Annotated in this window: 383 protein-coding genes, 3 pseudogenes and 2 riboswitches (2 of these 388 running past the window's edge); of the genes and pseudogenes, 173 read left to right on the forward strand and 213 right to left on the reverse strand. The window is 61.9% G+C overall.

What is annotated here, in order from left to right:
- The 6 genes from sctX to FXN63_RS22405 all read left to right on the forward strand — a co-directional run.
- Positions 1-10 carry the 3' portion of a type III secretion apparatus assembly protein SctX gene (sctX, locus tag FXN63_RS22380; protein WP_148817689.1) on the forward strand. It extends 389 nt beyond the left edge of the window, so 10 of the gene's 399 nt are visible here — the last part of the coding sequence; the start codon falls outside the window, past its left edge; its stop codon occupies positions 8-10.
- A gap of 7 nt (positions 11-17) precedes the next feature.
- On the forward strand, positions 18-407 hold the full coding sequence (gene sctY / locus FXN63_RS22385; RefSeq protein WP_246164943.1) for a type III secretion apparatus assembly chaperone SctY: 390 nt from the start codon (positions 18-20) through the stop codon (positions 405-407).
- A 7-nt stretch (positions 408-414) separates the two neighbouring features.
- Complete coding sequence (sctV, locus tag FXN63_RS22390) at positions 415-2,508, forward strand: type III secretion system export apparatus subunit SctV (protein ID WP_148817691.1); 2,094 nt, start codon at positions 415-417, stop codon at positions 2,506-2,508.
- The gene (gene sctD / locus FXN63_RS22395) at positions 2,505-3,911 is read left to right on the forward strand and encodes a type III secretion system inner membrane ring subunit SctD (RefSeq protein WP_148817693.1); all 1,407 of its coding nucleotides are present in this window, start codon (positions 2,505-2,507) and stop codon (positions 3,909-3,911) included. Before sctV ends, sctD begins: the two co-directional genes overlap by 4 nt.
- Before the next feature lie 61 nt (positions 3,912-3,972).
- Positions 3,973-4,236: an EscE/YscE/SsaE family type III secretion system needle protein co-chaperone gene (locus tag FXN63_RS22400; protein WP_187394989.1), complete on the forward strand. Its 264-nt coding sequence runs from the start codon at positions 3,973-3,975 to the stop codon at positions 4,234-4,236.
- A 10-nt stretch (positions 4,237-4,246) separates the two neighbouring features.
- Complete coding sequence (locus FXN63_RS22405; protein ID WP_148817697.1) at positions 4,247-4,513, forward strand: EscF/YscF/HrpA family type III secretion system needle major subunit; 267 nt, start codon at positions 4,247-4,249, stop codon at positions 4,511-4,513.
- A gap of 96 nt (positions 4,514-4,609) precedes the next feature.
- On the opposite strand, the gene FXN63_RS22410 is transcribed toward FXN63_RS22405, so the two are convergent.
- The 3 genes from FXN63_RS22410 to FXN63_RS22420 all read right to left on the reverse strand — a co-directional run bounded on the left by FXN63_RS22410 (position 4,610) and on the right by FXN63_RS22420 (position 8,736).
- Positions 4,610-7,513 (reverse strand): hypothetical protein, encoded by a 2,904-nt coding sequence (locus FXN63_RS22410; protein WP_148817699.1) that lies wholly within the window; start codon positions 7,511-7,513, stop codon positions 4,610-4,612.
- 94 nt (positions 7,514-7,607) lie between these two features.
- The gene (locus FXN63_RS22415) at positions 7,608-8,072 is read right to left on the reverse strand and encodes a type III secretion system chaperone (RefSeq protein WP_187394990.1); all 465 of its coding nucleotides are present in this window, start codon (positions 8,070-8,072) and stop codon (positions 7,608-7,610) included.
- 244 nt (positions 8,073-8,316) lie between these two features.
- The gene (locus FXN63_RS22420) at positions 8,317-8,736 is read right to left on the reverse strand and encodes a type III secretion system chaperone (protein ID WP_246164944.1); all 420 of its coding nucleotides are present in this window, start codon (positions 8,734-8,736) and stop codon (positions 8,317-8,319) included.
- A gap of 357 nt (positions 8,737-9,093) precedes the next feature.
- Between FXN63_RS22420 and FXN63_RS22425 the strand changes: the two genes are divergently transcribed.
- Positions 9,094-10,908 carry a glutamine--tRNA ligase/YqeY domain fusion protein gene (locus FXN63_RS22425; RefSeq protein ID WP_148817703.1) on the forward strand — a complete coding sequence of 605 codons (1,815 nt, stop codon included), beginning with the start codon at positions 9,094-9,096 and terminating at the stop codon, positions 10,906-10,908.
- A 113-nt stretch (positions 10,909-11,021) separates the two neighbouring features.
- Here FXN63_RS22425 and fauA read toward each other — a convergent pair whose 3' ends face one another.
- The 9 genes from fauA to FXN63_RS22470 all read right to left on the reverse strand — a co-directional run bounded on the left by fauA (position 11,022) and on the right by FXN63_RS22470 (position 21,517).
- On the reverse strand, positions 11,022-13,226 hold the full coding sequence (gene fauA / locus FXN63_RS22430; protein ID WP_148817705.1) for a TonB-dependent alcaligin siderophore receptor FauA: 2,205 nt from the start codon (positions 13,224-13,226) through the stop codon (positions 11,022-11,024).
- 59 nt (positions 13,227-13,285) lie between these two features.
- Positions 13,286-14,290 carry a helix-turn-helix transcriptional regulator gene (locus FXN63_RS22435; RefSeq protein ID WP_148817707.1) on the reverse strand — a complete coding sequence of 335 codons (1,005 nt, stop codon included), beginning with the start codon at positions 14,288-14,290 and terminating at the stop codon, positions 13,286-13,288.
- 206 nt (positions 14,291-14,496) lie between these two features.
- Positions 14,497-15,489: a D-erythronate dehydrogenase gene (denD, locus tag FXN63_RS22440; RefSeq protein ID WP_148817708.1), complete on the reverse strand. Its 993-nt coding sequence runs from the start codon at positions 15,487-15,489 to the stop codon at positions 14,497-14,499.
- 12 nt (positions 15,490-15,501) lie between these two features.
- Positions 15,502-16,809, reverse strand: a complete 1,308-nt coding sequence (locus FXN63_RS22445; RefSeq protein ID WP_148817710.1) for an MFS transporter — start codon at positions 16,807-16,809, stop codon at positions 15,502-15,504.
- A gap of 116 nt (positions 16,810-16,925) precedes the next feature.
- Positions 16,926-17,729 (reverse strand): 2-oxo-tetronate isomerase, encoded by an 804-nt coding sequence (gene otnI, locus FXN63_RS22450; RefSeq protein ID WP_148817712.1) that lies wholly within the window; start codon positions 17,727-17,729, stop codon positions 16,926-16,928.
- A gap of 77 nt (positions 17,730-17,806) precedes the next feature.
- Positions 17,807-18,460, reverse strand: coding sequence for a class II aldolase/adducin family protein (locus tag FXN63_RS22455; RefSeq protein ID WP_148819714.1), 654 nt, complete (start codon positions 18,458-18,460; stop codon positions 17,807-17,809).
- Between the two features lie 38 nt (positions 18,461-18,498).
- Complete coding sequence (gene otnK / locus FXN63_RS22460; protein ID WP_187394992.1) at positions 18,499-19,782, reverse strand: 3-oxo-tetronate kinase; 1,284 nt, start codon at positions 19,780-19,782, stop codon at positions 18,499-18,501.
- The gene (gene ltnD / locus FXN63_RS22465) at positions 19,779-20,723 is read right to left on the reverse strand and encodes an L-threonate dehydrogenase (RefSeq protein ID WP_148817714.1); all 945 of its coding nucleotides are present in this window, start codon (positions 20,721-20,723) and stop codon (positions 19,779-19,781) included. Before ltnD (FXN63_RS22465) ends, otnK begins: the two co-directional genes overlap by 4 nt.
- Entirely contained in the window at positions 20,720-21,517 is a 798-nt protein-coding gene (locus FXN63_RS22470) for a FadR/GntR family transcriptional regulator (protein WP_246164945.1), read from the reverse strand. The genes ltnD (FXN63_RS22465) and FXN63_RS22470 overlap by 4 nt, the downstream gene beginning before the upstream one ends.
- 282 nt (positions 21,518-21,799) lie before the next feature.
- Between FXN63_RS22470 and FXN63_RS22475 the strand changes: the two genes are divergently transcribed.
- Together FXN63_RS22475 and FXN63_RS22480 are read left to right on the forward strand one after the other, a co-directional pair.
- Positions 21,800-22,243: a hypothetical protein gene (locus FXN63_RS22475; RefSeq protein WP_148817718.1), complete on the forward strand. Its 444-nt coding sequence runs from the start codon at positions 21,800-21,802 to the stop codon at positions 22,241-22,243.
- A gap of 77 nt (positions 22,244-22,320) precedes the next feature.
- Positions 22,321-24,615: a hypothetical protein gene (locus FXN63_RS22480; protein ID WP_148817720.1), complete on the forward strand. Its 2,295-nt coding sequence runs from the start codon at positions 22,321-22,323 to the stop codon at positions 24,613-24,615.
- Between the two features lie 85 nt (positions 24,616-24,700).
- On the opposite strand, the gene FXN63_RS22485 is transcribed toward FXN63_RS22480, so the two are convergent.
- Positions 24,701-25,807, reverse strand: coding sequence for an NAD(P)/FAD-dependent oxidoreductase (locus FXN63_RS22485; protein WP_148817722.1), 1,107 nt, complete (start codon positions 25,805-25,807; stop codon positions 24,701-24,703).
- A gap of 223 nt (positions 25,808-26,030) precedes the next feature.
- On the reverse strand, positions 26,031-26,234 hold the full coding sequence (locus tag FXN63_RS22490) for a DUF1127 domain-containing protein (protein WP_148817724.1): 204 nt from the start codon (positions 26,232-26,234) through the stop codon (positions 26,031-26,033).
- Positions 26,235-26,443: 209 nt separating this feature from the next.
- Between FXN63_RS22490 and FXN63_RS22495 the strand changes: the two genes are divergently transcribed.
- The gene (locus FXN63_RS22495; RefSeq protein ID WP_187394993.1) at positions 26,444-27,388 is read left to right on the forward strand and encodes a LysR substrate-binding domain-containing protein; all 945 of its coding nucleotides are present in this window, start codon (positions 26,444-26,446) and stop codon (positions 27,386-27,388) included.
- Here the strand turns inward: FXN63_RS22495 and FXN63_RS22500 are convergent.
- The gene (locus tag FXN63_RS22500) at positions 27,282-28,439 is read right to left on the reverse strand and encodes a sterol desaturase family protein (protein ID WP_148817728.1); all 1,158 of its coding nucleotides are present in this window, start codon (positions 28,437-28,439) and stop codon (positions 27,282-27,284) included. The two genes, FXN63_RS22495 and FXN63_RS22500, sit on opposite strands and share 107 nt — an antisense overlap.
- A gap of 212 nt (positions 28,440-28,651) precedes the next feature.
- Here FXN63_RS22500 and minC point away from each other — a divergent pair, with 212 nt between their 5' ends.
- From minC to minE, 3 genes are all read left to right on the forward strand, one after another.
- Positions 28,652-29,467, forward strand: a complete 816-nt coding sequence (gene minC / locus FXN63_RS22505; RefSeq protein ID WP_148817729.1) for a septum site-determining protein MinC — start codon at positions 28,652-28,654, stop codon at positions 29,465-29,467.
- Positions 29,468-29,535: 68 nt separating this feature from the next.
- Positions 29,536-30,351 (forward strand): septum site-determining protein MinD, encoded by an 816-nt coding sequence (gene minD / locus FXN63_RS22510; protein ID WP_148817732.1) that lies wholly within the window; start codon positions 29,536-29,538, stop codon positions 30,349-30,351.
- Positions 30,352-30,355: 4 nt separating this feature from the next.
- Positions 30,356-30,616 (forward strand): cell division topological specificity factor MinE, encoded by a 261-nt coding sequence (gene minE / locus FXN63_RS22515; RefSeq protein WP_148817734.1) that lies wholly within the window; start codon positions 30,356-30,358, stop codon positions 30,614-30,616.
- A 150-nt stretch (positions 30,617-30,766) separates the two neighbouring features.
- On the opposite strand, the gene FXN63_RS22520 is transcribed toward minE, so the two are convergent.
- The gene (locus FXN63_RS22520; RefSeq protein WP_148817736.1) at positions 30,767-30,991 is read right to left on the reverse strand and encodes a glycine zipper 2TM domain-containing protein; all 225 of its coding nucleotides are present in this window, start codon (positions 30,989-30,991) and stop codon (positions 30,767-30,769) included.
- A gap of 374 nt (positions 30,992-31,365) precedes the next feature.
- On the opposite strand from FXN63_RS22520, the gene FXN63_RS22525 reads away from it, so the two are divergent.
- The 4 genes from FXN63_RS22525 (at position 31,366) to FXN63_RS22540 (ending at position 37,186) form a co-directional block, all read left to right on the forward strand.
- Positions 31,366-34,488, forward strand: coding sequence for a response regulator (locus FXN63_RS22525; RefSeq protein ID WP_148817738.1), 3,123 nt, complete (start codon positions 31,366-31,368; stop codon positions 34,486-34,488).
- Positions 34,489-34,556: 68 nt separating this feature from the next.
- Entirely contained in the window at positions 34,557-35,375 is an 819-nt protein-coding gene (locus FXN63_RS22530; RefSeq protein ID WP_148817740.1) for a CheR family methyltransferase, read from the forward strand.
- Entirely contained in the window at positions 35,350-36,033 is a 684-nt protein-coding gene (locus FXN63_RS22535; protein WP_148817742.1) for a chemotaxis protein CheB, read from the forward strand. Before FXN63_RS22530 ends, FXN63_RS22535 begins: the two co-directional genes overlap by 26 nt.
- A 1-nt stretch (position 36,034) precedes the next feature.
- A complete protein-coding gene (locus tag FXN63_RS22540) occupies positions 36,035-37,186 on the forward strand; it encodes a hybrid sensor histidine kinase/response regulator (protein ID WP_148817744.1) in 1,152 nt (383 codons plus the stop codon).
- Positions 37,187-37,249: 63 nt separating this feature from the next.
- On the opposite strand, the gene FXN63_RS22545 is transcribed toward FXN63_RS22540, so the two are convergent.
- From FXN63_RS22545 to ettA, 6 genes are all read right to left on the reverse strand, one after another.
- On the reverse strand, positions 37,250-38,239 hold the full coding sequence (locus tag FXN63_RS22545; protein WP_148817746.1) for an ABC transporter substrate binding protein: 990 nt from the start codon (positions 38,237-38,239) through the stop codon (positions 37,250-37,252).
- On the reverse strand, positions 38,240-40,561 hold the full coding sequence (locus tag FXN63_RS22550; RefSeq protein ID WP_148817748.1) for an MFS transporter: 2,322 nt from the start codon (positions 40,559-40,561) through the stop codon (positions 38,240-38,242).
- On the reverse strand, positions 40,558-43,443 hold the full coding sequence (locus tag FXN63_RS22555) for a PP2C family protein-serine/threonine phosphatase (protein ID WP_148817750.1): 2,886 nt from the start codon (positions 43,441-43,443) through the stop codon (positions 40,558-40,560). The genes FXN63_RS22550 and FXN63_RS22555 overlap by 4 nt, the downstream gene beginning before the upstream one ends.
- Positions 43,440-44,234, reverse strand: coding sequence for a hypothetical protein (locus FXN63_RS22560; RefSeq protein WP_148817752.1), 795 nt, complete (start codon positions 44,232-44,234; stop codon positions 43,440-43,442). The genes FXN63_RS22555 and FXN63_RS22560 overlap by 4 nt, the downstream gene beginning before the upstream one ends.
- An 84-nt stretch (positions 44,235-44,318) precedes the next feature.
- The gene (locus tag FXN63_RS22565; RefSeq protein WP_148817754.1) at positions 44,319-45,125 is read right to left on the reverse strand and encodes a formyltransferase family protein; all 807 of its coding nucleotides are present in this window, start codon (positions 45,123-45,125) and stop codon (positions 44,319-44,321) included.
- Positions 45,126-45,305: 180 nt separating this feature from the next.
- Positions 45,306-46,973, reverse strand: a complete 1,668-nt coding sequence (gene ettA / locus FXN63_RS22570) for an energy-dependent translational throttle protein EttA (protein WP_148817756.1) — start codon at positions 46,971-46,973, stop codon at positions 45,306-45,308.
- Between the two features lie 232 nt (positions 46,974-47,205).
- Here ettA and FXN63_RS22575 point away from each other — a divergent pair, with 232 nt between their 5' ends.
- Both FXN63_RS22575 and FXN63_RS22580 read left to right on the forward strand, forming a co-directional pair.
- A complete protein-coding gene (locus FXN63_RS22575) occupies positions 47,206-48,183 on the forward strand; it encodes a thymidylate synthase (RefSeq protein WP_148817758.1) in 978 nt (325 codons plus the stop codon).
- A gap of 164 nt (positions 48,184-48,347) precedes the next feature.
- Positions 48,348-49,322 carry a quinone oxidoreductase family protein gene (locus FXN63_RS22580; RefSeq protein WP_148817760.1) on the forward strand — a complete coding sequence of 325 codons (975 nt, stop codon included), beginning with the start codon at positions 48,348-48,350 and terminating at the stop codon, positions 49,320-49,322.
- Between the two features lie 14 nt (positions 49,323-49,336).
- On the opposite strand, the gene FXN63_RS22585 is transcribed toward FXN63_RS22580, so the two are convergent.
- From FXN63_RS22585 to FXN63_RS22595, 3 genes are all read right to left on the reverse strand, one after another.
- On the reverse strand, positions 49,337-50,275 hold the full coding sequence (locus FXN63_RS22585; RefSeq protein ID WP_148817762.1) for a LysR family transcriptional regulator: 939 nt from the start codon (positions 50,273-50,275) through the stop codon (positions 49,337-49,339).
- A 192-nt stretch (positions 50,276-50,467) separates the two neighbouring features.
- Complete coding sequence (locus tag FXN63_RS22590; protein ID WP_148817764.1) at positions 50,468-51,055, reverse strand: redoxin domain-containing protein; 588 nt, start codon at positions 51,053-51,055, stop codon at positions 50,468-50,470.
- A gap of 105 nt (positions 51,056-51,160) precedes the next feature.
- Positions 51,161-51,949, reverse strand: a complete 789-nt coding sequence (locus FXN63_RS22595) for a hypothetical protein (protein WP_148817766.1) — start codon at positions 51,947-51,949, stop codon at positions 51,161-51,163.
- Positions 51,950-52,051: 102 nt separating this feature from the next.
- Here FXN63_RS22595 and FXN63_RS22600 point away from each other — a divergent pair, with 102 nt between their 5' ends.
- Positions 52,052-53,011 carry an AraC family transcriptional regulator gene (locus tag FXN63_RS22600; RefSeq protein ID WP_148817767.1) on the forward strand — a complete coding sequence of 320 codons (960 nt, stop codon included), beginning with the start codon at positions 52,052-52,054 and terminating at the stop codon, positions 53,009-53,011.
- On the opposite strand, the gene FXN63_RS22605 is transcribed toward FXN63_RS22600, so the two are convergent.
- The 3 genes from FXN63_RS22605 to FXN63_RS22615 all read right to left on the reverse strand — a co-directional run bounded on the left by FXN63_RS22605 (position 53,001) and on the right by FXN63_RS22615 (position 59,431).
- Positions 53,001-54,917, reverse strand: a complete 1,917-nt coding sequence (locus FXN63_RS22605) for a methyl-accepting chemotaxis protein (RefSeq protein WP_148817769.1) — start codon at positions 54,915-54,917, stop codon at positions 53,001-53,003. The genes FXN63_RS22600 and FXN63_RS22605 overlap by 11 nt on opposite strands.
- A 351-nt stretch (positions 54,918-55,268) precedes the next feature.
- The gene (locus FXN63_RS22610) at positions 55,269-57,188 is read right to left on the reverse strand and encodes a methyl-accepting chemotaxis protein (protein WP_148817771.1); all 1,920 of its coding nucleotides are present in this window, start codon (positions 57,186-57,188) and stop codon (positions 55,269-55,271) included.
- Between the two features lie 326 nt (positions 57,189-57,514).
- Complete coding sequence (locus FXN63_RS22615) at positions 57,515-59,431, reverse strand: methyl-accepting chemotaxis protein (RefSeq protein ID WP_148817773.1); 1,917 nt, start codon at positions 59,429-59,431, stop codon at positions 57,515-57,517.
- Between the two features lie 436 nt (positions 59,432-59,867).
- On the opposite strand from FXN63_RS22615, the gene FXN63_RS22620 reads away from it, so the two are divergent.
- The 3 genes from FXN63_RS22620 (at position 59,868) to FXN63_RS22630 (ending at position 62,543) form a co-directional block, all read left to right on the forward strand.
- The gene (locus FXN63_RS22620) at positions 59,868-60,353 is read left to right on the forward strand and encodes a dihydrofolate reductase (protein WP_148817775.1); all 486 of its coding nucleotides are present in this window, start codon (positions 59,868-59,870) and stop codon (positions 60,351-60,353) included.
- Between the two features lie 267 nt (positions 60,354-60,620).
- Entirely contained in the window at positions 60,621-61,892 is a 1,272-nt protein-coding gene (locus tag FXN63_RS22625) for a Zn-dependent hydrolase (protein WP_148817777.1), read from the forward strand.
- A gap of 219 nt (positions 61,893-62,111) precedes the next feature.
- Complete coding sequence (locus FXN63_RS22630) at positions 62,112-62,543, forward strand: universal stress protein (RefSeq protein WP_148817779.1); 432 nt, start codon at positions 62,112-62,114, stop codon at positions 62,541-62,543.
- A gap of 119 nt (positions 62,544-62,662) precedes the next feature.
- Here the strand turns inward: FXN63_RS22630 and FXN63_RS26925 are convergent, their stop codons facing one another.
- From FXN63_RS26925 to gcvT, 4 genes are all read right to left on the reverse strand, one after another.
- The gene (locus FXN63_RS26925) at positions 62,663-63,010 is read right to left on the reverse strand and encodes a hypothetical protein (RefSeq protein WP_148817781.1); all 348 of its coding nucleotides are present in this window, start codon (positions 63,008-63,010) and stop codon (positions 62,663-62,665) included.
- Between the two features lie 1,539 nt (positions 63,011-64,549).
- Positions 64,550-67,429 (reverse strand): aminomethyl-transferring glycine dehydrogenase, encoded by a 2,880-nt coding sequence (gene gcvP, locus FXN63_RS22640; protein ID WP_148817783.1) that lies wholly within the window; start codon positions 67,427-67,429, stop codon positions 64,550-64,552.
- Positions 67,430-67,622: 193 nt separating this feature from the next.
- Positions 67,623-68,000: a glycine cleavage system protein GcvH gene (gene gcvH, locus FXN63_RS22645; protein WP_148817785.1), complete on the reverse strand. Its 378-nt coding sequence runs from the start codon at positions 67,998-68,000 to the stop codon at positions 67,623-67,625.
- A 71-nt stretch (positions 68,001-68,071) separates the two neighbouring features.
- Positions 68,072-69,175: a glycine cleavage system aminomethyltransferase GcvT gene (gene gcvT / locus FXN63_RS22650; protein WP_148817787.1), complete on the reverse strand. Its 1,104-nt coding sequence runs from the start codon at positions 69,173-69,175 to the stop codon at positions 68,072-68,074.
- Between the two features lie 72 nt (positions 69,176-69,247).
- A riboswitch (glycine riboswitch) is annotated at positions 69,248-69,369 on the reverse strand.
- A gap of 12 nt (positions 69,370-69,381) precedes the next feature.
- Positions 69,382-69,484: riboswitch (glycine riboswitch) on the reverse strand.
- 195 nt (positions 69,485-69,679) lie between these two features.
- On the opposite strand from gcvT, the gene FXN63_RS22655 reads away from it, so the two are divergent.
- Positions 69,680-73,102 carry an ExeM/NucH family extracellular endonuclease gene (locus FXN63_RS22655; protein WP_148817788.1) on the forward strand — a complete coding sequence of 1,141 codons (3,423 nt, stop codon included), beginning with the start codon at positions 69,680-69,682 and terminating at the stop codon, positions 73,100-73,102.
- A gap of 44 nt (positions 73,103-73,146) precedes the next feature.
- On the opposite strand, the gene FXN63_RS22660 is transcribed toward FXN63_RS22655, so the two are convergent.
- The 7 genes from FXN63_RS22660 to apbC form a co-directional block, all read right to left on the reverse strand.
- A complete protein-coding gene (locus FXN63_RS22660; RefSeq protein WP_148817790.1) occupies positions 73,147-74,811 on the reverse strand; it encodes an ATP-binding protein in 1,665 nt (554 codons plus the stop codon).
- A gap of 19 nt (positions 74,812-74,830) precedes the next feature.
- Entirely contained in the window at positions 74,831-76,033 is a 1,203-nt protein-coding gene (locus FXN63_RS22665) for a BaiN/RdsA family NAD(P)/FAD-dependent oxidoreductase (protein ID WP_148817792.1), read from the reverse strand.
- Positions 76,033-78,291 (reverse strand): arginine/lysine/ornithine decarboxylase, encoded by a 2,259-nt coding sequence (locus FXN63_RS22670; RefSeq protein ID WP_148817794.1) that lies wholly within the window; start codon positions 78,289-78,291, stop codon positions 76,033-76,035. Before FXN63_RS22670 ends, FXN63_RS22665 begins: the two co-directional genes overlap by 1 nt.
- Before the next feature lie 295 nt (positions 78,292-78,586).
- Positions 78,587-79,153: a dCTP deaminase gene (dcd, locus tag FXN63_RS22675; RefSeq protein ID WP_148817796.1), complete on the reverse strand. Its 567-nt coding sequence runs from the start codon at positions 79,151-79,153 to the stop codon at positions 78,587-78,589.
- A gap of 134 nt (positions 79,154-79,287) precedes the next feature.
- Positions 79,288-83,376 carry a translocation/assembly module TamB domain-containing protein gene (locus FXN63_RS22680; RefSeq protein ID WP_148817798.1) on the reverse strand — a complete coding sequence of 1,363 codons (4,089 nt, stop codon included), beginning with the start codon at positions 83,374-83,376 and terminating at the stop codon, positions 79,288-79,290.
- A gap of 68 nt (positions 83,377-83,444) precedes the next feature.
- Entirely contained in the window at positions 83,445-85,331 is a 1,887-nt protein-coding gene (locus tag FXN63_RS22685) for an autotransporter assembly complex protein TamA (RefSeq protein WP_425468747.1), read from the reverse strand.
- Positions 85,332-85,336: 5 nt separating this feature from the next.
- Complete coding sequence (gene apbC, locus FXN63_RS22690) at positions 85,337-86,422, reverse strand: iron-sulfur cluster carrier protein ApbC (protein ID WP_148817800.1); 1,086 nt, start codon at positions 86,420-86,422, stop codon at positions 85,337-85,339.
- Between the two features lie 196 nt (positions 86,423-86,618).
- On the opposite strand from apbC, the gene FXN63_RS22695 reads away from it, so the two are divergent.
- The 3 genes from FXN63_RS22695 to FXN63_RS22705 all read left to right on the forward strand — a co-directional run bounded on the left by FXN63_RS22695 (position 86,619) and on the right by FXN63_RS22705 (position 90,093).
- Positions 86,619-87,938 carry a hemolysin family protein gene (locus tag FXN63_RS22695; protein ID WP_148817801.1) on the forward strand — a complete coding sequence of 440 codons (1,320 nt, stop codon included), beginning with the start codon at positions 86,619-86,621 and terminating at the stop codon, positions 87,936-87,938.
- A gap of 500 nt (positions 87,939-88,438) precedes the next feature.
- Positions 88,439-89,194 (forward strand): hypothetical protein, encoded by a 756-nt coding sequence (locus tag FXN63_RS22700; protein ID WP_148817802.1) that lies wholly within the window; start codon positions 88,439-88,441, stop codon positions 89,192-89,194.
- 8 nt (positions 89,195-89,202) lie between these two features.
- Positions 89,203-90,093, forward strand: a complete 891-nt coding sequence (locus FXN63_RS22705) for a tetratricopeptide repeat protein (protein ID WP_148817803.1) — start codon at positions 89,203-89,205, stop codon at positions 90,091-90,093.
- 63 nt (positions 90,094-90,156) lie between these two features.
- On the opposite strand, the gene FXN63_RS22710 is transcribed toward FXN63_RS22705, so the two are convergent.
- The 4 genes from FXN63_RS22710 to FXN63_RS22725 form a co-directional block, all read right to left on the reverse strand.
- Positions 90,157-91,782: an NAD(P)/FAD-dependent oxidoreductase gene (locus FXN63_RS22710; protein ID WP_148817804.1), complete on the reverse strand. Its 1,626-nt coding sequence runs from the start codon at positions 91,780-91,782 to the stop codon at positions 90,157-90,159.
- 193 nt (positions 91,783-91,975) lie between these two features.
- Complete coding sequence (locus tag FXN63_RS22715; protein WP_148817805.1) at positions 91,976-92,917, reverse strand: phosphatidate cytidylyltransferase; 942 nt, start codon at positions 92,915-92,917, stop codon at positions 91,976-91,978.
- Complete coding sequence (locus FXN63_RS22720; RefSeq protein ID WP_148817806.1) at positions 92,914-93,510, reverse strand: lysophospholipid acyltransferase family protein; 597 nt, start codon at positions 93,508-93,510, stop codon at positions 92,914-92,916. Before FXN63_RS22720 ends, FXN63_RS22715 begins: the two co-directional genes overlap by 4 nt.
- Before the next feature lies 1 nt (position 93,511).
- Complete coding sequence (locus FXN63_RS22725; protein WP_148817807.1) at positions 93,512-94,150, reverse strand: CDP-alcohol phosphatidyltransferase family protein; 639 nt, start codon at positions 94,148-94,150, stop codon at positions 93,512-93,514.
- A 177-nt stretch (positions 94,151-94,327) separates the two neighbouring features.
- On the opposite strand from FXN63_RS22725, the gene FXN63_RS22730 reads away from it, so the two are divergent.
- The 8 genes from FXN63_RS22730 to FXN63_RS22765 all read left to right on the forward strand — a co-directional run bounded on the left by FXN63_RS22730 (position 94,328) and on the right by FXN63_RS22765 (position 100,009).
- Positions 94,328-94,717: a hypothetical protein gene (locus FXN63_RS22730; protein ID WP_148817808.1), complete on the forward strand. Its 390-nt coding sequence runs from the start codon at positions 94,328-94,330 to the stop codon at positions 94,715-94,717.
- An 83-nt stretch (positions 94,718-94,800) separates the two neighbouring features.
- A complete protein-coding gene (locus FXN63_RS22735) occupies positions 94,801-95,103 on the forward strand; it encodes a hypothetical protein (protein WP_246164946.1) in 303 nt (100 codons plus the stop codon).
- 142 nt (positions 95,104-95,245) lie between these two features.
- Positions 95,246-97,318 carry a methionine--tRNA ligase gene (metG, locus tag FXN63_RS22740; RefSeq protein WP_148817809.1) on the forward strand — a complete coding sequence of 691 codons (2,073 nt, stop codon included), beginning with the start codon at positions 95,246-95,248 and terminating at the stop codon, positions 97,316-97,318.
- Between the two features lie 80 nt (positions 97,319-97,398).
- Positions 97,399-97,590: a DUF3460 family protein gene (locus FXN63_RS22745; RefSeq protein WP_148817810.1), complete on the forward strand. Its 192-nt coding sequence runs from the start codon at positions 97,399-97,401 to the stop codon at positions 97,588-97,590.
- A gap of 4 nt (positions 97,591-97,594) precedes the next feature.
- Positions 97,595-98,473 (forward strand): segregation and condensation protein A, encoded by an 879-nt coding sequence (locus FXN63_RS22750; RefSeq protein ID WP_148817811.1) that lies wholly within the window; start codon positions 97,595-97,597, stop codon positions 98,471-98,473.
- Between the two features lie 34 nt (positions 98,474-98,507).
- Positions 98,508-99,350, forward strand: a complete 843-nt coding sequence (gene panC / locus FXN63_RS22755; RefSeq protein WP_148817812.1) for a pantoate--beta-alanine ligase — start codon at positions 98,508-98,510, stop codon at positions 99,348-99,350.
- 94 nt (positions 99,351-99,444) lie between these two features.
- Positions 99,445-99,711: a hypothetical protein gene (locus FXN63_RS22760; RefSeq protein WP_148817813.1), complete on the forward strand. Its 267-nt coding sequence runs from the start codon at positions 99,445-99,447 to the stop codon at positions 99,709-99,711.
- Positions 99,698-100,009: a cell division protein ZapA gene (locus tag FXN63_RS22765; RefSeq protein ID WP_148817814.1), complete on the forward strand. Its 312-nt coding sequence runs from the start codon at positions 99,698-99,700 to the stop codon at positions 100,007-100,009. Before FXN63_RS22760 ends, FXN63_RS22765 begins: the two co-directional genes overlap by 14 nt.
- A 320-nt stretch (positions 100,010-100,329) precedes the next feature.
- Here FXN63_RS22765 and FXN63_RS22775 read toward each other — a convergent pair whose 3' ends face one another.
- Together FXN63_RS22775 and FXN63_RS22780 are read right to left on the reverse strand one after the other, a co-directional pair.
- Positions 100,330-102,219, reverse strand: coding sequence for a class I SAM-dependent methyltransferase (locus FXN63_RS22775; RefSeq protein ID WP_148817815.1), 1,890 nt, complete (start codon positions 102,217-102,219; stop codon positions 100,330-100,332).
- 221 nt (positions 102,220-102,440) lie between these two features.
- A complete protein-coding gene (locus FXN63_RS22780) occupies positions 102,441-104,654 on the reverse strand; it encodes a FepA family TonB-dependent siderophore receptor (RefSeq protein ID WP_148817816.1) in 2,214 nt (737 codons plus the stop codon).
- A 381-nt stretch (positions 104,655-105,035) separates the two neighbouring features.
- Here FXN63_RS22780 and FXN63_RS22785 point away from each other — a divergent pair, with 381 nt between their 5' ends.
- On the forward strand, positions 105,036-105,809 hold the full coding sequence (locus FXN63_RS22785) for an SIMPL domain-containing protein (RefSeq protein ID WP_148817817.1): 774 nt from the start codon (positions 105,036-105,038) through the stop codon (positions 105,807-105,809).
- A gap of 161 nt (positions 105,810-105,970) precedes the next feature.
- Here FXN63_RS22785 and lgt read toward each other — a convergent pair whose 3' ends face one another.
- Complete coding sequence (lgt, locus tag FXN63_RS22790; RefSeq protein WP_148817818.1) at positions 105,971-106,801, reverse strand: prolipoprotein diacylglyceryl transferase; 831 nt, start codon at positions 106,799-106,801, stop codon at positions 105,971-105,973.
- Positions 106,802-107,002: 201 nt separating this feature from the next.
- Between lgt and ilvD the strand changes: the two genes are divergently transcribed.
- The 5 genes from ilvD (at position 107,003) to FXN63_RS22815 (ending at position 111,057) form a co-directional block, all read left to right on the forward strand.
- Positions 107,003-108,688: a dihydroxy-acid dehydratase gene (ilvD, locus tag FXN63_RS22795; RefSeq protein WP_148817819.1), complete on the forward strand. Its 1,686-nt coding sequence runs from the start codon at positions 107,003-107,005 to the stop codon at positions 108,686-108,688.
- Positions 108,689-108,936: 248 nt separating this feature from the next.
- A complete protein-coding gene (locus FXN63_RS22800; RefSeq protein WP_148819722.1) occupies positions 108,937-109,191 on the forward strand; it encodes a c-type cytochrome in 255 nt (84 codons plus the stop codon).
- 166 nt (positions 109,192-109,357) lie between these two features.
- Positions 109,358-109,909, forward strand: coding sequence for a peptide-methionine (S)-S-oxide reductase MsrA (msrA, locus tag FXN63_RS22805; RefSeq protein WP_148817820.1), 552 nt, complete (start codon positions 109,358-109,360; stop codon positions 109,907-109,909).
- Positions 109,910-110,015: 106 nt separating this feature from the next.
- On the forward strand, positions 110,016-110,399 hold the full coding sequence (locus FXN63_RS22810; RefSeq protein WP_148817821.1) for a thioredoxin family protein: 384 nt from the start codon (positions 110,016-110,018) through the stop codon (positions 110,397-110,399).
- Between the two features lie 73 nt (positions 110,400-110,472).
- On the forward strand, positions 110,473-111,057 hold the full coding sequence (locus FXN63_RS22815; protein ID WP_246164947.1) for a GTP cyclohydrolase II: 585 nt from the start codon (positions 110,473-110,475) through the stop codon (positions 111,055-111,057).
- Positions 111,058-111,254: 197 nt separating this feature from the next.
- Here FXN63_RS22815 and FXN63_RS22820 read toward each other — a convergent pair whose 3' ends face one another.
- The 4 genes and pseudogenes from FXN63_RS22820 to FXN63_RS27165 all read right to left on the reverse strand — a co-directional run.
- On the reverse strand, positions 111,255-112,049 hold the full coding sequence (locus tag FXN63_RS22820; protein WP_187394995.1) for a SapC family protein: 795 nt from the start codon (positions 112,047-112,049) through the stop codon (positions 111,255-111,257).
- Between the two features lie 188 nt (positions 112,050-112,237).
- The gene (locus FXN63_RS22825; protein WP_148817824.1) at positions 112,238-113,383 is read right to left on the reverse strand and encodes a branched-chain amino acid ABC transporter substrate-binding protein; all 1,146 of its coding nucleotides are present in this window, start codon (positions 113,381-113,383) and stop codon (positions 112,238-112,240) included.
- Positions 113,384-113,632: 249 nt separating this feature from the next.
- Positions 113,633-114,859 (reverse strand): cystathionine beta-lyase, encoded by a 1,227-nt coding sequence (gene metC, locus FXN63_RS22830; RefSeq protein WP_246164948.1) that lies wholly within the window; start codon positions 114,857-114,859, stop codon positions 113,633-113,635.
- Between the two features lie 159 nt (positions 114,860-115,018).
- A pseudogene (locus tag FXN63_RS27165) lies at positions 115,019-115,183 on the reverse strand (response regulator transcription factor); the annotation flags it as partial.
- A 365-nt stretch (positions 115,184-115,548) separates the two neighbouring features.
- Between FXN63_RS27165 and FXN63_RS22840 the strand changes: the two are divergent.
- On the forward strand, positions 115,549-116,454 hold the full coding sequence (locus FXN63_RS22840; protein ID WP_148817826.1) for an NAD(P)-dependent oxidoreductase: 906 nt from the start codon (positions 115,549-115,551) through the stop codon (positions 116,452-116,454).
- Between the two features lie 171 nt (positions 116,455-116,625).
- Here the strand turns inward: FXN63_RS22840 and FXN63_RS22845 are convergent, their stop codons facing one another.
- The 14 genes from FXN63_RS22845 to FXN63_RS22910 form a co-directional block, all read right to left on the reverse strand.
- Positions 116,626-120,261, reverse strand: a complete 3,636-nt coding sequence (locus FXN63_RS22845) for a hydantoinase B/oxoprolinase family protein (RefSeq protein ID WP_148819726.1) — start codon at positions 120,259-120,261, stop codon at positions 116,626-116,628.
- A 124-nt stretch (positions 120,262-120,385) separates the two neighbouring features.
- Entirely contained in the window at positions 120,386-121,093 is a 708-nt protein-coding gene (locus tag FXN63_RS22850) for an ABC transporter ATP-binding protein (RefSeq protein ID WP_148819728.1), read from the reverse strand.
- A 4-nt stretch (positions 121,094-121,097) separates the two neighbouring features.
- Entirely contained in the window at positions 121,098-121,820 is a 723-nt protein-coding gene (locus FXN63_RS22855) for an ABC transporter ATP-binding protein (protein WP_148817827.1), read from the reverse strand.
- Positions 121,801-122,808, reverse strand: a complete 1,008-nt coding sequence (locus FXN63_RS22860) for a branched-chain amino acid ABC transporter permease (protein ID WP_148817828.1) — start codon at positions 122,806-122,808, stop codon at positions 121,801-121,803. Before FXN63_RS22860 ends, FXN63_RS22855 begins: the two co-directional genes overlap by 20 nt.
- 16 nt (positions 122,809-122,824) lie before the next feature.
- On the reverse strand, positions 122,825-123,676 hold the full coding sequence (locus FXN63_RS22865) for a branched-chain amino acid ABC transporter permease (RefSeq protein ID WP_148817829.1): 852 nt from the start codon (positions 123,674-123,676) through the stop codon (positions 122,825-122,827).
- Between the two features lie 60 nt (positions 123,677-123,736).
- Positions 123,737-124,987, reverse strand: a complete 1,251-nt coding sequence (locus FXN63_RS22870) for an ABC transporter substrate-binding protein (protein WP_148817830.1) — start codon at positions 124,985-124,987, stop codon at positions 123,737-123,739.
- Positions 124,988-125,184: 197 nt separating this feature from the next.
- Positions 125,185-125,994 (reverse strand): putative hydro-lyase, encoded by an 810-nt coding sequence (locus FXN63_RS22875; RefSeq protein ID WP_425468632.1) that lies wholly within the window; start codon positions 125,992-125,994, stop codon positions 125,185-125,187.
- A 104-nt stretch (positions 125,995-126,098) separates the two neighbouring features.
- Positions 126,099-127,001, reverse strand: coding sequence for a LysR family transcriptional regulator (locus FXN63_RS22880; RefSeq protein ID WP_148817831.1), 903 nt, complete (start codon positions 126,999-127,001; stop codon positions 126,099-126,101).
- 90 nt (positions 127,002-127,091) lie between these two features.
- A complete protein-coding gene (locus tag FXN63_RS22885) occupies positions 127,092-127,862 on the reverse strand; it encodes an amino acid ABC transporter ATP-binding protein (protein WP_148817832.1) in 771 nt (256 codons plus the stop codon).
- Positions 127,859-128,602 (reverse strand): amino acid ABC transporter ATP-binding protein, encoded by a 744-nt coding sequence (locus tag FXN63_RS22890; protein WP_281290834.1) that lies wholly within the window; start codon positions 128,600-128,602, stop codon positions 127,859-127,861. Before FXN63_RS22890 ends, FXN63_RS22885 begins: the two co-directional genes overlap by 4 nt.
- Positions 128,599-130,131: an argininosuccinate lyase gene (argH, locus tag FXN63_RS22895; RefSeq protein ID WP_148817833.1), complete on the reverse strand. Its 1,533-nt coding sequence runs from the start codon at positions 130,129-130,131 to the stop codon at positions 128,599-128,601. The genes FXN63_RS22890 and argH (FXN63_RS22895) overlap by 4 nt, the downstream gene beginning before the upstream one ends.
- Positions 130,128-130,826 (reverse strand): amino acid ABC transporter permease, encoded by a 699-nt coding sequence (locus tag FXN63_RS22900; protein ID WP_148817834.1) that lies wholly within the window; start codon positions 130,824-130,826, stop codon positions 130,128-130,130. Before FXN63_RS22900 ends, argH (FXN63_RS22895) begins: the two co-directional genes overlap by 4 nt.
- A gap of 2 nt (positions 130,827-130,828) precedes the next feature.
- Positions 130,829-131,491: an amino acid ABC transporter permease gene (locus tag FXN63_RS22905; protein ID WP_148817835.1), complete on the reverse strand. Its 663-nt coding sequence runs from the start codon at positions 131,489-131,491 to the stop codon at positions 130,829-130,831.
- 130 nt (positions 131,492-131,621) lie between these two features.
- On the reverse strand, positions 131,622-132,491 hold the full coding sequence (locus FXN63_RS22910; protein WP_246164949.1) for a transporter substrate-binding domain-containing protein: 870 nt from the start codon (positions 132,489-132,491) through the stop codon (positions 131,622-131,624).
- A 174-nt stretch (positions 132,492-132,665) separates the two neighbouring features.
- Between FXN63_RS22910 and FXN63_RS22915 the strand changes: the two genes are divergently transcribed.
- Positions 132,666-133,583 (forward strand): LysR substrate-binding domain-containing protein, encoded by a 918-nt coding sequence (locus FXN63_RS22915; protein WP_148817836.1) that lies wholly within the window; start codon positions 132,666-132,668, stop codon positions 133,581-133,583.
- A gap of 66 nt (positions 133,584-133,649) precedes the next feature.
- Here the strand turns inward: FXN63_RS22915 and ltnD (FXN63_RS22920) are convergent, their stop codons facing one another.
- Entirely contained in the window at positions 133,650-134,627 is a 978-nt protein-coding gene (gene ltnD, locus FXN63_RS22920; protein ID WP_148817837.1) for an L-threonate dehydrogenase, read from the reverse strand.
- Between the two features lie 576 nt (positions 134,628-135,203).
- On the opposite strand from ltnD (FXN63_RS22920), the gene thiC reads away from it, so the two are divergent.
- The 8 genes from thiC (at position 135,204) to FXN63_RS22960 (ending at position 144,162) form a co-directional block, all read left to right on the forward strand.
- Positions 135,204-137,117: a phosphomethylpyrimidine synthase ThiC gene (thiC, locus tag FXN63_RS22925; RefSeq protein WP_148817838.1), complete on the forward strand. Its 1,914-nt coding sequence runs from the start codon at positions 135,204-135,206 to the stop codon at positions 137,115-137,117.
- A gap of 117 nt (positions 137,118-137,234) precedes the next feature.
- Positions 137,235-138,071, forward strand: a complete 837-nt coding sequence (locus FXN63_RS22930) for a thiazole synthase (RefSeq protein ID WP_148817839.1) — start codon at positions 137,235-137,237, stop codon at positions 138,069-138,071.
- A 2-nt stretch (positions 138,072-138,073) separates the two neighbouring features.
- Positions 138,074-138,967: a bifunctional hydroxymethylpyrimidine kinase/phosphomethylpyrimidine kinase gene (gene thiD / locus FXN63_RS22935; RefSeq protein WP_148817840.1), complete on the forward strand. Its 894-nt coding sequence runs from the start codon at positions 138,074-138,076 to the stop codon at positions 138,965-138,967.
- A 21-nt stretch (positions 138,968-138,988) separates the two neighbouring features.
- A complete protein-coding gene (locus FXN63_RS22940) occupies positions 138,989-139,657 on the forward strand; it encodes a TetR/AcrR family transcriptional regulator (protein ID WP_187394996.1) in 669 nt (222 codons plus the stop codon).
- A gap of 57 nt (positions 139,658-139,714) precedes the next feature.
- Positions 139,715-140,419, forward strand: a complete 705-nt coding sequence (locus tag FXN63_RS22945) for a protein-L-isoaspartate O-methyltransferase family protein (protein WP_148817842.1) — start codon at positions 139,715-139,717, stop codon at positions 140,417-140,419.
- Between the two features lie 11 nt (positions 140,420-140,430).
- Positions 140,431-141,759 carry a TolC family outer membrane protein gene (locus FXN63_RS22950; RefSeq protein ID WP_148817843.1) on the forward strand — a complete coding sequence of 443 codons (1,329 nt, stop codon included), beginning with the start codon at positions 140,431-140,433 and terminating at the stop codon, positions 141,757-141,759.
- Between the two features lie 160 nt (positions 141,760-141,919).
- On the forward strand, positions 141,920-142,894 hold the full coding sequence (waaC, locus tag FXN63_RS22955) for a lipopolysaccharide heptosyltransferase I (protein ID WP_148817844.1): 975 nt from the start codon (positions 141,920-141,922) through the stop codon (positions 142,892-142,894).
- A complete protein-coding gene (locus FXN63_RS22960) occupies positions 142,891-144,162 on the forward strand; it encodes a 3-deoxy-D-manno-octulosonic acid transferase (RefSeq protein WP_148817845.1) in 1,272 nt (423 codons plus the stop codon). The genes waaC and FXN63_RS22960 overlap by 4 nt, the downstream gene beginning before the upstream one ends.
- 6 nt (positions 144,163-144,168) lie before the next feature.
- Here FXN63_RS22960 and FXN63_RS22965 read toward each other — a convergent pair whose 3' ends face one another.
- The 4 genes from FXN63_RS22965 to hmgA all read right to left on the reverse strand — a co-directional run bounded on the left by FXN63_RS22965 (position 144,169) and on the right by hmgA (position 148,778).
- On the reverse strand, positions 144,169-145,299 hold the full coding sequence (locus tag FXN63_RS22965) for a glycosyltransferase (protein ID WP_148817846.1): 1,131 nt from the start codon (positions 145,297-145,299) through the stop codon (positions 144,169-144,171).
- A gap of 136 nt (positions 145,300-145,435) precedes the next feature.
- Positions 145,436-146,110: a maleylacetoacetate isomerase gene (maiA, locus tag FXN63_RS22970; protein ID WP_148817847.1), complete on the reverse strand. Its 675-nt coding sequence runs from the start codon at positions 146,108-146,110 to the stop codon at positions 145,436-145,438.
- The gene (gene fahA, locus FXN63_RS22975) at positions 146,110-147,441 is read right to left on the reverse strand and encodes a fumarylacetoacetase (protein ID WP_148817848.1); all 1,332 of its coding nucleotides are present in this window, start codon (positions 147,439-147,441) and stop codon (positions 146,110-146,112) included. Before fahA ends, maiA begins: the two co-directional genes overlap by 1 nt.
- Positions 147,438-148,778 carry a homogentisate 1,2-dioxygenase gene (gene hmgA / locus FXN63_RS22980; protein ID WP_148817849.1) on the reverse strand — a complete coding sequence of 447 codons (1,341 nt, stop codon included), beginning with the start codon at positions 148,776-148,778 and terminating at the stop codon, positions 147,438-147,440. Before hmgA ends, fahA begins: the two co-directional genes overlap by 4 nt.
- Positions 148,779-148,977: 199 nt before the next feature.
- Here hmgA and FXN63_RS22985 point away from each other — a divergent pair, with 199 nt between their 5' ends.
- The 21 genes from FXN63_RS22985 (at position 148,978) to FXN63_RS23085 (ending at position 177,341) form a co-directional block, all read left to right on the forward strand.
- On the forward strand, positions 148,978-149,883 hold the full coding sequence (locus FXN63_RS22985; protein ID WP_148817850.1) for a LysR family transcriptional regulator: 906 nt from the start codon (positions 148,978-148,980) through the stop codon (positions 149,881-149,883).
- Positions 149,884-150,064: 181 nt separating this feature from the next.
- Positions 150,065-151,108: a GDP-mannose 4,6-dehydratase gene (gmd, locus tag FXN63_RS22990; RefSeq protein WP_148817851.1), complete on the forward strand. Its 1,044-nt coding sequence runs from the start codon at positions 150,065-150,067 to the stop codon at positions 151,106-151,108.
- 8 nt (positions 151,109-151,116) lie between these two features.
- The gene (locus FXN63_RS22995) at positions 151,117-152,010 is read left to right on the forward strand and encodes a GDP-mannose 4,6-dehydratase (protein WP_148817852.1); all 894 of its coding nucleotides are present in this window, start codon (positions 151,117-151,119) and stop codon (positions 152,008-152,010) included.
- Complete coding sequence (locus tag FXN63_RS23000; protein WP_246164950.1) at positions 152,007-153,146, forward strand: glycosyltransferase family 4 protein; 1,140 nt, start codon at positions 152,007-152,009, stop codon at positions 153,144-153,146. The genes FXN63_RS22995 and FXN63_RS23000 overlap by 4 nt, the downstream gene beginning before the upstream one ends.
- Positions 153,147-153,322: 176 nt before the next feature.
- The gene (locus FXN63_RS23005) at positions 153,323-155,047 is read left to right on the forward strand and encodes a type I secretion system permease/ATPase (protein ID WP_148817853.1); all 1,725 of its coding nucleotides are present in this window, start codon (positions 153,323-153,325) and stop codon (positions 155,045-155,047) included.
- Between the two features lie 102 nt (positions 155,048-155,149).
- Positions 155,150-156,523: an HlyD family type I secretion periplasmic adaptor subunit gene (locus tag FXN63_RS23010; protein WP_148817854.1), complete on the forward strand. Its 1,374-nt coding sequence runs from the start codon at positions 155,150-155,152 to the stop codon at positions 156,521-156,523.
- A gap of 2 nt (positions 156,524-156,525) precedes the next feature.
- The gene (locus FXN63_RS23015) at positions 156,526-158,136 is read left to right on the forward strand and encodes a TolC family outer membrane protein (protein ID WP_148817855.1); all 1,611 of its coding nucleotides are present in this window, start codon (positions 156,526-156,528) and stop codon (positions 158,134-158,136) included.
- Between the two features lie 334 nt (positions 158,137-158,470).
- Entirely contained in the window at positions 158,471-159,256 is a 786-nt protein-coding gene (locus tag FXN63_RS23020) for a hypothetical protein (protein ID WP_148817856.1), read from the forward strand.
- A 15-nt stretch (positions 159,257-159,271) separates the two neighbouring features.
- Positions 159,272-160,324, forward strand: a complete 1,053-nt coding sequence (locus FXN63_RS23025; protein ID WP_148817857.1) for a DUF4214 domain-containing protein — start codon at positions 159,272-159,274, stop codon at positions 160,322-160,324.
- Positions 160,325-160,334: 10 nt separating this feature from the next.
- Positions 160,335-162,710: a glycosyltransferase family 2 protein gene (locus FXN63_RS23030; protein ID WP_148817858.1), complete on the forward strand. Its 2,376-nt coding sequence runs from the start codon at positions 160,335-160,337 to the stop codon at positions 162,708-162,710.
- Complete coding sequence (locus FXN63_RS23035; protein WP_187394997.1) at positions 162,703-165,084, forward strand: glycosyltransferase family 2 protein; 2,382 nt, start codon at positions 162,703-162,705, stop codon at positions 165,082-165,084. Before FXN63_RS23030 ends, FXN63_RS23035 begins: the two co-directional genes overlap by 8 nt.
- A 272-nt stretch (positions 165,085-165,356) precedes the next feature.
- Complete coding sequence (locus FXN63_RS23040) at positions 165,357-168,374, forward strand: rhamnan synthesis F family protein (protein ID WP_148817860.1); 3,018 nt, start codon at positions 165,357-165,359, stop codon at positions 168,372-168,374.
- A complete protein-coding gene (locus FXN63_RS23045) occupies positions 168,358-169,347 on the forward strand; it encodes an NAD-dependent epimerase/dehydratase family protein (RefSeq protein WP_187394998.1) in 990 nt (329 codons plus the stop codon). Before FXN63_RS23040 ends, FXN63_RS23045 begins: the two co-directional genes overlap by 17 nt.
- Positions 169,348-169,390: 43 nt before the next feature.
- Positions 169,391-170,473 carry a glycosyltransferase family 61 protein gene (locus tag FXN63_RS23050; protein WP_187394999.1) on the forward strand — a complete coding sequence of 361 codons (1,083 nt, stop codon included), beginning with the start codon at positions 169,391-169,393 and terminating at the stop codon, positions 170,471-170,473.
- Between the two features lie 57 nt (positions 170,474-170,530).
- On the forward strand, positions 170,531-171,592 hold the full coding sequence (rfbB, locus tag FXN63_RS23055) for a dTDP-glucose 4,6-dehydratase (protein WP_148817863.1): 1,062 nt from the start codon (positions 170,531-170,533) through the stop codon (positions 171,590-171,592).
- Between the two features lie 26 nt (positions 171,593-171,618).
- The gene (gene rfbA, locus FXN63_RS23060; protein WP_148817864.1) at positions 171,619-172,515 is read left to right on the forward strand and encodes a glucose-1-phosphate thymidylyltransferase RfbA; all 897 of its coding nucleotides are present in this window, start codon (positions 171,619-171,621) and stop codon (positions 172,513-172,515) included.
- The gene (gene rfbC, locus FXN63_RS23065) at positions 172,515-173,063 is read left to right on the forward strand and encodes a dTDP-4-dehydrorhamnose 3,5-epimerase (protein ID WP_148817865.1); all 549 of its coding nucleotides are present in this window, start codon (positions 172,515-172,517) and stop codon (positions 173,061-173,063) included. Before rfbA ends, rfbC begins: the two co-directional genes overlap by 1 nt.
- Before the next feature lie 68 nt (positions 173,064-173,131).
- Positions 173,132-174,178 (forward strand): WcbI family polysaccharide biosynthesis putative acetyltransferase, encoded by a 1,047-nt coding sequence (locus FXN63_RS23070; protein ID WP_148817866.1) that lies wholly within the window; start codon positions 173,132-173,134, stop codon positions 174,176-174,178.
- Positions 174,179-175,261, forward strand: coding sequence for a GSCFA domain-containing protein (locus tag FXN63_RS23075; RefSeq protein WP_222863959.1), 1,083 nt, complete (start codon positions 174,179-174,181; stop codon positions 175,259-175,261). It begins immediately after the preceding gene.
- A gap of 108 nt (positions 175,262-175,369) precedes the next feature.
- Positions 175,370-176,536: a nucleotide sugar dehydrogenase gene (locus FXN63_RS23080; RefSeq protein WP_148817867.1), complete on the forward strand. Its 1,167-nt coding sequence runs from the start codon at positions 175,370-175,372 to the stop codon at positions 176,534-176,536.
- Between the two features lie 241 nt (positions 176,537-176,777).
- The gene (locus FXN63_RS23085) at positions 176,778-177,341 is read left to right on the forward strand and encodes a hypothetical protein (protein WP_148817868.1); all 564 of its coding nucleotides are present in this window, start codon (positions 176,778-176,780) and stop codon (positions 177,339-177,341) included.
- Positions 177,342-177,473: 132 nt separating this feature from the next.
- Here the strand turns inward: FXN63_RS23085 and FXN63_RS23090 are convergent, their stop codons facing one another.
- The 6 genes from FXN63_RS23090 to FXN63_RS23115 form a co-directional block, all read right to left on the reverse strand.
- Entirely contained in the window at positions 177,474-178,295 is an 822-nt protein-coding gene (locus FXN63_RS23090; protein WP_148817869.1) for an ABC transporter permease, read from the reverse strand.
- A gap of 11 nt (positions 178,296-178,306) precedes the next feature.
- Positions 178,307-179,569, reverse strand: coding sequence for an ABC transporter permease (locus FXN63_RS23095; protein ID WP_148817870.1), 1,263 nt, complete (start codon positions 179,567-179,569; stop codon positions 178,307-178,309).
- A gap of 114 nt (positions 179,570-179,683) precedes the next feature.
- Positions 179,684-180,715: an ABC transporter substrate-binding protein gene (locus tag FXN63_RS23100; RefSeq protein ID WP_148817871.1), complete on the reverse strand. Its 1,032-nt coding sequence runs from the start codon at positions 180,713-180,715 to the stop codon at positions 179,684-179,686.
- Positions 180,716-180,796: 81 nt separating this feature from the next.
- Positions 180,797-181,945: an ABC transporter ATP-binding protein gene (locus tag FXN63_RS23105; RefSeq protein WP_148817872.1), complete on the reverse strand. Its 1,149-nt coding sequence runs from the start codon at positions 181,943-181,945 to the stop codon at positions 180,797-180,799.
- A gap of 190 nt (positions 181,946-182,135) precedes the next feature.
- Complete coding sequence (locus FXN63_RS23110; protein ID WP_148817873.1) at positions 182,136-182,765, reverse strand: response regulator; 630 nt, start codon at positions 182,763-182,765, stop codon at positions 182,136-182,138.
- Positions 182,766-182,809: 44 nt separating this feature from the next.
- Positions 182,810-185,116 carry a sensor histidine kinase gene (locus tag FXN63_RS23115; RefSeq protein WP_187395000.1) on the reverse strand — a complete coding sequence of 769 codons (2,307 nt, stop codon included), beginning with the start codon at positions 185,114-185,116 and terminating at the stop codon, positions 182,810-182,812.
- Between the two features lie 450 nt (positions 185,117-185,566).
- On the opposite strand from FXN63_RS23115, the gene FXN63_RS23120 reads away from it, so the two are divergent.
- Positions 185,567-188,587 carry a DUF4214 domain-containing protein gene (locus FXN63_RS23120; protein WP_187395001.1) on the forward strand — a complete coding sequence of 1,007 codons (3,021 nt, stop codon included), beginning with the start codon at positions 185,567-185,569 and terminating at the stop codon, positions 188,585-188,587.
- Between the two features lie 105 nt (positions 188,588-188,692).
- Here FXN63_RS23120 and FXN63_RS23125 read toward each other — a convergent pair whose 3' ends face one another.
- Positions 188,693-190,183 carry an IS1182 family transposase gene (locus FXN63_RS23125; protein ID WP_246164912.1) on the reverse strand — a complete coding sequence of 497 codons (1,491 nt, stop codon included), beginning with the start codon at positions 190,181-190,183 and terminating at the stop codon, positions 188,693-188,695.
- A 161-nt stretch (positions 190,184-190,344) separates the two neighbouring features.
- Here FXN63_RS23125 and rfbD point away from each other — a divergent pair, with 161 nt between their 5' ends.
- From rfbD to FXN63_RS23165, 8 genes are all read left to right on the forward strand, one after another.
- Entirely contained in the window at positions 190,345-191,241 is an 897-nt protein-coding gene (rfbD, locus tag FXN63_RS23130) for a dTDP-4-dehydrorhamnose reductase (RefSeq protein ID WP_148817876.1), read from the forward strand.
- Between the two features lie 193 nt (positions 191,242-191,434).
- Complete coding sequence (locus FXN63_RS23135; RefSeq protein WP_148817877.1) at positions 191,435-192,439, forward strand: LacI family DNA-binding transcriptional regulator; 1,005 nt, start codon at positions 191,435-191,437, stop codon at positions 192,437-192,439.
- A gap of 80 nt (positions 192,440-192,519) precedes the next feature.
- Positions 192,520-193,533 (forward strand): ABC transporter substrate-binding protein, encoded by a 1,014-nt coding sequence (locus FXN63_RS23140; RefSeq protein ID WP_148817878.1) that lies wholly within the window; start codon positions 192,520-192,522, stop codon positions 193,531-193,533.
- Positions 193,534-193,543: 10 nt separating this feature from the next.
- On the forward strand, positions 193,544-194,362 hold the full coding sequence (locus FXN63_RS23145) for an ABC transporter permease (protein ID WP_148817879.1): 819 nt from the start codon (positions 193,544-193,546) through the stop codon (positions 194,360-194,362).
- Positions 194,359-195,162 carry an ABC transporter permease gene (locus FXN63_RS23150; protein WP_148817880.1) on the forward strand — a complete coding sequence of 268 codons (804 nt, stop codon included), beginning with the start codon at positions 194,359-194,361 and terminating at the stop codon, positions 195,160-195,162. The genes FXN63_RS23145 and FXN63_RS23150 overlap by 4 nt, the downstream gene beginning before the upstream one ends.
- On the forward strand, positions 195,152-196,210 hold the full coding sequence (locus FXN63_RS23155; protein ID WP_148817881.1) for an ABC transporter ATP-binding protein: 1,059 nt from the start codon (positions 195,152-195,154) through the stop codon (positions 196,208-196,210). Before FXN63_RS23150 ends, FXN63_RS23155 begins: the two co-directional genes overlap by 11 nt.
- Complete coding sequence (locus tag FXN63_RS23160) at positions 196,210-197,031, forward strand: phosphodiesterase (RefSeq protein ID WP_148817882.1); 822 nt, start codon at positions 196,210-196,212, stop codon at positions 197,029-197,031. Before FXN63_RS23155 ends, FXN63_RS23160 begins: the two co-directional genes overlap by 1 nt.
- A gap of 2 nt (positions 197,032-197,033) precedes the next feature.
- Positions 197,034-198,608 carry a glycerol-3-phosphate dehydrogenase/oxidase gene (locus FXN63_RS23165; RefSeq protein WP_187395002.1) on the forward strand — a complete coding sequence of 525 codons (1,575 nt, stop codon included), beginning with the start codon at positions 197,034-197,036 and terminating at the stop codon, positions 198,606-198,608.
- Positions 198,609-198,684: 76 nt separating this feature from the next.
- On the opposite strand, the gene FXN63_RS23170 is transcribed toward FXN63_RS23165, so the two are convergent.
- The 8 genes from FXN63_RS23170 to FXN63_RS23205 form a co-directional block, all read right to left on the reverse strand.
- A complete protein-coding gene (locus FXN63_RS23170; RefSeq protein ID WP_148817884.1) occupies positions 198,685-202,026 on the reverse strand; it encodes a beta strand repeat-containing protein in 3,342 nt (1,113 codons plus the stop codon).
- Positions 202,027-202,394: 368 nt separating this feature from the next.
- On the reverse strand, positions 202,395-203,390 hold the full coding sequence (gene nrdF, locus FXN63_RS23175; protein WP_148817885.1) for a class 1b ribonucleoside-diphosphate reductase subunit beta: 996 nt from the start codon (positions 203,388-203,390) through the stop codon (positions 202,395-202,397).
- 51 nt (positions 203,391-203,441) lie between these two features.
- Positions 203,442-205,604: a class 1b ribonucleoside-diphosphate reductase subunit alpha gene (nrdE, locus tag FXN63_RS23180; protein WP_246164951.1), complete on the reverse strand. Its 2,163-nt coding sequence runs from the start codon at positions 205,602-205,604 to the stop codon at positions 203,442-203,444.
- Positions 205,580-205,990: a class Ib ribonucleoside-diphosphate reductase assembly flavoprotein NrdI gene (gene nrdI / locus FXN63_RS23185; RefSeq protein ID WP_148817887.1), complete on the reverse strand. Its 411-nt coding sequence runs from the start codon at positions 205,988-205,990 to the stop codon at positions 205,580-205,582. The genes nrdE and nrdI overlap by 25 nt, the downstream gene beginning before the upstream one ends.
- Positions 205,991-206,090: 100 nt before the next feature.
- Entirely contained in the window at positions 206,091-206,324 is a 234-nt protein-coding gene (nrdH, locus tag FXN63_RS23190) for a glutaredoxin-like protein NrdH (RefSeq protein WP_148817888.1), read from the reverse strand.
- A gap of 427 nt (positions 206,325-206,751) precedes the next feature.
- A complete protein-coding gene (locus tag FXN63_RS23195) occupies positions 206,752-208,170 on the reverse strand; it encodes a mannose-1-phosphate guanylyltransferase/mannose-6-phosphate isomerase (protein WP_148819740.1) in 1,419 nt (472 codons plus the stop codon).
- 233 nt (positions 208,171-208,403) lie between these two features.
- The gene (gene pgi / locus FXN63_RS23200; protein WP_148817889.1) at positions 208,404-209,969 is read right to left on the reverse strand and encodes a glucose-6-phosphate isomerase; all 1,566 of its coding nucleotides are present in this window, start codon (positions 209,967-209,969) and stop codon (positions 208,404-208,406) included.
- Between the two features lie 113 nt (positions 209,970-210,082).
- Positions 210,083-211,495, reverse strand: coding sequence for a phosphomannomutase/phosphoglucomutase (locus FXN63_RS23205; protein ID WP_148817890.1), 1,413 nt, complete (start codon positions 211,493-211,495; stop codon positions 210,083-210,085).
- A 236-nt stretch (positions 211,496-211,731) separates the two neighbouring features.
- Between FXN63_RS23205 and FXN63_RS23210 the strand changes: the two genes are divergently transcribed.
- From FXN63_RS23210 to FXN63_RS23240, 7 genes are all read left to right on the forward strand, one after another.
- Positions 211,732-213,210, forward strand: a complete 1,479-nt coding sequence (locus tag FXN63_RS23210; RefSeq protein WP_148817891.1) for an oligosaccharide flippase family protein — start codon at positions 211,732-211,734, stop codon at positions 213,208-213,210.
- A 92-nt stretch (positions 213,211-213,302) separates the two neighbouring features.
- Entirely contained in the window at positions 213,303-214,406 is a 1,104-nt protein-coding gene (locus tag FXN63_RS23215) for an MraY family glycosyltransferase (protein WP_148817892.1), read from the forward strand.
- Positions 214,407-214,441: 35 nt separating this feature from the next.
- On the forward strand, positions 214,442-215,272 hold the full coding sequence (gene galU, locus FXN63_RS23220; RefSeq protein WP_148817893.1) for a UTP--glucose-1-phosphate uridylyltransferase GalU: 831 nt from the start codon (positions 214,442-214,444) through the stop codon (positions 215,270-215,272).
- A gap of 121 nt (positions 215,273-215,393) precedes the next feature.
- Positions 215,394-216,587 carry an LPS export ABC transporter permease LptG gene (lptG, locus tag FXN63_RS23225; protein WP_148817894.1) on the forward strand — a complete coding sequence of 398 codons (1,194 nt, stop codon included), beginning with the start codon at positions 215,394-215,396 and terminating at the stop codon, positions 216,585-216,587.
- Complete coding sequence (locus FXN63_RS23230; protein ID WP_148817895.1) at positions 216,584-217,402, forward strand: symmetrical bis(5'-nucleosyl)-tetraphosphatase; 819 nt, start codon at positions 216,584-216,586, stop codon at positions 217,400-217,402. The genes lptG and FXN63_RS23230 overlap by 4 nt, the downstream gene beginning before the upstream one ends.
- 107 nt (positions 217,403-217,509) lie before the next feature.
- On the forward strand, positions 217,510-218,124 hold the full coding sequence (locus FXN63_RS23235; RefSeq protein ID WP_148817896.1) for a hypothetical protein: 615 nt from the start codon (positions 217,510-217,512) through the stop codon (positions 218,122-218,124).
- Positions 218,124-218,687 (forward strand): FlgO family outer membrane protein, encoded by a 564-nt coding sequence (locus FXN63_RS23240; protein ID WP_148817897.1) that lies wholly within the window; start codon positions 218,124-218,126, stop codon positions 218,685-218,687. Before FXN63_RS23235 ends, FXN63_RS23240 begins: the two co-directional genes overlap by 1 nt.
- A 94-nt stretch (positions 218,688-218,781) precedes the next feature.
- Here FXN63_RS23240 and FXN63_RS23245 read toward each other — a convergent pair whose 3' ends face one another.
- The 7 genes and pseudogenes from FXN63_RS23245 to FXN63_RS23275 form a co-directional block, all read right to left on the reverse strand.
- Positions 218,782-219,567 carry a lysophospholipid acyltransferase family protein gene (locus tag FXN63_RS23245; protein WP_246164952.1) on the reverse strand — a complete coding sequence of 262 codons (786 nt, stop codon included), beginning with the start codon at positions 219,565-219,567 and terminating at the stop codon, positions 218,782-218,784.
- A 16-nt stretch (positions 219,568-219,583) separates the two neighbouring features.
- Positions 219,584-220,876, reverse strand: a complete 1,293-nt coding sequence (locus FXN63_RS23250) for a dihydroorotase (RefSeq protein WP_148817898.1) — start codon at positions 220,874-220,876, stop codon at positions 219,584-219,586.
- 4 nt (positions 220,877-220,880) lie between these two features.
- Positions 220,881-221,828 (reverse strand): aspartate carbamoyltransferase catalytic subunit, encoded by a 948-nt coding sequence (locus FXN63_RS23255; RefSeq protein ID WP_148817899.1) that lies wholly within the window; start codon positions 221,826-221,828, stop codon positions 220,881-220,883.
- Positions 221,821-222,363, reverse strand: coding sequence for a bifunctional pyr operon transcriptional regulator/uracil phosphoribosyltransferase PyrR (gene pyrR, locus FXN63_RS23260; protein ID WP_148817900.1), 543 nt, complete (start codon positions 222,361-222,363; stop codon positions 221,821-221,823). Before pyrR ends, FXN63_RS23255 begins: the two co-directional genes overlap by 8 nt.
- Before the next feature lie 149 nt (positions 222,364-222,512).
- Positions 222,513-222,902 (reverse strand): annotated as a pseudogene (ruvX, locus tag FXN63_RS23265) (Holliday junction resolvase RuvX); the annotation flags it as partial.
- Positions 222,895-223,464 (reverse strand): YqgE/AlgH family protein, encoded by a 570-nt coding sequence (locus FXN63_RS23270; protein WP_148817902.1) that lies wholly within the window; start codon positions 223,462-223,464, stop codon positions 222,895-222,897. The pseudogene ruvX and the gene FXN63_RS23270, both read right to left, overlap by 8 nt.
- Positions 223,465-223,663: 199 nt before the next feature.
- Positions 223,664-223,828, reverse strand: a complete 165-nt coding sequence (locus FXN63_RS23275; protein ID WP_148817903.1) for a rubredoxin — start codon at positions 223,826-223,828, stop codon at positions 223,664-223,666.
- Positions 223,829-223,941: 113 nt separating this feature from the next.
- Here FXN63_RS23275 and thiD (FXN63_RS23280) point away from each other — a divergent pair, with 113 nt between their 5' ends.
- The 6 genes from thiD (FXN63_RS23280) to FXN63_RS23305 all read left to right on the forward strand — a co-directional run bounded on the left by thiD (FXN63_RS23280) (position 223,942) and on the right by FXN63_RS23305 (position 230,644).
- Positions 223,942-224,838 carry a bifunctional hydroxymethylpyrimidine kinase/phosphomethylpyrimidine kinase gene (gene thiD, locus FXN63_RS23280; protein WP_222863960.1) on the forward strand — a complete coding sequence of 299 codons (897 nt, stop codon included), beginning with the start codon at positions 223,942-223,944 and terminating at the stop codon, positions 224,836-224,838.
- Positions 224,839-224,966: 128 nt separating this feature from the next.
- Entirely contained in the window at positions 224,967-225,677 is a 711-nt protein-coding gene (gene thiE, locus FXN63_RS23285) for a thiamine phosphate synthase (protein WP_425468748.1), read from the forward strand.
- A gap of 14 nt (positions 225,678-225,691) precedes the next feature.
- On the forward strand, positions 225,692-226,972 hold the full coding sequence (gene hemL, locus FXN63_RS23290; protein WP_148817905.1) for a glutamate-1-semialdehyde 2,1-aminomutase: 1,281 nt from the start codon (positions 225,692-225,694) through the stop codon (positions 226,970-226,972).
- A 209-nt stretch (positions 226,973-227,181) separates the two neighbouring features.
- Positions 227,182-228,411: a bifunctional glutamate N-acetyltransferase/amino-acid acetyltransferase ArgJ gene (gene argJ / locus FXN63_RS23295; RefSeq protein WP_148817906.1), complete on the forward strand. Its 1,230-nt coding sequence runs from the start codon at positions 227,182-227,184 to the stop codon at positions 228,409-228,411.
- Positions 228,412-228,599: 188 nt separating this feature from the next.
- Entirely contained in the window at positions 228,600-229,523 is a 924-nt protein-coding gene (locus tag FXN63_RS23300) for an ATP-binding protein (RefSeq protein WP_148819746.1), read from the forward strand.
- Positions 229,524-229,525: 2 nt separating this feature from the next.
- Positions 229,526-230,644 (forward strand): thiamine phosphate synthase, encoded by a 1,119-nt coding sequence (locus FXN63_RS23305; RefSeq protein ID WP_148817907.1) that lies wholly within the window; start codon positions 229,526-229,528, stop codon positions 230,642-230,644.
- A 212-nt stretch (positions 230,645-230,856) separates the two neighbouring features.
- Here FXN63_RS23305 and yacG read toward each other — a convergent pair whose 3' ends face one another.
- From yacG to FXN63_RS23325, 4 genes are all read right to left on the reverse strand, one after another.
- Complete coding sequence (yacG, locus tag FXN63_RS23310; RefSeq protein WP_148817908.1) at positions 230,857-231,063, reverse strand: DNA gyrase inhibitor YacG; 207 nt, start codon at positions 231,061-231,063, stop codon at positions 230,857-230,859.
- Positions 231,064-231,140: 77 nt separating this feature from the next.
- Positions 231,141-231,899 carry a cell division protein ZapD gene (gene zapD, locus FXN63_RS23315; RefSeq protein ID WP_148817909.1) on the reverse strand — a complete coding sequence of 253 codons (759 nt, stop codon included), beginning with the start codon at positions 231,897-231,899 and terminating at the stop codon, positions 231,141-231,143.
- Between the two features lie 140 nt (positions 231,900-232,039).
- Complete coding sequence (coaE, locus tag FXN63_RS23320; protein WP_148817910.1) at positions 232,040-232,648, reverse strand: dephospho-CoA kinase; 609 nt, start codon at positions 232,646-232,648, stop codon at positions 232,040-232,042.
- 93 nt (positions 232,649-232,741) lie between these two features.
- The gene (locus tag FXN63_RS23325; RefSeq protein WP_342791207.1) at positions 232,742-233,614 is read right to left on the reverse strand and encodes a prepilin peptidase; all 873 of its coding nucleotides are present in this window, start codon (positions 233,612-233,614) and stop codon (positions 232,742-232,744) included.
- A 217-nt stretch (positions 233,615-233,831) separates the two neighbouring features.
- Here FXN63_RS23325 and FXN63_RS23330 point away from each other — a divergent pair, with 217 nt between their 5' ends.
- Complete coding sequence (locus FXN63_RS23330; RefSeq protein ID WP_148817912.1) at positions 233,832-234,386, forward strand: copper resistance protein NlpE; 555 nt, start codon at positions 233,832-233,834, stop codon at positions 234,384-234,386.
- A gap of 322 nt (positions 234,387-234,708) precedes the next feature.
- Positions 234,709-236,937, forward strand: a complete 2,229-nt coding sequence (locus FXN63_RS23335; RefSeq protein WP_148817913.1) for a putative bifunctional diguanylate cyclase/phosphodiesterase — start codon at positions 234,709-234,711, stop codon at positions 236,935-236,937.
- A 50-nt stretch (positions 236,938-236,987) separates the two neighbouring features.
- Here FXN63_RS23335 and FXN63_RS23340 read toward each other — a convergent pair whose 3' ends face one another.
- Both FXN63_RS23340 and mnmC1 read right to left on the reverse strand, forming a co-directional pair.
- A complete protein-coding gene (locus FXN63_RS23340) occupies positions 236,988-239,207 on the reverse strand; it encodes a glycoside hydrolase family 31 protein (RefSeq protein ID WP_425468633.1) in 2,220 nt (739 codons plus the stop codon).
- 423 nt (positions 239,208-239,630) lie between these two features.
- On the reverse strand, positions 239,631-241,493 hold the full coding sequence (gene mnmC1, locus FXN63_RS23345; RefSeq protein ID WP_148817915.1) for an FAD-dependent 5-carboxymethylaminomethyl-2-thiouridine(34) oxidoreductase MnmC1: 1,863 nt from the start codon (positions 241,491-241,493) through the stop codon (positions 239,631-239,633).
- 184 nt (positions 241,494-241,677) lie between these two features.
- On the opposite strand from mnmC1, the gene FXN63_RS23350 reads away from it, so the two are divergent.
- From FXN63_RS23350 to FXN63_RS23360, 3 genes are all read left to right on the forward strand, one after another.
- A complete protein-coding gene (locus tag FXN63_RS23350; protein ID WP_148817916.1) occupies positions 241,678-242,664 on the forward strand; it encodes an ABC transporter substrate-binding protein in 987 nt (328 codons plus the stop codon).
- Between the two features lie 7 nt (positions 242,665-242,671).
- Positions 242,672-243,574: an ABC transporter permease gene (locus FXN63_RS23355; protein WP_148817917.1), complete on the forward strand. Its 903-nt coding sequence runs from the start codon at positions 242,672-242,674 to the stop codon at positions 243,572-243,574.
- 75 nt (positions 243,575-243,649) lie between these two features.
- Entirely contained in the window at positions 243,650-244,444 is a 795-nt protein-coding gene (locus FXN63_RS23360) for an ABC transporter ATP-binding protein (RefSeq protein WP_148817918.1), read from the forward strand.
- A gap of 7 nt (positions 244,445-244,451) precedes the next feature.
- On the opposite strand, the gene FXN63_RS23365 is transcribed toward FXN63_RS23360, so the two are convergent.
- Together FXN63_RS23365 and FXN63_RS23370 are read right to left on the reverse strand one after the other, a co-directional pair.
- The gene (locus FXN63_RS23365; RefSeq protein ID WP_148817919.1) at positions 244,452-246,623 is read right to left on the reverse strand and encodes a sensor histidine kinase; all 2,172 of its coding nucleotides are present in this window, start codon (positions 246,621-246,623) and stop codon (positions 244,452-244,454) included.
- Positions 246,613-247,332 (reverse strand): response regulator, encoded by a 720-nt coding sequence (locus tag FXN63_RS23370; RefSeq protein WP_148817920.1) that lies wholly within the window; start codon positions 247,330-247,332, stop codon positions 246,613-246,615. The genes FXN63_RS23365 and FXN63_RS23370 overlap by 11 nt, the downstream gene beginning before the upstream one ends.
- Before the next feature lie 114 nt (positions 247,333-247,446).
- On the opposite strand from FXN63_RS23370, the gene FXN63_RS23375 reads away from it, so the two are divergent.
- Together FXN63_RS23375 and FXN63_RS23380 are read left to right on the forward strand one after the other, a co-directional pair.
- Complete coding sequence (locus FXN63_RS23375; protein ID WP_148817921.1) at positions 247,447-249,144, forward strand: ShlB/FhaC/HecB family hemolysin secretion/activation protein; 1,698 nt, start codon at positions 247,447-247,449, stop codon at positions 249,142-249,144.
- 162 nt (positions 249,145-249,306) lie between these two features.
- A complete protein-coding gene (locus FXN63_RS23380; RefSeq protein WP_148817922.1) occupies positions 249,307-257,388 on the forward strand; it encodes a GLUG motif-containing protein in 8,082 nt (2,693 codons plus the stop codon).
- 243 nt (positions 257,389-257,631) lie between these two features.
- Here FXN63_RS23380 and FXN63_RS23385 read toward each other — a convergent pair whose 3' ends face one another.
- The 13 genes from FXN63_RS23385 to FXN63_RS23445 form a co-directional block, all read right to left on the reverse strand.
- Positions 257,632-259,878 carry a methyl-accepting chemotaxis protein gene (locus FXN63_RS23385; RefSeq protein ID WP_246164953.1) on the reverse strand — a complete coding sequence of 749 codons (2,247 nt, stop codon included), beginning with the start codon at positions 259,876-259,878 and terminating at the stop codon, positions 257,632-257,634.
- A 255-nt stretch (positions 259,879-260,133) separates the two neighbouring features.
- A complete protein-coding gene (locus tag FXN63_RS23390; protein ID WP_246164954.1) occupies positions 260,134-260,847 on the reverse strand; it encodes an HAD family hydrolase in 714 nt (237 codons plus the stop codon).
- A gap of 128 nt (positions 260,848-260,975) precedes the next feature.
- Complete coding sequence (locus FXN63_RS23395) at positions 260,976-261,872, reverse strand: inositol monophosphatase family protein (protein WP_148817923.1); 897 nt, start codon at positions 261,870-261,872, stop codon at positions 260,976-260,978.
- Between the two features lie 63 nt (positions 261,873-261,935).
- Positions 261,936-263,222, reverse strand: coding sequence for a phospholipase A (locus tag FXN63_RS23400; RefSeq protein WP_246164955.1), 1,287 nt, complete (start codon positions 263,220-263,222; stop codon positions 261,936-261,938).
- Between the two features lie 60 nt (positions 263,223-263,282).
- Complete coding sequence (locus tag FXN63_RS23405) at positions 263,283-264,986, reverse strand: long-chain-fatty-acid--CoA ligase (protein WP_148817924.1); 1,704 nt, start codon at positions 264,984-264,986, stop codon at positions 263,283-263,285.
- 418 nt (positions 264,987-265,404) lie between these two features.
- Positions 265,405-267,492: a molybdopterin-containing oxidoreductase family protein gene (locus tag FXN63_RS23410; protein WP_148817925.1), complete on the reverse strand. Its 2,088-nt coding sequence runs from the start codon at positions 267,490-267,492 to the stop codon at positions 265,405-265,407.
- A 757-nt stretch (positions 267,493-268,249) separates the two neighbouring features.
- The gene (locus FXN63_RS23415) at positions 268,250-268,450 is read right to left on the reverse strand and encodes a hypothetical protein (protein WP_148817926.1); all 201 of its coding nucleotides are present in this window, start codon (positions 268,448-268,450) and stop codon (positions 268,250-268,252) included.
- A gap of 635 nt (positions 268,451-269,085) precedes the next feature.
- Positions 269,086-270,384, reverse strand: coding sequence for a glycerate kinase type-2 family protein (locus FXN63_RS23420; RefSeq protein ID WP_148817927.1), 1,299 nt, complete (start codon positions 270,382-270,384; stop codon positions 269,086-269,088).
- Positions 270,385-270,442: 58 nt separating this feature from the next.
- Positions 270,443-271,177, reverse strand: coding sequence for an amino acid ABC transporter ATP-binding protein (locus tag FXN63_RS23425; protein WP_148817928.1), 735 nt, complete (start codon positions 271,175-271,177; stop codon positions 270,443-270,445).
- A gap of 46 nt (positions 271,178-271,223) precedes the next feature.
- Positions 271,224-271,916 (reverse strand): amino acid ABC transporter permease, encoded by a 693-nt coding sequence (locus FXN63_RS23430; protein WP_148817929.1) that lies wholly within the window; start codon positions 271,914-271,916, stop codon positions 271,224-271,226.
- A gap of 10 nt (positions 271,917-271,926) precedes the next feature.
- Positions 271,927-272,679: an amino acid ABC transporter permease gene (locus FXN63_RS23435; RefSeq protein ID WP_148817930.1), complete on the reverse strand. Its 753-nt coding sequence runs from the start codon at positions 272,677-272,679 to the stop codon at positions 271,927-271,929.
- Between the two features lie 103 nt (positions 272,680-272,782).
- Positions 272,783-273,676 (reverse strand): amino acid ABC transporter substrate-binding protein, encoded by an 894-nt coding sequence (locus tag FXN63_RS23440; RefSeq protein ID WP_148819754.1) that lies wholly within the window; start codon positions 273,674-273,676, stop codon positions 272,783-272,785.
- Positions 273,677-273,930: 254 nt separating this feature from the next.
- On the reverse strand, positions 273,931-274,854 hold the full coding sequence (locus FXN63_RS23445; protein WP_148817931.1) for a LysR substrate-binding domain-containing protein: 924 nt from the start codon (positions 274,852-274,854) through the stop codon (positions 273,931-273,933).
- Positions 274,855-275,205: 351 nt separating this feature from the next.
- Here FXN63_RS23445 and FXN63_RS23450 point away from each other — a divergent pair, with 351 nt between their 5' ends.
- On the forward strand, positions 275,206-275,625 hold the full coding sequence (locus FXN63_RS23450) for an acyl-CoA thioesterase (RefSeq protein WP_148817932.1): 420 nt from the start codon (positions 275,206-275,208) through the stop codon (positions 275,623-275,625).
- A gap of 49 nt (positions 275,626-275,674) precedes the next feature.
- Positions 275,675-276,055: a hypothetical protein gene (locus FXN63_RS23455; RefSeq protein ID WP_148817933.1), complete on the forward strand. Its 381-nt coding sequence runs from the start codon at positions 275,675-275,677 to the stop codon at positions 276,053-276,055.
- A gap of 142 nt (positions 276,056-276,197) precedes the next feature.
- On the opposite strand, the gene FXN63_RS23460 is transcribed toward FXN63_RS23455, so the two are convergent.
- The 8 genes from FXN63_RS23460 to FXN63_RS23495 form a co-directional block, all read right to left on the reverse strand.
- A complete protein-coding gene (locus FXN63_RS23460; protein ID WP_148817934.1) occupies positions 276,198-277,091 on the reverse strand; it encodes a methylglyoxal synthase in 894 nt (297 codons plus the stop codon).
- Between the two features lie 96 nt (positions 277,092-277,187).
- Positions 277,188-278,123, reverse strand: a complete 936-nt coding sequence (locus FXN63_RS23465; protein ID WP_148817935.1) for a sugar kinase — start codon at positions 278,121-278,123, stop codon at positions 277,188-277,190.
- Positions 278,124-278,406: 283 nt separating this feature from the next.
- Positions 278,407-279,738: an MFS transporter gene (locus FXN63_RS23470; RefSeq protein ID WP_425468749.1), complete on the reverse strand. Its 1,332-nt coding sequence runs from the start codon at positions 279,736-279,738 to the stop codon at positions 278,407-278,409.
- A gap of 121 nt (positions 279,739-279,859) precedes the next feature.
- Entirely contained in the window at positions 279,860-281,059 is a 1,200-nt protein-coding gene (locus tag FXN63_RS23475; RefSeq protein WP_148817936.1) for an acetyl-CoA C-acyltransferase, read from the reverse strand.
- A 19-nt stretch (positions 281,060-281,078) separates the two neighbouring features.
- Positions 281,079-283,487, reverse strand: coding sequence for a 3-hydroxyacyl-CoA dehydrogenase/enoyl-CoA hydratase family protein (locus tag FXN63_RS23480; RefSeq protein WP_148817937.1), 2,409 nt, complete (start codon positions 283,485-283,487; stop codon positions 281,079-281,081).
- A 76-nt stretch (positions 283,488-283,563) separates the two neighbouring features.
- The gene (locus FXN63_RS23485) at positions 283,564-285,354 is read right to left on the reverse strand and encodes an acyl-CoA dehydrogenase C-terminal domain-containing protein (protein WP_148817938.1); all 1,791 of its coding nucleotides are present in this window, start codon (positions 285,352-285,354) and stop codon (positions 283,564-283,566) included.
- Between the two features lie 89 nt (positions 285,355-285,443).
- A complete protein-coding gene (locus tag FXN63_RS23490; protein ID WP_246165275.1) occupies positions 285,444-286,010 on the reverse strand; it encodes a TetR/AcrR family transcriptional regulator in 567 nt (188 codons plus the stop codon).
- Between the two features lie 340 nt (positions 286,011-286,350).
- Positions 286,351-287,049, reverse strand: a complete 699-nt coding sequence (locus FXN63_RS23495; RefSeq protein WP_148817940.1) for a helix-turn-helix domain-containing protein — start codon at positions 287,047-287,049, stop codon at positions 286,351-286,353.
- Positions 287,050-287,210: 161 nt separating this feature from the next.
- Between FXN63_RS23495 and FXN63_RS23500 the strand changes: the two genes are divergently transcribed.
- The 6 genes from FXN63_RS23500 (at position 287,211) to FXN63_RS23525 (ending at position 293,289) form a co-directional block, all read left to right on the forward strand.
- Entirely contained in the window at positions 287,211-288,290 is a 1,080-nt protein-coding gene (locus FXN63_RS23500) for an ABC transporter ATP-binding protein (RefSeq protein ID WP_148817941.1), read from the forward strand.
- 62 nt (positions 288,291-288,352) lie between these two features.
- Complete coding sequence (locus FXN63_RS23505) at positions 288,353-289,060, forward strand: HAD-IA family hydrolase (protein ID WP_148817942.1); 708 nt, start codon at positions 288,353-288,355, stop codon at positions 289,058-289,060.
- Between the two features lie 48 nt (positions 289,061-289,108).
- The gene (locus tag FXN63_RS23510) at positions 289,109-290,407 is read left to right on the forward strand and encodes an NAD(P)/FAD-dependent oxidoreductase (protein ID WP_148817943.1); all 1,299 of its coding nucleotides are present in this window, start codon (positions 289,109-289,111) and stop codon (positions 290,405-290,407) included.
- Positions 290,408-290,461: 54 nt separating this feature from the next.
- On the forward strand, positions 290,462-291,508 hold the full coding sequence (locus FXN63_RS23515) for an ABC transporter substrate-binding protein (RefSeq protein WP_148817944.1): 1,047 nt from the start codon (positions 290,462-290,464) through the stop codon (positions 291,506-291,508).
- A gap of 129 nt (positions 291,509-291,637) precedes the next feature.
- A complete protein-coding gene (locus tag FXN63_RS23520; RefSeq protein WP_148817945.1) occupies positions 291,638-292,516 on the forward strand; it encodes an ABC transporter permease in 879 nt (292 codons plus the stop codon).
- Positions 292,513-293,289 (forward strand): ABC transporter permease, encoded by a 777-nt coding sequence (locus FXN63_RS23525; protein ID WP_148817946.1) that lies wholly within the window; start codon positions 292,513-292,515, stop codon positions 293,287-293,289. Before FXN63_RS23520 ends, FXN63_RS23525 begins: the two co-directional genes overlap by 4 nt.
- Before the next feature lie 116 nt (positions 293,290-293,405).
- Here FXN63_RS23525 and FXN63_RS23530 read toward each other — a convergent pair whose 3' ends face one another.
- The 20 genes from FXN63_RS23530 to gspG form a co-directional block, all read right to left on the reverse strand.
- Positions 293,406-295,346 carry a bifunctional metallophosphatase/5'-nucleotidase gene (locus tag FXN63_RS23530; RefSeq protein ID WP_148817947.1) on the reverse strand — a complete coding sequence of 647 codons (1,941 nt, stop codon included), beginning with the start codon at positions 295,344-295,346 and terminating at the stop codon, positions 293,406-293,408.
- A 111-nt stretch (positions 295,347-295,457) separates the two neighbouring features.
- On the reverse strand, positions 295,458-296,666 hold the full coding sequence (gene clsB / locus FXN63_RS23535; RefSeq protein ID WP_148817948.1) for a cardiolipin synthase ClsB: 1,209 nt from the start codon (positions 296,664-296,666) through the stop codon (positions 295,458-295,460).
- Positions 296,663-297,538, reverse strand: coding sequence for an endonuclease/exonuclease/phosphatase family protein (locus FXN63_RS23540; RefSeq protein ID WP_148817949.1), 876 nt, complete (start codon positions 297,536-297,538; stop codon positions 296,663-296,665). The genes clsB and FXN63_RS23540 overlap by 4 nt, the downstream gene beginning before the upstream one ends.
- Positions 297,539-297,656: 118 nt before the next feature.
- On the reverse strand, positions 297,657-299,546 hold the full coding sequence (locus tag FXN63_RS23545) for a DUF4214 domain-containing protein (protein ID WP_187395005.1): 1,890 nt from the start codon (positions 299,544-299,546) through the stop codon (positions 297,657-297,659).
- Positions 299,547-299,910: 364 nt separating this feature from the next.
- Positions 299,911-301,710 carry an aspartate--tRNA ligase gene (aspS, locus tag FXN63_RS23550; protein ID WP_148817951.1) on the reverse strand — a complete coding sequence of 600 codons (1,800 nt, stop codon included), beginning with the start codon at positions 301,708-301,710 and terminating at the stop codon, positions 299,911-299,913.
- A gap of 47 nt (positions 301,711-301,757) precedes the next feature.
- A complete protein-coding gene (locus tag FXN63_RS23555) occupies positions 301,758-302,366 on the reverse strand; it encodes a DUF502 domain-containing protein (protein ID WP_148817952.1) in 609 nt (202 codons plus the stop codon).
- 31 nt (positions 302,367-302,397) lie between these two features.
- Positions 302,398-302,706 (reverse strand): FmdB family zinc ribbon protein, encoded by a 309-nt coding sequence (locus tag FXN63_RS23560; protein ID WP_148817953.1) that lies wholly within the window; start codon positions 302,704-302,706, stop codon positions 302,398-302,400.
- 179 nt (positions 302,707-302,885) lie between these two features.
- Positions 302,886-304,145 (reverse strand): putative Na+/H+ antiporter, encoded by a 1,260-nt coding sequence (locus FXN63_RS23565; protein WP_148817954.1) that lies wholly within the window; start codon positions 304,143-304,145, stop codon positions 302,886-302,888.
- A gap of 117 nt (positions 304,146-304,262) precedes the next feature.
- Entirely contained in the window at positions 304,263-306,299 is a 2,037-nt protein-coding gene (locus FXN63_RS23570; protein WP_187395006.1) for a methyl-accepting chemotaxis protein, read from the reverse strand.
- Positions 306,300-306,461: 162 nt separating this feature from the next.
- A complete protein-coding gene (gene gspF, locus FXN63_RS23575) occupies positions 306,462-307,667 on the reverse strand; it encodes a type II secretion system inner membrane protein GspF (RefSeq protein ID WP_148817956.1) in 1,206 nt (401 codons plus the stop codon).
- Between the two features lie 127 nt (positions 307,668-307,794).
- On the reverse strand, positions 307,795-309,267 hold the full coding sequence (gspE, locus tag FXN63_RS23580) for a type II secretion system ATPase GspE (protein WP_246165277.1): 1,473 nt from the start codon (positions 309,265-309,267) through the stop codon (positions 307,795-307,797).
- Positions 309,268-309,287: 20 nt separating this feature from the next.
- On the reverse strand, positions 309,288-311,816 hold the full coding sequence (gspD, locus tag FXN63_RS23585) for a type II secretion system secretin GspD (protein ID WP_148819760.1): 2,529 nt from the start codon (positions 311,814-311,816) through the stop codon (positions 309,288-309,290).
- An 83-nt stretch (positions 311,817-311,899) separates the two neighbouring features.
- Positions 311,900-312,652: a type II secretion system protein N gene (gspN, locus tag FXN63_RS23590; RefSeq protein WP_148817957.1), complete on the reverse strand. Its 753-nt coding sequence runs from the start codon at positions 312,650-312,652 to the stop codon at positions 311,900-311,902.
- Positions 312,649-313,224 carry a type II secretion system protein GspM gene (gene gspM / locus FXN63_RS23595; RefSeq protein WP_187395007.1) on the reverse strand — a complete coding sequence of 192 codons (576 nt, stop codon included), beginning with the start codon at positions 313,222-313,224 and terminating at the stop codon, positions 312,649-312,651. The genes gspN and gspM overlap by 4 nt, the downstream gene beginning before the upstream one ends.
- Positions 313,225-313,232: 8 nt before the next feature.
- On the reverse strand, positions 313,233-314,285 hold the full coding sequence (gene gspL, locus FXN63_RS23600) for a type II secretion system protein GspL (protein ID WP_148817959.1): 1,053 nt from the start codon (positions 314,283-314,285) through the stop codon (positions 313,233-313,235).
- Positions 314,285-315,217: a type II secretion system minor pseudopilin GspK gene (gene gspK / locus FXN63_RS23605; RefSeq protein ID WP_148817960.1), complete on the reverse strand. Its 933-nt coding sequence runs from the start codon at positions 315,215-315,217 to the stop codon at positions 314,285-314,287. Before gspK ends, gspL begins: the two co-directional genes overlap by 1 nt.
- Positions 315,214-315,927: a PulJ/GspJ family protein gene (locus FXN63_RS23610; protein ID WP_148817961.1), complete on the reverse strand. Its 714-nt coding sequence runs from the start codon at positions 315,925-315,927 to the stop codon at positions 315,214-315,216. Before FXN63_RS23610 ends, gspK begins: the two co-directional genes overlap by 4 nt.
- Positions 315,924-316,328, reverse strand: coding sequence for a type II secretion system minor pseudopilin GspI (gspI, locus tag FXN63_RS23615; protein WP_246164956.1), 405 nt, complete (start codon positions 316,326-316,328; stop codon positions 315,924-315,926). The genes FXN63_RS23610 and gspI overlap by 4 nt, the downstream gene beginning before the upstream one ends.
- A 29-nt stretch (positions 316,329-316,357) precedes the next feature.
- The gene (locus tag FXN63_RS23620; RefSeq protein ID WP_222863961.1) at positions 316,358-316,894 is read right to left on the reverse strand and encodes a prepilin-type N-terminal cleavage/methylation domain-containing protein; all 537 of its coding nucleotides are present in this window, start codon (positions 316,892-316,894) and stop codon (positions 316,358-316,360) included.
- A gap of 10 nt (positions 316,895-316,904) precedes the next feature.
- Entirely contained in the window at positions 316,905-317,354 is a 450-nt protein-coding gene (gene gspG, locus FXN63_RS23625; RefSeq protein WP_148817963.1) for a type II secretion system major pseudopilin GspG, read from the reverse strand.
- 558 nt (positions 317,355-317,912) lie between these two features.
- Between gspG and FXN63_RS23630 the strand changes: the two genes are divergently transcribed.
- The 3 genes from FXN63_RS23630 to FXN63_RS23640 all read left to right on the forward strand — a co-directional run bounded on the left by FXN63_RS23630 (position 317,913) and on the right by FXN63_RS23640 (position 321,600).
- Positions 317,913-319,889, forward strand: a complete 1,977-nt coding sequence (locus FXN63_RS23630; RefSeq protein WP_148817964.1) for a gamma-glutamyltransferase family protein — start codon at positions 317,913-317,915, stop codon at positions 319,887-319,889.
- Positions 319,890-320,149: 260 nt separating this feature from the next.
- Positions 320,150-320,593: a type II secretion system protein N gene (locus FXN63_RS23635; RefSeq protein ID WP_148817965.1), complete on the forward strand. Its 444-nt coding sequence runs from the start codon at positions 320,150-320,152 to the stop codon at positions 320,591-320,593.
- A gap of 269 nt (positions 320,594-320,862) precedes the next feature.
- A complete protein-coding gene (locus tag FXN63_RS23640) occupies positions 320,863-321,600 on the forward strand; it encodes a hypothetical protein (protein ID WP_148817966.1) in 738 nt (245 codons plus the stop codon).
- Between the two features lie 39 nt (positions 321,601-321,639).
- Here FXN63_RS23640 and FXN63_RS23645 read toward each other — a convergent pair whose 3' ends face one another.
- Positions 321,640-322,110: an Lrp/AsnC family transcriptional regulator gene (locus FXN63_RS23645; protein ID WP_187395008.1), complete on the reverse strand. Its 471-nt coding sequence runs from the start codon at positions 322,108-322,110 to the stop codon at positions 321,640-321,642.
- Between the two features lie 168 nt (positions 322,111-322,278).
- Here FXN63_RS23645 and FXN63_RS23650 point away from each other — a divergent pair, with 168 nt between their 5' ends.
- Complete coding sequence (locus FXN63_RS23650) at positions 322,279-323,235, forward strand: DMT family transporter (RefSeq protein WP_246164957.1); 957 nt, start codon at positions 322,279-322,281, stop codon at positions 323,233-323,235.
- A 132-nt stretch (positions 323,236-323,367) separates the two neighbouring features.
- Here the strand turns inward: FXN63_RS23650 and FXN63_RS23655 are convergent, their stop codons facing one another.
- Positions 323,368-324,327, reverse strand: coding sequence for an NmrA/HSCARG family protein (locus FXN63_RS23655; RefSeq protein ID WP_187395009.1), 960 nt, complete (start codon positions 324,325-324,327; stop codon positions 323,368-323,370).
- Between the two features lie 81 nt (positions 324,328-324,408).
- On the opposite strand from FXN63_RS23655, the gene FXN63_RS23660 reads away from it, so the two are divergent.
- Positions 324,409-325,086: a TetR/AcrR family transcriptional regulator gene (locus tag FXN63_RS23660; RefSeq protein ID WP_148817968.1), complete on the forward strand. Its 678-nt coding sequence runs from the start codon at positions 324,409-324,411 to the stop codon at positions 325,084-325,086.
- A 21-nt stretch (positions 325,087-325,107) separates the two neighbouring features.
- Here FXN63_RS23660 and FXN63_RS23665 read toward each other — a convergent pair whose 3' ends face one another.
- Positions 325,108-325,512, reverse strand: a complete 405-nt coding sequence (locus FXN63_RS23665) for a winged helix-turn-helix transcriptional regulator (RefSeq protein WP_148817969.1) — start codon at positions 325,510-325,512, stop codon at positions 325,108-325,110.
- 84 nt (positions 325,513-325,596) lie between these two features.
- On the opposite strand from FXN63_RS23665, the gene FXN63_RS23670 reads away from it, so the two are divergent.
- Positions 325,597-326,685 carry an alkene reductase gene (locus FXN63_RS23670; protein WP_148817970.1) on the forward strand — a complete coding sequence of 363 codons (1,089 nt, stop codon included), beginning with the start codon at positions 325,597-325,599 and terminating at the stop codon, positions 326,683-326,685.
- 130 nt (positions 326,686-326,815) lie between these two features.
- Here FXN63_RS23670 and FXN63_RS27305 read toward each other — a convergent pair whose 3' ends face one another.
- The 4 genes from FXN63_RS27305 to FXN63_RS27310 form a co-directional block, all read right to left on the reverse strand.
- On the reverse strand, positions 326,816-328,153 hold the full coding sequence (locus FXN63_RS27305; protein WP_148817971.1) for a methyl-accepting chemotaxis protein: 1,338 nt from the start codon (positions 328,151-328,153) through the stop codon (positions 326,816-326,818).
- Positions 328,154-328,386: 233 nt separating this feature from the next.
- Positions 328,387-329,577: an NAD(P)/FAD-dependent oxidoreductase gene (locus FXN63_RS23680; RefSeq protein WP_187395010.1), complete on the reverse strand. Its 1,191-nt coding sequence runs from the start codon at positions 329,575-329,577 to the stop codon at positions 328,387-328,389.
- Between the two features lie 276 nt (positions 329,578-329,853).
- Positions 329,854-330,639 (reverse strand): class II aldolase/adducin family protein, encoded by a 786-nt coding sequence (locus FXN63_RS23685; RefSeq protein WP_148817973.1) that lies wholly within the window; start codon positions 330,637-330,639, stop codon positions 329,854-329,856.
- A gap of 117 nt (positions 330,640-330,756) precedes the next feature.
- Positions 330,757-332,058 carry a methyl-accepting chemotaxis protein gene (locus FXN63_RS27310; RefSeq protein ID WP_222863962.1) on the reverse strand — a complete coding sequence of 434 codons (1,302 nt, stop codon included), beginning with the start codon at positions 332,056-332,058 and terminating at the stop codon, positions 330,757-330,759.
- Between the two features lie 71 nt (positions 332,059-332,129).
- Here FXN63_RS27310 and FXN63_RS23695 point away from each other — a divergent pair, with 71 nt between their 5' ends.
- Entirely contained in the window at positions 332,130-332,468 is a 339-nt protein-coding gene (locus tag FXN63_RS23695; RefSeq protein WP_148817975.1) for a hypothetical protein, read from the forward strand.
- Between the two features lie 150 nt (positions 332,469-332,618).
- Here the strand turns inward: FXN63_RS23695 and FXN63_RS23700 are convergent, their stop codons facing one another.
- The 15 genes from FXN63_RS23700 to FXN63_RS23770 form a co-directional block, all read right to left on the reverse strand.
- Positions 332,619-333,728: an S-(hydroxymethyl)glutathione dehydrogenase/class III alcohol dehydrogenase gene (locus FXN63_RS23700; RefSeq protein ID WP_148817976.1), complete on the reverse strand. Its 1,110-nt coding sequence runs from the start codon at positions 333,726-333,728 to the stop codon at positions 332,619-332,621.
- Between the two features lie 49 nt (positions 333,729-333,777).
- The gene (frmR, locus tag FXN63_RS23705; RefSeq protein ID WP_148817977.1) at positions 333,778-334,050 is read right to left on the reverse strand and encodes a formaldehyde-responsive transcriptional repressor FrmR; all 273 of its coding nucleotides are present in this window, start codon (positions 334,048-334,050) and stop codon (positions 333,778-333,780) included.
- A gap of 142 nt (positions 334,051-334,192) precedes the next feature.
- The gene (locus FXN63_RS23710) at positions 334,193-335,002 is read right to left on the reverse strand and encodes a hydratase (RefSeq protein ID WP_148817978.1); all 810 of its coding nucleotides are present in this window, start codon (positions 335,000-335,002) and stop codon (positions 334,193-334,195) included.
- A 257-nt stretch (positions 335,003-335,259) separates the two neighbouring features.
- The gene (locus tag FXN63_RS23715; RefSeq protein ID WP_148817979.1) at positions 335,260-336,066 is read right to left on the reverse strand and encodes a hypothetical protein; all 807 of its coding nucleotides are present in this window, start codon (positions 336,064-336,066) and stop codon (positions 335,260-335,262) included.
- Between the two features lie 249 nt (positions 336,067-336,315).
- A complete protein-coding gene (locus FXN63_RS23720; protein WP_148817980.1) occupies positions 336,316-336,975 on the reverse strand; it encodes a DsbA family protein in 660 nt (219 codons plus the stop codon).
- The gene (locus tag FXN63_RS23725; RefSeq protein WP_246164958.1) at positions 336,972-337,442 is read right to left on the reverse strand and encodes a disulfide bond formation protein B; all 471 of its coding nucleotides are present in this window, start codon (positions 337,440-337,442) and stop codon (positions 336,972-336,974) included. Before FXN63_RS23725 ends, FXN63_RS23720 begins: the two co-directional genes overlap by 4 nt.
- Positions 337,443-337,563: 121 nt before the next feature.
- Positions 337,564-337,920 carry a hypothetical protein gene (locus FXN63_RS23730; RefSeq protein WP_148817981.1) on the reverse strand — a complete coding sequence of 119 codons (357 nt, stop codon included), beginning with the start codon at positions 337,918-337,920 and terminating at the stop codon, positions 337,564-337,566.
- A gap of 169 nt (positions 337,921-338,089) precedes the next feature.
- Positions 338,090-339,667: a hypothetical protein gene (locus FXN63_RS23735; protein ID WP_148817982.1), complete on the reverse strand. Its 1,578-nt coding sequence runs from the start codon at positions 339,665-339,667 to the stop codon at positions 338,090-338,092.
- 49 nt (positions 339,668-339,716) lie between these two features.
- A complete protein-coding gene (locus FXN63_RS23740) occupies positions 339,717-340,175 on the reverse strand; it encodes a hypothetical protein (protein WP_148817983.1) in 459 nt (152 codons plus the stop codon).
- Positions 340,176-340,434: 259 nt separating this feature from the next.
- Positions 340,435-341,163 carry an amino acid ABC transporter ATP-binding protein gene (locus tag FXN63_RS23745; RefSeq protein ID WP_148819770.1) on the reverse strand — a complete coding sequence of 243 codons (729 nt, stop codon included), beginning with the start codon at positions 341,161-341,163 and terminating at the stop codon, positions 340,435-340,437.
- A 39-nt stretch (positions 341,164-341,202) separates the two neighbouring features.
- Entirely contained in the window at positions 341,203-341,964 is a 762-nt protein-coding gene (locus tag FXN63_RS23750; RefSeq protein WP_148817984.1) for an amino acid ABC transporter permease, read from the reverse strand.
- Between the two features lies 1 nt (position 341,965).
- Positions 341,966-342,664 carry an amino acid ABC transporter permease gene (locus FXN63_RS23755; RefSeq protein ID WP_148817985.1) on the reverse strand — a complete coding sequence of 233 codons (699 nt, stop codon included), beginning with the start codon at positions 342,662-342,664 and terminating at the stop codon, positions 341,966-341,968.
- 69 nt (positions 342,665-342,733) lie between these two features.
- Positions 342,734-343,552, reverse strand: coding sequence for an ABC transporter substrate-binding protein (locus tag FXN63_RS23760; protein ID WP_148817986.1), 819 nt, complete (start codon positions 343,550-343,552; stop codon positions 342,734-342,736).
- 59 nt (positions 343,553-343,611) lie between these two features.
- Complete coding sequence (locus FXN63_RS23765) at positions 343,612-344,820, reverse strand: pyridoxal phosphate-dependent aminotransferase (protein ID WP_148817987.1); 1,209 nt, start codon at positions 344,818-344,820, stop codon at positions 343,612-343,614.
- A gap of 74 nt (positions 344,821-344,894) precedes the next feature.
- Positions 344,895-345,560, reverse strand: a complete 666-nt coding sequence (locus tag FXN63_RS23770) for an RraA family protein (RefSeq protein WP_148817988.1) — start codon at positions 345,558-345,560, stop codon at positions 344,895-344,897.
- Positions 345,561-345,706: 146 nt separating this feature from the next.
- Here FXN63_RS23770 and FXN63_RS23775 point away from each other — a divergent pair, with 146 nt between their 5' ends.
- Complete coding sequence (locus FXN63_RS23775) at positions 345,707-346,606, forward strand: LysR family transcriptional regulator (protein WP_148819772.1); 900 nt, start codon at positions 345,707-345,709, stop codon at positions 346,604-346,606.
- A gap of 83 nt (positions 346,607-346,689) precedes the next feature.
- On the opposite strand, the gene FXN63_RS23780 is transcribed toward FXN63_RS23775, so the two are convergent.
- From FXN63_RS23780 to FXN63_RS23800, 5 genes are read right to left on the reverse strand one after another with little or no spacing between them, the layout of a single operon-like run.
- A complete protein-coding gene (locus FXN63_RS23780) occupies positions 346,690-347,430 on the reverse strand; it encodes a hypothetical protein (RefSeq protein ID WP_148817989.1) in 741 nt (246 codons plus the stop codon).
- The gene (locus tag FXN63_RS23785; RefSeq protein ID WP_222863963.1) at positions 347,427-348,482 is read right to left on the reverse strand and encodes an LLM class flavin-dependent oxidoreductase; all 1,056 of its coding nucleotides are present in this window, start codon (positions 348,480-348,482) and stop codon (positions 347,427-347,429) included. Before FXN63_RS23785 ends, FXN63_RS23780 begins: the two co-directional genes overlap by 4 nt.
- A 2-nt stretch (positions 348,483-348,484) precedes the next feature.
- Positions 348,485-348,976 (reverse strand): nuclear transport factor 2 family protein, encoded by a 492-nt coding sequence (locus FXN63_RS23790; RefSeq protein WP_148817990.1) that lies wholly within the window; start codon positions 348,974-348,976, stop codon positions 348,485-348,487.
- Positions 348,969-349,985 carry a nuclear transport factor 2 family protein gene (locus FXN63_RS23795; protein ID WP_187395011.1) on the reverse strand — a complete coding sequence of 339 codons (1,017 nt, stop codon included), beginning with the start codon at positions 349,983-349,985 and terminating at the stop codon, positions 348,969-348,971. Before FXN63_RS23795 ends, FXN63_RS23790 begins: the two co-directional genes overlap by 8 nt.
- An 11-nt stretch (positions 349,986-349,996) precedes the next feature.
- Positions 349,997-351,112 carry an alkene reductase gene (locus FXN63_RS23800; protein ID WP_148817992.1) on the reverse strand — a complete coding sequence of 372 codons (1,116 nt, stop codon included), beginning with the start codon at positions 351,110-351,112 and terminating at the stop codon, positions 349,997-349,999.
- Between the two features lie 96 nt (positions 351,113-351,208).
- On the opposite strand from FXN63_RS23800, the gene FXN63_RS23805 reads away from it, so the two are divergent.
- The 3 genes from FXN63_RS23805 (at position 351,209) to FXN63_RS23815 (ending at position 353,677) form a co-directional block, all read left to right on the forward strand.
- Positions 351,209-352,132 carry a LysR family transcriptional regulator gene (locus FXN63_RS23805; protein ID WP_148817993.1) on the forward strand — a complete coding sequence of 308 codons (924 nt, stop codon included), beginning with the start codon at positions 351,209-351,211 and terminating at the stop codon, positions 352,130-352,132.
- Positions 352,133-352,223: 91 nt separating this feature from the next.
- Entirely contained in the window at positions 352,224-352,808 is a 585-nt protein-coding gene (locus FXN63_RS23810) for a DUF4952 domain-containing protein (RefSeq protein WP_187395012.1), read from the forward strand.
- Between the two features lie 98 nt (positions 352,809-352,906).
- The gene (locus tag FXN63_RS23815) at positions 352,907-353,677 is read left to right on the forward strand and encodes an IclR family transcriptional regulator (protein WP_246165283.1); all 771 of its coding nucleotides are present in this window, start codon (positions 352,907-352,909) and stop codon (positions 353,675-353,677) included.
- A 38-nt stretch (positions 353,678-353,715) separates the two neighbouring features.
- Here FXN63_RS23815 and FXN63_RS23820 read toward each other — a convergent pair whose 3' ends face one another.
- From FXN63_RS23820 to FXN63_RS23835, 4 genes are all read right to left on the reverse strand, one after another.
- Positions 353,716-354,513, reverse strand: a complete 798-nt coding sequence (locus tag FXN63_RS23820) for an HpcH/HpaI aldolase family protein (RefSeq protein ID WP_148817996.1) — start codon at positions 354,511-354,513, stop codon at positions 353,716-353,718.
- A gap of 30 nt (positions 354,514-354,543) precedes the next feature.
- Positions 354,544-355,338, reverse strand: coding sequence for an SDR family NAD(P)-dependent oxidoreductase (locus FXN63_RS23825; protein ID WP_148817997.1), 795 nt, complete (start codon positions 355,336-355,338; stop codon positions 354,544-354,546).
- 297 nt (positions 355,339-355,635) lie between these two features.
- Entirely contained in the window at positions 355,636-356,154 is a 519-nt protein-coding gene (ssb, locus tag FXN63_RS23830) for a single-stranded DNA-binding protein (protein WP_148817998.1), read from the reverse strand.
- Positions 356,155-356,313: 159 nt separating this feature from the next.
- Complete coding sequence (locus FXN63_RS23835; RefSeq protein ID WP_148817999.1) at positions 356,314-357,552, reverse strand: MFS transporter; 1,239 nt, start codon at positions 357,550-357,552, stop codon at positions 356,314-356,316.
- 156 nt (positions 357,553-357,708) lie between these two features.
- Between FXN63_RS23835 and uvrA the strand changes: the two genes are divergently transcribed.
- Positions 357,709-360,552 carry an excinuclease ABC subunit UvrA gene (gene uvrA / locus FXN63_RS23840; RefSeq protein WP_148818000.1) on the forward strand — a complete coding sequence of 948 codons (2,844 nt, stop codon included), beginning with the start codon at positions 357,709-357,711 and terminating at the stop codon, positions 360,550-360,552.
- Between the two features lie 112 nt (positions 360,553-360,664).
- On the opposite strand, the gene FXN63_RS23845 is transcribed toward uvrA, so the two are convergent.
- The 5 genes from FXN63_RS23845 to FXN63_RS23865 form a co-directional block, all read right to left on the reverse strand.
- Entirely contained in the window at positions 360,665-361,492 is an 828-nt protein-coding gene (locus FXN63_RS23845; RefSeq protein ID WP_148818001.1) for a citryl-CoA lyase, read from the reverse strand.
- On the reverse strand, positions 361,489-362,691 hold the full coding sequence (locus tag FXN63_RS23850) for a CaiB/BaiF CoA transferase family protein (protein WP_148818002.1): 1,203 nt from the start codon (positions 362,689-362,691) through the stop codon (positions 361,489-361,491). Before FXN63_RS23850 ends, FXN63_RS23845 begins: the two co-directional genes overlap by 4 nt.
- A gap of 9 nt (positions 362,692-362,700) precedes the next feature.
- Positions 362,701-363,678, reverse strand: a complete 978-nt coding sequence (locus FXN63_RS23855) for a Bug family tripartite tricarboxylate transporter substrate binding protein (RefSeq protein ID WP_148818003.1) — start codon at positions 363,676-363,678, stop codon at positions 362,701-362,703.
- Positions 363,679-363,799: 121 nt separating this feature from the next.
- Positions 363,800-364,807 carry an amidohydrolase family protein gene (locus tag FXN63_RS23860; RefSeq protein ID WP_148818004.1) on the reverse strand — a complete coding sequence of 336 codons (1,008 nt, stop codon included), beginning with the start codon at positions 364,805-364,807 and terminating at the stop codon, positions 363,800-363,802.
- 11 nt (positions 364,808-364,818) lie between these two features.
- Positions 364,819-366,126 (reverse strand): CitMHS family transporter, encoded by a 1,308-nt coding sequence (locus FXN63_RS23865; protein ID WP_148818005.1) that lies wholly within the window; start codon positions 366,124-366,126, stop codon positions 364,819-364,821.
- Positions 366,127-366,318: 192 nt separating this feature from the next.
- On the opposite strand from FXN63_RS23865, the gene FXN63_RS23870 reads away from it, so the two are divergent.
- From FXN63_RS23870 to FXN63_RS23880, 3 genes are all read left to right on the forward strand, one after another.
- Positions 366,319-367,071, forward strand: coding sequence for an IclR family transcriptional regulator (locus tag FXN63_RS23870; protein WP_148818006.1), 753 nt, complete (start codon positions 366,319-366,321; stop codon positions 367,069-367,071).
- Positions 367,072-367,191: 120 nt separating this feature from the next.
- Complete coding sequence (locus FXN63_RS23875; protein WP_148818007.1) at positions 367,192-369,309, forward strand: catalase; 2,118 nt, start codon at positions 367,192-367,194, stop codon at positions 369,307-369,309.
- 241 nt (positions 369,310-369,550) lie between these two features.
- Complete coding sequence (locus tag FXN63_RS23880; protein ID WP_148818008.1) at positions 369,551-370,192, forward strand: OmpW/AlkL family protein; 642 nt, start codon at positions 369,551-369,553, stop codon at positions 370,190-370,192.
- Positions 370,193-370,245: 53 nt separating this feature from the next.
- Here the strand turns inward: FXN63_RS23880 and FXN63_RS27190 are convergent.
- Positions 370,246-370,465, reverse strand: a pseudogene (locus FXN63_RS27190) (LysR family transcriptional regulator); the annotation flags it as partial.
- A 228-nt stretch (positions 370,466-370,693) separates the two neighbouring features.
- Between FXN63_RS27190 and FXN63_RS23885 the strand changes: the two are divergent.
- The 11 genes from FXN63_RS23885 to FXN63_RS27315 all read left to right on the forward strand — a co-directional run bounded on the left by FXN63_RS23885 (position 370,694) and on the right by FXN63_RS27315 (position 380,467).
- Complete coding sequence (locus FXN63_RS23885; protein ID WP_148818009.1) at positions 370,694-371,704, forward strand: KpsF/GutQ family sugar-phosphate isomerase; 1,011 nt, start codon at positions 370,694-370,696, stop codon at positions 371,702-371,704.
- Positions 371,705-371,708: 4 nt separating this feature from the next.
- Complete coding sequence (locus tag FXN63_RS23890; RefSeq protein ID WP_148818010.1) at positions 371,709-372,320, forward strand: KdsC family phosphatase; 612 nt, start codon at positions 371,709-371,711, stop codon at positions 372,318-372,320.
- 3 nt (positions 372,321-372,323) lie between these two features.
- A complete protein-coding gene (gene lptC, locus FXN63_RS23895) occupies positions 372,324-372,932 on the forward strand; it encodes an LPS export ABC transporter periplasmic protein LptC (RefSeq protein ID WP_148818011.1) in 609 nt (202 codons plus the stop codon).
- Between the two features lie 19 nt (positions 372,933-372,951).
- Entirely contained in the window at positions 372,952-373,638 is a 687-nt protein-coding gene (gene lptA, locus FXN63_RS23900; protein WP_246164959.1) for a lipopolysaccharide transport periplasmic protein LptA, read from the forward strand.
- Complete coding sequence (gene lptB / locus FXN63_RS23905; RefSeq protein ID WP_148818012.1) at positions 373,635-374,444, forward strand: LPS export ABC transporter ATP-binding protein; 810 nt, start codon at positions 373,635-373,637, stop codon at positions 374,442-374,444. Before lptA ends, lptB begins: the two co-directional genes overlap by 4 nt.
- Before the next feature lie 38 nt (positions 374,445-374,482).
- On the forward strand, positions 374,483-375,970 hold the full coding sequence (locus FXN63_RS23910; RefSeq protein ID WP_148818013.1) for an RNA polymerase factor sigma-54: 1,488 nt from the start codon (positions 374,483-374,485) through the stop codon (positions 375,968-375,970).
- 286 nt (positions 375,971-376,256) lie between these two features.
- Positions 376,257-376,589, forward strand: a complete 333-nt coding sequence (gene hpf / locus FXN63_RS23915; RefSeq protein WP_148818014.1) for a ribosome hibernation-promoting factor, HPF/YfiA family — start codon at positions 376,257-376,259, stop codon at positions 376,587-376,589.
- A 301-nt stretch (positions 376,590-376,890) separates the two neighbouring features.
- On the forward strand, positions 376,891-377,358 hold the full coding sequence (locus tag FXN63_RS23920; protein ID WP_148818015.1) for a PTS sugar transporter subunit IIA: 468 nt from the start codon (positions 376,891-376,893) through the stop codon (positions 377,356-377,358).
- Between the two features lie 4 nt (positions 377,359-377,362).
- The gene (gene hprK, locus FXN63_RS23925) at positions 377,363-378,292 is read left to right on the forward strand and encodes an HPr(Ser) kinase/phosphatase (RefSeq protein ID WP_148818016.1); all 930 of its coding nucleotides are present in this window, start codon (positions 377,363-377,365) and stop codon (positions 378,290-378,292) included.
- Between the two features lie 52 nt (positions 378,293-378,344).
- A complete protein-coding gene (rapZ, locus tag FXN63_RS23930) occupies positions 378,345-379,247 on the forward strand; it encodes an RNase adapter RapZ (protein ID WP_148818017.1) in 903 nt (300 codons plus the stop codon).
- An 80-nt stretch (positions 379,248-379,327) separates the two neighbouring features.
- Positions 379,328-380,467 (forward strand): septal ring lytic transglycosylase RlpA family protein, encoded by a 1,140-nt coding sequence (locus FXN63_RS27315; RefSeq protein ID WP_222863964.1) that lies wholly within the window; start codon positions 379,328-379,330, stop codon positions 380,465-380,467.
- A 221-nt stretch (positions 380,468-380,688) separates the two neighbouring features.
- Here the strand turns inward: FXN63_RS27315 and FXN63_RS26835 are convergent, their stop codons facing one another.
- Positions 380,689-380,856, reverse strand: coding sequence for a hypothetical protein (locus tag FXN63_RS26835; RefSeq protein WP_187395014.1), 168 nt, complete (start codon positions 380,854-380,856; stop codon positions 380,689-380,691).
- Between the two features lie 49 nt (positions 380,857-380,905).
- Positions 380,906-381,976 carry a 16S rRNA (cytidine(1402)-2'-O)-methyltransferase gene (rsmI, locus tag FXN63_RS23940; protein ID WP_148818019.1) on the reverse strand — a complete coding sequence of 357 codons (1,071 nt, stop codon included), beginning with the start codon at positions 381,974-381,976 and terminating at the stop codon, positions 380,906-380,908.
- Positions 381,977-382,008: 32 nt separating this feature from the next.
- Between rsmI and FXN63_RS23945 the strand changes: the two genes are divergently transcribed.
- The 4 genes from FXN63_RS23945 (at position 382,009) to FXN63_RS23960 (ending at position 384,658) form a co-directional block, all read left to right on the forward strand.
- Positions 382,009-382,596 (forward strand): YraN family protein, encoded by a 588-nt coding sequence (locus FXN63_RS23945; RefSeq protein WP_148818020.1) that lies wholly within the window; start codon positions 382,009-382,011, stop codon positions 382,594-382,596.
- A gap of 70 nt (positions 382,597-382,666) precedes the next feature.
- Entirely contained in the window at positions 382,667-383,257 is a 591-nt protein-coding gene (locus FXN63_RS23950) for a phosphoheptose isomerase (RefSeq protein WP_148818021.1), read from the forward strand.
- Position 383,258: 1 nt separating this feature from the next.
- Positions 383,259-383,939 carry a BON domain-containing protein gene (locus tag FXN63_RS23955; protein WP_148818022.1) on the forward strand — a complete coding sequence of 227 codons (681 nt, stop codon included), beginning with the start codon at positions 383,259-383,261 and terminating at the stop codon, positions 383,937-383,939.
- Between the two features lie 173 nt (positions 383,940-384,112).
- Entirely contained in the window at positions 384,113-384,658 is a 546-nt protein-coding gene (locus FXN63_RS23960) for a TlpA disulfide reductase family protein (RefSeq protein WP_148818023.1), read from the forward strand.
- A 98-nt stretch (positions 384,659-384,756) separates the two neighbouring features.
- On the opposite strand, the gene FXN63_RS23965 is transcribed toward FXN63_RS23960, so the two are convergent.
- The 10 genes from FXN63_RS23965 to FXN63_RS24010 all read right to left on the reverse strand — a co-directional run bounded on the left by FXN63_RS23965 (position 384,757) and on the right by FXN63_RS24010 (position 394,964).
- Positions 384,757-385,371: a hypothetical protein gene (locus FXN63_RS23965; protein ID WP_222863965.1), complete on the reverse strand. Its 615-nt coding sequence runs from the start codon at positions 385,369-385,371 to the stop codon at positions 384,757-384,759.
- 199 nt (positions 385,372-385,570) lie between these two features.
- On the reverse strand, positions 385,571-387,313 hold the full coding sequence (locus FXN63_RS23970) for an FAD-dependent oxidoreductase (RefSeq protein ID WP_148818025.1): 1,743 nt from the start codon (positions 387,311-387,313) through the stop codon (positions 385,571-385,573).
- Positions 387,310-388,041, reverse strand: coding sequence for an SDR family NAD(P)-dependent oxidoreductase (locus tag FXN63_RS23975; protein ID WP_425468750.1), 732 nt, complete (start codon positions 388,039-388,041; stop codon positions 387,310-387,312). Before FXN63_RS23975 ends, FXN63_RS23970 begins: the two co-directional genes overlap by 4 nt.
- Positions 388,042-388,218: 177 nt before the next feature.
- Positions 388,219-388,971: an SDR family NAD(P)-dependent oxidoreductase gene (locus tag FXN63_RS23980; RefSeq protein WP_148818026.1), complete on the reverse strand. Its 753-nt coding sequence runs from the start codon at positions 388,969-388,971 to the stop codon at positions 388,219-388,221.
- A gap of 150 nt (positions 388,972-389,121) precedes the next feature.
- Entirely contained in the window at positions 389,122-389,841 is a 720-nt protein-coding gene (locus FXN63_RS23985) for an ABC transporter ATP-binding protein (protein WP_148818027.1), read from the reverse strand.
- Entirely contained in the window at positions 389,834-390,712 is an 879-nt protein-coding gene (locus FXN63_RS23990) for an ABC transporter ATP-binding protein (protein ID WP_148818028.1), read from the reverse strand. The genes FXN63_RS23985 and FXN63_RS23990 overlap by 8 nt, the downstream gene beginning before the upstream one ends.
- On the reverse strand, positions 390,709-391,695 hold the full coding sequence (locus tag FXN63_RS23995; RefSeq protein WP_148818029.1) for a branched-chain amino acid ABC transporter permease: 987 nt from the start codon (positions 391,693-391,695) through the stop codon (positions 390,709-390,711). The genes FXN63_RS23990 and FXN63_RS23995 overlap by 4 nt, the downstream gene beginning before the upstream one ends.
- Positions 391,692-392,594: a branched-chain amino acid ABC transporter permease gene (locus tag FXN63_RS24000; RefSeq protein ID WP_148818030.1), complete on the reverse strand. Its 903-nt coding sequence runs from the start codon at positions 392,592-392,594 to the stop codon at positions 391,692-391,694. The genes FXN63_RS23995 and FXN63_RS24000 overlap by 4 nt, the downstream gene beginning before the upstream one ends.
- A gap of 146 nt (positions 392,595-392,740) precedes the next feature.
- Positions 392,741-393,958, reverse strand: coding sequence for an ABC transporter substrate-binding protein (locus FXN63_RS24005; protein WP_148818031.1), 1,218 nt, complete (start codon positions 393,956-393,958; stop codon positions 392,741-392,743).
- A 202-nt stretch (positions 393,959-394,160) separates the two neighbouring features.
- Entirely contained in the window at positions 394,161-394,964 is an 804-nt protein-coding gene (locus FXN63_RS24010) for an SDR family NAD(P)-dependent oxidoreductase (protein ID WP_246164960.1), read from the reverse strand.
- Positions 394,965-395,152: 188 nt separating this feature from the next.
- Here FXN63_RS24010 and FXN63_RS24015 point away from each other — a divergent pair, with 188 nt between their 5' ends.
- The 6 genes from FXN63_RS24015 (at position 395,153) to FXN63_RS24040 (ending at position 399,715) form a co-directional block, all read left to right on the forward strand.
- On the forward strand, positions 395,153-395,839 hold the full coding sequence (locus FXN63_RS24015) for a GntR family transcriptional regulator (RefSeq protein WP_148818032.1): 687 nt from the start codon (positions 395,153-395,155) through the stop codon (positions 395,837-395,839).
- Between the two features lie 4 nt (positions 395,840-395,843).
- Positions 395,844-396,572: a 7-cyano-7-deazaguanine synthase QueC gene (gene queC / locus FXN63_RS24020; protein WP_148818033.1), complete on the forward strand. Its 729-nt coding sequence runs from the start codon at positions 395,844-395,846 to the stop codon at positions 396,570-396,572.
- Positions 396,569-397,204 (forward strand): 7-carboxy-7-deazaguanine synthase, encoded by a 636-nt coding sequence (gene queE / locus FXN63_RS24025; RefSeq protein ID WP_148818034.1) that lies wholly within the window; start codon positions 396,569-396,571, stop codon positions 397,202-397,204. Before queC ends, queE begins: the two co-directional genes overlap by 4 nt.
- On the forward strand, positions 397,201-397,575 hold the full coding sequence (locus tag FXN63_RS24030; protein ID WP_148818035.1) for a 6-pyruvoyl trahydropterin synthase family protein: 375 nt from the start codon (positions 397,201-397,203) through the stop codon (positions 397,573-397,575). Before queE ends, FXN63_RS24030 begins: the two co-directional genes overlap by 4 nt.
- A gap of 300 nt (positions 397,576-397,875) precedes the next feature.
- Positions 397,876-398,601 (forward strand): GntR family transcriptional regulator, encoded by a 726-nt coding sequence (locus FXN63_RS24035; protein ID WP_148818036.1) that lies wholly within the window; start codon positions 397,876-397,878, stop codon positions 398,599-398,601.
- Between the two features lie 154 nt (positions 398,602-398,755).
- On the forward strand, positions 398,756-399,715 hold the full coding sequence (locus FXN63_RS24040) for an AEC family transporter (RefSeq protein WP_148818037.1): 960 nt from the start codon (positions 398,756-398,758) through the stop codon (positions 399,713-399,715).
- Here FXN63_RS24040 and pdxR read toward each other — a convergent pair.
- Positions 399,675-401,261: a MocR-like pyridoxine biosynthesis transcription factor PdxR gene (gene pdxR, locus FXN63_RS24045; RefSeq protein ID WP_148818038.1), complete on the reverse strand. Its 1,587-nt coding sequence runs from the start codon at positions 401,259-401,261 to the stop codon at positions 399,675-399,677. The two genes, FXN63_RS24040 and pdxR, sit on opposite strands and share 41 nt — an antisense overlap.
- Before the next feature lie 138 nt (positions 401,262-401,399).
- On the opposite strand from pdxR, the gene gabT reads away from it, so the two are divergent.
- On the forward strand, positions 401,400-402,713 hold the full coding sequence (gene gabT, locus FXN63_RS24050) for a 4-aminobutyrate--2-oxoglutarate transaminase (RefSeq protein WP_148819782.1): 1,314 nt from the start codon (positions 401,400-401,402) through the stop codon (positions 402,711-402,713).
- A gap of 90 nt (positions 402,714-402,803) precedes the next feature.
- Positions 402,804-404,264, forward strand: a complete 1,461-nt coding sequence (gene gabD / locus FXN63_RS24055; protein ID WP_148818039.1) for an NADP-dependent succinate-semialdehyde dehydrogenase — start codon at positions 402,804-402,806, stop codon at positions 404,262-404,264.
- A gap of 92 nt (positions 404,265-404,356) precedes the next feature.
- Here the strand turns inward: gabD and FXN63_RS24060 are convergent, their stop codons facing one another.
- On the reverse strand, positions 404,357-405,262 hold the full coding sequence (locus FXN63_RS24060; protein WP_148818040.1) for a LysR substrate-binding domain-containing protein: 906 nt from the start codon (positions 405,260-405,262) through the stop codon (positions 404,357-404,359).
- A 200-nt stretch (positions 405,263-405,462) separates the two neighbouring features.
- On the opposite strand from FXN63_RS24060, the gene FXN63_RS24065 reads away from it, so the two are divergent.
- The 7 genes from FXN63_RS24065 (at position 405,463) to FXN63_RS24095 (ending at position 414,113) form a co-directional block, all read left to right on the forward strand.
- Complete coding sequence (locus FXN63_RS24065) at positions 405,463-406,386, forward strand: ABC transporter permease (RefSeq protein WP_148818041.1); 924 nt, start codon at positions 405,463-405,465, stop codon at positions 406,384-406,386.
- Entirely contained in the window at positions 406,352-407,287 is a 936-nt protein-coding gene (locus FXN63_RS24070) for an ABC transporter permease (protein ID WP_148818042.1), read from the forward strand. The genes FXN63_RS24065 and FXN63_RS24070 overlap by 35 nt, the downstream gene beginning before the upstream one ends.
- Positions 407,288-407,446: 159 nt before the next feature.
- Positions 407,447-409,015 carry a glutathione ABC transporter substrate-binding protein gene (locus tag FXN63_RS24075; RefSeq protein WP_148818043.1) on the forward strand — a complete coding sequence of 523 codons (1,569 nt, stop codon included), beginning with the start codon at positions 407,447-407,449 and terminating at the stop codon, positions 409,013-409,015.
- 31 nt (positions 409,016-409,046) lie between these two features.
- On the forward strand, positions 409,047-410,567 hold the full coding sequence (argH, locus tag FXN63_RS24080) for an argininosuccinate lyase (protein ID WP_148818044.1): 1,521 nt from the start codon (positions 409,047-409,049) through the stop codon (positions 410,565-410,567).
- Positions 410,564-412,417, forward strand: a complete 1,854-nt coding sequence (locus FXN63_RS24085) for an ABC transporter ATP-binding protein (protein ID WP_148818045.1) — start codon at positions 410,564-410,566, stop codon at positions 412,415-412,417. Before argH (FXN63_RS24080) ends, FXN63_RS24085 begins: the two co-directional genes overlap by 4 nt.
- Positions 412,418-412,499: 82 nt before the next feature.
- Entirely contained in the window at positions 412,500-412,853 is a 354-nt protein-coding gene (locus tag FXN63_RS24090) for a nucleotide pyrophosphohydrolase (RefSeq protein ID WP_148818046.1), read from the forward strand.
- A gap of 240 nt (positions 412,854-413,093) precedes the next feature.
- Positions 413,094-414,113, forward strand: a complete 1,020-nt coding sequence (locus tag FXN63_RS24095) for a histone deacetylase family protein (protein WP_148818047.1) — start codon at positions 413,094-413,096, stop codon at positions 414,111-414,113.
- A gap of 133 nt (positions 414,114-414,246) precedes the next feature.
- Here FXN63_RS24095 and FXN63_RS24100 read toward each other — a convergent pair whose 3' ends face one another.
- From FXN63_RS24100 to FXN63_RS24120, 5 genes are all read right to left on the reverse strand, one after another.
- Complete coding sequence (locus FXN63_RS24100; RefSeq protein ID WP_148818048.1) at positions 414,247-414,834, reverse strand: sugar O-acetyltransferase; 588 nt, start codon at positions 414,832-414,834, stop codon at positions 414,247-414,249.
- Positions 414,835-414,956: 122 nt separating this feature from the next.
- Positions 414,957-417,086 (reverse strand): TonB-dependent siderophore receptor, encoded by a 2,130-nt coding sequence (locus FXN63_RS24105; protein WP_425468634.1) that lies wholly within the window; start codon positions 417,084-417,086, stop codon positions 414,957-414,959.
- Between the two features lie 191 nt (positions 417,087-417,277).
- A complete protein-coding gene (gene lipA, locus FXN63_RS24110; protein WP_148818050.1) occupies positions 417,278-418,303 on the reverse strand; it encodes a lipoyl synthase in 1,026 nt (341 codons plus the stop codon).
- 148 nt (positions 418,304-418,451) lie between these two features.
- Complete coding sequence (gene lipB / locus FXN63_RS24115; protein WP_148818051.1) at positions 418,452-419,141, reverse strand: lipoyl(octanoyl) transferase LipB; 690 nt, start codon at positions 419,139-419,141, stop codon at positions 418,452-418,454.
- Positions 419,141-419,434, reverse strand: a complete 294-nt coding sequence (locus FXN63_RS24120; RefSeq protein ID WP_148818052.1) for a DUF493 family protein — start codon at positions 419,432-419,434, stop codon at positions 419,141-419,143. The genes lipB and FXN63_RS24120 overlap by 1 nt, the downstream gene beginning before the upstream one ends.
- A gap of 291 nt (positions 419,435-419,725) precedes the next feature.
- Between FXN63_RS24120 and FXN63_RS24125 the strand changes: the two genes are divergently transcribed.
- The 12 genes from FXN63_RS24125 (at position 419,726) to leuD (ending at position 434,337) form a co-directional block, all read left to right on the forward strand.
- Complete coding sequence (locus FXN63_RS24125) at positions 419,726-420,637, forward strand: NADPH-dependent oxidoreductase (protein ID WP_148818053.1); 912 nt, start codon at positions 419,726-419,728, stop codon at positions 420,635-420,637.
- A gap of 180 nt (positions 420,638-420,817) precedes the next feature.
- The gene (locus FXN63_RS24130; RefSeq protein WP_187395015.1) at positions 420,818-421,339 is read left to right on the forward strand and encodes an RNA polymerase sigma factor; all 522 of its coding nucleotides are present in this window, start codon (positions 420,818-420,820) and stop codon (positions 421,337-421,339) included.
- Positions 421,336-422,166, forward strand: coding sequence for a FecR family protein (locus FXN63_RS24135; RefSeq protein ID WP_148818055.1), 831 nt, complete (start codon positions 421,336-421,338; stop codon positions 422,164-422,166). The genes FXN63_RS24130 and FXN63_RS24135 overlap by 4 nt, the downstream gene beginning before the upstream one ends.
- Before the next feature lie 113 nt (positions 422,167-422,279).
- Entirely contained in the window at positions 422,280-424,694 is a 2,415-nt protein-coding gene (locus FXN63_RS24140) for a TonB-dependent siderophore receptor (RefSeq protein WP_148818056.1), read from the forward strand.
- 208 nt (positions 424,695-424,902) lie between these two features.
- Entirely contained in the window at positions 424,903-426,135 is a 1,233-nt protein-coding gene (locus FXN63_RS24145) for a 3-methyl-2-oxobutanoate dehydrogenase (2-methylpropanoyl-transferring) subunit alpha (RefSeq protein WP_148818057.1), read from the forward strand.
- 55 nt (positions 426,136-426,190) lie between these two features.
- The gene (locus FXN63_RS24150; protein ID WP_222864111.1) at positions 426,191-427,195 is read left to right on the forward strand and encodes an alpha-ketoacid dehydrogenase subunit beta; all 1,005 of its coding nucleotides are present in this window, start codon (positions 426,191-426,193) and stop codon (positions 427,193-427,195) included.
- Between the two features lies 1 nt (position 427,196).
- Positions 427,197-428,579, forward strand: a complete 1,383-nt coding sequence (locus FXN63_RS24155) for a dihydrolipoamide acetyltransferase family protein (protein ID WP_148818059.1) — start codon at positions 427,197-427,199, stop codon at positions 428,577-428,579.
- Between the two features lie 2 nt (positions 428,580-428,581).
- Entirely contained in the window at positions 428,582-430,000 is a 1,419-nt protein-coding gene (gene lpdA / locus FXN63_RS24160) for a dihydrolipoyl dehydrogenase (protein WP_148818060.1), read from the forward strand.
- Positions 430,001-430,197: 197 nt separating this feature from the next.
- Positions 430,198-431,121, forward strand: a complete 924-nt coding sequence (locus FXN63_RS24165) for a LysR family transcriptional regulator (RefSeq protein WP_148818061.1) — start codon at positions 430,198-430,200, stop codon at positions 431,119-431,121.
- 172 nt (positions 431,122-431,293) lie between these two features.
- Positions 431,294-432,259, forward strand: a complete 966-nt coding sequence (locus FXN63_RS24170) for a tripartite tricarboxylate transporter substrate binding protein (protein ID WP_148818062.1) — start codon at positions 431,294-431,296, stop codon at positions 432,257-432,259.
- Positions 432,260-432,263: 4 nt separating this feature from the next.
- Positions 432,264-433,694 (forward strand): 3-isopropylmalate dehydratase large subunit, encoded by a 1,431-nt coding sequence (gene leuC, locus FXN63_RS24175; protein WP_148818063.1) that lies wholly within the window; start codon positions 432,264-432,266, stop codon positions 433,692-433,694.
- Positions 433,687-434,337 carry a 3-isopropylmalate dehydratase small subunit gene (gene leuD / locus FXN63_RS24180; RefSeq protein ID WP_148818064.1) on the forward strand — a complete coding sequence of 217 codons (651 nt, stop codon included), beginning with the start codon at positions 433,687-433,689 and terminating at the stop codon, positions 434,335-434,337. Before leuC ends, leuD begins: the two co-directional genes overlap by 8 nt.
- Before the next feature lie 137 nt (positions 434,338-434,474).
- On the opposite strand, the gene aceE is transcribed toward leuD, so the two are convergent.
- The gene (gene aceE, locus FXN63_RS24185; protein ID WP_148818065.1) at positions 434,475-437,141 is read right to left on the reverse strand and encodes a pyruvate dehydrogenase (acetyl-transferring), homodimeric type; all 2,667 of its coding nucleotides are present in this window, start codon (positions 437,139-437,141) and stop codon (positions 434,475-434,477) included.
- A 142-nt stretch (positions 437,142-437,283) separates the two neighbouring features.
- Between aceE and FXN63_RS24190 the strand changes: the two genes are divergently transcribed.
- On the forward strand, positions 437,284-437,730 hold the full coding sequence (locus FXN63_RS24190; protein WP_148818066.1) for a MarR family winged helix-turn-helix transcriptional regulator: 447 nt from the start codon (positions 437,284-437,286) through the stop codon (positions 437,728-437,730).
- 12 nt (positions 437,731-437,742) lie between these two features.
- Here the strand turns inward: FXN63_RS24190 and FXN63_RS24195 are convergent, their stop codons facing one another.
- The 11 genes from FXN63_RS24195 to FXN63_RS24245 all read right to left on the reverse strand — a co-directional run bounded on the left by FXN63_RS24195 (position 437,743) and on the right by FXN63_RS24245 (position 448,620).
- Positions 437,743-439,149: a GGDEF domain-containing protein gene (locus tag FXN63_RS24195; RefSeq protein ID WP_148818067.1), complete on the reverse strand. Its 1,407-nt coding sequence runs from the start codon at positions 439,147-439,149 to the stop codon at positions 437,743-437,745.
- A 47-nt stretch (positions 439,150-439,196) separates the two neighbouring features.
- Positions 439,197-439,775 carry a hypothetical protein gene (locus tag FXN63_RS24200; protein WP_148818068.1) on the reverse strand — a complete coding sequence of 193 codons (579 nt, stop codon included), beginning with the start codon at positions 439,773-439,775 and terminating at the stop codon, positions 439,197-439,199.
- A gap of 79 nt (positions 439,776-439,854) precedes the next feature.
- Positions 439,855-440,673 (reverse strand): N-acetylmuramoyl-L-alanine amidase, encoded by an 819-nt coding sequence (locus FXN63_RS24205; protein ID WP_281290837.1) that lies wholly within the window; start codon positions 440,671-440,673, stop codon positions 439,855-439,857.
- A gap of 14 nt (positions 440,674-440,687) precedes the next feature.
- Positions 440,688-441,554 carry a D-amino acid aminotransferase gene (locus FXN63_RS24210; protein ID WP_148818069.1) on the reverse strand — a complete coding sequence of 289 codons (867 nt, stop codon included), beginning with the start codon at positions 441,552-441,554 and terminating at the stop codon, positions 440,688-440,690.
- Between the two features lie 181 nt (positions 441,555-441,735).
- Positions 441,736-442,962, reverse strand: a complete 1,227-nt coding sequence (locus tag FXN63_RS24215) for a D-alanyl-D-alanine carboxypeptidase family protein (protein ID WP_187395016.1) — start codon at positions 442,960-442,962, stop codon at positions 441,736-441,738.
- A 178-nt stretch (positions 442,963-443,140) separates the two neighbouring features.
- Positions 443,141-443,785 carry an alpha/beta hydrolase gene (locus FXN63_RS24220; protein WP_148819786.1) on the reverse strand — a complete coding sequence of 215 codons (645 nt, stop codon included), beginning with the start codon at positions 443,783-443,785 and terminating at the stop codon, positions 443,141-443,143.
- 69 nt (positions 443,786-443,854) lie between these two features.
- Positions 443,855-444,988 carry a VanZ family protein gene (locus FXN63_RS24225; protein WP_148818071.1) on the reverse strand — a complete coding sequence of 378 codons (1,134 nt, stop codon included), beginning with the start codon at positions 444,986-444,988 and terminating at the stop codon, positions 443,855-443,857.
- 11 nt (positions 444,989-444,999) lie between these two features.
- Entirely contained in the window at positions 445,000-445,653 is a 654-nt protein-coding gene (locus tag FXN63_RS24230; RefSeq protein WP_148818072.1) for an ABC-type transport auxiliary lipoprotein family protein, read from the reverse strand.
- Positions 445,650-446,639, reverse strand: a complete 990-nt coding sequence (locus FXN63_RS24235; protein ID WP_148818073.1) for an MlaD family protein — start codon at positions 446,637-446,639, stop codon at positions 445,650-445,652. The genes FXN63_RS24230 and FXN63_RS24235 overlap by 4 nt, the downstream gene beginning before the upstream one ends.
- Positions 446,640-447,446, reverse strand: coding sequence for an ABC transporter ATP-binding protein (locus FXN63_RS24240; RefSeq protein ID WP_148818074.1), 807 nt, complete (start codon positions 447,444-447,446; stop codon positions 446,640-446,642). It lies immediately after the preceding gene.
- 40 nt (positions 447,447-447,486) lie between these two features.
- A complete protein-coding gene (locus FXN63_RS24245) occupies positions 447,487-448,620 on the reverse strand; it encodes an MlaE family ABC transporter permease (RefSeq protein ID WP_148818075.1) in 1,134 nt (377 codons plus the stop codon).
- A 198-nt stretch (positions 448,621-448,818) separates the two neighbouring features.
- On the opposite strand from FXN63_RS24245, the gene FXN63_RS24250 reads away from it, so the two are divergent.
- The 3 genes from FXN63_RS24250 to FXN63_RS24260 all read left to right on the forward strand — a co-directional run bounded on the left by FXN63_RS24250 (position 448,819) and on the right by FXN63_RS24260 (position 451,541).
- Positions 448,819-449,703 carry a biotin--[acetyl-CoA-carboxylase] ligase gene (locus FXN63_RS24250; protein ID WP_148818076.1) on the forward strand — a complete coding sequence of 295 codons (885 nt, stop codon included), beginning with the start codon at positions 448,819-448,821 and terminating at the stop codon, positions 449,701-449,703.
- A complete protein-coding gene (locus FXN63_RS24255) occupies positions 449,700-450,608 on the forward strand; it encodes a type III pantothenate kinase (protein ID WP_148818077.1) in 909 nt (302 codons plus the stop codon). The genes FXN63_RS24250 and FXN63_RS24255 overlap by 4 nt, the downstream gene beginning before the upstream one ends.
- 96 nt (positions 450,609-450,704) lie before the next feature.
- Positions 450,705-451,541 carry an SPOR domain-containing protein gene (locus tag FXN63_RS24260; protein WP_148818078.1) on the forward strand — a complete coding sequence of 279 codons (837 nt, stop codon included), beginning with the start codon at positions 450,705-450,707 and terminating at the stop codon, positions 451,539-451,541.
- A gap of 89 nt (positions 451,542-451,630) precedes the next feature.
- Here FXN63_RS24260 and rfaE2 read toward each other — a convergent pair whose 3' ends face one another.
- Positions 451,631-452,113 carry a D-glycero-beta-D-manno-heptose 1-phosphate adenylyltransferase gene (gene rfaE2, locus FXN63_RS24265; protein ID WP_148818079.1) on the reverse strand — a complete coding sequence of 161 codons (483 nt, stop codon included), beginning with the start codon at positions 452,111-452,113 and terminating at the stop codon, positions 451,631-451,633.
- Between the two features lie 88 nt (positions 452,114-452,201).
- Positions 452,202-453,635, reverse strand: a complete 1,434-nt coding sequence (locus FXN63_RS24270; protein ID WP_148818080.1) for a high affinity choline transporter 1 — start codon at positions 453,633-453,635, stop codon at positions 452,202-452,204.
- A gap of 304 nt (positions 453,636-453,939) precedes the next feature.
- On the opposite strand from FXN63_RS24270, the gene FXN63_RS24275 reads away from it, so the two are divergent.
- The 3 genes from FXN63_RS24275 (at position 453,940) to FXN63_RS24285 (ending at position 457,867) form a co-directional block, all read left to right on the forward strand.
- A complete protein-coding gene (locus tag FXN63_RS24275; RefSeq protein WP_187395017.1) occupies positions 453,940-455,562 on the forward strand; it encodes a methyl-accepting chemotaxis protein in 1,623 nt (540 codons plus the stop codon).
- A 293-nt stretch (positions 455,563-455,855) separates the two neighbouring features.
- Positions 455,856-456,044: a hypothetical protein gene (locus FXN63_RS24280; RefSeq protein ID WP_148818082.1), complete on the forward strand. Its 189-nt coding sequence runs from the start codon at positions 455,856-455,858 to the stop codon at positions 456,042-456,044.
- Between the two features lie 200 nt (positions 456,045-456,244).
- Positions 456,245-457,867 carry a methyl-accepting chemotaxis protein gene (locus FXN63_RS24285; protein WP_148818083.1) on the forward strand — a complete coding sequence of 541 codons (1,623 nt, stop codon included), beginning with the start codon at positions 456,245-456,247 and terminating at the stop codon, positions 457,865-457,867.
- A 102-nt stretch (positions 457,868-457,969) separates the two neighbouring features.
- Here the strand turns inward: FXN63_RS24285 and ubiB are convergent, their stop codons facing one another.
- The 3 genes from ubiB to FXN63_RS24300 all read right to left on the reverse strand — a co-directional run.
- Positions 457,970-459,526 (reverse strand): ubiquinone biosynthesis regulatory protein kinase UbiB, encoded by a 1,557-nt coding sequence (ubiB, locus tag FXN63_RS24290; protein WP_148818084.1) that lies wholly within the window; start codon positions 459,524-459,526, stop codon positions 457,970-457,972.
- A 4-nt stretch (positions 459,527-459,530) separates the two neighbouring features.
- Entirely contained in the window at positions 459,531-460,151 is a 621-nt protein-coding gene (locus FXN63_RS24295; RefSeq protein ID WP_148818085.1) for a ubiquinone biosynthesis accessory factor UbiJ, read from the reverse strand.
- A gap of 416 nt (positions 460,152-460,567) precedes the next feature.
- Positions 460,568-461,373 carry the 3' portion of a Tim44 domain-containing protein gene (locus FXN63_RS24300; RefSeq protein WP_148818086.1) on the reverse strand. It continues 202 nt past the right edge of the window, so 806 of the gene's 1,008 nt are visible here — the last part of the coding sequence; its start codon lies off the right edge, out of view — the gene reads right to left on this strand; it ends in the stop codon at positions 460,568-460,570.

The following is a 461,373-nucleotide window of genomic DNA, read 5'->3' on the forward strand; positions in this document are numbered from 1 at the left end:
TCAGGGATGAACTGCCGGTGACCAAGCTGTCCGAAGACGCCCGTCAGTTGATGTCGCTGCTGGCTTACATCTATCTGGAAAACGACCGACCCGAGAAATGCAGCGTATTGCTGGCGGCGCTCGATGCCTTGGGGCAAGCCGATGTGCGTGCACGCACCACCCTGGCGCTTGCCCAGGTGCGCGCCGGCAAACCGCAATCCGCCCTTGCCACGCTGGACGGCCTGGCCATGTCCGGGGCGGTCGATGCCGTCTTCCACCTGATCCGCGCCCAGACATTACTGGCGCTGGACCGTCGTGACGAAGCCACCGCCGCCATGCGCGCCTACGTGGCGCTGCGCCCGCAAGACCTGAATTCCGATGCCGCGGCAGCCGCCGGCGGTGCAGCCCAGACCTCTACGACCCGCTGACGCCCACATGCAACGAACCCTGAACCGCGCCGTTGCGGTCGTCACAAGCCGCAACGACATCGTATTGGCGGTGCTGATCGTCGGGATCATCTTCATGATGATTCTGCCGCTGCCGACCATCCTGGTCGACATCCTGATCGGCGTGAACATGACCCTGTCGGCGATTCTGCTGATGGTGGCCATGTATCTGCCTTCGCCACTTGCGTTCTCGTCTTTCCCGTCGGTGCTGCTGGTCACCACGCTATTTCGTCTGGGTATTTCGATTGCGACCACGCGGCTGATTCTGCTGGATGGCGATGCCGGTCACATCATCGAGACCTTCGGCAACTTCGTGGTGGGCGGCAACCTGATCGTTGGCCTGGTGGTGTTCCTGATCCTGACCATTGTGCAGTTCGTGGTGATCACCAAGGGCGCGGAACGGGTGGCCGAAGTGGCAGCACGCTTCTCGCTGGACGCCATGCCGGGCAAGCAGATGTCGATCGACGCCGACATGCGCGCCGGTACCATCGACATGGAACAGGCGCGCGCGCGGCGCGGCATTGTCGAAAAGGAAAGCCAGCTTTACGGTGCCATGGACGGTGCCATGAAGTTCGTGAAGGGCGACGCGATTGCCGGCCTGATCATCGTGGCGGTGAACCTGCTGGGCGGCATTCTGATCGGCACCATGCAGAAAGGCATGACGGCGGGCGACGCCGTGCAGGTGTATTCGATTCTGACCATCGGTGACGGCCTGATTGCGCAGATTCCGGCACTGTTCATCGCCATTTGTGCGGGCCTGATCGTGACCCGGGTGCAGACCGGCGACGGTCCGTCCAACGTGGGTAAGGACATCGGCGCGCAGATTCTGGCGCAGCCGCGTGCGCTGCTGATCGCAGCCGCCATTGCCATCGGCATGGGCCTGATTCCGGGCATGCCGTTCATGGTGTTCTTCTCGCTGGCCGCCGTCGTGGGCGTCATCGGCTTTGTGCTGCAACGCGGCATGCGCAAAGTCGTGAACGAAAAAACCGGCGAAATCACCGAGATGCCTGCGCTGCAAGCAGACGGCAAGCCGCCTCCGAAGCCCAAGACCGACGGCAGCGCGGAATTTGCGCCCACGCTGCCCTTGATGATGGACGTGGCTGCCAGCTTGCAGAAGACTTTCGACGCAGAAGATCTGAACGAAGAGCTGTTGAAGATTCGCCGCGCGCTTTATTTCGACCTGGGTGTGCCCTTCCCCGGGATTCAGCTGCGTTTCAATGATTCCTTGCCGGAAGAAAGCTACAACATCCTGCTGTCGGAAGTGCCGGTGTCACAAGGACGCCTGCGCCCGGGCTTCGTGCTGGTGCGCGATTCCGAACAGAACCTGCAGGCGCTGCAGATTCCGTATGAAACCGGCGCACGCTTCCTGCCCAGCATTCCCACGATCTGGGTCGATGCAGCCATGGCTCCGGCGCTGGCCGGTGCAGGCATTCCCTACCTGGACGCCAACCAGGTGCTGACCTGGCACCTGGCCTTCGTGCTGAAAAAGTATTCATCGGAATTCATCGGCATCCAGGAAGCGCGTTTCCTGCTGACCGCAATGGAAGATCGCTTCCCCGACTTGGTGAAGGAAGCCTTGCGCGTGATGCCGGTGCAGAAGATCGCCGAAATCATGCAGCGTCTGGTGTCGGAAGACATTTCCGTGCGCAACCTGCGTTCGGTGCTGGAAGCGCTGATCGAGTGGGGCCAGAAGGAAAAAGATTCGGTCTTGCTGACCGAGTACGTGCGCATTTCGCTGAAACGCCACATCAGCTACAAGTATTCAAGCGGCCAGAACATGCTGCCCGCCTACCTGCTGGCACCGAACGTGGAAGAAACCGTGCGCGGTGCCATCCGCCAGACGTCTGCGGGCAGTTATCTGGCGCTGGACCCGGCCATCGGCAAGAAACTGGTGGAAAACATCAAGCGCAGCGTGGGCGACCTGAGCGCGGCCAGCCGTGCGCCGGTCTTGCTGACCTCGATGGACATCCGCCGTTACCTGCGCAAGATGATCGAGCAAGACCTGTACGAGCTGCCGGTGCTGTCTTACCAGGAGCTGACCCAGGAAATCAATGTGCAGCCGCTGGCACGGATTGACCTATGAGTGCGCGACACGAATTCCGTGTCCTGTCGGGCGTCCATGCAGACGCCCGCTGTGCCATCGAGGCTGACGCCCGGGTGGGCAGCGATGCCGCAGGCGACATCGTCCTGAGCGATGCAGGTGTGCCGCGCAGTGCGCATCTGCGCGTAAGCGGCGAGAAGTGGAGCCTGGCCGCCAACGATGCCGACGCCGCACCTGATCTGTCGCTGAGCCAGCCTGTGCAGCTGGGCGATGTATGGGTAACGGTGTCGCGCCCCGACGATCCGTGGCCAGTCGTGCCGGTTGCGGTATCCGCCACGGCATCGGCTGCCGTGGCTGCCGGCATCATGGGCACTGAACAGGCCAACGAAACCTCAGCCCCCCAGACCGAAGCCCCCTCGCCTGCTACCCCGCAAGACCTGGCCGGCAAACCCGTGGACCCGGCCATTCTTGCCGCCACCGGCACGGCAACCGAGGCCGCCACGCCACCGCCGCGTCGCCGTGGTCGCTTGCTGGTGCCGCTGGCCTTGTTGCTGATGGTACTGGCGATTGCTGTCGCCCTGGGGGTAGCCTTGCTGCCCAACCAGCCCCAGGCAAAGGTTGCCACCGTCGACCCGCGGGCAGCCGCGCTTGAACAATCCGTCGCCGCGATCGAAAAAGCACTGGATAGTCTGGGCATGCGTCCGGCGCTTCAGGTCAGTCGCGGGGCAGGTGGCGTGGTGACCGTCACAGGCTGGGTACGCGATCGCGCCGAGCAAGACCGGGTCGCCGGTGCGCTGGCCCGCATCTGGCCCATGCCTGCCATGCGCGTGAACAACCGCGAGGAAGTCGCCGACAGCGCCCAGGCATTGCTGCGCCCGTACAGCTATAGATATGCAGCCAGCATGGGGGCCGACGGCAGCCTGGCCGTCAGTGGCGTGGCCAGCGATGCCGCGCAACGCGAACGCGCCTTGACCATGCTGCGCAGCCAGTTGCCCGGCATCAACGTCGACGGCATGCGCATCGTGCTGGCGCAGCAAGTCAGCGATACCTTGTATGCCCAGCTGGAAAACGCCGGGCTGACTCAGGTCAGACTGATGTGGCAGACCGACCGTCTGGAAGCCAGCACGGAAGGCCTGACGCCCGTGCAACTGGCGCGCCTGCGCGAGATGATCGAACGCTTCAACCCGCGTTTCATGAACATCGTCGCCTTGCCCGCCCTGCCGCCACAAGCCGCTGCCGTGGTCGCCGCCGCGGCTGCGCCGCCAGTGGCAACGACAGTACCGTTCCGCATCCAGAGCGTGGTCGGCGGCCCGCAGCCCTTCCTGGTGCTGGGCGATGGCAGCAAGCTGGTGCCTGGCGGCACGTATAAACGTTATCGACTGGCCAGCATCGAGGCCGGACGGATTGTGTTCGACCAGCCACACGCCGCCGTGGTGGCACGATGACACCTGACCAATGGTCGGGTTCGGATTGTCGAACCAATTGCCCCTGCCTATAGTCCACATCATGTCAGCACCGCTTTCTTTGACCGATCTGGAACAACAGCTTGCCGGACCCGACGGCCCGGCGTTGCGCCAAGACCTGCTGGCACGTCTTGCACAGTTGGAAACCAACCTGCGCCAGGCGATTGCACGCGGCCTGTCCCGGGAAAAATTTTTAGATGCGCAGGCTGCAGCCGATGCGGCCCGGGCTGCGTATGAAGTACTGAGCGCGCGCGTCGTGGTCGACGCGCCTGCTGCCCGCCCACCTGCTTCCCTTTTTTCACGCTAGGAGCCGACTCATGGCATTGAACGGACTTACCGGCTCCGCCGGACTCAACTTCAACAACGTCAACAACACCGTCTACGAAGGTATCCGCACGCAGGAAACCAAGCTGCAAAGCACCATCGCCACCCTGGGTGCCGCTGCTGACGGCAACATCTCGCAAGCCGACATGCTGATGATGCAGCAGCAGGTTCAGCAGTGGTCGATGATGATCGAAATCCAGAGCACGATCACCAAGCAGATCGGTGACTCGCTGAAGGGTGTGATTCAGAAGGCAAGCTGATTGCCGTGTCGGGCTTGGCCCGACGCAAGCAAGAAGACAAAACGCCCCGACCGGTCGATACCGGTCGGGGCGTTTTGCCGTCTGACGCGCAAGCCGTCAGGGGGTCGGCGTCAGCGTATATCGCAAGTGCAGCGGATCACGCATTTCGAAGACCCTGCCGTCGTCCGAGATGTTGATCGAGAACTGCGCTTCGACACGAGACTTGCCCGGATCAAGCATCACGCCGGAACGCTCGCCGTCGGCACCCAAGGTGAAGCCTGACGACAGGTTGTTGTAGGCCACGGTGACCGTTGCCATCAGACGGCCCTCGGGCAGGCGTTCGATGTCGAAGTTCATCGTGCCCTGGCCACCCGGTTCGAACGTCTCACCGGAAGGCAGGCGGATCGGCGAGTCGGTCTCCATCCCGACCAGGCCCATCAACAAGCCGGCGGACAGTTGCTGGTGCATGTACTCGGTCAGCGGCGTCAGTGCCTCACCTGCGACCTGCTGCAAGGCGTGCAGACTTTCTCCCATCGCAGCCGGCCGGTCTTGCGCGGGAATACCTGGGCGCAAGGAGCTGGCCTGGACCAATTGCCCGTCTGGCCCGCGACCGGAGACGGTGAACGAGACGCCGTGTCGCTGGAATGCATCGAGTTCAAAACTGCGACTGACCGAGAAGTCGGTGGGCACCCCGTTCACGGGTACCGTCAAGATGACGGGCAGCTTGCTTGTCGGCGTTTCAGTCAGCAGACTGTCCAATGCTGCTCGCTGAGTCACCGACAGAGTGGCGTCAGCCGTCTCCACCCCTGCATCCAGGCGCAGGCCGAACTCGCCAGCCACCGCCGATTGCATCTCGGGCGACAAGGCAACGTCGCGTATTCCGAACTCGTAAGGCACCCGGTCGGCCTGGGGCGATGCGGCCTCGATATCCTGGCGCAAGGCTTGCATCAGGAACGATCCAGTACCAAGCACGCCCAAGGTCTGACGGATCGCGTCGCTGTCCGGATCACCCTCTTCGCGGACTAGGCTGGCGGCGGCGTTGCGCATCATGGGCAGCGCTTCGCTCAGCGGACCGATGTGCTCGTCGTAGCGTTCGAGGATCGTGGCGAGTTGCGCAGCGGCTCCTTCGCCGGCTTCGGCCCTGAATGCGGTCAGCGCATTCCCGACGACCGACGCAGCCACCCGCCCGATGTCGTCTGCGCCAATTTCCTCACCCAAGGTAGTCAGGGTGGTCAGCGTGGCAGCGGTTTCGCTGGACAGCTGGCGGACCTGTCTGACCACATCGGCGGCGGACGTCCGGGGATCAGCCAGGGTATGCAGCAACTGCGTGGCAGCCTGCTCGGCGCGGGTGGTGCTGTCGAGCGTGCGCGCGGCGAGCTGTGCCGTAACGCCGGGACGGTCGAAACCAAGTCCGTAAGCGCCAAGCTCGCCCCTGGCTTGTCGAAGGTTGCCGAACTCGTGTTTGGTCAGACCAGCCAGGCTGGCTTCCGACAGCGGCCCGGTGGAGTTACTGTCGGCACGCAGCGGCGCGAGCGCGCGACTGACGATGTCGCGTAGCGCTGCTTGGGTCGTATCGGCGATGGGGTGTCCCATCGCAGTGCCGAATAGCCGCAGTTGATCCACAGCGCCGGCAAGCTCTTGCAGTTTGAGGGTGATTGCGCCGCGATCGCCCTTCGTCACTGCCGTCTCAAGTTCACCGTGTACCTGGTCGACCTGTGCGGTCAGGGTGCCGATCCGATTCTCGTGGGCCATCTCGACAGCGGCTCGCAAGGCGGTCTGACGCGGTTCGGGCAAGCCGGCGATGCCGGCCTGGGCACGTGCCAGGGATTGCGCATCGGCACCACCGAGCAGCCGGTCAAGCAGTGCATCGGGCAGGTCGGTCAGGGCACGTGCGGTCAAGGCCGTCACGACGTCACGACCGGAAAACGCGGCCAGCTCCGATGCACCCAGCGCGCCAGCCTTGTCGCCCAAGGCATATCCCAGTTGCACGATGGCGTCCGGGCGCACATCGGCGCTGCGATCCATCAACTTGACCTGCAAGGGAGTCGATGCGGCAATGACCGCGTGATCCAGTCGCTTGGTGATCTCTTGGGCCACGGCAGCCTGCAATCCGTCCAGCGCTTCCTGGCGTGCCCCGGCATGGACTGCATCGGGCCCACGGGCATCGGATGCGGCAAGCAGCGCGTCGTAAGGCGTCTGACCACCAGCGCCAGGCGTCTTGTGCGACAAGCCTTTCGACAGCGTACTGAGATCGGCGTCGCTCATGCGCTCCATGCTCGGCGCAAAGACATGGTGCAGGGTCTGCCCGTCTCGTTTCAACAGACCGGCGCTGGCGCTCAATTGTTCGAGCGCCGCATCCATGGCCTGCACATCGATTGCTCCGCCAGCCTTTGCCGCCGCGGTGAAGAGTGCACCGATGGCAGCGACGGGCCGCGCAGTGGCTTGGATGGCGGTCTGTTTTTCCACGGCCGTTGCAATTTGATCCATGACGGCAGCGGCAGCTGGACGCTGAGCCGGATCGAGCTTGTCGAGCACAAGCTGGCGCGAGTGCTCATTTGCCAAGGGACCGGCGCGCAAGGCATCCAGGTCGACAGGCTTGAGTTGATCCAGGTGCCGGGTCAGTGCAGGCGCGATCACGGTGCTGGTCGTCGATCTGCCGGCTTGGGCCAGCGGCGCGGCATGCTGCAGCAGACCGGCCAGCGCGCTGGCCGCCTTGCCATGGGCGCCAGCGTCCCCCTGCACACCAGTGAATGCGCCCAGCAGCGCACCGGTGTCGGCGCTCAGTTTGCGAGCGTTGCTCACCACCTGCTGGGCGGCGCGTTGCTGCGGCGAAGCCTTGATGTAGGTAATGATGGCGTCGATCTTGGCACCGATGCGCTGGAGCAGGTTTGGCGACGGTGCGCGCGGCGTTGCCCCCGGTTTGCCGACAAAGGCGAGGTTGCCGATGCGACCCAGCGGGGCATCCTGGAAATTCGTGCTGACGGCCTGTTTGACCTGGCCGGCACCAATACTGATGGTCATCCTGCTCTCCAAGAGCGTGAAGCGTGCGTAATGTGCTGGAGCGATGGTGCTGCGGCAATGCAGCTGGCGCGACGAGCGCCCGTGCCGCAGCCGATCAGGCGCGGAAGTCGAAACTCGCCATCGTGCTGATGTAGGGGGCATTTGCCGCGGCAGGCACCGCACGGGTCGGTGCGGCCAGGCGCTCACGCCAGGCGTTTGCGGTTTCAACCACGGATTGCACCGCGTCGCGCAGGGTGCCGACTTCTGCACTGACCAAAGGCAGGCGCAGGGTCAACAACACTTCGCCGCTGACGTCATCGATGCCCAGCGAGGCACCGCCCGTGTCATGGCCGAAGACGTTGGCAACCAGCAATTCACGGTAGAACGCCGGACGCGCATCGTAATCAGCCGGTTCCTGACCCACGATCACATACAAGTGCAGCACGTCTTGCGACGCGTCGTGTTCCAGGTTGACCGTCAGGTCGTTGTCGAAGGCGAGCGCCAGCGTGCCGCCCTGGTTCAAGGCAAGCGGGGTGCCGGCTTGTTCGCCGAACAAGGCAATAAGGCTGGAAATATCCATTACGGGGGGCTCCATGTCAGGGCAGGTCGGCGTCAATGCCGGCGGCCGGACATCCAGGCCACGCAGGTTGGTAACGGCCGCAAGCCGTCAGTTCCTGGGGCGGAGGAAATATTTCGTTTGTGGGGACGATCAAGCGGGGGAAAGCCCGGGCAGTGCTGAGTCTGGCGGGCACCGGTCAAGTACAGACCGGTTTGGCAGGATGTAACCAGGCAGTCAGACAGCCCGGCCAGCTACTCCCGCTTTACTAAACCGGCTGCATGAAAAACGCAGGCGGCCCGGGCGGCCGGCCGCGTGTCTCGGCACGGTTGAGCCGTTCGTCCCAGATATCGATCTGCGACAACAGCGATTCCAGCGCGGAAATCAGGTTGGACGGGCCGGCATGCTCGAAGGGCACAGCCAGTTGCACGTGCGCACGGCCATCGGGAGCGGTGCACAGCACCACGCCACCACCTGCCTGCATGAAGTTCGATTGCGCCATCAGTTCCGCGTGGCGTCCTTCGATGGCGGTGGGGCCGACTGCGCAAGACATGAGCAACTGCCGGCGGCTGCCGACCACGATCAGCTGCACGCGATGGCGACCGTCGATGGCCAGCTCGCAGACGTTGTTGTGCGCCGCCAGGCTCGGCATCCCCAGCGCTTGCCCCAGGTCGGCGATGATGCGCATCGCTGCCTCAGACATTGTCCACCGCCCATCCTGACATCGAATTTTCCTTTGCGAACACCCCGGGGCGGGGCTGCCAATCACCGTACCTGATATCAGGCTTGATTCTGCGGAACTCATGCTGCGCAAAAGATATCTCCGGAACCGGAAAACCTTTGCGCAAACGACCCTGCATCGCCAGTTTAAGCCCCTTCGTGCGCCAAGCGGTCTAGACAAGCCGCCGCAGTATCCACACCTTCGACCGCTCAGGCAAGCACTATTGTAGAAAGGCCATATTGCTGGCCGCTTACGGCATTGCGAGAGCGTATTGTCCAGACGTGGCAAAATCTCCGATTGGACATGCTGTCCACTCGAGTAACGATGACTGACGCTGCCAACCTCCCCAAGACGCCTGCTGCTCCCGCTGCCCACCCGGGCAAGGACCGCGCACCTGCTGCGCCCGCTGCCAATTTCCTGCGCAACCAGATCGATGCCGACCTGAGCGCCGACCGCTTTGCCGGCAAACGCTGGGCCGGTGAGCCCGCCACTGCCGACGTGCTGGCCGCCGCCCCCCAGGACCCGGCCCGCATCCGCACGCGCTTCCCGCCCGAACCCAATGGGTATCTGCACATTGGTCACGCCAAGTCGATCTGCCTGAACTTCGGGCTGGCGCGCGACTATGACGGCGTGTGCCACATGCGATTTGACGACACCAACCCGGAAAAGGAAGACCAGACCTACGTCAACGCCATTCTCGATGTGGTGAAGTGGCTGGGCTTTGACTGGGCGGGCAAGGGTGGCGATCACTTGTATCACGCAAGCGATTATTTCGACGTGATGTACGACGCTGCCGTGCGCCTGGTGAAGTCGGGTGACGCGTATGTCGACCAACAAAGCCCCGACGAGATGCGCGCCCTGCGCGGCACGCTGACCGAACCCGGCAAGGACTCGCCGTGGCGTAACCGCCCGGTGGAAGAATCGCTGACGCTGCTGCAGGAAATGCGCGACGGCAAGCATCCGGACGGCAGCATGGCCTTGCGTGCGCGCATCGACATGGCGTCGCCGAACATCAACCTGCGCGATCCGGTGCTTTATCGCATCCGCCACGCCGAGCACCATCGCACGGGCAGCAAATGGTGCATCTACCCGATGTACACCTTCGCGCACCCGATCGAAGACGCGCTGGAAGGCATCACGCACAGCATCTGCACGCTGGAATTCGAAGACCAGCGTCCGTTCTACGACTGGTTGCTGGCGAAGCTTCGCGACAATGGCCTGTTCCAAGACCCCCTGCCGCACCAATACGAATTCGCCCGCCTGAACCTGAGCTACGTCATCACCAGCAAGCGCAAGCTTGCCCAGTTGGTGAACGAAGGCCATGTCAGCGGCTGGGACGATCCGCGCATGCCTACCCTGGTGGGCCTGCGTCGTCGTGGGTATTCGCCGGAAGCGCTGCGTCTGTTCTGCGATCGCCTGGGTGCGTCGAAGTCGGATTCGTGGATCGACTACAGCACACTGGAACAAGCGCTGCGTGAAGATCTGGACCCGAAGGTGCCGCGCACGGTGGCCGTGCTGCGTCCGCTGAAGCTGGTCATCACCAACTACCCGGCAGGCCAGCAGGAAGTCTGCTCGGCACCGGTGCACCCGCATCACCCGGAACAAGGCCGCCGCGAATTCCCGTTCGCACGCGATCTGTGGATTGAGCAGGACGACTTCATGGAAGTGCCGGTGAAGGGCTTCTTCCGCCTGACCCCGGGCGGCATGGTGCGCCTGAAGTACGGTTATGTGGTCAAGTGCACGGGCTTCACGAAGAACGATGCCGGCGAGATCACCGAGGTGCAGGCCGAATACCTGCCCGACACCAAGAGCGGCACGCCGGGTGCCGACAGCGTGAAGGTCAAGGGCAACATCACGTGGATTGCGGCAGACGCTGCCGTGGCCGCCGAGTTCCGCCTGTACGACCGGCTGTTCTCGGACCCGCAACCCGATGCGGGCGGCAAGGACTTCCTGACCGCGCTGAACCCGAACTCGGTGGAAATCGTGCAGGGTTATCTGGAACCGGGCACGGTCACTGCCGCCGGCAACCAGTGGCAGGTGGAACGCCTGGGTTACTTCGTCGCCGACATCGTGGATTCCACGGTCGACCATCCGGTGATCAACCGGGTAACGACGTTGAAGGATTCCTGGGCGAAGTAAATCGGGGGGGGTGTCAAATCCCCCTTCCGTTTGCAGGTTCCCTTTGCAGGAATTGAAAACACCCCGGCAGTCGGACGTTTGTCCTGACTGCCGGGGTGTTTTTCATCAGACACTCAATACTGCATGCGCAGATTCAGCATCACGTTGCGCGGCGCGCCATACCAGCCCTGCGTGTACATCCCGATCTGCGAGTAGTACTTCTTGTCGAACACGTTGTTCAGGTTCAGGCTGGCCGACACCTTGGGCGTGAACTGATAGCGTGCCATCAGATCGACCAGCGCATAGGCGCTCTGCTCGACACGCACACGTTGGTTGGCCGGTGCGGTCACGGTCTGGTACATGCGGCTCTGCCAGCGCACGCCCCCGCCTACCGTCAGATTTTCCAGGGCACCGGGCATCCGATAAGTGGTGTAAAGCTTCACCAGACTGCGCGGGTGCGAGGTATTGATGGGTGCACCGAGCGCATCTTTGGCAGTGAAGCTGGTGTAGCTTGCCGCCACGTTCCAGCCTCGGGCAAGTTCGCCGCCCACTTCCAGATCGAAGCCTTCGACCTTGGCCCCTGACACCGCGCGGAAGGCTTGGCTGCCTGGCACGTTCACTACCTGCACGCCCGGCAAGGCTTCTGCCAGATTGTTCTGGCGAGTCTGGAAAATCGCCGCCGAGGCGTTTATTCGGTTATCCAGATAGCTGCCCTTGATCCCCAGCTCATAACTCTTGCCGGTGATCGGATCGAGGATGTCGCCATCGGGCGTGCGTGCATTCTGCGGTTTGAAAATCTCGGTGTAGCTGGCGTAGGCCGTGTGTTGGCGATCAATGTCGTAGACCAGCCCAGCGTATGGCGTGACCTCGTTGCGATAGCGGTATTCCCGGCTGGTGCCGAAGTAGTTCTGGCTGGTCTTCCAGTTGCTTACGCGTGCCCCCACAATCAGGTGCAGCGGATCGGCCAGCGAGAATCGGCCCACTGCGTAGGTGCCGGTCTGGCGATTTCGGGTGGTGTCGCCCTGGGTGGGTGTGTCGGACCAACCCGGTGCGGCCACCTGGTCAGCACGCCAGTTGAAGTAGCTGCCGATCACCGGGGTGCTCAACGCAGGGTAGCTGGGCAGGTCCAGGTCGTCGTCCACGCTCATCCAGCCAAACGACAGTTCATGCTGACGGCCGAACAGGCCAACCGGGCCGGACAAGGTTGCGTGCAAGGCGTCGCGGCTCAGGTCACCGTCGTAAAGCGGTGCGCTGGCTCGATTGGTCATGGCACCCGTCTGGCGGTCGACAAAACCGCTGCGATACAGGTGTCGCATGAACATGTCGGTTTCGCTGTGGCTGTAGGCAAAGCGTGCGTTCCAACGATTTTCCAACCGGTGATTGAGGTCCAGGAAGACCGTGCGCGTTTCAGTGTCAGCTTTCGCCCAGCCTGCGTTGTTCGATGCAGAGCGGTCAAAATTGGTGCGGGTGCCATCGGTATAGAACAGCGGGAAGCCGCTGCCAAAACCGTCGTTGACCGATCGTTGATAGATCAGGCCACCCGAGAAATCGGTGTTGGGGCCAAGATCGGCGCTGACCACGCCGTACAGGGTTTTGTTGTGCGTATCGAGCAGCGCCATGTGGCTGCCGACGTCCGAATAGGCAGCCACCATGCGTGCCCGCACGTTGCCGCTTTCGGTCAGCGGCGTGGACACATCGGCTTCCAGCCGCTTGTAATTCCAGCTACCGACAGACAGCTGCCCCGAGGCCGCAAATTCACGCAACGGTTGCTTGCGCACGAAGTTGATGGCGGCAGACGGATTGCCTGCCCCGGTCATCAATCCGGTTGCGCCACGGACGACTTCCACGCGGTCGTAAATGGCCGTGTCGAGATTGCTTTCGCCGAACGCCCAGGGCGACAGCACCGGCAAGGTCAGCCCGTCGAACTGGTAGTTGTCGATCGAGAATCCCCGCGCCGAAAACGACAGGCGGTTGGCGTCGTTGCGGGTTGAAGATATGCCAGGCGCTGCGTCGAGCACATCACCCGTGGTGCGCAAGCCCTGATCCTCAATACGCTGGCGTGTCACGACACTGACCGACTGGGGCGTCTCACGGATCGACAAAGGCAAGCCGGTGGCAGTCGCCATTGCTTCGGTGGTGTATGACTGGGTGTGCTCGGTGACGCCAGGGGCAGCCACGCCAGTCACCGTTACCGTGGAAAGCTGGGCAGCACTGTTGGTGTTGGCTTCTTGGGCCAGGGCAGTGCCTTGGGCAGCACCGGCAAGCAAGGTGGCGTAGACGGCACGAACCAGCGGCCGCAAAGCGAAACGCGCGTGGCTGGCGCGCAAGGACGTGTTCATCTCGATGTATTCCAGGAGGCTATGCAATCGAGACGGATTATCTTTTCGCGTCGACCCGCCTATGTATCGGCAAACGCAATCGGGCTATGCGAAACGCCGACATGACTGGGCGGCATGCCGTGCCGCGACCGAAATGCCGTGGCGAAATTGGTGGCGTGCCGGTAACCCACGTAGTGCGCAGCCTGCTGAACCGTCCAGCCTTGCGCCAGACGTTCACGCGCCACGTCCAGGCGGCGACCGCGCAGCCAATCGAATACCGAACACCCGAAGTGAGCGCGAAACTTCGCGCGCAATGTGCTGGGACTCATGCAGGCCAGCTTGGCCAGGTCTTCCAGACGGTGGTCTTCTCCTGGCGCGGCATGCAGGCAGGCACGAACACGTTCCAGCAGCCGGCCATCCCGGACCGACAAGGCGGTGGGTCGCGCCGCCATGTCGTCATCAGTGTTGGCCAATGCATGGGCCAACAGTTGCATGCCGACCCCGTCACGCAACAGACCGTGCAGCGTGCCCTGCCAAGGTTCGGTCAACAGGTTTTCGATGCTGGCGATCAGGTGATCGGGCACGCTCCAATGGCGCAGGCGCGATCCGCGCATGGCTCGCTCGACACGCTCGGCCAGCTCGTCGTCACCCAACAGATCGGGATGGTAGACCGCCACGTTGATGCTGCGCAGCCGCTGACCCGCATGATGCATGGCACCCATGCGAACCGGCTCGCCGCTGGCGGTCTGCACGCCGCCACGGGCCGACAGTGTCAGGTCGTCGTGCTGTCCCATCTGCAAACGCGCACGGCCGTTCAACAGCACGATACAGGCAAGATGGGGGGCGGCTTGTGCGCTGGATTCGTAATCGTGGCGGACCAGAATGTCTGACACCAGCAGCGTTGCGCCGCGCGCGATCGTGTGTTCGGTGACCCGCCCTTCGGCAATGCAGACGGATTCCGGACGCCTGCTATCTGCCTTCAGCCGAGGCAGGCGATAGTGCACCTGGCTGTGACGCCCGAAGTGCTCGAAATCCGCAAGGGTGTACCTGGTGGTGGCAGCGGTGGCAGCAGCGACAGCAGACAAGGCAGCACGCTCGGTAGATGGAAACCAAAAAGGTAGCCTGTGAGAATAGCATGCGTTCTCATCAATGAAACTCGGCGTGCACACAACAAAAAAGGGGCTGAATCCGGTGCAATACCGAGTTCAACCCCCTGCTTCACCAACCGACGCCACCACACCAACCTGTGGATCGGTTCAGGGCCGACTTATCGTCGGCACCTGTTGGTATATCAGCCCTTCACCGCCTGCGGATTGTCCGTCATGTACTGACGCACGATGCTGCGGAAATCGTTGTCGGGCTTCAAGCCCAGCTTCAGGCTGCGGCCAGCCTCGAAGCGCGCCGGCCATGCGCCGACAATCGCGGCGATTGCCGGGTTGGCCTCGAAGCGCACCCGTGCCACGGCGTCCGCGCCGCCTTCAGCAGCCAGCGCATCCAGCATTTCCTGCACGCTGACCGTAATGGCCGGCAGGTTCAGTGCCGTGCGGCCACCGAAGTCTTCGCGCGATGCTTCGAACACCGCGATCAGGCCTTCGATGGTCGATGCCGGCGACGACAGCGCCACGCGCGTGTCGGCCGATACCGGGCACACCGATTCCACACCAGCCAGCGGCTCGCGGATGATGCCCGACAGGAAGCTGGACGCAGCACCGTTCGGACGACCCGGACGCACCGACACCGTCATCAGACGTGCCGTGCGGCCGTCGATGAAGCCCTTGCGGGTGTAATCGGCCACCAGCTGTTCGCAAATGAACTTGTGAATGCCGTAGGACGATTGCGGCGTGGGCAGCGTGTTGTCACGCACCACTTCCGGCAAAGCCAAGGCAGCATCGCTGCCGAACACGGCCACCGAGCTTGCGAACACCAGGCGTGCGGCCTTGCCGCCTGCCGTGGTTTGCGCACGCAAGGCGTCGAGCAAGGCACGCGTGGTATCCAGATTGGAACGCAGGCCCAGATCGAAGTCGGTTTCGCATTCGGCCGAGACGGCCGACGCCAGGTGAAACACGCCGTCGAACCCTTCCTTGCCCAGATCGGCGGCCTGATCCAACAGCGCACCGGTACGCGCTTGCACGCGCGGGTCGGCAGCCAGGTCGGCCGGCGGCGGGAACAGGTCAGCCAGCACCAGCGTGGAGATCGTCTGTCCGGCCAGCGTATTGCGGGCCAGCAGCGTGCGCGCCAGACGCGCTCCCAGGAAACCGGCACCGCCGGTGATCAGCAACTTCATGGAATGCTTCCTTTAACGATTGACCAGCTTGGCGGGGGTCAGGTAGATCAGCACAGCGCCAACCAGCAGAACAGCCGCGAGCAGATACATGCCCGACGCGGTGCTTTGCGTCAGGTCCTTCAGATAACCGATGAGGTAGGGGCTGACGAAACCGGCGAGGTTACCCACCGAGTTGATCATTGCAATACCCACGGCAGCAGCAGCGCCCGACAGGAAAGCGGTCGGCAGCGACCAGAACAGCGGCGAGCACGTCAACACGCCTGCCGCAGCAATCGACAGCGCGATCACCGACACCACGGTGTTGCCTGCGAACGAGGCCACGATGGCGAAGCTGACTGCTGCGGCAACGGCCGGGACGATCAAGTGCCAGCGACGTTCACGATGCTTGTCCGAGCTGCGACCGATGATGTTCATGACGACCACCGCCACCAGGAACGGAATCGCGCTGATCATGCCGATCTTCAGGTTACCGGTGATGCCCGATGCCTTGATGAACGTCGGCATCCAGAAGGTCAGCGCGTACTGGCCCATCACGATGCAGAAGTAGATGCCGCACATGGCCCACACGCGGCCGCTTTTCAGCAAGGAACCGAACGACTGGTTCGACTCGGTGTGCTTCTGGTCTGCGGCAACTTCGGCTTCCAGCAGCTGCATTTCGTTTTCGGTCAGCCACTTGGCGTCACGAATACCATTGCGCAAGATGAACAGCACCATGATGCCGACGATCACGGCCGGAATGGCCTCGATCACGAACATCCACTGCCAGCCTGCCATGCCCTTGACGCCTGCGAAGGTGTCCATGATCCAGCCCGACAACGGGTTGCCGAAAATGCCGGCAATCGGAATGGCCGACATGAACAGCGCCACGATGCGTGCACGGCGATGCGCCGGGTACCAGTAGGTCAGGTACAGGATGATGCCGGGGTAGAAGCCGGCTTCGGCTGCGCCCAACAGGAAGCGCGCGATGTAGAACTGCGTCGGCGTTTCAACGAACATGAAGCAGCCAGAGATCAAGCCCCAGGTGATCATGATGCGGGCGATCCAGACCCGCGCGCCAACGCGGTGCAGGAACGCATTGCTGGGCACTTCAAAGAAGAAGTAGCCGATGAAGAACAAGCCTGCGCCCAGGCCGAACACGGTTTCCGAGAAGCCCAGGTCTTGCGACATCTGGAGCTTGGCGAAACCCACGTTCACGCGGTCAAGATAAGCAACCACGTAGCAAAGCATGATGAAAGGGACGATGCGCCAGAAAACCTTGCTATAGGCTTTCTCTAACGGGGTATCTTTCCCCGTTGCGAGCGTCGGTGCATGGGTCGACATTGGGTAACTCTCCGTTCTTCGCGCCATCGTGTCGTGGCGCTTTTCTATCGTTGGCCCGTTTCCGGGCGGGTGGGTTGCCTCAGCGCGTCAAGCGCCGATAGCGGGAAACGGGGCGTTCAGCTGGCGCGCGGGTTGGCGCGATAAGGCGCAAACCACTCCAGGCCGGCAGAGGTGCCAGCGCGCGGGCGGTACTCACCGCCGATGTGACCGTCAAAGCCAAGCTCGTCGATCAGCGCGAACAGGTACGGGTAGTTCAGTTCGCCGCCCGACGGTTCGTGGCGTTCAGGCACGCTGGCAATCTGCAGGTGGCCGACGCGACCGGTAGGCAGGTATTGGCGCAGCTTCATGGCCAGGTCGCCTTCGACGATCTGGCAGTGATACAAGTCCATCTGCACTTTCAGGTTCGACGCGCCAACGTCGGTGACGACGGCGTGGGCCTGATCCTGACGATTCAGGAAGAAGTTGGGCATGTCACGGGTGTTGATCGGCTCGATCAGCACGTCGATGCCGATGGACGCCGCCTGCTGTGCAGCCCAGCTCAGGTTTTCCAGATAGACATCACGCAGTGCAGCGGCGTCGACGCCAGCGGGCTTCAAGCCAGCCATGACATGCACGCGCGGGCTCTTCAGTGCCTGCACGTAAGGCAAGGCACGCTCGGTAAAGTCACGACGGAACTCGTCCTGACGACCCGGCAGGCACGCAATACCACGCTCGCCCGCATCCCAGTCTCCCGGGGGTGCGTTGAACAGGACTTGCTTGAGACCGTTATCAGAAAGGCGCGTAGCCAGTTCCTGGGCGCTGTACGCGTACGGGAACAGGTATTCCACGGCATCGAAACCATCGGCTGCCGCGGCCGCGAAGCGGTCGAGGAAGTCGTGTTCCGGGTACATCATGGTCAGGTTGGCAGCAAAACGAGGCATGGAACCTCCAGAAGCAAAGAAATCGGGATGCGGCTGCACACATGCAGCCGCAGGCGTTCAGAGACAGGCGCTCGGACTCACCAGCGCGCACCAAAGGTGCTGCGCAGTTCGTCGATCTGCGACTCGGACAACGGCGCGGGCTGGGTCAACAACCACAGGCGCGCGGTCTCCTCCAGCTCTTCCAGCGTGGCCATGGCGGCGGCTGGTGTGTCTTGCCACACGTTGGGGCCGAGGCGATCGAGCATCACGGCACGAATCGGCGTGCCGGCCGCAAGCGCAGCGGTGATGGTCTGCGCCACAATTTGCGCGGCCGCCGGATCACCTGGACGGTGGTACGGAATCAGCGGCACATGCCCCACCTTCATCACGAAGTACGGCGTGATGGGCGGCACGATGTCGGTGTCGCGCCAGACGCCCTTGAGCGTGAGCGCAACCAGGTGCGTGCTGTGGGTATGGATCACGCAGCGCGCATCCGCGTCGGCACCGTAGATCTGGCGGTGCAGGGCCAGCGTCTTGCTGGCGCGATCGCCGCTCAGCTGGGTGCCGTCGGCAGCCACATGCGCAATGCGTGCCGGTTCCAGCAGCCCCATGCACGCGTCAGTGGGCGTGATCAGGAAGCTGCCATCGACCAGGCGCACACTGATGTTGCCGGCTGTGGCGTGGACATATCCACGATCGAACAGCGAACGCCCCACGCGGCAGATTTCATCGCGGGCAGCTGCCTCATTCATGAAAGGCACCGTGCCGGCTGCCAACTGCACAGACGCGTTCACGCAAGCACCGCGAAGGATTTGGTGAAGAAGTCGTCGGTACCGAAGTTGCCCGACTTCAAGGTGATGTGCACGGCACCCGCCGGGGCCACCGGGCTGGGGGCATGGCACCATGGCACACCCGGGTCGATCTGCGCGCCGATCTGCAGGCGCGTGATGTCCAGGGCCTGCACGCATGCGCCAGAGGTTTCGCCACCGGCAACCACCAGACGGCCCACGCCACGCTCGACCAAGCCGCGCACGACGGCGGCCAGTGCGTGTTCCACCATGGCTCCGGCATCACCCACGCCCAGCTTGGCTTGCACCGCTTTCACGGCACCGGCTTCGGCGGTGGAATACACCAGCACGGGTTCGGTCGCGATCAAGGGCTCGGCCCAGGTCAGCACTTCCGCCACTACGTCTTCGCCGTTGGCCAGACGCATCGGGTCCAGCGCGTAGGCCTTGCCGCCGTTGTCGATGAAGTGCTTCACCTGACGATTGGTCGCCAGCGAGCAGCTGCCCGACACGATGGCGCGCAAGCCGTCAGCCTTGGGCAATTCAGCGGCGCGGGCATCGGCCTGCAAGCCCCAGTTCTGCGGCAGGCCGATGGCCACACCGGAACCTGCGGTCAACAGGGGCAGGCTCGACAAGGCCGGGCCCATGCGAACCAGGTCTTCATTGGAGATGGCATCCACCACGGCCAGGCTCACGCCCTCTGCACGCAGCGCATCGATGCGGGCACGCACGGCATCTGCACCTTGCGACACGGTGCGGTAGTCGATCAGGCCAACGCGGCGCTTGCACTGCGCCTGCAATACACGAACCAGATTCGGATCGGTCATCGGCGTCAGCGGATGGTTCTGCATGCCCGATTCGTGCAGCAGCACATCACCCACGAACAGATGGCCCTTGAACACCGTGCGACCGTTGTCCGGGAAAGCCGGCGTGGCAATCGTGAAATCGGTACCCAGCGCATCCATCAAGGCTTCGGCCACCGGGCCGATGTTGCCTTCTGCCGTGCTGTCGAAGGTGGAGCAATACTTGAAATAGATTTGCTCGACACCTTGTTCACGCAGCCAGGTCAGGGCAGCCAAGGATTGGTCGATGGCTTCCTGAGCAGGAATGGTGCGCGATTTCAGCGCCACCACGATGGCATCGGCGTCGATGATGGTGCCGTCGGCGGGCACGCCAATGGTCTGCACCACACGCATGCCGCTGCGCACCAGGTTGTTGGCCAGATCGGTGGCACCGGTGAAGTCGTCGGCAATGCAGCCCAGCTTCGGTTGTTTCACGATGCTGCTCATGCTTGGCCCTTTGCATCAGCCTTTGCGTCAGCCTTCGCAGCCGGCAGCGTGATGCCCGACAGCTTGGCGTAGTACTTCACCACGGCGGAATCGTCTTCACCGCCGTAACCGGCCGATGCCGTGCCGATGTACAGCTGATGCGCGGCAGCAGCCAGCGGCAGCGGGAAGGAATACTTGCGCGCGGCATCCAGCACGATGCCCAGGTCTTTCACGAAGATGTTCACGGCCGACAGCGGCGTATAGTCGCCTTGCAGAATGTGCGGCACGCGGTTCTGGAACATCCAGCTCATGCCGGCCGAATTGCAGATGACTTCGTACAGCGCTTCCGGGTCGGCACCCGCACGAATGCCCAGCGCCATGCCTTCGCAGGCGGCGGCAATGTGCACACCAGCCAGGTGCTGGTTGACCATCTTCACGGTCGAGCCCACGCCCGGCTTGTCGCCCAGGCGATAGACCTTGCCCGAGTAGGCTTCCAGCACGTTGCCGGCAGCGGCAAATGCCTCGGGCGTGCCCGATGCCATCACCGTCATCTGGCCGTCGGCGGCCTTCTTCGCACCGCCCGACACCGGGCCGTCGATCAGGTGAATGCCACGCTCCAGCAGGCGCTCGGCCCACACCGGCGGCAGAGTCGGATCAACGGTGGCGGCAGTCACCACTACCGAGCCGCTGCGCAGCGAAGAGGCCAATCCGTCTTGGCCGAACAGCACGTCTTCGGTCTGTGCGGCGTTGACCACCAGCACCAGCACCACGTCGCACTTGGCACCAAGTTCAGCCAGCGACTTGGCCACTTGGCCGCCGCCTGCCGCGAACTTTTCACCGGCTTCGGCGCGCGGATCGATACCCCAGGTGCTGACACCGGCACGCACGGCCGACAACGCAGCGCCCATGCCCATGGAGCCCAGGCCGACGACGCCCAGAACTTTGCTGGAGGATTGGCTCATTGTTTCTTTCCTTTGATTGATGTTGTCTTGCGTGCGGCGCGTGGGGTGGCCGTATGACGCGCGGCAGCCGGCGCGGGCACGACGCCCCCTTCAACCAGCCGGCGCGCAGCCTGCACCATGTGTTCTGTCGCGGCAGCACGTGCAGCGACCGGATCGCCTTCCTCGATGGCTTGCAGGATGGCGTGATGTTCGATACGGACTTGCTGGGCGAAACCCTCGTTGCGCTCTTCGTTGGCGCGCGTGACGCGCACCGCGTCGCGCAGGTACTGACCCAGGAAATCCAGCAGCAAGGTGAACTGCGGGTTGTCGGACGCGTGAGCAATGCTGCGGTGAAACGCCACGTCTTCCGCCACGCCGTCGCCGCCAGCGGCTTCAGCCGCATCGATGGCGGCCAGCGCAGCACGAATGGCGCGAATGTCGGGACGACGCGCACGCAACGCAGCCAGCGCGGCAATTTCGCCTTCCAGCGCGCGGCGCACTTCCACCACCTGCACAACCGAGTCCAGGCTTTGCAGCACTGCCGGGTCGAACGCCAGCGGTCGCGTGGGTTGTGCAAGTGCCACAAACACGCCCGCACCTTGTCGAGACACCAGCAAACCGCGCGATTTCAGCTGACTGACCGCCTCGCGCACGACCGTGCGCGATACGCCGTGAATGCTGACCAGCTCGGGCTCGGTGGGCAGACGTTGTCCAGGCGTGAACACGCCCGACTCGATCTGCTGCGTGAGCATTGCGGCCAGTCGATCCGACAGACGTTCAGGGGCTAAACGCAACAAAGCGGTGGGTTCCGTCAATTGATCTGCTGATATTGTCATACGGTCATAGTATGAATTTGGTGCGCACTATACGCCTGGGAATTTCCCCTAGCAAATCCCGTGAAGTGGCGCAGTGAAAGGCTTTGATGCTGCTTCCCAGGGGGAATGCTTGCGTTTTCACACAAGTGTGAGCATCTGGCTCACGTAGCATGGAAAACCCTGACCAGCCCCCAATCCCATGCCAAACAGCCCAGGTTTCAGCACGGTATTTCTCCGTCAGCCCACGCGTGAAAGCGCCGCTTGCCGCGCACCGGAATCCACATGAACTGGCGCGCCACGGCTGTTGCGCTGTTGTGGTTTGCGCTTTTGGGTCCGTTGCTGATTGGCATCCTTGCGGCATCGGGCATGGCGCTCAAGGTCGTGGAGCTGGGTCCTTCTCTACACAGCGATTCCCCGCTGCTGTATGTCGCCACGGCATATGCCTACATGGTGTTCGCACCGATCTTTCTGGCGGCAGGACTGATCTTCGTTGTGGGGCGCAAGCTATCTGCACCCAGGTTCGCCACCCAGATGGGCGCGATAGGAGTAGGCGCAGTTGCCGGTGCGGTGGCAATGGTGGCGGCCTTGGCATTCATCAATGCCATCAATCTGGTGGCCGTCGCGGCAGCCGTTTGTCTTGGTGCAATCGTCGGTGCCTTGTGTGGCGGCCTGACCCATTGGAGCGTGACCCGGACGCGTACACGCCTGGCTTCGCACGACGTTTGATGTGCCTGAATTCGATGCGCCCGAGTTCGATACGCCTGAACACCGCCCTCGCCTGACCCTTCACAGGAGCTGAATCGATGTCCACGAGTACCCACGCCGCGCTGGTACACCTGATGAACGCCTTTGCCGCCAGACACTGGCGCGATGACGGGCTGACAGAGGCACGCGCCACCCTGCGTGTGGACGGCGACACTTTGTCCTGCACCGTGGGCGAAGACACGTTTGTTGGCCACGCCACGGCACCACTGTGGTTCGTGACCGGTGCCTGGACCTTGATCTACGCACATGAATGCGCGGGGCGTTTCGGGCACCGGGTAGCGGGTCGCGTGAATCGGGTGTGGCCCAATGGCGTGGGACGCAGCAGGGTCGATCACGACATCAACGATGCGGTCCTGGCGCTGGCAGCACACTGGCCGGGACGCTTGTTCAGCGCATCGCTATATGACAGCGTTGCCACCACTGGACAGCCACGCAAACCACGCGTGATGGACGATGCGCCTGATCGCACTACCCTGACAGGCGCGCTCAAGCGCGCAGCGGCGGGCGCGGTAGACCCAGACCCGGCGCAGCGGCTGAAGGTGGCCGAGTTTCTCGAACACAACCTGCGTACCGAATGGCGCTTTACCGGTGAAGACGCCATGATGAAAGCGGTGAGGCCAGCACTTGCCGCCTTGATCCAGGACGGCGAACCGGCCACACGCGAGTTGGCGTGGCTGGCATTGGAAACCTGCGCTGAGGCGTGCTGGCAAAACCGGGCATATGGTGTGTTCGAACCGATCTGCCAGCAACTGATCGACCTGGGGTCGAATGCGCATCTGCATTACGCGCGGCTGGCGGAAAGTGCCTACGCCCAGGGTGACATCGACGGCGGCGATGCGCATTGGGCAACGGCAATAACTGGGCAGTCGCCCCATCAGGCGATTCAACTCAGCGCGGCCTTCGATCACATCGGCGATTGGCACGACTTGCATACCCGCATATTGCGACAAGCGGGTGGCGCGCACCTGGCCTGGGCCGCAGGGTTGGACCCGAATCCGGCACGCCAGGAAAAGAAAACCAAACGCGGTGTGCAAGCACCCGATGCGGCCACGGTCGAACGTCATCTGCACTGGGCAGACGTGCTGTTGCAACGCGCCGCAGACAGTGCGCAAGCACGCCTGGATATCGACCTGCCCGCCCTGCGCGCAGGCACCACCATTACCTTGGGCGGTGGGCAGTTCAACCCCGCAGAACGGCGGCTGTTCCTGCCTGAGATTTTTGCCTTGCAGGCGCGCTTGGCCATGCTTCGCAGTGACGAAACCGCTCGCTGGCGCGCCGTATTCAAGGCCATCGATGTCTCATGGCAATTGGCGGGAAGCCCTGCGCACTGGCCCGATGACGAAGACGAAGTCGTGTCGTCCACCGCCGCCAGATTCGACGATGAAACCTTGGCCGCGATGGGCATGCCTGATTGCCTGGCACCCAAGGTGGCGGCGTGGCGCGCAGCGCAAGCCGAGGGGAGCGATGGCGCAAAACAGGAACAGCTGTTCTGGCGAAAATTCCTGCGCAAAGTACGTGCGGCCTTCTTTGCCAATTTCGATGAAGGCGGTACAGCGCTACCCGGCGATAACCTTCACGACGCCTTCACGGTAACGCGCGATGGCGGTGCGATTCACATCTCGCATCCCTTGCTGGCCACGCCACAAACCGGGTCCTTGGCAGCGCCCTTGTTGCCAGCCTTGCGCGCCTGGCAGGGACTGCTGACCGCCACACACGGACACGGCGTGCTGGCCTACGTCTACGACGACTGCGTCGCGCTGGACACGATCGATGTGGCGATGCTGGCAGACCTGGCCGCTCAGACCTTGGCGGCCGGCGCTCGTGAAGAAGCGGTTGCGCTCTATCGTTTCGCGCACGGGTCCGATCCTTTCATCAGGCCGTGGCCGTACCGCAACCCGGTACCGCCTTTGCCGCTGGAATCTGTGCCGGCAGACTTGCAGGCCGCCGTCACACGCCGCAGCGCGTTGGCTGACGATGCCGAACTGCCCAGACTCAAGCCCCGGGGACGACGTATTGCGCAGCTGGCAGCGCATTACCAGCCCGACGATGCCGTGTCGGCGCGCTTCATCGGCCATATGCTGCTCAATGCTGCGGGCCAGGCAGGCGACAGTGAAATCGAGCGTGCGCTGAAGGCAGGTCAGCCCCTGCTGATGGCGCTCTGGCAGCACCCCGACCCACAAGTGCAGGAAAGCGCCATTCTCCCGATTGTCTTGCTGCTGCGGATGCACAAGCTGTATGCGCCTGGACTGGATGCATCTGCCTTGCAAGCGGTCGCACGTGAAAGCGGCATTGCCTATCTTGCCGGCATCATGGCGGACGAGGTTCAGCCCTGACGCGAGCAGATACGTAATTAAGGCCAGGCCAGGCTGCGCGACATCCGCCGTAGCGAATCTGAACTAGCTGGCAGCAGCTCTGGAATCACTCCGCCATGCAGGCAAGCACCTCATCGGCAATCGCCAGTGACGCCGTCAGCCCCGGGGACTCGATGCCGAACAGGTTCACCAGGCCAACCACCCCATGCACGGCAGGGCCATCGATACGGAAGTCTGCGGCCGGTTCGCCCGGGCCGCTGATCTTCGGGCGAATGCCGGCATAACCAGGCTGCAGCGCACCGTCGGGCAAGTCTGGCCAGAAGCGGCGCACCGCTGTGGCGAAGGCAGAGGCCTCGCTGGCATCGACTTCGTAGTCGATGCTGTCCACCCACTTTACATTCGGGCCAAAACGCATCTGACCGCCCAGATCCAAGGTCAGATGCACACCCAGCCCGCCTGCCTCGGGCAAGGGATAGATCAGATGTGAAAACGGCGAACGGCCAGCGCAGGTGAAGTAGCTGCCCTTGGCAAGATAGTTGGGCGGTACATGGTGTGCATCCAGGCCGTTGATACGACGCGCCAAGTCGCAGGCACCCAAACCTGCACTGTTGATCACGCTGCGGGCAAGCAAGGTGATGGCCTCGCCATCGCTGTCGATACTCAACGCAATGCCATCGGCATGTACCGACGCCGCTATAACGTTTGCCCCCAGCGCCAGCGTGGCCCCCGCGCGTTCGGCCTCGCCCAGCAAGGCCAGCATCAAGGCGTGGCTGTCGATGATGCCAGTCGATGGCGACAACAGCGCCGCATGCCCGCGCAGCGCAGGTTCATGCTCGTGCATGGCGGTGGCGTCCAGCCAGCGCAAATCTTCAACACCACTGGCAGCGGCATTCTTGGCAATGACCTCAAGCTGGGCAACCTGGTCGGCGTCACTGGCAACGATCAGTTTGCCGCTGCGGCGATAGCCCACGCCGTGGGCCTCGCAAAACGCATACAGCATGTCCTTGCCGCTGACGCACAGCCTTGCCTTGCGTGAGCCGGGCGGGTAATAGATACCCGCATGAATCACTTCGCTGTTGCGCGAACTGGTGCCGGTGCCGATGGCACGCGCGGCTTCCAGAATCATGACTTCGTGGCCAGACCGGGCCAGTGCCCGCGCCGTGGCCAACCCGACCACTCCCGCACCGATGACCACGCAATCGACTTGTTCCATGCTGCGTCCGTAGGCTGTTGACGGTCGCTATTGTGCCCGCAAGCCGGCGCGCAAGCTGCCAAAACAAAAGGGCCGAGCTGGCCCAATGCCAGACTCAGCCCTTGTCCTGTCCGCGCAGACCACGCATATACAGAGGTGGCTTACGCGCAGGGTCAACTTACTTCACTTGCGTGATGTGCCTCATCAGCTGGCTGGATCAGTTGCCCGATTCAGCCACCGATGCTCAACGCCAGAAGTACTTGTTGGTTTCGCGGCGCACGTCGGTGCGCAGGAGGCCCAGGTCAGCCAGTGCTGCGTCATCGAGACGCGACAGCGCGTGGCGTTCGCGGCTGACGTCGAGCCAACGACGCACGGTGGCGAGGATGGTGACGGGGGCTGCGCGCCGCGGCTGGCGCGAAGTCGAGATCGAAGTAGCAAGGCTGCTCATGGCAATCCAGGGATTTTGTTTGTTTGTGAGTAGTCAGGTTATCCCCAGTAAAACCCCATTCATAGTGATTGTTTTTGATATATTCGATCAATAAAATTAATTAATTGCACAAAACCGTGCGTTTTCCCTAGGAAACGTGCATGAATTCACCATCTTGGTGCATTCAATTCACCCGCTGTTGGCGACAGCAAGTATCAGGAAAGCAACACATGGACCCCGTTCTGTTGCGTACTTTCAAGGCCGTAGTCGAAGAAGGCACCATGCAGCGCGCATCGCAGCGCCTGAATTGTGTGCAGTCGAATGTCACCGCGCGCATCAAACAGCTGGAAGCCGAGCTTGGCAATCCGGTGTTTGACCGTATCGGCCGTCGGCTAGACCTGAACGACCACGGTCGTGCCCTGCTGCCCTACGCAGACAAGATTCTTGAACTTGGTGAGCAAGCGCGCCGCGTGGCGGGCGCGCTGCCTCCTGAGCGTCGCCAATTGCGATTGGGCACCGTGGAGAGTTTTGCGTCGCTGCGCCTGGCAGACGTGCTGCTGCCCTTCAACCGCAACCACCCTGATGTCGAATTGGATCTGGACATTGCGCTGACGGTGCAGTTGGTGAAATCGCTGCTTGAACACCGTGTGGAAGCCATCGTGGTGGCCAGCCCGGCCACCGACCCGGCCCTGACCAGCGAACCGGTTTTCGAAGAAGAAATCGTGTTGATCTCCGGCCCGCAGGTCGATGCCATCAACACGCCGGCCGACGTCGCCAACCATACCCTGCTGCAATTCCGTCACGGCTGCCCCTACCGCGAGCGACTGGAACGCTGGATGTCCTTGGGACACGCCACACCCGCCAAACGCCTGGACCTGGGTGCCTATGGCGCAATCCTGGGTTGTGTCGCGGCCGGCATGGGCGTGTCGCTGATGCCACGCGGCATGGCCGAGCCGCTGGCCCAGCGCGGTTCGTTGCGCCTTCACCAGTTGCCTGGCATCAGCACGGCCACCACGCACTTCATGTGGCGCAAACACGCCGCGCTCAGTTCGGCCGCGCAGGACTTTCTCAGCGAGTTGCGGCGTCAGAGTCAGCACCGGCGACAGCTGAATTCGCTGGTCGGGTCGACGATGGTGTCAGCGGTGGGCGCGCTGACGAATTCACTGGCGGGCTAGCTGGCAACCCGGCCGGCACCGTATCCGCGTCATCGGCGATGGGGGCAAAGCCCGGCCCGCCGAAGTGCACGTCGCCCGGCCGCCATCCGGCCGGACTTCGAAACGCCGCCCAGAATCGCTTCAATACATACCACTGCAAGGAAATCAGGCCTTTGCCGTTGTCGGCATCGACAATCGGGTCGCTTACCCCCGTGGGATGCACGGGCTCGCCATAACGCGCCGTGCCGAAGACCCGATCCCAGATCGACAAGACCTGACCAAAATTGCAATTGTGGAAGGTGGGACGATCCGGGTCGCGCACCATGTGATGCAAGCGATGAAACGCCGGCCCCACCAACACCTTGCCCAGGCGCTGCCCGATTCGCAGCCTGACATTGGCATGGGAAAAGTTCTGCACCAGCTCGGACAACAGCACCAGCCACGCAAACTGCGCGGGCTCCACGCCCATCACCAGCGCAACCGACGCCAGCACAAAGGATTGCAACACGCCGTCCAGATACGCCGTCCGGTCGTTGCTCCAGCAGCTCATCTGGCGCTGGCTGTGATGCATGCTGTGCAAGGCCCACCACCAGGGAATGGCGTGCTGCGCCCGGTGCATCCAGTAATAGGCCAGATCGTAGACCACGTAATACACCGCGAAGGCGACGTAAGGATGATGCTCGAACCACGGCACCCAATGCGTCAGGCCCCAGGTGGGACCGTCATTGACAGCGGCCAAGGTAGCTGATTCGCCACCAAGCAGATGGGCAACCGGCGTCAGCACCAGATAGCTGAACAGCGGGAACAGGCCCAGCAACATCAATAAGGTGTAGTTTCGGTCGATCGTCGTCAGACGTCGATTTTCCCAGCGTTCTGCGGGAAACAGACTTTCCAGCGGCCGGAACACCAGGGAAATCATCACGAGTTGAAGCAGGGTGATGATCACGGCTTCGGCCACCTCGGCCGGGTTGCCGAACGCATTGCCCAGACCGAACACCGCCAGGCAAGGCCCCACCACGTGCAGGCTGACCCACTCGATTGCAGCCCCCCAGCCCTGCGAAATGACCCACATGATGTTCGCCTTCTGTCCGACAAACGGCACTTTGCGCCGCCATAGAGGCGAAATTGTAGCGCTCGGGACGCAGCGCCTGCACGGGCAAAGAACCCGGTGATGCGGGTTTCAGGCACATCACAGCACGCATCGTGCCGCTAGACACATGCGCTCACTCTTTCAGAACACTTAACTGGTTAGAATCTTTTTTTGCGAATTGCGGTGCCACAGCAATGGATGTGCCTGTCCTGGATTTCAAGAGTGCGACGCTGTACGCCATTCGTGTCGTACTTCACTCGGCAGACACGCTCGCCCTGCGCACCGCGCTAGACGCGAGAATGAAGGACGCCGCCGGTTTCTTCGACGACGAACCCGTCGTGATCGACGCTGGCCGAATCACCGAGCCACTGGATTGGCAAGCCCTGCTCGACGGCTTGGCAGCCCACCGCCTGCCGGTCATTGGTGTCACTGCCCAAGAAGAAAATCTGGCGGCTGCCCAGGCGCTGGGTCTGGTGCATGTTGCATTGCCCAGTGCAACGGCGCGCAACGAAGCAGCGGCGGTAGCCGCAGCCAATGCCGCCGAGGCAGCCAATGTCGCGCCGCCCCCGGCCCCGCCAGCTGCAGCTGAAGTCATTCCCGAGGTAGGGGTAGCCGTGGACAAGGCGGCCGCAGCCGCCGCGCCAGTGCCCGCCCCGCCCCCGGCCGGACCGCAGTACGGCCCGACCATGATCATTGATCGACCGCTGCGCTCAGGCCAGAAAGTGTATGCACGACATGCCGATCTGATCGTCATCGGCGTGGTCAGTCACGGCGCGGAAGTCATCGCCGACGGCAATATCCACGTATACGGCCCCTTGCGTGGCAAAGCCATGGCAGGTGCCCGTGGCGATGTCCGGGCAAAAATATTCACGACGTTTTTCGACGCCGAGCTGATCGCCGTTGCGGGGGTTTACCGCAGCATCGCCACGTCGCCGCCGAACGTTGCCAATCAAGCTGCCGTTGTAAGACTCGACGGCGAGCGGTTGCTGGTCGAACCGCTGAAAACCTGACCGCCAGAGGCGCCGCAACCTGCACGCGCCTGGCTTGCAACACAACAACCGAAAAGGATCTTCATCCCATGGCACGTATCGTCGTCGTGACCTCAGGCAAGGGCGGAGTCGGCAAGACGACCTCCAGCGCCAGCTTTTCGTCGGGTCTGGCACTGCGCGGTCACAAAACCGCCGTGATCGACTTCGACGTCGGCCTGCGCAATCTCGACTTGATCATGGGCTGCGAACGCCGGGTCGTCTATGACCTGATCAATGTCGTCCAGGGCGAAGCCACCCTGAACCAGGCACTGATTCGCGACAAGCAGCTCGACAATCTTTACATCCTGCCGGCCTCGCAAACGCGCGACAAAGATGCGCTGACCCAGGAAGGCGTGGAACGCGTGCTGAAGGGCCTGGAAGAAATGGGCTTCGAGTACATCGTCTGCGACTCGCCGGCTGGTATCGAAACCGGTGCATTGATGGCGGCGTATTTCGCTGACGACGCACTGGTCGTGACCAACCCGGAAGTGTCGTCGGTGCGTGACTCGGATCGCATTCTGGGCATTCTGTCGGCGAAGTCCAAGCGCGCGCTGGAAGGCGCGGAGCCGGTGAAAGAATATCTGCTGCTGACCCGCTACAGCCCCAAGCGCGTGTTCGACGGCGAAATGCTGTCGATCCGTGATGTCGAAGACATTCTTCGCATCAAGCTGATCGGTGTCGTGCCCGAATCCCAAAGCGTGCTGCAAGCGTCCAACCAAGGCCTGCCTGCCATCCACCTGAAGGGAACCGACGTTTCCGAAGCCTATATGGACGTGGTTGCACGGTACCTGGGCGAAGAAAAGCCGCTGCGTTTCATCGATTACGAAAAGCCTGGTCTGTTCAAACGCCTGTTCGGAGGAAAGTAAACCAATGTCCCTGCTGTCACTTTTCCTTGGACAAAAGAAGGATACGACTGCCAACGTCGCCAAAGAGCGCTTGCAGATTATTCTGGCGCACGAGCGGTCGGGCCGCGGTGCGTCGGCCGATTACCTGCCGCAGCTCCAGAAAGAACTGATGGCGGTGATTTCCAAGTATGTGAATATCAACCCGGACGATATTCGCGTGAATCTGGAACGTGAGGGCAACTTCGAAGTGCTTGAAGTGAAGATCGAAATGCCGTCGGGCAAATAAGGCATGCGATTTTGCGCAGCGTAAATTGCGCAGACGATGAAAAGCCCCGGCATTGAACCGGGGCTTTTTTCTTGCTGAACGAAGACCTGCGGAATATCTGCGACTGCAGGCAGATCACATTGGTGACCCGCCCATTTGCGTCGCAGGTATTTAGCGTCGCTTGCCGACCTGGTCACCGACCACGCCGCCAACCGCAGCGCCAGCAGCCGTGCCCAGCACGCCGCCGCCCAATGCTGCACCGCCGGCTGCACCAATTGCTGCACCGCCTACCGTGCTCTTCTCACGCGAGGACATGCCGTCCCAGGTGCTGCAACCAGCAGCAGCCATAGCAAGCAGGGACACGCCGATCAGCTTCGAAATTTGGCTTGTTTTCATGTTGAGTTCCTCCTGGATATGGGAAGGATCGGCGGCCTCTGCCGCGTCGATCCGCTATGGCGACACCTTCTCAAAACCCGTCACGACTGTCTGTGACCGATCAGGGCATCGTGTCTCAAGGTGTGTCGCTTCATTTACTGTGCCGCTGGCTTGTCATCAGCATTTTCTGTACCCGACCTTATGCGCACTTGCTTACGTACGCGCTACTGATCCAGTGGCAAATCCGTGGAAATTTGGGATAAGGTACGGGGCTTTTTGCATCTTGGTTTCGACATGCTTTTTGCATGCTGCAACTACTTGATGTGATGCTTGTCTGCACGTCCAACCGACCACCCGACATTCGGCATTACGCCCTTCCCGCCCACGGACGCCCCATGCCCACGCCGAAATTTTCTTCGCGCCTGCTACCGCTGATCATCATCGCGTCCTATGCGCTGATTTTCCTGATCGATGTAATTACGCCAGCTGGCTACGCGCCTTGGGTTTTGTATTTTGTACCGGTGGCGCTGACGCTGTTCGGCACGCAACGTTATCTGCCCTTCTTGGTGGCGGCCGTCAGCACGGGTTTGCTGCTCGGCTCGATCTACGCCAAACCCGATGGCGTGGCGCTGCAGTTGATCGTGTGGAATCGCCTGACTGGCGTGGTGGTGGTGTGGGCAATCGCCACCTTGGCGCACCTGTATGTAAAGTCACGCGTCACCCTGCAACGCCAAAGCTGGGTGCAGCAGGCGCAGGTGCTGATTGCGCAGCAAGCCGCCAATGAGCAAAGCCCCGAGCAGGTGGCAGACAAGATGCTGCGCGCGATCACCGATTACCTGGGTGCCAAGGTAGGGGTGGTGTATGCACTGGAAGGCCAGGAATTGCAGCGTCTGGCCACCTGGGCCGTTCCCGACGCCAGTGCCGTGCCCGCTACCTTGAAAGTAGGTGAAGGTCTGACGGGTCAGGCCATTATTGAACAGCGAGTCCTGCATGCATCGAGCATCGGACCGGGATATCTGAAGGTAGGCTCGGCCTTGGGTGAAACGCTGCCGGTAACGGTGGTGGCAGCGCCGCTGACGGGTGATGGCGGCGTAGTCGGCGTCATCGAACTGGGGTTTGTCGGCGACCCGGTGCTGGAAGACATCGTGGCGGTCATGAATGCGCTGGCGCAGAAAGCCGGCATGGCACTGCGCGCGGCCCGTTATCGCAGTCGATTGCATGGCCTGCTGGAAGAAAGCCAGCGCCAGAGCGAAGAACTTCAGGTGCAGCAGGAAGAACTGCGGGTATCCAACGAAGAACTGGAAGAACGCGGCCGTGCCTTGATGGCGTCGCAAGCCAGGCTTGAGACGCAGCAAGCCGAACTTGAACAGACCAACGTCCAGTTGGAAGAACACACCCAAAGCCTGGAGCGCCAGAAGCAACACCTGGTCGCCGCCCAACGCACGCTGGCCGAAAATGCGCAGACGCTGGAACGTGCGAATCAATACAAGTCGGAATTCCTGGCGAACATGTCGCACGAGCTGCGCACGCCACTTAACAGCTCGCTGATTCTTGCCAAGCTGCTGGCCGACAATCGTGACGGCAACCTGACGGCCGATCAGGTTCGCTATGCCAACACCATCCATTCGTCCAATACCGACCTGCTGGTCTTGATCAACGACATTCTCGATCTGGCCAAGGTCGAAGCGGGCCATATCGAAACCGTGATCGAACCGGTTGCGCTGGATGCCGTGCTGCAGTCGCTGGATCGCTCGTTCCAACCGGTCGCCAATGAACGCAATCTGCGCCTGGTGCTGCAACGACAGGCCGGCACCCCAGCATCGATTGCCACCGACAACCAGCGCCTGATGCAGATTCTGCGCAACCTGTTGTCGAACGCATTCAAATTCACGGAAAAGGGTGAAGTGGCGCTGCGCATTGCGCCGGCCCACGACGGGTTCATCCGCTTCGAAGTCAGCGACACCGGCATCGGCATTGCGCCGTCGCAGCGCGACATCATCTTCGAAGCCTTCCAGCAGGCCGATGGCACCATCAGCCGCCAATACGGTGGCAGCGGGCTGGGGCTGTCGATTTCGCGCGAGTTTGCACAGTTGCTGGGCGGGTCGATCGAACTCAGCAGCGAGCTGGGCGCGGGAAGCACCTTTGCGCTGGTGTTGCCGTTGACCCTTGCCCCGATAAGCACCGATCGCCACACCCTGACGTCCGCACCCGAGCATCCGCCGGTGCGCGAATTGCGATCCTATGCCCCGCCCGCGGCGGCACCGGCACCCGCCCCGGCTGCTCCGGTCACCGACACCGTTGGCGCGCCGTCCTTCCCCGATGATCGCGCCCAGCGCACACGCGGTCAGCGCCTGATTCTGACGATTGAAGACGACGCCGCGTTCTCGCAGATTCTGTACGACCTGGCGCACGAACTGGACTTCGATTGCGTCCGTGCGGCCACCGCCCAGGAAGGAATTTCGCTGGCGCGCCAGTTGCAACCCAGCGGGGTCTTGCTGGACATGGGCCTGCCGGACAACTCCGGCCTGCTGGTGCTTGAGCAGCTCAAGCGTGACCCGGCTACCCGGCACATTCCGATCCACGTGATTTCCGTCAACGATCACGTCAGCACGGCACGTCTGTTGGGCGCGGTCGGCTACACCTTCAAGCCGGCCGATCGTGAGAATCTGGTGTCGGTGATTCAGGCGCTGCAAGAACGCACCCAAAAAGATGTTCGCCGCATCCTGGTGGTGGAAGATGACCTGCTGCTGCGCGAGAACATCAAGCTGCTGCTTGAGCCGGTCAGTGGTGATATCGAGGGCGTGGGCACCGTGGCCGATGCGCTGACCGCCCTGTCGGCGCGCAGTTTCGACTGCATGGTGATGGACCTGGCACTGCCCGATGGATCGGGCTACGACCTGCTGGAAAAAATGGCGGGCAACATCGACTATGCGTTCCCGCCTGTGATCGTCTACACCGGCCGCAACCTGAGCGCCGATGAAGAACAGCGTCTGCGTCGCTATTCCAAGTCGATCATCATCAAAGGCGCGCGTTCACCGGAACGCCTGCTTGATGAAGTGACCCTGTTCCTGCACAGCGTGGAAGCTGAACTGCCGGCAGAGCAGCAACGCATGCTGCGCGAAGCGCGGCAACGCGACCAGGCCTTCGAAGGGCGTCGCATTCTGCTGGCCGAAGACGACATCCGCAACATCTTTGCCTTGTCGCAGGTGATCGAGCCGCTGGGCGCGCATCTGGAGATCGCACGCAATGGCCGCGAGGCACTCGATTTGCTGCAGCGTCACCCGGATCTGGACCTGGTTTTGATGGACATCATGATGCCGGAGATGGATGGCATTACCGCCATGCAGGAAATTCGTCAGACCTTGAAGATGACCAAGTTGCCGATCATTGCGCTGACCGCCAAGGCCATGCCGGCCGACCGCGAGCGTTGCCTGGAAGCCGGTGCCAATGACTACATCTCCAAGCCGATCGATGTCGACAAGCTGTTGTCGCTGTGCCGGGTCTGGTTGCCGCACTGAGCATGCCTGCGCGGTTCCCTCGTTGTCTTTCGCTTGCCCTTAATCGCTGACTCATTCATCGCTACGCCATGCCGCGTTCCACCCCCGACATCGAACTGACGCTGCTGCTTGAGGCCATCTACCTCAAGTATCAGCACGACTTCCGCGACTACTCGCGGGTGTCCATGCGGCGTCGTATCGAGCAGGCAAGAGCCCACTTCGATTGCTCCACTGTGTCGCAACTGCAAGACCGTGTGCTGAACGAAGAAGGCGTCTTTTCGCAAATGCTGGGCTTTCTGACGGTACAGGTCAGCGAGCTGTTCCGTGACCCATCCTACTTCCGGGCAATCCGCGAAAAAGTGGTGCCCATCTTGCAGACCTATCCGTCGATCAAGGTATGGGTAGCCGGATGCAGCTCGGGTGAGGAACTATGGTCGCTGGCGATTCTGTTCGAAGAAGAAGGCCTGAGCGCACGCACCCTGTTCTACGCAACCGATATCAACCCGGAAGCGCTGCGCACAGCGCAGGCAGGCATCTACCCGACGGCAGCGCTGGTTGCTGGCAGTCGCAACTATGTGGAAGCTGGTGGTAAGCGGTCACTATCAGACTACTACCACGCTGCCTATGGGTCGGCGAGTTTTGCGCGCAGCCTGCAACCGCAGGTGGTGTTTGCCGACCACAGCCTGGCCACCGACAGCGTGTTCTCTGAAGTCCACCTGGTGTCGTGCCGCAACGTGCTGATCTATTTCAACCACGAGCTGCAGAACCGCGCGTTTTCGCTGTTCCGCGATTCGCTGGTGCGACGCGGTTTCCTGGGCCTGGGCAGCAAGGAAAGCCTGCGCTTTTCTGCCGCCACGGCCGACTTCGACGATTTCGACCGCAATGAACGCATCTACCAAAGGCGCTGACGTGGGGGCCAACACTGATCAGCCCGTCAGCGCGTCATTGTCGGCGCAACTGGCCTGTCCCTACGATGCAATCGTGATTGGCGCGTCCACCGGCGGCATCGATGCGCTGGGCATGTTGCTGCCCGCGCTGCCTGCCGCCTTGCCGGCGTCGGTCATGGTCGTGGTGCATATTCCGCCCCAGCGTGACAGCCTGTTGCCCAGTTTGTTTCAGGGTAAGTGCGCACTCCCGGTAACAGAGGCTGAATCCCGCGAACCGATTCGGCTCGGACACGTATACTTCGCCCCGCCGGATTATCATCTGATGGTTGAGTCGGACCGCACCTGGGCACTGTCCCACGATGCATTGGTTCATTATTCGCGACCATCGATCGACGTCTTGTTTGAAACCGCAGCCTGGAGCTATGGTCCAAGATTGTTGGGCATCTTGCTGACCGGTGCCAACGAAGATGGTGCACGCGGCATGCAGGCCATTGCCCAAGCCGGCGGCACCACCTGGGCGCAGTCGCCAGACACCGCATTGGCAAGCGTCATGCCACAATCGGCGATTGCACTTGGCAGCGTCGAGCACGTACTTTCGCTTTCGCAGATGGCAAGTCGGCTGCGAAATCTCTGTGACACCACAGCTATGCTCACCACGCACCGAGACAAGGGACCATGAGATGGCGCCAGCAGTAAAAATCCTTGTTGTCGATGACATCGAGCAGAACCTGATTGCACTCGACGCCCTGGTCGCGCGCCCCGACCTGATCCTGCTCAAGGCAACGTCCGGTGCGGAAGCACTTGAATTGCTGCTTGAGCACGATGTGGCCCTGGCATTGGTCGACGTGCAAATGCCCGGCATGGACGGCTTCGAGCTGGCCGAGTTCATGCGCGGCAGCCCGCGCACCCGGCACGTTCCCATCATCTTCCTGACCGCCACCGACCGCAGCCAGCAGCGTACCTTCCGTGGCTACGAAGCCGGTGCCGTCGACTTCCTGTACAAGCCTTTCGATCCGCACATTCTGCGCAGCAAGCTGCAAACCTTCGTGCAGTTGCATGCGCAGAAACTGCAACTGGCCGAGCAGTTGGAAGTGCAGCAGCAATTGCTGCGCACCAACGAATTGTTCGTGGCGGTGCTCGGGCACGATTTGCGCACGCCGCTGGCCGCCGTGATGACGGCCGCCGAAGTGCTGTCGCGCATTGGCGGCGATGAACGGGTGCTGGGTGCAGCCAGCCGGATTCGCAACAGCACACGACGCATGACGCGCATGGTCAACCAGTTGCTGGACTTGGCACGCGTGCGCGCAGGGCAAGTTGGTTTGCAGCGCGAGATGCTGGACATGGGACGAGTCTGTCGCGACATCGTCGACGAAATTTCCCCGCCGTCGGCTGAACAGCGCGTCAGCGTCGACACCAATGGCGACACGCTGGGCTACTGGGATGTAGACCGTATTTCACAGGTGCTGTCGAACCTGATCGGCAACGCCTTGCAGCACGGCGACCCAGGCCAGATGGTGTCGGTACACATCGACGGCAGCCAGAGCGAAACCTTGCGCCTGTCGGTACAGAACGCCGGGATCATCCCGCCCGAAAAGATCGCCAAGCTGTTCGAACCCTTCCAGTCTGGCGCACCGCGCCCTGCCAACAGCCCGGGTCTGGGCCTGGGTCTGTACATTGCCAATGAACTGGTGCGGGTGCACGGCGGCTCGCTGAGCGTCTGCTCTGGCGTGGCGCGCGGGACGGTGTTCGAGATGATGTTGCCGCGCAAGGACGACGTCGAACGCAGCCCGGTTGATCTGGCCCCGGCAGCACAAAGCCCGGCGCTCAGGTAGGCGTCTGGTCGGCAGAACCTGCCTGCTGACGCCTTGCTCGTTGACGCCTTGCCCGTTGACGCCTTACTCGCTGACCTCTGCAAACTGCAGCAGCTTCATCGGCGGATAAAGCTTCAGCGCACGCGCCGCCTTCATGTTGATCAGCACCGAATGGCGCGTCAGCGTCGGTGACACCAGATTGCCCGGCGTCTTATCGTGGAAAAGGATCTGCGCGGCCTGGTAGCCGGCAATCTGACCGACCCCGGGCAAGGGGCTGATCAAGCCGATCAGGATATCGCCCGCCCGATACGACGGTTCCTGCGCGGTGAACATCGGGATGCCGAACGCCACCGCCCCTTCGCTGATCGGATCGATATAGCGCAAGGTGAAGGTCGAGCCCACGTAGTAGATGAAGTCGGGCTTGGCATCGGCCAGGCGCTGCAATGCCGGCGCGATGATGGCAGGCGCATTCGTGCCGCTTGCCAGCGCGTCGGGCAATTTTTCCTCGATCACCTTGAACCCGCGCTTCTGCATGGCCAGACGCGCCTCGGCGGCTTGCGACACGGCGGCAGGCTCATCGGTGTTGTAGATCATGCCGATGGTCTTGATGTCGCGGTAGGCGCTCAGCACGTTCAACTGCGCATCCAGCGGCACGGCCGTGTTCGCACCCGCCACGTTCGGACGGCCCGACACCTCGGTATCGCGCGAAATCTTCGACGCCACCGGATTACCCACGTACATGTACACCACCGGAATGTCGGTCAGGTGGCGGGCGGGATCAACGGCGTCGATCGGCCCGATGGCTGCCAGCGTAATGCCGGTGCCCCAGGTCGCCACCAGATCGGGGCGCGTCTTGCGCGCCTCGGCCACGAACTCGGCGACCTTGCGCACATCGCCATTGGCGTCGCGCACGATGAACTGCGCCGGCCCCTGACTTTCCACATAACGCTGGAAACCCAGACACACCTCTTCACAGCCGCGATTGGTGATGATCATCACCCGTTTGGTGGCCTGTGCCCACGCACTTGTCGACAGCAGGCACAGCGCCAATACCCACGCGCATCGTTTGATCATTCAAGCAGTCTCCCTGCGTGTGCTGAGCATCTGGGCCAGCGCACACACCAGCAGTATCCATCCAATGGTGGCAGCGGTGCCGCCATATCCCCACAAACCGATCAGCAAGGCCGCCAGCAGCGGGGCCAGCATCGCGCCCACGCGTTCGACCATGCGATACACACCGATCGCCACTGCGGGTGCCACACCAGCCAGGTCGTGCTCGCCCAGCCGCAGTACCAGCGCGCCTTGCGCTGCAAAGCCTGCGGCCCAGGCCACGCCGATCAAGGCCACACAGGCCACGATTGTCACCGGCGAGGTGGCCATGCCGCCAATCAGCCCGGCCACGCCGAACAAGGTCAGCGCAACCGTCACCAGCAACGCATGTTTGTTGTGTTTGTCTGCCCAGCGCGCCGACGGCACGTTAAGGGCGATCACCAACAGGAAGTAGGCCATCATCGCCACCCCGACGAACGAGGCGCGTTCACCCATCGCGGTGAGTGCAAGCGGCGTCCAGTAGAACAGCAAGCCCTGCTGCACGATCTGCATGGGCAGTGCCACCAGCAACAGCAGGCGCAGGAAACGCGGCTGGCGCAACAGCAGGCCCAAGGCCGCCATCAGCGGTGCCTTGGCGGCTTGCACCAGCGGAGCAATGTGCGGCAGACGGGTCAGCGCCACCGCCGACAGGCCGCAGAAACCCAGCCCGGCGACAAATACCCACGGGATGCCTGCGCGGTCTGCCAGCAAGGAACCCAGGCCCGCACCGCAGATGCCGGCGGCCACATACGCGGCCAGGTAAAGCGCCATGCCGCGCGCACGGCCGCCACCACTGCGGCCGATGTAGTCGAAGGCGGCAATGCTGATGAAACCGAAACTCGCACCTGCCAGCAGACGGGCCACGCAAAGACTCAGCAAGGAGTCCGACATCAGCGCCAGAATCTGCCCCATCGAGGCGGGGATCAAACCCAGCCAGAACAGGCGTCGCGGGCCGTGACGCGAGGCATAACGACCCGCCAGCGGCGACACCAACGCCACTGCCAGCAGGAACAGCGAGATCGGCAAGGTAGCGCGCACCGCATCGGGCAGCGCCGCAAACGGGGCGAACATCGACGCCAGCCAGGTGCCGTCCCAGGCGCGAGGCAAGGGACGTGATGCCAGTTGCGCCGCCCACACCGGCAGGAACGCACGCGGCAGTTCTGAGGCCAGGAAGAACAGGAACAAGGGCAGGCGCAGACGTACGCCGCGCTCGGCATCGGCGTTGCCGCCTGTGGGGTTCAAGCCATGCAGCACTTCCAGGCTGATCAACATGCCGATGATCAGCAAGGTGGCGAATTCCAGTGCCACCTGACGGGTTCGTTCCACCAGTGCACGCGGGTCGATGCCGACGTTCAGCGTGGCCACGGTTTCACCCTGCACGCGCAGCGGGAAGGCCTGCGACAGATCGGCCACTCGGCCGGCAGCTTCGACCTGATACAGCGTGCGACCGTCGGGCGTGTCAATGGACAACTGGGCGAATTCCGGGCCGTTGTCCAGCGCCGGCCGCAACCAGTCTTCCGCGCCGCGCAGTTCCGCGAGCGGAATGCCCAGGGTCAATGCACGTTCGAGTTCCGGCTTGATGGTGTTGGCCAGCGCGGTCGCCAAGCGGGGCGCATCGAAGGCGCTTACACGGGCAAACGCGTGATAGGCGCTCCACGCAATCGCGCATTGCAGGCCCAGCAGCAGCAAGGCCACCAGAATGCCCACACGGCGGCCGGCACGGCCCGGATCATCGGCATGCTGGCGCACGATGCGCGGATACAGCACCAGCAGCAGCAACACCGCCAGCGCCGCAGACACCAGACCAACCGGCCACAGTTCGGAAAATGTCGTACTGGTCTGCTGGGCGGCGTCGCTCAGACTGTAGTCGAGCGCCAGCCATCCGGCATCGCCCCCGAAGGCATTGTGCAGACGCCATACCGTGGTCGCACGATCGTCGACCGTGATGGTGCCCAGCCGGCCTTGCACCGCCGCACGCGCAAGCGCCCAGCGCTCGAACGCCGCCGGGCCTACCCGCACGACTACTTGTCCATCGTTGCGCAACACACTGACCGACAACAGGCCGGGCGACTGCGACAGCCCGGTTGCAAGCAGGCTGCGCAGGCTGGGCGTGTCTTCCAGTTCCAGGCCCAGCGCCAATTGGGCTTCAAGCGTCTGGCCCAGATCGGACACCAGCAGGCCATGACGCGCGCGCTCGCGCGCTTCAAACGTAGATGCGAATTTGCCGTGGTTCAGGAACAGCAGCAAGACCGCGCCAAACACCAGCAGCAGCGCACTTGCCACATATAAACGTCGAACCGGTTTCACTCATCCACTCCGTAGCGCACCATCAGGCAGGTAATGTCATCGGCCTGTGCGCTACCCGCCTCAAAACGTTTGATCATTGCGACCACCTCGGCAGGAATGGCGCGGACCGGCATGGCTTGCATCTTCGTCAGACCATCTACCAGGCGATCCTCGCCAAATAGCTGCAGGGCCGGATCGCAGGCTTCGGTCACGCCATCGGTGAACATGAACAAGCCATCGCCCCGCGCCAGGGTAAGGCGGTTCTCGGCGTACTCGATACCGTCCATCACCGCCAAGGCCATGCCATTGGTACGCGGCACCGTCTCGACCTGTCCGTTCGCACGCAGCACGTAAGGCGGGTTGTGGCCGGCGTTGGCGTAGACCAGCGACCCATCACGCGTATCGAGAATCGCATAGAACAAGGTGACGAACATCATCTCCTCGTTATCAGCCGCCAGAAGGTCGTTCAGCCGCACCATGCATGGGCCGGGGCTGTCACTGAACTGCGCGATCGCGCGCAGCAGCGTGCGCGATACCGCCATGAAGAATGCGGCCGGCACGCCCTTGCCCGAGACATCGGCCATGACCAGCGCGACACGGTGCGCGTCCAGCGCGAAGAAGTCGTAGAAGTCGCCGCCCACTTCCTTGGCCGGGATCATGGTGGCATGAATGGCCAAGCCCGGATGCGCATCGAACTTGCGCGGCAAAATCGACAACTGCATGTTGCGGGCGATTTCCAGTTCCTGCTGCAAGGCAATGAACTGTGTCTTGGCACGCAGCGCTTCGCGCAGTTCTGCCACCAGTCGGTCAAGCTCCTGGTACTGCTCGCCCACACGGCCCACCAGGTTCTGGAAGCCCAGCGCCAGCACCCCGAACTCATCGACCAGACGTTCCAGCAGCGGATCGTCGGATTCTGTGTTCTCAGGCGCAGGCTGGCCAGCGTGCTCGATGCGTTCCAGGTCATCCAGAATCGCTTTGCGGGCGTCTTCGTCCAGACGCTCGGCCAGTTGCATCATCTGATGGCGAATGAAGCGTGCCTGTCTGCGCCCCTGACGTTCGCGCGAACGCTTCAGCGTTTCCAGCGCATCGATTTTCTCGCCCAGACGACGCGCCGATTGATTCAGGCTGTCGACCTCGGCGCTTTCGCGTTTCTGTTCGGGTTCGACCGTGGCCTGATGCCCGCGCGCCAGACGTTCCAGGCGGGCAATCGCCCCCAGCAGCGGATCGAACAAACGGTTGATGTAGCCCAGCGCCAGCAAGGCCATCACAGCGGCGGCAGCCAGCAACAGCACACCGATGCCTGCCTGCGCCAGTTCGGTTCCAAGCGGCAAGGGCAAACGGGTCACCAAGGTGCCCAGATCATGTCCGCCCGGTCCGTGGAAAGGCTGCGAGGCAATCACCCCGGCGGGTGTCTCCACACGCTGACTCTTGCGGCCGTTGAGCCGCCATTCAGACGCCAGGGCCTGTGACTCAGGGCCGGTATCGGCCAGCGGTTGTCCACGCAGATCGACCGCCGTGGCGCGCACACCCAGGCGCTCAGACAAGTGCCCCAGGCTGACCGACAAGGGACGCGAGGCCACCAGCAACACGTCGCCCACCGCGCTGGACAGGCGCTGCACCACACCCACCTGGTAATTGCGCGCGGCGTTCTGCCAGACGCCTGCCATCCGGTTGCTGCCCGCAAGCGGGCTGCGGGTGGCGGCGTCCAGGCTCACGTCTTCCTGGCGCGCACTGGTGGCGAGCAGGTCACCGTCGTTCTCGAAGACCGTCAGCTGAACTTCATTGATCGTGGCCAGCGGCGTAAGCGCTGCCCGCAGGTCGTCGGCATTGCCCAGGGCCAGCGCCGCACGCACCGACGGGTCGATGGTGACGTCGTTCAAGACCTCGCCGATCCGGGTGTGTTCGCGTTCCAGCACCGACTGCCACGCGACTTCCAGCGTGCGCGCCCCACCCGCCGCCAATTGCTGGTTCGCAGATTGGCGCTGCAAGTGCTGATCCAGGCTCATGGCTGCCGCCACCAGCCCGATGGCCAGCACGGCCACCACGATTACCCGATGCGCCAGGCGGGTACGCGCCGCTGCACGTTCGGCAGCACTGGCCCCCTCGGACGCACCCAGCCGCACCGTCAGGCCACTCGCCAATTCGTCCAGACCTTGCAGCACGGCGGGGTCAAAGTGGGCAGCGCGCACTTCTGCAATCTTCTGGATCACCGCTTCCGTGCGCATGCGAACACGCAGCACCCGTTCGGCCAGTGTGGCAAGCAAAGCCGTGGCCGGATCACGCACCAAGGGAATCGACAGCCAGGGCAGGCCGCCGTTGCGCAGCTCGGTGGCAGCGCGCTCGTAGTCGCGCATGGGTTCAAGCAGTCGGCGACGCACGCTGCGCAACGTCAACAAGGCGGCTGCCATGGCCAGGGCAATCGCCACGGCGGCACTGGCCAGCCATGCTCCGCTCAGATCCTGGATGGCTTCACACACCACCAGCAACGAAGCCACCACCTGACCATCGCGCGTACGCAGCGGGATCAGCCGGGCACCTGCGGGCAATTTGGTCGGATCGGCCGACACATCGATGACCGGGCCGACACCCGACACCCGCTGCCCGGCTGCGTTGTACAAAGCCAGAGAACTGACGATGGGATTGGCGTCCACGATATCGGCCAGCCACGGGTCCACGCCCACCAGCTGATCGACCGGAATGCCATATGACAGCGCAAGTTCCAGCGGTCGGCCCACGGCGTTGCCGATCGTCAGCGCAGTCTGATTGAGTTCAGCCGTCACCAGCGGGGTGGCCGTGCGTGTGGTCAGCACGCCATTGGCAATGACGGCCGCCGCCAGGATCGCAAACACAATGCCGGTGCACTGCAGCCACAGGCTGCGCAAATCGAGTCGCATCGTGCTCATCCCAGGTCCAGATCGTCGAGACGGTCGGCTTCGCGGTCGGCAACATCAAGCTCGCGCTCACGTTCCGCCAGCGCGCTGCTGACATCCTGCCCCGGCAAGGTTTGTCCCGCCGTACTCGCAGCCAGGGCCAAGCCTGTTGCACCAGCGGCAGCACCGCCAGCAAGCAGGGATGCCCGCGCCCCGTCGAGCCGGCGTTCGACACGCCGATACGCCAGCCAACCCAGGCCGCCAGCGGCGGCCAGCAGCACCAGCCACAGCGCAGCACCAGCATGCCAGCGCTGCAACAGCACCGACAGCAGATCGGTACGCGTGGCGGTGCGATAGCGCATCACCACACCACCCACAGTCTTGTCGAAACCATTGACGAGCGACAGGCACTGCAATGCGCCGATATCGTCTTCGCCCTGCCAGGGCGCTTGACGTGCGGCCAGACAAGGCGCACGCCAGGCATCGGGCACCAGCGCGGCCACACCACCGCTGTCGGTGCTGAACAGAATGCGGCCGGCATCATCGAACACGTCAATCGACAGAATGTCGCGGTCTTCCGTGCGATGGCGATCAATCAGCGTTTGCGCACCCGGCAGCCCGGGCAGCAGCAGGCCCAGGTGCAGGCCGCCTTCCATGGCGGCACGCACGCTGTTCAAACTGAATTGGAAACGGCTTTCCCGCATGGCGGCGCTGTCGCGACTGAGCGCCGACAACCAGAAACCGCCACTGCTGACCAACACCAGCACCAACAGCAAACCCACCATGGCCGCGAACCGCCACGTCAGCGACGGGCCCCGCTTCATGAGCGCGCCAACGAATCGACGCCGAAACCGTCAAGCGCCGGACAGCGCCGGTTCAACACGAAGACGAAGGCTGCAGCCATGATGTCAACTAGGTAGGTAACGACCAAGCAGGTCGAGATAATCGGTGGAGTCGATCAAGCGTCGTCCGCTTGCGCGGAACGCTTCGAAATCGGCCGACGTGGGTTTGGGCACGTAACGGGTATTGGCCTTGTCCTGCGGAATGGCAGGCAACTTCTGACCATCGCCAAGCGCCATGACGGTCTCGGCAATCATTTCCGCGCCGTTGGCGTAGTTGGCAAGCCAGTTCATGAAGAACGACTTGTTGTAGTCGAGTTCCATGCGGCGCACGGTCACGATCGGGCCGGTGTCGATGCCACGGTCGATCCAGTGCAAGGAGCAGGCGGCGTGCGTATCGCCGTCTTTCATGCACCAGAAGGTGGGATTGACGCCCGCACGTTCGGGCAGCGCGCCGGAATGCAGATTGAGTGCACCCAGGCGCGGCACATCGAGCGCCTCGGGCTTGAAGATGAAACCGAACTGGAAGGACACGATCAGATCAGGTGCGGCTTCCTGCACCGCACGGGTCAGATCGGCACTGGCAATGTGGCCGTGTTCCTGGATCGGAACACTGTATCGGGCGCTGAGGCCACGAAACGACAGCTGCGTGGCATCGGCTTGCGGCGATGCGTCGAGCAAGGGGAACAACAGACGATTCGGCAGATCCTGCTCGAATGCCTTCATCCAGCCAAGCTCCGCCACGGAGTCGGTTTCAGGGCGAACGCGATTGGCGAGCAATACGTCGACTTGATGGACCGGCGCAAGAATAGGCAGCAACTGGTTCAACATCATGTTGCCGACCAGATCACGCTTGGTGCAAAGCAGGACTTTCACGGGGTCTCCGACAGGGGAATGACAATCGCACACCCCCGGACGGACGCGGGCGATGACGCCGAAACAAATGGAAACGCAGGCGATGATAGCAGTTGGTCATTACCTGCGGGACATACAAAGCGACGCCAGCAAAATATGGCCGGTGCCCCGAAAATAGGCACACCGGCCGATAGTTCCCGCTTACTTCAGGGGTTTGTAGCGCAGGCGCTTGGGTTTCGCGCCCTCTTCGCCCAGGCGACGCTTTTTGTCAGCTTCGTATTCCTGGTAGTTACCGTCGAAGAAGGTCACCTTCGAGTCGCCTTCAAACGACAGAATGTGGGTGGCGATCCGATCCAGGAACCAGCGATCGTGGCTGATCACCAACACGCTGCCGGCGAATTCCAGCAAGGCGTCTTCCAGCGCACGCAGGGTTTCCACGTCGATGTCGTTGGACGGCTCGTCCAGCATCAGCACGTTGCCGCCCGCGATCAGCGTCTTGGCCAGGTGCAGACGGCCACGCTCACCACCCGACAGCTTGCCCACGAACTTGCCCTGATCGCCGCCCTTGAAGTTGAAGCGACCCAGATAGGCACGCGCCGGCATCTCGAAGCGACCCACCGTCAGCATGTCGGCACCGTCGGAGATGACGTCGAACACCGTCTTGTCATCTTCCAACGCGTCACGCGTCTGTTCGACGTAGGCGGTCTTCACGGTCGAACCCAGCACGACTTCACCGCTATCGGGTTTTTCCTGACCAGCGATCATGCGGAACAGCGTCGACTTACCGGCACCGTTGGGGCCGATGATGCCAACGATGGCACCCGGCGGAATCTTGAAGCTCAGGTCATCGATCAGCAGACGATCGCCGTAGGCCTTGCTGACATTCTTGAACTCGATCACTTCATTGCCCAGGCGATCGGCCACGGGGATGAAGATTTCCGAGGTTTCGTTGCGGCGCTGATATTCGTGCGAGCTGAGTTCCTCGAAGCGCGCAATACGCGACTTCGACTTGGCCTGACGCGCCTTGGGGTTCTGGCGCACCCACTCCAGTTCCTTCTTGATGGTCTTCTGGCGGGCAGACTCAGACGCCTCTTCCTGCACCAGACGCGCATCCTTCTGTTCCAGCCACGAGCTGTAGTTGCCCTTCCACGGAATACCGTGGCCGCGATCCAGTTCCAGAATCCACTCGGCAGCGTTGTCCAGGAAGTAGCGATCGTGGGTCACGGCCACCACGGTGCCCGGGAACTTCTGCAGGAATTGCTCAAGCCAATCGACGCTTTCCGCATCCAGGTGATTGGTCGGCTCATCGAGCAGCAGCATGTCGGGCTTGGACAGCAGCAGCTGGCACAGCGCCACGCGGCGCTTTTCACCACCGGACAGGTTGCCGATGATGGCGTCCCAGGGCGGCAGGCGCAGCGAGTCGGCCGCGATTTCAAGCTGGTGTTCCACATCATTGCCCGAGCTACCGGCCGCGATGATGGCTTCCAGTTCACCTTGTTCGGTGGCCAGCGCGTCGAAGTCGGCGTCCGGCTCGGCGTACAGCGCATAGACCTCGTCCAGACGCTTCTTGGCGGCGAACACGGCACCCAGACCTTCTTCGACTGCTTCGCGCACGGTATGCGCGGGGTTCAGTTGCGGTTCTTGCGGCAGATAACCGATGTGCAGGTTGGGCATCGGCGTGGCTTCGCCCTCGATGTCCTTGTCCACACCCGCCATGATCTTCAGCAGCGTGGACTTGCCGGAGCCGTTCAGGCCCAGCACGCCGATCTTGGCACCGGGGAAGAATGACAGCGAAATGTCGCGCAGAATCTGCCGCTTCGGCGGAACCGTCTTGCCGACGCGGTGCATGGAGAATACGAATTGGGCCATCTGTTACCTGAAGAATGGGTGGGGATGTAATGCGAGGCTTTGCCGCCAATTCAACGCGCGGGCGGGTCGAAACTGTTTGGGGCAAATGTGCTGATAGGGTCAATCATAGCCAATTGACCGGATGTACAGCCGCTTCCACAGTGCGAGGGGCCGCATTGCAACGCCCGGTTATCATGCATACCCCCGCGCGCAGAGCATGTCCGCCGCGCGGGCGCGCCCCAAGGAAAACACCGTGAAACAGTACCTCGACCTCGTTCAGAACGTTTTTGACAACGGGAGTTGGCAAGACAACCGCACCGGCATTCGAACGCTCAGCCTGCCGGGTGCCATGATGCGTTTTGACCTGCAGCAAGGTTTCCCCGCCGTCACCACCAAAAAGCTGGCCTTCAAATCGGCCGTGGGTGAAATGGTGGGTTTCCTGCGCGCCAGCCGCAGCGCTGCCGAGTTCCGCGCCCTGGGGTGCAAGGTCTGGGACCAGAACGCCAACGAGAACCAGCAATGGCTGGCCAACCCGTACCGCCTGGGTGAAGACGACCTGGGCCCGGTCTACGGCGTGCAATGGCGCAACTGGCCCGCGTACAAGGTCGTGTCGGCGTCTGATCAGGCGCAGATCGACAACGCGCTGGCACACGGATACAGCTTGATCACCGTGTTCGACGAAGGCAAGGGCGAAGGTCAGCAAGCGCTGTTGTACAAGGCGGTGGACCAGCTTCGTCAGTGTCTGGACACCATCATGAAAGACCCCGGCAGCCGCCGCATTCTGTTCCACGGCTGGAACTGGGCGCAGCTGGAAGAAATGGCCTTGCCGCCCTGCCATCTGCTGTATCAGTTCCTGGTGAACAAGGCCAAGGGCGAGATTTCGCTGTGCCTGTATATCCGCAGCAATGACATCGGCTTGGGCACGCCCTTCAATTTGACTGAGGGTGCAGCCCTGCTGCATCTGGTTGGCCGACTGACGGGTTACACGCCACGGTGGTTCACGTATTTCATCGGTGACGTGCACATCTACGAAAACCACGTGGACATGCTGCAGGAACAGTTGAAGCGCGAGCCTTTCGAGGCACCGAAGCTGGTGCTGTCGGACCGCATTCCCGACTTTGCCAAGACTGGCAAGTACGAACCGGAATGGCTGGAAAAAGTGGAGCCCAGCGACTTCACGCTGGAAGGCTATCAACACCATGCGCATCTGACGGCACCGATGGCGGTGTGATCGCTGCGCAGTGCTTGCAATGGTCAGGAACCATTCAAGACCATTACTGCACTGGATGCACGATTTATCTGCATCCAGGCTGGATTGTTCCGCTGCCTGCATGCTGAAAAAATGAATCGCTTCAGGTCGGATCACTTGTCGATCCTACCTTTCAAGGAGCGAACATGGCAGAAGCGATCACCCTCACCAGAACCGGCGACGCCCGTGTGCTTGAACTGGTGCAGGTCAACGAAGTGGCCCCTGGCCCTGGCGAAGTCTGGCTTGAACAGCAGGCAATCGGCGTCAATTATCTCGACGCAACGCAGCGTAGCGGTGCAGTCCCGGTTCCGCTGCCCAACGGGCTAGGCCTGGAAGCAGCCGGACGCGTTGCCGCCATCGGACAGGGCGTGGACAACGTGGCGGTCGGTGACCGTGTGGCCTACGCACTGGGTCCGCTTGGCAGTTATGCCAGCGGTCGCCTGTACCCCGCCGCACGCCTGATCAAGCTGCCAGACGACATCAGCGCCGATGACGCTGCCGCCGTGATCTTCAAAGGCATCACCGCGCAATACTTGATCAAGAGCACTTACCCGGTCGGCCCGGGCACAGCAGTTGTGCTGTACGGCGCTGGCGGTGCGGTGGGTCAGTTGCTGGCATCGTGGGCACGCCATCTGGGCGCAAGCGTCATTGGCGTGGTGTCGAAGCAGGCAAGTGTCGAACGCGCGCTGGCAGCAGGTTGCAGTGCGGCGCTGGTATGGGGCGAATGTGACCTGCCTGCAGAGGTGGCTCGCCTGACAGACGGACGCAAGGCCGACGTGGTCTATGACGGCATCGGGCGCACCACGTTTTCGACCTCACTGGACTGCTTGCGATCGCGCGGCACGATGGTGTCGATGGGGGCGTCGAGCGGTACACCGCTGCCGGTGGAAGTCGGCACACTCAACGCCAAAGGCTCGCTGTTCCTGACTCGCCCTGGCCTTGCCGCGCACGCAACCGACATTGCCGAATACCGCAGCCGGGCGCTCGACGTATTCGATGCGGTCAGCCAAGGCATCATCACGCCCAAGGTGTGGAAAACCTTCGCGCTGGCTGACGCAGCGTCTGCACACGAGGCGCTGGAAAACGGCTCGTCGGCAGGTGCCATCTTGTTGAAACCCTGACGCAAACCTGGTGCTCAGTCCCCGCCTGGTGCAGCCCTGCCCCACGGAATGTTGCTGCGGAATTGCTCACGAATCCAGTCGATGAAAGCGGTGGTACGGGCTGGCGTGAATTGCGCCGAGGGCCGCACCAGATAGATACCGCCGTCAACATCGAAAGCCCAGTCGGGCAACACGCGCACCAATGTGCCAGTGCGCAAGTCGGTGCTCATCAACCACTCGCCTGCCCCCAGAATCCCAACGCCTGCACGCGCCGCTTCCAGCAGCGCCATGTTGTCGTTGGACCGCAGCGACCCGCGAGCGGTGACCGATTCGGTTCGTTCACCATTGGACAGATGCCATTCGGGATACGACGCAAATCCCTGGAACTCCAGGCAGTTGTGCTGGGCCAGGTCGGCAGGCGTGGTGGGCACCCCATATTGTTCAAGGTAGTCGGGCGAGGCACACAGAATGCGCTGGTGATCGCCCAGTTTGCGTGCCACCAGGCGGCTGTCGCGCAGCACGCCGATCCGCACTGCCGCGTCGTAGCCCTCGGCCACCAGGTCGATGTAGCGTTCGCTGTAATTCACCTCGACCTGCAATGCGGGATAACGCTTCATGAACGTGGGCAACAGCGGTGCCAGCCACTGCCGGCCCATCGCCGTGGGAAACGCAATGCGCAGCTTGCCGCGCAGCTCGGCTGCGCCTTGGGAGGCCTCTTGCTCGGCATCCAGAATCAGGGTGCCTGCGGCCCGCAATTTGTCGGCAAGCCGGCTGCCCGTCTCGGTGAGTCGCACGCGGCGCGTCGTGCGTTCGATCAGGCGCACGCCCAGGCGCTGCTCCAACGCCGCAATGCGTTTGGAGACGATGCTGGCGTGACGCTCCAGCGCACGTCCTGCGGCAACAAAAGAACCTTCGCGCGCCACCGCCAGCAAAGCGGCAAGCTCGTCGATGCGGGCGTTATCGAGTTCGATCATGGTGGGGTTGGCGACGGGTCAGATGGCTGGCCCGAAGCCCTTGGCTGAGGCGCGTGTTGGTATCGCCCTAGCTTACATGGCTGCGATGACATGGCGGCAATGACATAGCCCTAAACACATCGTCATCGCCCAGGCCCGCCAAGCGTCATGGGGCAACTTGCCTGACGGACCTGTTCACCCACACGATCACCGCTATATCGCGCATTGCTGCGCGTCGCAGCTTGGCGCGCCGGTCCGATGCGCTGTATCCACTACAACAGCATCGGAAGACAGCGCAGTCGCCCTACCCTGCTCGGCCACCAGTGTGCCGATCAAGGCACCCAACGGCAGGTCGTCGATCAAACCGAAGTGATTCAGTCTGACCACACCTTGCCGGTCGATCACCACCAGACTGGGCGTGCCGCGCAGAGCATAGGTCTGCATGGTGCTGGGCACCGGGCCGTCCGCCAAAGGCCGGTCAACGCCCACCGGGAAGGCAATGCGATATTCATGCAGAAACGCCTGCAAGGCATGCGGTGCCATCGCCGCATGGTGTTCGAACACGGTATGCAGACCCAACACCTGCACGTCCTGGCGCGAGAACGCGTGATGAATTTTCATTGCCTGCGGAAGCCCGTGACTGACGCATCCCGGGCACAGCATCTGAAACGCGTGCAGCACCACCACGCGGCCGCGCAGCGATGCCAGCGTGGGGGCGGTGTCGGTGTTGAACCACTGCAGCACGTCGAGTTCAGGCGCAAGCGTGCTGACTGCTGGAGAGTCGGATCTTGGGAAGGACATGGTGCGCTCCTGGATGAACGAAACGGCTTGCCGCCCATGCGCAGACGGCAAGCGGAATAGACCAACAAAGCAGACGAACAAACAAACAAACAGACAAGCGATGGATCAGCGATTCACCTTGCCGGGCAAGGACAGGTCGCCCGATGCCACCTTGAAGACGTCGACCACGCACAGCAGCGGGTTGTGCACGCTGGCATTGACGCGCAATGCGGCGGTGACCCCATCGAAGCCTGCGGCAGTCACTGCGCCGATATCATCAAAGGGCACTTTCACTTCAAGCGTATCGCCCGCAAAGGTCGGGCTCCAGCCCGGGCTGTCGATCAGGATCGGCAGGCCCGGCCAGGTCTTGGGCAAACGCGGCTTGGTGCCGGCCGGAATGTCGACCACTTTCAGCGCGCCCTTGCCGCAGGCCTCATCGGGCTGCAGCACCACCCAATGCGAATGCCAGACATCGCCATCGTTGTCGGTGCGGCCGTCGCCGTTCTCGTCGAACAAAGGCGTATCGTCGAAATCGGGATGCGACGTCACCGCAAAGGCCAGAATACCGGCCTTGCTCTCGAAGCCCACTGATGCCGGGTCCAGCGTGGTGGGCCACACATACGAAAACACGCTGCTGCCGGCCAGCTTGCCGGTCTTGGCAGGCGTGCTTTTGCCCGCCTTGCCCGACACCTGCATGTGGAAGGTGGCCACGTTGCCGTCAGTGCTGATCTTGGTGTGGACGATGTCGTAGGGAGCCTTCACCGCCGTGGCCGGCTTGCTGTGAATGCCACCGGTGTGGGCCTTGGCGTGGGGACCGTCGTGTGCGATAGCTGTACCAGACAAACCAGATAACCCGAACAACCCGGCACATGCCAGGGCCAGTGCAGCGCGTTTGAACGAAGTTTGCTGTCTCATGATTTTTCCTCGGATCGGGTGAAAGAGAACACGAGGAAGTTTTGCGCAGACAGCCGTACTATTGGGTTCTCAAAATCCACAAAACATACCAATTCGTCCACCATGAAGCCAGCCATCAGCATCGAGACGCAGCTTGAGCCCGTCCAGGCACTGGATCGCCTGTCCTGTCTGCTGGACCGCTTCCAGGTATCGGCAAGGCTTTTTCATACGGGCGCGCTCTGCGGCATCAGCACTTTCGAGGCACAACCCGGCAGGGGCTTCTTTCACGTGCTGCGGGCGGGCGAAATGGTGGTGACGCATCGCCAGGGAACCGGGCTTGCGCGTCGCATCGAAGCGCGTGAACCCACGCTGTTTTTCTACCCGCAGGCGCTTACCCACCGCTTCCACAACGCACCTAAAGACGGGGCCGATTTCACCTGCGCATCGGTGTATTTCGAAGGAGGTGCCAACCATCCGCTGGTGCAGGCATTACCGCCCTTGATCGTCCTGCCACTGGCCAAGGTACCGGGCTTGGCTGGCGCGCTCACGCTGCTGTTTGAAGAAGCAGACGCCGTGCGATGCGGGCACCGGCTGATCGCCGATCGGCTGTTTGAAGTGGTGTTGCTGCAGTTGTTGCGCTGGCTGCTCGACCACGGCCGGGAAAGCGGGATTGCCATCGGACTGGTGTCGGGCCTGGCCGATCCACAATTGGCCCGTGCATTGACTGCGATGCATGAACACCCGGAGGTGTCCTGGACGGTGGAATCGCTGGCAGACCGCGCCGCCATGTCGCGCAGCGCGTTTGCCAGCGCCTTCAAGAAAACCGTGGGCGTGACACCTGCCGACTACCTGACCGACTGGCGTCTGGCGATTGCCAGAAAGCGCCTGCGCCAGGGGCAGGCCGTCAAGGCGATAGCGCCTGCCCTGGGTTATGCCAACGCGTCGGCCCTGTCACGTGTGTTTGCGCAACGCGTGGGCATGTCGCCGCGCGAATGGCTCGCGCAAGTGGAAAGCCAGGAAGGGGAAAGTCAGGACGGGGAAAGCCAGGACGCGATGCCCGGCCCGACATCAATCAAAACGTGAACCTGCCCACCATGGTTTGCAGGTGCGCGCCCAGTTGAGCCAGCTTGACGCTCGACGTTGCCGTCTCCTGGCTGGCAGCCGAGGTCTGTTCGGAAATTTCCCGCACTGTGGTCACACTGCGATTGATCCCCTCGGTAACCGAACTCTGCTGCTCGGCCGCCGTGGCAATCTGGTGATTCATCGACTCGATGGTCGACACCGAACGCGTAATGCTGCCCAGCGACACCCCGGCCCGGCGCGCCAGTTCGACACTGCTGTCGGTCAGGGCACGGCTGCTTTCCAGGCTGCTTGCCACCTGCAAGGTGCCGCGTTGCAAGCCGGCAATCAACTGTTCGATTTCCTCGGTGGAATCCTTGGCACGCTGCGCCAGGCTGCGTACCTCGTCGGCCACCACCGCGAAACCGCGACCTGCCTCACCGGCACGTGCGGCCTCGATGGCAGCATTGAGCGCCAGCAGATTGGTTTGCTGCGCCACAGCCTTGATCACATCCAGCACGCTGCCGATCTTCTCGCTTTCGCGCTTCAGGTCGGTCATGGCCACCGTCGATTGCACCACCTCGTTCGCCAGCCGCTCGATCTGGCCGATCGCCTGTACCACGACCTCGTTGCCCTCGCCCGCTTCTCGGTTTGCATGAACTGCTGCATCGGAGGCCCGCTCAGCACTGCGGGCCACCTCGTGGACCGCAGCCGTCATCTCGCCCATGGCCGTGGCCAGCTGATCGGTTTCCTGCTGCTGGCCGTTCACACCCGAACTGGTCTGCGCAGTCACGGCCGACAGCTGCTCGGCCGAACTGGCAAGCTGCACAACGCCATCACGCAGGCCACCAATCAAGTCCCGCAGGTTCAAGGTCATGCGCTGCATGCTTGCCTGCAGCATGCCAAGCTCGTCGCGACGCGTCACCACTACGTCGTGGCTCAGGTCGCCATTGGCGACTTGCTCGGCACGCTGCAAGGTGGCCATCAACGGCCGCACGATCATGCGAGTGATGCCCAGTGCGGCAAGCACGCCCAACAGCAGCACCACGCCCGTCGCGACGGCCAGCAAGCCGTGCGCGCGCTGCTCATCGTCTGCGCGCTCCTGCGCCTGGATCTGGGCAAGCCGCTGGCTGGCGGCAAAGAGCTTTTCCATGTCTGCATCAAGGGCAAACTGCGTTACCTCGACCGCAGCCTGCGCATCACCGAATTGCCCGAATACTTCGCGGAACGCATCAAGCGACTTCTGCACGGCCTGAACGCTTTCAGGCTCGCTCGGCACCAGCAGCTTGTCCAGGGCCCGCACGCTGACGCCGCTTTGCTGGATGGCCGCGCGGGCGAGCGGTTCAAACTCGGGATTCAAGGTGTATGCATACTCGCCAACCTGCGCGCGCGCCTGCACCAGCAAGGACTGCGCGCGGGTGATGGCGTCGCGCTCGCCTTGACTGCGATCCTGCGACGCAATCCGGTTTGCCAAGGTCTGAAGTTCGGCGGTGGCCGTATCGGCATGCTTGGTGAATGCCGGACGGGCCGCCTCCCGACCCTTGATGCCTTCGACCAGATCAGCGTAATCCTGGCGATAGCGACGCACCGCTTCAGACGCCTGCTTGAGCTGAGGCACGCTCAGTTCCGAGGTGAAGACAGACCGGCTGTGCGCAAGGTGACTATCGAGCTTGCCCAGTTGTTCAGTCACGCTGTTGGCATCGGCCGTACTGGCCGTCAGGGTGTAGGACAGACGCGCAATGCGCATGTCCCGCGCAAGATCGTTCAGCGTGGCAATGTCGAGCATTCGCTCGCCGCGCACGCCCAAAGAAGTAATGGACCACCACCCGGTGATCGAAATTGCCAGGGTGAGTACCAGCACCAAACCAAAACCAAGAAGAAGCTTGGTACGAACACTGATATTTTCCAGCACGCGATTTATATAAGCCATGACCAGTAACCGCCCGTAGGAAAACCCATGCCCGGCGCAGATCACCTGCGTGCAGACTGCCAGAACGCCCAGCGAGCGCAAGCATAGTTAAGCGCTCTGGCATACGTAAGCTGGGGAATCTCTCTATGGTTAACGGCGGCCAGCAATAGCGGTCGAAAAAATCGCGGGAAAATCACGGCACTCGCGCGTTGCTTGTGCCATGACGTTGAATCATTTTTTTGCGCATGGCCTGCGCGGATGCAGATACGGACGCGGACGCAAACGCAGGTGCAAGGACAGGTGCAAGGACAGGTGCAAGAACAAGTGCGAAAGCAGGCGCAAACACAACGCTCGCTCAAACGCGAAACGAAGTCACAGCTTGAACTTGCCCACCATGATCTGAAGCTCGGAACCCAGCTGGGCAAGTCGAACGCTGGACGCTGCCGTTTCGTCGCTGGCCGATGCCGTCTGTTCTGATATCTGGCGCACATTGATCACGCTGCGATTGATGCCTTCCGTGGCAGAACTCTGCTGCTCGGCTGCCGCCGCAATCTGGTGGTTCATCGACTCAATCGCCGACACCGAACGGGTAATACTGCCCAGTGAAGACCCTGCACGCTGGGCCAGTTCCACGCTGCTGTCGGTCAGCGTGCGACTGCTTTCCAGGCTGCCTGCCACCAGCATGGTGCCGCTTTGCAGACCAGAGATCAGTTGCTCGATCTCCTCAGTAGATGTGTGTGCGCGTTGCGCCAGACTGCGCACTTCATCGGCCACCACCGCAAAACCACGACCGGCCTCACCTGCGCGCGCAGCCTCGATGGCAGCGTTAAGCGCCAGCAGGTTGGTCTGCGCTGCCACACCCTTGATCACGTCCAGCACGCTGCCGATTTTCTCGCTTTCGCGTTTCAGTTCCGCCATGGCTGCAGTGGAATTTTCGACTTCGGTTGCCAGGCGCTCGATCTGGGAAATGGCCTGGCCCACCACATTATTGCCTTCGCTTGCCTCGCGGCTGGCGTTCACCGCTGCCCCTGATGCCTGTTCCGCGTTGCGCGCCACGTCGTGCACGGCAGCGGTCATCTGGCTCATTGCAGTCGCTACCTGATCGGTCTCCACGCGCTGCCCATTCACGCCCGCACTGGTCTGCTCAGTCACTGCCGACAGCTCTTCGGCAGCTCCCGCAATTTCCTGTACGCCATCACGCAGACCACCGATCAGGTCTCGCAGGTTCAGTGTCATGCGCTGCATGCTGCGCTGAAGCGCACCCAGCTCGTCGCGACGCGTCACCATCATGTCGTGCGTCAGATCACCGTCTGCCACGCGCTCGGCATTACGCAAAGTTGCGTTAAGCGGCCCGACAATCTGATGCGTGATCAGCCAGGTGGCCAAGGCTCCGATCACCAATGCAGCCAGCGTAGCGATGGCAAGCACGCGGTTGGCGGTATCGACATCTTCCGCGCTCAGCGCAATCTCGTTCTGCGCCAGCTTCTCGCTGATCCCAAGCAAGACCGCAATCTCGGCGCGAAGTCCGGTCACTGCCTTGCTTGCCGTAGTGTTGTTGTCGATGAACTGCACAAAGCTGGTACGGAAAGCCGCCAGTGCGGTCTGGATGCGCTGAACGCTGTCGGGCTCGGCAGGCGACATCACCGCATTGAGCGTGTTCAGTTGGCGACTGGCTTGTTCGATGGCATCGTTGGCTGGCTGGGCAAGCTCGCTTTTCAGGCTGTAGGCATATTGGTTGACCTGCGCTCGGGCCTGGTCCAACAATACCTGCGCCTTTGCAACCGCATCACGTTCGGCCTGATTGCGATCCTGGGATGCCATGCGGTTCGCCAGCGTTTGCAACTCGGCATCGGCAGTATCGCCATGACGCACCAATACCGGCTGGTCGTTGTCGCGCGCAGTCATCGCCTGCACGAATTCAGTCAGGTGAGCGCGATAGCGTTTGGTGGCCTCTGTTGCTTGCGACAGGTCTGCAATGTTGGCTGGGAGCAGAAAAACCGATTTGCTGTAGGCAAGGTGCTGATCAAGTTCATCCAGGCGCTTGAAGATTGCAGCCGCACCTGCTGCGTCAGGCTGCACGGTGTAGTTCAGGCGCGTGATCAGTACGTCGCGGGCCAGGTCGTTCAGCTTGGACGTCACCACTACGTGCCTGCCACGGTCACTCAGCGATCCAAGACCTGACCAACTGCTGCCGGCGATCAATATCGTCAGTGCCAACACCACACCAAAGCCCAGGAAGAGCTTGTTGCGAACGCTTATATTTTCCAGAACTCGATTAAATGCCGAAAGCATTTATGCACACTCGCCTGTCGAAATTAAAAACAGCCAAGCGTTCGTTCAGAACGGGCTGTGAATATCACTGCGGCCGGCAGTATATACAGAGCCAAACAATGACATTTTCGACGAAGGACATTAGTTTCTGAGTCGCCGCCAACCCATGAGGGTGACAAAAAAGCGCCAAAAACCGAGTAATTGAGGGCTTATACGGGCAATCAACCGAAAATCGGTATCCAAAGCAGGCGTTGGTCAATGACGCCCGCTTTGGTTATCCGAATAACTCGACTTATCTTTTTGCGAATGCTTTGCGCAAACGCAAACTCATCGTTAATAAATCCGCTTTACAGCTTGAATTTACCCACCATGATCTGCAGCTCGGAACCCAGCTGAGCAAGCCGGATGCTGGACGCTGCCGTTTCGTCGCTGGCTGATGCTGTCTGTTCTGAGATCTGGCGCACGTTGATCACGCTGCGGTTGATGCCTTCCGTGGCCGAACTCTGCTGTTCCGCCGCCGCCGCAATCTGGTGATTCATCGATTCGATTGCCGACACCGAGCGGGTGATGCTACCCAGCGATGAACCTGCACGCTGAGCCAGTTCAACACTGCTGTGGGTCAAGGTGCGGCTGCTTTCCAGACTTGCGGCAACCAGTTCGGTGCCACCTTGCAAACCGGAAATAAGCTGCTCGATCTCTTCCGTAGACGTCTGCGCACGTTGCGCCAGGCTGCGCACTTCATCGGCCACCACTGCGAAACCACGACCGGCCTCGCCCGCGCGTGCGGCTTCAATGGCGGCATTGAGCGCCAACAGATTGGTCTGCGCCGCGACGCCCTTGATCACGTCCAGCACAGTGCCGATCTTCTCGCTTTCGCGCTTCAGGCCCGCCATGGCGGTCATCGAATTTTCGACTTCACCGGCCAAGCGTTCAATTTGCGCAATGGCCTGCCCGACGACCTCGTTGCCCTCGCTCGCCTCGCGGCTGGCGTTCACTGCTGCGCCTGAAGCCTGTTCGGCATTGCGCGCCACGTCTTGCACGGCAGCGGTCATCTGGCTCATTGCCGTGGCCACCTGGTCGGTTTCCGTGCGCTGTCCGTTGACACCGGCACTGGTCTCTTCCGTCACCGCCGACAACTCTTCGGCAGCGCCCGCAATTTCCTGCACCCCGTCACGCAGACCGCCGATCAGCTGACGCAGATTCACAGTCATGCGCTGCATGCTGCCTTGAAGTGCACCAAGTTCGTCGCGTCGCGACACCACCAGGTCATGGGTCAGGTCGCCATTGGAAATACGCTCGGCACTCTGCAATGTCGCACTCAGCGGGCCAACGATCTTTCGGGTGATCACCCATGCCGCCAGCAGCCCGATCAGCAACGCGCCCAAGGTGGCACCGATCAGCATGTTGTTGGCGTCTCTGACGTCTTCATCGCTCAGTGTGACCTGGCGCTTTGCCAGCTGGTCGCTGATGGCGATCACACCGCGAATGTTGGTCAGCAGTTCAGCCAGCGTCTTGCTGGCAACGTCGTTGAGGTCGACGAACCGGGTGAATTCCGTCTGAAATGCCGCCATTTCCCTCTGGATGGTCTGCATGCTGGCGGACTCGGTCGACAACATGGTGTTCAGGGTAGTCAGGTGATTGACCGCCTGTGTGACGGCGTCCTTGGCCGGTGCAGCAAGTTCGCTCACGAAGGCATAGGCGTACTGATTGGTCGCCGTACGCGCTTTGTCCAGCAACAACTCGGCTCTGGCCACCGCATCGCGCTCTGCCTGAGCACGATCTTGCGAGGCCATGCGGCCCATCATGGCCTGCATTTCGGTGTTGGCAGCTTCAGCGTGGCTCACGAACTTCAGCTGAGTACCTTCCCGCGAATTGATGGCATCGACATACGGCGTCAGATGCGCGCGGTACGCTTTTGCCAATACGATGGCTTTTTTCACATCCTCGGCATTGACGGGCGTCTGGAACCTGGGAACGAGCTTGACGAGATGCTGATCGAGCTCATCAAGGCGCTTGAAAATCGTGGCTGCTCTATCGGGACTCGGCTGCACCGTAAAAGACTGGCGGGCAAGCAGCGTGTCACGCGATAGATCGTTCAACCTGCCGATTTCAGCGACACGGTCAATGCGGTGATCCAATGACTGGATCGCCGACCAACTGCTAGCAGCGATCAGGGTGGTAAGGGCCAGCACAATGCCAAAGCCCGTGAAAAGCTTGTTGCGAACGCTGATGTTTTCCAGGGTTCGATTGACTGCTGAGAACATGGTTGTAGATCCGCCTAAGTGGGTGAAGGGCGCAAGGCGTCTCTCCGGCGCGGCAATACATGTTGCGGCGCTCGGCAATACGTCCAGAACTTGGGGTGAAGATGGTCGTCGGGAAAGCTATGCAGCCCGAACGGGCTGCATTGTTGGACGGCCCGATAAGAGCCGTTCCAAGACAGAACACACGCAGGTAGATCGTGTACTGATACGCGCACACGCCGCCTGATTGGCGACATCTGCGAGCCATCACGGATAAGCGTCAGGTCAGCTCAAAACAGCATGCCAACCCGGACTTCTCGTGATGGCTGCAAGCGTAATGCAGCCGTCATATGCTATTTTCGGCAGTAGAAGCAGGGTTTGCCCTCTATTCAACGTTATGAGTTGCTGTACTCGGCGCATTCCGTGCCGTTGAAGCAGTGATGTTTTTACAGAAAACGCCATGCCTGCCATTACCCTCGTTGTCGCGTACACACGCAATCGTGTCATTGGCCGCGACAACAAAATGCCCTGGCACTTGCCGGGCGACCTTGCCCACTTCAAGCGCACCACGCTCGGCCGCCCGATCCTGATGGGTCGCAAGACCTGGGAGTCGATTGGTCGCCCGTTGCCCGGCCGCCAGAACATCGTGATCACGCGCAACGCCGCGTATGCAGCAGCCGGCGCAACCGTGGTCGACTCGCTGGATGCAGCACTGGCCGCCGCCGGTGACGTCGATCAGATCTTCGTGATCGGTGGTGCTGAAATCTTCAAAGACGCCCTGCCCCGTGCAAGCCGGTTGGTGGCAACGGAGATCGATGCCGACATCGATGGCGACACGTGGTTTGCCCCGCTGCCGGAAGGCCAATGGCAGGAAGTCGAAAGACTCCCGCAGCCCGAGGACAACGGCTTGTCGTACAGCTTCGTGACCTATACACGCACGCGCTGAAACAACACAGTTCATGGCGGTGCAGGCATCGGTGCAAGCCGCTTCTTGCACCGCTAGCTGCCTAGCGCGTCGGCACCCGACACCGAAGCCTGCACAAGCACTACAGTTCACGCAAAGCGACCAATACAGTTTGCCAATTTCCCGGCAAGCGTCCCTGTCGGGTTCGCCAACACCTCTCCAGACTGGCATTCTTACGCGTAATCCCGCACAGTCAGGCCTATCGACGCGGCTCGAGCCGCGCTTGGCCCCCCACATGGAGTGAGACACATGGCAGCGAATCCCGATTTTTCCGCAGTGACCCAGGCAGTGACCGATTTGCGCGTTGACGGCAAACGCCTCTGGGACTCCCTGATGGAGCTGGCCAAGATCGGCGGCACCCCAAAAGGTGGCGTCTGCCGGTTGACCCTGACCGACCTGGACCGCCAGGGCCGCGACCTGTTCATCAGCTGGGTGCGCGAACTGGGCTGCACCGTCCGCATCGACCCGATCGGCAACATCTTCGCGCGCCGGGCCGGCCGCAACCCCGATCTGCCCGTGGTGCAGACCGGTAGCCATCTGGATACGCAGCCAACCGGCGGCAAGTTCGACGGCAACTACGGCGTATTGGCCGGCCTGGAAGTGCTGCGCACCCTGCACGACGCCAACATCGTCACCGACGCCCCGCTGGAAGTCGTGGTGTGGACCAATGAAGAAGGCTCACGCTTCGTGCCCGTGATGATGGGCTCGGGTGTGTTCATCGGCGAATTCACACTGGAACAAGCGCTGAACGCCGTAGACCGCGAAGGCATCTCGGTGCGAGAAGCCTTGAACGCCATCGGCTATGCCGGCACCGACCAGGTGGCAGGCCAGCCCGTTGATGCGTACTTCGAAGCCCACATCGAACAAGGCCCGATTCTGGAAGCCGAAGACACCGTCATCGGTGTGGTTACCGGTGCCCTGGGCCAACGCTGGTACGACGTTGAACTCACCGGCGTCGAAGCCCATGCCGGCCCCACGCCCATGCCGCTGCGCCGCGACGCGCTGCTGGCCGCCGCCGACCTGATTACCACAGTCAACCGCATCGCCAACAACCACGCGCCACACGCACGCGGCACGGTTGGCTACATGAACGTACACCCCAACTCGCGCAACGTGATCCCCGGTGGCGTGACCATGACCGTGGACCTGCGTGCAGGCGACGACGCAACCCTGACCGCGATGGACGCCGAACTGCGTTCCGCCTGCGCCGACCTGAACCGCTTTGGTGTCAGCAGCCAGGTGTCGCAAGTGGTGTACTTCCCGCCGCAGCCCTTCGCCCCGCCGCTGGTCGAAGCCGTGCGCGACGGCGCTGGCGCGCTGGGCCTGTCGGCCATGGACGTGGTCAGCGGTGCCGGACACGATGCGGTCTACATGGCGCGCGTGGCCCCCACGGCCATGATCTTCGTGCCCTGCAAGGACGGCATCAGCCACAACGAGATCGAAGATGCCAAGCCGGAACATCTGGAAGCCGGCTGCAATGTCCTGCTGCATGCGATGCTGGCGCGCGCCAAGGTCAGCTGAAGCGGGATTGGGTTATGCCGATCACGGTGTCACCCTGCCATTGATGCGACATTCAGTGTCTTAAGCTGAAAATAAGCTGAATAAGTTACGACTTGCTTTAGATAAAGACCTGCGTACTGAGGGCAGCTATCCTGCCTTCAGAAGCTGGCCATTCAGGCCAGCAGCCTGCCCCGCAACACCCGCGCACAGGCAGGCCGCAAGTCTTATCAAGGAGCGTCGATGACCAAAATCATTCTTGCCACGGACGGTTCCGAACACAGCCAGGCGGCTGCACACTATCTGGTCAGGAACCCGATTCTGAATCCGCAAGCTGACGTGATCGTGGTTTCCGTTGCCACGCGCCTTCCGCCGCACGTCACCGGTTCGCTGTCTTCGGGCGATGCAAACAGCTGGTACGAAGACGAAAACCGCAAGGCGCTGCAACCGGTCGAAGACATTCTGCGTGCCGGCAATATCCGCTTCAGCTCGGCGGGTTTAAACGGCGTGCCGGAAGATGCGATCGTCGACTATGCAAATGAGGTCAGTGCTGACCTGATCGTGATCGGCACGCATGGCCATGGCGCGCTGCTGAATGCAGTGATGGGGTCGGTGGCGTCGAAGGTGTTGACGAAGAGTTCGGTGCCGGTGTTGTTGATTAAAAAGCCGGGTTGATTTCAGCGCAGCCCTTGGCTGCGCCATGTCGTAGAAGTCAAGTCGAGCGTTGAAGCGGATCGTCCGATTATTAACGCTCGGTCTTGTTCAAAACAGGAGAAAACCGAAATCATTCAGAGTCATTCTTCGGAGCGACAATAAGAATTTATAAAATAATTTATTACTTGATCGATTTTTTCAATCCGGGAAAAATCGGACTTTCGAGCAACATAATCCACCTCCATATCCGGCGGGACTTCTCTGAATATTCTCATGCCAGGTGGACCATCGGGGGGATAGACAATAACCGTCGTTGGAAATTCTTCCTTCACATAGAATTTTCTTCCGTGGTTTTTCATTTCCTCATAAACCCTGAACCCTTGGTAATTTTCCTTCTCAATTGTTCCAAGAAAGTTCTCATTCGAATTTTTCGAGATCGAACCTAGTTGTAACTTGGAATCTGTTCTCGAAAAGTCCTTTCTGCTCATAAGAAAAAATACTCAGGAAACTCTGGAAAATTAATTGCGTCCTCTTTGGAGATTTCAAGCTTCAACCTGACTATATCTCCCAGACCCCCCTCAAAGTTGGCCAATACGAGGTGAGATGGGAATGAGCAGCGGTTCCAAAAAAAATTTTCTGGACGACCTTCTACAGCAGGTTTACTTAAAATCATCCCTAGAAGACAGAAGAAAAAAACAGCTATCAGTACTACTGCCTCCAACACTAGTCTTCTCATAAAATTCCACAGCAAGAAATACTGGTCCGTCGCAAGAGACGCCATTCAACTCATAAAAGCTACAGATCATGCAAGACCTGAGCAATGCAGCATCAGAATTGGTCAGAGAAATAAAGCTGCGGCAAGCGCCCATAAGAAAGCGCTTTCGCGCTGGTTCGGTCGTGCCGCCGGTCTACTTGCTGACCATCAAACCTCGACGTAGCTCTCCAACGGCAGGTAGCCGCAGATCAGATTCCGATCGCCTTACGCGTTATCCACATGCGCCCCCGGCCGCCGTAGTAAGCGTTGGAATCAAATCACTCACGGTCAACCTTATTGCAAATCAACTTAATACGGCTATCTACAATATTATTAATTTCGTAAAACCTCAGAACATCCGACCCCTCTATTACATAAGCAAGCTGGATATTTTCTGAGATGTTTCGGTACACTCGTGCCGTTTGAAGCCCTTCAGATGAAACCATAATTAATGCTGCCGGGCCATCTTTTTTACGTAGTATCTGCTATACCCATCACCTGGAGGCGAAAAATAAAGATCAAAACCAGCAAGATCGGAATCATCAGCAAGATAATAATAATAAAATTTAGAAACCCATCTTCCTTGCGATGAAGCTCTACTTTGCGATGCATCTCGGTGCCATATCAATGCAACTGACAAAGGGAATGATGAAGACCCTTGCATATAATTATCCGAAGCACCTATATTCAATCTAGCAACCTCATCGAATACAGCTCTCAATCCGAACTCTCCAGCTATGCAGCCGTGCCACCTCTGCTGCTCGCTATCACGCTAAAAGATATTTATCAAAACAAAAGAACCTAGCAATAAAAAGGACAACAACAAAAACGTTCTGTTTTTTTGACTTGAACATCTTCACCACCAACAAAGCCATTGACTGCGAACCTACCCAAATACTGCAGATCGCTATCTAAAAGAAAACATATTTTTCTTCTAAAACATATAAAACCGAACAAACCCGGAACACGGTCACAGAAGAAGCTACATTCGTAAAGCGGGTAGGGCAATCTGGCGTCAGAACTCGTCAGTATTTTTTAACCACTCCAGGCTCGGCTCTTTCTCCCCAGAAAACCAATACCCCCCCAAAAAAAATTTTTATTCATGACACAGCAGGTCAAATTTTATTATCTTGATAAATTTTCTTTATTCATAAGCACTGAGTACTCCATCTGATGTCACCTTTCGTGTCATCAATGCTTGAAAACTGACGGACATAAAAAAACCGGCGCTTTCGCGCCGGTTCGGTCGTGCAGCAGGTCTACTTACCGACCATCAGACCTCAACGTAGCTCTCCAACGGCGGGCAGCTGCAAATCAGGTTCCGATCGCCATATGCGTTATCCACACGCGCAACCGGCGGCCAGTACTTGTTCTGACGCAGTGACGCCAGCGGGTAAGCCGCCTGCTCACGCGGGTAGTCATGCTGCCAGTCTGCCGCCAGCAACATCGCTGCTGTGTGCGGAGCATTCTTCAGCACGTTGTCTTCACGGTCACGCTCGCCACGTTCCACCTGGGCGATTTCTTCGCGGATCGCAATCATCGCGTCGATGAAGCGGTCCAGCTCGTCCAGGCTTTCCGATTCGGTCGGCTCGACCATCAGCGTGCCGGCCACCGGGAAGCTCATGGTGGGGGCGTGGAAGCCGTAGTCCATCAGGCGCTTGGCAACGTCTTCACCGCCAATGCCCGAGGTTTCCTTGATCGGACGGATGTCCAGAATGCACTCGTGCGCCACGCGGTCGTTGCGGCCGGTGTACAGCACCGGGTAGTACGGGGCCAGGCGTTTGGCGATGTAGTTGGCGTTCAGAATCGCCACTTCCGTTGCGCGGCGCAGGCCTTCGGCACCCATCATGGCGACGTAGGTGTACGAGATTGGCAAGATGCCGGCCGAGCCGAACGGGGCGGCCGACACGGGACCAACCGGCTGGTCTTCCGACAGGCGGCCTTGGTTGTCGACCACGCCGGGCAGGTAGGCAGCCAGGTGCGAGCGCACGGCCACGGGGCCGACGCCCGGTCCGCCACCGCCGTGGGGGATGCAGAAGGTCTTGTGCAGGTTCAGGTGGGACACGTCGGAACCGAATTTGCCGGGGCGGGCAATGCCGACCAGCGCGTTCAGATTGGCACCGTCCATGTACACCTGGCCGCCGGCGTCGTGCACCATGCCGCAGATTTCAGCCACGGCATCTTCGAACACGCCGTGAGTCGACGGGTAGGTGATCATCAGCGCGGCCAGGCGGTCGCCCACTTGCGCGATCTTGGCGCGCAGGTCTTCCACGTCGACGTTGCCTTGGGCATCGCAGGCGGTGACGACCACCTGCATGCCGACCAGTTGGGCCGATGCCGGGTTAGTGCCGTGTGCCGACGACGGGATCAGGCAGATGTCACGTTGGCCTTGGCCGTTGGCGCGGTGGTAGGCGCGGATGGCCAGCAGGCCGGCGTATTCGCCTTGCGCGCCGGAATTGGGTTGCAGGCTGACGGCGTCGTAGCCGGTGATTTCGCACAGGGCGACCGACAGCTTGCCGATCAGGGTGCGGTAACCCGCAGTTTGCACAGCAGGGGCAAACGGGTGGATGGCGGCGAACGACGGCCAGGTGATCGGGATCATCTCGGTCGTGGCGTTCAGCTTCATGGTGCACGAACCCAGCGGGATCATGGTGCGGTCCAGCGCCAGGTCCTTGTCGGCCAGGCGGCGCAGGTAGCGCAGCATGTCGGTCTCAGAATGGATGCTGGAGAACACCGGGTGCGTCAGGATCGGGCCTTCGCGGCGCAGTGCGTCGGGCACGCCACCGGCGGCAGCGGCGTCCATTGCATCGATGTCCAAGGTCGGCACAGGCTTGCCCACTGCGCCGGCAAAAGCGGTGACCAGGGCGACGATGTCATCGCGGCCAGCGGTTTCGTCAAAGGACACCGCCAGTTGCGTGTTGCTCACGCGGCGCAGGTTGTAGCCAGCGGCTTCTGCTGCGGTGTGGATGGCGTCGGTCGCCGTACCGGATTCAACCAGCAAGGTGTCGAAGAACTCGCCATGCGCGACCGACACGCCAATCGCAGCCAGGCCGTCGCGCAGCACGCGCGCCAGGCGGTGGGTGCGCTCTGCAATGCGTTTCAGGCCGTCCGGGCCGTGCCACACGGCGTACATGCCGGCCATCACGGCCAGCAGCACCTGCGCGGTGCAGATGTTGGACGTAGCTTTCTCGCGGCGGATGTGTTGTTCGCGGGTTTGCAGCGCCAGGCGCATGGCGGAGTTGCCCAGCGCGTCTTTCGACACGCCGACCAGACGGCCCGGCATGTTGCGCTTGAAGGCATCGCGGCAAGCCATGAAGGCGGCGTGCGGGCCACCGAAACCAAACGGCACACCGAAGCGCTGGGTGGAACCGATGGCAATGTCGGCACCCCATTGGCCAGGGGCCGACAACACGGTCAGCGCCAGCAGGTCGGTTGCGCAGGCCACCACCGCGCCGCGCTCGTGCAGGGTGGCGGTCAGTGCGCGGTAGTCCACGACGCGACCCAGCGATTGCGGGTATTGCAGCAGCGCGCCGTAGCACTCGGGCACGCCCTCGGCTTCGTCACCGATCACCAGTTCGATGTCCAGGCCTTCGGCGCGCGTGCGCACCACTTCGATGGTCTGCGGATGGCAGAACTTCGACACGAAGAACACGTTGCTGCGCGACTTCGCACCACGGCGCGCCAGGGTCATGGCTTCGGCGGCAGCGGTGCCTTCGTCCAGCAGCGATGCGTTGGCGATGTCGAGCGCGGTCAGGTCGGTGACCATGGTCTGGAAGTTCAGCAGCGCTTCCAGGCGGCCTTGCGAAATTTCGGGTTGGTACGGCGTGTAGGCCGTGTACCAGGCAGGATTTTCCAGGATGTTGCGCAGGATCACCGGCGGAGTGTGAGTACCGTAGTAGCCCTGGCCGATGAAGCTGCGCAGCACGGTGTTGCGCCCGCCGATTTCAGCCAGTTCGGCCAGCACGTCGACTTCGCTGCGCGGGCCGGGCAAGGCCAGCGGCGCACGTTCGCGGATGCCGGGCGGCACGACCTGGTCGATCAGCGCGTCCAGGCTGTCTGCGCCAACGGTGGCCAGCATGCGGGCCTGTTCGTCCGCCGTGGGACCAATGTGGCGGGTGATGAATTCGGCGTGGCTTTCCAGCGTGCGCAACATGAAGGGATTCCTGCGGGAAATGATCCAGGGGTCGGATCAGGAAAAACGAATGGGGAAATACGAAAACGACGTCGAACCGACAAACCAGCGCCAGTCGAAACGCTGCTGGCGCAAGGCATACCTGCTTTGGGAGCAGAGGGTCGTAAGTTCGAAGCCATCCAGCTGCGAGCCAAGGCCCGCAGCTGGACTACGCTCAGGCGTCCAGCGAAGCCTGGTAGCTCGATGCGTCCAGCAGCTTGCTGATGTCAGCCGGATTGGCCGGCTTGATCTTGAAGATCCAGGCGGTGTACGGGGCTGCGTTCAGGGTTTCCGGGCTGTTTTCCAGCTCTTCGTTGAAGGCAACGATTTCGCCGTCAACCGGGGCGTAGATGTCGGAAGCGGCCTTGACCGACTCGACCACACCAGCGGTTTCGCCAGCCTTGAGCGTGGCACCCACTTTGACGTCGCCGACGTACACCAGGTCACCCAGCTGGTCTTGTGCGGGGTCGGTGATACCGACGACAAACACGTCACCTTCGGCGCGGACCCATTCGTGGGTGGCGGCATATTTCAGATCGGTGGGCAGATTCATGAGGTACTCCGATGGCGGCGCAGCGCTCGCCGCGCCATGGGAAAAAGGGAAAAACGGGGCTAGCGCGGCGATCAGGCCGACGCGTGGTCTACGGCAGCACCATTGCGCACAAACGGCAGTTTGCACACTTGGGCCGGGACCAATTTTCCGCGAATATCGACGTGGACAACATCACCGACTGCAACGCCTGCGGGCAGACGCGCAAAGCCGATCGACACGCCCAGCGTGGGCGACATGCTGCCGCTGGTCAGTTCACCATCACCATGCGGCGTTTCCACGCGCATGTGGGCGCGCATCACGCCACGCTCCAGCAGCTTCAGGCCATGCATGCGGCGTGTGCCGCCGAAAACTTCCAGCGCGTCGCGGCCGATGAAACGGCGCTCGGCGTCTTTGCTGTGCACGGTCCAGGTCAGGCCAGCTTCTGCCGGGAAGACCAGCTCGTCCATGTCCTGGCCATACAGATTCATGCCGGCTTCCAGACGCAGCGTGTCGCGTGCGCCCAGGCCGCAAGGCTTCACGCCAACGGCGATCAGGTCACGCCACAGCTCGGCAACTTCAGAGGCAGGCACCACGATTTCGAAACCGTCTTCACCGGTGTAGCCGGTGCGTGCCACCAGGGCCGTACCCGCTTCCACGGCCGAGAACACGCCCAGCGCGTCGGTCACGGTTTCCCAGGCCGGGCGCGCGGCCCACACCTTGGCGCGGGCCTGCGGGCCTTGCACGGCAATCATCGCCAGATCGCGGCGCGGGGTGATGGTGACGTCCCAGTTCTGTGCAGCTGCCACGCGCTGCATCCATGCGATGTCCTTGTCGGCGGTGCCGGCATTGACCACCACGCGGTAGTGCGTGGGCGTGAAGAAATACACGATCAGGTCATCGATGACCCCACCCTGCGGGTTCAGCATGCACGAGTACAAGGCCTTGCCAGGCAGGCTCAGGCGGGCCACGTCGTTGGCGATCAACAACCGCAAGTAAGCCTGGGCACGCGGACCGATGACATCGACGTTCAGCATATGCGACACGTCGAACATGCCGGCGTCACGACGCACGGTGTGGTGTTCGTCCAGTTGCGACCCATAGGCGATGGGCATGTCCCAACCGCCAAAGTCGACCATCTTGGCGCCCAGGGCGACGTGTTCTGAATGAAGCGGGGTTTGTTTCAAGGCATGCGACACGGCAACTCCAGCAAGGCAAGGGCGTATAGGGGGAATGACAGCACGTCACTGCAAGCAGTAATTCGTACTGTCTCACGCCCCTCTGTCCTTTTGCCTGAGAGTTTTCCGTCGCCCGCGTGGCGGGGGGCCGGTGTGCACCTTCGGCGGTCCCGCGACAGGCCTGGCCTGTGGGGACTCTCTCCAGAGTGCTGTCCCGTGCGAACACGGCACACGATGCGGTATTGGAGCCTGAGCGATTCTGGGCGAATTGCGCCTTCGGCGGCATGGCGGCGGGTTTCCCGGCCGCATGCGCTCTCCCGCGTGATGCGTCGACAGCGGGACGAAGAATACCAAGAAAAGCCCGGCTAGGGCAGATGGCAAACATGACACCCGCACGCAAATGTCACGCAAGGGTCACGTCAGCTTAATGTAAGGAACCCATAGTCCGGCCCTCTTACTTATTACGCGACTGGGCCAGGCGTCTCGACGACAGCAGATGCCTCGGCCCCTAACGGAGTGCCTCTTGTGACTGTGTGGATCAACGAATTTCATTACGACAATGCCAGCGCTGGTGACCAGGGCGAATTCATCGAGGTGGCTGGCGCTGCCGGCACCGACCTGACTGGCTGGTCGTTGGTCCTCTACAACGGCGGGTCAAACGTCAACGCTGCGGTGGTCTACCGCACCATCCCCTTGAGCGGCACGATGCCGGACCTGTCCAACGGCATGGGCGCACTGCGTTTCCTGCCGGGCGTCACCGACGGCATCCAGAACGGCCCTTCCGACGGTTTTGCGCTGGTCGATAGCGACAACCAAGTGGTGCAGTTTCTCAGCTACGAAGGGGTGATCACGGCTGGCGCAGGCCCGGCCAATGGCATGACCAGCACCAACGTCAGCGTCTCGGAAACCAATGCCACCGTCCCAGGCACCTCGTTGCAGCTGAGCGGCACCGGCAACCAGTACAGCGACTTCACCTGGGCCGCGTCCGCCACCAGCACACCAGACGCGCTGAACAACAACCAGAGCTTCACCGCACCCGGCCCTGACACAGCACCGCCACAGCTGATCACCACCAGCGTATCGGGCCTGCAGATCGCCGCCGACATCGTGCTGCGCGTGAACGAAGCTGTGACGCTGGACACCAGCAAGGTCCGCCTGCTGGACAACAATCAACAGACGGTGGACGCGCAGATCACGCTCGATGGTCGAAACGTGCGCATCAACCCGACCGACAATCTGGCCGGTACCCAGACTTACCAGGTCGTGCTCGACGAAGGTGCACTGACCGACACCGCCACCAATGCGTCGGCCGCAGTAACGGTCCAGGTCGAGACTGCTGCGCCGCCTGCGGAATTGCGTATTCATGCGATCCAGGGCACCGGGGCTACCAACGCCCGTAATGGTGAAATCGTCACCATCGAAGCCATCGTGTTCGGCGACTTCCAGAATGGTGACGGTGACGCCAAGCGCGATCTCGGCGGCTTCTTCATGCAGGAAGAAAAGGCCAATCACGACAGCGATGCAGCAACGTCCGAGGGCATCTTCATTTATGAAGGCTCGGGTGCCACGCAGACCAATGTGAATGTGGGTGACCGCGTGAAGGTCACCGGCACCGTCAGCGAATTCGGCGGCAAGACGCAGATCACGGCAACACAGATCAGCGTCGTGCAAGCACAGGCCGTCACGGACGTGGCAGCAGAACTTGCCGTCGAGATCAGCTTGCCGGCCAATGACGTGGTCGCCACCGCAGGCAAGTACCAGCCTGACCTGAAAGCCTACGAAAGCATGCTGGTACGCGTGACCGACAAGCTCACCATCACCGAGCAATTCGACCTTGATCGATATGGTCAGATCACGCTGACCGCGGGTGAACGCCCCTTCCAGTTCACGGCAGAAAATGCACCCAGCACCGCTGGATACGACGCGCACCTGAGGGCGATCGGTGCCAACCAGATCGTCTATGACGACGGCCTGAGCGTTCAGAACGCACCCATCGGCAACCTGGACGGTTTTGCCGGCTACAACACGGCCAATGCCCCGCGCATGGGCGACACCATCGACGGTCTGACGGGGGTATTGGACTATTTTTCCAACGCCTGGCGCGTGCGCTCGGTGGAAGACGGCAGCGTGACGGTGAACCGGGTCAACACCCGCGTGGACGAACCCGAAGATGTTGGCGGCCGCCTGAAACTGGCCGGACTGAACGTGTTGAATTACTTCACCACGCTCAATGAAAACGGCGCACAGACCGAGGTCGGCCTGGCACCGCGCGGGGCCAACAACCAGGCAGAATTCACGCGCCAGACCGACAAGCTGGTCAACACGCTGCTCAAACTCAATGCCGATGTACTCGGTCTGGTTGAAATCGAGAACAACTTCGAAGACAACGCAGCCGGCAACGCGCTGGACTACCTGGTCGACCAGTTGAACGCCAAGCTGCCAAACCCGGCCGATCATTACGCCTGGGTCGATCCCGGCAGCAAACACGTGGGCGGCGACGCCATCGCGGTGGGACTGATCTATCGACCGGCTGTCGTGAAAATCGCAGCAGGCACCACCGTCGCCAAGCTGAATGACGCCACGCTTGCCACGCTGGATGGCGGCCAGGCACTGCTGGACCAAAGCGCCCTCAATCGGGTGTTCGATGGTGAAAGCACCAGCCGCAATCCGTTGGCCGTCACCTTCGAGGAGATCGCCACCGGGGAACAGTTCACTGCCGTCGTCAGTCACCTGAAATCCAAAGGCTCGGCCACCCCGGCAGGCGGCGCTGCCAACGCGGACAATCTGGATGGTGCCGGTGCCTGGAACCACCAGCGCGAACTTGCCGTCACCGCCATCACCAAATGGCTGGCCACCAACCCTACTGGCTCCAGCGACGCCGACCAGGTATTGCTGGGTGACTTCAACGCCTACGCAAAAGAAAATCCGATCAAGCTGCTGGCCGATGCGGGTTACGTCAACGTCGAAGATCGCCTGACCAAGCCGTACTCATATGTGTTCGACGGTCAGTTGGGCACCCTGGACTACGTGCTGGCCAGCAGCAGCCTGAACAGCCAGATCACCAACGTGACGCAGTGGCACTTGAACTCCGACGATGCCGACGCGCTGGACTACAACCTGGACTTCAGCCGCGACCCGTCGATCTACGACAGCAATGTGATCACCCGCGTGTCTGACCATGATCCGCTGCTGATCGGTCTGAATCTGACGAGCACATCGACCACACCGACCCCGACGCAGCCGCCGGCCCCGGTGCCGCCCGCAACGCCGATCGCTGCCCCTCCGGAAGGGGGTGTTACCCAGGGAACCTCGGGCAACGACATCCTGCTGGGTGGCACGGGCAATGACATGCTGATCGGCGGTGGCGGCAACGACACACTGACTGGTGGCGACGGACGCGATCACGCAAGCTTTGGCGGCGTGAGTTCGGCCTTCACCATCACCTTGGGCAGCGATGGCCTGCCGACCAGCGTGACCGGGCCGACTGGCACCAACACCTTGTCTGGTGTCGAACGCCTGGTGTTCAGCGATCGCACACTGGCCTTCGATGTGGATGCCGCGCCGGGACAAGCCTATCGACTCTACGAGGGTCTGCTGGGACGTGCCCCGGATCGTGATGGCATCAGCTTCTGGGTGAATGCGCTCGACGGTAATCCGGATGCGTTGGAAAGCGTGGCCAACGCGTTCCTGAATTCGGTTGAATTCACTGCCCGGGTCGGTGCCATCGATCAACTCGACAACACTGCCTACGTGAACATGTTGTACACGCAGGTGTTGAATCGCGCCGCCGATGCTGAAGGCCAGGCCTTCTGGCGCACGGCACTGGATAACGGTGCTTCGCGGGCCTCGTTGCTGCTGAATTTCTCGGAAAGCAATGAGCACGCTGAAGGCGTGGCTCCGGTGCTGCTGCAAGGCATCGAGCTTGCGCCGGTGGCATTGCCTGCCTGATCGGGTTCGGGGATGCCGCGAACGTGGCATCCCCAACCCAAGGCTCAGGCGTCCAGCATGCCTCTTATGCGTCGCACAAACGTGTCGATGGCAAACGGCTTGGTGATCAGTTCAACGCCGGGTTCCAGCAGCTCGCTGTCGGACAGTGCGCTCTGGGCGTAACCCGTCATGAACATCACCCGAAGCCCGGGCCGCAGCAGCCGCGCCGCATCGGCCACCTGCCGGCCGTTCAGGCCCGGCAGACCGATGTCGGTCACCAGCAGGTCGATATCCCTGCGTGACTGCAACACCGCCAGACCAGCCGGGCCGTCGGCTGCCTCGCAAATGCGATACCCCTGGTCGGACAGGGTCTCGACGATCAGGGAACGGATGACGTCGTCGTCTTCCACCACCAGCACCAGTTCGTTGCTTGCCGGTGTTGGCTCGATCGTATCGACCGCCCGATTGCACCGGGACGGCTCACCGATATAACGCGGCAGGTACAGATTGATAGTGGTGCCTCGACCCAGCGCGCTGTCGATCTGCACCTGCCCGCCCGACTGCCGCGCAAAACCGTAGATCATCGACAGACCCAGGCCTGTACCCTGCCCCAGGGGCTTGGTCGTGAAAAAAGGCTCGAACGCCTTGGACACGGTGTCTGGCGACATGCCCATGCCCGTATCGCTGACGGCAATGCGCACGTACTGCCCCGGCCCGATATCGCCCAGGCGGCGCGCCTCGCCAGCATCCAGCACCACGTTGGAGCTGGAGATATACAGGTTGCCCTCTTCAGGCATGGCATCGCGTGCATTGATGCACAGATTGAGAATCGCGCTTTCCAACTGGTTGGCGTCGCACAAGGTCAGCCACAGATTCTCAGCGCCGTGGACTTCCAGGTTGATACGACTGCCAAGACTGCGACGCAGCAGCTCTTCCATCGACGCGATCAGCGGATTGGCGTCGATGGTGCGTGGATCGAGCGGCTGACGACGCGAAAATGCCAACAGGCGATGCGTCAATGACGCGGCGCGCTCGGCAGACCCCATCGCCCCTTCGATCAACCGTTCGAGATTATCGATACGACCCTGCCGAATATACCGACGAATCAATTCAAGCGAGCCGGTAATACCTTGCAGCAGATTATTGAAGTCGTGTGCAATACCGCCGGTCAGTTGGCCGACGACTTCCATTTTCTGAGCGTGACGCAATTGCGCGTGTGCTTGTTCAAGTTCGGCCGTGCGCGCTTGAACACGCGCCTGCATTTCTTCTTCATGGGCTTTGCGGTGGCGAACATCTCTGAACAACACACCGACGGTACGTGCGGCAGGGTCACCGACTCGAAAGGCAATCACCTCATACCAGCGCCCCAAGGCATCGGCACGATGCTCGAAACGCAAGGTCTGCCCGGTGACGGCCACCCGCCCGTAGGTTTCATACCAGTGGGTTTCATGATCGGGGGCCAGATCACGCATGCATTTGCCGATCGCATTGGTCAGCCCGGTCTGCTGCTCGAATGCCGCGTTGACTTCGACGAATCGATAATCGATGCCGCGCTGGGCATCGTCAAGAATGACTTCGATCACACAAAAGCCATCGTCAAGCGCGCGCAACAAGGCACGATAACGATCGTCATCCGTTCCTACAGGTACCGCGATGTCATAAGCAGCAACCACAAGACTTCCCCGACTAGCCAGCTCCCCTTTCACCTTGGCGGTGAGGGGGCATGTCATTCATTCCCCAGTAAAGCGCTCAAACGGCTTGTGCGCAGGCCGATGCCGATGCCCAGGCCCATTGGAAGTTGTAGCCGCCCAGCCAACCCGTGACATCCACGGATTCGCCAATGAAGTGCAGACCCGGCACGCTGCGCGCCGCCATGGTCTGCTGATCAAGCGCTTTGGTGTCGACACCGCCGCGCGTGACTTCGGCTTTCTTGTAGCCTTCCGTGCCGCTCGGAACGACCTGCCAGTTCTGCAAACTGTCTGCCAGCTTCCTGAGCGACTTGTCCGACACATCAGCAATGCGTTGCGCAGCAAAATCCGCACCTACACCGGCCACATCCGCGCTCAACCATTGCTCTGCAAGGCGACGGGGCAGCAGACCAGCCAGGACCGAGCCAACCTGCTGGCGGTTACCGGGCTTGGCGGTGAGCAAGGCCTCGGCAAGATTTACACCCGGCAGCAGATTGATCTGAATCGGCTGCCCAGGGTTCCAATACGTAGAAATCTGCAGCACCGCCGGGCCGGACAGGCCACGATGGGTGAACAGCAGATCTTCCTTGAAATGCATGCCGGTCTTGCCTGCACCGGTGCGAATATCGACTTCCAGCGCCACACCGGCCAGCGGCGCGAACGGCGTCCACGATGCCGAATCGAAGGTCAGCGGCACCAAAGCGGGGCGAGGCTCGATGATTTTCAGGCCAAATTGACGCGCCAGTTTGAAACCGAAGTCGGTTGCGCCAATGGCGGGAATCGACAGGCCGCCTGTGGCAATCACCAAGGACTTTGCCCGTATCGGCCCACTGCTGGTTTGCAGCAAAAACCCGTTTTCCTGTTGCACCACCGATTCCACGCTGCATGGCATGCGCCATTCCACGTGGCCAATATCGCATTCGCTTTTCAGCATGCGAATGATGGCGTCGCTGCTTTCGTCGCAGAACAATTGGCCGCGATGCTTTTCGTGCCAGCCAAGCCGATACCTGGCCATCAAGGCAAGAAAATCGGCCGGGGTATACCGCGACAAGGCTGAACGACAAAAATGCGGGTTGGCCGACACGTAGTTGGCCGGTCCCGCATCTTTGTTGGTGAAATTGCAGCGACCGCCACCAGAAATGCGGATCTTCTCCGCAAGCTTGGTGGCGTGGTCGATCAGCACCACGCGGCGGCCGCGCTGGCCCGCCAACGCGGCACACATCATGCCGGCCGCGCCGGCGCCAATCACGGCAACATCGAACATCAGGTGGTCTTGACGCAGTCCACGTAGTAGACGGTCTTGCCGTGTTCGTCTTCCACTTCGGCCAAGCCGTGGATGTCGGTCTCGAAGCCCGGGAACTGCGAGTTGAACTTGCGCGCGAATTCCAGATACTGAACGATCGTGCGGTTGAAGCGCTCGCCCGGAATCAACAGCGGAATGCCCGGCGGGTACGGGGTCAGCAGCACGGCAGTGATACGGCCTTCCAGCTTGTCGATTTCGACGCGCTCGATTTCCCGGTGCGCCATCATTGCGAAGGCGTCCGACGGCTTCATGGCCGGTTCCATATCGCTCAGGTACATCTCGGTAGTCATGCGCGCCACGTCGTTTTCACGATAGATGTCGTGAATGCGCTGGCACAGGTCGCGCAGGCCGACCTTTTCGTACTGCGGATGGTCGCGTACGAAATCGGGCAGGATGCGCCACATCGGCTGGTTGCGATCGTAATCGTCCTTGAACTGCTGCAGTGCAGTCAGCAGCGTGTTCCAGCGGCCCTTGGTGATGCCGATGGTGAACAGGATGAAGAACGAATACAGGCCGGTCTTTTCCACCACCACGCCGTGTTCGGCCAGGAAGCGGGTCACGATCGATGCCGGAATGCCGGTTTCACCGAACTTGCCCGACACATCCAGGCCCGGGGTGATGATCGTGGCCTTGATCGGGTCCAGCATGTTGAAGCCGTCGGCCAGACCACCGAAGCCGTGCCAGTCGTCGTTGGGCTTCAAAACCCAGTCTTCACGTTCGCCGATGCCATCGGTAGCCAGCGCTTCGGGACCCCAGACCTTGAACCACCAGTCATCGTCACCGAATTCGTCATCGACCTTGCGCATGGCGCGGCGGAAGTCCAGCGCCTCGAAGATGCTTTCCTCGACCAGCGCCGGGCCACCCGGGGCTTCCATCATGGCGGCCGCCACATCGCAGGACGCAATGATGGCGTACTGCGGCGAGGTGGACGTGTGCATCAGGTACGCCTCGTTGAAGATGTGGCGATCCAGTTTACGGTTTTCCGATTCCTGCACGATGATCTGCGAGGCCTGCGAAATACCGGCCAGCAGCTTGTGCGTGGAGTGGGTGGCAAACACCATCGCGTCTTTGCTGCGCGGGCGGTCCACACCAATGGCGTGCATGTTCTTGTAGAAGTGGTGGAAGGCAGCGTGCGGCACCCAGGCTTCGTCGAAGTGCAGCGTATCGACCGTGTCGCCCAGCAGTCCCTTGATGGTCTCGACGTTGTAGACCACGCCGTCATAGGTGCTTTGCGTCAGCGTCAGGATGCGCGGCTTCTTGCTCTTGTCCTTGATGAAAGGATTGGCGTCGATCTTCTTCTGGATGTTTTCCGGGCGGAATTCGTCCAGCGGAATCGGGCCGATGATGCCTAGGTGATTGCGCGTCGGGCGCAGGAACACCGGGATCGCGCCGGTCATGATGATCGCGTGCAGAATCGACTTGTGGCAGTTGCGGTCAACCACCACGATGTCGCCCGTGGCGACCGTGCTGTGCCAGACGATCTTGTTCGACGTGGACGTGCCGTTGGTCACGAAGTAGCAGTGATCGGCGTTGAAGATGCGCGCCGCATTGCGTTCCGATTCCGCGATCGGGCCGGTATGGTCCAGCAGCTGACCCAGTTCATCGACCGCGTTGCAGACGTCGGCGCGCAGCATGTTCTCACCGAAGAACTGGTGGAACATCTGGCCCACGGGGCTTTTCAGGAAGGCAACACCGCCGCCGTGACCCGGGCAGTGCCACGAGTACGAACCGTCTTGTGCGTACTTGACCAGCTCGCGGAAGAACGGCGGGGGCAGGGATTCAAGGTAGCTCTTGGCTTCACGGATGATGTGACGCGCCACGAATTCGGGCGTGTCTTCGAACATGTGAATGAAGCCGTGCAGCTCACGCAGGATGTCGTTCGGAATGTGGCGCGAGGTGCGCGTCTCGCCGTACAGGTAGATCGGGATTTCGGAGTTGCGGAAGCGCAGTTCGCTGATGAAGGTGCGCAGCTTGGCGACCACATTGGCGACGTCTTCCGGAATGCCGGAACCGAATTCCTCGTCGTCGATCGACAGGATGAACGCACTGGCGCGGCTTTGTTGCTGCGCAAACGACGACATGTCGCCGTAACTGGTGATCCCCAGAACTTCCATTCCCTCGGATTCGAGCGCAGCGGCAAGCGCGCGCACACCAAGACCGGACGAGTTCTCGGAGCGGAAATCTTCATCGATGATGACGACGGGAAAACGAAACTTCATGGGGGTTCCTCGGGCGGAAAAGCGAACGCAGCGGCGAGTGTACTGCGTGACCAGGAGCGGCGCGGACGCAAGCGCCCAGCAATGTAATAACGGCCCCAAGGTTCTCAACAAAAGGTGTCAGGAATGCGAATAGCCGACGTGCATGCGGCCTCTGACGCCTGTGCGATGTACTTATCGTTGCAAGAATGCAACCTTGGGTGGTGCAGAAAGCAGTGCAGAAAAGTCGTGCAGCACAAACTCGGAAAGCATGACGCCCGGTCAGGCCGGGCGTCGTGGCTTGCCTGCGAGTTTCAGGTCAGGTGCGCGGCAGCGTCACGCCCTGTTGACCCTGGTATTTGCCACCACGGTCTTTGTACGAGGTTTCGCACACTTCGTCACTTTCCAGGAACAGGAACTGGGCACAGCCCTCGCCTGCATAGATCTTGGCTGGCAGCGGCGTGGTGTTCGAGAACTCCAGCGTCACGTGGCCTTCCCATTCGGGTTCGAGCGGCGTGACATTGACGATGATGCCGCAGCGCGCGTAGGTGCTCTTGCCCAGGCAAATGGTCAGGGTGCTGCGCGGAATGCGGAAGTATTCAACCGTGCGCGCCAGGGCGAAGGAGTTCGGCGGAATGATGCACACCGGCCCCTTGAAGTCGACAAAGGATTTCTCGTCGAATGCCTTGGGATCGACAATGGTCGAGTTGATATTGGTGAAAATCTTGAATTCATCGGCACAGCGTACGTCGTAGCCATAGCTGCTGGTGCCGTAGCTGACGATGCGCTGGCCATTGACCTCGCGCACCTGGCCGGGCTCGAACGGCTCGATCATGCCGTGCGCAAGCGCAGTGCGGCGAATCCAGCGGTCACTCTTGATACTCATGGTCGGGCCTTGGGACAAATGCATGCGCCGACAAGCCGGCACAACGGTAAAAGACGCCGAATTGTAGACGCAATGGCGGACTTTCCGCCGCCACGACCGCAGGGCCGTGGCGACGGCGGGAGTTCAGTCACCGGTCAGTTGCCGAACAACACCGTGTACATCAGGTCAACGCCGTTGATGGTGCCGCCGCGCCCCACCAGCTGCAGGCGTCGCGAAATCTGATAGCTCAGACGGATCACGCCTTCCCGACCCGCCAGCGCCTGCTCGTAGCTGGCGTAGACGTTATCGGAAATGCGCTTGCCCACAATGAAGAACTCCGTCGCCAGGTCGCTGGTGGACGAAGTACTGTCGCCCGCCACCGTGCGTTCCGGCAACAAGCCGCGCGAACTACCGACATTGCCGGAACGGATACCAAGCTCGTCGACCCCCAGCTGACGCGCCAGCGGCACGCCGTCCTTGTCACCCAGCAAGGCAGTTGCGGCGCTGAGCAGCAGACCAGCATCGGCACCACCAGCATCATCCGGTCCCCGGCCCAGCAGCAGCCAGGACAACTTTTCAACGTCGCTGACAGACGGTTCCGACACCAGCGTGATGCGCGGATGGCGCGCCGATCCGCCCACTTGCACCCCTGCTTGCACCAGCGGGCCGACACGCAAGGCCATGATGTCGAGCAGCGGGTCGTCCAGCGGACCCTGGAAGGTGATCACCCCCCGGCGCACGCTCAGCGACTGGCCATAGGCGGCGTACTGACCACCAATGGTGCGCACCGAGCCGTTGGCGCGCAGGTTGCTGCCCTCGCCCAGAATGCGCAGCTTGCCGGCAAGCGCCGTGTCGATGCCCATGCCGCGCAGGTAGAAGCGGTTGCCCAGGTCTACGGATACGTCGATGGATACACCCGTGCTGTTGCCGCGTGCGGGGGCTTCACCGGTGGTGCGTCGGATCACGACATCGGAATCGAGCGTGGCCGGCGAAGACGTACCCAGGAACACCCAGCCCGCGTCGACCGTGGTTTCGCCCACGATGCGCAGACGGCGGGGCGCGGCTTCCACGTTGATTTCGCCGCTGATGGCAATGAAGCGATCCGCGCGCTGCACGGCGGGGAAGTGCTTGGCGACCACCTTGGCTTTGCCGTTGGCACCGGTCAGCAACCATTCGCCGGTGATGACAACTTCGCCTGATTTGGCTTCGGCACCATTCATCCAGGCCAGGATGCGGTCGTCGCGCGGGGTGGCCCGCATGACCGACGGGAAGCGCAGCGAGTCGATGACGATGCGATCGTCCACCAGACGTGCCTGCAAGGTACCGTCCAGCAGCCGCACGCCGTCGTCAATGCGAACCACACGCAGGCCTTCGCCCTTGACCGTGCCACGCGCGCCCCAGACACCTGCGTCACGACGGATGCGCACATCACCCGCCACCCGGCCGCCGACTTCCAGCGTGTCGCCTGTGAACAGGCTCAACCAGGCCAAGTCCTTCACATTCAGGGATAGGTCGGCCTGCGCGGGTTTGGATTCATCGAGCGACAGCGAACCGACGCTGGCGATCAATTCTGCCTCGCCGCGTCCCTTGACGGTGCCGATACGTTCACCAGCCAGGTCCAGTTCTACCGTCAATCGGCTGTGGCCCGGCGTGCGCGTCGGCTCGGCGCGGACATCTGCCAGCAAGGCGGTCAGGCCCAGCGGCACCGGCGGGTCACCCGGAATCCAGACGTCGCCACTGCGACGACCCAGCCGCGCCGTACCAGCCAGCGCGTCGGCAAAACGCAAGTCCCACTCGCCATCGACCAGAATGCGGCGATCGGCCAGGGGCGCGTTGGGCACTTCCTTCTTGCGCACACCGCCGTCACCAAACCAGGCGGTCATCAGTTCCGGCGACCAGGCCAGCCCGTTGATGCGACCCTTGGTTTCCCAGCGCCCTGCGCCGCCACGCGAACCCGCGTGTTCAATGACCGAGGGGTCGGTTTCCGGCAAGCTCAGGCGAATGCCCGTGGCACCCACTTCCCATTGCCATGCCGGGCTGCGTGCGTCGGGCAGGTAAATGATGCTGACCGGCCGCGTAAGCGCCACGGCCACCGGTTTGCGTTTTACGTCCAGCGTGGCCACTGTGCCGCGCCAGCCGGTCAAGGCAGCGTTCGGCTGGCCTCGCACACCTGTGCCCCATCCGCCATTGAAGCTGGTGCGAATGGTGGCGCGTTCGGTCTGCGGCGGTGCAGGAACGATTTCCGCATCGACCGAGCCTTCATGCTTGGCCAGCGTGCCTGACACCACCAGCGCTGCCTTGCTGACCGAGGCTTGCGGTGCGCTGGTGACGCTCAGGCCTTCGATGCGCACGTCCGCACTGACGGGGGATTGAGCAATCGCCACACGCTGCCCCGTCTTGCCCAGCGATGCCTTGCCTTCAATGCGATCCAGCACCACGCCACCCGGCAGCTTCAGACGGCTGCCATCGAGCGTGGTGTCGATGACGGGGGTATTCAGATTACCCACGACCTGGCCCTTGGCAGCCATCTTGCCGCCCAGACCGGGCCACAAGGCTTCCAGCGTGGGCAATTGCAGGTCGAAGCCCAGGCGATCCTTGTCCCCGCCCACGCTGCCTTCCACTGCCAGGCGGTTGTCGGCAATGTCGAGCGTCGCCAGCAGGTTGGACAGCGTCGTTTCCGTGAAGCGCGTGGAAATCTTGCCGGACAAGGGGCGGCGGTTCCAGCGGCTGGCCGGGTCAACGGTGACGCGCGCGCTGCCCTGAATGGCGGGCGACAAGGCACCGTCGACATCGGCCTGTGCCGTCAGGTTGGCGGGCGGCATCGACCATCCCGGCACCCAGCGGGCCGGATCGAAATTCTGCAGTGCCAGCTTGGCCGCGAACTTGCGTGTGCCGGCAAGTTCCAGGCGACCGCTGGCAGTGGCCTTGGCATCACCGGCGCTCAGAATCGCCTGCGAGATATCAACGACTTCGTTTTCCAGCTTGGCACTGAGGCGCAGCGCAAGCGGCGTCTTGTTGCCTTGCTCGCGCAGGTCGGCTTCAACGATCTGCCGGGTCTGGTTGGCATCGAAAGAAATCGGGCCTGACAGTTTGGTGGGCACCGCTGCGGTGTAAAGCAATGCGGCGTTCACATCGGCCAGCGTCAGCTTGCCGACCACCCGATCAACCGGCGCGTCGGGCGTACCCTGCCGACGCCAATCGACATTGCCCTTCACGCTGCCTGCACCGGGCAACTGGATCACGATGTCCGACAGCTGGGCGGCATCCAGCGTGGCCAACGGCAAAGCCAAGATGGCTCGCACGTCCGTGACGGGGATTGCCCCCGTGTCGTAGGCAGCGGCCGCGCCATTGTGTACCCACAGCGGCCCTTGCAGACGTGGTTGTCCGCTGGGATCGGTGGTCACCACACTCAGGTCGCTGCCGATTTCAAGACTTGCACGCGGTGCACCCGGCACCCAGGCAGCGGGGTCAACACCACGCAGATTCAAGCGCGCAGCACGCAGCGGGAAACCACCATCCAGCAGGCCAGCGCGCACCAGTCCCTCGACGGATACGCCTGATCCTTCACCACGCAGGTTCAGTTGCAGATCGTCCAGCGAACCCGTTGCCCCGGCGTGCACATTGAAGCGCCGTTCGCCCTGTCGTACCTGGCTATCCAGTTCGCTTTGAATATCGAAGGGCTGGCTTGCGCCCAGATTGACCGTGCCACGCAAGGTTGCATCGGCATCAGGGCCAAGCACCTTGATGCGGTTCAAGGTCAGCCGATACCCATCGAGCCGGGCGACCACACTGGCATCGAGTTCGGAAATCGATACCGGCAAGGGTTTGCCGTTCTGTGAAATGTCGAGCGTGCCCAACTGCATACGTTCCAGATCGACCTCGATCGGCAAGCCGATAGAGGCCGGGAAACCCGAAGACGGCGTGTCATCCGGCCCTGAAATGGTGTTGACCGACAGGCGCTGCGCAGCAAGCTCGATGACCTGCACGCGGCGGTTGCGCAAGGCCGTCCAGTTGACGGTGACGCGCAGCTTGTCGGCGCTCAGGTCGATGGTGGGATTGGCAAACTGGAAATGCTCGATGGTCAGCCCATCAAGCAGCGTGCCCTGTACGCCGTCGACCACGCCGGTTCCGCCGGATTGCTCCAGGCCGGTATTCAGTGCAAAGCGCGCACCGTTGGTCGAGGCCAGCAACCAGGCCAGCCCGCCAACAATGGTCAGCAACAAGACCAGCAATACGCCTGCCATCCACCACAGCCAGCGGCGGCTCCGTTTGCGGGGTGCCTCCGGTTGCGGAACAGGCTGTACGTCGGGCGTCAAAAGGCAATCCCCAAAGAGAAGTGCAAGCGCAGGCGGGAATCGCGGATGGCGTAGGCCACGTCAAGGTTGAGCGGGCCGGCGGGTGTGCGCACCCGGGCACCGACGCCAACACTGGCGGCCAGGTCCATGTTGGTGAAGCTGTCGGCCACGTTGCCGGCGTCGGCAAACACAGCGGCACCGAAACGCTCGTCAAAGAAGCGCGTGTATTCAACGCTGCCGACCAGCAAGGATTTGTCACCCAGGATCGCGCCGTTCACATCGCGGCCCAGGCCCAGATAACGGTAGCCCCGCACCGTGCGGGCACCACCGGTTCGATAGCTGAAGTCTTGCGGCACGCGCAACAGGTCGCGCGCCCACAATTGACCGATTTCGCCGCGAATCGTCAGCACGTCACGTTTGGCAATCGTCCACCAGCGCTGCGCACGGAAATTCAGGCGACCGAACTGATTGCCGCCATCAAGCTCGGTACCCAGGCCCGCACCGACCACCAGCAAGGTGCCGTCGCGCGGGTCGTATTTGTCGTTCACGTCACGGCGCAGCCATTCGACCGTGGTGGTGGCCGTGTTGGTACGGAATGAGGGGATGCCCAGAATGCCGACTTCTTCGGCCGCGATACGTGCACCCAGGCGGGTTTCGTATTCGGCACGGGAATTCGGGTTGCCGGCACGACGCGTGTACAGACGCGTGCCGCCAAGCGCCAGGCGTTTGGTCTTCACGTCTTCGATGTCGGAATCTTCGACCAGCACACCCACGCTGTCGCGATAGCCCTTGCCCGCAGTCGGCGGGAAATGCACATCGAAATAGCCAAGCTTGCGCAGCTTGTCCAGACGCAAGCCGGTCTCCACCGCAATCGGATAACCCAGCACCACGTTCTGGCGGTAGACGGTTTCGGCCCGCAGACCAGCTTCATCATCAATACCAAAGATGATGTTCATGCGCCGGGGGCGGGATTCCGTCACCTCGACGTTGATGGGCACCGTCACATCGGTCAGCGGCCCACCGCCTGCGTCTACCCCCGGTGGAACTTCCGGGCCAACCCGCGCACCAGCCAGCTGCTGGGTGTCGATATCGATTTTCACGCCGTTGAAAAACGCCGTGCCCTGCAATTCCTGCTGCCAGTCAGTCAGCTGACCACGGTCGAAACGTTCGCCGGGCGCAAAGCGCACATAACGCTCCACCAGCCCTTCCGGCACGCGTTTCAGGCCAATCACCTTGACTTCGCCCAGATGCACGGCGGGCCCGCTGTCCAGCGTCAGGTGCAGGCGCACCCGTGCCCGTTCGGCATCCACGTCGGCAATGCTGTCGGCCCAATATGCGGTCGGGAAATCGCGTCGCATGGCGCCATCGAGCATGGTGCGCTTGGCGTCTTCCCAGGCTTCATTGCGAAACGGCTGGCCCACTTCAATGTTCCAGGCTTCGCGCAATTCCTTCACGCGCTGGGTCCACTTGGGGCCGGTGATGGCACCGTTGAACTCGATCAGCACATCTTCGATGATGGCGCGCTCACCGGGAACAATCGAGATGTCCCAGGTTTCGCCGCCGATATCCGTGCCTGCCTCCAGCGTTACTTCCGGGCGGAAATAACCTTCGGTCGACAAGGCGGTGATGGCGGCATCTTGCGCCCGTCTACGCAGACGGGCGGCTTCACCACCATCCTGATCTTCCGCCAGTGCCGCAATGGTCTGCACTGCCTGGTTGACGGCCTGCAAGGCAGACGAATCGATGCCACCCGGATCGATGACGATTTCAGGCTTGGCGGCCCACACGTTGCCAGCACAGAACAAGGCCGCGCTCACACCGACCACTTGCAGCCAGCGCGCACTTGTCGAGGCGATCAGCTGCGGGCCAGCCAGGACGGGTAGCCGTAGTCGGGTGAGGCGAATCAGAGTCACGTGTTCTGTACAACGATCGTGGGGAATTTGCTGGTCATGTCACGGGCGCGCGCGGCAATCCGCACAGCCACGCGACGGGCGATGGTCCGATAAACGGCAGCGATTTCGCCATCGGGCGCGGCAACGACCGTCGGTCGGCCGGAATCCGCGTCCAGGCGAATGCCCAGGTCCAGGGGCAAGCCACCCAGATAAGGCATGTCATATTCCTTGGCCAGTCGTTCACCGCCGCCTTCGCCAAAGATGTGCTCGGCATGGCCGCAGTTCGAACAGATGTGAACCGCCATGTTTTCAACCACACCCAGAATCGGGATGCCGACCTTCTCGAACATCTTCACGCCCTTGCGTGCATCCAGCAGCGCGATGTCCTGCGGCGTGGTGACGATCACCGCACCGGTCACCGGCACCTTCTGGGCAAGCGTCAGCTGAATGTCGCCGGTACCCGGCGGCATGTCGACGATCAGATAGTCCAGGTCTTTCCAGTTGGTCTGGCGCAGCAGTTGTTCCAGCGCCTGCGTGACCATCGGGCCACGCCACACCATTGGCGTGTCGGTGTCGATCAGGAAACCGATGGAGGCGGCCTGCAGACCGTGTCCTTCCATGGGTTCCAGGGTTTTGCCATCCAGGCTTTCGGGCCGGCCGGTGATGCCGAGCATGGTCGGTTGGCTGGGACCGTAGATGTCGGCGTCCAGCATGCCGACACGCGCGCCTTCGGCAGCCAGTGCCAGCGCCAGGTTCACGGCAGTGGTGCTTTTGCCCACACCACCCTTGCCTGAAGCCACGGCGATGATGTTGCGCACGCCGGGCAGCAGCTTCACGCCTTGCTGCACGGCATGGGCCACGATTTTCCAGCGAACAGTGACCACGCTGCGGGTGGCCCCCGCCGCTGCAAGCGCCTGTTCAACCTGTGCCTGGATCGGCGCGAGTTGCGATTGCGCCGGGTAACCGAGTTCAATGGCAACACCGACGTCACCACCGCCAACCTGGATATCCTTCACGCAGCCGCCGCTGACGAGGTCCTGGTCGGTGTTCGGGTCAACCACGGTGCGCAGCACCTCACGGACCCGCTCGACTGAAAGGCTCATACAAAATTCCGCAGTAAAGCCCCGGCTGGGCAACCGAGCGCTTCCCGGCCGCACCGCATTGGGGCGGTCGAAGGGCTAAAGCATAGCGGATACCACTTGGGCAAGTTGCCTCAAACGGTATCCGTTATGCTCACAAGTCCTGCATTTACACGGCTCGACAGGACCCTGCGGGGTTTGTCCGAACGCATCCGACACCATGGATTTAACGCTTCCCCTCGTTCTGGTCGCGCTGATTGTCTTCAATGGCATTTTCGCGATGAGCGAAATTGCTGTGTTGACCGCACGCAAGGCACGGCTTCAACAACTGGCCGATGACGGCGATGCACGCGCCCGCGCTGCGCTTGAGCTGGCTCAGAATCCCACCCATTTCCTGTCCACTGTCCAGATCGGCATTACCTCGATCGGCATTCTGATCGGCGTGGTGGGCGAAGACGCGCTGGCCGCCCCGTTTGCCGAATGGCTGCGCCAGCATGTGACGGTCATTGCCCCGTGGGCCAATGGCGTTGCGCTGGCTGTCGTCGTGGTCGGCATTACGGTCACGTCGATCGTGGTGGGCGAATTGGTACCCAAGCGCCTTGGCCTGATGAATCCCGAAGGCATCGCGCGCGTGGTTGCCTTGCCGATGCGCCTGCTTTCCTGGATATCGACGCCGCTGGTGAAGCTGCTGGGCCTGATCACTGACGGACTGTTGCGCCTGATGGGCGCGCGGGAATCGCAGGACCCGGTGATTACCGAGGAAGAAATTCAGGTGTTGATGGCGCAAGGCACGACCGCCGGCATTTTTGGGCAGTCGGAACAGCAGATGGTGCGCAATGTGTTCCGTCTGGACGAGCGCAAGCTGTCTTCGCTGATGGTGCCGCGTGCCGATGTGGTGGTGCTGGATGTCGATCAGCCGCTTGAACAGACGATGGCGCGCATCGAGGAATCGCACCATTCTCGTTTCCCGGTGGTACGTGGGGACTTTTCCAATGTGGTGGGTTTTGTGCGCGCCAAGGATTTGCTGGCGCAGGCGATGACGGGCACCCGGCTGGATCTGCAATCGTGCCTGACGCCTGCGCTGTACGTGCCGGAGACGCTGACGGGTAGTGAGCTGGTGGAAAATTTCCGCGATGCGCGGGTGCAGATCGCGCTGGTGGTGGATGAGTACGGTGATGTGCAGGGCCTGGTGACGCTGCGTGATGTGCTGGAGGCGATTGTCGGTGAGGTGCACACGACGGTGGCGGGGCTGGAGGATTTGCCGGCGGTGCAGCGGGCTGATGGGTCTTGGCTGTTGGACGGAATGATCGATGTGGGTGATCTGCAGGATCGTCTTGGTTTGCGCAAGCTGCCTGGGGAGTCGGGGGAGGACTATCACACGCTGGCGGGGATGGTGATGTGGGTGTTGGGGCGGATTCCGAAGACGGGGGAGTATGTGGATTGGGAGGGGTGGCGCCTGGAAGTCGTTGATATGGATGGGAATCGGGTGGATCGGTTGATGGCTACTAAGTTGCCTGAGGATGAGGTGTTGATGGGGTAAGGTTTTTTCTTGCCTTGTCTGTTTGTTCTGTAGGCGGCGTCGACAATGCCACCAGCCGGGCGCTGAGGGCTCCGGTCCTGGCTGCGCCAGGACTTCCCGGATTTGAGTACGTTCGCGGGGCGGTCGCGAACTCGCGGGGTGAACAAGCCCCCGGCTTGTTCACAAGCGTCCCGCTCAAACATGCGCTCCCTTGCCTCCCCGCGAACGTACCCAAATCCGGCGGGCCCTATGCGCCCGGCTGGTGGCATTGCCGTCGCCTCGGAGTGACATGACTTGACGAGCTTCGCTGGGGGTGGCGGAATGGATCAGTAACAGGCGTAAGCGCCGCGTGGGCGTCGATGACGGTAGGATCGGCGGCCACGGGATTGCTGAGGCGGTCCTCCTGCAAACCGCTGTGCTTGTCGACCTTGGTTCGGCCTTGGTGTCGGCGGACACGACTGAACAGGATGCGGTGCATGTCGTTTCGATACGCGATTCTTCCCTTGTGCGTTGGTGTGCCGTTGGTGCTGTTGGGCTGCAAGGACAGTGCGGCGCAGAAGGTTCAGGCTGATGTCACGATTTATTTGTCGGGCGAGATTTGGGCGCGTGGTGGGGCGGTGAAGGTCAATCCGTTGCCGGTGTCGCAGGCGCGGTGGCGTGAGGTGCTGGCGGCGGACAATGTGGTGATTGCGCCGCCTGGCGACTTGAAGCCGATTGCGCCTGATGGCAAACGCATGACGGTAGTGGTGGACAAGCAGTATGCGGATGTGCAGTTTTTGTATCCGGAAGGCAGGGGAAATTTCACGTTCCGGTTCAAGCCGCATCCCGATGAGAAGATTCCCGCTGCTGAGCGCAGTGTGCGGATCTTGACGATTGGTGGTGTGGATTCAAACACCAATCTGGGCGAGGAGATGAAGGTGGGGTTCAAGGGAATGCCGACTGCGGGCATTCAGGTTTTCCACATCATCGCGCCTGATACCAATGAACGTTCGGCACGTGTGCTGGCGGGGGTGGCTGACCCGATCAATGGGATGGCGATGACCTGCGCGATGCGGTCGGCTACCAGCGTCTGCACGCATGATGCGCAGACGTGGCAGACCATGGTCGTGCAGTGGGAAAAGGAAAAGATCGAGCTGGATCAGGAATATCGCAGAATGGCGGCGCTTGAGCGCTGCTATGACGGTGCGGGGCTTCAGCGCGGCAAGGGCACGTGCGAGCCGACAGTGGACAGTCAGGGCGAGACGACTTACACGTTCCGCCTCACCACAGGGTCGTAGGGGCGTTCATGGCGACGAGCGTGGTTGGACGATGGCTCAATACCTGGGCGGACCGGGTGTTTGAACGCATGATGCGCAAGCCGCTGCCAGGCAAGCCGTGGGACCACCTGTATCAGCTTGGCGCGCAGACCTTGCAGCAACGCGCTGAAGGGGGCGACGCCAAGGCGGCTTATGTGCTGGGCGACATGTATGACCAAGGCTCGTATGGCGTCAGAAAGAACCTGAATGCCGCCATCAAGTGGTATCGGCTGGCTGCGGAGCAGGAAGATGGCGATGCGCTTAACAATCTGGGCAGCATGCACCAGCACGGCGATGGGCTGCCGCAAGATATGGAACAGGCGCGCATGTACTTTGAACGCGCAGCCGCAGCCGGCTGCGGTGTAGCCATGAACAATCTTGGCCATTTCCACAACCATGGCCGGGGTGGTCTGGTCGCAGATCCGGCTGCTGCCGTGAAGTGGTTCAAGGCGGGCGCGTGCCGCCACGACGGCAATGCACTGGTGTCTTTGGGCTACGCGTATTCCAAGGGTACAGGGGTGCGCAAAAGTCCTTTGCGCGCTATTTACTGGTACCGCCGCGCGGCGCTCGCCGGTGACCACAAGGGTGCTTACAACCTGGCTGTCGGCTACTGGTATGGCGTCGATCTGATGGAGGATCACCGCAAGGCGATCGGCCTGCTGCGCGCATCAAGCGTCTACGACCATGCCGGCACCAACTTCCTGCTGGGCCGCGCCCAGTTCGAAGGTCTGGGAATGACAAAAGATCTTGGCGAAGGCCTGCGCCTGCTGCGCCGGGCAGCCGATGCAGGCTACGAACAAGCCCACGACTACCTGCAGCAGACGCGGTATGCGACGCCGACCCGGACGGTCCCAGGCGCTAAGCCGAACACCCAGACCTAGCAAGGGCCGGCAAACCGAGCTGACTCGATTCCCGACCCGGGCGCGCCAAGCAACAGGACGCGTTTATTCGGGCCGCGTGCCGCCGGTAATCGCCAATGCCACGGCTTCGGCCACGCGGATGCCATCCACCGCCGCCGAGAAGATGCCGCCCGCGTAGCCCGCGCCTTCGCCTGCGGGGTACAAGCCACGCGTGCTGCGACTTTGCAGGTCGTCGTTGTTGCGGGTGATGCGGATCGGCGACGAGCTGCGCGTTTCGACCCCGGTCAGCACGGCATCGTGCATCGAGAATCCACGAATCTGACGATCGAATGCCGGCAGGGCTTCGCGAATGGCTTCGATGGCGTAGGCGGGCAAGGCGCTGTCCAGCGAGCCAAGTTTTACGCCCGGGGTATACGACGGCTGCACGCTGCCAAGCGCAGTGGACGGGCGACCCTTGATGAAGTCGCCCACCAGTTGGCCAGGGGCTTCGTAGGTGCCGCCGCCAAGCTCGAAGGCATGCGATTCCAGCTGGCGTTGGAAGTCCATACCGGCCAGCGGGTTCTCGGGGTAGCCGGGGAAATCCTCCGGGGTGATACCCACCACGATGCCGCTGTTGGCGTTGCGTTCGTTGCGCGAGTACTGGCTCATGCCGTTGGTGACGACACGACCGACTTCAGACGTGGCCGCCACGACGGTGCCACCCGGGCACATGCAGAAGCTGTAGACCGAACGACCGTTGTTGGCGTGGTGCACCAGCTTGTAGTCGGCCGCGCCAAGTTCGGGGTGGCCGGCGAAGGGGCCGAAACGACACTGGTCGATCAGGGATTGCGGGTGTTCGACGCGGAAACCGATCGAGAAGGGTTTGGCTTCGACGAACACGCCGCGCTTGTGCAGCATCTCGAAGGTGTCGCGGGCGCTGTGACCGACGGCCAGCACGACGTGATCGGCCCGCAGGCGTTCGCCGCTGGCAAGCACCACGCCACGGATGCGACCGTCTTCGATTTCCACATCGTCCACCCGACACTCGAAGCGGTATTCACCGCCCAGCGATTCGATGGTCTCGCGCATCATTTCGGCCATCTTCACCAGGCGAAAGGTACCGATGTGCGGTTTGCTGACGTACAGGATTTCTTCGGGTGCATCGGCCTTGACGAATTCGTTCAAAACCTTGCGACCGTAGTGATGCGGGTCTTTGATCTGGCTGTACAGCTTGCCGTCCGAGAAGGTGCCGGCACCGCCTTCACCGAACTGCACGTTCGATTCGGGATTGAGTTCACCCTTGCGCCACAGGCCGAAGGTGTCCTTGGTGCGTTCGCGCACGGCCTTGCCGCGCTCCAGAATGATCGGTTTGAATCCGCTCTGGGCCAGGATCAGCGCCGCAAAGATGCCACAGGGGCCGGAGCCGATGACGATCGGGCGGTGTTCCAGGTTGGCAGGAGCCTGCGCGACAAACTTGTAGCTCATGTCGGGCGTTGCGCCGACATTGCGGTCGCCGCGCATCTTCTTCAGTACCGCTGCCTCGTCGCGCAATTCCACATCCAGCGCGTACACAAAGACGATTGCCGACTTCTTGCGCGCGTCGTAGCTGCGCCGGAAAACGGTCCATCCGAGCAGATCGCCCGCAGGGATGCCCAGGCGCGCCAGGATGGCATCGCGCAATGCGGACTCGGAATGGTCCAGCGGCAAAGAGACTTCAGACAGGCGCAACATGGGGGAAAGACAATCCAGCAGAATTCCGGGAAGGCCCATATGTTAACGAAGCTTGGTCAGAATTAACGAAGCTTGGTCAAAAGCCTGAACAAAGCCGAGCTTTCCGGTGCTGTGGACGTGCGCAGGAACTGCGGATGTCGCGGTGGCGAGACGCATGACGCCCCCGGCGGCCTCACGCCAGGGGGGGTCAGACTCAGGTATAGAAGTAGCGAACCAGGTGGAAGAACACCGGCGCGGCAAAGCTGACCGAATCCATGCGGTCCAGCGTGCCGCCGTGGCCTTCGATCATGGTGCCCCAGTCCTTCGCCCCCAGGCTGCGCTTGACCGCCGACAAGACCAGCCCACCCAACGCACCTGCGGCAACAATGGCCGCCGACATGCCCGCCGCCGCCAGCGGGCTGAAGGGGGTCAGCCACCACAGCGAGGTACCCACGGCCACGGCAACCAGGCCGCCGCCGATCAGGCCTTCCACCGTCTTCGACGGGCTGATGACCGGCGCAAGCTTGGTCTTGCCAAAGAGCTTGCCCACCACGTACTGCATGACGTCGCTGAACTGCACGATCAGCAGCAGGTAGAACAGCAGCAAGGCGCTCTGGCCTTCGTAGCCCGGAATCTTCAGCATCAACAAGGCAGGGGCACTGCTGATGCAGTAGATGGTGATCATCACCGCCCACTGGATTTTTGCGGTGCGTTCCAGGAAGTGCTCGGTGTCCTGGGTCAGCGTGCTCAGGGATGGCAGCAACAGGAAGCCGTACACCGGGATCATCAGCGAGAACATCGAATACCACGAGGTGCCAATCGTGTAGTACTGAAGCGGGATCATGATGAAGAACGCCACCGCCAGCGCGCGGTGATCACCGGGCCGCGTGGGCGTAAGCGTCACGAATTCGCGCAGTGCGAAGAAAGAGATCATCGCAAACAGAATCAGCGTGGCAAGCGGACCAACACCGAAGGCCACCGCGAAGATCGCGATCATCGCCCACCAGGCGCGGATGCGTGCGTTCAGATTCAGGACGACGGCGCGGCCGCTGTCGCTTTTGACGCGCCTGTGCAAGATGGCACCGATGATCGAGGCGAGCACCAGGATGCCCATCACCACGCCCATCAAATACATGAATTTCGTTTCTGGATTCATGATGCAAGGTCCACAACGGCTTGGCGCGCACGCACCAGAAAGTCTTCTTTCGATTCACCCTCGATACGCGCCAGCGGCGCACCGAAACGCACGGTGCAGATCAGTGGCACGGGCACAAAACTGCCCTTGGGCATGCTGCGATGCAGGTTGTCCAGGTATACGGGGATCAAGGCCACGTCGGGGAAAGCCTCGCCCAAGCGATACAGGCCGGACTTGAACTCACTGGGCAGCGGCTGCGCGGTGCGGGTGCCTTCGGGGAAGATGATCAGGCTGTCACCGGCCGCCAGCGCCGCTTTCAAAGGGCCAAGCGGATCGGCGTCGGGCGAGGTGCGGGTGCGGTCGATCAGCACGGCATTCAGGCCATCGAGCGCAATATGACGACGCAGCGGCGTCTTGCCCCAGTAGTCGGCCGCAGCCACCGGGCGCGTCTTGCGCCGCAATTCAGTAGGCAATGCCGACCACAGCGCCAAGGTATCGACGTGGCTGGTGTGATTGGCGAAATAAATGCACTGCCCCTCATAGGGCTTGGTATTCACATACCGGGCGACCGCGCCAACCAGCAGGCGCACGACCCACATCAGCAGATAGGCCATGTCAGACGTCCTTGAGTTGGCGGGCAATCGCCCAGGTGCGCGTGCCGCAAGTAATCAGGCTGCCTGCGGCAATGATGGCGGCAGCCACCAGCAAGGCCCAACGAGTACCGTTGAACCAAAGCTCTACCGCAGCGATCACGCACGCCACCGTCATGACGGCCATGCGCTGCTGCTTGGCAAACGGGCCACGAAAATCCTGCGCCAAGCCGATGGCCCCGCCGAACAGGCGCACATAGGCGGTCAGCGCGGCACCGAGCGCGCCCAGCCAACCCAGCCAGGGCATGCCAGCCGCGTAACCCAGTGCCACGATCAGCACCGAATCGGCCACGCGGTCGGGGAACTCGTTGTACAGCGCACCCACGGGGGATTTCTTGCCGCCCTCGATGGCAACCATGCCATCAAGCAGGTTGCAGATCAGGCGCGCCTGAATGCACGCCGCGCAGGCGATCAGCGCCCAGACGGTCGGTACCCACACCAGCAGCGCGGCACCAACCGCAGCGAACACGGCACTGGCGACGGAAATCTGGTTGGGGGTGATGTTGCCGGCGGCCAGCGAGCTTGCCGCGCGGCCGGCCCAGCGGTGCGAGCGGGCAGCAATCGGACGACGATTGGCGTCCTCGGTCTTGGGTTCCGTGCTCATCGGGTCATGCCTTGGTGGGTGGGCAGAGCGCAATTATCGTCTAAGTGTGTACCCGCACTACGTATCACCCAGACGAAACCTTTTATGCTTGGCGCGCGCTGATTATCAAGCAGCCACGCGCCAACGAACACCCGACAGGGTTTGGTCTCTAATATTTACTTACCAAAGAGAGGCGGGATGCCTGTTGACCGCAAAGTGACCTACCAGCTGGCAGAAGCGCTGCTGCAAGCTATCAAAGACGCAGACCCAGCTGCGTTGCTGACCTACGGCGTGACCCCTGCCATTCATGAAGAAATCATCGAGGAACTGGATAGCTCGGGCGAGAACATTGCTGCATTGACGCTCGCGCCTTACGAGGTCGCATTCACACCGGACAGGACAGGCAGAATCCCGGTCGACAGCTATCAGACGAACGGCGCGTCACCCCAGACCATAGTTGCCTGCCAGCTGTGGTGCGGGGGAAGCAAGACCGATCTCACTTTGACTGCTGACCAGGTGGAAAAACCAAATCAGGTGGAAAGCCAGGATGGTGCCTCCTTGGTATTCCGGTTGCTGGAAACGCAATAGGTCTGCTGACAGGTTTGCTTGTTTACACCCGCGATGCACCGGGAACCTTTGCGACGCCCGCCACTCTGTTTATGATGACTGACATGATCCAGACCATCTTCCGCACCGCCCTCCTTGCCGCGCTGGCAATCGCTGGTTTCACGCTGGCGATCATCGTCATGCTCGGCACGGCGCTGGTAATCGGTTTCCTGTACTTGCGCGCCAAGATCACCGGCAAGCCCTTCCTGGGCCAGGCGATCTGGGCTCTTCGCCCCACGGCCGCGCGCTGGGGCTTCCCAGGCCAGACCCGGGCAAGTGGCCCGGAGGCCGACCAGCCGGTCGGTAGCGCTCGCCCGGTGTCGGGCCGTGGCGACATCATCGACGTGGAAGTCCGCGAAATCCGCTGATCTGGCGACTTTCCGCCGTCCTGTCGGAAAGGACGGCGGCAGCAAATCAGCCTTTGGATTGCTATCCAGACACGACCGGCGCGCGATTAATCGCGCGGCAGACTAGAATCGTGGGTTCTGCTTCGTAACGATTCCTTCCACCATGCCGCGTACGATCTTCGTCACCACCGCACTGCCCTACGCCAACGGCTCGTTCCACATCGGCCACATCATGGAGTACATCCAGGCCGATATCTGGGTGCGTGCCACGCGAATGCAGGGTCACACCGTGCATTTCGTGGGTGCAGACGACGCGCACGGTGCGCCGATCATGCTGAAGGCGGAAAGCGAAGGCATCACGCCCAAGGAACTCGTCGCGCGCATCGCCGCCGAGCGCCCGCAGTACCTGAACGGCTTCAATATCGAGTTCGATCACTGGCATTCGACCGATTCGGACGAAAACACCGAGCTGTCGCAGTCCATCTACCGCAGCCTGAAGGCGGCGGGGCTGATCACTACCCGCGTGATCGAGCAGTTCTACGACCCGGTCAAGGGCATGTTCCTGGCCGACCGCTACATCAAGGGCGAGTGCCCCAAGTGTGCCGCCAAGGACCAGTACGGCGATTCCTGCGAGGTCTGTGGTGCGGTGTACTCGCCCACCGACTTGAAGAACCCGTACTCGACCTTGACCGGTGCCACGCCGGTGCTGAAGGAATCGGAACACTACTTCTTCAAACTGTCGGACCCGCGCTGCGTTGAATTCCTGAAGGAATGGACGGCCGGCAAGCGCCCGAACGGCGCGCCGCGCCTGCAATCCGAAGTCTTCGCCAAAACGCGCGAATGGCTGGGTGAAGACGGCCAGCTGGGTGACTGGGACATCTCGCGCGATGCACCCTACTTCGGCATCGAGATTCCCGACGCCCCGGGCAAGTACTTCTACGTGTGGCTGGACGCGCCGGTCGGTTACCTGGCCTCGCTCAAGTCCTATTGCGCCAAGACCGGCCTGGACTTCGATGCCCTGATTGCGCCTGATGCTTCTACTGAGCAAGTGCACTTCATCGGCAAGGACATCATCTATTTCCACGCGCTGTTCTGGCCCGCCATGCTGAAGTTCGCCGGCCGCAAGACGCCGGACGCGATCAACGTGCACGGCTTCATCACAGTCAGCGGCGAAAAGATGTCCAAGAGCCGCGGCACCGGCATTTCGCCGCTGCGCTATCTGGACATCGGCATGAACCCGGAATGGCTGCGTTATTACATCGCTGCCAAGCTGAACCCGAACGTCGAAGACGTGGACTTCAATCCGGACGATTTTGTCGCCCGCGTGAACAGCGACCTGATCGGCAAGTACGTGAATATTGCCAGCCGCGCTGCCACCTTCATTTCGCGCCACTTCGACGGTGCGCTGGACTGCAAGGATGCAGACGGCGCGTTCGCCCAGCAACTGCAGGACACCGCCAACCGCGTGGCCGAACTGCTGGACGCACGCGGCTACGGCCAGGCGATCCGCGAAATCATGGCGTATGCCGACCAGGTCAATCAGGCCTTCGATACCGCCCAACCGTGGGTGCTGGCCAAGTCGACCGAGCCGGCCCAGCGTGAAGCGCTGCAAACCGTGTGCTCGCGTGCCATCGCCAGCTTCAAGGCCTTGTCGGTGATGCTGTCGCCAGTGCTGCCGGCGCTGACCAAGCGTGTGGCCACCGAGCTGTTCCAGCTTGACCGCACCTTCGTCTGGGCCGACGCCGGTGTTCTGCCGACCAAGATTGCTGCCTACCAACACCTGATGCAACGGGTCGATCCCAAGCTGCTGGATGCGCTGTTCGAAGCACCTGCCGCTGCCGAACCGGCCGTTGAAGAAGCACCGGCCGCACTGCCCGGCGGTGAGGCCATCGCGCCCACCATCAACATCGACGATTTCGCCAAGCTCGACCTGCGCATTGCGCGCATCGTCGACTGCAAACTGGTGGAAGGTTCGACCAAGCTGCTGCAACTGAGCCTGGACGTGGGCGAAGGCCGCTTGCGCAACGTGTTCTCGGGCATTCAGTCGGCATACAAGCCGGAAGACCTGATCGGCAAGCTGACAGTCATGGTCGCCAACCTGGCACCGCGCAAGATGAAATTCGGCATTTCCGAGGGCATGGTGTTGGCTGCCAGCCACGCCGATGGCAAGGTAGACGGCGGAATCTACGTGTTGGAACCTGTTGTCGGGGCCCAGCCCGGCATGCGCGTCGGCTGATCCACAACTGGCGTTACACTGCGCGCACTCGGGACCCCTCCCGGTGCGCGGCATCCTCGATCACGATCAGCAGGCACCCCATGATCAACAACTACGAATCCGAAATCACCAACTTCCTGAAAGACCTGAAGGAACAGCGCCCGACGCTCGAAGCCGAGCAGCGCGAAGGCCGTGGTCGCCTGTGGGACAAGACCCTGAATTCCGAACTCGAAGACGGCTTCCGTGACGGCCGCGTCCAGCAACGCCCGTACGTCTACCAGACCGAAAGCTGAACACGTGGCCGCACGCGGGACCAGGCAGCCGTCGCAAGACCTGACGGCGCTTGCGCAACCGCCTGTCGATTCCACGGCCAACGTGGTGGACGGCGTGGCGCTCGCGCGTCTGTATGGCGAACCGCTGTTTGCCATACCGACCGATCTGTACATCCCGCCCGACGCGCTTGAGGTCTTTCTTGAGACCTTCGAAGGTCCGCTGGATCTGCTGCTGTACCTGATCCGCAAGCAGAACTTCAATGTTCTCGATATCCCGATGGCGCAGGTCACCAGGCAGTACCTGTCCTACATCGACCAGATCCGCGAACACAATCTTGAACTGGCCGCCGAATATCTGCTGATGGCCGCGCTGCTGATCGAGATCAAGTCGCGCATGCTGTTGCCGGTCAAGAAAGCCAATGCCGACGAAGAGCCGGAAGATCCGCGTGCCGAACTGGTGCGCCGACTGCTGGAATACGAACGCATCAAGCTGGCCGCTCGGGAAATCGATCGCATACCGCAATACGGCCGGGATTTCATGCGCAGCCAGGTCCACCCTGACCTGACTACCGAACGTCCGCTACCCGAAGTCAATGTGGACATCTTGCGTGCTGCCTGGGCCGATATCATTGGTCGCGCCAAGCTCAATGCGCACCACAAGATCACCCGGGAAACCCTGTCGGTCCGTGATCACATGAGCCAGATCCTGCGTCGTCTGCAGGGGGTGCGCTTCATGGAGTTCACCGAACTGTTCATGGAACGCGTGCGCGAAGGGGCCGGCCCGGCGGTGATCGTAGTGCACTTCATTGCGATGCTCGAATTGGCGCGTGAGTCGCTGCTCGACATCACCCAGGGCGAGCCTTACGCCCCCATTTACGTCCGGCTTGCCTACACGGCGACCTGACCCGTCCATACGCTGACTTTTTTACGGATACCGCATGAAGGTTGTCCACACTATCGAAGAACTGCGCGACCAGTTGCGCGGGCAGTTGCGTGTCTCGTTCGTGCCCACCATGGGCAATCTGCATGAGGGCCATCTGGCCTTGATGAAACTCGCGCGCCAGCACGGTGATCCGGTGGTGGCCAGCATCTTCGTCAATCGCATGCAGTTCGGCCCGAACGAAGACTTCGACCGCTATCCGCGCACGCTGGCGGCCGACATCGAAAAGCTCGAACGCGACCGCAACGTCTACGTGCTGTTCGCCCCGGACGAAAAAGAGATGTACCCCGAGCAGCAAAGCTACCGGGTGCAGACGCCTGACGGCCTGGGCAATGCGCTGGAAGGTGAATTCCGCCCGGGCTTCTTCACGGGCGTGTCCACGGTCGTGTTGAAGCTGCTGTCCTGTGTACAGCCGCGCGTGGCCGTGTTCGGCAAGAAGGACTACCAGCAACTGATGATCGTGCGCGCCATGTGCCGCCAGTTCCAGTTGCCGGTCGAGATCGTGCCGCATGAAACCGTGCGCGCCAGTGACGGCCTGGCGCTGTCCTCGCGCAACATGTACCTGACCGAGGCTGAACGCGCCGAAGCACCGCAACTGTATGCGGAACTGCAAGCCTTGCAGGCTCGACTGAAATCCGGCGACATCGATCCGGCACAGCTGGAACACGCAGCGACGGCTGCGTTGAACGGGCGCGGCTGGGACGTGGACTACATCTCGGTGCGCCGCCGTTCCGATCTGCAAGTGCCCGTTGGCGACGATGTGCAAGCCGGTACGCCGCTGGTTGCACTGGCCGCCGCCCGTCTGGGCGCGACCCGTCTGATCGACAATCTGGAGCTCTGAGTGTGCGGCAGGCCCGCGCTGCGGGCCGCCGGCGAGCACTACGAGTAGTAACAAGTCCCCACGTCTGCAAAGCAGATCGATTACGATGGCGCCCATGCTTGAAGACCTCGATCATCTCGCGAGTCGCATCAGCGACCTCGCCCTTCACGTACAGGCGGTACGCACGGACAACCAGGCGCTGCGCGCTGAAGTGGCTGCGCGCGACGCGGAGATCCTGCGCCTGCGCGGGGCGCTGACCGAAGCCTATACCCAGGTCAACCTTATGCTCGACCGGTTGCCGGCCTTGCAGCCGACGGAACCTGAAGAGACCGAGTCGGTCACCGATGACCTGCTTGATCGGAGCGCGCATGGAACGCATTGACGCCAATATCCTCGGGCGCGATTACTCGCTGATGGTCCCCCCCGAGGAAAAACCGAAGCTTGAAGCGGCCGTGCGTTATGTGGACGAACGCATGCAGCAGATCAAGACTTCGGGAAAAATGCTGGGCACCGAGCGCATTGCCGTCATGGCCGCCATTCAGATGGCGGGCGAACTGTTGAACATTCGGTCACCGGATGGTCCGCTTGGCGCGCTTGCAGTGGGTGAGTACAAGCGTAGAATCGACGAAATGAATTCACTTCTCGACCAGGCAATGGAACCTCAAGAGAAGCTGTTCTGATAAGATTAGCTTTCCCTGCAGTGTTCGCTACTGGCCTTATATTTCCTGCACCAATGCCTCGGCATAGGTTTCGGAATATCACTCGGCAGGCGTGCTCGTCTCTCTGTCAGATGAGCCCAATGTCAGGTTGACTGGAGCCAACTTGAACTCAGGTTCAGGATGCCGGCCAAACGACACAGGCGGGGATTTATTCAACGGCCTCTTGCTGACAAGCAAGAGGCCGTTTCCGTTACTGTTTCCATTTGTGGGTTTGGTCGAATGTCATGTCGACCAGTGCCATGATGATGCGAGGAACCTGACGGGTCCCCGCGCCGCGCGCCCTACCCCGCAATCACGCCCAAGGTGCGCCAGACGGGCACGACATTGCGCATGGCATCCCGCAGCGCATCCGACAGCGCATTGGCGCTGGGCAGGCCAGACGCCAGCGCCTGACCCCGACCCGGCAACGCACGCAGGCCATCCAAGCGCGCACCCACCGCCTGCAGCAACGCATCCCAGCGCAGCGCAGGTGAGGTCAGCAAGGCATTGGCAAGTGCCATCAACCACGGCTCGACACTGATCGCCGAGCCGATGGCCGGTGCCGCCAGCCACCCGTAACCCTCCCCGCGCAATACCGCCCCGGTGATCGCCAGGTTGAAGGACTGGGCACGTCGGGAATTGATGCTGGTCAGCAGCATGGGGTGTGCAACGCCCGCATCGACCAGCAGCTGGAACACCGGATTCAAGATGCCGACACGCGGCGCAAACGTGGCATGACGGGCCATTTGCGCAAAGGACTGCGGCCCTTGCATGCTCAGCACTTGCAGGGCCGGTGCCAGCGCCGCCCCCCAAGGCGCATGGGGCCGCAGGCGGGCATCGGGGTTGGTGAGCAAGGCATTGGCTTTGCCTGGTATGCCAATCAGCTTCTGCGCCATCAGCACGTGCCGGTGCGCGTCGGCAGACAAGGGCTTGGCATGCCGCAGGAAGATGTCGTGGCGCATCGACTGCCGGGCAGCCAGCGCACGGGCAGTCTCGCGCAGCGCACCGTGCGGCAAGGATGCCAGCAAGGGACGCAGCGCAGGGGCGATCGCGAATTCGTCGATGTTGTCGCCCGGCTGCGCGCTGCCCAGCCAGGTGCAATCCACCTTGGCCAAGTCACCGATCACATCGCCCACATGCTGCGGTGCCCAGTGAGGAGCCATGAACTCGTGCGCCAGGTAACGCGGATCGCTTTCCAACGCACGCGCGATTTCCTTCAGCTGCGCCGGGTGTTCGGCCAGCAGGCTGCCTTCGGCGCTGCCCAGTTCTTTCAGGAAACGCAGCGCAGCGATGACCTTTTCCGACGAAGACCCCGACACCGTGGCGGCGTAGTCGGCCAGCAGGCGCTGCATGCCCACGAACCAGGACATGCCCGGGTGGCAGGAATAGGTCAAATACAGCATGCCGCCCGGCTTCAGGAAACGGGCCACGAAACGCAGAATAGCGTCGCGGTCTTCATCTGACACCCAGGCGTAGACCCCCACGACCGAGATGAAGTCAAAGCCTTCGACGAAATCGGCATCGCGGCTCAGGTCCGAGGTATCACGATCCGGGCTGGGGGCTGTCGTACCTGGAACTGGTGTACCTGGAACCGCGGTATTCCGGCCGGCCCCTGATGACGCCTGCGCACTTCGTGCAGAGACGCCCACCAAGGACTGCAAGTCGCGCTCAAGAAAGCGGACATTGGTGACATCGGCCTCGGTCGCCAAAGCCCTTGCCTGCTTGATGTGCGCCGCATTGAAATCGACGCCGACAAAACGCCCCTTGGGATAGGCAGCAGCCGTCAGCACCGTTCCGTAACCCGGCCCGCAGCCCAGTTCACACCAACGCAAGGCAGCAGCCGGATCAGGTGCCGCATAACCCAGCGCACCCGCGACGAAATGCAGCCAGGCCGGCGTGGCATGGCGGTGGAACAGGCTCAGGTAGCTGATGTCATCGACATAGCCGGGGGCGTCGGTCGTGTTGGATGCACCGGCAGCACCGGCCGCCCCAGGCACACCACCCGCCTGCGGCTGTTTGAACGGTTGCAGCGCTGGCTGTGCTGCAGCCGCGCCATCGCCCCGCACGATGCCAGGCGGATTACCTGATGCAGCACCTGCGGCAGCACCCGTAGCAGCACCCGCACGCGCACCGTCAGGGGCTTGTCCTCGACTTCCATCGCGAGCCCCCTCGCTGAAACCGTCGCGAGACATACCGGGGGGCGGCTGGACCAACATGGCTTTTCTCTCTTTCAGAAACCGGAAACGACAACGCGGCGCGCCCCATCAAGGGACGCGCCGCGCTGCAAGCAAACGACAGTGCTCAAATCGGACCAGCGTCGGGCAATGCCCGGACGCGATCAGATCAGGCAGATGACAAGCGTGGCCGGCAGTCGATTCAAAGGAATTTCCCGCCGGTCATGGCTTGCCCGCGATCAGAATGACGACGTTACCGTCGCATAGATCATGCGTCCGGGTTCATTGTAGGTCGCCGCGCCCGAGCCTGCCGAATTCCCTTCACGGAATTGACGCTTGTCGAACAGATTCGAAATACCGACACGCATGCGCAGATTGCGATTGAACTCGTAACCCGTGCTCACGCCCCACAAGGCATACGGGTCAACCTTCTGCTGAGACACGCCGCCGATGCTGCCGCGTGCTTCGACAAAGCGCGGCGGTTCTTGTTCGCCGTAGAAGGTCGCGGTCAACTGTGCCGACCACTGCCCATTGATCTGCCAGTCGAGCGAAGAATTGACCGTGTATTCCGGCACCAGCGACAAGGGGTTGCCAGTGGTCTTGTCCTTCGATTCGAGCATGTACGTGGCGTTGGTGCTCCACTTCAGGCTGCTGGTCAGCGGCACCAGCAGATTGCCTTCCAGACCTTCGACCAGCGCCTTGCCGGAATTGGTCCACTGCAACACGTTCTGGCCACCGCTGAAGCGGTAGATCGATGTGCCGGAAACAATCTTGTTGCGGTAGTCGTTGCGGAAGTAGGTTGCGCCGGCACTGTAGCCGTTCGATTCCCACGCCAGGCCGATTTCCTTGTTGACGCTGATTTCCGGGCTCAGATCGGGGTTGCCGACCAGATAGCAGCCACCGCTGGCGATCTGGATCGGGCAACCGTTACCCATCGTGAACAGCAGGTAATTCGGGTTCGACTGATACAGGTTCGGTGCCTTGTACGCACGCGCAATGCCGCCCTTGATCGACAAGGTGTCGGTCAGCTGATGCGACGCGTTCAGGCTCGGGCTCCAGTTGGACCCGAATTCATCGTGGTGATCCAGACGCAGACCCGGGGTCAGGATGGTGCCGGACATCACTTCGATGTTGTCTTCGGCAAACAAGGCCGCCGTACGCGCACGCGCGACGGGGTTGCGATCAAGCGGGTTTGCAGTCGTGCCCGGAATGACGGTGGTGCCGGAACCAGTGCCCAACAACGTGGTGACCGGATCATCCAGGCGTTCATTGCCCCATTCACCACCGACCGTGATCACCTGATTGAAGCGGCCACGCACGGGCATGCTCAGGTCACCGAACAGACGATAGTTCTCAAGTTGGCTGGTGCCGAATTCGCTGGTGTTGATCTGGCCTTCGATCGATCCGCCCAAGCCTTCGCGCAAACGCGTGTTGTCCGTTTTTTCAAGCTGCAGACCAAGACGCGAGGTGCCGAAGGACCAATCACCCTTGTGGGTCAGCGCGTAGTTCTGGCGATACATGCGGTTGGTTTCAGAGCCTTGAGCAGCCAGCGCTCGCGTCAGGGCACTGCTGTTGCCGTTCTGCGAGTCGCCAGCATAGATGTTGCCTTGGCGGCTGAAGCCTGCTTCTAAATCAAGCGTCTGATTCGGAGTCAGCTTCCACGACAGCAAGGTATTGATGTCGCGGTTGCGCACACCCTCACGACCAGCCGGCAGCGTGCCAGCAGGGGTGTCGGGGCGAATGTTGATGCTGGGCGAATCACTGTCGGTCTTGCTGAGATTGCCGTACACGCGGAAAGTCAGCGCGTCTGTCAGCGGGCCGCTCAGGTTGAAGTTCATGCGACGGGTGTCGCCTTCTTCCGAATGCTGATGCATGTTGCCGTAGACCGTCACCGAGCCGCTGAGCTTGTCGGTGGGACGACGCGTGATGATGTTCACCACACCGCCTGCTGCGCCGGAACCATAACGGGCCGCAGCCGGGCCGCGAATGACTTCGATGCGTTCGACTTCTTCGGCCGGTACCCAGTTGGTGTCACCACGTGTGTCGCGTTCACCGCGCCAGCCGTAGCGCACCGAGTTGCGCGAACCGACGGGCTTGCCGTCGATCAGGATCAAGGTGTTTTCCGGGCCCATGCCGCGCAGATCGATCTGGCGGTTATTGCCGCGCTGGCCGGACGAGCTGTTGCCGGTCAGATTCACGCCGGGCATGGTGCGGATGATGTCGGACAGATCATTGGCCGGCGGACGCTTGCGGATGTCTTCGGCAGTAATGATCGATGAACCAGGAGCTTGCTTGATCTCTTCCTCTGCAGTGCCCAGCACCTCGACGGATTCCAGGGCACGCACGGGTGTGGCGGGAGCCTGGGCGTGGACAGAGAAAGAAGCGCTGAGCGCGCACAGTACGGCCAGGCGCGCGTAATGCACGCGATTGGGAAGACGGTTGGCGGAAGTCATGAAGTCCTGCAAAGCAGCCCGCGCTGCGCAGTCGGAAAGGCCTGCGACAACATCAACGGGAGAAGAATGAGCCGGCGGGGAAAACACCGTCGGGCGACGCTTCGCTCTAATGCAAACAAGAACGATTCGCATAATCGTAGCAAACTATCACCAAATTTTTAAGCTTCTGTTCAGGAAATCCACACTTGACGCACAGTTTTTTGATTTGCTGCAGACAACGCCTGATGCTTTTTGAACTTGCCATAACCAGTCGTTGGTTACAGCTGGTCAGACCAGCAACACGCTGACGCGGCACAAGCCCATTTGCTTTGGTCTACTGCAGATATGCAGGCCGTTCGACATGCCCCCACGGCGCTCGGCCTGCCTTAACAAGGAACATTCATGAGCTTTTCGTTTAGCCGCAGTGCCCGCCCGGCCTTCTCTTCCCGCCTGAGCCTGCTGGGTGCAGGCGTTCTGCTTGCCATGTCGGCCGCCCCGGTTCTGGCGCAGGACCGCCCTGCGCCACCTCCGGGCCGTCACGCAGAAATGCGTGAGCCGCGCCTGCCTACGCTGACATTGGATGCAGCGGCCCGCAGCGAAGTCGCCCAGGACACGGTTCAGGTGACGATGGCCTATGAAACCGAGGCAGCCGATGCCGCCAGCGTGTCCGCCGCGCTGAACAAGGTGTTGAAGGCAACGCTTGACGACGCACGCGGCAAGGCGGGAGTGACGGCGCGCAACGGCGGTTATCAGGTCTATCCGACCACCGACGACAAGGGCAAGATCAGCGCATGGCGCGGCCGTGCCGAAGTGGTGCTGGAGTCCCGCGACTTCGAAGCCACGTCTGCCCTGACCGGTACGCTGGGCTCCCGCATGGCGGTCACCGGCATCTCGTTCTCGCTGTCGGATCAGGCGCGTCAGGCGGAAGAAGCCAAGCTGCTGGTCGAGGCCGCCAACGCGTTCCGTGAACGCGCCAAGAACGCCGTGCAGGCCTTCGGCTTCGCGGACTACACCGTGGCCACCCTGGGCCTGAGCGGCAGCGGCGTGGTCTCGCGCCCCCAGCCGATGATGATGCGCGCGGCATCGATGAGCAAGTCCTCGCCGGTCGAGATCGCCGGTGGCCAGGCGGAAGTGACGGTGTCGGTGACCGGCACGGTGAAACTGGTGACGAAGTAAATCTGGTGATGTGCCCAAGCCCGGCATGATGCGGGCTCCGGCATGAAAAAACGGACGATGCGCCTACCTGGCACATCGTCCGTTTTGCATTGCGCGCAATCTGCAGCCTTCCAGTTCAGGTAGCCACGGATTCAATCGATCCGTGGCCAGCCTGCCCTGCCTCAGCCTTGCGCAGCCAGCCGCGCCCGGCGCGCTGCGATTTCCTGCGAGTCCAGCGGTTTGCCACGCGCCATCTTGAACATCACGATGCCGATCACGATCATCGGCAGCGACAAGTATTGACCCATCGTCAGACCACCCGCCAGGAAGCCCAGGAAGTTGTCCGGTTCACGGGCGAATTCGGCCAGGAATCGGAACAGGCCGTAACCGATCAGGAACAGGCCGCTGACTTGTCCTACCGGACGCGGCTTGGACGAGAACGCCCACAGGATCACGAACAGCAGCATGCCTTCCAGCGCGAACTGGTACAGCTGCGACGGATGACGTGCGATCGTGTCGCCAGCCTGCGGAAACACCATGCCCCAGGGCAGATCGGTGGCCCGGCCCCACAGTTCGCCGTTGATGAAGTTGCCCATGCGGCCAGCGGCCAGGCCCAGCGGAATCAGCGGAGCCAGAAAATCGCCGACTTCCAGGAATTTCCAGCCACGGCTGCGCCCGAACAGCCAGATGACCAGCAACACGCCGATCAGGCCGCCGTGGAAGGCCATGCCCCCCTGCCAGACGTAAAAAATCTCCACAGGATGGCTCAGGTAATACCCGGGCTTGTAGAACAGCACATAACCCAGCCGCCCGCCCAGCACCACACCCAGAATGCCGTAGAACAGCAGGTCGTCCAGATCGCGTACGGTCAGGATCGCATTGCCCTTGGCGATGCGCCAGCGGCCAAGCAACCACACCAGCGCAAAGGCGATCAGGTACATCAAACCGTACCAACGGATGGCAATCGGCCCTAACTGGAGCGCGATGGGATCGAACTGGGGGTGCACGAGCATGAGGTCAAGCCTGTTGGTCGGATTCTAGGGACCGGGGCATGATACCGAAGTGCCGATTACGGATTGCTGCACACAAATTCCGTATAACGAAATATCACGATTTGACGTGACCTGCGGGGTGCGTGAGACTCTGGCGGGATTTTCCGAATTCATGCGCGCATAGGCCATTTTGCCGCGCGCGCTCATCGTCAGGGAAGCAGCATGCCGAACAACGATCGCTCGAAAAACATCACCCACGGCGTTGCACGTGCCCCCAACCGGGCCATGTACTACGCGCTCGGCTACACCGAAAAAGACTTCGACAACCCGATGATCGGCGTGGCCAACGGCCACTCCACCATCACCCCCTGTAATGCCGGCCTGCAAGTGCTGGCCGATCGTGCGATTGCCGCGATCCGCGAGTCGCAGGCCAATCCGCAGGTATTCGGCACGCCCACCATTTCAGACGGCATGTCGATGGGCACCGAAGGCATGAAGTATTCGCTGGTGTCGCGCGAAGTCATTGCCGACTGCGTGGAAACCGCCGTGCAAGGCCAGTGGATGGATGGCGTGGTGGTGATCGGCGGCTGCGACAAGAACATGCCGGGCGGCATGATCGGCATTGCGCGCATGAACGTGCCGGCCATCTATGTCTATGGCGGCACCATCAAGCCGGGCCGCCACAAGGGCAAGGACATGAACATCGTGTCGGTGTTCGAGGCCGTCGGCGAGTTCACCATGAAGCGCATCGACGCCAAGGAATTCAAAGAGATCGAGGAATGCTCGATCCCCGGCACCGGTTCGTGCGGCGGCATGTACACCGCCAACACCATGAGCTCGTCGTTTGAGGCGCTGGGCATGAGCCTGCCCTACTCCAGCACCATGGCCAACGAAGATGCGGAGAAGGCGGATAGCGCCGCCGAATCGGCGCGTGTGCTGGTGGAAGCCGTGCGCAAGGGCATCAAGCCGCGAGACATCATCACCCGCAAGTCGATTGAAAATGCCGTGTCGGTCATCATGGCCACCGGTGGCTCGACCAATGCCGTGCTTCACTTCCTGGCGATCGCGCACGCAGCAGAAGTGCCGTGGACCATCGATGATTTCGAACGCATCCGCCTGCGTGTGCCGGTGCTGTGTGACCTGAAACCCTCGGGCAAGTACGTGGCCACCGACCTGCATCGTGCCGGCGGCATTCCGCAGATCATGAAGCTGCTGCTGAACGCCGGCCTGCTGCACGGCGACTGCATCACCATCACCGGCAAGACGATTGCCGAGACCCTGGCCGACATCCCGGACGAGCCGCGCGCCGACCAGGACGTGATCTACCCGATCAGCAAGGCCATCTACAAGCAGGGTCACCTGGCCATCCTGAAGGGCAATCTGTCGCCGGAAGGCTGCGTGGCAAAGATCACCGGTCTGAAGAACCCGGTCATCACCGGGCCGGCACGCGTCTACAACTCGGAAGACGATACGATGGCGGCCATCATGGCCCAGCAGATCAAGCCGGGCGATATCGTGGTGATTCGCTACGAAGGCCCCAAGGGTGGTCCCGGCATGCGCGAAATGCTGGCTCCGACCTCGGCGCTGGTTGGTCAAGGACTGGGCGAAAGCGTGGGCCTGATCACCGACGGCCGGTTCTCGGGCGGCACCTGGGGTATGGTGGTCGGTCACGTCGCGCCGGAAGCCCAGGTGGGCGGCCTGATCGCCTTGATCGAAGAAGGCGATTCGATCACCATCGACGCGCACCAACAGTTGCTGCAACTGAACGTGGCGGACGATGTGATTGCCGAGCGCCGCGCCCGTTGGGTCGCACCACCGCCGCGTTACACGCGCGGCGTGCTGGCCAAGTTCGCCAAGCTGGCCAGTTCGGCCAGCAAGGGCGCTGTCACTGACTTGTTTGAAGATTGAGACGCATGGGAAAGGCATTTCCGAGGCGACTGCACTGCGCAGTCGCACTCGCGGTACTGATGGGACTGGCGGGCTGCCAGGACAAGGCGGCTGACAAGCCAGCAAGCGGTGGGTCGGCGGGAGGTAGTTCGACAAGCAGTGGTGCGACAAGCCCCACTGCTGCAGGCACCACACCTGCAAGCCCCACGGCAAGCACTACAACAAGCAACAGCGCACCCGCCAAAGCGGATTCGTCGGCAGCCACCAGCATGACCGGCGAAGCCTTGGCCCGCGCCAGAACCTGTCTGGCCTGTCACCAGGTCAATCGCAAGCAGGTCGGGCCGTCCTACCAGGACGTTGCGGCACGTTTCGCCGGCAACCCGGACGCCGTGCCGATCCTGGCCAACGCCATCCGCAAGGGCGGACGCGGTCAGTGGGGAGCCGTGCCCATGCCCGCTCAACCGCAGGTAAGCGAAGCAGAAGCTGCAGAACTCGCACGCTGGATTCTGACGCTCAAGCCCTGAAGCACACCGCTGCGCGCATGCCATTCACGATGCGCGCAGCAACAGTGCTTTCCGCCACGCGCATGAATATCCGACAAATTCGCTCTGGAATCCGCTTTTACCGCCCCCATATCCTGAAGGTAGCGATGACCTTTCCGGTCGTTGCTGGTAATCAGCGAGGGCGAGCATGACGCAAAGACTAGAGCAGGCAGTGCTGGGTGGCGGCTGTTTCTGGTGCGTGGAAGCCGTATTCCAGGAGCTTGAAGGCGTGACCGAGGTGCAGTCGGGTTATACCGGCGGACACCTCGATCGCCCGACCTACGAGCAGATCTGCACTGCTACTACCGGACATATCGAAATAGCTACCGTCACCTATGACGCGGATGTGATTTCGTATCGGGAAGTTCTGCAGGTATTCTTCGCGACGCACGATCCAACCACGCGTGATCGGCAGGGCAATGACGTCGGTCCGCAGTACCGTTCGGCGATTTTCTGGCAGGACGAAACCCAGCGGGATGTCGCGCTGGCACTGATCGAGGAACTCAACGCGGACAATGTCTTCGGCGCGCCCATCGTCACCGAAGTGCGCGAGGCAGAGACCGTGTGGCCGGCCGAGGACTATCATCGGGACTACTTCCGACGCCACCCGCAGCAAAGTTACTGCGCGTTTGTGATTGCGCCGAAGGTGGCCAAGCTGCGCAAGCAGTTCGCACACCGCCTGAAGTCCGCCACGCAATGAACAGCCGGTCGCGTGCAGACGCGGCCCGCAAGACCTGATAAACGTCCGATCCCGCCTGTCCATCTGGACGGGCGACGACCCTCAGATTCCCTTGGGAGTAATGCACATGACCGTACGTGAACTCGACGCCCAGACCTTCTCGGGTGCCATCGAAGAAAACGGCACGTTGATCGTCGACTTCTGGGCCCCCTGGTGTGGCCCGTGCCGCAGCTTCGCGCCTACCTTCGACGCCGCATCGGACAAGAACCCCGACGTGAGCTTTGCCAAGGTCAACACCGAAGACCAACAGGAACTGGCGACTGCCCTGCGCATCCGCTCGATTCCGACGCTGATGGTGTTCCGTGAGCAGATCCTGCTGTATTCGCAGGCAGGTGCCCTGTCGGCCGGCCAGCTCGACCAGTTGCTGACCCAGGTCAAGGAGCTCGACATGGACCAGGTCCGCGCCGAGATCGCTGCCGGGGAAACCAAGCAGTCATCGGAACAGGCCTGAGGCCTGCACGTCAGCAAGCATGTAATAAGCCAGCAGGCCACGCGTCTGCTGGCATAAGTCAGAAGGCATGAAGATGGTTACCGTCAGACAGCGCGTCGACATCCCGCTCCAGGACGTCCCGGTCACACCCGACTTTGTGTCGTTCGAGGGCGTGCTGAAAGAGCATATCGCGCTGGTGTTTCCCAGCCCCGTGGCCGGCACCACGCCGCTCGTGCGCGTGCATTCCGAGTGCATCACCGGCGAGGTCTTCGGCTCGCAATTGTGCGACTGCGGTCCCCAACTGCGCGAAGCGCTGGCCCTGATTGCGCGTCAGGGCGGTGTGCTGCTGTACCTGCGCCAGGAAGGACGCGGCATCGGCCTGTACGCCAAGCTGCAGGCCTATTCGCTGCAGAAGCAGGGTCTGGATACTTTCGAGGCCAACCGGCACCTGAACCTGCCCGAAGACAGCCGCAGTTTTGAAGATGCCGCCAAGATGCTGGATGCGCTGGGCATCAACAAGATCCGTCTGCTGACCAACAACCCGGACAAACAGGCGCAACTGGAGCAGTACGGTATCGAGATCGAAGATATCGTACCGACCGGGGTGTATCTGAACCCGCACAACCGGCGTTATCTGGAAGCCAAGGTGAAGCTGCGCGATCACAAGATCGCGTTCTGATCCTGTCCACGCGCGGTTTGATGGCGCGCAAAAAAACCGGCTGCTGAACCATTCTGTTGCCTTGGATGTTGATCCAAGCTTGAGGAACGGTTCAGCAGCCGGTTTTTTATTTCATGACTGCTTGTCTGCAATGGCTTGGAAAAGCCACTGCAAGCAGATCAGGCACCGCCCAGGCTATCTGCCTGGACGCCACACCATCAGTGGAACTTCAGATCGCCGTCATCACCCAGCGTGAAACCACCCAGGTTGCCCAGGGGTTGCGTCAGCTGCTGGTGTTGCAAGGCCAGATCGCGCTGGATGGTGCCCAGGCGCTCAAGCAGTGCCAACTGGCCGATCGACAGCAGCTGTGCGTAGATCAGCGGCAGTGCCGAGGCCGCGCGCAGCTTCAGGAAGTCTTCGTCAGACAGCTGGTTCAGGCGTGCCTCGTCGATGCGGAACAAGCCCGTCACCGGCACTTGCTGCTCACCGGACTGCACCGAAATCGGCCACGGCTGCATCAGGCCTGCCGCCACCACCGCATTCACCGCCAACTGGGTGGGAATACGGTTCTGTTCGGTCTGGGCCAGGAAGTTCAGCGTATCGAGAATGTTCTGTGTGGGCTGGCCGTTCTCATTGAAGAAAGGCTCATTTCCTTCGGGCGTGTCCGAGATCAAGCCCGAGGCCTCGTCGATGCACAGCACGGCATCGGCACCCGGCTCGGGGCTGACCAGGTGGAACGGGTGTGCGCGCAAGGCGGCAGGCACGTAGTTGCCCAGCCATTTGCCGTCGGGGCCGATATACAGGTTGTTGCCAGGCGTGGGCGAGGTGAATGCCACCAGCATATAAATATCGCCGGCCTGGATAAAGCCGATCGGCATCGACACAGAGGCCTTCGCGATTTCCGCGCCGACCAAGGGGATTACCTGGCGATCAGCCGCAAACAGGAAGCCGCTGGGACGGCGCCAGAATTTTCCGGCGAGGTTTTGCGGGCTGAGTGCTAGCAGTTGGGACATCTGGGTCATTCCTTTCGCAAGAGACTGGCTCGATTGTAGAACGCGTACGCTTTCAGGGTATTTTCAGCAAGTAAAAAGCCGGCACACCGCCATGGGCGGTGTGCCGGCTTTCTATCTGAGTCTGTCGGTCTTCAGGCTTTCGGTCTTGGAGCGACTACCCCAAGACACCTGCCGCGACCCAATGTCGATCAGCGGATGGTCGACAACTCGGTACGCTCACCAGCCTTGTAGGTGTACAGCGTCAGCGCGCCGTTCTTGATGTCGCCATACTGGTCGAAGGCGATGTTGCCGGTCACGCCCGGGTAGTTGATCTTGAACAGCTCAGGACCGTACTTGGCCGGGTCGATGGAATCGGCCTTCTTCATGGCTTCGACCATCACCATGATCGAGTCGTAGACGTACGGTGCGTACAGCTGCACGTCGGCGTTGAAACGAGCTTTGTACTTGGCACGGAAAGCTTCCATGCCCTTCTTTTCTTCGCCCACCACACCACCAGCTTCGGCGCAGACAACCTTGCCTTCACCAATGGCATCGCCAGCCAGACGGGCCAGCGACGAGGTGCACAGACCGTCACCGCCCATGAAGTTGGCATTGATGCCCAGCTGCTTCATCTGACGCAGCATCGGACCGGCAACTGCGTCCATGCCGCCGAAGAACACCACTTGCGGGTTGGTCGACTTGACCGAGGTCAGCACAGCCTGGAAGTCGGTTGCACGGTCCGTCGTGTATTGGCGGCTGACCACCTTGCCACCGGCTGCCGCCACCGACTTCGCGAACTCTTCTGCCACGCCCTGACCGTAGGCCGTGCGGTCATCCAGCACCGCAACTTCCTTGCCCTTCAGTTCGTTAACGGCGTATTTGCCCAGCGTGCCGCCCAGCTGACCGTCATTGGCCACCACACGGAAGGTCGTGTTGTAGCCCTGCTTGGTGTAGGCCGGGTTGGTCGATGCGGGCGAAATCTGCACGATGCCTGCGTCGTAATAGATCTTGGATGCGGGAATCGAGGTGCCCGAGTTCAAGTGGCCGATGACACCGGCGATATTGGCATCGACCAGTTTCTGGGCGGCGGCAGTACCTTGCTTGGGATCGGACGCATCGTCTTCCGCCAGCAGTTCAAACTTGGCTTTCTTGCCGCCGATGGTGATACCGGCCTTGTTCAGATCCTCGATCGCCATGCGCGCCGAGTTTTCCATGTCCTTGCCCAGATGCGCGATCGGGCCGGATGTCGGCGAGACATGGCCCAGCTTGACGACGACTTCCTGAGCAACGGCGGTGCCACCGATCAGCGTGAATGCTGCGGCAACGGTCAACGGCAACAATTTCTTGGCAAACATCGTAGCTCCTCGCCCCCCAATGGGCAGTTGATCTTTCAAGTGATCTATTTTGGTTTGCCGATTTTCATCAGCAAATAATGCAGGTCGGGTTAATCGACTTCAGGTCATGCGTGTCGCAAGCATGTGAACACCCCATGAGGTGAACACCCTATCCACACGTGACCTTTGTCGACTTTATTTTTCCGGCGACGTGAAAACGTCGGGTTGTTCAAAACATTACACGAGGCAATATGGTTATGTCACTAGCGTTCACGCGCCGTGCAGCGCTGACATGCCGCGCAGCAGATCGGCACGCAGATCGGCCTCGGCCTCCAGGCCGATATTCAGACGCACGATGTGTCCGCCTGGCTCACCGTTCTGGCCTGCCACCTTGCCGCGCATGGCGCGATAAACCAGCGCCAGACTCGCCGTACCGCCCCAGCTTGCGCCAATACCGAACAACTGCAGCGAATCGACAAAGCGTGCAATCGCCGCGTCGTCATATTGCGGATCGAACACCACGCTGAACAGGCCACTGCTGCCGGTGAAATCGCGCTTCCAGGTTTCATGGCCCGGGCAGCTGGGCAGCGCCGGGTGCAGCACGCGTTGAATCTCCGGGCGGGCTGCCAGCCAATTCGCCATCGACAAGGCAACATCACCCACGTGCTTCAGGCGCAAGGCCATGGTCTGCATGCCGCGCAAGACCAGGAAGGCATCATCGGCACTGACGCCAAAACCGATTTCGTGCGAGGTTTCGCGCACACGGTGCCAGCCGGCATGGTCGGCGGTAACCACTGCGCCCATCAGCAGATCGCCGTGTCCGCCGTGATATTTGGTCAGCGCCTGGACCGACAGATCGGCCCCCTTTTCAAACACGCGCAGCAAGCTGCCCGACGACCAGGTGTTGTCGACCGCCACCTGCGCACCATGCGCATGCGCCACCTTGGCAATCGCCGGCAAGTCGGCCACTTCCATGGTGATCGACCCGGGCGTCTCGACCCAGACCAGCCGCGTGGCGGGCGTCATCAGTGATTCGATATCGGCACCGATCAACGGATCGTAAAGCGTGTGGGTAATGCCCAGGCGGCTCAGCAAGCCCTTGGCCAATATTTTGGCTGGCACATAGGCGTTCGACGGAATCAGCACGTGATCACCGGCCGACAGGCACGACAGCATGGCGAGCGATACGGCCGACAGGCCAGACGGCGTCAGCAGCGCGTTATAGCCACCTTCCCAGTCGGCAACGGCTCGCGACAGCGGCAAGGTAGTCGGAGTGTGCGACAGACCATAGTTGTAGCGAGTCTCGTCGAAGCCATCTCGGATTTCATGATCGTGTACCGACGGAAAAAGCACCGTGGACGCATGATGAACCGGCTGGGTGAGGCTGGCGAAACCTGCGGGCGCAGGCGCGGTGTGGATAAGACGGGTGACGGGGCTGGCATCAGCCAGCATGCGCTGGCGCGCTGCGCGGCGTGCTTCGTCGGACGGACCGGACATCGGACTGTTCCTGCTTCAATAAGAACCGTCGATGATACGGCCGAGCCGACGCCTTGTGGAGCCGCCTTACTTGAAAGCGGGACGATCAGGTTCGTGAAGCGTCGATCCGATCGGGCGACTGCGCGCCTCGGTCATGACGGACGCCATCTGCTGACTGTAAATGGTTCCGGCAAGCTCGACGGCATTGCGCACGCCCATCTTGGACAGAACACGGGCACGATGCACCTCGACCGTGCGAATCGAAATACCGAGCGTGTGGGCGATGAGCTTGTTGGGCAGACCGTCCAATAACAGTGACATGACTTGGCGCTCGCGCTGGGTCAGCGGGCGAGGAGCAGAAGTGACAAGCGAAGGCTGGCGGGCAGGTAAGACGATAATCTCCTGGAGAAAAGCTCCGCGCTCAATTCGGATAACCCAAGAGCAACACGTCAGCGCGGTAGAGCAAAGTCTTTCATAGAGGCAGTGTCAGCCACTACTGGCAACCCTTACAGGACGCTGATTCGGGCTAATCATCCGGTCATAACATGACTTGCAGGCAGAGCTTTTTACCGGCTACCAAAGCTTAGGATCAAGGCTGCTGACGCGGGCATCTATCGAACAAATGTGGTGCAATTCCCAGACACCCTCCGGCCCAGTGCCGGCGCAATTTCTACGCGTTTTCTGTTCGCTTTTCGGAGATCCCCGTACCCATGAGTTCCATCGCTGACAAGACATACGAAACCCTTCCCTCGCAACGCGTGGCCTTTCTGGGCCTCGGTGTAATGGGTTATCCCATGGCCGGTCACCTGGCGCGTGCCGGCCATCGGGTCACGGTGTACAACCGCACCCGTGCCAAGGCTGATGCCTGGGTCGCAGAGTTCGGTGGCAACGCTGCTGCTACGCCGCGCGAGGCTGCCGCAGCGGCCGACATCGTGTTCGCGTGCCTGGGCAACGACGATGACCTGCGCAGCGTCGTGCTGGGTGAAGATGGGGCCTTGGCAGGCATGAAGTCCGACACGGTCTTTGTCGACCACACCACCGCCTCGGCCTCGGTGGCGCGCGAGCTGTATGCCGCGGCAGGCGAACAAGGCGTTCGCTTTGTCGACGCCCCGGTATCCGGTGGTCAGGCGGGAGCGGTCAACGGTGCGCTGACGGTCATGTGTGGCGGCGATCAAGCCGACTTCGACCGCGTGCGCCCGGTTGGCCTGGTGTTCTCGCGTGCGTTCACGCGCATTGGCGAATCGGGTGCCGGCCAGTTGGCCAAGATGGTCAACCAGATCTGCATCGCAGGCATCGTGCAAGGCCTGTCAGAAGCCGTGGCATTTGCCGAACACGCCGACCTGGATGTGAAGCTGGTGCTGGATGTCATCAGCAAGGGCGCAGCCCAAAGCTGGCAGATGGAAAATCGTGGCGGCACCATGGTCGATGGCAAGTTCGACTTCGGTTTCGCCGTGGACTGGATGCGCAAGGATCTGGGCCTGGTGCTGGAAGAAGCGCGTCGCAACGGTGCGCGGGTGCCGGTGACGGCGCTGGTGGATCAGTTCTATGCCGATGTGCAGCAAAAGGGCGGCAATCGCTGGGACACGTCCAGTCTGGTGACGCGTCTGCGCGATTGAGCTTGCGCGTTTAGCGTTGCAGCGCAGCCGCGCAGCGCTTCTAGGCAGCATGAAAAAAACCGGAATGCCTGACGGCGTTCCGGTTTTTTTGTTGTCCAAGATCGGGCCAAAAACCAGGACCGCACGAATCCGCACCACTCGATTCATGCAGTCCTTTCATGCTCGTCTGGCTCAGCCAGCGACCTCTGGTTTACCGAAGCCCCCACCTCCCGGCGTTTCGATCACGAACATGTCGCCAGGCTGCAGTTGCGCACTGTCCTGCGGGCCCAGCGGCTCGACGCTGCCGTCGGCCCGTTCGACGTAATTGCGCCCCATGTCGCCCGGTCCGCCCCCCAGCAAACCGAAGGGTGCATAACGACGGTTGTTGGACAGAATCACTGCCGTCATTTCCTCCAGGAAACGCACGCGGCGAATGGCACCTTCACCCCCCACGTAACGCCCTGCTCCACCCGAGCCTGCGCGGATTTCATACGACTCCAAACGCACCGGGAAACGCAGCTCCAGAATCTCGGGATCGGTCAGGCGCGAATTGGTCATGTGCGCCTGCACGACAGAGGTCCCCGCAAAGCCCGGAGAATCCGGCCCCACGTCATCCACACGCACCGGCCCGGCCCCTGTGCCGCCCGAAATGGTCTCGTAGTACTGGTAGCGCGCATTGCCGAAGGTGAAGTTGTTCATGGTGCCCTGGCTGGCGGCCAGCACGCCCAATGCGCCGTATAAGGCGTTCACGATGCACATCGAGGTTTCGACGTTGCCCGCCACCACCGATGCAGGTGGGTTCGGCCGCAGCATCGAGCCTTCCGGAATGATGATCTGCAAGGGCTTCAGGCAGCCCGCATTCAACGGAATTTCATCGTCGACCAACGTGCGGAACACGTACAACACTGCGGCCGTGGCAATCGCGCTGGGGGCGTTGAAATTGTTGTCCAGTTGCGCAGACGTGCCGGTGAAATCCACCACCGCGCTGCGTGCTGCACGGTCCACCTTGACCGAGACGTCGATGCTGGCTCCGTTGTCCAGCGGATAGCGATATTGCCCATCCTTCAACACCGAGATCACGCGGCGTACTGCTTCTTCGGCGTTGTCCTGCACGTGGCCCATGTAGGCGCGCACTACATCCAGGCCGAAGTGATCGCACATGCGCAGCAGTTCCTGCACGCCCTTCTCGTTGGCGGCAATCTGCGCGTGCATATCGGCAATGTTCTGGTCGGGATTGCGCGCCGGCCACTTGCCAGAACCGAAGATGGCGCGTGCTTCGTCTTCCCGGAACACACCGCCCTTTACCAACTGGAAGTTGGTGAACAGCACGCCTTCATCTTCCACTGTTTTTGAGTCAGGCGGCATCGATCCCGGCGTGGTGCCGCCCACGTCGGCGTGGTGACCACGCGAGGCAACGTAGAACAGAATTTCCTTGCCAGTCGCCTCGAACACCGGCGTGATGATGGTGATGTCGGGCAGGTGTGTGCCGCCGTGATACGGGTCGTTGATCACGTAGGCATCGCCCGGTGCCATGCGACCTGCATTGGCCTGCGCCACCGTCAGTACCGATGCGCCCATCGACCCCAGGTGCACGGGCACGTGCGGGGCATTGGCGATCAGGTTGGCGTCGGCATCGAAGATCGCGCACGAGAAGTCCAGGCGCTCTTTGATGTTGACCGAGTAGGCCGTGTTCTGCAGCCGGAAGCCCATCTGTTCGGCAATCGACATGAACAGGTTGTTGAATACTTCCAGCATGACCGGGTCGGCTTGAGTGCCCAGCGCGCGACGCGCCGGGCGTGCCGATACGCGACGAAGCACCAAGTGATCCAACGCAGTCAATTCAGCCTGCCAGCCAGCTTCCACCACCAGCGTCTGATTCTTTTCCGAGATGATTGCAGGACCTGAAATCCGGTCGCCCGCCACCAGGTCTTCACGCACGAACAAGGGCGTGTCGGCCCACTCGCCCGCGCTGACCATGCGAACCGTTTCGCGCGATGCAAGCGAGCCAGTGCGTTCATGTGCGGGAACCTGCTCGACCACGACTTCACCACCACCGCGTGCCTCGACCGAAATGGTCTCGACCACCAGCGCACGGTTTGCCATCAGGAAGGAATAACGCTGACGATAAGCCGCTTCGAAATCGGCACGGATGCGGGCCAGATCGCTGAAGGCGATTTCCAATGAGGTGTCGGTGCCGCGATACTTAACATGCACGCGACGCTGCACCTTGATGGCATCACCGCTTACGTGCTGACGCAGCAATTCGCCAGCCGCCTGCTCGGCCAAGTCATCGAGCGCGATGTCCAGTTCGGGCATCAGCGCGTCGTCTAGTTCTTTTTCGATCGTCTTCTGGCGAATATCGGTCTGATCAGCCAGGCCCATGCCATAAGCCGACAGCACGCCGCCCAGCGGATGCGCAAACACCGTGGTCATGCCCAGGGCATCGGCCACCAGGCACGCGTGCTGGCCGCCCGCACCGCCAAACACCGTCAAGGCGTATTCGGTGACGTCATGGCCTCGCTGCACCGAGATGCGCTTGATCGCCTCGGCCATGTTGCCTACAGCTATTTCCAGGAAGCCCTCGGCAAGCTGCTCGGGTGTCATGGTGCGACCGGTCGCGGCCAGCACTTCGGCAGCCATGTCCGAGAACGCCTGACGCACCGCTGCGGCATCCAGCGGCTGATCGGCGTGGGGGCCGAATACCTTCGGGAAGAACGCGGGCTGGATTTTGCCCAGCAGCACATTGCAGTCGGTCACGGCCAGGCGGCCGCCACGGCGATAGCAGGTCGGGCCGGGATTCGCGCCGGCCGAATCGGGGCCGACCCGCAGACGCGCGCCATCGAAGTGCAGAATCGATCCGCCACCCGCGGCGACGGTATGGATGCTCATCATCGGCGCACGCATGCGCACGCCGGCTACTTGTGTCTCGAACTCACGCTCGAACTCGCCCGCGTAGTGCGACACGTCGGTAGACGTACCCCCCATGTCGAAGCCGATGATGTGATCGAAACCGGCCAGTTCGCTGGTGCGCACCATGCCCACGATGCCCCCTGCCGGACCAGACAGAATCGCGTCCTTGCCACGGAATCGCCGGGCGTCGGTCAGGCCGCCGCTGGACTGCATGAACATCAGACGAATGCCTGGCAGCTCGCCTGCCACCTGATCGACATAGCGCTTCAGAATCGGCGACAGATAGGCGTCCACGACAGACGTATCGCCACGGGACACGAACTTGATCAGCGGGCTGACCTCGTGCGAGACGGATACTTGGGTAAAGCCGACTTCAGTCGCAATGCTGGCAGCGCGCTGTTCATGTTCCGGGGCTTGCCAGGCGTGCATGAACACGATGGCCATGCTGCGGATGCCGTCGTCGTAGGCGGCCTGCATCTGCGTGCGCAACGAAGCTTCTTCCAGCGCGGTGACGACGCTGCCGTCGGCCGCAATGCGCTCGTCGGCTTCGATCACCGAGTCGTACAGCATTTCCGGCAAGACGACATTGCGATCGAACAGCCGGGGGCGGTTCTGATAGGCGATGCGCAGGCCATCTCGGAAGCCACGCGTGGTGACCAGCAGCGTGCGTTCGCCCTTGCGTTCCAGCAAGGCGTTGGTGGCCACGGTAGTGCCCATCTTCACGCAGTCGACCACATCGGCAGACACGGCTTCGCCCGGTGCCAGACCCAGCAGCTTGCGAATGCCGGCCACCGCGGCATCACGATACTGCTCGGGGTTTTCCGAGAGCATTTTGATGGTCGTGGTCGATCCGTCCGGACGGCGGCCGACGATGTCGGTGAAGGTGCCGCCACGGTCGACCCAGAATTGCCATTTCATGTCGATGCTTTTGGGGGATTGGGGGGTCAAGTCAGCAGTCAAATCAGGAGCCAAACCCGGCACCGGGGCGCGGGTCTCCCCGCCGGCGGCTTGCGCCGCAGCGTAATCAGTGCGATCCATGGATTTACATCCCTAGGTAGACGCGGCGTACTTCATCTGACGCCGCCAATTGTTCAGCAGTGCCCTGCAGGGCAATCCGGCCGGTTTGCATCACATAGGCACCTGCGGCGACTTCCAGCGCCTGGTTCATGTTCTGCTCCACCAGCAACACTGACAGGCCTTGCTGCTTGTTGAGCGCCTGCAGCGCATCGAACACCTGCTCGACCAACAGTGGCGACAAGCCCAGGCTGGGTTCGTCGATCAGCAGCAGACGCGGACCACTCATCAACGCGCGGCCGATGGCCAGCATTTGCCGTTCACCGCCAGACATGGTGCCGGCCAGTTGTTCGCGGCGTTCCAGCAGTCGCGGGAACATGGCGTACACGCTGTCGATACGCTGCTTGATGATGGCTTCATCACGGACGGTATAGGCACCCAGTCGAAGGTTCTGCGCCACCGACTGGCGGGCGAACACACGTGCCCCTTCCGGGATCATCGCAATGCCCATCGTGACCAGCTTGTCCGGCTGCGTGCCGGTGATGTCACGACCTTCGAAGAACACCTTGCCGGACTGCGGCTTGACGGCACCGACGATGGCTTTCAAGGTGCTGGACTTGCCCGCGCCATTGGCACCGAGCAAGGCCGTGATGTCGCCTTCGCGCACGGTCAGCGACACGCCGCCCACGGCCTGCACGCCACCGTAGGACACGTGCAGGTCACGGACTTCAAGCATGAACTCAGACACGGTGTTTTCTCCCGAGATAGGCTTCGATGACGGCCGGGTGGCGCACGATTTCCTGTGGCGGGCCTTCCGCAATGGTCTGGCCGAAGTTCAGCACCAGCACCCGATGCGCAAGCCGCATCACCACTTCCAGCACGTGTTCGACAATGATCAGGGTCACACCTGCCGCATGGATGTCACGCAGGATGTCGGCAAGTGCAATGGCCTCGCTCGGATTGAGACCCCCCGCCACCTCGTCCAGCAACAACATCTTCGGCTGGGTGGCCAGCGCACGCGCCAGCTCCACGCGTTTTTGTCCCGCCACGTTCAGCTCGCGCGCCCGCACGTCGGCACGGTCTTGCAAGCCCACCAGCTTCAATACTTGCTCGGCGGCATCACGCGCCTCGTTCAGACGCGAGTGACGCAGCAAGGCCCCCACCATTGCGTTCTCCAGCACGGTCATGTCGCCGAAGTTGCGCGGGATCTGATAAGACCGCACCAGGCCCAGCGTCGCCACCTGTTCGGGGGTCTTGCCGGCCAATGGTTTGCCATCGAAAGACACCGTGCCGGACGTGGGTTGATGTGCACCCACCAGGCCGTTGAACAGCGTGCTTTTTCCTGCACCGTTGGGGCCGATGACGGCCACGATTTCGCCAGCGGCAACCGACAGGGAAATGTCTTTGTTGGCGACCAGCCCGCCGAAGCGTTTGGTCAGTTGTTTAACGTCGAGCAGCGCCACGTCGCCTCCTCAGAGTCACCAGACCGCCCGGCAGGAACATGGTCACCAACAGAATTGCCAGGCCGAAGATCAGCAAGTCCAGGCCAAGGCCGGAACTGCCCCACATCACACGCGTACCTTCCGACAGCGGGATCAGCAGCGCTGCCCCCAGCCACGGTCCCAGCAAGCTGCCTACGCCGCCCAGGATGGCCACCAGCACCACCTGCACCGACAGGCTCAGGCTGAACATCGATTCAGGTTCGATGAAACCCACATACATCGCAAAGAACCCGCCCCACACGCCGGTGATGCCACCCGACAGCACGAAGGCCAGCATCTTGTAGCGATCGGCCGGTACACCCAGGCTGCGTGCTGCCGACTCGTCACCATTGATGGCGCGCCAGTAGAAGCCCACCTTGGAATGCACCAGGAACCAGGTTGCCAGGAAGGTCAGCAAAGCCAGGCCGATAGCGATCCAGTAGTACGGCACCTTGCTGCGGAACAAGAGCATCCATGGTGCTTCGGCAATCGGTGCTTCCAGACCCACCGCACCGCCCGCCCACTGCCAATTGATCATCAGCAGCAAGCCGATCTGCAGCAGCGCGATCGTGGCCATGGCGAAGTAGTGCCCCGCCAGACGCAAGGTCGGACCACCCACTACCCAGGCAATTGCCGCAGACAGCAGCCCACCGAGCGGAATGCCGATGATGGGCGTGAGCTTCAGGTGTTGCAGCAGCAAGATGGTGGTGTAACCACCCACGCCCACGAACACGCAGTGCCCGAAGGACACGCGGCCCAGGAAACCGCCAACCAGGTTCCAGGCGGCACCGAGCGCGCCGAACATGATCACCATCAGCAGCACCTGGATGGTGAACGCGTCCTTCACGAACACCGGTGCGGCGGCCAACAAGGCGGCGACGAGCACGGCGATCAGCAGCGGCCGGCGCGACGAGCCCGCCCGCTTGGCCGATGCCGGCGGCGAAGCCGGACGATCGATAGATGAATTCATCTGAGTAGTTCCCATGTCACCAGCGCCCGAACAATCCGCGGGGCCGATACCACAGCACCAGGATGAAGACGATGAAGATGCTGACAGTCTTGAGTGCCGGGGCCACGAAGTAACCCGTCATGGACTCGATCACACCCAGCGTGATGCCAGCGACCAGCGCACCCGGCAAGGAGCCGAATCCGCCCATGCACACCGCCACGAAGGCAAGCAGGCCGAACACCGTGCCCACGGACGGGTAGACGTAGAAGAAGGTGGTGAGCAAGGCACCGGCGAAACCGACTGCCGCACTGCCGACGATCCAGACCTGCGCATTGACACGGTCAGGCGGAATGCCGACCAGCGCCGCGACTTCGCGATCTTCGGCAACCGCTTGCAGCGCATGGCCCCAACGGGTGCGATAGACCAGCCAGAACAGAATGCCGATCACCGCCAGCGAGGCAATGGCAGCAATGACTTGCGGACGACCCATCGAGATATTGCCGACCGTGATACTGCCTGAGACCAGCGTGTCGGGCAGATTGCGATAGTCGGGCGAGAAGAAGATGAACGCCAGTTGGCGCAGCACCAGACCCAGGCCGAAAGTGGCCAGGATGATGGCCATCGCCGGACCCTTCTGCAGCCGCTTGATGATCAGGGTGTAGGTGGTAAACCCCACGAACCCGAGCAGGCAGGCAACCATCGGTGCGGACAAAGTCGGGTCGACGTGACCCAGGGTGAACATCCAATAGGCGGCATACATGCCGAGCATCAAGAACTCGCCGTGGGCGAAATTGATGACGTCGGTAATACCCCATATCAACGCCAGGCCGAGGGCGACCGCGGCGTAGATCAGGCCGTTGAACAGGCCTGCTGAAAGCGCTTCTAACATGCTTGGCTCCTGTAGTGGCAGCCTGCGACGCGCCCCGCGGCGCGCCGTAGGCCGAGGGGCTTATTTCCAGGTGAACGGCAGCGTCGGCAAGCTCTGATCAAGCTTGTATTTCAGCGGCCAGACGGTCTGGTATTGATTGCCCTTCAACTCCAGGATCAGGCCCGAGCCCAGCGTGTTCTGGCCGTGCTGATCGAACTTCACCCCCGCCCAGGGCATGACTACCTGCGACTCGCCCAACGAGGTGGCAGCAAGTGCCTTGCGGATGGCTTCCGGGTCGGTCGAGCCTGCGCGGTTGATGGCATCGGCCAGCACCAGCACGCCCTGCATCGAACGGCCGTTGTTGCCGTTCATGTCCTTGCCGGTCTTGGCCTTGTACAAGTCGTTGATGACCTTGATCAGCGGCTTGGTCGCGGCCAGGTCATTGCCCCATACGTCACGCGTCAGCACCGTCTGAACTTGCGGGCCGACTTCCTGCACGAAGCGCGAATCGATGAAGCCTGCATCGTTGGCCAGCAGCACCGGCGGTGCGTACTTGCTTTCGCGCATGGTGCGCACGAACAGCATGGCGTCGGCGGTGTAGCTGGCAAAGATGGCAACGTCGGGTTTGATCGCGGCAAGCGTCTGCACTTCGGCGGTCAACGACGGCGAACCAGCTGCGTAGGCAATCTTGCCAACGATCTTGCGGTTGTACTTGGCGGCGAATTTCTCGACGGCCTTGTAGGTGTTCACGCCGAAGTCGGTGTTCTCGTAGACCACCGCGATCTTCTGGGTGGGCACGGCCTTCACGCCATCCAGGAACTCCATCATGTTGTCGATGAAGGTGTCATCGTTCGGCGAGGTACGGAAGAACCACTTGTAGTTGCGTTCGGTCAGGTCGGGGCTGCTCGACTCGCCGTTCAGGAAGGGAATGCCGCGCTGCTCGGCGATGCGGCTGGCGGTCTTGGTGACGGCGGACTGATACGCACCGGTCAGCGCAACGACCTTTTCCTGTTCGATCAGGCGCTGCGCGTCAGACAGGCCGACTTCCGGCTTGCCTTGCGAATCGCCGAACACGACCTCAAGCTTGGCACCGCCAAGGTTGGGCAAGCCTGCACCCTTGGCCAGCGGCACATCACCCAGTTCCGGGTGCGGGTTGTTCACCAGCTCGACTGCCAGTTCGATGGCCGCCTTGATTTCAGCCCCGGTGGACGCAAGCGGTCCGCTCAGGGGATAGATCGCACCGATGCGAACGGTTTTTTGCTGTGCCAGCGCAGCAGGCCCGAAGGTCAGCGCCACGCAAGCGGCGGTCACGCCAATTAGTTGCTTGAACATTTTTTTGTGTCTCCTCGATACTCGGAACATCATTGCGATGTGGACGGGAACTGCAACGTACGACCCATGCACAGGCATGGGCGGCCGGAAAAAATGGGCACAGGTGCACCCGGTCGCGCCGCGATACGGCGAAACCTTCAATCCGGAAATTCAGTGTGCAGCGCCCCGGCTGATAGGGCGCTGTACGGTGTCTTGTCCTAGAACGCAGCCAGGCGGCTGTTGACCAGGTCAGTCACCAGCATGTGACCGGGTGCGTGTGTGATGCAGAACTCGGGGCGCACCGACGCGACCACCGATTGCGGTGTCACGCCACAAGCCCAGAACACGGGAATCTCATCCTCACCGATATCCACAGCGTCGCCGTATTCGGGCTTGTGGATATCTGCAATGCCGATCTGTGACGGGTCACCGAAGTGCACGGGAGCACCATGCACTGACGGGAATCGCGACGTCACCTGGATGGCGCGAATGGCTTCCGCGACTTTCATCGGCCGCATCGACACCACCATCGGACCCGAGAACACCCCTGCCGGAACCGTCGGGACATTGGTGCGATACATGGGCACGTTGCGACCTTGTTCGATGTGACGGACCGGCAGCCCGTTATCGAGCATGGCTTCTTCGAACGAGAACGAACAACCGATCAGGAAAGACACCAGGTCGTCGCGCCAGATGTCGCGCACATCGGTGGGTTCATCGACCAGCACGCCGTCGTGCCACACGCGATAACGCGGGATATCGCTGCGGATGTCGATGTCGACGCCCAGCTCGTTCAAGGACGGGTTGCCCGGTTCGGACACCGCCAGCAAGGGGCAGGACTTGGGATTGCGCTGGCAGAAGCGCAGGAAATCGTCGGCCAGCGCGGCAGGCAGGATGGCCAGATTGGCCTGTACATGTCCGGGTGCCAGGTTGGCGGTCGGACCAGTCACGCGACCGGAGCGTGCATCGAGTCGGGCCTGGTGCGCGTCCGACAAAGCAATGAAAGGCAAATCTGAACGTGCTGACACGAGAGGGCTCCGGCTGCGTGGATCGATGACGCATTACGCCGTGCTTGGCAAATCCCGTCCAATCACATGTTGCGATAGACCGTGATAAGAAAAAACGATCAGTGTCAGCCGGACGTGCTTTTGTCCTCGGCCGCGATGCGTTGCGCAGCCTGCGCCACCGTATGGGCGATATGGCTGTCAGGCCCCGGCACCCAGCAGGCCGTGTAGTGCAGCGGTGGCAGAGGCGGGGCAAGCACATCAAGCAGGCGCAACTGCCCTTCCGCCAGTTCACGCGACAACGTGACCGGGGCCACCACGGCGGTACCGCGTCCGTCGCAGGCCATGCGCACGATCACGCTCACCGCCGAGCTGCCGTACATGCGCGGCGCAGTCGCAGACGCGCTGCTGAGCAGTCGATGCACGGCACGATACGGACTGGTGGTGGACGCATAGGTCACCACAGGCATCTTGGCCACCTGTTCCAGGCTGATGGGCTCAGGCCCCAGATCCAGCTGCGGGCTGGCGATCCACGCAAGGGGGTACTGGCAGAGTTCAAGCTTTTCCAGCTTCGGTTCGTCCAGGGGTTCCAACAGAAACGCCAGGTCGATCTGGCGGGCCAGCACCTGTGCACGCAGGCCAGAGGTAGTGTCCACCTGGATTTCAATTTCCAAGGCAGGATAAGCATCCGACAGATGCTCCATCAGGGTCGAGAACCAGGTGTGGATCAGGGTCTCGGATACCCCCAGTCGCAAGGTGCCGCTCATGACACTGTCAGCACGCGCAGCCTGCAGCATGTCATGGCGCATCTGCAGCATGCGCTCGGCGTGCGACAGCAATTCCTCGCCTTTTGCCGTCAGCTTGATGCCCCGCGTATCGCGTTCGAACAGCTTGACGCCCAAGTCGCCTTCCAGCAATGCAATGCGCTGCGAAATCGCAGGTTGTGTCGCGTTCAGTTTCTCGGCAGCCGAGCGAAAACCGCCCAGCGTGGCCACCCAGAAGAAGGTCTCGATATTGCGTAGATCGATCATGGAACGAGGTCTGCCAGCAAGCCGTCGATCGCCGATCGTACCTTGTGCAATGCGGGATACGCGACGGGAATTTTTCCCGTCGCCGCAGAGTCAGTGCACCACGCGCGCCAGGAAATCCTGCAGCCTGGGACTCTCCGGCTGGGTGAAGAATTTCTCGGGCGGGGCTTGTTCAACAATACGACCGGCGTCCATGAAGACCACCCGATCGGCCACCTCGCGGGCAAACCCCATCTCGTGCGTGACGACCACCATGGTCATGCCTTCGTTGGCCAGGGAGATCATGGTGTCGAGCACTTCATTGACCATCTCCGGGTCCAGCGCCGAAGTCGGTTCGTCAAACAGCATCACGTCCGGCTGCATGCACAGCGCACGCGCAATCGCCACCCGTTGCTGTTGTCCGCCCGACAGTTGCGCCGGATAGTTGTCGGCCTTGTGACCGATGCGCACACGGGTCAGCAGTTCGCGGGCACGACGTTCAGCGTCGGCCTTCGACAGCTTCAATGCCCACATCGGTGCCAGCGTGCAGTTCTCCAACGCGGTCAGATGCGGGAACAGGTTGAAGTGCTGGAACACCATGCCCACGTGTTTGCGCACTTCGTCGGCGGCGCGCGGGTCTGCGCTCATCGGTGCGCCGTGCACCGAGATGCCCCCGCGCTGAAAGGGCTCCAGGCCATTCACACAGCGGATCAAGGTTGACTTGCCGGACCCGGACGGACCACAGATGACCACGCGTTCGCCAGTGCCGATGTTCAGCGAGACATCGCGCAGCGCCTGGAAGTCGCCATACCATTTGTTGACGCCGTCGATGACCACGGCAGGGCCTTTGCCCGGTGCGAATACTGTTTGAGCAGGCCGATTCATCGCAGCACCTTGCCAAGAAATGCGCGGGTGCGCGCATGTTGTGGATTCGAGAACATCTGTTCCGGTGGTGCGTCTTCCATGATCACGCCTTCGTCCATGAACACCACCCGGTCTGCCACCTCGCGGGCGAAGCCCATCTCATGCGTGACCACCACCATGGTCATGCCACGATTGGCCAGGTCGCGCATCACAGCCAATACGTCGGACACGGTCTCCGGGTCGAGCGCCGAGGTCGGCTCATCGAACAGCAAGGCCTTGGGTTTCATGGCCAGCGCGCGCACGATTGCCACGCGCTGCTGCTGCCCGCCCGACAGCTCGCGCGGGTAGGCGTCGATCTTGTGCGCGAGGTTCACCAGTTCCAACAAGCGCCGCACTTCGGCATCCGCCTCGGCCTCGCGCAGACGGCCTCGGCGCATGGGGGCCAGTGTCATGTTGCGACGCACGGTCAGGTGCGGGAACAAGGCGTAGTCCTGGAACACCATGCCGATGTCTTCACGCAGCCGCTGCCAGGCTTTTCGATCATTCGCGGGGGTGACCACGCCATCGATGGCGATCTCACCGCCGCTGGGTTCCACCAGCCCGTTCAAGGTGCGGATCAAAGTGCTTTTGCCCGAGCCGCTGGGGCCGACCACCACCAGCACTTCGCCCGCGTGCACGTCCAGGTCAATGCCCTTGAGTACCGGCGTGGCACCGAACTGCTTGTTCAGGCCACGTACACGGATCAGCGGCTGCGCCGTCATGGCGTGGCCTGCGCAAGCGCTGCCAATGCTTCGGCCTCGGCGTGCAAGGCCAGCCGTGCCTGGCGGGTGGTCTCGCGCCGTTGCGCGTTCAAGGTGTCTTGCTGCACCAGGCGCACCGTGGCGGCGGCCACCATGCTGGCCACCGAGTCGGGGGCCGGTCCACCGATGGTGCGGGCGTGCACACTGGCGGCCGGGTCCAGGCATTCACCGACGATATCGGCCGACAAACCCAATGGCCGGCCGATCTCGTCAACCGAGGCGCGGTCCACCATGTCTACATCGATCTGATCGGACGACAGGCCACGTTCCATTGCCTCGCGCACCACTGCGCCAACGATGTGATGCGCCTGGCGGAAGGACACATCGGCCTTGCGCACAATGGTGTCTGCCAGGTCTGTGGCGGCGCAGAAGTTTTCGCGTGCGCGGCGCAGCATCACGTCTTCACGCGGGCGGGCGGTACGCACCACCAGGTCCAGCACCTTCAGCGCCTTCACGCTTTCTTCGCACATGTCTGCAAAGTTGGCCACGCTTTCGCGGTTGGCGTCGCCGGTGTGCGAGAACTGGCTGGCGCGCTGCACCGCCATCGCAGTGGTGAACATGCCGATCAGGTGCCCGGCGCGGCCCTTCAGGTATTCCAGCACCACCGGGTTTTTCTTCTGCGGCATGATGCTCGACGTACCCGCCACGCTGTCGGGAAAATCGATCAGACGGAACTCGTCGGTGACCCACACGAAGTAGTCCTGCGCGATGCGGCTCCAGGTGGTGGCCAGCATGGTCAGCGCCGCCATGATCTCGAACAGGAAGTCGCGCGAGGCCACCGCGTCCAGTGTGTTGTCGGCCACTGTCGGGAAGCCGAGCAGACGCGCGGTTTCCATGCGGTCGATCTCGAAGGGCGTACCCGCCAGCGCACCCGCACCCAGCGGGCTGCGATTCATGCGGGTGTAGCTGGCTTCCAGGCGTTCCGTGTCACGCCCCAGGGCTTCTGCGGCAGCCGACAACCAGAATCCGTAAGTCACTGGTTGCGCAGGTTGCAGATGGGTATAACCGGGCATCACCACTTCCTGATACCGGGTTGCCTGAGCCAGAATGGTGCGACGCACCACCACCAGTTGATCGATCAAGGCATGCACGTGATCACGTGCCTTCAAGCGGTCGATGGTTGCCAGGATGTCATTGCGACTGCGCGCCGTGTGCAGGCGGCCGCCAACATCTTTGCCCACCTTGTCGATCAGATGCGCTTCGTAGTTGAAGTAGGCATCTTCACGTTGCGGATCGAGTTCAATCGCATCGGGCCCAGCCGCTTCCATGTCCAGCAAGGCGCGGGCAATGGCACTGGCTGCGGCCGTCTGCACCAGGCCTTGCTTGTGCAGCATCAACACGTGTGCGGCGTTGATGTCGGTCAGGTAGTTGAAGCCTTTGGCGAAGTCCTTCGCCAGGCGGGGTCGATAGATGATCTCGCACACTTCCTCGGCCGTGGTTTCGGTGAGGCGTCGGCTGACCTGCGATTCGCTGACGGACGAAGAAATCATGATGCGATGGACTCGGTGGAAGTGACGGGACGGACGCGATCGGAATTGAGGCGGCGTTCCAGATAACGGCTCAGCCAGGTGAAGACCGAGCAGATGACGAAGTAGACAAGCAGCACCACGCCGTAGACCACAAAGGCCGGGTTGGTGCCCTGCATGATGGTGGTACGTTCGATCACGATCTGCGCAGTCTTCAGGAATTCACTGACGCCCACCAGCGCACCCAGCGACGTGGCTTGAATCAGCAGCGTGACCAGACCGGTATACGAGGGCACGATGGCGCGCATCGATTGCGGCACGATCACGAACCAGTAGATTTCCCAGGGACGCAAACCCAGCGCCCAGGCACTGCGCCATTGGTGTTCGGCCACCGACAGAATGCCGCCACGCACGATCTCGATGCCGTTTGCGCTGCCCCACAGTGTCAGGCCCAGCGACACCGCTAGAAAGGGAGGCAACTGCACCCCGAACAAGGGCAAGGCGAAGTAGATGAAGAACACGTTGACGATCAGCGGAATCGCGCGGAACAGCTCGGTGTACAGATAAATCACACCGCGCACGAAACGGTTGCGTACCGTGGCCAGCACACCCAGCACGGCCGAGATCAGTGTGGAACACAGCAGCGTGACCAGCGCGATCTTCAGCGTCATGCCCAGCCCGCTGGCGATGTACACCCAGTTCTTGAGAATGAGGTCCATGATCAGGTCCTGAAGGGGCGATGCAAGCGGTGTTCAAGACGTTGCGCGGCCAGGCTGAGCAGCACTACCAGACTGACGTAGATCACGCCGATGGCGGCAAACATTTCCAGCGCGCGGAAGTCCGTGGCGATGCGATCGACGGCAACGTAGGTCAATTCCGCCAGCCCGATTGCCTGCAGATACGAAGAGTTCTTCAGCATCGACACCGAGGTATTCACCAGCGCCGGCAGGCTGCTGCGAAACGCAATCGGCAAGGCCACCAGCCGCAGGTATTGACGGGTGCTCAGGCGCAGTGAAATCGCCGCTTCGCGCATGCCATGTTCCACCGTGGACAGGCCACCGCGAATGTTCTCAACCTGGTAGGCACCGGCCCACACCGACAGACACACGACACCGGACCAGAACAGCGAGAACTGCACGCCGATGGACGGCAGCCCGTAGAAAATGAAGAACAACTGAACCAGGATGGGCGTGTTGCGGATGAGTTCCACATAACCCACCACCAGTTGGGACAGCACCGGGATGCGCAGCACCCGACAGGCGGCACCGATGATGCCGATCACAACCGAGGCGATCAAGGCGATGACAGAGACCAGCACGGTCATGCCCAGGCCATTCAACAAGGCCGGCCATTGGGCGTACAGGTAATTGGGATCGAAGCTCATTGACCCACACTTGCGCGATGCGCCGTTCGAGGTAAGGACGCCCGCCTGCGCCTGGCGGCGGGTGCGTCAGACCCCGCCCGGGGCGCGTGGAAGACGCGCCGGGCGAGTACGTGCCGTCGATGGTGCAGGCTTACTTGCCGTCGGGACGCGGGCTTTCGAACGCGTTGACGTAGTAGGGGCGAATGCCTTCAGGCACCCATTTCGCCAGCCAGCCGCGGAACAGCTTTTCGTCATGCATCTTGGCCACAGATGCACTCAGGTAGTCGCGCCAGGCTTCTTCGTTCTTGCGAACGCCAATGGCGGCATCAGACACCAGGAACACGTCGTCCAGCACCCGCAAGGACTTGTCCTGATCGGCCACCACCACCAGGGTGGCTCCGTCATGCGCATAGGCGGCAGCACGACCTTGCTTGAATGCCTGGAGCGAATCGGCCGTGCCGTTCAGGCGCAAGGTGGTGACCTTGGGCATGTTGTCTTCGAACCATTTGGCTTGCACCGAGCCCTTGGGCGTCACCACCGTCTGGCCGTCGAGATCGGCCACTTTCTTGTAGGGGCTGTCGGCCTTGACCAGCACGCCGCTGGCACCCCAGCGATAGGCCTTGGTGAAATCGATGACACGCGCCCGCTCGGGCGTGGCACCCAGCGTGGCGATCAGCAGGTCGACCCGACCGGCGGTCAGTTGCGGAATGCGGTTCTCGGCGGTCACGCAGGTCATGCTGATCTTGCTTTCGTCGCCGAACGCCCACTTGGCGATCTGACGCGCCATGTCGGTTTCGACACCGGCGTAAGCCCCTTTCTCATCCTGATAACCGTAGGGCGGCTGGTCACAGCGCACACCGACGTTCAAGACTCCCTTGGCCTTGATGGCCTCGGGCACGGCCGGCAGTGTGACGGCTGCGACGGCAGGAATGGAGGCAGCCATTGAGGCAGCAAACGAGATGGCAGCAGCCATCAGGCGGCCGGTAAAGACATGACGAACGCGAGCACAACGAACACGCATGGATTGTCTCCGTTATCTGAAGGGTCGCCGCCAGACGCGTGATGCGCCCGCACAGCCAGGACACTGCCCCGTCTGTGCAGGTGCTTCGTGCCATGGGTACAACTTACGGTGCCCTAGCCCATATGGCAAATTCGGATACGATGACCCTTCATCAGTTTTTGATATACCCCCGGCATGATCAACTTCAAACAGGTCGAAACCTTCCGGGCGGTCATGTTGTCGAGATCGATGACGCAGGCTGCGCGTGAACTGCATACCTCGCAACCCAATATCAGCCGGGTGATCGGACAGCTGGAAAAACAGATCGGCATGCGGCTGTTCGAACGGGCTGCCGGCCGGCTGGTGCCGACCCCGGAAGGACAGGCTTTCTTTCGAGACGTCGAGCGGTCGTTCATCGGGCTGCGCAGCCTGGAGAACTCGGCAGCATCCATTCTCAAGCGTGGTGTCGGACGCCTGCGCATCGGCTCGGTGCCGTCGATGGCACTGACGCTTGCCCCCACCACCATTCAGCGCTTTTCAAAGCTGTTCCCCGACGTGGTGGTGTCCCTGCACGTCAGCGACTCGGTGTCGGTAGGCCAGTGGACGGCGACCGGCTACAGCGACATCGGCATCGCGTCCTATGTGCATGACAGTCAGGGCATCGATGTGGAGTTGCTGGGGGAGATGACGGGAGTGTGCATCGTGCCATCTACGCACAGGCTGGCGAAGGGTCGTGGAGCGCTGAAGCCGGATGACTTGGATGGGGAACCCTTTCTGTCTCATGCCTACGGCGATGGCACGCGTCAACGCATTGATGCCCCCTTCACCAAGGACCGCGAGGACGCACGCATTCTTGCCTGCGAGTCGCACTATGCAGCAGCGATATGCAAGATGGTCGGGTTGGGCATGGGGGTCAGCGTGGTGAACCCGATTGTTGCGCACAGCTATCGGTACAGCGACATTGTCGTCAGGCGCTTTTTGCCGGCGATCTCGTTTCCGACCTACGCGCTGCATCCTCAGCACCAGCCTCGCAGCCTGTTGAATCGCGAGTTCGCCGCCTTGTTCGAAGCGTGCATGCAGGAAGAAGCGCGCGCCATGTTGAAGGCGCGCTAGGGGTAGATATCTGGATCAGGAACCGGAAAGCTTGCGGGCGATACGGAACGTGTCCACGACAATCGTCTACGCTTTCTTCGGCAGCGGAATATCGGCAATCCGCTGAAACAGACGCACCACCGACGAATCATCTTCGTTACCCCACCCCGCCGCGCTGGCCGCCACAAACTGTTGATACGCACTGCCCGCCAGCGGCAGCGGAAAAGTCATGCCACGCGCGGTATCCAGCACGATGCCAAGGTCTTTCACGAAGATGTTCACCGCTGAACTTGGCGGCGCGTAGTCGGCCGCCAGAATGCGTGGCACCCGGTCTTTGAACGCCCAGGAACTGCCCGCACTGCGGCTGACGATTTCATACAGCAGATTCGGATCGATGCCCGCGCGCGCACCAAAGGCAACGGCTTCACACGCTGCCGCAATGTGCACCCCCACCAGCAGTTGATTGACCATCTTCATGGTCGATCCCAGCCCCCATTCGGTACCCAGGTGATAGAGGTTGGCACCGAAGGCTTCAAAAACCGGACGGGTGCTTTCGAACGCATCTTTCGGGCCGGCAGCCATGATGGTCAGCGTGCCTGCCGCCGCCCCGGCCGTGCCGCCCGATACGGGGCTGTCGAGCAGGGTCACGCCATGCTCGGCGGCCATCGCGCCAAGGCGCTTGGCATCTTCGGGCAATGCAGTACAGCACAACGCCACCACGCCTTTGCCACTCATGGCAGCCAACACACCCTTGTCGCCCGCCAGCACGCTTTCCGCCTGCGCTGCGTTGACCACGAACAGAATCACCACCGATGCCTGGATGCCGACTTCAGCGGGTGACGCCGCACGTTGACCACCTTCGGCTTCGAAACGCGTATAGGCGGAATCACGCACGTCAAAGCCCACCACCGGGAAGCCTTTGCGCAAGATGTTCAAGGCGACTTCGATGCCCATGGCACCCAAGCCGATCAGGCCGACGGTCGGGAGTTTCGAGCTGGCCGGATTGCGTTGTGGGTTCGTCTCGTCGTGCCGTGTTTCATGCCCTGCTTCGTGCCCTACCGCCATTGCCAAGCTCCCATTTTTGGAACAACCGAATCTTTGATCTGTGAACGCGTGCCTGTCTGCCATCTGCCACTGAACCAGCACCGTCGCCCATCATCGTACTGACCGCCCCGCACGCTGAATACGTACATAAATTCAATCATCGATGAGCGTGATTCACCCTTGCGCTGCACTGCACAAAATCTTGATCAACCTGCTGAAATACAGCCGTCCATTAACCCCGAATTCGAGTCCCATCGTCCGATAAACACCACGAGTCGCCAATGCGCTTCGGCATTGGCCACGCAGCCGATATACTGGGCGCGCAAAAACGCAGGGGTCCTTTGCACAGGTCTGGAAATTCCGGGCTTGCGCGGGGTGAGAAAGTCCCTTCGAACCTGTACGGATAATGCCGATGCAGGGAGCGTTTCCCGGCCGCCTTTGATGGGCGAGGTCCGGTCGCATCCGGCATCTCAGCATCCACGGCCGGCCTGCGGCCGTGCGTCGTCTGTGCTGTTCTTCCCTTCTGTTTTCCCCTCCCCTGGCCGGGAAGTCTCTTCCGAGTTCGGCTCCGACACCTTTTAATGTCCTGGAGCTTCCATGAACGCCAATCCCAAGTTTCTCGCTTCTACTGCACTGGTCGACGAAGCCGCCGTCCAACCGCTGCCGCAATCCCGCAAGGTCTACCAGACCGGTTCACGTCCTGATATTCGCGTGCCGTTCCGGGAGATTTCGCAGGACGACACGCCGACCATGTTCAGCGGCGAGAAGAACCCGCCCATTACCGTCTACGACACCAGCGGCCCGTACACCGACCCGGATGCCCGCATCGACATTCGTTCGGGCCTGGCCCCGCTGCGCGCAGCCTGGCTGGACGAGCGCGGTGACACCGAATTCCTGGATGGCCCGACCAGTGCCTTCGGCCGCGAGCGGCTCGAAGACCCCAAACTGGCCGAACTGCGCTTCAACCTGCAACGCACGCCGCGTCGTGCGCGCGCCGGCAAGAACGTGACGCAGATGCACTACGCGCGCCAAGGCATCATCACGCCGGAAATGGAATTCGTCGCGATCCGCGAAAACCTGCGCCGTGAGCAGTACGTGCAGTCCTTGCGCGACAGCGGTGCCACCGGCCAGAAAATGGCTGAACTGCTGATGCGTCAGCATCGCGGCGAATCCTTTGGTGCCGCGTTGCCCGGAGCCATCACCCCGGAATTCGTGCGGGAAGAAATCGCGCGTGGTCGCGCCATCATTCCGAACAACATCAACCACCCCGAAAGCGAACCGATGGCCATCGGGCGCAACTTCCTGGTGAAGATCAACGCCAACATCGGCAACTCGGCCGTGACCTCGTCGATCGGTGAAGAAGTCGAGAAGATGACCTGGGCAATCCGCTGGGGTGCCGACAACGTGATGGACTTGTCCACCGGCAAGCACATCCACGAAACCCGCGAATGGATTCTGCGCAATTCGCCCGTGCCAATCGGTACCGTGCCGCTGTACCAAGCGCTGGAAAAGGTGAATGGCAAGGCGGAAGACTTGACCTGGGAGATCTTCCGCGACACGCTGATCGAACAAGCCGAACAAGGCGTGGATTACTTCACCATTCACGCCGGCGTGCGTCTGCCCTTCATCCCGATGACGGCCAAGCGCATGACCGGCATCGTGTCGCGCGGCGGTTCGATCATGGCCAAGTGGTGTCTGTCGCATCACCGCGAGAGCTTCATCTACGAACACTTCGAAGACATCTGCGAGATCATGAAGGCCTACGACGTGTCCTTCTCGCTGGGCGACGGCCTGCGCCCGGGCTCGATCTACGATGCCAATGATGAAGCACAGTTTGCAGAACTGAAGACGCTGGGTGAGCTGACCCAGGTGGCCTGGAAGCACGATGTGCAGGTGATGGTCGAGGGCCCGGGCCACGTGCCCATGCACTTGATCAAGGAGAACATGGACTTGCAGCTGGAACACTGCAAGGAAGCGCCCTTCTACACGCTGGGACCGCTGACCACCGACATCGCACCGGGTTACGACCACATCACGTCCGGCATCGGCGCGGCGATGATCGGCTGGTACGGCACCGCCATGCTTTGCTACGTGACCCCGAAAGAGCATCTGGGCCTGCCGAACAAGAAGGATGTGAAGGACGGCATCATCACCTACAAGATCGCTGCGCACGCGGCGGACTTGGCCAAAGGCCACCCCGGTGCCCAAGTGCGCGACAATGCGTTATCGAAGGCGCGTTTCGAGTTCCGTTGGGAAGACCAGTTCAACATTGGCCTAGATCCGGACACGGCACGCGAGTTCCACGACGAGACCCTGCCCAAGGACTCGATGAAGGCGGCGCACTTCTGCTCGATGTGCGGCCCGCATTTCTGCAGCATGAAGATCACGCAAGACGTGCGTGATTACGCAGCGCAGCAAGGCGTCGACGAAAAAGACGCCCTGTCGCGCGGCATGCAGGAAAAGGCCATCGAGTTCGTGAAAAAGGGCGCAGAGCTGTATCACAGGGCTTGATACCGCTTTGCTGAACCCAATAAAGCCTGCACTCGATGCACCCGGACATGATCGGGGCTGACAGACAGGCTTGACGGCGCGCCGCCCGGTGGCGGCGCGCCCGCAACGGAGATTTCCATGCAAGACGCACTGACGCAGGACACGCTGACCATCGCTGGCGTCGAATATCAATCTCGTTTGCTGGTGGGCACCGGCAAGTACCGCGATTTTGCGCAGACCCGCGAGGCGCTGGACGCCAGTGGCGCGCAGATCGTCACGGTGGCCATCCGCCGCACCAACCTGGGCCAGAACCCGGGCGAACCGAATCTGCTGGACTACCTGCCGGCCGACCGTTTCACGCTGCTGCCCAACACCGCCGGCTGCTACAGCGCCGACGATGCCGTGCGCACGCTGCGCCTGGCGCGTGAACTGCTGGACGGCCACGACCTGGTGAAGCTGGAAGTGCTGGGCGACCCGCACACGCTGTTCCCCAACATGCCCGAAACCCTGAAAGCCGCTGAAACCCTGGTGAAGGACGGCTTCAAGGTGATGGTGTATTGCACCGACGATCCGATCCAGAGCCGCATGCTGGAAGACATTGGCTGCGTGGCGATCATGCCGCTGGCGTCCTTGATCGGCTCGGGCATGGGCATTCTGAATCCGTGGAACCTGCGCCTGATCATCGATCAGTCGAAGGTGCCGGTGCTGGTCGATGCAGGTGTCGGCACCGCGTCGGACGCCGCCATTGCCATGGAACTGGGTTGTGACGGCGTGTTGATGAACACCGCAATTGCCGGTGCACAAGACCCGGTGCGCATGGCGCGGGCGATGAAAAAAGGTGTTGAAGCCGGCCGTGATGCCTACCTGGCTGGCCGCGTGCCGAAGAAGCTGTACAGCGCTGCCCCCAGCTCGCCGACCGAAGGCATGATCGGGAAGGCCGCAGACAGCAAGGCAACGGTCGGGAAGGCAGCATAAGCATGGCTTTCCCCCCGGTTTCTGCCGACCCGCGCGGCGCAAATGGTGCGAGCAAAGACGGTGCTGACAAAAATGCACGCAAAGGCACGATTGCCAATGCCTTGAGCATTGCGGGCATCGATCCCTCGGGCGGCGCAGGTGTGCTGGCCGACGTCAAAGCCATGAGCGCCATGGGTGCTTACGCCTGCGGCGTGATCGCCGCGTTGACTGCGCAAAGCACCCAGGGTGTGAGCGGCATCTTGCCGGTTGCCCCGGCGTTCGTGGGCGAGCAGATCGACACCTTGTTTGCCGATGTTCGCATCGATGCAGTGAAGATCGGTATGGTCGGGCAGCGCCCGGTCATTGAAATGGTGGCTGAGCGTCTGCAGCATTGGGCACCGAGCCGGGTGGTGCTGGACCCGGTGATGATTGCCAAGGGCGGCCATGCACTGCTGGAGCGCGATGCGGTTGGCGCACTGCGCGAAGGCCTGTTCCCGCTGGTGACGGTGCTGACGCCCAATTTGCCGGAAGCCGCCGCCTTGCTGGACCAGGCAGCCCCCGACAACCTGCGCGAAATGCGCCGCGCTGCCGAACGGCTGCGCGAAAAGCTGGGCCACAGCGGTCAGCGCTGGGTGCTGCTGAAAGGCGGCCACCTGCACGGCGATATGGCCATCGACCTGCTGCACGACGGCGATCAGATGATCGAGATGTCGGCTCCGCGCGTGGAAACACGCAATACCCACGGCACTGGCTGCACACTGAGCGCCGCGCTGGCCGCCTTGTTGGCCCAGGGCATCGACACCCCGATCGCGGCCAAACGGGCAAAGGCCTATCTGACCGAAGCCCTGCGCCACGCAGACCGGCTCGATGTCGGCAGCGGCCACGGGCCGGTGCATCACTTCCACGGCTGGTGGTAGGTCGCGGGTGATGTCATGGTGATGGACCTTCCAGACGGTGACACGGCGTCTGAGGACGCCGGGCCGGACTCGCCACGCTGGCGTCGCCGAAAGGCCTTTCGCAGCCGCGAAGTGCTGGACGCGGCGCTCGATGCCTTCGTTGCGCGAGGTTATGCCGGCACCCGGCTGGAAGATGTGGCACGCAGCGCGGGCGTGGCCAAGAGCACGCTGTACCTGTATTTCGCCAACAAGGAAGACCTGTTCAAGGCCGTAGTGCGCGACAGCATCGTGCCGATGATCGTCGAGGCCAGCCAGATCGTGGACCAATGGACCGGCAGCAGCGCCGCCCTGCTGGCCTTCCTGATCGAAGGCTGGTGGGAACGCATCGGCAACCTGCGCAGCTCGGGAATCATGAAGCTCGTGACCTCGGAAGCAGGCAATTTTCCGGGCATTGCGCGCTTTTATCTGGACGAAGTGATCACTCCGGGGCAGGCAATTTTCAGCCGGGCGTTGCAACGAGGCATCGATCACCAGGAATTTTCCTGTCCGGACGTGCCCGCCACGGTGCATGTGATTTGCAGCCCGGTAATGATGATGGCCCTCTGGGAGCACACGTTTGCGGGGGTTGCGGAGCGTCCGGCGTCAGCCGAACGTCAGCTCCAGGCGCTGATTACGACGCTGACACGCGGCCTTGCCACCACACCGTCATAGCGCAAGCTCGCGCGAACGCCTAAAATGCTGCGGTTGTCCATCCAGCCGCAGCGAGCCATGAACGCCACGACCCTGAACGATCTCGACGCCCCCCGCGACGAAGCACTCGAACAAGCCCGTTTTAATATGGTGGAACAGCAGATCCGCCCCTGGGACGTGCTCGATACGCGTGTCCTGGACCTGTTGTCCCAGGTTCGTCGTGAAAACTTCGTGCCGCCCACCCTGCGCGCGATGAGCTTCGTCGACATGGAAATTCCGCTGCGCGTTGGCGGCGTCGACACCGGCGAAACCATGCTGGCTCCCAAACTGGAAGCCCGTCTGCTGCAAGAACTGGCATTGAAGTCGACCGACTCGGTGCTGGAAATCGGTGCCGGTTCCGGCTACCAGGCGGCCCTGATGGCCAGCCAGGCCAACCAGGTCACCACCGTTGAAATCGATTCGCGTCTGGCTGCCTTTGCTCAGGAAAACCTGCAGCGCCAAGGCATCACCAATGTCCGCGTCGAAACTGGCGACGGACGCAGCGGCTGGGGCACCACCGAATACGAAGCCATTCTGGTCAGCGGTTCGGTCCCGGAAGTACCCGACGGCCTGAAGTATCAATTGCGCGTGGGTGGCCGCATGCTGGTCATCGTCGGTCAGGCACCGGTCATGACGGCCTGGCTGATCACCCGCACCACCGCTGCCAGCTTCGACTCGATTTCGCTGTTCGAAACCGTGGTGAAGCCCTTGCGTGGTACCAGCGTGTCGAAGTTCAAGTTCTAACGGAAATTGGCATGCGCCTGTCGTCGCGGGTCCTGCAGTTCATCGCGATCGTTGCGCCCCTTGCCTTTTGCCAACCTGCATCCGCGCTGGATCTGATCCAGAGCTATCGCGAGGCACTGGCCAACGATTCGACCTTTGCAGCCGCCCGTTACGCCAACCTCGCAGGGCAGGAACGTCTGCCCCAGGCGCGCGCCTTCCTGCTGCCCAATGTAGGAGCCAGCCTTGGCCGCACGCACGCCGAGAGCGACTCTGGTCCGTTCAGCGTCACCAACAACAGCACCGATCTGGGTCTGCAACTGACCCAACCGTTGTTCAATTGGTCGATCTGGCAGGGCTACGAGCAGTCCAAGCTCCTGGTGGCGATCAGCGATGCGCAGTTGATCCAGGCACGGCAGGACTTGGCGCTGCGTGTCAGCCAGGCATACTTCAATGTGCTGGCCGCGCAGGACGACCTGGTCTTCATCGCGGCACAGAAGTCCGCCATTTCGGAACAGCTGGCATCGGCCCAGCGCAATTTCGAGATCGGCACTGCCACCATCACCGACACGCATGAAGCCCAGGCCCGTTATGACCTGGTGATTGCCACCGAGCTGCAAGCGGAAAGCGCACTCGATCTGGCCCGGTCCGCCTTGCAGCAGGTGATCGGTACCTCACCCGGCCAGTTGGCAACGTTGCGAAGCAACGTCGAAGTGCCCGCCCCGCAGCCAGCGCGGGTAGACGACTGGATCAGCCAGGCAGTCACGCAGAACCTGAACGTGATTCAGTCGCAGCTCAATACCGAAGTGGCCGCGCGTTCGGTCGAAATCGCCAAGGCAGGCCATTTGCCTACCGTGGCACTGACGGCTTCGCTGGGCCGCAACGTGCAAGGCAATGCGCAGACGCAAAGCGGCGTTACCCTGCCGCGTGGCACCACCACACGGACCATTGGCGTGCAGGTGCTGGTGCCGGTGTTCTCGGGATACGCCACTTCGTCGCGCATTTCTGAGAGCGTGGCACTGCGCGAGAAAGCCCTGTTCGATCTGGAAAGCACGCGACGCAATGTGTCGCAGCTGACGCGCCAGGCCTACTTGGGCGTGACGTCCGGATTGGCGCAGATTCAGGCATTGAAAGCTGCCGAAGTATCGAGCCGCAGTGCGCTCGACGCCAACAAGACCGGCTACGAAGTGGGCGTGCGCATCAATATCGATGTGCTGAACGCACAGCAGCAGTTGTTCTCGACGCAGCGCGATCTGGCCCGCGCGCGCTACGACACACTGCAGAACAGCTTGCAACTGAAGTCAGCCATTGGCGTGCTGAGCGAAGCGGACGTGGAAGGCATCAACCGCCTGCTGGTGCCCTGAACGGCAGCATCTGACCGTGCTGGCGCGGTCCGCAAGACCAGCTTGCGCATCAGCGCAAACCGTTCAGCCAGGCAGGCCGGGCGCCTCTCGCACCCACCTGCCCCAATCCCAACAGGTAGAATCCCGGCTTTCATGCTCTTTGCGGTGATTGCCGCTGCCGATGTCTGCCTCCCGCATCCTGATCGTCAAGACTTCCTCGATGGGCGATATCGTCCATGCCCTGCCGGTGCTGCCCGATATCGCGCGGCACTTCCCTGGCGTGGCGATCGATTGGATCGCCGAAGAGAGCTTCACTGCCCTGCCTGCCCTGAGCACGCATGTCAGCGACGTGATTCCGGTTGCCTTGCGACGCTGGCGCAAGGCGTGGTGGTCGCCGCAGGTCCGGGCAGAACGGCAGGCATTTGCGGCCAAGCTGCGAACGCATAAATACCAGATGGTGATCGACCTGCAAGGCCTGATCAAATCGGCCCTGCTGGCGCTGCGCGCCCGCGGACCGGTACACGGTTACGGCCCGGGGTCGGGACGGGAAGCCGCAGCGTCATTGTTCTACACCCGTCGTCACCGCATCGCCTGGCACCAGCCGGCCGTGCTGCGCAACCGCACGCTGGCTGCGTACGCGCTGGGCTATACGCTGGATCGCCCCGCCGACTTCGGCCTGGATGCGGCCGCACTTGCCCGCGACGTGTCGATTGCCTTGCCCACGGGTTATGCCGCGATCATGCCGTCGGCCAGCCGCGCCACCAAGCTGTGGCCGGAAGACCGCTGGCATGCCGTGCTGCACCAATTGGCCGAACACGGAATTGCTGCGCGCCTGTTCGCAGGCAGCGATGAGGAGATTGCACGGGCCAAGCGCCTGGCTGCAGGTGTGCCCGGCGCTGAAGCCCTGCCGCGCATGGGCTTGCGCGAAGCCGCGCAGGTATTGGCGGGCTCGCGCCTGGTGATCGGGCTGGACAGCGGGTTGACCCACTTGGCGGGTGCGCTGGGCCGCCCCACCATCGGCATCTACTGTGATTACGAACCGACACTGGCCCCGGTGAACGGAGCGGGTTACACCGCCAGTCTGGGCGGACCGGGCAACCCGCCGCCGCTGGCTACCGTGCAGCACGCGGTCGAACAGGCCTTGCAGCCACGATGAGCCGACTGCTGTATTCCCTGTTGATGCGCCTGAGCGCCCCCTTGTTGTGGTTGCGCATGCGTCGACGCGCGCGCCAGGAGCCCAGCTACGGCGCGTATCCGAAAGAGCGGTTTGCGCTATATGGCGATCAGCCCGCGCCGCTGGTGCGTCCGGTGTGGATTCATGCAGTCAGCCTGGGCGAAACCCGGGCGGCCCAGCCTTTGATTCGCGCCGTCCTCGATCGTGGTCTGCCCGTGCTGCTGACCCACACCACCGCCACCGGTCGCGCCGAAGGCGGACGCCTGTTCAAGACCGAGATCGACAGCGGCCAGTTGCATCAGGCTTGGCTGCCCTATGACATGCCCGGGGCAATACGTCGCTTCTATGGCTACTTCGCCCCGCGCTGCGGCCTGCTGATCGAAACCGAAGTCTGGCCCAATGTGGTGGCCGAAGCAGCCAGCCACAATGTTCGCCTTGCCCTGGTCAGCGCACGTCTGTCGGCGCGGTCGGCGCGTCGTGCGGCGCGACTGGGCACGCTGGCCAAGGAAGCCTTCGGGGCACTTGATGCCGTGCTGGCGCAAACCGCCCAGGACGCACAGCGGCTGCGCGATGTGGGTGCACGCGATCCGCAGGTGGTGGGCAACCTGAAGTTCGACATCGCGCTGCCGGTCGATCAGATTGCGGAAGGCCGGGCATGGCGGCAGGCACTGAACCGGCAGGTGCTGGCCATTGCCAGCACACGTGAAGGTGAGGACGAAGGCTTCATTGCCGCCTTGAAACGGCAGCTACCGGCAGGCGGACCGCTGGTCTTGCTGATTCCGCGTCATCCGCAACGTTTCGACAATGTGGCCGCGATGCTGACGGCGGCGGGCATGCGTGTGCTGCGCCGCTCGGCGATGCAGGCAGGAGAAGCAGTACCCGACGACGTTCAAGTGATCCTGGGCGACACCCTGGGTGAGATGCCCCGGTTTTACGCCGCTGCAGACGTGGCCATCGTGGCTGGCAGCTTCGCGCCGCTGGGCGGACAGAATCTGATCGAAGCTGCCGCCTGCGGCGTGCCGGTGATCGTGGGCCCGCACACCTTCAATTTTGCGCAGGCATCCGATGATGCGGTCGAGGCCGGGGCAGCACTGCGGGTAACGGACGCAGCAGACGCTATCAGGACTGCGCTAGCGGTGCTGGCCGATCAGGCAAAGCAGACCGCCATGCGCACGGCGGCGGAACAATTCACTGCGGCCCACACCGGGGCGACGCAGCGCGTGGTGGATCACATCTCGGCGTGGTGGTAGCGGGTATCAGCGCGCCTGGCGCACTACGTCTCCGTACACCGCCAAAGTGCCATCGACCATTGCCGGGATCGAATAACGGCTCATCACCCGCTCGCGTCCGGCCTGGCCAAAACGTTGACGTAATGCCGGGTCTGCCGCCAGGGTGTCGATGGCAGTTGCCAAGGCATCGACATCGCGCACCGGCACCGTCAGGCCGCTTACGCCATCCGGGCTGACTTCGTTCACGCCGTTGCCAAGCGCGGTGTTGATGACCGGACGACCGCAGGCCATGGCCTCGGCCTGCACCAGGCCGAACGCCTCTGCCGGTTCGACCGATGAGAGGCAATACATGTCGCTGGCGTGATGCCAGGCCACCAGGTCGGCTTCCGGAATTTCACCGATCACATGCAGACGGCTGGATGCGTCGCTTTGCGCGGCGCGCTGGCGCAGTTCGGCTTCCAGCGGCCCCGTGCCACCCAGCACCAACTGCGCGCCGGACTTGGCCACCGCATCGATCAACACGTCGAAGCCCTTATAGCCAACCTGTCGTCCCAATGCAAAAACCAGGGGCTGGGGACCATAGGCCGCACGAAGTTCGGCAGCGCGAGCCAATACGGCGGGCGTTGGTTCGCAGCGCGCCGCATCAATGCCATACGGCACCACATGCACCCGCTCACGGGGCGCAATCATGTCCAGCTGACGCGAATCTGCGTGTCGCGCGGTAGCAACCAGCACGGCAGCAGGCTTGCGCAGGGCCAGCGTGGCGAACTGCCGGTACACGGCACCCACCACACGCTGACGCACGATGTCGGAATGCCAGCTGATGACGACCGGAATACGGCCGGCGACCAGACTGGCCACGCCGTGTGCAAAGGGGTCGGGGAAATGCAGGTGGATCAGGTCCACGCCCTGCGCAATCACGCGACGTGCCTCGCGCACCATTTGCCAGGAGATCGGCTGGCTGCCCAGCATGGTGGCCATGGGCGCGTCAATGATGTTCACGCCGCGCACCTGGCTTTCGTGCCGCGTCTGTTCGCCATAGACCAGATTGGTGACCGACACGCCGCGCGCCGCCAAGCCTTCGCTCAGGGTCTGGACGTGACGTTCAATACCGCCGTGGCGGGCGATCGGAAACTTGCCGAAAAACAGGACGCGCATGGGCGGGCAGCTGAAAAGTCGAAATCGACCCGCATGCTAACGCACGCGTGGCCGAATACCCGCCGGGCACGCCGAACGGCCATGATCGGGCTTGCACGATCAAGCCGGCGTACCCGGTGGGGATATTCGTCTTGACCTACTCTGCGTCAGCCTGCCTGGATGGATGCGCTGCCTGGAACGCGGGCAAGGCATTGCAGGCCGCATCGATTGCCACCAGACGCGGGTAGCGACTGACATCGATGTTGAAACGGCGCGCGTTGAACATCTGCGGAATCAGGCAACAGTCGGCCAGGCCCGGCGTGTCGCCCACGCAATACCGCCCTTCCCCGCCCGCCAGGTAAAGCTCCAGCGCCGCAAACCCTTCGCTGATCCAATGCGTCAACCAAGCCTGCCGCGCATCCGGCGTCATGCCGAATTCCTGCGTCAGATACTTCAGGGTGCGCAGATTGTTCAGCGGGTGAATGTCGCAGGCGATGGTCAACGCAATCTCGCGTGCCCGTGCACGCGCCACCGGATCAACTGGCAACAAGGCCGGTGCGGGGTGGCGCTCTTCCAGATATTCCAGAATCGCCAGCGACTGGGTGATGCGCACGTCATCCTGCTCGAACGTCGGCACCAGGCCCAGCGGGTTGTGCGCCCGGTATGCCGGCAGCAGTTGCTGACCGCCATCACGCACCAGATGCACCGGGTGGCTCTGGAAGCTCAGCCCCTTGAGTGCCAGACCGATACGCACCCGATAGGCCGCCGAGCTGCGGAAGTAATCGAACAGGTTGATAGGGGAGCCAGCACCGCCGCTTTGCGGGGCGCTCATCACAGCCCCCGTGCCGGTAATACCTCGCCCCGAACTTCGCCAAAGCCAATACGCACAAAACCGTCGCGCTGTGCCTGGCCCCGGAAGATCACTTCGTCGCCGTCTTGCAGGAAGCTGCGGGTTTCGCCGGAAACCAGCGTCAGCGGCTGCTTGCCGCCGCTGCTCAGTTCAAGCATGGAACCGGCGGCATCGGGCGTTGGGCCGGACAAGGTGCCACTGCCCAGCAAGTCGCCCGGTTGCAGATTGCAGCCATTGACCGTCTGGTGCGTCACCATCTGCGACACGCTCCAGTACGCGTCGCTCAAGTTGGATCGCGACAGGCGCTGCGGCGGCAAGTCTGCCTCGCGCATGGACTGGGTCGACAGGAAGACTTCCAATTGCACGTCGAAAGCACCGTACTCGCGCAAGTCCGGTGAATCCAGATAGGGCAAGGGTTGAGGGTCGTCTCTGTCGCGCGTCCAGGCCTGTCGATACGGCGCCAGCGCTTCCAGCGTGACGATCCACGGCGACAGCGTCGACGCAAAACTCTTGGACAGGAAGGGGCCCAGCGGCTGGTATTCCCACGCCTGAATGTCACGTGCCGACCAGTCGTTGAACAAGCCCAGACCGAACACATGCGACTCGGCATCGGCAATGCTCACCGGCTCACCCAAGGCATTACCACAACCGATGTACACCGCCATCTCAAGTTCATAGTCCAGCCGCTGCGCCGGTCCCAACACCGGCACGTCCGCAGTCGGTGCCTTGATCTGCCCCACCGGCCGACGGAACCCCTGCCCGGAAATCACGATCGACGATGCACGCCCGTGGTACCCGATCGGTACCCACTTGTAGTTGGGCAGCAGCGGATTGTCGGGGCGGAACTGCTTGCCGATGGTCGTGGCGTGGTGAATCGAGGTGTAGAAATCGGTGTAGTCGCCAATGCGTGCAGGCACGGCGTATTCCGCTTCGGTCTGCGGCACCAGCGCGCTGTTCAGCCGCGCAGCTTGCGGGGCATCCATACGCAACGCCCGCGACAAGGCCAGGCGCAGTGCCGACCATGCCGGCTGGCCCAGCGCCATCAAGGCATTGACGGTCGGGGATGCCGCTGCTTCAAGCGCCTGACGCGCAAGCGGCTCGACCTCGGCAAAGGCACCGCTTCCGCGCACCACGGTCAGGTCGAGAATCTGGTCGCCAATCGCCACGCCAACCCGGAACGCTTCGTCACTGTGACGACGGCGAAACACGCCGTAAGGCAGATTCTGGATTGGGAAATCAGTGTTCTCGACGTTGGCAGAGGCCACCCAGCTTTTCAGGCCGGCGTCGTGGGTTTCATTCAAGCGGATGCTCATTGCTGCTCCGGGGTGAAGTGCTTTTTGATGTCCAGCCAGCAACGGAAGTAGTTGGCTTGCAGTTGCGACGATTCGAGGGCGAAACGCGTGGGCCGGATGACATGACGGGTTTCGAACATGAATGCCATGGTCGCGTCGATCTTGTGCGGTTTGCTGGTGTCGGCCTGACTGGCTTTCTCGAACGTGCCCGCATCGGGGCCGTGCCCACTCATGCAGTTGTGCAGGCTGGCACCGCCCGGCTGGAAACCTTCGGCCTTGGCATCGTATTGGCCGTGGATCAGGCCCATGAATTCGCTGGCCACGTTGCGGTGGAACCAGGGCGGACGGAAGGTATCTTCGGCCGCCAGCCAGCGCGGCGGGAAGATCACGAAGTCGATGGTGTCCACACCCGGCGTGTCTGACAGCGACTGCAAGACCAGGAAAATCGACGGGTCAGGATGATCGAAGCTGATCGAGCCGATGGTATTGAAGTGGCGCAGATCGTATTTGCAGGGGGCGTAGTTGCCGTGCCAGGCCACGACGTCGAGCGGCGAATGATCCAGGTCGGCCTGCCACAGGTTGCCCAGGAATTTGGCCACCAGCTTGAAATCACCATCCACATCTTCGTACCAGGCGGTCGGCGTCTGGAAGTCGCGCGGGTTGGCCAGGCCGTTCGAGCCAATCGGCCCCAGGTCGGGCAGGCGGAATGGCGCACCGAAGTTCTCGCAGACATAGCCGCGCGCGGTGCCGTCGGGCAGTTCCACCTTGAAGCGGATGCCACGCGGAATCAGCACGATTTCCAGCGGTTCGGCGTCGATCACGCCCAGTTCGGTCAGCACCCGCAGCCGGCCTTGCTGCGGCACGATCAACAATTCACCGTCGGCGTTGTAGAAGAAACGCTTCATCGACCGGTTGGCCACGTATAGATGGATGCCGATACCGGTCTGCGCTTCCGGGCCGCCATTGCCGGCCATGGTCACCAGGCCGTCGATGAAGTCCACCGCCAGATCGGCGGGCGGTTCCGGCAACGGGTCCCAACGCAGCTGATTCGGCGGCGTGGGCACTTGCGCGAACTCGCTGTGGAAGCGCTTGTTGTCGATCTGCACGAAAGGCGTGTGCGCAGCAGCCGGCCGGATGCGGTAGAGCCAGCTGCGACGGTTGTTGTGGCGCGGTGCCGTGAAGGCGCTGCCGGAAACCTGCTCGGCGTACAGGCCGTAGGGGCACAGCTGGGGCGAATTGCGCCCGACCGGCAAGGCTCCAGGCAGTGCCTCGGTGGCAAATTCGTTGGCGAAGCCGGTCTGGTAGCCGGGCAACGGAGAAGAGCCGGACGATTGTCCGACAGTGGGTGCAGTGCTCATGCCTGTCTCCTGACATTGCGGACCATCTTGGCAGCCTGTTCATGCAGGCGCGCGTGGTCGTCGGCGCATTATGGGATGGCTCTGCTACCCATTGCATCATCAATAGATGAATAATCTATATTCACAATATGAATACACGAATCGTCATGCGGGTATTCGTAAAACGCGATACGTCGATGCCAGTAAACCCGAGCCAGCCATGAAATCCCTGCGTGATCTCGACCTGAACCTGCTGGTGGTGTTCCACGAAATCCTGAGAGCACGCCAGATTTCGGCTGCAGCGCAAGCGCTTGGCATGTCACAACCTGCGGTCAGCAATGCCCTGGCCAGATTGCGGCAAAGCTTCGACGATGCGCTGTTCGTTCGCACCACGGCCGGCATGCAACCCACGCCGCTGGCTGAACAACTGGCCGAGCCCGTGGCGGCCGCGCTGGCCTTGCTGCAAACGGGGCTGTCCCCGCGTGAACATTTCGACCCCGCCGCCAGCACCCGTACCTTCACGATTGCCATGACCGACGTGGCCGACATCCATTTCATGCCGGCCCTGGTGCGACACTGTGCGGATGCCGCGCCACAGGTGCACATTGCGGTGGTGCGGGCCTCTGGCACGGAATTGTCGAGCGGCCTGGAATCCGGCCGTATCGACCTGGCTGTGGGTGCCTACGACGACATGTCGAGCAGCCATTTCCAGCAGCGCCTGTTTCAGCAGGACTGTGTGACGATTCATCGTCAGGGGCATGTATTCGGCGACGGCCCGGTGAATCTGGACACGTTTCGCGCCGCCCGTCACCTGCTGGTGACAGAATCGGCCAGCCCGTATCAACAGATCAGACAGGGGCTGGAACGCGCCGGCATTCGCAGCGACGCTGCCATGCAGGTACCCAGCTTATTGAGCGCGCCGTTGATCGTGGCCGACAGCGACCTGGTGGCTACCGTTCCCCGGCGTCTGGCCGAGCGGATGTCAGCTGCGCTTGGTCTGGGCTTCATCAAACCGCCGATCAGGCTGCCCCTTCTTCATACGAATAGCTTCTGGCATCGTCGGTTTCATCAAGACCCGGGCAATCGGTGGCTTCGGGCCCTGATTTCGTCGACATTTTCAACTTGAGACGATTTCATCAGCCCGATCTAGCAGCGTAATGAGGCGTTCACGCCACGAACGTGAATAACTGGGCAGTTAACGCCGTCTATAATGCTCGGCTTCTCGCGGCCTGCCATATCTACATTACGGCACGCCGCGTTTTTGACTTTTTCACCAATCCAAGCCATTCCTGGAGCCGATTCCGCTCATGTCGAACACCAAATCCGCGATCATCACTGGCATCACCGGACAGGACGGTGCCTACCTGGCGCAATTGCTGCTCGAGAAGGGCTATACGGTTCACGGCACGTATCGCCGCACCAGCTCGGTCAACTTCTGGCGTATCGAAGAACTCGGCATCCAGAATCACCCGAATCTGAAGCTGGTCGAGTATGACCTGACCGACCTGAGCGCAAGCATCCGTCTGCTGCAGGAAACCGGTGCCACCGAGGTGTACAACCTGGCGGCACAAAGCTTCGTCGGCGTGTCCTTTGCACAACCGCACACCACCACGGAAATCACCGCCGTCGGCGTGCTGAACCTGCTGGAAGCCATCCGCATCGTCAACACCAAGATCCGCTTCTACCAAGCGTCGACCTCGGAAATGTTCGGCAAGGTGCAGGCCATTCCGCAGACCGAAGAAACGCCCTTCTACCCGCGCAGCCCCTACGGCGTGGCCAAGCTGTACGGCCACTGGATGACGATCAACTATCGTGAGTCCTACGGCATCTTCGGTGCCAGCGGCATCTTGTTCAACCACGAATCCCCGCTGCGCGGCCGCGAGTTCGTGACCCGCAAGATCACCGACACCGTCGCCAAGATCAAGCTGGGCAAGGCCGAAGTGCTGGAACTGGGCAACCTGGATGCCAAGCGCGACTGGGGCTTCGCCAAGGAATACGTGGAAGGCATGTGGCGCATGCTGCAAGCCGATGAGCCGGACACCTACGTGCTGGCCACCAACCGTACCGAAACCGTCCGCAGCTTCGTGGAACTGGCGTTCAAGGCCGTCGACATCGAAATCGTCTGGAGCGGCAAGGAAGAGCAGGAAATCGGCAAGTGCGCCAAGAGCGGCAAGGTCTTGGTCCGCATCAACCCGCAGTTCTACCGCCCGGCCGAAGTCGAACTGCTGATCGGCAGCCCCGACAAGGCCACCAAGGCACTGGGCTGGAAGCCGACCACCACGCTGGAAGAGCTGTGCGCGATGATGGTCAAGGCTGATCTGGAACGCAACGAACGCGGCGCTTCCTTCTAAGGATGACGATGCCGACCACTGCACTCGTAACAGGTGCCTCGGGTTTCACGGGGCGTTATATGGTCCGCGCGCTTCAGGCGCAAGGTGTGCATGTGGTCGCGCTCGCAAGCGGCGCGGGTGCCGACACCACGCTGGCCTGCGACCTGACCAACGCCCAGGAAGTCGAGGCGGTGGTTGCCCAGGCGGCACCCGACTGGGTGATCCATCTGGCGGCGCTGTCCTTTGTCGGCCATGCCGATCAGGAAGCGTTCTATCGGGTCAATGTGTTCGGCACCTTGAATTTGCTGGCCGCCCTGGCCAAGCAAGCCAAGCAGCCTTCGCGTGTGCTGATCGCCAGCAGCGCCAATATCTATGGCACGCCCGGCATCGAGATCATCGATGAAGACGTGCGGCCCGCGCCGGTGAACCACTACGCGTGCAGCAAGCTGGCCATGGAACACATGGTGGCAACCTGGTTCGAGCGCCTGCCGATCGTGGTCGTGCGGCCCTTCAACTACACCGGCCCGGGTCAGGACGAACGTTTCCTGATCCCCAAGATCGTCGGTCACTTCGCACGCCGTGCACCCACCATCGAGCTGGGCAATCTGGACGTCAGCCGTGACTTCTCGGACGTCCGCGACGTGGTTGCCGCCTACATGGGCTTGCTGAATTCCGACGCACGCAGCCAGTTCGTCAATGTATGTTCGGGTCGGGCAATTGCCCTGCGCGAAGTGATCGCCATGGCGGAAAACCTGGCCGGTTACACCATCGACGTGCGGGTGAACCCCGCCTTCGTGCGTGCCAACGAAATTCCCGTGCTGCGCGGCGACGATCGCCGCCTGCAGGAAATCGTCGGCCCGCGTCAGCCGATTGCCTTCGAGCAAACCTTGCGCGACATGCTCGTCCACGGCGGCACCGCGTGACGCTGAAGGTCGGTTTTGGTGCAACGGTGTGGGCGCGTGGCGTACAGACCAAGCACCTGGACGGCATCGGCGTCTACACGCGGGCGCTGTGGCAGGCCATGGAAGCGCGCAGCGACGTCCAGCCCGTGCCTTATGTATTGGCACCCAATCCGTCGACCATGCCCTGTGGCATGCCGGCGGTGCTGACCGAACACTTCCCCGCCCTGGCACTGCGCAGCGCCTTGCTGGGCGCACCGCGCCAGCTGTCTGCCAAGCTGCGCCGTGAAGTCGATGTATTCCACGCCACCGACCACCACATCCCGCGTCTTTCTGGCGTGCCGGTGGTGGCAACGGTCATGGACCTGATCCCGCTGATCCACCCGGAATGGGTGTCCACACATCGGCGTCGGCTGAAAAACTGGCTGTTCGGGCGCAGCATTGGCTGGGCAGACCAGATCATCACGATCTCTGACTTCAGCAAGCGCGACATCGTGCAGCACCTGGGCGTGCCTGCCGAGCGTGTTCATGTGACACCGCTGGGTGTCGAGTCGGAATACTTCATCCGTCACGACGATGCCACACGTGCTGCCGCGCTGGCAGAACATGGCCTGTCGCCTGGCTTTTTCATGTTTGTCGGCACCCTGCAGCCACGCAAGAACCTGGCTGCGGCGCTCGCCGCCCACGGCAAATTGCCGGCCGAGCTGCGCAAACGCCATCCGCTGGTGGTGATCGGGCGCAATGGCTGGGGCGTGGAAGACATGGTGGACACCTTGCGTGCACGGCAGGACGCTGGCGAAGCACGCTGGCTGGAATACCTGCCGCGACAGAACGTGATTGCGCTGATGCAAAGCGCAGCTGCGATGGTGTTCGTGTCTCGTTATGAAGGCTTCGGATTGCCGGTGATCGAGGCCTTCGCGGCCCAGTGTCCGGTCATCTGTTCCAACACGACCTCGCTGCCGGCGGTGGCGGGCGATGCCGCTCTGCAGGTCGACCCCATGGACGACGACGCCATCTCCCTGGCCATGCGTGAAGTGCTGGAAGACCATGCCGGCGTCGCGCGACGCATTGAGCTGGGCATTGCCCGGGCCCGTTCGTACACCTGGCAGGCCTGTGCCGAGCAGACATTGCGCGTTTACCGACGCGCGGCAAAGGTATGAAAGGCCCTATGCGATCGCATTGAATCGAAAGATTCTCTACAAGAATGTGATGGCCGTCGCTTTTTCTGTTTTTTTATTCTTGACAAGAAGCACAGGAACAACAAAAAACTTACGCCATATGGTTTAGCTAAGGTACCATTCGTCGTTGATTTACGACGTCAATTACCGGCGACCTCATGGCGACACCGAATTCACCCCGCACCGAACTCCACTCTGCCATCTGGTCGCTGAAGCGCTACTTCATCGGCGCTGGCATTTTCAGCTTCTTCATCAACCTGCTGTACCTCGTACCTTCGCTGTACATGTTGCAGGTATACGACCGTGTGCTGGCCAGCCGCAGTGAGTCCACCCTGTGGATGCTGACCATCATTCTGGCCGTGCTGCTGATCATGATGGCTGCGATCGAGTGGGTGCGTTCGCGTCTGCTGGTGCAAGCGGGCCTGAAGCTCGACAACGACCTGAAAGACCGTGTGTTCACGGCCACCTTCCGCAACGGTCTGCGTTACAGCGGTGCCAATGCCGGCCAGACCCTTCAAGACGTCGTGCAGATTCGTCAGTTCCTGACGGGTAACGGCCTGTTCGCCTTCTTCGATGCACCCTGGGCCCCGATCTTCCTGATCGTGCTGTTCCTGTTGCACCCGGTGCTTGGTCTGGTCGCCTTGATCGGTGCCGTGATTTCGGTGTTCCTGACCTGGCTCACGGAAAAGATGACGGCTGACACCTTGAAGGAAGCCAACACGGCTGCCATCGGTGCCAATCAATACGCCACCAACACCTTGCGCAACGCTGAAGTCATCGAAGCGATGGGCATGCTGCCCAGCGTGCAGGAACGCTGGTACAAGCGCCACAAGCGCATGCTGGGCCTGCAAGCGCTGGCCAGCAACCGCGCCGGCACGATCTCGTCGATCAGCAAGTTCGTCAGCATGTTCCAACAGTCGCTGATCCTGGGCTTCGGTGCACTGCTGGTGATCGACGGCAAGATCACACCGGGAACCATGATTGCCGGCTCCATCCTGATGGGTCGTGCGCTGGCACCGATTCAGCTGGCAATTGGCACCTGGAAGGGTCTGGTGTCGGCACGTTCGTCCTACGAACGTCTGAACAAGGTGCTGGACGCCTTCCCGCATCGTCCGCGCAACATGACGCTGCCCGCCCCCAAGGGCAATCTGGTGGCAGAAAACCTGATGGCAGCCGCCCCCGGTCAGCAAGTGCCGATTCTGCGTGGCGTGAACCTGTCCTTCACCGCCGGCACCATCGTTGGCGTGATCGGCCCCAGCGGCTGCGGCAAATCGACCCTGGCACGTGCCCTGGTCGGTGTGTGGACCCCGCTGGCCGGCAAGGTCCGTCTTGACGGCGCTGACGTGCACAACTGGAACAAGGACGAGCTTGGCCCGTTCATGGGCTACTTGCCGCAGGACATCGAACTGTTCGACGGCACCGTGGCCGAGAACATCGCCCGCTTCGGCTCGCTCGACCCCGAGAAAATCATTGCAGCCGCCCAGATGGCAGGCGTGCACGACATGATCTTGCGCTTTCCGCAAGGCTACGACACCCCCATCGGTATTGGTGGCGGCGTGCTGTCGGGCGGACAACGCCAACGCATTGCGCTGGCACGTGCGCTGTACGACATCCCTTCGCTGGTGGTGCTGGACGAGCCCAACTCCAACCTGGACGACCAGGGTGAAGCCGCGCTGGTGCAGGCAGTACGTACCTTGAAGACTCGTGGCAAGACCGTTGTGATCGTGACGCACCGCATGAGCATTTTGCAGGCGGTCGATCACCTGGTTGTCATGCGCGACGGCGTGGTGCAGGGCCAAGGCCCGCGCGACGAAGTGCTGCGCGCCATTCAGCAACAGAATGCCCCGACTGCGCCGGCTGGTGCCGCTGCGCGTATTGCCTGAGCCTGACGCTTACGCCTGGCTTGCCCCGGCCGTGTCGCACGGTCATCGATTTACCCGCCCCCGGCCGCAGGCCGTGGGCACCCCAACTGTCTGGATCGAAGAATGAGCTGGTTCACCCGCAAGAGCGATGAACAGAAATTGGCCGATGTGAGCAAAGCAGCCGACCGTGTCGAGCTGTCCGGCGATCCCGGCCACATCATGCGCAAGGGTTTGCTGTTCCTGGTGCTGGGCCTTGGCGGCCTGTTGGCATGGTCGGTGTTCGCGGAACTCGACGAGGCTGTGCCGGCCCCCGGTTCGGTGTCCATCCTGTCGCAGCGCAAGACCGTGCAGCATCCTGGCGGCGGCGTGATCTCGAAGGTACTGGTGCGCGAAGCCCAGGACGTCAAGGAAGGCGACGTGCTGGTCGAGATGGTGGACACCCAGACCCGCGCCAACTACGACGCCCTGCAATACGAGTGGTATTCGCTGAAAGCGACCGAAGCCCGTCTGATGGCAGAAAAGAGCGGCGCGCGTGAAATCCGCTTCGACCAAGGCCTGATCGACGCGCAGAAGAACCCCTACGGCAACGCCAAAGCCGCGTCTGAGTTCATGGCCTTGCAAACCCAGTTGTTCCAGACCCGCCGTTCGTCGCTGGAAAGCGAACTGGCCGTGCTTGAACAGAATCGCGCCGGCATCGAAGCCCAGACGCGTGGCCTGCGCGCACAATTGAGCGGCCGCACCGCCCAGTTGGACCTGGTGACACGCCAGCTGAAAGACAGCCGCAGCCTGGCTCAGGAAGGCTACCTGACCCGCAACCGCCTGTTCGAAGAAGAGCGCACCGCCGCCGATCTGAACAGCCAGACGCTGGACATCCAGGCCAACATTTCCCGCCTGGCCAGTGCCCAGATGGAACTGGCAGCACGCCGCGAACAACGCCTGCGTGACTTCGTGCGCGATGTAGACACCCAGATGGCACAGACCGCTGCCCAACTGGCCACCAGCACCGAACGCATCCGCTCGGCAGAAGTGGACCTGGAACGCACCCGCGTGCGTGCCCCGGTCACAGGCCAGGTGGTGCAGTTGCAGGTTCAAACCACGGGTGCCGTGCTGAACCCGGGCGCGCACTTGATGGACATCGTGCCGCGCGACGAACAGCTGATTCTGGAAGCCCAGGTGCCGCTGCAGATGGTTGACCGCATTGCTGCCGGCATGCCTGCCGACATCCGCTTCCACGGTTTCACCGACTTCCAGCACCTGAACGTCGACGGCACGGTGCTGTCGGTATCCGGTGACCGCCTGGTCGACCCCAACACGCACGCTGCCTACTACCTGGCACGCGTGTCGGTCACCCAGGAAGGCATGAAAGCACTTGGCCACCGCGTGCTGGTGCCCGGTATGCCCGCCGACGTGATGATTCGTGTGGGTGAACGCAGCGCCCTGCGTTACCTGACCGACCCGTTGCGCAAGCGACTGTCTTCGTCGATGACGGAGCACTAAGCATGCACGCAATCAAGCGCCCAGGCACCCGATTCAGCAAGACGGTTCTTGCCCTGATCCTGTTCGGCCCGGCGGCAAGCGTCTTTGCGCAAACCGCCCCGCCGCCGACCTTCCAGCAGGCTCCCTTGCCCGCCCGCAGCCAATACAGCTACGGCGCAAACCGCGACGCCCTGCGCGGCCAGGAAAATGGAACGGCGGCCAAACCGACGCCCGTAGACATGGGCGCGCCAGCCGGCAGCAAGAACGGCCGCGCCGATGGTCTGATGCCCGATCTGTCGCAGATCCTGAATCGCGCCGATGCCGACATCGCCGGTGACAACGCCACCGGTCCGCGCATGGACCTGATCAGCATCTACCGCAAGGCACTGGAAAACGATCCCGACTGGCTCGCGGCACAGTCCGAGAACCAGGCCATGCAGGAAGAGCCCAACCGCGCGCGCTCGTCTTTGCTGCCGCAGTTGTCGTTCTCCGGTACGTACTACAAGACCAGCAATCAGCAAGGTTTCCTGGGTGAGCTGTCGCGACGTCCCGGTGTCGAGCAAAGCTACGACAGCAAGAGCTATGTGCTGCAACTGCGCCAGCCGGTCTACCGCCCGCAGGCCTGGGCGCAATACCAGCAGTCGCAAGCCCAGGTTGGCGTCGCAGACGCCCAGCTTGGCAAGGATCGCAACGAACTCGCGCGCCGGGTTGCCGAAGACTACTTCGACCTGCTGTTCCAGCAAGAGCGCCTGCGCCTGGCCGAAGCCAAACGCAGCGCCCTGTCCACCACCGCCTCGCAAGCCGAGCGTGGTTATTCGGGCGGTATCTACACGCTGACCGACGTGTTCGAGACGCGCTCGCGTCTCGACCTGTCGAACGCCGAATACCTGGAAACCCAGAACGCCGTGCGCGCAGCACGCCGCAAGCTTGAATCGCTGGTGAACCAGCCCATCGGCACGCTGGCCCCGATCCAGCCCGAACAGATGCTGCTGGACGGTCCCTACCCGGCCCGCCAGGAAGCCTGGATTGAGCAAGCCCAGGAAACCAGCCAGGACGTGATCGGCGCGCGCTTCAACATCGAGATCGCCCGACAGGAAATCGCCAAACAACGCAGTGGCCACCTGCCGACGCTGGACCTGATCGCCCAACGCCAATACGCAGAAAGCGACACGACCAACAACATCGGCGAACGCAACACGTCCACCTCGGTGGGTGTGCAGGTCAGCATCCCGATCTACGCAGGCGGTGGTGTCAGCGCCAGCGTGCGTCAGGCCGCCAGCAGGCTGGACCGTGCGCAGCAGCAGCTGGAAGGCGCGCAGCGCAAGATCCAGCTGCAAGTGGTGCAGGAATTCGAATCGATCCAGCAAGGCGTGGAACAGATCCGTGCTTATGAGCAGGCGGTCACGTCAGCCGAAGAATCGTACAAGGGCACGCGCCGCAGTATCGATGCAGGTACGCGCACAACGGTGGACTTGCTTAACGCCGCGCAGCAGATCTTCGATGCCCGTGCATCGCTGGCTCGGGCTCGGTATGGGTACGCGCTGGCAACGGTGCGATTGAAGGCGGCGGCGGGGAATCTGAACGAGTTTGACCTGGAAGGGATTAATCGGTGGCTTCGGCCGCCAGAGTTATGATTAACCGAAGATGCATAACAAAAGACGATTCTTAGCAGTATTTTGATCAAGGCCTCACCAATTTGGATGAGGCCTTTTTTATTTTTATCAGGTAGTATCCGCCTGGATTCTAAACAATGTTAAGCACTCAGTAAGTTTTTCTCTGACGAAACCCTTACAGTGTCTGTAAAACTTTGTTTATCATTTCAGTTACGGGTCGCCTTGGCTCATATCTTCTGCCACGTAGACCACCATGAGCCAGTTAGATCAATTCCGGATCACATCGAGGATCGTTGCGCTCGAGCCCGGGCTGCACATCTTTCGATACGCCACGCAATTGAACGGCGACGAAGTCGTGCTACTTACCCTTCAGCCCTCGCCTGTCGGCAAAGGCCAAGTCGACTTCTTTCCAGGTGAAGGCGTATCCCGCAACACCCTTGCGCGTCTGGGCGACTGCCTGATTGCGCGGGTCAAGTCCGCCACAGCGGGCATCCTGGTTACCGAATACAGATCGGCCAGCGCCACCAGTTTGGTCGACTTGCGACTGGACCGGATCGACACCTCGGCCAATATCGTCCGCGACGCCAGCACCACCAACGCTGCGCAAGCCCGCCCGGCAGTCGCCGGCCCCCAGCCAGAAAAGCTTGTGCTGTCTGGCTCGGTGCAAGGCCGCGGCGCGGTCATGGCTGCCAGCAATGCCAACGACTGGTTGGGCAATCCGGAAGGCCAACACGCGCTGGAAGGTTTTGCCATCACCTGGGCCGACCAGCCCAGCGGCGTGGAACTCATCTACACCGGTCGTACACGCGACCTGGGTCAGCTGCCCGCCACGCGTTCAGGCAGCTACCTGGGCACACGCAACCAGCAGCAACCGATCTACAGCATCTCTTTCATACTTGCCGGCCCACGCGCCGACGAGTACGAACTGTCCGGCCAAGTGGCATTCTCGGGTCAACCTCCGCAAGCCCTTCAGCCAGGACTCGCACTCGCCGGCCCTACCGGACGCGAGCCCTTAATCGCGTTGCGCCCGCGCATCGTCGCCAAGCCAAGCCCCCACGCTGCCCGCTCCCCGGGCCTGGCTGCTCAAAGCGACCGCCTTGCCACGCAACCGCCTGCCTGGTCCCGCCAGGCGAACACTTAATTCGAAGGAAAGAAATTGGCACAGTACGACCAAGACCTTACGCAGGAAGAGTTTCAGAACAACATCAACGGATCGGATTTATCGACTGAAACCAAGTCGAAAATCCTGGAACTGATTGGCACCGACGGCACGGTCAACGTCAAGACCTGGGACGGTTTGACTCCGGCCACCGCTGGCGATGCGCCGGCTCAGGTGCTGATCGTGTCGCCCACCATTCTGCCCGGGTCGGACGGCACGACCGTGCTCGATCTGCCGGCCGACCTTCTGGGTTCGGTGAAGACCTGGGTCTTCGACACCACCGAAAACATCTCTGCCAACTTCAACACCATCGATCGCGTGATCGTGGGTGGTTCGGGTGAGAACACCTTCGTGGTCAACGGCGACCACGACACCACCATCGTGGGCAACAACAAGACCGATACCTTCACCACCACGGGCGGCAATGACCGCATCGAGGCAGGTACCGGCACGACGACCGTCAACACCGGTGCAGGCTTCGACATCGTCGTGGCCAAGGGCTCGGCCGACGACTACGACGTGACCATCGTCGACGGCGCACTGGTGCTCAAGAGCAAGGCCGGTGCGGGCGTTGCCGACACCACCATCACCGCCAAGGACGTGAACTTCATCGAATTCTCGAACACGGTGGGCGGTTCCCTGGCTGACAACAAGTCGATCGCGATCGTGGGCGATGCAGCCAGCGCAACCGTGGTTCGCCTGTACGACGGTCTGCTGGGCCGCAACGCCGAAAGCAGCGGCGCCAAGTTCTGGGTCGACGCCCAGGCCAAGGGCACCTCGCTCGAGACGATTGCAACCGCATTCCTGAACTCCACCGAGTTCCAGACTGCACACGCCAACCTCAGCAACGAGCAGTTCGTGTCGCTGCTGTACACGCAAGGCCTGCAACGCACGGACGCGGGTGCTGCCGATGCCGAAGGCGTGAAGTTCTGGGTCGACGCCCTGAACAACAACGTGTCGCGCGCAGAAGTTGCGGTCGGCATCGTTGGCTCGGCGGAAGCCACCACGGGCACCGACGCTCACATCAAGATCGTCGACGGCTTGGTCTGATCCGCAAGGATTGAGACTTGAGCCCCATACTGCCCACACCGGTGGGCAGTATGGGAATGCGTGGAGGCCTCCGGGCCTCCACGCTTTCTTAAAGAAGACAGTTTCACACTCGCGTGGCCTATCGATGCACCGCTACACACCAGGCCAAACGATTTTTTCCGCGATACGCGCACACACCGACGCAGGCCGCCACGATGAGGCCGCCAAGCTGCTGCGTATCGCCAGCTGCAATCCCACGACCGCTGCCGAAGCGCACATCTGGGAAGGCACGCAGGTACTGAACACCGATCCGCATCGCGCATATCGCCTGTTCAACAGCGCGGTCATCGCCATGCCGAAAAATGCCGAGCTGCATCTGCTGCAGGCACGTGCAGCCGAGCTCGCCGGTGAGCCCGAACTGGCCCACCAACTGACTGAAAATGCCTTGTATGTCGACCCCTTGTCGCCCGCGATCCGCATCGCGGCGTGGCGAAGTCGTGCGCGCATGCAGTCGCGGGAAGCCCTGCAACAGCAATTATTTAAAGCTTTACCCGACATCACCGACGGCAGTGAATTGGCGGCCGTGCTGCCGATGCTGCCGCCCGGCCCGATCGGCGTCGTCGCCTACGACCCGATCGCCAGTGAACTGCATGGCTGGGTGATTGACCCCGCGCATCCGGATGCGGTCGTGCAGGTGGAATGCCTGGCGATGGACCGAAGGCTGGCGCTGCCCGCCGACCAAGCCAGCCCCTTGCTGCGGGCAGCCGGCCTGTCGGGCACACACGGCGGCCTTCGCTTGAAAATCCCTGCCGGCGCCTATCGACTGGCAGTCCATGCCCCTGACGGTCGCATGCTGTGTGGCAGCCCGCTGGTGCCGCTGGCACCGGTCGTGAACCCCGCACCATCGAAGACCGATCCGCGCAAACAACCCGTCGATGTGCTGATTCCCGTGTATCGCGGTGAAGCGGAAACGCTCTCCTGCATCCAGAGCGTGCTGGCGGCGCGCAAATCGAACGGCGTCAAACACGAGATCATCGTGCTGGAAGACGCCAGCCCCGAACCGGCCTTGGTTGCAGCGCTGATTGCGCTGGCCCAGGCCGGTGACATCACCCTGGTGCGCCATCCCGCGAACCTGGGTTTTATCCGAGGCATGAATCGGGGCATGGTCATGCACCCCGAGCGCGACGTGATCTGGCTCAATGCCGACACGCTGGTGCACGGCAACTGGGTTGATCGACTGCGCCAAGCGGCGTACAGCGCGTCGGATATCGCCTCGGTCACGCCGTTCTCCAACAACGGCGAGCTGATGAGTTTTCCCGAGCCGTCGACCTCGCATCCGATGCCTGATGCAAAGGAATTGAAGACACTCGACACACTCGCCGCCGCGACCAAGGCACCGCCGGTTCCCCTGGATGTGGGCAACGGCTTCTGCCTCTACGTGCGACGCAAGGCCATGGCCGCAATCGGCCTACTGGATGAAATCCACATGGCGCGTGGCTATGGCGAAGAGACCGACTGGTGCCTGCGCGCAACGGCGGCCGGCTTCCGGCATGTGGGTGCCCCGAACCTGTTCGTGGCACATAAGGGCGAGGTGTCGTTCGGTGCCGAGAAGCGTGCACGCGTGAAGCAGAATCTGCGGATTATTGAACAGCGGTATCCGTGGGCGGAGCAGGCGTATGTACGGTTCACGCTGATGGATCCGGTGGAGCCAGCCCGTCAGCGCTTGCAAGCAATGCGAGTACCGCTTGTGCGCGAGGCCCTTGGCAAGGGCCTGTTGGCACCGGTGCTCTACTTGGTGCATAACGCCGGAAACACCGATATCAACCTGCCCGGCAAGGTGAACACCGCACTGTCCGATAAGACACTTCAACTCACGCGAGAGTTCAGGCACGGAAAATGGTGGGCCTTATTGAAGGCCTCGATCGCCCCCTTGCCTATGTGCCGCAGATATCGGCTTCCTGTCGAAGCCCGGCAACTACGCGATGACATATCAAGTTTTGGCCACTTGCAAACCAAGCTTGCGCCCGGGCAGACAATGACGCCAGCACTGCGCGCGCTCATAACTGAGCTCGGACTGCAGGCAGATACAGATGCCCCAACGGCGATGTACAAGGCGCCAGACTGGTCGGATCCCAACACATCAGCCGCTTGGCTTATTGATAGCGGCCTCGACCCAGCGGCTGTCAATGAATGGCTGCTGACAGCCCGCAAACTTGCCGCAGATCAATCAGATATACACCTGTTGTTGCCGCGCGGCGTTCCAAACCAAACGATGCTTGAAGCCACTGGTGTCGTGCTGCGTAGCGACACCCCCGCACGTGCCGATGCGCTGGCACATGCACGCGCTGCCGAGTTTGCATGCGTGCTAAACCGTAATGGCGGTCACGAAGGACATGGCCATGCTTGATGCAAAAACACATTCCGCCGATGCTTCCGAGGTGCCAGAAGCCTCTCGCTACGCAGGTGCATTGATCGGCATTGCCGGAAACATTGCGCATGGATGGGCTATCGATACCAAAAACCCAGACGCCCGTGTGATTGTCGAAATATTGATCGACGAGCACCCACACGGCATGTGCGTGGCAAACCAGCAGCAAACGGCGGGGGATGGAACTGGCGACACCTTGCACGGCTTCAGCCTCTTGCTGCCAGAGCGGATACTGCGCGAGGCAAGCAACGTCAGCGCACGCGTGGCAAACCAGAACATGATGCTGGGTGCATCTGTGCAAATCGGTCAGGACCACGTAGCCGTACCAGCGGTGGGCGCATCACAGATTTGGTACAACGGCGGTCTGGTGATCAGCGGCTGGCTATGGGACCCAACATCGCCAGGTACACAGTTGACCGTGAAGGTCAGACACGGCCAGCAAGTGCTCATGACCGCATTGGCTGATCGGCATCACCCTGCATTGGTATGGATGCAGAGTGCCGAACACGGCTTCCAGATCGAGCTTCCGATCGAGTTCGCGGATGGAAAGCGACATGAGATCCATCTGGAAACGGATGATGGAACAAACCTCCCGGGGAGCCCCTTAGTCGTCTGCTGCCACGCAGAAGGACTAAGCAGACTGCTGCGGAACTCATGGCCTGAATCGGCAAAAAATGACGTTCATTCCAGGAAAAAACTGGAAATCCTTGCCGAGCTCATGCGTGCGCAAGAAACACGGCACCCCATGACCATCGGATTCAGCCAGTATCCTCAATGGTTCAAGTTAAGCGAGATCCAGCAGGCGGCCCCCAATGCAGCGACGAGCGGCCTGCGCGCCGCAGTGATAATTACTGGCGATGCCGGACCCGCACTAGATCGCAGCATGGCCAGCATTGCTGCGCAGCGCCAAGCATTTGATTGGGTCATCCATCACGCAGGTGATTTACGTTCAGCGATTTCAGGCGCGGCGGCACAAGGCGCTGATCTGATCGTAGGCATGATGGCAGGCGACCGGCTGGCGCCAAGCTATCTCGACAAGATGGCGCTGGCATTCGACAAGCAGAAAACCATCTTCGCATACAGTGACTGCGATCAAGACGGCACAGACGGCGAGCGAACCAATCCGTGGTTGAAGCCAGGCTGGGATCCTGACTTGTTCTTCGGCGTGGATATCGTCACGCCGGGCAGCATTTGGTCCGCGCCAAAATTGGCCGAAACCTTGAGCAGCCGCCCGGCTCTCGACCTGCCGGACTGGCAAACCGTTTCGGTGCTTGCGGCAGAAGCGACACTTTTGCACGACAGAAATGAGGCAACAAGCGTCAAGCATGTTCCTGCTGTGCTGTACCACCGGAGCAGCAGCGCGCCAGCCCAACCTTACGACATCGGAGTGCGATCCGCAGCGTGCCTACAGGCCCTGAAGGAACTGGCCGAACGTCAGGATAGTTCCGCGTCAGTAAGCGAGGTTACGCACTACCCGGGCATGACAAGGGTGAAATGGTCATTGCCGCATGCGGTGCCCAGCGTGTCTCTCATCGTGCCAACGCGTGACCACCATCGCCTGCTGCAAGCATGCATCGAAGGCATCTTGAATCGGACGACATACCCAGGCCGAGTAGAAATCATTGTCGTCGACAACAACTCTACTGATAGCAAAACGCTTCAGTACATGGAGTCGCTCAAAAGTCACGGCGTACGAATCTTGCCCTACCCTGGCGAGTTCAATTATTCCAACATAAACAACTACGCGGTTTCACATGCAAGTTGCGAAGTTGTCGGGTTGGTCAACAACGATATCGAAGTTCTACACGAAGACTGGCTATCAGAGATGGTTGTGCAGCTGTATAGACCCAATGTGGGCGCGGTCGGCGCAAAATTGCTTTGGCCCAACAAGATGGTGCAGCACGGTGGTGTAGTGGTGGGAATTGAAGGTCTTGCAGCACACACCGGAAACAGTTGGCATTCGGACGACCCTGGATACCTTGGCATTAATCAGCTGGTTCGTCGCCAAAGCGCTGTAACGGCGGCATGCCTCTTGGTACGAAAAAAGGACTACGAAGCAATCAATGGCCTGAATGGCATTTGTTTTCCCGTGGCGTTTAATGATGTGGACTTGTGCCTTCGCCTACGGAAGAAAGGACTAACTATCATTTGGACTCCTCATGCGATTCTCACACACGCGGAGTCTGCAAGTCGAGGGAAAGAAAATACACCAGACAAGGCAGCACGAGCAGCACGAGAACGAGCGCACTTTATTAATAAATGGACCAATCCCGAAATGATTGACCATTATTACCATGCAGGACTAACCAAAAGCTGGGCAGCCGGTCCGTATAACGCACTCTCGTTAAAATAAAGTCTCCAAGACACTTCTATTCCAGCCTCAACAAAATGGGGCTTACGCACCGGCACGACTCCCCAAAAATCACGTGGCGTCAGCCAATGGACATACCGAAAGATCAACAGGAAGACTGAACCGCTATAATCGAAAAACGATGGCCCTTGATTACAGCAGATTCCACAAAGACGACCTCAAAAAAAATTCACAACACCAATCGCTTAAAAATTCTTTCAAAATAGCAAATTCCTTTTTTAGAAAACCTCAGAACATCAACCCGAGCGCCAACAATGCAGCACTCAAGCAAAAAAACCTCAAAAGCACAAAACATAACAGCCGAGAGCCAAGTTGAAACCTGGGCTCAAACCATATTGCAAAACGCAGCCTTTTCTCCCGATCATTATCGAAAAGAGGCTCAGCTCGAGACAACTAACAAAAACGACCTAGCCATTCATTACATAACAATCGGTGAAAACTTGGGGATTTGCCCATCCACCACATTTGACCCCGTATATTTCTCCGCGCTCAACCCCCAAGCGAACAAGAATGATGCACCAAAATTAATAAATTACATTGAAGAAGAAAAATATAAACTAAACATAGCAACAAAAGAGCAAGCTTTAAAAATTCTCGAAGAAATCGAGGGTTTTGCATTATATCGAGGCACTAGACTCCATGTCTCACATGACAGAAAATCGGTTTCCGTAGACGAAGCTCGCCTTAATGCCGAAGAAGGCTTTAAAGATGTAATTCCAGACTTTGACTATAAATTATATAGTCGATATATTGATGCCGGAAAAGGTTTGCACGCACTACTCCACTTTGTTAAATTTGGATTTCATCAAGGCCGAGTTTACAACTCCGGCACTTACGCTAAGCGTAAATCTGCAATCGCAGGTCAGTTTGATGAACACTACTATATTGCGCAGCGAGCCCACAGTTCAAATGCTGAACCGCTTGACGACTGGATTTTCCACGGATCGATAACAGGACTGCAGCCCTGCGCTCAATTTTCGCCATCATATTACAAAAAAAAATATCCCGACGTTTCTCAGAGTGGCTGGGATTTATTCGAGCATTTCTCAGTACACGGAAAAAAAGAAGGTAGAAATGGCTACTTTGAGCCCAAAAATTTTATTGAATCCGGTGGAAAAAACCATGACGGAGCGAAAGAAACAGTAATTATTGCAATACATGAAGCGAGCAAAACGGGAGCCCCGATACTCGGACTTCATATTGCGAAGAAATTTTCAATAGAATTTAACGTAATCATCTTTCTCGGGAAGCGAGGGCAACTCACGCCGGATTTAAAAGAAATTAGCACATTTATCGCCACAGGAAACGAAAGCAGTGGCCGAGAAATCCTTGAATACTTTAACAAGAGATTTGATATATGCGCAGTAATTTTGAACTCGGTAGAGTGCGCATTCCTATCCGCCCCGATACTTGAAAATAATCTAGCATCGGTTGCGTTGATACACGAATTTTCGACATACACGTTGCCTAAAGGAAAAATGACGAGCATGGTCGAATTCGCAGATATTGTGGTTGTACCTGCACCGATCGTAGAACGCTCGCTCCAAGAAGAGATCCTCGATCTCTATGGCACCAAAGCGACGAATGTTATCGTAAGGCATCAAGGATACCTTCCTCGAAACAATAAATATATTGATAGCTCGGACATGAGTGGGTCCGAAATTCGACTTTTTTTGGATATAGATCCAAACCAAGATGTCCGCATTGTGCTAGGAGCGGGTTACGTACAACTGAGGAAGGGTGTGGACTTATTTATTCAGACTGCACACGAAGTTCGAAAAATGTACCCCGGACCTATCAAATTTGTTTGGATTGGAGACGGGTATAACCCACAGACTGATCCTGCTTACTCCGTCTGGCTTCAGGACATGATTGCACGATTAGACCTGCACGACGTCTTCACTTTCATGCCGCACCAAAGCCAAGTTGACGAAATAATGAAACTCGCTGACGTCTTTTTCCTTTCGTCAAGACTTGATCCGTTCCCGAATGTGGCCATTGACGCAATACTGCATGATAAGCCTATTGTTTGCTTTGACCAAGCGTCTGGTCTCTCGGAAATTTTCGAAAGCGACGAAGCCAAAGGCTCGACGGTTGGTTTCTTGGACACCCGTGCCGCAGCAATCGAGATTGCCAATTGGGCATCTCCAACAAAATACACCGTGGCACGGAAAAACAATTCTTTGAAAGATCGATTTTCGTTTGACGACTACATTTCTGACCTAAAAGGGTACATTAGGATTGCGCAGAAAAAGCGCAAGATGTGCACCGAGCTCTTGACAACGCTCAAACAGACTAATCTTTTTGATGCAGGATTTTACGAGGGAAAATCAGCAAAACTGACAGACATCGAAGCTGAAATTTCGATGATGTCATATGCAGCAAGAGCTAAAAATGGCCTGTGGCCTCGAAATCCGAGACCAGGGTTTAATGAACGTCTCTACCATGCCTCAATAAAACCTAGCTCCGAGATTGGGTTGCTCGCACACGGAGTTCGCGCGACGCACCTTGCGATTGACCTTGAGCGCCTGAGATCTAACGAAGCTAACGAGCTGACCAAGGCCATTCATATTCACCTTCATTATTCTGAACTGGCCCCTGAATTCTTTGAGCTGATAAAACAAACTAAACTTATTGCGGATATTTTCATTAGCACTACTTCGAGGCGGGCTCGTATCGAGGTGGAATATGCTTTCCGCGAATACACGGCCGGAGAAGTAACGGTGACCGTAGTCGAGAACAAAGGGCGAGACATCTTGCCGTTCGTCTCAACGTTCAAAGCTGACTTTCTTTCAGGAAGATATGAAATCATCGGGCATTTTCATGGAAAAAAGTCGCTGGCCATTGCATCAAATACCGGCGAGCGCTGGCGAAAATTTCTGCTCAATACGTTAATTGGCGATGAGGCCAACATCGGGAAAATAATGAGCTTGTTCGCCAAAAATCCACGACTGGGTATGATCTTCGCTGAAGATAGACATAGTGTGGGATGGACGAAAAACAAGCCGTTCGCCGAGATGATTAAACCCAGACTGCATCCTCAACCGACTCTTCAAACGCATCCGACATTTCCGATCGGTACGATGTTTTGGGCTCGCGCACAATCTCTAAAATCTCTTTGGATGGCTGAGAACTTGCTCGACGGATTACCTCCTGAGCCGCTTAAATACGACGGCACGATTCTTCATGCAATAGAACGAATGCTGCCGTCGATTGTTGAATCGAATGATTTTGATTGGGCTACGGTACATCGCCATGCTCAAGGATGGTGATTTTATGAATCAAGATATATCTGGAATGCGGTGCCTGGTTACAGGTGCGGGTGGTTTTTTGGGTTCTCATTTGGTTGCAAGCCTTATTTCAAAGGGGGCAGTAGTGACGGGTTTTGGCCGTACGCCCTTCGGGCCCCACTTTGAAGATGGTATTAAACCGAAGTGGATCCTTGGATCTTTTGATAATGAAAAAGAGGTTACGCGAGCCTGTGAAGGACAAGACTGCATTTTCCATTTGCTCAACTCATCAACCCCTGCAAGTGCGACTTTGAACCCCGCGTCCGACATTACTTCCAATGTCGTTCCTTCAATACATCTTCTGGAAGCTTGCAAGCTAGCAAAGGTTAAGAAATTTATCTTTGCTTCGTCAGGTGGAACCGTCTATGGAGCAGCCACGCAAATACCCACAACGGAGACTGCTAAAGCGCATCCGATATCGGCATACGGCGTCTCAAAACTCACAATTGAAAACTATTTGGCGTTCTTTGGCCACATCCACGAGCTTGACTATCGGATCCTACGAATCACGAACCCGTATGGCCCAGGACAGTCGCCTTTCAAACAGCAAGGAGTGGTAGCCACATTTATTCACGCGGCACTTCAAAACCAACCCATCAACATATGGGGAGACGGATCCGCCGTGCGTGATTACATATACATATCCGACGTTATCGACGCATTTACCGAAATATTAACCCACACTGGCGAAGACAGGATATTTAACATCGGAAGCGGAACAGGAAAGTCTATATCTGAAGTTTGGCAAGATATCAAAAAAATGATAAACCCAAAATCTAAAATTATTTACCATGCAAGCAGAAAACTAGATGTTCCCGTAAGCATAGTGGATACTACATTAATGCAAAATAAAACGACATGGCGCCCAAAAATAAACTGGAACAACGGCCTAAAGATGACTAGAGACTGGATGATAGATCAACACTCTCCGATATCGAGCATTAAGGTACAATAAGCATAAAATTTAACACATCCGATCTGCACCAACAGGAAAAATAGTGAAATTAAAAACCTCGTCAGCGCTAGACGCGGCAACTGAAACCTACACTATTCGCGAAAAGTTGGTCGTGCCTGCGCACGATTATCTTCAGGCTGACTTTGGAGATACTGCAAGAAAAATAGAACACATAGAGCTTGGTCCGATATTGTGTTCTACCTTCTATGACGCCTTCTTAACAAAAACCGGCTTGGTTATTAGCAACGACGGCCTGGTCATTAGTGAAACGCTGGAAGGTTCGTTGGATGTAAATTATGTTCCAGAAAACATTTTGGACGTTCTTGAACAAAATCACGAAATCCCCCACCTAAAGGGGGAGTTTATTTCAGCATCCATTTACGGAACCTTTAATTACTCCGTATTTTTGCACGAAGTACTTCCTAAGCTGTATCTGGGAGCTTTCGCGGGTGCTTGCCCGACAAAAAAGATCACAATGCATTTTTCGGAGCACATGTCAAAGGCTCAGAAAGCGCAACATCTAAAAATATGCAGTACTTTCTTGCCTAATGAAGCTCTATTTGAGCCTCCACAACCTATTCAGAAAGTAGATAAAATTTCTGTATTTTCGGTAGGGCAAGGTTCAGGAAGACGCGTGAGTCAGACAATGATACCAATGACCGCAGAGCTGTCACTGAGGTTTCGCGAACTGACTCAGAAGCCAATTGATAAAATTTACATCTCGCGAGAGGTGGGAGTTGCTCGATATCTCATCAATCGAGAAGAAGTTCATAATTTTTTCCGTCTCAACGGGTTTGAGATAATCGAAGCTGGCCGACTGACAATAGAACAACAGATTTCTATTTTCTCAAATGCGCGTGTGATCGTCGCTGAACATGGTGCAGCTTTAGCAAACTTGTGGTTCTGCCAGCAGGGCTGCCTCGTTGTGGAAATTACGCCTACCCCGATATCCAACAGGCACATTTATAAAATGGTCAGCAGCATGAAAAAGCTTAAGTACTTCGGCGCTCAAGTCGAGGTTCCTGAAGACTGGGTCTGGAATAGCGATGCGTTGTATATTCCAATAGAGCTGCTGCAGTCAGTTTTGGATTCCGCTCGTGCTGCCTACCCATCCGTGTCCATATAAAAACTCTTCCCGAAAAACTCATGAAAGAAAATTTCATCCAGAACTTTTGAGAATGTCATGATATTAATTAGCGGCGGAGCCGGATTTATAGGATCGAACTTTGTTCACCATTTGATCAGAAAAACTTCTGATTCCGTGGTAAACATTGATGCATTAACGTACGCGGGAAACTTACGCAACCTTGCTGATCTTGACGAGGCGAATCGTCACGTCTTTCTTCACGGCGACATTCGAGATGCGCAACTTTTAAGAGATACGCTGACTCGCTATCGGCCTAAAGCCATTATTAACTTTGCAGCAGAGTCTCACGTTGACCGCTCTATTGCCGGCCCCCAAGACTTTGTGCATACCAATGTTCTAGGTACCTTTCAACTTCTTAGCGCTGCTAAAGATTACTGGACAGCACTAAACAATCAAGAAAGAGATCAATTCCGGTTTATTCATATCTCCACAGATGAGGTTTATGGAACGCTGCATGTAAATGATGCGCCATTTACAGAACGCCATGCCTATTCACCTAACAGCCCCTATGCTGCCACAAAGGCTGCAAGTGACCACCTCGTGCGGTCTTATTTTCACACCTACGGCTTCCCAGCCATTACAACAAACTGCTCAAACAACTATGGGGCGCGTCAGTTCCCAGAAAAACTCATTCCTTTGTGCATCAACAATGCATTAACAGGAAAGTCAATTCCGATATACGGGGACGGCAATCAGATCCGAGATTGGCTTTACGTAGATGATCACTGCGCTGCTATTCAAGCTACTCTGGAACAAGGCACCCCTGGTGAGGTTTATAACATTGGCGGCTGGAACGAGAAAACCAACCTAGAGGTTGTTTCGGCGGTTTGTGGAATATTGGACAATCAGAAGCCAAGGGTGGACGGAAGGTCTTATGCGGACCAGATCACATTTGTTCGAGACCGCCCTGGTCACGATCGACGCTACGCTATAGATGCTAGCAAAATCGAGCGTGAGATTGGTTGGCGCCCCGCAGAGACTTTTGATACAGGTATCAGGAAGACCGTACAGTGGTATCTGGACAATCAGGCTTGGGTAGCTGACGTAACGAGTGGGGCCTATCGGCAGTGGATAAACAAGCAATACGCCGACAATTAAAATTAATAGCCTTTATATAGACGTCTATGCAACGTACTCAAACTTCCCGTAAAGGCATCATTCTCGCCGGCGGTGCCGGCAGCCGTCTCCACCCCGCTACGCTAGTCGTCTCCAAGCAGCTCCTGCCCGTTTACGACAAGCCGATGATTTATTACCCGCTCGCGACTCTGATGCTTGCAGGCATCCGTGAGGTGTTGGTCATATCCACGCCACTCGACACGCCCCGTTTCGAGCAATTGCTGGGCGACGGCTCGCAGTGGGGCATGCGCATCGAATACGCGGTGCAGCCCGACCCCGGCGGCTTGGCACAGGCCTTCCTGATCGGCGAGCAGTTCATCGGGGATTCGTGCAGCGCACTGGTGCTGGGCGACAACATTTTCTACGGCCACGACTTCCACGATCTGCTTGGCGACGCCAGTTGCCGGGCCGAGGGTGCGCGGGTGTTTGCGCACCACGTGCACGACCCGGAACGTTATGGCGTGGCGGAGTTCGATCGCCATGGGCGCGTGCTGTCGATCGAGGAAAAACCAAAGCAGCCGAAGTCGCATTACGCGGTCACGGGCTTGTATTTCTATGACCCGCAGGTGGTGGATTTTGCCAAGTCGCTGAAGCCTTCCGCGCGCGGTGAACTCGAGATCACCGACATCAACCGCATGTACCTCGAACGCAACCTGCTGTCGGTGGAAATCATGGGCCGCGGCTATGCGTGGTTCGATACCGGCACGCACGATTCCTTGCTGGAAGCAGGCCAGTTCATTGCCACCATCGAACGCCGGCAGGGCCTGAAGATCGCGTGCCCGGAAGAGATCAGCTTCCGTCAGGGCTGGATCGATGATGAACAGCTGCAGCGCCTGGCTGCGCCTTTGATGAAGAACGGCTACGGGCCGTATCTGCAAGGGCTGCTGACGCAGCAGGTGTTCTGATGCAAGCACAACGACTGGCGATTCCGGATGTGGTCTTGCTGACACCCAAGGTGTTCGGCGACGACCGGGGCTTTTTCTTCGAGAGCTTCAACGCGGAAAAATTCGCGGCCGCCACGGGCGTGGATGTGCAGTTCGTGCAGGACAACCACTCGAAGTCGCAGCGCGGTGTGTTGCGCGGGCTGCATTATCAGTTGCCGCCGAATGCGCAAGGCAAACTGGTGCGCGTGGTGCAAGGCGAGGTCTTCGATGTGGCGGTGGATCTGCGCAGGAACTCACCGACCTTCGGCAAGTGGGTCGGCGAGATCTTGTCCGGCGAGAACAAACGACAGCTTTGGATTCCGGCCGGCTTTGCGCACGGCTTCGTGGTAACTAGCGATACCGCCGAGTTTCTGTACAAGACGACCGCGCTGTATGCACCGTCGGCCGAGCGCTGCATCGCCTGGGACGATCCGGATATCGGCGTGGCGTGGCCGCTGACGGCTGCGCCGTTGCTCTCGCCGAAGGACGCCGAAGGCGTCGCATTCACAGTGGCGGACACTTTCGCCTGAGCGGCGCGACCGCCCACCGAAGCGCGCGCACAACATAAGCTATGGGGTCGCCCGACCCTCACTTTCACATGCCCCGCATTCTCGTCACCGGCTATTGCCAGGCCGTCGGCCTGGCCCACGCACTGCAATCCCTGTTGCCCGATGCCGAGGTCGCGGCCGACGCCGCGCACGCGTCGCTGTCACCGCCCGCGCGTCAAGCCTTTGCCGAGCGCCTGCGCACCGTCGATTACTGGTTCCCGGCGAACTATGCGCAGGTGCGCGATTGGCCCGGGTTCAGCGCCCTGGTGCAACACACACGCGTTGTCCCGGCACCGTATTTCTGGTTCGCGGGCTTTCATCCCGACCTGTGTCACGTGCGCGCTCGCAGCACCGGCAAGCTGCTCGTGCCGGAGTACAACTCGGCGATCGTGGCGTGGGCCTACCGGCACGGCGTACCCGTGGACCGCGTGCCGCGGCTGTTCGACGCCGAGGTCTTCGCAGCGGTGGGTTATCTGGATGCCTGGGACGATGCCGTCGCGATCATGCGCCGCGACCTGGTCGCGCTGGGCTGGCGTGCGAACGAGGCGGATGCGCTGTACCTGAGCCTGAAGCAGCAGGGCCTCTTCATGCATTCGATCAACCATCCGACGCCGGGCGTGTTCGTCGAACTTGGCAAGCTGCTGGCCCGCCGCGCCGGGCTGGCCTATGACGATCAACGGGCACACGGGCTCGTCGACACGCTGGCCACCGGCGACAATTTCCCGGTCTACCCGGAACTCGCGCCGCTGCTAGGCGTGGCGAGCCCGGGGTATGTGTGGCGCAGCGGCAAGCAACGATTGCAGGGCGTCGAGACCTTCGCGGCGTTCTGGTACGGGCAGTACGCTGCGCAGACCGCAGGCCCGGAAGACTTGCTGCTGGAGCACTACGCGCGCGCGGACCGACTGGACGCGATCCGTGACACTGCATGTTTCGCGGCGGCGATGCACGACAGAATGCCGACCGCGCACGCGCGCTTCGACGAGGACGCATACCTGGCGCGTTACCCCGACGTGGCGGAGGCGGTGCGGCGCGGAGACTTTCCCAGCGGCGAACGGCACTATCTGGCGTTCGGTGCGCGCGAAGGGCGAATCGCTTGAATGGAAAACACCTACATGCACAACCCCTATCGCGCCCTGCCCGCCCGCCAGTTCTGGACGCCTTCCGTTGCCATGCCGGCGCGTGGCATGGTGGACCCAGTGTCGCGCAGTCGGCGCATCCTGCCGCACGAACGCATCGTGTCCTTCGGCAGCTGTTTCGCGCAGCACATCTCGCAGCACCTGGTGGCGCGCGGGCTGAACTATCACATGACCGAATCCGCACCTCCGGGTATGGATGCCGCCCTCGCCACCGCACGCCAGTACGGGCTCTTCAGCGCGCGCTACGGCAACGTGTACACGCCGGCCCAGGCCGAGCAGTTGTTCGATCGGGCCTTCGGGCACTTCGCGCCCAACGACGACCCGTACTGGGAGAAGGACGGCCGCTGGTACGACGCGTTCCGGCCGACCGTGGAACCGGGCGGCTTTGCAGACGTCGCGACCCTGCTCACCGACCAAAAACGGCATCTCACGGCCGTGCGAGCGCTGTTCGAGCAGGCCGATTTTTTTGTCTTCACGCTGGGCCTGACCGAAGCCTGGCGCAACCGCCGCGACGGGGCGGTGTATCCGGTCGCGCCGGGGGTGGTGGCGGGCAGCTTCGACTCCGCGCGCCATGAATTCGTGAACTTCTCGATCGACGAGGTGCGCGCTTCCCTGTTTGCGCTGATCGAGAAGACGCGCGCGTTGAATCCACGTGCATGCTTCATCCTCACCGTGTCGCCAGTGCCGCTGATCGCCACCTACGAAGCACGCAGCGTGCTGAGCGCCACCGCTTACAGCAAGGCGGTGCTGCGGGTGGCGGCCGATGAAGCCGAGCGGCGCTACGACGAGGTGTACTACTTCCCCGCGTACGAGATCGTCACCTCGCCGGCGGCCGGCGACCGCTACTGGGCACCGGACCTGCGCAGCGTGCGCCCGGAAGGCGTGGCGCACGTGATGCGCGCCTTCGACCGACATTTCGTGGACGCGCCGGCAGCGCTGCCGGCAACGCGTCGCCCCGCAGACGTTGGCTGCGATGACGCCGCCACACGTCCGGTGTGCGACGAAGAAGTCATCGTCGCTTCATTGAAGCGCCATGAAGACTGAGCGCCTGGCGTGATTCACTACTGGGATCGTGCCGTTGCGCGCCAGGTGAAGGCATGATTGGTCGGCTTTTTCTGGGTCATCGATAATGGACTTTTCAGGAGTACGGCAGTGAAGATTGCAGTGGTGGGTACGGGTTACGTAGGGCTGTCCAATGCGGTGCTGCTGGCGCAGCACAATGAAGTGGTGGCGCTCGACATCCTGCCGGAAAAGGTAGCGATGCTGAACGCGCGGCAGTCGCCCATCATCGACGCAGAACTGGACGACTTTCTGCTTCACAAGACGCTGACCCTTCGTGCGACCTCGCACGCGCTGGACGCTTACTCGGGCGCAGAATTCATCGTGGTGGCGACGCCTACCGACTACGACCCGACGACCAACTACTTCAACACGCAATCGGTAGAATCGGTCATCCGCGATGCGCTGGCCGCCAATGCCACCGCTACCATCGTCATCAAGTCGACGGTGCCGGTGGGATTCACGTCCAAGATGCGCAAGGAATTCGCCACGGACCGCATCGTGTTTTCACCCGAGTTTCTGCGTGAAGGCCGTGCGCTGTACGACAACCTGCATCCGTCACGCATTGTGGTGGGCGATTGCTCGGGTGTGGGTGAACGGTTTGCCGCGCTGCTGCAACAGGGCGCGGTGAAGCAGAACGTTCCCGTGTTGCTGACGCACTCGACCGAGGCCGAGGCGATCAAGCTGTTCGCCAACACCTACCTTGCCATGCGCGTGGCCTATTTCAACGAGCTGGATTCCTACGCCGAAGCCAATGGCCTAGACTCGCGTCAGATCATCGAGGGCGTGGGGCTGGACCCGCGCATTGGCACGCACTACCGCAATCCGTCGTTCGGCTACGGCGGGTATTGCCTGCCGAAGGACACCAAGCAGTTGTTGGCCAATTACGCGCAGGTGCCGAACAACCTGATTCGCGCCATCGTGGACGCCAACACCACGCGCAAGGACTTTGTGGCCGATGCCATCCTCAAGCGCAAGCCCAAGGTAGTGGGCATCTACCGCTTGACCATGAAGTCCGGGTCGGACAACTTCCGCGCCTCATCCATCCAAGGGATCATGAAGCGCATCAAGGCCAAGGGGGTTGAAGTCGTGGTTTACGAACCTTCGCTGCGCGCTGACACCTTTTTCCACTCGCGCGTCATCCGTGACCTGGGCGTGTTCAAAAGCACGGCTGACATCGTGGTGGCCAATCGGCTTGCCGACGAGATTCTTGACGTACGCGACAAGGTCTACACGCGCGATCTGTTCGGCAGTGATTGAGCTGGCCTGACCCGGGGCTTGCAGGGCTCCGGCGAGCGCTGCAAGCACAGCATTCTGTTATGAAGCGTCGCACCAGCTTGATTTATTGTTGGCTATCTAGCCGCCACATCTCGAGATTTCTGATGAAAGACCGAGCCGCATAACTTTTAATCCGGCATTCAATATTCATCAGCACGCTGCTGCGTATCATCATTAAACCCAGGGCGGGCCGCTGCCCGTCGATGGTCCACAGGAGATATACATGGCAGTCGGTTCCGTCAATGAAGCCCTCTTTCTCGCAAGCTTGCCGGAGGGATTCACCTTCACCGTGACAGCGCTGGAAACAGATACCCACGACAACTGGCGCGGTTTTTTTGATCGTCGTTCCGACAGCGTTCCTTATGACGTGGCTGCCGGGCAGGAGATTGCCGAGGCACGCATGACGACCTCCCGTGTGCTCGACAGCGGCGTCGGCCCCACGTGCAAGCTTCGTTTCAAGATCGCGGGCACCATCGGCGGCAAGACGGTCGAGAAGAAGGGAAACTTCACGTTCACAACCTCGGATTGGCCCCTCGTCGGACGGCCGGACCAGTTGATTCTGAACAGTAGCCTGGACGGCATGGATAGCGTTGCGGTGATCCAGGATGTGAGATTGATGACCACGCCGGACCCGTTCTCGTGCGCGTTCGTGCTGAAAGGCGAAGAACTGGGCCTGATCATCAGCCGCGAAAAAAACTTGACCAACGAAGTCGTCAGCACCGTGGTGGGCGGTATCCTGACCGTTCACGGCAAAGCCATCAGCTGGGTGTTCGGCAAGATCATCTGATTTGAACACACAAGCGTTGCCGTCAGCGGCAACGCCTTCTGCAGGTGCGCTTGAAAAACAGAAGGGCAGGAGCAACACATTGCACCCGCCCTTCTGTTTTCTCCACCGCCTCTGCCCGCGACGTTCACCAAATCACGCAGCAGGCGCAGTCCGCATCTTCTCGCTTCGGCCCCGCAACCATTCCAGCGCCAGCAACATCAGCACAGAGAATCCGATCAGCAAGGTTGCCGCCGCCGCAATGGTCGGGCTCAGGTTCTCGCGGATGCCGCTGAACATCTGGCGCGGCAAGGTGACCTGCTCGGGGCCGGCCAGGAACAGGGTCACCACCACTTCATCGAACGACGTGGCAAACGCGAACAGCGCGCCGCTGATGACGCCGGGGGCGATCAGCGGCAGGGTCACGCGGAAGAAGGTGGTGACGGGCGAGGCACCCAGATTGGCGGCTGCCAGCACCAGGCTGTAGTTGAAACCCTGCAAGGTGGCCGACACGGTGATGATCACGAAGGGCACGCCCAGCACGGCGTGGATGGCGATCAGCGACAGGTAGCTGTTGCCCAGGCCCAGCGGCGCGAAGAACAGGTAACTGGCCACGCCCACGATCACCACCGGCACGACCATCGGCGAGATCACAAGGCTCATGATCAGCTTCTTGCCACGGAAGTTGCCACGCGTCAGGCCGATGGCGGCCAGGGTGCCCAGCACCATGGCCAGCAAGGTGGCAACCGGGGCAACAATCAGGCTGTTCTTCAGCGAGCGCATCCATTCTGCCGAGCTGAAGAACTCGTTGTACCAGCGCAGCGAGAACCCGTTCAGCGGATAGATCAGGAAGGTGCTGTCGTTGAAGGACAGCGGCACGATGACCAGCACGGGCAGAATCAGGAACAGCAGCACCAGGCCACACAGAATGCGGTGCGCGTAGTGCCAGGCAACCTGGACGGGGGATCGGTAGCTCATCAGGACTCTCCTTATGCCAGGCGCAGGCGGGCGGCGTTGGCCAGCCAGCCATACAGCATGTACAGCACCAGCGTGGCGACCAGCAGCAGGCCGCCCAGTGCGGTGGCCATGCCCCAGTTGATGGTGACGTTGGTGTAGAAGGCCACGAAGTAGCTCACCATCTGGTCGCCCGGGCCGCCCAGCAGCGCAGGCGTGATGTAGTAGCCGATCGACATGATGAACACCAGCAGGCAGCCTGCCCCCACGCCCGCTACGGTCTGCGGGAAGTACACGCGCCAGAAGCTGGCAAACGGATGGCAGCCCAGCGAAATCGCTGCACGCACGTAGCTGGGCGAGATGCCTTTCATCACGCTGTAGATCGGCAGGATCATGAAGGGCAGCATGATGTGCACCATCGCGATGTACACGCCCGCGCGGTTGAATACCAGTTGTAGCGGCTGGTCGATCAAACCAAGCTTGATCAGCGCGCTGTTGATCAGACCGCCGGACTGCAGCAACACGATCCAGGCCGCGACCCGCACCAGAATGGAGGTCCAGAACGGCAGCAGCACCAGGATCATCAACAGGTTGCTCTGACGTGACGGCAGGCTGGCCAGCAGGTAAGCCAGCGGATAGGCGAACACCAGGCAGATCAGGGTGATGACTGCGCCCATCCACAGGGTGCGGGCAAAGACGTCCAGGTAGATCGCCTGGTCGGGCGTGGTGCGTGTGATCTCACCCAGTTCGTCGATGCGGTGGTCCAGTGCGGCCAGCACGTAATACGGCGTGGTGGCGCTGCTGTTGCGACGAATGACTTGCCAGTAGGCCGGGTCACCCCAACGGGCATCCACGCCCTCCAGGGCTTGCTGATAGGTGCCCGTGGCCTGCAGTGGCATCGCGCGCGTGGTCTTGGCCAGCAGGCTGCGATAGCCCGGCAGCTCCAGGTTCAGGCGGCGGGCCAGTTCACCGCTGCTGGCGGTGTTGCCACGCAGCGCGGTCAGGTCTTCCGTCAGGGCGCGATACACCGGTTCAGGCGGCAGCGATTTGCCGTCCCACTGGGCGATGGCAGACACGGTGCCGGGTAGCGCACGCACGACTTCGGGGTTATCCACACTGCGCCACAGCAGCATGGCAATCGGCACGACAAAGGTCAGCACCAGGAACACCAGCAGGGGCAGCACCAGACCAAACGCCGTCAGTCGGCTGCGGCGGCCAGCACGGGCCAGCTGTTGTTTCAGACCGCGGTCGATGACAGGTGCGGCGTTGCCGTCCAACGTAGTGGCAGGGGCGACCATGACGGGCTCCGGAATCGGGGAATGACCGGCCGCATGCACGCAGGAAAATGCGCAGGCAGGCGACCGCAGAAATACGGTTGACCCGCAGCGCGCCAGGGCGCTGCGGGTCGGGGCTTACTTCGCAGCCCAGGCGTTGAAGCGTTGTTCCAGCGTTTCGCCGTAGTCGGTCCAGAACTGCACACCCATGGCGACCTGGCCGCGGATGTTGCGCTCGGCGGTGGGCAGGTTGCTGGCGGTCTTCACGCTCAGCAGCGGAATCGCCTGCTTGTTGGACGGGCCGTAGGCAATGTGCTCGGAATAGCTTTTCTGTTGCTGCGGCTGAAGCATGAAGGCCAGGAACTTCATGGCGTCTTCCTTGTTCTTCGCGCCCTTCGGAATCGCCCACGCATCGAAGTCATAGATGCCGCCGTTCCACACGATCTGCAGGTTGCTTTCCTTTTGTACGGCAGCGATGCGACCGTTGTAGGCCGAGCTCATCACCACGTCACCCGAGGCCAGGTATTGCGGCGGCTGCGCGCCTGCTTCCCACCATTGAATGTTGGGCTTCAGTTCGTCCAGCTTCTTGAAGGCGCGGTCTTGTCCTTCCTTGGTTGCCAGCACCTTGTAGACGTCCTTGGTTGGCACGCCATCGGCCATCAGCGCGAATTCCAGGGTGTACTTGGCACCCTTGCGAAGACCACGCTTGCCGGGGAAGGTCTTGGTGTCCCAGAAGTCGACCCAGCCATTGGGGGTGGTCTTGACCTTGTCGGCGTTGTAAGCCAGCACGGTGGACCACACGAAGAAGCCCACGCCGCAGGGGGTGATGGCACCCGACACGAAGTCCTCTGATTTGCCCAGCTTGCTGAAGTCCAGCTGTTCGAACAGCCCTTCGTCGCAGCCACGCGCCAGCTCGGGCGATTCCAGCTCCACCAGGTCCCAGGACACGCTGCCGGTGTCGACCATGGCCTTGACCTTGGCCAGTTCGCCGTTGAATTCACCAGCGATGATCTTGTTGCCGGTCTGCTGTTCGTAAGGCTGGTAGTAGGCCTTGACCTGGGCGTCTTTGTTGGCACCGCCGAAGGACACGACGGTCAGGTCTTTGGCCAGCGCCGGGGCGCTGCAAACCAGGGCGGCGGCAAGCGCCGTGAGTGTGATGCGGAACGACATGGTTGGTCTCACTCCAGGGGTTTTAGGTATCGTCGTCGGAAGGCAGAACGTCAGGGACAGAACGTCAGAGCAAAAACAGGCTTACGCGGCGACCAGCTCGGCGGCAGGTTTGCTCGCCGTGGCAGCCACGCCGGGCGACGCGTCGAGCGCACGCACGTGCTCGATCGGGAAGCCCAGCGGAATCACGTCACCCACTGCCAGGCCGGGTTCCAGCTGGGAGATGGGTTGCTTGATGAAGAAATTGGATTCGCCGCAGACGTCCAGGCGAATGCGCACGTGGTCGCCCAGGTAGATGAACTCGGCAATGCGGCCCGAGAAGCGGTTTTCCATCTGCTGCGTGGCACCGTTCAGACGCACGCGTTCCGGGCGAATCGACAAGGTCACGGGCTGGCCGGGTTGGCCCACATTGACCGCGAGCGCACGCACTTTCTCGCCACGTGCCAGCTCCACCGTGCACAGCTCGCCGTCACGGTGCACCAGCCGACCGGGCAGTCGATTGTTCTCGCCGATGAACTGGGCCACGAAGGTATTGCAGGGGTGTTCGTACAGGCTGCGCGGGTCGGCGATCTGCTGGATTTCACCGTTGTGGAACACCGCCACACGGTCACTCATGGTCAGTGCTTCACCCTGGTCGTGGGTGACGTAGACCACCGTCACACCCAGGCGTTGATGGATGTGTTTGATCTCCATCTGCATGTGTTCGCGAAGCTGTTTGTCGAGCGCGCCCAGCGGCTCATCCATCAGCACCAGCTGGGGTTCGAACACCAGTGCACGGGCCAATGCCACGCGCTGCTGCTGGCCACCGGAAATCTGCGTGGGATAACGTCCACCGAAGGCGTCCAACTGAACCATCGACAGCGCGTGACGCACCTTGTCGGCCACGTCTACCTTGTTCATGCCGCGCACGGTCAGCGGGAAGGCAACGTTCTCGGCCACGGTCATGTGGGGGAACAGCGCGTAGTTCTGGAACACCATACCGATGTCACGCTTGTGCGGCGGCACGTTGTTAAGTCGTTTGCCGTCCAGTGTGATTTCACCTGCGGTGGGCGTCTCGAAACCGGCCAGCATCATCAGGCTGGTGGTCTTGCCCGAACCCGAGGGGCCCAGCAGCGTCAGGAACTCGCCGCGACGAATGTCGAGGTTCAGATTCTTGACAATCAGGCTTGCGCCGTCGTAGGTCTTCTGGACGCCGCGAAAGCTCACCAGCACATCGTTGTTCGTCGCCGTCATCACCGTTTCCCCACGCATCGAAGCCAGGCATCAAGCGTAGAAAAACAGCAGCAGACGGCCTATCGGCGCGGCAGACTGATTTGCCTTACCCGACAGGAGAGCTTTTTGTAGGGATCGCCTGACAAGGGCGATGGGTGGCGCAGGTTTGCACCCAGCGCGGCTCAAGCACAGGGCGTGTGTCCCGACAGGCTCAACCCAGCTTGTGCTCCAGTGCGTACTTCACCAGGTCGGCAACAGAGTGCACGCCCAGCTTCTGCATCAGCCGTGCCTTGTGGGTGCTGATGGTCTTGCTGCTGACCGACAGGTGCTGGGCGATCTCGTTCACGCCCTCGCCTTTCACCAGACGTTCGAACACCGAGAACTCACGCTCGGACAGCTGCGTGTGACGTGGTTTGTCGCTGGCCAGGCCCACGTCGAACACCATGCGGTCGGCCAGCTCCGGGTCAATGTAGCGACCGCCAGCGGCGACCTTGCGGATGGCAGTCAGCAGCAGCGCAGGTTCACTGTCCTTGGTGGCGTAGCCAGACGCCCCGGCCTTCAGCGCACGGGCGGCCATCTGCGGTTCGTCGTGCATGGACAGCATCAGAATGCTGGGCGCTCCGGCACGGGCACGGATGCGCGCGATCGACTCCAGGCCATTCATGCCGGGCATGGAGATATCCAGCAAAACGACATCGCACGGCGTGTTGCGCAAGCTGTCCAGCAACTGCTCGCCGTTCACGGCTTCGCCCACGACAAGCAGGTCGGGGGCCATGCCGATCAATTGCTTGATGCCCTCGCGCACGATCTTGTGATCTTCGGCAACCAGCACGCGGATCATGCATGTCCCTTTTCGTTTTTTGTTGATCTGTTATCGATTCGATTTCAACGCAGCGGAATGCGCGCTTGCAGCGTGGTGCCGTTGCCGGGTTCACCGTCCAGCGTCAGGGTGCCGCCAAGCATCAGCACACGCTCTCGCATGCCCACCACCCCGAATGATCGCTGGTTTGCGCTGGGCTGAAAACCCACACCGTCATCGGCCACGGTCAGCGCGAGCATACCGTCTTCGACCGTCAGGCGAATTTCCAGCGAATGCGCCTGGGCGTGGCGCATGACATTGGTGAGCGCCTCTTGCAGCACGCGGAACAGGCCAATGGCCTGCGCGTCGCTCAGCACCAGCGGCGTATCAGTGGCCAGCACCAGACAGGGAATGCCGCTGCGCGCTTCGAAACGGCGCGCCTGCCATTCGATGGCCGATACGATGCCAGCATCCAGAATCGGCGGGCGCAAGGCGGTGGCCACGTCACGCACCAGCTGGAACAGCTGCGCCATCAACCGCTGGATACTCTCCAAGCGCTCGCGCTGGGCGGCGTTTGGGTCGGGCGTGATCAGCCCGAGCATGGAAAACTCCAGCTTCAGCACGGTAAGCACCTGCCCCAGTTCGTCGTGCACCTCGCGTGCGATGCGGGCCTTCTCTTCTTCGCGCACGGTTTCCAGGTGGGCGGACAAGTCGCGCAGCTGTGCTTGCGAATGCGCCAGTGCAAGTTCCGCGCGCTTGTTGTCGTGGATGTCCCAGACGACACCATCCCAGACAAAACGGCCATCGTCCATGCGCCGCATGGCCGCCTTCAGATCAACCCAGCGTTCATCACCCGTCGCCGTGCACATGCGACCCTGCCAGTGCCAGTCGATGCGTGCCTGCATGGCTGCATCGCGCCGCGCGACATAGTCGCCCACATCAGCAGGGTGGATCAGGCTGCGCAAGCCACGCTCGCGATCGGTCAGTGCCGCAGGCGCGTGACCAACCAGCGCCTGGCTGCCGTCGCTGACGAAGGTCAGCACCGCGCCATCGTGGCTCTCGCCGTATTCCATGCGGAACACCATGCCGGGCACGTTGGCGGCAATGCCGCGCAGCTGGGCTTCGCGCTCGGCCAGTGCGGCATCGGCGCGCCGTTTTTCGCTCAGGTCGAGCACAAAGACGACCAGATATTCCGCGCTGCCGAAACGCAGAAAGCTCAGGTTGACCGCCACCGGCAACCAACTGCCGTCACCACGTTGCCAGACGGTCTCTGAGCCAGCCGGGGGTTGTTCGTCGCGCACCAGTTTCCACAAGGACAACCAGCGGTCCATATGCAAGGTGGGGTCGAAATCTTCCAGGGGCCGTTCAAGCAACAGAGACGGCGCAATGCCCAGCATGTTCGCTGCCGCCGCATTCACGTAGCGGATGCGGCTGTCCCAGTTCACCCACAGAATGCCCGTGACGCTCTGGTCGACTGAGAACTGCGTGAGGCGCAGCGCCTCCTTTTCCTGTTCACGCAACGCAAGTTCGCGGCGCAGGTCGGTTACCCGCCGCTCCATGACCGGGCGTTGCCGCAATTGCCATATCAGCGCGGCGGCCAGCGCAGTGGTCAGCAGACCTGCCAACAAGGCCAGGCTGCGCCACAGTGCAGGCGACAACTCAGACGCAGGCGGTGGAGCCAACCAGCGCTGTCGCAGTTGTACGGCGTCGGCATCAGGCAATGCGGCCAGCAGTCCATCCAGTTGCCGCAGCAGCAGCGGTTGTTCGCTGACCACTGCGATGCGACGCAGCAGCGGGTAGCCAGCGGTTTCGATCTGCACCAAGCCGGCAAACAGACGTTGACGCGCCAGCCGATCGAACTGGACCTGATCCACCAGCGCGTAGTCGGCCGTGCCCTCGGCAAGCTGGCGCAAGGCAGCCTGCGGATCAGCCGCCACCTCGACCCGCAGCGCGGGCAGGTTCTGTTGCACCTGGGCGGGCAATTCGTTGACCGGGCCGACCAGCAGACGGGTGTCCGCAGGGATGCGCGCGAGCGATACGGGGTCAAGCTCGCGTCCGCCGACCAGCACCATGGGCACCCGCAGATAGGGGTCGGTGTAACGCCAGTGGCGCAGCCCCATTGGCGTCTGCAGTGCGCCCACGGCCATGTCGATCTGCCCTGCTTCGCGTGCGGTTTCCTGCGCCATGGTGTCAGGGAAGACATGCCATTCCAGGTGGACACCTGCTCGCCGCGCAAGGCGACTAAGCAAGTCGATGTCATACCCTGCCAGACCGCCGGCGGCATCAAGCGTCGCGTAGGGCGCCTGGGTGACCACCCCCACGCGCCAGATCGGGACTTGGGCGTAGGCGGGAGCGAAGGGCAGCGGCAATATCCACGCAAGGATGACAACCAATGTCGCAGTACGTGCCTTCAGCGCTGTCTTGACGCTGGCACACAGCCGAGCGGCGCATGGCGCTCCATGCTGATTCCTGCGCGCAGACAACGCCTGTTCTCCTACTTGCTGACGGGCACCGCTAAGACGATGGGAAAAGGATGGGCCGCAGTAGCCTCTCGCGCCCTGGCCCAGATTGTAGATGTCGGGCATAAGACCCTGACGATTAGCTTCCACAAAGGCAACGTCAAATACGTAGTTTATTTGAATGAAGCCATGACACAAAGTGCGCACTTACACCCATTGAAACCAAAAGACACAAAGAACATAATATAAAATTATTGATATTCAATATTCATCAATATATTAATTATCAGCTTATTTCACTTGAAATCACGCTGAACGGCGTTAATCTCGCTGCAAATTTTTAGCACTGAAATAATTCAGTGCTTTTTCCCAGACGAGATGTTTATGTCCGCACGTGTTCAACAAGCTTATTTCACCTTATTTGGCCGACCGGCCGACCCGGCTGGCTTGGCGTTCTGGGACAACGTCTCTGCGTCGCTGAGCGACGCACAGCTTTATGAAGCACTTGCTGCCTCACCTGAATTTCAAGCGTCTGCCGATATCACCACGACGTCGTTGCTGACCAGTATTTATCAAAATGCCTTCGGACGCGCACCGGACGCTGACGGACTGAACTTCTGGCTGTCGGTCATCACCGCTGATGGCGGTGACTTGGCAGCAGTTGCGCGTGCAGCCGCCAGCATCATCTCGCTGCCAACCCCGGAATCAGCCGACGGCCAAGCCGTTGTCAATAAAACGCAGGTGTCCATTGCATTGACGGAGGCCTTGTCGAACACAGACCACGCCAATTCAATTGATGCCACCACGCTGGCGTCTGCCAAGGCGCTGCTAGCCCAGACGGGAAGTACCGCACTGCCCGAGGCGGCGGCATTGGCAACGGCGATCACTGGCGTGGCTCAGACCGTGGCCACCGACACCTTGTCCAAGGTGCACAGCAGCGTGCAGACCCTTTATGTGGCCGTCTATGGACGCCCGGCTGATCCGGATGGCCTGAACTTCTGGACGGCAACACTGGACTCGCTTGGTGGCGATGCATCGGCGCTTGCCACGCAGTTCATTTCTGCCGACAACGCCGAGTTCGTCGCGACCTACGGTGCACTCAGCGCTGATGAGTTCCTTGCGACCCTTTACCAGAACCTGACGGGCCGCGCGCCCGACGCAGACGGCGCCAGTTTCTGGAAAGGCAGTATCGAAAATCTGACCAATGCAGGCGAATCCACGCTGGCAGGCTTTGCTGCAGTGGCTGCGCAGGTTGTTCAGGCAGTGGTGGCCAACCCGACTTCCGCCGACGCCAACGTTGCGAAAAACACAGCAGCTGTGGCGCAGAGCTTCACCGAGCAACTCGTGCAACAAGCCGGCCCTGATGCCGACCTCAGCCAGATCTCTGCGGCGGCCCTGACCGCCGCCCGCGAGTTGCTGAACGGCGTAACCGCCGATCCTGCGTCGGTTACGCAAGCACAGGAAAAAGTCACTGATCTTGCCAAGGGCGTGCTGGAGCAAGTTGGCGTGCCAGTGGTCAATCCCCCGCTAGTCACCCCGCCTGTGGTGTCTCCCCCAGCGACCCTTGCCTTCACGGTGGATGCTGCCCTGGAAAACGACAACCCCGCCACTGGCGCATTCAAGACGATCCAGGCAGCAATCGATGCCGTGGGCGATGGCCGAGCCGCCGTGATCAAGGTGGCGGCAGGTATCTATACCGAAGACCTGGTGTTGAAGAGCAGCATCACGTTGGAAGGCCAAGGAGATGTGAAGGTCGTGTCGGCGGGCAGCGACACGGCAGTGCTGGCCGAACATGCATCGAATATCACCATCAAGAACATGGTGTTCGAGGAGAACGATGCAGTGACATACCAGCTTGCGTTCAAGGATGCATCGGGCATCACGCTGGACCACGTGACCCTGATCGGTGACGAGCGCGATGCTGCCACTGGCCTGTACCTCAATGGCGTGGCGGGGGCGACGCTGTCGCAGGTTACCGTGCGAGCTTACGGTAAGGATGGCATTGCAGTGGTGGCAAAGGACGCGGCTCCGGATTGGAAGGTCAGCAAAGACCTGACGTTCACTGATGTGTCGGCGACGAATAACGGAACTGGTCTCGCGTTCTACACGAAAGGCACTGGTATCTTTGCAAACCCGGAGGATGCCGAGGCCGACATCAATGGCGTGGTCTTCAAGGGCGCGACCTTGATCTCCGGCAACGGGACAGGCGTCTTGTTTGGCGAGGAAGGTGGGCTGAAGGCAGTGCATGGTGAGTTCGTCACCCCCGAGTTCGGCACGCCGTCCTGGGCAAGCATTGAACTGCAAAACACTATGGTCAACGGGAACACCGTCCAGGTCTTGAGCCATGACCGAACCTTCCCTGCCTACATCATCGCGGCTGGCACCGATGACATAACCGTGAATTTCGATACTCGCGTCGAATTGGAGGGCGATGTACCGCAGCTGGTGACGTTCACCGAGGAGGCCGGCTATTCCTTCACTATCGGGGGCTCATCCAACATCGAGCTACAACGCGACAAGAGCACTTTTTGGCTGTCCGACAACTCGGATCGGACCACACCGTATCAGATCGATGTGAAATCAAGTGGCTCCGAAATCAGCTTCTCTGCGATTTCATACGGCGTGACCCAAGATATTCAACTGACGTTGGATGCCAATGCACTGAAGACTTTGGAGCTCTCTGGCATCTACACAACCGCCAGATTCGTGCTGACCGACACATCCCAACTCAGCCAGCTGACAAACATCAAGCTGACCTTCCTGACCACCGCAGACATCCTGCTGAATCTGAAGGATGCGCAGCAAAGCATTGTGCTGGACTCGTCGTACGAGGGTCTTACATCAACGAGCAGCCAAGTCGACTACACCGGTAGTCAGCATGGTGACACCCTGAATATCGCTGGTCGTTATGGCAGTGTCTATACCCTGGGAAGCGGCGACGATGTGGTGTCTTATCTGGGGTCACTGCAATACACCTACGGAGACCCGACACAACTGCCGATCTCAAGCGTGAGCACGGCAGGTGTGTCGCGCGTTGGCACCCGGGAAGTCTTTGGAGAGGGTGTGGTCAACGCCTACGATACGATCAAGAATTTCGGCGCGTCCGATGTGATCAGGATCGAAACAGCAGCCGAGAGAGGCACGTTTGGCAATGTCACATTCGGCACCGACAACGTGGACCTTGCGTTTGCCCAGGTCGCCATCACCACCCAGTTTGCGCAAGGCAAAAATGTCGTCTTCGCCACCTTGCCGACGCCAGATCAAGGCTATTTGTTCGTCGACCTGGATGGAAATGGCGCTTATGAAGCGGCAAAGGACTTTGCCATCAAGATCGAGCTGGCTGGTGGCGTGACGTTCACACAGGCCAATCTTGAATTGTTCGCGTCGGAACCCACGCCGCCGTAAGTCGTTCGGTCTGGCAACAGTACGCAAGCCGGACATCGTTGATGTCCGGCTTCAGACTGCTGACCAACCCCCCGTTTTCGGACGTGGGGTTTTGTTTTTTGGGGATCAAGCAGCGAGCGCGGCGGGTTGTGCAGACAGCCAGCTATCGAGCCATCCGTCGGCACGGGCGGTCAGGGCGCGCCACCAGGGCGCAACAGGGGCCGATATCGACCACTGCAGGCGCAATAAAAGGCGCGCAAGCACCAGGGCGATCTTCTTGATGTTCTGCGCCGCCGCCGCCAGCAAGCATTGCTCGGCGACCTTGCGCAGCCCGCGCATGCGCGCGTAGCGGTGCCCATGCAGTTGCTTGGCATCGGCGAAGCTGCGCTCCACAGTTTCCTTGCGACGGGCGTATATCTTCTTACCCCAGTCCGTGTGGCGGCGTGCGTCAACCAGTTCCTTGTCGCGTTCCCACACGTGGCGCACGACCACCTTGATCGCGCTCTGGCTGTTGGTGCACTGGCTGCGTACCTCGCACTGCTGGCATTGCGTCGGGTCTGACTTGTATTCGCGGTAGCCCGCCCGATTGGTGGTGCTGTACGGCAGCCGCTGCCCAGCCGGGCAGACATATTCGTTGCGGTAGCGGTTGAACGTGTACTGTCGTTTGTAGAACAGCCCAGGCTTGTGGTTCGGCGTGCGGTAGCCCATTACTCCTTGGATATCGCGCGCATGCAGCCCGTGGCAGATCATCGGCGTGTAGTACCCCGCGTCCAGGCCTACCTTGCGCACACCGAAGCCGAAGCGCTCGCGCTGCCGATCCAGCCTCGCCAAGTAAGGTTGGCTGTCGTGCACCGAGCCTGACGTCACGTGTGTGTCGGTGATGATCGCGAACTTCGCATCGACCGTGCGATGGTCCAGGTAGAAGAACCCCACCGGCTTGTCGTCACGCACCATGAACCCGCTGTCCGGATCTGTACGACTGATCTTGACGTCCTTGGTCTGGGCAGCGCTGCCGCCCGCATCATCGTCGCCGCTGTCACGCTTGAGCGGCCGCTTGCCATGTAGCGCCCGATCCGCATCGACCGCCGCATCCAGCTCAGCCAAGTATGCCGAGGGTGTTTGTGCGACCGTCACCACGTCGAATTTCTTCTTGCTGGCGTTGGCCTTCAAGTGAGTGCTGTCCGTGTACAGCACCCGGCCATCCACCATCCCCCGCCCGATCGCCTGACGCACGATCTCGTCAAAAATCTCCTGGTACACCGAGGTGTCCGTATAGCGTCGCCTGCGGTTCTGCGAGAACGTCGATGCATCGGGCACCTTGTCGGTCAGCCGGAAACCGATGAACCACCGATACGCCACGTTCACCTGCACCTCGCGCATCAACTGCCGTTCACTGCGCACCCCAAACAGGTAGCCAATGAACAGCAGCTTGAACATCACCACCGGATCCAGCGCCGGACGGCCGTTGTTCATGCTGTACAGGTGCGCAACCTTCTCTCGGATGAACTCAAAATCGACCGCTGCCGCGATCTTGCGCAACAGGTGATCGGCCGGAACCAACGACTCCAGCGTCACCATCTCCAGCTCGTGCTGGTGGGGGATCGGTGCTCTTAACATCACCCAATTATGAACAAAGCCTCCGTTTTACGGGAGGCTTTGTCAGCAGTCTGAAGCCGGACATCGTTGATGTCCGGCTTTTTCTTTGAATGCAATCTCTTGCAGTGGAATATGCGGGGTCGGGTGCTACGCTGCCGACCTTGTCTTTGAAGCAACCTGCCATGTCACGCATTCTTCTACTCGGCAAAAACGGCCAGGTCGGCACCGAGCTCTCTCATCGCCTGGGTGTCTTGGGCACCGTCATCGCACTCGGCCGCGACGAGGCGGATTTCACACAGCCGAATGCGCTGCGCGACCTGGTTCGAGAACAACGCCCTACCCTCATCGTCAATGCGGCTGCGTACACCGCCGTGGATCGCGCTGAATCGGAAGCGACGCTGGCCCAGGCGGTGAATGTCGACAGCCCTGCAGCATTGGCGCGAGCCGCATGCGATGTAAACGCACTGTTGGTGCACTACAGCACCGACTACGTCTTCAACGGCCAGAAGCAAACCCCTTACGTCGAAGACGATGCCACCGACCCCCAAGGAGTGTATGGCCGCACCAAACGCGATGGTGAAGACGCTATTCGCGCATCGGGCGCACGGCATCTGATCTTGCGCACCAGTTGGGTGTATGCCGCCCATGGGAACAATTTCGTGCGCACCATGCTTCGGCTTGCGCGAGAGCGCGACACGCTGCGGGTGGTGGCCGATCAGATCGGCGCGCCTACGGGTGCGGCATGCATTGCGGACGTCACGGTGCAGTGTCTGACACGCATGATGAATGGCGTAGTGGATGCGGCGGCCAGCAGTGGCACCTACCACCTGACTGCCACAGGCTCGACGTCATGGCATGGCCTGGCTGCTGCCGTGGTCGAGCAGGCGCGAACGACGCTTGGTGCTGACGCGTTGGCGGTGCGCGATGTGCTGCCAATCACCACGGCTGAGTATCCGTTGCCCGCTGCGCGCCCGGCCAATTCATGCCTTTGCTGCGACAAGCTAAAAACGCATTTTGGTGTATGTCTGCCGGCATGGCAGGACGGTGTGCAGCAAGTCGTTCAGCAACTGCTGCGCTGAGTCGCGGACAGAAACGTAAGTTCGATGACGACGAACTTGGCAAGTACATACGTCTGAAAACGTGTGCACGACATCTGACGCGTAACGCGCATTCAAACGTCGCGTGGCGTTGAACTCGGTCTGACATAACGTCGCTGTCATCACCCCGTCATCCCACGGCGGTCCAATGTAATCGTTTACATAGGACCGCCCAATGAGCATTCAGGAAGTCGCGAGGCAGGCAGGCGTATCGGTCGCTACCGTCTCGCGCGCCTTCAACCTGCCGGACAAGGTGTCGGCCGAGACACGCGAACGCGTGGCTTCGGTCGCGCGCGAACTCGGCTATCGGCCGAACGCCAGCGCACGCACCTTGCGCACGCAGCGCAGCCGGGTGCTCGGTGTAGTGTTGCCCACCTTGTTGAACCCGGTGTTTGCCGAATGCCTGGACGGCATTGCGCACGCGGCGGCCGAACTCGGTTATTCGATCATGCCGGTCACGACTGACTACCAGCTTGGTCAGGAAGAACGGGCGGTCGACTTGCTGCTGTCGGAAAGCGTCGACGGCATGATTCTGGTGGTGTCGAACCCCGCCACATCGATTGCGCTGCAACGGCTGCGCAAGGCCGGCACGCCTTATGTCTTGGCCTACAACCGGCACGCCGATCACCCTTGTGTGTCGGTGGACAGCGAGCTTGCGGTGATGCAGCTAGTAACCCGCTTGGCAGCGCTTGGGCACCGTGAAATCGCCATGGTCAGCGGCCAGTTGTCGGCGTCCGATCGTGCGCAGCAACGCTATCGCGGTTTCCTGCAAGGCATGCAGTCTGCAGGCCTTTCACCACGTCTGCTGGAAGTGCCTTTCATTGACGATGCAGCCGCCGCATTGGCTGATCTGATCCACAGCGCACGACGTCCCACCACCCTGCTTTGCTCCAACGATTTGCTGGCGATTCGCGCGATTCGCGCAGTGCGTCAGGCCGGCTTGCGTGTGCCCGAAGACGTGTCGGTTACCGGCTTCGACGGCATTGCATTGGGCCTGGACCTGACCCCGATGCTGAGCACCGTGGTGCAGCCCAATGCACGCATCGGCGAGACCGCCGTGGCGCTGATCGTGCAGTCGCTGATCGACGGCAGCGTGCCCGGCGCGGATGCCAGCCAGATGCTGTCCCACAGCTGGCGCGCGGGGGAATCCTGCGGCGCAGCAGCGGGATCGACCTCATGACCAAGACTCTATTTTTCCCGCGTCGTCACGGCCCCGCCATGACGGCCATTCCCCTCCCCATGCACGTCAGGAAACCTCCCATGACCTTCTCGCTCAAACACATCGCGAGCGCCGGCCTGTTCGCGGTCGGCCTGCTCTGCGGCACTGCGGCGTCTGCCCAGAACGCCATCTGCTACAACTGCCCGCCCGAATGGGCCGACTGGAGCGCACAGATCGCTGCCATCAAGGCAAAGACTGGTGTGACGGTTCCGCCGGACAACAAGAATTCCGGCCAGGCGCTGGCGCAAATGACCGCCGAGCGCGCAAGCCCGGTGGCAGACGTGACCTACCTGGGCGTGACCTTCGCCATTCAAGCTGCCAAGGATGGCCTGGTGACGGGTTATCAGCCAGCAGCCTGGAAGGACATCCCTGACGGCATGAAAGACCCGCAGGGCCGCTGGTTCACCATCCATTCGGGCACCATGGGTTTCATGGTCAATGTGGATGCGTTGAACGGCAAACCGGTGCCGACCTCCTGGGCTGATTTGTTGAAGCCTGAGTACAAGGGCCTGGTGGGTTATCTGGACCCGGCTTCCGCTTTCGCCGGTTATGTCGGCGCGGTTGCTGTGAACCAGGCACGCGGCGGCACGCTGGACAACTTCGGCCCCGGCATCGAGTACTTCAAGGCACTGGCCAAGAACGAACCCATCGTGCCCAAGCAGACCGCTTATGCACGCGTGCTGTCGGGTGAAATTGCGATCTTGCTGGACTACGACTTCAACGCCTACCGCGCCCGCTACAAGGACAAGGCCAACGTTCGTTTCGTGATCCCCTCTGAGGGCACCGTGGTGGTTCCCTACACCATGAGCCTGGTCGCCAAGGGTCCGAACCCGGACAACGGCCGCAAGGTGCTGGACTTCGTGCTGTCTGACGAAGGCCAGGGCATATGGGCCAACGCCTACCTGCGCCCGGTGCGTGCCAGCGCCATGCCTTCGGACGTGCAAGCGCGTTTCCTGCCTGCCAGCGACTACGCCCGCGCCACCACCGTGGACTACGACAAGATGGCTGCCGTGCAGAAGGAATTCTCGCAGCGTTATCTGAAAGAAGCGCAGTAAAGGTAGTCGTATGAGCCATGTTGGATCTTCAACGCCGCGAGGCTTGCTGCTGGCATGCAGTGCGCCTGCGGTCGCGTTCTTCGCTGCGTTCTGGCTGCTGCCAGTCACCCACCTGCTGGTGCTGCCCGCCAAAGACGGCTGGCAGACCTACTTCGCGGTGCTGACCGACAGCCGCTACCTGACCAGCATGGCCAATACGCTTGTGCTGTCCTTGGTGGTCACCTTGGCGACCCTGTTGCTGGGCGGCGCGGTGGGCATATGCCTGGCGCGTCGTCAGTTTCCCGGTCGCCGGGTACTGCTGTCGCTGCTGACCCTGCCTTTGTCTTTCCCCGGCGTGATCGTGGGTTTCTTCGTGATCCTGCTGGGCGGCAGGCAGGGCCTGGTGGCCGATCTGAGCTCGTGGGCAGGCGCTGGTCGCGTGACCTTCGCCTACGGCTTGCTGGGCCTGTTCCTGGCCTATGTGTACTTCTCGTTGCCGCGTGCAATTGCTACCTACACGGCAGCAGCCGAAGCCATGGACCCACAGCTTGAAGAAGCTGCACGTTCGCTGGGTGCATCACGCCTGGGCGTGCTGCGCGACGTGTGGTTGCCGGAACTGGCACCGACCACGCTGGGCTGCGGTGCCATCTTGTTCGCCACGGCGATGGGGGCGTTTGGTACGGCCTTCACGCTGGCCAGCAAGGTGGAAGTGCTGCCCATCACGATCTATAACGAATTCACCAATTACGCGAACTTCGCGCTGGCCGCCGCGCTGTCGATCTCGCTTGGCATCGTCACCTGGGCCGTGCTGTTTGCGGCACGCCTGGCTGGCGGCAAGGAGCTGCGATGAGCACGTGCCATACTCCCCTTTCTTCCCCGCTGCTGTTGGTCGTCACCGTGCTGGTGTCGCTGTTCATGCTGGCCCCGATGGTCTTGTCCTTGATGGCTGGCCTGGTGAACAACTACAGCAGCGGCATTCGCAGCGGCTTGACCTTGCGCTGGCTGGGCGAGGTCTGGAATGTCTACGGCGGCACCGTGGGCTGGTCTCTGGTGTTGGCGGTGGCCTGCGTGGTGGGCAACCTGCTGATCGGCGTGCCCTGCGCCTATGCACTGGCCCGCACACGCTCACGCTGGGCCAGTGCCTTTGAAGAACTGTTGACGTTGCCTGTGGCCGTTCCCGGCCTGGCCACCGCGCTGGCCTTGATCCTGACCTACGGCGGTTATCGCGATTTCCGTCAGAGCTTTTTCTTCATCCTGGTAGGCCATCTGGTCTTCACCCTGCCCTTCATGGTGCGCACCGTGTCGCCCGCGTTTCGTCGCCGCGACATCCAGGCATTGGAAGAAGCATCGCGGTCCTTGGGTGCGAGTTTTCGCCAGCGTTTTCTGGGTGTGCTGGTGCCCGCCGCCTTCCCCGCCATTGTCGCGGGCAGCCTGATGGTCTTCACGCTCTCGGTCGGTGAATTCAACCTGACCTGGATGCTGCACACCCCGCTTACGCGCACCTTGCCGGTGGGTCTGGCCGACAGCTACGCATCAATGCGTATCGAGATCGGCTCTGCCTACACGCTGGTGTTCATTGCAGTCATTTTGCCGGTGCTGTGGAGCTTGCAGCATCTGGCCCAACACATACAGAAGCGCCATGGAACTTGAACGCGTTCGCATCGACATCGTCGATTGCGCCAAGACCTACGCCGACGGCACACGCGGTTTGCAGACCACCTCGCTGTCGGTCGAGCCCGGTGAAGTGATGGCCTTGCTGGGGCCGTCGGGCTGCGGCAAGACCACCTTGTTGCGCCTGATCGCCGGCCTGGAAAGTGCCGACGCAGGCAGCACCATTCGCTTCGGTGAACTGGACGTCACCCGCCAACCCATCGAGCAACGCGGCGTGGGCATGGTGTTCCAGCACTACGCCCTGTTCCCGCAGATGACGGTCGCGGCCAACATCGGCTACGGCCTGAAGGTGCGTGGCGTCGATGAAGCCAAGCGCCGTGCCTCGGTCGGTGAACTGGTTGACCTGATGCGCCTGAACGGTCTGGAAGACAAGCGCCCCGCAGAGTTGTCTGGCGGACAACGGCAGCGCGTGGCATTGGCCCGCGCCGTGGCCGTGCGCCCGCGTGTGCTGCTGCTGGACGAGCCGCTGACCGCGCTGGATGCGAAGCTGAAAGAGTCCTTGCGCGACGAGCTGGCCGACCTGCTGCGCCGTCTGCATATCACCGCCGTGCATGTAACGCACGACCAGCACGAAGCCATGGTGATCGCCGATCGCCTGGCCGTAATGCATGCCGGTCGGGTGGTGCAGGTAGGGCGCGGTGAAGACCTGTACCGTGCGCCCAGCCACCCGTTCGTGGCGGAATTCCTGGGCCGTGTGAACCGCCTGGCGCGCACGCCGCAAGACATGCAGGCAGACCGCCTGCAACTGGGTGGTGCCCAGATCGACTGCTCGCCCAACTGGCGCGGCCACGCCACCTTGCTGGTGCGCCCGGAAGACATCCAGCTGGGCGATGCGCACCCCGGCTGGGGCACGGCCACCGTGGAACAACGTGTGTTCCTGGGTGAACGTGTGCAACTGCGCCTGCGCACCGATGAACACACCAGCCTGCTGGCCGACGCCGACCGCGATTCCCCGCTGACCGTGGGCAGCCGTGTTGGCGTGTGGATATCTCCTGATCGCTTGATCCCCGCTTCGGACACTTTTTAATGACCACCTTTCTTGCCCAGCTGACCGACCTTCATATCCGCGAACCGGGCCGCTTGGCCTACGGTCGCATCGACACCGCACCGTATCTTCAACAAGCCGTGCAGTCGGTCTTGGCACTGCGCCAGCAGCCCGATGCCGTGGTGTTCACCGGCGACCTGACCGACTTCGGTCGCGCCGAGGAATACGCGTACCTGGCGCGCATGCTGGAACCGCTGACCATGCCGGTGTACCTGATGCCCGGCAACCATGACGACCGCGACCAGATGCGTCGCAGCTTCCCGTCGCACACTTACCTGGGCACGGAAGGCTTCATCCAGTATTCGGTGAAGGTCGGTGCGCTGCGCCTGATCGCGCTCGACACGGTGGTGCACGGCCGGCCCGAAGGCCGCCTGTGTGCGGAACGTCTGGCCTGGTTGGCCGACGCCCTGGAACGTCATCGTGACGAGCCTGTTATCGTGGCATTGCACCACCCCCCGTTCGAGACCTTGATCGGCCACATGGACAAGATCGGTCTGCTGGAAGGCGCGGCAGCACTCGAAGCGCTGATCGCCCGCTACCCGAACGTCGAACGCCTGATTTCCGGTCACCTGCACCGGAACATCGACGTGCGTTTTGGCGGCACCGTGGCATCTACCTCACCGGGCATCGCGCACCAAGTGGCGCTGGACCTGGACCCCGACGCAGATTCAGCCTGGATGCTGGAGCCCCCCGGTTTCAAGGTTCACGCATGGCGGGCAGAACGTCTGGTGACGCACCTGATTTCCAGTGGCCGCTACGAAGGCCCCTTCCCTTTTCACGATAACGGCGTATTGATCGACTGAGCATGGACCCACTGCACACTGACCGCACCACACTGCTGACCCAACTTGCCCAAGCCCGTCGCTACGACGTCGCCGTCATCGGTGGCGGCGCAACCGGCCTGGGGGTGGCACTGGACGCAGCATCGCGGGGCTTGTCGGTCGTGCTGGTGGAATCGCATGACTTCGCCAAGGGCACGTCATCGCGCGCGACCAAGCTGGTGCACGGGGGCGTGCGTTACCTGGCCCAGGGCAATATCTCGCTGGTGCGCGAGGCATTGCATGAACGCAGCGCCTTGCTGCGCAATGCGCCGCACCTGGCGCAGCCGCTGCCCTTTCTGCTACCTGCGTATCAGGCGTGGAAGCTGCCGTTCTACGGCATTGGGCTGAAAGCCTATGACCTGCTGGCCGGGCGTGAGCGGCTGAAGGCCAGTGCCATGATGGGCGCAGCTGCCGTGCGCAAGTTTTCCCCTGGTGTGAATGCGCAAGGCTTGCGCGGGGGCATCGAATACTGGGACGGCCAGTTCGACGATGCGCGACTGGCACTGGCCTTGGCGCGCACCGCAGCACGGCATGGTGCACTGCTGGTCAACTATTGCGCGGCCACCGAGCTGCGTTATGAAAATGACCGCGTGGCGGGTCTGCGCTGCGTGGACAAAGAAACTGGCATCTTCTACGACATCGACGCAGGCTGCGTGGTGAACGCCACCGGCGTCTGGGTAGACGACCTGCGCCTCAAAGACGGCCAGGCCACCCACCACGAAGCCGCCCCCATGGTCGCGCCCAGCCAGGGCGTGCATGTGGTGGTGGACCGCAAGTTCTGGCCGGGTGAGCATGCGCTGCTGGTGCCATCCAGCGACGGCCGTGTGCTGTTCGCCGTGCCGTGGCTGGGCAAGGTCTTGCTGGGGACGACAGACGCGCCACGCCAGGACTTGCCTGAAGAACCTAAGGCGGCCGATGTCGACGTGGATTTCATCCTGCGTGAAGCCGCGCGTTACCTGGTCGATGCTCCTACGCGTGCCGATGTCCTGAGCGTATGGGCCGGATTGCGACCCTTGATCAAGCCCACCGCAGGTGCTGCGGGTGCCACTAAAAAGATCAGCCGCGAACACACGATTGAACTGAGCGCGAGCGGATTGGTGACCGTGTCGGGCGGCAAGTGGACGACGTATCGGGCCATGGCCGAAGACGTGCTGACGCGCTGTATCGAGGCCAAGCTGGTCAAGGACGAATCGCCCTGCAAGACCGCGGACTTGCCCCTGGTTGGCAGCCCGTCGTTCGATACGCCACGCGTGCCGTTAAGCGCATCACCCGGTCTGCATTTGTATGGCAATGAAGCTGCGATGGTGCAAAGTCTGCCGGGTGCTGATCGGATGCTGTGTCCCGGGCTATCTGAGGCCATGGTGCGCTTTGCCGCGCGCTTCGAGTACGCCCGCACGGTGGAAGACGTGCTGGCACGGCGCTCGCGACTGTTGTTCCTGGATGCGAAGCAGGCGCTGGCAGTGGCACCTGCGGTTGCTGACATTTTGCGGGAAGAACTTGGTGTCGATCCGGGACAGGCGGCGTTCGAAGCACTGGCGCGCGCCTACCTGGTGGCGTGACGCGGGCCGACATCGCAACCTGTCGATTTTCGTCCGCAACCACCCATCCCCCGACATGAACGGGTGTGGTTGATGGTCAGAATGACGGCATACCAAAGGTGATCGTCGGAATCAGGCCACCGACGAGCTCGATGATCGTGTCGGCGGACGTGAACACGGGGTTGGCATCGTTGATCACCATGAACGTCTTGCCGCCAAACGAGCCGCCACCGGTGATGGTCAGGACAGCAATTTCGGCCAGTACGGCGGTCGATCCGACGGCTCCTGATCCAGGGGTGGGCAACGCGGCAAGTACATCCGCGATGGTCGTGATGCCGGTCCCGTCTTCGGTCAACGAGAGACGATTCACTTGTGTACCGGCTGTGAAGGCAAACCCGTTACCGAAAGCCAACGAAGACGTGGAGAGCATCAGCACATCGGTATTCTGAAAACCGCTGATCTTGGTAAGGTTGTTGGTGTTCGTGTTTGCAGTGTTGAAGCTGAGCCCCCGGCTTGTGCCGCCGATGTAGACGGTGTCCACACCACTGCCTAGGGTAATGGTGTTCGCCCCCGCCCCCATCGCGATGGTCGTGTTTTTGGTGAACCCGGTGAGATCGATGACGTCGTCAACAGGTCCGCCAGAGATATCGAGGGCGTTGCCACTGGCGAGCTTGGTGTCGACCGCACGCAGCGTCGTATTGGAAGCCGTGCCGATCAAGATGTGGCCGCTCAGGCCACCATCAGCCACATGGGTGAGGTTGGCCACCAGCACGTCGCCCTGGGTGGAAACAATCTGGCTCGGCATCACCACGCTGGCGTCAGTAGCCTTGGACAACAGCGTGCCAAGGTCGGTACTCGACAACGAGGACACGTTCGCCGTGCTCAATGACAGGCCAAGCACCGAATCGACCTTGCCGATGCCCTGCACCACGGCGGCCAGCTGGTCGTTATCCATGCCCGCAGCCTGAATGGTCACATTGGCGGCATCGGCGACGCGGTCGCCCAGCAGCGCGGCAAAGCTGTACGACTGCAGGTCCTTGTCTATGGTGAAGCTGCCCGTCAGGCCATCTGCCTTGTACTGGTTCACGAATTGCCCAATGACGGCCAGCTGAGCCGCGGTGGCACCTGTCAGATCGACGGCGTGCCCGATTCCCTTGGTAAACAGCAAGCCAAAATTGTTGCCTATTCGGGCCATGATGCCGCTGGGTGCCGACAGGTTGTTCAGCACGTCGATCTTGGCAGCATTGGTGAACAGCGCGGCCACCTGATCGATGTCCATGGAGCTCGCGTTCACCGTGACGTTGGCCCCGTCGGCCACCTTGTTCCCCAGCAGGGCCTCCAGCTGCGTCAAAAGAAACGTGCTGTTCAGAATAAAGCTGCCTGTCAGACCATCCACCGCATATTGCGCGACATGATCTGCCACGGTTTTGATCTGGTCAGCGGTCGCACTGGTCAGCGACAGCTTCGCCTCCGTGCTCTTGCCAAGCAGGTTGCCCAGATTCGACACCGGCTGTGCCCCGATCAGCGACCAGGCACTGGACGGCACGACCAGATTGCTCACGCTGTCGACCTTGCTGGCGCTCTCGACCAGTGCATAGAGCTGGCCGTCGGCCATGTCCGTGGCATCCACGCTGACCGTAGCGCCTGTCGCCGTTTTCGCCAGCAAACTCTGCAGTTGCGATGCCACCCCCGTATCCTTGGTAAGGCTCAGGGTGCCGACAATGCCATTGTTGGCGACCTTGGACAGTTGGCTCAACAGGCCCGTCAACTTCGTGCTGCTGGCAGCGCTGACCGTGAGGCCCACATCGGTCGACTTGGCAAACAGCTCGTTGATCGCGGTGGTGTCCAACCACGTGTCTTCCAGGACCAACTGGGGCACCGTAATAGCAGTGAGCTTGCTCAGGTTGCCGTACAGCGATTGGAGTTCGGTGCTGGTGTACAGGCTGGCGTTCACCGATGCCGTGGTGCCGGTGTACTTGCCCAGCAGCGACAGCCCATTGGCTGCGCTCACATCGGCCAGGATCGTCAAGGCACCGGAAATGCCCGACACCTTGCCGAGTGCCGGCACGACAACATTCAACACGTCGCTGCCGACGGTGGCGCTGGCCGTGAGGCTTGCATCCGTGCCGTCATATCGATTGAGCAATAGCTCTACTTCAGTGGCATCCAGGGAATCGCTCAGGTGCAAGGCACCCGTCAACGCGCCTATGCCCATTGCAGACGGGTGCGCTGCCAGCACGGCCAACTGATCTGCACCCATGGCCGATACGTCTGCCGTCACACTCGCGCCGGTGTCGAACTTGCCGAACAAGGCAGTCAGCTGCGTGGCGGTCAAGCTGCCCAGCAGCGCAAAGTTGCCCGAGATGCCACCAGCCGCCACATTGCCAATGTGATTGATGATGCTGAGCAACTCGTCAGCCGTCGCGCCGGTGGCGTCGATCTGCGCCCCCGTGGCCTTGCCCAGCAAGGTTTCTGTCATCGTGTCGTCCAGCGTGGCATTGCCCAGCACCAGCGTCGGCGCGGCAATGCTCGCTGCCGCGAACTTGCTCGAGGACGCCAGCAACACCAGATAATCGGAATCCATGCCGGCAGCATTGGCACTTGCCGTGGTACCGGCGTACTTGGCCAGCAGGTCGGTTGCCTCGTTGATGGTCACCGTGCTGTCCAGCGCCATCGCCCCCGTCAGCGCGCCCGCGACGAACTTGCTTACCCCGGCTGCCAGCGCTTTCAACTGCGCGGCATCCATGCCCGTGGTATCTGCCGTCGCAGCCGTGCCGCTGTAGCTGTTGAGCTTATTGGTGATCGTCGGAGCATCGTCGGCGCTGGTCAGGACAGGCGGCGGCACGACGACTGGCGGCACCACTACCGGCGGCGGGTTGATGATCGAATCGACGTAGTTGCGCGCGGCGATCAACGATGCCGGATCGTCGGTGATCATCGCAAACATCTGTTTGGCCAAGGCAAGGTCATTGCTGCGCAACTCGGCCGCGAAATACACACCGGCTTCGGCCTTGTTCGCGAAGCGCGCACGGTCGGCGACGGTCTGCGCATAGGCGGCATCGCTCAGGTCGGCGGGTTTGCTGCCAAGCGGTGTGGTGGCCACGTCGATGATGCGCACCATCAGTGCCGCCTTGGCCGCGGTATTGGTCGCCCCGCCAAGCGAATCCAGTGCAGCCGTCCAAAAGGCCAGGCCACCCGCATCGGCCGCGCGGCCGAATACCGAACTGTAGAAAGCCGCGACGAATTCCTGAGAACTCAGCCCGGCCGGATAAGTGGCCAGTCCTTCGGGCGCGCTTAAAAAGGTACCGGCCAGATTGGCCAAGCCCACCCCTTGCTCGTGTGCCTGCAACCAGAAATCAAACCCGGCAGCGTCGGGTGCACGATTGAAAGCGGCCGCGTAAAGCGTGGCAATGGTCAGTTGGGTGGGTGTGGAAGCCATGGCGAATCGGTCCGGATAGTGAAGTCATGCTTGAGTAACAAGCGGCCGAGCAAGGTTCCGACAAAAGACAGCAAAAATTAAATATCGTCGCGCTAAAGTAGCTTTTCTTCGTCCATCATTCAAAATGACGAGGTTTTGGATAAGAAAGTCTGATGACAGAACCGGTTATGACTTATAAACCTGATGCCAATAACAGCGCATAAGCTGTTATTTCAGAAAACGGCAGTGTTGGGTTTTAAAAAAAGCATCGAATTTGATGTTTTCTTCTGATCGCGTTATTCAACGCGAAAAAAATCCCGCAGCGCCCATCGGGCATTGCGGGATTTTCTGATGGTGCAATCTGCGCACCACCCTGTTCGATCAGGCGATCAGAACGCCCAGTCGTCGTCTTCCGTGTTCACAGCCTTGCCGATCACATACGACGAACCCGAACCCGAGAAGAAGTCGTGGTTTTCTTCCGCGCTGGGCGACAGTGCCGCCAGAATGGCCGGGTTGACGTTGGCCATGCTGCTGGGGAACAAGGCTTCGTAGCCCAGGTTCATCAGCGCCTTGTTGGCGTTGTAGTGCAGGAACTTCTTCACGTCTTCGGTCCAGCCCACGCCGTCGTACAACTCTTCGGTGTACTTCACCTCGTTGTCGTACAGGTCGTGCATCAGCTCGAACGCGGCGTCTTTGATTTCCTGGCGCTTGGCTTCGCTGACTTGCTCCAGGCCCTTCTGGAACTTGTAGCCGATGTAGTAGCCGTGCACGGCTTCGTCGCGAATGATCAGGCGGATCAGGTCGGCGGTGTTGGTCAGCTTGGCGCGGCTCGACCAGTACATCGGCAGGTAGAAGCCCGAGTAGAACAGGAAGGACTCCAGGAACACGCTGGCGACCTTGCGCATCAAGGGCTCATCGTGGCGATAGAAGTCCAGGATGATGCGTGCCTTGTTCTGCAGGTACTCGTTTTCTTCGCTCCAGCGGTAGGCGTCGTCCACGTCGCTGGTCATGCACAGCGTGGAGAAGATCGAGCTGTACGAACGTGCGTGCACCGCTTCCATGAACGAGATGTTGGTCAGCACCGCTTCTTCGTGCGGCGTGATCGCATCCTGAATCAGCACCGGCGCGCCGACCGTGTTCTGGATGGTGTCGAGCAGCGTCAGACCCGTGAACACACGTATCGTCAGTTGCTGTTCGTGCTTGTTCAACGTCGCCCAGGACGGGATGTCGTTGGAAAGCGGCACTTTTTCGGGCAACCAGAAGTTGCCGGTAAGCCGATTCCAGACTTCAAGATCCTTGTCGTCTTCGATCTTGTTCCAGTTGATCGCGCTGACGCGCTGGATGAGCTTCGTCGGGGGCACGACGAGACGTTGCGGGCTGTTCATGTTCGGTGGTTCGCTTTGGCTTTTCTGTTTTGCTTTTTTCGGTCGTCTGACTTACAGGGTGCAGGACACGCAACCTTCGACTTCCGTACCTTCCAGGGCAACCTGGCGCAGGCGGATGTAGTAGATCGTCTTGATGCCCTTGCGCCATGCGTAGATCTGCGACTTGTTGATGTCGCGGGTCGTGGCGGTGTCGCGGAAGAACAGCGTCAGCGACAGGCCTTGGTCCACGTGTTGCGTGGCTTCGGCATAGGTGTCGATGATCTTTTCCGGGCCGATTTCATACGCATCCTGGTAGTACTCCAGGTTGTCGTTGGTCATGAACGGTGCGGGATAGTACACGCGACCGATCTTGCCTTCCTTGCGGATTTCAACCTTCGAGACGATCGGGTGAATGCTCGACGTCGAGTTGTTGATGTAGGAAATCGAACCGGTCGGCGGGACAGCTTGCAGGTTCTGGTTGTACAGGCCGTGCGCCATCACGGATTCGCGCAGCGCGGCCCAGTCTTCCTGGGTCGGGATGGCAATGCCGGCGGCGTCGAACAGGCCTTGCACCTTGGCCGTCTTCGGCAACCAGGTACGGCTGATGTACTTGTCGAAGTACGCACCCGATGCATAGGTCGAATCTTCAAAGCCCTTGAAGACCTGGCCACGCTCGATGGCGATGCGGTTCGATGCCTGAATGGCGTGGAAGGCCACGGTGTAGAAGTAGATGTTGGTGAAGTCCAACCCTTCTTCCGAGCCGTAGAAGATGCGTTCACGCGCCAGGTAGCCGTGCAGGTTCATCTGGCCCAGGCCGATGGCGTGCGACTGTGCATTGCCCTGGTCAATAGAAGGCACCGAACGGATGTGGCTGGCGTCGGACACGGCGGTCAGGCCACGGATGGCGATTTCCACGGTCTTGGCGAAGTCGGGCGAATCCATGGCCAGCGCGATGTTCAGCGAGCCCAGGTTGCACGAGATGTCCTTGCCGATTTCCTTGTACGACAGGTCGTCTTCGTAGATCGTGGGCGTGTTGACCTGCAGGATCTCCGAGCACAGGTTGCTCATGTTGATCCGACCCTTGATCGGGTTGGCGCGGTTCACCGTGTCTTCGAACATGATGTAAGGGTAGCCGGACTCGAACTGGATCTCGGCCAGCGTCTGGAAGAACTCGCGGGCGTTGATCTTGGTCTTGCGGATGCGCGCATCGTTGACCATTTCGCGGTACTTCTCGGTCACACTGATGTCGGCAAACGGCACGCCATACACGCGTTCCACGTCATACGGCGAGAACAGGTACATGTCTTCGTTGCTCTTGGCGAGCTCGAAGGTGATGTCGGGGATGACCACACCCAGCGACAGCGTCTTGATGCGGATCTTCTCGTCGGCGTTTTCGCGCTTGGTGTCGAGGAAACGCAGGATGTCCGGATGATGGGCGTTCAGGTAAACGGCACCCGCGCCTTGACGTGAACCCAGCTGGTTCGCATACGAAAATGCGTCTTCCAGCAGCTTCATGATCGGGATGATGCCCGACGACTGGTTCTCGATCTGCTTGATCGGGGCACCGGCTTCACGGATGTTGGTCAGCAGGAACGCCACACCACCGCCGCGCTTGGACAGCTGCAGGGCGGAGTTGATCGAACGGCCGATCGATTCCATGTTGTCTTCGATGCGCAGCAGGAAGCACGACACGAGTTCGCCGCGCTGCTTCTTGCCACCATTCAGGAAGGTCGGCGTGGCCGGCTGGAAGCGGCCGCTGATGACTTCGTCCACCATTTCGCTGGCCAGCTTGGTGTCGCCGGCAGCCAGCGACATCGCGACCATGCACACGCGATCTTCGTAGCGTTCGAGGTAGCGCTTGCCGTCGAAGGTCTTCAGCGTGTAGCTGGTGTAGTACTTGAACGCACCGAGGAAGGTCTGGAAGCGGAACTTGTGCTTGTAGGCCTGCTCGAACAATCCCTTGATGAACTCCGGCGAGTACTGCGACAGCACGTCGGCTTCGTAATAGCCCTTCTCGACCAGATAACGCAGCTTTTCTTCCAGGTTGTGGAAGAAGACCGTGTTCTGGTTTACGTGCTGCAGGAAGTACTGGCGCGCGGCGAGCTTGTCCTTGTCGAACTGGATGTTGCCACCGTCGTCGAACAGGTTGAGCATCGCGTTCAGCGCGTGGTAGTCGATCTCGGTGTGTCCTGCGGAAGGACGAACCGGGCTCAGGAGATTGCTGCTTGTGTCCAAAATGTCTCTACTCCGTCGCGCACACGTTCCACGTCCTCGGGCGTCCCCAGCAACTCGAAGTTGTAGAGGATCGGTACGTGGCATTTCTGCGCGATGATCCGGCCAGCAGCGCAATACGCCTGGCCAAAATTAGTGTTACCCGCGGCGATCACGCCCCGGATGAAAGATCGATTCCGCTCGTCATTCAGAAATCGGATGACTGGCTTGGGTACAGCGCCTTGCATGCTTCCACCACCATAAGTGGGCACGACGAGCACATAGGGCTCGTCGACTTGAAGCATTTCGGCGTCCGTCGCAATAGGAATACGTTGCGCGGGTAAGCCGACCTTGCCGATAAAACGATGGGTATTTTCTGACTTCGTAGAGAAGTAGACGAGCAGGCTCATGAAGATGTCCGTACAAGCCTGTCATTGGCACCGCTTGCGCGGCCATTCAGGCTTTGATGCGGGGGCCGTTGCGGACCCCGCTCTGGCAAAAACGTCTTGCTTACGCAGCCAGCTGGGCCAGCGCGTTGATCTTGTCGGGACGGAAGCCCGACCAGTGATCCTGACCGGCGATGACCACCGGCACGGATTGGTAACCCAGGCCACGAACGGTCGTGAGCGCGACGTCGTCCAGCGTCAGATCGACTACATCGTAGGCGATGCCTTGCTTGTCGAGCGCGCGGTAGGTGGCAACGCATTGGACGCAAGCGGGCTTGCTGTAAACGATAACGCTCATGATATTCATTCCTTTAGAGTCACGGAATAGTGGTACGCGGGCTTGCCGGCTTGGTCAGGAAACAGACGTGCGAGCTCGCACTGCACCCAGCCTTCCGCTGACGGAAGGAAGTGATGAAATGACGATTTAACCCGGTCGAAATTCTTGGTAGTAACGAAGACTTGCTGAAGCCTTGGGACCTCAAAGGCCTTGCGCCACCTTGGTTTTCGGTGTTTTCCGAGGACTTTGGCGGCGACTTCCAAGACCAAATAATACTACATCTAGTGTCGCCGGCCGGCGGAATATCTACTGATTGATACAAGACAAAGAGCTTGACGCAAGCCTGAACAGGCCAATCGCTAGGCTTGGCGCGGCTTTCCAGCCAGGCATGAAAAAACCCGGCGTGCCATAAGCACGCCGGGTTTACCCTAGTGCTGTATCAGATGCGTCAGTTACGCCCGTAGGTGTCGCTGAAACGCACAATGTCGTCTTCGCCCAGATAGCTTCCCGACTGGATTTCGATCATTTCGAGCGGAATCTTGCCGGGGTTGCGCAGGCGGTGACGAACACCGTGGGGGATGTAGGTCGATTGGTTCTCGGTCAGCAGGAAGGTGTCTTCCCCACGTTCCACTTCGGCCGTGCCACGCACCACAACCCAGTGCTCGGCACGGTGGTGATGCATCTGCAGGCTGAGCGTGCCGCCCGGCTCGACCACGATGCGCTTGACCTGGAAGCGCTCACCCATGTCGATGGAGTCGTACATGCCCCAGGGGCGGTAGACGCGACGGTGCGCACGGGCTTCGGGACGTTCGGCTTTCTTCAGGCGGTCAACGATGGGCTTGACCAGCTGTGCCTGGCGCTTGTCCATCACCAGCACGGCGTCGGGGGTCTCGACGACCACCACATTGTCCACGCCCACGCATGCAACCAGGCGATCGGTGCTGAGCACCACGCAGTCAGATGCGCTTTCCAGCACGACATCACCACGGGTCACGTTGCCGCGAGCGTCTTTGGGGGAAGCTTCCCAGAAGGCGTCCCACGCGCCGACATCGGACCAGCCGCACGACAGGGGCACAACCTTGGTCTTGATATCGGTCTCGGCCAGCTTTTCCATCACGGCGTAGTCGATGGAGTCCGAGGGCGAGGCGGCGAAGGCTTCGGCCTGCACCACGGTGAATGGGCCTTGCACGTCAGCGGCAGCGAAGGCCTGCTCGACGGCGCTGTACATAGCGGGTTGCAACTGGCGTAGCGCCTTCAACCACGTGCTGGCACGCAGCATGAACAGGCCGCTGTTCCATAGGTAGTTGCCGCTGTCGACGTAAGACTGGGCGGTGACGGCATCGGGCTTTTCGACGAACTCTTCGAGATCGCGCAGCGCACCGTCCTTGCCTACGCGCAGGTAGCCGTAGCCCGTTTCGGGGCCGGCCGGCACGATGCCGAAGGTGACGATCAGACCTTGCTCGGCCGATGACAGGCCGGCTTCGATCGCACGGTGGAATGCGTCCAGGTCACCGATCACGTGGTCTGCCGGCATGACCAGCAGGACCGGATCTTCTTCGGCCGTGTGCAGCGCTGCCAGCGTCAGGGCCGGCGCGGTGTTGCGGCCAACCGGCTCGATCAGCACGTGTGCGTGATCCTGGCCCAGCTGGCGCAGCTGTTCGGCAATGATGAAACGGTATTCGTTGTTGCTGACCACCAACGGCGGCAAGCTTTGCGCCGCGGTGAACCCCTCCACGCGCCGGGCGGTAGCCTGGAGCATGGTTTCCTCTCCCATCAAGGGCAGCAACTGCTTGGGATGATGCTCGCGGGATTGCGGCCAAAGGCGCGTTCCCGAACCGCCGGAGAGAATCACGGGTTGAAGCTTGATGGGCACTGGAAGATCCCTGGGGGAAGAGAAAAAACGACGCGCACCCAAAGGTGCGCGTGTCATGAACCGGTAAATGTTACCGCAGGCCCCGACTCCGTGCATCGCTTCGATGTCACGGAGGGTAAGTTCAAGGGGCCAGCAGCCGAGAATGGGTAGCTTGAACGCGACGTTTCAAGGGGAATCCAGGCGTGAAATTCTGAGATGACTTCAAGTCTGAGGTCCCGATACCTGGGTCAAGTACGCAATACGTTGATCCAGTGCGCAGTCGACACGTCGTGCGTGGTGCCAGGCGCTTCACCGTCCAGCTCGCGCCCGATGCCGGCAGCCAGCACCTTGCCGTATTCGACACCCCATTGGTCAAAGGGATTGATGCCCCACAGCACGCCTTGGGTGAAGACCTTGTGTTCGTACATGGCCAGCAAGGCACCCAATGTATAAGGCGTCAGACGGGGCAAGACGATCAGGGTGGACGGCCGGCCGCCCGGGTGCACGCGGTGACGCGCCAACCATTCGGCTTCTTCCGGGTCTTTGGTCATGCGCTTGGTTTCCGCCAACGCGGCATCGAAATCCTTGCCTTGCAGCAGGGCTTCGCGCTGCGCCAGGCAGTTCGCCAGCAACAGACGGTGGTGTTCCGGGTGCGGGTGATCGGCTTCCCGGCAGACGATGAAGTCGACCGGTGCGCCATCGGTACCCTGGTGCAGCCACTGGAAGAAGGTGTGCTGGGCATCGGTGCCGGCCATGCCCCAGACCACCGCCCCGGTGGGTACGGTGGAAGGATTGCCGGCCAGGTCCACGCTTTTGCCCAGGGACTCCATGTCCAGCTGCTGCAAATAGGAAGACAGGAACACCAGGCGCGCGTCGTAGGCAGCAATGTTGAGCGAACCATAGTTCAGCACGCTGCGGTTGGCGACACCTGCCAATGCCAGTTGTACCGGCGCATTGTCTGCCAGCGGCGCGGTGGCGAAGTGCTTGTCCATGGCTTCTGCACCGAACAGCAATCCTTCATAGGCATCGACGCCGATGGCCAGCGCCACCGGCAGGCCAATGGCCGCCCACAGCGAATAGCGGCCACCCACGTAGTCCCAGAACTGGAAGGTGTGCTCGGGCTTGGCCCCGTAGGCGGCGGCAGCCTTGGGGCTGGCCGTGACGGCCACCAAGTGGTCTTTGGGATTTTCCACCCCGCCCTTGCGCAGCCAGTCGAATGCACGTTCGGCGTTGCGCAGGGTTTCCGTGGTGGTGAATGTCTTGGACGACACGATGATCAGTGTCTTGTGCGGGTCGAGCCCGGCCACTGCGCCCTGCACCGCGTGGCCATCGATGTTCGACGCGAAGCGGATGCGGATACGGGTGCCGGTATTGCCGAAGGCACGCACACACAGGCGCGGGCCCCAGTCGCTGCCACCGATCCCGATGTGCACGACCGAGGTGAAACGGCCTTCGGACTGCACCTTGCGGGCAAATTCGATGACTCGTTGGCGCTCGCGCGCCACTTCCGCCGGCGGCTCGCCACTGCGCAGCGCTGTGTGCCAGGCCGCACGATGCTCGGTGGGATTGGCAATGCCGCCTTCGAACAGCGTCTTGCGAGCCTGTTCGAAGTGACGCGCCTTGAGCAGCGCTTCAGCAGCAACTTCAAGTTCGGGAGATTGCACCTGCCCGCTCAGGTCCACGCTCAGGCTGGCGGCCTTGATGACGCGCAGCGACGACGCGCGGCGGTCGGCAAGCGGCACTTGTTTGGCAAACTCGTCCCATTCGGGCACTTCGGTCAGGGGACGAATCTCGGTCGAAAAGGCAGCGGGCATTGAGTGGCCAGTCAGGGTAGGTGCAAGCTCGGGTGGAGCAAGGTCAGTGCGTGGTTCAGCACTTTGGTCAATAGTGGCCGGCGAAAGCCGACGCGCGCCGCGCCGGCCAGCCATCAGAACGGCAACTTGGCGTCAGGCGACACGCGCAGGATCTGCGCGCGGAACACGTCCTGAATGCGCTTCAGGGCGGCGTCGTCATTGGCTTCGAAGCGCAACACCACCACCGGGGTAGTGTTGGACGGACGGGCCAGACCAAAGCCATCGGGGTACTCGGCACGCACGCCGTCGATGGTGATGACTTCCGTTGCGCCTGGGAATTCGCCCTTTTCCTGCAAATCGGCCACCAGGTCGAACTGTTCGCCGTCCCCGGTTTCCAGCTTGAGTTCCGGGGTGGACACGGCTTGCGGCAGCGCTTCCAGCACGGCCGACGGATCAGCCGAGCGCGACAGGATTTCCAGCAGGCGGGCGGCGGCGTACAGGCCGTCGTCGAAACCGTACCAGCGTTCCTTGAAGAACACGTGGCCGCTCATCTCACCTGCCAGCGGTGCGCCGGTTTCCTTCAGCTTGGCCTTGACCAGCGAATGGCCAGTGCGCCACATCAGCGGTTCGCCACCGGCCTTGCGGACTTCTTCGGCCACATAACGGCTGCACTTCACGTCATAGATGATCTGCGCGCCGGGCACGCGGGACAGCACGTCCTTCGCGTACAGGATCAGTTGACGGTCGGGCCAGATGATCTGGCCAGACTTGGTGACCACGCCCAGGCGGTCGCCATCGCCGTCAAAGGCCAGGCCGATCTCGGCGTCGGTTTCACGCAGCGCGCGGGCCACGTCTTCCAGATTGTGCGGGTCGGCCGGATCGGGGTGATGGTTGGGGAAGGTACCGTCCACATCGCAGAACAGTTCCACGGCGGGTGCGCCCAGCGCTTTCATCAGCGCGGGGGCCACTGCACCAGCGATGCCGTTGCCGGCGTCGATGATGACCTTGATCGGACGAGCAAGTTTGACATCGCCGACGATGCGGGCGATGTAGTCCGGCACGATGTCCACGTTGCGGACCGTGCCTTTTTGCAGCGCAGCAACCGGCAGACCGGCTTCGATGCGGGCGCGCAGCGACTGGATCGCGTCGCCGTACAGCGCATCACCGCCGATGACCATCTTGAAACCGTTGTACTGCGGCGGGTTGTGGCTGCCGGTGATGGCGATGCCGGCACCGGTGTCGAGCGTGACGGCGGCGAAGTACACCAGCGGCGTCGGCACCATGCCGATGTCGATGACATTGATGCCGCCTTCGGTCAGGCCCTGGATCAGGGCCGCAGACAAGGCAGGACCGGACAGACGACCGTCACGACCAACCACGACTTCGGTCATGCCGCGCTCGCGCGCCTGTGCGGCGTACGCGCCACCCAGTGCGTAGGCGAATCCGGGGGTCAGCACGGTATCGACCACGCCGCGGATGTCATAGGCCTTGAAGGCGGACGAGAAAGAAGGGCTCTTCGTATCGGGTGCGGTGTACGTGGTAGACAAAGGACTCACCTGAGGGGGTAACAGTTACCGGATTATCGGGCAGGGATGCGCCGATCAGCAGGAAATGTACCGAATACGTGTATCAATTTTTAAGCTGAACCGCATTTCAGGGGTATGGATGCGGGCTTTAGCATCGTATTAATAGTTGCAGCGTAAAATCCGGCGCCAACTGAAACGGAAAACGCCTTGCTCAACTCGTCCATACGCCCCATCGCCGAAGGTAGGCCATCACTGCCATGATGCAGCGCGTATCGACAGGCGTACGTGCGGTAGGCTGGTCCTTGGCGGGTCAGTCGCTGCCTATCGTCTTTGCATTGCTCACCATTCCCTGGCTGCTGCACCAGCTCGGCGATGAGCGCATGGGTTTCATTGCGCTGACCTGGGTGGTGTTCGGCTACATGGGTCTGCTGGACCTTGGTCTGTCCAGGGTAGTGACCCGACAGGTTGCCGTGCTCGACCGCCGGGGAGACATCGCCACGGCAGGTGCCTTGCTCTGGCGGGCACACCGGATTGCACTGACCGCAGCGGTGGTCTTTGTTGTGATCGTGGGCATTGCTGTCTATATATGGTTGTCCGGCGCAAATCGCCTGACGCCTACCGTGGCCCAGGAGGCGCGTGCCGGGCTGCCCTGGCTGATGATCGCCATCCCGGCTGCTGTCGGCTCCAATATATTGAGAAGCGGTGCGGAAGGCCTGCAACGCTTCGCGCTTGCCAACTCGCTGCGCATGACGGCCAGTGCCTTTGCTTACGCTGCCCCGGCGCTGGCCACCGCATTCGCCCCCCGGCTGGACCTGGTCTTTGCGCTGATCGCCGTCAGCCGCATCATTCTGTGGGCCTTGCACTGGATACCGGTGCGCCGGCTGCTGCCGCCCAGCAAACACCCGGTAGAACTGGGCCACATGATGCGCGAAGGCGGCTGGCAGAGCATTTCCGGCCTGGTCGGACCGCTGATGACAACGCTGGATCGCCTGATCGTGACCGCCGTGGCGGGCATGTCCAGCCTGAGCTTCTACGCCATCCCCCAAGAGGCCATCGGCCGGCTGCAGATCGTGCCGACGGCGGTGTCACTGGCCTTGTTCCCGCGCATGTCGGCCAGTGCCGATGGCAATGACCACACCGTCGGCTCGCGCCTGGCGGCGGCCAGCGAGCGTTTTGTCGCCCTGGCGATCCTGCCGATCATCGGCGGTGCTATGGCGCTGATCCCCGCTGCGCTGGCATGGTGGCTGGGTGAGCGGTTCGCCGCGCAAGGAACCCTGTGCGCCCAGATCCTGCTGGTGGCCGCGCTGTTCAATTCGCTGGCACATGCGCCATCGGGGCTGATCCAGAGCCGGGGCCACGCGCGGGTCACCGCGTCGGTCCATCTGCTGCAGTTGCTGCCTTTTGTGGCGGCGGTGGGCGTGCTGACCTACTGGCTTGGCGTCACGGGTGCCGCGCTGGCATGGACACTCCGAGCCGTCCTGGATTACCTGGTGCTGGGATCGCTGGCCTACCGGCCGCGCTGGTCACAACGACGCGGTTCGCAGATCGGCGCAACCGGATGGGCACTGATCATTGTGACCCTGACGCTGGGCGCTTGCCTGAGTCAATGGCTGGCGGGACGTCCTGGTGCATTGCTGGGTGCCAGTGTGTTGCTCGGCCTGGCAACCGTTGTCGCAGGCTGGTATTTGTTGCTGATCGACGCCGACCGCGCCCGCATTCGCCAGATTATCGGCTGAGGGCTGCGCCAAGCACGCACGGGCGGCCCGAATCCGACTATGCTTGCGCCCCGCGAGCGCGCCGATCAACCTAGATACTGCAACGACGAAGCGTGTATTCCTTTGGCATTTCCCTGCTGGTCTCCCTGTGCATTTCCCTGCTGATCGTTCGCTGGGCGCAGGGTACTGGCCAAGCATATCTGCTTGATCACGAACTCGACGGCGTGCAGAAAATGCACGACACACCCGTGCCACGTGTGGGCGGCGTGGCGATTTTCCTGGCCGCGCTGGTCGGTGCCGGCCTGATCTGGCTGCGCGATTCCTGGAACGGCGCCGCCATTCTGTGGCTGATCACCTGCTCGCTGCCGGCGTTTGCCGGCGGCGTGGTGGAAGACCTGACGAAACGCGTGCGCCCCCGCTGGCGCATGGCCTGCATGGCGGTGTCCTGCTTGCTGGCCTTCTGGCTGGTGTCGCTGGCCATTCCACGTACTGAAATCGTTGCGCTCGACTCCATGCTGATCGCGTGGCGACCGCTGGCGCTGGGTCTGACCCTGTTTGCGCTGTTGACGATCACCAACGCTGTCAACCTGATCGACGGTTTCAACGGCCTAGCCGGTGTGGTCACCACCCTGATCTTCGGCGCGCTGGCCTGGGTCGCCTACCAGGTTGGCGATTCGCTGGTGCTGTCGGCCAGCCTGATGCTGGCTGGCTCGATCGTTGGCTTCCTGTACTGGAACTACCCCCACGGTCGCATTTTCCTGGGCGACGGCGGCGCGTATTTCCTGGGCTTCATGGTGGGCGCGCTGGCGATTTCGCTCGTCCAGCGCAATCCGGTGGTGTCGGCGTGGTTCCCGGTACTGCTGCTGGCCTACCCACTGGTCGAGGTTGCCTTCTCTATTTACCGGCGCAAGATCGTTCGCGGCACCGCTTCCGGCCAACCGGACGCCGCGCATTTGCATCAATTGATCTTCAAGCGCGTGGTGGGACGGGCCTCTGGCGAGCGGGTCAATGACGCGCCTGCATTGCGCAATGCCCTTACCTCACCGTATCTTTGGGCACTGTCTTTGCTGGCTATCGGCCCCGCAGCCATCTGTTACGACCGGACACCGATGCTTATCGGACTGTTCTGCGTATTTTGCGTGTCTTATGTATGGTTGTACCGACGCATCGCAACACTACGCGTGCCACGTTGGTTGCTCAAGCTACGCAGACGCTAGGCGCTTTCCTGAATCCAAAACGAGACCCACCCCTCATGAATCCTGTTCGCACCGCTGTCTTCCCGGTAGCCGGCCTCGGCACCCGCTTCTTGCCCGCCACCAAGGCAATGCCCAAGGAAATGCTGCCCGTGGTCGACAAGCCACTGATCCAGTATGCGGTTGAAGAGGCGGTAGCCGCCGGGATCACCAACCTGGTGTTCATCACCGGTCGTCACAAGCGCGCGATCGAAGATCACTTCGATTCGGCACCGGAACTGGAAGCCGAACTCGAACGCAAGTCCAAGCACGAGCTGCTGGGCGTGCTGCGCGGCATCATCCCGTCGAACGTGAATTGCATCTATATCCGCCAATCGGCACCGCTGGGCCTGGGCCACGCCGTGCTGTGCGCAGAACCGGTGGTCGGCCGTGACCCGTTTGCCGTGCTGCTGGCTGACGATCTGATCGATTCGGACGTGTCAGTGACCCGCCAGTTGATCGAAGTTGCACAAGCCCAAGGCGGCAGCGTGCTGGGCGTGCAACAAGTGCCGCGCGCCGAGACCAACCGCTACGGCATCGTGGCAACCTCGCCGGTTGACGATCGCACCGAGCGCGTTTCCCACATTGTGGAAAAGCCCGCGCCCGAGGCAGCACCGTCCACGCTGGCTGTGGTTGGCCGCTACGTGCTGGAAGGCGAAATCTTCGACAAGCTGCGTCACCTGGGTACCGGTGCTGGCGGCGAAATCCAGTTGACCGACGGCATCGAAGCCCTGCTGGCCGAGCGCAAAGTGTTTGCGCACCGCTACGAAGGCGAGCGTTTCGACTGCGGCAACAAGGCTGGTTTCTTCGCAGCAACCATGGCCCTGGGCCGCAAGTACCACGGTTTCTGATAAAAGACGCAATGCTCCTCTTTCGCGCAACGCTCGTTGCGCGAGTTCCCTGCGTTTGAGTTTCTTGCGTTTGAGTTCCCTTCGTTTGAGTTCCCTGCGCTTCTTTGTCTAGCCTGCTGCCTTGAAGACTGCCCGTCGTTACCTAGCCCGCGAGATTTATCGATCGGCTGCCGTTGTCGTGCTTGCCTTGATCGGCTTGTTCACGTTCTTTTCCGTCGTTGACCAGCTCGATCAGGTAGGACGCGGCTCGTTCAAGCTCTACCACCTGTTCTATCTGGAATTCCTGGCGCTCCCGACCCGGCTGTACGACCTGTTGCCGATCGGATTGCTGATCGGGGCCATTCTGGGGCTGGCGGGGCTGGCGCAGCGACACGAACTGGTGATCTTGCGGGTGTCGGGCGTAAGCGGCATGAAGCTGCTGCGCATGCTGTGGCTGTCTTCGATCCCGGTGTTGGTAGGTGCGCTGCTGCTGGCGGAGTTCCTGACCCCGTTGGCTGAACTGAAGCTCAGCGAAGCCAAACTGGCGCTGCGTGGTGACGCCGGGCGCTCGAACATTCTGCGCAGCGGCTATTGGTTCCGTGAGACCAATTCCGCTGGCGGACTGCGGGTGATCAATGTCGGTGCCTTGCGCGGATCGCACAATGCGGCGGTCGTGACGGTCTATGACTTCGATCAGGCGCAGGAACTGAAGACCTTGATGGCGGCGCAAACCGCCACCTTCGAAGCCGGAAAAATGCAGTTGCAGCAGGTGATGATCAACACCATCCACCCGCTGGGCAACCCGAATGACCCTATTTCACCCGACACCAAGCCGGTCGAGGTGCATTCGGAAGCCACGCACGAAATCAGCACCACCCTGACGCCTGAGCTGCTGCTGGCGCGGGTGCTGACCCCTGAACGCATGTCGTTCCTGAATCTATTCGAATATATCCAGTACCTGAGCGACAACCACCTGACTGCCGACCGGCAGATTGTGGCGGTGTGGCGCAAGCTGATCTATCCGTTCACCTTGCTGGTGATGATCGCCATTGCCGCCCCGCTGGGGTTTGTGCAGACCCGTAAAGGTGGCGTGGGCACCAAGGTGTTCGCGGGCATTTTGCTGGGTGTGGGCTTCTTCCTGCTGAATCAGCTGTCGCTGAACATCGGCATGCTGAACAAATGGCCGGCCTGGGTGACGGCCATCGTACCGAACGCGTTTGCGCTGGTCTTGGCCATGACCGCCCTGCTGCTGATGGAAAACCGTAACGCCATTGCCTTGAAGATGGCCCGGCTGACCGGACGTAAACCGCCCCCACCGCGCCAGGCTCCGACATGAGTACCTGGGTAGTGGGCGATTTGCAGGGATGTTGTGAATCCCTGGATGCGTTGTTGGCGCAGCCCTCGATTGCGGCCGACGCCGACGCACGGTTCTGGTTTGCGGGTGATCTGGTCAATCGGGGGCCTGCTTCGCTGGCCACCCTGCGACGCGTCAAGGCCATGGGTGCGCGTGCACTGACGGTGCTGGGCAACCACGACCTGCACTTGCTGGCAGTTGCCGCTGGCATTCGTCCCGCCAGCAAGTCGGACACCATCCAGGAAATTCTGGACGCCCCGGATGCGATCGAGCTGATCGACTGGCTGCGCATGCAGCCGCTGGCCCATTTCGAGAACGGACACTTGCTGGTGCATGCCGGTGTGCTGCCGGACTGGACCGCCGAACAAGCCGTGGCGCTGGCCGATGAGATCGGTGCAGTGCTGCGCGGCCCGCTTTGGCAGGCGTTTCTCAGCCAGATGTACGGCAACGAGCCGCGTCGCTGGAAGGACAGCCTGCAGGGCAGTGACCGCCTGCGTGTGATCGTGAACGCGCTGACCCGAATGCGATTCTGTTCCGCCAAGGGCGAAATCGACTTCAAGACTAAAGACTCGGCCAAGGCACCGTCGGGCCTGTACCCCTGGTTTGACGTACCAAAACGCGCCACCAACGATGTGACTGTGGTTTTTGGGCACTGGTCGACGCTGGGGGTGGTGGAACGGCCCAATCTGCTGGCGCTGGATTCCGGCTGTGTCTGGGGTGGCCAATTGACGGCTATCTGCCTGGAAACCCGTGAAAAAGTGCAGATTCAGTGCCCGCAATACCAAAAACCCGGATGATTTGCGGCATTGCCGCGACAATTACCCGGTAAAGCCACGTCTGTTCCCAAGACAGCGGCTCGGCCGTGCGTCTATGCTCGGCAGATAGATTCCTGCGAGACATTCCAATGAATATTTTCCGGCTGGCCTCGCTGGCCTTTGTTGCGCTCTGGCTTGCCGGATGCGCCCCGCGTGGCGACCTGCTTGCCGATGACGATATGCAGCCGAGCGAGCAACAACGCCTGCGTACCTTGCCGCAGTGGGACAGGCTTGCCAATGAATCGGCCATCCCCGGTGGCACGCCCGCCGCTGAAGTTCAGGTGATCGAGCGACGACGCCTGCGCGCGCTCCAGCAATGGGACAGGCTTGCCAACGAGGTTGCCGCACGCGCATCCGAGGCTGTCCGTCGCCAGGAAGGTCCGCCGATGCCGGTGTATGTATCCGGTACGCGCGCCACGCCCTTTGACGACAGTTTCGTAGAACTGCTGCGCACGCGCCTGGTGGACCATAACGTTCCGGTTGCCACGTCGCTGATCGCCGGCGGGCTGGAGCTTCGCTTCGATGCCCAGGTGATTTCCCAGCAGAACGAAGTGCTGATCAGCACCGCGCTTCAGAACAACGACCTGTATCTGTCGCGCACGTCGAATTCCTACCGCATTACGCGCGCGGAGCAGTCGCTGTATTACCGTGCGCCGCCTCCGGTGCCCACGGTCGTGAAAACCTGGCAGACGGTGCAATGGTGATGAATCGACGAGTTTTTTGTGCTGCCGCGCTGGGCGCATCGGCCCTGGCGCTGGCGGGCTGCGCCCCTACGCCTGAACAGGCCGCTGTACGCACGGATCTGATTGCTGCCAACTACGAGGCCGTCGACATCCTGCTGGCGGGGGTGCAGCTGGCACCGAACGAGCCGCTGCTGGTGGCCACCCTGGTGAGCCTGGATTCGCTCAACGAGTCGTCGCGCCTGGGGCGGCTGTTCTCGGAGCAGATTTCCAGCCGGATCACCGCGCACGGCCATGCGGTCGAAGAACTGAAGCTGCGTGAAAACCTGTTCATTCAGCAGGAAGGCGCGCTGCTGCTGTCGCGTGAAGTGCGTGAACTGACGCAGACGCATCGTGCGCAGGCCGTTGTGGTGGGCACCTACGCATCGTCGCGCAACATGCTGTATATCAGCCTGAAAATCGTGGTGCCGAACGGCAACCGCGTGGTGGCGGCGCATGACTATGCCATGCCCATCGACACCAATATCCGCGACCTGCTGATGGTGCGGTCAATGGGTTACGGCGGCTACGGCAAGATCGTTCGTTAACGGTAGTTGGAACATTGCATGTCGTCAGCAGGTGGCGATATGCAATCTTCGGTGGTGCGTTTGGACGACGGGTGAGCTTGGCCAGCAGGTGAGCTCAGACCACCTGCGCGACACGCGCCTCGGTTGCCGGCTCGGCAACTTCTTTGATGACTTCGCGCCGGATGGCTTCATAAGCCCGGCGCGCAACCACCTGGCGTTGCACATCGGGTTCGTCGGTACCTGCCAGTTCGGGCAGAAACACCACATCCACCGACACACCACCACCGCCCCACAGCTTCCACACGTTCTGCGCCAGGGACTGATCGCCCACATACGCGGCGAAGTCACTGCGTTTACCGTGATGGCGATAGCACAGCGCCACCGGCTGAATCGCAGCACCACTGCGCAAGGCGGCTTCGAACAAGCCGCCGTGGAAGTGCAGCACGTCCAGGCCATCGGATGTCGTGCCTTCGGGGAACAGGCCAATACGCTGGCCGCGCTCGAAGCGTTCGCGCATCAATTCGCTGATACGCGGCACGGCGCGGCGGTTGCCGCGTTCGATGAACAACGTGCCCACGGACGCTACCAGCAAGCCCAGCACCGGCCAGTTGCGGATTTCCTGTTTGGCGATGAACGAGGTGGATTGCACCCCGTTCAACAGGAAAATATCGACCCAGGACACGTGATTGGCAATCCACAGACCGCCTTTGCCGGTCAGCGGTTTACCGCGCACATTCACGCGCACGCCAGACAGGCGCAGCAAGCCGCGCGACCACCAGCTGACCAGACGCGCGCGCCGATCCTGACCCGCCCAGCTGTACAGCAGCAGCATCACAACGAATGCGAGCAACAGCCAGCACAGCACGGCCACCAGATGAACACCGAAACGAAGGACTTGCATCAGACGCGCGCCGCCATCACGCAGGCAGTTCGTACACGATCTGCCCGGCCACCACGGTGGTGCGCACCCGGGCGGGCAGCTCCATGCCGAGGAACGGCGTGTGTTTGCCCTGGCTGAGCAGCGTCGAATCGTTCACCGTCCAGTAGGTGTCGAGATCGACCACGCACAGGTCGGCGAGCGAGCCCTTGCCCAACTGACCGCAAGACGGCAATACCTTGCTGCCCAGCACCCGAGCCGGGTCGATGGTGACGCGCGCAATGGCATCGCTCAAAGAGTGACCACCGTCCATGGCCCACTTCACGGCCAGCGACAGCAGCAATTCCAGACCGGTGGCACCGGCTTCTGCCTCGGCAAACGGCAACAGCTTGTTGTCGTCATCGACAGGCGTGTGATCCGAGCAGATGGCATCGATGACGCCGTTGGCCAGGCCAGCACGGATCGCATCGCGGTCGCGCTGACCACGCAGCGGCGGAATCAAACGGCAGTGGGAATCAAAGTAGCCGATGTCCACGTCGGTCAGATGCACGTGATGGGCGCTGACGTCGCAGGTAACGGGCAGACCTTCGGCACGTGCCTGGCGAATCAATTCCAGGCCAGCCGCGCTGGAAATACGGCACAGGTGCAGGCGTGCACCGGTGGCGCGTTGCAGCTCGAAAATGGTGTGCAGCGCAATGGTTTCGGCCATGACAGGGATGCCCGACAAGCCCAGACGCGAGGCCATCGGGCCGGCGGCGGCGACACCATCACGGGTCAGCCACGGGTCTTGGGGACGCAGCCACAGCGCGTAGTCGAAGGTCTTGGCGTACTGCATGGCGCGCAGCAGCACGTTGATGTCGGTAATCGCCACATCGGCTTGCGAGAAGGCCACGCACCCGGCTTCGGTCAATTCGGCCATCTCGGTGATGACTTCGCCTTTCAGGCCGACGGTCATGGCGCCCAGCGGATACAGATGCGCCTGGTTCAACAGCCGGGCACGATGCTTCAGCATCTCGACCAGACCGGGTTCGTCCAGCGTGGGATCGGTATCGGGCGGCAGCACCAGGCTGGTGACACCACCGGCCAACGCCGCGCGCATCTCGGATTCCAGCGTGGCGCGGTATTCGAAACCGGGCTCGCGCAGTCGCGCCGACAAATCGACCAGCCCGGGCAATACCGCCAGGCCCTTGGCGTCGATGACGCGGTCGGCCACAAAATCGGCCGGCGCATCGCCGATGCCGATCACCCTGCCGGCTGCGATGAATACGTCGTGCAAACCGTCGACACCATTGGCCGGATCGATCAGGCGACCGCCTTGAATATGCAGTTTCATGGCCTCACGCCCCTCCAACAATGCTCATGACGGCCATGCGGACCGCAATGCCGAACGTGACCTGATTCAGGATCACAGCCTGCTTGCCATCGGCCACGGCCGACTCGATTTCCACCCCGCGATTCATCGGGCCGGGGTGCATCACGATGGCGTCAGGAGCCGCCAGCGCAAGCTTCTCCTGCGTCAGGCCGTAGTGCTTGAAGTATTCCTGCGCCGACGGCAGCAGCGCACCGCGCATGCGCTCGTTCTGCAGGCGCAACATGATGATCACGTCCACGCCACGCAGGCCTTCTTCCATGTCGGTGTAGACCTTCACACCCATCTGCTCCATGCCTGCGGGCAGCAAGGTCAACGGGCCGATGGCACGGATTTCCGGCACACCCAGGGTGGACAGCGCATGGATGTCCGAACGTGCCACGCGCGAATGCAGAATGTCGCCCACGATGGCCACACGAAGGTTGTGGAACTCCTTCTTGTAGTGACGGATCGTGTACATGTCCAACAAGCCCTGCGTGGGATGCGCATGGCGGCCGTCACCGGCGTTGATCACGTGCAGATGCGGGGCAACGTGCTGGGCGATCAGGTGCGGGGCACCGCTGGACGCATGGCGCACCACGAACATGTCGGCCTGCATGGCCGACAGATTGTTGATGGTGTCCAAGAGCGACTCGCCCTTGCTGGTCGAGGACGCATTGATGTTCAGGTTGTACACATCGGCCGACAGGCGCTTGGCCGCGATCTCGAAGGTGGTACGCGTGCGCGTGCTGTTCTCGAAGAACAGGTTGAACACGCTTTTGCCGCGCAGCAGCGGCAGCTTCTTCACGTCGCGTTCGGCCAGCGGCACGAAGGATTCGGCGGTGTCCAGGATGTGCGTGACGATGTCGCGCGGCAGCCCTTCAATGGTCAGCAGGTGCGTCAGCTCGCCGTGCTTGTTCAGTTGCGGGTTACGCATCGCGAGACTCCGGGATGGGTTCGAAGGTAAGCACAAAACGGGCGTCCTGCTGCGACAGCACCACGCTGGTGCCGGCCGCGACGTCCAGGTGAGCAGCCACAAAGCCGGCTTCCACCGGCAATTCTCGGCCGGCACGTTCCACCAGCACCGCCAGGCGGATGGATGCCGGACGGCCATAGTCGAACAACTCGTTCATGGCAGCACGGATGGTGCGCCCGGTGTACAGCACGTCGTCGATCACGATGATGTGCTTGTCGTCCACCGGGAACGAGATGTCGGACGGCTTGACCTGCGTGTGCAGGCCGATGCGGTCGTAGTCGTCACGGTAGAAGCTGATGTCGAGTGTGCCCAGTGCAGACGCCAGCCCCAGGTCGGCATGCAGCCGTTCGGCCAGCCAGGCACCACCGGAATGCAGGCCGACCAGGTGGACGCTGCCAGCGGGCAGCGCGTCGATCCACCCACGCATGGCGTCACGCAGCACGGCATACAGGGCTTCGGCGTCTGGCGCCGGCGAAGGACTGGCGGAGAGGGTCATCAGGAACTCGTCTCGGGGGAAATGGGGGGCGGGGCGTCGGAAGACTGCGCAGCGACAGGCGGCGCATCAGCACCCTCGCCGTCTGGCACTGACGCCGCTGGCGACTTCGCAACCGGCATCGCTGTGGGCAGCTCAATGGCCAGCGGATCGTCGAAATAACGCTGCAAAATCACGGCAGCAGCCAAGGCGTCGTCGCCTTCGCCACGTTTCAGTTTCCGCTGGGACTGCGCGATCATCGACGAATACCGCTCGTCCACCAGCACCACCGGCAGGCCAAAGCGGCCATAGATCTGATTGGCGAAACGGCGGCATTGGACTGTCATGGGCTGCTCGCCGCCGTCGGCGGCCAAAGACAGGCCGACCACGATGCGCTGCGGTTGCCATTCCTTGAACAAGGCGGCAATCCGGGCGAATCGGGAATCACGGGTGCCGGCAGGAATGATTTCAAGCGGCCGGGCTTCGCGCATCAGCGTATTGCCCATGGCCACGCCGATTCGCTTCACACCGATGTCAAAGGCCAACAGGGTTTCTTCAGGCATGCCCTGCTTCACCCGCCAGCATGATGGGATCGATGCCAAGCAGGCGCAGCGCAGCGGTGAAGCGGTCGCTGGCGGGCACATCGAAGATCACGGCCGGGTCGGCCAGCACGCTCAGCCAGGCGTTTTGCGCAATTTCGGATTCAAGCTGACCCGCTTCCCAGCCCGAATACCCCAGTGTGACCAGGATTTGCGCCGGCCCTTCGCCATTGGCAACTGCCTGCAGCACATCGCGAGAGGTGGTCAGCGCCAGGCCCGAGCCCACCGCCAGACTGGAACCATAGGCACCAATCGGAGCGTGCAGCACAAAACCGCGGTCGGTATGCACCGGACCGCCGAAATACACCGGGGAATCCTTGATCGGCGACGATTCGAGCGGCATGTCGATACGCTCGAACAGCGTCGCCATGCTCAGATCGGTAGGCCGATTGATGACCAGGCCTAGCGCTCCGTCGGCATTGTGTTCGCACACATAGATGACGGCACCAGCAAAGTTCGGATCGACCATGCCGGGCATGGCGATCAGGAACTGATTCGATAAATCGATGGGAGAGGCGTCGCTCATGGCTTTATTGTAATGCGAGGGTGAAGCCGGTCAGGCTGCATATGCCTAATATGCCTATGTAGCACGCGCCTATGAATACAGGCGTATCAGGCTAGACATATCAGGCGCATTGCCTTGTCGCGGCACACGCAGACCGCCACAGCATTCACCACAAGGTGGACGTCCGACGAGGTCGGCAGACGCTTGCAGAATTTTCAGCTCAGACTTCGACCATCTCGAAATCTTCCTTGCGCGCATTGCACTCCGGACAGACCCAGTTGGGCGGCACGTCTTCCCACCGGGTGCCGGGCGCAATACCGTCTTCGGGCCAACCGGTTTCCTCGTCGTATATCCAGCCGCAGATGAGACACATCCAGGTACGCATTGGGGGTTCTTTGGTGAGCATCAATTAGAATCCCCAATCTTACCGAATCACCGTGGACCGCGTGCCCGTCTTCCAGCGCATGCGCAATCCCGTTTCTGGCTGTTGCACACAGTTTGACCGCTCAGACTCCTCCCCCTCCTTTGATGATCTGCCTGTCGCCGTCGGACCCTACCGGCGGTGGCGGTATCCAGTCCGACCTGCTCACCGGTGCCAGCATGGGTTGCCACGTGCTCAGTGTGCTGACCGGCCTGACCGTACAAGACTCTGCCGGCCTGGAAGACTCGCGCCCGATCAACTCCGACTGGATCGATGACCAGGCGCGCTGCCTGCTTGAAGACATGCCGGTGCGTGCCATGAAGGTGGGTGGCCTGTTCACCACCGAGGCCGTGAGCGTGGTGGCCGAACTGTCTGCCGATTACAGCGCCCTGCCGCTGGTGCTGCACCTGGGCGCCGACCCCCCGGAAACGCCCGATGCCGAGACGGAAGATGGCGCGGAAGACGTGCTTGCCGCCACCATCGAACTGCTGGTGCCGCAGTCGAAGCTGGTGGTGGTCGATCGTCAGCGCCTGAGCCAGTGGCTGCACGACGGGGTGCTGATCTCGGACACCGAAGGCGCGGAAAGCGATGCCGAAGATGCGGTGCAGATGCTGCTGGCGCTGGGCGCAGAGCGCGTGCTGACCACCGGCCTGCACGAGCCGGGCGAACAGGTTGTCAACCATCTGTACGGTGCAGACGAGCCGACCGTGGCCTACCCCTGGCCGCGTCTGCCCGGCAATTACCGAGGTGCCGGCAGTACGCTGTCGACGGCTGTGGCCGCGCTGCTGTCGCACGGCCTGGATATTCAGGACGCGGTGGCCGAGGCGCAGGACTACACCTGGCAGGCACTGTCGGCAGGTTTTCGCCCTGGCATGGGCCGCATGTTGCCCGATCGTTTCTTCTGGGCCCGCAAGGCCGCAGCAGAAGCGGCCGAGGCAGCTGCAGCCGGGCTGGATGCGGAAACCGAGGACTGAGCGGGTTGCATGTAGATCAACCTCGTAGACCAACCTCGTAGATCAACCACGCAGATCGAACCATGACCGAATCGGGTGGCATTGCATGAGCACGACAGCATGAGCAGGAACCCATGACCCCCAGCACACTGAACACGTCCACCTCGTTGGCGGGCGTCTACGGCTTGACGCCCGAATGGGACGACACCGATCGCCTGATCGACGGCGTGCGCGCCGCTGCCCGGGGCGGCATGCGCGTGCTGCAACTGCGCCGCAAGCTGGTTACGCCCGAGCAACGCCGGGCGCAAGCTCTGGCCTTGCGCGACGAAACCCTGAAACTGGGGGTGCTGTTCATCATCAATGACGACTGGCGACTGGCGCTGGACGTGGGCGCAGACGGCGTACACCTGGGGCGCGACGATGGCGACATTGCCGCCGCACGCGCTGCCGGCCCGCATTTGCGCATTGGTGCCACCTGCTACAACGAACTGCCCCGCGCCCAGGCGGCGCTGGCAGCGGGTGCCGATCACCTGGCCTTTGGCGCAGTCTTCGGTTCTCCCACCAAACCGGCCGCCGTGCACGCGCCGCTTTCCTTGTTTGCCCAAGCGCGTGCGCTGCCTGGCGCAGCACACGTACCGCTGGTGGCCATCGGCGGCATCACGCCAGACAACGCTGCGCAGGTGACGGCAGCCGGTGCCGATGCACTGGCGGTCATCAGCGCCCTGTTCGACAGCGCGGACATCGAGGCCACGGCGCGCCGCTTGCATCAGGCGTTCAGCGCGCAGCCTGTTGGTTCCGCTGGCGCAGTGCCGGCCGCGACTACCTCCGCGATTTCCCCTGCGCTTCCCCCTATTCTTTGACCGGACCTACCCCCATGAGCCGTAACGCAGAATTGTTTGAACGCGCCTCCCGCAGCATTCCTGGCGGCGTGAACTCGCCGGTGCGGGCCTTTCGCTCGGTTGGCGGCACGCCGCGCTTCCTGACGCGCGCTCTTGGCCCCCACGTCTGGGACGCCGATGACAAGCAATACATCGACTACGTCGGCTCCTGGGGTCCGGCCATTCTGGGCCACGCCCATCCGCAGGTGATCCAGGCGGTGCAGGAAGCGGCCGTCAACGGCCTGTCCTTCGGCGCGCCCAGCGAAGGCGAAATCGAGATCGCCGAACTGCTGATCGAACGCCTGCCGTCGATGGAACAGGTTCGCCTGGTCAGCTCGGGCACCGAAGCCACCATGAGCGCGATTCGCCTGGCGCGTGGTTTCACCGGCCGCGACAAGCTGATCAAGTTCGAAGGCTGCTATCACGGTCACTCCGACAGCTTGCTGGTCAAGGCGGGCTCGGGCATGTTGGCCCTGGGCAACCCGACGTCTGCTGGCGTGCCGGCCGAATTCGCTGCCCATACCCTGGTGCTGGACTACAACGACCTGAACTCGGTGGAAGCCGCTTTCAATGCCTTCCCGGACCAGATCGCCTGCATCATCGTGGAGCCGATTGCCGGCAACATGAATCTGATCAAACCGCTGCCGGGCTTCCTGGAAGGCCTGCGCGAGCTGTGCACCCGCCACGGCGCGGTGCTGATCTTCGACGAAGTGATGACCGGTTTCCGCGTCGGCCCGCAAGGCGTGCAAGGCCTGTACGACATCACGCCCGACCTGACCACGCTGGGCAAGGTGATTGGCGGCGGCATGCCGGTGGGTGCCTTCGGTGGCCGCAAGGACATCATGGCCTGCATCGCCCCGCTGGGCGCGGTCTACCAGGCCGGCACGCTGTCGGGCAATCCGGTGGCCGTGGCCGCTGGTATCCAGACCTTGAAGCTGATCGACAAGCCTGATTTCTACCCGCGCCTGGAAGCCCAGACCATCAAGCTGGTCGATGCGCTGGAAGCCGGTGCCGCAGCAGCCGGCATTCCGTTTGTGGCGGATTCGGTGGGCGGCATGTTCGGCCTGTATTTCAGCGAAAGCATTCCGACCAGCTTCGCCCAGGTAACGACCTCGGACCGTGAACGCTTCAACGCCTTCTTCCACGGCTCGCTGGCAGGCGGCGTGTACTTTGCGCCGTCCGCCTACGAAGCCGGGTTCGTGTCGATCACCCATGATGATGACGTGATCGAAGCAACGCGCGCCGTCACCGACCTGGCGTTTGCCGCACTTCGGTAACTGCTCGCCGGCAGACTTGCTTGGCAGCCCTGACCTTGTTGAGATCGACCGCTGATATCAACCACCAGGCACGGGCTGCAATCCAACAATTGCTGACCATCTCCTGGCCCCGAAACACGGCAGCACGGCTGCTGTGGCCCGGGGCCTGAGGCAAAATATTCCCCCTGCGGTGTGCGCAAGCCGCCCGCCCCCTTTTTTCCAGGATCGACATGGCCGTCAATCTGCATATCCCCGCCCAGGAAGACATCTTCGGCGTTCCCGGCATTGAAATCGGCGTGACCGAAGCCGGTGTCCGCAAAGCCAACCGCCGCGACCTGACGGTGTTCCGTCTGGCCGAAGGCACCTCGGTGGCCGGCGTGTTCACGCTGAACCGCTTCTGCGCCGCTCCCGTGCAAGTGTGCCAAGCGCACCTGGCACAGGCAGGCAACGGCATTCGCGCGCTGGTCATCAACACCGGCAACGCCAACGCGGGCACGGGTGAACCGGGCCTGGCCGCTGCCAACGCCACCTGCGATGCCGTCGCCAAGCTGCTGGACATTGCGCCCGCACAAGTGCTGCCGTTTTCCACCGGTGTGATTCTCGAACCCCTGCCGGTGGACCGCATCGTTGCCGCCCTGCCCAAGGCTGTGGCTGCGCTGGGCCCGAACCAATGGTTCGAGGCCGCACACGGCATCATGACCACCGACACGCTGCCGAAGGTCGTGTCGCGCAAAGTCCAGCTGGGCGGTAAGGACGTGACCTTCACCGGCATCAGCAAGGGCGCGGGCATGATCCGCCCGAACATGGCGACCATGCTGGGCTTCCTGGGCACCGATGCGGGCATTGCCCCGGCGCTGCTGAAGGAACTGGCCCGTGAAGTGGCCGACAACTCGTTCAACCGCATCACCATCGACGGCGATACCTCGACCAACGATTCCTTCATCATCGCGGCCACCGGCAAGAGCGGCCTGCAGGTGAACGACCGCGCGCACGCCGATTTCGCGGCACTGCGCCAGGCGCTGGTTGACGTTGCTGCCGAACTGGCACAACTGATCGTGCGTGATGCCGAAGGCGCGACCAAGTTCATCACGGTGAAAGTGGAAGGCGCTGGCAGCACGGAAGAAGCGCTGAAGGTGGCATACGCCATCGGCCACTCGCCACTGGTGAAAACCGCTTTCTTCGCCTCGGACCCAAATCTGGGCCGCATTCTGGCGGCCATCGGCTACGCCGGCATTGCTGACCTGGACGTGGGCGGCGTGAACATGTGGCTGGACGACGTCTGGGTGGCCAAGAACGGTGGCCGCAACCCCGACTACCAGGAAGCCGACGGCCAGCGCGTGATGAAGCAACCAGAAATCCTGGTGCGCATCGATCTGGGTCGTGGCAACGTGACCGACACGGTCTACACCTGCGACTTCTCGCATGAGTACGTCAGCATCAACGCTGATTACCGCTCATAAAAATCTGACGCTGGTTTCAAGACTGGTCTAAAACCAGCCTTGCAATCGACCTCATAGGCGGCTCGCAAGCGCCGCGTTCAAACCGGCCCTGAAAGCCGGTTTTTAAAACACTGCTCGTAGAAACCGGCCGTGGAACCTCGGCCGCAAAACACCTGCCTGGAGACGATGTGAGCACCCCCGAACCGACCCTGCCCGCCGCCGACCTGATCCGTCTGGTCGGCCGCGCCGAACGTGTGCTGGCCCAGCTGGAAGCCTGGCTGCCGCCGGCTCCGCCGCCGATCGACTGGACGGCGCACGCGTTTCGCTGGCGTCGGCGCGGGAATCAAGGCTGGTTGGAGCCGGTGCAGCACATTGCGCGCATCGAGCTCGATGACCTGCAACACATCGATCGCCAGAAGGAAATCATTGACCGCAACACCCGCCAGTTCCTCGCGGGTCGTCCGGCCAACAACGTCTTGATGACCGGTGCCCGTGGCACCGGCAAAAGCTCGCTGGTGAAGGCCATGCTGGCGGCGCACGCCCCGGCAGGTCTGCGCCTGATCGAAGTCGACAAGGGTGACTTGTCCGACCTTCAGGAAATCGTCGATCAGGTGGCGCCCCGCCCGGAACGCTTCGTGGTGTTCTGCGACGACCTGTCGTTCGAGGAAGGCGAAGCCGGCTACAAGGCATTGAAGTCGGTGCTGGACGGCTCGATTGCCGCATCGACCGACAACGTGCTGATCTACGCGACCTCGAACCGACGTCATCTGATGCCGGAGTACATGAGCGAAAACCTGTCGACCAAGCACCAGACCGATGGCGAAATCCATCCTGGCGAAACGGTTGAGGAAAAGATCTCGCTGTCGGAGCGCTTCGGCCTGTGGCTGTCGTTCTACCCATTCAAGCAAGACGACTATCTGGACATCGTCGAACACTGGCTGCGTGACCTGGGTGTGCCGGACGCATCGATCAGCGCCGCGCGCCACGCCGCCTTGCAGTGGACCATTGAACGCGGTTCGCGCTCGGGTCGGGTGGCATGGCAATTTGCCAAGGACTGGGCAGCGCGCCAGGCTGCGGCAGGCGACGCATTGCCGGCCGGGCACGTGACCGTTAATCCTGTGGCGGACTATTGATCATGAACCTGCAAGCGGGCCAGGAAGTGCGAAAGGTAATGGAAGTGGCGGCAGGCGTGCTGCTGCGCGCCGACGGCAGCGTGCTGCTGGGCCAGCGCCCGGAAGGCAAGGCCTACGCCGGTTGGTGGGAACTGCCCGGCGGCAAGCTCGAACCCGGTGAAACCGTGCTGCAAGCCCTGGCACGTGAACTGAAAGAAGAGCTTGGCATCGACGTGACTGCGGCCACCACCTGGGTGACGCACGAACACACGTACCCGCACGCGACCGTGCGCCTGCACTTCTGCCGGGTGACCGGCTGGCATGGCGAGCCGCGCGGCCTGGAATCGCAGGACGTGCAGTGGGTACAGGCCTGGCGTGCCGAAACCTCGGCCATTACCGCTGCAGTGAACGCGCGCGAAGCACGCATTGCGGCGCTGGCACCCGATGCCTCGCCCGAGGCACACGTGGCTGCCACGGCGCTGTCGGTCGAGGAAGGCCTGGGCCTGACCTTGTCGCCGCCGGTTGGCCCCCTGCTGCCCGCCACCTTGCCGCCCATGCGCTGGCTGCAGGTGCCGGATATCTACGGCATCACCGGCATCGACAACCCCGACAATCTGTCAGCCTTCATGCACAAGCTGGATTCCGCGCTGGCACGTGGTCTGCGCCTGGTGCAATTCCGCGAACCGGGCTGGCCCGAAGGCCCGAATGCGCCGTCGCTGCTGGCGGTATTGCGTGATGTGATCGAACGCACCCACGCAGCCGGTGGCCGTGTGCTGGTCAACAGCGTGCACCCGGCCGCCTGGTGGAACGAGGCCGACGGCGTGCACCTGCGCGCCAGCGATGCCAGTGGCCCCCGCCCCGACATCGCCCCCGGAAGCTGGGTGGGCGTCTCGGTTCATGCCGCACATGACCTGGCCAATGCGCGCAAGCTGGATGCAGACTTCGTGGCACTGGGCAATGTGCTGCCCACGCCCTCGCATACCGACCGGGCACCGCTGGGCTGGCAGCAATTTGCCGCGCTCAATCTCCAGGCGGGCTTGCCGGTATTTGCGCTGGGCGGACAAGGGCCGGACACACTGGCGACCGCGATTGGTCACGGCGCGCATGGGATTGCGGCGATTCGTGGGGTGTGGGACGAATAAACGGAACGAACAAGAGGCTGGGTAAGCGCGGGTCGATCAGGTCAGCGCTGAATATCCAGATGTGAAACGGGGCTCAGGTCAAAAACCTGAGCCCCGTTTTTTTCAGACAGCGTCGGAAAAGAATTGCCTGTGGCAGTCATGCCGCCAACCGACGCGACACGTCTATTGCAGCGGTCTATCGAGGCTGTACATCAAAGCAGCCCATCGAAGCCTCACTGCAGCTTGTACGTATCCAGCTTGTCGGGCGCGTCACCGCTCAATCCATCGTTTTCCAGCGGTGCGCCAGGAATCGAGAACTTCTCGGCGGCCCATGCGCCCAGATCGATCTTCTTGCAGCGTTCCGAGCAGAACGGTCGATACGGGCTATCCGGGCCCCATTCGACCGGACGCGAACAGGTGGGGCATTTCACTTTGGGCATTGCGGCAACAGTTCCTGGGTGGGGGCAGACCTCGGCGTCGCGCTACGAGGTGAACGCAACACCGCTTCCTGCAATATTCAGGGGTTCGCGCACAGGGCGAACTGGAATGGCACGTCGTGCGACACCGGCTGCGGGCGCATCGCGCCGTCCTGGCTGAAAAATCGGATGGACGCCATGTACTTGTTGGCGCTGATCTCGGGAAACACGCCCAACTGCGGGTCGATATACACCCGCATCAACAAGTAGCCCTTGCCGTCCAGCGGACGACGAAAGTTACCTTGTTGCGCCAATGCATCGACCCGTTGGCCGGATTCACGCAGCAATTTCAGCGCAATCGCCAGGCCATGACGCAACGGCAACAAGGACGATGTCCATTCGATGAAATCCTTCTCGCGAAGTTCCGCCGGTTTGTGACGCCACGCATGGTACGACGGCAGGTCGAATTCACAGACGCCGCCCGGGATCGCCAGGCGGCTGCGAATGCTGTTCAACCAGTCGTGATCGCGCAAAGCCTGACCCGGTTTGCCGGTGGCCACGGTCAAGGCGGCAATCGCCTGCTCGATGTGGCCCAGCATGGTCGCCAGCAGATCCTGATCGACACCGGGGTGTTCGCGCAAACCGGCCAGCGACTGGCGTTGCTTCTCCAGATCCTGGGCAAGATCACTGCGCACGTCGGCACGCGCAGTCACATCCAGAATGTCAAAAAGCAGCGTCAGTGCAACGTGATGCTCACGTGCATCGCCGCGCCCGATGAAGAAAAACAGCTTCTCGAACAGGTCTTCAAGCCTAAGCAGCGTGCGAATCCGCTCATTGAATGGGTAGTCGTAAAGAATCACGTTTGCCCGTCCGGGTCGAATGCATGATGTACCCACGCGGTTGCCGACGAGCAAGCCGCAAGCGGATTCCGTTCGTACCGTCTCAATACGCTACCGAGGAAGAAAAACGCGTGGCGAGTTCGGAAGAACACAGTAGCGCGTCAGGCCAAGGATGACAATTCACGCCAGCGCGCGTGCAGCGTCTCGACGCGTGCTTCCAGCTCGTCGGCAGTCGTGGCACCGTCATTGACGATGACGTCATCGGCCGCACCCAGGCGCTCGTCGCGCATTGCCTGCACCAACATGATGCGTTCCACCGCATCACGCGTCAGGCCGCTGCGGGACTGCACCCGGCGAATCTGGGTTTCTTCATCGCAGTCGACCACACAGACGCGGTCGACCCGACCGGCCCATTGGCCTGACTCAACCAGCAGCGGCACCACGAAGACCTGGTACAGGCCAATGGACTCGGCGGCAGCCGCATCGATATGTGTGCGGATCATCGGGTGCAGGATCGCTTCCAGCCGAGACTTGGCGGCCCGGTCACGGAACACCAGCTCGCGCATCCGCGCACGGTCGAGTGCGCCTTGGGCGTCGATCATCTCGTCACCGAAAGCAGCGCGCAGCGGGGCAATGCCTGCGCCGCCCGGCGCGGTGAGCGCGTGCGCGATCGCATCGGAATCGATAATCGCTGCGCCACGCGCTTCAAGCAGATCGGCCACACGGGTCTTGCCCGAGCCGATACCACCGGTCAAACCGATTTTGAGCATGTTTTAAAGGTGAATTAAATGCGCGAAACCGACATTGTGCAGTAAGCGCGCGCACTCGCGTCCGGTCCAGCCCGCCGACGTTTGCAGGCCGGGCTAGAAACCGAGCAAACCCACACCGTTTTGCCGGAGCAGCAAACAAGCAAGACCGGCCATTGCCAGATAAGGACCAAAGGGCAGCGGATCGCCGCGCTGCGCACGACCAGTGATCAACAATGCCCCACCGACCAGCACGCCGGCCACCGAGGAAAACAACAGGATTTCCGGCAGTGCCCGCCAGCCAAGCCAGGCGCCCAGCGCCGCCAGCAGCTTGAAGTCACCAAAGCCCATGCCTTCCTTGTCCGTCGCCAGCCGGAACGCCTGAAAGATAACCCATAACACGCCGTAACCCAGCGCCGCGCCAAGCACAGCATCGGCAAGCGGCGCGAACATGCCACTTATATTAAGCAACAGCCCGGCCCACAGCAGTGGCAGGGTGATGTCGTCGGGCAGCAGCGAGGTCTGCGCATCGATGAAGGCCAGGGCCACCAGCGCGGCGCACAGCCCCATGGCCGCTACCGCCGCCACGCTCGGGCCATACTGCCAGGCGCAGATGGCAAACAGCAGTGCGGTCAGCGCCTCGACAGCCGGATAGTGCCAGGGGATGGCATTCGCGCAGTGGGCACATCGGCCTTTCAGGCGCAGCCAGCCGATGACCGGCAGATTTTCATGCCAGCGCAGGCGGTGGCTGCATTGCGGGCAGTGGGACGGTGGCCAGGCGAGATCGAAACGCTCGGGGGGTGGCTCGGGGGCCTCCGGTACAGCCGGCACGGTTCGTTCAGTGGTGGGGAGCGCTTCGACCTTTTCCAGCGCTTGTACCGCCTCGGCTTCCTGCCAGGCCTTGCATTGCGCCGCCCAGTCGCGCGTCATCATGCGCGGCAGGCGGACGATCACCACATTCAGAAAGCTGCCGATCAGCAGCCCGAGCAATACAGCGAACAGAGGAAACAGCCAGGGATGGGCGGCAAAGGTGGCGAACGTGTCAGGCGATGTCATCGCGCGAGATTAACGCGCCAATCAGGTCAGCGGCACGACGCGCAGGACATCGAGGGCAGAACGTGAATATACGTATACAAGACACTTGGGCGGGTGCCCTCTCAGTTAGACTGCTTACTTGATCGCCACCACCCTGGCGTCGGAGCTATTCATGTCTGCCCTACCCCAACTTTCCTCCTTGTCCGCCCCGCTGCGCCGCGCGCTGCCGGTCCTCGCCATCGCTGGCGCTGCCTTGCTAAGCGCGTGCAGCATTCCGTTGCCGGAAAGCAGGCAAAACCTGTCTTCCGATGCGTCGCGCGACACCCCCGCACCGCCGGAAGCCCGTGCCGACAATGCCTTCCCCGCCGCCCCCGGCATCAGCGAAGCACAAAGCTTCCGTGGCGTGCTGCCCTGCGCGGATTGCGCCGGACAACGTGTCACCCTGACCTTGCTGCCCGACCAGACCTGGCGCTTGCGCCGTGTCTACTTTGGCACCCCCAGCGGCAAAGACCTGAGCTTTACCGCTCGCGGCACCTGGGAACGCAGCGGCGAGCGTGGCCGTCAGTTGCGTTTGATCGGCGACGCCAACGAAGGTGGCCTGTACGAGTTCACCTCCACCAGCCAGTTGCGCCTGCTTGACCTGGCCGGCCGACCGATTACGTCCAGCCTGAACTACACGCTGACGCAGTTGCCCGAAGCCGATCTGATCCCCGAACTGCGCAAGTAAATGCGGAGCGCTGCTGCGTCGACTCGTTTGCAGCAGCGATCTTTTGACGAATTCCGACGGTTGGAGTTCGAACCCACTTGGTAAAGTGGGGCAAGCAAGCTCAAGCAAATAAGCGCAAGCCAGCCGCTTGAAAGACAGCCTCCACACGCGGGGCTGTCCATCCCCATCGAGCACGTGCCTCACACCTGCCAGATGCAGGACGAAAACCAGCTGTAGCGCTGACGCGACACCGCTGCATCCACCCTGTGTCACATCCCGTATCTTGTTCGTTGCGCCATACTTGTAGCGCTTTTCCTGACGACTCGCCCTCTCGCGACTTCCCATGCTGCAAGGCACTTATTCTCCGCCCCTCGTCGTTGTCTCGTTGCTGGTAGCAATACTGGCGGCTTACACCGCGCTCGACATGACGGAACGCGTCCGGGCGTCTGACGGTCGCTCCGCGCACAGCTGGCTGGCGGGCGGCGCATTCGCCATGGGCCTGGGCATCTGGTCGATGCACTTCATCGGCATGCTGGCGTTCGAGTTGCCGATCGCGATTGGCTACGACCTGCCCATGACGGCAGCGTCCCTGGCCATTGCGGTGGCCGCCTCTGCGCTGGCCCTGTTCCTGGTGACACGCACCACCCTGCCCTGGACGCGCCTGGCTGGCGGCGCGCTGCTGATGGGCGGTGGCGTGGCATCCATGCACTATCTGGGCATGGCCGCCATGCGCATGTCACCCGGCATCGACTACGACCCTGCCTGGTTTGCGCTGTCACTGCTGATTGCCGTTGGTGCCTCGGGCGCGGCCTTGACGATCAGCTTCCGGCTGCGCTCGGGCACACCTTACGTGGGGCTGCTGCGTATTCTGGCGGCCATCGTCATGGGTATCGGGATTGTCGGCATGCACTACGCAGGCATGGCCGCCGCCCGCTTCCCGGCCAACAGCGTCTGCATGGCGATTTCCAGCAAGAACGGCATCGATGCGGGCTGGCTGGCGATTCTGGTGGCGGTGATCACGCTGGCAGTGCTGGGCATTGCCTTGCTGGTGGCGATTCTGGATGCGCGCATGGCCGCACGCACCTCGCTGCTGTCTTCATCCTTGGCGGTCGCCAACGAACAACTGATCAAACTGGCGTTGCACGACAACCTGACCAAGCTGCCTAACCGGATTCTGTTGCAGGACCGACTGGAACAGGCGCTGGAAAAGGCAGAGCGCAAGCATCTGCACTTTGCAGTGATGTTCCTTGATCTGGATGGTTTCAAGGCGGTGAACGATGCCTATGGCCACCACATTGGCGACCAATTGCTGGTCGAAATAGCCAATCGCATTCGCAATTCACTGCGCAGCCGCGATACGGTTGCCCGCATCGGCGGCGACGAATTTGTCATCGTGATCGAGCTGGACGACTTGACCGACGCCGCCACCATCGGAGACAAGCTGATCCGCGCGGTCGATCAACCCATCTACGTGGCGGGGCACCGCTTGTGCGTGACCACCAGCGTGGGCGTGGCGATGTACCCGGAAGACGGTCGCACCCCGCACGCGCTGCTGAGCAACGCCGATGCCGCGATGTATCACGCAAAAAGCAGCGGCAGCAACGCCTACAGCTTCTTCGAACCCTCGATGAACGCCAATGCCCAGGAACAGCTGCAACTGCTGCACGACCTGCGCACTGCCATCCAGCGCCGCGAATTCGTGCTGCACTACCAGCCGAAATTCCGGGCACCGGCAGGGCCTGCGCTTGGCGCGGAAGCCTTGCTGCGCTGGCAGCACCCCACGCTGGGTCTGCAAAAGCCTGATCTGATCATTCCCCTGGCCGAAAAAGCCGGGCTGATGGTGACGATTGGCGAGTGGGTGCTGGACGAAGCCTGTCGGCAACTGCGCAGCTGGATGGACGCTGGTCACCCCGAATGGACGATGGCGGTCAACCTGTCGCCTGTGCAGTTTGCACATATCGGCTTGGTCGATCTGGTGGCCAGTACGCTGAAACGTCATGGCGTGCCCGCCAAGAATCTGGTGCTGGAAGTCACGGAAGCCACGGCCATGCGTGATGTCGAAACCAGCCTGGACGTGCTCAACCGTCTGGTGGCACTGGGCACCTCGATTTCCATCGACGATTTCGGCACGGGTTATTCAAGCCTGCTGTACTTGAAGCGCCTGCCGGCCAATGAGTTGAAGATCGACCGCGGTTTTGTGATGCAGTTGGCACAGGACAACGAAGATGCCGCCATCGTGTCTGCAATCGTGGCCTTGGGTCAGACGCTGAATCTGAATATCGTTGCCGAAGGCGTGGAAACGGCAGAACAGCAGGAATTCCTGACCGAACTGGGCTGCAATTCGCTGCAAGGCTTCCTGCTGGGCGTACCGACCGCCGGACAGAATTTCCTGGGCATGGTGGACGAGCAGGCGCGCAATGGATATCGGAATGTGGGTGCGGATGGGGGTGCCGGTGGGATTGCAGATGGGGACCCGGATGCCGCTAAAGCTGCAGCCACGCCTGTCAGCAAAAACGTCGACATCAATGACCGCGCGACTGCGGGCGCAGATACCTCTACCACCATGCAATAGGGCCTGGCCGCAGCAGCGGACAGGCCCTATTGGTCAAGACAGATCGCAGATCAACGTGCGCGCGAGATACGCACCTCGGCACCGCGCCGCTTCACTTCCAGTCCTTCGGACGGCAGAATCTTCAGCCCTTCCAGCCCCTTCACGTAGCTGGAACCCTGCATCTGCATCACGCGGATCTTGTTGCGCATCACGCTCGGGTTATGGATGGGCATGCCGAACAGCCAGACTTCATCCAGAATCCGCGCGGAATTGAACTCACCGGTGTGTTGTGCGGCAGGTCCGAGGCACAGCATGTGGCCTTCGCGACCAAATACCGGCAGACGATCCATGCCCACTTCGATGGTCCAGGTGGTGCCACCTTCGTAGCGCCAGCCGGTGCTCATGTCCCACCATGCATCGCCCTTGGGCAAGTACACGGTCACGGTGGTGCCCGGTTGCACGATCGGCACGATCAGCAGTGCCGGGCCCAGCAGGTATTGCAGGCCATATTTGTGCGCGTCCGGATCGTCCGGGAAGGCCATGGGCATCGAACGCTGCACCGGCAAACCGGTACGGGCAGAATCTTCGATCACGCCCAACACGTACGGAATCAGGCGATAACGGAACTGCAGCCAAGTACGGACATGCGCCTGGGTTTCTTCGTCGAAGTCCCAGGGCAGCAATCCCGGCGAACCTTGCAGACGCAGGTTGCCGCTGAACACCGCAGCACCCAGCCAGCGCAGATACAGCTCGGGGGTGAGTGCATCGGTCGGCATGTCGGGGTTGCCCACGTCATGCATGTGCACCGGCACGCCGCTGGAACCCACGGTAAGTGCAGCGCGGATCGATTCGATCAGGCCGTCCCAGGTGTTGGCGACCGGCGTGGCAGCTTGCCACGGCAGACGCTGTGCGCCGGGCAGCAGGTCGCGGCTGAGCACCACGCCTTCGGCGGGAGTCTTGTTCCACGAGGCCGCTTCGAACAGACAGCGCTTGACCAGCAGCGGGTAGGCGGTACGCAGTCGGCTGGCGCTGTCGCCATGACGACCGACGATGTCATCGGGCATCTCGATCTGCGCGTCGCAGGCGACCGCATCCACGCCGTCGTCCTGGAACTGGCGCAGCTTGTCGCGCCAGAAGGTCCAGACGTCTTTGTGGGTCAGGTCGAGCAGGCCGAAGGCTTCGCCGCCGGTTGCCGCCACACCCGGGAAGGCATGTGCGCCCCCGGTTGCATCGGTCAACAGCCAGCCCTTGTCTTCGAGCTCTTCGAACATGGTCGAGCTTTGCAGCACGCCCGGGAAGCCCGGCAGGACCACACGCGCATCGTGGCGTTTGAAGTTGCCCAGCAATTGACGCGGGTCCGGGAAACGCTTGCCGTCCCATTCCAGCGCCAGGCGGCTGCGCACATCCCAGGCACCCGGGGTGTCCAGCGTGACGGTATCAAACGCAATGCCGCGTTCGCGCAGCTGCGCAGCCAGATCGACCGCCAGTTCAGGGGCAGCACCGCGCGCCTGACGTACCCAGGCACCCATGGCCCAGAGCGGCGGCTGGCCGGCGCGGCCAGTCAGCTGCGAATACTGGTTCAGGATTTCCGACGGATCGCCCAGGAACATGAACACGTCGAGATTGATGTCGCGCCAGCCAGCGAGATAACCCGCCGCCGCGTCGACCCCGACGTTATGTACCGTGGCACCGGCCGTGTTGACATACACGCCCCAGCCGCGCGTGCTCCAGGCGAGCGGCAGCACACGAGCTGCTGCGTCGTCGGTGGACAGCACTTCGCCGCGTCGATCCAGGTCGTAGACGTTTTCGCCCAGACCGTAGACCGCTTCACCTTCCTGCAGGGCGAATCCGACCGTCCACTCGCGGTCCTGGGTGTCGTCACCGACCAGCCCGCCGACGCCGAACGCCGACAGTTCGGGCTCATCGATGCTGGTCAGCACCGGCACGCCCTTGCGCGACAGCGAAATACGCAGCGGATTGGTCAGCACATTCAGCACGTCTTCGCCTTGCGTCAGGCGGAAACCGCCATCAACGGCTTCGAACAATGCTTCGCCAATGGCCTCGTCGCGAGCCAGCAGCTCGTAACGTTGCGAGGACGGACGCGCAGCGCGCGATGTCGTCTCGCCTTCGGCCGTGGTGTCTATGCGCAGGCGAAAAACACCCGGCGCGTGCGCTTCGACCAGTACCGACCAGTCCTGGTCAGTCGTGAATTGAATGCTCGGCCCGTTGGTGGCACGCTCGGTCAATGACACAAAACGCGTGTAGCGGGAAGAGTCGAATTGAAATGGCACAGGTTCCCTCGATCGCATCCAGCATATTGACGTGAAATCCAGTTCGCCCTACAAAGACCTCTGCAAGCGTCATACGCCCTGATATGTCGACACAGCTAATGCATATGTCGATTGTCCTGAATTCGGACAGGCCGCAAGACTACCCATCACCCGCGATTTGAACCGGGGCGATTGGCGAACACAGCGCAGATGGCCGAAGGCCACCGCCGCGAATGGCCCGAGGCCACCCACATTTACCGTCAAAACCGCTATTTTGACGGATTCGGTGGATCAAAGAAACCGCTTAGCCCATCGGAAACCCCTTAGATCGCGTTCTTCTGGCGATTTAATGCGGATTTTTGGAAGAAATATCGTGCATTGACCGTCCAGCGGGACAGGTTTCGCGATTTTTTGGCGGGTCAGGACAATTTGCAGCGGCTGCGGTTACATCGGCGCAATGGTCGCCAGCAAGCTTCGCTCCAGCGGCACCGGTTCACCGGCCAACTGGGTGGCAATCAGCTCACCAGCCAGCGCCGACCAGCTCAGCCCGCGCGACGCATAGGCCGTGGCCAGCCACACGCCGGGTGCACTTGGCAAGGCTCCGATAACCGGCAGTCGGGTGGGCAACACCGCGCGCCAGCCGGCCCAGTCATCCAGCGCGGCACCGTCAATGGTTGCTAAATCCAGCCCGGGTAAAAGCCCGGCCAGCTTGGCCAGCACCGTGTCGCGCCCGGAATCGGTGATGCGCGGTGCGTCCGCGTCGTAGACATAGGTGCTGCCGACCACGCACCTTCCGTCGATGGCAGGCAACAGGTAGCCCTCGCCCGCCACCACACAGCGGGGATCGATGCCAGCCGCCGGCACCCGGGCAATTTGCCCGGACACCGCCCGCATGCCATCCAGACTGGAGGTAGCCAAGCCGCTGCGTGCCAGCAGACCGGGCACATCCACACTGGCGGCCACCACCACGGCTTCGGCACGGGCCAAGGTCTGGCCGGCTGCGTCCAGCGCCAGCCAGACTTCGCCACCCGGCACATCGGCCGGTGTGCGCATCAGGCGATCGACCGATGCCTGTGTGCGGGTCACGCCCGGCATATCCAGCAAGCCCCGGCAAAGCAAACCGGGCTGCACCCGCATGCCGCGTGGGAACCAGAACCCACCGCGCGCAAGCGGACGACCGGCGAATTCGCTGGCCGTCTTGCCGTCCACCGCCTGCAACCATTCAGGCGGGAAGTCCAGCGCGGCAACCGTGGCGTAGGCTTCGTCTACCTGACTGTCGCTGCGCATCTGCTGCATCGTGCCGCAAGCCAGCACGGCAGCGGCTGCCGGCGCATGAGCCAGCCAGCGTGCATGTGCGCGCAAGGTGCCGGCACGGGCCAGACGGGCGCGCGGACTGTCGTCGCGGGCAATCAAGGGGGTCAAGGCAGCGGCAACGTGGCCGGCGTGGGTATCGTCGCGGCCGGCGTCGATCACATCCACCTGCCAGCCACGCAAGGCAAGTGCGTGGGCAACGCCCGCCCCGGCGATTCCGGCGCCGATCACGATAGCCCGACGCTCGGCAAAGTCAGGCGGGGCGGGAGCCGCATTGCGTGGCACATAACGCGGCGCATACCGGCCAAGCATCATGGGCTGCGTGTCGTCGCTGCCCGGATGGTGCTCGATCTCGAAACCGGCCGTGACCAGGGTGCGACGCACGGCATCGGCCTGACACCAGGTTGCCAGCATGGCACCCGGTGCCGCGCGGCGTGCTGCCGCCCGCAACAACTCGTCGGCCCAGGGTTCGGGATTCACCGAGGGTGAAAAGCCATCCAGGTAATAGGCATCGGCGCGAAAACTCAGTTGCGGCACCAGTTCGCGCGGCGGGCCCACCGCCAGCGTCAGGCTCACCCTGCCCTGATCCAAGTCCAGCCGGTGCATGCCAGGTGTCATCGGCGGCCAATGGGCAAGCAACTGGTCGGCCAAGTCTCGCCACGCAGGCGGCACGCAGCCCGCCAGCATCTGCGCCAGCCCCGCACGATCGAAGGGATGCGGCTCGACCGCCACCATATGAAGACGTCCGGAGCGCGCCGGGTCGTCTCGCCATGCCGCCCAGGTCGCCAGGAAATTCAGTCCCAGACCAAAGCTGGTATCGAACACCGTGAACTGTTCGCGCGCACGCCAGCGCGCGGGCAAACCGGCACCCGCGACCAGACTGCGCGATGACAAGGCACCCGCCTGCGCGGCGCGATAGGCCTCGCCATATCGGGGGCTGAAGGGCGAGCCTGCGGCGTCGAAGGCCGGGACGGAAAGGACAAGGGGCTGGAACACCCGCGCATGATACGCAATCGGCCCCACACTGTCGGCGGCCTTGCAGGCACGCCCCAGGAAAGATCGTCAGTGAGGCAGCCCAGTTGATCTGGCGCAATGCTCGTGTCTGCTCACGCCTGCGCTAGACTAGGCTCGCCATGCCCCGCCGTGCCGAGCGGGTGCGCCTTTATTCAAGGACCGCTACATGTTCACCCCCACTGCCGAAGTTCGTCGTCGTGTCCTGCTTGCCCTGGCCTTGAGCGGATTGTCTGGCCTGGCCGCCACGCCGGCGCTGGCTGCTGACAAGTTTGTCGCCATCACTGCCATCGTCGAGCACCCGTCCCTGGATGCCGTGCGCGACGGCGTGCGAGACGAATTGAAAGCAGCAGGGTTCGAAGCCGGCAAGAACCTGAAGTGGGAATATCAAAGCGCCCAGGGCAATCCTGGCACTGCCGCGCAGATCGCCCGCAAATTCATCGGTGACAAGCCCGATGCCATCGTGGCCATCGCCACTCCCTCTGCGCAGGCGGTAGTGGCCGCCACCAAGTCGGTGCCGGTGGTGTTCGCGGCCGTGACCGACCCGGTGGCTGCACAGTTGGTGAAAAGCTGGGATGCCTCGGGCACCAATGTGTCGGGCGTGTCCGACGAGCTGGCGCTGGACAAGCAGATCGAGCTGATCAAACAAGTGGTGCCCAATGCCAAACGCGTGGGCGTGGTCTACAACCCGGGCGAATCGAATTCGCGTGTGGTGATCGACCAATTGAAGAAGCTGTTGCCGCCTGCCGGCCTGAGCCTGGTCGAAGCCGCCGCCCCGCGTACCGTGGACGTAAGCGCCGCCGCGCGCAGCCTGGTCGGCAAGGCCGATGTGATCTACACCAGCACCGACAACAACGTGGTGTCGGCCTACGAAGCGCTGGTGAAGGTGGGCAGCGACAGCAAGATTCCGCTGGTTGCCGCAGACACCGGCAGCGTCAAACGCGGCGCGGTAGCCGCCTACGGCATCGACTACTACGACCTGGGTCGTCAGACCGGCAAGATCGTGGTGCGCATCTTGAATGGCGAAAAAGTCGGTGCCATTGCCCCGCAACGTGGCGAAAAGCTGGAGGTCGCTGTCAACCCCGACGCCGCCGCCAAGCAAGGCGCTACCCTGCCCGCTGCGCTGGTGAGCAGCGCCAAGACCGTCGTCAAGTAAGCCTGCCATGTCTGCATTTGCGTTGCTGGGGGCCGTCGAGATCGGACTGGTGTTTGCGCTGGTCGCGCTGGGTGTGTTGATCTCGTTTCGGATGCTGCGGTTTCCCGACCTGACGGTAGACGGCAGTTTTCCGCTGGGCGGGGCGGTAGCCGCCACCTTGATCGGCCTGGGTGTCGATCCCTTTGTCGCGACCGCCGCTGCCGTGGCTGCCGGCGCGCTGGCAGGCCTGATCACAGGTTGGCTCAATGTCAGCCTGAAGATCATGGACTTGCTGGCCAGCATCTTGATGATGATCGCGCTGTATTCGATCAACCTGCGCATCATGGGCCGGCCCAACGTCCCGCTGATCTCCGAGCCCACCATCTTCACCATGCTGTTGCCGGGCATGCTGCCCGACTATGTCGAACGGCCATTGCTGTTGCTGGGTGTGGTCGTGGTGGTGAAGCTGGCACTCGACTGGTTCTTTTCCACCGAAACCGGCCTGGCAATACGCGCCACCGGTGCCAACCCCCGCATGGCGCGTGCGCAAGGCATTGCCACCGGCCGCGCCACCTTGGTCGGCATGGCGATTTCGAACGCGCTGGTCGGGCTGGCGGGTGCGCTGTTCGCGCAAACCCAGGGCGGTGCAGACATTTCCATGGGCATCGGCACCATCGTGATCGGCCTGGCCGCCGTGATCGTGGGCGAAAGCGTGATGCCGGCGCGCCGCCTGGTGTGGATCACCCTGGCGGTGATTGTCGGGGCGCTGCTGTATCGGCTGTTCATCGCCATTGCACTCAATAGCGACTTCATCGGCCTGCAAGCACAAGACCTGAACCTGGTGACTGCCTTGCTGGTGGCTGCTGCCCTGGTGCTGCCGCGCCTGAAGGGGCAACTCAAACGCCGCCTTGCCAGCCAGCGGGAGCACTAGCATGACACCACGCACATCATGGCTGCGGCCTTGCACCCAGGTTCACCACGCTGCCCCCCGCAGGACGACATCGATATGCTGAAAGCCAGCCAACTGCACGTCACTTTCAACGCTGGCACGCCCATCGAAACCCGTGCGCTGCGCGGGCTCGATCTGGACATTCCCAGCGGGCAATTCGTGTCGGTGATCGGGTCCAACGGCGCGGGTAAGTCCACGCTGTTGAACGCCGTGTCGGGCGATCAGTCAGTGGATCGCGGACAGATTTCCATCGACGGTGTCGATGTCACCCGCCAGCCGGCCTGGGCACGTGCCGGTCAGGTGGCGCGGGTGTTTCAAGACCCGATGGCAGGCACCTGTGAATCGCTGACCATCGAAGAGAACATGGCACTTGCGCTGGCACGCGGCAAGCGTCGTGGTCTGCGCCTGGCCTTACGTGGCCAGATGCGCGAGCAGTTCCGCGAGCGCCTGGCGATGTTGGGCCTGGGGCTGGAAAAGCGGCTGACGGATCGCATCGGGCTGCTATCGGGTGGCCAGCGGCAGGCGATCAGTCTGCTGATGGCGTCCTTGCAACCCTCGCGGATTCTGCTGCTGGACGAACACACGGCAGCACTCGACCCGCGCACGGCGGCGTTTGTGCTGGAGCTGACCGCGCGCATCGTGGCCGAGGGCAAGCTGACCACGATGATGGTGACCCACAGCATGCGGCAGGCGCTGGATTACGGCGACCGCACGGTGATGCTGCATCAGGGCAAGGTGGTGCTCGATGTGTCGGGACCAGAACGCGCAGGCATGGATGTGCCAGACCTGTTGCGCAGGTTCGAGCAGACGCGCGGCGAAGTGCTGGCCGACGACGCGCTGCTGCTGGGGTGATGCGCGCCTAGTTTTCTACTGCCGGCGCGTTCTCTATCGATCGCGTCAATGGCAGCCAGAACGCGAACACCGTACCGCCACCACTGTCTGGCAGCCATGCGCAGTGCGCGTCCAGCGCCTGCGCACGGCTGCGCACATTGGCCAGGCCGCGACGACCGGGCTGTACCGACGCACTGGGCGGCTCCGAGAACGGATGGCCGTTGTCGCGCACACAAACCTGTACGCCGGGTGCCCCGTCCCCCCGTGGTGACAGCGCCTCTCCGGTGGAGACCGTGATGGCAGTGGCACCACTGTGCTTGATGATGTTGGTCAGCACCTCTTGCACGATGCGCAGCACATGCAGCGCGCTTTGCGCATCGAGCCAGGGCAATGGCGGCAGTTCGTTCATCTGCCACTGCAAGACAATGCCCGCCCCCGACAGCCTGGGCCCCAGACGAAAGCGCAGCGCGCCCAGCAAGGCCAGCAGGTCAGCATCGGTACTGTCCAGGGAATCGATGGAGATTTTCAGATCGTCGATGCATTCCTTCAGCAACTGCACCACGTCTACCTGCGTCTGCCCGCGCTCCACCAGTCGCAGCGCGGTCATCAGCGATGAGCCAACCCCGTCGTGCATTTCGCGCATCAGGCGCTGACGCTCCTGCAGCAGCGTCTGCTCGCGTTCGGCGGCGCGCAGGCGCTCATGGGTTTCGCGCAATTCGGACTCCTGTGCAGCCAGTTGCTCGGTCAGCACGACACGCGCGCGTGATGCGGATTCCAGCGCGTGGATATAGCGCTGGAACATCATGTAGAGAAACAAGGTCAGCAAACCCAGGTTCAGATAAGGCAGCAGATACAGGCCTTCGATGTTCAGCCAATGAAGCTGCAAGGCCACGTCATGCATGCTCAAGGGCCACGCCAGAATTCCCCAGGCCGCCAGGAATAGACTGGCCCCGCTGCGCAGGGAACGGGCATTGGCGATGACGACATATAGCTGCACCAGCGCGGGCGGCACCAGCAACAGACGCAGCAAGGGCAGCACGGATCCATGCCCGGCCCACCAGGTGGGCAGCGCAAGCACAATGGCCGCCACGGTGTAGACCAGCATCCAGCGACTCAGACGCGGACGCGGCCGGTGCTGCACCAGACCCAGAAAATTCACTGTGCACACCGGGGAACTCAGCATCGCCGCCAGGGTGATCCAGGTGAACCAGACAAAGTCCATGTCCAGTCCCTCGTCTCCCACCAGAAAGGTCAAGGCGGCCAAGGACTGGCCCAGCGCGATGCAGAAGAACCAGGCAAAGGCCTTAGCTTCGGTACGCTGCCCCTGCATGCCGGGATGTTTCCCGAACCGCAGCCAGGCTGCCATCCCCAGCGCAAACAGACCCAGCATCAGATACGAGCCGCGCCAGTAGCCGACCAGCGTGGTCTGCAGGAAGGTGCGCCAGCGCCAGCGAGGCAGCAGTTCTGCTGCCGGCCCCACCCACATGGTCGACAACGCGCCTCCTACCCCCGCCTTGCTGGCCATGCGCATGTGCACCCAGGCATCGTTGCCCGCTCGCAGCATGCCGCTCAGGTCGATCCACAGGGGGTAATTGAAGTTGCTCCACGCCTGATCGCCGCGCGATTGCCAGGCCAGGATGCCATCCACATAGACGGACAAGGTGCCCGTGGTCTGCCAGCGCGGCAGATACAAACGTGTGCCCTGCGGTGCCAGTGCAGCCGCAGGCAGCTTCATGCGATACCAGAGCACGCTGGTCTGGTCGCCGCTGGCGACGCGCCCCTTGCCCAGATCGCGTTGCCGGGTGTGTGGCAAGGCCACCGATTGCCAGTGCGTTGCTGCATCGAGCAAGGGGCTGTCGCCCGCATCCAGCTCGTTCAGAGAAGGCGGCTGCAACCAGGCGGTGCTGGTGGATGCCCAGACCTCGGCCTGGGTAAGGTGCACGGCATGGGGCGTGGGCTGAGGTTCTGACTGGGGCTGAGGCTGGGATTGCGCGCTTGCCGATCCGCCAGCCATGCCTGGAAAGACAGTCGGCACCAAGGCAGAAAACAAGACCAGAAAAAAGATCAGTCCAATACGGTGACTGCGCGCACGACCCGGCCATGACGTCTGCATCCACGACACAAACCCGCTGCGCCAAGCCCACCAGCGCAAGCCCGCAAGACCGCTGTCGACACCTTGCAGGCCGGCGTCATTCTTCACGCAGCCACCCCTGTCGTGCGCCTTCCCGCACCGCCCCGGCGCGCGAGTTCACTTGCAGCTTGGTATAGATGCGCCGCACGAAGGTCTGCACCGTGTGCGGGGACACGCCCAGCGCGCCCGCCACCTCGTCAACCGTGTAGCCCCGTGCCACCAGCCGCAGCACTTCGGCCTCGCGGGCAGACGGCGGCACGGCAGTTTCCTGCGCAGGCACCTGTGGCGACCGTGCTGCCTGGGCGGCCTGGCGCAGCAACAGCTTGCGCGCCACCATCGGGTTGATCGGACTGCCTCCTGCGTGCAGGCTGCGAATCTCGGACACCAGTTCCTCGGCGCTCAGGTCCTTCAGCAGATAACCCATGGCACCGGCCTCGATGGCACGCAGCACATGCGTCTCGTCGCCGAAGATGGTGCTGACCATCACCGCGCAATCCGGCCAGCTTGCGCGAGCAGTCGCGATCACATCCAGCCCCGATCCATCCGGCAGCCCCAGGTCCACCAGCAGCACGTCTGGCGATGGGTCTGAGCCGCCTTGAATCTTGGTCAGCGCCTCCTGCCGACTGGCCGCCGCCCACAGCATCTGCATGCCCTGCGCGCCCTGCACTGCCTGCATCACCGCCAGGCGGCAGGCGCAGTCGTCCTCCACCATCGCCACGCACACAGGCTTGGGTGGAGTGATCGGGAGCGCGGCGTATCTATCGGTAACAGGAGACATAGCCGCGCATCGTGCCATCAACCTGGGCTGAGGTCACGTCCCCACATCTGGGGACATACAAATCCTTACCGTCCTACTACGCTGCGCCGGTCACCTATTCCAGGCGTTCCGGCCATGCACCAGACCACCCACACCCAGCCCCTTCGCATGCTGCTTGTCGTCTTGCTGGGCCTGCCCAGCTTGCCCGCCTTGTCGCAGTCCACCGTGCCGGATGCAGGTTCTCTGTTGCGTGAAACCGAACGCAGCCTGCAAGTGCCACGCGCGGCCCCCCAGCCCCAGGCTGCCCCCGCTGCGCGGCCCATGCCCTCGGATGCGAAAGCCGCTCGCATCACCGTGCAACAGATCACCATCGAAGGTGCCAGTCTGGTGCCCACCGCTGAACTCGATGCCCTGGTGGCTGATCGCCGGGGCCAGTCCTTGAGCCTGGCCGAACTGGAATACACTGCCCAGCGGATTGCCGAGTATTACCGCGCCCGGGGCTGGTACGCCCGGGTCTTCCTGCCCCAGCAAGACGTGACCGAGGGCAATGTCCGCATCCATGTGCTGGAAGGCCGATATGGCGGCAGCACGATCGCAGCACAAGGCCAGCGCGCCGACGCCGCCAAGGTGCAGCGCATGGTCACCCGTTCGCTACAGCCCGGTGCTCCGCTGTCGTCGGCAGATCTGGAGCGCGGTCTGCTGATTGCCAACGACTTGCCCGGTGTCCGGGCAACCGGCCTGCTGCAGGCGGGCGACCAGCAAGGGGAAACACAGTTGGCGCTGTCCGTCCAGGACACCCCCTTCGTCACTGGCGATGTCGGGCTGAACAATTACGGCGTGGCATCGACCGGCCGGTTGCAGGCCGTGGCCGGCCTGGCGCTGAACAATCTGAGTGGCGGCGGAGATCAGTTGGCCTTGCGCCTGCTGGCAGCCCAGGACATCCGCAGCGGCTTGGCGCGCTACAGCCTGCCGCTGGGCGACAGCGGCCTTCGCCTGGCCACCCAACTGTCGACGCTGGACTACTCCCTGGGCGGCAGCTACCGAGACTTGCAAGCCGAAGGCAAGGCACATACCGGCGGCCTGAGCCTGAGCTATCCGCTGATCCGTCAGGCCGCACACAACCTGCAACTGACTGCCGGTTATGAACACCGCCGCTACGACGACGATGCACTGGGCCAGTCCCTGCGTCGTCACCGTGTCAACGCCGCCACGCTGGGCGTGAACGGGGATGTCCGTGACGCATTCGGCGGTGGCGGCATCACCTGGGGCGGTGCTCAGCTCACCCACGGTCGCCTGGGCATTCGTGACATCAACAACGACCGCGCGGTAGATGCCGCCACGGCTCGCAGTGCGGGCGGCTATCAAAAGCTTGCGTGGAACTTGAACCGCTTGCAGAACCTGGGCAGCGGCTGGCAAGTGCAGGCGGCCCTGTCGGGGCAGTTTGCCGGCGACAACCTGGGTAGTTCCGAGCGCTTCACGCTCGGCGGCCCCAGCCAAGTGCGCGCCTACGCGGTGAATGAAGCCAGCGGCGACGCCGGGGTGCTGTTCAAGCTGGAACTGCAACGTGAACTGGGCAAGGGCTGGCAAGCCACTGCGTTCTACGACACCGGCCGCATTCGCCAGCACCACCAGCCCTGGACCGGCTGGAACGCGCGCAGCGGTCAACCGAACAGCTACTCGCTGTCAGGTGCCGGGTTCGGCCTGAACTGGCGGCATCCCGACTGGTTCCTGACGGCAAGCCTGTCCACCCCGATCGGCAGACGCCCCGACCAAGGTGATGGCGCACGCCCCAGCGGCGTGCGTGGCTGGATCAGTCTGACCCGCCTGTTGTGATCGTCAACACGTGCGCTGGACCGACACAGACGCACCGCACGCAATCGACGCCCTGACGCCCGCCCCGTGGACACTGCCCGCGCTCGGGCACGTAGCAAAAAAACACATCGGCCGCCCTGCACAGCGCAAGCGGTGGTTGCAGACAATCAAGGAATTACCGCCATGAACCATACCTACCGCCTGGTCTGGAACGCCACTCACCAACGCTATGTTCCTGCTGCCGAGACCGCCCGCAGCCAAGGCAAGCGCGCAAGCGGCAAGGCGCTGCTGCCCGCAGCCGTGGTATTGAGTTCCGCGCTGCTGGGCATGCCGAGTTTTGCGCAGGCCCCGCCCGCGGCCAACGCCCTGCCCACCGGCGGCCAGGTGGTGGCGGGCCAGGCCAGCATCGGCCAGGCGGGCAGCCAGATGACCATCACCCAGGGCACGGACAAAGCCATCCTGAACTGGAACAGCTTCGACATCGGCCGCGACGCGCGTGTGCAATTCCAGCAGCCCGGCAGCAGCGCCGTGGCGCTGAACCGGGTGGTGGCCGGCGACGCCAGCCAGATACACGGCCAGCTGGCCGCCAACGGACAGGTGTGGCTGGTCAACCCCAACGGCGTGGTGTTCGGTGCCGGTAGCCGAGTCGACGTGGGCGGCCTGGTGGCGTCCACGCTGAACATCACCGACCAGGACCTCCTGGACGGCAAGGCCGTCTTCACGCGCCAGGGTGCGACTGGCGGCATCACCAACCAGGGGCAGATCACCGCCACCGGCGATGGGGAACAAGGCGGCATGATTGCGCTGCTGGCCCCTAGGGTGCAGAACGACGGCGTGCTCACGGCGCAGCTGGGCAAGGTCGCGCTGGCCGCCGGTGACCAGATCACCCTGGATGCGGGTGCAAACGGTTTGTTGCGCGTGGCCGTGCAGCCCTCCACCTTGCACACCCTGGTGGAAAACCGTCAGCTGATCGTCGCCGATGGTGGCCAGGTGGTGATGACCGGCCGGGCCGCCGATGCCTTGTCGGGCAGCGTCGTGGCCAACACCGGCACCGTGCAGGCACGAACGCTGGGCACCCACAATGGCCGCATCATGCTGATGGCCGATGGCGACCATGGCAGCGTGCAGGTCAGCGGCAAGCTGGACGCCAGCGCTCCGTCGGGTCAAGGCACGTCCGGTGCCAGTGGCCACTTGGGCCAGGGTGGCAGCATCGAGGTCACCGGCAAACAGGTGGTGCTGGCCGGGGCCACGCTAGACGCCAGCGGCACCCACGGTGGCGGTGACATCCAGGTAGGTGGCGGCTGGCAAGGCGGCGGCACGCTGACACGTGCACAGACCACGACCGTCGACGCCGGCAGCAACCTGATGGCCGATGCCACGCAGAAAGGAGATGGCGGCACGGTTGTCGTCTGGTCCGACCAGAAGACCGACTACGCCGGCCACATCAGTGCAAAAGGCGGTGCCAAAGGCGGCAACGGCGGCAAGGCCGAGGTATCGGGCAAGGCGACGCTGGCATTCAAAGGAACTGCCGATCTGTCGGCCACGCAAGGCCGCTTCGGCGACCTGCTGCTGGACCCCTACAACCTGACGATCGTCAGCGGCAACGGTGGTGCGCCAGTTGCCAGCGCCGACGATTCCACGCTGGGCGCCAACACCCTTACCGCCGCGCTCGCCGGTGCCAATGTCACGGTGTCCACCGGTGCCGGCGGGACCCAGGCCGGCGACATCACCGTCGATGCGCCCGTGACCTGGAGCGCCAACACGGTGCTTACGCTACAGGCGGCGGGCGACATCGCGATCAAACAAAATATCACCGCCACGGGGGCGAGCGCTGGGCTGGAGCTGTCCCATGGGGTGGGCAAGGACTACCAGTTGAAGGACGGTGCCAACGTCACGCTGAGCGGTGCCAGCGCCACCTTGAAGATCGGTGCCACGGGTGCGCTGAACAGCTATACCTTGCTGCGGGATGTGAGTGCATTGCAGGCCATCCCAGCCAGCAGCACTGGGCACTTTGCACTGGCTGGGGAGATCGATGCGTCGCCATTGTCGAGCGGCGCGGGGTTTGCGCCGATTGCGAACTTTGGCGGCACGTTTACCGGGATGGGGCACGCCATCAACGGGTTGACGATCAATCGTCCTGCTACGAATAACCTAGGCTTGTTTGGCATCACTGCCAGCGGCAGTACCATCCGCAATGTGGGTTTGGTGGGTGGCGGCGTGACGGGCTCGTATAGCGTTGGAATGCTGGCGGGTTCAAACAACGGCACCATCAGCCATGCTTATGCCACCGGGACGGCGCGGGCCGTCGATACGATCGACGGTCAGGTTGGTGGACTGGTTGGCATGAACTTTGGCCAAATCAGCCGTTCTTATGCAACGGGTAACGTCAGCGGTAGCCGCTACAACGGCGGCTTGGCCGGTGCAAACGCAAACAACGCCAATATCACGCTCTCCTACGCCACCGGGTCGGTAACAGGGACGCAAGAAGGCACCGGTGGCTTGGTGGGTATAAACAGCGGATATAGCAATATCAGCCACGCTTATGCGACCGGCACCGTGAGCGGTACGGGTCGTGTCGGCGGACTGGTGGGTTTTGTCTCTGCCAGCTCCGTTACTGACACCTATGCCACAGGACCGGTAAACGGTACCGGGACCGCCGAATTAGGTGGGCTGATCGGTGCAAATAACGGCAGTGTTGCCCGTAGCTTCTACGCGACCACCGACGCAACTGGGACGGGCATCAACAACGGGGGCGTTGCTGCAGGAGGTTGGAATGGCAACGCCAGTGGAACGGGAAAAACCTATACAGAACTGATGGCCCCCACCACCTTCAGCGCCTGGGACACGTCCATCTGGTCGCTCGCCCGTGGCGCGAGCGTCGCTGGTTATGAGACTGGCCTTCCCTCACTGATCGGCGTGACCCGCGCCGCAGACGTGGTACGTGGCACCCTGTTCCAGGGCGGCATGGGCACGGGTGCAAGCCCGTACACCATCACCGACTGGCAACAGCTGGCCAATATCAATCAGGTGGCCGGTGGCACCTACACCTACAACCTGAGCAACAACCTGGACAGCAGCACCAGCGGCTATACGCAGCTTGCCAGTGCCACGGCAAATGGCGGCCTGGGGTGGAAGCCGCTGGGTGACTCAGCCACTCGTTTTGCCGGCACCTTCGACGGGAAGGGCCGAACCGTCAGCGACCTGTTCATCAACCGCCCAACCCAAGATGAAGTTGGCCTATTCGGCAATAGCGCCGTAGGTAGCAAGATCAGCGACATCGGCATATCAGACGCCAACGTCACAGGTCGCCACGTCGTCGGTACCTTGATTGGCTACAACGGTGACGCTGATATCGCGCGCGTTCATGTCTCAGGTACGGTGAAGGGACATAACCGACTAGGCGGATTGGTGGGAGACAACCGAGGCACAATTTCCCAAACCCACGCGAATGTGGCCGTCACCGGAGCAGAAGACAGAGCCGGTGGCCTGGTGGGTGTCAACTGGAGGACCATTGACAATTCCTATGCTACAGGGAACGTTTCGGGTACCAGCAATGTTGGCGGACTGGTGGGCATCACTGATGCCTACAGTGCCATCACGAACGCCTATGCGACGGGGACGGTTTCCGGCACTACCTTCGTCGGCGGCCTGGTGGGTCTTGGCACTGCCTTCAGCTCAATCAGTGAAGCCTATGCCACAGGAGGGGTAACGGGCAGCACTGAAATCGGCGGCCTTGTGGGAGCGCATCATGGCGGGACCCTCACACGCGGTTTCTACGCCACCACCGATGCCGGCGGCAGCGCCATCAACAACGGTAGCGCCACAGCGGGCGCTTGGTCCGGCAACATCAACGGCACCGCAAAAACCCGCGCCGAATTGATGAACCCGGCCACCTTCACTGGCTGGAACTCCGCCGTCTGGACATTCGCCCGTGGTGCCGCAGCCGAAGGGTATGAAGTCGGCCTGCTGCCCGCCTTGACCGGCGTGACACGCACCATCGACATGGTGCGCAGCACCTTGTTCCAAGGCGGTCTGGGCAGCAACCTCAACCCCTACGGCATTACCGATTGGCTGCAGCTGGCCAATATCAATCAGGTACTGGGCGGTGGCTATTTCTTCAACCTGAACAACAACCTGGACAGCAGTTCCACAGGCTATACGCAGCTTGCCGGTGCCACGGCAAATGGCGGCCTGGGGTGGCAGCCGCTGGGGAACGCCACCACCGGCTTCAATGGCAACTTCGACGGGAAAAGCCGCAGCATCAGCGGCTTGATCATCAATCGACCCACTGAAGACTATGTGGGCCTGTTTGGCTACACGACAACCGGCGGTGTGGTCAGCAACATCGGACTGCTGGGCGCAAGCGTCACGGGTCAGATGGGAATAGGAGGCCTGGTCGGGTACAACGCGGGCGCCACCATCAAACAGGCCTATGTGGCAGGTGAAGTGAAGGGAGAATCCGACGTCGGGGGGCTGACAGGCATAAACGCCGGCACGCTTTCCCAATCGTATTCAAGTGCGATGGTGACTGCGTCACAAACAAGAGCAGGTGGCTTGGTAGGCGCCAACAACGCAAGCATCGCGGATTCGTATGCCACTGGGGACGTGTCAGCCTTTCAGCAGACCGGGGGCTTAGTGGGCTTCAACGCGGGCGCAATCGATCGCGTCTACGCCACAGGAGCGGTGTCGGGCACCGATTCCGTCGGCGGTCTGGTGGGGCAGTCGCTTGCTCCCGTGACCAACGGCTTCTACGCCACGACCAACACCAACGGCGACGTCATCAACAACAACGGCGGCACCGCAGGTGCTTGGGTGGGCAATATGTCAGGCACTGGCAAAACCCGCGCCGAGTTGATGTCCCCCACCACCTTCACCGGCTGGGACCCCGCCATCTGGGCACTCGGCCGCGGCGCAAGCGTCGCCGGTTACGAAATCGGCCTGCCCTCGCTGATCGGCGTGACACGTGCCGCAGACATGGTCAGCGACGGTACGCTGTTCCAGGGTGGCATGGGCACCACGCTGGCCCCCTATGGCATCGCCGACTGGCAGCAACTGGCCAACATCAACCAGGTGCTGGGCGGCGGTTATACCTTCAACTTGAGCAACAACCTGGACAGCGGCACCAGTGGCTACACCCTGCTGGCCAGCGCCACGGCCAATAGCGGTCTGGGGTGGAAGCCGCTGGGTAACGACACGACCAACTTCAACGGCACATTCGATGGACAGAATCACACCGTCAGCGGGTTGATGATCAATCGACCGACTCAGGAAACGGTTGGACTCTTCGGCGTCATTGGCAACACTGGCGCAATCCGCAATGTTGGCATCCTGAACGCGGACATCGCAGGTTCGTACAGGTCTGGGGTGCTGGCGGGGCAAAGCAATACAGGGAGCACCATCCGCCGCGCCTACGCAATCGGCAGCCTCGTAAAGGGGCAATCAAATGTCGGCGGATTGGTAGGTGACAACCACGGCACGCTTTCTCAAACTTACGCAAACGTGAGCGTGACAGCGCAGGGTGGCGCCGGCGGCTTGGCAGGCTTTAACTCAGGCACCATTTCCACTTCCTATGCCCATGGCACGGTCTCAGGCGGCTCGGTTATTGGCGGACTGGTGGGAGACAACCGCGGCGCAATCGAGCATGTATATGCGACGGGAGCAGTTTCCGGCACCGCCAACAATCGCGGTGGGCTGGTGGGAGCAAACGGTTTCGGCAGTACGGCCACCAACGCTTTCTATACCACCACCGATGCGGACGGCAGCGCCATCAACAACAGCGGTGCCACCGCGGGCGCCTGGGCCGGCAACACCAGTGGCACCGCCAGAACCCGCGCCGAGTTGATGAACCCCACGACCTTCACTGGTTGGGACCCCGCCATCTGGACACTCGCCCGTGGCGCTGCAGTCGCAGGGTATGAAGTCGGCCTGCTGCCCGCACTGACCGGCGTGACCCGTGCGGTAGACATGGTGCGCAGCACGCTGTTCCAGGGCGGCATGGGCACCACGATAGACCCCTATGGAATTACCGACTGGCAGCAGCTGGCCAATATCAATCAGGTGCTGGGTGGTGGCTATACCTACAACCTGAGCAACAACCTGGACAGCAGCTCCAGCGGGTACACCTTGCTGGCCAGCGCCACGGCCAATGGTGGTCTGGGGTGGAAGCCGCTGGGTAACAGCACGACATCGTTCACCGGCACTTTCGACGGGCAGAATCACACGATTGGCAGCCTGTTCATCAACCGTCCTAACGAAAACAACGTCGGCCTGTTCGGCAGCGCCGACAGCGGTAGTACCCTCCGCAATCTCGGCCTGCTGGATGTGAGCGTCGTCGGCCGCTATTACGTAGGGGCGCTGGTTGGTGACAACCAAGGCGGCAGCACGATTACCAAGGCCCATGCATCGGGCGAGGTGACAGGCGTGTTGAATGTCGGCGGATTGATAGGTGCCAACCAGGGTGCAATCTCCGACGCCTATGCAAGTGCGACCGTAAACGCATCGCAATTCAGAGCTGGTGGGTTAGCGGGCGGAAACCTCGGAACCATCGCTCGTTCATACGCCACAGGCACCGTGTCCGGTGGCGCACATAACGGTGGGCTGGTTGGCTTGAACCAGGGAACAATTGAGCATGCCTACGCCACAGGGAACGTGTCGGGCAGCAGTTTCATCGGGGGATTGGTCGGCCAGAACGATGGCACGATCGACCACGCCTATGCCACGGGGACGGTTTCTGGCAACGGCAGTGTCGGCGGACTGGCGGGAGGGAGCGGCATCGTAACGGGTACCGCCTCCAATGCTTTCTACGCCACCACCAACGCCGGCGGTGCCATCAACAACAACGGCAGCACCACTGGCGTCTGGTCAGGCAATGCGAACGGCGCTGCCAAAACCCTTGCCGAACTGATGACCCCTGCCACCTTCACCAGCTGGGGCACCAACCTGGCCACCGAGGGCGGCAGCGCTGCGGTCTGGCGCATCTACGCTGGCAATACCACGCCGCTGCTGCGCAGCTTCCTGCAGGCTGCCACCGTCACGGCCGACATGAGCGCGGCGTCGAAGACCTACAACGGCAGCATTGCAAGCGGCACCGCCGGCTACACCAAGAACGTCTCCGGCAGTCTGCTGGGTACGTTGAGCTACGCCAGCAACAGCGCCGATGCCGGCACCTACACCAACACCGACGGCACGCTGCAGCTGGGCGGCCTGTACTCTGGTCCGCAAGGTTATGACATCAGCTACGCCCCTGCCAGCCTGAGCATCACGCCGGCCGTGCTGGTGCCGGTCGGCCCGGGCGGCCCGACTGCGCCGGACACCATCAGCGGCATGCTAGTGGGCACGGTGCGCAAGACCTACGACGGCACCTCTACGGCCACGCTCGACGCCGGCAACTTCCTGTTGACGGGCTGGGTGAACAATGACGGCGCAACGGTTACCCAGACACGCGGCCAGTACGACAACGCGAACGCAGGCAGCGGCAAGATGGTGACGGTGGATCTGTCGCGCGGCGACTATCTGGCCACGGGCACCACCAACCTGGGCAACTACATTCTGCCCGCCCGGATCAGCGGCGCGGTCGGCACGGTCGACAAGGCCGCGCTGACGGTCAGCGCCATCGACGCTGGCAAGGTCTATGACGGCCAGGCATGGCAAGGTGGCAATGGCGTGCGTTACGCCGGTTTCGTGAACGGCGAAACGGACTCGGTGCTTGGCGGCGCGCTGAGTTATGTCGGCAACGCACAGGGGGCGATCGAGATCGGCAACTACGTGCTGACGCCGCAGGGCCTGAGCAGCGGCAATTACGCGATTACGTACGGCAACGGCACGCTCGCGGTGAACAGCCAGGGGGGTGGCGGAAATCCGGGCGGTGGCAATCCGGGCGGTGGCAATCCGGGAACCGGGAACCCGGGCGGTGGCAACAACGGTGGTTCCAATGGCGGATCGAACGGTGGATCGAACGGTGATTCCAACGGCGGCAACCCGGGCGGCAACAACGGCGGTGTCATTCCCGGCGAAGGTACCACCGGTGGCAGCACGCCGGGCGACGGTATGGGTAACGACAGTCCAGGTGCCGGCAACTTGCCCGGCGATGGCGGAACCTTGGTAAGCGGCGCGTCCGCATCACCAGGCAGCAGCCTGTGGCGCGTGTTGAATCGCGACACCCCGCCGTTCACGTTGCCGCCAGAAGAAGGTGAACCGAATCGCAACCGTTCGGTGAACTACCTTTCCGTGGCCCCCAACTACATTCGCATGCGCGGCGCGGACTGAGGGGCTGCGCGATCAGTGGCCCACCGCCCACACAAGGGAAGGCGTGCCGACAGGAATGTGTTGTCCACAGCCGCAGCGCGCTGCGCGCTGTGGACAACACAAAGACCGTGGGCCGGGATTGCGCGGAACCGAGATCGGCCTGATGCGCCGCTGTGATATCCGCTGTGATATCCGGTGTGATGATCCGGTGTGATGATCCGGCCTGATGCGCCGAGCTATTCCGCGTTCAAGAACGCAATCGCCTCAGACCACTGCCGCCGTGAACGCAGCAGCACGCGTTGCGACCGGCGGCGTCATCTTCACCGAATTGCTGCCTTCCAACGCCTGACGCCCCAGATTGCTCGCCGTCTTCTGCAGATCCAGCACCAGTTGCTCCAACACCTGCGCCGCGCTCAAGGTGTCGCCAGCCGCGCGCGAGCTGTCGTGCGCCACCGAATCAATCGTCTCGGCCTGCGTATTGGCCAACTGCACCTGCGCCCGCTGCGACTGCATTGCCCGGCTGATCTCGCCAAGCTGATGCTGAACCGTCGCCACATCCGTGTGAATGCGCGCCAGTGCCTCATTGGCCGTAACTGACCGAGCCACACTGCCGCGTGCAGTTTCCTGGCAGGCTTGCATCGCACTGCCCGCTTCCACCGCATGTTGGCGAATGATCGCCAGCGTCGCAGCAATCTCACGCGTGGACTGCGCCGTGCGGGTGGCCAGGTTGCGCACCTCGTCGGCCACCACCGCAAAGCCTCGACCGCTCTCGCCTGCGCGTGCGGCTTCGATGGCAGCATTCAGCGCCAGCAGGTTGGTCTGTTCGGCAATGCCACGAATCGCCTCGGTCACATGCTGCACGGCATCGGCCTGCTGGCTAAGGGTGGCAATAGTCTCTGCCGTCTGCTGCACCTGGCTGGCCAGTTGACCAATATCGTCGGCCGCCTGTTTCACCACCACCGCGCCATTGGACGCATTGCCCAAGGCCTGTTTGGATGCAGCTTCGCTGCCAAGAATGTGTTCCGTCACTTCACCGATGCTGTGGCTCACATCGCGCATCGCATCGGATGCAGTGCTGGCGGCCAGACGACCCTGCAAGGCGCATTGCGCAGCCGCGACTGAGGTGCGCGTAAGTGCGGTGGACGTGTTTTCCAGTGCGCTGCCAGCCGCCACGATGTCTTTCATCGTGGTGTCCATCTTGTCGACGAAGCTGTTCACCCAGCCGGCCAATGCGCCGGTTTCGTCATGCCGGAAGCTCTCGGACGACAGGCGATTGCTCAACGGGGCACCGCATTCGGCCGTGTCCAGGAAGAAGTCCGCCAATGACTGCAGTCGCTTGGCTTTCGGCCGCAGACTGAAGCCCCACACGGCCAGTGCCATCAACACGGTAGCGGCCACCGATACGGCCCCTGCCATCCATTCGCTACTGGGCAGATAACGATGCGCCAGCACGTTCACCGCGCCAACCGCCACGCTGCCCACCAGCAAGTGGCTCAACAGCGAATAACCCAGGCTGCGGCGGCGATAGACTTCTTCCAGATCACCCTCGCACATCAAGCCCCAGGTATCGGGCGAACCGGGCATGCGCAGCGTTGTGCCGCCACCGATCACCGGAATATGACGGTAGTCCGGGTAGCCGGGATAGGACACGAACAGGTTGCCGCCACGGCGAATGGTTTCGCGCACACCGGGGTGCAGTTCACCCGTTGCCGGGTCGGTGAAACGCAGTTCGAATTCCGTGTGTTCACGCACCTTGACCGTGCCGAAACGCGTCTGCACGCCTTGCTTCAGGTTGTCGCCGGCCGTGAAGGCATCGTCTTCGAAACGCGAACGCGACAAGGCGGTACCGGTGGCGATGCTGGGGTCGAAGACCGACTGCACCATGAACAGATAGTTGTCGCCCGAATCTCGGTAGACGTGGCCCGCTTCGCGCTGAATCAAGTCGCTCATCACGTCGTTGGGAATGCGCAGCGCCAGGCAACCGACGGCTTTGCCTTGCACGCGTATGGGCTGGTAGAAAACCAGGGTGACGGCGTCGTGGAAGCGCGAGCTGGTTGCCCCCAGGGTCTGGGTAAGCGGATCGATATAGGGACCATGCAGGAATTGCGCGGCCAGGCCTGCGGCAATGGCCGTGGGCTGGCGGTGTGCCTGCCCGACGCGGGGTGCGTGGGTGGACGCACGCACCACGCCATCGGCCGCCACGATGAAGACTTCAGCAACTTCGGGAAGATGATGATGCACCCGTGCCAACAGATCGGCATCGGGTTCGGCCCAGGTGTCCTCGACCCGTTTGACCAGGCCTTCAAGCTGTCGCCAATACTGGGTGGCCCAGCCTGTCAGCACTTGGGCACGGGTCTGCACCAAGCCGGTGAAGGTCTTCTCGACCCGCTCTGCCTGACCGCGATTGACCAGGCAGGACCAACGCATGGCCAGTTTTCCCTGCTTGCCAAACCACGGAAGCCAGCGCCGCTCGGCTCCGTGAAAATCCATCTGGTCGCTGCGCAGTGCCATATCCCGGCCTCATGATTGAAACAGGACGAAAGCCTACGCTGAATTTCACATGACGAGAATAACAACAAGCAGGGTTTTCCAGCGCTATATCAGGCTTTCCGGGCGATCAAAGGCGGACGTTGTTAAATTTATACATCCGCCCGTCGTACAGCAATGATCTGACCTTCATCCAGCTGCACATTCGATCAGATACGCGCACGCTATGGCCAAAATCCGCCCTGTACAAACCGTGGTTTACACAGCGCGATTGCGTGCTCACCAGTCCGCGCTGTCGCTTGCCTGTCCCGTCACGACAGGCCGCGCAATAATGCGCCAGCCGCGCGATTCGGCCACTTTCCGCAGCGTGGCGTCCGGTCCCACGGCGACCGCTTCATCGACCGCCTCCAACAGCGGAATGTCATTGAAGGAATCGCTGTAGCAGATGGTGTGGTCAAAGTCCGCGAAGGACAGGCCCTGCGCCGCCAGCCATTCGTGCACACGCGGCACCTTGCCCGGCCCATAGCTGGGCGTGCCCTGGATGTCGCCGGTGAAGTCGCCATCTGGACGGCCGTCGACCATGGCAGGCTCGGTGCCGATCAGGTTGGACACATTGAAAATATCGGCATACACGCCCGCCACATAACTGTTGGTGGCGGTCACGATGCAGCACAGGTCGCCGGCATTGCGGTGCGCATCGACCAACGCACGCGAGCCAGCAGGAATGCGCGGCAGAATCGCCTGCTTGAAGCTTTCGCGCCACGCGTCGAGCTGCGCGCGAGGATGCAGCGCCAGCGGTGCCAGGCAGAACTGATGGAACGCCAGCACGTCCAGCTTCCCCGCCTTGTACTGGGTAGCGAATTCCTGGTTGCGCGCAACAAAGTCTTCCTCGCGCAGAACGCCGATGTCGCTCAGGTAACGGAACCAGGTCGATCCGCTGTCGAACGGAATCAGGGTGTGATCGAGGTCGAACAGTGCAAGCGTACGTGCCAAGGTAAATCCTGTCGTCGGTAAAAAGAAGTGCGGGCAGACGGGAAGCGGAGTCAGTCTTCTGCATCAGCGCTTCAAGTCTGCCGTCCAGATCAGCCTTTCAGATTGGCCTTCTGAATCAATGCGCCAAATCAGCCCGGATTGCGCGGCCCGGCCTTGGCAAGATGCGGTGCCAGCAAGCCTTCAAACGCCGGCGCAATTGCCGCGCTGGATGCCACCACGTCGCCATGTACCGGCCAGGCATCCCGGCTGAACATGTCGGCAACATGGCCGCCTGCTTCGCGGACCAGCAAGGTGCCGGCAGCCACATCCCAGGGCTTCAGGCGGAATTCCCAGTAGCCGTCGAAACGACCGCAGGCCACCCAGGCCAGGTCAAGCGAGGCCGCGCCATTGCGGCGCACGCCACGCGAGCCGATGACCGCATCGCGCAGGGCCCCCATGAACGGGTCCATGATGGAAAAGTCGACCACCGGGAAACCGGTGGCAAACAAGGCATCGGCCAACACCGCCGTGCGTGAGCACGAAATGCGATGGCCGTTGAGCCAGGCACCCCCACCGTAAACGGCAGTGAACAGCTCTTCCTTGCTCGGGTCGTAGACCACGGCAACCACGGGTGCGTCCTGCACCAGCGTTTCGTCAACCGACACCGACGCACCGGTGTGCGCCACCAGTGCGATGGATACTGCGTAGTGGGGATGGGCGTGCAGGAAGTTGGTCGTGCCATCGAGCGGGTCGATGTACCAGGTGGCTGCGCCACTGGTTGCACCGCCGCTTTCCTCGGCAACGATGCCGTATTCCGGCGTCAGTTCACGCAGCACATCCAGAATCGCAGCCTCGGCCTCGCGGTCGGCCTGGGACACCAGGTCATTGCGGGCCTTGAAGTCGACCACCAGATCGGCGCGATTGCGGGCATACGCCTGAAGGACAGCGGCACCCGCATGAGCGGCCTGGACGGCAACCTGAAGGGCGTGGCCAAGATCGAGCACGGCAACGCCGGAGCCGTGCGAAACGAGCGATGAATCAGTCATGGTGGGAGTCTATCCGCTGAAGATGGCAGCAAGACGTCAGCCCTGCTGCCCTCGCCAAACCGCTTACCGGACGATCATCAAGCCGATCCGGGCCTGCGTTTCGGCGCGTTTGTTGTACTCAAGCAAGGTTTCGCCATATCCACGGAACACCTGCAGATGCAGATAACCGTTCAGATTGGACAGCCACTCGGTACGCAAAGGATACGCAAAGTCGACTTGCACAGACCCCTTGCTGTTGCCCTTGCGCGCAAGCGCCGACAGCATCATGCCGTCGTCCTGAGTCCACTTGACCAGCCAATCCACATTGCCGCGGTACTCGCGGATGTCGGGATTGTTCTCAAGCGACATATACGTCCGCAGCTTCGGACCGAAGCTGAGCGTGCTGCCCTGGTCAAGGCGATAACGCAGCAAGGGCTGCGCGTAGAAATTGTTCAGCGAGCGCGAATCGGCACCGTCCTTGCCGTTCGATTCGTGCTGGAAACCGGCTTCCGTACCCAGCGACCAGCGACGGTTCTCGGACTCCCACACCCGGTCCGACAGCCAGAAGAACGCCGGCTTGTAAGACGAATCGCGGAAGGGGGCGGAATCGGCACCCAGGTCCCACAGCGAGGTCTGGGTGTAGCCGAAGTACAGGTTGTCAACGAATCGGGGGTTCTTGTCGTCAGCCGGTTGGAACAAGCGATATTTCAAGCTGATCTGGAAACGGGCCGTGGTGTCGCTAGCCGTGCCCAGACTGAAATACACCGGCTCGTAAGACGACACGGCACTGCGGAAACGCTGCAGCGTGGCCGTCTCGAAGTCGGAATTGTTGCTCAGCGGCGTGATGGGCGACTCGCCAAGCGGCGGTACGGCCGACGCGGGCAACACCGTACCCGTGCGCGGGTCCACCAGCGGTGCGGGGGCCGGGGCCACGGCAGCAGCCACGTTACCCGGGCGCGTATCGAGCGCCAGCAACACGGGTTCGCCTTCGACGGTAACGGTCTGAACGCCCTCGGCCTGCGACGGAACTTCAGCAGCCCAACGGGTGCGCACAAAGTTGCCCACCGGAATTTCCAGGGGGGTCGAATCCTTGCGATCGACCTTGGCCAGGGTGCGGATCAGCACGCCCTGCGCGTTGCGCCACTGCAGCACCAGCTCGCGCGGGGTCTGCCAGTTGGCAACGGCATTGCCGTCATTGAAGAACGTGGCTTCGACGAACACCTGCTGGCCAGGCGAGGCCTGCGGGCGGTCAAAGCGGAAGGTCACGCCAGCCTGGGCGGCTGCGGCCAGACCCAAAGACAGCGCGAGTGCGAGCGGTGCGCGCGCAAAGCACGACAGCGACGAAAAATAGGAAGGGGAAAACGACAGCACAGAGGCTCTCCGGATTGACGCAATCCGGAAAGCCCGGACCCAGCTATTGTCGCAGAAGGCTCAAGCAGAAGCCTGCTTCGTATGCTCGTCACGCAACGCTCGTCGCAATATCTTTCCAACATTCGTCTTTGGCAGCTCGTCGCGGAATTCCACGTGCCGTGGGCGCTTGTAGCCGGTCAGGCGATCACGGCAGAAATTCAGCACGTCGCGCTCGGTCAGCGCCGGATCATCGCGCACGATGAAGAGCTTGACCGACTCACCGCAGCTTTCGTCCGGAATGCCGACGGCAGCCGCTTCACGAACGCCTGGGTGTTCCATCACGACATCTTCAACTTCATTCGGATAGACGTTGAAGCCCGACACCAGGATCATGTCTTTCTTGCGGTCAACGATACGGATAAAGCCACGCTCATCCATCACGCCGATGTCGCCAGACTTGAAGAAACCGTCGGCGTTGATCGCGTTGGCAGTTTCATCCGGCATATTCCAGTACCCAGACATCACCTGCGGGCCACGAATCGAAATCTCGCCCGGTTGTCCTTGCGGCACCGGCACGCCGTCATCGTCAAGAAGCAGCACTTCGGTGGACGGCAAGGGCATGCCAATGGTGCCGGAATATTCATCGGTATCGGTCGGTGTGGAAATCGCCGAGGGCGAGGTCTCGCTCAGGCCATACCCCTCGCAGATCGGGCAACCCGTCAGGGCCAGCCACTTCTGCGCCACGGCGCGTTGCACCGCCATGCCGCCGCCCACCGAAATACGCAGCGCCGGGAATTTCAGCTTGGCGAACTCGCTGTTGCGCAGCAAGGCATTGAACAAGGTATTCACGGCCGGCAGGATCACGATTTTCTGCTGGAATTCAGCCAGCACCTTGATCATGGCGGGCATGTCACGCGGGTTGGGAATCAGCACCAGCAAGGCACCGCTGCGCATGCCCAGCAGGCAGCACACCGTCAACGCAAATACGTGATAAAGCGGCAACGCACCCACGATCACGATCTGTTCCGGCGCAGGCTTGCCGCCACGATCGATGCCCGGCTGCAACCAGGCTTGCGACTGCAGCACGTTGGCCAGCAAATTCCGATGCAGCAAGGTCGCACCCTTTGCCACGCCCGTTGTGCCGCCGGTGTACTGCAGGAAGGCCACATCATCCATGCCGACCTTCACTGGCTTGAACCCATGACGCCTGCCTGCCGACAAGGCCGCGCGGAAGGATGTCGCCTGCGGCAGCGCGTAGTCCGGCACCATCTTCTTCACCCGGCGCACCATGAAATTCACGATAGTGCCCTTCACCAGGCCAAGCAGGTCACCCATGCTGGCCACCACCACATGCTTGATGGCCGTGTGCGAGATCACCTGCGCCACGGTGAACGCGAAGTTCTCCAGCACCACAATTGCCTCGGCCCCCGAGTCCTTCAACTGGTGTTCGAGTTCGCGGGCGGTGTACATCGGATTGACGTTGACCACCACATAGCCCGCACGCAGCACGGCCGCAATGCAGACGGGGTATTGCAGGATATTGGGCATCATCAGCGCCACGCGTGCGCCGGGCGACAAACCACGCGATTGCAGCCAGCCAGCGAAGGCCTTCGACAAGGCATCGATCTCGGCATAGCGCAGCGTCTTGCCCATCGAGTAGTACGCATCACGCGATGCATGCCGGCTGAAAGCGTCGTCGATCAGCTCCACCAGTGAGCCATACTGACTCATGTCGATGTCGTGCGGCACACCTTTCGGGTAGTGCGAAAGCCAGGGTCGGTCCATCGGGATCTCCTTGTGTTCGCCGGCATCGAAACGATGCGCGTGACGGCCGCGAACAACGCCGCAAGGCCGCCAAAGTCGATCGATGATAGCCGAGCCCATGACACCCCGCCGAGGGGGTAGACCCCGACGCGAGCCACTGCTGGCGGGTAGTGCGCACATGCAGGCACCAGAGCCGGGAAGATCGCCGCGCAAAGCGGGAAGATGCGCGCAGATGCCGCGATCCGCGCGCTGTGTATCAGGACGTTTTTGACCTACCTGAGTGGTCAGTCAGTGGTGTGCCCAGCGTGAGGCTGAGGGCTGCGATTTGATTGCTGCGATCTGATTGCTGCTGAGTTAACCAGGCTTGAGGTGACCAGGCTTGAGGTGACCAAGCGTTGAGCTGATCCACGTCGAGTCGGCCAACCACAATTCGTTCAAGTTATGCCGCCTCGACTTCCACTCGCGTGTCGTAGAACGTCGGCGCACGCCCCAGATCGGTCAACGCCTGGGACGTCAGTTCATTGGCATTACGACCATCGGGCGACAGCTTCTTCCACCAGATCGACGGTGCCACCACCACACCGCGACGAGCACGCGCAGTGACCCGGGCCTGCAACTGCTGCGAACCCCGATCATTGAATACGCGAACCTGGCTGCCGTCTTCGATGCCGCGCAAGCCAGCATCTTCCGGGTGCAGCCACAGCGCCGGCACCCCTTCGATATTGCGCAAGCTGGTCACGTTGACGAAGGTGGAGTTCAGGAAATTGCGCGCGGGTGGCGAGATCATCGACAGCGGGAAACGCGCGGCCAGCGGCGAATCCAGCCCGGACTCATAGGGCGGCACGTAATCTGGCAGCGGGTCCTGGCCGCGTGCAGCCAGCTCCGTAGACGCAAACTCACAGCGCCCGGACGCCGTCGGAAAACCGCCATTGGCAAACGGTGCCACGTCGCCTGCCGGAATGTTCAAGCGCATCCAGCCTTGCTTGCGCACGTCTTCAAACACATACCCCTGAGCATGCGGATGACGGGTGTTGAACGCCTGCTGCGCAAGCACCTCGTCACTGTCTTGCAGACAGGCGTCATCCAAGCCCATGCGCACAGCCAGTTCACGGAAGAACTGCGTGTTGGGCTTGCACTCGCCCATCGGCGCAATCGCCGCCTCGTTGCTCATGATGTAGGCATGACCGTAGGGCTTGACCACATCCACATGCTCAAGCTGCGTGGTGGCCGGCAACAACCAGTCGGCGTAGTCCGCCGTATCGGTCTGGAAGTGTTCCAGCACTACGGTGAACACATCTTCGCGCGCAAACCCTTGCGCCACCTTCGCAGATTCCGGCGCGACCGCCACTGGGTTGCTGTTGTAGACAATCACGGCTTCGACGGGCGGTGCATCGGCATAGTCGTTCAGGTTCAGCATGGCGTCGCCGATGACCGACATGTTCACCGTGCGCGGCGTGCGGCCCGCCAGCAATTCCGGGCGTTCCAGTGCCACACGATCAACCGGGAACCAGCCGCTGGTGGACAACAGGAACCCGCCTGCGGGCCTGCGCCAAGCACCCACCAACGCAGGCAGACAGGCCACCGCACGCACCGCATTTGCGCCACCCCGTGCGCGCTGCATGCCGTAGTTGGCACGAATGGCAACCGGCTGCTGCTGACGCACTGCCATCTCGCCGTACAAGGTGGCGAGCCATTCGATGTCGGCAGCATCCAGCCCCGTGATTTCAGCGGCGTAGGCCGGCGTGTACTTCTGCGCGCGCTCGGCCAGTCCGTCGAAGCCGATGGTGTGCTGCGCGATGTAGTCATGATCGAGCAGATCGTCACGCACCAGCACGTGAATCATGGCGAGCGCCAGTGCAGCGTCGGTACCGGGCTGGATCGCCAGATGACGATGGCATTTCTGCGCGGTGTCGGACGCGTAGGGGTCAATGGCCACCAGCGTTGCACCATCGCGTTTGGCCTGCTGGACACGCGTCCACAAGTGCAGGTTGGACGCGATGGCATTGGTGCCCCACAGCAAGATCAGCTTAGCATTGGCAAACTGTTCCATGTCCATGCCAACGCCCGCGCCAAAGGTCAGGCGCAGCGCTTCGGCACCGGCGCTGGCACAGATGGTACGGTCCAGTCGGGAAGCTCCGATACGATTGAAGAAGCGCGCGGCGATGGACTCGCCCTGCACCAGTCCCATGGTGCCGGCGTAGCTGTACGGCACGATGCGATTGGGGTCACGGGCGGCGATGTCGCTCAGGCGTGCGGCGATGTCGGTCAGGGCTTCGTCCCAGGTGGCGCGCTCGAAGCGGCCTTCGCCTTTTTTGCCCACGCGGCGCATGGGGTACAGCACCCGATCCGGGTGGTAGACACGCTCGGCGTATTTGTTGACCTTGGCGCACAGCACGCCACCGGTGGGCGGATGTGCCGCGGCCCCGGCGATCTTGATCGCAACGCCGTCTCGCACGGTGACTTCGATTGCACAGCTATCGGGGCAATCGTGGGGACAGGCGGCGTGGACGATGCGATCGGTGGACATTGCGGGGACCTGAGAATCTGAGGGGGTGTTGCGTCTGACGGGGTGGATGTTGCGCGCAGCAGAAAAGACTAGTTCGGGTGCGGGGTGGGGTCAAGTTTCGGGTATCCGCTGTGGGATTTCTGCCGGACGTATCGTGCTTTGGGCCAGAAGCAGGCTGCATGGACGGGGCTGAATATGTCTTCGCTGTTGAATCTCAGGGTGCTGATCTGGGGGTCGATATGTAAGCCAGTCGCGGGTGGTGGGGCCGCGTCGGCTGCCCCGCTTGACCTAGGCGTCGGGACTCCCGCCCTCCACCTCGTCCAGAAGGGCAGCCGCCACGGCCCCACCACCCACGCCTTCAGAATTGCTTTGGTTAAAAGCTGATCCCGCCTTTGGGCGCGTTGTGATTTTCTGGCTGCTTGGTGCTGGATGCGGTTCTCGGCATTCAGTGGCCACCGTCCTTAATCGCCAAGCGGCTGGCCTTGGGGACTGGCTGGCCAGGTCGCCACGAAGCGGGTTTTGGGGCTCACGATTTGACGGGTTCTGCAGCGGCCTTTTACGGCAATCCCACGCAAGGAAACTGCACTTCTGCTCGATGGTGGGGTGACACGGAAGCGGGTGGCCGCGCACCAGGTAATGCGACGAGAAGGCGGGGCGCTGACGGTTGATGTTTTTGGGTCGCGCAGTAAACGTTCGGGGACTCGGCGATGGCCGCTGAGAACGCGGAACGTTGGCAACAGTCAGTCAGCACCGTTTTGCTGCTGCGCTGGTTGGCGGCCTACGGCGGATGCTCGCTTGGTGGATAGCGCAGGTGGAGGCCAAGCCCGGCACCCAGCATCCGCTTGATTAACGCCTTCTTGAACGCCATCGACAGGTGCTGCACCGCATCGACCGTCATCGGGCCGTTGACGAATTGATCGACCAGCTCTGGCGGTAGCTTCGGCAGCTCGCGTGGGGGTAGTTTCTTTTTGGTGGCCATACATGCTCCTTGAGCGAGACGTCAGACCCCAAACACAGAATTTCTGACACTCCCTCGCAGCAAGGCAAGTGCATCGACCAATGCGCCGCACACACGTTTGCATCAAATCAACCGCCAGCGACACGATCGTCGCTGCTGCTCTCCGCATGCCGTGACGCGGCGGCCACCCGCTTCGGTGTCACCCCAACATCAAGCAGGCGTGCAAATTTTCTTGAGTGTCGCTGCCGTAAAAGGCAGCTGATATACGGTCAGAATCGTGAGCCGCAAAAACCGCTTCGTGGCGACCTGGCCAGCCAATCCCCAAGGCCAGCCGCGTAGCGTTCAAGAATGGTGGCCCACGCATGCCGAGAACCGATTCCAGCACCAGGCAGCCAGAAAAACAAAAACCGCCCAAAGGCGGCATGTACAGAAAACCAAGAAAGCTTGAAGGCGTGGGTGGTGGGGCCGGGTTGGCGGCCCTTCTGGACAAGGTGGAGGGCGGAGACCCGACGCCAAGGTCAAGCGGGGCAGACGACCCGGCCCCACCACCCGCGACTGGCTACACAGCCCAAAACCCACGAGCCTGAACACACTGCCCAGCTACAAACCCAAGCGCCTGACCAAATCACAGACGCTCGAAAACACGCAAAAAACCCTCAAACAGGCAACACCAAAATCACCCGGAAATCATTCACATTGGTCCGCGTCGGCCCCGTCACGATCAGCGTATCAAGGGCTTCAAAAAATCCCCAGGCATCATTCGTATCCAGGAAAGGAACCGGCAACACATTACGCGCCGCTGCAGCCTTCACCTGATCCGTCGTCCACCACGCACCCGCATTGTCTTCCGAGCCATCAATTCCATCCGTATCGCCCGCAAGCGCCGCGATCCCAGATTCTGACCCAAGTTCCGCCGCCAACGACAACAGAAACTCCGTACACCGCCCGCCGCGCCCCTTGCCGCGAACCGTCACCGTGCACTCGCCGCCCGAAATCAGCGCAACCGGTGCCGTGAACGGCTCATTCAACAAGCGTATCTGACGCACCAGCGCCGCGTAAACCTTGGCCACTTCACGGGCCTCGCCCGTCACCGTATCACCCAAGACCACCGGCTTGATGCCAGCCTGGCGGAACACATCGGCACCCGCCTGCAGGCTTTGCTGCGCCGTGGCGATCACCTTGTTCTCAACCCGAGCGAACACCGCGTCGCCGGGTTTCGGCGTCTCATCATGAACACCAGCCGCACCCGCCGCCAACCAATCAGCGATGGATGCAGGCGGCGTTACGTCATAACGTCGCAGAATCTGCTGCGCATCCGCATAAGTGCTGGGATCAGGCACCGTCGGGCCAGACGCGATGGCCGAGGGATCATCCCCGGCCACGTCCGACACGATCAGGGCCAACACCCGCGCACGCGTGGCAGCCGCCAGGCGGCCGCCCTGCACTTGCGACAAATGCTTGCGCACCACATTCATGGCTTCGATCGGTGCCCCGCTGGCCAGCAATTGCTTGGTGACCAGACGAAGGTCTTCGATCGGCACTGCTGCCACCGGCAGCGACAACAGGCTGGACCCACCACCCGACACCAACACGATCAGCAAGTCCTCGTCACCCAACTGGGTGGCCAGATCGAGCATCTCGCGGGCGGCGGATTCACCTGCCGAATCGGGCACCGGGTGCCCGGCTTCCACACACCGAATGCGCGACAGCGGCAAGCCGTGCGCATACCGGGTCACCACCAGGCCAGACAAATCGGCGTCCGCTGGCCAATGCTGTTCCACCGCATGCGCCATGCTGGCCGCCGCTTTTCCCGCACCCAGCACCAGGGTGCGGCCGGCGGGCGGCGCAGGCAGGTGCGCCGCCACGATGTGGGTGGGATCGGCAGCCGCGACTGCGGCGTCGAAAGCGTCGCGCAGCAACTGCTGCGCGTGCAGTGGATCAATGGCATTGGTCATGTGGAAGTCGCCTTAAGGCGTCATGTAAAAACCGCCTTGAGGCGTCTGGGGGCGTCGATCAGTGCTGCAGGATCTTCGACAGGAAGTACTGCGCGCGCTCTGAACGGGCCGACGGATCGCCGAAGAATTCTTCCTTCGGGCAGTCTTCCACAATAGCACCGGCGTCCATGAAGACCACGCGATGCGCCACCTTGCGCGCAAAGCCCATTTCATGGGTGACGACCATCATCGTCATGCCTTCCTTGGCCAAGTCGACCATCACGTCCAGCACTTCGTTGACCATTTCCGGGTCAAGTGCAGATGTGGGTTCGTCGAACAGCATGGCGATCGGGTCCATGGACAGCGCGCGGGCGATTGCCACACGCTGTTGCTGGCCGCCCGACAACTGACCGGGGAACTTGTCCTTGTGCTTGGACAGGCCCACGCGATCCAGCAGCTTCACGCCACGGGCAATCGCTTCTTCCTTCGGACGGTTCAGCACCTTGATCTGTGCCAGCGTCAGGTTTTGCGTCACCGTCAGATGGGGGAACAGCTCGAAGTGCTGGAACACCATGCCGACGCGCGAACGCACCTTCGGCAGGTTGGTCTTGGGGTCGGTCAGCGAGGTGCCGTCGACGATGATGTCGCCCTTCTGGATCGGTTCCAGCGCGTTGACCGTCTTGATCAGCGTGGACTTGCCCGAGCCCGAGGGGCCGCAGACCACGACCACTTCGCCCTTGGACACTTGAGTCGTGCAATCGGTCAGGACCCGGAAGGAGCCATACCACTTGCTGACGTTCTTGATCTCGATCATGTTCGAGACTCCGTGAATAAGTGATGAATGAAAGCCGACAAGGCCGTCAGCGGATGATCGCCACGCGTTGCTGCAGGCGACGCACGAGGCGCGATGCAACGAAGCAGATGACGAAGTAGACGAGCGCCACGAACACGTACATTTCGATCAGGCGGCCGTCACGCTGTGCGATCTTGGATGCTGCGCCGACGAAGTCGGTAATCGACAGTACATATACCAGCGAGGTGTCCTGGAACAGCACGATGGTCTGCGTAAGCAGCAACGGAATCATGTTCCGGAATGCCTGCGGCAGAATCACGTTGCCCATCATCTGCCAGTAGTTCAGGCCCAGCGCATAACCGGCGAAGGTCTGACCACGCGAGATCGACTGGATACCGGCCCGCATGATTTCCGAGAAGTATGCAGCCTCGAACAACGTGAAGGTGATCACGCAGGACCAGAACGCGCCCACCTGAATCGGGGTGGCGGAACCGATCAACCACGCGCCGATGTAAGGCACCAGGAAGTAGAACCAGAAGATCACCAGCAGCAGCGGGACCGAGCGCATCAGGTTCACGTAACCGGCGGCGACACGGCCCAGCCACTTGTAGCTGGACAGTCGCATCATCGCCAGCAAGGTGCCGAAGATCACGCCGCCAACGGTAGCCAGTGCGGTCAGGGTAAGGGTGAAGGTCATGCCTTCACGGAACAGATAAGGCGCGGAGCGCCAGATCAGGTCCAGGTCAAAATTGCCGAACATGCCCTGCTCCTCAGTGACCGCCGCTGACGCTCGGGCCGACAAAGCCCGGCACCGCCGCACGTTTTTCCAGCCAGCGCATGCCGAACACCAGCACCACATTCAAACTGATGTACAGAATGGTGGCAGCAGTGAACGCTTCGAAGACCTGGAAGCTGAATTCCTGCATCGAGCGCGCACGACCGGTCAGTTCCATCAGGCCGATCGTCAGCGCAATGGACGAGTTCTTGATGATGTTCATGAACTCGGAGGTCATCGGCGGCAAGATGATGCGGAAAGCCATCGGCAGCAGCACGTAGCGGTAGACCTGCGCGGGTTCCAGACCCAGCGCGGTACCCGCCATGCGTTGACCGCGCGGCAAAGCCTGAATACCTGCGCGAACCTGTTCAGCCACCCGTGCGGACGTGAAGAAGCCCAGGCACAGCACAGCAGGAACAAATGCGCCCCACGGCGGCGGCACTTGCTTGATCGCAGCACCCATTGCACTTGGCAGCAGTTCCGGCAGTACGAAGTACCAGAGAAACATCTGCACCAGCAAGGGCACATTGCGGAACAGCTCGACGTAGGCATTGCCCAGTCCAACTGCCAATCTTGAATCCGTGGTGCGTATGACACCAATGATCGAACCGAGCACCAACGCGATAGCCCAGGCCGACAGCGCAGTACTGAGCGTCCATCCGAGGCCGGAAATCAAGGTGTCGAGATAGGTCCCTGAGCCATCTGGCGACGTCTGCCAGAAGATGCCCCAATTCCAGTTGTAATTCATCGCCCGCTCCGTAGGCCTGAATAAAAAATCAGAGGACCCGGAGGTCCTCTGATGAGAGGCTAGTGGCCGTGCCTAGAGGCAACCGGCCCTTGCCTGATTGCGCTTACTGGTAGTCCTTGCCATCGCCCGAATCGGTCGGGTTGGCCAGCGCCTTCTTCAGCGGATCACCAACCGGCACGTTCAGGTTGATGTTGCGCGGCGGAATGGTGCTTTGGAACCACTTGGCGTACAGCTTTTCAACTTGGCCGGACTTGATCATGGCGACCACAGCAGCGTCGGTGACCTTCTTGAACTCGGCGTCGCCCTTGGGTTGCATGATGGCGTACGGTTCGACCGTGTAAGCCTTCGAACCCACGACCCAGTCAGCCGGTGCCTTGGAATTGGCAACCAGGCCGTACAGCAAGATGTCGTCCATGAAGAAGGCAGAGGCGCGGCCGCTGTCAACCATCAGGAAGGCTTCTGCGTGATCCTTGGCGGGGATGATGCTCATGCCAAGGTTTTCCTTGGCATTGATTTCGGTCAGCCACTTGATGTTGGTGGTGCCGGCGGTCGACACGACGGTCTTGCCCTTGAAGTCAGGCAGATCGCTGAAGTTGCCAGCTTTCTTGGCGACAAAGCGGGTTGCCGTGACGAAGGTCGTCGGGGCGAACGAGACTTGTTGCTGACGTTCGAGGTTGTTGGTCGTCGAACCGCATTCCAGGTCAACGGTACCGTTGGCGATCAGCGGAATACGCGTAGCCGAGGTGACTGCGTTGTGCTTGACTTCAAGCTTGGGCAGCTTCAGCTCGGCCTTCACTGCATCGGCGATGCCGTGGCAGATATCGATCGAATAACCGATGACCTTCTGGCTGTCGTCCAGATAGGAGAAGGGAATGGATGCGTCACGAACACCCAGCGTGATTACGCCGGTGTCTTTGATTTTCTTGAGGCGTCCGGTGAGTTCTTGAGCGGACACAGCACCCGATGCGGATACCAATGCAACCGCGGCTGCAACCATGACGACGACGTTCTTTTTCACAAATGTCTCCTAGCTATCCCTCTCGGGGGTAAGGGAAGTGTAGCAAAGGGATCAGAGCGCCAAACAGGAAAAATTGAGACCCATCGCGTCTCTGATCCCGCTCGGCACACGCACCCCGAGTGCTCCCCCATCAAGACGGTGCAACCCGCACAACCAAGGCCAATTACACGTCTATTTAGATACAACCCGCCTATTTAGATACAACTTGCTGACACAGGCCTTACAAGGGCCTTTCAAGCGAGCATTGCACTGGCATCTTCCAGGTATTGCCAGAGCGCATCGACCACCGGTTTGGCCGGTGTATCGGCCGCAGATCGGGCGCGATAGACGCGGATATCCATGGTTTCCGTGTACGAACTACCGGCGCAGACCAGCTGACCCGCTTCGACTTCGCGTCGCACCGCGCTTTCGGGCAGGAAGGCCACGCCATGCCCCGCAAGCGCCATCGCCTTCAAGCCTTCGGCCATGTCTGCTTCGAACCGCTGCACCAGGGCGGGACGCAATTGTGCCGACTGCAGAATCAGGTTCGCGATGCGTCCCAGGTAGGCATTGGGGGTGTAAGCCAGAAACGGCGTGGTCTGTGCCGGGTCGCCAGGCAAACCGAATTCCGGAGCACCTTGCGCATCGGGTCGGCAATACGGGTACATGGACTCCGTTCCCAGTCGCAGCATGTCGTAGTAGCGACTGTCGAGTTTTACAGGGTGACGGGGATGGTGATAGACCAGCGTCAGGTCGCAACCGCCCTGCACCAATTGCAGCACGGCATCGTGCACATTCACCGCCATCAGTCTTGTCGACAGCGGGCCCAGATCACGTTCCACCGCGCTGAGCCAGGCAGGGAAAAAGGTCAGCGACAAGGTATGCGGCATCGCAAGATCGATGACATCACGCGCGTCAGGACGCTGACCACGCAGCATGGCACGAGTTTCATCCAGCCGCGCCAGCATGTCGATGGCCTGCGGACGGAAGGTTTCCCCTGCTGCAGTGAGCCGCGTCGGATACACCGCGCGGTCGATCAGATCGGTGCCCAGCCAGGCTTCCAGCGCCTGGATACGACGCGAAAACGCCGGCTGCGTGATGTGGCGCAACTCTGCTGCCCGCGAAAAGGAACGCGTCTCGGCCAGCGCGACGAAATCCTCCAGCCACTTCGCATCCATGATCTGGCGTCCTTCGGTAATGTGACAAGCGGCGGATTGTAGTGCGCATGCCGTGCCTGATCGGAACAGGAATAAACGCGACGCCAAGCCGCCCGGCCCGGCATAATGCAAGCCATGCGCGGGTTTGATCGATCCCGCACGGGCGGTGGTCTGGCAGTTGACCTTCGGGGACGCTGGAATTCCGCCCGGACGGTTTTTGATTTGCCGGTTTTGATCTACCGGTGTTTGACTTCCCAGCTCATTGACTTCCCACCTCAACTTGCTGACTGTCGCCCTGTCCGTTCTTGCCCTGCCCGTGCCCCACCCGCTTTTGGCTTCACCGTTCCTGTCTTCTCAGTGTCCACCGCCTTTATGTCCAACCCGACTCCTGCCACCGCCCCCGATCGTCTGACGCTGCCCGACGGCCGCATGCCCGTACTGCGTGTCATGCCCATGCCTGCCGATGCCAACGTCTATGGCGATGTGTTCGGCGGCTGGATCATGGCCCAGGTCGACATTGCCGGCGCATTGCCCGCCATCCAGCGCGCCAATGGCCGGGTGGCAACCATCGCGGTGAATTCCTTTGTGTTCAAGCAACCGGTGTTCGTCGGTGACTTGCTGAGCTTCTATGCCGACGTGGTGGCCACCGGCAACACCTCGATCACGGTGTCGGTCGAAGTCTATGCACAGCGCAACCGGATGAATGCAGATGTGGTGAAAGTGACCGAGGCCACCGTGGTCTACGTGGCGACCGACGAATTCCGTCAACGCCGTCAGTTGCCGCCGCTGTAAGCAACGCGACGCCAGGCGCTGACCCCGTCAGCGCTTACTAGGAGAAATCATGGCAAGCATTTCGAATATCGGCACGACAGCCAGCCCCGGTGCCACCGGCACCAGCTCGATCGACAACCAGATCGCCGTCATGAATCGTCGCCTGGAACGTGTGCGCGAAATGATGGCGAGCCTGGAAAGCTCGGACATGGCGGCGGAAGTCAAAGCCGAGCGCATGGCGTCGTATCAGACGCAGGTCGTCACCTTGACCGATCAGGCTCAGGCCTTGGAACAAAAGCGGATCAGGGACCAACAGGCCAGTTCCAGCGAAGCGGCTGAGAAGACCGCATCGCAGAAAGAAGCCTTGTCTACCCAGACCGAGGCGTTCAAGGCCGCGGGCGGCACGGCAAGCACCAGCAGTCCTGGCGAGATCATCGACGTCTACGCCTGAGGCGCAGGGCGCGGGGCTGCCAGCAATGATCTGACAGCAACATTTCGGCTGCGGTGTGCAGGCACTGCATGTCAGCCACAGTCAGCCGCAGTCAGCGGCGGGGCTTAGCGGCCAAGTTCCGCCCGCCGCCCACCGCTACCTCTCAGACCGTCTTTCCCGTGCGCAGCAGCGCAGCATCGGCCCAGCGACGCGCCATGCTCGGCGACGTGGCGCAGGTGGCGTATTCGGTCACGACACGCACTGCACGTTCCAGCAGCTGGATGTCCGCCTCGTGCTGACGCGCCACATGCGGGTCTTCGAAGAAGATCACGCGCTGGCAAGACCTATCCAGCACCAATTCGGCAATCTGCGCATCGCCGCCCATGGGGCCGCTCAAGTAAGGATCGACCCAGCGGCGGTCGGCCGGCCAGCCACGCGACCAAGCCAGTTCATTCAGTTTGCTGCCGGTGGTACCCGTACCCACACGACGCGCAAAGCGCGACAGCAGGTCGAAATACTTGTCGGCAAAGGCCAGCATTTCCGGCTTCAAGGAATCGTGCGCAATCATCGCCGCCGTCTGGCTTTCCAGGCGGAACATGCCATCGGCCACCGGTTCGGGGGCCAGGCCGGCGTGCATGCGTTCGACTTCGATCCAGTCAATGGCACCGGCCAGCGTGGACACAAAGGGTTTGTGATGGGTAATGCACTGGCGCTTCAAGGCCAGGGCTTCCGGGAAGGTTGACGAGGGGTCGACCGGATCGATCAGGTAGATCGCGCCATCGAGCGGTGCGCTGGTTTCCGTGCCACCCGCGACACGCGCCACCAGCTTCATCAGCCCGCCTTCGCGGCCATAGGGGTAACGCACCAGGCCGGCATACCCTTCCAGCATGTTCTCGCGCATGATCGCGTCATGCGTGCGACCGACGGTGTGCAGTTCGACACCCAATTGCCGAACCGACGAGCCGCAGGCACGCAGCCACTGGAACAGCGTGGCGTTGGGGTTGTCGTGGTGCAGGCGGTTGGCCGCCAGGCCGAAGCGCAACAAGGGAGTGGTCATCGGGATTCACTTTGCGCTAAACAGCGCGATAGACATGCCGGGCCACACGTCATCCCGGCAAACAGCGACAAGCTCAGACGAGCGCGCGAGAAGCCATCAGCCAGCGCGCGCAGCCAGCATCGCGCGAACCTGCTCGGGGCGCGGCAGCGGTTGCACGGCACCGTAGCCCTGCGTCGACAAGGCAGCGGCCGCGTTGGCGTAGTCGACCGCATCCAGAATGCTGTCGCCTGCAGCCAGACGAGCCAGCAGGCTGCCGGCGAAGCAGTCGCCTGCGCCGGTGGCATCCACGGCACGCACGGTGTGCGGCTTGACCAGGGTACGGTTGTGGCCGTCATCGACCAGTGCGCCTTCCTTGCCCATCTTCAGCACGACGATGCCGCGCGCGCCCGACTGGCGCGACCAGTCGAAGATGGCGTCGGGATCGGTCAGGCCGGTCATGGCTTCGATGTCGTCCAGGCCGGGCAGGAAGATGTCGGCCAAGGCGATGGCGGCACGCACGGTGGCGCGCGCGCGTTCCATCGGCCACAGTTTCAGGCGCAGGTTGGCGTCGAAGCACACCTGCACATTGGCAGCGCGGGCGCGCGCCATGGCGGCGAACACGGTGTCGCAGGCGGACGTGCTGATCGCCAGGCTGATGCCCGACACGTGCAGGAAACGCGAACGTTCGATCAGGCCGTGCTCAAGGTCCAGCGGCTGCATGCGCGCGGCAGCCGAGTCACGACGGGCGTAGCTGAACACGTGGCCGTTTTCGCCATGCTGCACGAAGTAGATGCCGTTGTTGGCCGGCGGGTCCACGACCACGCCACGCGTATCCACGCCTTCGGTGCGCCACAGGTCGAGCAACTGCTCGCCAAAGGTATCGACCTGCCCGATGCGGGTCAGGTAGGCCGTGCGCGCGCCCTGGCGGGCGGCGGCGATCACGGCATTCGAGGTATCGCCCCCGAAGCCTTGCAGATACTGGGGCTTGCCGGGTTCAGTCTGGTTGAACTCGATCAGGGCTTCGCCCAAGCCAATCACATCGAAATCTGTCATATGCGGTCCGCGCGCAGGCGGTCGGTGATGGATTAAGCAGCACGCCTCGCACCGATCGGAGCAAGACAGCTTGCTGCGCCACCCGCTAAGTCGGGGGCAGGAACTGCCGGGATTATGCAAGAGAAGCCACGACCGCCACAATCGCAGGGGCAATTGAGGTCCAGGATGAGGTCCTGAATGGTCCGGCGTAGCGCCGGGCAGCGTTGGATGCGGTCACGGAGATTGCCAGTGACCGCATCCCGGTTCATGTCCAGGCAGCGTGCCGGAACACGCTGCTGAACAATCAGGTGTTGCGCATCCGAACCCGCGTGGCCAGCAAGACCATCAACGCGCACAGCACCGCATTGCAGATCATCGCCGTCTGCATGCCGATCAGCACCGAGCTGCGTGCAATCACCACGCCTGCCAGCGCCACGCCCAGCGCACTGCCGAAGGCACGGGTCATCTGCACCAGTGCCGAGGCCATGCCCACGTCGCGCCGTTCACAGATCATCTGCATGAAGAGCGTCAGATTGGGCAACAGGAAGCCCAGGCCGGCACCGCACAGCAGGAACACCCCGGCAATCACCGCGCTGGAGGTCTGCTTGTCGAAGGTGATGATCGCCAGACAGCCAAGACCCAGCATGGCGGCACCCAGCGTCAACAGACGTTGCGGCTGGGTCATGCGCGGATACATCTGGCCGTTGATCAGGCTGCCGACCGGAATGCCAGCCACCAGCGGGATCATCAACGCCCCTGCGCGGCTGGGCGACACACCCAGTTCGGTCTGCAACAACAGCGGTGCGTAGTAGATCAGGATGAACATCACCGCACCGACCATCACCGCAATGCCGTTCAACAAGCGCGACTCGATCGGTGCCAGCACCCGCATCGGGAACATGGGCTGCGGGTGACGACGGGCATGCAACACCAGGCAGATCAATGACACCACCGCCAACGCGGCCAGGCCTAGTGCAGCGACCGGATGCGAGGGCTGTGCAAAGCCGACTTCGATGGTCAGCATCGGTGCGCCCACCGCCAGAATCAGCAAGATGCCGCCAACCCAGTCCACCCGAGTGCCCGCATTGCGCGGAGGACGAATGTTGGGGAAATAACGGAACAGCAGGAACAGGCCGAACACGGCGGTGATCGGCGTGACGGCAAAGGCCGCACGCCAGCCGAAGGCTTCCGTGACCGACCCGCCAAGCACCGGACCAACGCCGCTTGCCATCGCAAACGCGGTAGACAGCAAAGCCTGCCAGCGCACGCGTCTCAAGGGGTCGGGGAACAGGTCTGCCGGGGCCGCGAAGGCGGTGGCGATCATCATGCCGCCGCCCAGGCCTTGCAAGGTGCGGGCAGCGATCAGATGCTGCATGGTCTGCGACAGGCCACAGAGCACCGAGCCGATTGCCAGGATCGCAACCGAGGCAAGAATGAACGGCTTGCGCCCGTACAAGTCACCCAGACGCCCGAAGATCGGAATGGTGATGGCCGAGGCCAGCAGGTATCCCGAGCCGACCCAGGCATACAGGCTCATGCCGCCGAGTTCTTGTGCAACCCGGGGCAAGGTGGTGCCGACGATGGTGGAATCGAAGGCCACCAGGATGATGGTGACGGCCACCCCCGCCATGGCCAGCAGCAATTCTCGATGACTGGCGGGAGGGGTGGCCGACGAAGGTGGGCCGTTCGACTGCGGCCCGTCGGAAGCGGAACTATCGGAAGCTGGGCCGGCCGAAGACGGCCCGTTCGATGCAGAGTCAGACACGTTCGAAGATACCTGCGGCGCCCATTCCGGTTCCCACACACATGGTCAGCATGCCGTAGCGCAGATTGCGTCGTCGCAGTCCGTGCACGATGGTGGCGGCGCGAATCGCGCCTGTCGCGCCCAACGGATGGCCGAGCGCAATGGCACCGCCGAGCGGGTTGACGCGCGCTGGGTCCAGACCAAGGTCGCGGATCACCGCCAGACTCTGGGCGGCAAACGCTTCGTTCAGTTCGATCCAGTCGACATCCTGCTGCGTGATGCCTGCCAACTTCAGCGCCACCGGAATGGCTTCCTTCGGTCCGATGCCCATGATCTCGGGCGGCACGCCTCGCACAGCCGACGACACAAAGCGCGCCAGCGGGGTCAGATTGTATTCCTTTAGTATCCGCTCGGACACTAGAATGAGCGCCCCTGCCCCGTCGGAAGTTTGCGAACTATTGCCGGCAGTAACGCTGCCACCGGCGGCGAATACCGGACGCAGTTTCGCCAGCGCGTCCAGGCTGGTATCGATGCGCGGCCCTTCGTCCAGCGAGATGTTTCGCTCGCGGGTGCGGATCTCGCCGCTTTGCAGGTCGGCGCTACGCTCCACCACTTGCACCGGCACGATCTCGTCCGAGAACTCACCCGCTTGCTGTGCGGCGATCGCACGTTGATGCGATTGCAGCGCGAACGCGTCCTGGTCTTCGCGCGATACCTTCCACTGCGTGGCCACACGTTCGGCCGTCAGGCCCATGCCGTAGGCAATGCCGATGTTCTCGTCGCCCTGGAACACAGACGGATTGATCGACGGCGCATTGCCCATCATCGGCACCTGGCTCATCGACTCGGTGCCGCCAGCGATGATCACGTCGGCTTCGCCCACACGAATGCGGTCGGCAGCCATGGTGATGGCCGCCAGGCCCGAGGCGCAGAAGCGGTTGATGGTGGCACCGCCCACCGTCTTGGGCAGGCCAGCCAGCAGCACGCCGATGCGCGCCACGTTCAAGCCTTGCGGGCCTTCGGGAATGGCGCAACCGATGATGGCGTCTTCAATGCGCGCAGGGTCCAGCCCCGGCACTTGGGCCAGCGCAGCGTGAATGGCGCGCACCAGCAGGTCGTCGGGGCGAACGTGGCGGAACGCACCGCGCGGCGCACGGCCGATCGGCGTGCGCGAAGCGGCCACGATGTAGGCATCTTGCAGAACTCGGGTCATCGGAAATCTCCAGAATCGTTCAATTGCGCACCGGCTTGCCGTTTTGCACCATGCCCATGATTCGCTCCTGGGTCTTGGGGTGCGTGAGCAGGCCCGTGAAGGCACGGCGTTCCAGCGCCAGCATCCATGCCTCGTCAACCAGCGTGCCGGCATCGACGTCACCACCCGACATGACCGAGGCGATGGTGCGAGCCAGATGGAAGTCGTGCGGCGAGATGAAGCCGCCATCACGCATGTTCACCAGCTGTGCCTCGATGGTGGCCAAGCCGTCGCGGCCCACCACCGGGAAGCGCCCGCGCAGCGGCGGCCGCCATGCGGCGTCGCGCAGCGCGCGTGCCTCGCGTACAGCGGCAAACAGCAACTCGTGCGCGTTCATCACCACCGCGTCGACATCCAGCAGGTAGCCCATGCGTCGGGCTTCGATAGCAGAGCGCGACACCTGGGCAGTGGCCGCTTGCAGCACGTATTTTTTGAGGAAATGCAGCAACGGCGCATCGGGTGCGGAAGCTTGTTCCTCAGCCGCGCGACGGGCACCGTAGGTCAGGCCACCCGCGCCGGGCACCAGACCCACACCCACTTCCACCAGCCCCATGTAGCTTTCCAGATGGGCCACGCGGCGGGTGGTGTACAGCGCCAGTTCGCACCCACCCCCCAACGCCATGCCCGAGATCGCCGCGATGGTCGGCACCATCGCGTAGCGCAGTCGCAGCATCAGTTCCTGCAGGCGCTTTTCTTCGGGTTCGATGGCGGCCGCGCCGCCCGACATGAAGAGCGGCAACATGGCCTGCAAGTCGGCACCAGCCGAGAACGGTTCGTCGGGACTCCAGATCACCAGACCCCGATAGTCGCGTTCGGCCAGGTCAACGGCGTGCAGCAGGCCGGTGGTGACAGCCGGGCCGATTGCATGCATCTTGGTCTTGATGGTGGCGATCAGCACATCGTGCATGTTCTTCTTGTCCAGCGTCCACAGCCGCAGCGAGTCGTCTTCGAACACGGTCTTGCCGGCGGTCGTGGGGGATGCGGCTTCTTCACCGATCAGCGGCGCGCGGAACACCTGTCGTCCATACACCGGCAAGCTGGAACGCGCCTCGAATTTGCCGCTGGTGGGGTTCCACGACCCCATCGATGCATGCACACCTTCGCGGTCCGCAACCGGGCCTTGCAATACCCACGCGGGCAAGGGTTCGTTCGACAAGGCCACGCCTGCCGCGATGTCATCCTGAATCCAGCCCGCCACCTCGCGCCAGCCCGCGGCCTGCCACAGTTCGAACGGGCCGATCGTTTGCCCGAAGCCCCAGCGCATGGCGAAATCCACATCGCGTGCGGTGTCGGCAATGTCGGCCAGGTGCACCGCAATGTAGTGGAAGGTGTCACGCAGAATTGCCCACAGGAATGCGGCCTGCGGGTTGGTGGATTCACGCAGCAGTCGCAGGCGCTTGGCCGGGTCTTTTTTCTTCAGGATGGCGGCGACGTCATCGTCGGCCTTTCCCCCTGACGCCACGTATTCACCGCTGGCCGGGTCCAGACGCAGAATGTCGCGTCCCTGCTTGCGGTAGTAGCCCGCGCCGGTCTTCTGGCCCAGCTTGCCATCGGTAACCAGCTTGGCCAATGTGGCAGGCGTGTCGAACCAGGCTTTGAACGGGTCGTCCGGCAGCTTGTCGCGCATGGTGCCGATCACATGCGCCAGCGTGTCCAGCCCCACCACATCGGCAGTACGGAAGGTGCCCGACTTGGCGCGGCCAAGTTTGGCCCCGGTCAGGTCGTCCACCACATCTACGCTCAAACCGAACTTCTCGGCCTCGGCAATGGTGGCCAGAATGCTGAACACCCCTACCCGGTTGCCGATGAAATTCGGCGTGTCACGTGCGCGCACCACGCCCTTGCCCAGCACGCTGGTCAGGAAGCTTTCCAGCGGATCGAGAATGTCGGCACGCGTGGCTACCGTGGGGATCAATTCCACCAGGTGCATGTAGCGCGGCGGGTTGAAGAAGTGCACGCCGCAGAAGCGGCCGCGCAAGTCCTGGTCGAAGCCTTCGGACAGTTCCGTGATCGACAGGCCTGACGTGTTCGATGCAAAGATCGCGTGCGGCGCAATCGCCGGGGCCACTTTTGCGTACAGGCCGTGCTTCCAGTCCATGCGCTCGGCAATCGCTTCGATCACCAGATCGCACTCACCCAGCAAGGCCAGGTCGTCGTCATAGTTCGCAGGCGTGATGAAGTCGGCCAGGTCTGGGGCCGCGAGCGGCGCGGGATTGATTTTCTTCAGATTCTCGATGGCCTTGATCGCCACGCCGCTGCGCGGGCCGTCCTTGGCCGGCAGGTCGAACAAGACCACCGGCACCCGTGCGTTGACGCAGTGCGCGGCAATCTGCGCGCCCATCACGCCCGCACCCAGCACCGCGACCTTTCTTACGATGAATGTCGACATCTAGCTTCCTTGCAGTAATCGAAACGCGGCCGGAACCGCCTGTGAATTCGGATCGGGAATCAGCTCAGCAAGCAGTTCAGAACAGCGCTGCATCCATCGATGTCAACACATCGACACCGCTGCGTGCCGCAGTGATGTGGAACGCGGTTTCCGGCAGCAGGCGAGCAAAGTAGAAACGCGCCGTGGCCAGCTTGGCTTGGTAGAACGGATCATTGTCGGCAGCATGATCCAGCGCCACGCGCGCGGCCCGTGCCCAGAAGTACGCATACACCAGGTGGCCCAGCACCCGCAGGTAATCTACCGCCGCCGCGCCCACTTCGTCAGGATTGCCAAACGCCTTCATGCCGATTTCCATCGACAGCTTGGTCACCTTGTCGCCCAGATCGACCAGCGGCGAGATGAATTCCTTCATGGCCGGATCGGTGTCGTGTTCATCCACAAAAGCGGCCACCTGTTCACCGAAGCGACGCAGCACCGCGCCGTTGTCGCGCAGCACCTTGCGGCCCAGCAAGTCCAGCGCCTGAATGGCATTGGTGCCTTCGTAGATCATGTTGATGCGCGCATCGCGCACGTACTGCTCGACACCCGACTCGCGGATGTAGCCGTGCCCGCCATACACCTGCATGGCCAGCGAGGCGCTCTGGAAGCCGTTGTCGGTCATGAAGGCTTTGACGATGGGGGTCATCAGCGCCACCATCTCGCCCGATTCCTTGCGCACCACCGGGTCTGGATGCGTCAAGGACTTGTCCAGTTCCAGCGCCACCCAATACCCCATCATGCGACCGCCCTCGGCATAGGCCCGGGCCGTCAGCAGCATGCGGCGCACATCAGGGTGCACGATGATCGGATCGGCAGGTTTGTCGGCTGCCACGACACCTTTCAGCGACCGACCTTGCAGACGTTCGCGGGCGTATATGGCAGCGTTCTGATACGCCACCTCGTTCAGCCCCAAGCCCTGCATGCCCACCCCCAGGCGGGCACCGTTCATCATCACGAACATGGCGTTCAGGCCCTTGTTCGGTTCCGACACCAGGTAGCCCGTCGCGCCGTCCAGCGAGATCTGGCAGGTGCTGTTCGCATGGATGCCCATCTTGTGTTCGATGCCCGTGCACAGCACGCGGTTGCGCTCGCCGGTTTGTGCTTCCGAATCCAGCAGGAACTTGGGTACCAGGAACAGCGAAATGCCCTTGGTGCCGGCCGGCGCGCCAGGCAGTTTGGCCAACACCAGATGCACGATGTTGGTGGTCATGTCGTGCTCACCGGACGAGATGAAAATCTTGTTGCCGGTCAGACGATACGAGCCGTCTTCCTGCGGTTCGGCACGCGTGCGGATCAAGCCCAGGTCGGTGCCGCAATGAGCTTCGGTCAGGCACATGGTGCCCATCCACTCGCCCGACACCAGCTTGGGCAGATAGTCGTTCTTCTGCGCCGGTGTGCCGTGCGCGTGCAGGCATTCATACGCACCGGTCGTCAGCCCCGGATACATGGCCCAGGCCTGATTGGTCGAATACAGCATTTCGTACAGCGCGTTCTGCACCAGCAAGGGCAAGCCCTGCCCCCCGAATTCCGGGTCGGCCCCCAGCGCAGGCCACCCCCCTGCGCAATATTCTTCCCAGGCCGTGCGGAACCCCTTTGGCGTGCGAACCGTGTTGGTTGCCGCATCGAAATGGCACCCTTGTTCATCGCCGCTGCGGTTCAGCGGAAACAGCACCTCACCGCAGAATTTGCCTGCCGCGTCGACCACTTGGTTGAGGGTGTCGGCATCCAGTCCGGCGTACTTGGGAATGTCTGCGTACACGGCACCGACATTGAGCACTTCGTGCATCACAAACATCTGGTCGCGCAGGGGTGCTTGGTAATGGGGCACGGTTTTCCTCCTGGAAAAAGCGATGAGGGGACGGGATGACCATGAACGTGGGCATATCAGAACAGCGGTTCGTGACACGGCCCATGCGGCTACCCTCGGGAGCTGCGGTAACTGTCGACCAGGCGCGCAAAGCCCGCGTGGGCGCGCCCGGTACAGCCGTCGAGTTTCAGGAAACGGGCGTCGTGGTGCAAAGACAGCACCAGTCCGCAGACTTCAAACACCAGTTGGGTCGGATCGGTATCGGCAGCCAGGTGGCCGCATTCAACCGCTTGCTGGCTGGCGCGCAGCAAGGCACCGCGCCAGATGCCAACGAGTTCGATCAGTGCGGCACGCACGGGGCCGGGCCGGTCGTCGTATTCGACGGCACCGCCGATGTAGATGCAGCCTTGCGAGATTTCCAGCGTGACGCGATGCACCCAGTTGGCGAACAACGCCTCCAGGCGCGGCAGCCCGCGCGGCTGTTGCATGGCGGGCAGAAAGACATCGGCCACAAATCGCTGGTGGTAGGCCTGCACCACGGCAATCTGCAAATCTTCGCGTGAACCGAAGTGCGCAAAGACACCGCTCTTGCTCATGTGCATGCGTTCGGCCAGCAGGCCGATCGTCAGCCCTTCGATGCCTTCGGTGGCAGACCACGCCAGTGCCGCGTCAAGAATGGCCGCGCGCGTGAGTTCGCCCTTGGTGCGGGGCGTGTCAGCAGGAACCCCGGAAGCAACCCCGTGGACAAGCGCGGAGGAGGCACGCGCAGACGCGCCTTGCGGCAAGTCGGACGCCGACTTGGAAACAGGCTCGGGAAAAGACTCAGGCACAGGCCCAGGAAATGACCCTGGACCATTCAAGGCGGGCGACATGCGACATCCTTCGGCGATCCATCCGGTACGACCAAAAAAGAACGGTCGTACTAATTCAGGACAGCGTAGCCCGAAGCGGGCCAAAAGCGAAGTCGGGTAGTCACCCGTTACCTGCTCGACCGCATGCGTCATGCCAGCCGGGCAATCACCCCTGGGCGGACGCGTTGATCCAGATGATGCGGGCCAGAACCGTGGACGGGTTGCTGAACATGTGCGGCAAAACAGAGGGGAAGCGGAACGCGTCGCCTTGTTCCAGCACATGCACTTCGTCGCCCAGCATCAGCTGCAGCTGGCCTTCCAGCACGTAGCCGGCTTTCTCGCCGTAGTGGCGGTGGAAATGATCGCCTGAACTGCCACCCGGGGCGAGTTCGAGTTCGTACATCTCGATCACCGCCGGACCGTCGGGCGAGATCAGGTGCTTGACCACGCCCGAGGGCGACAGGCGCAGCAGCCGCCGTTCGCTTGCACGCACCACAAAGGACGGCGGACGCACTTCCTTCGGTTCTTCGAAGAAGTGCGAGATCGGCACGTCGAGCGCCACGCTCAACAGCCGCAGCGAACGCAGCGACGGTGTCGACAGACCACGTTCGATCTGACTGATCATGCCGGTCGACAAGCCAGTGCGTTCGGCCAGTTCCTTCAAGCCCAAGCCAGCCGCCTTGCGCAAGGCCCGCGCGCTCTCGCCGATGCGCTGGTCGATGCCGTCATTGCCATCGTCCGCGGCAGGTTCGGGCTCAACGACCAGTAGCGGCTTGGCAGGCTTGTCGGGCTTGGCGGCTTTGAGACTGGGAGTGGACTTCGTCTCGGACAGAGCCGCCCGTGCTGTCGATTTGGTGTTGGACATGATCGGAAAAAAGAGGATGGCCAGATGTCGACTTTACGTTGACAAAGAATTCACTGTGATTAAAACTGAAAAAACAAATTGTACCTGTGTTGAAAAAACCAGGATCGCATTTCCCGCGAATCGGAAGAGACATTGGCCGCCAAGGCCACTAGGGAATGGACATGAGCAGCAGGCGTGTTGAAGGCGTGTCCATCAGGAACGCCAGCAAGCAGTACGAGACTTTTTGCGCGCTCGACCGCGTGAGCCTCGATGTGGCTCCCGGCGAGTTCGTGTCCATCCTGGGCCCCTCCGGCTCGGGCAAGACCACCTTGCTGGGCATCCTCGGCGGCTTCGTGCAGCCCACCGGCGGTTCAGTGTTTCTGGGCGACCAGGACATCACCTTTGCCCCGCCGCACACCCGCGAAATCGGCATCGTGTTTCAGAACTATGCCTTGTTCCCGCACATGACGGTAGGCGAAAACGTCGCCTTCCCCCTGCGTGCACGGCGTGAACCGAAAGCCAGCTGGGCGGCCAAGGTGCGCAGCGCATTGGCCACTGTCGCGCTGGACGGCTATGAAGACCGCCGCATTTCGCAGCTGTCTGGCGGACAACGCCAGCGCGTGGCGCTGGCACGGGCCATCGTATTCGAACCGCGTCTGATTCTGATGGACGAACCGCTGTCCGCCCTGGACAAGCAACTGCGCGAGACCATGCAGCTGGAATTGCGCCAACTGCATCGCAAGCTTGGCGCAACCGTGATCTACGTGACGCACGATCAGCGTGAAGCGCTGACGATGAGCGACCGGGTTGCCATCCTGAACCGGGGCAAGCTGGTTCAGATCGATACCCCCGAGCGCCTGCACAACCACCCGCGCGATACCTTTGTCGCCAGCTTCATCGGCGAAGCCACGCTGGTGCCAGTGACCCGTCACGGTGCGAACACCGTGCAGCTGGGCGACACCGTGCTGGCCTCGGCGCACCCGCTGCCCGACACCGACGAATTGTTCCTGGCCGTACAGGCCGAAAAGCTGTTGATCGACGAAGGCCAGGCCGATGCGAACCACTTGCGCGGTCGGGTGACCGAAGTGCTGTTCCAGGGTGAAAGCGTGCGGGTCTTCGTTGAAGTTGCACCGGGTGTGGTGCTGAATCTGCGCCAGCCTTCTCACCATGCAGGCCGTCAGCGCATTGCGGCCATCGGCGACACCATGCCGCTGTCCCTGCACCCCCAAGACACCATCGTCGTTCCCCGCGCGCCGGCCTGAATTCCGGGCACGCGCACTGTCCCGCACGGTCCTCTTCCTACCCCAGACACAGAGACACACACATGCCTGCCCCGCTCAATCAATACAAGGTTCTTACCTTCGACGTTGTCGGCACCTTGATCGACTTCGAAAGCGGCGTGCTCGCCGCCGTGCGCCAGCTTGGTGGTGCCAAGGCCGCCGCACTCAGCGACGACGACATCTTCGGCCCCTACATTCGCGGACGCGATGCGCACTACGGCCGATCCAGCTTTGCAATGAAGGACGTCTACCTGTCGCTGGCCAAGGAACTGGGCCTGCCCGATGACTCGGCCACGGCCGATGCCTTCCAGCTGTCCGTGCTGCGCTGGCCCGCGTTTGCCGATTCGGTCGAAGCCTTGCAGCGCCTGCGTCGCCGCTTCCGCCTGGTGGCCATGACGAACGCCGACCGCACCGCCTTCAGCGCGTATTCGGCCACGCTGGGCAATCCCTTCCACGACAGCGTGACCTGCGACGAAACCGGCGTGGCCAAGCCTGACCCGCGCTTCTTCGCGTTCAACAAGGGACGTCAGTCTGCCTTCGGTTTCCAGCAGCATGAAATCCTGCACGTGGCGCAAAGCCAATATCACGACATCGGTGTGGCACGTGAGCAGGGCTATCAGGTGTGCTGGATCGAACGCCGTCAGGGCCAGAAGGGCTTCGGTGCGACGCCCGATCCCAAGGAAGTGACCACGCCGGATTACCACTACGCCACGCTGGCGCAGTTGGCCGACGCCGCCGACGCAGCGTTCTGATCCGCGCACCGCGCCCGTCACTGTCACCCCCACTCGCCCACCGCCGCCATGACTGCGCCGCTCCCTGAAATCTCGTCACTGTGGATGGACACGGCCGCCCGTGCGCCGCGCTTTCCAGCACAGGCCGGGACAACCCAGTGTGACGTCGCCATCATCGGCGGGGGCTATACGGGGTTGTCTACCGCGCATCACTTGACACAGGCAGGCCTGGCCCCGGTGGTGCTGGAAGCCAGCCGCATCGGTTGGGGTGCAAGCGGGCGCAATGGCGGTGTGGTGTCTGCAAAGTTCCGCATCTCGTCGGCCGACATCGCTGGCACCTACGATCTGGCCATGGCACGACGCATGGCGCAGATCGCCAACGAGTCGGTCGAACTGATCGGGGAACTGGTCGACACCTGCAATATTCCCGACGCAGGTTTCATGATGTCGGGAAACCTGAAGTGCGCGCACAACGCGGTGTCGATGGACAAGCTGCGCGCCGAGCAGCAATGGCTTGCCACCAACATGGGCGACACCGGGTTGCGCATACAAAGTGCGGCTGAAGTCGCGGAAGAAACCGGGTCGCGCGATTTTGTCGGCGGCCTGCTCAACCCGCATGGCGGCTTGATTCACCCCTTGAATTTTGTACGTGGCCTGGCGGAATCCGTCAGCCGCGCAGGCGTGCCGGTGTTCGAACAAAGCCCGGTGCGAGCCATGCGCCGTGACGGTGAACGCATGCTGCTGGAAACGCCGTCGGGCACGGTCAGCGCCAAGCAGGTGGTGATTGCCACCAACGCGTATTCCGACCTGACACCGGCCACGGTGCAGGTGCAACGCACGCTGGTGCCGTTTCGCAGCGCACTGATCGCCACCGAACCGCTGACCACACCGGCCTTTGCCAAGCTGCTTGCCACCAATCGCAGCTATACCGAGACGCGTCGGATGATGCGCTGGTTCCGGCGTGCCGGTGACCGCATTCTGTTCGGCGGGCGTGGCGCTTTTGGCAAGGCCGATTCGGCCGCCGCGACAGACGCACTGCGACGCAAGATGGTCGCGATCTTCCCCGAACTGGCGTCGGTGCAGGTCACGCATCGCTGGTCGGGCCTGGTCGGCATGACGCTTGACAGCGTGCCGCATGTGGGCAGGCTCGACCCCTATGTGAGTTATGCCGTGGGCTACAACGGCGCGGGTGTCGCCATGTCCACCTTGATGGGGCGTTACCTGGCGCGCATCGTGCAAGGCGAGACGCCCGAACTTGGCCTGTTGTGGGCCCCGCATCTGAAGAAGCTTCCGTTCTACCCGGTACGCGAACCTGCGGTGCGCATGGTCGCGGGCTGGTACCAGTTCCTTGATGCCATTGGCCGCTGACGGCCAGGGCTACGTCCTGAAGCCCCCTCTTCGCTTGTCCCTTGGAGTCAGACGATGTTCACCTTGCACCGCACACTTGCCGCCCCTGCCCTGATCGCGGGCGCGCTGCTGAGCACCTCGGCCCTGGCCGCAGGTCAGATCACCTTCGTATCGCAAGGCGGTGCATGGCAGGAGGCGCAGACCGCCGTGATCCTGAACCCTGCCGCCAAGATGCTGGACATTCGCATCAATCAGGACAGCGTGCCGGACGCCTGGCCGATGATCAAGACGCAGGGCGAGACCGGCAAACCGATCTGGGACGTGGTGGACACGCCCACCGCAAACTGCCTGCGCGGCGGTCAGGCGGGGCTGATCGAGAAACTGGATTTCAGCAAGATCCCGAACGCGGCGGCCATGCCCGATGCGTACAAGACGCCGTACTCGGTGGCCTACGAGTTCTATTCCAGCGTGCTGGCCTTCAACACCAAGACCTACGCGGCAACGCAACCCAAAAGCTGGGCCGATTTCTGGGACGTGAAGAAATTCCCGGGCCGTCGTGCACTGCGCAACCATCCGCTGGCCACGCTTGAAGCCGCGCTGATGGCCGATGGTGTCGCGCCCGACAAGCTCTACCCGCTGGACGTTGATCGGGCCTTCAAGAAGCTGGAAGAGATCAAGCCGAACATCACAGTATGGTGGACGTCTGGTGGCCAGTCGGCACAGCTGTTGAACGACGGTGAAGTCGACATGATCATGGCCTGGAACGGCCGGGTCAGCGCGATCATGAAAGAAGGTGCCAAGGTGGGCTTCACCTACGACCAGGGCGTGCTGCAAAGCACTCACCTGTGCGTGCTGAAGAACGCGCCGAACCTGGACAACGCACACCGTTTCATCAACGCCGCGATCTCGCCTGAACTGCAGGCCGGTATCCCGTCGAAGATCGACTACGGCCCGGGCAACCCGGAAGCCTTCAAGACCGGCAAGATCCCCGAAGCCATGGTGGCCACGCTGCCCAGCGCGCCGGTCAATGCGTCCAAGCAGGCACTGATGGCCTACGACTGGTGGACCTCGCCTGCGGGTGAAGCAGCAGAGAAGCGCTGGTTGGGCTTCATGCAGAAGTGATGGTGAAAGTGATGTTGAAAGTGCCGTTGTAAGTGCTGCTGAAGTAGCGCCAAGTTGATGCTCACGATGATGTCGCCACGACATCATCGTGATGCATCGCCGGTGCACAGATAACCGCAGGAGACCTGCATGCAATCCCTGTCCGATCCGACCGCCATACTGGCCCGGCAGCATGCCCGCCGCGATCATCGCATCATGCTCGCGCTGTCTGTGCCGTCAGCAGCCATTGTGTTCCTGCTGCTGGTGCTGCCCATGGCCTGGCTGCTGTGGCAGTCGTTCTACGACAAGGGATTCACGCTGGGACACTACCAGCGCATTTTCAGCGACCCGGCTTACCTGGGCACGTTCTGGCTGACCTTTCGGATCAGCCTGATCACCACCTTGTTGGCCTTGCTGCTGGGCTACCCGGTGGCGTTTGCGGCAGCGGCCGCACCGCCGCGCTGGCGGCTGTTCATCCTGACGCTGGTACTGATTCCACTGTGGACCAGCGTATTGGTGCGCGCCTACGCCTGGCTGATTCTGTTGCAGCGAAGCGGGGTCATCAACAAGACGCTGCTGGGCATGGGCTGGATCGATCAGCCGCTGTCCTTGATTCACAATGAACTGGGCACCTTGATCGGCACCACGCACATCCTGCTGCCCTTCATGATCCTGCCCATGTACGCCACCATGCAGAAGATTCCGCGCGAGCTGCTGATGGCAGGGTCGAGCCTGGGCGGCTCACCGTCGCACGTGTTCTGGCGGGTGTTCTTCCCCTTGTCCTTGCCGGGCGTGCTGGCCGGCACCACGCTGGTCTTCGTGCTGTGCCTGGGCTTCTACATCACGCCTGAACTGCTGGGCGGCGGCAAGACCATGATGGTGTCGATGCTGGTCAGCCGCAATGTCGAGCTTTACAACCAATGGGGTGCGGCCAGTGCGGTCAGTGTGGTCTTGCTGATCTGCGTGTTCGCCGTCTTCGCAGTGATCGGGCGCATTCTGCCCATTGAACGCATCGTGGCCCCAAGATGAAACGCCAACCCATCCTGCTTGCCTTCGTGGTGCTGGTGTTGTTGTTCCTGGCACTGCCGATTTTCATCATCGTGCCAATGTCGTTCTCGGAAGCGCGGTTCCTGAGCTTCCCGCCACCCGGTTATTCGCTGCGCTGGTACACGGCCTTCTTTACCAACCCTGCCTGGCTCGATGCCGCCAAAACCAGCCTGACGGTTGCGGTATTGGCCACGGTGATTGCCACGCCGATCGGTATTGCGGCGGCGTATGCCATCAGCAACTCCACACTGCGTGTGGTGCGCTGGATTCGCGCCATGCTGCTGTTGCCGCTGATGATCCCGGTGATCATCGTCGCCATTGGCGTGTTCTTCGTCTATGCGCAAATGGGGCTGATCGCCACCATGACGGGCCTGGTGCTGGCCAACGTGATGCTGGGCCTGCCATACATGGTGATCTCGGTCACGGCCGGGCTGGCCAGCTTCGACATCAACCAGGAAATGGCCGCGCGCAGCCTGGGCATGAACCGCTTCCGCAGCGTGATGGCGGTGACGCTGCCGCAGATCCGACCAAGCATCGTGTCAGGTGCGGTGTTTGTCTTCATCTCGGCGCTGGATGAAACCATCGTGTCGCTGTTCATTTCGGGTGGGCAGAACCAGACGCTGACCAAGCGCATGTTCACGTCTTTGCGCGACGAGATCGACCCGACGATTGCGGCAATCAGCACCTTGCTGACGGCTGCGTCGTTTGTGCTGGTGATGGTGGTGGCGCTCAGTCGACGCAAGAAGAACGAGTAAAAAAACGAATAAGAAGCAGGCGACAAAAATGCAGCAGGGGCACCTGAGCGCCCCTGCTGATCGATCATCGACGACGCCGGATCATGACGGCATCGCGTATTGCTTCGCTTACGGCATCACGCAGGGTCCTTCACAGACTTCGTGCTGAACTTGGACGGGTCCAGTTTGCGCAGAATCGGCAGACCTGCCGCGTTCTTCGACTGGGCCGCGATGTACTCCAGGAACACGTCGGCATCGAGCACACCGATGTCCAGGCGACGCGACAGCGGCAGTGCTGCCAACGAGGTATAGCCGTCACCGCCGGTTGCGTTGAAGCTCAGCACGAACAGCTTGTACATCGTGGTGGTGTCGCTCAGGTTCAGCAGACGCCAGGTGTCGGTCGTGCGGTTGTGGATTTCCAGATTGCTGATGCGATTGCCCTTGGGCTGGCTGGCATCGACATCGAAGCGCACGCCGCCTGCATACGGGTAGGGACCCGTCGTGGCAGTGGGACCGTAGGTGGCTTCCATGCCGTCTTCCAGCATGGCCTTGATCTCGGGTGCGGTGATCTCCACACGCCACAACATGTTGCCGTAGGGCAGCACTTCGATTGCCTTGCCCGCCGTGACTTCACCTTGCAGCGGCACACGCACACCACCACCGCTTTGCAGCGTCAGATCGGCACCGCCATAGGACTTGTCGGCGATTTCCAGGAAGGCCTGGGCGGCAATCTGCTGGATGTCGCCACCACGACGTGTGACGTCGCCCAGCGCATTGCACGCGGCGCTGGAACGACCATAGTCATTCCAGCGTGCCGTCGAGGTTGCGCTGCCACCCGGGACCCGGCGCGAGCACAGCTCGTCGGGAGCCACAGCCACCACGGTGCGGTTGAAGACGTCGACCTTTTCCTTGAACGGTGCCAGCACGGCAGTGGCCGATGCGTCGGGAGCCGTGACACGCAGGAAGCCGCTGGCAGCAATGTCGGCCATCATCGCGGTACGGTCAGCGGCAGACACGGCAGCGGTGCCGATCTTCAGGTCGTCGCCGATCAGCACGTGCGGCGTGCCCGAGCAGCTGGTGACATCGCCATTGGCGTCGAAGTTGACCTTCAGTTCACCCACCACGCGGCTGTATTCCCAGGCCTGCACCACGCAGACGTTCTTGCCATCCTTGCCGGTCAGGCGGGTCGGGTAAGCGCCACCCGCAGTGGCGCTCAGACGGTAAGCCGCCATGTTGGTGGGGCCGAGCAAGGTGTGCGAATCGCCGCCCACGATCACATCCACGCCTTCGAACTTGGGTGCCAGTTCGACGTCGTAGGTGTAGCCGATGTGGCTCATCAGAATGATCTTGTTCACGCCGCTTGCGCGCAGGCGATTGACCTCGCGCTGACCGGCCGCCAATTCGTCTTCGAAGACCGTATCGGCATCCGGGCTCGACGAAGACTTGGTCTTTCCGGCGATGGTCAGACCGACGATGCCGATCTTCTGGCCGCCCCGCTCTACTACTACCGACGGCTTCACGTAGTCAGGTGCACGCGATGCGGCCAGCGCCGAGTTCGCGCCGAAGGTCACGTTGGCGCTCAGGGCAGGCGTCTTGCAGCTGCCGGCATGCAGCAGGTCGATGAAGCTCTTGAGATGCGTGTCGCCCTTGTCGAACTCGTGATTGCCGAGCGTGAATGCATCGAAGCAAACCGTGTTCATCATGGCGGCATCCGGCTCGCCGGTGGCACCCGCGCGGTTGAAGTACAAGGTCCCGGTCTGGGCATCGCCTGCGTGCAGCTTGAGCACGTTGGGCGAATCCTTGGCCAGTGCGTCGATAGCCGCTTTCACGCGCGCAAAACCGCCCATGGGCACGGTTACCGTCTTGAGGGTGCCATCGGCACCGGCCAGCGCCAGCGTGGTCGATGCACCATCGAGATTCGAATGGTGATCGTTGATGTGCAGGATGGTCAGGGCAAGCGGCTGCGCGGCAGGCGGCGTCACCGGGGGGGTGACGGGTGCGGGCGTCGAATCATCGCCACCGCAAGCGGACAGCAGGCAGGCGATGGAGGTCGCGGCAAAAATCGTGCGAATGGTCATCAGGAAAAATAGCCGATGGGGTGAGGGCCGCCATGGTCGCAAGCCAGCGTGTCCCCACGATGACGTTTATTTTTCAGCCAAATGACAGGTATTGATGCGACCCCACCGCGCTCAGTAGTTGTTGCCCTTCCCGCTGAGCGCCACCGCAATGCGCAGCAAGGTATAGGCAATGCGATGACCCAGGCGACTGATCCAGCCCAGACGGCCGAATTCTTCAGCCAGCATCTGCTTGCCACCCGTCTTGATCGCCAGTTCAAGCTCGTCGCGCAACTGCGTGGCAAACGCCTTGTCGGCCACCACCACGTTGGCCTCACGCGCCAGCAGCAGGCTGAACGGGTCCAGGTTGGACGACCCGACGGTGGCATGACCGTCGATCACCGCCACCTTCGCGTGCAGGATACTGGGCATGTATTCGTAGATCTCGATGCCCGACTTCAGCAAGGACTCGTACAGGGAACGCGAGGCCATGTGCTGCAGGCGATATTCGACCATGCCTTGCAACAGCAGCCGTACGCGTACTCCACGCGCCGCCGCCTGACGCAATGCCTTGCGGAAGGTGTGTCCCGGGAAGAAGTAGGCATTGGCAATGATGATGTCGTGCGTGGCCTTGGCCATCGCATCGAGATAGGCTTGCTCGATGCTCTGCCGATTGCGCAGGTTGTCGCGCGTGATCAGGGCCGCGCGCATGTTTCCGGTGGCCTTGGGTGTGGCCGAACGTTTCATCGGCCCGAAGGCTTTGGCCCAGCTGGCTGGCCGTGTGCGCGTGCGCGCCCATTCCAGCTTGGCCCACAGACGCCGCTGCGCATGCACCACCTCAGCCACCACCGGGCCCGTGACGCGCACCGCAAAGTCAAAGCGCGGGTGTTCCAGATGACCGTGATTGGGGTCGGTGTTGTCGTCCAGAATGTTGATGCCGCCGACGAAAGCCAGGGTCTCATCGATCACCGCCGTCTTGCGGTGCAGACGGCGCAGTCGCTGGCGCGACAATGCAAAGCGGTAACGCCCTCCGCGTTCGGGGCGATAGACGTTGCACTGACCACCGGCCTCACCCAGCAACCGTACCAGTTCATCAGCCGTGGACGCACTGCCGAATCCGTCGAGGGCAACCCGTACCTGCACGCCGCGTCTGGCTGCCGCTTGCAAAGCCTGCACCACGCATTCGCCCGACGCGTCGTGCGAGTAGATATAGGTCTCGATGTGCACCGAATGCTTGGCGCGCCCGATGGCTTCGCACAGGGCCGGGAAAAACTCGCCCCCGCCGCGCAGCAGTCGCACGTCGTTGCCGGGCAACCACTTGGTCCGTACCGACACACGTCTCACGGAAGTTCCAGCTCGGCGATCAGGGGGGCATGGTCGGACAGACGCGTCCAGGGGCGGCCTTGCAGCACACGTGCCTGGCGCACCGAGAAACCGCGCTGGTAGATGCGGTCAAGCCGCAGCCACGGGAACAGCGCCGGGAAGGTGCGCGGCGGGCGCGGCGAGATCAGGTTGTTGCCCATGCCAAGCTGTGGGGCACCATGCTGCACACCCGTGCGCAGCTGGTTAAGCATGGTCAGGTCTTTGTTGCGGAACGCGCGGCTGACTACCTTTACGGAATCGCGCAGCGTGGAAAACCCGCCGTGCGATCGCGGTGCCGACGCAAAGACTTCGTGCAGATTCAGCCGGTGCATCAGCAGCGGCGACAGGATGTTGTTCCAATCGTTGAAATCACCCGCGACGATCACCGGCGCATCGCTGGGCACTTCATTGCCAATGCGCGACACCATGGCCTCGATCTGACGCATGCGGCTGCCTTTGAACAGGCCCAGGTGCGCCACGAAGCAATGCACCTCGTGTTCACGGATCTTCACCACCGTATGCAGCAGCCCGCGCTGCTCCATCTTGTGGTCAGAGATATCTTCGTTGTGCGAGGACAGAATCGGGAAACGCGACAACAGCGCATTGCCGTGATCGGTGTGCTCGTGCACGGCGTTGCAACCGTAGGCAGTTTCCATGTGCAGGGCAGCGCCCAGCATTTCATGCTGGGCATCCAGCGTGCCTTTGCGCGCGTTGCGGCCCTGCACTTCTTGCAGAAAAGCCAAGTCGGCGCGCAGGCCGTGCAGGCCCAACCTGAGGTCGTTGAGCGACTCACGCGATCCCAGGGCAGACTTGCCTTTGTGGATGTTGTAGCTGACGACTCGGATGACGGACATGGGTGCTTTGCGGAACGCGATCTGTCGATTCTAGCTGCGCAGGTGCGGCGTGGTTGCGGGTTATCTCTGACGGAACGGTAACAATTGGCAGAAATACTGCGCGCCACGCCTTGGTTGATCAGGCGAACAAGGTGATGTCTTCCATGTTGATCCCGGCCAGGCCAACATTGTTCAGCTGGATGAGATTGGTGAAGCCCGTGCCATTGATGTCGGTCACCAGGAAGGCATCTGACCCGACCTGCCCGACGTAGTAATGCACCGTGCCATTCAACGCTGCCTCGGCTGCCATGAGCAGTTCCACGAGGTTCGAATCAGCCGTGGCGGCTTTCACGAAGTTCGTTGCCGACGCGGCACCAGCCCCTGCCACCTTGATCTGATCGACGCCGGTTTCGAAGTCGGTGATCACTGCGGTTACCTTGCTGTGAATGATGCGATGGGCGCTGGTACTGCTGGCGTCAGCGGTATCGAAGGTGAACGTATCGCGGCCTGCGCCACCGGTCAGCGTATCCAGCGTGCCGGGGGCACGCCCCGTGGCGTGCATCACCGCACCCATGTGGAAGGTGTCGTTGCCGCTGCCACCCACCACCACAGCACCGGCTTCCGAGCCACGTGCCAGCGTGACGACGTTGTCCCCCGCACCCAGGTTGATGCGGGCGTCGGCCGACAGCGCATCGACGCTCAGCGTGACGCCGCCATCACCACCGGTAAAGGTCCTCAATGCAGACAGCGTGCGACCGGAGAAGTCGACCGAGCCACTGCCGGTGACCGTCAGGTCTTCGACCGTGGCGGCGCTGGCGGCAGACAGGGTCAGCGCGTTGGTGCCGGTAGCGGCCACATTCACACTCACGACGCTGGCGCTGGCTGTGGTGTGCGCCAAGGCCACGTAGGCATTGTTTGCGGTGATGTCCAGACTGCTTGCGCGCGCGCCCGCACCAATGCCGGCAACCGGGTCTGTGCCGGCCAGGTCAACCGTGGTCTGCGCCATCGAGGTGCCGACATGGTTCAGCGTCAGCGACAGGTTGGCGGCCGTGCTGCCGGAGAAAGCCACGGCCGCCGTCTGGTTGGCAACCGACAGCGTTGCGTCACCCACGTAGAAGATGCTGCCATCCGACGCGGCATCGGAACCGGTGACATTGACGTGGGTAATGCCTGTGGACTTGCGCAGATCAAGCATCACACCGCTGTTGAGCGTCGTCACGTTCACGATCTCAAGATTGGTCAGCGTGGGGATCTCGCGCCACACAAAGTACAGGCCCAGATTCAAGGTGTCGATGCCGTCGCCGCCATCTAGCTTGTCGTGGGTATTGATCGAATTCACGCGGCTGAACACCGGGCCGTTGAAGATGTCGTTGCCCGCACCGCCGGTGAAGGTATCGGCACCCGTGGTGAGCGTGAAGGTGTCGAAGGGGTCGGGTGCGGGAACGACAGGCTCGGGCACCACTACTTCCGGTGCGCCAACTGCGGGCACGATATCTGTCGGGATCTTTAATGTATTCAAGTGTGCAATGACCTGCTTTGCCAAGGCCAGATCATCGCTGTTTCGCTGGGTGGCGAAGTCCACGCCAATCATGGCTTTTTCGCGGAATATCTCGCGGTCCCTGACTGTTTCTGCGTACTGCGCGTCGCTCAGCTCGGCAGGCTTGATCGGCAGTGGCGTGCTGACCACGTCCACGATCTTCATCACCAGTTGTGCCTTGGCGGCGTCCGACTCCACGCCACCGGCCGCATTCAGTTCGCCCGTCCAGAACGTCAGCCCATTGGCGTCGGGCGCGCGATTGAAGACGGTCTGATAGAAGGTGGTCACGAAGTCGGTGGCACTTTGCGAGCGGGCGTAGATGGCCAGCGACTCGGGGCTGTTCAGCAGCGATTCCGCAATCGAAGATACCGGCGCGCCATTTGTCATGGCCTGGCCCCAGTATGCGAAACCGGAGGCGTCCGGTGCACGATTGAACAACGCGACATACAGATTTGCGATTGCAAGCTGGTGAGCGGAAGTTGCAGTTGCCATGCTGAGAATGAGTCCTGGAAGAGGGTCAATGCCACGTGGGGCAATTTTTCGACCTCGACCTAAGCAATCGGCGTTCCGGCAAGCGGCCAAGCCGTCAGCGCAATGGCTGCAGGAGTGGCAGCGGTACGCGCTGCGCCTTGTCATCGCCATGCAATACGACCGCCCAACCCTGACAGAATTGGCAGCCTCGCCACTTCGTTCACCTATCGGGCATTACGGGTTCAATTCTCTGGTTCGGTATTGCGTACGGAAAAAAATACCCCAAGCCTGAAAAACAGGCTTGGGGTATGTCGATCGATGTCTTGAGTGCAGCGCTCGTGATCGCAAAGGGGTTTTTGCGATCACGCCACGCACGGCGCGGGTATTACGCGGCCGGCTTGGTTTCCACGTTGCGCAGACGGATGTGCAGTTCGCGCAGTTGCTTCTCGTCGACCGGCGACGGAGCTTGGGTCAACAAACACTGAGCACGCTGGGTCTTCGGGAAGGCGATCACGTCGCGGATCGATTCGGCACCGGTCATCATGGTGACGATGCGGTCCAGACCGAAGGCGATACCACCGTGCGGGGGCGCGCCGTATTGCAGGGCGTCCAGCAGGAAGCCGAATTTTTCCTGGGCTTCTTCGGCTTCGATCTTCAGCGCGCGGAAGACCTTGCTCTGCACTTCTTCGCGGTGGATACGGACCGAGCCACCACCGATTTCCCAGCCGTTCAGGACCATGTCGTAGGCCTTGGCCAGCGCCTGACCCGGGTTGGTCGTGAGGAAGTCCTCATGGCCGTCCTTCGGGCTGGTGAAGGGGTGGTGAGCAGCGGTGTAGCGCTGGGCTTCTTCGTCGTATTCGAACATCGGGAAGTCGACCACCCACAGCGGCTTCCAGCCGGTTTCCGACAGACCTTGCTTCTTGCCGAATTCGCTGTGGCCGATCTTGATGCGCAGCGCGCCGATGGCGTCGTTGACGACCTTGGCCTTGTCCGCACCGAAGAACAGGATGTCGCCGTCTTGCGCGCCCGAACGGGTCAGGATTTCAGTCAGGGCCGCAGCGTGGATGTTCTTGACGATCGGCGATTGCAGACCTTCGACACCCTTGGCGATTTCGTTGACCTTGATGTAGGCCAGACCCTTGGCACCGTAGATGGCGGTGAACTGGGTGTAGGCATCGATCTCGCTGCGCGGCATGGCGGCGCCGCCCGGCACGCGCAGGGCAACCACACGGCCGCCTTCTGCGTTGGCCGCCGAGGCGAAGACCTTGAAGTCGACATCTTTGACCACGTCGGTCACGTCGGTGAATTCCAGCTTCACGCGCAGGTCGGGCTTGTCCGAACCGAAGCGGTGCATGGCTTCGCTCCACGGCATCACCGGGAAGGGCTCTTCCAGATCGACGTTCTGCACGGTCTTGAAGACGTGACGGATCATCGCCTCGAAGATGTCGCGGATCTGTTGTTCGGTCAGGAACGAGGTTTCGCAGTCGATCTGGGTGAATTCGGGCTGGCGGTCAGCGCGCAAGTCTTCGTCGCGGAAGCACTTCACGATCTGGTAGTAGCGGTCGAAACCCGACACCATCAGCAGCTGCTTGAACAGCTGCGGCGATTGCGGCAGCGCGAAAAATTCACCGGCGTTCACACGCGAGGGAACCAGGTAGTCGCGCGCGCCTTCGGGCGTGCTCTTGGTCAGCATCGGCGTTTCGATGTCGATGAAGCCCAGCGAGTCGAGGTACTTGCGCACTTCGATCGACACGCGATAACGCAGCTTCATGTTGTTCTGCATCTGCGGGCGACGCAGATCCAGCACACGGTGCGTCAGGCGCGTGGTTTCCGACAGGTTGTCGTCATCGAGCTGGAACGGCGGCGTGACCGACGCGTTCAGCACTTCGATTTCGTGGGCCAGGATTTCGATCTCGCCCGACTTCAGGCCAGCATTGGTGGTGCCGGCGGGACGCGCGCGGACCAGACCCTTGATGCTGATGCAGAACTCGTTACGCAGGCCTTCGGCGATCTTGAACGTCTCGGCGCGATCGGGGTCAACGACCACCTGGGCCAGACCCTCGCGATCACGCAAGTCGATGAAAATCACGCCGCCATGGTCGCGGCGACGATGCACCCAACCGAACAGGGTGACGATTTGTCCAAGGTGTTCGCTGGAAACCAGGCCGGTGTAGCACGTACGCATGAATGCTCCGATGAGATAAGGGGCGAAGCCGGAGGGCGCAAGCGCGCTCAGGTGCTCCGGGGTGGGATGGTGCCGCCGGCAGGCGCAACCACGCCCATCGACACGATGTATTTCAGCGCCGCATCGACACTCATGCTGAGTTCGACGACGTCGGCGCGCGGGATCATCAGGAAAAATCCCGACGTGGGGTTCGGGGTGGTCGGCACGTAGACGCTGACGTGGTCGCCCGGCAACTTGAGCGCCACTTCACCGCCCGGCACGCCGGTCAGGAAAGCAATGGTCCAACAGCCTTGGCGCGGATACTGCACCAGCACGGCCTGGCGAAACGCCTGGCCGTTCGGTGCCAGAACCGTGTCGCTGACCTGCTTGACCGAGTTGTAGATCGAGCGCACCAGCGGGATGCGGCCAAGAATGGATTCCCAGCCCTGGACCAGCTTGCGGCCCAGCAGGTTGGCCGTCGTCAGACCGGTCAACAACACCACCACGACCACCAGCAGGAAGCCGAAGCCCGGAATGTGGCGGCCGAACAGGTATTCGGAGGTGAGTATCGTCGGCACCACCCCTTCCAGGGTGGTGACGATCAGATTCAAGACCCACAGCGTGATGACCAGGGGAATCCAGATCAGCAGGCCCGTGACGAAATAGCGTTTGAACACAAGGTTTCCAGGTTTGCCGTCAGCCGTGCGCTCAGGACGCGCTCGGTTTGGCGGCGGCCGGCGCGGGAGCAGGTGCCGGAGCCGGCGCAGCAGCCGGTGCGGGTGCGGGGGCTGCGTCGCTGCTCGGTCCGGTTGCGGCTTCGGAAGTCTTGCCACTGCCACCACGGAAATCGGTCACATACCAGCCCGATCCCTTGAGCTGGAAACCCGCTGCCGTCACTTGCTTGACGAGGGTTTCCTGATTGCACGACGGACAGTGCGTCAATTTCGGGTCGGACATCTTCTGCAACGCGTCTTTCTGGAAGCCGCATTCGCTGCATTTGTACGCGTAGATGGGCACTGCAAAACTCCTGGGACACAGTCCCGATGTGCTGATGGCGGTGTGGCGACCACGAGGGTCAACGGGCGTTGCGCGGCGTGACTGGCCTGAGCGCAGTCGACGAGCCTAGACACGCTCCCCGCAAAACCCGGGAAAACCTTGAATTTTAGCCACTTTTTGTTGTAACGGCAGGATGGTGCTCAAACAGGCAGCAGGAAAAACACAGCTGCCACCGCCGTGGGCGGCAGCGCGCCCAGAAACAGGGGCAAAGGCGCGATGGCGGAATCCGGGAAACGCGTGCGAAGGATCGAGAATCCCGCAGGATTCGGCGCGTTGGCGATCACCGTCAGGCCGCCGCCCGTGACGGCACCGGCCACCAGCATGTAGCGCCATGCGTCGCTGGTGCCTTCGACCAGTGATCCAAGGTAAGTCAGGGCGGCGTTGTCGGTCACCGCCGTCAGCAGCGTCGCCCCCCAGTACAACGCCATCGGCGACAAGCTGCCCAGCAAGTCTTGCAACCACCATTTCTGCAGGCCGCCCAGCACGATCAGACCTGCCAGGAAGAAGCCGACCATCAGCCCCTCCTTGATCATCAGACGATCCTGGTAGGTCTTGTATGCCTCGGTGTAGCCCAGGAACAGCAGGAACAGGCCCAGGAAGATGGCGGGGTGATGTGCGGTCAGTACCACGCCAATCAGGAAAGCGATATGCACGGCAGTCACGATGCGCGGCACCGGGCGTGGCGTGGCGGCTGGTGCCAGGGGCGCATCGCGCAGTGCGCTGCGATACAGCCAGGTCAGCAAGGACGCATTGACCAGCACCGCGCAGGCAGCACGCCAGCCGTAGTTGGCCAGCATGAAACTTGAATCCCAGCCGAAGGTGTTTGCCACCATCAGCACCGGCGGAGCGGCATAGGCCGTCAACACGCCGCCAATCGACACGTTGACGAACAAGACGCCAATCGTGGCGTATTTGAAGCGCAGAAGCGGGACGTTGCGGAAACTTGCGTCGCGCAGCATGACTGCGGCCAAGGTCATGGCAGCCGGCTCGGTAATCAGCGAGCCGAGCAAGGGCACCAGGCCCAGCGTCAGGAAGTATGCGGTGACAGCCGGGGTACCGGGCAGCGCGCGCGCTAGGCTCGCCACCAATCCGTCGACCAGCACCAGCACCGGGCGGCTGGCCGCGATCACCATGATCACGAAGACGAACAGCGGCTCGGTGAAGTTGCGGCTGTCCATATAGGCAATCGTGGCCGTGGTGCCCGACAGCAAGACCATGGCGGCCAGCAGCACGAAGGCCCAGACGCCAAATACCGCCTCGACTTCGGACAGCAGATGCCAGGCGCCGGCGTGCGGCCCGCCACGGTGGGCGAGACGCGCAAATACGGGGACGGAGAAGGTATGAATGATCGCCAACGCAAACAGGCAGGTCGCGATCAGTTCGGTAGACGTGTATTGCATTGGCTAGCCCAATAGGTTCCCACCAGGCCGGCGCAACTGGCGCTGGTCACCCCCTGCCGGAAGCGGCGAAGGGGGGCCAGTTTAATACGCGGCGACATTGCGTCGCCGCGCGGGCTGTCACGTACGCAGCGTGCGGATGGCGGTGTCGAGTGCGCGAGCCTGATCTTGCAGGGACTCGGCCACCGTGACCGACTGCTGAACCGCCGTTGCCGACTGCTCGGTGTACTGAGCAATCTGTTCGACGCGCAGCGCAATCTGTTCCGACGCAGACTTCTGTTCGCCAGCGGCGTTCGAGATGTCGGCAATGACAGATGCGGTACGTGCCGTGGCTTCGCGGATGCGACCCAGCACGGTACCGGCATCGCGTGCGCCCTGGGCAGAGCGCTGCATGTCGGTGTTGACCACACGCATGGCTTCGGCAGCCAGCTTGGTCTGGCGTTGCGATTCGGCGATCACACCGGCGATCTGCGAGGTCGATTGCTTGGTGCGCTCGGCCAGGTTGCGGACTTCGTCGGCCACCACCGAGAAGCCACGCCCTTCTTCCCCGGCGCGAGCTGCTTCGATTGCGGCATTGAGCGCCAGCAGGTTGGTCTGGTCGGCGATTTCCTGAATGGTCTTGACCACGGCGGAAATCTGACGCGAGGAGGCTTCCAGGCGACCGACGGTATCGGCAGTCTCGGTCACAAGCGTCGCGACACGCTCGATGTCGTCCACGGTGGCGGTGACCACGGCAGCGCCTTCGGCAGCCGCGTCGCTCGATTCCTTCGAGAAGCCGTTGGCTTCGACGGTGTTGTCGGCAATTTGCGAGATCGACACCGACAGTTGCTCGACTGCAGCAGCCACACCGCTGGCCGCTTCGGACTGCACGACCGTGCCCTGACCGATCTGGTGCAGCGAGGCCAGGGTCTGCGTGCTGGCGCTGGCCACCTGGTTGCCGGTGGCATTCATTTGCAGCGCAAGTTCGGCGATACGTTCACGCGTCAGGTTGATCTGCTCGGCCATGATGTGGATTTCATTGCGCGAGCCCTTCGGGCCACGCGGCACATCTTCGGTCAAATTGCCTTCACCCAGACGCGAAATGCCCTGAACGACCTGCTTGACCGGTCCCAGCGTGACAGCGGTACGCCACGAGATCAGCAGTGCGGTCAGAATGCCGCCGCCCACCAACAGGCCGATCAGCACCAGGATGTTCTGGTATTCCTGCGCCAGGAAAGCGTCTTTTTCGCCGTCGACGATCACGGTCCAGCCCCACTGAGGCGACTTGCGCCATGCACGCAGCTGGGAGTCGGTGTCACGCTCGAAACGATCTTCGATGAAACCGCGCTCGGTGTTCAGCATGTTCTGCACGGTAGCCAGATCGCGACCCTTGAAGATGTCGTCGATCATCTTGCGTTCGTCGCTGGAATCGACCAGCAGCATCGGGCGGCCATCGGTGCCGGGGCCGACCACGTGCAGCTTGCCCACCTTCAGCACGGATGCCGTGCGCAGGTATTCCAGCATGTCGGACACTTCGATGGTCTGGTCGACATACAGCGCCAGACCGGCAACCACGGTGTCAGTGCTGTCCTTGATCGGCCACACGCGCACGGCGCTCCAGCCGCCGCCTTCGTTGACGATGGCGGTTGCCTGATCGCCCACGTCCAGCAGCTTGGTCAGCGGCGACTTGGCGTCCAACGGGGCACCCAGCATCGACATGCCCTGCGCGTCCAGGCGCAGCGTCGATGCACGCACCCAGGCACCGTTGTGACGGACCAGCACTTCGGCTTCGGCTCCGGTCACATCACGGACATTGGTCAGCAGTTGGGTATTGGCATTGAGCACCACGCCGCCCGCCGTCAGTGCGGGAACCATGCCGGCCTTGCCGGTTTCGACGAGATTGGTGCCCATGGAGGGCAGTTCGCCAAGAATGCGGAGATACGTGAACATTTGCTGTTCAGCGCGTGTATTGGCGGCGTTGTAGGCAAATTCCAGGCTTTTGTAGATGCTTTGCAGCGACTCAGCCATTTGGTTGCCCACGTTGGCCACGGCGGCCTTGGTGGTGAACCAGGCAACAGCAGCCACTGTTACGCCGGTGATCAGCATGGCGACTGATAGCGCCACCACCAATACCTGTCGAGACAGCGAACGCCGACCCAACGAGAAAATCTTTTTCATGGTCCCTCCGTGGATTTTCTTATATGCCAGAGCCCGCGTGGGCATGCACACAGCCGCACGCTTCAAAGACACTACTCAAGTTGCATTTAACGACATTTTGCAACAAATCTTCAGGGATTACCCCGCTTTTTACGAAGTTCCGGCTTTACTCATCTAAATGAATTACTTAACGAGTTGATTCAATTCGATGATGGGCATGAGCACCGCCAGCACGATTACAAGCACAAATCCGCCCATTACCAGGATCGTCATTGGCTCCAGCAAGGCGGTCATGGCGAGTGCGCGACGCTCCAGTTCCCGTGACAGGGTCAGGGATGCGCGTGTCAGCATGGGGCTGAGTTCACCTGTGCGCTCACCGCTTGCAGTCAGGTGCACAAGCAGCGGCGGGAAGACCTGCTGGCGTTGCAAGGCAGCCGCCAAGGGCGCGCCTTCTCGCACACGGGACGTGGCGTCAGAGACACAATGACGCAGGTAATCGTTGCCCAGCGTGTCGCGTGCCGCATCCAGCCCACGCAGCAAAGGCACGCCACTGCCGGTCAAGATCGCCAAGGTTGACGCAAAACGCGCGGCGTTCAGGCCGAGAACAAAGCGTCCGACCAGGGGCAGACGCAACTGCCGTCGGTGCCAGGCCAGGCGGGTGGTCGGGTTGCGCAGCATGGCCACGACGCCCGCCCAGGCAAGCGCCAGGCCGATGCCGGTCAACACGCCGTATTCGCGTACATAACCTGACAGGGCCAGCACCACCCGGGTCAGCGTGGGCAATTCCTGTCGGGCCTGCGAAAACGCGCTGACAACCTGCGGTACCACATAGGCCAGCAGGAAAATCACGATCAGCACCGACACCGCACCCACGACCGCCGGATAGATGAACGCCGTGAGCACCTTGCTGCGCAGGGCGTTGCGCTCTTCCACCCAGTCGGCCAGCTTTTCCATCACCTGCGACAAGTCGCCCGACGCCTCGCCCGCCGCAATCAGGGCACGGTAGATTTCGGGGAAGTCGCGCGGACGAGCGGCCAACGCGTCGGCCAGGCGGTGACCGGCGCGCACGTCAGCACGCACGGCGGCCAGCGTTGCGGCCAGGTGGGCGTTGCCGGCTTGTTCCAGCGTGGCGCTGAGCGCGGCTTCCAAGGGCAGGCGCGCCAACAACAGGCTGGCCAGCTGGCGAGTCATCCAGCCAAGATCGGCATCGGACAGACGGCGGCCGAAGCGACTGCCGGCAGCACGGGCTTTATCCACAAGCTGCACATCCAGCGGGGCCAAGCCGCGCGCCCGCAGCGCAGCACGCGCTGAACGGGCGGAGTCGGCATCAAGCAGGCCGCGTTCCAGGCGACCCGTGGCGTCGCTGGCTTCAAAACGAAAAGAAGGCATGGAATATTCCGTGAGGGACGCAGGTGCTGCGTGGGCAGACAGTCCGAAGCGGTAAAGCGTATGAAGGCGACAGGTGCGGCGACGAGCCTGGGGCTAATCCCGGCCGCCTCCGCATCCCCTCAGCCCATCAGGTATCGCGCGTGACTCGCACGATTTCTTCTTGGGTAGTGGCACCGCTTCTGACCCAACGCTGACCGTCCTCGCGCATGGTATGCATGCCGGCCTCGGCGGCGGCGGCACGCAGCGTTTCTTCGTCTGCGCGCGCGTGGATCAGCCTGCGCACGCTATCGTCGATGACAAACAGTTCATGAATGCCGGTACGACCGCGATAACCGCTATTGCCGCAGGCCGGGCAGCCCACCGCACGCCATTGCACGCTGCCGTCTTCACCCGCAACCGGTTCGCGGCAGTGCTCGCACAGGCGGCGCACCAGGCGCTGTGCCAGCACGCCCAACATCGATGACGCCAACAGGAAAGGCTCAACGCCCATGTCGGTCAAGCGGGTCACGGCCGACACCGAATCATTGGTGTGCAGCGTGGCCAGCACCAGGTGACCGGTCAACGATGCCTGGATGGCGATCTGTGCCGTTTCCAGATCGCGGATTTCGCCCACCATGATGACGTCCGGGTCTTGCCGCAGGATGGCGCGCAGCGCCGCCGCAAAACTCATGTCGATGCGCGCATTCACTTGGGTCTGGCCGATGCCAGGCAAGTCGTATTCGATGGGGTCTTCTACCGTCAGAATATTGCGGGTCGACGCATCGAGCCGGCCCAGCGCGGCATACAAGGTGGTGGTCTTGCCACTGCCGGTCGGCCCGGTTACCAGCACGATGCCGTGCGGCTGGCGGATCAGGCGGTCCAGCTGGTCGCGGCGCTCGGCCGCCATGCCCAGCTTTTCCAGTTCCAGACGCCCAGCCTGCTTGTCCAGCAGGCGCAGCACGGCGCGTTCGCCATGCCCGGTGGGCAGCGTAGACACCCGCACATCGATGGGCCGACCGCCCACCCGCAGCGCGATACGCCCGTCCTGCGGCAACCGTTTTTCCGCAATGTCCAACTGCGCCATGATCTTGATGCGCGAGATCAGCGCGGCATGCAGCCCCTTTCTGGGGCTGACCACATCGCGCAGCGTGCCGTCGACGCGGTAGCGCACCACCGAATGATGCTCGAAAGCCTCTATATGTATATCGCTTGCGCCATCGCGTGCCGCCTGCGTAAACAAGGCGTTGATCATGCGGATGACGGGCGCGTCGTCCTGCGTGTCCAGCAGGTCGGCAATCTCGGGGATGTCCTGCATCAGCCGATCAAGATCGATCTCGTTTTCGGCGGCACCGACGACCGAGGCCGCGTCATCGGTCTCGGCGTAGGCCGCTGCCAGCAGGGTTTCCAGTTCCGCATCAGCCACTTGGCGATGCGCGATTTCGCCATAGGTGCGACGCAGTTCCGCCAGCGCCCAGGCGGGCGTGCGTTCACTGATGGTCAGTTGCGGACCGTCGGCACGCTGCACCAGCAGCGCACGCTGGTCACGCGCCCAGCCGTAGGGCAAGGGCCGCATGGGCAATGTACGGGGCGCGGCAGCTGACGACGGGCTTGCTGCGTGCATGCCCGCATTGCTCACCGTGCTCATGGCCGCGCCACCAACTGCGGTGTGTAACCCAATCCGCGCAGCTTGGCGATCGACTCATCCAACGCCCGTGCATTGCGCGGCACCTGGATGCGCACGCGCCATTCACCGCCGCCCGGAGCCAGGTCCACCAAGCCCACCAAGCCGGCAGCCGCCAACTGGGCAACCTCTACATCGGCAGCACGCTGGCTCTCGGTGCTGGCCACCTGCAAGACGGTCACATCCACATCTTCAATGGCATACAGCGCAGCCGGGTCACTGGCGATGTTGACGCCTGCACCTCGGCTGGTTGCCTGCATGCGGTCAACGACCAGGCCCGGCAACTGACGCGGGCTTTCCATGGTTTCGGTCACGGGCGGCTGCGCGCGTGTCAGATCGACCTGGGCTTGCGGGCGCAGGTCATAGGCGACCGGCGTGGCGGGCACGGACGGCACCTGTGCCGGCGGCAGCAACGGTGCCCCCATGGTCGGCAGCACCGCATGGTCGCCGGGCTGCATCTGGCTTTGCAGACGACGCATGTAGTCGTAGCGATCCAGCGTGACACGATTGCCGCCTTGCGCGTCGCGCACCACGTACGGACGCAGGAACACCATCAGATTGGTCTTGCCGCGCTGACGCGTGTCGTAGCGGAACAGACCGCCCAACAGCGGGATATCTGACAGCACCGGCACGCCTTGGCGCACTTCGCTGACGGTGTCTTCAATCAAGCCGCCCAGCACAATGATCTGGCCGTCATCGACCAACACATTGGTTTCAATCGCACGTTTGTTGGTGACGATGCCGGCACTGTTGGTCAGACGTTCGTCGATGCTGCTGACTTCCTGGTAGATCTCAAGCTTGACAGTGCCGCCTTCGGAAATCTGCGGGCGCACACGCAAGGTCAGGCCGACATCTTCACGCTGCACGGTCTGGAAGGGATTGTTGCTGGTGCCACCGCCAGAGGTGATGTACTGACCCGTGACGAAAGGCACGGTCTTGCCGACCACGATGCTGGCTTGTTCGTTGTCCAGGGTCAGCAGATTCGGCGTCGACAGAATGTTGGCACCACCGCGCGATTGCAAGGCGCGCGCCAACAGATTCAGATTGGCAACCTCGACGCCCGCGATGTTGACGGTGCCACGCAGCACACCCAGCGACAGGCCGCTGCCCAGCACATCGAGCGTGGTCAGACCCGAAGGATTGAAGCCGGAGCCGCCCAGATTGGTGCCCCCCACGACGGAGCGACCGCCGCCAGCCCACTGAATGCCGGCCTCGGCCGACAGGTCGGTGGACACCTCGACGATCAGGCTTTCCACCAGCACCTGGGCACGACGATGATCCAGCTGATCGATGATCTCGCGCAGGCTGCGATACAGCGGATCGGGTGCCGAGATGATCAGGGTGTTGGTCGTGGGATCGGCCTGCACGGTTGCGCCACCGGCCGAGAAACCGACGGGCTTGGTGCCGTTGTTGCTGCTGCTGTTATTGCTGCGACCCATGCCTTGGCTACCGATGCCGCCACCCATGCCCGCGCTGACCATGGTGCCGCCGGTGTTGCCCATGACCGAGCCATTGCTGCTGCCAAAACCGCCGCTGCCGTTGCTGCTGCTGGAACCCAGACCACCCAACCCGCTGCTGCCATTGCCGGACAGGCTGCCACTCGACGAAGAATCGCTTTGTGAATCCATCTGCCCGGTCAATGCACCGCGCAGCACCTCGGCGAGTTTGGTGGCCTGTGCATTGCGCAGATAGACCACATGCAGGTTGCCCGGACGCGCGTCCGGGTTGTCGAGCTTGACCACCAGTTCACGCGCCAGGCGTGTGCGCGCCGGGCTGCTGGAACGCAGCAGCACGCTGTTGCTGCGCGGATCGGCAACCACCGCAATGCGCTGGCCGGCGTCGGCTTGTTGGCCGCCATCAAGCAGCTGCGAAGCCAGCATGGCCACGTCGGACGCCACGCCATGACGGATCGGCACCACATCGGTATTGATGGCCGAAGGCGTGTCGATATTGGCGATCACCCGTGCAATGCGTTCCAGGTTGTCGGCATAGTCGGTGACGACCAGCGTGTTGTTGCCCGGATAGGCATTGATCGGGTTATTGGGCGAGATCATCGGCCGCAATACCTGCACCAGGTTGGTCGCGTTCTCGTAGTTCAGCCGGAAGGTGCGGGTTGCCAGTTCACCACCCGCGCCAGTGCCGCCCACCGCCCCACCCTGCAACTTGGCATCGGCCTCGGGCACGATGCGGGTCACGCCGCCCACATCGACGGCCGAGAAGCCCTGCATGCGCAGTGCGCCGACCAGCATGTTGTAGGCCGTGTTCGGTGAGACGGGCGCATCCGACACCAGGGTCACCTGACCCTTCACACGCGGATCGACCAGGAAGTTGCGGCCAGTGAACTGCGCTAGCGCGCGCACCACCAGCGGCAATTCGGCATCGACGAAATTGAGCACCACACGCTCGTTGCCGGCAGGCGTGCCAAGCTGCGCGGGTGCGCCTCCCGGAACAGAATCGGCAGCCAAGGCGTGCTGGCTGATACCAAGCATCAAGGCAGCCACGACATGCGCAATGGTGCGCGGGGCGAAGAAAGGAAGACGAAGCACGTTCACGGTCATAAGAGACGCCGTTTTTATCGTAGTGATCGGATGTCGAGAAGCGCGCGGTCGCCGTCGCGTCGGCCCAGTGCCGACAACAGACCTTGCAAGGCTTCTCGTTGTGAAGAGGTGGCGGTGGCGGCCGCCTGCGCCGCCCCGCTGAATTGCAGTGCGCCGCGTTCCCAGCGGCCAGTGCCTTGCACCTGGAACACGCCACTCAAGGTGTCGATACCCAGGTCCATGCCACGACCATCGCCAGTCAGCCGCGCGCGATAACTGCCAAGCGGACGGATGCGCGACAAGGCAGCGGCGGCATCGTCCCATTGCAGGGTCAGCAACTCGCCTTGCGGCACACCACCGCTCAGGCGTTGTGCGGGCCAGCGAAGCATCAGCTCGCCCGTCGGCTGCAAGGTGTTGAACGGTGCACCCAGGGCACTCAAGGTGTCGGCTGGCAGGCGCAGCATGTTGGCGGGCAAGACCACATCCCGACCCGACAGGCGCAGCAACAAGGGCGATTCCAACCACGGATGCACGATCGACACCGCCGGGCCACCCGCCCAGCGCCACGACCATGCCGCACGCGCCGGCAGACTGCGACGGTTCCCCGGGGGACCGAAGGCCAGTTGCGCACGGCCTTGCCAGATGCTGCCGTCGGCATCGACCAAGGCCACCAGTCCACGATCGGGCAAGACGCGCAACAACCACCGTGCAGGCATCACGGCCAGGGCGGCGGCAATCGCGATACAGACCAGCCCGATCGACGCGGCCATACGGCGACGGGTGCTCATCGTGTCGCCTCTGGATCAGCGATATCGGCCAGTTGCACGGTGCCGCGAACCCGACCTGGCACCGGACGCCCACCGGCATCGGTGACACGCGATAAGTCCAGGGCAGTCGGGCGCAGGCGGATCGGCTCGACAATGTCAGCCAGCCATTGCATCAGCACGGGCGCAGGCACGTCGCTGATGGCCAACTGCCAGCGTCCTTCGTCATCTTGTGTGGCGACCACCGCGCTGCTCAGGCCAGCAGCGGCAAGGCTGGCCGCAAGACCTTCCTGTTGCGCTGACGCGGGCAAGGCGGATTGCGCCCGACCACCCAGCGTCTGCGCTTCGCGGACCAGTGCATCCAGTTCTGCGCGCTGTGCCTGCAAGCGGGGGATATCCACCTCGGCACGCGCCAAGCTGCGCATGGCCGGGTCGATCAACACTGACCAGGTGAACGCCACGCCAAGCACCGCAGCGACCAGGACCATGCCTTTGCGCTCGCGCATCGACAAGGCCTGCCAACGGCGGGACAGGGCAATCTGAATGGTCTGGGCGCGCCCCTGCATGCGTGCAGCAAAGAGGCGAGCCGGGCTCATGGTCTGACTCATTGTGAACGCCCCTGCCCCGCACCGGCCCTGACTTGCAGCCCGCCTTGTTCTGCACCTGCCGTGCCTCGACGCACCACCCAACCATCGTCTGCGGCGGCCGCCAACAAGCCGAAGGCAGCGGCTTGCCGCGCCAGACGCGCGGCGGGCGGAACCGTCAGGCCTGCGGCCGGGGTGATGCGCAATTCGCTGGTCGTGCCAGCCGTATAACGCAGGCGCAATATCTGATCGCCCGCGAAGTCGAAGGCCTGCGTTGCCGCCAAGCTGAGCGGCAGGAAATCGGACTCGGTCAGCGCACCTTGCGCCGCGCGCAAGGTATCGCGCCGCTGGGTGGCCTGACGCACCGGATCGACAATCACGGGGATGTCAGGAAAGGCGCTAGCCAACTGCCGCCGCATGTCGCTGCGCAGACGATCTGCTTCCGCGCTGCGCTGGGCGGCGTACACGTTCAGGCCGAGTATCCAGACGGCAGCGGCCACCCCGCTCCATGCCAGGGCACGCCGCCACGGCGCATGCCCGCCACCGCGCGGCCGCAAGGACGCATCGGCCAGTGACCAGCCCGGCGATGCAGCCTGCCAACGCGCATCTGTGGCATCACGCAGCGGTGACACGGTGTTGCCGGTTTCATCCAGACAGGCCAGCGGAATCCAGCCAACGACATCCAGTCGTGCATCCGCAAACAATTGCCACGCGCGCAGCAACTGCGCCCGATCGGTCCAGGCCACATCGACGCGGCCTGCTTCGTCACGCGGACCATGACCCACCGCCAGCGCGTCGGGATCACCCAGGACCATGGGTTCGACGGCACCACGCACCGCGGCGTCCAGACGCGGGCCGCGCAAGGGCGGCACGGTGACCGTGCCCTGCACGCTGTCGCCCGCATCCAGTACGGCTTCGATGCGCACGCCCGGCATGGCTGCTGCGATGGCGTCGAGCGCCAGCGCGCCGCTGCGCAGCACCGTGCGAGCGCGATCCAGCAGGACGAAGGGAAGGACCGTGTGAGGCCCCAGTTCACGCAGGGGCGGCAAGGCCACGCGCAGCAAATGTCGCATCAGAGTTCTCGTAGCCAGATCACGCGTGGGCTTTGCTGGTCTTGGCGGCGAAGCAGTGCTTGCACCCGTGCGTCTGCACGGGCAAGGCGCACGGTGCCGGTGACCAGAAACCATTCACTGCCCACGTCGAGGCTTGCATCGCCGGCCTCGGGCAGAGGCTGCGGCAGTCGGTTGATGAAATCAGCGCGATCGCGGAACCACTGTCCACGTTCACGCGCGGCGACCAGTTGTCGTGCCGTGCCGATGCCTAGGCCGGGCACCACGGCGTTCAGCACTTCAGGCGATGCCGTGTTGACATTGACGGTGGCGTTTTCGATGGGCAGCACTGACACATAGGGATGCAGCGCCTGGATCGCTTTGGCATCGATGCCGTCCACGCTGCGCAGGTCATCCAATGCAGCAAGGCCGGGCCGCCCGGGCAAGCCGACCACGGTCTGGCCGTCCATGCGGTACTGACCTTCGGCCACGCGTTTTGCAATGCGCGCCGCCAAGTCAGGCGGCAAGGACAGACCGGCACTCAGACGCTGCAAAGCCAGCACGCTGTTTTCGCGCACCTGCCCGCCAATCGCCAGCGTCGCAAGATTGAATTTGCCCTGTTCGTCTTCGACAAACCCGGAGAACCAGGCCTGCTGTGCGCTGCCGGCGCGGCTGACTTCCATGTCGGCAATCGGCGTTGCCCACAGTTGGTCACCACGCGTGGTGGCATGACGACGACCATCGGCGCGCAGAATCAGCCGCGCCCAGTCGATGCCTGCTATCAACAGCCAGCGCGCCTGTTCGCGGGACTGATCGTTTTCAATGCCGCGTGCAAGGGTAGCCTGGCGTTGGAACAGGCCTGCCGTGAGCACAGCGGCTACGGCCACCACCAACAAGGCAGCGATGACAGCCATGCCGCGTTGGCGTGAGGAGGCGGTCGACAGGTACGCGCTCATTCGAACACCATCACCTGCCGAAAGGTCTCGGGGCCGGTCGGACCATTGCGCACAATCGCCACCTCAAGCCCCGTTGCGGCCACCAGGCCGTCGGCGGCGGGCAAACCAACCCACCCACGCTGCGGCACCCACGCGCGCAGCGACAAACCCTGCACATCGGGCATCACCTCGGCAACCGGGTTGCGCGTGGGGTCGATGGCTCCATCCACGGAAGGCAACGGCAACACACTCGCCGCCAGCCCGATGCGCCGGCGCAGCACGCCGTTATCCACCGACCAGGCCACCCGTTGCCAGTTGCCCGGCTCACCCACCGCTGCGCGCACGATGCCAAATACCAGCGAACCATCGAGCCGTCGATCGACCGATATTGACGAAGGCAGCAAGGTCGTTGGCACGTTGGTGCCCGTGGGCACTGGCGGCATGGGCAAGACGCCAACGGGCGCGCGCAGCATCACGTCACGCGACAGTTGCCCGACGCTGCGCAACACCACTTCGGTATCGGCGGCAGAGGCATCGATTCTTTCGCCTGCCTTGCTGACGCTGTCCAGACCGCGCCAGGACAGGATCGCGACAATCGCCATCAACGAAATGGCAACCATCACTTCGATCAGCGTGAAGCCTGCTGCGGCACCAACGCGACTGCCCGCCCTGGTGCGCTTTAGCAGGGTCGGTCTGTCAGACAAGGCACGCTTGATGAACACCGGATTCATGGCAAGGCCGACACCAGGCCATTGACCTCGGCCAGCATTTCCGTCGGTCGCCCTGCGGGGCTTACGCGCACACTCACTTGCCGAAAACTGGGGTTGGGTGTGCTGGACACACGCTGTTCGCACTCCAGCATCAAGCGCCCTTGTGGACAAGGCGCGCGCACGCTGCCGATATCCGGAAACCGTTTTTCCAGACGCAGTTCCGCCAGCCGATTGCCTGCGCTCAGGGCGGCCAGCGACTTGTCGCGCAACAGACGATCGTTGAAAGACAGCATGCCGACTGCCCGCACCGATGCAGCCAGCGCAACGGCCACGATGGCCAGCGCCACCAGCACTTCGATCAAGGTGAAGCCTTGATCGCGAACCTTGTGAACAACACGAGCGTGACTCAGAGTCACACCCACGCTGGGCTGCGTCGCGGTGCATACCTGTGTCATTGCACGCTATAGCGCCCGGCCGCGTCGCGCACCACCAACACGCTGGCATTGCCGGCCACCAGACGCACCGTCAAGGGTGCCGCAATCCATTCCGCCGTGAACACCGGCGCGCCGCGCGGGGTGACATCGACCTGCACCGGAGCCTGCGCCCAGGTGCGTCCTTTCAGCAGCTCGTCGCCCTCGAAGGTGTCAGGTGGCAGCGCGGCCGCAGCGGCCTGCGTCACCGGCGAATTCGTCAACGGAATGGGCGCACGGCGCGCAAAGCGATAACCCGTGTCGTCATAGACCCAGGTAATGGGACGGCCATCGGCGCGAACTTCGTTTTGCGCAGCCAGAAAACGTTGCATCAGGCGTGAAGCATCCTGATGCAGCACCTGCTGTGGACCGGGTCCGCTCTGTATCGTGACAGCGGTCGCGGCGATGCCCACGATCACCAGCACCACCAGCAATTCGATGAGCGTGAAGCCGCGTGCGTCGTGACCTGCCGGTTGACGAACGCTTGCGAAAACGTTTGAGCCAACGTGCTGACGCAAGCCGCGGCGATCAGAGTTCCCAAGACCCGATATCGGCATCATTGTTCTCCCCGCCGGGCTGACCGTCGGCTCCGAACGAGAACACATCGATCTCGCCATGCACACCAGGATTCAGGTACTGATAGGGCGCGCCCCAGGGATCGGTCGGCAGGCGTTCCAGCGACTGACGCCAGTTGGCGGGCGGCGGGTTACCAGCAGGCCGTTCGATCAGGGCACGCAGTCCTTGCGTACTGGTTGGATAACGGCCGTTGTCCAGCCGGTACAGACGCAGCGCCTGCATCACGCCAGCGATATCCTGACGCGCAGCGATCACCCGAGCCTGATCCGGCCGGTCGAGCACACGCGGCACAACCATGACGGCCAGAATGCCCAGGATCACCACCACCACCATCAGCTCGATTAACGTAAAACCACGTTGACGTGACGTGCTGAGTCGAGAGCGGATGTACAAGCGACGCAAGGAAAGACCCCTATTTCATGTGTGTGAGCGCAAGGATCGTAACTATAAGACAAGACATATTGATGACAAACCATCGACATGGATCTGTCATTCGTGGATGAACTTGCGGTCGGTCCGGGGTCCAGGGGCAAGTACGCCATGCACATCAGTGGTCAGGCGCAATTCGGTGCTTCGAATGGATCTGCGCTGCGCAATGGCAAGCGGATGATAATACTGAAAATTAATACCCGAGTTTTTTCATATTGATATCAAGCAGATATTCACAATCCAATTATTAATATCAAAACCACAAATATCAAACCAGCCATTGCATTTGATATTTTAAATTTCTTTCTCAATATCTTTGAACCTGCACCTTGGCTCAGCAGGCGGTTTCCACCCCTGGGACCTGAGCCGCTCTCCTGTTACATCGCACAGGTGTAGCGCATGTAAGCATTGGGAAAAATATTTCCCCTGGGTATAATTATTCAGCAAAAAAAGACCGACCGTCGCGTCTGAGCCGTGACCTGCCTTCCCCTTGGCGGCTCATGGCTTCAATCCATTGGAGACCATCTTCGGATGAAAAAAACAATACACAAATCTTTGTATGTCGCACTGCCTGTCAGCGCGGTGTTGGCACTGGCTGCCTGCGGTGGTGGTGGCGACGGAGACGGTGAAGCCAAAGTCGATCTGCTGGTCGACAGCAATCCGAACAGCTGCGCCAGTCTTGGCAGCAATGGTTCGGCCATCACCGTTGGCTCGGGCATGGCCGGCGACCCTGCCGCACCAGAGCCAGCGTCGGGCTACACCCTCGGCCGTACCGCCAAACACTCGAACAGCTACATGGTCGTCGCCAACACCCCACTGGCGACCAAAGCAGGCTGCGACATCCTGAAGGCAGGCGGCACCGCTGCCGATGCGGCCGTTGCCGTGCAAGCCGTGCTGGGACTGGTCGAACCGCAGTCCAGCACCATCGCCGGCAGCGCCTTCATGCTGTACTACGACGCCGCTACCAAGAAAATCACGGCCTACGACGGTCGTGAAAAAGCACCGGCAGCCGCCACCGCCTATTACCTGATGCGCCAGGACCAGGCAGACGCCAGCTCCCCCGCCCCCGTCCCGAATGCGCGCCGCAGCGGTCGCTCCATCGGTGTCCCGGGCGTGATGCGCATGCTGGAAACCGCACAAAGCGAACACGGCAAGCTCAAATGGGACAAGCTGTTCGACAACGGCATTTCGTTGGCCTCCAACGGCTTCCTGGTGCCGGCCCGCATGGGCGCGGCACTCCAAGGCTCACGAACCAGCCTTGCGTTGGATGCCAATGCCGTGGCGCTCTACTTCAAGGCCGACGGCAGCACCTATGCGGCTGGCGAGAGCATGAAGAACCAGCCCTATGCGGACACGCTCAAAGCGCTGGCTGCACAAGGTGCCAACGCACTTCACACCGGTCCGATCGCACAGGCCATCGTCAACAAGGTCGCGCAAAGCGTGGGCGACGACGCAGCCAAGACGCCGATCACCCCCGGCGTGATGACGCTGAAAGACCTGGCTGACTACAAACCGGTCAAGCGAGATCCGGCCTGCGTCACCTACCGCGCCTACTACGTCTGCTCGATGGCACCGCCGTCGTCGGGTGGCATCGCCATTGCGCAGTCGCTCGGCATCCTGGAGAACTTCCAGCTGTCGCTGTACCCGCCGCTCAATCCCACCAACGAAGGCGGTGTGCCCAGCACCATGGGCGTGCACCTGGTGTCAGAAGCCGAACGCCTGGCCTATGCCGACCGCGACAAGTACGTAGCCGACACCGACTACATCCCGCTGCCGGGCAATGGCTTGTCCACCATGCTCGACAAGGCCTACCTGCGCAACCGCGCAGCGCTGATCGACCAGACCAAGAGCATGGGCACGGCGCAGGCCGGCAATCTGGGTGATGTCCCGCTGGGCATCGACACGACGAAGGAGAATGGCACGACGCAATTCACCATCGTTGATGCCTACGGCAACGTGGCGACCATCACCTCTACCGTCGAAGCAAGCCTGGGTTCGTATCACATGACCAACGGCTTCCTGCTGAGCAACCAGTTGACCGACTTCTCGGCCAACCCGCGTGATGCGGCAGGCAACCTCGTGGCCAACCGTGTGGCACCCGGCAAGCGCCCGCGCAGCACCATGGCACCTACCATGGTGTTCCGTGGCACGGCACCCGGCGACTTCGTCATGGCCACCGGCTCGCCTGGCGGCGGCGTCATCATCCAGTACGTGCTGAAGACCGTGGTCGGCGCACTCGACTGGAACCTGGATGCCCAGCAAGCGACATCGCTGGTGAACTTCGGTGCCAGCAACAGTGCAACCACCAACGTGGACGGAGCCAACACCACGCTCGACACCTCGGCGCTGGTCGCAGGTCTGCGCAGCATGGGCCACACGGTCTCGACCGGGGCACAGTCCAGCGGCGTAGCCACCATCATGCGTGTTCAGAAGGATGGCAAGTTCGTGCTGCAAGGCGGCGTGGACCCGCGTCGCGAAGGTATCGTTCTGGGCGACGGTGCCATGTAATGCAATAGGTGCCATACGGGGCCGCTGCCCCGCATGGCAAACAAGCGGCCAGGGCCAGAGCAACACCGGCCCCGGCCCCTTGATCCGCTTACTGAGCGCTGCTGTTCAACAGCGTGAGCGCAGTGCAAATCGGGGTGCCTTTTTCAGGCACCCCTTTTTGTTGAATACGGGGCAGACCAAAAAGCGGTTGTCGGCATGCACTGTCATCTTCGTGACGATATAGCCATGATTTAATGAAACACAGCATCCCGGTTCCACCCATGTCTTTAAGCCTTCCCATCCGCCTAGAACCCTCAGTACGCTACCTTGCGTTGGCAGCACTTGCCGGCGGCGTTGGCTTATGGACGGCATTGCTGTTTGCACCGTTGCCCGGGCCTATTCCACCCGCAACGAGTCGCGCGGTACAGACCAGACTCGACACCGCCCCGCTGGCCGCCTGGTTCGGCACCCCGCCCACCGGCCGTGCCCCCCTGCGCGTCGCAGTGTCCGGCATCATCGCCACCGGCAGCCGTGGCGTGGCGGTGTTGTCTTTTGACGGCGGGCCTGCTCAAGCCTGGCGTGTCGGCCAGACAATCAAAGACGGACTGAGCGTGCGCACGGTAGCCGCCGAAGAAGTGGTGCTGGACTATCAGGGCGACACAGTACGCGTCGCGTTGCCACGCCCAAGCCCACCAGCCGGTACAGGGATTTTGCTTCGGCCTTGAGGTGTGAAGCTGAAGTGACAACCCAGCAGGATCATCCAGCTGAGCTCGATCCCAAGCCTTATGCGCCAAGCGCTTCGACCCGTGCACGGCATCAAACACGCAGTCTGTATTAGCCCTCACATCGCCTGAGCTTTCACGGTGTTAAGGTGCGCGCCTGCGCATGCTCTCGCTTGCCAAGCATCATCTTTGGCGCAATCGCTACCTGCCCACGCCAGCTTGGCCGGCCTTGTCGCATCCAAACACTTCCTATCTGGAGACGTTCCCCAGGAATGGCAAACTCGCGCCCGCTCCCAACTCACCCAGTGTTCGTCATCCTTCTCGCGTGCGCCATTTACGGCGCCTGCGTGGTGTTTCTTTATCACTTGCCAAGAAAAGAAGTCCCGGTTCGTGAATCCATAAGGGTGGACGGAACCGTGATCAATGTGATCCACGAGTCCAGAAGCGTGCGCAATTCGCATCCCGACTCTGTCCTTGCCATTCATGGGACAGATGGAAAACAGTACAAAGTGCTCGTGCCAGCTGGGGTCGACATGATGTTCAGAGAATGGGAAAAAACGAGCGTTGGAGATCAAGTCTCCATCGCGTATGAACCACCTCAACGACACAATGCCCTGCCCGAGTTATTGGCCATGCGAACTGACCGGTTCTATATTGACCGGGAAATGCTCCGCGATCGGGTGCGCGCAGAAGACCAGTTCAAGTATGACCTCGGTCGCATCGCATTGGCGATCTCGCTGCCATGGATGGGTATCTGGGGATGGCTGCGACACCGACGCAACAAGTTGGAACGTGGTCAACCACAAGCCCAATCTGACCGCCGAGATGAAGCACCTCCCGCACAAATCCCAATCCAGGCAGAAATAAAAAGAACGAAAATCTATCGATATATTTTGGCCGCAATCATTCTTCCACTCAATCTGTACGGCCTGTGGACAATGAATGCCAACACCTTGCCGATCACCGCTATCTGCTTGGTGTTATTCATGCGGACGATGAAAAAGGGTTGAGCGTCAAAACGAAATGATCGTGGCGGCTCCGGACAGCACTCAAGGCACCGCCGACGCCACCCGCTTCAAACACCGCAACGCAAAAGTAGACCGGCTGTGCCGCAGCCCGGGCAGCTTGTATAGCTTGCGACGCAGGAAGTCTTCGTAGCCTTCCGTGCCGGCAACCGCCACCTTGATCAGATAGTCGTACTCGCCTGTCACCAGATAGGCCTCCAGCACCTCGGGCAGCACCGCAATCGCACGGCCGAAGCGGTCCAGGGCTTCATCGTCGTGGTGATCCAGCGTCACCTCGATGATCACCGTATCCGGCACGCCAATCGCCTTGTGGTTGAGCAAGGCGGCGTAGCCTTCGATCACACCACGTTCTTCCAGCGCCCGCACCCGGTTCCAGCAAGGCGTGGCCGACAGGCCAACTTTCTCTGCCAGCTTGAGGTTGCTGAGCCGTCCATCCGAGCGCAATTCGCGCAGGATTTTCCGGTCGATGTCGTCCAACTCCAACTGCGTACTCATGCCCAATCGCCCTGAAAGTAGATAATTTTTCACCTCAACCACCAAACAGGATTTTATTCTTCAAACACCCGGTTTGTGCAGTGCAATATGGGAAGATATTTCTGCGGCCATAGGTAGAGTGATCAGGTAACGGCGCACTCGCGTCATATCTAATTTTCTGTGTGCAGCATGGCTTCTTCCCAAGCCCTTTCCGCCCGCTCTGCCCTTCCTCGCTGGGTGCTTATCGCCATGATCCTGGGCGCGCCTGCGCTGTTTGCCGCCAACATGGTGGCGGGCCGCTGGGCGCACGATGCCGGGTTGCCGCCGGTGTTCCTGGCCTTTGGTCGCTGGGCAACGGCGTTGTTGCTGCTGGCCCCTTTCATTGCCCGACGTGTCTGGCAGCAACGCCATCTGCTGCTCGCCGCCGCGCCGCAGTTGCTGGCGCTGGCAGCACTTGGCATGGGGGTCGCCGTAGCCCCGCAGTACATTGGTGCGCAGACCACCTCGGCCACCAACATCGGCCTGATTTTCTCGATCTCACCGATGCTGGTGTTGGCGCTGGAAGCTGGTGTGTGGGGCGTGAAGATGAACCGCCGTCAGGCTGCTGGCCTGATGCTGGCGTTGTCAGGCGTGCTGATCGTGCTGACGCGGGGCGATTTCAACGCCTTGCTGGGCCTGTCGTTTGGCAAGGGTGATCTGTGGGTTTTGCTGGCCGCGTGCGGCTGGGCCTTGTATACCGTGTTGCTCAAACACAGTCGTTTGCCAGACTTGGACCAGGGCGTGCGCCTGGGTGCGCTGATGTTGGGCGGTGTGCTGGTGCTGGCCCCGTTTGCAGGTGTCGAGGCGATGATCGACGGCCTGCCCGCCTTTGGCGACCCGCGTCTGGCGCTGACCTTGGGGTTCCTGGCGCTGGTGCCCAGCCTGGGGGCTTACATGGTCTTCGGCAAACTGGTGTCAGAGGCCGGTCCAGCGGTGGCGGGCACCAGCATGTTCCTGGTGCCGCTGTATGCCGCATTGCTGGCATGGCCTTTGTTGGGTGAACTGCCACACCTGTATCACCTGGCCGGCATGCTGCTGATTCTGCCTGGCATGCACTTAGCAAACATGCGCGCACCGCGACGCGTGACGGGGTTGGTTGCGGGTTGATTGCAAAGGACGGCATGCTGGACGCAACAAGTTCGCAGCAGGTGAATCAGAATCGATAAGCCGTAATCAGCAAGTCGAGGCCCGTAAGAATCAGGATGTATCCCCATACTGTGTGGCCCAGACCTTGAATGCTCAACGTCCAGGCTCAGCTGAGTCGACTTTCTCACCGATTACGGCCTTGAGAGCCTCACTGTGTGCATCAACCCATTGCTCAAATGACGTCAGTGGAATACCCCAGCTTTTTGCTGCGTGGATGTCCACTTTGTACCCTTCCACGTTATCCCAGACTTGACTGGACACCAGACCCGCACTGTTTCCTTGCGCTCTCGCCATTTCTTCCGTCAGCGATTGTGCCAATACCTGGCGTCCGGTTCCGATGCTGAGTGTTGATGCAACTTCTTCCATCGTTAAGGACGCCGCAGCGAGATCGATACACTGGCCATTGAAACGTGCGGGATCGCGAAACGCAGCAACTGCGAATGATGCGATGTCATTGGCGGCAATCATGTCGAGCCGGGTATCGGGAAGGATGGCCGTTGCGATCTTTCCTTGTGCAAGCGTGGGGTACATGCCGTGCACTTTAGGTGGCAAGAAGTTCTCCATGATCATGGCGGGTTTCAAAATGACCCAGTGCTGAAGGCCGCGTTCAGCAATCGCGCTATTGACCTCAGACTTGCTCTCCCAGTAGCGCTTCCACCAACGACCGGCATCCCAGCCGACAAAGTTCGTCTGGTCGCCAGCCCTTGCAACGGAGCTATGGACAAACGTCCTGACATCGGCTCTGTACGCGGCCTCAAGCAGCCGAAGCCCAGTGCGTACCTCACGATCCTGATCGTCTGGATGCGGAGGCATTTGCACTGAATAGACACCCTGAACCTTGTCCATCGCCGCTTCAAGACTTTGAACATCGTCAAAATCCCCTTCGACCAACTCGACACCCAAGCTCGCGAGTGCTTGCGCCTGCGCGGTGCGAGGATCACGGACGAGAGCTTTCACCGAAAACTTGGCACGCACGAGCGCCCTTGCCACCGCTCCGCCCTGCGTCCCAGTTGCTCCCGTCACAAGAATCGATTCAGAGGGGGTATCAGTCATCGCAACTCCGATAGCAAGGTAAAATTCGATACTACACCGTTTCGAAACCATGTGGTTTCGCAATAGATATGGAGCCGAACAATGACCACCGAAGTGCGTGTGGAAGAGGGGCAGACTGCGGGCCCCCTGTACCGTAAAGCTGCGGCCGCACGGGGCCGTCAGCAGGATGTCGGTCGTGACGATCTCATCATTGCTGCGACGCTCGCCCTGCTTGGCGAGCGTGGGTACGACGCGCTGACGATGTCAGAGGTAGCCGTTCGTGCCGGGGTATCCAAAGCGACCCTCTATCGCCGCTGGACTGCCAAGCCTGAACTGGTGGCGGACGCCGTCTCGACCATCGGGTTCGCGGCTGCACCAGCCTATCCGGGCACATCCGCAAGAGATGATTTGTTGGCGCTGCTAATGCATGCAAGTGCATGCGCTGATCGGCCCCACCTGTTGAAGGTCGCAATAGAAGCCGCCAAGTCCTCACTGGCGCTGGGTGCGATCTTGCGGGCACGGTTTGTCGCGTTTATCCGGCGCGAATTGGAGGGGATCGCCCAACGAGCCCTTGAGGAAGGCTCCCTGCCACTCACTGAACCCGAACTGGCGGCGTTGACAGATACAACCGTTGCATTGTTGATCTACCTGTCGGACAGCCCTGATCGCCCCGGAGAAGGGGGGCGATTGGAGAATCTTGTGGATAACGTCCTATTAGTCTTAATTGCTAAAAAAGAAGCGTGTCTGGTAGCCGCTGACCAATCGGGCTCATCCATTTGAATTGCGGCACAGCTGATCAGGTCAGGCGGGAACACGCAAGGGGGGTTGAGCGGAGATTCCGTCATTACCGTCTGACTGAATCATGTTCTTCTCGGCCCACTCCACCATGGCTCGCATCACCGGCAGCATGTCCCGGCCTGCCAACGTGAGGCTGTAAGTGACATAGGGCGGCACGACCGGTCTGGCTTCGCGCGTCAGCAGACCATCAGCCTCCAGTTGTTTGAGCTGCTGAATGAATACTTTCTCAGTAATGCCAGGCATGCGCCTGCGAAGTTCGCTATAGCGCATGTCGCCAAACGACAGCTCGTAGATGATGACCGGCTTCCAATACCCACCAATGCGCTCCATCACATACGTAACGGGACAGACCTCAAGCACAGACTTCTTGTTTTTCTGGACAGTGGAGCGTTCTTTGATGGCAGTCATATCACACACTCTGGGGTAGGTACTTCCAAAAAGGGAAGTGTAAACCTAGAGTCATGGCTTGACTCACGCCAAGAATTGAACGCCATGAGCGCTTCCATGCTTTTCACGCCCTTCCAAGTCGGTGCCCTGACGCTTCCCAACCGCATCATCATGGCACCGATGACGCGCAGTCGCGCCCAGCGCCCTGGCAATGTACCGACCCCGTCCACTGCGATCTACTACGCGCAGCGAGCCACCGCAGGTCTGATCATCAGCGAAGGCTCCCAAATTTCCGCCCAGGCAGTGGGCTACATTGACACGCCCGGTATCCACTCGGCCGAGCAGGTGGCAGGCTGGAAGCTGGTCACTGAAGCGGTTCATGCTGCCGGCGGCCGCATCTTCCTTCAGCTATGGCACGTGGGAGCCATCTCACATCCGTACTTTCACAACGGAGCCCTGCCGGTGGCACCTTCCGCCGTGAAGCCCACGGCCACCGCCTTCACGGGCAACGGCATGGAAGAGGTGCCTACGCCTCGCGCCCTCGACACCCACGAGGTGAAAGCCATCGTGGAGGACTTCCGCCAAGCAGCCAAGAATGCTCAAGCCGCTGGCTTCGACGGCGTTGAAGTCCACGGTGCCAACGGCTTCCTCATCGACCAGTTCCTGCAAAGCGGCACGAACCTGCGTACAGACGAATACGGCGGCAGCCTTGAGAATCGCGCCCGCTTTGCACTTGAAGTGGTGCAGGCCGCAGTAGATGTGTTTGGAGCCGACCGCGTGGGCTACAAGATGTCCCCGAGTGCGAACCTGGGCGGAATCTCAGATGCGGACCCACTGGCTACCTTCAGCTATCTGACTGGGCAGCTTGAACGCTTCGGGCTGGCGTACCTGCATGTGATGGAGGCGCTGCCTGGCCATTTCATGGCCCCTAAAGAAAGCAAGGGGCCGATAGCGCCCGCTCTGCGCAAGATCTTCACCGGCCCATTTATCCTTAATGGGGGCTACACCAAAGAAGTAGCAGAACGCGCATTAAGTTTGCATGAAGCAAACCTCATTTCATTCGGCGTGCCGTTCATCGCAAACCCGGATCTGGTGGCGCGCTACCGGACCGATACCCCGCTCAGCCAGGCAGATCCCAGCACGTTCTACGGTGGTACGGATAAAGGCTACGTGGACTACCCGTCATCTGAATAACCAGCGTGCAGAAAGCTGACGTGTGCTGCAAGCCCTGAAGGCTGATGACTTGATGGGAGGTCGTTACGCACCACGGGAACCAGACGCTGCGTGCTGAACCCCCATCATCGCAGCGCCATGCTTCCCATATTCACACCAGCGCCGCCACCGGTGCAGGCATCGCCGCTGCGTACTTGCCAATCGCCGACAAGACCGCCTGCGCTTCGTCCTTGATGCGCAGCACTTTGTCCCGCGCATCCTGCGTCAAGGACACGCTGTGGCGAGCGTCCTGCAAAATATCTTCGATGTGCTTGACCGCGTCCTGCGTCAGTTGCTGGGTGTCTTTCACCACCCGGGCAATCTCGCTGGTCGATGAACTGGTGCGCTCTGCCAGGTTGCGTACTTCATCGGCCACCACCGCAAAGCCCCGGCCGTGCTCCCCTGCGCGCGCCGCTTCGATCGCTGCATTCAAGGCCAGCAGATTGGTACGATCGGCAATGGCGCGAATGGTCTGCACGATTGCCGTGATGCGTGCCGAGTTCGCCCCCAGGGTCTGGATGTTCACGCTGGCTTCTTCGATGCGTTCGGCCATGTGCCGGATCTCGTCGGCAGTCTGGTTGATGCTGCTGACGCCATCGGCGTACAGGGATTCCGATTCCTGCGAGGTCTGGTAGGCCAGCTTGGCGCTTTCGGCGTTCTGCGCCTCCTGGATCACCTGATTGCTGACGTCGTAGGCGAACTTGATCACCGACACCACGCGCCCGGAACAATCCAGCACCGGGTTGTAGCTGGCCTGCAGCCAGCACGTGGAACCATCGCTGCGAATGCGCTGGATGCGCCCGGAATAGAACTCGCCTTGCTTCAGCTGTTGCCACAAGGTGGCGTATTCAGGGCTGCGGGCATAGGCCTCGTTGCAGAAGATACGGTGATGGGCACCCACCACCTGTTCAAGCGAATAACCGGTAGCCGCCAGGAAGTTTTCGTTCGCATCCACAATCACGCCGTCGGCCGTGAATTCGATCACGGCCATCGACCGGGTAATTGCCGACAGACGTGCCTTGGTGGCTGCTTCAGCCTTCACACGCGCCGTAATATCGGTGGCAAACTTGATCACGCCAACCACGTTACCCGCAGCATCAAGCAAGGGGTTGTAGGTGGCTTCAAGCCACAGGTAGCTGCCGTCGCGTGTCACGCGGCGCACACGGCCAGCATAGAACTCACCCCGGCGCAGTGCAGCCCAGAACTCGGTGTACTCGGCGCTGGCCGCATAGTCCTTGTCGCAGAATTCATGATGGCGCTTGCCGATCAAGTCGTCGCCATGCTCGTAACCCAAGGCATGCGCCACGTTCTCGTTGGCGGCCGTGACGCAACCGGTCAGATCGAATTCAATCACCGCTGTAGAGCGATCCAGCGCAGTACGAACCGCGTGTTGGCGTTGAACCTTGACCTGCAGATCTTCGATCTTGCGCTTGCCCGTATTTCCGAACATAGAGTCCCCTGACCACTTGAGCGCGATGCGCACGTTGCTGGCGACATCGCAGCAACGCGCTATCCCCGACACGAGGATTCATGCGCGTGAAAACAAGTCTAAGTCGGGGTTCGGGCAGGGAGTCTGACGTGTTCTGACAATGCGTTGCGGCCATGTTGCGCTGCGTTGCAACGATGCCGAAAGGCCATGCATCACGGGTCGAAAGACCCGTGAAAAAACCTGGGATTCGCCCGTCAGGGCAACACGGGAAACACGGTTCGCGTCGTCTTGTCGAGCGTCAGGAACGGGACTGTCGGTGCCATGCTCTGCGTCACCAAGCCGGCATCGAGCACGGCATCGCCAACCGTTACTTCCTGCGTGTCGGACAAGCTTCTGTCAACGATCCAGGGGGCCAGGCGCATGGCATGCGCTGCTGCCAGCGTCACACTGCTTTCACCGGTGACCACGTACGCACCCGGGCAACGCTGCGATGCCTGCCATACCGGTGACCCGTCCGGTGCGCCGATTCTGGGGGCCTGCCAGCTGTGGGTCAGATGTACGCGTCCCAGGTGCGGGAAGGTGCGCAAGCCTTGCAGCACCATCTCACCCATCGAATCCAGCGATGCACCCGCCAAGCCGGCATCTTCCACCGCATCACCAAAGCAGATGCTGCCGTCATTGAATTGGCGCACCGTGTTGGTCGGATAAGGCAGGAACGGCGCAATCGGCTGGCTCAGCAGCACGCGACCGCCACGCTGCCGGAACACAGGCATCAACATGCCGACATGGGCGGCCAGGCGTCGATTGTCCAGCCCGGCGGCCAGCACGATCTTGCGCGCCCGCCACACACTGGTGGCCGTGCGAAGTTGGAAAGTACCCTGCAGATGACGGATCGACCCCACGTGCTGATCCTGGTGAATCACCACGCCACGCTGCTGGCAGCAGATACGCAATGCGCGCAACAGTTCAGCAGGGTCGACCTGGCCATCCATGGCCGTGAAGCTCGCACCCACGACCTCGGGTCCGATCTCGGGCAGTCGAGCCTTCAGCGATTGCCGGTCCAGCATCTCGAACGGATAGTCGCCATCCACGCTGTCTTGCAGCGCTTGCATCAGCTGGCCGCGACGTTGCAGGTCTTCGTCGGAAAAACAGAAGAAAAATCCGCCGGGCTGCTGCAACAGCGGCCCAATCCCGGCCTCATCACACAATGCGCGATCAAAGCGCGACCACTGTCTGACCGATTCACGGCGCCAGCGTGCCTGTGCAGGCCCGCCCGCTGCTTTGCCCTGAACCCAGATCAGCGAAGAATTGCTGTGCGACGGGTCTGCCTCCAGCTCGCTTTCGTCGAGCACGGCAACCTGTGCACCCTGGCGAGCAGCGCCATAGGCAATGGACAGCCCTACGATGCCACCACCAACCACCAGTATGTCCGGAACGTTCGGCATATCGCTCATCCGGCAACACCACCTGTACGACCGCTGTCGACACGATGGCTTGGTTGTTCAATGCCCCGATCTTGGGCGTCGCGGGAATGTCGGTCAACCGACAAAATCTGACGACGCAGCCATAAAGATGGGAAGCAGATCATCCGCCAAGCCCCTGCCCCTCTGGCACGCGAAATACATGAAGTTTCAATAAAACGCAGACCGCGCGAGTGTGACAGAACCGTTGTCACCCTTGCCGTGGCACCACACTGACGAGTAGACAAGCGTTCGCCCCTTTCAAGACCGGTAATCGTTGTCGGACGATTCGATCAACTGCAAGGCGGCCTTCCAGGCCATCTGCATGATCTCGGGCGATTCTTCGCGGTTGAACTGCGAGGCCGTCAATTGGCGAACCGCTTCCGAGGGCAAGCGCAGCTTCACGCCACCTGACAGTGCCTGAACCTGCGCCTGGCAGGCACGTTCAAGAAAATAGATTTCGTGGAAAGCCTCGGCCACATTGCCGCCCCCCACGAGCAGGCCATGATTGCGCAGGATCATCGCCTTGTGCGGCCCCAGGTCATTGACCAGCCGGACCTTCTCGGCCGGGTTCAGCGCAATGCCTTCGTAGTCGTGATAGCCCAGTTTGCCGTAGAACTTCAGCGCGTGCTGGCTGATCGGCATCAGGCCATCTTCCATCGCCGACACGGCGATGCCGGCAGCGGTATGGGTATGGATCACGAAACTCAGGTCCGGGCGCGCCATGTGCACGGCGGAATGAATCGTGAACCCCGCCGCGTTGACCCGAAAGCGCGACGGATCGGACTCTGCACGCGGGTCGATGACCTTGCCCACATGATCGATCTTCACCAGGTCCGACGCCCGCATCTTCTCGAACAGCACGCCGTAGCGATTGATCAGGAAGGTGGGATGCTCGCCCGGCAGCTTGGCCGTGATGTGCGTGTCGATCAGATCGGTCATGCGGAAATGCGCGATCAGGCGATACAGTGCCGCCAGTTCGATGCGAATACGCGCCTCGTCGGCCGACATGTCGGTTGCGGGCGAAGGGGAAGTCGGGGATGACATGGTCGCTCTGAAAACCAGAAGTGGTATGCGCCAGATTGGACTATTTCACCGGCCCGGACAATCGCAAAACTGCGAATGATTGACCTTGACTAATCCGCGCAAGGCTGCGCAATTGCATCAGGTGGACAGCTTGTTCGCGAACTGGCCGACAGCACTGACAACCTTCTGCGCACCATCCTGAATGTCGACAATCACTTCGCCCGCTTGCGCCGACAGCTCAAGCCCCTGCTGCGCCTGCAGCTTGCCCTTTTCGATGATGTCCACCGCCTGTTCGGCCAACTTCTGGTTCTGCAATACGACACCCACGATTTCTTCCGTGGCCTGGGTGGTACGCGAGGCCAGCTGACGCACTTCGTCTGCCACCACGGCAAATCCACGGCCCTGCTCACCCGCGCGCGCTGCTTCGATCGCCGCGTTCAGCGCCAGCAGATTGGTCTGGTTCGCAATGCCGCTGATGCTCTTGATGATGGTGCCGATAATCTGCGACTGGCGATCCAGCGCCGCAATACCTTGCGCAGCAGCTTCCATCTCATCGGCCAGTGCGCGCATCACATCGACGGTTTCCTGTACCACGCTGCTGCCCCGCTTGGCTGCGGCATCGGTGTTCTGCGAGGTGCTGTAGGCAATGTCCGCCGCTTCAACAACGGCCAGTTCGTGGTTCACCTGATCGGTGACGACGGTTGCGAACTTCACGACCTTGTACAGGCGATTGTGGGTATCGGAAATCGGGTTGTAGCTGGCTTCGAGCCAGACCGTGTTGCCGTGACCATCGACGCGCTTGAAGCGGTCTGCCACGAATTCACCACGGCGAAGTTTTTCCCAGAACTGCTGATACTTCGCAGAGTTCGCCTCTTCCGGATCGCAGAACATGCGGTGGTGCTTGCCGATGATCTGGTTCTGGGTATAGCCCATTGCCTTCAGGAAGCGGTCGTTCGCGGTCAGTACCTCGCCAGCCAGGTTGAATTCAATGACGGCCGTCGATCGCTGCAGGGCTTCAATCAGGTTTTCGTGTTCGCGCGCGCTTTCGATCGTCCGGGTCAGATCGCTGGCGTAGACCGAGATGCTCCTGACCTGCCCGCCATGTCCGCGAACCGGTTGCAAGATCGCCCGCAACCACGATTCACCCGAATCACCTCGTTCGATCTGCAATGCACCGGCCCAGTGCTTTCCTTCACGGATCGCGCTGCGCATGCGCTCGAAATGTTCGGTATTGCGCTCGGTGCTTGGCACCAGATCGACCAGCTCGCGGCCAATCAAGCGGTCGGCGGAATGACCCATTTCCCGTTCGAAGTTCTTGTTGGCGGAAACCAGTTTTCCCTGCGGATCGAGGCTGATGAACAGCATCTCGTTGTCCAGGCTTTCACGCACCTGCAACATGGATGACAGCTCTTCTTTGAGCGTCTCAACTTCTTGCTTCAAACGTCGATTGAAAAACATTGGCCGAATCTCGATACACGTGCCGACGGATGACCTGGAGCGCAGCAAACGCTATGAGAATCGCCGCCGCTCAAGCCGGTTTTTGTTCGTTCAGCAAGCCCGACGCATCGTCAAATCGCCAGGAAGAAGCCCCCTTGGCCGACAAGCACGGTGCACAGATATTGCCGTGGCAGGACTACCAATCGGACACCCCGCAGCAACAAACTATCACATCTGCACCGGCCCGCCAGAGCCGTTCACGAGCGTTACAGAGCACGCGCGAACTGGTGGGAGAACACCCTGCTTTTCTGCGTTTTAGCGGTTCTGACACGGATATTTCTGTCGCTCTTCGACAACATTCTGCGGATGGCATCAAGCCGAAATACGGGCGTCGATATTCATGCGCGGGGTAAGCGATGCAGGCATCGGGTCGAACAGCACAAAAGCAAAAATGCCCACAATCCGAAAGATTGTGGGCATCGTCATCAACCGTGTAGATCGACTCAATCAAACCGATCTACACGCCGATACCTGCTTCGTCCAATACCTTGTCCGATACGTCCTTAATAGTGGACGACGCTACGAATCGACTTGCCTTCGTGCATCAGATCGAAGGCATCGTTGATCTGTTCCAGCGGCATGGTGTGCGTCACGAACGGTGCCAGCTGGATCTTGTCTTCCATCGCGTCTTCAACCATGCCGGGCAGCTCGGAGCGACCCTTCACGCCGCCAAACGCCGAGCCCTTCCAGGTACGGCCGGTGACCAGCTGGAACGGACGCGTCGAGATTTCCTGACCCGCGCCGGCCACGCCGATCACAATCGACTGACCCCAGCCACGGTGCGCGCTTTCCAGTGCGGCGCGCATCACGTTGACGTTGCCGATGCACTCGAAGGTGTGATCCAGGCCCCAGCCCGTCATTTCCACCAGCACTTGCTGGATCGGCTTTTCATGGTCGTTGGGGTTCACGCAATCGGTGGCACCGAAGACCTGGGCCAGACCGAACTTCGACGGGTTGGTGTCGATCGCAATGATGCGCCCGGCCTTCGCCTGACGCGCGCCCTGTATCACGGCCAGACCAATGCCGCCCAGACCGAACACGGCCACCGTGTCGCCCGGCTGCACCTTGGCGGTATTGTGTACCGCGCCAATACCCGTGGTCACACCGCAACCCAGCAAGCAGACGTGTTCGGGGTTGGCAGCGGGGTTGATCTTGGCCAGCGACACCTCGGCAACCACGGTGTATTCGCTGAAGGTGGAGCAACCCATGTAGTGATACAGCGGCTCGCCGTTGTACGAGAAGCGGCTGGTGCCATCAGGCATCACACCCTTGCCCTGGGTGGCGCGAACGGCCACACACAGATTGGTCTTGCCGGACTTGCAGAACAGGCACTCGCGGCACTCTGCGGTGTACAGCGGAATGACGTGGTCACCCGGCACCACGCTGGTCACGCCTTCGCCCACTTCCACCACAATGCCGGCACCTTCGTGGCCCAGCACGACGGGGAACAGGCCTTCCGGATCGTCACCCGACATCGTGAACGCGTCGGTGTGGCAGACGCCCGTGTGGGTGATCTTGATCAGGACTTCGCCCGCGCGCGGGGGAGCCACATCGATCTCGACGACTTTCAAAGGCTGGCCGGGGCCGAATGCTACTGCTGCACGTGATTTCATAAATGATTCCGATATAACTCAGGGACAGAGGGGGCTGACGAGGAATCAGTCAGCGAAGGTAGGAGCGCACCAATGACACGGCATCGTCGATCGACGCCCGCTGTGCATCGGTTTCGCCCAGCGGCAGGAATTCCTCGCGCAGGTGGCTTTCCAGCACACCCGCCATCAGACCGTTGACTGCGCCACGAACGGCGGCGATCTGCTGCAGCACCGGGCCACACGCCTCGCCGCTTTCCAGAGCCCGCTCAAGCGCGTCGATCTGGCCGCGCAAACGACGCACCCGCGTCAACGCACGCTTTTTCTCTTCAGGACTATGGGGCAAGGAATGCACCTATACATATACTCACAGGGAGTATAGAACATACATGGGGGGAGTATCCAGCCGCTGGTACATCCTTGGTCTGATCTGCCTTCTGACAGACGCGATGCACCGGCGTATGACCTTGCTGAATGACCCAGCTGAATCAATCTGCCGAATACACCAGCGACACCCCCACCTTCGCCGCCCCCAGTCGCGCCTCGTAATAGCCCGGCCGCGAGGTGTCGAACGGCACACTCAGCGTGCCGGTCGTGACAATCGCCCCCTTGGGCACAGTGATGCCACGACGACGAAGTTCGCTGAACAGGAACGTCAGCGACAGGAAAGGCTGGGTGCGTTTGTCACCCGCCAGCGACCCGCCCAGGCGCTCGTCATCCTTCCAGATACCGGCTTCATCTTCGAATCGTGCATCTGGCGAAAACGCCACGGCCTCACCCTGGATGAACGCGTGGAACCCGGCGTTATCTGCCACGAAACTGGGATAACTCACGGCCTTGCGATCGACAAAGCGGCTGCACACCACTTCGATCGCCACAAAGGCGCTGTCGATCATCGTGGCCGCGTCGAAGTCCTCGTCAGCCGGCGACACGTCACGCGAAAAGCGCACCGCCACTTCCGTTTCCAGCGTGGCGCTCGCACCGGCCGGCAGCGTAACGACCGTGCCCGACGGAAACACCCGTGCCTGCGTCAGACATCCAGTCACCGCAGGATTGGGCAGCTCGCCGCGCAGACCCGCCGGCGACGCACCCGCGATCTTCCAGCCCACCTGCGGATCGTCAAGCCCGGCCACCATCAAAGACTGCGCGATGTAGGCCTCATCGAACGAAGGCGGACGCTCGGACGCAGGCAAGTCGGTCAGCAGTTCCCCGGTGCGCGAGGCGTTTGCCAAGCGAGCAGCAGGCAATGCCGGGTCGAAAGTTGTTTCGGGGCGTGTGTCGAGCGTCTTGTCAGTCATGCCAGTCCTGTCGAAAAAATCGGTTCTGCGGATGCATCCCTCTGCCATTACAGCTGGGCGGATGAGGTCAGCGTTTTTGCTGCCACCATTATCGGGAACAAACGATGACAGCAATCGGCAGGATACTGCGGTGGCCAGGTTCCAACCCATGCAGCGTGGCGACGGCGCGTTGCCAAGATCGCCATCAGCACGACGCTTGTCCACCTGGCAAGCGGCACGACGCGCGTGGTTTCGATCAGCGCATCAACGATCAGACATCAATAGAAGAACTCGCTCGCGTCGAAGGTTTCGCGCGGGAACATGTTCTGCCAGATCATGTCTTTCTTGGCCGCCACCAGTGGGAAATGTCCTTTCCATTCCTGGGTCAAGGTTGCCTGCTCGAAGCCCTTGCGCATCTCGACCATGCCCTGGCGATACTGGTCGACGGTAGACCACTTTTCAGTCACGGTGCGCTGCAGGAACGCCTTGAGCTTCTCGGGCACCTTGGCCACTTTGCAATCAAAGGCCACCTTCACGGCAAGCTTGTGCTCGGCCATCTTCTCAGTGACGGGTTCGGCCTCACCAAACGTGCAAACCGTTCGCTTCTGCGCGTCTTTCTGGCTGCGGAACATGGCGATGACATCGGGTTCGATTGCCTTCTTGCCAGCATCATCCAGACTCAGCTGCTTCAGAAACACCCCGGCCAACTGGGTCGGATAAATTTCGTCGGTGTTCACCATCTTGGCCACGTCGATGAAATTCGGTGAGAAACCGCCCGCAATACGATTGGCGCGCAAGTAATCGTTCAGTGCGGTCATGGCGGTGGTGTCGGTGACGACCAAGGTCTTGAAGAACAGATCCGTCACATATTGCGGACTGCGCGGTTCCGCTGCATGGGCAGCAGGCCCAGCGAGAAAAACGACCGCAACGAGGGTTCGGATGAGGTTCACTGTCATATCTTGCTTCCCGGGTTTGATAGCGTCAGCGCAACGCCTTTGAAACGCTGAAATCTTCTGCGCGATTCTGCAAAGAGAGAATCTGGTTTCCAGCGTGTTTAAAAAAATCCGCCCGAAGACACGCAACAACGCCCGCCCTCAGGCGTGTCAGCGCGATGACGCCGAAACGTCATTTAAATAGATGGTTTTTATAGCCGTGGTAATACAATGCGTCATTTGCAGCACTGCCGCAAATGCAAAAACAAGTGCCCGATTATGCCTGGACAGGCACGCAGCAAAAGATCAGCCCGAATATTAATAAAAAATGGTGCCATCCAGAGAATGGCACCATCAAAATATTCGATTATTCAACGCCTGCAAGTGCGCAGGCCGCAAAAATCAGTCGGGATACGCCAGCCGCAGTTCCTGTTGAACCAACTCCTCAAGCTGCGCATAGCCAAAGTTCACCAGCGGTTTGCCGTTCACAAAGAACCCGGGCGTGCGGGTCACGTTCAAGGTCTTGGCATCGGCCATGTCCTGATCGATCACCGCCTTCACGGCGGGCGCATCCACATCGACGCGGGCCTTGGCCAGATCAAAAGACGTGCCCTTCAAGAAGCCCCAGATGCGTTCCGGTTCAGGCCGGCTGTGGGATGCCCACGCGTCCTGGTTGTTCAGCACGATTTCCGTCACGGGAATGAACAGGTTCTGCGCCTGCGCCGCCACCAGAATCTTGGCGGCCAATTCAGACCCATGATGGAATGGCACGAAGCGCACCACCAGTTGCACGCGGCCTTTCTCGGCATCGACCAGCTTCTTCACCATCGGATAAAACGCGCGGCAGGTTTCGCACGCCGGGTCGAAGAATTCGGTGATCTTCACCTTTGCCGTAGACGGCCCATAAGTCGGTGAATGACTGCGGTTGAATACCGGGCTGTTCTGCTGCGCAAGCTGTTGCTGGGCCTTGGCCTGCTGACGCTGGTAGGTGAACACCCCCAGGATGAACGCGAGCAATACCACTGCGCCCGCGAGGATGAAAACGGTTTTCTTGCGTGTCATGAAGATGCCTTACGTTTGGCTGCCCACAGAAGCAGCACGATCAAAGAGAACGCGACCAGGGAAAGCAGCGGAATGGTGATGAACCCCGCCAATTGCAGATCGACTTTTGCGCAGGAACCGGCGGCCCCGCAGGGCTGCAAACCGGTCGGAATTAGGCCGATGTACAGCAGGCAGTGATAAACAGCCAGCAGCCAGCCAATGACCGCCAGCGGCTGCGCGTAGCGAATGCAGCGCACATCATCGGTGTAGGTGCCAATGCCCAGAATCAGCACCAGCGGGAACATGGCAATGCGCTGATACCAGCACAGCACGCAAGGGGTGAAGTCCATCAGCTCGCTGAGAAACAGCGCGCCAAGCGTCGATACCAACGCGATCAGCCAGCTGAACAACAGGAACGACCACCATGGGTTTGCGGGCAACGACGGCGAAGGTGTCGCCGGTTGCCGGGGGAGTGATTGGGACATCATCCAAGCTCGGAAAATCAGTAATCCCGCCTGGTCTTCAGACCAGGCGGCCAACTGGGGCAGGTGATGCGGCATTCGACCGTGATGGAATCGAGCACACGCTCACACGCGCCAGAAAACGGGATTACAAGATTGGCGGCTTGAAGTCGGGCGGCGTGTCGGCGCTGAGATAGCCGACAGCAGAAGTGGGCGGCGCTTGCCGCGTGGGGACTACAACCGGCTGGATACGCTCACTCGCCAGCAAACCGGGAGCATGGCAACCGTGGCACAGCTGGCAAGCATCGCACTGCACACCCAGCGTGCAGGCAGCAAGCCCGAATGCTTCGCACTGAATACCGCTTGAAGCGGCTTCAGCGTCTGTCTGGACATGCGCCAGCGTGACCGCATCACCCTTTTGCCAGGCAGCCGCCATCGCCCCGACTGGAAAGCCGAGTTGTGCGATGAGCAATGCGAAGCACAGCAGGAAGGAGAAACAGCGCATGAAGTCCTGATCGTTCGCAGCGTCAATCTAGCGAACTGAGGGCACCAGTTTACTTGAGCGTTTCACATACTTGTTCTGCCGATCCGCAAGGCTGGATATAACCCCCCAAGGCCTTGCGCTTGCGTTTGCCACCCTGAGTCAGGGCGTACCGCCGCACTGATCGTCAGGCTCAATCCCAACGATCGATCGTGTATTCCATCACCCCGGTCGAACTGGTCACACGCACCCGGTTACCCGCGCTGTTTCCACTGATGCGAATGCCGCACGCCGATGCCGACTCCCGCCCCTGCAACGCACCGGCTTTCGAGTAGGCCTCGATCGTCGCCCGGATCGGATACAGCTCGGACCGCAGAATTTCAGGGAACAGACTCAAGCCCGGTTCGCTGGAATCCACGGCACCATCAATGATGAAAATCACGCTCTTGCCCTGGTACTCGTGGCCGCCGTTCCACATCGACGGCTGAAGCGTCACCGCAGTCACCTTGCGGTAACCCTCAGACGGCATGCCCCACTGCGACGACGGCGAACCGTTGTGATACACGTACCAAGACACCGGATTGCGAACGCTGTTGCTGTCCCATTGCAGGATCGGCGGCGCATCTGCATTCACCGCAGTCAGCAGCGCGCACCAGTTCATGTTGTCGCTCAGCAGGAACTCGATCTGCTCGGCAGTGGGCAGCACTGTGCGCTGGAACTTTGCCCAGGTGATCACGCCCGCATCACTCGTCATCGCGGCAGGTTGTGTCTTGCCTTTCGGAATCAGGTGACCGAACACGCCCTTGCCCGATGCCGCAGGTTTATCGGCAGGCTGCCATATCGTCTGTATCTCATCCAGCTTGGCAAAGCGGCGCGCCAGGCTTGGCTCCAGCCCCAATTCCGCAATGACCTTCTCGCCTTGCGCAATGTTGCCGGCAGTCGCTGCCACCTGCGGCCGCTGATATTGCAGTGGATGCATCTTCGCGGCAAAGCGGGCCTTTACATCGTCAAACGCCATGCCGCTGGCAATATCTTCCAGCAGGGTGCCGATCATCGAACTGCGCGGCGTGCAGAACCCGACAGGTGCCGACGCAACCGCCCGCCACATCAGCGCATCGCGTTGACGACCGTGCGTGCTGTCATGCTGAGTACGCACCTGGTGCAGCCACTCGCCAGCACCCAGCACCTTCTCACTGCGATACAAGGATTCTGAACGCAGCAGGCCCAGGGCAGCATTGATCGTGTCCGCATTGAAGTCAGCCAGACCGCGTTGCAAGGTGCCCAAGTCCTGCAACTTCAGGCTGACGGCGGCACGCAGACGCGCGTTGTTCATGGACCTGCGCATGGCGGTCGGTACCGGCACCGAGAAATGCGACCAGCCTCCCTTCGTGGCCAAGCCCAGGTCGGTGGCATTGGTCATGAACACGCCAGTGATTCTGGCTTGCTTTACTTGAGTCGCCATCAAACGCGCACTCGGCCCATACTCGCCATCGTGATCCGACGGCCACAAGACCGACGTGATCTCGCCGTCATCTTCCACACGCACCAAGCCACCAAAACGCTCGATGAAGTGACGGCAGCACGCGCAGTTGTGCTCCTGCCGATTGCGCGCGTCGAAACCCGACAGATACAGATCAAACAGCCCGTCGGTGGCAACCGTCAGAATCTGCGATGCCTGAGCTTCCACCATGCGGGCAAAGTGCCTTTGCACCACGGTATTGAAATGATCGAACAGCGCGTTGTCGATAGTCTGTGTAGAAGTAGTCTGCATAACACGTGCTTTTGAAATTTATTGCTTGGAACCCAACAGCATCAGAGCATCAAGCCCCGGCAGCCTGCGCCTTGTCACGACGCGCAATCACAATGCCGCCAATCAGCAAGGCAGCGCCGATGACGCCGTAAGCACCACCGAAAATGAGCACCATGAAGAAAGCCGCCGCAGCACTGCCGTGATCGCCACTGGTTGCCTGTGTGTTTTCAACGATGGCGATCACAATCATCGCGGGCAAGGACAACAGGAACAGAATGCCTGCTGTCTTCAAGCCGTTGCCGATGCGCTGCTGCAGTCTGGCCATGCGCAATAGCCAGAACAATGAAAGCGCGAACACCACGACTTGAACGACACTGATGAATTTCATGCCGCTCGGTGGCATGCCGCCCCACCGGTCTGCCGCGAGTAGCAGCGTGGAGACGACAGGGTTTGCAGCGTAGGCAATCAGAAAAGCGAGTGCCAGGGTACCAGCCCAGATCAAGGCCGGATGGTGACGGGAAACAGTCATGATGTGCCAGCCGATTCAATATGAAAAATGCAAATACTTGCATTCAAATATCAACTTCTGATTCAACACCAGCGCAGGATATTTGCTGGACGACAGCGATGAAACCCACTGTCGCAGTCGCAGCCCCTGGGGCTGGCGGGCACCAAACGTACACCACCACGCTTGGTACCGGCCACCCCCGTAATATCCTGTTTCGCTGGAATCGAATACCGACTGGCCGCCAGCATGCCTCGGGCTGCATCGCCCTTGGCAGCCGGCATCAATGCGATCGCAGATCCGACAGGAACTTCTGCGCACGCGCGCTTTGGGGTGTCGAGAAGAACGCATCGGGACTTCCGGTTTCAACAATAGCGCCGTGATCCATGAACCAGACGCGGTCCGCCACTTCACGTGCGAATCCCATTTCATGGGTCACACACATCATGGTCATACCCTCGCGCGCGAGCTGCTTCATGACCTGCAAGACCTCACCGACCATTTCAGGATCAAGCGCGCTGGTCGGCTCATCGAACAGCATCGCGGGTGGGTCCATGGCAAGCGCACGGGCGATGGCCACACGCTGCTGCTGGCCGCCCGACAACTGGCCGGGATAAGCATCCACTTTTGCGGCCAGCCCTACCCGATCCAGCAACGCCACCGCGCGCTCGCGCGCTTCCCGTTTTGACTTGCGCAGCACGGTGGTGGGCGCAAGCGCAATGTTCTCGGCCACTGACAAGTGCGGGAACAGATTGAAGCTCTGGAATACAAACCCCACCTGGCTGCGGAAACGGTTGATGTCGATGCCCGGCGCGTTCACGTCCTTTCCATCGAACTCGATCGTGCCGTCCTGGATCGACTCCAGTCGATTGACCGTGCGGATCAGTGTCGACTTCCCCGACCCCGATGGCCCGCACACCACGACCACCTCGCCACGCGCCACCTGCGCATCGATGTTGGCCAGGGCCTGGTAAGCGCCATACCACTTGCTCACCTGTTTGAATGCAATCATCGGTGGCTTGCTTGTGTTGGAAGTCATGAGTGTCTCGGTTCAGGATCGGGCGGGTGTGTCACTGACGGCAGACGCGACGATCAATGCAGGCTTGACCGGCGCGACCACACCCGCTCGACGACGCGCAATGCGACGCTCCAATTCCCGGGCAAGCTGCGTCAGCGCAAAGCACAGAATGAAGTAGGTCGCAGCCAGAATGGCGTAGACCTCGAAGGGTTTTGTCAGCAGCGTGCTGTTGACCTGGCTGGCAGCAAACGTCAGTTCGTTCACCCCGATCACATAACCCAGGGAGGTCTCTTTGATGGTGGATACGAACTGGCTCAGCATGGCTGGCACCATGTTGTAGAGCGCCTGAGGCAGCACCACCTTGCGCATGGTCTGCCCGTAGCTCAGACCCACTGCACGGGCGGCCTCGGCCTGTCCGCTGGGCAAGCCTTCGATGCCGGCACGGACCACTTCCGCCAGATAGGCCGCCTGATAGATCACCAGCGTGATCAGCATGGTGCTGAAGCCACTTACCGCGTGCCCGGTCAGCAACGGCAGGAAGAAGTAGATCCAGAAGATGAACATCAACAAGGGCACGCCACGCACCAGATACACCAAGGTGGTTGCAGGCCAGCGCAGCCATGCAAAGGGGCTCATGCGCGCCAGTGCAATCACAACGGAGATCGGAAACGCCAGCGCAATCCCCAGCACCGACAGCGCAAAGGTCAAGGCCAGGCCACCGATCGGTCCGTTCGGATACTGGCCGACCAGCAGCAACAGTCCGTGGTCCCGCAGAATCGAGAAAATGTCGCTCATGTCATCGAGTCCGAATACGGTAGCGTTGCTCAAGTGCTGCGCCACCCGCCATGATCAGCAGCGAGACGGCCAGATAGATCACCGTGGACAGCAGGTACACCTCGATGGTGCGAAATGATTGGCTCTCGATCTCGCGGGTGACGTAAGTGAGTTCCGCCACACCGATCGCCATCGCCAGGCTGGTGTTCTTGAAAATGAGCACGGTGTGGTTGACCATCGTCGGCAAGGCAATGCGCGCGGCCTGCGGCAGAATCACCAGTCGCGCGGCGTTCAGATAGCTCAGACCCAGCGCCCGTGAGGCCTCGTACTGCGCACGCGGAATGGCGCGCAAGCCACCCCGCAAATCCTCAGACAGATAGGCAGCCATGCACAGCCCCACGGCAATGACGGCGAACATGAATTCACCCCCGACCGCGTTGGCCCACATCTGCACACTTTCTGGCAACAGGCTGGGGATGCCGAAGTACCACAGGAAAATCTGCACCAGCATCGGCACGTTCTGGTGGTACTCGACATAGGCAGCAACCGCCATTTTGCAAAGGCGGCTATCGGTCATCCGCAACAGGGCAAGCACGGTCCCCAACACCGCAGCCAGCAGCCACGCCAACGCGGTGAGTTCCAGCATGGTGATCACCCCCTGGACGATCCATTGCGGATAGTCGCCACGGGCAAGCACAGAGAAATCCAGATCCAGCTTCATCGCTACGCTTCCGGTCGCGGTTCTCGGCATTCGCAAGGCAGCGCACACGCATGCCTTGCGAGATCTTTATCAGCCCTTGATGGGTGCGATCTGAAACTCACGACGCATGCCGTATGGGCTGCTGGCACCCAGCCACTTGTCGAAGATGGCGGTGGCCGCGTTCGACTGATCCAGTTTGCGAAGCGCGCCATTGACCTGCTCGATCAACGCGGCCTCGTCCTTGCGCATGCCAATGCCCCAGGCCTCCAGCATCAGCGGCTTCTCGACGATGTCGATGGGCGTGGTGTTCTCGGCCTGCTGCTTGTACTTGACCAGCACAAGCTCGGAAAGCGCCAGCCCGTCGACCTTGCTCAGTTGCAAGGCCAGGAAGGCCGCAGGCGCATCCTGGAAGGTGACGGGTGAGGCAGTGGGAATCGCCTTGCGCACGCCCATCTCGGACGTAGACCCCTTGATGGCACTGACACGCTTGCCGCCCAATTCATCGAGCGTCTTGATGCCCGAATTGCGGCGCACGGCCACCTTTTGCAGGCTGGCGAAATAGCTGTCGCTGTAAGCGATCTGCTGGGCACGTTCCGACGTCCAACCCAGGTTGGCCGCCAGGATGTCGACACGCCCCTGTTGAAGCTCGGTGATGCGGGCAGGCACTGCCACCAGACGCAGTTCAAGCTTCACGCCCAGGCTGTCTGCGATGGCCTTGCAGAAATCCACGTCGTAGCCCTGAATCTCGCGGGTTTGCGGGTTCGGGAAACTGAACGGCTCGGCCGTACCCAGCGTGCCGCATACCAAAGTGCCTTTTGCCTTGATGTCGGCCAACTGGTCGGCCGACGCCGCATGACCGAACAGGGTCAGACAAAGTGCGGTGGCTCCGCTAAAAAAGAATCGACGCATGGTGTTTGTCTCCGATTTCTGTTTGTTATTGGCAGTGCAGGGGAACGATCAGTGCACGATCAGCGCGTGCAATCCTTGACCGCGTTTGCGATGGCAAGACATCCGGCATCGATCTCTTCCAAAGACGTCGCAAACGACAGCCGAAGATGTGAGGGCAAGCCGTAAGACGCGCCATCGATCGTGGCGACGCCTACGTGTTCGAGCAGATAGCGCATCACGTCGACATCGTTGTTCAGTACGTCCCCAGCCGGTGTGCGACGACCCAGCAGCCCCGCTACGCTCGGGAAGACATAGAACGCGCCGTCGGGGGCCGTGCAGGAAAAATCGTCGATCGCATTCAGCCCGGCAACGATGCGATCGCGTCGCTCGGCAAAGCGCACAACCGCGTCGCTTACACACTGCTGCGGCCCTTCCAGCGCAGCCACCGCTGCGGCCTGGCTGGCTGAACACGCGCACGATGTGCTTTGTGAAAGTAGCAAGGTGATCGCATCGATCAAGGGCTTCGGACCCGCGCCGAAACCAATGCGCCACCCGGTGAAGGCATAGGTCTTCGACAGCCCGTTGACCACCAGCGTGCGCGTGGCAAGGTCGGGGGCCACATCGAGCGGTGCCACGTGGCGGGCACCGCCATACACAAAGTGTTCGTAGATTTCGTCGGTCAGCAGCCAGACGTGGGGATGGGCGCGCAGCACCTCGCACAAGGCTTCCAGCTCACTGCGCGAATACACGGCACCGGTCGGATTGTTGGGTGTGTTGAGCACCACCCAGCGCGTGCGCGGGGTGATCGCGGCAGCCAATGCCTGGGCGCTCATCTTGAACCCGGCGTCGGCACCCGCTGTCACGATCACCGGCTTGCCCCCGTTGATGGCAACCATATCGGGATAGGACACCCAATACGGTGCCGGCACGATGACCTCGTCGCCCTCATTCAAGGTGGCGGCAAACGCGTTGTAGATGATGTGCTTGGCACCGCATCCCACCACCACTTGCGAAGGCGGCACGACAAAGCCGTTTTCGCGTGCCAACTTGGCCGCAATCGCATTGCGCAGAGCAGGCGTACCCGCCGATGCGGTGTAACGCGTGTGCCCTTGCGCCAACGCAAGCGCACCGGCCTCGACAATGTGCGCAGGCGTCGGAAAATCGGGTTCGCCAATCGTGAAGTCGATGATGCGACGCCCGGCCGCACGCAGTGCGTCGACGCGGACCTTGGCCGCCATGCTGGGCGACGGTTTGACGGTTGACAGGCGCTCGGCCAGCAACAGGCTCATGGTGTGCTCCGTGAATGCTTGAAGACGGTGTGGGTGTTCAAAGACCGAGGGGGTGCTTAAAGGCCATGGGGTACTCAAAGGCCATGAGCCGACAGCGTCTTGGTCAGCCAGCTTTGTTCGACACGCCCGCTGAGAATTTCTGCCTTGATGGCATCTTCTTTTTCCACCGTAGCGGCCACCGCACGCAGCAGGCGCTCCGCGTCGGCCTGCGGGAAGGTCACCACACCGTCCTCATCACCCACCACCAGGTCGCCCGGCGACACGACCTGCCCGCCAATGTTCACCGGCACGTTGATGGCACCTGGCCCCAGTTTGTAAGGACCGCGATGCGTGATGCTGCGTGCATAACAAGGGAAATCGGCAGCATGGAACGCGGCGCTGTCACGGATCGCACCGTCGATCACCAACCCAGCGCATCCACGCTCGATGGCGTACAGCATGATCAGCTCACCCACCAGTGCGTTATCCGCGTTGCCCGCGCCATCGACCACCAGCACGTGACCAGGCTGCAAGTCCATCAAGGCGCGGTAGATCAGCAGGTTGTCGCCCGGACGGGCCTTGACGGTATAGGCGGTTCCCACCAGCTTGCGGGCACGATGAAAGCGCTGCAGACCGACGATGCCTTGCATGCGCTGCAGGTTGTCGCTCAGGTGCGGGGTGACGACGTCCTGCAGTGCAGTGATGACCTGGCTCGGCGCAAGCGACGGGGCCGGACAAATGGTGAAGGGTGCTTCTGACACGGAGACTCCCGGGGTGGATCAGCGATTGCGATCTCATGACAGGAATTGTGGGAGTTCCCTTGCACGCAAAAAAGCGATATTTTCGAATTAAATTACAGTCTTAAAAGCGATCAATCAAAGCGCAAGCAGCGGACCCATGCACCATGATGACCTTCAAGCAACTCGAAGCGCTGTACTGGATCAACCGCCTGGGCAGCTTCGCGGCGGCCGCAGCCCGCCTGCACACCACGCAGTCCGCCATATCCAAACGCGTGCATGAACTCGAATCCGAATTCGACACGCCCTTGTTCGATCGCACTCAACGCCAGGCACGACTGACCGACAAAGGCCAAGAAATGGTCGTCATCGCCGAAAGGTTGCTCAAGCAACGCGACATGGCCATCGAGCAATTCGGTCGCCCGGATGTCGTGCAGCGGCGCTTCCGAATCGGCGTAACCGAACTGACTGCCCTCACCTGGCTGCCCAAGCTCGTATCAGCCATTCAACTGAACTATCCGAAAGTCACGCTTGAACCCGACGTGGACATGAGCGTGAAGCTGAAAGAAAAACTGCTGGCCGACGAAGTTGATTTGATCGTCGTTCCCGACGCCGTGCTTGACTCGCGTTTCGGTTACGAAAGCTTGGCCACGGTCGACAACGTCTGGATGTGCAAACCCGGTCTGGTCCCCACGGAAAACGTCTTGCGCATCCATGAACTGGCGCGCCTGCCGCTGCTCACACAGGGAGATCGGTCGGGTACCGGCGTCAACTACATGCGCTGGTTTCACAGCCTGGGCGTCGAGCCGGACAACACCATCAGCAGCAACAGTCTGATTGCCTTGCTGGGCCTGACGGTGTCGGGCCTGGGCGTCAGCTACCTGCCGCGCGCCTGCATGGAGCCGATGCTGAAAAACGGTCTGCTGAGTGTCGTCCGCACCAATCCGCCACTGCCGAACATCCGCTACATCGCCATGTACAAACGCGATGTGCAAAGTCCGCTGACTGCCGCCGTGACGATGATGGCGCAGGAATGCTGTGACTTCACGCGGATGTTTCAGACGCCTTGATGGCAAGGTGGTAGTTCAATCCGAGGCGCGTGCATGGGTACCAAGCTTCAACGCCAATCACGGCACCCGGACAAGTCAAAAAACTAACGACATGATGCTGTCCCGGCGTCGACATCGAGTGCAACGATCCGTTCGATTGTCGGCAGAGTCGCCTCACCGTCATCGCTGAGGGTCAGGTGTACTGCTCGGCCAACGGCGGGATTGCCAGCGTTGCAGGTAACCAGCGCCTCGTAGGCCCGGCTTGCTTCTGGCGCAGTCGCATGCACAGCCAGTTGCCTAACATCATTTCCCAACACAGCACGAAGTTGGCCATCCGAGCCCGTGATGCCGGCCAGTTCTGCATATACACGCGCCAGCACACGATTCGCTGCCCAGGAAGTTTCGTACTCCGGTCGCGTATTGGCAAGTATCGGTGTCTTGTCGAGCGCGATGAATCGCGCGCCTCCCGCGGCAAATTCGATCCGCGTTTCGTAGCTGATGATGGAGCCGTGAATGCCCGAATCACCTGGGGCCTGGTAGGCCACGACCATGCTCAACAAGCCATCACCATTGTCGGCATCCGCAAAACTGGCATGCACGATGTGATGCGAGCTGATGACATCGGGGACTGCGGCAAACCAGGCCTTCAGGCTTTCGTGGTCTCTGGCGAACACGTGATTGCCCCGGTGCCCCGATAGCTGCACTTGGGGATGGAATATTGCCAAGTGCGTATCGAGATTGCCCACGGATGCTTCAAGAAAGGCGAACCAGCGGTGCGCCAGATGCAGGGCAATGTGATGCCGACTGCGCGAGTGTGTGATCACAGCGTTATCAGCCTTCATCATGCAAAGATCCCGTCCGGCTCGGCAGGCGCGGTTTGCGGCACGGCGACATTCAGCGCGGAAGTGAGTGTGTCAAGCGCGCGCAGTCTCGCCGCTTCGCCAGGCATCATCAGATTGATCATGACTTCATCAGTGCCATAGGCATGCGCCAACGCGCGCAGTTGCGCGGCAACCTTGGCTGCGGTGCCAGAAATCAGCCTGCCCTGGTTACGCGCACGCACGGCCAGTTCAGCGGGCGTCCACTGGTGGGCGCGGGTGGTTTCCAACGAAGGCACGCGATCGAATGGACTTGCGCTTTCAGCGTAGGCCAGCCACAGGTGGAACGCGTCGGCAAATTCACGCGCTTGCGCATCGGTATCACCAACGGCCACAAACACGGCTACCACTACGGTTGGCTGCGCCGCATAGTCCGTAGGCTGGAATGCTGCACGGTAAACCTCGGCTGCTTCCGGGCCGTCGCCGCCGGCATTGATGAAGTGGGCAAAGGTGAAGCTCAACCCTGCCTTGCCTGCGAATTCAGCAGTCGAACCGGATGCGCCCAGCACGAAGGGTTGCGGTCTGTCGCGGGTTTCGGGGTGCGCGCGAATGCCGGCGTAGCGTGAGTTGGCCGGATGCTTTCCGGTCAGGAAATTCAACAGATCCGAGACTTTCTGCGCGTACGGAATCGTTCGGCCTTTCTCGTCGTTGAGCGCAGCGCCAGTGCGTGCGTCGGCCCCCGGGGCACGGCCAAAGCCCAGATCGACACGGTTCGGGAACAGTGATTCCAGAAGCTGATAGTTCTCGGCAATCTTCAAGCTGCTGTAGTTGGGCAGCAGTACTGCGCCCGACCCGACACGGATGGTCTGGGTAGCCGAGGCAATGCGTGCCATCAGGATTTCGGGCGAGTTGCCAGCGGTGGCGGGCATCCCGTGATGCTCTGATAACCAATAGCGGCTGCCGCCCTTTTCTTCCGCGCGCTGCGCCAGGCGCACGCTGGCGGCCAATGCGTCACTGGCCATCAGACCTTCGTCAACAGGTGAGTAGTCCAAGATGCTGAGCTTCAAGGATGTGGACATATTCAGGCTCCGGTTGTTGCGTGGACGGCTTGTTGGGTCACACCGCTGCGCTGCGGCCAGACGACTTCCAGGCGACTGCGGGTGATGCGCCACTCGCCATCGATGCGCCGGTATTCGTCGGCATACAGGCCAAGCAGCAGCAAGGGATTGGGATCAGGCTTGGATGCGGTTTCGAAATCGATCAGATAGCACCGACCTTCGGCATGGTCGGTGCCGGTCAACGTGATCTGGTGATTGACGATCGCGTGCATGAATGGATAGCTGCCTTGATGGTCACGGTCGAACTGTTTGAAGGCATCGTTGAGTCCCAGCCGTATGGCGTCGATACCTTCCATCCTGCCGACGGTGACTTCCACGACGGCATCTGCCGAAAAGACTTGGTCAAGCGCAGCAATGTTGTTGCTGTCGAGGTAGTGCGCATAACGCGTTCGAAGTTCGCGAATTTCCTCGCGATCGAGCAGTGCATTGATTCTGGTGTCTTTGGTGTCAGGCATGCGTTACTCCGATTTCGAATTCAGGGACGTTGGTGGCGGTGAACCAGCCAGGGCGGTAATCGAACCAGCAAATGCGCCATTGCCCGTCGCTCTCCAGTCGTGCGCGAAGCTGGTAATGGGCACCGTAGAGTGGGTTCCCCGCTTCATCTGCAGTGCGTTCCGGGATGATGCGTCCCACGATCATGCTTACGTGCTGACCATCGGCCTCGGGTTCGACCCGCAGCACATCCGCGAAGTGCTGCATCCACGCCCAATGCCGACGGAAGCTTTTTTGCTGGCCGATGATGGCGTGCCTACCTTGCAATGCGCCCATCGGCGCAAAGCCTCCGGCAGCGTCTTGGGTATAGCTGTCGCTCAACAGCGCAATGTCGTCTTGGTCGATGGCCCAGGAATACTTGCTGTAGAGCTCTTGCATGGCGTCTTCCACGCTCACTGGCGGCAATGCGTCACCGATCAAAGCCCACGGCGAATCCAGCTCGCTGACCAACACCGGTGGCGCGTCGCCCAGTTCCCAACCCGCATCGCTCGGCGGTGACGACCAGTGCGCCGCCAACGCCAGGTCGCCCTTGCACCAGTTGACATTGATGCGAGCCCCCACCAGCAGCCAACGATGCGTCGACCGATCGAAACGGAATCGGAGCACCACGCTGGCACCGAAAAGCAGTTGCCGCTGCTGGTGACCGAAGAGGCCGATGACGTATGCGCTGGCAGCGGCCAGGCCGCTGCGCCCACTTAGGATTACGTGATTGCTCGTCCGCATGCCCGCCAACGCAGCAGGCTCGGCGGCCAGCACGCGATGCCATTCGTCTACGCCTCTTGCTTCGCCATGCTGATTGCTGACCAAGATGGCGTCTTCGGACAAGTTCGGTGCAAGCGCCTGCCACTGCCCGCGCGACCACGCGGCAAAGAAGTCGTCGCGTAACGTAGTCAATGCCAGACGCGCATCGGCTTCTGGGAGGACGGTCTGTTCATTTGCCAGATCAGGCACGGTGACCAACGTGGATGTCATGGTCATGGCCTTCACGAAGACGCAGCTTTCGCCTGCTCGGCGTAGCGCGGATAGTCGGTGTAGCCGCGTTCTCCGTGCAGTCCGTACAGCGTGTCACGCTGCGCCTGCGCCAATGGCCAGCCATTGGCCATGCGCTCCACCAGGTCTGGATTGGCGATGAAGGGCTGACCGAAACCGATCAAGTCCGCTTTGCCAGCCTTCAAGGCGGCGTTGGCACTGTCCTGGTCGAAACCACCCGCCACGATCAGCGTACCGGGATATGCCTTGCGAAAATCCGTGAAGAACGCGGTCTCGCAATCGGCACCGATGGTGCGCTGATCGCTCAGATGCACATACGCCAGATTGCGACGACCAAGCTCAGCGGCCAGTGTCAGCCATGTCTGTTTTTCATCGTCGTACGGGTGCATGTCATAAAGACGACCGAAGGGAGAAATGCGCACACCAACATGCTGGCTGCCAATCGCCGTGCTCAGCCCGTCAACGGTTTCCAACAACAGGCGCAAGCGGTTATCGATACTGCCGCCGTAGCGGTCCTGTCGGGTATTCAGTTCACCGTTGATGAACTGCTCGAACAGATAGCCATTGGCACCATGAACCTCGACACCATCGAAACCGGCCTGGATGGCACGCCGACCCGCCGCCACAAAATCGCCGATGGTCGCCTGTACTTCGTCAGCGCTGAGCGCACGTGGTTCGCTGGTGGCGATATTGCCGGGCACACCAGGCGCAGCCCAAGCATAGGCATTTACGTTATGGGGACGACGCGCCACCGAGGACACAGGGGCCGCACCATCTTTTTGCAAGGACACATGGGAGTTATGGCCGACGTGCCACAGCTGGGCAAAAATGCGTCCGCCGTCTGCATGGACCGCGTCGGTGACCCTGCCCCAGGCTGCACTGTGCTCGTCGGTATATAAACCCGGCGTGAACAGGTAACCGGTCCCTTGTTGTGAGACGTTGATGCCTTCAGTGATGATCAGCCCAGCCGAAGCGCGCTGGCGGTAATAGCGTTCCGTCAACACATCCGGCACGCCGTCAGCGACGCGCGAGCGGGTCATGGGTGCCATCACGACGCGGTTGCGTAAGTGCTGGCCTGCCATATCGTGGGGAGTGAAAAGTATGCGCATCGTCATCCTTGTCTAATCGATGACTGTGACTTTATTATCTTTTCAAAGATAGATAATCCAGGTTAGATTCCGAACATTTAAGACCCACAGGAACAAATGGATCATCCTATTGACCGTTTTGCGGGTGTTGAGGCGTTTGTTGCGACGGCCAAGGCGGGCGGCTTCACAGCAGCAGCGCAAACATTGGGCATGACGCCGTCTGGCGTGACCAAGAGCGTGACCCGCCTGGAAGAACGGATCGGACTGAAGCTGCTGCACCGAACGACCCGCAGGCTGACCCTGACGCCAGAGGGAGCGTCATATCTGGCCGCCTGCACGCGCGCCATCGAAGAATTGGAGGCAGCGGAGACTGGCCTTGCGCCTGACAACTGGGTGCCGCAAGGACGCATACACATCGGACTGCCGGGTGCCTTTGGTCGCCGGCACATCTTGCAAGGCTTGCTGGAAATGGCTGCCCGATTCGACAAGCTAGACCTGACGGTCTCCTTCACTGAACGCACGGTGGACTTGGTTCAGGAGGGATACGATTTATCCGTTCGGATTGGCGAGCTGGCCGATGACGGCAACCTGGTGGCCAAGCGGCTCGGCACCCAACGCCTGGTGATTTGCGCTGCGCCTTCCTATCTGGCGCGACATGGAACTGTGCGTACTCCAGATGAGCTGCGGCAACGAGATTGCATCATTGGATCGCGCCGCCAGCAAAAGCAGACGTGGCTGCTGCGCACCTCGGAAGGTGCGCTGATGCAGCAGGAAATTCATGTCCGTCATGAGTTCAGCGACGGTGAAGCCATGCTGGCCGCCGGTCTGGCAGGCTGCGGCATCATGCAGATGCCAACCTGGCTGGTGGGCGATGACTTGAACCATGGCACCCTGGTACCGCTGCTTGAGGACTATGCGGGCGGTGAGATGCCTATCCATGTGGTGTGGCCCAAGTCGCACTATCTTCAGCCCAAGGTGCGTGCCGTCATCGACATGCTTCAAAAGCTGGCTTCTGGCCCCGACTCGGGCTTTGTGCCGTAGGCAAATTCGGACTGAAGGCGGCGTTGTGCAACACACGATGAGAACAGGCCGCGCCGACGTTCAACCGCCCTCTGTTGTGCGGCGTTACGGCATGGCGTCCGAGCTTGTGCCAAAGCGCATCGAAACGCCCGGCAACCCCGTTACGTTCAGCGGATACGAGCGAGCGCAGTGGAACAGTATTCACAACCACTCGATTGACACGCGTATGGAAGATAAAGGAACTGATGTGAGCAGCTTGGTTGTGGAGCCGTACATGAAAAGACTTACGCTAGGACTTTTCTTCGCAGTGTTGTGTGTCTCTGCTGGCGGTGCAAAGGCGGAAGCACGCTGCGAGGATTTCCTGGCGACGCTCAGCGACAAGCCTGACTTCGTGGAACTTGTCGAATGCGTTCAAGCCAACGACAGACAGGGAAAACCTTTCGTTGCTCGCTACCAAGTAAAGGGCAAAGATGCGCTGAAAGCCGAGCGGTATATGACGCAAAGTTTCGGCTTACCAACACTCAAGTTCATCTGCTGCGGTTGGGATTCAACGCCCTATTTTTATCGCGATAAGAAGACGAATCTTGGCTACATGCTTGGCATGGGGTCTGAAGAAACGCTGATCAACAGACGGGAATCGTGGTCAGAAATAAAGTTCTTCCATATCGAAGCCACCTTCTTCACAGGAGATCCCTGAACGCGATTTCGCTGCAGTCAGGCTAGCAAGCCAATGTGCTTGACGACGCGATACACGCTGCAGCATGACCATTCAAAATCGATATGAATAAACACAACATGGACCCGTACGAGCGCCGCGACCGGGCGCAGACCTTAAGACGCGGCCTCAGCATCTTGCGGCTCCTGATTCGCAAGAGTCCCGACAGTCTGCGCATGAGCGAACTCGTCCAACGCTTGGACCTGAACAAAGCGACTGTGATCCGATTGACGCAAGCCTTGGTCGATGAAGGCTTCGTATCCCGGGACCCCGCATCGGGGCGTTACAGCCTCGGGCCCGAAACGTTTGCGGCAGGACTGGCGGCGGAACACGCGTATGACTTGCAACGGCTGGCGCGACCGGCTTTGCGCAAGCTGTCGCTGGAGTCAGGCGACACGGTCTTCTTTTCTGTCCGACATGCGCATGAGGCGATCTGTCTGTCTCAAGAACTCGGTGTCGTCGAACTGCATACGCAGCAGATGAAACCCGGCGATCGGTTTCCGCTTGGTGTCGGTGCCGGCAGTGCAGCGATACTGTCGGCCTTGCCGGATGCAGAAATCACGACCGTCCTGAAAGACAGTTGCGATCGCCGCGCAGCGCACTGGCCTGCGGCAACGGACGTCGAAATCTGGAAATTGGTGGAAGAAGCCAGAACGACGGGCTATTGCTTCAACAGCGGGCTGGTTACGCCACAAAGCGGCGGGTTGGGCGTTGCTCTGGCACTGCCCAACCAGCCCTTGGTCGCGATAAGCATTGCGGCGGCAGAGAAGCGGCTGTCTCTTCCGCGACGCGCCATCCTCGGCAGTCGCCTGCTGGAGATCGCTGCGGCGATCAAGGATCAGGTTTCTTAACCTGACCCTGCCACGGAGGTGTGCGGCGTGGCCCGCGCTCAGAACCAGTTATGGTCGTAGGTCTCGCCCTTGAGCGTGCCGAAGAGCTGCTTGAACTGCTTGACGATCATGCCGCCGTCCGACCCCAGGCCGATCATCTTGAAGCCCTGCTCCCTCCTGTTCTTCATGTCCTCGGGGTTCATGCCGATGACACCGGACACAATGCCGCGCGTTGCTGCCGACTGCTGAATCCGAAGAATGTCTTCGGCCACACCCGGCCCTTCCCATTCGCCAAGGTAGCCCATGCTCGACGACAGGTCGGCTGGCCCGAAGAAGATGGTTTCGAGGCCGGGAACATCGAGAATGCGCTCGATATCCTCGCTCGCCGCCTTGGTCTCGATCACGGGAATGACCAGCGCATCTTCATTCGCGCGCTGAATATATTCTTGGACGCGCAAGCCCCATTGAACTGCTCGCTCGCCCCCTAAGCCGCGCTTTCCAACGGTGGGATACCGGGCGTGGCTGAAGGCTTCATGCAGCTCTTCAGCGTTGTTGATCAGCGGCAGAACGACACCATGCACACCGATGTCGAGGCACTTCTTGATCGTGTCCACGCGGCTTGCCGGAACCCGGGCAAGCACGGCCAAGTCCGTGCCCTTCGCGGCACGCAGATGGTTCAGGACGTCTGAATAATCCAGCGCGCCGTGCTCCAGATCCACGCAGATCCAGTCCGCGCCCATGGCGGCGGCGATCTCCGTGATCGTGGGGCTTTCAAGGGTCACCCACAGGCCGTACGTGGTGTCACCGCGCGCAAATTTCTTGCGCAGGGGATTCTGGGAAAGATCAGAGACGTTCATGTGCTGTCCTTTGGGTTAAGAGTCGCGATATCAGGCTGCTGGCTTGTCGAACAGGTCGGGCACCAAAACCCCTGCGGCGGTGAAACCACCGTCGATCGCCAGCGTCTGCCCCGTGACATAACTGGCGTCATCCGACGCGAGATAGAGCACGCCGCTGGCGATCTCGTCGGGTTTGCCATAACGGCGCATAGGAACCAAGGTGGCGTACCTGGCGCGGGTCGAATCGCTATGCAGCGCCTGCACCATCGGCGTGTCCACCGGGCCGGGTGCGATTGCATTGACGGTGATTCCCCACTGCGCCTCTTCGATGGCGAATTGCTTTGTCATGGCGATCAGCGCGGCCTTGGAGGTGCCATAGGCCATCCGACCCGTGCCGGCGCGCAACCCGCTTGTCGATGCGATGTTCACGATCCGGCCCCAGCCTGTCTTGCGCATGTGCGGCAGCGCAAACTGCATGGCGAGCATCGGTGCCGTCACATTGATGGCCATCGTTTTCTGCCACTGGGCCGGTGGGCATTCCCCGGCCGGGGCCATGTCGGCAACGCCCGCGCTGTTCACGACAATGTCCGGCGGCCCGAAAGCCGCTGTCAGCGCATGCAAGGCGTCGGGCAGCCCTGCGCTATCGGCAAGGTCCACGACACATGCCTTGGCATGACCGCCAGCCGCGTTGATCGCGTCAGCTACCGCTGCTGCGGCGTCTGCGTTTCTGTCCACGACGTAGATGCGAGCACCGAGCGTCAAGGCCATCTTTTCGGCAACGCATCGACCAATGCCACTTGCGGCACCGGTGATCAACGCTACCCGGGGAGTTTGTTGGAGGTTCATATGCGCGTGTCGGTTGGCAGGGGTGGAAGCAGACAGCAGCCGATGCCTGAGGCGGGGTCTGCAATGTGAATCAGTGCGCGCAGTATGGGTGCCGTTGAGGGCGGAAAATTGCCAATTTCCTAAAGCACTGCTTAATTCGATTTGCTATGTGAACCATGGACCTGGGGTTGGTCCTCAGGAGAGTTTCCTGGCGCGACGGAGGGTTGGCAGCAAGCTTGGAAAAACCGCCACCAATGCAAAAGGCCCGCAGCTATCAGGCTGCGGGCCTTTTGTTAATCAGTCAGGAAAAGACGGTCTTTAGAACGGAATATCGTCATCCATATCCGCAAAGTTCGGCGCAGCCGACGGAGCCGGTGCGGAACGACCTTGCGGTGCCTGACGCGGTGCGCTCGGGCGCGGGGCGCTACGCTGCTGCGGCGCAGCTTGCGACATCTCGTCGTAGCCACCGTCACCGCCGCCACCACCCATGCCACCGCCTTCACGGCCGCCCAGCATTTGCATCTGGTCAGCCACGATGTCAGTGCTGAAACGATCGGCACCGGTATCCTTGTCTTGCCACTTGCGGGTCTTCAGGCGGCCTTCGACGTAGACCGAGCGGCCTTTCTTCAGGTATTCACCGGCGATTTCGGCCAGGCGGTTGTAGAAGACCACACGGTGCCATTCGGTTTCTTCTTTCTTCTCGCCGGTGTTCTTGTCTTTCCAGTTCGACGTGGTCGCAATCGACACGTTGCAGATCGCTGCGCCGTCGGGCGTATAGCGCACTTCGGGATCACGGCCCAGGTTGCCGACGATGATGACTTTATTGACGGATGCCATTGCCATTCTCCAGTTGATTGTTGGTGCAAACTGCCTTGGCGGGGGCGTTCGCTGCGCTCGGCATGGGTGCCGGCGCGAGTTGAGATGATGTAAACGCGATCGGCCGTAACAAGCAAGGCACCTTTGGGCAAGTTTGTCCCAGTCGGTGACTGAATGCTGTTACGGAACAGGCCTGATGGTCTCGGTGGTGTCGACGGGTGCAACTGCTGCCTGCGCCAGCGCGGGCGGCGTCATGCGCCATGCCACTACCAACCACAGCAAGGCCATTGCTGCGGCGACTTCGAATACTGCCGACGGGCCGACGTTTGCGGCCAGCCAGCCGCCCAGGCCGCCCCCGGCAAACAGGCCGACCGCCTGGCTGGTGTTGTAGAAGCCCAGCGCCAGTCCTTTGTAGGCGGGCGGGGCAACCCGCGACACCAGAGACGGCTGCATGGCTTCCAGCACATTGAATACGGTGAAGAACGCGACCATGGCGATCACCAGCGGCACGAACTGCTGCTGGGCCCAGGTCAGGGCCAGGCAGACCACCACCAGGCAGGCGACTGCGCCGCGCAATATGCCGCGATGCGCGCCGCGCCGCTCGGCCAGAATGATCATGGGCACCATGACCACAAAGGACGCCAGCACGATCGGCAGGTAGACCTTCCACAGTTCTGCCGTGCTCAGGCCGCCGGTCTGAATGAAGGCAGCCGGCACGACCACGAACATGGCGATCTGGATCAGGTGCAAGGTAAACACACCCAGGTTCAGGCGCAGCAGGTCGGGGTGGGTGATGACGCGCCGCACGGGGACTTTTACCTGTGGTTTCGGCACGGGGGGTGCGGTAGGTACCACCCACATCGCCACTGCCAATGCCGCCAGCCCCAGGCAACCGATGGTCCAGAACAGGCCCGCCAGGCCGCCCACGCCGATCAGCAACGGGGCCAGCACCAGGGACACCGCGAAGGTCATACCGATGGAGGCACCCACCATGGCCATGGCCCGGGTGCGGACGCTGTCACGGGTGGAATCGGCCAGCCACGCTGTAACAGCTGCGGAAATTGCGCCGCTGCCCTGGATGGCGCGACCGACGGTGATCCAGAACAGGTCGGTGGACAGTGCGCAGATCACACTGCCGACAATAAACAACACCAGGCCCGCAACCACCACGGGGCGACGGCCCCAACGGTCGGACGCGATGCCGAAGGGAATCTGCATGAAGGCTTGTGTCAGGCCATACATGCCCAGCGCCAGACCCACCCGCGACGGATCGTCGCCGCCCGGCAGCCCGCGCGCGGCGACGGCGAACACCGGCAGCAACATGAACAGGCCAAGCATTCTTAGCGCAAAGAGGCTTGCCAACGCGATGCTGGCACGGCGCTCGACGGCGGTCATGCTGAGGGAACTCTTGGAGGACATGGCAACAGAAAAGGGGGACGCGTGGCGCGACGGGGACAAACAAGGCCTTGCCAACCCGACGACCTGGGAAAGATGGCGGCGGGATGCGGCAGCGCGATATAGTACCAAGTTGCCCTTTGGAAAAGCCCAGCCGTACGGCAGGGGCTATCTGCGTCGATGGATGTCATTCGTATCCGGGGTGCTCGCACCCACAATCTCAAGAACATCTCGCTCGAGCTGCCTCGCCACCAGCTTGTGGTGATGACGGGGCTATCCGGCTCGGGAAAATCCTCGCTCGCGTTCGATACGCTGTATGCCGAAGGGCAGCGCAGATACGTGGAAAGTCTGTCTGCGTACGCGCGCCAGTTCCTGCAGCTGATGGACAAGCCCGAGGTCGATCTGATCGAGGGGCTGTCGCCTGCGATCTCGATCGAGCAGAAGGCTGCCGGCCATAACCCGCGCTCGACTGTGGGCACGGTGACCGAGATCCACGATTACCTGCGACTGTTGTTTGCACGCGTCGGCACGCCTTTTTGCCCGGATCATCACGTTCCGCTACGAGCGCAAAGCGTCAGCCAGATGGTGGACAACGCAATGGCCATGGCCGCCGATACGCGGCTGATGATTCTTGCGCCGATCGCGCGCGACCGCAAAGGCAGCTTCGAAGACGATTTCGCCCGCTTGCAGGCGCAGGGGTATGTGCGTTTCCGTGTCGATGGGCAAATTCTGGAAGTGGAATCGCTGCCGGAACTGAAAAAGACCGAAAAACACGACATCGACGTGGTGATCGACCGCCTGCGTGTCAAACCTGAATCGAAGCAGCGTCTGGCCGAAAGTTTCGAGACTGCGATCACGCTGGCAGACGGCCGCGCTATTGCGCTGGATATGGATAGCGGCCACGAGCAGCTGTTCTCCAATCGCTACGCCTGTCCGATTTGCAGTTACAGCCTGCCGGAACTCGAACCGCGCCTGTTCAGCTTCAACAACCCGGTGGGTGCCTGCCCGTCTTGCGACGGTATTGGCCATGTGGGCTTCTTCGACCCGAAGCGCGTGGTGGCTTTCCCGGAACTGAGCCTTGGCAGCGGTGCCATCAAGGGCTGGGACCGTCGCAACCCGTTCTATCACCAGTTGCTGACCAATCTGGCGGCGTATTACGACTTCGAGATCGACACCCCCTTCGAGGAACTGGACCCGACCACGCAGGAACGGGTGTTGTTCGGCTCGGGCGAAGAGGAAATCCCGTTCACGTACTTGAACGAGAAGGGCAAAGCCAGTGTGAAGGTGCACACCTTTGAAGGTGTGATTCCCAATCTGGAACGCCGCTGGAAGGAAACCGAGTCAGCCACGGTGCGCGAAGAGCTGGGCAAGTATCGCAACGTGAAGACCTGCCCCGACTGCGGCGGTTCACGTCTGCGGGCCGAAGCACGCAATGTGTTCGTGGGCGAAGATGCGGCCAAGCAGGCGATTTTTGAAGTGGAAGCCATGCAGTTGGCCGAGTGCCTGCGCTGGTTCGAAACGCTGGAACTGCACGGTGCGAAGAAGGAAATTGCCGACCGCATCGTGCGCGAAATCATCTCGCGCCTGTCCTTCCTGAATAACGTGGGCCTGAGCTATCTGTCACTGGATCGCAGTGCCGACACCATTTCCGGTGGTGAGGCGCAGCGCATTCGGCTGGCCAGCCAGATCGGTTCCGGCCTGACCGGCGTGATGTATGTGCTGGACGAGCCGTCCATCGGTCTGCACCAGCGCGACAACGATCGTCTGATCGAAACGCTGCGCCACCTGCGCAACCTGGGCAACAGCGTGATTGTGGTCGAACACGACGAAGACATGATCCGCGCCGCCGACTGGGTGGTGGACATGGGACCGGGCGCGGGCGAACACGGTGGCCGCATCGTGGCAGAAGGCACACCCGCGCAGATTCTTGATAACCCGGAATCGCTGACCGGCCGCTATTTGAATGGCGTGCTGTCCATTGCGGTGCCCAATCGCCGCCCGGTGAAAGACCAGGAAGAACTGGGCTGGCTGGCCTTGAACGGCTGTACCGGCAATAACCTGAAGTCGGCCGATCTGCGCATTCCGCTGGGTCGCCTGGTGTGTATCAGTGGCGTGTCGGGTTCCGGCAAGTCCACCATGATCAACGACACCTTGGTCAATGTGGTGTCGCGCCACCTGTACAACAGCCAGGCCGAGCCGGCGCCCTACGAAAGCATTGAAGGGCTGGATCAGTTCGACAAGATCATCAGCGTCGATCAGTCGCCCATCGGCCGTACACCGCGCAGCAATCCGGCCACTTATACCGGCATGTTCACGCCGATCCGCGAACTGTTCGCGGGCGTGCCGGAATCGCGTGCGCGTGGCTACGACCCCGGCCGCTTCAGCTTCAACGTGAAGGGCGGTCGTTGCGAGTCCTGCCAGGGCGATGGCGTGGTGAAGGTGGAAATGCACTTCCTGCCCGACATCTACGTGCCTTGCGACGTGTGCCACGGCAGCCGCTACAACCGCGAAACGCTGGAAATCCGCTATCGCGGCCGCAGCATCAGCGAGGTGCTCGACCTGACCGTCGAGCAGGCGCTGACCTATTTCGACGCCGTGCCCACGATTGCCCGCAAGCTGCAGACGCTGGCCGATGTGGGTTTGGGTTATATCCGCCTGGGCCAAAGCGCCACCACGCTGTCGGGCGGCGAGGCGCAGCGGGTGAAGCTGTCGCTGGAATTGTCCAAGCGCGATACCGGGCGCACCTTGTACATCCTGGATGAACCGACCACCGGTTTGCACTTCCATGACATTGCCTTGCTGCTGAAGGTCATCAACCAGTTGGTGGAAGCCGGCAATACGGTGGTGGTGATCGAACACAATCTGGATGTGATCAAGACCGCAGACTGGGTGGTCGACATGGGCCCGGAAGGCGGCGATGGCGGTGGCCGCGTGGTGGCTCAGGGCACGCCTGAAGATATCGCTGGGTCGACTGACAGTCACACCGGCAAATATCTGGCGCAGGTAATGAAAATTCGTCAGTAAATAATGTGTGCTCGGTGTGCTCGCCTGTGGCACAGCAAACTGATGACGGCCGACAAAGCATGGTTTGTCGGCCGTTTTTCCGTGGTGAAACTGATAAAACTGATGAAGTGCCCTAGACGCGCGTGGGCACCTCACGCGCGGCCGGACCGTCATAGGTCCAGAGGTATTCACGCGGAATCGGCCCCTTGTTGCGGCCGCCCTGTCCCGTCTGTTCCCAGCCATGCGCCAGAATGCCCACCGAACGCGACAGGCAGAACAGCCCCCGCGCCAACGGTGCAGGAAAACCCAGCTCGGCATAGATGACGGCAGTTGCCCCGTCGATGTTCATGGGAATGCGCCGGCCGTCCTTGCGCGCAGCGAGTTCCGCTTCAACACCTCGCCCGATGGCCGCAAAGCGGCCGCTGACGATGCCTTCCTTGGCAGCCTCGTCGACCAGTTCCAACAACCTGGGCGCGCGTGGGTCCACGGGGTGGAAACGGTGCCCGAAACCCGCAACGAATTTTCCGTATTGCTCGATTGCCCGGTCCAGACCACCACTTACGGCGTCTTCCAAGGACGCGCCCGCTTCGTGACGGGCGGCGATGTCGAGATACATGTCCACGGCCTGCTCGCCAGCACCGCCATGCACATCGCCCAGCACATTCACCGCCGACGCCATGACGTTGTTGAGGCCCACGCCACAGGTTGACGCCATGCGCGCGATGGCGATACTGGGTGCCTGCGGACCATGATCGACGCCTGACATCAGCGCAGCATCAAGCAGCCGCCCCTCTCCTTCGCTTGGCAGTTCTCCACGCGTCATCAGCCAGATCATCTGCGCGAAGCTCACGTTGCCGATGAGGTCTTCGATGGCATAGCCGCGATAGCGGATCACACCGGGACGCATCTCGATGATGGAGGTACGCCACCAATCGCTGACGCGAGGATCGTTTGTGCTCATACCACTTTCTCCTGTTTCAGTGCCTGGATCTCAGCGTCGGAATAACCAAGTTCCGCCATGATGGCGGCGGTGTGCTCACCCAGTTGCGGAGGAGGCGTCTCGACGCTCGGTGCCTCGCCATTCAACTTGAAACCTGGGCGTACGATCCGGATGTCCCGCCCGACGCCAGGCACATCTTTGAAAGAACCGATCAGGCCACGGTCGGCAACTTGCGGGTGCTCAAGGATTTCCGGCACGGAGTAGACCGGGCCGGCGGGCACCCCGACACCCTGGAACAGTTGCCACCACGCATCGGATGTCTTGCCGGCCAAGGCTTCTTCCATCAAGGACTTCAATTCGGCACGATTCTGCAGACGTGCGCTACGTTCCGCGAAACGTGGATCCGTCACCCATTCGCGATGATCCAGCACGGCACAGACGGCTTCGAACTGCTCCTGCTTGTTCGCCGCGATATTCAGCAGGCCATCCTGGGTGCGGAAGGTGCCCGAGGGGCTGGCCGTGACGTTGTCGTTGCCCAATGGCTTGGGCTCGCGGTCTGCGATCAGGTGGTTGGACACCGCCCAGCCCATGGTTGCCATGACCGCCTCCAGCATCGACACATCGATGAATACGCCTTCGGTGCGGTTGCGGTCGGCCAGGGCGGCGGCCACGGCGAAGGCAGCGGTAAGGCCACCGATGGTGTCCGCCATCGGGTAGCCGACGCGATAAGGCGCGTTTTCCGGGGCACCGGTAATGCTCATCACGCCGGACATGCCCTGGATGATCTGGTCATACGCAGGCAGGTCACGCAGCGGCCCTTCCTGCCCGAAACCCGAGATCGCGCAGTAGATGAGTTTGGGGTTCTCTTTGAGCAGGGTTTCGTACCCCAGCTCCAGCCGCTGCATCACGCCAGGACGGTAGTTCTCCACCAGGACGTCGGCGGTCTGCACAAGCCGGCGCAGCGCCTCTTTTCCTTGCGGATGTTTAAGATCCAGCGTGATGGAGCGCTTGCCAGGATTCTGGGCAAGAAACGAGACCCCCATGTGAACGCTGTTCAGCGCCTGATCGGCACCGAGCTGGCGGGCCAGATCTCCCCCCTGACGCGCCTCGACCTTGATGACATCAGCCCCCATGTGGGCAAGCTGATGGCAGGCAAATGGTCCGGCCAGAACATTGGTCAGATCCAGCACGCGAACACCGTGCAGGGGTTTGATAGACATGATGCTTCCTTATTCAGCCTTGATGCCAGCCGACTTCACGATGGCAGCCCAGCGTGCCATTTCGGACTCGGCTTGTTGTGTTGCCTGTGCGGGAGTGTTGAGGACCGGGTGCAGGCCTTGCTCTTGCAGACGGCGCTTTCCCTCGGGGGTGCTCAGAGAGCTTGCAATCGCCTGGTTAAGCTTCTCGACGATGGGCTGCGGCGTGCCGGCGGGCACCGCGAACCCCACCCAGAAGTCCATGACAAAACTGGGCAATTGGGCTTCTTTGGCCGACGGAACGTCGGGCAGCAGCAGCGAGCGCGTATCGCTGGTCACGACCAGCGCGCGCAGCTTGCCAGACTTGATGTGAGGGAGCGCAGTGGGCAGCGAGGTGACGAGCGCCTGCACCTGGCCTCCCATGAGATCGGTAAGTACTTGGCCAGCGCCTTTGTACGGCACGTGCATGAGGTCGATACCCGCAGCGCGCTTGAACAGTTCACCGCCCAGATGGGTATTGGTGCCATTGCCGCCCGACCCATAGTTCAACAAGCCGGGCTTGGTCTTGGCCAATGCAATGAACTCCCCCACCGTCTTGGCCGGCACATCTGGATTGATCACCAGCACATGAGGCGCCGCAGCAGCCGTGATGACGTGCGAGAAATCTTTTTTACCATCGAAGGGCAGCCTGGGCAGCAACCCCGGCGCGATGGTGAAAGACATCTCCGTCGTGAGCAGCGTGTAGCCATCGGGCGCGGACCGCGCAACAGCCCCCCAGCCGACCACACCACCCCCGCCTACGCGGTTTTCCACCACCAGAGGCTGGCCCAGACTGCCTGCGATCTGACCCGACGCCAGCCGGGCAACGATGTCAGTGGTGCCGCCCACGGCGTAGGGAACGATTACGGTCACGGGCCTGCTGGGATAGGCCTGGGCGTGCGCCGTCGAGACAGCCGCCAATGAACACAAGGCGGATGCAGCGGTGAGCAAAAATCGGCGGGTGAGTTTCATGCGGATCTCCTGACTTGCGCTGTGCTATCGACCGGGATTGGTCTGTTGTTGTTGCTATGAAATTTCTCCGCGCCTTGTGCCGTTTTGCACGGGCTGCGGTTCCTGCTGTGCGTTGAATCCTTCAGCCGAGCCTGTAGACACGGCGGGCCGTGTCGTGGAACAGCGAACGTCGTTCACTGTCCGAAAAGCCCTGGGTCAGTCGCTTGAACGCATTCCACCCATTCGTAAAGCTGTACGAACCCTTGTCCACCGGAAAATTGCTTTCGAACATGCAACGCATCGGTCCGAAGGCGTCAATACAGGAGGCCATCCAGGGCCGCCAGGCATCGGCAAGCTGCCGCGAGGTGGGTGGCAACGCAGCCTTCTCAAAGCCAAATCCGTTGATGCGCATGCCCAATCCGCCGAGCTTCACAAACACGTTCGGCCGCTTGGCCAGCGCGCGCATGTGGCCCTGCCAAGACTGGAAAATCTCGTCGTCCCGTCCGGCATAGGCACCGATTCGCACGACGCCGCCGCAGTGGTTCACGATGATGGGCAGATCTGGAAATGCGTCTGCGACGTCGATGAGTTCGGGCAATTGCGGCCAGAGCAGCCAGGCGTCATAGGACAGTCCACGCACCGCCAGTGCCGCCAGCCCGGCCCGGTAAGCGGGGTCGGCCAGCAAGCCCCGAGGTGCCGCCGTCAATGGGTTCGACAAGGAACTGTCGGCGTCCCAGGTCACCAGATGACGAATGCCCCGGAACCGTCCCTGTCCGGCCACTTCATGGGCCTCCAATACCGCTTGCACGGCCGCACCGCGCCGCAGATCGGCATAACCGACGATGCCCTGCGCGAGTTGTCGCCCACCGGTTCTTGCGTTGGTGGCACTGACGACGTATTCCGTTTCGCCTACTGGCTTCAGGTGCTCCGAGCCAGTGTCTCGATACCGGGTAAGCGCCTGCATGTAGACCGTTGCTTCGATGGCATGACCCGTGCCCGCATCGGCCAGGTAATCGGCATCGAGGTAGGTCCAGCCAGGACGGTCGTAGAAATGGTGATGCGCGTCGATGATGGGAAGCGTCGGCTCCAGCGCCTCTTCTTCACCGAGGGCCAGCCAATCAGGACGAACACTCAGATAGTTCCCGCTCATGGTCAGTGTCCTCAGGCCGGGGTCGCGACGAAGGGAATCACGCCGAACAACAGCGCACCGACGATCATGGCCAGCACCAGGCCGAATACCCACAGCAACGAGGACTTCTGGTTGTCGCCGTAATTGAGGTCCAGCAACGCCACCAGCAGGTAGGTGGACGCCACGAGCGGGCTGAGCAGGTGGATGGGTTGCCCCAGCAAGGATGCCCGTGCCATCTCGGCGGCGGTGACGCCGTATGCGCTGGCGGTGTTGGCCAGAATCGGCAGGACACCGAAATAGAACGCGTCGTTCGTCAGCGCGTAGGTGGCGGGTGCGCTCAGCAAGGCGGTGGCAGGCGCCATGTACGGGCCCAGCCACGCAGGCATGATGTTGAGCAAGCCGTCGGACATGGCCTTGAGCATGCCCGTGCCGGAGAGGATGCCGGTGAAGATGCCTGCCGCGAAGATGAGCGACACCACGGCCAGCACATTGGACGCATGGGCAGCCAGACGCTCCTGCTGGTCCTTGAGATTCGGGTAGTTCAGCAGCAGCGCGATGGCGGTGGCGACGAGGAACAGCGCGGGCAGCGGCAACACGCTTTGCACCAGGCAGTAGAGCAATGCGATGGTCAGCAGCAGGTTCGGAATCATCATGGCCGGACGCCGCGTCGCCGGGGATTCGTCAGCCAGGGCAACAATGCGCTGAACCTCATCCGGGCACGTCAACACGCCAAGTCGCCGACGCTCGCGAACGCCGAACATGGCAGCCACGCCGATCTGGTAAGCAAACCCCACCAGCATGGCGGGAATGAGGGGAATGAATACCTCGGCCACGTCGATATGCATGGCAGCAGCCGCCCGCGCAGTGGGACCGCCCCAGGGCACGATGTTCATGATGCCAATCGACATCAGCAGGATCGTGGCCATGTATTGCAGGCTCACCCCCAAGCGCTTGTAGATGGGCAGCAAGGCGGCGGCACAGATGACGTAGGTGGTCGCCCCATCGCCGTCGAGCGCAACGATCGTGCTCATGATGGCCGTGCCGACCAGCAACTTCAGCGGGTCGCCCTTGACGAAGCGCACCACACGCTTGACCAGCGGATCGAACAGCCCTGCGTCGGTCATGATGCTGAAGTACAGGATGCCGAAGGTCAGCATTACCCCGGTCGGCGCAAGCTTGGTGATGCCATCGATCATCATCTTGCCGATCGCGCCGGGTGCCGCCACGACGAGCCCGAAGGCAATGGGCACCAGCGCCAGCGCAACCAGCGCCGACATCCGCCTGGTCATGATGAGCGCCATGAAGCAAACCACCATGCCGTAACCGAGCGCGAGCAACATCACCGTATCCACCTTCCATGTATGCGCGGCCGCGGAGCCAGCGTTTCACTTCCAAAAAGTACTATCTGATAGAACATCGTTCTATTTGAAAGAACTTTAATGGCGCTGCAATCTGGCCGTAAAGTCGTGAAAACCCTGAATAAAAGACCTGTGTTCTACTACGCAGAACAACAATTACCTGTGAAGGGAGTCATGAGCGACGAGGTCCTTGAAAACTCAAGTGGTGTCGCGGTCCTGGATCGCATCTTTGCGCTGCTTGCCGCCTTCGGTGCAGAAGACGAGCGGCTTACGCTGAGCGAATTGTCTCGGCGGACCGGCCTGTACAAAAGCACGGTGCTGCGGCTGCTGGGCGCGCTGGAACATGGCGGTTTCATCCGCAAACTGGATGATGGTGCCTATGCCGTCGGACCCGAACCCATGCGGTTGGCGGCGATCTACCAGCGCTCGTTCAGAATCGAATCGATCGTCGAGCCTTTGCTCGAAGAACTGAGCAAATCCCTGAGTGAAACGGCCTCGTTCTACCTTCGCATCGGGGACAAGCGTCTTGTGCTTAGCCGGGTAGAACCGGCCCGTGCGCTCCGGGTATCGATACGCGTGGGCGAAGAGTTCGATGTACATCGCGGCGCATCTGGCAAAGTGCTGCTGGCATTCGGACCAGGCGAAGGTGGCGATCCGGAAGTGCGGGCCCGTTTGTGGGCAACGTCGTACGGCGAACGCGATCCTGAAACGGCGTCGGCATCCGTACCCGTGTTCGGTGCGCTGGGAGAACTCAAAGGAGCCTTGACGGTATCAGGCCCGCTGTCTCGCCTGGGGCAACCAGCGGCGATGAGTGCCGCAGTGCTTGACCTGTTGCATACCGCGCGCCGCGCCACCATTGCGTTCGGCGGCAACCCGGCGCGCTATACGGCAACGATTGATGCGGTGATGCGTCAGCCGGCAGGTTGATACGCAAAAAGAAGGAATGGAACTTGCCCTTGTGCTGGGATGCGCTCGCATGCTCTTTCTGCGGCGGCCGCATCGTCAGCTCAAGCATAGTGCGCGAGCGGCACCCCTTACGGAGCCGACATGGCAAGAACTCCCGCTTCCCGCAGCGACAGCAATTCTCCCGCCGATGCCTACGCCAACCGCAACCCTGGCCCCGGCGGCGAAACCCACCAAACGGCCACGTCCCCTGATCAGACGCTGACGACCAACCAGGGCGCACCGATTTCTGACAACCAGAACTCGTTGAAAGCCGGTGCACGCGGGCCGACGCTGCTGGAAGACTTCATCCTGCGTGAAAAGATCACGCATTTCGACCATGAACGCATCCCCGAACGCATCGTGCACGCACGTGGGTCGGGCGCGCATGGGTATTTCCAGCCCTACGAATCCTGTGCCAAGTGGACCAAGGCGGCCTTCCTGCAAGACCCCTCGGTGCAGACGCCGGTGTTTGTGCGGTTTTCTACTGTCGCTGGCGGCGCGGGTTCAGTCGACCTGCCGCGCGATGTGCGCGGCTTTGCGGTCAAGTTCTACACATCCGAAGGCAACTTCGACCTGGTCGGAAATAACATCCCGGTGTTTTTCATCCAGGACGCGATGAAGTTCCCCGACCTGGTTCATTCGGTAAAAATGGAAGCCGACCGCGCCTTCCCGCAGGCCGCATCTGCGCATGACACCTTCTGGGACTTTGCTTCGCTCAGCCCCGAGACCACGCATATGTTGCTGTGGGCCATGTCGGACCGGGCGATTCCGCGCTCGCTGCGCATGATCGAAGGGTTTGGTGTCCACACCTTCCGCTTCATCAACGAGGCCGGCGAATCCACCTTCGTGAAATTCCACTGGCGCCCCATGCTGGGCACGGCATCGGTGTTGTGGGACGAAGCCTTGAAGATCAACGGTGCCGACAATGACTTCCACCGACGCGACCTGTGGAATGCCATCGACAGCGGCGACTTCCCGGAATGGGAGTTCTCGGTGCAGGTCTTTGACCAGGCCACTGCCGACGCCTTTGAATTCGACATTCTGGATGCGACCAAGCTGATTCCCGAAGAAGTCGTCCCGCTGACCAAGCTGGGCAAGATGGTGTTGAACCGCAACCCGGACAACTTCTTCGCAGAAACCGAGCAAGTGGCCTTCCACCCCGGCCACGTGGTGCCGGGCATCGACTTCAGCAACGACCCGCTGCTGCAAGGCCGCCTGTTCTCGTACACCGACACGCAGCTCAGCCGCCTGGGTGGCCCGAACTTCCACGAGATCCCGGTCAATCGCCCGCAGTGCCCCATGCGCAACTTCCAGCGCGACGGCCTGATGCGCATGAACAATCCGCCGGGACGCGCGAACTACGAGCCGAACAGCATCGCCCCTGAAGGTCCGCGTGAAAGCCCGCGCGGATTTCACACGGTGGCTGATCCGGTGGAAGGCGGCAAGGTGCGCGAGCGCTCGGAAACCTTCTCGGATCACTACAGCCAGGCACGCCAGTTCTTCCGCTCGCAGACTGAACCGGAACAGCAGCACATCATCAGTGCGTTTGCATTCGAGTTGGCCAAGGTTGCCATCGTGCCGATTCGCCAACGTGTGCTGGGGCATCTGCATTTGGTCGAACCGAAGCTTGGCAAAGCGGTGGAAGCAGCACTGGGCATGGAAGGTCAGGCAGAGCAGATCAAGCCCGCCAAGGCACCTATCGATCTGCCTGACTCGCCAACGCTAAGCATCATCAAGAAAGCCGTGCCGATTCTGAAGGGCCGGAAGGTGGGGGTGCTGGTGACCGACGGGGCAGACGACAAGTTGCTGGCGGATGTTCGCAGCGCAGTCGAGGCCGAAGGCGCGATGGTCGAACTGGTGGCTCCCAAAATCGGCGGCGTGAAGACGGCAGGCGGCAAGCAGTTGCCGGCGGATCACACGATCAGCGGCGGTCCCTCGGTGGTGTTCGATGCGGTGGTGCTGGCGGTATCGAAAGATGGCGTCGCTGCACTGGTGAAGGAAGCGGCTGCGGTCGAATGGGTGCAGAACGCCTTTGCGCATCTGAAGTTCATTGGCCATACCTCCACCGCCAAACCGCTGATGGACAAGGCGTCGGTGGTGCCCGATGCGGGGGTGATTGCGATTGAAGGTGGGAGCGAAGGTGGCATTGATGCCTTCATCACAGGAGCCAAGACGCATCGTCTGTGGGAACGCGAGCCGACGCTGCGCACGCCGGGTTGAACCTGGCGTAGCGTGACCCACAAGTGTTGCGAAGCGGGCTGCCCTCGTCATGCGATAAGGGCAGCCACCTACTATCAGTATTTCGGAAACTGTTGCTTCACGGCCATTGCGGCCCCGCCTGCCCCACCTGGGCACGTGGGGCCGCAGTCATTTCCACCCCACGCTTGACCTGCATCAACGCTCCACCCGGGCTGCTCTGAGAAGCTGAATGCTCATCAGAACATCTACTCCTGGAGCGATCATGATTACCCAACGCGCCCGCGCTGGCCTTCTTCTTGGTGCAGTGTTGTGCGCTGCCGCTTTCACCGCCCCCGCCCTCGCCCACGAGCAAGGTGACTGGCTGGTCAAGGCAGGCGTCTCGCAGGTTCGTCCGAAGTCGGACAATGGTTCGGCATTGAACGGGGCCATCGGCCTCGACGTGAACAACGACGTGAAGCCCAGCATCTCTGCCACCTACATGTTTACGCGCAATCTGGGCCTGGACGTGCTGGCAGCCGCCCCGTTCCGTCATGACGTGTATGGCAGCGGCGCGGTCAACGGCCAGATCGGCACCAGCAAGCAATTGCCGCCCACCGTCAGCCTGCAATGGCACTTCCTGCCCGATCAGACTTTCCAGCCCTATGTTGGCCTGGGCGTGAACTACACCCGATTCTTCTCTACCCGTGCAGTCGGCCCGCTGGCGGGCAACCATCTTGAACTGACGGATTCCTGGGGCCTGGCTGCCCAGTTCGGCGTGGACGTGAAGATCAACGATCGCTGGTTCGTGAATGCCAGCCTGCGTTACATCAAGATCGACACCGACGTGAAGTTGAACGGCACCAAGATCGGCAAGGCCGAGATCGATCCCTGGGTCACCACCATTGCCGTGGGTTATCGCTTCTGAATGCTGTGCTGACGTGATGGTGCATCTGATCTGAAGACCTGTGTGTCCACCGATCAGTTGCCCTTGATGTAGGCATCAAGCCCGCTTGCCAGCGCCGCAAAGGTCGCCATGCAACGCGGGCTTTTTCGCAAGTCCTCGCGCATCACAATCCAGGTGTCCAACGCCGGGGGCAAAGCTAGCGGGCAACACACGCACCAGCGAGTCGTTTTTGCGCGCAAGCCCCACCTGACAAGCGCCGATGCCAAAGCCCGCTCGCAACGCGGCCAGCTGTGCCGATGATCACGCCAGTGATCCTGAATGACACAGCGTTACAGAATCTGATGGGCTCGATTTCCAGGACGCCATTTGCCCAAGGAATACGGCAAACCCTAGCAGCAGTGCCAGGTAAGGCATGAACCAAGCAAGGATCATGCCCTTTGCGTCTATACTGGAAGTCACGTCGCATCGCCATTTTCCGGTGCGTAGAATCACGATTTTCCCGGACTGACTCCGCATCGACGCATGACGCCCAACCTCGCTACGCTCCCCCATCGCCCCACCGCCAATGCCGAAGACGCGCTGGCGTCGGCGCGCCGCACGCTGGCGGTCGAGGCCGAGGCAATTGCAGCGCTGGCGGAACGGCTTGACGATCATTTCACACAGGCTGCCCAGTTGCTGCTGGACTGTCAGGGGCGCGTGGTGGTCAGCGGCATCGGCAAGTCAGGCCACATTGCCCGCAAGATCGCAGCCACGCTGGCATCGACCGGCACGCCCGCCTTCTTCATGCACGCTGCCGAAGCCGTGCACGGCGATCTGGGCATGATCACCGCGCAAGACGTGGTGATCGCCATTTCCTATTCGGGTTCTGCCACTGAACTGCTGACCATCGTGCCGCAGGTCAAGCGCATGGGGGCCCGGCTGATCAGCATCACCGGCCGGCCGGAATCCGAACTTGCGCAGCTTGCCGACATTCACTTGAATGCCAACGTGACCAAAGAAGCCTGCCCGATGAACCTTGCGCCCACCGCCAGCACCACGGCGACGCTGGCCTTGGGTGACGCGCTGGCCGTGGCCTGTCTGGAAGCGCGTGGCTTTGGCGCGGAAGATTTCGCGCGCTCGCATCCGGGTGGTGCACTGGGCCGCCGTTTGCTGACCCACGTGCGCGACGTGATGCGGTCCGGGCCCGCCGTGCCCACCGTTCCTGTAACAGCATCTATCACCGACGCCTTGACCGAGATAAGCCTGAAGGGCATGGGGATGACAGTGGTGCTGGATGCGCAGGAACAGGTGGTTGGCATCTTCACCGACGGCGATCTGCGTCGTCTGCTGGAACGCGTGGGCGACATCCGCGGTCTCACGGTAGAGGCTGGCATGTCACACAAGCCTTACGCTATCGGCCCCGACGCGCTGGCAGTGGAAGCCGCCGCGCTGATGGACGAAAATCGCAAGAATCTGCTGCTGGTCCGCGACCCTTCGGGCGCGTTGATCGGTGCCCTGCACATGCACGACCTACTGGCCGCGAAGGTGCTCTAAGCCAATGAATTTGCCCGAGATCAATCTGCCCCACCCCGCCGAAGCCTTGCTGTTGGCCCGTATTCCGCAGGAAGTGCGCGAACGCGCTGCGCGTGTGCGCCTGATGGTGTTCGACGTCGACGGCATTCTGACCGATGGCGTGTTGTGGTATTCGGCCCAGGGCGAAACGCTCAAGGGCTTCCATGTGTTGGACGGCCACGGCCTGAAGCTGCTGCGTGAAAGCGGCATTGAAGTGGCGCTGATGACCGGCCGCGATTCGGCCATGCTCAGCCGTCGCGCTGCAGACCTGGGTATTGCCGAAGTGCTGCAGGGCGTGTCCGACAAAGGCGCAGCCCTGAATGAGCTGACCAAGCGCATGCAGGTCACCCTGGACGAAACCGGTTTCATGGGCGATGACCTGATGGACCTGCCGGCCTTGCAACGTGTCGGTTTTGCGGTCAGCGTGCCGGGTGCACCCACCTACGTATCGCAGGCAGCACACTGGGTTACCGGCAAGGCTGGTGGCCACGGCGCGGCACGCGAATGCTGCGACTTGATCCTGGCAGCCCAAGGTCGGCTTGGCAGCTTCATCGCCAGCGGTAGCCGGGGTCTGTTGACCACTGGCGCGGCACAGTAAGCCATGAAAGACCGGCTGGGTTCCTCGATTTCGCTGTTGCTGCTGGCCGTGCTCGTCCTGGGCACGTGGTGGGCGGCTGAACTCGCGCAACGCGCTGTGCCGGAAGATGCACCGCGTCGCATGACGCACGAGATCGACTCCTTCGTCGAAGAGTTCGTGATGGTGCGCAGCGACCCGCAAGGTGTGCCCAGCTCGCGCCTGGAAGGCAAGCGCATGGAACACTTCCCCGACGACGATTCCAGCGACATCCAGTCCCCGCGTTCGTACAGCCAGAAGCCTGGTCGCCAGGTCACGGTTGCCACGGCCAAGGCAGGTCGCATGGATGAAGACGGCGCTCGCATCGTCATGACGGGTGACGCCCGCTTCGTGCGCGAAGCCGGCATGGGCCATGAACGCCTGGACATCAGCAGCAACGTGATCACGCTGCGCCCGGACGACGATGTGGCCTTCACCGATCTGCCCACCACGATTTTGAACGGCCGTTCGCGCATCAATGGCAACGGCATGCATTACAACAACGTCACCCGCGAACTCCAGGTCGCGTCGCGCAGTCGGGTCGAAATCGCCCCGCGCGTGCCGCCGACCGGCGCCCCCGCCCGCTCCGCGCCTTAACAGGACAGGACCCGCTCTCGTGCCTTCGACTCCTTCTCTCTCGCTGCGCAACCTGCTGCTTGCCGCACTTCTTGGCCTGGCCGCCGTCCCCGCATTCGCTGAACGCGCCGACCGCGACAAGCCCACCCTGATCGACTCGGACACCTTGCAGTACGACGATGTCCGCCAGGTCAGCGTGTTCACCGGCAACGTCGTGCTGACCAAGGGCACCCTGATCATCCGTTCCGACCGCATGGAATTGCGGGAAGACGCCGAGGGTTATCAGACCGGTATTGCCACGGCCAACAAGGGCAAGCAGGTCTTCGTACGCCAGAAACGCGAAGGCGTCGAGGAATACACCGAAGGCACGTCCAACCGGACGGAATACGAAGGCAAGACCGAGCGCATCTTCTTCATCGACCAGGCGCTGGTCAAACGCCTGGCCTGCGGCGTGGTGCAGGACGAAATCCGTGGCCAGGTCGTGATCTATGACCAGCGCACGGAAACCTACAGCGCCCAGGGCGGCCCGCGTTCACCTCAGGCCAACCAGCGCGTGCGCACGGTCATCCAGTCCAAGACCGCTGGCACGACCGAAGCCCCGTCGGGCCCGCCGGCAACCGCCTGCCCGCCCACTGCCTCCACGGCAAAGCCGGCTGCTGGTGCTGCCGCCAAGCCCGCCGCGCCGGCCGTCAAGGCACCGGCTCCCGCGACCGGAGCCCGTCAATGACGGTGGATGCACGCCATGCCGATGCAGGTGCGTCGGTCACGCAACCGCTGTCCGCGCACGGCAAGACCGGCAAGCTGGTTGCCACCGGCCTGCGCAAGTCCTACGGCGGCCGCACGGTCGTCAAAGACGTATCGGTCGATGTGAACAGCGGTGAAGTGGTTGGTCTGCTCGGCCCCAACGGTGCGGGCAAGACCACCTGTTTCTACATGATCGTCGGCCTGGTGCCGGCAGATGCGGGCCAAATCTCCATCGACAACGAGGTGGTCACGCCCCTGCCTATTCACCAGCGCGCGCACCGTGGACTGTCTTACCTGCCGCAGGATGCGTCGGTGTTTCGTCGCCTGTCGGTCGAAGACAATATCCGCGCCGTGCTTGAACTTCAGCGCGACGAGCGCGACAAGCCGCTGAAGAAAGCAGAGATCGAGGCCCGCCTGGATTCGCTGCTCGATGAACTGCAGATTCAGCATATTCGTCCGAACGCCGCTATTTCGCTGTCGGGCGGTGAACGACGCCGCGTGGAAATCGCACGCGCACTGGCCACCAGCCCGCGCTTCATCCTGCTGGATGAACCGTTTGCCGGTGTCGATCCGATCGCCGTGATCGAAATCCAGCGCATCGTGCGTTTCCTGAAAGGCCGTGGCATCGGCGTATTGATCACCGACCACAACGTACGCGAGACGCTGGGCATCTGCGACCGCGCCTACATCATCAGCGAGGGCACGGTGCTGGCTGCCGGCCACCCCGACGAGATCGTGATGGACCCGGCCGTGCGCCGCGTCTATCTCGGCGAACACTTCAAGATGTGAGGGCGTCAGTCATGTCGATCCCTTGCGTGCGCTAGGCCATGCTCAAGGCCTCGCTCCAGCTTCGCACTGCGCAGCACCTGACGCTGACGCCCCAACTGCAACAGGCGATTCGCCTGCTGCAGTTGTCGACGCTCGAACTCGAACAAGAGATCGAACAAGTCCTGCGTGACAACCCGCTGCTGGAACGCGAGGACGAACCGGCCCAGGTTTCGCTGCACGCCGACAATGACATGTCCAACGGCAGCGACACCTCGCATCAGGACGCGCCCGAGCCCGCCCAGGAAGTCGACATGGAGCGGGACTCCACCACCGGGGGCGAAGATGCGCCGCCGATGCGTGAAACCGATTCGCTGTGGAACGACCTGCCTGCCTCGCGCGGCGACGATGACGACGAACCGAGCGGTCCGCAGATCGCCGCCAGCACCGCCACGCTGCGCGAACACCTGCTGGAACAGTTGTCGGTCACGCTTGGCTCGGCCCGTGACAAGGCGCTGGCACAACTGCTGATCGATGCACTGGATGACAACGGCTACCTGAGCGTACCGCTGGAAGAAGTGGCAGAAATGTTGCCGCCGGAACTGGAAATCGACCAGGACGAACTGCGCACGGCGCTGGCCCTGGTGCAGTCTTTCGATCCGCCTGGCGTGGGTGCGCGTGACACCGCCGAATGCATCGGCCTGCAACTGCGCAATCCCGATGTCACCCGACTGCCCGAAGCACGCGATCCGTCGGTGCTGTCCTGCGCCCGCGCGATTGCGCGTGCGCACTTGCCCTTGCTGGCGGCACGCGACTACGCCAAGCTGCGTCGCAGCCTGAAGTGCGATGACGACACCTTGCGCTCGGCGCAGGCGCTGATCCGACGTCTGACGCCGCGTCCTGGTTCCCAGTTCTCTGCCACGGCGGCCGACTACGTGGTGCCCGACGTGGTGGTGCGCAAGCTTGGCAAGCAGTGGGTCGTGCATCTGAATTCAGAAGCGATGCCACGTCTGCGCATCAATCATCTGTACGCCCAGCTGCTCAAGAGCGATCGCAGCTGCGCCCATGCCGGCCTGTCGGCACAGCTGCAAGAGGCCCGTTGGCTGATCCGCAATGTGCGCCAGCGCTTCGACACCATCCTTCGGGTGTCGCAAGCCATTGTCGATCGTCAACATGGCTTCTTCGATCATGGTGAAGTCGCCATGCGCCCGCTTGTGCTTCGCGAAATTGCGGATACACTGGGGCTGCACGAGTCGACCATTTCTCGCGTCACTACGCAGAAGTACATGCTCACGCCGTTCGGTACCTTCGAACTCAAGCATTTCTTCGGTAGCCATGTCGCGACGGAAACCGGTGGTGCCGCATCGTCAACCGCGATACGCGCCTTGATCAAACAGCTCGTCAGCGCGGAGGATCCTACCCAGCCGCTTTCGGACAGTCAGCTTGCTCAGACCCTGGGTGAACAGGGCATCGTGGTCGCGCGCCGCACCGTCGCGAAGTACCGCGAAGCACTCCAGATCCCGCCGGTTTCCCTGCGCAAGTCGATCTGAAATGCCCGCCGCAACATGCGGCAATGATCAGGGCAATCCCCTAGCGTGCTGTTGCCAAAAGTTGCTTGAAGCGTAGCGATCGGACCCGATCTAATAGGTGTTGGCGACGCGGTCTCCACCACCTGCCAGCCACCTCGATTGCGTGGCAAGACAGCCGGCACTGCTGGCGCAACGCAAACGATGTGGCACGCAGTGCGGGCCACCCGGCAAGCACCGGATTTCCGGCAAGCGGCCAGTCCCGGGAGACTCAACTTCCGGGGTTTCAACGCTCGAAGGAGGGCTTTACATGAATCTGAGCATCAGCGGTCATCATCTCGAGGTCACCCCTGCTATTCGCGAGTATGTGATGAACAAGCTCGCGCGTGTCCTGAGACACTTCGATCATGTCATCGATGTGAACGTGGTTCTCTCGGTCGAAAAGTTGATGCAGAAGGCCGACATCACCATGCACGTGACCGGTAAGGATCTCCACTGCGAAGCTGAAGACGAAAACCTGTATGCCGCTATCGATGCACTTGCCGACAAGCTTGACCGTCAATTGTTAAAGTACAAAGACAAAGTCCAGCAGACTCGCGTTCCCGAAGCGGTCAAGAAACAATATGTCGCGTCCGACCTATAAGTTTTAGGCATCGCGCCTCGGTCTCAGTGACCGAGCGACATTGAGCAGACAGGCCCGCCGGAATGCGGGCCTTGTTGTTGGATGGCAGCAAATGCACGGCATTTCCCGACACGTTCGCGTCGATCGGTTTTTTGGCCCCGGGACAAGCAGGGCTATAATCGCCCGCTGTCCAACAGGAGATGTCCGTCTGCGGGCGTGACAGAAGCTGAATATCAGCTGAAAATCAGCATGTACGTTGCGTACATTGATTTACTTTCCGGCTCACTCCGGCCCACGCTCGCAAGCCAGGCGCAGATAGAACATGAATCTGATCTCACGGATCCTGCCTCCTTCCAACATCCTTCTGGATCTGGAAGCGACCAGCAAGAAACGCGTATTCGAACAGGCTGGACTGCTGTTCGAAAACAATCACGGCATCGCCCGCTCGGCGGTTTTTGACAGCTTGTTTTCGCGCGAGCGCCTGGGCTCTACCGGCCTGGGTCAAGGCGTGGCGGTCCCGCATGGCCGGATCAAAGGCCTGACCGACGCGGTCGCCGCCTTTGTGCGCCTGTCGGCCCCGATCCCCTTCGACTCGCCGGACGGCAAGCCTGTTCGCCTGATGGTGTTCCTGCTGGTGCCGGAAAAGGCTACCCAGCAGCATCTGGAAATCCTGTCCGAACTGGCCCAGATCCTGTCGAACAGCCAGCTGCGCGACACGCTCAGCACCGAGACCGATGCCGGTGCGGTGCATGCCGTGTTCAGCCAATGGGTACCGGCGGAAGCCTCGTAAAGCCATGCTGACCATCCAGACCCTGTTCGACGAGAACGCCGAGAAGATGTCGCTGACGTGGATCGCCGGCGAGTTGGGCGGCAGCACGCATGCATTGCCCGACGAGTGCCTGGGCGCATCCGATCTGGTTGGTCACTTGAACCTGATCCACCCGGCCCGTATCCAGGTCTTTGGTCACTCCGAATACGCGTACTACCAGCGTTTCGAAGCGCGCAAGCGTCATCACCACCTGGATGAACTGGTCAGTGGCGGCGTGCCCGCGCTGGTCATGGCCGAAGGCCTGGTTGCGCCTGACGACCTGATCGAACATTGCCGACAGTCCAACGTGCCGCTGCTGGCGTCGCCGCTGCTGGCATCGCAGGTGATCGACCTGCTGCGCATCTACTTCGCCAAGAAGCTTGCGGCCACCACCACGGTACATGGCGTGTTCATGGACGTGCTGGGCATGGGCGTACTGATCTCGGGCGAATCCGGCCTGGGCAAAAGCGAACTGGCGCTGGAACTGATTTCGCGCGGTCATGGCCTGGTGGCTGATGATGCGGTGGAATTCAGCCGCATCGCCCCGAACATTGTCGATGGCCGCTGCCCGACCTTGCTGCAGAACCTGCTGGAAGTCCGCGGCCTGGGGCTGCTGGATATCCGCGCGATCTTCGGCGAGACCTCGGTACGCCGCAAGATGAAGCTCAAGTTGATCGTCCATCTGGTGCGCAACACCTCGATGGAAGAACACTACGAGCGCCTGCCGATGCAGGCACTGACCCAGGACATTCTGGGCCTGCCGATCCGCAAGGTGGTGCTGCCGGTTGCTGCCGGCCGCAACTTGGCGGTGTTGGTGGAAGCCGCCGTGCGCAGCGCCATTTTGCAGCTGCGCGGCATCGATACCTTGTCAGACTTCATGGATCGCCAGATGCAGGCCATCCACGACAACGACTGAACCCGACCTTGAGGCTTGGCCCGTGGGTAGCTCGCATGCCACAATCGACCCCGTGTTAAGCGTCGTCTTCATTACTGGCATCTCGGGCTCAGGAAAGTCCGTGGCGTTGCGCATGCTGGAAGACGCGGGATATACCTGCGTCGACAACCTGCCCGTCCGTTTCCTCCACGAGTTCATCGGCATCGCGCATGACGAGCATCTGTCGCGCGTTGCCGTGGCGATCGACGCCCGTTCGCCGGGCGACATCGCCGAACTCCCCGACGTCATCACCGCCCTGCGCGCCCGTGGCACCGAGCTGCGGGTGGTGTTCCTGGACGCCAGCACCAGCACGCTGGCGCTGCGTTATTCAGAAACCCGCCGCCGCCATCCCCTGACCGACCGTCTGCAACGCGGTGGCACGCCGCCCTCGCTGGAAGCCTGCATTCTGGCCGAGCGCGAATTGCTGGCCCCGCTGTCGGAACTCGGTCATCTGATTGACACCACGAACCTGACCCCTGGTCAGCTGCGTGCGTGGGTGCGTGACCTGATCAAGGCAGACCGCCTGCCGCTGGTGCTGACTTTCCAGTCGTTTGCGTTCAAGCGCGGCATTCCGCTCGACACCGACCTGATGTTCGATGTGCGCTGCTTGCCCAACCCGCATTACGACCCGGTGCTGCGTCCGCTGACGGGCTGCGATGCGCCCGTGGCGCAATACCTGTCGGCCTTCCCGACCGTGAATGCGATGGTCGATGACATTGCGGGGTTTGTGGAACGCTGGCTGCCGCAATACATGCAGGACACCCGCAGTTATCTGACGGTCGCGATCGGTTGCACAGGTGGTCAGCACCGTTCGGTCTACATCGTTGAACGGCTTGGCGAACGATTCGCCGATCGAGGACAAGTGTTGATACGCCATCGCAACCAGCCGCATCTGCTGCTGCCGGTGCCCGACGGCCACGCGCCGCTTTCTACCTGACAGGACCCGTGCCGGCCATGCAGATCCGCTGCGTTTCTCATACGCTTTCTCGCACGTTCTCCCATACGCTTCCCGTCGCCATGTTGGCGGTTTCATTGCTGATTGCCGGTTGCGGCAGCAGCCCCAAGCGAGACAGCAGCACGGCCAGCAGCAGCGGTGGCGGCAGTTCGCGCGGCGGTGGCTACTACAAAGATGACGGCCCACCGGACCGTCCGCCCTCAGACCTGGAACTGGTGCCCGACGCAATGCCTGCGGTCGAACCGCTGGCCAGTGGCCCGAACCGCCCCTACAACGTGTTCGGCAAAAACTACACCCCCGACACGTCCGGGCGGCCGTATCGCGTGCAGGGACTGGCGTCCTGGTACGGCAAGAAGTTCCACGGCCAGAAGACCTCCAACGGCGACACCTACGACATGTACGGCATGAGCGCCGCACACACCACCTTGCCGATTCCCAGCTATGTGCGTGTCACGCGCGTGTCCACTGGCAAGACGGTGCTGTTGCGCGTCAATGACCGGGGTCCGTTCCACAGCGACCGCATCATCGACTTGTCATACACGGCGGCCGTGAAGCTGGGCATCCTGGGTGCGGGCAGTGCCGAAGTGGTGGTCGAACATCTGACGCCTACTGAGATCGCCCGCATTCGTGCTGAACGCGCGGGTGAACAAACCGAATACGCCAGCCGCGCACCGGCGACGGTGGCCATGCTGGAAGCCTCGGCTGCCGCCAGCACGGTTGCCCCGGCCCCGGCCTATATCAATACGCCTGCACCCTCGACCGGATTCGGCTCGCAAGACAGCTTGCCCGCCGACACGATTGCGGCAACTGCGCCCATTGCGTTCGGAGCGGCCCCGTCGCAAATCGAGGCCTTGCCGCCACCGGCACCGATGGCCCCCAGGCCAGTACCGGCTGCGCAGCCTGCCTACCCGTCTGCGTCGGCCGCATCGGCAGGCTTGTCAGCACCCAGCACTGCGGCGGCACCAGTATTGGACGGCGTGTATCTGCAACTGGGCGCGTTCAGCGGTCAGCAAAATGCCCAGGACCTGCTTGGCCGCCTGCGCAGCCAGCTGACCGACTGGGCCGAGCCGCTGCGCATCGTGCTGGTCGGCAACCTGCATCGTGTTCGCATCGGTCCGTATGCAGACCGTGTCACTGCGCAACTGGCGGCCAACCGGCTGCAGCAGCGGGTGAACATGACGGCGATGATCGTCACGCAATAAGCGGACGGCAAGGGGCCACAAGACAGTGGCTCCCTTGCGGACTGACATTACGTACGGCGCATCTGCTTGTGCCATCCCATACGCAGAACCCCTCACGGACAAATCGCTGTCGCAGCGCCCTGCCCGCGAGCCACACACCGAATACTGAAGCATCGCGCCCTTTGCGGAATCGCCATGCCTATGTTTGCGGCAAATGGGCTGGCTGGCGGTTTACCTGCTGGTCAGCTGCTTGATCTGAGCTTCAGCTTGCTTGCTGGCTTGATAGCTGGACTGGCTATCAACACCTCTGCCAGCCCGAACGTCAGCCCGAACGTCAGCCCGAACGTCAGCCCGAATGTCAGCCCGAACGTCAGCCCGAATGTCAGCTCAAATGTCAGCTCGCCAGCCAAGCTGCCGTTCAGTTTTCCGATTGGCCTGATCGGCGCAAACGCTCAGCCTTCAGTCCTCGTCTTCCTCTGCGTCATCTTCCTGCGCCTTGCGCAGTGTCAGCGCGTGCGCGTACAGCGCATCTCGCGGCACACCGGTAATGCGCGATGCCAGGCGCGCGGCGTCGCGCACGCTGGCCACTTCCATCAACCATTGCAGAATTTCGCCTGCACGGCCGTCGATTCTTTCTTCCGTTGCTACGGGCGGCGCGCTGATGATCAGCACAAATTCACCCTGCTCGCGGTGCGGTGCGTCGATCCAGGTCAGCGCCTCGCTGGCCGGCAAGGTCACGATTTCCTCGAAACGCTTGCTCAGTTCGCGGGCAATGGTAATGCCACGCTCGGCACCGCAGGTATCCACCACGTCGCGCAGCGTGTCACGCAAACGGTGTGGCGACTCGTAGATCACCACGGGCGCAGGCACCGCCGTCCATTGCGCCAGCCAGCGCTGACGCGCCACGCGCTTGGACGGCGCAAAGCCGGCGAAGACGAATGCCGGGTTCTCGTCGGTGGTCACGCCGCTGCCCATCAAGGCGGTGATGACGGCGCTGGCTCCCGGAATCGGCACCACGGTGAAACCTGCTTCGCGCACCGCACGAATCACCCGCGCACCCGGGTCGCTTACGCCCGGCGCACCCGCGTCGGACACCAGCGCCACACGCTCGCCCGCCGTCAGTCTGCCGACGATGGCCTGGGCCGCTTGTGCCTCGTTATGGCGGTGCGCAGCAATCAAGGGCGTGCGAATGCCCCAGGCATCGAGCATGGGACGGGTACTGCGGGTGTCCTCGGCGGCGATCACGTCACAGCGCTGCAAGGTCATCTGCGCACGCAGGCTCAGGTCGCCCAGGTTGCCGATCGGCGTGGCCACGACATACAGCGTGGATGCGGGCCAGTGCTGGGTGGCAACGCGCTCGGCCAGACGGGGCCAGACACTGGCGGCAGACGTCGCGATGTCGGATACATCCACACGCGCGTCGGCCGCATCAGCGGCAGTGTGGGCCGCGTCAGCCCCCGTAACGGGCAAGGGTGCCGCGTAGGCGTCGTCGGCATCGACGGCACCGGAAGAAGAAGGATCGATATGCATGCCGCCAGAATACCCGAGCAGGCGGCGGTGTCATGACGGATAAGTCGCGCGTGCTCAGTCCCGAGGCACGTCTGTTGGCAACACAACGACGCGCCCGCAAGCGGTGGCTGGCAAAAACGCGAACGGCGGCAGGTGAAACGCAGCCTGCATCCCCAACCAAGATCAAGGTCCGGCCAACAGGAAAGACCGCTGCCGCCGACGCACCATCATCAGGTTTCACACGGACGGCCCTGGACACGAGCGGACGAGAACTTGCGCGTCAGTCCCCCACCCAGCGCCACGGTGCAGAGCAAGAAGCGCTTGCACTTGCCCATCTCGAAAATGCTGGCTTGCAACTGCTTGCCCGCAACGTTGCCAGTCGGGTGGGCGAACTCGACCTGGTCATGCAGGACGGCGACATCCTGGTGTTTGTCGAAGTGCGCGCCCGCAGCTCATCGCGCTTCGGCGGCGCAGCGGCCAGCGTGACCTTCGCCAAACAGCAGCGCCTGACCCGCGCAGCCCAAGTTTTTCTGAAAACCGCATGGCGCGGCCCCGTACCACGCTGCCGTTTCGATGTCGTGGCAATCTCCCCGGAAGGCATCGCCTGGTTGCGTGACGCCTTCACCCCCAGTTACACCTGACGCGCACCGCGCAGCGCATGCACACCCGCAACAAGCCTGCACCCATGAGCCTGCATGCCATAATCCGCGCATGGATCTGACAGCCCGGGTCACCACCCACTTCCGCGACGCGATCGCGCTTCACGAACATGCCCTCGACACCTTGCCGGTTCTGACCGCCACGGCGATCGAGGCGATCTTCTTTGCCATCGCCAACGATGGCAAAGTGCTCGTTTGCGGCAACGGCGCTTCGGCAGCCGACGCACAGCGGTTCGTTTCCCACATGATCGGCCGCTTCGAGCGCGAACGGATGCCGCTGGCAGCCATCGCGCTTACTGCCGACACCGCCATCGTGACCGCGATCTCGAACGATCTCGGTTATGACCGCGCGTTCTCGCAGCAGGTGTATGCGCTTGGACATCCGGGCGACATCCTGGTGGTGTTGTCGGCCAGCGGCAATTCGCCAAGCGTGCTGCAGGCCATCGTCGCCGCGCACGAGCGCGACATGCGGGTGATCGCATTGACCGGTCACGGCGGCGGCGACGTTGCCGCGCTGCTGACCGAAGAAGACATCCACCTAAGCGTGCCGCACGAGCGCACGCCACGCATCCAGGAAATCCATCTGTTGCTGCTGCACGCCTTGTGCGACGGCATAGACGCCCAATTGCTAGGAGAAACCTGACATGACCCGTACTTCAATTGCATCGACGCTGCGCCCGATCGCCCTGGCCCTTGCCATCGCTTCCGGAGCAGCGGTACTGCAGGCCTGCGCGCCGATTCTTCTCGGCGGTGCCGCGATGGGTGTGGGTGGCATGGCGGTTACCGACCGGCGATCGGTGGGCATCCAGGTGGAAGATCAGAATATCGAGTTGAAGGCCGGCAGCCGCATCAGCGAAAAATTCGGCGACGCCGTGCACGTGAACGTCAACGCCTACAACCGCAAGCTGCTGCTGAGCGGCGAAGTGCCTAATGAGAACGCCAAGGCTGAAATCGAACGCCTGGTCGGCAGCATCGAAAACCTGCGTAGCGTGGTCAACGACCTGGCCGTGGCACCTGCAAGTTCGCTCACCACCCGGGCCAACGACTCGGTGCTGACCGGCAAGGTCAAAGCCACCTTGATCGACGCCAAAGACCTGTTCTCGAACGCATTCCGCGTCAACACCGACCGGGGCAACGTCTACCTGATGGGCATCGTTACCGAGCGCGAAGGCAAGCGCGCCTCGCAACTGGTGTCCACCATCCCCGGCATCCTGAAGGTTGTCGCTGTCTTCGACTACATCAGCGAAGGCGAATTGCAGGGCCTGTCCAAGGCCGAAGCCGAACGGCAGCAGGCCCGCGCCAACGCTGCACCGGTACCGCAATAAGGTCTGTTGACGGCTCACACCAAGCTGTCAGGAAGGCCGGAGTAAACTCATGGAACTTCCTGCACGTGGCCCTGGTCTGACCGGGGCTTGCGTGCAGCGCACGGTTGCCATGGCGCGATTGCCCGCGGCAACCGGAAACGGCGACGCGCACCCCGCCCCCCATGAGACCCGCCATGACTGCTTCCAGCACTGCCCCCCCCCTTCCCGCCAACCCGGCAAAACGCGGCCCCGCGAAATTCATCGTTGGCGCGGCGTTGGCAGCAGTCGTTGCAGCAGGCGCATGGTTTACGCTGGCACCCGCGCCCAAAGCGCCGGACGCAACCTTCACCTCGATCACTGGCGAAAAGATCACCACGGCCAGCCTGCGCGGCAAGGTCGTGCTGCTGAACTTCTGGGCCACCGACTGCGTCACCTGCGTCAAAGAGATGCCGATGATGGTGGACACCTACAAGAAGTACGCGCCGCAAGGCTACGAAATGGTGGCCGTGGCCATGCGTCACGATCCGCCGAACTACGTCTTGAACTTTGTCGAGACGCGTCAACTGCCCTTCAAGGTTGCACTCGACCCGATGGGCGAGCACGCCAAGACCTTCGGCAATGTGCAGATGACCCCCACGTCTTTGCTGATCGACCGTGAAGGTCGGATTCTGAAGCGCTATCTGGGTGAGCCCGACACTGCGGAATTCCACGCGGCGATCGAGAAGGCGCTGGCTAGCTGAGCGGCGCAGAGAGTCTGGCATCAAGACGCGTGATGCACATCACGCGTCTCACGATAGTCAATAAAAACGCAGTCCCACTATTGCTGACCGCATCGCCGCTAGATTGATATCGCGGCAAGCCCCTGCAATGCCTGAATCAACTTGGGCTTGGGTGCCGTCAACACATCGTCCTGAATACTGCACACCACCGACTTCAGCAATTCAGTGGTGTTGAGTTCAGTGCGCGTTGCCAAGCTCTGCAAGTCTTCGCTGACTCGCACGGGCACCTTCATCGACAAACGACGTCGTGCCACACCGCGATGCTCGGGAAACCTGACCAAAGCCTTGGCATGCATTGCCTTCAGCTTCGTTGCAAGCTGTGCATCGCCTGCGGCCTGGTGCAAAAAATAGCTCAGCAATACCCGCCGAAAATCTGTCGAGGCGCGGTGATCAATCGTGTGCACGGCGTAGTCCAGCACATCCACATAGATGGCAGGCAAGTTGGCTTCGATGGACGCCGTCGCCTCTTTGCGCGTCTTGCTGATGGCCGGCGTGGACTGTGCAGGGATCGATACGGTGGTGTCACAGACGTCGCACACGCCAACAAGAATGTTCTTCGCGACAGAAGACCCATCACTGAATGGAACGTCGCGTCGGCGAAACGTGGTGACGACGAGATCCGCACAGTGGCTGCACACCGCCCTGCTCTGGTCGCCTTCCTGGAAGATCTTCATGGACGTTCTCATTGGTGCACGCTGATGATTTTGGCGCAGTCATTCGACCCCTAAAAATACGACAATCTTCGTATAGAAAACAAGCTGATATTTGCTTGATGCAATCGAAGAGCATAGAAGGCATTGATGCGAGAGATATGCAAAGTGGACGTATCAGTCCAAGCGCGAAAGTACTGACACAGCGGTAATTACGCGCCAACTAACGCGCGGCCACCGTCGACGCCAACGCACGCCCTGCCAACCAACCGAAGGTCAGCCCCGGGCCTAGGGTGATACCAGGTGCGGGGTAGTTGCCGCCCATCACCGATTGCATGTCGTTGCCGACCACGTAAAGCCCGGGGATGGGCTGGCCAGTGGCGTCTAGCGCGCGCGCATGTGGATCGGTGGCAATGCCGTGGGCGGTGCCGATGTCGCCTGCGTAGACTTTCACGGCGTAGTAAGGGCCGTCAGCCAGCGGGGCCAGGCAGGGGTTGGGGTGGTGATCGGGATCGCCCAGGTAGCGGTTGTAAGCGGTGCTGCCTTTGCCGAAGTCGGTGTCTTCGCCGGCTGCGGCCAGGCGGTTGTAGCGGGCAATGGTGTCTGCCAGCGCAAGCGGGTCGATGCTTAGTTGTTGCGCCAATTCAGCCAGGGTGTCGCCGCGCAACAAATATCCGGCGTCGATCAGATGTTGACGCGGTCGACCGCCGGGCAGCGCCAGTCCCAAGCCCCATATGTCAATGAAGCGTTGGTCGCACACCAGGAAGGCCGGGATGCTGGGCACCTGCGCATGTGCGGCATACATGGCTTCGACAAACGCGTGGTACGAGGTGGCCTCGTTGACGAAGCGGCGGCCTGCGCTGTTGACGGCGATCAAGCCAGGTTTGGCACGGTCCCATACCAGGTGGGGGTAGCGTTGCACGCTGCCATCCGGGCGCGTGAGCAACGACACAGGTGCCCAGAATGCGGCATGGGTGTGGCCGGTTCCCAGTGCTGCACTGGCACTTGCGGCAATGCGGATGCCGTCGCCTGCGTTGCCTTTCGGGGACATCGACCACGGCCCGGTGGGGGCAGGATATTGTTCGTTGCGCCGTGCGGCATCCCACGGGAATCCACCGGTTGCCAGCACGACACCGCGGCGTGCGTGAATGCGTTTGGGCGCGCCATTGTCGTGGACCACGACACCGATCACTCGACCGTTTTCATCACGCACGAGCGCTTGCAGATCGGCCTTCAGGCGATACGCAATGCCACGCTGAAGCACTTGTTCGAACAGCTGCGCTGCCAGCGCATTTCCCAGCAGCAATCGCGTGCCGCGATGGTAGCCACGTGCACGGTCACTGACGTAGCGCAGCACCAGTTTCATGCCGTGTTTCCACGATGCAAAGGATCGCGTGACACGCAGCAGATGCTTGGCGTCGGTGATGTTGATCATCATGCCGCCCAGCACCAGAAACTCGGGCAAGGGGTCGCGCAACTCTTTGAAGTGCCGGCCTAGTTTGCGGCCATCAAATTCGGGGGGATCGAGCGAGCGGCCGCCCATCGCAGCCCCTGGCAGGTCGGGGTAGTAATCAGGCGAGGCAGTGCGTGCCACCAAGCGCAACACACCCTGGTGCGTGAAGTCTTCCAGCATCTTCGGGCCGGCATCCAGATAGGCGCGCAGCATGTCCGACGGTGCGGAATCCCCGACGGTTTGTTCCAGGTAGGTCCAGACTTTGTCGAAGGTATCGGGGTGACCGGCACCGGCTGACTGCGCATTCAAGGGCAGCCAGACCGCACCGCCCGACACGGCCGTCGAGCCGCCGATGCGATCGGTCTTTTCCAGCAGCAGCACGTTCAACCCCGCCAGCTTGGCGGTGATCGCCGCAGCCATGCCGGCAGCACCGCTGCCTACGATGATGGCGTCAACGGTTTCGTCCCAATCTCCATGATCGGGTTGGCGACTGGAAGCGTGGACGGCCGTCATGATCCCGATCCACCCAGCGATTTTCCGCCATCGACAAACAAGACCTGACCAGTGATGAACCCCATGTTGGGCGACACCAAAAAGGACACGGCGCGTGCGATGTCTTCCGGTCTGCCTGCCTTGCCTGTGGGTTGCAAGGCCAACTGCGCGGCAAGCCGTTCGGGCGTCAGTGCCTGCAGAATCGGCGTGTCGATCAGGCCCGGCGCAATGGCGTTGACGAGGATGCCACGCGGGGCCAACTCCATTGCGCTGGCGCGCGTGTAGCCCACCACGGCCGCTTTCGACGCCACATAGTGCGGATGGTTTTTCGCGCCCAGATAGGCACGCGACGCGATGTTGACGATGCGCGCGCCGTCTTCCATCTTGCGTGCTGCTTCCTGCGTCAAGGTGGCGACGGCCACCAGGTTGATCTCGTAGATGCGCCGGAAATCTTCGTTGGTCACATCCAGGAATTTGCGTTCGTCGAACAGGCCGGCGTTATTGACCAGCGCACGCAGCGGCGGCAGCTCGCGCACCAGCGCGCGCACTGCGGCTTCGTCGGTCAGGTCGATGGCACGGGCATCGACATTCAGGCCCTGTGCACGCAAGGACGCGGCTTCCTGTTCGGCCAAGGGGCCGTTGCGGTCTACCAGGATGACCTGGAAGCCGTCGCGTGCCAGTTGCTCGACGGTGGACCGGCCCATGCCGCTTGCGCCGCCCGTGACGAGCGCAAGGCCCAAAGGCGAAATGCCGTCTGCGATACCGGTGTGATGCGGGTCTGCAAGCGGCTGCGCACCACTGACGTGATCCACGTTGGACGTGCTCACAAGACTTTCACCGGCTTGTCCAGCTTCGTCCCGCGTGCCTGGATTCATAGCGTTGCTCACGTCCACTGCCCCCCCTGTCTGCACACTCATCCCCTTCCCTCACACCGCCAGAAAACCACCGTCGACAGGCAGCACCACACCCGTCACATACGTCGCCATGCTTGACGCCAGAAACACCACCGGTCCGACCACTTCGTCTGCCGTGCCTAGCCGGGCCAGCGGCGCACGGTTGGTGAACCAGTCGGTGCCGTGTTCGGTAGCCAATTGCGGCGCGGCCATGTCGGTGTCCATCAGGCCCGGTGCAACCGCGTTCACGCGGATTCCGAACGCAGCCAGGTCACGCGCCATCACTTGTGTGAGCGAGCGCACGCCGCCTTTCGACACCACGTAGCCGGTGCTTGAAATCCCGGTGGCAAAGGCCACGATGGATGACACATTCACGATGCAGCCGCGCCGCGCTTTCAGCAGCGGCACGAACGCGTGCGAGACTTCAAAACTGCCTTGCAGGTTCACGCCCATCACGCGATCCCACGCGGCTGGCGTGCCGGCGTCATCAAAGCGCGGGCCGCCGGCAATGCCTGCGTTGTTGACCAGAATGTCAATGCCGCCATGACTGGCCAGCACCTGCGATGCGCAAGCGGCAACTGCTGTGCGGTCGGTGACATCCAGGCTCACCGCGCTGGCCTGAGCGCCTGCTTCGATCAAGTCCTGTGCCGTGCGCTGTGCGCCTTCCAGATCACGGTCGGCCAGAATGACCGTGGCTCCTTCGCGCACAAAACCTCGCGCAATCGCGGCTCCCAGGCCACGTGCCGCGCCAGTGATCAACGCAACCTTGTTGTCCAGCAAACCCACGTCATGTTCCTTGTGATGAAGCCATCGCACCGACAATCAGCGTGTCCTTGAAACGCATCGAACGAAGCTTGCTGTGCGGATGATTTGTCGGCAGAGCCAGAGATCGCCACAGTCCGACGGCAGCGCACGCAACCGTGCTCACGCCCCCGATCACGTACCCAGATACGCCCGCTGAATCCCTTCATCATTGGCCAGCGCAGCCGACTTTCCTTCCAGCGCCACCTCACCGTTTTCCAGGATGTACGCGTAGCTGGACACCGCCAGCGCAAGCTTCACGTTCTGCTCCACCAGCAAGATGGTGATGCCTTGTTCGCGGTTCAGTTTCAGCACGATGTCGAAGATCTGATCGACCACCAGCGGGGCCAGGCCCATCGAGGGTTCGTCCAGCAGAATCATGCGGGGGCGGGCCATCATGGCGCGGCCGGTGGCAAGCATTTGCTGTTCGCCGCCAGACAGCGTGGCGGCCTTCTGGTTGATGCGTTCGCGCAGGCGTGGAAAGGTGTCGCAGACCATGTCCAGATCGGCGCGCACCTGCGCCCGGTCGCGGCGCAGGAATGCGCCCATGTCCAGGTTCTCGCGCACGGTCATGTCGCGGAAAATTTCGCGGCCTTCGGGTACCTGCACGATGCCCAGACGCACGATGGCATCGGCACCGTCGCGGTGAATCGGCTTGCCATCGAAATACACTTCGCCTGCATTGGGCGACACGATGTGCGACACCACATTCAAGGTGGTGGTCTTGCCAGCGCCGTTGGCCCCCAGCAGCGCCACGATGGCACCGTCCGGCACCTTCACCGATACGTCGTGCAGGGCCTGGATGTTGCCGTAGGCGGCCGATACCCCGCGCACGTCCAGCAGGTTCTCAGCCACGGTGCGTTCCTTTGCCCAGATAGGCGTCGATCACACGCGGATTGCCGCGCACTTCTTCCGGCGTACCTTCGGCAATCTTTTCGCCAAAGGACATGACCGTGATGCGGTCGGAAATTGCCATCACCAATTGCATGACATGTTCGACCAGCAGCACCGTGATGCCATCGCGTTCGCACAGTTCGCGCAGCAGACGATCCAGGGTTTCGATCTCACGATTGCGCAGGCCCGCAGCGGGTTCGTCCAACAACAGCAGCTTGGGCTTGATCGCCAGCGCACGCGCCAGTTCCAGCATCTTCTGGCGCCCGAAATCCAGGTTGGACGCAAGTGTGTCGTGGTGGTCGGCCAGGCCTACTCTTTCCAGCAGATGATCGACCAGATCACGCGCTTCGGCACCTGGGCGGCGCAGCATCATGCCGGCAGTGCGGGCAGCGTGAGAATGGGTGCCCAGCAAGGCGTTTTCGCGCACCGTCAATTCACCGAACAGCTCCAGGTTCTGGAAGGTGCGCGCCACGCCCAAGGCGGCCATCTGATGCGGGCGATGGTGCGTGATGTCTTCGCCATCGAGCACGATGCGACCTTGCGCCGGCTGGTAGTAGCACGAGATGCAGTTGAAGGTGGTGGACTTGCCTGCGCCGTTCGGACCGATGAGCGCATGAATGCGGCCACGCTCGACCTGCATCGACAGGCCGTTGACCGCAAGCAGACCACCAAAGCGCACAACGATGCCACTCACATCCAGGAAAGACTTGGCATCAACCGTCTGCGTGCCAAGCGATGCGGTAGTTTCGTTCGCAAGCACAGACGGGGCTGCCGACGCATTCACCGCAGTTGCCGCAACACCCGGACCAGTCTTCAACACATGGTCGTTCATGCCGATTCTCCAGATGCCCGCGTAGCGACCACGGGTGCCGGCGCATGCGTGGTCGACGTGATGCGCACGCGCTTGCGGCGCTCGGCAAACAGCCCACGCGGCGCGAACATCATGAAGCCCATCAGGATCGCGCCGTAGATGATTTCCTGGAACGAAAGCGCCTGACGCAGCAGCTCGGAAATCAGGCCGAATCCGATGGCACCCAGAATGGCCCCGCGCACTGAGCCAATGCCGCCGACCACCACCATGGTCAACACCAGAATGGTGGTCTGGAAGCCCAGACTTTCCGGGTGCACGAAGGACGAGAATGTGGTGTACAGCCCACCAGCCAAGCCCGCGTAGGCGGCAGACAAGGTGAAGGCCATGCGCTTGACGCGATTCACATCCACGCCCATGGCCAAGGCCGCAATATCGCTTTCGCGCACCGCACGGAAAGCGGACCCCAACTGCGAACGCGAGATCCACACAGTGGCCCACAGCATCAGTGCGGTGATCACGATCACGAAGGGATAGGCACGCAGATCGTTGGTGAGTGCGTAGCCAAAAATCTGCGCAGGCGCAATGCGAAAACCGTTCGACCCGTTGGTGACCGAGTTCCAGTTCATGAACACCCACTGCATGGCTTCACCGAATGCAAAGGTGGACAGGGCCAGGTAGATGTCACGCATGCGCAGCGCCAGTGCACCCAGCATGTAACCCAGACACGCGGTCAGCAAGGACCCCGCCAGAATCGACAGAATGAAGGGCAGCTGGAAGTGATTGTTCAGCAGCCCGGCGGTGTAGATGCCAATGCCGTAGAAGGCCGCATGCGACAACGCGAACTGCCCGGTTTCACCGATAACCAGGTGCATGCCCAGCGCCAGCACCACAAACACCATCAGCAGGTTCACCACGTACAGCACGTAGCCGGTGACAAACATCGGCAGCACCGCAAGCACCACGGCGGCTACCACCAACAACATCAGATCGAAGCGCGACTTCATACTTTTTTCACCTGCAATCTGCCACCCAGGATGCCCTGCGGCCGCACGATGAGCACGATCATGATGGCCAGGAACGGGGCCACCACAATCGCGTTGGTCGAGATGAACAAGCCCACCAGATTTTCGGCAATGCCGATGATGAAACCACCCAGCACGGCACCCGGCACACTGCTCATGCCACCGACAATCGCGGCAGCAAAGGCCAGGATGGCCACATGTGCAATGTCGGGCGTGATTAGAATCTTGGGCGTGATCAACACCGCTGCGATTGCCGAGATCAGCCCCGACAAGCCCCACACCATCATGCGCACGCGGCTCAGGTTCACTCCCACCCGCTGCGCACCCCGTGCATTCATGCCGACCGCGCGCATCGCACGCCCGGTACGGGTCCACGCGAACATGGCAAACAGCAAAGCCATGACGATGATGGCGACCGCGAAGATCAGCAGGTCCAGCCGCGTCAGCACTGCGTCACCGATCATGATGGCGCTGGTCGACGCCAAGGGCGGCAAGGAACGCGGCGTATCGCCCAGGCCGGTGGTGCGCACCAGCCCCTTCAACACATAGGCCAGGCCCAGCGTGGCGATCACCAGTTGCACGCCCACGCCGCGCGATGCGATCACGCGTTCCATCACCACGCGCTGGAACAAGGCAGCAGCAACCATTACCACCGCAATCGTCACCGGGATCACCAGCCAGTAAGCCCAGCCCATCACCAGCACCAGGAACAAGGCCACGTAAGCACCGACCATGAACAACTCGCCTTGCGCGAAATTGGGCACGTCGGTGGTCTTGAAAATGATCACGACCGCTACTGCCAGCAAGGCATACACACTGCCGGTCACCAGACCCGACAGAATGCCTTGCTGCAGGAACAGCCAGATATCCGCACCGCTCATTGACATCTCCGGGCACGCCAAAGCCGTTGGCGTGCGGATGGAACGCACCCACACAAAAGCAGTGGGGATCGGACCCCGCCCTGAGTCGCACCGACCTGTGTTCGATCAGTGGCCGTGCTCAGGGCGATGACGCGTGGTGCTGAACCTTAGGGCTCGTACTTCCACACGCTCTTGAACGTGCCCGGCACCAGCGTGGACTTGTCGCCGTCGAACTTCAGGTAGATGGCCGCCTTCTGCGCAGCGTGATCGGTGGGCGTGAATTCGATGGGACCGGCCATCACGCCGGAATCGAACTTCATGGTCGACATGGCTTCCAGCACCTTTTCACGCGTGGGCTGCGGGCCGGCGGCCTTCAGCGCATTGACCACCGTCATGGCCGAGGGCAAGCCATAGGGCATGTAAGGCTGCGGATAACCCGGGCGCGCGGCCAGGTCTGGGTAAGCTTCCTTGTACATGTCATAGACCCATTGCAGCTTGGGGCTGCCCGGCACATCGGCCAGCACGTCCTGGATGTAGACGTTCTTGAAAGCTTCCTTGTTGCCGACGTTTTCCACCAGCTGGCGCAGGTCGGCGGTACCGGTCACGGCAAGCACGATGGGCTTGTCGAAGCCCAGTTCGTGCGCCTTCTTGATGATGAGCGCAGCGGGGCGCGCGTAGGTCGTCAGCAGCAGCACGTCGGGGTTGGACGCGCGGATGCGCAGCATGGGTGCGGTCACGTCGTTGATGTTCGAATTGACCGATTGCACGTTCAGCGGCAGGTCGCCCAGGTGTTTGGCCTGCACTTTGGCCGCCGCCAGGTTCCACGCGCCATATGCATCGTCGTGGTTGATGTAGCCGATCTTCTTGGCCTTCAGCGCTTCCGCACCGAACTGCACCATCGAGCCGCCGACCGCGTATTGCGAGATCGAGAACGCGCCATAGATGTACTTGGACACCGGGTACAAGGCACCGTCGCCAGACGCATTCAGCATCACCAGCGGAATCTTTTCGCGTTCGACATATTCACGAGCGGCCACCGTGGCCGCCGAACACGATCCGCCGTTCAGCAGGAAGACCTTGTCCTGCTCCGTCAGCTTCTTGGCAGCAGCCACCAGGTCGTTGGCATTGCAGCGGTCGTCTTCGATCACCAGTTCGATCTGGCGACCGTGAATACCGCCTTCCTTGTTGATCTTGGCGTACCACATCTTTGCGCCGTTCATCGGGTCGAAACCGTAGGCCATGCTGCTGCCCGACAAGGGCGCAAACATGCCGATGCGGATGGTCTTCTCAGAAATGCCAGGCTCTTGCTGCGCCAGCGCCGGGGCGGCGTGGGCAAGGGTGCAAAGACTGGCGGCCAGTACGGTCAGGCGAAGGCGCAAGGTCATGGGTGTCTCTCTCCAGAGGGTTGCCATCTGTCGTGGCGCTTGCTGGCGGCTCGGGTCAGCCGTCGGGTTTGCCGGAAAAGTAGCCAGGAAAACGGTGCGGCCCGGCGACCGCGATCTTGGATTGCACTGCCCTGCGGTCTGTTGCCGCAATCGGTGACAGCGTGTACTGGTAAGGACTAAGAGGTCTGGACCGCGGAATGTGTCACTGCATGCGATAACCGCCATTCACATCGATCACGCTGCCCGTGATGTAAGCCCCCTGCTCTGACGCCAAAAATCCCACGGCGGCAGCTACGTCGTCCACCGTGCCGATCCGACCGAGCGGAATCGCCGCTGCCGCTGCCGTCAGCGCACCGGCGCTGGTCACGGTGGCGCGCAGCATGTCGGTATCGATCAACCCGGGGGCAATGCCATTCACGGTCACACCCAGGTGCGCCACTTCACGTGCCATGGCCTTGGTCAGCCCCAGCACCGCAGATTTCGCAGCAATGTAGGACGCGCTGGAGCGGTACCCACCCAGCTGGGCCGCCACCGAACTGAAGGTCACCACGCGTCCGTTGGGCAAGGGCAATGCCTCGCGGCGGCGTATGTATTCACGACCGCACAGGAAGACCCCACGTGTATTCACGTCGAAGGTGCGGTCCCACAGGTCGATCGAGGTGTCCTTGATCAGCGGCCGGTCGCCGTTTGGCTGGAACAACAACAGCCCGGCCGCACACACCAGCACCGAGATCGGTCCGAAGGTGGATTCGACATATTCAAAGGCGGCTTCGACTGCAGGTTCCTGGCTGACGTCGAAGGCAATGCATGCATGGTCTGCGCCCAGGCGGGCGGCCACGGCAGCGGCGCGGGTGGCGTTGATATCGGCAACGATGACACGACAGCCTGCGTCGGCAAGGTGCCGGCATACCGCTTCTCCGATACCGCCTCCGGCACCGGTTACCAAGGCAATGCGTCTGACGGAAACCATTTCAGCTTGCGACATCACCCTGGATACATCGGACATGAAAATCCTCGTATTGATTCGGCTTTACGGCGTATAAATGCCGTTGATGCCAAATTGTGTATACATGAGCCAGTTTTAAACAGTCGGGTTATCCCTTCGGCAATATTCCCAATCCAAGGGCTGGAAAGCCTTACCCGGCGAAGTGCCATATGCCGGAAAGCGCCCTGGCCCACCTACAATTGCGGCCTATGGATACGCTTTCCCAGCACGTTACCGACACCTTGCGCGACTGGGTGTTGCACGGGCGGCTCAGCCCCGGTGCCCGTCTTGAAGAAATTCCGCTTGCAGCCAGCCTGGGCGTATCACGCACGCCAGTACGTGCTGCACTGGCCACGCTGGGCAACGAAGGCTTGCTGGAATACCAGCCCAAGCGCGGGTACCACGTGCGTACCTACGCGCTGGAAGAAATCGTGGCGGCCTACGACGTCCGTGCAGCGCTGGAAGGTTTGGGTGCGCGCCTGGCAGCGCAACGCGGGCTGGACGAGGCGGCAATCGCCACCTTGCGCGCGTGCCTTGCGCAAGGCGACGACATCCTGAGCAAAGGCGTGTTGCTGCCCGAGGATCACGAGCCGTATCAACACATGAACATGTGCCTGCACAACACCTTGCTGGAAGCGGCTGGTAACCCGTGGGTGCAGCGCTTTGCGGCGCAGGCGCAGGCCATTCCGTATGCGTCCGATCGCATCGTGCTGTGGGACGTGGCGCATGACGTGATTCTGCGCTCGCACGGCGATCATCACCGGGTGGTGGACGCCGTGATTGCCCGTGACGCTCCCCGTGCAGAGAGCCTGATGCGCGAGCATGTGTACTATGCCGGCATCATTCTGCGGAACAACTACGAAGCCTTGCGGGCGGCAACGCCCCGCGAGGCATGAATCAATGGCTGAACAAAATCGACACGCCCTGGTGCTTTTCTCCGGCGGCCAGGACTCCACCACCTGCCTTGCGTGGGCACTTGAACGTTATGACCGGGTTGAAACCATCGGCTTCGACTACGGGCAACGTCATCGCGTAGAACTCGACCAGCGCAAGGTGGTGCTGGCGCAGGTACGCGCACAATTCCCCGCCTGGGCCGATCGCCTGGGCGAAGATCACATGATCGACCTGGCTGTGCTGGGTCAGATCAGCGATACCGCGCTGACCTCAGATGCGGAAATCCGCATGAACGCCGATGGCCTGCCGAACACCTTCGTGCCGGGCCGCAACCTGCTGTTCCTGACGCTTGCAGCTGCACTGGCCTATCGGCGCGAGCTGAACGTGCTGGTGGGCGGCATGTGCGAAACGGATTTCTCGGGTTACCCGGACTGCCGCGACGACACTATCAAGGCCATGCAGGTGGCCATCTCGCTGGGCATGGGCAAGCGCTACACCTTCGAGACCCCGCTGATGTGGATCGACAAGCACGAGACCTGGCAACTGGCCCAGGACTTGGGCGGCGACGCACTGGTAGAGGTGATCGTTGAACACTCGCACACCTGCTACACCGGCGATCGATCAGAACGTCACGACTGGGGCTACGGCTGCGGCAAGTGCCCGGCCTGCGTGTTGCGGCGTAACGGCTTTGCGCAATGGCGTGCCGAGCAGGCAAACCTGGAGGCCGCGCAATGACGTATTCCGTGAAGGAAATGTTCTACACCTTGCAGGGCGAAGGCGCACAGGCCGGTCGCCCGGCCGTGTTCTGCCGCTTTGCCGGCTGCAACCTGTGGACCGGGCGCGAGAAAGACCGCGCCAAGGCCATCTGCCAGTTCTGCGACACCGATTTTGTGGGTACCGATGGCACCGGGGGCGGCAAGTTCCGTGACGCCCAGGCGCTGGCTGCTGCCATCGCAGGCTTCTGGCCGAATGCCGATCACGCCAACCGCTTTGTGGTGCTGACCGGTGGCGAACCGCTGATGCAGGTCGATACCGCCCTGATCGACGCCTTGCACGCCGAAGGCTTCGTGATTGCCGTGGAAACCAACGGCACCGTGCTGGCCCCTGAAGGTATCGACTGGATCTGCGTCAGCCCGAAAGCGGGGTCGGAATGGATTCAGCGCAGCGGACACGAGCTGAAAGTGGTGTGGCCGCAACCCGGATTGGACTTCGAAGCCCTGGAAGCGGCGGATTTCACCCACCGCTACCTGCAACCGATGGACAATATCCTCCGCGCCGACAATACCGAGCTGTGCATCCGCACCTGTATGGCGCGCCCCGCGTGGCGCCTGAGCCTTCAGACGCACAAGATCACAGGTATTCGATGATGTACGAAGTCAGCCAGCGTTTTTACTTCGACGCTGCCCACACCCTCAACCGCGAGATCGAGACTGCCGGCAGCCGCCGGATTCACGGCCACACCTACTGGGCTGAAGTTGCGGTCCGCGGTATTCCCGAGCCGGTCACCGGCATGGTTGTCGACAGCGGCTTGCTGAAGGCGCGATTGCACGAGGTCCGCGACCGTCTGGACCACCATCTGCTGGATGAAGTGCCCGACCTGGGCCCGGCTACGCTGGAAAACCTGTGCGCTTTCATCGCACGTGGGCTGGATGGTTTCCACCCCGGCCTGGCCACTGTAAAGGTCTGGAGAGAGGCGAACGGCGACAGCTGCACCCTGCACCTGCTGCCGAAGCTTTGAGAGGCCTCAAGGGGCGCTGAGGCCGTTTGCGCGCGGTCTTCAGCGGTCGTTTACGTCGTTACTTCCGCAGGCCCCTTCGCAGCCGTTAGTCTTGTCGACGACACTCGCTGCGAGGCTGCTGCGCTGGATGCCAGCCGCGCGTCTGACACAGGCGCGTTTTCAACGGGCTGTGGACATTTCCGCCGTCTTTGGCTGTGGATATCCGCAAACCCCGATATCTGTCGCACAAACGCATCGCTTCATGCGCGCCGACTGATTCTGTTTTCTGCATACAGAACACAGAATGCTAGGATTGGTGCCATGCACAAAATCGATGCCCCCAGCCAACTCCTCGAACGCGTCTATGACGCCATTCTTGACGCCATCTGCACCGGCCTGCTGAAAGCCGGTGAACGGGTGACACAGGAAGGTCTAGCTGCGCAGCTTGGCGTGTCACGCCAGCCCATCCTGCAAGCCATTCACCTGCTCAAGCGCCAAGGCTTCATCGAAGACAGCGGCCGCAAGGGGGTGGAAATCAGCGCCATCGATCCGGCGCGGCTGGTGCAGCTGTATCAGATCCGTGCGGCGCTTGATGGGCTGGCGGCGCGTGAGGCGGCAAGCATCGTGGCGCGTAATGGCGCGGGCGACCTGCGCGAAGCGGGCGATGCACATCTTGCAGCGGGCCAGGCGGCAATCGCCAGCGGATCGGCCGGCGAACTGATCGCCGCCGACATGGCGTTCCATCAGTTCATCTACCAGCGTTCAGGCAATCCGATGATTGCCGACACCACGGCAATCCATTGGCAGCACATTCGCCGGGCGATGGGTGCGCATTTGCAAAGCGATGCGGGTACGCCGGAACAAAGCTGGCGCGAACACGCAGAAATTCTGGATGCAGTGATTGCGGGTCAGGCAGAACTGGCCGAGCAACGCGCGCGCAACCATGCCGAACGTGCGGCAGCGGTGCTGGTGGGAAGGCTGGCCAAACAAGCCGAAGTCGATGCGGCAGAACATCCCCAATCTCTACGGCTGTCGGCAGAAGGCTGACCCGGTAACCCGCCAGCCAGAACACGGGTCACCCACTACCGCCCAGCGTGGCAGCTCAGCACCTGAACGCAGGCCGCTGAAAGGTTTTGCCGAACCATCGGCGGCAGCCGATCTCTGCTGACACCAACGTTTCTTACCCGCACCGACTTTATCCATGTTCGCCCTGCTCAACGTTGCGTTCCCGGTTTTTGCGCTGATCTTCATCGGCTACGGTTGCCGACGGCGCGGCATTCTGGGGCCGCAGTCCTCGCGCGAACTGAGCCGCTTCGTGATCTACCTGGGCCTGCCCGCGCTGCTGTTCAATGCGACCTCGTCGCTGGAACCGGCCAACCTGGCCAATGGCAGCTTCATCGCAGCGTTTGCACTCGGCATGGTGGTGACCTTTCTGATTGCCGGTGCGCTGGCCCGTCGCCGGGGTGCCAACACCATCGACGCCATCATTGAAGGCCTTGGAGCCGCCTACCCGAATGCGGGTTTCATGGGCCTGCCGATCTGCCTGCTGGCCTTTGGCCAACCCGGCTTGCTGCCCGGCCTGATCGCCACCTTGATGACCGCCTGCGTGCTGTTTGCTGCCGCCATCGTGCTGATCGAAACGCGGCTGCACGCCGGGGTAAGCGTTCTGCAATCCCTGCGCAAAGTCGGTGGCTCGCTGATCCGCAATCCGATTCTGATCGGCCCAGTGCTGGGCACCTTGCTGGCCGCCACGGGCTGGCATCTGCCCGACGGCGTGCGGCAGTTGTTCAACCTGCTGGGCGGATCAGCCGGGCCTTGCGCACTGGTGTCGCTGGGCCTGTTCCTGGCGGAACCGCAAAGCGCTGAACCTGCACCGGGCACCCGTGACGGCGCGCTGCGTGCGGTGGCACCGCTGGTGGGCTTGAAGCTGTTATTGCAGCCTGCGGTCACCGGTGTGCTGGTGTACTGGGTGATGCCACAGCCGCCGGTGTGGGCGGCCTGCGCCGTATTGATGAGTGCGCTGCCGATTGGCACCGGGCCGTTCATGCTGGCCGAGCTCTACAAGCGGGATGCAACCGCAATGTCGCGGGCGATTCTGGTGTCGACCGTGGTGTCGTTGTTCACGGTGTCGGCATTGCTGGTGGCGTTGACGGGTCATTGATCAAGGGTTCGATCACTTCGGACAAGATGCCAAAGGCCGGGCCGATCTGCGCGTCCGGCACGCAGGCGTAGCCCAGCAACAAGCCGGTGCGATCCGAGGGGTTCATGTAGTACGGCCGCAGTGGGCGCACTGCAATGCCGCGCGCCAATGCTGCGCGTGCCACCGCCCCATCGTCGCTACCAGGCGGCAGATCAACCACCAAATGCAGACCGGCATCGTCGCCGCTGACAGGCAAGGCATTACCGAAGCGCTGCGCCACGGCTTCCTTCAGCAATTCCCGACGCTGTCCGTACAAGCCGCGCATGCGCCGGATGTGCGAACTCAGATGCCCTTCGAAGATGAAGTCCGCCAGAATCGCCTGCTGCTGCAACTGGCCTTCGCGATATAGCTCGGCAGCGCCTTTTGCGAAGGCATCGACCAGGGCATCGGGCACCACCACGTAGCCGATGCGCAGGCCCGGAAACAAGGTCTTGCTGAAGCTGCCGACGTAGATCACGCGCCCCGCCGTATCCAGACCTTGCAGGCATTCCAATGGCCGACTGCCGTAGCGAAATTCGCTGTCGTAATCGTCTTCGATGATCCAGCTGCCGTGTTGGCGCGCGTAGTCCAGCCAGGCGCGGCGACGTGCGAGGCTCATCACCATGCCAAGCGGGTACTGGTGAGAAGGGGTCAACAGGATTAGCGCAGGCGGGGTCTCGCTGTTGGTGCCATGTGAACCATGCGAGCCATTGACGCTATTTGTGCTGTTCGTGCTGCTCATACCACCGGGCAGGCCGCTGACCGATGACGGCAGCGTCATGCCCTCCCCGTCTGCCGGCCGCGCTTCCAGCTCCAGCCCCAGCGAGCGCAATACGCTGCGTATGCCCCAATAACTCGGCTCCTCGATCCACACCCGTTCGCCAGGATCGGCCAGCAAGCGCGCCGCCAGATCGATGGCCTGATGCGCACCCGTGGTGATGACAATCTGTTCAGGCTGACAGCGCACGCCGCGAGATGTGCGCAGGTGTTCGGCCAACACTTTGCGCAAAGGTCCATGCCCGCCGCTGGGCGCGTAGGTCAGCAAGGACGGGGCGGGCCGACGCCAGTGCCGATTGCTCAGGCGACTCCAGACGCGCGAAGGGAATTCCGTCACGTCGGGCACACCAGGCATGAAGGCACCCCACTGCGTTGGCGCGAACCCCACCCCATCCACCAATCGCCGTCCGCGCACCGACAGCGCACGGCCGGGAGCCGGTACCGCGCCATCTGACATAGGCGTTTCACCCGCCAAGGTTTCCGGCGCGGTGGCGGCCACATAGGTGCCGCTGCCACTGCGTGACGTCACGTACCCCGCCACCGTCAGGTGCGCGTAGACCTCAGTGACGGTGTTGCGCGCAATGCCGAGTTCCTGCGCCAGCAAGCGCGACGACGGCAGTTTGCTGCCTGCCGCCAGCCGATGCGACAGGATGGCTTCGTGCAAATGGCGCTGCAGCTGGCGATACACCGGTTCCTCGCCCTGCTTGTCGAGCGACGCGGCCAGCCAGTCGGACAGGGAAGCGGGGCGCAAAGTGGCTCCATCAAATAAACACAAGTGGCTCTTAAATATAGAACCATATCTTCATATAGTGGCCGTTCTGTCGGCGTATCGCCACAGGAATCCCATTTGCTCAAGGAAGCAACCATGTCCGACACCACCCCGCACGCCATGACCGACGAAGCAGCTCTGGAAGTGGCGCCCACAGGCTCCAATGAGTCCTTGCGCGCACGCCGTGCCGCCGCGTTGCCGCGCGGTGTGGGCGTGATGTGCGACTTCCACGCAGCACGCGCCAACAACGCGGAACTTTGGGATATCGAAGGCAAGCGCTACATCGACTTCGCCGCCGGCATCGCCGTACTGAACACCGGCCATCGCCACCCGCGCATTATTGAAGCGATCACCCGCCAGCTGGACCGCTTCACCCACACCGCGTTCCAGGTCATCCCTTACGCGTCCTACATCGAACTGGCAGAGAAGGTGGCCGCACGCGCCCCGATCAGCGGCGACAAGAAAACCGCCTTCTTCACCACCGGTGCCGAAGCCGTTGAAAACGCCGTGAAGATTGCCCGCGCATCCACCGGTCGTCCGGGCGTGATCGCGTTCACTGGCGCCTTCCACGGCCGCACCATGCTAGGCATGGGCCTGACCGGCAAGGTCGTCCCGTACAAGGTTGGTTTCGGCCCCTTCCCGGGCGAGATCTATCACGCCCCCTTCCCGAACGCCGTGCATGGCGTGACGACGGAAGACTCGCTGGCCGCGATTGCCGCCATGTTCAAGAGCGACATCGACCCGGCGCGTGTGGCCGCGTTCATCTTTGAACCCGTCCAAGGCGAAGGCGGCTTCAACCCCGCCCCGGCTGACTTCGTGCGTGGCTTGCGCAAGCTGGCCGACGAACACGGCATTGTGCTGATCGCCGACGAAGTGCAGACGGGCTTCGCCCGCACCGGCAAGTTCCTGGCCATGGAACATTACGACGTCGAAGCCGACATCATCACCATCGCCAAGAGCCTGGCAGGCGGCATGCCGCTGTCGGGTGTGGTCGGCCGCGCCAAGATCATGGACGCCCCGGCACCGGGCGGCCTGGGCGGCACCTACGCCGGCAACCCACTGGCTGTGGCCTCGGCGCTGGCCGTGCTGGACATCATCGATGAAGAAAAGCTGGTGGACCGTGCCGTGCGCCTGGGCGACCAGTTGAAGGCTCGCCTGGCTGCTGCGCAAGCCAAGGTGCCGGCCATCGTCGACATCCGTGGCCCGGGCGCGATGATTGCTGCCGAATTCAACGACCCTGCAACCGGCAAGCCCGATGCAGGCTTCGTGGCCCGCGTGCAGAAGGAAGCGCTGTCGCGCGGCCTGCTGCTGCTGAGCTGCGGCGTGTACGGCAACGTCGTGCGTTTCCTGTTCCCGCTGACGATTCCGGACGCCGTGTTTGCTGAAGCACTGGACATCCTGGACGTTGCACTGCTTGAGGCGGCCAAGGGCTGATCGAAAAAAGCGCAGGCCTGATCTGCGCTTGATCGATCTACGGATTTACAGCGGCGCTACGGCGCCGCTTCACATTTGGGAGAGTTTTTGATGACTTCGATTCAAGACGGCAAGTGGTTCCGCCAGCACGCCTACGTGAACGGCAAGTGGATCGACGCCGAAAACGGTGCCACCGTTGACGTGACCAACCCGGCCACTGGCAAGACCATCGGCACCGTGCCGAAGATGGGCGCGGCAGACGCACGTCGCGCCGTCGAAGCTGCCAACGCTGCATGGCCTGCCTGGCGCGCACTGACCGCTGCTGCACGCGCCAAACTGCTGCGCCGCTGGTTCGACCTGATCGTCGCCAACGCCGACGAACTGGGCGCGCTGATGACTGCCGAACAAGGCAAGCCGCTGGCCGAAGCCAAGGGCGAAGTGCTGTACGCCGCCAGCTTCATCGAATGGTTCGCGGAAGAAGGCAAACGTGTCTACGGCGACACCATCCCCAGCCCCGCAGGTGACCGCCGCATCGTCGTCATCAAGCAGCCGATTGGGGTGTGCGCGGCGATCACGCCGTGGAACTTCCCCGCCGCGATGATCACCCGCAAGGCTGGCCCGGCCCTGGCCGCAGGCTGCCCCATTGTGGTCAAGCCCGCCACGTCTACGCCCTACTCGGCGCTGGCACTGGCCGCACTGGCAGAAGAAGCTGGCATTCCGGCAGGCGTGTTCAACGTCGTCACCGGTGATTCCGGTGCCATCGGTGGCGAACTGACGTCAAACCCCATCGTGCGCAAACTGTCGTTCACCGGGTCCACCGAGATCGGCCGCGTGCTGTACGAACAGTCGGCCCCGACGCTGAAAAAGCTGTCGCTGGAACTGGGCGGCAACGCGCCCTTCATCGTCTTCGACGATGCCGATCTGGATGCTGCTGTCGAAGGGGCGATTGCCTCCAAATTCCGCAATGCCGGGCAAACCTGCGTATGCGCCAACCGCCTGTATGTGCACGACGAGGTGTATGACGCCTTCGCCGAAAAGCTGGTCGCGGCCGTCAACAAGCTGAAGGTCGGCCCGGGCACCGAAGCCGGCGTGCAGCTCGGCCCGCTGATCGACAAGAAGGCTGTGGAAAATATCGAAGAGCACATTGCCGATGCCACTGCTGGCGGCGCGCGCGTGTTGACCGGTGGCAAGCCACACGAACTGGGCGGCACGTACTTCCTGCCCACCGTGATGGCAGACGTGACACCTTCGATGAAGGTCGCCAAGGAAGAAACCTTCGGCCCGCTGGCACCGCTGTTCCGCTTCAAGTCCGACGACGAAGTGGTGGCCCAGGCCAACGACACCGAGTTCGGCCTGGCCAGCTATTTCTACAGCCGCGACATCGGCCGCATCTGGCGCGTGGCGGAACAACTGGAATACGGCATGGTAGGCATCAACACCGGCTTGATTTCGAATGAAGTCGCGCCGTTCGGCGGCGTGAAGCAGTCGGGCCTGGGCCGCGAAGGCTCGCACTATGGCATCGATGATTATGTGGTGATCAAGTATCTGGCGATGGGTGGTTTGGACAAGTAAAAAACCAGTCCAAGGCACTTAGCCAAGCAAGGCAAAACGGCGACGGATCATGGATCGGTCGCCGTTTTTCTTTGCTCCGTCGGTGGGTAGATTCAGGGCTGCGCAAAGCCCGCATCGAACAACTGCGTGGTGATGCCGATGAACTCGCTGACCACTTTTGAGCGTGGTTGATGCGCAGGCAGCACCATTGAAAATCCGAAGTGAATTTCAGGAACCAGCGGACGGCAAATGACCGCCGCATTGGCAAACTGCGATGCCGTGATGCCATCGACAATCGCAATACCCAGACCACCCGCCACCATGTTGCACGCCGAATAGGCCAGCGTGGTTTCCACTGGCCGCCGACACTGCACACCGGCCGATGTCAGCGCGACTTCCAGCCGTATGCGCATGGGGTTGTTGGGGCCTAACGAGATCAGCGACTCACCTTCCAGGTCGGTGACCTGCACCACTTTCTTGCGCCGCAACCGATGGCCGCGCGGCAGCACACAGACCGCCGCAACACTGGGCAATGCAAACGCGTTCACGCCGGGATATTCCGTGCTCAGGCTGTGCACAAAACCGATGTCAATCTGATTGGCAGCCGTCAGCTCCAATACGCTGAGCGAATTGCGTACGTCCAACGATGTGACCACGTCGGGGCGCAGCAGTGAAAACTGGCGAATGCCCTCGCACAGCAGGCTCAGCCCAAGCACCGTCATGCTGGCCACGCGAAGGGTGCCGATACGCACGGCTTTCAGGTCTTGCGCCACGCGTTCGACCTGTTCCATGCCCTGATAGAAGCGATCGACTTCACGGAACAGTCGCTGCGCTTCCGCACCGGGAATCAGCCGGTTGCCCTCGCGCCGGAACAGGCGAATGGCAAGCGTGGTTTCCAGGTCTTTAATGAGGCGGCTGACTGCCGGTTGGCTGATGTTCATCAGCTCGGCGGCGATGGTCATGCTGCCGGTCACCATGACCTTGCGGAAGGCATCGAGCTGTCGAGGATTGAGGTGCATGAGCGCAGTGTAGACACGCACGAGGGCAGCGCAAAGCACCTTGTGCACGCTTCATAACATTCCCTTATGTGCGTCCAACTTCGTATGGCGTTGTGGCGCAGATGGGCTGCGCTTCATCATTCGGTCACGACATTTGCTTAGGCGCGGCCACGTCTCTTCCAGACTGGTACGGGTCAGGCACCACCGAAGAAAAGCGCCCTATGCTGAATTATGTGATTCGACGCCTGCTGCTGTTCGTGCCGATGCTAGTCGGCATTTCCATCGCCGTATTTCTGGTTATGCACGCCATCCCCGGCGACATTGCGCGCATGGCTGCCGGCCCTGACGCGGCCGAGTCCGACATCGAGCAGATCCGCCAGAACCATGGCCTGGACAAACCGCTTCACCAGCAGTATTTCCTGTACCTGAAGCGCCTGGTCACCGAGGGTGATCTGGGTGAGTCTTTCCAGACCTATGCACCGGTGACCGAAGGCATTGCACGCACCTTGCCTGCTACGCTGGAACTGGCTACCGCAGGCATGTTGCTGGCCGTGATCGTTGGGGTGCCGCTGGGCATCGTGGCAGCATTGCGACCGCGCGGCATGCTCGACAGTGCGCTCACGGCACTTGCCGTTGTCGGCATATCCGCACCCGGATTTTTCCTGGGTCTGCTGCTGATGCTGCTGTTTGCATCCACGCTGGGCTGGCTGCCGCCTACCGGGCGCGGTAGCTGGCAGCAACTGGTCATGCCTGCGGTAACCCTGGGTCTGCCGTACATCGCCACCTTCTCTCGGCTGGCGCGCTCCAGCATGCTCGACGTGCTGGGCGAAGACTACATCCGCACGGCTTACGCCAAGGGTGTCGCCAAGCCGCGCGTCGTGCTGCGCCACGCGCTGGCCAATGCATCGATTCCGCTGGTCACCACTTTCGGCACTGACTTCGGCCGCCTGCTGGGTGGGGCAGTCATCGTTGAAACCGTGTTCGCCTGGCCCGGCATGGGCCGCTACATGATCGACGCGATCATGGTCCGCGACATCTACGTCGTGCAGGGAACCATTCTGGTTTTCGCTGCGCTCGTTGTCCTCATCAACCTTCTCGTCGACCTGGCATATGGACTCCTTGACCCTCGCATCACGTACGCCTGAGGTGGCTGGCGCAGCGCAGCCCGCTGTCGTTGCGGCCACGCCCAAGCGCCCGTCTGGCGGCTTTCTTCGCTATCTGTTTCGTGCACGCCGCTGGATAGCCCTGCTGTCACTCGCCTTGCTGTCGGTGGTGCTGTTGGCCACCTTCGTTGCGCCGTGGATCTATGACTGGAAAACCATCACCCAGGTCAATCTGGACCGGGCCTTGCAAGGCCCGGGCGGCAACTTCTGGCTGGGCACCGACGAGCTTGGCCGTGACCTGCTTGGGCGTGTGCTGTGGGGTGCGCGAATCACCTTGACGGTGGCCTTTGGCAGTGTCGCGATGGGCATGACCGTGGGCGTGTCCCTGGGTGCGCTCTGTGGCTTCTACAGCAACGCGTTCACTGCCACGGTGATGCGGCTGATGGATTTCATGATTGCCTTCCCGCGCACGCTGGTGGCCATCATGGTGGTGGCGATTGCCGGCAACAGCATCATGAGTCTGACCGTGGCGATTGCGATTTCGACCATGCCGATCTACGTGCGCTTCTTTGCTGCGCCAGTGCAGGCGCTGAAGCGACGCGAGTTCGTGCTGGCGTCACGTGCCATCGGTGTGGGGGACTTGTCGCTGGTGCTGACACACATCATTCCGAACATCGGTTCGCTGATCATCGTGCAGGCCACGACGTCTTTGGCCGAAGCGATTCTGATCGGATCGGGCCTGAGTTTCCTGGGTCTTGGTCCCCCGCCGCCAATCCCGGAATGGGGCGCAATGATCGCCAATTCGCGCGCCCACCTGACCAGTCATCCGCACGTGCTGCTTGCCCCCGGCTGCGCCCTGTTCATCGTCATCCTGAGCTTCAACCTGGTCGGCGATGCCCTGCGTGATTACGTAGACCCGCGATCCAGACAGTCGCAGCGCTAAGCACCACCCAGAGTTTTCTTTGATTGATCCGACCGTGAGGCCACGCACTGGCCTCACGTGGAGGCTGCTGCCTGCCCGCGCTGTGTCGTTCCGGTTTTTTGTCCTGCCTTCTGCCCTCGCCCATTCGATCCTGACTACCCCGACCCTGGAGAACCGTCCATGCGCCAACCCGCTTCGTTCGCTGTCCGCCCACTTCCTGCCTTGGCCCTGGCCTTGACGCTGCTGTGCGGCTTCGCGCCTGCTGCCCATGCCCAGGCCAGCCTGACCTACGTGCAGGGCACCGAGATCGACACGCTTGATCCGGCCGTCAGCCGCAGCACGCCATCGCAGATCGTCATCAGCCATCTGTTCAGCCGCCTGGTGGCCTGGGATGGTCCTGGGTTCAACAAGATCGTGCCGGACCTGGCCGAGTCATGGAGCGTATCGCCCGACGGCAAGCTGTGGACCTTCAAGCTGCGCCAGGGCGTGAAATTCCACGATGGCACACCGCTGGATGCCGCTGCCGTGAAGTTCAACCTGGATCGCATCCGCAGCGCAGAACTGGGCTCACCCAACCGTGCGTATTACGCGGCCGTTGACGCAGTGGAAGCGCCGGAAACCCACGTGGTGACCATTTCCACCAAAGAGCCTTCACCCACCTTGCTGGAAATTCTGACCGAGGAATGGTCAGCCATCAGCAGCCCGACGGCGATCAAGAAACATGGCCGCGCCTACGGCCGCAACCCGGTGGGCACCGGCCCCTATGTGTTCAAAAGCTGGGTGCCGAACGAACGCGCCGAGATCACCCGCAACCCTGACTACTTCGGTGACGCGGGCAAGCCCGAACGCCTGGTGTTTCGTCCGGTTCCGGAGAATGCAGCACGCCTGATCGAGCTGCAGACCGGCAACGCAGACGTGGCGGCCAACATCGCCCCCGAACTCACTGCCGAATTCAAGGGCAACGACAAGATCGAGCTGGTGCAGGCACCCAGCGCGTTCCAGGTGTTCTTTGAACTCAACGTCACCAAGCCACCTTTCGACAACGTCCAGATGCGCAAGGCAGTGAACCTGGCCATCGACCGGCAAGCCATCGTCGACAAGATTCTGCTGGGATACGGCCGTGTGCCGACCAGCCCCTTCCCCGAAGGCACGCAAGGCCGTCGCAGCCTTGCCGCACACAAGTACGACCCCGACGAAGCACGCCGCCTGATCACCGCAGCCTTCCCCAATGGTTACCCGGATGTCGTGACCATGTGGACGCCATCGGGTCGCTACACCAAGGATCGCGCCACGGCTGAAGCCGTGCAGGGCTATCTGAATGCGGTGGGCATCAAGACCGACTTCAAGGTATGGGAGTGGGCGTCTTACCAGAAAGAGCTGTATCGCAGCGAGATCGGCAAAGGGACGGGCAAGGGCAGCAACGGCGCCAACATGTGGCTGCTGGGCACGGGCATTCCCAATGCCGACATTCGCCTGCGCCGCAAGCTGAGTTCCGGTGACCCGTCCAACCTGACGGGTTACTCCAACCCGGTCGTCGATGGCCTGCTGGCCAAGGCGGCCCGCGAGATGAATTACGACAAGCGCATGGAGACCTACGGCGAGATTCAACGCGTCGTGTGGGAAGTCGCGCCCAACACCATTCCGCTCTTTGACCAGGTGCAGCTGATTGGCCAGCGCAAGGGCGTCAAGGGCCTGGATATCTACAGCGATGAAATCGTCGAATTCCACCACGCCACCTCGGGCCGCTGAGCCCGACGGCGATCATAAGCAGCACACACCCATGACCTCCATCACCGCCCATGAAACCCTGCTCACCGACGCCCGGTTGAGCGCACCGCCTGCTGCCAGGCTGGTCAAGTATCACGACATCCCTGCGCTGGAACGGGAGAAGAAACAGTTCCAGGAATTCGTCGCGGTCGACTTGGCGCACACCACCATGCTGGTCGAGGAAGGCATCATCTCAGCAGCTACCGGGCGCGCCATTCTGGAACAGCTGCTGGTCATCCGCCGCATGCAGCCGGCAGACTTCCCGACCGATATTCGCCGTGGCAGTTTCCTGCTGCAGATGGAGTCCTACCTGTTTGCCGCGATTGGTGAAGACGTGGGCGGGCAGATGCATACCGGACGCAGCCGCATCGATCAGGGCGCGACCGTGCGGCGGTTGTACAAACGCAATCGCATGCTGGACGTGATGGACCGGCTCAACGGATTTCAGGATGCCATTGCACAACAAGCGCAGCGCCATGCCCGCACGATCATGCCGGGTTATACGCACATGCAGCATGCGCAGCCCTGGGTGTTTGGCCATTACCTGCTGAGCTTCAGTTCACGCCTGCACGATAGCTTCGAGCGACTGGCCCAGGCTTATGGGCGCGTGAATCGGAATCCGCTTGGCGCGGTGGGGCTGTCCGGTACCTCGTGGCCACTGAATCGCACACGTACCACCGAGCTGCTGGGTTTCGACGGCATGGTGGAAAACTCCAAGCTTGGCCGCGAGGCCTATTACGCGGCAGAAGCGATCGGTGCACTGGCCTTTGTCATGGCGGACCTGAACGACCTGGCGACCGACCTGCATCTGTGGTCCAGCACCGAGTTCGGTCTGGTCGAATGCGACGACAGTTATTGCGGCACCAGCAGCATCTTCCCGCAGAAAAAAAACCCGGCGGGACTGGAAACGGTGAAGAAAGCCGCTGGGTCGGCCGTGACCTGGCTGGCGACCGCACTGGCCACCTTCCGCGCCGAAGGCACGGGCGATCAGGCCATGCGTGACTTGCCCATGATCGACGAGGCACTTGCCAGCACCGAAGGCATGCTGGACCTGTTCACCGGGGTCATCGACACCCTGATCGTGCACGACGACCGCATGGCCGAATCGCTGAGCGGCAGCTGGTGCACCGCCAGCAATCTGGCCGACGTGATCGTGCGTGAACGTGGCCTGTCGTTCCGGCAGGTTCATCACATCGTGGCGCGCGTGGTGCGCAACAGCCTGGCGCAAGGCATTGGCCCCGGCGCGCTGAGCAGCGCCATGCTGGATGCAGCGGCGCAGGAAACGGCGGGCATTTCGCTGGACCTGGGTGATGTCTGCGTGCGTGATGCACTCGATCCACGACGCTTTGTCGAAACTCGCGTGACCGACGGTGGGGTCGGCCCCTTGCAGGTCGATCGCATGCTGGCGCGTGCCCAGCAGGAGCGGGCAAGCGACAAGCTGTGGGTGGACGCCGCGCGTGCGCGCATCGCCCATGCCGCGCAGGAACTGGACCATGCCGTCAAGCAACTCGTAGCTCCCGTGGAGGCCACATGAATGACGACATCGTTGCCCGCGTACAGAACCTGAGCGTGTCATTCGGCAGCGCAGGCGATGCACCCGCCGTGGTGCGTGACGTGTCTTTCGAGGTCGCACGCGGCAAGACATTGGCCATCGTCGGCGAGTCCGGATCGGGAAAATCCGTGACCTCGCTGGCCATCATGGGTCTGGTCGGTCTGGGCGGTGGTCGCATCGTGTCCGGCCAGATCGAACTGCGCACCCGACGACATGGCGTGGTCGATCTGACGCAGGCCCCGGAATCCCAGCTGCGGCGCTTGCGCGGTGCCGACATGGCGATGATCTTCCAGGAGCCGATGACCTCGCTGAACCCGGTGTTCAAGGTGGGCGACCAGATCATGGAAGCCATCCGCCTGCACCAGCCCGGCGATCGTTCAAGCGTGCTGGCGCGCACCCTGCGCACACTGGACCTGGTGCGGATTCCCGATGCCAGGCAGGTGATGGACCGTTATCCGCACCAGCTGTCGGGCGGCATGCGCCAACGCATCATGATCGCGATGGCGCTGGCGTGTGAACCCACGCTGTTGATCGCAGACGAACCCACGACTGCGCTGGACGTGACGGTGCAGTCGCAGATTTTGCAGATCATTCGTGGCCTGCAAGACGATCTGGACATGGGAGTGGTCTTCATCACCCACGACATGGGCGTGGTGGCAGAGATCGCCGATACGGTGATGGTGATGCGCCAGGGCGAAACCGTGGAACGTGGCGCAGTGGGCGACGTATTTGCGCGCCCGCAGCACCCCTACACACAAAGCCTGCTGCGCGCAGTGCCCAAGCTGGGTGCCATGCAAGGGACCGACTTGCCCGCGAAATTTCCCTTGCTGGAACCTGGCAACGAAGCGGAAAAATCCAGCACACAATCCGCGCCATCGCCCGAGGTACACGCCCCCGACTACACCAGCCCGCCCTTGCTGCGCGTGCGCAATCTGGTGACACGCTACGATCTTCGCGGTGGCTTGCTGGGCCGTGTGCAACGTCGTGTCCATGCAGTCGAAGACATCAGCTTTGATCTGTTTCCCGGTGAGACGCTTGCGCTGGTGGGCGAATCGGGCTGCGGCAAGTCGACCACGGCACGTGCAGTCGCGCGACTGCTGGGTACGCAAGCTGGGCAAATCGAATTCGATGGCCAGTCCATTCAAACCATGACGGGCAAACGACTGAAGGACCTGCGGCGTGATGTGCAGATGGTGTTTCAAGACCCCTACGCTTCACTGGACCCACGCCGAAGCATCGAGGATGCCTTGCTTGAGCCGTTGACGGTGCACGGCTTGGCGCACGGTGACGCTGCGCGTCGACGCGTAGGTGAATTGCTGAGCCAAGTCGGCCTGCGACCGGAACATGCACATCGCTACCCGCATGAGTTTTCTGGTGGCCAGCGCCAACGCATCTGCATCGCCCGTGCGCTGGCGCTGTCGCCACGGCTGATCGTCGCCGACGAATCGGTGTCGGCGCTGGACGTGTCGATTCAGGCGCAGGTGATCAACCTGATGCAAGACTTGCAGCGTCAACTGGGCATCGCGTTCCTGTTCATTTCTCATGACCTGGCGGTGGTGGAACGCGTCAGCCACCGGGTGGCGGTGATGTACCTGGGACGCATCGTGGAAATCGGCAGCCGTCGCCAGATATTCGAAGACCCGCGCCATTCCTACACCCGCAAACTGCTGGCCGCCGTCCCGGTGGCTGACCCACAGCAACGCAAGACACGACAGATGATGGATGGCGAGATTCCAAGCCCGGTACGCAGCGTGGACTACGTGCCCGTCGCGCAGCACGTGCACGAGGTTGCACAGGGCCACCTGGTTGCGCAGGAATCGATGGCGGCGTGAATGTGCTCGACCTAAGTTCGGGTTCGGACTTGGCCCCGGACGCGGTAGGCTGCGGTTTTCTGCCGACTTCTTGCAGCCTGCCATGTCCGACTTTCAAACCATCCAGCAAGCCCTTCGCCGATTTACTGACGAACGCGACTGGGCGCAATTTCATTCCCCCAAGAATCTGGCCATGGCGCTTGCCGGTGAAACCGGCGAGCTGGTGGCGAACTTCCAGTGGCTGACCGAAGCCCAGTCGGCCGCGCCCGATGCGGCCACCAAGCAGGCGATTCGTGAAGAGATCGCCGACGTGCAGATGTACTTGCTGCTGCTGGCCGACAAGCTGGACATCGATGTGGCGCAGGCCGTGGCGGAGAAGATGGAGATGAACGCCAGGAAGTACCCGGCACCTGAGTTCTCGGGCTCGGCACGGAAGTACGATCGGCCTGCAGACTGAGCGTGGTTTGGTCCGCACCGATGGCTCGCCACACCAGCAGTGTCTTTGCAGCAGCAAGGCTCTGCTTCCCGCAAGAGAAGCAGATAACCGTGAATCACTAGCCGATAAAGACAAGACAGCCCAGGCCCGCCATTCGCCAGCCTTATGTGCCGAATAAACATTTGAAATTTGACGAATGGGTGTCTCAGGCGCGATAAACGTCTGGTCCGCGCTGCTGCGCTTCTTCTGGAACCCTGCTTCATGTTGACGTTCTTCCACCCCGAGCAACTGCTTCACCATCCACGCAGCTATTTTTCGCGCGGGCAGATGCGAACGCCGCAGGAAGTACCGGAACGCGTACAGCGCCTGCTGCAAGCCGTCGACGCGCTGGGCTTTACCGTGAAGCAACCTGCAGACGCGGGCTTGGCACCGCTGGCCGCCGTGCACACCACGGAATATCTGGCCTTCCTGGAACACGCGCACAAACGCTGGAAGGAAGTGCCGGCCGATTGGGGCGAGGAAGTGATGTCGAACATCTTCGTGCGTGAACCCAATGCACTGCGCGGCATTCTGGCCGAAGCGGCCAAGTACCTGGCTGACGGCAGTTGCCCGGTTGGTGCGTCCACCTGGCGTTCGGCCTATTGGTCGGCGCAGTCGGCCGCTGCGGCTGCTGAAGCCGTGCTGGCTGGCGAAAAATCCACCTACGCGCTGTGCCGCCCGCCCGGCCACCATGCACGCATCGATGCAGCCGGTGGCTTCTGTTATGTGAACAACGCAGCCGTGGCCGCGCAGATTCTGCGCAAGCAACACGCCAAGGTGGTAGTGCTGGACCCCGACATGCACCACGGCCAGGGCGTGCAGGACATCTTCTACGAGCGCGACGATGTGCTGTACATCTCGATCCACGGCGACCCGACCAACTTCTATCCGGGCGTGGCGGGTTTCGAGGATGAAACCGGTGCGGGCAAGGGCAAGGGCTACAACCTGAACCTGCCCATGCCGCATGGCAGTTCTGAAGCGGTGTTCTTCGAACAGCTGGACCGCGCGGTGGCTGCGATCAAGGACTTCGGTGCGGATGCGCTGGTGTTCTCGATTGGCTTCGATATCTACCGGGGCGATCCGCAGTCGATGATCGATTTTTCGGCGGAAGGGTTTGGCCGCATGGGTCAGATCATCAAGGCGCTCGACCTGCCCACGGTCGTGGTGCAGGAAGGTGGTTATGACATTGAAACGCTGAACGACAATGCGCAGCGTTTCTTCAATGGCTTTTTGAAGGGCTGATCGGAATCAGCGGTTCTGGCGCTTGAAAGGACTGCTTGAAAGGACTGCTTGCAAGCTTTCTGAGCATGACTGCGGAGCGTGCCAACAGCGCAGTGGTTGGTGCGCTTTGCAGACCACTCAGCGCATCCTCAGATCATCGGGGCCGACGCGCAATTTCATCGGCCTCGACAATCGGCCGGATGACCTTCGCCGGGTTACCCGCCACCAGCACCCCTGGCGGCACGTTGCGGTTCACCACTGCGCCTGCCGCCACCACGCTACCCGCGCCGATGCGCACACCGGGCAGAATCTGCACCCCTGCCCCGATCCACACGTTGTCTTCAATGAGGATGGGCAGCGCGTATTCCAGCCCCTGGTTGCGACGGCCGACATCCATCGGATGCCCGGCGGTGTGGATGCCCACGTTCGGCGCAATGAATACGTTGCTGCCGATGGTGACCTTTGCGCAGTCCAGAATCACCAAACCGACATTGGCGTAGAAATTTTCGCCCAAGCTGATGTTGAAGCCGTAGTCGCAATTGAATGGCGGCTCAATAGTGAAGTTTTCACCGGTCTTGCCCAACAGCGAACGCAGGATTTCACGGCGCCGATCTGCTTGCGCAGGATGCGTGTGATTGAAGTCGAACAGCTGCCCTTTGGCGTGGTTGCGCTGGTGCAGCAGCTCGACGTTGTAGTTCGCGTCGTACAACAAGCCTGCGGCGGCCTTCTCCGATTCGTTCATGGGCATGCTCCGTCGATTAAGTGGGAACAGCCTAGCATCGGCCTGCCGCCCAACCCGGCAAAGTAACGGACGCTGGCACCCGTTACACCCGGTTCAGGCTGCGCGCAGACCCCCTCAGCCCCCTAGAACTTCGCGGTCACGCTCATCGCCAGCGTGCGCGGGTCGCCGGGCTTCACGTAGTCAGCGTACTGGTACATCCAGTATTCCTTGTTCAGCAGGTTGTTGATGCCGACGCGGAAGGTGGTTTCATAGCCGCTCAGGCGGGTGTCGTAACGCGCGCCCACATTGACCAGTGCGTAGCCTGCGGTGCTCAGCCCGCCTGCTGCGCGCAGGGACGTATCGCCGGTGTACTTCACGTCGGCCCGCAGCGACAGGCCAGGCAACTGCGCCACCTGATAACCAAGCTGCGCGGCCGCCACGAAGCGCGGTGCGCCCGCTACCCGATTGCCCACGTTCGCCTGGCCCTTGGCGTATTCGGTATCCAGCAGCATCAGGTTGCCGCCAAGCGTCCAGGCCCGGCCAAGGCGGGTGGCAGCACCGAGTTCCAGACCTTGATAACGCGACTGGCCGTCCTGCACCACAGTGTTGGCGGCGTTCACGTATTCGGATTTACGCTCGATGCGGAACAAGGCGGCACTGGCCGACCAGCCGTCTCGCTGGGTCTTGATGCCCACCTCGTATTGTTTGCTGTCCAGCGGTGCCAGCGCAGTGCCGGCATTGACGTAGCCCGGTCCGACGATCTGGCCTTGTTCCAGCGATTCCACATAGCTTGCATACGCCGTGGTCGCCGCATCCGGCTTGAACATCAGCGCCAGGGTCGGCGTGTTGACGTTTTGCGCGTAGCGCGAGGTGCGCGCACCCGTGGTGCTGAAGTTGTCCTGTTCATAACGCGTATGGCGCAGACCGCCCAGCACCGACCAGCGCTCGCTCAGGTCGATGGTGTCGCTGATGAACAGGCCGTGCTCGGTGGTCTTGGCAGCGCGATACAGGCTCAGGCCGGCCGGGCTGCTGTAGCGATACGGATTGGCCACCGCCAGCGATCCACTGCCCAGCGTGCCGTAGTAACCATCGGCGCTGTAATCGTTCTCTCGTGACAGCCATGACCCACCCACCACGATCTGATGCTTCACGCTGCCGGTGCTCACGCGCCCTTCGAGCATGGCCTGGCCGTAGTTCAGTTCGTAGCCTTCGCCGTAGTCGGATTGGTCGTGCACGTAGTTGCCCGCCACGTCTTGCACACGCAGCACGGTTTCGTTGCGCCGGGTGCGCGTGGTGCTGTGGCTGTAGCTGGCCGATGCCGTCCAGTCGGGCGACAGGCTGTATTTCAAGCCGGTCGAGTGGAAGCGGAAAGCATTGTCGACAAAGTTGCCGCCCCCGACCAGACGCCCGTTGTCGTTGCGAATAGTGCCCGGCAAGCCGCCGCCAGCGGGTAAGGCACTGGTGCGTATCGTGGCTTCCTGCCCATCGATATCCCGGTCTTGCAGGATGGACTGCCATTCCCAGGTCAGGCGGTCAGTGATGCGAGCATCCAGCGCCAGCGACAGGCTGTTGCGCTTGAGCGTTCCGTCCTGGAAGGTATCGCCCTGCTCGTGCGTGGCGTTGATGCGATAACCGAATCGCCCATCGGCCACCCGGTCACCGATATCGACATGCTGACTGAAGATGGAGTCGCTGACGTAGCCCAGGCTGACTGCGCGCATCGGCACGTCGCCCGGTTTCTTGGTCACGTAGTTGACCAGGCCACCCGGTGCGCCAAAGCCGTTCAGGAAACCGGTGGCCCCCTTGCGCAATTCGACCTGTTCCATGTGCTCGACCGGCATCACGGTCACAAAGCTGATGAAGGGCTTGCCATCGATACGAAACGAGTTCTGCCAGTCGAGATCCAGGCCACGCACCGTGAGGTAGCTGGCCCACGCGCCGTAGGCACCACTGTTGTCGGACACCGAGGCATCGGTAGCGAAGATGTCGCCCAGCTTGAGAATCTGGCGCTCCTGAAGCTCGCTGCGTGTCACCACCGAACTGGAGAACGGTGTGTCGAGCGCGGCGCGGGTGCCCAACGCCCCTGCCGCCACAGGTACATCCAGCCGCTGAAGCGTGGCATCGTCGCCCGTGGGGCTGACGGTCACGCTGGGCAGTTGTGCCACGTCGCTGGATGCATTGCCGGCCGTTTGTGCCTGCACAGGTGAGGCCGCGCCGATGAACGCGACGGCCACTGCAAAGGACAAAGGACGAAGTGAGTTGATCGACGTCACAGGGCACACTCCAGTCAAGATTAACCGGAATGATAATAACTATCGATATTAATATCAATAATTGAAATTGGTCCGCGACCACAGTGTCAAGGTTGCCGAATCACCAGCCGATGCGCCTTGTCTAGCCTGCCGCCCCACCATGCAAACGGGGCGCCGAAGCGCCCCGTTTTGATCTACCGCTACCTGAAGAATCAGGCACTCATGGCCGCGTCGGCAGCATGTGCCTGTTCGTCTGCGTGGTACGACGAACGCACCATCGCACCGACCGCAGCGTGCGAGAAGCCCATTGCGTAGGCCTCGCGCTCGAACATCTTGAAGGTGTCCGGGTGCACGTAGCGCAGCACCGGCAGGTGGTGTTCCGACGGTTGCAGGTACTGGCCGATGGTCAGCATGTCGACGTTGTGTGCGCGCATGTCGCGCATGACCTGCAGAATTTCTTCGTCGGTTTCGCCCAGGCCCAGCATCAGGCCAGACTTGGTGGGCACGTCGGGGTGGCGCAGCTTGAACTCGGACAGCAGTTTCAGCGAGTGCGCGTAGTCCGAACCCGGACGAGCCTGCTTGTACAGACGCGGCACGGTTTCCAGGTTGTGGTTCATCACGTCCGGGGGGCCGGCGTCCAGCACAGCCAGCGCCTTGTCCAGGCGGCCACGGAAGTCGGGCACCAGCACTTCGATGCGGGTCGCGGGCGACAGTTCGCGGGTGCGCGTGATGCATTCCACGTAGTGGGCGGCACCGCCGTCGCGCAGGTCGTCGCGGTCGACAGACGTGATCACGACGTACTTGAGCTTCAGGGCGGCAATGGTCTTTGCCAGGTTCAGCGGTTCGTCGGTGTCGAGGGGGTCGGGACGGCCGTGCCCCACGTCACAGAACGGGCAGCGGCGCGTGCACTTGTCACCCATGATCATGAAGGTGGCCGTGCCCTTGCCGAAGCATTCGCCGATGTTCGGGCAGGAGGCTTCTTCGCAGACGGTGTGCAGCTTGTGCTCACGCAGGATCTGCTTGATCTCGTAGAAGCGCGAGCTGGGCGACGCGGCTTTCACACGAATCCAGTCGGGTTTCTTCAGGCGTTCGGCCTGCACGATCTTGATCGGGATGCGCATCGTCTTGGCCTGCGACTTCTGCTTGGCAGTGGCGTCGTAGGTGGCGGCGGTGACATCGAGCGCGACGTCGGCGGTGGGGCCTGCCGGCGTCGTGATGGTTTCAGGCACAGAGCTCATGCTGGGATTCCTGTACAGCGGGTCCGGCATGAACCGGCGGCTGTGAGAGGTAAAGAGACCGCCATTCTACCGCTGGATGACAGATCGGCCGGGTTTACCCACACCCGCGACCGGGTCGCAGGGTATTTTGGAGACACCCGAGGCGGGCTTACAGACATCTTCGCAGGTTGGCGGCCAGGGTTTCACCAGCCTGCTGCACGCTGACCTTCACGCCGCAGCTGGCGATGTCGACGGTGCGCAGGCCCGCGTAACCGCAAGGATTGATGCCGAGGAATGGCGACAAGTCCATATCCACGTTCAAGGACACGCCGTGATAGGTGCAGCCCTTGCGCACCTTGATGCCCAGCGCGGCAATCTTGGCCAGTTCGTCCGTGCCCTGCCAGGGGACGTACACGCCTGGTGCACCGTCCTTGCGCTGCGCATCCGGCACACCCAGGTCGCCCAGGGTGTCGATGACGGCCTGTTCCAAGCGCTTGACGTACTCACGCACGAAGTAGCCGGCGCGATGCAGGTCACGCAGCACGTAGATCACGATCTGGCCGGGGCCGTGATAAGTGATCTGCCCGCCGCGATCGGTCTGCACCACGGGAATACCGGCTGCATTCAGCAGGTGTTCCGGCTTGCCGGCCAGGCCCTGGGTGTAGACCGGTGCATGCTCGGCTGCCCACATCTGGTCGGGCGTGTGGGCATCGCGGGCATCGGTGAAGTCACGCATCGCCTGCCAGGTGCTTTGATAGTCGACGGGCGGCGTCAGCCAGTGCAGCGGCGGGGCCTGCTGCGCAACCGGCGGCAACACGCTGGACGACGCAACTGACGGATCGGCGATGTTCGCGCTCATTACAGAACCATCGAAACCATCGGATGGCCCGACAGCGCGCGATACAGATCGTCGAGCTGTTCGCGCGAGGTGGCGGTGATGGTGAACGTCAGGCCGACGTAATTGCCGCCCTTGCTGGCGCGTGTCTCGATGGTCGACTCATCGAAGGTCGGGTCGAACTGCTTCACGACCGCGAGCAGGGTCGAGGTCAGATCGGGATTCTGCTTGCCCATCACCTTGATCGGGAAGGCGCTGGGATACTCGATCAGCGAGTCGGCGGGATCGAATTCTTCGGAACCGGTAGGTGAGGTCATGACGTGTGCGTCCGCGCAAAACAGATAAGTGGGGGCAAACGGACTTGCTGCAAGTCCGATTGCCAAAGGAGATAGAAAGGGGCAGCCAACATGCGCCGGCACAGCCCCGGATCAGCGGCACCTTGTGTCGCAGCTGATCCAAGCTCATGAATTTTCGTCCTTTTACAGACTTTTGGCATGTCGGCATGATGGTGGGCTGGCAATCGCCGGGTTTTGCTGGCGCTTTTGCCTTCTTGCTTTGTATCGGCTGCCCTGACAACTGGCCGCATCGCCCTGCCCATGGAGCTTGCAATGTCCTCTTCGCCCGACACCACGCGTGCTTTTTACAGCCATCCGTCCGACGCGCATGCATCCAACTCCCTGTTCTCCGATTCCGACTCCCTGTTCCCTGACGCACGCGCACATCTGCAGCGCCGCTACCGCGAACTGCCTGACCAGTTGCCTGCCGACTGGAACGACACGCTGGACACCTTGCTGTCCCATCGTTCGGTGCGCAGCTATCTGAATCAGCCTTTGCCCAAGGGCGCGCTGGAAACCGCGATTGCCGCCGCGCAGTCCGCGCCCAGCTCATCCAATCTGCAAGCCTGGAGCGTGATTGCCGTCACCGACACGGACCGCAAGGCGCGCATCAATGCGGTGTCGGGGTCGCAGCGCCAGATTTCGGAAGCGCCCTTGCTGCTGGTCTGGCTGGCCGACCTGTCGCGCCTGCGTGGCATTGCCGATTCCCGCAGCCATACGGCCGACGGGCTGGACTATCTGGAAACCTTCCTGCTGGCCGTAATCGACGCGGCCTTGGCCGCCCAGAACGCGGTGACGGCCTTCAATTCGCTGGGCCTGGGTTCTTGCTACATCGGCGCGATCCGCAACAACCCGACGACGGTTGCGGCCGAGTTGGGCTTGCCGCCCGAGGTGTTTCCGGTCTTTGGTCTGACGGTAGGCGTACCCGACCCGGCGCGCGCAACCGATGTGAAACCACGCCTGCCGCAGAGCAGCGTGCTGCATCGCGAGCAATACGAAAGCTCGGTACGCCCGGACGACCTGGCCCGTTACGACAGCACGCTGCGCGACTTCCAGATCGAGCAATCACTGCCGGCCATTGATTGGACACAACAGCTTAGCCAACGCATTGGTACGGCTGCCGCATTGAAAGGCCGTGACCGCTTGGGCGAGGTATTGAAGGAGCTAGGTTTCAAACTCAAGTGAAGACGGCGCGGCGGAATAAGGGAATCTGCCGCGCGGGCATATGTCCCAATACAAATGCGAGGACACGAACGAGAACAACAAAACAAGCGCAGGCATAGAACATGAATAACCACCCGTGACGATAATGCGAATAGTTATCATGCATAATTCCCATTTTGCCGCTGTGACTGTGTGCTCGTCGTGTCCGACTCTCCCCCCGAAGCACTCCTGTCCACGCTGATCCGCCATTACGACGACCTGGTCGATCACGTGCGACGCCGCTTTGGCGACCGGCACCTGGCGCGTGATGTGGTGCAGGATGTCTGCGTCCGCTTGATCGAGACGCCACCACGCAAGCCGATCCGCGAACCGCTCGCATTTTTGCGCCATGTGTCTACCCACTTGGCCATCGACCGCTGCCGTGTGGCCGACTATCGCGTGGACCGTACTGCACTGATGGCGGCAGGCCCGCACGCAAGTGAAACGCCTGCCACACCCGACGAAACCGCTATTGCCGAGCAGGCACGTGCGGCACTGCTGGCAGCCATCCAGGCTTTGCCCGAGCGCTGCCGTGAGGTGTTTATCCTGCATGCGCTCTACGAGGTCCCACAGACCGAGATCGCCAAACGCCTGGGCATCTCGCGTACGATGGTTGCCCGGCATCTGGCCCGCGCGGACGAGGCGCTGCAACCCTTGCTGTCCCGCTCGAATTCCCGCCCATGACATTGCCCCCACCCCCGCCCGACGACGAACTGGCGAGGCATGCCGACGCGCTGCGCGGGCTGCTTCCCACGCCAGCACAAATCTACCGGCGTGCGGACCGGCGTCGGCACGCACGTCGGGCCGGCGGGCTGCTTGCTGCCTGTGTGGCGATGGCGCTGTTGCTGTGGATCGACCCTGCTGTGCAAACAATGCACTTTGCAACCGCCATTGGCGAACGCAAGAACGTAAGTCTGCCTGACGGCAGCCAGTTGGTGCTGAACACCGGTACGCGGCTGGACATGGCCTACAGCCTGCGCGCACGCCGCTTCACGCTGCACGAAGGCGAAGCGGTGTTCACGGTGTCTCACTCGCCGCTACGGCGCTTCGTGGTGCACACGCCTCAGGCGCAGATCGAAGATATCGGCACTGTCTTCAATGTCCGCAGCATTGCTCAGAAGACGCGCGTCAGTGTCGTGCAAGGAGCAGTCCTGGTCCATGGACCGGCCGGCGACACACGCGAGTTGCAGGTCGGGGAAGCACTCGCCGTCACACGCAGCGCCGGCCCGCCACAGGCCCTGGGTATGCCGATGTCCGCGACAGCCGACACCGCTTGGCGTGAGGGCAAGCTGGTCTTGGACCGGATGCCGCTTGGCGAGCTGGTCGATGAAATCCAGCGTTATCGCACAGCCGCCATCCAGCTGGACGATGCACGCCTGCGCGAGATCCCGCTGTCCGGCCAGTTCGACATTGCCCGCATCGAAGGCTTGATCGACCTGCTGCCGCGCCTGGCACCGGTCCGCGTACAGCGCCGGACCGATGGCAGCGTGGTGCTGGAACCCGCGAAATAAGGCCTTCGCCAGAAAGCCCAGCGCCCCCAATTGAAACAAAAAGAAACCTCAGGTTTGCACTGACCGCGTCCCATTCGGCTTCACCGGACATCCACCCTCCACCCGGAAGCCCCGTGAACCGCAATTACCCGCCGTCCAGGCACCTACGCCTTGCCGTCCTGACCGCCAGCCTGTTTCTGTGCGGACAAGTCCTCGCCCAGAGCCGCCCCATCGCTCTGCCCGCCCAGACGCTCGAACGTGCGCTGAACCAGTTGGCCCGGGATTCCGGCACCCAGATTCTGTACAGCAGCGAATTTGCGGCGGGCAAGATGGCCCCTGCGGTCAGCGGCACCATGACCGTACGCGAAGCGCTGGACCGCCTGCTGGCAGGTTCCGGCCTTGGCCTGCACGTGGAGGACGAACGTACCTTCATGGTGGTGCAGGCCAGACCGGGCATCAGCAGCCTCGCGCCGGTGACCGTCACCGCCCAGGGCGACAACGCCCCCTCGACGGCGTACATCGCGCCGGCCGTCAGCAACGCCACACGGCTGGCCCTGTCGCCGCGCGAGACCCCGCAGTCGGTCAGCGTGGTCACCCGCCAGCGCATGGAAGACCAGGCCATGCAGACCTTGCCCGATGCCCTCAGGCAGGCCACCGGCGTCAAGGTGCAGGAAGCCGAGGTCCTGGGCACGCAATACCAGGTGCGCGGCTTCACGCTCGACACCATCCAGATCGACGGCCTGCCCGTCAGCGTCAACAGCGCCGATTCCAGCGCCTCGCCCGATCTGGCGATCTACGACCGCGTGGAGATCCTGCGCGGCGCGGCCGGGCTGCTTCAGGGCGCCGGCACGCCGGGCGGCACCCTGAACCTCGTGCGCAAGATGCCCACTCGGGAATTCACCGGCAACGCCGCTGCCCAGGTCGGCTCCTGGGATGCCTACCGCGTGGAAGCGGACGTGTCCGGCCCGCTGTCGCAAAGCGGCGACCTGCGGGGCCGCCTGGTGGCCGTCGAGGACGATAGGCACTCCTTCATCGACTACGTGAAGGAAGACAAGCAGGTGCTGTATGGCGTGCTGCAGTACGACCTGTCTCCCTCGCTGCAACTGACTGCAGGCGTGGACTACCAGCGCACCAAGGGCGTGCCGCAGGGCACGGGCATCGTGTTCTACGAAGATGGCGGCGACATCGGCCTGCCGCGCAGCACCTACCTGGGCGCAGCCTGGAACCACCGCGAGACCCGCACCACACGGGTGTTCGGCGACCTGTCCTGGAAACTCGACAATGGCTGGAAAGCCAAGCTGTCGGCCCTCCGGGAATGGAACGACAACGACCTGGTGTTCCTGTCCGCCTCGGGTGGCCTGGGCGTGAACCGTGCCACCGGCCTGGGCCCCTTCCTGAACTATGCGAACGCGCGCCACATCGAACAGACCCAGAGCAGCCTGGAAGTCAGCGCCTCCGGGCCGTTCACGCTGCTGGGCCGCCAGCATGAGCTGGTGCTGGGCGCCAACACCCGCCGCAATCCCGCCGACGGCGACCGCGTGGCGCTGCTTGGTTATTCCTCGATCCGCCCGAACGTCCGCAACTGGAATCCGGCCTCGGTTGCCTACCCGAACATCACCCCCTACGACAGCCGCGCCACGACCGAAACCCGCCAGACCGGCGTCTACGCCGCGACCCGGCTGAGCCTGGCCGAGCCGCTTACCCTGCTGCTGGGCGGCCGCTTCAGCTGGTGGGACTACCAGAGCACCAACACCAACCTGCTGACGGGCGGCGTCACCTCGCGCGTGGGCTACCAGGTCGATGCCGAGTTCACGCCCTATGCGGGCCTGGTGTTCGACCTGAACCGGCAGTACTCGCTGTATGCCAGCTACACCGACGTGTTCCAGCCGCAGAATGCGGTCGATCGCACTGGCAGCCTGCTTGATCCGATCGTCGGCGCGAACTACGAAGCGGGCATCAAGGGCGAATTCCAGGACGGGCGCGTCAACGCCTCGCTGGCGGTGTTCCGCATTGACCAGAGCAACCGCGCGCAGAACGATCTGCAGGGTCCGCGCCCTTGCCCCTATACCACCGGCGACTACTGCTCGGTGGCCGCCGGCAAGGTGCGCAGCCAGGGCGTGGAGGCCGAAGTGTCGGGAGAACTCGCCCCCGGCTGGCAGGTGTTCGCCGGTTACACCCTCAACACCACCAAGTACCTCAATGACACCACCCGCGGTGGCCAGGTGTTCAATGCTTTCAACCCCAGGCACATGCTCAAGCTCTTCACCGCCTACCGGCTGCCGGATACGCTGTCGGCATGGACTGTGGGGGGCGGCCTGACCTGGCAGAGCGAGTACATCGCCCAGACCGCCACTTCCCGCATGGCCCAGCCCGGCTACGCGCTGGCCAACCTGATGCTGCGCTACGACTTCAATCGCAACATGTCGGCCACCCTCAACCTGAACAATGCCTTCGACAAACGTTATTACCGCTATCTGTCGCAGCCGAGTGCCTTCAATTACTACGGCGAGCCGCGCAACGTCATGCTGACCTTGCGGACCAAGTTCTGAACGAACCTGGCTTCTGAACAGGGCTTCATCTAGGGGAAAACCGGGGGGCGAAATCCCCCTGGCTTCACTGCTACATTTGCAATGCGACTGGCGTGGCACGACCCCTGCTGCGTATGTGTCGCGGCATGGCACGAGCCCGCACACCCCGCGCGCGACGTGCCTTTCTTGACACCCAGCGCAAGACAAAATCTAGCGTGGAGACAAGCGCATGAGCCAGTATGGCCCCCTGCGTCTGCATGTACCGGAGCCATCAGGCCGTCCGGGCTGCCAGACCGATTTTTCCTATCTTCACCTCGCGAAAGCCGGTGATGTCCGCAAGCCTCCCATCGACGCGACGCCTGTCGATACTGCCGACCTGGCCTACAGCCTGATTCGTGTGCTTGATGAAGACGGTCAGGCCGTTGGCCCCTGGGACCCCGAAGCCACACCCGAATTGCTGCGCGCCGGCATGCGCGCCATGCTGAAGACACGCGTGTTCGATTCACGCATGCTGATCGCGCAGCGCCAGAAGAAAATGTCCTTCTACATGCAGTGCCTGGGCGAAGAGGCGATTGCCACTGCCCAGACCTTGGCATTGAACCGCGACGACATGTGTTTCCCCACCTACCGCCAGCAGGGCATCCTGATGGCGCGCGAGGTGTCGCTGGTTGACATGATGTGCCAGCTGTTCTCGAACGAGCGTGATCCGCTGAAGGGTCGTCAGTTGCCCGTGATGTATTCCGTGCGGGACGCCGGTTTCTTCACGATTTCCGGCAACCTGGCTACGCAGTTCATTCAGGCGGTGGGCTGGGGCATGGCGTCCGCCATCAAGGGCGACACGCGTATTGCGTCGGCCTGGATCGGTGACGGTGCAACCGCTGAATCCGACTTCCACACGGCGCTGACTTTTGCCCACGTGTACCGCGCGCCGGTGATCTTGAACGTGGTGAACAACCAGTGGGCAATTTCCACCTTCCAGGCGATTGCAGGCGGTGAAGGTGCAACGTTTGCAGGACGCGGCGTGGGCTGCGGCATTGCCTCATTGCGGGTCGATGGCAACGATTTCCTGGCGGTGTATTCCGCCTCGCGCTGGGCCGCCGAGCGCGCCCGCCGCAACCTCGGGCCGACCTTGATCGAATGGGTTACCTACCGTGCCGGTCCGCACTCCACCTCGGATGATCCATCCAAGTACCGTCCTGCCGATGACTGGAATCACTTCCCGCTCGGCGATCCGATCGGCCGCCTGAAGCAGCACATGATCCTGAAGGGCATCTGGTCCGACGAGGAACATGAGGCCACCAAGAAGGCGCTCGAAGTCGAGATCACCACCGCCCAGAAGGAAGCAGAGGCCTTCGGCACGCTGTCCAGCGGCTACGCGCCCAGCGCGGCGGAGATGTTCGACGACGTGTACAAGGAAATGCCCGCGCACTTGCGCGCGCAGCGTCAGCAACTCGGGGTCTGAAATGAGTGCAGTGATGAAAGACTCGGTGCAGGACACCGGCCGCGACGTGGTCGCGATGAGCATGATCCAGGCGCTGCGTTCGGCGATGGACGTGATGCTGGAACGCGACGACAACGTCGTGGTGTTCGGCCAGGACGTGGGTTACTTCGGCGGCGTGTTCCGCTGCACCGAAGGCCTGCAAGCCAAGTACGGGAGTTCACGCGTGTTCGACGCGCCGATCTCGGAAGGCGGCATTGTGGGCGCGGCGGTTGGCATGGGTGCCTACGGCCTGCGCCCGGTCATCGAAATCCAGTTTGCCGATTACTTCTACCCCGCGTTCGACCAGATCGTCTCGGAAGCGGCACGTCTGCGTTATCGGTCGGTGGGACAGTTCACCGCCCCCATGACCATTCGCATGCCGTGTGGCGGCGGCATCTACGGCGGACAGACACACAGCCAAAGCCCGGAAGCGGTGTTCACCCACGTGTGCGGTCTGCGCACCGTGATGCCGTCGAACCCGTATGACGCAAAAGGCTTGCTGATCGCATCCATCGAGAATGACGACCCGGTGATCTTCCTGGAACCCAAGCGCCTGTACAACGGCCCCTTCGACGGTCACCACGACCGCCCGGTGGTGCCGTGGTCCAAGCACCCGAAAAGCCAGGTTCCCAAGGGTTATTACACCGTGCCGCTGGATACCGCAGAGATCGTGCGCCCCGGCAAGGAACTGACCATCATCACCTACGGCACGACGGTGTATGTGTCGCAGACCGCTGCCGAAGAGGCAGGCATCGACGCCGAGGTGATCGACCTGCGCAGCCTGTGGCCGCTGGACCTGGAAACCATCGTCAATTCCGTGAAAAAGACCCGCCGCTGCGTGGTGGTGCACGAAGCCACGCGCACCTGCGGTTTTGGTGCCGAACTGGTGTCATTGATTCAAGAGCACTGCTTCCACTGGCTTGAAGCGCCGATCGAGCGCGTGACAGGTTGGGACACGCCGTATCCACATGCGCAGGAGTGGGCGTACTTCCCCGGCCCCGCGCGTGTGGGCGCGGCCTTCAAGCGTGCGATGGAGGGATGACATGGGCATTCATGTAATCAAGATGCCGGACATCGGCGAAGGCATTGCCGAAGTCGAACTGGCTGCGTGGCATGTGAAGGTGGGCGACGTTGTCTCGGAAGACCAGATTCTGGCCGACGTCATGACCGACAAGGCCACCGTGGAAATTCCGTCACCGGTGGTGGGCAAGGTGCTTGCGCTGGGCGGTGCGGTAGGTGAAGTGATGGCCGTCGGTGGGGAGCTGATCCGCATCGAGGTGGAAGGCGCGGGGAATTTGAAGGAAGGCGCGTCGGCTGCCAAGCCTGCCGCCGCTGCAAACGCAGCCGGCACCGCAGTCGGTCCGGACATGGCGAATGTCAGCGGCGGTGCTGCACCGGCCGACATTCCGAAAACCATGGGGGTTGAACCCGCCCAGGCAGAAACCAAGAAAGCGCCGGCCAGCCCGGCAGCAGCGTCGGCTGCGACGGCAAAGCCTGCGCCCAAGTCGGCATCGGGTGCTGTGCGCAATACCAGCGCCGCTCGCCCGGACGGCGAACGTGCGCTTGCATCCCCGGCCGTGCGGCAGCGCGCCTGGGACTTGGGTATCGACATTCAGTTCGTGCATGGAACCGGCCCCGCTGGCCGCGTGACCTATGACGACATCGACGCCTTCCTGGCGGGCAAGAACGCACAGCCCACCGGTGCCGACACGCGTTATGCCGTGCGCGCCGACGAAGAAGAAGTACCGGTGATCGGCCTGCGCCGCAAGATCGCGCAGAAGATGCAGGAAGCCAAGCGTCGCATCCCCCACTTCACTTATGTGGAAGAGATTGACGTCACGGAACTGGAATCGCTGCGCGCGCAGTTGAATGCCAAGTGGGGCAAGGAACGCGGCAAGCTGACCGTGCTGCCGCTGCTGGTGCGCGCGGTGGTGATTGCGCTGCGCGACTTCCCGCAGATCAATGCACGTTATGACGATGAAGCCGGTGTGGTCACGCGTTATGGCGCAGTGCACTGCGGTATCGCCACGCAGACCAGCACTGGCCTGATGGTTCCCGTGGTGCGCAATGCGGAATCGCGCGACCCCTGGGGCAATGCGGCGGAAATCGCGCGCCTGGCCGACGCGGCACGCACCGGCAAAGCCGGTCGTGACGAACTGTCCGGCTCCACGATTACCATCACCAGCCTGGGTGCCTTGGGCGGCATCGTCAGCACGCCGGTGATCAACCATCCCGAAGTCGGCATCGTCGGCGTCAACCGCATGGTCGAACGACCGGTGGTGCGCGATGGCGCAATCGTGATCCGCAAGATGATGAACCTGTCCTCGTCCTTCGACCATCGGGTGGTTGATGGCGCAGATGCGGCGGAATTCATCCAGTCGATCCGTGCGCTGCTGGAACATCCCGCCCTGCTGTTCGTGGAGTAAGCATGAGTGCACAACAAAGCAATGCCGCCCCGGAACACACCCGCCTGCTGATCATCGGCGGCGGCCCGGGCGGATATGTCGCGGCCATTCGCGCTGCACAACTGGGCGTGCAGACCACGCTGATCGAAGGTGCCTCCCTTGGCGGCACCTGCCTGAACATCGGCTGCATTCCGTCCAAGGCCCTGATTCACGCCGCCGAGGAATTCGAGAAGTCGCGTCACTACGCAGGCACGTCGCCGCTGGGCATCAAGGTGGAATCGCCCAGCATCGACATTCTGAAAACCGTGCAGTGGAAGGACGGCATCGTCGGCCGTCTGACCGGTGGCGTGGGTGCGCTGCTGAAAAAGCATGGCGTGACCGTCATCCGCGGCTGGGCCAGCATCGTGGACGGCAAGACGGTGGCGGTGGACGTGGAAGGCGGCTCGCCGCTGCGCATCACCTGCGATCACCTGCTGCTGGCTACCGGATCACAAGCTACTGCCCTGCCCTCGCTGCCTTTCGGCGGCAAGGTGATCTCGGCAACCGAAGCACTGTCCCCCACCGACTTGCCGGAACGCATGGTGGTGGTCGGTGGCGGCTACATCGGCCTGGAACTGGGCACGGCCTACCGCAAGCTGGGTGTGGACGTGACCGTAGTTGAAGCCCAGGACCGTGTGCTGCCTGCCTATGACGCAGAGCTGACCAAACCCGTGGACACGGCCTTGCGCAAGCTGGGCGTGAAACTGCTGCTGGGCCATGCTGTGCAAGGCTTGGCTGCCGGTGGCAACGCGGTGCGGGTTCGTGATGCAGACGGTGCGGAAACGGAAGTTCCTGCCGACCGTATTCTGGTCGCCGTGGGTCGCCGTCCGCGCACGGAAGGCTGGAAGCTGGACACGATTCCAGTCGACATGGTGGGCCGCGCGGTGAAGATCGACGACCAGTGCCGCACCTCCATGAGCAACGTCTGGGCGATTGGCGACATCACCGGTGAGCCGATGCTGGCGCACCGTGCCATGGCCCAAGGCGAGATGGTGGCCGAGCTGATCGCAGGCAAGACCCGCCACTTCGTCCCGGCTGCGATTCCGGCCGTGTGCTTCACCGACCCGGAAGTGGTGGTGGTCGGCAAGACACCGCCCGAGGCACGCCAGGCGGGCCTGGATTGCGTGACGGCCTTGTTCCCCTTCGCGGCCAATGGCCGTGCCATGACCATCGAATCCACCGATGGGTTTGTGCGGGTGGTGGCACGTCGCGACAATCACCTGATCGTGGGCTGGCAGGCGGTTGGCAAGGGGGTGTCGGAGCTGTCGACCGCATTCTCGCAGTCGCTGGAACTGGGCGCGCGATTGGAAGATGTGGCGGGCACGATCCACGCGCATCCGACATTGGGTGAAGCGGTTCAGGAAGCGGCGCTGCGTGCGCTGGGGCATGCGCTGCACATCTGATTTGTTTGTGTGATGATGAAGAGAACGGTGGCCTGCATGGGCTGCCGTTTTTTTTCGGCGGTTCTTTAGCCAGGCGCAAACCCATATTCATCATCACAAAAATATGAGCACGCTCGAATTTGTTGACCGTATGCCGTTGATGATTCAATCATGCGTGAATCACGCCACCCTCGTTGTGTACCGCACAGCCCCTGACCATGGATGCATTCTCCGACCTGAGCCTCTTCGCGCAGATCGCCAAGCTCGGCAGCATGGCGGCTGCGGCACAAGAGCTAGGGGTGACGCCGCCGGTGGTTTCTCGCAGGCTTGCCGCCCTTGAGGCACGGCTTGGCGCAAGGCTGCTCAACAGGACCACACGTCGGCTCAGCCTGACGCCTGAAGGTGAGCAGTACCTTAATGACGGTGCACGCATTCTGGAGCAGCTGACAGCGCTGGAGCACCGTGTGGGAGGCGGCTCGCATCAGCCGCAAGGGACTATCCGGATTGGCGCAACCCTGGGCTTCGGTCGTCTGTACATCGCACCGGTGCTGTCCCGGTTCACCGAAGAATTCCCACAAGTCGACGTACAACTGCATCTCACAGACCGGCCCATCAATCTGGTAAAGCAAGGCTTTGACCTGGTCATCCGTTTCGGTGAGCAGGCAGACAGCCGGCTTACCGCGCGCCTGCTGGCCAACAACCAACGCTTGCTGTGCGCGGCCCCCAGCTACCTTGAGGCGCACGGCGCGCCGATGACACCCCGCGAACTGGGCAAACACAACTGCATTTTCATCCGCGAAGGCGATGAAACGTATGGCACCTGGTATCTGCGCCGCAATGGCGAAACCGATGCCGTGAAGGTGCGTTCGAATCTGAGTTCCAACGATGGCACTGCGGCACTGAGCTGGGCGCTGGAGGGACGGGGCATTTTGCTGCGTTCTCAATGGGACGTCGCCGAACACATTCGCAACCATGCGCTGACGCCGATTCTCACGGAGTGGGCGACACCTGCAGCCGATGTGTATGTGATGTTCCAGGCGACCAGGCAGATGCCTGCGAAGACCCGGGCATTGGTGGACCGACTTGTGAGTGCGTTCGAGCCTTGGCGCCAGCGTGGTCCGGCGCCATACGGGCCTTGGTAATCAGGTCGCGCGCACCTTGCCAGACCAACGGAACACTGTTGCATGGGATCGCAACGCGTTCGGATTATTGCCCCAGGAACAATGAAGAATGAATGTGACGTAATTTATTAAAGCTGTATTCATTATTAGCATGTATCCCGTACTTCATAAAAAAATATGACGGGAGATCACGATGAATCGCAGCGCCCTTGTGTTTGCCCTGGCAGCGTGCATGCCACTGACCCATGCCGTGGCCCAGAATGCTTATCCCACCAGACCAGTGAAACTGGTGGTGCCCTATGCACCCGGTGGCAGTGCGGACATCGCCGCACGTCTTGTTTCCGAGAAGTGGGGTGAAACATTGGGCAAGACCCTTGTCATCGAGAACAAGGGCGGCGCAGGCGGCAATCTCGGCGTCGATTCTGTGGCCAAGTCACCCGCAGACGGCTACACCATTGGTCTGCAAACCGTCTCGCTGGCCATCAACCCTTGGCTGACCCCCAAGATGCCGTATGACACGCTCAAGGACCTGGCTCCTTTCGGCATGGTGGCGACCTCGCAGCACGTGCTGGTCGTGAACGACGCGCTGCCGGCGAAGAACCTGAACGAGCTGACGGCACTGCTCACCGCCAAGCCCGGTCAGTACAGCTATGGCTCTGCCGGCTCTGGCAGCACCTTCCACATCGCGGCCGAGCTGTTCAAGAGCGTGGGCAAGCTTGATGTGATGCACGTGCCCTATCGCGGCGGCGGCCCTGCCTTGATCGACACCATGGGCGGCCAGGTGCAGATGTCGTTCCCCGTCCTGTCGGCGGCGGCACCCCATGTTCGTGCTGGCAAGCTGCGCGCGATTGGCGTCACGGGAAAGCAGCGCTCGCCGCTGATGCCCGACGTACCGACGATTGCCGAAGCCGGCATGCCGAACTACGCGTTTGAAACCTGGTTCATGGTATTTGCACCCGCCGGCACACCCGCGCCCATCATCGAGAAACTGAATACATCGCTGCGCACCGCGCTCAGCGATCCCGCCGTGTCGGCACGGATGACCAAGGAAGGCTTCGATCCACTCATCGCCACCCCTGCCGAAGCCCGCGCACGCCTTGAGCGCGAATTGCCGCAGTGGGGCACGCTGGTGCAAGAACGTGGCATCAAAGCGGAATAAATTCATGTCGCACAAGATAATTACCTCGCAGACCCTTTATCAGAAGCTTGTCGCCAGCCACACCGTTCGTCGACTCGATGAGGACAACGTACTGCTGTTCTGTGATCTGCATCTGATGAACGAATACACCAGTCCGCAGGCGTTTGCCGGGCTGCACGATGAAAACCGCAAGGTGGCCGTGCCCGGACAGAACGTCTCGGTCGTCAGTCACATCATCCCCACCGACCCGTCTTCGATTCGCATCATTCACGACGCCGCGTCGGCGCTGCAAGCCACCAACCTGGCCCGCAATTGCGCGTTTCATGGCATCCCCTTGTTCGACACGAACGATGCGATGCAAGGTATCGAGCACGTGGTGGCACCCGAGCACGGCATGATTCGACCGGGCATGGTGGTCATCTGTGGCGACAGCCATACGACAACCTATGGGGCGCTCGGGGCGCTTGGCTTCGGCATCGGGACATCCGAGGTAGAGCATGTACTTGCCACGCAAACCCTGGTGTATCGCACCGCAAAAGACATGCGCATCCGGGTCAACGGTACGCTGCCGGTGGGCACCACCAGCAAGGACCTGATTCTGATGATCATCGGCCAGATCGGGGCACAAGGCGCACGGGGTTACGTGGTGGAGTTCTGTGGCACCGCCATCGAGCAACTGTCGGTGGAGGCACGCTTCACGCTGTGCAACATGGCCGTCGAAGCGGGTGCCCGTGGGGCATTGATCGCGCCGGATGAGACGTCCATTCGCTACGTGCTGGAGAAGTGCCCTGACATTGTTGGCGACACACGCGATGCCGCCCTGGCTGCATGGAAACACCTGTACAGCGATGACAACGCCCGCTTCGATAAAGAACACACGTTCGACGCAACCGACATCGAGCCGCACGTAACCTGGGGCACGAGTCCCGACCAGGTGCTGCCAATATCCGGGAAGATTCCTTCGCCCGATTCCGTGGCGGCAGACGTCCGCCGCAGCGCAGAGCAAGCCCTGCGCTACACCGCGCTTCAGCCCGGGGCCACCCTCGCCGGCACGCCGATCGAGCACGTTTTCATCGGGTCGTGTACCAACGCGCGTATCGAAGACTTGCGGTCGGCGGCTCAGGTCGTGGCAGGCCGGCAGGTTGCCAAAAACGTTCGTGCCATGGTGGTGCCAGGGTCCGGCGCGGTGAAGATTCAGGCAGAGGCCGAGGGCCTCGACCAGGTATTTCTGAACGCTGGCTTTGAATGGCGCAAGCCCGGCTGCTCAATGTGTCTGGCCATGAACGATGACGTCCTGATGGATGGCATCCGCTGTGCCTCGACCACCAATCGCAACTTTGAAGGCCGTCAGGGCCGGGGTGCCATCACCCACTTGATGAGCCCCGCCATGGCGGCAGCCGCCGCCGTGACGGGCATGATTACCGATGTACGAAAGCTGGAGCCAGCCCATGTCTGAAAAACGATTCGTAACGGGGCAAGCCTCGGCGCTGCGCATAGACAATCTGGATACTGACCAGATCATGCCCAAGCAGTTTTTGCGTGGCATTGACAAGTCGGGCCTCGTCGATGGTCTGCTGTATGACCTGCGTTTCGACAAGCACGGCGGCGTGCGCCCGGAATTCGTGCTGAACAAGCCCGAACGCGCGGGCACCAGCATCCTGATCGGCGGCGCCAACTTCGGCTGTGGCTCCAGCCGGGAGCATGCCGTCTGGGGGCTTCTGCAGTACGGTATTCAAGCCGTCGTGGCCCCGAGCTTTGGCGAAATTTTCTACTCCAATGCGATGGGAAACCGGCTGTTGCTGGTGCAACTGAACGCTGAGGACATCGAGGCGATGATGGCGCTCGCTGACCGTCCTGACGCACCAGAGATGCGCATCGATGTGGCGAGCCGCACGGTCAGCTTCGGGGAGGTGCAAGCGACCTTCCCACTGTCGCAACGACATCAGACCATGTTCCTGCAAGGCGTTGATGTGATTGGTCTGAGCTTGAGCTACCAGGAAGAAATCGACGCGTTCGCCAAGACCCATTGGGAACAGCAGCCCTGGGTTCGCGACGTGGCTCGTCGGATGAAAGACCGCATGACTGCTGTCGCTGACTGAAAAACTCAGCGGGGCTGGGGCCGAGCTGCGACGTGATCGTACCGGCGAGCAAGCGGGCTGCATGAACGGTTGAGAAAACAGGCCGTGGCACGCCCGCCCGCAGTCGCGCCACCACAACGGCGATCCGTCTAGTCAACTCACGCGTTGGCGGGATTCACCTTGTCGCTGCTGATCTGATAACGGGCAAGCGCGTCGCTGACCAGACTGCGCGGCACAGCGCCATCGTCGGCCAAGGCTTTCAGTGCAGCCACCACGATGAAATGGCGGTCCACCTCGAAGAAGCGACGTAGTGCCTCGCGCGTGTCCGAGCGGCCAAAGCCATCGGTGCCAAGCGCGACGAAGCGGCGATCGGTGATGAAGGGACGAATCTGGTCCGCGACGATTTTCATGTAGTCGGTCGCCACCACCAGCGGCCCTGCATGTCCGTCGAGACATTGCTCGACATAGGCGCGACGCGGCGCATCTTTCGGGTGCAAGGTGTTCCAGTGCTCGACATCCAGACCGTCCCGACGCAGCTCGGTCAGGCTGGTGGCGCTCCACACATCGCAGCTAATGAAAAAGTCTTTTTCCAGCAGCTCGCCTGCAGCAATCACCTCGTTCAGAATTGCGCCGCAGCCCGCCAACTGCATGCGCACCGCTGCGGTCTTGTCACCTGCCTTGAGCAGATAGATGCCCTTCACGATGCCCTCTTCCGCCCCATCAGGCATCGCAGGGTGCGCGTAGTTTTCGTTGAGCAGCGTGATGTAGTAGAAGACGTCTTCTCGCTGCGCATACATGCGCCGCATGCCGTCTTGAATGATCACGGCCAGCTCGTACGCAAAGGTGGGGTCGTAGGACACGCAGCAGGGAATCACTGACGACATCACATGGCTGTGACCATCGTCATGCTGCAAGCCTTCGCCCATCAAGGTCGTGCGCCCCGAGGTTGCGCCCAGCAGGAAGCCGCGTGCGCGCGCGTCTGCTGCGGCCCACAGCAGGTCGCCCACCCGCTGGAAGCCGAACATCGAATAGAAGATGTAGAACGGCACGGCCATCACATCGTGATTGGCGTAGGCGGTGCAGGCAGCGATCCACGATGAGGTCGCACCCGATTCATTCAGGCCTTCCTGCAGGATTTGCCCGTCCTGGCTTTCTCGGTAATAGCTGAGCTGACCTGCGTCCTGCGGCGTGTACAGCTGGCCGACATGGGAATAGATCCCGATCTGCCTGAACAGCCCTTCCATGCCGAAGGTGCGGGATTCATCGGGCACGATGGGCACGATTTTTTTGCTGACCCGCTCATCTTTCAGCAGGCTGCCCAGCATGCGCACGAAGGCCATGGTGGTGGAATAACCGCGTTCACCGGACGCTTTCAACTGGGCCGCGAACGTGGCCAATTCCGGGATGTCCAGCGCGGCGCAATCATGAGCACGCGCGGGCACCCATCCGCCCAGGCGCTGGCGAAGCGAGGAAAAATACTGCGCATCGTCGCTGCCCTCCGCAGGCTTCAGATACGGCATCTCATCCAGTCGCTCATCGGCCACGTCCAGCGCAAAACGGTCACGGAAAGCACGCACAGCGTCAGCGCCCATCTTCTTCAACTGGTGGTTGATGTTCTGGCCTTCGCCTGCCTCACCCATGCCGAAGCCCTTCACGGTCTTGGCCAGGATGACGGTGGGCTGACCGGTGTGGCGCACGGCGGCCGCGTAGGCGCTGTACACCTTCACCGGGTCATGCCCGCCGCGTGACAGCGCCCAGATATCGTCGTCAGACAGGTCGGAGACGAGTTCCAGCAGTTCCGGATATTTTCCGAAGAAGTGCTCACGCACATAAGCGCCGTTCTGCGACTTGTAGGTCTGGTAATCGCCATCCACGCATTCCATCATGCGTTTGCGCAGCAGGCCGGTCGCGTCTTTCTGCAGCAGGCGATCCCAGCCGCTGCCCCAGATCACCTTGATGACATTCCAGCCCGCCGCCCGGTACAGCCCCTCGAATTCCTGGATGATCTTGGCGTTGCCGCGCACCGGGCCGTCGAGCCGTTGCAGATTGCAGTTAACGACGAAGATCAGGTTGTCGAGCTTCTCCCGGCCCGCCATCGCGATTGCCGCCAACGACTCGGGCTGATCCATCTCGCCATCACCCAGAAACGCCCAGACCTTGCGGCCCTGGTGCTGTATCAGCCCACGATGTTCCAGGTAGCGCATGAACCGGCCCTGATACGCCGCCATGATGGGACCTAGCCCCATGGACACCGTGGGGAACTGCCAGAAGTCGGGCATCAGACGGGGATGCGGATAGGACGACAAGCCATCGGTTTCCGCCTCGCGACGGAAGTTGTCCAGCTGGGTTTCGCTTACGCGGCCTTCCAGGTAGGCGCGTGCGTAGATGCCGGGCGCAGAGTGACCTTGGATGTAGACGAGGTCACCACCAAAGCTATCTGTGCGGCCCCGGAAGAAGTGATTGAAACCAACGTCATACAGCACGGCAGCCGACGCGTAGGTGGCGATGTGCCCGCCAACATTCGAGTGCTTGCCTGCGCGCAGCACCATGGCCATCGAGTTCCAGCGAATCATGGCATTGAGCCTGGCTTCTGCATCCAGGTTGCCGGGATACGTCAGCTGTCGATCGGTGCTGATGGTGTTGACGTAGGGCGTGGTCACCCGCCCCTGGAAATCACCGTGCAGGCTGGTGTCGAAGTCCAGCAGCTGATCGATCAGATAGTGCGCGCGGGCACGACCTTCGACGGCGACCACGGACTCCAGCGAGTCGAGCCATTCGCGCGTCTCTTGCGGATCGACGTCGATGGGATGAGTTGGTGCATGCATGTCACTTCTCCAGGGAGCAAGGCCGGGCATGGACGGGGCATCCTGTTCAGGTGCCACGCCCCATGAATTGCAATTGCAATCGTCTACGGAATTGTAGTGACTTGTCGCATAATTGCAAATGCAACGCTTACGGAGAACTCACATGCAAAAAGACGAACCGGATCTTTGGTTTTCGTTCATCCGCGCCCATCGCCTGCTGATCCGCGAGGTGGAACGACGCCTGACCGAGAGCCAGCTTCCGGTCTATGCCTGGTACGACGTGCTGTGGGGGATCGAGAGCGGTGATGACGGCACGCGGCGCATGCACGAACTGGCCGATGCGCTGGCAATCGAGCGCTATAACCTGACGCGTCTGGTGGACCGCTTGGAAAAGGATGGCTTGGTGACCCGCGCGCGCTCGATAGACGATGGCCGAGCGGCATTTGTGACGATCACCGCCGCGGGCAAAACGCTGCGCAAGAAGATGTGGGGCGTCTACAAACAAGTCGTTGATGACTTGTTCCTGAGCCAGTTCGAACCAGCCAGCGCAAAGCGCTTCAGCAAGGCATTGGATCGCGCAAGCAGCGCTGCCCGCGCGCTTGATGCGTAGGATCGGACGCTGTCAGCTTGATTGCGCAACAGGAGCCAGCTTGACCTGATTTCGCCCCGCCGCCTTGGCCTGATACAGCAGCTCGTCGGCGCGCCTGAGCAATTCGGCCAGACGCTGTGGAACCGTTGGCGACGCAGTCACCACACCGATGCTGACCGTCATGCGCAGCGACACGCCATCGTCGGTCACGATGACGGTTTCCTCGACCTTGCGGCAAATGCGTTGCGCGAGTGCCAAGGCGTCTTGCTGGGATGCAGAAGACGACAGAATGGCGAACTCTTCACCGCCCAGCCGTCCGAACAAGTCGGTCTGACTCAGCTCGCTGCCGACTGCCTGGCAGAACCCCAGCAGCGCGGCATCGCCAGCATGGTGACCAAATCGATCGTTGATCGACTTGAAGTGGTCAATATCCATCAGCAACAACACCGTGGGTGACCGGGTGAGCATGTCCGCCCCTTCCCGCAGAAACGCAGCCCGCCCAAAAATGCCGGTGAGCGAGTCATAGGTGGCCATGCGTTGCAGCTCTTGCAGGAGCTTGGTGCGACTGGCGTTGGTACTGGCCACCGCAAGCGGCCCGAGCGCCAGCAGGGTCAGCCCAAGCCGCAGGGAAATCACGCTTTTCGCATCCTGCAGGTTCACGCCGACATCGATGATGCCCATGCTCATGGCGGCCTGGGACCACAGCACATAGGCCAGCACGATGCTTGCGGTGGTGAACAGGGGGAACGCCAGCGCCATCCAGAGCAGCGCTGGAACCGGCAGCATGACCGCACCCGGCCCGTCCATGACTACGCCCAGCGCACAACTGCCCAGGAACGCGGCCCAGATGCCAAGGTTTGCGTAGCGTCGAGACATGGCGCGCGCCACCAGGGACTGCAGACCCAGACTTTTGTATTTCCAGGCAGGAAGCGTCAGGATGAAAGGCATCAGCGCCAGATAGTTCGTGATCTGCGAGGAGGACCACATGGCAAACGCCCACAGATAGGTCTTTCCGAACAGCATCACAGACACGACCGCCCCAAGCGCCGAGGTGACAAAGCCCGCCGCCAGACTGACACCAACCAGCAATAGCGCCGACGTGGGCCGCTGCAACAGGCGGATGTCCGGCGGATACCGCATGTAGATCCAGTATCCGACGGCAATGCCCGACAGGTTGGACAGGTTCAGCAGCAGGTTTGCTGGCCAGCTGGTGCCAAGCGCGGCATCCACCGCCAGGAAGGCCACGCCTGCCGCCACCCAGCCCGCTGGCCGAGCCATGTGCGGGAATCGCACGAACATGGAAAGCAGAATCGCGTTGGCCGGCCATATCCATGCGAGATAACCGGCCTCCCGGGACAGAATGCCGCCAAAGCATGCAAGCCCGACCACAAGAAAAATCAGCCCGCACTCAAGGGGCACCATGCGCGTTCCGGCCTTCATACGGTCTGTCCTTGCTTACTCACGTACTTGCCTGCTTACGTACTGGCTTATTTCGCGCTGCCTGCGTCAGCATTCGAGCGCGTCAAATCATAGTCATACGTCACCACCGCCCCGGCCGGTAACCCACCTTCTGCCCGGCCGACTGTCATCTGATGCTCAAGCCGCATACGTGTCGCCGTGACCTCGCCCTTGAACTTGAAACTGCGCTGTTCGTCGGGGTCGTTGCCCACGCCCAGGATGGTGCCGTTGGCATCGACGTTCAGCCGGATCATGCCGCGTGTGCTGCGCCAGCCGCCGTCTGCGTAACTGCCCGGAATCGACAGATCGGTCTTTGACCCTTGGTTGCTGCCCTTGGTGCGCAGCACCAGATCGACCCGGCTGTCGGATTCGCGCACCCACTGTGCGCTGGCGTCACTGCGTTGTTCGTGGGTCTTGCCACCCGGCAAGGCGATGTGCAGTTTGACCGTCCCTTCGTAGGGCGCGCCTGCCCAGGCCGGTTCCGCGTCGGCGGCGAGTGCCATGCCGGGAAGGATTGCCAGTGCGGCGATCAGCGCCCCTTGACGCAGACGAGCCATCGGGGCGACGCGGTTGGAGATGCAAGCGGTGTTGCGGCTGAGAATACTCATGCGGCCAGTCCCTTGATTGAAGACTGGAAATTCTTTCATGGCCTGCACAAGCTCGACCGTTACAGGTGAAACCTATTCATCAGCGCGGTGCCGGCAGGCTCATCAACCAGGCTGCTGTTTCCAGGTCTGGCTGGCCGTCGTACAGGCTTTGCCGATACCGCATCTGGAACGCGGCGATCACGTTCTTGGTCTGCTCGTCGAACTCACCGGTCTGCTCGATGGTGTAGCCGATGCGCGCCAGTTGTTCCTGGAACCAGCTCACAGGCGGCACCACGCCACCAAGCTGGCTCAGTCGATGATCCACCAGCGCCTGCGGCGGCCAGGGGATCACGCCGGCGTCGGCAAGTTGCTTCCAGGGAAACAGCGGCCCTGGGTCCAGCTTGCGCTGGGGTGCGACGTCGCTGTGGCCAAGAATGTTCACGCCGTCGATGCCCTGGCGCTGCTTGATGTCCTTCAGCAGCACGATCAGCGCATCGATCTGCGACTGCGGGAATGGATACCAGACACGGCCCTGCGGCGTGTCCTGGAAACCGCGATTGACCAGCTCGATACCGATCGAACTGGCGTTCAGCGAATTGCGCCCTTCCCACTCGCTTTCACCGGCATGCCAGGCACGACGGCTTTCATCCACCAACTGATAGATGGTGGCCGACGCGTTGTTGTCGATCAGGTAATGGGCGCTGACCTCACCCATGGTCAGCACCTGCAACGCGCGCGCCGATTCGCCCGCCGTGTAATGCACGACGATGTAGCGGATGCGGCTGTCTTGCCCGCGTGCGCTGTGATCGGTATTGATGCGCATGCCGCCCGTTGCGCAACCCGCCAGCAAGGCGACCATGGCGAGCATCAGGACTCGGGACAGACGGTTCGAGAAGAACCGGATCGGCATACGCATCATGCGGGGTACTCCTTTTACAGCGCGTCCAGTACCTTGTCGTAGGCGGCGCGCAGTGCGGTGAAGACGGGGCCGGGTTTGCCGGCACCGACGGTACGACCGTCGATCTTCAGCACGGGCAGAATTTCCTTGGTGGCCGATGTCAGCAGGATCTCGTCGGCGGTGTCGACTTCGTCGCGCGTGATCGGGCGGAATTCCAGCGTCACGCCCGATTCCGCCGCCAGCTCTTCCAACAAACCATACCGGATGCCTTCCAGCAGCAGGTTGCTGCGCGGCGGGGCCAGCAGCTTGCCGTCACGCACGATCCAGATGTTGGCGGCCGCCCCTTCGGTCAGGAAACCATCACGGAACAACACGGCTTCGTAAGCACCTTGCGCCACTGCGGACTGACGCGCCAGCACGTTGCCCAGCAAGGAGATCGATTTGATGTTGCAGTGCAGCCAGCGTTCGTCGGCTGCGGTGGTGACCGAGATGCCTTTTTCCCAGTCGGCCGGGCCAAGGCGTTTGAACGGGTTGCTCATCGCAAACACCGTGGGGGTGACCGGCGTGGTCGGGAACGCGTGATCGCGCTTGGCCACGCCACGGGTCACCTGGAAGTACACCGCCTGATCGATCGGGCCGTGCAGTTCCACCAGGCGGCGCACCAGCGCTTCCCATTCGTCGTTGCGCAGGGGATTGGTGATCTCGATCGCGGCCAGGCTGCGCGACAGCCGCGCCAGATGCTGGGCCATGCGGAAGGGCTTGCCCTGGTAGACCGGGACCACTTCGTAGATGCCGTCTCCCAGCAGGAAACCGCGATCCAGCACCGAAACTTTTGCTTCCGACAGGGGGGTGAACTCCCCGTTCAGATACACCAGCGGATCTTCCGCCACCCCTGCGATCATTGCCTGGCCTGTCTATGTGTGAACGTGCGTTGAATTGCGCGACGGCAGGTGCACTGGTGTGCAGCGTGCCGGTCGATGAAGAATTCTGCGAGGCCGGGCACCGTGCAAACCAGATGCCCAGACGTACAAACGGCGCGGCGGCCTGTGCTGTCACCAGCCAGGCCGCCGCGCCGACAATCGATTACTTGAACCAGAGACGGACGGCGTCGAAGGCGCGTCCGAAGAAGCCCGAGGGGGCAACCGGTTCCAACACCACCAACGGCACTTCGCGCACCGGCTTGTCGTTGAGCGACAGCTTCAAGGTGCCAACCTGCTGGCCCTGGGTAAGCGGTGCAACCAGCGGGTCGGTGCGTTCGATGGTGGACTTCAGATTGCCGGCCTGGCCGCGCGGCACCGTTGCCCACACGGGCATCGGCGAACCCAGCTTGGCCGTGGCGACAGCGCCCTTCCAGACTTGCGGTTCGACCACCGGCTGCTTGGCCTGATAGACCTGCACGGAATCGAAGTTCTGGAAGCTCCAGTTCATCAGCTTCAGGCTTTCCTGCGAGCGCGCGGAGTCGCTTGCCGTGCCCACTACCACCGTCAGCACGCGACGTTCGCCGCGCAGTGCCGAGGCCACCAGGCAATAACCAGCGGAATCGGTGTGACCGGTCTTGAAGCCGTCGACCGTGGGATCGACGTACAGCAGGCGGTTGCGATTGGGCTGGGTGATGCCGTTGTAGTTGAAGGACTTTTCCTTGTAGTACCCGTAGTGGGTCGGATGGTCCTGGATCAGGCGTACCGACAGCAGGGCCAGGTCACGCACGGTGGTGACGTGCTGCGGATCGGGCAAACCGGTGCTGTTGACGAAGTGCGAGTTGGTCATGCCCAGGCGCGCGGCTTCCTGGTTCATCAGGGCGGCAAAGGCGTCTTCGCTGCCGGCAACCGCTTCGGCCAGGGCCACCGAGGCGTCGTTGCCCGACTGGGTAATCATGCCGCGAATCAGCTGTTCGACCGTGACCGGCTTGCGCGGCTCGATGAACATGCGCGAGCCCGGGGTCTTCCAGGCTTTCTGCGACACGGGGATCTGCTGATCGAGTGTCAGGCGCTTTTCGTTGAGCGCGTTGAACACCAGATAGGCCGTCATGATCTTGGTCAGCGACGCCGGTTCGACGCGTTGATCGGGATTGTCTTCAGCCAGCACCTGATTGCTGGTGACGTCGATGGTGATCCAGGCGCGCGCCGCGATGGCGGGGGCGGGAACACTCGACAGTTGGGCAATGGTATTGGCGGCGGCCGTTGCAGGCACCACAGCCGGTGTCGGCGTCTGGGCGACTGCGGGAATGCTGAGGCTGAACATGGCGGCGCAAACTGCGGCGGCCAGAGCGGAGCGAGAGATCATGAGAGCAAGACGAGGGACGCACTGCAACGCACACCACCCCGGCAGGCCGTGTCACGCGCGTGTCGTTCCCTGGGGGACGATGATTGACGCAACGATTATAGGCCGGCCATTCGCAGCCATCGGCGCAAAGCTGCGCCGGATGGCAAATAGCGAATGAAACCGGATGCTACGAGCAAGATCGGCGGCGATGTCTACACGGCGCTGTTCAAGGCAATGCGAGTCGCGACAACAATAAGTGCTTGAGCATCGGCAACTTTCCGCCAAAGAAATGGTCGGCACCGGGAATGACCACCACTGGCACGGATTGCGGGCGCGCCCATTCCATGACCGGCAGGAGCGGCACGGTTTCGTCCAGCTCGCCGTGGATCACCAGCGTGTCGCCAGGGACTTCTGCAACCTTGAAACGCGTGACGGCAGCACCGACCAGCACCAGCGGGCTGACGGCCAGACGCGCCGCGCTGTCGGGGCCGCGCTGCACGAACACCTGACTGGCGACGGCGCTGCCGAAAGAAAAACCAGCCAGTGCAAAGCGCCCTTGCGCCAGGTCCGGGTAGTCGGCGCGAATCCGGTCGACCAGCCACACCATGTCATCGACTTCGCCTACGCCGTTGGCGTGCTCACCGCCCGACGCGCCCACGCCACGGAAATTCGGCCGAACGGCCACCAGGCCGGACTGCACAAATGCACGCGACAGGGTCGTCACGACCTTGTTGTCGCGTGTGCCGGCAAACAGTGGGTGCGGATGCAGCACCAGCGCCCAGCCGGTGGGCGTGCCTTCCGGCCAGTCGAAGATGCAGTCGATCACGCCAGCCGGGCCGTCGAATTGCAGATTTTTTGCGTAGCCAGCCATGGAACTCATCAGCCTTTCGAGAAAACGGGAAGAGATGTCATTTGCGCAAGATTTCAGCGCAGGTCGCCATTATGACGAGGTACGCCCAGGGCGCAGCGGCCGCGACAGCAGCCAGATCGCCACCAGGGGCCAGATCGCCGACAGGCCCAGGATCAAGGATTCGAGGTGCAACCAGCCCGTGCGACCAATGCTGCGCGAAGCATCAAAGTATTCCTCGGCCGGCATCAGGTTGATGATCACCAGTTGCACCACCAGCGCCAGGATTGCCACTGCACGTTGCCAGCTTCGCGGCGTGTAGGCCAGCAAGGTGGCCGCCGCGCCACCCAGCAGCAAACCGCTGACGGCACCCGCCGTGACCCAGGCAAAAGGCGACATGCCGGAATTTGCCAGCGGCTGCAGTACGGCCTTGCAGGCAAGCGCCGCCGTCACCAACACCCACACCAGGAAGCCACGCGGGGTAACCGGTCGGGACCGATGGGTAATCAGCAGGCCGGCTGCCGTGACTGCCGCCCCCGTGCACAGATGCTCGGCCACCACACGCTGGCTGAGGGTCGGTGTCCACAGGCTGCGCATCATGTCGACGGCGGGCGCAAACCAGTCGCCCAGCAAAATGGACATGTCGCCGGTGGCGAACAACATGGGTTGGCGCGGCACCTGCAGCAATACCCACAGCCCGGCCAGCAGCAGCGCGGCGCGCGCATCGCGCGAGAACCAGCGCACGCGCCACTGCACCAGGGCGCTGGCGTCGATCAAGGCATGTGCCGTCAATACGCCGATCAGGGCACCCAGCATGGTCCCGCCCAGGTTTGCCCCCAGGTCGATGTTGGAGGCGATCCGCGAGGGCAGAAAGGTTTGCAGGGCTTCAATGGCGGCAGACAGCACGCCGCCAATCAGACTGGCCAGCAGCAACGCCCGCCAGCCGCGCACCACCGGGTAGACCGCCCACACGATCAGGGCACCGAAGGGCGCATAGACAAAGACATTGGCCAAGACCTCGCCACCCAGCCAATAACGTGGCCAGGGCGCGGTCAGGTAGGCAAAGGCCGGCACACCGGTGTCGGTCCAGCCGGTGAACGGATACAGACTGGCGTAGACGATCAGCCCCCCCACCAGGAACACCGCCAGGCGTGCCAGAGGCGAGGCGTGCTGAGCGACCGCCGCGCGTTCCCGCACCGGCGGATCGGCCGAAGGCATGCTGTGCATGTTCACTGCAGTCAGCGACGGGGAGTGCCGAATGTGGAAGGTGAGGTAGACGTTGATCCAGGTGCTGCCGGCTTCGTCTCGGGCCGGCTTGCCAGCCAGTCGTTCATGCGAATGACGGCGCGGTCGGTGGCTTGGCGCAAGGCGTTGGCACCGCCCGGTGCGTCATCCGAGGGCGCGGCGATGCGTTCATCGACGTGCAACTGGTCGATCACCTGGCCGCTGCGAGTCAGCAAGGCGCGCAGGCTTAGCTGGGCGTGGCTGCGGCCGTTGATGAACACTTGTTCGAAACGGTCTACCGAGACATGCAGCTGCAGGCTTTGCGCCGTGGTGACCCGCGTCAGCATCGGCCCATTGCGCGACAGGACTTCGCGCAGGCGCTGTTCAATCAACTGGCCGGGAGCCGCGACCCAGCGGAAGTAGGCATAACGTTGCGGCTGGCCAAGTTCGCCGTCACGCCAGATTACTGATGGCCCTTCCAGCAGCGGCGATACATCCAGTTCGTCCAGCAACAAGGGGGCGCGCGGTGTGACTGCGCTGGTGGCAGCCGGGGCCGTACCCAGATCGAGCAGCTCGGGGGCGGACACCTGCTTGGTCACGCTGCACGCAGCCAGGCCCAGGACCAGCAGCGAGCCCGCCAGCAGACGAAGAGAAAGAGCACGGATCATCGATTGCCTCGCGGAGCAGGATTAGCACCGAAACCCGGGAAGCCGGGTTCGCCCGGGCCGGGTTGCGGGGTGTTGCCGAACAGTACCGAGCGCGGCGAATCGCCAACCGCGCGTGCCGCGCGCTCGACCGTGGTCGCGGCGCGCGCGCCTTCGGTTGCCAGGTTATTGATGCGGGGCAGCGTATCGCCAGCCAGGCGCGACGCCGCCCAGCTCAGTTCGGCCATGGTGCGGGTTGCCTGATCCAGCGGGCCACCCGGCAAAGCCAGTCCGTCGGTCACTTGCTTGACGCTGCGCGTCAGGGCCGACACGTCGTTGGCCGTCTGCCCGGCGTTGGCGGCAGCCTGACCGGCCTGGGCCACGGTCTTGCGCACTTCGCGCATGGTCGGCGCGATCTCGGCCACCACCGGGCCAAGCTGTTCGCTGGTCTGGCGCAGGCTGCGCGCAGCCAGTGACACGTCATCCAGCGTGCGGCGGATGGCATCGCGGTTGTCGCCGTCCAGCACCTGATTGACCTGACCCAAGGTCTTTTCCAGGCCAGCCAGAATGTTCGCGCCGCGTTTCATGATTTCGTCCAGCGGCCCAGGGCGCAGCGGCACGTAAACCGGCGCGTCGGCGGTGCTGCTCAGCCGCTCGGGTTTGCTGCCGTCGTCATCCAGCTCGATGAAGGCCAGGCCCGTTACACCCTGCTGCGCCATGCGCGCCCAGGTCGCGGCGGTTACCGGGGTGGTGGGCAGCACCTGCACATTCACCAGAATTCGCCCGGTATTTTTGGGATCGAAGCCGATCGTATCGACCCGCCCCACCGCCATACCCCGAAAGCGCACGGCCGCCTGGGGCAACAAGCCCCCGACGCCACCTTCGGCCACCAGCACCAGCGGCACCCGTTCGACGCGGTCGCGACCAAACCACAAGCCAGCCATTACCGCAGCAATCAGCAAGGCAAGCGTGAATAATCCGGCGATCAGCGCATGGCTGCGATTTTCCATCTACGCACTCCGGGACGGGGCCAGCTCGGCCTGAGCGCGTTGCCCGCGCTCGCCGAGGAAGAACCCCTGGATGAAAGGATGATCGACCGTCAGCACCTGCGCAACCGGGGCGCACACGATCACCCGACGCTCGGCCAGGACCGCCACGCGGTCGGACAGGGCGAACAAGGTGTCGAGGTCGTGAGTGACCATGATGACGGTGAAGCCCAGTTGTCGATGCAGGTCTTTCAGCAGCTCGACAAAGGCATCGGAACGATCGGGATCAAGCCCGGCAGTGGGCTCGTCGAGAAACAGCAATTCGGGGTCGAGCGCCAGGGCGCGCGCCAGCGCCACCCGTTTGACCATGCCGCCCGACAGGTCGGACGGCCGTTTGGCGGCGTCGCGCGCATCCAACCCGACCAGGGCCAGGCGGGTCATGGCGGCGTCGTGGATCAGGTCTTCGGGCAGCGTGCGCAGTTCGCGCAGCGGCAAGGCGACGTTGTCATAGACGCTCAACGCGGAAAACAGCGCGCCGGCCTGGAACATGACGCCCCAACGGCGGCGCAAGGCACGACGCCGGCCGGGCGAACCGCCATGCACTGGCTGGCCGAATACTTTGACGACACCCGAGACCGGGCGATCCAGCGCGATCATCTGACGCAGCAAGGTGGTTTTGCCCGAGCCGGAGCCGCCGACCAGCGACAGGATTTCCCCGCGTTTGACGTTCAGGTTCAGCTTTTCATGCACCACGTGCGAGCCGAACGCCGTCCGCAGGTCTTCGATCTGGATGACGTCTTCCTGGGGACGCGCTTCAATGGCATGGGTCATTGGGCGTTACTCAATCTGGCGTCACTCAATCTGGCGTTACTCATAACAAGCCCACCGAGCGGAACAGGATGGCAAACACCGCGTCGGCCAGGATCACCCCGGTGATGGCGGTCACCACCGAAGCGGTGGTGCCGCGCCCCAGGCTGTCGGTATTGGGCTGAATGCGCAGGCCGAAATGGCAGGCTACCAGTGCGATCAGGCCACCGAAGGCCACGCCCTTGCCTACCCCCAGCCAGTAGTTGGCGGCAGACACCGCGCGCGGCAAGGCCTGGAAGAAGTAGGCAGGTTGCAGATTCAACTGCACGTAGGCCGCCAGCGCACCGCCCAATAAGGCCATGGCGTCGGTCCACACCACCAGCAAGGGCATGGCGATCGCCAGCGCCACCACCCGGGGCAGAATCAGCCGCTGGCCGTGGGAGATGCCCATGACCTGCATGGCGTCGAGTTCCTGGGTCAGCCGCATCACGCCGATCTGTGCGGTGATCGCCGACCCGGATCGGCCCGCCACCAGAATGGCCGCCAATAGCGGGCCAAGTTCGCGCACGATCGACACACCCAGCAGTTTCACGATCAGCAGGTCGGCCCCGAACATGCGCAACTGCTGGGCCGACAGGAAGGACAGCACCACGCCGATCAGGAACCCCACCAAGGCCGTGATCAGCAGCGCACGCGCGCCTGCCTGATACAACTGGGCCGAAATTTCCCGCCAGGGGCCACGATGTGGCCGTGCCAGCAAACCGCCCAGATCGAGTATCAATTGCCCCAGCAGCAGCAGCAGATCACGCCCATGCGACATGGCGGCAAACAGGCCGTCGCCCAGCTGGCGCACAGGAGCCAGCCATTCCCGGGTAACGGGCGGCGCGGGCGATATCGGCTGGCTCGCCAGAATGTCGAAGACGGCCAGCCACACGGGCGGAGCCGTCAAGGTAGCCGGCAGGCGCTGACCCCAGTGCCGCCACAGCAGCAGCGCGCCCAGGGCATCCAGGGTGGTGATGCCTGACAAGTCCCAGGCGGTATCGTCCTTGAAATCGCCCAGCGTCCGGCGGCGCGCGGCAACTTCGCCGCGACGGGCGAGCGCATGCACCGTCCAGTCACCGGCCAAAATGCAGGTGCGACGATCAGCGTCTGATTGCCAGCGAATCGCGACAAGCGGCGACAGAGGCGGTGGCGACATCGGCGGCACCATCAAGCAAGCACCGGATGCGCAAAAAACAGGCATGCGTCCATGGCCCAAGTGTATGACGAGCCGGGGGCGACTTTGCCGTGACGGCAACAGCCTGCCTACAATCGCATCAATTGGACACCAAGCCGCGTGTGTTGCCTTCCTGCTTTTGCCCTCCCACTGCCACGCGGCTGTCACCTTCCCTGCCCCATGCCCGCTTTTTTTTCCCCCCTGGTTCTGCCAGCGCCAGCCGATCTAGCCCGCCAGGTGCGCGCAGCCTTGCCGCTGCAGGCCGAGGTCGTCTGGTCTTCAGAGACCGGTTCCACCAACGCCGATGTGCAGGCGCGTCTGCGCGCCCGCGACCTGTCGGCCGACAACCAGCTGATTCTGCATGGCGCGCATATGCAGAACGCGGGGCGTGGCCGCGCAGGACGTGCGTTTCAGACCCAGCCCGGTGATGCCTTGTTGATGTCCGCAGGATTCCGGCTGCGTCTGCCCTTGGCTACGATGCCTGCACTGTCGATCGTCAGCGGGCTGGCGGCCTGCATGGCGATGGCGTCAACCCTGCCGTCGCCAGAAGGCTTGAAGCTGAAGTGGCCGAACGACTTGCTGTGGCAGGACGCCAAGCTGTCGGGCGTACTGGTGGAAAGTGTCATGCTGGGCCCGGTGACCGAGGGCTGCGCCGACGTGGGCGTGGTGATAGGCATGGGCACCAACCTGCGCGGTGCCGACGCCATGTCGGCCTACCTGGGACGGGCGATTGCCGATTGGCAGCAGACGGGTGGCTCCCAGGACGCCTGTGAGCTGGTCTGCACCATCGCGTTGGCCTGGCATGCCGCCGTGCAGCGTTTTGTCACCGGGGGTCTGGACGGATTTCTGGAAGACTTTGCCCGCTACGACGCCTTGCTGGGCCGCCCGGTACGGGTGATCGACGGCGAGCGACTGCTTTTCGAGGGCAATGCTGCGGGTCTGGACCCCAGCGGCCGCCTGCGGGTCTTGACCGCGCAAGGTGAGCAATTGGTGACTGTGGGCGATGTGTCGGTGCGCGCCCAGACTTCCCCGTCGAATACCGGGGTTACCGGAGCCACGCAATGATGCTGCTACTCGATAGCGGCAACAGCCGGCTCAAGGTGGCGCTGGTTTGTCAGGATGCGGCGGGCGTGTGGCAATACGCCGCCGAGCCGGTTGCGCTGACCCACGATGCAGTGGAAACCGAATTGCCGACATGGGTGGCGGAACGGTTGGCTGAGCGGTTGGCCGAGCCGTCACCAGCAGGATTGGCCGCACACGTTGCTACACAAGCCACCGCTTCTCTTGCCTTGACCGGATCATTGCAAGGGGCCATTGGCGTGAACGTTGCCGGCCCGCAGGCTGCCGAGCGCATTGCGCGCGCGCTGTTGCCCTGCGGAATCGGCAGCATCGATTGGCAGATACCGGGCGACGCGACGCTGGGACTGCGCAATGGCTATCGCGTCCCGACCCAGCTGGGCTCGGACCGCTGGATGGGGCTGGTGGGTATCTGGACATCCGTGGATGTGCAGACTGCACCGGCAAGCGGCCAGCAGCCTCGCCAGTTGGTGAACTTCGGCACCGCCACCACCGTGGACACGATTTCCCCTGATGGCGTGTTTGTCGGCGGGTTGATCGTGCCCGGCTGGAACCTGATGCGCGATGCGCTGGCGCAACGCACTGCGCAGTTGCCCACCGCCGCAGGCAGTGTGCTGGACTTCCCTGCCGACACCCACGACGCGATTACATCGGGCAGTGCAGCAGCGCAAGCGGGTGCCGTGTTGCGCCAGTGGATGATTGCGCGCGCCCGCTTCGGTGCCCCGCCTGCGCTATATATAACGGGGGGTGCATCCGATGCAGTGATTGCCGAGATCGCGCAGTTGCTGGCGTTGACCGGGGTGCTTGTCCCCCTTCACCGCGTGGCCCACCCGGTGCTCGACGGCCTGCGCGCAGTGCTTCGACAGCGGGCCAATCACGCGATTGGCGCATGACCGCAACATGACAAATGAGATCAACACTGACGCCACGGCGGCACGCCTCCTATAATCGATCGGGACAGCGGGTGCGGGCCCGCAGCGTGGCGGCTTATGCGTGTGGTTTTTGTGGTGTTTCTGCTTGCCAATGTGCTGTTGCTTGCCTTCGGGCGGCAGTGGCTGGGCATCGCACCGCCTGCACAATCGGGGCGCGATCCAGAACGGATAACGCAACAGGTGCGCCCGGATGCGATTCGCCTGGGCACACCGGTCGATGTCGATGGGCTTGGCGTGAAGACCGCTGCGGCGGCAGCCACCGTTTCCGCTCCGCCCGCCCCTGTGCCGCCCCCCCGCACCACGGTTACCCCCGTCCCGACACCGCCTGAACCCGCACCGGCGATTACACCGGTTGCCGACACACAAACGGCGGCGCTAGTTGCGCCTGCGACACCTGCCGCAACACCCGCCATGCAGATCGCCACCACAGCCGCCCCCGTTCCGGCCTGCATGGAATGGGGCAGCTTTGCCGATACCGAATTGGCTCAGGCCTTGGTCTGGCTGTCAGCCCGCTTCCCGCAACTGACGGTCAACACCCGACGCGGCGAGGAAGCGCAGTCGTGGATGGTGCGTATTCCGCCGCTGCGCAACGCCGCCGCCGCACAGGCGCGTGCCGCATCCTTGCGTCAGCAAGGGATCGAAGATGTGTTTGTGTTCCAGGACCCGGGCCCCAACCAGCATGCGGTGTCGCTGGGCTTGTTCCGGTCCGAAGAAGGTGCACGGCGCTTCATGGAGTCGCTGAACTCCAAGCGCGTGGCTGGCGCACAGCTGGTGGCACGTTCGAATGTGCGTACCTGGCTGACCCTGCGGCCGGTATCGGCACAAGTGCGCGACGGGCTGGAAGCGGGCCGCAGCAGCTTCCCGACCCACACGCTGCGAGAATGCCAGGCCTGATCGGGCTGCATCAGGCGCAGACGGCAAGCGCCTGAAGGCCTAGTTTCAGGCTGAAATCCAGGCCGGTGCGCACCCCAGCCCACTCAGACTTATTGCGCACCCCGAATCTTCTGCACCAGCTTGGTGGTGGAACGGGCGTGCTCAAACGGAATTGCCACCGCATCCCCGCCCCAGCTGCGAACCAGCGCGGTTTCCGGCAGACGTTCCATGTCGTAATCACCGCCTTTGACGATCAGATCGGGCTTCAGGGCACCGATCACGGCTTCGGGCGTGTCTTCGTCAAAGAAGCACACCGCCCCCACGCAGGCCATTGCCGCCAGCAAGGCAGCACGATCATCCTCGTTGTTCAGCGGCCGGTCCGGCCCCTTGCCCAGCCTGCGCGCCGATGCATCGGAATTGATCGCCACCACCAGCGTGCCGCCCAACTGTGCCGCCGCATCCAGATAGGTCACATGCCCGCGATGCAGGATGTCGAACACGCCGTTGGTGAACACCAGCGGACGCGGCCACTGGCTGGCCTGGGCCAGCAAGGCGTCGCGAGACAAAATCTTGGATTCAAAACGGGCAGACATGACAGGCCTTGGAAATGACATGAAGCGGCGCGGGCAGGACCGGGCAGTCCCAGCCCGCGCGGGGTGACCCCACGCGGGCCAGACCCGATCAGATGGCGGGGTGCAGCGAGGGTTTCACACGGGTGCGCAGCACCTGCGGCAGCAGGCTGCCCAGCACCATGGCGACCAGCCCCGTAAGCAGGCCGGCAAGCGCTGGCGGGAAGGCCTCCGCCCACAGCATCTTGCACGTCAGCCAGGCGGCGGTGCCCAGAATGGCCGACAGCAAAGCCCCCTGGGTGGTGGCGCGCTTCCAGTACAGGCCGAACACCAGCGGAATGAAGGCACCCACCAGCGTAACCGTATAGGCACCGGCCACCATCTCATAGATGCTGTCGGTGGAATGCAGGGCGAACACCAGCACGCAGGCCGTGAATGCCACCATCGAGGCGCGCAGCGAGAACAGGAACTGCTTGTCGTTCATGTTCGGGCGGAAGTGACGCAAGATGTTTTCGGCGAAGGTGGTCGACGGAGCCAGCAAGGTGGCCGAGGCGGTCGACATGATGGCCGACAGCAAGGCACCAAAGAAGAACACCTGCGCAATCACCGGCATGTGGCCAAGAATCAGGTTCGGCAGCACCTTCTGCGGGTCATCGGCCAGCAGCGTCTTGACCTCTTCGGGCATGATGGTGAACGCCGATACCGCGATGTACATCGGCACGAAGGCGAACAGCAGGTAGCAGATGCCGCCGATGATGGGGCCGCGACGCGCGGAATCCACGTTGTTGGCCGACATGACGCGCTGATAGACGTCCTGCTGGGGAATCGACCCGAACATCATTGTCACAAGCGCAGCAAAGAAGAACAGCGCATCGTGTGGCGTTGCCAGCGACGGCGGCTTGAGCAGGTCCCGGCTGCTGGCTTGCGCCATCACCACGTCGATGCCGCCGACCATGCCGGTGGCGATCCAGGCAATCGCGATCAGGCCGACCACCACCACGATCATCTGCAGGAAGTCGGTGATGGCCACCGACCACATGCCGCCGAACATGGTGTGCACCAGCACGATGATGATGCCGATGATCATGCCCATTTCCTGTGAGAACAGGTCGGGTGCCAGCATGTGAAAGACCAGTCCCAGCGCCTTGACCTGGGCTGCGACCCAGCCCAGGTAGGACAGAATGATCACCACGCTCATCAGGATTTCCACCACGGTGCCGTAACGCTCGCGGTAGTAGGAGCCAATGGTCAGCAGATTGAGTTTGTAGAGCCGACCGGCGAAGAACAGGCCGACCACCACCAGACACAGCGAGGCACCGAACGGGTCTTCGACCACCCCGGAAATGCCTTTCTGGATGAATACCGACGACACGCCCAGCACCAGTTCGGAACCGAACCAGGTCGCGAAGGTGGTCGTGACCACCATATACAAGGGCAGCGCGCGGCTGGCCATTGCGTAGTCAGACGAGTTTTTCACCCACTTGGTGGCGTAGAGGCCAACGGCGACCGAGGCCAACAGATATAGCGCAACAAACCCAATGACCATGGTGAACGGCCGCCTCCCTATATTTTTTGTGAAAAAACCGCGCGAGTATCGCACAGCCATGGCCGTCGTCCGACGGCTTTTTTTTCGCTTGACCGAAGGTGAATCTGCCTGCGCCCGATCGCCGTATAGGCCTGCTGCCAGGCGGACAAACCGTTCGGCGGCAGATTCTTCACCCATGCGGGAGTATGCCGTTAACCCTGATATCCGGCCATGGTGTCGTGCAAGGGCAATCCATCGTCAGGATGATCCTCATGCGCGCCTGTCCGGCTCCCCCAGCCGATCGATTCACCCACAAGAAGTTTTCATGAAAATCTCTGTCCGCCTGACCATCATGGTCTTGGTTGCCACGCTCGGACTGGCGGCATTCGCCACCGTCGCCCTGGTTTCGCTGCGCCAGGCCATGATGAGCGAACGCCAAGCGTCAATCAGCTTGCTGGTCAAGCTGGCCGCCCAGCAGATCGACAGTTTCCGTGCCCTGGAAAAGTCCGGCCAATTGAGCCGGGCCGATGCCCAACTGCGCGCACGTGAGGCGGTACGCGGACTGCGCGACGGCGACAACTTCGTATTTGTGCGCAATATTGCCGACAACATGCTGATGGTCCACCGCGACCCCAAGCGGGAAGGCACCATCGACCCGGGCAGCAAACAACCCGACGGCCGCACCACCAGCCAGGTGTATCTGGACGCCTTGAAGGCAGCCGGTGGCGACAGCGCCACGGTCAATATCGCCGCCAAACACCCCTTGACGGGTGAAATGGAAGACAAGGTCAACGGCCTGTACCGTATCGCCGACTGGAACTGGCTGATCGGCTTTGGTCTGTATGTTGACGACATCGAAGCCGCATTCTGGAAATACGCCACCCTCTTCGCCGCAGCCGGCCTGGTGGCCGTGCTGCTGGTGGCCTGTATTGCCTTTGCCATGGCGCGCAGCATCACCCGCCAACTGGGCGGCGAACCGGCCTATGCCGTGCAGGTAGCCCGCGACATCGCCAACGGCGACCTGCGCCAGGCCCCGCAACTGCACGGCCGCCCAGACAGCCTGCTAGGCGTGATGGCACAAATGCAGATCAGCCTGCGCCAGATGATCGAAACCATCCAGCACAGCGCCCATTCGCTTGCCCAGGCCAGCACCCAGCTGATTTCGCAGATCAAGCAGATCAGCGATGCATCGGTGCAGTCTTCAGACGCCACCTCGTCAACCGCCGCCGCCATCGAACAGATGTCGGTCAGCGTGGACCAGATTTCCGCCAACGCGCGCGAAACCCGCGACAGCGCCAACGAATCGGCCTCGGTCGCGCAGGAAGGCGAACATTTGATCAATGACGTCTCACAGGAAATCGAAGGCGTGTCGCGCCAGATTGGTGCATCGTCGGTATTGATCGGCGAACTGGCCAATCGCACGCGCGAGATCGGTAGCATTGCCAATGTCATCAAGGAAATCGCCGGGCAGACCAATCTGCTGGCACTGAACGCGTCGATCGAAGCGGCGCGCGCAGGCGAACATGGCCGTGGTTTTGCCGTGGTGGCCGACGAAGTACGCAACCTGGCCGAACGCACGGCCAAGGCTACGTCTGAGATCAACGACATGCTGGATCGCATCCAGAATGAAACCGGGTCGGTGGTGCAGAGCATGGAAGCGATCACGCCGCAGGTCGGCCGCAGCGTGTCCAAAGCCGGCGAGGCAGCGGAGTCGATGAAGCGCATCAATGCAGCATCGAATGCGGTTCTCGGGCATATTCACGACGTTGCGCACGCCACGTCGGAACAAAGCGCAGCGGGTGCCAGCATTGCCGCCAACGTGGAACGCATTGCCAGCATGGTGGAAGCCTCGGTTACCGCCACGCGCGCAGCCAATGACAACGTTGCCGCGCTGGAAAACCTGGCCAATGGACTGCGCGACTCGGTGTCGCGCTTCAAGCTGGCCTGATTGGACAGGGGCGCGCACGTCGGTTGGAATCGACGTGCCGTCTTACAGCTGAGACTCAGCTAACGCTTTTGTATGATTTCTGCCCTGGGAAATAGCTCGTATTCTCGGCGCCCGACGCGGCATCAGACGTGTTCGTCGTGAACGCGTCCCTATTTTGGTCAGTCTGGCCAAGACGCCGTGCCGCGTCTTATCCAGAGAATGACCTGATATGAAAATTTCCATCCGACTGACCCTCATGCTGCTGGCTGCCGCGCAGTGCATGCAACGGCAGCGATTTCATCTTCACACGTAGCATGCTGCTGGTTCGCGGTGCCCCAGCCCGCGCAGGCAAGGTCGACTCGGACAACCCTCACAGAGCCCGTGTCCCGGGCATGGTCGAAGCATCGGTGGCCGCCACCCGGGCAGCCAACGACAACGTGACGGCACTCGATGTGTTGGCGGCCGAACTCCGGGACTCAGTGGCGAGATTCAAGCTGTCTTGATCCTGCTCGTGTCTGCCCGATGGACTACTCGGCAGTTCAATTTACCCGTAAAAAAATCTACCTCTACGTAGTACTACAGATTGATTTTCTGAAATACGAGCCGTTAAGAGGATGACTATCGGGTTTTCCCTACTGCACATGCAGTGCATTGCGGCAAAGGCGCTGATGGCCTTCGCCCGCATTACCAAAGCGGTTCATTCATGAAAATATCTACTCGATTGGCCATCATGGTCATCGCAGCAGCACTTGGCCTGGTGGCCTTTGCCGGCGCAGCCCTGTTTTCGCTGCGCACAGCGATGCTGGAAGAGCGTCGAGACTCGGTCGAACAAAGCGTCAAGATGGCGGGCAACCTGATCGATGCCTACCGTGCACGGGAAAAATCGGGCGAATTCAACCAAGCCGATGCGCAATCCCGGGCGACCGATGCGATCCGCGCCCTGCGCGATGGCCGCAATTTCATGTTCGTTCGCCGCATGTCGGACAGCATGGTCCTGGTTCACCTTGATCCGAAACGCGAAGGCACGTTCGATCCGGGCAGCAAGCAACCCGACGGGCGTACCACCGGGCAAATGTTCATCGATGCAGTCAAACAGACCGGTGGCAAGTTCACCTACGTGAACGTCATGAGCGGTAACAGCGCAACCGGAGCAATGGTGCCGCAGCTTGTGGGCATTCAGCAGGTTCCTGAATGGAACTGGTTGTTGGGCACCAGCCTGAACACCCAGGATGTGGAAACCGAGTTCTGGCGATATGCGTTCGGGTTCGGCATTGGCGGCCTGATCGCGTTGCTGGTGATCGGTGGCATTGCGTTTTCGATGGCACGCAGCATCAGCCGTCAGTTGGGGGGCGAGCCAGCGTATGCGGTCATGGTGGTGCGCGAAATCGCAAACGGCGACCTGAGCCGCGTACCGCGCGCCAAGGTGCGCCCGGACAGCCTGCTGGGGTCGATGGTGCAGATGCAGGCCAACCTGCGCCAGATGATCGCCACCATCAAACAAGGGTCGGTGTCATTGTCTGCCGCCAGCAGCCAGCTGAGCGCGCAGATGACGCAGATCAACCATGCATCGGTGCAGTCGTCCGAAGCGACGGCATCGACGGCGGCAGCGATCGAGCAGATGGCTGTGAGCGTCGACCAGATTTCGAACAATGCCCGCGAAACCCGCGAAAGCGCGGTGTCGTCGGCAACTGCGGCCACGGAAGGCGAACACCTGATCAACGACGTGTCGCAGGAAATCGAAGGCGTTGCCAACCAGATCGCCAGCTCGTCGACCCTGATCGGTCAGTTGGCCAAACGCACGCACGATATCGGCAGCATTGCCAACGTCATCAAGGAAATCGCGGGCCAGACCAACCTGCTGGCGCTCAATGCATCGATCGAGGCGGCGCGTGCCGGTGAACATGGCCGCGGTTTTGCGGTGGTGGCCGATGAAGTGCGCAATCTGGCCGAACGCACGACCAAGGCCACGGCCGAAATCGACACCATGCTGGATCGTATCCAGCAAGACACCGGTTCCGTGGTGCAGAGCATGGAAGACATCACCCCGCAGGTGGGTCGCAGTGTGAGCAAGGCCGGTGCTGCCGCCGATGCGCTGAAGCGGATCAATACCGCGTCGAGCGAGGCACTGGAACACATTCACGACGTGGCCAACGCGACGTCTGAACAAAGCCTGGCCAGCGCCAACATTGCGGCCAACGTGGAACGCATCGCCGTCATGGTGGAAGAGTCAGTGGCTGCCACGCGTGCAGCCAACGACAATGTGATCGCGCTGGACTCGCTGGCGACCGATCTGCAAAACGCCGTGTCGCGGTTCAAGCTGCCTTGATAAGAAGGTCGTTGATCGGCGATTCATTGGCAATTCATCGGCGTGTAATCGTCGGTGAATTGCCGGTGTGAGCGCCGATTCAAGCGCTCCCTCTATCCCCGATCACCCGCCCATCAAGGCCCACAAGGCGACGGCCAGCGCCATCGCCAGCACACCGATCAGCGCGGCAGTCCAGCGATTGCCCTGCTCCTGCGCCTGACGCAGGCGCGCCAGTTCCACCACCAGCGCCGGGCCATAGTCCGGCTGTGACAGCTTGTTGTGCACAAGCCGGGGCAATTCGGGCAGCAACTGCGCCCACTGCGGTGCCTCGTCCTTCAGCCGTCGCTTCAGTCCCACCAGGCCCACGCGCTCGTGCATCCAGCGTTCCAGATACGGGCGCGCGGTTTTCCACAGATCAAGATTGGGATCGAGCTGACGGCCCAAGCCCTCAACGTTCAGCAGCGTCTTCTGCAGCAACACCAGTTGCGGCTGGATCTCGACGTTGAAGCGGCGCGAGGTCTGGAACAGACGCAGCAAGACTTGACCCAGCGAGATTTCCACCAGCGGCTTGTCAAAGTACGGCTCGCAGCACGCGCGAATTGCGCCTTCCAAGGCCTCTTCACGCGTATTGGCTGGCACCCAGCCAGACTCGATGTGCAACTGCGCCACCCGGCGGTAATCGCGCTGGAAGAACGCCAGGAAATTCTGCGCCAGGTAGTTCTTGTCGAACTCGGACAGCGAACCCACGATGCCGAAATCAAGCGCCACGTAGCGCCCCAGCGTGGCCGGGTCTTCCGACACCAGAATGTTGCCTGGGTGCATGTCGGCGTGGAAAAACCCGTCGGTGAACACCTGGGTGAAGAAGATTTCCACCCCATCACGCGCCAGCTTCGGAATATCCACGCCGGCCGCACGCAGGCGTTCGATCTGCCCCACCGGCACGCCATGCATGCGTTCCATTGTGAAGACGGCGGCCGTGGTGTAGTCCCACATCACTTCGGGCACACGCAGCATGTCACCACGCGGCGTGCCGGGCGCAAAGTTGCGGCGCAGCTGGCTGCAGTTGGCGGCTTCACGCAGCAAGTCCAGTTCGTCGTGCAGGTAGGTGTTGAATTCGGCCACCACCTCGCGCGGCTTCAGGCGCTTGCCGTCCGGGGATGCGCGCTCGATCAGGCGCGCCACGATGCCCAGCAGACGCAAATCTTCGTCGATCACCGACAACATGCCGGGGCGCAAGACCTTCACCGCCACTTCGCGACCGTCGTGCAGCACCGCAAAGTGCACCTGCGCAATCGACGCAGACGCGACCGGCGTGTGATCGAACTTGGCAAACAGCGTGTCGGGATGCTGGCCCAGTTCTTTCTGGATCAAGGCAATCGCCAGTTCCGACGGGAATGGCGGCACGCGATCCTGCAGCAGCGCCAGTTCATCGGCGATGTCTTCCGGCATCAGGTCGCGCCGGGTCGACAGCACCTGGCCGAACTTCACAAAAATCGGTCCCAGCGATTCCAGGGCCAGACGCAGACGCACACCGCGCGGCGACGTGTAACGCCGGCCAAAACGCATGAACTTGATCAGGCGCGGGAAGCCGCGTGTGCGCACACCGGACAAGACCAAGTCGTCCAGGCCGTAGCGGAATACGACCGTCAGGATTCGGAACAGGCGAAGCAGGGTCAGCATGTCATCACCCCTGCCCGGACGTGAGTGCGTCAACGCGGCGGCGCAAGGCCTCCAGACGCTTGTCTGCACGCTCGACACCGTCACGCAGACGACGCACGTCACCGCTCCAGGCAGCCAAGGCTGGGGCAGACGCCACCAACCCGGCTTCTTCCGTCACGTATTCCGACAGGTTTTCCGCCAGGCGCCATGCGCCATCGCGCACGCCAGCATTGATGGCGCGCGCGCCTTGCACCAGACGCAATGCGGCCACATCACCGACCACGCCAGCCAGGTCTTCTTCCACATCCCAGCGCAGATCGCGCGCCAGGTCGCTGATGGTGTGCGCCAGCGACGCATCGCCTTCAATGCGCACGGCGCTCATGCGGCGTGCGGGGTCATCTGACATCAGGCTGCTGATCTTGTCGGTGGCGACGGTCAGCACGACGTCGGGGGCCACGGCTTCCAATGCCGGTGCCACATGACCTGCAGCGGTAATGCCAAATGCGAAGGTCAAGCCACCAAGCGCCAGCTTGGCCGTCTTTCCGGCATGGGCCTGCAAGCGATCGCGCGCCCAGGGCTCTCGATCCAGCAAGGCATTGAACGCCCGTGTCGCTGCAGCGGCAGGGGTCGGTATCGGCAAGGGCATGAAGGCGGCTCGAACTGAAATTCAGGAACTGCAGCGACGCGCAGACACCCGCATCGCCGGAAGGACTCAAGAATACCAGTGCAGGGAAGTGACGATGGCGACGCGGCAGCCAGGGCAGGTTGACGGCAGCGGTCAGGTGTATCCAGCAGTGTCCCGATCTATCGTTCTGAGCTGACGTATTTATTTATCCCACGTAATCGGCTACAGCAGTCTCGTTGCAGGCCTGACTACCGATCAAGTCTGGGACAAGAAAACATCCGCATCACCCGCCTCGCCCTTCCAGTCCGCAAAGATGCCGACAAGTTGCAGGCCACAGGCACATGCCAACTGTCACCACAAAGCAAAAACGCCCGTTCCATTACAGAACAGGCGTTTTGTCATGCAGTCGGGCCAAAGCCCGACTTCAAGCTCACTGCTTACAGCTGCTGCAGACCTGCCAGCAACCAGCCGCCACCGTTGGTCGGCTTGTACAGGTTCCAGACCTCTTCCAGGCGCGTAGCCTCGGCACCCACTTCTTCGCGGACCATGCCCGAGAAGCGCACGCTGGCCAGGTAACCGTCCGACAGGGTTTCGATGCCCATCAGTTCAGCATTCAACAGGACCACTTCGGTCACGTTGGTGCCGGTGCGCTGGCTCATTTGCTGAGTCAGCTCGGCCAGCATGTCGTCGGTGACGTAGTCACGCAGCGCAGCGGTGTCGCCACGGTCCCAGATCTTCTGGAGTTCGACGAAATGACGCTTGGCGTGCTGCAGGAAACCAGCCGTATCGAAATCGGCCGGAATTGCCCAGGTTGCACCAGCAGCCACTTCCGAGGTGCCAGCGGGCAAACCGTTGGCAGCCGGCGAGAAGTTCGCGGCAGATGCAGCAGCAACCGGCGCGGCTTCGCGTTGCAGGTTGTTGCCCTGTGCGGCACGACGATCACCGATCGGATCGAAACCACCGGTCTTCTGAGCGCCAGCGCCCTGGAAAGCCGGTTGTGCACCGTTGTTGGCAGGCTTCGCGCCACGCAGCTTGCGGAAGATGAAGATCGCGGCGAAGGCCAGCAGACCAATCAGCAGGAAGCTGCTCATGAACTCAGCCAACGCGCCACCCAGGCCCATCGACGAGAACAGTGCGGCCAAGCCCAGACCAGCAGCGATGCCGGCAACCGGACCCAACCAGCGCGATGCGCCGCTACGTGCCGCGCCTGCCGCTGCACCAGCGGTCGCGCCGGCGGCTGCCG

The sequence above is a fragment of the Pigmentiphaga aceris genome (genome assembly GCF_008119665.1).
Classification (GTDB): Bacteria; Pseudomonadota; Gammaproteobacteria; order Burkholderiales; family Burkholderiaceae_B; genus Pigmentiphaga; species Pigmentiphaga aceris.

Coding starts and splice junctions, on each gene's coding strand:
- FXN63_RS24195 (WP_148818067.1), bottom strand. CDS start 439,149: ATGAAGGCCGGAACGCGCATGGTGCCCCTTGAGTGCGGGCTGATTTTT.
- FXN63_RS23360 (WP_148817918.1), top strand. CDS start 243,650: ATGCTGAAAGCCAGCCAACTGCACGTCACTTTCAACGCTGGCACGCCC.
- FXN63_RS23995 (WP_148818029.1), bottom strand. CDS start 391,695: ATGAAGTCGCGCTTCGATCTGATGTTGTTGGTGGTAGCCGCCGTGGTG.
- ubiB (WP_148818084.1), bottom strand. CDS start 459,526: ATGCTGACCCTGCTTCGCCTGTTCCGAATCCTGACGGTCGTATTCCGC.
- FXN63_RS23510 (WP_148817943.1), top strand. CDS start 289,109: ATGACTGCGCCGCTCCCTGAAATCTCGTCACTGTGGATGGACACGGCC.
- FXN63_RS24000 (WP_148818030.1), bottom strand. CDS start 392,594: ATGAGCGGTGCGGATATCTGGCTGTTCCTGCAGCAAGGCATTCTGTCG.
- FXN63_RS24075 (WP_148818043.1), top strand. CDS start 407,447: ATGCGCCAACCCGCTTCGTTCGCTGTCCGCCCACTTCCTGCCTTGGCC.
- FXN63_RS23720 (WP_148817980.1), bottom strand. CDS start 336,975: ATGACACGCAAGAAAACCGTTTTCATCCTCGCGGGCGCAGTGGTATTG.
- FXN63_RS22490 (WP_148817724.1), bottom strand. CDS start 26,234: ATGAGCAGCCTTGCTACTTCGATCTCGACTTCGCGCCAGCCGCGGCGC.
- FXN63_RS23155 (WP_148817881.1), top strand. CDS start 195,152: ATGGAACTTGAACGCGTTCGCATCGACATCGTCGATTGCGCCAAGACC.
- FXN63_RS24035 (WP_148818036.1), top strand. CDS start 397,876: ATGCACAAAATCGATGCCCCCAGCCAACTCCTCGAACGCGTCTATGAC.
- minE (WP_148817734.1), top strand. CDS start 30,356: ATGTCCCTGCTGTCACTTTTCCTTGGACAAAAGAAGGATACGACTGCC.
- FXN63_RS23660 (WP_148817968.1), top strand. CDS start 324,409: ATGACCACCGAAGTGCGTGTGGAAGAGGGGCAGACTGCGGGCCCCCTG.
- FXN63_RS24260 (WP_148818078.1), top strand. CDS start 450,705: ATGCGTGTGGTTTTTGTGGTGTTTCTGCTTGCCAATGTGCTGTTGCTT.
- FXN63_RS22540 (WP_148817744.1), top strand. CDS start 36,035: ATGGCGCCAGCAGTAAAAATCCTTGTTGTCGATGACATCGAGCAGAAC.
- FXN63_RS23430 (WP_148817929.1), bottom strand. CDS start 271,916: ATGTTCGGCAATTTTGACCTGGACCTGATCTGGCGCTCCGCGCCTTAT.
- nrdF (WP_148817885.1), bottom strand. CDS start 203,390: ATGAACAGCCCGCAACGTCTCGTCGTGCCCCCGACGAAGCTCATCCAG.
- FXN63_RS23775 (WP_148819772.1), top strand. CDS start 345,707: ATGACCTTCAAGCAACTCGAAGCGCTGTACTGGATCAACCGCCTGGGC.
- uvrA (WP_148818000.1), top strand. CDS start 357,709: ATGGATGTCATTCGTATCCGGGGTGCTCGCACCCACAATCTCAAGAAC.
- rfaE2 (WP_148818079.1), bottom strand. CDS start 452,113: ATGTCTGCCCGTTTTGAATCCAAGATTTTGTCTCGCGACGCCTTGCTG.
- FXN63_RS23520 (WP_148817945.1), top strand. CDS start 291,638: ATGCAATCCCTGTCCGATCCGACCGCCATACTGGCCCGGCAGCATGCC.
- FXN63_RS24270 (WP_148818080.1), bottom strand. CDS start 453,635: ATGGTCATTGGGTTTGTTGCGCTATATCTGTTGGCCTCGGTCGCCGTT.
- FXN63_RS24285 (WP_148818083.1), top strand. CDS start 456,245: ATGAAAATATCTACTCGATTGGCCATCATGGTCATCGCAGCAGCACTT.
- FXN63_RS22680 (WP_148817798.1), bottom strand. CDS start 83,376: ATGGCAGGCGTATTGCTGGTCTTGTTGCTGACCATTGTTGGCGGGCTG.
- FXN63_RS23385 (WP_246164953.1), bottom strand. CDS start 259,878: ATGGCACTGCGCAGCGACCAGATGGATTTTCACGGAGCCGAGCGGCGC.
- queE (WP_148818034.1), top strand. CDS start 396,569: ATGACGTATTCCGTGAAGGAAATGTTCTACACCTTGCAGGGCGAAGGC.
- FXN63_RS22615 (WP_148817773.1), bottom strand. CDS start 59,431: ATGTTCTCAGCAGTCAATCGAACCCTGGAAAACATCAGCGTTCGCAAC.
- FXN63_RS27315 (WP_222863964.1), top strand. CDS start 379,328: ATGTTGGCGGTTTCATTGCTGATTGCCGGTTGCGGCAGCAGCCCCAAG.
- FXN63_RS22820 (WP_187394995.1), bottom strand. CDS start 112,049: ATGTCCCAACTGCTAGCACTCAGCCCGCAAAACCTCGCCGGAAAATTC.
- FXN63_RS23855 (WP_148818003.1), bottom strand. CDS start 363,678: ATGAAACTCACCCGCCGATTTTTGCTCACCGCTGCATCCGCCTTGTGT.
- nrdI (WP_148817887.1), bottom strand. CDS start 205,990: ATGAGCCTGCTCGTCTACTTCTCTACGAAGTCAGAAAATACCCATCGT.
- otnK (WP_187394992.1), bottom strand. CDS start 19,782: ATGAGCAGCATCGTGAAACAACCGAAGCTGGGCTGCATTGCCGACGAC.
- FXN63_RS22775 (WP_148817815.1), bottom strand. CDS start 102,219: ATGTCTCGCGACGGTTTCAGCGAGGGGGCTCGCGATGGAAGTCGAGGA.
- FXN63_RS23920 (WP_148818015.1), top strand. CDS start 376,891: ATGAATCTGATCTCACGGATCCTGCCTCCTTCCAACATCCTTCTGGAT.
- FXN63_RS22425 (WP_148817703.1), top strand. CDS start 9,094: ATGACTGACGCTGCCAACCTCCCCAAGACGCCTGCTGCTCCCGCTGCC.
- FXN63_RS23680 (WP_187395010.1), bottom strand. CDS start 329,577: ATGCCGAACGTTCCGGACATACTGGTGGTTGGTGGTGGCATCGTAGGG.
- FXN63_RS23880 (WP_148818008.1), top strand. CDS start 369,551: ATGATTACCCAACGCGCCCGCGCTGGCCTTCTTCTTGGTGCAGTGTTG.
- galU (WP_148817893.1), top strand. CDS start 214,442: ATGAATCCTGTTCGCACCGCTGTCTTCCCGGTAGCCGGCCTCGGCACC.
- FXN63_RS23165 (WP_187395002.1), top strand. CDS start 197,034: ATGGACCCACTGCACACTGACCGCACCACACTGCTGACCCAACTTGCC.
- gspK (WP_148817960.1), bottom strand. CDS start 315,217: ATGAGCGCGTACCTGTCGACCGCCTCCTCACGCCAACGCGGCATGGCT.
- panC (WP_148817812.1), top strand. CDS start 98,508: ATGAAGGTTGTCCACACTATCGAAGAACTGCGCGACCAGTTGCGCGGG.
- FXN63_RS23070 (WP_148817866.1), top strand. CDS start 173,132: ATGCCCCGCATTCTCGTCACCGGCTATTGCCAGGCCGTCGGCCTGGCC.
- FXN63_RS23795 (WP_187395011.1), bottom strand. CDS start 349,985: ATGACATCCACGTTGGTCACCGTGCCTGATCTGGCAAATGAACAGACC.
- gspD (WP_148819760.1), bottom strand. CDS start 311,816: ATGCTTGGTATCAGCCAGCACGCCTTGGCTGCCGATTCTGTTCCGGGA.
- FXN63_RS23505 (WP_148817942.1), top strand. CDS start 288,353: ATGCCTGCCCCGCTCAATCAATACAAGGTTCTTACCTTCGACGTTGTC.
- FXN63_RS23965 (WP_222863965.1), bottom strand. CDS start 385,371: ATGAAGATCTTCCAGGAAGGCGACCAGAGCAGGGCGGTGTGCAGCCAC.
- FXN63_RS23735 (WP_148817982.1), bottom strand. CDS start 339,667: ATGCAGACTACTTCTACACAGACTATCGACAACGCGCTGTTCGATCAT.
- hemL (WP_148817905.1), top strand. CDS start 225,692: ATGAGCCGTAACGCAGAATTGTTTGAACGCGCCTCCCGCAGCATTCCT.
- FXN63_RS23255 (WP_148817899.1), bottom strand. CDS start 221,828: ATGCGTAACCCGCAACTGAACAAGCACGGCGAGCTGACGCACCTGCTG.
- FXN63_RS23990 (WP_148818028.1), bottom strand. CDS start 390,712: ATGAACGACCATGTGTTGAAGACTGGTCCGGGTGTTGCGGCAACTGCG.
- FXN63_RS22725 (WP_148817807.1), bottom strand. CDS start 94,150: ATGAGCACGGAACCCAAGACCGAGGACGCCAATCGTCGTCCGATTGCT.
- FXN63_RS23465 (WP_148817935.1), bottom strand. CDS start 278,123: ATGACAGATTTCGATGTGATTGGCTTGGGCGAAGCCCTGATCGAGTTC.
- dcd (WP_148817796.1), bottom strand. CDS start 79,153: ATGAGTATCAAGAGTGACCGCTGGATTCGCCGCACTGCGCTTGCGCAC.
- FXN63_RS23825 (WP_148817997.1), bottom strand. CDS start 355,338: ATGAACCTCCAACAAACTCCCCGGGTAGCGTTGATCACCGGTGCCGCA.
- FXN63_RS22870 (WP_148817830.1), bottom strand. CDS start 124,987: ATGTTCAAGCAACTAATTGGCGTGACCGCCGCTTGCGTGGCGCTGACC.
- FXN63_RS23635 (WP_148817965.1), top strand. CDS start 320,150: ATGTCTTTAAGCCTTCCCATCCGCCTAGAACCCTCAGTACGCTACCTT.
- gabT (WP_148819782.1), top strand. CDS start 401,400: ATGACCGACGAAGCAGCTCTGGAAGTGGCGCCCACAGGCTCCAATGAG.
- FXN63_RS24245 (WP_148818075.1), bottom strand. CDS start 448,620: ATGTCGCCACCGCCTCTGTCGCCGCTTGTCGCGATTCGCTGGCAATCA.
- FXN63_RS22620 (WP_148817775.1), top strand. CDS start 59,868: ATGCCTGCCATTACCCTCGTTGTCGCGTACACACGCAATCGTGTCATT.
- FXN63_RS24210 (WP_148818069.1), bottom strand. CDS start 441,554: ATGATCGCAGGGGTGGCGGAAGATCCGCTGGTGTATCTGAACGGGGAG.
- aspS (WP_148817951.1), bottom strand. CDS start 301,710: ATGCGTACGTGCTACACCGGCCTGGTTTCCAGCGAACACCTTGGACAA.
- yacG (WP_148817908.1), bottom strand. CDS start 231,063: ATGCCCAAAGTGAAATGCCCCACCTGTTCGCGTCCGGTCGAATGGGGC.
- FXN63_RS22950 (WP_148817843.1), top strand. CDS start 140,431: ATGCGCCTGTCGTCGCGGGTCCTGCAGTTCATCGCGATCGTTGCGCCC.
- FXN63_RS22660 (WP_148817790.1), bottom strand. CDS start 74,811: ATGACATGCCCCCTCACCGCCAAGGTGAAAGGGGAGCTGGCTAGTCGG.
- msrA (WP_148817820.1), top strand. CDS start 109,358: ATGACGCAAAGACTAGAGCAGGCAGTGCTGGGTGGCGGCTGTTTCTGG.
- FXN63_RS24040 (WP_148818037.1), top strand. CDS start 398,756: ATGTTCGCCCTGCTCAACGTTGCGTTCCCGGTTTTTGCGCTGATCTTC.
- FXN63_RS23460 (WP_148817934.1), bottom strand. CDS start 277,091: ATGACCACTCCCTTGTTGCGCTTCGGCCTGGCGGCCAACCGCCTGCAC.
- FXN63_RS23440 (WP_148819754.1), bottom strand. CDS start 273,676: ATGGTTGCAGCCGCGGTTGCATTGGTATCCGCATCGGGTGCTGTGTCC.
- FXN63_RS24095 (WP_148818047.1), top strand. CDS start 413,094: ATGTTGACGTTCTTCCACCCCGAGCAACTGCTTCACCATCCACGCAGC.
- hpf (WP_148818014.1), top strand. CDS start 376,257: ATGAATCTGAGCATCAGCGGTCATCATCTCGAGGTCACCCCTGCTATT.
- FXN63_RS23135 (WP_148817877.1), top strand. CDS start 191,435: ATGAGCATTCAGGAAGTCGCGAGGCAGGCAGGCGTATCGGTCGCTACC.
- FXN63_RS22475 (WP_148817718.1), top strand. CDS start 21,800: ATGAACTGGCGCGCCACGGCTGTTGCGCTGTTGTGGTTTGCGCTTTTG.
- FXN63_RS23235 (WP_148817896.1), top strand. CDS start 217,510: ATGAATATTTTCCGGCTGGCCTCGCTGGCCTTTGTTGCGCTCTGGCTT.
- FXN63_RS24145 (WP_148818057.1), top strand. CDS start 424,903: ATGAGCCAGTATGGCCCCCTGCGTCTGCATGTACCGGAGCCATCAGGC.
- FXN63_RS22965 (WP_148817846.1), bottom strand. CDS start 145,299: ATGCGCGTCCTGTTTTTCGGCAAGTTTCCGATCGCCCGCCACGGCGGT.
- FXN63_RS23230 (WP_148817895.1), top strand. CDS start 216,584: ATGAGTACCTGGGTAGTGGGCGATTTGCAGGGATGTTGTGAATCCCTG.
- rfbB (WP_148817863.1), top strand. CDS start 170,531: ATGATATTAATTAGCGGCGGAGCCGGATTTATAGGATCGAACTTTGTT.
- FXN63_RS23870 (WP_148818006.1), top strand. CDS start 366,319: ATGAGCGACGAGGTCCTTGAAAACTCAAGTGGTGTCGCGGTCCTGGAT.
- FXN63_RS24155 (WP_148818059.1), top strand. CDS start 427,197: ATGGGCATTCATGTAATCAAGATGCCGGACATCGGCGAAGGCATTGCC.
- FXN63_RS24065 (WP_148818041.1), top strand. CDS start 405,463: ATGCTGAATTATGTGATTCGACGCCTGCTGCTGTTCGTGCCGATGCTA.
- FXN63_RS23415 (WP_148817926.1), bottom strand. CDS start 268,450: ATGGCCACCAAAAAGAAACTACCCCCACGCGAGCTGCCGAAGCTACCG.
- gspL (WP_148817959.1), bottom strand. CDS start 314,285: ATGCGACATTTGCTGCGCGTGGCCTTGCCGCCCCTGCGTGAACTGGGG.
- FXN63_RS23755 (WP_148817985.1), bottom strand. CDS start 342,664: ATGAAGCTGGATCTGGATTTCTCTGTGCTTGCCCGTGGCGACTATCCG.
- sctD (WP_148817693.1), top strand. CDS start 2,505: ATGAGTGCGCGACACGAATTCCGTGTCCTGTCGGGCGTCCATGCAGAC.
- FXN63_RS23845 (WP_148818001.1), bottom strand. CDS start 361,492: ATGAGCACAAACGATCCTCGCGTCAGCGATTGGTGGCGTACCTCCATC.
- FXN63_RS23760 (WP_148817986.1), bottom strand. CDS start 343,552: ATGCGTCGATTCTTTTTTAGCGGAGCCACCGCACTTTGTCTGACCCTG.
- FXN63_RS22420 (WP_246164944.1), bottom strand. CDS start 8,736: ATGCGCATCATCGCCGACCTGGGGCAAGCGCTGGGGATGCCGAGCCTG.
- FXN63_RS22900 (WP_148817834.1), bottom strand. CDS start 130,826: ATGGACCTCATTCTCAAGAACTGGGTGTACATCGCCAGCGGGCTGGGC.
- FXN63_RS23630 (WP_148817964.1), top strand. CDS start 317,913: ATGAAAAAAACAATACACAAATCTTTGTATGTCGCACTGCCTGTCAGC.
- FXN63_RS23085 (WP_148817868.1), top strand. CDS start 176,778: ATGGCAGTCGGTTCCGTCAATGAAGCCCTCTTTCTCGCAAGCTTGCCG.
- FXN63_RS22715 (WP_148817805.1), bottom strand. CDS start 92,917: ATGAATCCAGAAACGAAATTCATGTATTTGATGGGCGTGGTGATGGGC.
- FXN63_RS24235 (WP_148818073.1), bottom strand. CDS start 446,639: ATGGAAAATCGCAGCCATGCGCTGATCGCCGGATTATTCACGCTTGCC.
- FXN63_RS23120 (WP_187395001.1), top strand. CDS start 185,567: ATGTCCGCACGTGTTCAACAAGCTTATTTCACCTTATTTGGCCGACCG.
- ltnD (WP_148817714.1), bottom strand. CDS start 20,723: ATGAGCCAATCCTCCAGCAAAGTTCTGGGCGTCGTCGGCCTGGGCTCC.
- FXN63_RS22595 (WP_148817766.1), bottom strand. CDS start 51,949: ATGAGACAGCAAACTTCGTTCAAACGCGCTGCACTGGCCCTGGCATGT.
- FXN63_RS23710 (WP_148817978.1), bottom strand. CDS start 335,002: ATGACTGACAAGACGCTCGACACACGCCCCGAAACAACTTTCGACCCG.
- gabD (WP_148818039.1), top strand. CDS start 402,804: ATGACTTCGATTCAAGACGGCAAGTGGTTCCGCCAGCACGCCTACGTG.
- FXN63_RS23150 (WP_148817880.1), top strand. CDS start 194,359: ATGAGCACGTGCCATACTCCCCTTTCTTCCCCGCTGCTGTTGGTCGTC.
- FXN63_RS23525 (WP_148817946.1), top strand. CDS start 292,513: ATGAAACGCCAACCCATCCTGCTTGCCTTCGTGGTGCTGGTGTTGTTG.
- FXN63_RS23090 (WP_148817869.1), bottom strand. CDS start 178,295: ATGAGCTACCGATCCCCCGTCCAGGTTGCCTGGCACTACGCGCACCGC.
- metC (WP_246164948.1), bottom strand. CDS start 114,859: ATGTCCGGTCCGTCCGACGAAGCACGCCGCGCAGCGCGCCAGCGCATG.
- FXN63_RS24135 (WP_148818055.1), top strand. CDS start 421,336: ATGACATTGCCCCCACCCCCGCCCGACGACGAACTGGCGAGGCATGCC.
- FXN63_RS22760 (WP_148817813.1), top strand. CDS start 99,445: ATGCTTGAAGACCTCGATCATCTCGCGAGTCGCATCAGCGACCTCGCC.
- FXN63_RS22630 (WP_148817779.1), top strand. CDS start 62,112: ATGACCAAAATCATTCTTGCCACGGACGGTTCCGAACACAGCCAGGCG.
- FXN63_RS22780 (WP_148817816.1), bottom strand. CDS start 104,654: ATGACTTCCGCCAACCGTCTTCCCAATCGCGTGCATTACGCGCGCCTG.
- queC (WP_148818033.1), top strand. CDS start 395,844: ATGGCTGAACAAAATCGACACGCCCTGGTGCTTTTCTCCGGCGGCCAG.
- FXN63_RS23410 (WP_148817925.1), bottom strand. CDS start 267,492: ATGTCCACCGATCGCATCGTCCACGCCGCCTGTCCCCACGATTGCCCC.
- FXN63_RS22585 (WP_148817762.1), bottom strand. CDS start 50,275: ATGATCGAACTCGATAACGCCCGCATCGACGAGCTTGCCGCTTTGCTG.
- FXN63_RS23530 (WP_148817947.1), bottom strand. CDS start 295,346: ATGACCATTCGCACGATTTTTGCCGCGACCTCCATCGCCTGCCTGCTG.
- FXN63_RS24070 (WP_148818042.1), top strand. CDS start 406,352: ATGGACTCCTTGACCCTCGCATCACGTACGCCTGAGGTGGCTGGCGCA.
- FXN63_RS23010 (WP_148817854.1), top strand. CDS start 155,150: ATGAGCTGGTTCACCCGCAAGAGCGATGAACAGAAATTGGCCGATGTG.
- gcvH (WP_148817785.1), bottom strand. CDS start 68,000: ATGAATCTGCCCACCGATCTGAAATATGCCGCCACCCACGAATGGGTC.
- FXN63_RS22995 (WP_148817852.1), top strand. CDS start 151,117: ATGCCGACCACTGCACTCGTAACAGGTGCCTCGGGTTTCACGGGGCGT.
- FXN63_RS24275 (WP_187395017.1), top strand. CDS start 453,940: ATGAAAATCTCTGTCCGCCTGACCATCATGGTCTTGGTTGCCACGCTC.
- FXN63_RS23450 (WP_148817932.1), top strand. CDS start 275,206: ATGTCCAACCCGACTCCTGCCACCGCCCCCGATCGTCTGACGCTGCCC.
- FXN63_RS23695 (WP_148817975.1), top strand. CDS start 332,130: ATGAGAATCGCCGCCGCTCAAGCCGGTTTTTGTTCGTTCAGCAAGCCC.
- FXN63_RS22705 (WP_148817803.1), top strand. CDS start 89,203: ATGGCGACGAGCGTGGTTGGACGATGGCTCAATACCTGGGCGGACCGG.
- FXN63_RS23105 (WP_148817872.1), bottom strand. CDS start 181,945: ATGACGGCGACGAACAACGATGTGCTGGTGAGCTTTCGCGGCGTCCAG.
- thiD (WP_148817840.1), top strand. CDS start 138,074: ATGGCTTTCCCCCCGGTTTCTGCCGACCCGCGCGGCGCAAATGGTGCG.
- FXN63_RS23610 (WP_148817961.1), bottom strand. CDS start 315,927: ATGAATCCGGTGTTCATCAAGCGTGCCTTGTCTGACAGACCGACCCTG.
- FXN63_RS23475 (WP_148817936.1), bottom strand. CDS start 281,059: ATGACCCGAGTTCTGCAAGATGCCTACATCGTGGCCGCTTCGCGCACG.
- FXN63_RS23110 (WP_148817873.1), bottom strand. CDS start 182,765: ATGATCCGCGTGCTGGTTGCCGAAGATCACAAGATCGTGCGCGAGGGC.
- FXN63_RS22530 (WP_148817740.1), top strand. CDS start 34,557: ATGCCGCGTTCCACCCCCGACATCGAACTGACGCTGCTGCTTGAGGCC.
- minD (WP_148817732.1), top strand. CDS start 29,536: ATGGCACGTATCGTCGTCGTGACCTCAGGCAAGGGCGGAGTCGGCAAG.
- waaC (WP_148817844.1), top strand. CDS start 141,920: ATGTCTGCCTCCCGCATCCTGATCGTCAAGACTTCCTCGATGGGCGAT.
- FXN63_RS23370 (WP_148817920.1), bottom strand. CDS start 247,332: ATGTCTCCTGTTACCGATAGATACGCCGCGCTCCCGATCACTCCACCC.
- FXN63_RS23210 (WP_148817891.1), top strand. CDS start 211,732: ATGATGCAGCGCGTATCGACAGGCGTACGTGCGGTAGGCTGGTCCTTG.
- FXN63_RS24015 (WP_148818032.1), top strand. CDS start 395,153: ATGGATACGCTTTCCCAGCACGTTACCGACACCTTGCGCGACTGGGTG.
- FXN63_RS22850 (WP_148819728.1), bottom strand. CDS start 121,093: ATGCTTGAAGTCCGTGACCTGCACGTGTCCTACGGTGGCGTGCAGGCC.
- FXN63_RS22525 (WP_148817738.1), top strand. CDS start 31,366: ATGCCCACGCCGAAATTTTCTTCGCGCCTGCTACCGCTGATCATCATC.
- FXN63_RS22485 (WP_148817722.1), bottom strand. CDS start 25,807: ATGGAACAAGTCGATTGCGTGGTCATCGGTGCGGGAGTGGTCGGGTTG.
- FXN63_RS24165 (WP_148818061.1), top strand. CDS start 430,198: ATGGATGCATTCTCCGACCTGAGCCTCTTCGCGCAGATCGCCAAGCTC.
- FXN63_RS22945 (WP_148817842.1), top strand. CDS start 139,715: ATGAACGCCACGACCCTGAACGATCTCGACGCCCCCCGCGACGAAGCA.
- FXN63_RS26925 (WP_148817781.1), bottom strand. CDS start 63,010: ATGAGCAGAAAGGACTTTTCGAGAACAGATTCCAAGTTACAACTAGGT.
- argH (WP_148818044.1), top strand. CDS start 409,047: ATGACCTCCATCACCGCCCATGAAACCCTGCTCACCGACGCCCGGTTG.
- lipB (WP_148818051.1), bottom strand. CDS start 419,141: ATGAGCGCGAACATCGCCGATCCGTCAGTTGCGTCGTCCAGCGTGTTG.
- FXN63_RS23420 (WP_148817927.1), bottom strand. CDS start 270,384: ATGACCAATGCCATTGATCCACTGCACGCGCAGCAGTTGCTGCGCGAC.
- FXN63_RS27305 (WP_148817971.1), bottom strand. CDS start 328,153: ATGTTCGGAAATACGGGCAAGCGCAAGATCGAAGATCTGCAGGTCAAG.
- leuC (WP_148818063.1), top strand. CDS start 432,264: ATGTCGCACAAGATAATTACCTCGCAGACCCTTTATCAGAAGCTTGTC.
- FXN63_RS23075 (WP_222863959.1), top strand. CDS start 174,179: ATGGAAAACACCTACATGCACAACCCCTATCGCGCCCTGCCCGCCCGC.
- FXN63_RS23035 (WP_187394997.1), top strand. CDS start 162,703: ATGCTTGATGCAAAAACACATTCCGCCGATGCTTCCGAGGTGCCAGAA.
- FXN63_RS23170 (WP_148817884.1), bottom strand. CDS start 202,026: ATGGCTTCCACACCCACCCAACTGACCATTGCCACGCTTTACGCGGCC.
- FXN63_RS23350 (WP_148817916.1), top strand. CDS start 241,678: ATGTTCACCCCCACTGCCGAAGTTCGTCGTCGTGTCCTGCTTGCCCTG.
- FXN63_RS23685 (WP_148817973.1), bottom strand. CDS start 330,639: ATGTCATCCCCGACTTCCCCTTCGCCCGCAACCGACATGTCGGCCGAC.
- FXN63_RS23960 (WP_148818023.1), top strand. CDS start 384,113: ATGACTGCTTCCAGCACTGCCCCCCCCCTTCCCGCCAACCCGGCAAAA.
- FXN63_RS22600 (WP_148817767.1), top strand. CDS start 52,052: ATGAAGCCAGCCATCAGCATCGAGACGCAGCTTGAGCCCGTCCAGGCA.
- FXN63_RS22800 (WP_148819722.1), top strand. CDS start 108,937: ATGACCGGCGAAGCCTTGGCCCGCGCCAGAACCTGTCTGGCCTGTCAC.
- FXN63_RS23240 (WP_148817897.1), top strand. CDS start 218,124: ATGAATCGACGAGTTTTTTGTGCTGCCGCGCTGGGCGCATCGGCCCTG.
- FXN63_RS24060 (WP_148818040.1), bottom strand. CDS start 405,262: ATGCACCTCAATCCTCGACAGCTCGATGCCTTCCGCAAGGTCATGGTG.
- FXN63_RS24200 (WP_148818068.1), bottom strand. CDS start 439,775: ATGAGTATTCTCAGCCGCAACACCGCTTGCATCTCCAACCGCGTCGCC.
- FXN63_RS23665 (WP_148817969.1), bottom strand. CDS start 325,512: ATGACTGCCATCAAAGAACGCTCCACTGTCCAGAAAAACAAGAAGTCT.
- rfbD (WP_148817876.1), top strand. CDS start 190,345: ATGTCACGCATTCTTCTACTCGGCAAAAACGGCCAGGTCGGCACCGAG.
- FXN63_RS23725 (WP_246164958.1), bottom strand. CDS start 337,442: ATGATGTCCCAATCACTCCCCCGGCAACCGGCGACACCTTCGCCGTCG.
- FXN63_RS22605 (WP_148817769.1), bottom strand. CDS start 54,917: ATGGCTTATATAAATCGCGTGCTGGAAAATATCAGTGTTCGTACCAAG.
- FXN63_RS22885 (WP_148817832.1), bottom strand. CDS start 127,862: ATGAATCGGCCTGCTCAAACAGTATTCGCACCGGGCAAAGGCCCTGCC.
- FXN63_RS23100 (WP_148817871.1), bottom strand. CDS start 180,715: ATGTCGTTCCGCATCACACTCACGGCGCTTGCCGCCGCCCTGGTTTGC.
- fauA (WP_148817705.1), bottom strand. CDS start 13,226: ATGAACACGTCCTTGCGCGCCAGCCACGCGCGTTTCGCTTTGCGGCCG.
- fahA (WP_148817848.1), bottom strand. CDS start 147,441: ATGAGCATCCGCTTGAATGAAACCCACGACGCCGGCCTGAAAAGCTGG.
- FXN63_RS23730 (WP_148817981.1), bottom strand. CDS start 337,920: ATGCGCTGTTTCTCCTTCCTGCTGTGCTTCGCATTGCTCATCGCACAA.
- FXN63_RS23820 (WP_148817996.1), bottom strand. CDS start 354,513: ATGAACGTCTCTGATCTTTCCCAGAATCCCCTGCGCAAGAAATTTGCG.
- FXN63_RS23015 (WP_148817855.1), top strand. CDS start 156,526: ATGCACGCAATCAAGCGCCCAGGCACCCGATTCAGCAAGACGGTTCTT.
- FXN63_RS23330 (WP_148817912.1), top strand. CDS start 233,832: ATGTCTGCCCTACCCCAACTTTCCTCCTTGTCCGCCCCGCTGCGCCGC.
- FXN63_RS22985 (WP_148817850.1), top strand. CDS start 148,978: ATGAAATCCCTGCGTGATCTCGACCTGAACCTGCTGGTGGTGTTCCAC.
- thiC (WP_148817838.1), top strand. CDS start 135,204: ATGAACGCCAATCCCAAGTTTCTCGCTTCTACTGCACTGGTCGACGAA.
- FXN63_RS23655 (WP_187395009.1), bottom strand. CDS start 324,327: ATGACTGATACCCCCTCTGAATCGATTCTTGTGACGGGAGCAACTGGG.
- FXN63_RS23445 (WP_148817931.1), bottom strand. CDS start 274,854: ATGGATGCGAAGTGGCTGGAGGATTTCGTCGCGCTGGCCGAGACGCGT.
- FXN63_RS24240 (WP_148818074.1), bottom strand. CDS start 447,446: ATGACCCATGCCATTGAAGCGCGTCCCCAGGAAGACGTCATCCAGATC.
- FXN63_RS23270 (WP_148817902.1), bottom strand. CDS start 223,464: ATGAGCGACGCCTCTCCCATCGATTTATCGAATCAGTTCCTGATCGCC.
- FXN63_RS24120 (WP_148818052.1), bottom strand. CDS start 419,434: ATGACCTCACCTACCGGTTCCGAAGAATTCGATCCCGCCGACTCGCTG.
- FXN63_RS23245 (WP_246164952.1), bottom strand. CDS start 219,567: ATGCAAGTCCTTCGTTTCGGTGTTCATCTGGTGGCCGTGCTGTGCTGG.
- FXN63_RS22445 (WP_148817710.1), bottom strand. CDS start 16,809: ATGTCGACCCATGCACCGACGCTCGCAACGGGGAAAGATACCCCGTTA.
- FXN63_RS23970 (WP_148818025.1), bottom strand. CDS start 387,313: ATGACGGCCGTCCACGCTTCCAGTCGCCAACCCGATCATGGAGATTGG.
- gmd (WP_148817851.1), top strand. CDS start 150,065: ATGTCGAACACCAAATCCGCGATCATCACTGGCATCACCGGACAGGAC.
- FXN63_RS22625 (WP_148817777.1), top strand. CDS start 60,621: ATGGCAGCGAATCCCGATTTTTCCGCAGTGACCCAGGCAGTGACCGAT.
- FXN63_RS22785 (WP_148817817.1), top strand. CDS start 105,036: ATGAGCTTTTCGTTTAGCCGCAGTGCCCGCCCGGCCTTCTCTTCCCGC.
- FXN63_RS22865 (WP_148817829.1), bottom strand. CDS start 123,676: ATGTTAGAAGCGCTTTCAGCAGGCCTGTTCAACGGCCTGATCTACGCC.
- FXN63_RS22580 (WP_148817760.1), top strand. CDS start 48,348: ATGGCAGAAGCGATCACCCTCACCAGAACCGGCGACGCCCGTGTGCTT.
- FXN63_RS23835 (WP_148817999.1), bottom strand. CDS start 357,552: ATGTCCTCCAAGAGTTCCCTCAGCATGACCGCCGTCGAGCGCCGTGCC.
- FXN63_RS22520 (WP_148817736.1), bottom strand. CDS start 30,991: ATGAAAACAAGCCAAATTTCGAAGCTGATCGGCGTGTCCCTGCTTGCT.
- nrdH (WP_148817888.1), bottom strand. CDS start 206,324: ATGAGCGTTATCGTTTACAGCAAGCCCGCTTGCGTCCAATGCGTTGCC.
- FXN63_RS23805 (WP_148817993.1), top strand. CDS start 351,209: ATGGATCATCCTATTGACCGTTTTGCGGGTGTTGAGGCGTTTGTTGCG.
- FXN63_RS23860 (WP_148818004.1), bottom strand. CDS start 364,807: ATGAGCGGGAACTATCTGAGTGTTCGTCCTGATTGGCTGGCCCTCGGT.
- FXN63_RS23405 (WP_148817924.1), bottom strand. CDS start 264,986: ATGGACCGACCCTGGCTTTCGCACTACCCGAAAGGTGTGCCGCACGAC.
- FXN63_RS22890 (WP_281290834.1), bottom strand. CDS start 128,602: ATGACGGCGCAGCCGCTGATCCGTGTACGTGGCCTGAACAAGCAGTTC.
- FXN63_RS23540 (WP_148817949.1), bottom strand. CDS start 297,538: ATGTCCGTCATCCGAGTCGTCAGCTACAACATCCACAAAGGCAAGTCT.
- FXN63_RS23355 (WP_148817917.1), top strand. CDS start 242,672: ATGTCTGCATTTGCGTTGCTGGGGGCCGTCGAGATCGGACTGGTGTTT.
- FXN63_RS22400 (WP_187394989.1), top strand. CDS start 3,973: ATGTCAGCACCGCTTTCTTTGACCGATCTGGAACAACAGCTTGCCGGA.
- FXN63_RS22695 (WP_148817801.1), top strand. CDS start 86,619: ATGGATTTAACGCTTCCCCTCGTTCTGGTCGCGCTGATTGTCTTCAAT.
- FXN63_RS24125 (WP_148818053.1), top strand. CDS start 419,726: ATGTCCTCTTCGCCCGACACCACGCGTGCTTTTTACAGCCATCCGTCC.
- lgt (WP_148817818.1), bottom strand. CDS start 106,801: ATGCTCGTGCACCCCCAGTTCGATCCCATCGCGCTCCAGTTAGGGCCG.
- FXN63_RS24085 (WP_148818045.1), top strand. CDS start 410,564: ATGAATGACGACATCGTTGCCCGCGTACAGAACCTGAGCGTGTCATTC.
- FXN63_RS22665 (WP_148817792.1), bottom strand. CDS start 76,033: ATGTTCGATGTTGCCGTGATTGGCGCCGGCGCGGCCGGCATGATGTGT.
- FXN63_RS22535 (WP_148817742.1), top strand. CDS start 35,350: ATGAACGCATCTACCAAAGGCGCTGACGTGGGGGCCAACACTGATCAG.
- FXN63_RS22455 (WP_148819714.1), bottom strand. CDS start 18,460: ATGAATGAGGCAGCTGCCCGCGATGAAATCTGCCGCGTGGGGCGTTCG.
- FXN63_RS22495 (WP_187394993.1), top strand. CDS start 26,444: ATGGACCCCGTTCTGTTGCGTACTTTCAAGGCCGTAGTCGAAGAAGGC.
- FXN63_RS23380 (WP_148817922.1), top strand. CDS start 249,307: ATGAACCATACCTACCGCCTGGTCTGGAACGCCACTCACCAACGCTAT.
- pyrR (WP_148817900.1), bottom strand. CDS start 222,363: ATGACCCTCTCCGCCAGTCCTTCGCCGGCGCCAGACGCCGAAGCCCTG.
- FXN63_RS23570 (WP_187395006.1), bottom strand. CDS start 306,299: ATGAAAAAGATTTTCTCGTTGGGTCGGCGTTCGCTGTCTCGACAGGTA.
- FXN63_RS22500 (WP_148817728.1), bottom strand. CDS start 28,439: ATGTGGGTCATTTCGCAGGGCTGGGGGGCTGCAATCGAGTGGGTCAGC.
- FXN63_RS22735 (WP_246164946.1), top strand. CDS start 94,801: ATGATCCAGACCATCTTCCGCACCGCCCTCCTTGCCGCGCTGGCAATC.
- FXN63_RS24250 (WP_148818076.1), top strand. CDS start 448,819: ATGCCCGCTTTTTTTTCCCCCCTGGTTCTGCCAGCGCCAGCCGATCTA.
- lptB (WP_148818012.1), top strand. CDS start 373,635: ATGACGGTGGATGCACGCCATGCCGATGCAGGTGCGTCGGTCACGCAA.
- FXN63_RS24220 (WP_148819786.1), bottom strand. CDS start 443,785: ATGGCTGGCTACGCAAAAAATCTGCAATTCGACGGCCCGGCTGGCGTG.
- FXN63_RS22555 (WP_148817750.1), bottom strand. CDS start 43,443: ATGAGCACGATGCGACTCGATTTGCGCAGCCTGTGGCTGCAGTGCACC.
- FXN63_RS23335 (WP_148817913.1), top strand. CDS start 234,709: ATGCTGCAAGGCACTTATTCTCCGCCCCTCGTCGTTGTCTCGTTGCTG.
- FXN63_RS23040 (WP_148817860.1), top strand. CDS start 165,357: ATGCAGCACTCAAGCAAAAAAACCTCAAAAGCACAAAACATAACAGCC.
- FXN63_RS22840 (WP_148817826.1), top strand. CDS start 115,549: ATGAGTTCCATCGCTGACAAGACATACGAAACCCTTCCCTCGCAACGC.
- coaE (WP_148817910.1), bottom strand. CDS start 232,648: ATGCTCAAAATCGGTTTGACCGGTGGTATCGGCTCGGGCAAGACCCGT.
- metG (WP_148817809.1), top strand. CDS start 95,246: ATGCCGCGTACGATCTTCGTCACCACCGCACTGCCCTACGCCAACGGC.
- FXN63_RS24100 (WP_148818048.1), bottom strand. CDS start 414,834: ATGAACGAATCGGAGAAGGCCGCCGCAGGCTTGTTGTACGACGCGAAC.
- FXN63_RS22545 (WP_148817746.1), bottom strand. CDS start 38,239: ATGATCAAACGATGCGCGTGGGTATTGGCGCTGTGCCTGCTGTCGACA.
- FXN63_RS23045 (WP_187394998.1), top strand. CDS start 168,358: ATGCTCAAGGATGGTGATTTTATGAATCAAGATATATCTGGAATGCGG.
- FXN63_RS23375 (WP_148817921.1), top strand. CDS start 247,447: ATGCACCAGACCACCCACACCCAGCCCCTTCGCATGCTGCTTGTCGTC.
- FXN63_RS23515 (WP_148817944.1), top strand. CDS start 290,462: ATGTTCACCTTGCACCGCACACTTGCCGCCCCTGCCCTGATCGCGGGC.
- FXN63_RS23545 (WP_187395005.1), bottom strand. CDS start 299,546: ATGGCAACTGCAACTTCCGCTCACCAGCTTGCAATCGCAAATCTGTAT.
- FXN63_RS24150 (WP_222864111.1), top strand. CDS start 426,191: ATGAGCATGATCCAGGCGCTGCGTTCGGCGATGGACGTGATGCTGGAA.
- FXN63_RS23740 (WP_148817983.1), bottom strand. CDS start 340,175: ATGACTGTTTCCCGTCACCATCCGGCCTTGATCTGGGCTGGTACCCTG.
- gspM (WP_187395007.1), bottom strand. CDS start 313,224: ATGAGCCCGGCTCGCCTCTTTGCTGCACGCATGCAGGGGCGCGCCCAG.
- FXN63_RS23125 (WP_246164912.1), bottom strand. CDS start 190,183: ATGTTAAGAGCACCGATCCCCCACCAGCACGAGCTGGAGATGGTGACG.
- FXN63_RS22930 (WP_148817839.1), top strand. CDS start 137,235: ATGCAAGACGCACTGACGCAGGACACGCTGACCATCGCTGGCGTCGAA.
- FXN63_RS22745 (WP_148817810.1), top strand. CDS start 97,399: ATGATCAACAACTACGAATCCGAAATCACCAACTTCCTGAAAGACCTG.
- FXN63_RS23650 (WP_246164957.1), top strand. CDS start 322,279: ATGGCTTCTTCCCAAGCCCTTTCCGCCCGCTCTGCCCTTCCTCGCTGG.
- FXN63_RS23480 (WP_148817937.1), bottom strand. CDS start 283,487: ATGTCGACATTCATCGTAAGAAAGGTCGCGGTGCTGGGTGCGGGCGTG.
- FXN63_RS22845 (WP_148819726.1), bottom strand. CDS start 120,261: ATGAAATGGCAATTCTGGGTCGACCGTGGCGGCACCTTCACCGACATC.
- FXN63_RS24170 (WP_148818062.1), top strand. CDS start 431,294: ATGAATCGCAGCGCCCTTGTGTTTGCCCTGGCAGCGTGCATGCCACTG.
- minC (WP_148817729.1), top strand. CDS start 28,652: ATGGATGTGCCTGTCCTGGATTTCAAGAGTGCGACGCTGTACGCCATT.
- FXN63_RS23095 (WP_148817870.1), bottom strand. CDS start 179,569: ATGGTCGCCCCTGCCACTACGTTGGACGGCAACGCCGCACCTGTCATC.
- FXN63_RS22610 (WP_148817771.1), bottom strand. CDS start 57,188: ATGCTTTCGGCATTTAATCGAGTTCTGGAAAATATAAGCGTTCGCAAC.
- FXN63_RS22940 (WP_187394996.1), top strand. CDS start 138,989: ATGGACCTTCCAGACGGTGACACGGCGTCTGAGGACGCCGGGCCGGAC.
- ettA (WP_148817756.1), bottom strand. CDS start 46,973: ATGGCCCAATTCGTATTCTCCATGCACCGCGTCGGCAAGACGGTTCCG.
- FXN63_RS23640 (WP_148817966.1), top strand. CDS start 320,863: ATGGCAAACTCGCGCCCGCTCCCAACTCACCCAGTGTTCGTCATCCTT.
- rfbC (WP_148817865.1), top strand. CDS start 172,515: ATGCAAGCACAACGACTGGCGATTCCGGATGTGGTCTTGCTGACACCC.
- FXN63_RS22825 (WP_148817824.1), bottom strand. CDS start 113,383: ATGTTTGCCAAGAAATTGTTGCCGTTGACCGTTGCCGCAGCATTCACG.
- FXN63_RS22670 (WP_148817794.1), bottom strand. CDS start 78,291: ATGAAGTTTCGTTTTCCCGTCGTCATCATCGATGAAGATTTCCGCTCC.
- hprK (WP_148818016.1), top strand. CDS start 377,363: ATGCTGACCATCCAGACCCTGTTCGACGAGAACGCCGAGAAGATGTCG.
- FXN63_RS23145 (WP_148817879.1), top strand. CDS start 193,544: ATGAGCCATGTTGGATCTTCAACGCCGCGAGGCTTGCTGCTGGCATGC.
- apbC (WP_148817800.1), bottom strand. CDS start 86,422: ATGAGCCTTTCAGTCGAGCGGGTCCGTGAGGTGCTGCGCACCGTGGTT.
- FXN63_RS22415 (WP_187394990.1), bottom strand. CDS start 8,072: ATGGATATTTCCAGCCTTATTGCCTTGTTCGGCGAACAAGCCGGCACC.
- FXN63_RS23875 (WP_148818007.1), top strand. CDS start 367,192: ATGGCAAGAACTCCCGCTTCCCGCAGCGACAGCAATTCTCCCGCCGAT.
- FXN63_RS23910 (WP_148818013.1), top strand. CDS start 374,483: ATGCTCAAGGCCTCGCTCCAGCTTCGCACTGCGCAGCACCTGACGCTG.
- FXN63_RS24005 (WP_148818031.1), bottom strand. CDS start 393,958: ATGACCTTGCGCCTTCGCCTGACCGTACTGGCCGCCAGTCTTTGCACC.
- FXN63_RS23765 (WP_148817987.1), bottom strand. CDS start 344,820: ATGAGCCTGTTGCTGGCCGAGCGCCTGTCAACCGTCAAACCGTCGCCC.
- FXN63_RS24230 (WP_148818072.1), bottom strand. CDS start 445,653: ATGATCCGTGCTCTTTCTCTTCGTCTGCTGGCGGGCTCGCTGCTGGTC.
- FXN63_RS23435 (WP_148817930.1), bottom strand. CDS start 272,679: ATGAATTACAACTGGAATTGGGGCATCTTCTGGCAGACGTCGCCAGAT.
- FXN63_RS23750 (WP_148817984.1), bottom strand. CDS start 341,964: ATGAGCGACATTTTCTCGATTCTGCGGGACCACGGACTGTTGCTGCTG.
- FXN63_RS22860 (WP_148817828.1), bottom strand. CDS start 122,808: ATGAATTCATCTATCGATCGTCCGGCTTCGCCGCCGGCATCGGCCAAG.
- FXN63_RS23810 (WP_187395012.1), top strand. CDS start 352,224: ATGGCGTCCGAGCTTGTGCCAAAGCGCATCGAAACGCCCGGCAACCCC.
- lipA (WP_148818050.1), bottom strand. CDS start 418,303: ATGAGCTCTGTGCCTGAAACCATCACGACGCCGGCAGGCCCCACCGCC.
- FXN63_RS23455 (WP_148817933.1), top strand. CDS start 275,675: ATGGCAAGCATTTCGAATATCGGCACGACAGCCAGCCCCGGTGCCACC.
- rfbA (WP_148817864.1), top strand. CDS start 171,619: ATGCAACGTACTCAAACTTCCCGTAAAGGCATCATTCTCGCCGGCGGT.
- FXN63_RS23800 (WP_148817992.1), bottom strand. CDS start 351,112: ATGCGCATACTTTTCACTCCCCACGATATGGCAGGCCAGCACTTACGC.
- FXN63_RS22710 (WP_148817804.1), bottom strand. CDS start 91,782: ATGTTGCGCCTGTCTGAAGTCTCTTTGCCGCTGGACCATTCCGAGTCC.
- FXN63_RS23005 (WP_148817853.1), top strand. CDS start 153,323: ATGGCGACACCGAATTCACCCCGCACCGAACTCCACTCTGCCATCTGG.
- FXN63_RS24225 (WP_148818071.1), bottom strand. CDS start 444,988: ATGCACAGCATGCCTTCGGCCGATCCGCCGGTGCGGGAACGCGCGGCG.
- FXN63_RS22590 (WP_148817764.1), bottom strand. CDS start 51,055: ATGTCCTTCCCAAGATCCGACTCTCCAGCAGTCAGCACGCTTGCGCCT.
- FXN63_RS23850 (WP_148818002.1), bottom strand. CDS start 362,691: ATGTCTATCAAACCCCTGCACGGTGTTCGCGTGCTGGATCTGACCAAT.
- lptC (WP_148818011.1), top strand. CDS start 372,324: ATGAAAGACCGGCTGGGTTCCTCGATTTCGCTGTTGCTGCTGGCCGTG.
- gcvP (WP_148817783.1), bottom strand. CDS start 67,429: ATGTTGCGCACGCTGGAAAGCCACGCCGAATTCATCACCCGCCACATT.
- FXN63_RS22915 (WP_148817836.1), top strand. CDS start 132,666: ATGATCAACTTCAAACAGGTCGAAACCTTCCGGGCGGTCATGTTGTCG.
- FXN63_RS22905 (WP_148817835.1), bottom strand. CDS start 131,491: ATGAGCTTCGATCCCAATTACCTGTACGCCCAATGGCCGGCCTTGTTG.
- FXN63_RS24255 (WP_148818077.1), top strand. CDS start 449,700: ATGATGCTGCTACTCGATAGCGGCAACAGCCGGCTCAAGGTGGCGCTG.
- ilvD (WP_148817819.1), top strand. CDS start 107,003: ATGCCGAACAACGATCGCTCGAAAAACATCACCCACGGCGTTGCACGT.
- FXN63_RS24205 (WP_281290837.1), bottom strand. CDS start 440,673: ATGATGCGTATGCCGATCCGGTTCTTCTCGAACCGTCTGTCCCGAGTC.
- FXN63_RS23780 (WP_148817989.1), bottom strand. CDS start 347,430: ATGATGAAGGCTGATAACGCTGTGATCACACACTCGCGCAGTCGGCAT.
- argJ (WP_148817906.1), top strand. CDS start 227,182: ATGGCCGTCAATCTGCATATCCCCGCCCAGGAAGACATCTTCGGCGTT.
- FXN63_RS23790 (WP_148817990.1), bottom strand. CDS start 348,976: ATGCCTGACACCAAAGACACCAGAATCAATGCACTGCTCGATCGCGAG.
- FXN63_RS22960 (WP_148817845.1), top strand. CDS start 142,891: ATGAGCCGACTGCTGTATTCCCTGTTGATGCGCCTGAGCGCCCCCTTG.
- FXN63_RS22765 (WP_148817814.1), top strand. CDS start 99,698: ATGGAACGCATTGACGCCAATATCCTCGGGCGCGATTACTCGCTGATG.
- FXN63_RS23160 (WP_148817882.1), top strand. CDS start 196,210: ATGACCACCTTTCTTGCCCAGCTGACCGACCTTCATATCCGCGAACCG.
- FXN63_RS22480 (WP_148817720.1), top strand. CDS start 22,321: ATGTCCACGAGTACCCACGCCGCGCTGGTACACCTGATGAACGCCTTT.
- FXN63_RS22720 (WP_148817806.1), bottom strand. CDS start 93,510: ATGGCCTATCTGCTGATGTGGGTCGTGCGCCTGCTGGTTGGCGCGGTC.
- FXN63_RS24280 (WP_148818082.1), top strand. CDS start 455,856: ATGCTGCTGGTTCGCGGTGCCCCAGCCCGCGCAGGCAAGGTCGACTCG.
- aceE (WP_148818065.1), bottom strand. CDS start 437,141: ATGCATGCACCAACTCATCCCATCGACGTCGATCCGCAAGAGACGCGC.
- ltnD (WP_148817837.1), bottom strand. CDS start 134,627: ATGGCGGTAGGGCACGAAGCAGGGCATGAAACACGGCACGACGAGACG.
- FXN63_RS23425 (WP_148817928.1), bottom strand. CDS start 271,177: ATGATCGAGATCAAGAACGTCAGCAAGTGGTATGGCTCCTTCCGGGTC.
- FXN63_RS23745 (WP_148819770.1), bottom strand. CDS start 341,163: ATGATTGCATTCAAACAGGTGAGCAAGTGGTATGGCGCTTACCAGGCC.
- FXN63_RS23950 (WP_148818021.1), top strand. CDS start 382,667: ATGGATCTGACAGCCCGGGTCACCACCCACTTCCGCGACGCGATCGCG.
- gspE (WP_246165277.1), bottom strand. CDS start 309,267: ATGCACGCAGCAAGCCCGTCGTCAGCTGCCGCGCCCCGTACATTGCCC.
- FXN63_RS23395 (WP_148817923.1), bottom strand. CDS start 261,872: ATGACTGATTCATCGCTCGTTTCGCACGGCTCCGGCGTTGCCGTGCTC.
- FXN63_RS24010 (WP_246164960.1), bottom strand. CDS start 394,964: ATGTCCGATGTATCCAGGGTGATGTCGCAAGCTGAAATGGTTTCCGTC.
- FXN63_RS24090 (WP_148818046.1), top strand. CDS start 412,500: ATGTCCGACTTTCAAACCATCCAGCAAGCCCTTCGCCGATTTACTGAC.
- ssb (WP_148817998.1), bottom strand. CDS start 356,154: ATGGCATCCGTCAATAAAGTCATCATCGTCGGCAACCTGGGCCGTGAT.
- FXN63_RS22910 (WP_246164949.1), bottom strand. CDS start 132,491: ATGCGTGTTCGTTGTGCTCGCGTTCGTCATGTCTTTACCGGCCGCCTG.
- FXN63_RS23885 (WP_148818009.1), top strand. CDS start 370,694: ATGACGCCCAACCTCGCTACGCTCCCCCATCGCCCCACCGCCAATGCC.
- FXN63_RS22405 (WP_148817697.1), top strand. CDS start 4,247: ATGGCATTGAACGGACTTACCGGCTCCGCCGGACTCAACTTCAACAAC.
- gspF (WP_148817956.1), bottom strand. CDS start 307,667: ATGCCTTCTTTTCGTTTTGAAGCCAGCGACGCCACGGGTCGCCTGGAA.
- FXN63_RS22560 (WP_148817752.1), bottom strand. CDS start 44,234: ATGAAGCGGGGCCCGTCGCTGACGTGGCGGTTCGCGGCCATGGTGGGT.
- FXN63_RS23565 (WP_148817954.1), bottom strand. CDS start 304,145: ATGCAATACACGTCTACCGAACTGATCGCGACCTGCCTGTTTGCGTTG.
- FXN63_RS22810 (WP_148817821.1), top strand. CDS start 110,016: ATGACCGTACGTGAACTCGACGCCCAGACCTTCTCGGGTGCCATCGAA.
- FXN63_RS23275 (WP_148817903.1), bottom strand. CDS start 223,828: ATGCGTACCTGGATGTGTCTCATCTGCGGCTGGATATACGACGAGGAA.
- FXN63_RS22730 (WP_148817808.1), top strand. CDS start 94,328: ATGCCTGTTGACCGCAAAGTGACCTACCAGCTGGCAGAAGCGCTGCTG.
- hmgA (WP_148817849.1), bottom strand. CDS start 148,778: ATGAGCACTGCACCCACTGTCGGACAATCGTCCGGCTCTTCTCCGTTG.
- argH (WP_148817833.1), bottom strand. CDS start 130,131: ATGATTTCTTCGTCCGTCAGCGAATCGCAGGTCAGCCGACGCCTCACC.
- otnI (WP_148817712.1), bottom strand. CDS start 17,729: ATGCCTCGTTTTGCTGCCAACCTGACCATGATGTACCCGGAACACGAC.
- FXN63_RS23700 (WP_148817976.1), bottom strand. CDS start 333,728: ATGAAATCACGTGCAGCAGTAGCATTCGGCCCCGGCCAGCCTTTGAAA.
- FXN63_RS23645 (WP_187395008.1), bottom strand. CDS start 322,110: ATGAGTACGCAGTTGGAGTTGGACGACATCGACCGGAAAATCCTGCGC.
- FXN63_RS23945 (WP_148818020.1), top strand. CDS start 382,009: ATGACGGATAAGTCGCGCGTGCTCAGTCCCGAGGCACGTCTGTTGGCA.
- FXN63_RS23815 (WP_246165283.1), top strand. CDS start 352,907: ATGGACCCGTACGAGCGCCGCGACCGGGCGCAGACCTTAAGACGCGGC.
- maiA (WP_148817847.1), bottom strand. CDS start 146,110: ATGAGCGCCCCGCAAAGCGGCGGTGCTGGCTCCCCTATCAACCTGTTC.
- FXN63_RS23785 (WP_222863963.1), bottom strand. CDS start 348,482: ATGTCCACATCCTTGAAGCTCAGCATCTTGGACTACTCACCTGTTGAC.
- FXN63_RS24030 (WP_148818035.1), top strand. CDS start 397,201: ATGATGTACGAAGTCAGCCAGCGTTTTTACTTCGACGCTGCCCACACC.
- FXN63_RS22880 (WP_148817831.1), bottom strand. CDS start 127,001: ATGATCGATCTACGCAATATCGAGACCTTCTTCTGGGTGGCCACGCTG.
- rsmI (WP_148818019.1), bottom strand. CDS start 381,976: ATGCATATCGATCCTTCTTCTTCCGGTGCCGTCGATGCCGACGACGCC.
- denD (WP_148817708.1), bottom strand. CDS start 15,489: ATGAAGTTGCTGATCACCGGCGGTGCCGGTTTCCTGGGAGCGCGTCTG.
- FXN63_RS22815 (WP_246164947.1), top strand. CDS start 110,473: ATGGTTACCGTCAGACAGCGCGTCGACATCCCGCTCCAGGACGTCCCG.
- pgi (WP_148817889.1), bottom strand. CDS start 209,969: ATGCCCGCTGCCTTTTCGACCGAGATTCGTCCCCTGACCGAAGTGCCC.
- FXN63_RS24295 (WP_148818085.1), bottom strand. CDS start 460,151: ATGCCCTTGCCGATACCGACCCCTGCCGCTGCAGCGACACGGGCGTTC.
- FXN63_RS23305 (WP_148817907.1), top strand. CDS start 229,526: ATGAACCTGCAAGCGGGCCAGGAAGTGCGAAAGGTAATGGAAGTGGCG.
- FXN63_RS23250 (WP_148817898.1), bottom strand. CDS start 220,876: ATGAAACTGCATATTCAAGGCGGTCGCCTGATCGATCCGGCCAATGGT.
- FXN63_RS24190 (WP_148818066.1), top strand. CDS start 437,284: ATGCAAAAAGACGAACCGGATCTTTGGTTTTCGTTCATCCGCGCCCAT.
- leuD (WP_148818064.1), top strand. CDS start 433,687: ATGTCTGAAAAACGATTCGTAACGGGGCAAGCCTCGGCGCTGCGCATA.
- lpdA (WP_148818060.1), top strand. CDS start 428,582: ATGAGTGCACAACAAAGCAATGCCGCCCCGGAACACACCCGCCTGCTG.
- FXN63_RS23500 (WP_148817941.1), top strand. CDS start 287,211: ATGAGCAGCAGGCGTGTTGAAGGCGTGTCCATCAGGAACGCCAGCAAG.
- FXN63_RS23495 (WP_148817940.1), bottom strand. CDS start 287,049: ATGTCCAACACCAAATCGACAGCACGGGCGGCTCTGTCCGAGACGAAG.
- gspN (WP_148817957.1), bottom strand. CDS start 312,652: ATGAGCACCCGTCGCCGTATGGCCGCGTCGATCGGGCTGGTCTGTATC.
- FXN63_RS23955 (WP_148818022.1), top strand. CDS start 383,259: ATGACCCGTACTTCAATTGCATCGACGCTGCGCCCGATCGCCCTGGCC.
- FXN63_RS23670 (WP_148817970.1), top strand. CDS start 325,597: ATGAGCGCTTCCATGCTTTTCACGCCCTTCCAAGTCGGTGCCCTGACG.
- FXN63_RS23890 (WP_148818010.1), top strand. CDS start 371,709: ATGAATTTGCCCGAGATCAATCTGCCCCACCCCGCCGAAGCCTTGCTG.
- FXN63_RS23140 (WP_148817878.1), top strand. CDS start 192,520: ATGACCTTCTCGCTCAAACACATCGCGAGCGCCGGCCTGTTCGCGGTC.
- FXN63_RS22410 (WP_148817699.1), bottom strand. CDS start 7,513: ATGACCATCAGTATTGGTGCCGGCCAGGTCAAACAGGCCGTCAGCACG.
- FXN63_RS23865 (WP_148818005.1), bottom strand. CDS start 366,126: ATGTTGCTCGCGCTCGGTTACGGCATGGTGGTTTGCTTCATGGCGCTC.
- sctV (WP_148817691.1), top strand. CDS start 415: ATGCAACGAACCCTGAACCGCGCCGTTGCGGTCGTCACAAGCCGCAAC.